The following is a 451,070-nucleotide window of genomic DNA, read 5'->3' on the forward strand; positions in this document are numbered from 1 at the left end:
ACTTCATCCAGTCCACGCACACGCACAGCCACCGGCGCACCAGCGGCGGCGGACAGGTCACGCTCCATCACCGCACGCACGGCTTCGGCATTGTCGAAGGCGGTCTGGTTCAGCGAGTTGAGGTAGAGCTTGAAGGACTTGGACTCGATGATGTTCGGCGACTGCGCCGGAATCGCGAATTCGCCGATGGCCACCACCGGCTTGCCCGAGGAAGTCAGCCAGGACAGCTCATAGCAGTTCCACAGGTCGACGCCCTGGTACGGCAGGGTTTCCGCGGTCAGGCCCAGCTCCGCCCACTTGGTGGTGCGGGAGATCGGGAACAGCAGCTCCGGCGCGTAGGTGGAGACGTATTCGCTGGATTTGCCCAGGGGCGAGTGTTCGGCGGGATGCTGCATGGGGAAGACCTGCTGGATCGGCGATGCGGGTGGTAACGCGAGGCGGCGAGTGTATACAAATCCGCCGACCCTTTCAGCTTCCGGCGGACGAGCCGGATATTCCGACGTATCCAGCATGCGCCTTTGTAGGATGGGTGGAGCGGAGCGATACCCATGCTGCGTGCGCACCGAATCGATGGGTATCGCTTCGCTCCACGCCATCCTACGTCGGGCCAGTCAGAACCACATTCGCACGCCTGCGACCCAATAACCTTGCTCGTCATCCTCACCCTCGGCACGGGCGATATCGCCGCTGCGGCCATAGGTCTTGCTCCAGACGTAGCCGAAGTACGGCGCAAACTCCCGGCGCACTTCGTAGCGCAGCCGCAAGCCCGCCTCCAACTCGCTGCCACCGGCACCCACGCCAAGATCCCGGTCATCGGCCAGCGCCAGGTTGTATTCCAGCGAGGGTTCGAGGATCAGCCGCTGGGTCAGCAGCAGCTCGTATTCGGTTTCCAGGCGCAGGGATGGGTCGCCGCGCTCGCTGAGGAACAGGTTGGCGTCCACCTCGAACCACTGCGGTGCCAACCCCTGGAGACCGAGAACGGCATAGGTGCGCGACGGCCCCGGTTGGTCGTCATGGCGCACGCCCACCTGCCAGTCCCAGAAGTCCGCGACCATGCGCTGATAGAGCAGTTGCACCTCGTTGTCGGTAGTCGGGCCGCCGGCGTCGCGCTCGCCTTCCAGCTTCAGGCGCAGTTTCTGGTAGTCGGTGCCGTACCAACCCTGGGCTTCCCAGCCCAGGGCCTGGTCGTTGCCATGGAAACGGCTTTCCAGGCGCTGGATCAGCAGCGAGCCCATGGGCATGTCGTCCATCTCGGCACTTTCAGCGGGCAAGGCCAGGCCCAGGGTCGCCGCGCAGGCCACCGTTGCTATGCGTTTCATGGCGGTTCCTCAGAGGCTGGCGCTGGCGGGAGCCGGCTCGACGATGACCTTGCGCATCATGCCGGCGGCCATGTGGTAGATCAGGTGGCAGTGGAAGGCCCATTCGCCCAGTGCATCGGCGGGCACGTCGACGTCCAGGGTGCTGCCCGGCGCCACGCTGACCACGTGCTTGAGCGGGTTGAAGCGGCCGTTGCCCTTGTCCAGCTGCATCCACATGCCGTGCAGGTGCATGGGGTGGGTCATCATGGTGTCGTTGACGAAGCGAATGCGCACCCGCTCGCCGTAGGTCAGGCGGATCGGCTCGGCCTCGGAGTACTTCTTGCCATCGATGGACCAGAAGTAGCGTTCCATATTGCCGGTGAGGCGGAACTCGATGGTGCGATCCGGTGCGCGGTAGTCAGCGTAGGGGCGCATGGCCTTGAGGTCCGCGTAGACCAGCAAGCGATTGCCCGGCGCGGCCGGTTGCGGCGTCAGCCCGCTGCCCGGTGCGTAGTCGGACTTCGGCGCGGCAGCGCCCATGGCCGAGTGATCCATGCCGGCCATCTGCGAGTGGTCCATGCCCTGCATAGTCGAATGCCCCATCCCGGCCATGCCCGACGCTTTCACGTCATCGCCCTGCCCATCCATCGCCATGCCACTGTGGTCCATGCCTTCATGGCTCATGCCCATGTCGGCCATGGTCAGCAGCGGCCGTTCACGCAGCGCCGGCACCTCGGCCACCAGGCCCTCCCGGGGCGCCAGGGTGGCGCGGGCGTAGCCGCTGCGGTCCATGGCTTCGGCGAAGAAGGTGTAGGCGCGGTCTTCCTGCGGCTGGACGATCACGTCGTAGGTCTCGGCCACGGCGATGCGCAACTCGTCGACTGTCACCGGCTGCACGTCGTTGCCGTCGGCCTGCACCACGGTCATCTTCAGGCCGGGAATGCGCAGATCGAAATAGCTCATGCCCGAGCCGTTGATGAGGCGCAGGCGCACACGCTCGCCAGGCTTGAACAGGCCGGTCCAGTTCTGTTCGCTGTCCTGGCCGTTGACCAGGAAACGGAAGCCGGCGATGTCGGCGATATCCGTCGGCGTCATGCGCATGCCGCCCCAGTCCAGGCGGTCGCGCAAGGTCGCCATGAGCCCATTGACGCTGGAATCGGCGATGAAGTCGCTCAGCGTGCGCTGGTTGCGGTTGTAGTAGTCGCTCTGCTTCTTCAGGTTGGCGAACACGGTTTCCGGCCGGGTGTCGTGCCAGTCGGCCAGCAGCAGGGTGTACTCGCGGTCGTAGCGGTACGGCTCGCGCGCCTTCGGCTCGATCACCAGCGGGCCGTAGAGTCCCTCGATCTCCTGGAAGTCGCTGTGGGCGTGGTACCAGTAGGTGCCGGACTGCTTCACGGTGAAGCGGTAGGTGAAGGTCTCGCCGGGCTTGATGCCGGGGAAGCTGATGCCCGGCACGCCGTCCTGGGTATAGGGCAGGATCAGCCCATGCCAGTGCAGCGAGGTGTCACGGTCGAGGGTGTTGGTGACGCGCAACTCGACGTCCTCGCCCTCCTTGAAGCGAAGCTCCGGCGCGGGCGTGCGACCATTCACCGTCAGCGCCTTGCGGGCGCCGTCGGACAGTTTCAGCTCGCCCTCGCCAATCGTCAGGTCATACACGCCCGCCTGCACCGCCAACGGTGCCAGCAGCAACGCCCCCAGGGCCCATTCCCTTGCGCGGATCATCTCGGCGCTCCCGCTCAGGGCTTGACGATCAGTTTGCCGACCATGCCGGCCTGGTAGTGCCCCGGAATGTTGCAGGCGAACTCCAGGCTGGTGGCCTTGCTGAAAGTCCAGGTCAACTCGGCGGTCTTGCCCGGCTCCACCAGCACGCTGTTGGGGTCGTCGTGCTTCATCATCTGCCCCATCGGCTTATCGCCATGGCCCATCTTGCTGTGGTCCATCTTGCTCATGTCGTGCTGCATGCCGGTGGGGGTGAGCATGCCGGAGTCCATCATCTGCTGCATTTCCTTCTGGTGACCGGCGTGCATGGCGGCACTGCCCAGGTTGAACTCATGCAACAGGCTGCCCGTGTTGTGGATGACGAAACGCACGGTTTCGCCCGGCTTCACGTCGATGCTCTCCGGCTCGAAGAACATCTCGCCCAGCTTGACCTCCACGGTGCGTGTGGCCTGGGCAGCCTTGGCCGGCTTGCCGAAGTCGTAGGCGTGACCGGCATCGGCCAGGGCCGGCAGGCTGATGGCGGCGGCAAGACCGATGACGGAAGCTTGGAGCAGATGGCGCAGGGACATGGCGAATCTCCTTTCTGGAATGCTGGCCATGGTCGCTGTCAGCGGCTGAGGGTTACCTGTCGGGAAGATTACAACTCTGTCAGCTTGGCGCCCGCCAGCGCGGTACAGGGTATAAAGAGGGCGAAAAAAAAGCCCGCCGAAGGGCGGGCAAGGGGCAGCACGATGAGGCGGTTTCAGCAGGCCTGGCGCACCGTAGCGGCCTGTTCCTGCATGCGCTGGAAGGTGATATCCCCTCCCCCGTCAGCCAAGGCCGGCGTGACGGGGAAGAACAGCACGGCAAACAGCGTGGAGATGATCAGGTGCATGGCGGGCTCCTCGAAGACGCTGAACAATGAACTCACTGCCAGTGTGCAACGCGGACGCTGTCAGTTCGCTGACCGCCCCATTACCCTGATGACAGCCGCGCCCCGAGCGCCTGAATGGATACCCGGATGAAACTCCTCATCGTCGAAGACGAACCGCGCATCGGCCAGTACCTGCAGCAGGGGCTGAGCGAGGCAGGCTTTGCCGTCGACCTGACTGCCGACGGCGACGAGGGCCTGCAACTGGCCCTGACCGGCGAGCACGACCTGCTGATCCTCGACGTGATGCTGCCCGGCCGCGACGGCTGGCAGATCCTCCAGGCGCTGCGCCAGACCGGCAGCGCCGTTCCAGTGCTGTTCCTCACTGCCCGCGATGCCGTGGAAGACCGCGTACGCGGCCTGGAACTGGGCGCCGACGACTACCTGGTGAAACCCTTCGCCTTCGTCGAACTGCTGGCCCGTGTGCGTACCCTGCTGCGTCGTGGCGGCCAGCAACTGCAGGAAACCACCCTGCAACTCGCGGACCTCGAACTGGACCTGTTGCGCCGTCGTGTGCAACGCGCCGGCAAACGTATCGACCTGACCGCCAAGGAATTCGCCCTGCTGGAACTGCTGCTGCGCCGCAGCGGCGAAGTACTGCCCAAGTCACTGATCGCCTCCCAGGTGTGGGACATGAATTTCGACAGCGACACCAACGTCATCGAAGTCGCCATCCGCCGTCTGCGTGCCAAGGTCGACGATGACTTCCCGCAGCGTCTGATCCACACCGTGCGTGGTATGGGCTACGTACTGGAAGAGCGCGAAGCATGAGCGCACGCCTCTCCCTGGGCCTGCGCCTGAGCCTGCTGTTCGCCGCCTGCACCGCCGCCGTGTCGCTGCTGGCAGGCATCGTGTTCAGCCGCGCCAGCGAGGCACACTTCATCGAGCTGGACCAGCAGCTGTTGAGCGGCAAGCTGGCGATCTTTCGCGACGTGCTCAGCGAAGTCAGCAGCGCCGAGCAACTGGCGCCGCACACCGCCGAACTGCGCCGCGAACTGGAACGCCACCCCGACCTCGGCCTGCGACTGCAAGGCCCCGATGGGCAACGCTGGTTCTGGCAATTGCCGACAATGAACATGGCCAGCGACGAACCCCCTGCCTACCGCGAACTGCAAGCGCCCTTGAAGGCCGACCGACCCGATGGTCCGCAGCTCACCCTGATCCTCGATATCACTCACCACCAGCACTTCCTGCAACGCATGCAGCGGCTTATCTGGCTGACCATGGGCTTCTCCGCCCTGGCCACTGCCCTGCTCGGCGCCTGGGCCGCCCGGGCCAGCCTGCGGCCGTTGCGGCGCATGAGCGAGGTGGCGGCGCAGGTCAGCGCGCACTCGCTGACCACCCGCCTGGACGCCGGACAGATGCCGCAGGAGCTGCGTGGCCTGGCCGGCGAGCTGAACGCCATGCTGGCGCGCCTGGAAGAGGCCTTCCAGCGCCTGTCGGCCTTCTCCGCCGACATCGCCCACGAGCTGCGCACGCCGCTCACCGGACTGCTGACCCAGACCCAGGTGGTGCTGTCGCGCCCGCGCGGACTGGAGGACTACCGCGAGGCGCTGCACGGCAACCTGGAGGAGTTGGAGCGGCTCACCGCGATGGTCAACGACATGCTGTTCCTGGCCAAGGCCGACCATGGCCTGCTCACGCCCAGCAGCCAGCTCCTGGCGCTGGCCGGCGAGGTGGACGAGCTGCTGGAATTCTACGGGCCGCTGGCCGAGGAAAAGTCCATTCGCCTGGACCGCGATGGCGAGCTGTCGGTGCATGGCGATCGCGCCTTGCTGCGCCGGGTGCTGGCCAACCTGCTGGACAACGCCCTGCGCTTCACTGCGGACGGTGGGCAGATTCGCGTGCGCCTGGAGCCGGGCCGCCTGAGCGTGGAGAACCCAGGGCGGGAGATTCCTGCCGACCGCCTGCCGCGCCTGTTCGACCGTTTCTACCGCGCCGACCCGGCCCGCCGCGAAGGCCAGGGCGAACATGCCGGGCTGGGGTTGGCGATCTGCCGCTCCATCGTTCGCGCCCATGGTGGCGAGATTCGCTGCGAGTCGGCGCAGGGGTGGACGCGATTCGTCATCGAACTGCCGAACGTGTAGGAGCGAGGGGGACGCCCAGTCCTTGCTCGCGAACGGACTCACCGGCAGCACCATCGTTGAGGCGGTTCGCGAACAAGCTCGCTCCTGCAAGATCAAATGCCCGTCGCCCCAAACTGAGCCCGACGAAGGCTGGAAACGAAAAAGGCCCCAACCGGGGCCTTTTTAATCAGCTCAAGGCGCCGCTCACTGTCGCATGCCGCGCCCGCTCACCAGCAGGCGAATGCAGAACACATAGAGCAGCACGGTCGCCACCAGCATGAAGATCACCGCCGTGCCGATGCGGATGTCGGACACGCCGAGGATGCCATAACGGAAGGCGTTGACCATGTGCAGGATCGGGTTGGCCAGCGAGACGGTCTGCCAGAACGGCGGCAGCAGCGTGATCGAGTAGAACACCCCGCCCAGGTAGGTCAGCGGCGTCAGCACGAAGGTCGGGATGATCGAGATGTCGTCGAAGTTGCGCGCGAACACCGCGTTGACGAAACCGCCCATGGAGAAGATCGCCGCCGTCAGCACCACCACCAGCACGGTGATACCCAGATGGTGGATCTGCAGGTCGGTGAAGAACAGCGACAGGAGGGTAACGATCACGCCTACCGCCAGCCCGCGCAGCACGCCACCGCAGACGAAGCCCAGGAGGATGGTGTGCGGTGATACCGGCGAGACCAGCAGCTCCTCGATGTTGCGCTGGAACTTGCTGCCGAAGAAGCTCGAGACCACGTTGCCGTAGGAGTTGGTGATCACCGACATCATGATCAGCCCCGGCACGATGTACTGCATGTAGGTGAAACCACCCATGTCGCCGATCTGCCGGCCGATCAGGTTGCCGAAGATGACGAAGTACAGAACCATGGTGATCGCTGGCGGCAGCAGGGTCTGCGGCCAGATGCGCAGGAAGCGGCGGACTTCGCGGTAGACGATGGTGTTGAGGGCGACCCAGTTGGCGCGCAGTTCGTGACTCATACCGCCACCTTCGACAGATTCTTCTCCACCAGCGACACGAACAGTTCCTCCAGGCGGTTGCTCTTGTTGCGCAGGCTCAGCACTTGCACACCCTGGGCATTGAGCTGGACGAACAGACCGTTGATGCCCAACGATTTATCCACCTGAACTTCCAGGGTGTGATCGTCCACCAGACGGGCCGGATAGCCGTCGAGCTTCGGCGTTTCGCTGAGCGTGCCTTGCAGGTCGAGGTAGAAGGTCTCGACGTGCAGCTTGCCGAGCAGCTTGCGCATGCTGGTGTTCTCCACGATGGTGCCGTGGTCGATGATCGCGATGTTGCGGCAAAGCTGTTCGGCCTCCTCCAGGTAGTGCGTGGTGAGGATGATGCTGATGCCTTCGCCGTTGAGCTCGGTGAGGAAGTTCCACATCGAGCGGCGCAGTTCGATGTCCACGCCTGCGGTGGGTTCGTCGAGGATCAGCAGGCGCGGCTCGTGTACCAGCGCGCGGGCGATCATCAGGCGGCGCTTCATGCCGCCGGAGAGTTCGCGGGAAGCGGAGTTGCGCTTGTCCCACAGGCCCAGCTGGGTCAGGTACTTCTCGGCGCGGCCCTTGGCCACGCTCATCGGGATGCCGTAGTAGCCGGCCTGGGTGACGACGATGTCGAACACCTTCTCGAACTGGTTGAAGTTGAACTCCTGGGGCACTACGCCCAGGCAACGCTTCAAACCGTACGGGTCCTTGTCCAGGTCATGGCCGAACACGTTGACCGTGCCGCTGGTCTTGTTCACCAGGGTGGAGAGGATGCCGATGGTGGTGGATTTGCCGGCACCGTTGGGGCCCAGCAAGGCAAAGAAATCGCCCTCGGCGACGTCCAGGTCGATGCCCTTGAGGGCCTGGAAACCGTTGCCGTAGGTCTTCGTCAATTGACGGATGGACAGCGCGGAACTCATGGGTTTTCCCGTTGCAAGTCGGTGGAAAGACGCATGTCTTTGGAAAAATGGCCTGCTTGATAAGGGTACGCCGCGAGGATTGCAACCTCCGGGGCACGCGCAGGCATTCAGGTCAGGTCGGTCATTACTGCCGCACGGTAAGCCGGGCGTGCCTTCAGGCGGGCGTACCAGGCTTCGAGATGCGGCTGTGCCGGGCGCTCGATGGGCATTTCGAACCAAGCATAGATGAAGCTGCCCAGCGGGATGTCGCCCATGCCGAATTGTTCGCCGGTGAGGTACGGCTGCGTGGCGAGCGTGGCCTCGGGCACCGCCAACAGGGCCACGCAGGTATCGATGGCGGCCTGGATGGCGGTGGCGTCACGTTGCTCCGGCGGAGTGCGCAGGGTACCCCAGAACACGGTGCGGAACGGCGCGGCGAAGGACGAGGTGGTCCAGTCCATCCATTTCTCGGCGCTGGCGCGCTGCTGCAGGTCCTGCGGGTACAGGTCCGGAGCGTAGCGCGCAGCGAGGTAGCGGACGATGGTGTTGGACTCCCAGAGCACGAAGCCGTCGTCGTCCAGGGTCGGCACCACGCCATTGGGATTCAGCTCGCGGTAAGGCGCATCGTTGACCAGGCCGAACGCGCCGCCGGCGTCGATCCGCTCATAGGCCAGGCCAGCCTCCTCCGCGCACCAGAGCGCCTTGCGCACGTTGGAGGAATTCTTTCGGCCCCAGATCCTGAGCATGCTGCGCCTCTCTTGTTGTCGTCATTCGTTTGTCACGCGCCCAGCGGACGCGATTTCGGATGACGGCACCCTACCGGCAACGGCGCCAGGAAAAAAGACACACGTACTGATGGTCACTATCGATTGCTTTCATGGGCGATTGCTTTCATGCGAACGATGGCTTTACGGCCTGGCCGCTTCGCTGCGCATGTCGCCGTCCAGCGGTGCATCCTCGCCGGTGAACAGGTGCGGGTAGCACTGCCTGAGGTAGCCGAAGAAGAATTCCTCCGGCACATCGGGGAACTGGCCGTGGTCGCGCAGGTACTCCATGTGCCGCTCACCCTCGCGGTTGAACGGGTGGAAGACGCTGTCGTTGCGCCCGTCGAATTCCAGCGGCAGCACACCGAAGGCCTCGCACAGACCGATATCGAACGCCGGCGTCGCCTTCACCCAGCGCCCCTCGAGAAAGAGTTCGGTATAGCCGTGCATGGCGAACACTTCGCTGCGCAGCAGTTCCAGGAGGCGCGGCGTGGCCAAGTGGTTCTTCACGTCGGCCAGGCCAATCCGCGCGGGAATCCCGCAATGCCGCGCGCAGGCCGCCAGCAGCGTGGCCTTGGGCACACAGTAAGACTGCCCGGCCTCCAGCGCATGGCTGCCCCTGAGCGTCTGCGGGTCACGGCTGAACACGTAGGGGTTGTAGCGAATCCCGTCACGCACCGCGTAGTACAGGGCGACCGCCTGCTCCCGCGGGGTGCCACCGTCGCCCCGGTGATTTAGAGCGAACTCGATTACCCCAGGGTGGTCACTATCAACGAAGCGGCTGGGCTTGAGGTAGGGCTGCATGGCGTTTTCTCCGGGCTGGTCGTCCTTGGCTGGACCTTGAGATCCGGCTCCAGTCTAACCAGCGCCAACGCCTGTCCGACAAGGCGATCCGGCCAAGCTGTCCGGCCATGCGGCCATTGGTCCGATTCGGCCAGCTAAGCTTCCGGGGCATTGTGGCGGCATCCCTTGCAGGGAAACGCTCGTCATAGTGCTCGCGCACTCTCGTCACCAAGCCCGCTACGGCCTGCTGTCGCCGGGTTGGGCTGTCATGGAGGAATCCGCATGCTGCTCGTCTGGTTACTCGTCCTGATCCTCGGCGTCGCCTGGCTCGCGCACCGCCGCGCCGCACCGCTCAAGGCCCTCGGCATCGTCGCCGTGTACCTCGTACTGATGAGCCTGTTCAGCCACGCCCACGGTTGGATGGTGCTGTTGTGGCTGCTCTGGGCGGTGGTCGCGGTGACGATTCTCGCCACCGACCTGCGCCGCAGCCTGTTCACTTCGCGGCTGTTCGCCTGGTTCAAGAAGACCCTGCCGCCGATGTCCGAAACCGAGCGCGAGGCTATCGAGGCCGGTACCGTCTGGTGGGATGGCCAGCTGTTCAGCGGCCGCCCGGACTGGCACACGCTGCTGGCCTACCCCCGCGCGCAATTGACCGAAGAGGAACAGGCCTTCGTCGACGGTCCCACCGAGCAACTCTGCGCGATGATCAACGACTACCAGGTCGGCAAGGACATGGACCTGCCGCCCGAAGCCTGGGCGTACATCAAGAGCCAGGGATTCTTTGGCCTGATCATTCCCAAGGAATACGGCGGCAAGGGCTTCTCCGCCTTCGCCCACTCGCAGGTGGTGATGAAGCTCGCCACCCGCAGCGGCGACCTTGCCTCCACCGTGATGGTGCCCAACTCCCTCGGCCCGGCCGAACTGCTGCTGCACTACGGCACCGACGCACAGCGCCAGCGCTACCTGCCGCGCCTGGCCACTGGCGACGAGATTCCCTGCTTCGCCCTGACCAGTCCGCAGGCCGGTTCCGATGCCGGTGGCATGACCGACGTCGGCGTGGTCTGCAAAGGCCAGTGGGAAGGCGAAGAAGTCATCGGCCTGCGTCTCACCTGGGAAAAGCGCTACATCACCCTCGGCCCGGTGGCCACCCTCCTCGGCCTGGCCTTCAAATGCCATGACCCGGACCATCTGCTGGGCGAGGAGGAAGACCTCGGCATCACCCTGGCGCTGATCCCGACCGACACCGACGGCGTGCAGATCGGCCGTCGCCACGTGCCCCTGGGCGCTGCCTTCATGAATGGCCCCAACTCCGGCAAGGACGTGTTCGTGCCGCTCGACTACATCATCGGCGGCCAGGAAATGATCGGCAAAGGCTGGATGATGCTGATGAACTGCCTGTCCGTGGGCCGCTCGATTTCCCTGCCGGCGGTGGGCACCAGCGCCGCCAAGGCTGGCAGTTACGTCAGCGGCCGTTACGCCCAGGTACGCGAGCAGTTCAACGTGCCGCTGTCGGCCTTCGAAGGCATCCAGGAAGCCCTCGCCCGCATCGGCGGCAACGCCTGGATGATGGACAGTGCGCGCATCCTCACCGCCAACGCGGTGGACCTGGGCGAGAAGCCCTCGGTGCTCTCGGCCATCCTCAAGTACCACCTCACCGAACGCGGCCGCGAGTGCATCGCCCACGCCATGGATATCCACGGCGGCAAAGGCATCATCCTCGGCCCGAACAACTACCTGGGCCGTTCCTGGCAGGCCGCGCCAATCTTCATCACCGTGGAGGGTGCCAACATCCTCTCGCGCAACCTGATGATCTTCGGCCAGGGCGCCATCCGCTGCCATCCGTACGTGCTCAAGGAGATGGAACTGGCCCGCCGCGAGGACCAGGACCAGGCCGAGCGCGAGTTCGACGAGCTGTTGCTCGACCACATCGGCTTTGCCGTCAGCAACGCCGCCAGCAGCCTGTTGCTCGGCCTGGGCTTCGGCAGTTTCGACCAGGTGCCGGGGGACCGCATCAGCCGTCCGTACTACCGTGCGCTGAACCGCCTTGCGGCGTCCTTCGCCCTGCTTGCCGACTTCAGCATGATGATGCTCGGCGGCGAGCTGAAGCGCCGTGAACGCCTGTCCGCACGGCTGGGCGATGCGCTGAGCCACCTCTACCTGGGCTCCGCCGCGCTCAAACGCTACCACGACCTGGACAACCCGGATTACCTGCACCCGCTGCTGCACTGGGCCATGGAGGAAAACCTGGAGAAAGCGGAAGCCGCGCTGGCCGACCTGATCGACAACTTCCCCAACCGCGCGTTCGCCTGCCTGCTGCGCGTGCTGGTGCTGCCGCTGGGCCGTCGTCACCGTGGCCCGAGCGATAGGCTCGACGCCGAGATCGCTGAGATCCTCGGCCGCCCGCTGAGCGACCCAGCCCTGCAAGCGATACTTGCCGGCGCCCATCTGCCGACTGGCGCAGACGACCCGGTGGCCAAGCTCACCGTCGCTTACGACCAGCTCGCCGCCGCAGCCCCCCTGCAGAAGAAGCTGCACAAGGCGCTCAAGGAACACGGCGTCAATCCCAAGCCAGGGCAGTCACCTATCGATGCCGCCGCCGAGGCGGGCGTACTGGAAGCCGCGGAAGCGGAAACGCTGCACGCTGCCGAGCGCGCACGCCGCGCGGTAATCGACGTGGATGACTTCTCCAAGGAAGAACTGGCCGGCAACGCCGATTGACCGGTGGCTTGCACCCACGGGGCGCCTTCGGGCGCCTCTTTTTTCTCCGACGCACAGCCATGCCGGCCCGGACTATCGGGTGCACACTGAGAGCATCACTCCCATGGAGAACCGCACATGCGTCGATCCATCCTCCTGCTGCTCGCGCTGCTGGCCGGCAGTGTCCAGGCCGATCCCTGGCTCTACCCCAGCCGACCGCGCCCAGCGCCAGCGCCCAGCCCGGTCATCGACCCGATCCAGCAACAGCAGGACAGCCTGCGCCGCCAGCAGCAGTTGCGGCAGAACCAGCTCGACAGCCAGCGCCTGAACTACGAGGACCAGCGCCTGCAGATGCAGCAACAGGACCTGCAGCGCCAGCAGGACAACCAGCGGCGCTGGAACGAGCAGCGCCGGCAGAGCGACCAGATGATCCAGCGGCAGAAGAGCGAGCTGCAGCGCGACCAGCTGCAACAGCAGCAGCGCATCCTCGACCAACAGCGCCAGCAGATCGACAACCAGCGCCGACAGATCCAGATGCGCCCGCTCCGCTGATCGACCCGGCGGCAGCGCCGACGAAACCCGATATACTCCCCGGCCGTTTGCACACAGCTCCAGAGGAACCCCCATGGCCAGCGCCTATCTCGACCACCACATCGCCCTGCTCAACCACCTGCGCATAATCCTCGGCGCCCTGGGCGAAGCCGAGCAGGTTCCCGAGGACAACCACGGCTTGTTCCTCGAACGCTTCGACGAACTGCTGGTGGAACTGCCGCGCGACCCGGAAGGCGCCCAGTACCTGGGCCAGGACCTGATCAGCCAGATCTTCCACCGCTACCCGCAGATCGCCCACCTGATCCCGCGCGACCTGCTGTGGTTCTTCGGCGGCGACTGCCTGCACTACATGCCCGACGAAGAGCTGCAGATGTACCAGCAGCTCGACGAGCGTCGCTTCGAGGCCGAGGAAAACGGCGAGCCCTTCGACTGGAACCGCGAGAAGCAGGTGCTTGCGCTGCCAGACGACGCATCGAAGCACTGACGCCTCCCCCTCCCCAGCGCGGCGCCTGCCGCCGCGCCACGGACATTCTGTCCAGCGCTCCGTCCGCTCGGTTGACAAACTGACAAGGACACCCCCGACGCCTCGCCCGTAGCCTTTTGTTACTTTTTCAACACAAGGCAGGGAACGTCATGCTCAGCTTCAAAATCTCGTCCGGGGCCCACGAAAAGGTCCGCCGCGTCTCCAGCATCATCTGCACCGTGTTTGCCATCGGTTTCGTGCTGCTGATGTGCCTCACTGCCATTGGCGATCACCTGCGCGCCAGACGCATACTCGCCGACCACTCGGTAGTCAGCGCGCCACTGGTACTGGATGAAGTCACCGAGGAGCGTGGGCGCCGCGGGCGGACCAAGGAGATGTACCACTTCACCTATCAGTTCGAAGTGAAAGGCCAGCCCTACATCGGCCGCTTCGATGTCGCCGGCAGCAATGCCGACAAGTACCCGGAAGGCACCCTGCTGCAGGTCGCCTACTCCAACACCGACCCGGCCCACTTCGACCGCCTCGACCGGCTACAGGACCTCTCCGACACCAGCGGCCTGTTCACGCGCTTGGGAGTGGGCATCCTGGGCGCCGCGCTGATCAGTTTCATCATCCATCTACTGGCAACCCGACGCCTGTTCGTGCCCCGAGAAGTGCCAGCGGCCCCCTGAGCCGACAGCACAAAAAAGCCCGCAATCGCGGGCTTTTCTTCGAGCACGGCAAGGTCAGCGCCCGGAAGTTTCTCCCTCGACCTCTTCCTTCGCCGGGAACAACAGACTCGCCACTATCCCCAACATCAGGACGGCCAGCACGATGACCAGGCTGGTGTTGGCGTCAATGCTGTAACCGTGATGGAACAGGTGGCCGGTAGCGTTCAGGCCCAACTTGGCAGCGATGAAGAACAACAGCACGATCACCGCTTTCTCCAGGTGGACCAGGTAGCGCTTGAGCGCTTCGAGCACGAAGTACAACGTGCGCAGCCCCAGGATCGCGAACAACATCGCGGAGTAGACGATCAGCGGCTCGCGGCTAACGGCGATCACCGCAGGAACAGAGTCGAAGGCGAACAGCACATCGGACACCTCGACTACCACCAGGCACAGGAACAGCGGCGTGGCGAAAAGCGTGCCTTTGGCGGCAAGGCTGAGGCCCTTGTTCTCGGGCTTGCGTACTTCTGCTTCCAATTGCGTGCGCGTCGCGAAGAAGCGCCCGCCCAGTAGCTTCGGCCAAACCGGGAACAGCTTGCCGGCAAAGCGGTAGGCCAGGTGCTGGGAATAGTCCTCCTGCTCATCGTCATCGCCACCCTTGAACATCATCACGCCGGTCCAGGCCACGATCACTGCGAAGACGATCTCGACCCAGGGCCCGAATGCCAGCAGCCCGGTTCCGATGGCCACGAAGACGGCGCGGAACACGATGGCGCCAATGATGCCCCAGTAGAGAACCCGATGACGCAAGCTATCCGGCACCTTGAACCAGGCGAAGATGGCGATGAACACGAACAGGTTGTCGACACTCAGTACCTTTTCCAGCGCATAGCCGGTGAGGAACAGACTGGCCACCAGGCTGCCGTGCTGGAAGTAGAGGAAGCCAGCGAAGGCCAGGGAGATCGCGACCCAGAAGCACGACCAGCCTGCCGCACCCGCCAACGAAACGGGTTTGTTATCGCGATGGGTCACCATGTCCAGCAGCAGTGCTGCCAGGGCGAGCCCGACGAAGACCGCCATCGTCAGCGGGGGAAAACCAATGTGTGTCTGTTCCACGATTGCAGCTCTCGAAGAGGGAATGTTGATCGGATCAGGAGGCCGACCCGACAGGGCCACCCGTGCGTCGCCAACGGGAATGGAAGACCCGCCAATGCGGATCCTGGGCAGCTCGCAATAGCGCGTGATCGCCTTGGGTATCGCCCCAGGCGCGCAGCCGATAATCAGCCAGCGGGCCGTACTTCGCCTGCAGGCGCAGGACCTTGTTCTCAGCACGGCAGTTGCCGCCGAGAATGCGACCGGTGAGCCTCCCCTCGGCGACCTCCAGCTCGGTGCCGATCAACCCCACGCCCAGACGCTCGGCAAAGGGCCGCAGCACCAGCGCAGGAGACGCTGAGCAAAGGGTCACTTCAGCACCTGAATTCAACTCGACGGCCACACCACGCAGTCCTTCGGGCCGCAGCAGATAGCCCCAGACGAACTGGCAGTAGGTTTGCGCACGGCCCGACAGCCATTGCACGTCGACACCCCGAAGGAAAACCTCGATCAGACAGGCCTTGAGCTCATCGCGACTAGCACGGCGAACGAGAAAGGCCAGGCTCGGCAGCAACAGGACGGGCAAGCGCCGCAGAAAACCGAACGTGCCGAAAGCGAACCAGAGAAATGGCAGGAAGCTGTCATGACGGGTCAGGGTGCCGTCGAAATCGAAAACCGACAGAACTCCGGCTTTGCCCGCACTCGGTAGCCATTCCTGGCGCTCCGACTCAAGGCGATTCAGCAACTCCACCATCCGTGCAACCACCTCGCCGCAGCCCTCAGGAATGTCCGCCCCATCGCACAGCGATTGAGCGCAGGCATTCTCGGGTGCATGCCCGGACCGACAAACGGGATTCCCCTCAGCACTGCGTCAGAATCTTCTTTAATGCAGTCGCGCGAATGGTTTCGCACGCGCACGGCGACGGAAGCTACCCGGTTGCGGGCACTTCAAGGACGGGAGCGTGCAGAACTGTCAGAGGGAGTTCGGGCCGGAGAAATCCGATGAAGGTCGGCGCCAGACTTTCCGCCGCACAAACGAAAACGCCGCCCTGATGGGCGGCGTTTCGATTCTGGAGCGGGAAACGAGACTCGAACTCGCGACCCCGACCTTGGCAAGGTCGTGCTCTACCAACTGAGCTATTCCCGCATCAACTTGCTGTAACCTTCAGCTTTCGCCGGAGGTTAACGAAAACGCCGTCCTGATGGACGGCGCTTCGATTTTGGAGCGGGAAACGAGACTCGAACTCGCGACCCCGACCTTGGCAAGGTCGTGCTCTACCAACTGAGCTATTCCCGCAGCAACTTGTTGCAACCTTCAGCTTTCGCCGAAGGGTAACGCCATTTCATCTTTCGGTCACCGCCGTGGCGATGATCGAGAATCTGGAGCGGGAAACGAGACTCGAACTCGCGACCCCGACCTTGGCAAGGTCGTGCTCTACCAACTGAGCTATTCCCGCAATGGCGTCCCCTAGGGGACTCGAACCCCTGTTACCGCCGTGAAAGGGCGGTGTCCTAGGCCACTAGACGAAGGGGACGCGGCCCGGAACTTAACATCTTTCCGACTTCGTCGTTCCGGCAAGTTCTGCGTTTCGCGTCGAAGTGGCGCGCATTCTAGGGACGCTTTGGAAGGTAGTCAACCCTCAAGAGAAATATTTTTTAAATCAAAGACTTCTGAGTAAAAACTGAGCTGCCGCTATCAGCAGTATCACTAAGACATTACACTCGCGGAAAACATCCGGAGCACTCCACGGTGTCGCCAATCGTCATTACGGTCCTGGTTCTCGTCGGTATCGCCCTGCTGGTCGCCATCGGCTACATCAATCATCTGGTGGAAAACCGCAAGCTGGAACAGGCGCGCCTGAAGGCCGACCTGTCCGACCGCTGCCGGCGCTGCGCCGATGTTTCCGAGTCCCTACCCGGCCAATTCATGTCCCCGGCCTTGAAGCTGCTGCTCAGCGGCTTCGAGCTGAATCTCAGCGAACGCCTGCTGGCCGTCGATAAACAGAACCCCGCGCTCAAGCAACGCATGGAAGAGCTGCGCGGTCTGGTCGCCAAGGGCGAAGCCATACCGGTCAAGAATGCGCCGCAGCCGATCCTCACCGAGGCAAAGGCCAAGGACGTGCGCTTCCTCTTCGAAGCGCTGCATGCCCAGCTCACCCGCTGCGCCCAGGACAACATGCTGCCGCGCGCCGAAGCACAGAAGTGGGTGAAGGAAATCCGCCACCTGCTCACCCTCCTCCATATAGAGTTCTTCGGCAACCTCGGCCAGCAGGCGCTGCAGCAGGGCCAACCGCGGCAGGCGCGCCTGGCCTTCGAGCGCGGCGCGCAATACCTGCAGAAGCAACCGGAGATCGGCCGCTACCAGGCGCAGCTCAAGCAGATGGAAGCCCAGCTGGCCCACGCCAACGCCCTGGTGCTGGAAACTTCCCAGCCTGCTGCCGATGAGCAAAGCGAACTGGGCGACGGCCTCAAGGCGCTGGATGAAGACGATATCTGGAAGAAGAAGAACCTTTACGACTGATCCGCCGTCGAACCATCACCCCGGCCACCTTCGCCCCAGGAGCCTTGCATGAGCCTCGTCGTCTTCGGCGCCCCACTGTCCCCCTTCGTCCGCAAAGTCCGCCTGTTCGCGGCCGAGAAAGGCTTCGACTACCAATTGGAGAACGTCAACCCGTTCAACCAGCCGGACTGGTACCGCGAACTGAACCCGCTGCGCCGCGTGCCGGCGATTCGCGACGGCGACTTCACCCTCGCCGACTCCAGCGTCATCTGCCACTACCTGGAAGACCGTGACCCGCAGCGCGCTCCGCTGTGCGGCACAGGCGCCGAGTCCCGCGCGCGGATCAACTGGCTGGAAAAGTACGCCGACTACGAACTGGCCCCGCTGACCACCTTCACGGTGTTCCGCAACCGCCTGCTCAAGCCGCTGATGGGCAAGGTCTGCGATGAAGTGGCGGTGAAAGGCGCCATGCAGGAGAAACTCCCGGAGCACTTCGAGTACCTGGAGAAGTGCCTGGGCGAACAGCAGTGGTTCATCGATGACCGCTTCAGCCTCGCCGACATCGCCATCGCCTGCCAGCTGGTGAACCTGCGTCACGGCGAGGAAGAGCTGGATGCCCAGCGCTGGCCGAAGCTGGCCGCGCACTTCGAGCGCACCCTGACCCGCCCTGCCCTGGCCGAGATCGTCCAGGGCGAACTGCAGATCATCGCCAAGATCATGGCCAAGCGCTGAACCTGTGCCCGCAATGAAAAAGCCCCGCCTAGGCGGGGCTTTTTGTTACCGGCGAACTGTCAGCAGTCGGACAGGCGCAGGAAAATCTCCACCAGGCGCTCGATACCGGCCTGGTCCTGCGCGCTGAAGCGGCCGACCGTCGGGCTGTCCAGGTCCAGCACGCCAATCAGGCGTCCCTCCTTCACCAGCGGCACCACCAGCTCGCTGTTGGAGGCGCTGTCGCAGGCGATGTGGCCGAGGAAGGCGTGCACGTCTTCCACACGCTGGGTTTCACGGGTGCGCGCTGCGGCGCCGCACACGCCCTTGCTGAAGGGAATGCGTACGCAGGCGACCTTGCCCTGGAAGGGGCCGAGCACCAGCTCTTCGTTGCGGTTCAGGTAAAAGCCGGCCCAGTTCAGGTCCGGCAGCTCGTTGAACAGGAACGCGGAAAACTGCGAGGCGTTGGCGATGAAGTCGCGCTCGTCGGCGAACAGTGACTCCGCCTGGGCGGCCAGCAGCGCGTAGCCGTCAAGGCCGGCGCCGGCCTGTTGCAGATCGATCATGGGGTGTCTCCTTCCAGCAATTGTCGGCCCACCCAGTAGCGGGCGAATTGATAAGCACAGCGGCCATTCCGGTTGCCGCGCCCGAGCGCCCAGCGGATGGCTTCCTTCTCCAGCGCCTCGTCCCAGGCCCAGGCGGCGAGCCCGGATTTCTGCGCGAGTACCTCGACCCAGTGGCGCACCACACTGAGGAAGTGTTCCTGGGTGAAGGGATAGAAGGACAGCCAGAGGCCGAATCGGTCGGACAGGGCGATCTTGTCTTCGACGGCTTCGTTGGGGTGCAACTCGCCATCGACCATCTTCCAGTTCTCGTTGTCGCTCTGCTTTTCGGAGACCAGATGACGACGATTGGAAGTGGCATACAGCAATACGTTATCCGGCGCCTGCTCCAGCGAGCCGTCGAGCACGCTCTTGAGGACGCGAAAATCGCCCTCGCCCGCGTCGAACGACAGGTCATCGCAGAACAGCACGAAGCGCTGCGGCAACCCCTGAATCTGCTCGACCACACGCGGCAGGTCGGCCAGGTGGTCGCGCTCGATCTCGATCAGGCGCAGCCCTTCACCGGCCAACTCTGCCAGCAGCGCGCGCACCAGCGAGGACTTGCCAGTGCCACGGGCGCCCCACAGCAATGCATGGTTGGCCGGCTGGCCAGCCACGAACTGCCGTGTGTTGCGCGCCAGCTGCTCGCGCTGCCGGTCGACGCCCAGCAGATCGTCCAGGCGCAAGTCGAGACTGACCTTCAGCGGTTGCAGATAACCGCTACGGCCGTCACGGTGCCAGCGCGCCGCCAGGCTCTGCTGCCAGTCCACGGTTTCGCGGACAGCGGGCAGCAAAGGCTCCAGGCGCACCATCAGCGCTTCGGCGCGGGCGAGAAAATCATTCAGACGGGAATCCACGTGAGTCTCCAAGCGCACCAGGGATAAGTCTCCGGACGCAGTTCTTCGAATGCAGGCCCGGGAATTTCTTCGTCGCCGGACTATCCCGACAGACGGTTCCGATGGGCTATGCTACGCCGCAGGAAAGCTTCTGCGAGGCGACGCTCCGCAACCATGGATATTGCGCTTACACATCGCCTCTCGTTCAAGCAGGCCAGCCTGACAGTGCTGGTGGCGTTCATCCTGGGCACCTTGCTCAGCCTCATCCAGGTAGGCGTCGATTATGCCAGCCAGGACGCCTCCATCAACCGCGAAGTGCGCGCCCTGCTGGATGTCAGCCACAACCCCGCCGCGCGCATCGCCTACAACATCGACGCCGAACTGGCCCAGGAACTGGTCGTGGGCCTGTTGCGCTCGCCCGCGGTGATCCGCGCCGAGATCATCGATAATGCCAACGTGCCCCTGGCCAGCGCAGACCGGCCGCCGGCGGAAAGCCATCTGCGCGGCCTCAGCGACTTCCTCTTCGGCGAGCAGCGCTCCTACGAGGAACCGCTGTTCGTCGAGCACGCACCGGCAGAATCCCTTGGCGTGCTGCGTCTGGAGATCGACACCTTCGTCTTCGGCAACGACTTCCTGCGCCGCGCCGGGATGACCTTCCTCTCCGGCTTCGTGCGCAGCCTGATGCTCTCGCTGATCCTGCTGGTGCTCTTCTACGCACTGTTGACCAAGCCGTTGGTGAGCCTGATCGACGCCCTCTCCCGCCATGACCCGCGCTCGCCCTCGCGCCTGCGCCTGCCTTGCCCGCGCGGCCATGAACGCGACGAGATCGGCGTGCTGGTGGAGGTCACCAACCGCCAGCTCAATCGCATCTCGGTGGAAATGGAACAGCGCCGCGAAGCCGAAGACCGCCTGACCCAGTACCTGGAAGAACTGGAAAGCATCGTCGCCGCGCGCACCGCCGAACTGAAGGCGGCCAACGCACGCCTGACACTCTCCAACCAGGAGCTGGAGCAGGCGCGGCAGACAGCCCTGGCCATGGCCCAGGCGCGAGGCAGCTTCCTGGCGAACATGAGCCACGAGATCCGCACCCCGCTCAACGGCCTGCTGGGCATGCTCGGCCTGGCGCTGGATGGCCCGTTGACCGCTGAACAGCACCAGCAGCTTTCCATCGCCCATGACTCGGGCAAGGTGCTGGTGGAACTGCTCAATGACGTACTCGACCTGTCCAAGTTCGAGGCCGGCCAACTGGAGCTGGAGCAGATCCCCTTCGATCTGGGCACCCTGGTGGAAGACACCGCCAGCCTGCTCTCGCAGAACGCTGGCCCAGCCGTGGAACTTACCTGCCTGATCAGCCCGCAACTGCCGGCGCAGCTCTCCGGCGACCCGACGCGCGTGCGCCAGGTGGTCAGCAACCTGCTGTCCAATGCCCTCAAGTTCACCCGTCTCGGGCGTGTGGACGTGCGTGTCGACCCGTTGGGTGCCGAAATCCAGGAGCAAGGTGTCCGCATCAGCGTGCGCGACACCGGAATCGGCGTAGCACCCGAGGCTCTGCAGAAGATTTTCCAGCCTTTCACCCAGGCCGACGCCGGCATCGCCCGCCAGTACGGCGGAACCGGGCTGGGCCTGGCGCTGACCCGCAAGCTCTGCGAGGCGATGAAGGGCGAGCTGAGCGTCACCTCGGAGCCGGGCCTGGGCAGTGAGTTCATCGTCACCCTGCCCCTGCAGACATTGGAGCCGGCACAACCGCTGGCGAAATTGAACGGCAAGCTCGTCGTGCAATGCGCGGCCAGCAGCGGGCTGGCCGCGCTGCTGCAGAGCTGGCTGGCGGAATGGGGCGTGGACTATCAGCGCCTGGACATCGATGCCAGCCTGGCCGGGGTGGAACTGGACGCGCTGCTCTCGGACTGCCCGGACTGCCTGATCGGCCTGCGCCAGAACGTGACCAAGCCGGTGCTGCTGGTGACGGCCTATGGCAACTTCCTTGAGCCCGAGATGGCCCAGCGCCTCGCGCCCTTGCGACAACTGGCGCGGCCACTGTCTCGCGCGGTGCTCTACCAAGCGCTTAAGCAGGCCTTCGAACACCAGCCGCTGCCTGTATCAAAAACGACTGGCGCGACCTCACAGGGGCAATTTTCCGCCCGCGTGCTGCTGGTGGAAGACAACCCGGTCAACCAGCTGGTCGCGCGCGGCCTGCTGCAGAAGCTGGGCTGTCAGGTAGGCATCGCCATCAACGGCGAAGAGGCGCTGAAGCAGCTCGACGGCGCCGAGTTCGACCTGGTACTGATGGACTGCAACATGCCGGTGATGGACGGCTACCAGGCCACCCGCGAAATCCGCGAGAGCGGCCGCTGGCCGGACCTGCCGGTGATCGCCCTGACCGCCAATGCTCTCCCGGACGAACGCGAACGCTGCCGTGCTGCCGGCATGGACGACTACCTGGCGAAGCCCTTCCACCGCGACGAACTGGCGGCCATCCTCGAACGCTGGGCCGCGCAACCGCTGCGCGGCTGAGTCAGGCGTCCAGCTTCGACAACTGCAGCAGCAAACCGTCCAACTGCTCGCGCAAGCCGTCGGTGACGCTCAGGTCGATACCGCTGCGGCACAGCAATTCCTCTCGCAGCGGCAGCACCTTCTCGCGCAATGCCAGCCCTTGCGCGGTCAGCCCCAGGTGTACTTCGCGCTCGTCATGCAGCGCACGGCGGCGCTGCACCAGGCCTAGCTGCTCCAGGCGCTTGAGCAGCGGCGTGAGGGTGCCGGAATCAAGCATCAGGCGCTCACCGAGCGCCTTCACCGACGGCTGCGACGGCGATTCGGCCTGCCACTCCCAGAGCACCAGCATGGCCAGGTACTGCGGGTAGGTCAGGCCGAGCGCCTCGAGCATCGGCCGGTAGCCGCGGATCACCGCGCGGGACACGGCGTACAGGCGGAAGCACAGCTGGTTGTCCAGCTGCAGTTCGGCCGGCAGGGAGACAGCGTCTTTCATCACAGCAGCGCTTCAATCTCGGCGGACAGTTGCTCGGGCTTGGTGGTCGGGGCGAAGCGCTTGATCACCTTGCCATCCTGGCCGATGAGGAACTTGGTGAAGTTCCACTTGATGCCCTGGCTGCCCAGCAGACCGGGGGCGCGCTTCTTCAGTTGCACATAGAGCGGGTGGGCCTCGGCGCCGTTGACGTCGATCTTCTTGAACAGCGGGAAGCTCACGCCAAAGTTCAGCTCGCAGAACTGGGTGATCTCCCCTTCGTTGCCTGGCTCCTGCTTGCCGAACTGGTTGCAGGGGAAGCCGAGCACCACCAGGCCCTTGTCCTTGTACTGCCGCCAGAGCTTCTCCAGCCCCTTGTACTGCGGAGTGAAGCCGCACTGGCTGGCGGTGTTCACCACCAGCAGGGCCTTGCCGCCGAAGTCGGCGAGGGTCTTCTGTTCGCCCTTGATGGTGGTCACGGGAATGTTCAGCAGTGCATCGCTCATCGCAGATGGCTCCAGTGGAAAGTGGGAAACTCAAGAGTAGTGATCAATTAAATTGCGCGCAATTCAATTGATCACGAATCACCCAGAGAAATGACAGGACATCCGGCAACAACCCGATCAGGCTGGCTCGTGAGCAAGCTCGCTCCTACGAAACGCAACCGCCAAAAGAAAAGGCCCGCTCGGTGGCGGGCCCTGGAATCACGCTTTCGGCACCAGCTTCAAGGATGCCGAGTTGATGCAGTAGCGCAACCCGGTCGGCCGCGGGCCGTCAGGGAAGACATGGCCCAGGTGCGCATCACACTTGCCGCACCGCACTTCAATGCGATGCATGCCGTGGCTGAAATCTTCCAGCTCCTTGACCACCTCGCCGTTCACCGGCTGGAAGTAGCTCGGCCAGCCGCTGCCGGAGTCGTACTTGGCGTCGGAGTCGAACAGCGCGGTGCCACAGCACACGCAGTGGTAGATGCCGGGCGTCTTGGTGTCGTGATACTCGCCGGTGAAGGCACGCTCGGTGCCGCCCAGACGGCAGACATGGAACTGCTCGTCGGTGAGTTCGTCACGCCAGGAGTCCAGGGGCTTTTCCAGCTTTTCCATCGATCTGCCTCCATTAATGGAAAAAATGCCCGATACCTCCTTTTCCGGGAATCGGGCCGCACGTATGATGCGCGTGGTTAACGTCAGGTTCAGAATCTGCCGCACAGAGACATTCTCGCGATAGAAAAGCCTTAAAAGCTCTAATTTTTCGAGAATTCCACTGTTTTCCTGTCGATTTTCAGGGTCGACACCAGGGAAAAGCACTTCCGAACCGCTCATTTGACGCCAGTCTGTCACCCGCGTTACAGCCTGCCAAGTCGCCGGCCGCGGACTATTTCGGAATCCCAGATCATGCAGGTCACCAAATCGAACAAGCTCGCCAACGTCTGCTACGACATTCGCGGGCCCGTGCTCAAGCACGCCAAACGCCTGGAAGAGGAAGGCCACCGCATCCTCAAGCTGAACATCGGCAACCCGGCGCCGTTCGGTTTCGAGGCGCCGGACGAAATCCTCCAGGACGTCATCCGCAATCTGCCGACCGCCCAGGGCTACAGCGACTCCAAGGGCCTGTTCAGCGCGCGCAAGGCGGTGATGCAGTACTACCAGCAGAAGCAGGTGGAAGGCGTCGGCATCGAGGACATCTACCTGGGCAACGGCGTGTCCGAGCTGATCGTCATGGCCCTGCAGGCGCTGCTCAACAACGGTGACGAGGTGCTGATCCCGGCGCCCGACTACCCACTGTGGACCGCTTCGGTCGCCCTCTCCGGCGGCAAGCCGGTGCACTACCTGTGCGACGAGCAGGCCGGCTGGTTCCCCGACGTCGCCGACATGAAGGCGAAGATCACCAGCAACACCAAGGCCCTGGTGCTGATCAACCCGAACAACCCCACCGGCGCGGTCTACTCGAAGGAAGTGCTGCTGGACATCGTCGAACTGGCGCGCCAGCACAATCTGGTGATCTTCTCCGACGAGATCTACGACAAGATCCTCTACGACGAGGCCCAGCACATCTCCACCGCCTCCCTGGCGCCGGACGTGCTCTGCCTGACCTTCAACGGCCTGTCCAAGTCCTACCGCGTGGCAGGCTTCCGCTCCGGCTGGATCGCCATTTCCGGTCCCAAGCACAAAGCGCAGAGCTACATCGAGGGCCTGGATATCCTGGCCAACATGCGCCTGTGCGCCAACGTGCCGAGCCAGCACGCGATCCAGACCGCACTGGGCGGCTACCAGAGCATCAACGACCTGGTGCTGCCGGGTGGGCGCCTGCTGGAACAACGCAACCGCGCCTGGGAGCTGCTCAACGACATTCCCGGCGTCAGCTGCGTGAAGCCCATGGGCGCGCTCTATGCCTTCCCGCGCATCGATCCGAAGATCTGCCCGATCCACAACGACGAAAAATTCGTCCTCGATCTGCTGCTTTCCGAGAAGTTGCTCATCGTTCAAGGCACCGCTTTCAACTGGCCCTGGCCGGATCACTTCCGGGTGGTTACCCTGCCCCGTCTCGATGACCTGGAACAGGCCATCGGCCGCATCGGTAACTTCCTGAAAAGCTATCGCCAATAAATCATCGCCAGTGAATCCCAGCGCATAAATGGACCTGCAGATCGACGACTTCTACAAGGATGCCGCCTCCGGCCTGCTCACGCTCTACCAGGCCTTTCCGCGCAAGATCGCCCTCTACGTCGAGGACCTGATCGGCCGGGAAGAGCCCGACGAGTTCGGCCTGCCCAGTACCCGCCACCAGAGTTGCCTGGGCGCGCTGCTGTGGCTGGCCGATGAAGGCTATCTGCGCTTCGAGGCAACCATTCGTTACGAAGCGCTGGACCAGGCGGTGCTCAGCGAAAAGGCCTTCATGCGCCTGACCCGCATCGTTCCCCACGCCGTGCGCGACGGCGAGGAACTGCCGCCCAGCGTGCGCCGCGACCAGGCCACGCTGGCCAACCAGCTGCGCGAGGCACTGGCGAGCCGGCACGGGGAACGCATCGCGCGACTGACCCGTCTACTCTTCGAGAGCGATTCGGGGCGCCTGTAACAGGGGCGAGCGACACAAGTTGAAATAGTCCCCGAGTTGAATCGCCTCGGGGCCAACCGTATATACCCCGCATACTATTCAGCGATCCCGTGCATGACTGTGCCCGGCGATCCGGAAAGCCGCGTTCCCATGCGGTTTTCGCCAATGTCACCGTGAGGAGAAGCTTTACGCCATGATGCGCATCCTGTTGTTCCTGGCCACCAACCTGGCAGTTCTGGTGATCGCCAGCATCACCCTGAAACTGCTCGGCGTGGACCGTTTCACCGGCCAGAATTACGGTAGCCTTCTGATTTTCTGTGCCGTCTTCGGCTTTGCCGGCTCCCTGGTCTCGCTGTTCATCTCCAAGTGGATGGCGAAGATGAGCACCGGCACCGAGATCATCAGCCAGCCGCGCACCCGCCACGAGCAGTGGCTGCTGCAGACCGTGGAAGAGCTGTCCCGCGAGGCCGGCATCAAGATGCCGGAAGTGGGTATCTTCCCCGCCTACGAAGCCAACGCCTTCGCCACCGGCTGGAACAAGAACGACGCATTGGTTGCGGTCAGCCAGGGCCTGCTGGAGCGCTTCTCCCCTGAAGAAGTGAAAGCCGTGCTGGCCCACGAGATCGGCCACGTGGCCAACGGCGATATGGTCACCCTGGCACTGATCCAGGGCGTGGTGAACACCTTCGTGATGTTCTTCGCACGCATCTTCGGCAACTTCGTCGACAAGGTCATCCTGAAGAACGAAGACGGTCCGGGCATCGGCTACTTCGTCGCAACCATCTTCGCTGAGCTGGTACTGGGCGTGCTCGCCAGCATCATCGTCATGTGGTTCTCGCGCAAGCGCGAATACCGTGCGGACGAAGCCGGCGCACGCCTGGCCAGCACCGGCGCGATGATCGCGGCCCTGCAACGCTTGCGCGCCGAACAGGGTGTGCCGGTGCAGATGCCCGACTCCCTGCAGGCCTTCGGCATCAACGGCAACCTCAAGCACGGCCTCGCCGGCCTGTTCATGAGCCACCCGCCGCTGGAAGACCGCATCGAAGCCCTGCGCGCCGCTGGCCGCTAAACTTCAAGGCAAGAAAAAGGGCGACCCAAGGGTCGCCCTTTTTCTTGCCTTCGATTCAGCCGCGACGCAGCGTAAACGCCACTTCATCCAGATGGCTGACGCCACGCTTGAGGAACTTCGGGTTTTCCGCCAGCACGTCCAGGCGCTCCACCTCCTCGACGTCCCAGCCCTCGACGAAGAGCCTGTGCACCTCATCCGCCAACACGGCAAACGGCGGGCCATCCATCTCGGTCTGGGGGTACTCCAGGCTGACCAGCAGCCCTCGCACCTGACGCGGCACGATGCGCTGAAGATGCACGGCATAGTCGGCGCGCAAGTCTGGCGGCAAGGCGATCAGCGCTGCGCGGTCGTACAAGGCGCTGCAGCCGGCCACCTGCTCGGCAGTGACGTCGAAGAAATCACCCTGGAGAATCTCCAGGCGCTCATAGCTGTAGCGGCGCAGCGCGCCCTCCCGGGTAATTTGCGGCGTAACACCCAGTTCGGCGAAGAAGTCGATGGCGGCCCGCTCGGCCAATTCGATACCCAGCACACGGTAACCCCATTGCGCCAGCCAGAGCATGTCCAGGCTCTTGCCGCACAGCGGCACCAGCACCTGCGCTTCCTCGGGCAACTCCAGGTTCGGCCAGTGCCGTTGCAGAGCAGGGTTCACCGCTTGCTGATGGAAGCCGATTTCATTGCGCGCCCAGCGCGACTGCCAGAATTCATGCTGCATAGGTCACCTGTTCAAACACTGCGCATCGCACGCGGCAACAACCAGCGCCACCAGGCACCGCGCCGCTCGCGTGGACTCTCTCCGGCTTCGAGGATCTTCAGCCGTACTTGATCACCACGAACCCGCTGCACACAGATCTCGGTGCCGTCTTCCAGGCGGAGGCAATCGCCGATCTCGAGCACCAGGACTTGTTCAACTTGCTGCATAGCCGAATTCGCCATTCGTTTCGGAAATTTCCGCAAACTCTAACGCATCATCCGACCGACATCCTGCCAAAGCGCTCTTGGGCAACTGGCTCCGTGACTCTGCAACCGAGTTGGCAATTCCACAGCGATGCGCCTCAAGGGAATGAGCACGAGAAAATAATCGATAATATCGATTATTAGATTCAAAAACCTATACTGGATTTCGATCTTTATTCGGATGAACATAAAGGCATTCAAGTAGTGAGGTTCGCCATGCTCCCTGCCCTGTTCATCTCCCACGGCTCCCCCATGCTGGCCCTGGACCCCGGCGCCAGCGATGCGCCACTGAAGCGCCTGGCCCGCGAGCTGCCACGTCCGAAAGCCATCCTGGTGGTCTCCGCCCACTGGGAAACCCCGGACCTGCGCGTTACCGCATCGCCCAAGCCGGACACCTGGCACGACTTCTACGGCTTCCCGCCCGAGCTCTATGCCGTGCAGTACCCGGCCACCGGCTCCCCGGAGCTGGCCCGCCGCGTCGTCGAACTGCTGGCCGAGGACGGCCTGCCGGCCACCCTGGATCCCGACCGCCCGCTGGACCACGGTGCCTGGGTGCCGCTGAGCCTGATGTACCCGGACGCCGATATCCCCGTCGTCCAGTTGTCCCTGCCCAGCCGACTCGGTGCGCCCATGCAGCACCGCATCGGTGCGGCCCTGCGTGCGCTGCGCGAGGAAGGCATCCTGCTGATCGGCTCCGGCAGCATCACCCATAACCTGGGCGAGCTGGACTGGCATGCCGGCCCCGAGGTCATCACTCCCTGGGCCAAGGCTTTCCGCGACTGGATGGTGCAGCACCTGGAGGCCAATGACGAAGCCGCCCTGTTCGACTACCGCCAGCAGGCGCCGCACGCGGTGCGCAACCACCCGCGCGATGAGCACCTGCTGCCGCTGTACTTCGCCCGTGGCGCGGGCGGTTCGGCGATGACGGTCGAGCACGCCGGATTTACCCTCGGCGCGCTGGGGATGGATATCTACCGCTTCAGCTGAGGTTCTTTGTAGGAGCGAGCTTGCTGGCGAATATTTCCCAGGCGACGCCGGCGTCAGGCCGTTCGCGAGCAAGCTCGCTCCTACAGGACATCCATCGGCCGATACTGGAAACGAAAAAGCCCCGCCAATGGCGGGGCTTTTTCATGCGCGGGGACTGACGGATCAGTCTTCGCGGTAACGACGCAGACGCAGAGCCTTGCCAGCGACGCGGGTGTCCTTGAGCTTGGTCAGCAGACGGTCGAGGTTCTCTTCCGGCAGCTCGATCAGGCTGAAGGTCTCGCGGATCTGGATGCGGCCGATGGCCTCGCGGGACAGGCCGCCCTCGTTGAGGATGGCGCCCAGCAGGTTCTTCGCCTGCACGCCATCACGGGCGCCCAGGGCGGTACGACAACGGGCCTTGCCTTCCGACGGCGGAGCCATCGTGCGGGGTGCGCCGCTACGCTCCGGACGATCACCACGCTCGGGGCGATCGCCACGCTCGCTGCGCTCGTAACGGTCACTGCGCTCACGCGGGGCGGCCGGGGTCAGCGGCTGTTCGCGGCGAACCGATTCCAGGTCCAGCGCCTTTCCTTCGGTCAGCTTGGCCAGCAGCACGGCAGCCAGGGTGTCCATGTCGGTACCCAGGCGACGGCACAGCTCGTCACGCACGGCGCCACGGTTGGCAACGGCGTTGGCGAGCAGCGGTTGCAGGCCGGTGGCCAGGCGGTTCAGGCGCGCTTCGAGGACGGTGTCGGCGTCCGGCAGGCGTACTTCGCCGACCTTCTGACCGGTCACGCGCTCGATCACCTGCAGCATGCGGCGCTCACGCGGCGTTACCAACAGCAGGGCGCGGCCTTCACGACCGGCACGGCCGGTACGACCGATACGGTGTACGTAGGATTCCGGATCGTAGGGCATGTCCACGTTCAGTACGTGGGTGATACGCGCCACGTCGAGGCCGCGGGCGGCGACGTCGGTGGCAATGACGATGTCCAGCGAGCCATCTTTCAGCGATTCGATCACGCGCTCACGCTGCGCCTGCGGCATGTCGCCGTTCAGCGCGGCGGCACGGTAGCCCTGGCGCTCGAGCAGCTCGGCGATGTCCAGGGTGGCCTGTTTGGTACGGACGAAGCCAATCAGCGCGTCGAACTGCTCGACTTCCAGCAGGCGCAGGATCGAAGCCGGCTTCTGATCGGCGTGGACCATCAGGTGAACCTGTTCGATGCGGGCGACGGTCTGGGTCTTGGCAGCGATGCGGACGTGCTTGGGCTCTTTCAGGTGGCGTTCGGCGATGCTGCGGATCGAGGCCGGCAGGGTCGCGGAGAACAACACGGTCTGGCGGCTGGCCGGCATGGCTTCGAAAATCACTTCGAGGTCATCCATGAAGCCGAGCTTGAGCATCTCGTCCGCTTCGTCGAGGACCAGGCGCTCAACGGTGGACAGCAGGTTCTCGTCGCGGCGCAGGTGGTCGCACAGACGGCCCGGGGTGGCGACCAGAACCTGGGCGCCCTGGCGCAGGGCCTTCAGCTGCGGGCCCATGGGGGCGCCGCCGTAGACGGCGACGACGCCGACGCCCGGCATCTGCTTGGAGTAGGTTTCGCAAGCGGTAGCAACCTGCAGAGCCAGCTCGCGGGTCGGCACCAGCACCAGCACCTGCGGAACGCGGCGGCTCGGTTCGATCTTCGACAGCAGCGGCAGTGCGAAGGCGGCGGTCTTGCCGGTACCGGTCTGGGCCTGGCCGATCATGTCGTGGCCTTCGAGGATCACCGGGATCGACTGGGCCTGGATCGGCGACGGCTCTTCATAACCGACAGCGGCAATGGCAGCGAGAATACTGGGGTGAATACCGAGCGCGGCGAAGCCGGCGGTTTCCTGGGTCATGGGTTTTGCCTCTAAGTACATCCGCAAAGACCCAATAGCCGAGCTGCGCATGCCCTGTACGACAATGAAGTCACCCAGGCAGCTGGAAGCGGGGATTTGCGAAATGAAGATTGGAAGAATGCGTCAAGGAAGTCCGCACTGCGGACACACAGACCGAGCCTGAAGCTGCGGAAAAATGCGGGATCCGAAACGAGGCCAGCGTTTGGCCGGCGCGTATCATACCGGAAAATCCTGACCAATGTGTTTCTTTTCGGAACATGCCCGGCGAACGGTCATTCCGTGGACAACCCCGTCCCTGCCGGCTATACCGTGCAAGCCACCTGACCGGAGCCCGCCGATGACCGCCAGCAGCGAACCACGCATCACTGTCGAACGCCATGACCACGTCCTGCTGCTCGGCCTGAACCGGGTCGACAAGCGTAACGCCTTCGACCTGGAGATGCTCACTCAGCTGGTGCTGGCCTTCGGCGAATACGAGCGCGACGACGAACTGCGCTGCGCCCTGGTATTCGCACACGGTGATCACTTCACCGCCGGCCTGGACCTGGCCAACATCGGCGAGACCTTCCGCACCGGCTGGACCATGCCCGCCGGCTCCGCCGACCCCTGGGGTACCTTCGGCGGCCGGCGCCTCACCAAGCCACTGCTGGTGGCCGCACAGGGCTACTGCTTCACCCTGGGTATCGAGCTGATGCTCGCCGCCGACATCAACCTGTGCGCCAGCAATGCACGCTTCGCCCAGCTCGAAGTGCAGCGCGGCATCTTCCCCTTCGGCGGCGCCACGCTACGCATGCACCAGGTGGCCGGCTGGGGCAACGCGATGCGCTGGTTGCTCACCGGTGATCCGTTCGACGCCCACGAGGCGTATCGCATCGGCCTGGTGCAGGAAGTCACTGCGCCGGAAGAGCTGATGCCCCGCGCACTCTGGCTCGCCCAGCGAGTTGCCGCCCAGGCGCCACTGGGCATCCGCGCCACCCTGGCTTCCGCGCGCCGCAGTCTCGATGAAGGTGAGGAAGCGGCGGCGCGACTGCTGCCGGCCATGGCCAGCGAACTGTTGTCCACCGAGGATGCGCAGGAGGGCCTGAACGCCATGCTCGAGCGCCGCGAAGGCCGATTCCAGGGCAAATGAACGGACCGGGAAAACGCCAAGCTGAACCATCGTGCTAAAAGCGCTATATCCAAGGTATTAAAAACGCCTGGCAAGTCGCCATAATCCTTTAGTTTTTCCTTCTGATTCAAAGACCTGCGAAACACAAAACGGCTATATACAAGTTCCAATTTCGCGCCTGAAAAAACACCTCTAGAACTGACTCCAGAGCAGCTCAGCGGCTCGCCGGAATACCGACCGGGACGCACGCTGGCTGACGTTCTCATGGAGGAATTCGCTATGTCAGGCCCGATCCGTGTCTTCGCACTTTCGCTTCTCGTCGTCGCTCTCTCCCTGCAGGGTTGCAGCAGCAAGGGCGGCAGCAGCCACCACTCTTCCGGCAGCAGCTCGGAACAACCCGCCGACAGCGGTTCGGGCGGCGATGGTTCCGGCGGTACTGGCGGCTCCGGTGGTACGGGTGGTACCGACGGTACCGGCGGTACTGGGGGAACCGGTGGCACCGGCGGGACGGGTGGCACCGACGGAACCGGTGGTACCGGCGGAACAGGCGGCACTGGTGGCACCGGCGGAACAGGCGGAACCGGTGGTGGCGGCACGGACGGCGGCGGTACCGATGGCGGCGGCACCACTCCGCCAGCCAGCACCACCGGCAACATTCTGACCAACACCGGCGAAGCGGTTTCCAATGTCGGCGACACAGTCAGCACCGTCGGCGCCGTGGTGAAAACAGTCGACCTGCCCGTGCTGGGCAATGGCGTTACGCAGAACGCCGGCACCCTGGTCCAGGAAGTCGGCGCTGGTGTGGACAGCGTCGGCAGCGGCGTCACCAATGGCCTCGGCCAACTGGGCAACAATCCCAATGCCATCGGCACCACTGTCGCCGGCGCCACTGGTCTGGTCAGCCACACCGGCGGCGCAGTCAGCAGCCTGGGCGATACCGTGGCCGCCATCGGTGATGCGCCGGTGCTGGCCAACACCCCGCTCAACGGCCTGACCGGCCAGGTCGGCGGACTGGTCGATGGTGTCGGCGGCAAGATCACCATGCTCGGCGACTCTCTCAGTGGCGCGGTCACCACCGGCCCGCTGAGCCAACTGACTACCCAGCTCAGCGGCACCACCGCCGGACTGGTCGGCAAGGTCGAAGGAACCACTCGCGGCATCGGCGCCGCCACCGGACTGGGAACGCCGGTGAACAACCTGTTGACCACCGTCGGCGGTGTTGTGACCCAGACAGGCAACCAAGTAGCCAGTGCGAATCCGGCGCTGGCACCGGTCGGCGGAATCGTCAGCGATGCGGGTCAGGCAGTCAGTGCCACCGGCGGCTTGGTCAATGGCAGCACCCCGGGCGGCGGCTTGCTCGGCAACATCACCGGCGCACTGGGTGGCGCCACCGGCGGTAGCAACCCGGTTGGCGGCGTGGTCAGCGGCGTGACCGGTGCAGTCGGCGGTATCACTGGCTCTCTGGGTGGTGCCACCGGCGGCAGCAATCCGGTCGGCGGCCTGGTCAGCGGCGTCACCGGTGCTGTCGGCGGCATCACCGGCTCTCTGGGCGGCGCCACCGGCGGCAGCAATCCGGTCGGCGGCCTGGTCAGCGGCGTGACCGGTGCTGTCGGCGGCCTCACCGGCTCTCTCGGCGGCGCCACTGGCGGCAGCAACCCGGTAGGCGGCCTGGTCAACGGAGTTGCCGGCACCGTCGGCGGCGTGACCAGCAGCCTCACCGGTGGCGGCGGCCTGGTCGCCGGGGCGGGCGTAGGCATCGGCAGCAACACCCAGGGTTCGGGCGTGGCGGTCGGAGCTGGCGCCGGTACGACTGGCGGTACCAGCGGTCAGGGAGGCCTGCTGGGCAACACGCTGGGCGCCGTGGGTGGCGCGCTGGGTAGTGTGACTGGCGGACTGGGCGGTGGATTGGCGATCGGTACGCCAAAGCAATAATCCGAATTACGCCCATACTGTAGTAACCAGGAGCCGCCCACGGCTCCTGGTCTTTTAATAAGAAAGTCGGTCTCATGGAGGAGCCAGATGCGCAGACTCGCTGTCCTTCCCCTGTTGTTGGCTGCACCCTTTGCCTGGGCCGAGCGCCCGATCCAGCTTCCCGGCTCCGATATCGAACAGACCCTCCCCCGCCCCAACCTTCCCGGCGGCGATATTCGCCCCAAGGCCCCCAAGGTCACCGCGCCAGAACCTTCGGCCACCCAGCCCGCCCAGATACTCCAGCAGCGCATCCGCATCAAGCGCATCGAGCTGGCTGGCGGCAAGCACTATCCCGTCGAGACCTGGAAACCCCTGCTGGAACCCCTGACCAAGCGCACCATCCAGGTCAGCGAACTGGTGGCGGCGGCCAAGGCCATCACCCAACGCTACCAGGACGACGGCTACTTCATCTCCTTCGCCTACGTGCCCAATCAGGACTTCCGCAGCGGCGTCGCGCGCATCGTGCTGGTCGAGGGCCACATCAGCCAGGTCCGCGCCGCGGGCGACCTGGGCGTACACCAGATGCGCGTGGACCGCTGGATCGAGAAACTGAAGGCAGAAAAGCCCCTGACCCGCGAGAGTTTCGAGCGCTTCAGCGTGCTGATGAGCCGGGTGCCCGGCATGCAGATGGCCATGGCGCTCAACCCACCCACCACCAGCGATGGCGGCGCCGTGCTGGAACTGGCCGGCAAGCAGAAGCGCTTCGATACCGGAATGAACCTCGACTCACGCCGCGGTGAGCAACGTGGGCTGTTCAACGCCGAAGTGATGTCGATGCTCGGCTGGGGCGAGCAACTGCAGTTCAGTTACCTCTACCCGCCGGGCGACGACCACGAGTACTACCGCGCCTGGAACTACAGCCAGCTGCTGGGCGACAACGGCCTGCAATTGCTGGCCGGCTACAGCAAGTACAACTCTCGCCCCGGCGAAAACCTGCGCCTGGCCAGTGGCCTGGAGTTCGAACGCAAGCGGCAGAACGAGCGGGTCAGCGCCGGCCTGGGCATCCCGCTGGTGCTGCGCCGCGACCTGACCTGGGACCTCAACCTGCGCGGCTACACGGTCAACGACACCAGCACTTACGACCTGGTCTATCCGGCCATCCCCTTCCGCATCGAACAGAAGAGCAAGCTGCGCGTGGTGGGGATCGAAACCGTCGTCCAGCAGTTCGCCGAGAAGCGCGTGCGTGCCGGCAGCGTGGCGGTTTACCAGGGGCTGAACGGCATGGGCGCGGAGGCGCCGGAGCCGATCAAGAAGAACTTCACCCGCCTGCTCGGCTTTGGCGCGCAGCAGGACCAGTTCGGCTCCAACTGGCAGGGCGTGGTCACGGCCGCCTTCCAGTGGAGCGACGACGTGCTGCCCGACTCCGAGCAGGTCACCTATGGCGGCAGCAACTTCGGCCGCGGCTATCCGGACGACCAGGCCAGCGGCGACAAGGGCTGGGGCGCCTCCTACGAGGTGAACTATTCCTTCCTGCGGCAGGGCATGGTGCTCAACCAGATCCAGCCCTACTTCGTCGTCGACACCGCGCGCACCCGCTACAACCAGGACGGCCTGAGCGAAGGCAAGCTCGGCTCGGCAGCGCTGGGCGTGCGCTTCTCCAACCGCAAGCACTACCTGGTGTCGATGGAGGTCGCCAAGCCCTTTGGCGACCGTGCGCTGGACAACAACGAACGCAGCCCGCGGCTGAATTTCGCCTTCAGCTACCAGATTCCCTGAGAGATTACCTACATCGAGTCACTGCGCCGGGCGCAGTGACTCGATGTAGGTGCGCAGGGAATAACCCAGCTTCGGTTCGAGCTGGCCAACGCGTTTCTTCAGACCGCGCAGGTTCAGCTCCTGGTCCAGGTCGGCAGGGACGAAGACAATCACGTTGCCCTCGGGCACCGGGCATTCCCAGTAGTGCCTGTGAAAGCGTCCGCGCAGTAGCGCAGCGCCCAGCGGCCGACCATCATCGGTGCTCCACTGGTTGATCACCAGCCAGCCGCCCGGCCGCAGGCGCTCGCGACAGGCTCCAAGGAATTCCCAGCCAATATGTGCTGGCGCCGGCCCGGTATCGGTGTAGAGATCGAGGAAGATCAGGTCCGCCGGCTCGCACTCGGCCAGCTCTTGCACGGCATCCCCGATACGCAGGTTCAGACGCTGGTCTTCCACAAGCCCCAGGTGCTCACGAGCCAGGCGAGGAATGGATGGGCGCAGCTCGATGGCCTCCACCTCTTCCAGCGGCAGGTACTTCAGGCAGGCCTGGGTCAGGCTGCCCGCGCCGAAGCCGAGAAACAGCGCGCGGCGCGGTCGGGAATGGCACAGCGCACCGACCAGCATGGCGCGCGAGTAGTCGTACTCCAGCCAGCTCGGATCGCCCATCAGCACGCAGCTCTGCTCGACTTCGTCGCCGAACTCCAGGTAGCGGAACGCGCCGCTCTCCACGACGCGGATCACGCCGAAGTCATCGCGCTCCTCGACGATCAGCAGCTCTTCGCTCAACAGCTCCTCGCTCATGACCGGCTCCGGGCAGAAACAGCCGTGACAATGCGGTCCGCCGGGAACGGCGAACGGCACGGATTGCCATTGAAATACAGGGGCTCGCGCACGCAATAATCCTTCGAATCAAGACGGCCCGCCACGACCGCCCGGTCAGCAAAGCCGCAAGAATAACAGCCCAAGAGGCACAACCGAGCATGCGCCAGCACAACGCTTTCACGCTCCCGCCAAACGCCACCCTCTTCCGCCCGAGTTCCAGCCCTTGCACACCCACACAGGCTGTGCGGGCAGCTGATTGCGCTACCAGGCCCCATTAACCCAAAGCACCATCAACACGTGTTCCCCTGGACAAGGATGTCCCCCCCTCTTCACATGCCACCACCACGCGCGGGAAAAGCCGAGCTGATACCATGGGCGGACACCGTCCACAGCCGCGAAGACCCCGCCGATGAGCCTGCCCTGGAGCCCCGATAGCTGGAGAAGCAAGCCGATCCAGCAACAGCCCGCCTACCCCGACGCCCACCGCGTGAGCGAAGTCGAGCGCACCCTGGCCAGCTTCCCGCCGCTGGTGTTCGCCGGCGAGGCGCGCGAACTGCGCCGGCAGTTTGCCGAGGTCACCGGCGGCCGTGCCTTCCTGCTGCAGGGCGGCGACTGCGCCGAAAGCTTCGCCGAGTTCTCCGCAGCGAAGATCCGCGACACCTTCAAGGTGCTGCTGCAGATGGCCGTGGTGATGACCTTCGCCGCCGGCTGCCCGGTGGTGAAGGTCGGGCGCATGGCCGGGCAGTTCGCCAAGCCGCGCTCCTCCGGTGACGAAACCATCGCTGGCGTGACCCTGCCCGCCTACCGCGGCGACATCGTCAACGGCATCGGCTTCGATGAGAAGAGCCGCGTGCCGGACCCGGAACGCCTGCTGCAGGCCTACCACCAGTCCACCGCCTCGCTGAACCTGCTGCGCGCCTTCGCCGGCGGTGGCTTCGCCGACCTGCACCAGGTACACCAGTGGAACCTCGACTTCATCGCCAACTCGGCGCTGTCCGAGCGCTACCAGCAGCTGGCTGACCGTATCGACGAGACCCTCGCCTTCATGCGCGCCTGCGGCCTGGACACTGCGCCACAGCTGCGCGAAACCAGCTTCTTCACCGCCCACGAAGCGCTCCTGCTGAACTACGAAGAAGCCTTCATCCGCCGCGACAGCCTCACCGGCGGCTGGTACGACTGCTCGGCGCACATGCTGTGGATCGGCGACCGCACCCGCCAGCTCGACGGCGCCCACGTTGAAATGCTGCGCGGCGTCGGCAACCCCATCGGCGTGAAGGTCGGCCCGAGCATGGACAGCGAGGAGTTGATCCGCCTGATCGACATCCTCAACCCGGACAACGATCCCGGCCGCCTCAACCTCATCGTGCGCATGGGCGCGGACAAGGTCGGCGACGGCCTGCCGCGCCTGATCCAGACCGTGCAGCGCGAGGGCAAGCAGGTGCTGTGGAGCTCCGACCCCATGCACGGCAATACCATCAAGGCTTCGAGCGGCTACAAGACCCGCGATTTCGCCCGTATCCTCACCGAGGTCCGGCAGTTCTTCGAAGTGCACCAGGCCGAGGGCAGCTACGCCGGCGGCATCCACATCGAGATGACCGGGCAGAACGTCACCGAGTGCATCGGCGGCGCGCGGCCGATCACCGAGGATGGCCTGAGCGACCGCTACCACACTCACTGCGACCCGCGCCTTAACGCGGACCAGTCGCTGGAGCTGGCCTTCCTGATCGCGGAAACCCTGAAACAGGTTCGTCGCTGAATCCGACACGGGTCTCAGAGCAGTCCTAAAACCACTTCCCGCAATTGACGGTATCGGGGCGCCTACCTAGAGTGGCGCCCCGCGCGGCAGCCGCCGCGCCATGGAAACCGTCAACCAAGGAAGATTCCAATGCAACTGCAACGCTCCCTGCTCGCCCTCCTGATCGGCGCCAGCGCCGCCCTCTCCGGCTGCCAGAACGTCAACACCGACAGCCTCATGCAATCGGGCATGATGGCCATGAAGGCCGCCACCCTGAGCGACGCCGAGATCAAGCAGGTCGCCGACGAAGCCTGCGCCAAGCAGGATGCCGAAGCACAGATCGCGCCCGCGTCCAGCCCCTATACCCAGCGCCTGGACAAGATCGCCGCCGCCCTGGGCAATCCGCTCACCGGCACCCCGATCAACTACAAGGTCTACCTTACCGACGACATCAACGCCTTCGCCATGGCCAACGGCTGCGTGCGCGTATACTCCGGCCTCATGGACCTGATGAACGACAACGAAGTGGAAGGCGTGCTCGGCCACGAGATCGGTCACGTCGCCCTGGGCCACATCAAGAAAGCCACCCAGGCCGCCTATGGCGTGGCTGCCGCGCGCACCGCCGCTTCCGCCGCCGGCAACAGCACCGTGGCCGCGCTGTCGCAGTCGCAGCTGGGCGAGATCGGCGAAGCGCTGGTCAATGCGCAGTTCTCCCAGTCCCAGGAATCGGCGGCCGACGACTACTCCTTCGACCTGCTGAAGAAGCGCGGCATCCCGCTGGAAGGTCTGGCCACCGCCTTCGACAAGCTGGCCAAGCTGAGCGGCGGCCAGGAGAGCAGCATGTTCGACTCCCACCCCGGCTCGCAGCAGCGCGCGGACCACATCCGCCAGCGCATCGCCAGCGGCAAGTGATCGCGGACGGGCCTCTTCGGAGGCCCGTTTCTTTTCAGGCCTGCGCCAGCAACCCTTGCAGCCGCTCGCCGGACGGCCGCCGGCAATTCACCGCCACCCGCTCCAGCCCCAACCAGTTCGCCATCTCGCCCAGTTGCTGCGCCAATGCGGCATGTCCCTCTTCGCCCAGCTCCTTTTCCTCTTCATGGACGGCATGCACCACCAGCTTTCCGGAGGCGCGATCCGAGCGCAGATCGACCCGCGCAGCCAGGCGCTCGTCGAACAGGAAGGGCAACACGTAGTAGCCATAAACGCGCTTGTGCTGCGGCGTGTAGATCTCCAGGCGGTAGCGGAAGTCGAACAGTCGCTCGGTGCGGGCGCGCTCCCAGACGAGCGAATCGAACGGCGAGAGCAAGGCACTGGCGCGCACCCGGCGAGGAATAACGGAATCCGCCAGGCAGTACGCCGGCGTCTGCCAGCCCTGGACCTGCACCGGCAATAGCTCGCCCATCTCCACCAGCTCGGCCAGGCGTGCCTTGCTGTCGGCGGGGTCCAGGCGAAAGTAATCGCGCAAGTCCTTCTCAGTGGCCACGCCCAGCGCCTGTGCCGAATGCAGCAGCAACTGGCGCTGCGCTTCGGCCTCGTTCGGCTCGGGTTGGTTCAGCAGCACTGACGGCAATACACGCTCCGGCAAATCGTAAAGTCGCTCGAAACCCTTACGGCCGGCGACCGTCACCTCACCCGCGGCGAACAGCCACTCCAGCGCATGCTTCTCGTCGCTCCAGTCCCACCAGGGGCCGGCGCGCTCTTCACGAGTGGTCAAGCTGCCGGCGCCCAGCGCACCTCGCTCGCGTACGGCCTCAAGCACCCGCTGGATCACCGGTTGCTGCTCGCGCCCGAAGCGCGCCAGTTGCTGATAGATGCCACGCCCCTCGGCCGCGCGGCGCATGCGCCAGCGCATCAGCGGGTAGAGCTCCAGCGGCAGCAATGAGGCTTCATGCCCCCAGTATTCGAACAGCCGGCGATGCCGTCCACCGCTCCAGGCAGCCTCTTCCAGCAGCGTTGTCGAGTAGTTGCCCAGCCGCGAGAACAAAGGCAGGTAGTGCGAGCGCACCAGCGCATTCACCGAGTCGATCTGCAGGACGCCCAGGCGTTCCAGCAGGCTGCGCACATGGCGGCGTTGCACCTCACCGCCGGGCTTGCGCAGGGTAAATCCCTGCGCGGCCAGGACGAGGCGGCGGGCCTGCTTGAGGGACAGGGATTCGACGGTCGGCATCGTGGACTCCGGGGCTGAGCGAGCCCTAGAGCCTAACTCCATTCACGACGCCTGGCTGCATCAGGCGAACTCGCCGAGTCGCGCGGGCATCGGGAAGGGGCGTGCGAAGGTGAAGACATCCGCCGAAGGGCCTTCCAGCCGCAGGCGCTCCAGGCGTTCGCGGGCCATCGCCCCATCGGGCAGCTCACCTGCGGGCAGCCACCAGAGCGCAAGGCTCGGCGACGGCAGACGCTCCATCCAATCGCGCTTGCTGCGCAGCACCTGCAGGTGCTCGCCGGCATAGACGTAGTCCTTGAGCGACTCGACGGATTCCCAGACGGACAGGTTGACGATGATCAGCGGGTCTTCGAAGACCCGGATGGCGGTGGCATCGCCCTCCTCCGTCTGCAAGCGCCAGACAAAGCCGGGGCTGCGCTCGGCAAGGGCATTGATGTGGTCGAGCTGGTCGACGAAGCCCTTCATCAGGGGGTGATCCAGCGGGGCGCGGGCCTTGGCGATGTTGACCTGGGCGAGGTGATAACGGGTGGGCTGGCCTTTCATGGGCACGGCATCCTTGTCATGGCTTTCATTTCACGGGGTTGCACATCGAAGCGCGGGCGGCACGGCGAAGATCCGTGCCGCCCGGCCAGTTCAGGCGGGAACGGCTCAACGACGAACATAGTCCATCCAGAACGGGCGCTCGACCTCCTGCTGGATATCGGCGCGGCTCAGGCCGATGTCCTTGAGCGCCTCATCGCTCATGGTCGCCAGTTCACGGCGCTGGCGGGCCAGTTCGTGCCAGTGCAGGACACGTTGTACGGCGCGCTTCCACAGCGGTGCGCCGGCGATTTTGTGGACATGGTAGGACGCTGCTACGAAACCGAGTTGACCTTTCATCTTGCTTCCCTCCCAGTGGGGTTGGATGCAGTTTCCCGCTCGCGCTAAGATCAATCCAACGAATCATTCTTATGCGACCCATCTCGGAGATTGATGAATGAGCAGCTTCCCCAGCATCGACAGCGAACTGCTGCGCACCTTCGTCGCCATCGCCGACCACGGCGGCTTCACCCGCGCCGCCGAGATGGTCAACCGCACGCAGTCGGCAGTGAGCATGCAGATGAAACGCCTGGAGGAAGACGTACTGGAGCGCAGCCTGTTCGAGCGCGACGGCCGCCAGGTGCGTCTGACGCCGGAGGGGCAGATCCTGCTGGGCTACGCGCGGCGCATCCTGCGGTTACAGGGTGAGGTGTTCAACACCTTCCGCCAGCCGCACATGGTCGGCTCGGTGAAGATCGGCACGCCGGATGACTACGTGATGCGCTTCCTGCCCAGCATCCTGTCGCGCTTCGCCGAAGCCTACCCGCTGGTGCAGGTCGAGGTGCATTGCGATTCGTCCGCGCAATTGCTGATGCGCAACGACCTGGACCTGTCCATCGTCACCCGCGAACCGGGCACCGAAATCGGTCAGCTGCTGCGTCAGGAAGACTTCGTCTGGATGGCCGCCGAGAGTTTCTGCCCGCAGGACCAGCGCCCACTGCCGCTGGCGATGTTCAACACTGCCTGCTTCTGCCGCGCCTGGGCGTGCAATGCGCTGGAGGCGATGGAGGTGGACTACCGCATCGCTTACAGCAGCCCGAGTCTGTCCGCCCTTTTCGCCGTGGCCAATGCCGGACTGGCAGTGACCGCGCAGCTGCGCAGCCTGCTCACCGGCAACCTGCGCATCATCGGCGAGGACGAAGGCCTGCCCGTGCTGCCCAACGCCAGCATCGTGCTGCTGCGCGGGCAGAAGATGACGCCGGTGACCGACAAGCTGGCGGAATACATCGTCGAAGGCTTCAAGTCCTGACTATCCGCACACTGGGGCTCAACGCACCGCCAGCAGTACCGCACAGACCATCAGGAAGGCGCTGAAGGCCATGCGCAGCTGACGCTCGGGCAACGCATGAGCCAGGCGTACACCCCAGGAAATACTCACCAGCCCACCCAATGCCAGCGCACCGCCCATGCGCCAGTCCACATGGCCGTGCACCGCGTAGGTCGCCAGTGCCACACCCGTGCTGGGCGCCGCCAACGCCAGCGCGAGGCCCTGGGCAATCACCTGGGTCAGACCGAACACCGAGGTCAGCACGGGCGTCGCCAGCACGCCACCGCCGACCCCGAACAGCCCTCCGAGCGAGCCAGCACCCAGCCCCAGCACGCCCATCCACGGCAGGCCGTAGCGCGGCGTACTACCACCCTGCGGCACGCTCTGGAACAAACGGACCAGGAGATACAGCGCCAACAGCACTAGGAAGACCACGAAGGCGGTGCGCATGCTCCGGGCATCCAGGTTCACCGCGATGCTGGAAGCAAAGAATGCACAGACCAGACCGGTCAGCGCCAGCACACCGGCCTGGGCGAAGTCGATACGGTTGCGCTGGTGATAACGCCAGATCGCCAGCAGCACGTTCGGTACCACCATCACCAGTGCGGTCCCCTGCGCCAGTTGCTGGTCAAGCCCGAACAGCACGCCCAGTGCTGGAATCGCCAGCAGCCCGCCCCCGATCCCGAACAGCCCCCCCAGACTGCCCAGGACGACGCCGAGCAGAAAATCCACAACCAGGTCCCACATGACGCACCTCCACAGCAGTGCGTCCATGCTAGAAAACACTGGCTGGATGGGAAACGCAAAGCGCAGCACAATGGCTTTGTCTTTTTCGCAAAGCCGCTATTGACCATGAATCCCTCCAGCCTCGAAGACCAGCTCGACCTTTACCTGGACGTGCTCGACAACGGCAGCTTCTCTGCCGCTGCCCGCCTTCGCCAGCTCACCCCTTCCGCCGTGGCACGGCGCATGGACGCACTGGAACAGGGGTTGGGCTCGACCCTGCTGGTGCGCAGTACCCACAACGTACGCGCCACACCGGCAGGCCTGGCGTTCGCCGAGCGAGCGCGGCGGATCGTCATCGAGCTGCGCCAGGCGCGAGCGGAAGCGGTCTCCCTGAGCACCGCCCCGGAAGGCCTGATCCGCATCGACGCCCCCGTGCCCTTCGGTCGACGCCACCTGGCCCCGGCACTGGCGGACTTCCTCACCGCCAACCCCGGCCTGGACGTGCAACTGCGGCTGATCGACAGCTTCACCGACACCCGCGGGGAAAATCTCGGCCAGGTCGACCTGGTCCTGCGCATCGGCACCCTGCCCGACAGCCGCCTGGTCGCCACGCGCCTGGCACCCATGCGGCGGATCGTCTGCGCGAGCCCCGCCTACCTGCAGCAGCACGGCAGACCGGCCTCGGCACTGGAGTTGCCGGAGCACATCGGCCTCGACTGGGAAGGCCTGGCGCCACCGCTGGCCTGGCGCTTCCTCATCGACGGCAAACTGCAGCACCTGCGGCCGCGCCGCCTGCGCATGACTGCCAACAATGCCGAAACGCTGGTGGAAGGTGCGCTGCAAGGCATTGGCCTTGCCCACCTGCCCACGTGGCTATGCAGCGAGTACCTGATCAGCGGCCAACTGTTGCCGTTGTTCTGCGACAGCGGCCTTCCCGAGCCGGAACCGGGGGTCATCCACGCTCTGCGCCTGGAGCGCGGCACCCACCCGCGCAGTGAGCGCCTGCTGGGCTTCCTGCTGGAGCGTTTCGGCTTCCCGCCCCCCTGGGACGCCGCACTGGAGGAAGCGCTGTTCAAGAATTAACCATCGCGCTAAATTAATGCGCAATCACCTCTTCGCTTCGAGCGCCCCGGCCAGGAGCACGCCATGACCCAGCAAGACCCGACCTGCGAAGCTCTCAAGCTGGATAACCAGCTGTGCTTCGCCCTCTATTCCACCTCCCTGCAAATGACCAAGGTCTACAAGCCGCTGCTGCAGGAGTTGGGGCTCACCTACCCGCAGTACATCGCCATGCTGGTGCTATGGGAGGAAGACGGCATCACCGTGGGAGAAATCAGCTCACGCATGCTCACCGACCCCGGCTCCCTCACACCCCTGCTCAAGCGTCTGGAGGCCGAAGGCCTGATCACCCGCACCCGCAGCCAAGCCGACGAGCGCGTGGTGCAACTGCGCCTGACCGACAAGGGCCGTGAGCTGCGCCGACAGGCGGAGAGCATTCCGGCCTGCATTCTCGCCAGCAGCGGTCTAACGTTGGACAGTCTGAAGCGCCTCCAGGAGGAGCTCGTGGACCTGCGCGGACATCTGCAAGCCCCGTAATCCGGGGCATATGCCAAAGCTGCAGGTCCTTTAGTCAGAAATCTTCCAATGATTATCTTGCGCACAAAATTAAATAGAACTAACTTTCACCTCACTAACTGATTAGCGCACAAGATATTAAGCAGCAAGATATTCTCAACCCGACCTACCTGACAGCGAATCGGAGACCACCATGCAAACCATCAAAGCCCTCTACACCGCCACTGCTACCGCTACCGGAGGCCGTGACGGCCGCGCCGTCTCCTCGGACGGTATCCTCGACGTAAAACTGACCACCCCGCGCGAACTGGGCGGCGCGGGCGGCGAAGCCACCAACCCGGAACAGCTGTTCGCCGCCGGTTACTCCGCCTGCTTCATCGGTGCCATCAAGTTCGTCGCCAGCCAGAGCAAGAAGCAGATCCCGGCAGACGCCTCGATCACCGGCAAGGTCGGCATCGGCCAGATTCCCGGCGGTTTCGGCTTGGAAGTGGAACTGAACATCAACCTGCCGGGCCTGGACCAGGCCGAAGCTGAAGAGCTGGTCGCCAAGGCTCACCAGGTGTGCCCCTACTCCAACGCCACCCGCGGCAACATCGACGTGCGCCTGAACGTCAGCGTTTGATTCCTGCGCCGACAAACCAGAACGGCAGAAACGAAAAAGCCCGGCATCAGCCGGGCTTTTCTGCATCTCGAATCAGGCTCAGGCCTTGACGCGAGACTTGTATTCGCCGGTGCGGGTATCGATCTCGATCGAATCACCGATTTCGCAGAAGGCGGAAACCTGGACTTCAGCACCGTTCTTCAGGCGAGCGGTCTTCATCACTTTACCGGAGGTGTCGCCACGTACGGACGGCTCGGTGTAGACGATTTCACGAACGATGGTGGTCGGCAGTTCAACGGAGATGACTTTCTCGTTGTAGAACACTGCTTCGCAGACGTCGGTCATGCCGTCTTCGATGAAGGTCAGAACGCCTTCCAGATCGCCTTTCTCGATCTCGTACTGGTTGAACTCGGTGTCCATGAAGACATACAGCGGGTCCGCGAAGTAGGAGTAGGTCACTTCCTTGCGATCGAGGATGATCGGCTCCAGCTTGTCGTCGGCCTTGAACACGGTCTCGGTGCCGGCACCGGTCAGCAGGTTCTTCAGCTTCATCTTGACGACCGCGGAGTTACGGCCGGATTTGTTGAACTCGGCCTTCTGGATGACCCAGGGGGTGCCGTTGATGTTGGCAACCTGGCCAGCGCGGAACTCTTGTGCGGTTTTCATACGATTATCCGATTGGATTGGAGACAAAAATCAGGGGCCATATCATAGCCAATTTGTATAAAAACGCACCAGCCCCGTAGCAAGATCGGTTTGTTCGGTCAGGCGCCGCTGCCAATTGCCAATCCACGCGGCCCACTCCGGCAGCCGGCTTTCCAGCTTTCGCCAGGCTTCGCCCGAATCACCCAGCCCGTTCCAGGCCATCCAGAAAGCCGTCAACTCCGAGCGCAGCGTTACGCTCATTCCCTCGCCGAACAGTCCCAGGAAAGCTTCCAGCTTCTCCAGGTGGACATCCTCGTCCTGCTGGTAGATGTGCCAGACGAATGGCCGTCCCGCCCATTGCGCCCGCACGAACGAATCCTCGCCCCGCACCGCATTGAAATCACAACTCCATAGCAGTGGGTCGTAGTCTTCCTGGCGCACGAACGGCAGCACCTGCACCCGCAGGGAGTCCTTCTGGTACTGCTTCCCTACGCCCAGTACCTGCCCCGCCCAACGCTCGACATCGGCAAGCACCCTGCCCTCGGGAACCAGCAACAGGGTTGCGATGGAACTCGCGGCCAGTGCATCCAGCCAGCCGCCCAGCGCGGCATTCTCATAAGCGAACAGGGAAATGCGCCGCTCGTGAACCTGCGGACGCACACCCAGACTATCCAGGAAGCGAAGGCTGGCCGCCGGATCGGCCTGAAAGGCATCGCGCCGGGCAATCAGATCACCCTCTCGCAACAGCCCGCCGGTGGCAGTGGTGAAGCCGGGGAAATAGAAGTACTTCTGCAGGCCGCTGGCCTGCATCGATGGCAATCCATGGCAGGACTCCACCCAGGACTCGGCGCTGAGGTATTCCAGATTCAGCCACAGGGAGGGCGTCCGGCGCTCGCGCATCGCTTCTATATAGGCAGCCGGCATTTCGCAGGCGAAGGCCTCGACCACCACATCCGCCGCGGGAGTGTCCCGCCAGGGCTGCGGCCACAGGCGAACGTCCACGCCCGATTGCTGCTGCACTTCGGCCACGCCATCGGCCGTCGGACAGATACGCACGAAAGCAGCCAGATCATCGACCCACAGCCGCACCTGCTGCCGATGTTCGCCGGCTAGCTGCCGGGCCAGCCGCCAGGTGACGCCGATATCGCCATAGTTATCGACTACGCTGCAGAAGATGTCCCAGCTGGCCATGCACTTTTCCACGTATCAGAAGGCGCCAGTGTACCCGCGATCCCAGTCGCGCTCCTTAAGCCGATGAATCCCTTGGAAAAAATTTTCAAAAAAGATTTGCCAAGGAGCAAACCTTTGAGTAAAGTGCGCGCCTCGACAGACACAGCGCTGTCGAGAAATCTGGTGAGGTGTCCGAGCGGTTGAAGGAGCACGCCTGGAAAGTGTGTATACGAGAAATCGTATCGAGGGTTCGAATCCCTCCCTCACCGCCAGATTCATGAAAAAGCCCGGCTAAGCAATTAGCCGGGCTTTTTCGTTTTCCCCTTCACACTTTCTTCACCTGTTGCGACCTAGTTGCAAGTTGTCACTTGGACAAATGCACAACGGCGATTAAACAGTTGTTCGACCATTGTCGACAGTCATCTGACAGCTTGGTTCCGCAGGCCGGAAACCCGCCTCAGACCCCGTCTGACACCTGTTGGCAACACTCCTTTGCCAGATTGGACAGTTTTTGCCCAAATCGGCCTCGCACAACTGCTAACTGCACCCGTAACATGAAAAAAAAGTGCCGTACTTGCGCTTGGTCAGTTTACTTACTACAAGTAATGGGTACTATGTAGTCCGGCTAATTTCCCAGTCATGGGAGATTGCTTTTAATGGAAATGTCCACCTTAAGGGGAACACGATGAACAACGTTCTGAAATTCTCTGCTCTGGCTCTGGCTGCTGTTCTGGCCACCGGTTGCAGCAGCCACTCGAAAGAAACCGAAGCACGTCTGACCGCTACTGAAGACGCCGCTGCTCGCGCTCAAGCCCGTGCCGATGAAGCCTATCGCAAGGCTGACGAAGCTCTGGCCGCTGCTCAGAAAGCCCAGCAGACCGCTGACGAGGCTAACGAGCGCGCCCTGCGTATGCTGGACAAAGCCAGCCGCAAGTAATAGATCTTCGGATCTGTTCGAAAAAAACCGACCCTTCGGGGTCGGTTTTTTTATGCCCGCAGTTTTGTCCCCACGACAAAGCAGGCGGACAACAAAAAGCCCGCTCGACCGGTAGCGGTCGGCGGGCTTCCTGGTGCGCGCTGCGAGTTACTGCAGCGGCATGGCTTCCTGGTCAACAGTGGCAGCAACCGAACCACCTTGCTGCACTTGCTGCGGCTGGGCAATGGCGACCGGCAGGCCATCTTCCGCAGCGACTACTTCACGCACAACGTTCCAGTCCATCTGCATCTGGCTGGCAATGTCTTCGCGCTTGAGCAGGGCATTGATCACCGCAGTGTGCTTGTCGACCACGGACGGATCACCGTTGTCGTCGATCGGTGCATGGGCTTCGAGGTAGATCTTGCCTTCGCTGCGACCGAACTTGTACGGCTCGTTGATGATGCGCACCTTGGTGCCCACCGGAATCATCGAGAACAGCTGAGTCACGTCCCAGTTGTACATGCGGAAGCAGCCATGGCTGGTGCGGGTGCCGATGCCGAACTTCTTGTTCGAACCATGGATCAGGTAGCCGTGGAAGCCCAGGCTCATCTTGTACGGACCCAGCGGGTTGTCCGGGCCCGGCGGCACCACGGTCGGCAGCGGATCGCCGTCAGCAGCATGTTCGGCGCGGATCGATGCCGGCGGATACCAGGCCGGGTCCTTGGTCTTGGCGATCACGCTGGTGCTGCCCACCGGCGAACCCCAACCCTCACGACCGATGCCCAGGGCGTAGGTGTAGACGACGTTCTTGTCCTTGGGGAAGTAGTACAGGCGGTACTCGGCGAGGTTGATCACCACACCTTCGCGCGGACCGGCCGGCAGGACGAAACGGGTCGGAATGATGACCTCGGTGCCTACGCCCGGCAGCCAGGCGTCGACGCCCGGGTTGGCGGCGATCATCTCGGAGTAGCCGAGGCCATATTTCTCGCCAAGGTCGGCGAAGGTGTCTTCGTATTTGGCCTTGATGACCTGGACCTGGCCGACGATATCGTCGCCCGGCGCCGGCAGCGGCAATTCAATGGCGGAAACGGGGCCGGCCGAGAGCAGCGCGGCGAGGGACAGCGAGCAGGCGGCAATGACGCGCGACAACATCCGAGGATCCTTGACGTGGGCAATGAGCAAAGGGTGATCAGTTTACCACCGCAAGCCCCGTCAACGGGAGATATCAGACGAGCCAGGTACTGCGTGCGCCGCGCTTTTCCTCTTCGAGTTGTTTCAGGCAGGCCGCACAGATACGCCGATCGCGCAGCAGCGGCTTCTCGGCCCCGCGCCACATCGGCTGCGCGGGCAGCAGACTGCCGCAGAGCGTGCGGTCGGCCGGGGTTCCCAGCTCCAGTTGGCGCGCGACCAGATGCACCCGGACCTCGCGGCAGGCGAACAGGTCCAGCTGCTCATCGGGTTCGATCAGCTGGTAGGCGAAGAGGGTCCAGGCGGAGCGCGACATAGGGGGTTCCAGAAGGGTGCGCAAACATAGCCGAAAGGCCGGGCGCGGGGAAGCCTCGATTCGGTGGTTTATCCGTCCTGCTATGCATCACAGCAGGGGCTTGAGCGTCGGCCACACGTTATCGAGCAGTTTAGGCTGCGCCGCCACCGCCGGATGGATGCCGTCGGCCTGCATCATGTCCTGCACGCCCCCTACCCCCTCGAGGAAAAACGGCACCAGCGGAATCTTCTGCTCACTCGCCACACTGTCGAAGACCTTGGCGAAAGCATCCGTGTAGCGCTGCCCGTAATTGGGCGGCAGGCGCATGCCGAGCAGGATCACCCGGGCGCCCGACTTCTGCGACTGCTGAACCATGCCGCTAAGATTCTGTTGCAATTGCGCCGGGGCCATTCCGCGCAGGCCATCGTTGCCGCCCAACTCGATCACCACCAGCTTCGGCTTCTGCTCCGAAAGCAGCGCAGGCAGCCGCGCGAGGCCTCCTGCCGTGGTGTCGCCGGAGATCGACGCATTCACCACCTTGTAGTCGAAACCCTGCTCCTTGAGGCGCTTGTCCAGCAGGTTGACCCACCCCAGGCTGGTATCCAGCCCCAAACCGGCGCTGATACTATCGCCGACGACCAACAGCGTCTGCGCCGCGGCCTGCTGCGTGATCAGAAGCAACGCCAGGCAGCCGCCCATTAGCCATGCACGCATCGGATTCTCCATGAGCGAACGCATTCTCACCGCGCGGAACCTTAGCAAGGTTGTTTCCAGCGCGGAAGGCAAGCTGACCATCCTCCACGATCTCTCCCTCGACCTCGCCCGCGGCGACAGCATCGCCATCGTCGGCAGCTCCGGCTCGGGAAAGTCCACCCTCCTGGGCCTGCTCGCCGGGCTCGACCTACCGAGCGGCGGCGAGATCGTCCTGCTTGGGCACACCCTCGGCAGCCTCGATGAGGACCAGCGCGCGCGGGTACGCGCCGCCCACGTCGGCTTCGTCTTCCAGTCCTTCCAGTTGCTCGACAGCCTCAATGCGCTGGAAAACGTCATGCTGCCGCTGGAACTGGATGGCCGCAAGGACGCCGAGCCGCGCGCCCGCGAATTGCTGGAACGCGTCGGCCTCGGCCAGCGCCTGACCCACTACCCGCGCCAGCTCTCCGGTGGCGAACAGCAGCGAGTCGCCATCGCCCGCGCCTTCGCCGCCGAACCGGACGTCTTGTTCGCCGACGAACCTACCGGCAACCTCGACACTCACACCGGCGAGCGCATCAGCGACCTGCTCTTCGAGCTGAACCGCGAACGCGGCACCACCCTGGTCCTGGTGACCCACGACGAACGCCTCGCCCACCGCTGCCAGCGGCACATCCGCCTGGAAAGCGGCCACCTGATCGACCACGTCGAACCCTGACGGACGAGAGCCGATGAAGCCACTGTCGCTGCCCAACCTGTTTCGCCTGTCCCTGCGCCAGCTGTGGCGCGAGGGCCGCCGCGGCGAGCTGCGCGTGCTGTTCTTCGCCCTGCTGGTGGCAGTGGCCGCCAGCTCCGCGATCGGCTATTTCAGCGCTCGCCTGAACGGCGCCATGCTGGTCCGCGCCGCCGAATTCCTTGGTGCGGACCTGGTACTCACCGGTACCCAACCGGCGCAGCAGGAGCAGATCGACCGAGGCCTCAAGCTCGGCCTGCAGCACGCGCAGAGCGTCGAATTCTCCAGCGTGGTAGCCACCGACAATGGCATCCAGCTGAGCAGCGTGAAGGCGGTCGGCGACAGCTATCCGCTGCGTGGTGAACTGAAGAGCGCGCCGGCGCCCTTGCAGCCGGAAGTCGAGGGCGGCCGACCGGCACCGGGCGATATCTGGGTCGAGTCGCGCCTGCTGGCCAGCCTCGACCTGAAGATCGGCGACAGCGTCGACATCGGCCGCAAGTCCTTGCGCATCGCCCGCGTGCTGACCTATGAACCGGACCGCGCCGGCGACTTCTACAGCCTTACGCCCCGCGTAATGATGAGCCTGCACGACCTGGACGCCACCGATGTGGTGCAGCCCGGTAGCCGGGTGCGCTATCGCGACCTATGGGGCGGTGCGCACGACGCACTGCAGGCGTACCGCCAGGCCACGAAGGAAGGGCTGGCCGCCAACCAGGAACTGCAGGATGCCCACCATGGCAACCGCCAGATCGGCGATGCCCTGGGCCGCGCCGAGCGCTACCTGAACCTCGCCAGCCTCGCTGCCGTACTGCTCGCCGGCGTAGCCGTGGCGCTCTCGGCCAACCGCTTCGCCACCCGCCGCTTCGACGCCAGCGCGCTGCTGCGCTGCCTGGGTCTGTCGCGCCGCGAAGCCCTTCTGCTGTATGGCAGTCAACTACTCACCCTGGGACTGGCTGCCAGTGTCTGCGGCGCCTTCCTCGGCTGGCTCGCGCAGCTCGGCCTGATGCACCTGCTGGGCAACCTGCTGCCGCCGGAAATCCCCGATGCCGGCATAGTCCCCGCCCTGGCCGGCATGGCGACCGGCCTGGTCGCGCTGGCCGGCTTCGCCCTGCCACCGCTCGCCGCCCTCGGCCGCGTACCGCCGCTGCGAGTGCTGCGCAGCGACCTGCTGCCGGTACCGATGCGCACCTGGGCCGCCTACGGCTGTGCCCTGCTCGCCCTCGGACTGATCATGTGGCGGCTCAGTCTCGACCTGAAACTGACTCTCGCCCTGCTCGGCGGCGGCGCCATTGCTGCGGTGATCCTCGGCTTCATCCTGCTGCTCGCCCTGCGCGGCCTGCGCCGCGCCCTGCAGGGCGCCAGTCTGCCGTGGCGACTGGGCCTGGGCCAGCTGCTGCGCTATCCCCTGGCCGCTGCCGGGCAGAGCCTCGCCTTCGGCCTGATCCTGCTGGCCATGGCGCTGATCGCCCTGCTGCGCGGAGAGCTGCTGGACACCTGGCATTCCCAGCTGCCTCCCAACGCACCGAACCACTTCGCCCTGAACATCCTGCCCGCCGAGAAAGAAGGTTTCGAGCAGCGCGTGAAGGCGCTATCGCCCAACGCCGAAGACCTCTACCCGATGGTGCCCGGCCGGCTGGTGGCGGTGAACGGCAAGCCCGTCCAGGCGCTGAACGAGGACGTCCGCAGCGAGCGTGCCCTGCACCGCGACCTCGGCCTGACCTGGTCCGCACACCTGCCTTCGGGCAACCAGATAGTCGCCGGGGATTGGTGGCAGGCCGACGAGAAGAACGAGCTGCCGGGTGTCTCGGTAGAAGAGAAGCTTGCCGGCAATCTCGGCCTGAAGGTCGGCGACCACCTGAGCTTCACCGTCGCCGGGCAGACCCGCGAAGCGCAGGTCCGAAGCCTGCGCTCGGTGAAGTGGGACAACTTCCAGCCCAACTTCTTCATGGTCTTCGAGCCCGGTACCCTGACCGATCTGCCGGTGACCTACCTGACCAGCTTCTACCTGCCGGTCAGCCAGGAACGCCAGCTGATCGAACTCGCGCGCGCCTACCCCACCGTCACCCTGCTGCCGGTGGATGCGCTGCTCGCGCAGCTGCGCAGCATCCTCGACCAGGTGACGCTGGCGGTGGAGTACGTGCTGGTGTTCGTCCTCGCCGCCGGCTTTGTGGTGTTGTTCGCCGGACTGCAGGCGACCCTCGATGAGCGCCTGCGTCAGGGCGCACTGCTGCGCGCACTGGGCGCAGAACGCGGCCTGCTGATGCGCACGCGGCGCAGCGAATTCGCCTTGCTCGGCGCGGTCAGCGGTCTGCTGGCCGCGCTGGGCTGCGAGCTGATCAGTTACCTGCTCTACCGGCTGGTGTTCGACCTGCCGTGGAGCCCGCATCCCTGGCTGCTGGCGTTGCCCGTGCTGGGCGCGATCCTGGTGGGCGGTGCGGGGCTTCTCGGCACGCGCCGCGCACTCAACGTGAGCCCGTTGCGCCTGCTGCGCGAGAGCTGATCGGGTAGACTGCCCCGATCACTCTCGCCGCACTGGATGCCATGAGCCGCTATCGTCCGCCCCGCCCCGCCGGTACCCCACTGATCACGCCCGAGGGCGAAGCGCGCCTGCGCGCCGAACTGCATGAACTGTGGAACGTGCGCCGACCACAGGTAACCCAGTCAGTCAGCGAGGCCGCTGCGCAAGGCGACCGCTCGGAGAACGCCGAATACACCTACGGCAAGAAGATGCTGCGCGAGATCGACAGCCGCGTGCGCTTCCTGCGCAAACGCCTGGAGAACTGCAAGGTAGTCAGCGAGCGTCCGGCCGATCCGAACAAGGTCTACTTCGGCGCCTGGGTCACCCTGGAAGACGAGGACGGCGAGCAGGCCCGCTACCGCATCGTCGGCCCGGACGAACTGGACCTGCGCAACAACCACATCAGTATCGACTCACCCCTGGCCCGCGCCCTGGTGGGCAAGGAGCTGGATGCCGAGGTGATGGTTCGCAGCCCATCCGGCGAGAAGATGTGGTTCGTGGTGGAAATCGAGTATCCCTGACGGCCCGCCCCTACAGGATCAGAGCGGTTGCGGACGCCGGGTGATCAGGCCCTGCCGGGCCACGCGGGTAAGTTCGTGAACGGCGGCTTCCAGTTGCTCGGCAATAGGCGACTGCACCACCGCGAAGTCGAAACTGTCGGATGGGAAGCGCGCGAGATCGGCAAAGGTTTCGGCAAACTGGATCAGGAAGGTTCGCGAGCCGTTCCAGCGCTTGGGCCAGCCATCGAGGTAACGGACGAGGGTAGGCTGGTGATTGCCGCCCAGGAGAATCTTCGGATTACGGCGCACCAGGCCGGTGGTGATCGGGGCCAGGCGCACATGCGGGTTGGGACAGGTCATGGTGTCACGTCTCCGCCTCAGGGGTCCTGCTGGACGCGGCGAGAGGCACACCGAACCAGCGCTTTAGCGGTATTTCGATGTCAGCCATCGCTGCATCCGCGCCCCGCAAGTTGCTACTTAAATCGGCGCTGTGCGGCATCCTAGAGAAGCGCCGGCAAAGCTGTCAAGGAGACCTCAGTCGATGACCACACCCCCCATGCGGCTGTTCTTCGCCCTGCCCTGCCCGGCGGAACTGGCGATGCGCATCTGCTCCTGGCGCGACAGCCTGCACCACGACGGCCAGCCCGTATCCCAGGCCAACCTGCACCTGACCCTGGCCTTTCTCGGTTCCGTGCCGCGCGGCCGCAAGGCGGAATTGCGCGCCATCGGCGAACGCCTGCCGCGTCGGGGCTTCAATCTGGAACTGGACCACGTCGCGCGCTGGAACAACGGCATCCTTCACCTGGCCCCCGGCAGCATTCCGGCAGCGCTGCATGAGCTTGTCCACGCCCTGCGCGAGGAGCTGCGGATGGGTGGATTCGAGGTCGAGCATCGCCCGTTCCATCCCCATATCACCCTCGCTCGCCACGCCCACCAGACCCCAGCCGCCACTGCGTCGTTTGTACTACCCGCCCAGGCCGTGACGCTGTTCAGCTCGGAGAACAGCCCTGGCGGCGTGCATTACCGCGCCATCGGCGAGTGGCCGCTAGAAAGCGTCTGATCGCGCCGCCCAGTCCTGGGCGTAATCGAGGAAGCGACGCAGGCCAGCCGTGGGGTACTTGTCGATATGCAGCGCACGGAAGAAGGTGCGCCGCAGCGGCCCCAGCGGATTGTCCAGGCGCACCAGTTCGCCGCGCTCCAGCTCCGCCTGCACCACGCGCTGCGACAGGCAACCGATACCAAAACCGCTGCCCACCAGATGCTTGATCGCCTCGGCGTTGCTCACCTCCAGGGGCGCGTTGACGCTTCCCAAACGCGGCAATACCTGCTGTTCGAACGTCACTCGGGTGCCGGAGCCCGCCTCGCGCAGCACCCAGCGCGCTGCCGCCAGATCCTTCAGGCTGATGCGCTCAGCCAACGCCAGGGGATGGTCCGGCGCCACTACCAGCAGCAACTCATCGGCCATCCAGGGCGTGAGCTGGATCTGCGGGTGCTGGATCGGCGCTTCAATGAAGGCTACGTCCAGCCTGAATTCGGCCAGCGCCTCGATCACCCCGCCACTGTTGGCAACCTGCAACTCCAGGCGGCTTTCGGGCAGTTCGCCGAGAAAACCGGCCATCACCTGCGGCAACAGATAGCCGCCGATGCTGCGGCTGGCACCGAGGCTCAGCTGCACCGGCGCCGACTCGAACAGGCTCTCCAGCTCCGCACTTTGCGCCAGCAACGCGCTGGCCTTGGGGTAGAAGGCGCGGCCGTTATCGTTCAGCGCCAGGCGCTTGCCACTGCGGTCGAACAGGCGCGTGCCAAGGGTACGCTCGAGCTCCTGCAACGCCTGGCTGGCGGCGGACTGCGAAAGCGCGATGCGCGCCGCCGCCTGGGTCACGTTGCCCAGTTCGGCGATGGCCGTGAAGGTCGCCAGTTGGCGAAGGGTGATGCGTGGCCCCATATCGATAAAACCGGTCATCCCAATAAGAACAATCCGTTTTTACACTAAGCATGCCGGCGGCACCATGGCTTCACCTTATACAAGGAGCCTGCAATGAACGCCCTTCGCCGCCTGCCCTACTACCTCCCCGGCGCCCTGCTCTGCCTGGCTATCGCCTTCGGCTCCCGCCAGCTCATGGAAATCCCCGCGCTGCAGCACCTGGGGCTCGGCAGCCTGACCCTGGCGATCCTCATCGGCCTGCTGGCGGGCAACCTGGGCCTGGCCCGCTTAGGCAGCATCCGCCCCGGTATCGACCTGTCGCGCCAGCAACTGCTGCGCCTGGGCGTGGTGCTCTACGGCCTGCGCCTGACCTTCCAGGACATCGCGGCCCTCGGCCCGGCCGCGCTGATCATCGACGTGCTGATGGTCGCCAGCACACTGACCGTCGCCTGGTGGATCGGCGAACGCTGGCTCAAGCTGCCGCGCGAAAGCGCCCTGCTGATCGGCGCCGGCAGCGCCATCTGCGGTGCCGCGGCGGTAATGGCCAGCAGCCCGGTGCTCAAGGCTCGTGCCGAGCACACTGCCGTTGCGGTAGCGACTGTGGTGCTGTTCGGCACCCTGGCGATGCTGCTGCACCCATTGATCTACGCCGCGCTGCCCAACCTGTTCGGCAGTGAGCAGGCCTTCGGCGTGTTCACCGGCTCGACTATCCACGAGGTCGCCCAGGTGGTCGCCGCTGGCCGCGCCATGGACCCAGCCGCCGCCGACGCCGCGTTGATCAGCAAGATGCTCCGCGTCCTGCTGCTGGCCCCGGCACTGCTTATTCTCGGCCGTGTCGGTTGCGCCGAAGCCGCCGAGCCGGGGGCACGTCGCAAGCTGCATATTCCAGGCTTCGCCGTGCTGTTCCTGCTGGTGACAGGCCTGCGCTCGCTGGGCTGGGTACCGGAAAGCTGGCTGGCACCGCTGCAGCAGCTGGACGACGTAATGCTCGGTATGGCGATGGCCGCCCTGGGCCTGGCCACTCGCCTGGGCGATCTGCGCAAGGAAGGCCCCAAGCCGCTGCTGCTGGGCGCCGGACTGTTCGTCTTCCTGCTGGTGGGCGGCGGCCTGATCAATGGCGGGGTGCAATATCTCTTTCACTGAATCGCGTTCCACTGATTCGGAAAGGAAAACAAAAAGGGCGGACACCCAGGTGTCCGCCCTTTCTCGTTACCGTTTCGGCGATCAGCTGGACAGCTTGCGGTCCAGGGAGAACGGGCCGGCGCCGCTGATCAGCAGTGCGACGCTGATCATGATCAGGGTGAAGGCATATTCGAAGCCGTTGGCGGTGATGAAGAAGCCGTTGGCCAGGTGCACGCTGAACACCGCGACCAGCATAGCGACGATCAGCGGGATGCTTGCCAGGCGCACCAGCAGACCCAGGACCAGCGCCAGACCACCAAAGAACTCGGCGCTACCGGCCAAGGCGGCCATCAGGTAGCCGGGGGTCACGCCAAGGGATTCCAGCCAGCCTGCCATGCCCTGCAAACCCGGACCACCGAAGGCACCAAAGAGTTTCTGCGAGCCGTGAGCCATGAAGGTCAGGCCGGTGGTGATGCGCAGTACAGCGATGCCAGCGCCAGCGTTGGTGCTCAGGATGGATTTGATCAGCGAGTTCATGGTGCGTCCTTATGCGAGCTCTAGTGGGAGCGAAGGGTTGCGTAGGAAGTGGGTGACAACCGTAGTTGCTTGGCGACCAATATATCCAGTTTTTCCGATATCAAAAGCGCAAATTCGCGCTAATAACTATCAAAGAAACCGATTACTTCTTGATTGCCGCCACGCTTTCACGTGGCTCGAGGCCATCACGTTCCCGCTGATATGCAAGATAGTACTTGTTGACGCTACTGACGTAGTTCACCACGCCCATACCCAGTTGCTCGGCCGCGACGCGCTCGACCTGGAAGAACCACTGGTTGGGGTTGAGGCCCTGACGCTTGGCCTCCGCGCGCAGGCTTTGCACCCGCTCGGGGCCCGCATTGTAGGCAGCCAGAACGAAGGCCATGCGGTCACGCTCGTTGATCCGCGGGCTGGAGAAGAAGCGCTTGCGCAGCATCGCCATGTAACGGCTGGCAGCCTGCACGTTGCTGTCCTTCTGGTGCACGGTATCCACGCCCACGGCGCGGGCCGCCGCCGGGGTGATCTGCATCAGCCCGGTGGCGCCGCCAGCGCCGCGCGCGCTGGCATTGAGATTGGATTCCTTGAAGCCAACCGCGGCCAGCGCCAGCCAGTCGACCTTGCTCTGTTCGGCGTAGCGCTGCAGGGTCGGACGCACTGCTTCAAGACGCTTGCGGTCGGGCACCTGCAGTGGATTGCGCACCTGGTAGGCACGGCGGTAAAGGCGCTGGAAGGCCGCATCCTGGTCCGCCGGCGCGCGGTAGTCCTTGAGGAAGCGGTTGACACTGGCACGCAGCATTGGCGCATCGCGGCGCACGTACCAGGCCATCGGCTCGCTGTTGTCCAGCACCAGGTGCCGGTCGACGCGCAGCTTGGTGAAGACCTTGCTCCAGCGCTCGGCGATGGGCTGCTCGACCACGGTGTAGTTGAAGATGCCGGCCTGGACCATCTCCAGCACGTCTTCCACGGCCAGGGAGGAGTCGGTCCACTCCAGCACCAGCGGCGCCATTCGCTTCTGCGCCAGGCGTTCGTTGACCTTGCGCACAGCCTCGCCAGCGGCGCTGCCGGCCGGCAGGGTGATGGTACGACCGGCGAGCTGTTCGAGGCGCACGAACTTGCGATTGCCCTGCTTGGTCACCAGCACCAGCGGTACGTCGGCCTTCCACGGCAGGCTGGGGCTGACATTCTGGCCGTCGCGGGCCAGCAGGACTTCCCCCGGCGCGACCAGATCGCCTTCGCCGCGCTGCAGCGCACCGAGCAATTGATCCTTGGCCTTGGGAATGAATTTGATGGTGAGCGGCTTGCGCCCCGGGGCGCTGTCGTTGAGGTACTGCTCGAAGGCGCGCAGGCGGCGGTATTCGACGCCGATGGGTTCGCCCTTGATTTCGCCGGAGCTGTTGCGGCTCTGGTTGACCAGAACCCGGAGGGTGCCACCGGAACGGATGGTGGCCAGGTCGCGGGCGTCGCTGCTTTCCTGCTCCCAGTTTTCCGGCTGGGCCGTCAGGCGCGCGGCCGCCGGCAGTGGCGTCAGGGCCACGAGGCACAGCAGTAGCAGCAACAGTCGGGTCATCCAGCTCTCCGGGGGCTCGCACTCGGCGGTGGGCCGATTAGAGTGCGGTTTCGACCGGTAGTTCCCGGCCGCCAAGGGCGCGCAAGACTCTCACAGGAGGGGATCAATACCAACCCGAAACTTCCGATAAATCTTCGGAATATTCCTCAACCTGCTGTTTTGTAAGGATTTTTGTATAAAAAGCGGCTTTTGCTATGCTCCGCTTCCGAACAAAGGGAACAAAAATGCAACTGATCGACATCGGCGTCAACCTCACCCACCCGAGCTTCGTCCCGGAACGTGAAGCGGTCCTCGCTCGCGCAATCGAGGCCGGCGTCGTGCAAATGGTCCTGACCGGAACCAGCCTGGGCGACAGCGAACAGGCCCTGGAACTGTGCCGGCAACTGGACGAAGAACAGCGCCTTTACTGCACTGCCGGCGTCCATCCGCACGAAGCCAGCCACTGGGACAGCAGCAGCGCCAAGGTACTTCGCGGCCTGCTGGCCGAGGACCGGGTCAAGGCGGTTGGCGAATGCGGCCTGGACTTCAACCGCGACTTTTCGCCGCGCCCGCAGCAGGAGAAGGCTTTCGAAGAACAACTGGCTCTCGCCGTGGAGCTGCAGTTGCCGGTGTTCATCCACGAGCGCGACGCCGGCGAACGCCTGCTGGCAATCCTCAAGGACTTCCGCGACAAGCTGCCTGCCGCCGTGGTGCATTGCTTCACCGGTGAGCGCCGCACGCTTTACTCATACCTCGACCTCGACCTGCACATCGGCATCACCGGCTGGATCTGCGATGAACGCCGCGGCACGCACCTGCAGGAACTGGTGCGGGAGATTCCCGAAGGCCGGCTGATGCTGGAAAGCGACGCGCCTTATCTATTGCCTCGCACCTTGCGCCCGAAGCCGAAGAACGGTCGCAACCAGCCGGCCTACCTGCCCGAAGTGCTGACCTGCGTGGCCCAACACCGGGGCGAGAGCGCAGAACGGGTTGCAACCCATACCACCGAGTGCGCGCGACGCTTCTTTGACCTGCCGGAAATTTGAACCGGCTCTCAAGATCGCCCTTCGTCGGCCGATAAGTCGGGAGCGGAAGGTGGCTTGATTCCCATCAATGGCCACCTTCATCCTTTTCACGACAATAATGGCGCCTTGCCACTATTCGACCGACAAGAAGAGATTTATGGCCGCCTGGATCCGCGATCTTTCCCTCAAGTACAAATTCTGGGCCGTCAACGCGGTCGCCTTCGTCACCACCCTGCTGCTGGTGCTGTTCGCCATGCACCAGGAACTCGACGGGCGCAACCAGCAGGCACGCCAGGGTGCCGAAGCCCAGGCCCAGTTGCTGAAGAACTGGCCGGCAGGTGCGGCTCTGCCGACGTCGCCGAACCTCGTCAGCTTCGCCAGCGGCAGCGCGCCGCAGATCGCCGGTATCGACGGTTCCGCCCTCGCCCGCGCCAACGGCTGGGTTGACCTGCAAGGCGCGCAGAGCCGCCAGGCAGCCTTGGCCGGCGCCTACGTGCAAGACATCGGCAACGGCCAGCGCGTCGCCGTGCTGGCCCCCGGCGCCGATTTCTGGAGCGTCTTCGAGGACCGCGCCCTGCCCTACGCCGGCGCCGTGCTGGTGCTGATGCTGGCCTTGCTGGCGGCCTCGCAATTGCTCATCCACTTCATCCTCACTCACTTGCTGACCCTGCGCGACGTGATGCTCCATGTCGAGAAGAGCGGCGACCTGGCCGCCCGCGTCCCGCTGGAAAGCCGTGACGAAGTCGGCCAGATGGCCACTGCCTTCAATGCCATGCAGGCGGGCTACCAGCGCGTGGTCGGTACCGTTGCCCAGGCCGCCGGCCGCCTCGACGAAGGCGCACGCAGCCTCGCCAGCAGCATGGGCCAGGTGCGCCAGGGCATGCTCGGCCAGCAGAGCGAGACCGACCAGGCCGCCACCGCAATCAACGAGATGTCCACCACCGTCCACCACATCGCCCAGCATGCCGCCGACACCCGCGACCAGTCGCAGGAAGCCGACCGCCTGGCCGGCAATGGCCAGCAGGTGGTCGGTCGCGTCGGCCAGTCCATCGCCGGTTTGTCCCAGGGCGTGCAGCAGACTGCCGAAATGATCCAGCAGCTGGCACAGGACAGCCACAAGATCAGCAGCGTGGTCAGCGTGATCCACGGCATCGCCGAGCAGACCAACCTGCTTGCCCTCAACGCCGCTATCGAGGCCGCCCGCGCCGGCGAGATGGGACGTGGCTTCGCCGTGGTTGCCGATGAAGTGCGCAACCTCGCCAAGCGCGTACAGGATTCCACCGACGAGATCACCCAGATGATCAACGCGCTGCAATCCGGCACCCGCGACGCCGTCGAATTCATGCAGGAAAGCTCGATCAAGGCCGACGGCTGCGTCGAGGAAGCCCGCGAGGCCGGCGAAGCCCTGGCGGCCATCGCTTCCGCCGTTGCGCTGATGCGCGAGAGCAACACCCAGATCGCCGTAGCCGCCGAGCAACAGAGCCAGGTGGCCGAGGAAATGACCCGCTCGGTCGTGGGCATCCGCGACGTTACCGAGCACACCGTGCAGCAGACCGTCGATTCGGCCGGCACCAGCCACCAGCTGGCGGATCTCGCCGGCGAACTCAGCCGCGCCATCCGCCAGCTGCGCCTGTAATTCCTATCACCCGCATAGCCTGCGCCCATTGGCGCGGGTTTCGGGGCTGCACCTAGACTGCTGATATTCCGCCCGCCTGCACTCAGGCGGGCTTCTCAGCCTCGGGAGCTGCACCATGGGCAAACGTCACCCCAATCTCCTCGCCTGGCAGTGGCAAGGCTACGCCGCCAACCACCGCAACCCGACCAACCTGGCGCTGCACATCATCGCCGTGCCGCTGTTCATCCTCGGCGCACTAACGCTGCTCAGCGGGCTGTTCAGCCTGAGCCTGACAACGATCCTGCTGGGCGTGATCGGCATGGTCGCCTCACTGGCCATCCAGGGTCGCGGGCACAAACTCGAGGAGCAACCGCCCGAACCCTTCAGCGACCGCAAGGATGCTGTCAGTCGGCTGCTGGTCGAGCAGTTCGTCACCTTCCCCCGCTTCGTCCTGAGCGGTGCCTGGTGGCGCGCCTGGCGTAATCGCCGGCGCTGAGCCGGCCGTAACAACAGGGCGCGGCATTTCGGCCATTCAAGTACCCGGCAGGTTCGCCGATATAATCGTCGAGATTTCGTCACGAGCTGTTGAGATGTCAGCTTTTCGCCATTTTATTGGCATTTTTGCCTGCCTGTTTATTGTCACGCCCGCGCACTCTGCCCCGGAACCGGCGGCCGAGCGCACCGTGCTGACCATCGCAGTGAAGGGCCAGCCGCAGCTCCTGCGCCATTACAGTCTGCGCGACCTGGAAGCGCTGCCGCAAACCGAGCGGCGCTCCATGCTTCCTGACGAATTCCGGGTCTATGGCTGGCAGGGCGTGCGCCTCAGCACCCTGCTCGCCGGCTTCGAACGCACCGATGCCCAACGCCTGCGAGTCGAGGCACTGAACGACTATTCCGCCCTGATTCCACTGAGCGACCTCGACGCCTTCGATCCTATCCTCGCCTACCGCCGCGACGGCCAAGCCATCGGCATCGCCGAGCGCGGCCCGCTGTTCGTCATCTATCCGATGGTCGATCACCCGGAGTTGCGGACCCAGGTCTACTTCAACCGCACCGTCTGGCAGGTAAGCCGCATTACCCTGGAGTGATCGCCGTGCCCCCGCAGCCTCCCAGGCGGCGCTATCGCCGCCTGACCGTCATCATCCTCAGCGGCCTTATCGCTGCGCTGACCGCCGGCGCCGGCGCGGCTCTGCTGCTGGTGCACCAGCACGTCCGCCAGCTGGCCCACCCCGATGCCCACAGCGAACTGTGGCAGGCCTACCAGTTACGCGCCGAGCTGGAGCGCTCGCTGAACAGTGCCCGGCAGGTACTCGCCGGCAAGAGTGACAGCGACGCCCTGGCAACACGCGTTGAAGTGCTCGCCAGCCTCCTGCCGCCGCTGCGTACCACGCCCGTCTACAACTACCTGGTCGTGCCGCGTCCGGAAGTGCAGGTAACACTGGAGACGATCCAGCATCTGAGCGACGCCTGGCTCAGGCGCGCGCCCTGGGGCCAGCCGGCGGCTGCGAAGGTCCTGGCCGGCGAGATGCTGCGTGAACTGCCGCCCCTGCTCGAACCCGCCCACGAACTGGTGGTGGTCACCAACATCGCACTGACCAACTACATGGACGCCGAGCGCCAGGACCTGCAACGCGCCTTCAACCTGCTGGCCTGGGTGCTCTTCGGCCTCGGCCTGTGCAGTGTGCTGCTGGCCCTGCGGGTGATTGCCAACTCACGGCGCAAGCTGCAGCTCACCCAGCGCCTGCACGACCTCAACCAGTCGCTGGAGCAACGCGTCGAACAGCGCACCCAGGAACTGAGCGAGCGCAAGGCGCTGCTGCGTTACATCCTCGACACCAGCCCCAGCGATGTGGCGCTGCTCAGCGACGAGGACTCCCGCGCCCATTACGTCAGCCCCCGCCTGCTGCAGCGCACCGGTATCCACCCGGACGAACCCTTCACCCTGCATCGGCTGTTCGACGATCCCGACGAGGAAGCGCGCTTCCGTCAATCACTGACCGACCATGGCCAGCTGGACAGCTGGGAAACCCGTCTGGCGGGCAATCCCGCCTACTGGGCGATTGTCTGGGCGCGCAAGATGGAAGTGGAGGGCCGCCCCGCCTCGCTGGTCTGGAGCTTCGACATCAACCAGCGCAAAGCCATGGAGCAGGAGCTGCGCCTGCTGGCCACCACTGACCCGCTGACCGGCCTGCAGAACCGCCATGCCTTTGTCAAACGCGGGGTCGCGCTGCTCAAGAGCGCGCAGCGCTATGAGCGCCAATGCGCAGCGCTGATGCTGGACATCGACTTCTTCAAGCCGATCAACGACACCCACGGCCACGCCTTCGGCGACGCCGTGCTGCAAGCCGTGGCGAAGGAGCTGACGCAAGGGTTGCGCGAGGTGGATCTGCTCGGCCGCCTCGGTGGCGAGGAGTTTGCCGCGATTCTGCCGGAGACCGACTTGCAGCAGGCGCTGCAAGTTGCCGAGCGGGTGCGCAACAGCGTGCAGGCGCTGTCCTTCACCAGCGAGGACGGTAGCCGCGTGCGCCTGACCCTGAGCATCGGCGTGGCCGCACGCCGCGAAGGTGAACTTCGTCTGGAAGACCTGCTGGCCCGCGCCGACCGCGCCCTGTACCGGGCCAAGGCCGGCGGGCGCAATCGTACCGAGACCGCGCCCGGCCTCTAGCTGGAGAGCAACTAGCCGAAGATGGTCACCGTCTGCCGGCCGATCGCCAGGAGCTGGCCATCCGCCGACCAGGTCTGCGCCGCAATATGGCCGTAGCCATTGCGGGCATGCTCGATGGTCGCCAGGTACTGGCACCAGGCATTGGCCGGCATCGACGGCAGTGGCTGGACGAACTCCACGGTCCAGGTCAGCGAGCTGGAGGGTGCAGGCGTTTTCAGGTGCGGCAGGTTGGCCGGCGGCCAGGCGTCGATCAGCGCCAGCAGGTGGCTGACTTCCATCGGTTCCTCGCCCACGTCATCGCCACGGAAGCGCATCCAGCCGCCCATCTCGCGCTCGCGGCTGGCGGAGAACGGCATATGCCCGACCGCCCAGCGCATGGCGATGTTCTGGGTGAAGGCCGGCATCAGCTTGCGAATGTAGGGCAGCTCCTGGCAGTCCTCGACAGCCTTGAAGGCCGGTGGCGGCAAGCCGTCCATCTGCACACTGGACTCGCGCGACACGCCGAAGCTGCCCTGGGCCAGCAACACCACCTGACCGTTCTGCACGGCGCGGCAGAACACCTGGCTGACCGACTTGCCCTCGCGCAGGACTTCCGCCTCGAAGCTCACCGGCACTTCCACCTCGATGGGGCCGACGAAGGTGATCGCCAGCGAACGCACCGGCCGCCCAGCCTCAGCCACCGAAGCCATGGCCTCGTAGGCCAGCGCCGCCACCAGGCCGCCGAAACTCGCACGGCCCTGGGCCCAGGCGGCAGGGATGACGATGGATAACGGCGCGGCGCGCACCGCCCGGAGCATTTCGCTGAAGGACATGGTCAACTTCCTTGGGGCTTCTGGAAAATGGCAGCAGGTTGCGATCTTAGGGGTAGAGGCAACCCCGGCAAACCATCCAAAGCCTTGTCCCTTGCAGGAAATGCCCCGTCATCAATGGCCTCTATGCAGTGCCTTCTCCAGGGCCTCCAGGCTCTCGTCGGCGAGGCGCTCGGCGAGGTCGTGGCGGGCATTCCAGTGGGGTTGCAGCGGCATCAGGTCCAGCTCGCGTTCGCTGCGGATCAGCCATTGCTCGTAGTCATGCCAGTCGCCCAGGGCCGATTGCGCGTCCTTCAGCGGCGCCAGCAGGCGTTGCGGCACGGCGGACTCCTTCGGGTAGGCCTCCAGCGAATAGCGCACCCGCTTGATCAGCAGGCGCAGGCGATGACGGTCGTGGTCTGGGTCTTTCAGGGCATCACGCAGCTTCTGCCATTCTCTGGCCAGGCGCTTCTCCACCTTGCCATGCAGCCCCTTGAGCACGCCGTGGCGCTCGGAGGTTCGCCACAGTTGTGGCCAGCCATCCAGGCGCATCATCAGGCGCTCCCACTGCGGGCTGGCAAGTAGCGTGGCGTAGCCGGAGATCAACGCGGGCCGGCGCAGTGCGGCGGCACGCTCGTAGCCTTCGGCCTCCAGCACCGGCAGCAGTACTTCCAGATCGCGTAGCGGGCCGCTGAGCCGGCCCATGTCGCCCAGCGCCTGCTCCAGCTCGTCGATACCGGGCATGCCCCTCACCGGGTGCAGCAGACTGCGCAGCCGGCGTACGGCGATGCGCAGGTCGTGCAGTGCTTCAGGGTCGGACTCGGCCTTCAGGCGGGAGGACGCGGCGAACAAGGCGACCTCCTGCTCGATCAGATGGCTCACCAGGTAATCGCTGAAGGAGGTCACGGCAGGCTCCACTCGAGGGTTGAAATAACAGGTTAGCCCCCACCAACGAAGCGGCAAGGGCCGTGATGTCACGTTCCGTTTCCGCGTGAAATCCGTAGGCGCCAGGGCAACTCTCGGCGCAGGCATGCCAAGTGCTCACGCAGCTCGGCAGGCGATGTAGCCGCACCGCCGTAACGCTGTTTTTCGAAGGCATCCAGATAACTGCGGATTGCCTGAGCGTTGGCCGGCAAAACCTTGATGGCACGACGACAGAAATCCCGCGCGCCCTCACCCGGCTCGCGACGCACGCCCAGCGGCGCGAGCATTCGCTCGAAGCGCTGGAAGCTGCGCAACGGGACATCGGTGGTGCGCCGCCAGGGCTTGAACAGCACCAGCGCCAGCAAGCCCAGCATCACGCCGGCGCCGACCACCAGCAAGGCACCGACCCATTGCCGGTCCAGCCCTCCGAACCAGCGCTTCAACATGTCGCCCTGTTGTTCGGCCTGGTAGCCCAGCACCCAGCGCTGCCAGCCATAGTTGACGTCGTCCCAGGCCATGCGCAACTGGTTGAGCAGCGCGAAGTTGCGGTAGCGCAGGGGCGAAAACGGGTCGGACTCCAGGAAGCTGCCTTCCTGGCTCATGGCCGCTTCCAGCCCCTGCTCGATACGTTCGGGAGCCACGGCCCCCGTTGGGTCGACCCGCGTCCAGCCCCGGCCACGCTGCCAGTACTCCACCCAGGCGTGGGCGTCGAACTGACGGATCGCCAGGTAATTGCCCGAGGGGCTGGCCTCGCCGCCCTGGTAGCCGGTAACTACGCGAGCTGGAATGCCGGCTGCGCGCAGGACGAAGGTCATGGCGCCGGCGTAGTGCTCGCAGAAGCCGGCGCGGGTGTCGAACAGAAAACCGTCGATGCGCTCCGGGCCGGCATCCGGCGGACGCAGTGTGTAACGGAACGGCTGCTCGCGCAGGTGCCGGAGCATCGCCTGCACCAGCTCCTCAGGCTGCGGGTAGCGTTCGCGCAGTTGCTGTGCCCAGGCGCGAGCCCGTGGGTTGCCGCCCTGTGGCAAGGCAAGGTTGATCCGTTGCGCGCGGACGGCGTCATCAGGCTCCAGCTGCGCGTCCGGCCAGGAGGTGGCGCGGTACAGCAGCCCCTGGCGAACCGGCAGGCGCCGCTCCAGGTGGAAGTCGCTCATCATTCGCGCATCGCCCAGGCTGGTCTGCGCCACATCCAGGGCAAACAGCCAGGGGCGACCGTTGGGCTCCATGATCACCTGGTACTGCAAGGGCTGACCCTGCTGCCGCCATTGAGGCGCAAGATCGCCACGCTGGAACGCTGTGCTCCAGCGCACACCATCGAACCGCTCCAGGGTCAACGCGCGCCAGTACAGCTGCGAGTGCGGCGGCGGCTGGCCGTCGAAGCTCACCCGAAAAGCCAGCGCGGGGGACTGGCTCAGCTCGACCATGTCCCCTGGCGCCATGCTGTCGCTCAGCCCGGTCATGGCCTTGTCGCCCGGCAGCGGCAACGACCACAGCGGCCCCATGCGCGGGAACAGCAGGAACATCAGCAGCATCAGCGGCAAGGCTTGCAGCAGCAGACCGGCAGCCAGACGCAGGGGCGGCATCGGGCGTGCGGCGAAGCCGCTCTGCTGCAACCCGATGGCCGCGGCCAGCAGGGCGAGCACCGGTAGCAGGCTGAAGGCGGCAGCAATGATGTCGTCCTGGAAGAGATAGCTGGTGGTCACCGCGAAGAAGCCCAGCAGGATCAGCACCCACGCATCGCGGCGGGTCTTGAGTTCCACCAGCTTGACCACGAAGGCGGCGATCAGCAGCACCACACCGGCATCCAGCCCGATCAGTGAACCACGGGAAAACCACACACCCAACCCGGCCGCCGCCACCAGCGCCAGTTTGGCGAGGCCACTGGGATAGCTGGCACGCATGCGGAACACCTGGATGCGCCAGGCGGCGCAACCCAACCAGAGGGCGACGATCCACAGCGGCAGGTGCTCCAGATGCGGAATGATCACCACCGCCTGGGCCACCAGCAGCCAGGTCAGGGCCACCCGCGGGATGGGCTGGACGGTAACGGCGGCCACCCGGCTCATCGTTTCGTCCCATGCAAGGCGAGCGCCCGCAGACAGGCATCGCGATGGGCATCGTCCAGGCCGACCGCGAGCTGCGCATCCGGCAGGCGCAACCCGAAGGGCTGCTGCCGCAATGACAGTTGCAGGACCCAGTAGCAAAGGCGCGACAAGCGCCCCTCGGTGTCGCCGCCCAGGCTGTTGAACTCCAGCCAGACGCTGCGCCCGGCCAGCGCGGAGAAGTCCTTCACCAGCAACCCTTGGCCACGCGAATAAGCCTTCCAGTGCAGGCGGCGGCGCGAGTCGCCGGGCTGGTAAGGCCTCAGCCCCTGGTAATCATCGACGCCGCGCCCACTGGGGCGCACGCCCTCTTCATCGTTTTCCGCCGGGCCGGCTTCCAGCGGCAGGTCGCCGGGCTGTGGGTGCGGATACACCAGCACCGACTGATCCAGATCGACCCAGCTCCAGGCCACCAGCAGCCCCAACGGGAAACGGCTTTCCACGCGCAGTCGGCCGGGGCGCAACCAGCCACGTCGCTGCGCCGTCATCGTGAGCAGCACTTCTTCGGCGTGGTCTGCCGCGACATCGGCGAACTGCATGCGCTCGGCCTCCCAGCCCAGGCCGATGGCCTGCCGGGCGCGCCCTTCGCCTTCCAGGCGTACGCGAAATGCCGCCTGCTCACCGACGAACACCGGCTGTGCGCCGAGCGCCGTCAGCCGCAGCCCACCCAGGTTCCGGTAGGTGTGCAGGATGGCGACGATGAACAGCGAGAGCAGCAGGAAGGTCAGGCCGTAGGCCAGGCTGTTCTGGTAATTGATCGCCGTGAGCAGCATCAGCAGCAGGGCGACGCCGAACGCCATACCCTGGCGGGTGGGAATGATGAAAATGCGTCGCTGGTTGAGTTGCAACGACGGTGACGGCGGTATGCGCCGGGCTATCCAGCTCTGCCACAGCGGCCTGACCCTGACGAGCATGGCATGCCCCTCAGAGAGCCGGGACTTCGCGCAGCAACCACTGCACCAGCGCGCCACCACCATGCCCGGCTGGGTCGGCCTGGTCGCGCAAGCGGTGGCCGGCCACCGAGGGCAGCACGGCTTGCACATCCTCCGGGATCACATAATCGCGCCCGGCCAGCAGCGCCCAGGCACGCGCCGCCGCCAGCAGCGCCAGGCTGCCGCGCGGCGACAGCCCCAGGGCAAAAGCCGGCTGGCTGCGCGTGGCTTCCACCAGGCGCAGCACGTAATCCACCAGAGCGTCACTGGCGCGCACCTCCAGCACTTCGCCCTGAAGGGCCTGGAGTTCCTGCGGGTCAAGCACTGGCTCCAGGCGTGGCAGCAGGTCACGGCGCGCCTCGCCCAGCAGCAACGCTTTCTCGGCGGCGCGGCCGGGGTAGCCCAGGGATAGGCGCATGAGGAAGCGGTCGAGCTGGGACTCGGGCAGCGCGAAGGTGCCACCCTGGGTCACCGGGTTCTGCGTGGCAATGACGAAGAAGGGCTCGGGCAGCGGCCGGGTGGCGCCCTCGATGGTCACCTGCCCCTCCTCCATGGCCTCGAGCAGCGCGCTCTGGCTCTTGGGCGTGGCGCGGTTGATCTCGTCGGCCAGTACCAGCTCGGAGAAGATCGGTCCGGGATGGAACACGAACTGTCCGGTGTCCTTGTCGAACACCGAGGTGCCCAGCACGTCGCCGGGCAACAGGTCGGAAGTGAACTGGATGCGCTGGAAGCTCAGCCCCAGCACTTTTGCCAGGGCATGGCTCAACGTGGTCTTGCCCATGCCGGGCAAGTCCTCGATGAGTAGGTGACCGCGGGCCAGCAGACACGTCAGCGCCAGCCTTACCTGCACTTCCTTGCCGAGCAGCACCTGATCGACTGCCTTCAGACAATTCTCCAGCTTGGCGTGCATCCTGACCCTCTCATCCCCGGAAAACTCCGATCCTACTGGTCCAGGACAGAGCATCAAAGGCTTCGACACATTTAGTCCGCAATCTGTGATGTAGAGCTGTGATCCAGAGCGCCTCAACGACCCAGCAGGCGCTCCGCCAGCCAACTCGCGGCCGGCCCCAGCCGACGCTGGCGCGACCAGATGACATCCACCGCCACCCGGCGCGGCCAGCCGGCGACCTTCAGCTCCTGCATACGTCCGCCGGCGAAGCGTCCTACCATCCAGCTGGGCAATTCGATCCATCCGAATCCCAGCACCGCCATGTCCAGCAACAGCAGGTAGTTCGGTGCGCTCCAGCAGCGTCCACCGAGCATCGGCGCCGCGTCATCCAGATAGGTATTCAGGCGCAGCGCACGGTAAGCCAGCAGGTCTTCGCGCTCCACGCGTTCGCGGCCGGCCAGCGGATGGTCGCGGCTGACGAAGAGACCGAACTCGGCCTGCTCGCTCAAGGTCGCCGAGCTGATGTCCGGCGCGTAATCCTTCCGTGCGGCGAGCAACCCCAGGCTGGCGCGTCCCTGGACGACCAGATCGAGCACGTCGCTGTCCTCGGCGATCAGCCATTCGAATTCCAGGTCCGGGTAGCGTGCATCGATCTCCGCCAGGCGCGCCTCGAATTCGGCGGATTGGTAGGTGTCCGACATCGCCAGGGTTACTCGTGACTCCAATCCTCCGACGAGCTGATGGGCAAGCTGTCCGAGGCGATCGTTCGCCATCAACACCTCTTCGACTCGCCCGAGCAACGCATGACCGGCCTCGGTCAACTGCGGCTGGCGGCTGCTGCGGTCGAACAGGGTCAGGCCGAGGTCGATTTCCAGGCGGGCGATGGCCTCGCTGACGGTGGACTGGCTCTTGCCCAGCTTGCGCGCGGCGGCGCTGAACGAGCCCAGACAGGCCGCCTCGGCGAAGGCCTGCAGGGATTCGGGGGAGTATTGCATCGTGGCACCCTCTTCCATCGGTTAAGCCGATGGTATCCAACTTAGATCCAGCCGGTCGACCGATGATAATAGCGCCGGACCGACGGAGTCGGCCTTCTCGTGAATTGAGAGCTTTAATGCCTGGAGATACCCCATGACCCCCACTAAAACCCTGAAAGAGCGGATGTTCCACGCCGGCCTTTTCGAGCTGCTGGCGGTGGTCATCTGCGCACCGACCCTGGCCTGGCTGATGGACAAACCGCTGGGCCACATGGGCGCCATGACCCTGATGTTCTCGGCCATCGCCACCGTATGGAACATGCTGTTCAACGCCGCCTTCGACCGCGCGCAGAACCGCATGGGCTTCAGCCGTACCCTGTCGGTACGCGTGCTGCATGCCTCGCTGTTCGAACTGGGCCTGATCGTCCTGCTGGTGCCGCTGGCCGCCTGGTGGCTGTCGGTGAGCCTGCTGCAGGCCTTCATCCTCGACATCGGCCTGGTGCTGTTCTTCCTGCCCTACGCGCTGGTGTTCAACTGGGTGTACGACGTGCTGCGCGAGCGGCTGCTCAATCGCGCACAAGCCACCGCTCAAGCGCAGAGCTGAACCTTGTAGGAGCGAGCTTGCTCGCGAACCGCCCAGCTCATGCGCAGCCGGTAGATTCGTTCGCGAGCAAGCTCGCTCCTACGAAGAGCAGAAACAAAAAAGCCCGCATCGCTGCGGGCTTTTTCATGTCCGAAAGAACGCGATCAGGCCAGGCTGGCAGCAATCTCGGCCAGGGCCTTGGCCGGGTCGGCGGCCTGGCTGATCGGGCGGCCGATCACCAGGTAGTCCGAGCCGTTGTCCAGCGCCTGGCGCGGGGTGAGGATGCGGCGCTGGTCGTCCTGGGCGCTACCGGCAGGACGGATGCCGGGAGTAACCAGTTGCAGGGCCGGGTGCGCGGCTTTCAGGGCCGGCGCTTCCTGGGCGGAACAGACCAGACCGTCCATACCGGCCTTCTGCGCCAGAGCTGCCAGGCGCAACACCTGCTCCTGCGGCTCGACGTCCAGGCCGATGCCGGCCAGGTCCTCGCGCTCCATGCTGGTCAGTACGGTCACGCCGATCAGCAGCGGCGACGGTCCATTGAAGGCGTCCAGGGTCTCGCGGCAGGCGCTCATCATGCGCAGGCCGCCGGAGCAGTGCACGTTGACCATCCACACGCCCATCTCGGCGGCGGCGCGCACGGCCATCGCGGTGGTATTGGGGATGTCGTGGAATTTCAGGTCGAGGAAGACTTCGAAGCCGCGGCTGTTGAGGGTCTCGACGATGCCGGCGGCGCAGCTGGTGAACAGCTCCTTGCCCACCTTCACCCGGCACAGCTTCGGATCGAGCTGATCGGCCAGCGCCAGCGCGGCTTCACGGGTGGGGAAATCCAGGGCGACGATGATCGGGGTCTGGCAGGCGGACATGGGCTCTCTCGCGGGTATCGAAAAAATCGGCGCGCATTGTCGCAGAAACGCGCCGACTTCCGTAGCCCGCCCGGCAGGAATGCTGCGTCGCCGACGGCGATCAGGCACTCAGCCGCTCGCGCAGGCGGCCGAGCATACCCAGCAGGCTGCCGACCTTCTCCCGCTCGCGCTCCTCGCGCGGTACTTCGGCGATGCGCGCGACCTTCTGCTCAGGCTGCGCACGCCATAGTAGCGCCTGCTCGGCGGCGGCCTTCAGGCCCTTTTCGAACAGTCCCCGGCGGATCGGCTTGGGCAGGTAGCGGAAGATCTGCGCCTGGTTGATCAGCGCCAGCAGGTCCTGGGTGTCGCGGAACGGTGTAACGACGATGCTCAGCAGGCGCGGATGGGCCTGGGCCAGGGACTTGAGTAGCGGCGCGGTGTCCTCGCCGGCGAGTTTCAGGTCGCTGATGAGGATGTCGATGGGCTCACTGTTGAGCCGCACGATGGCCTCGGCCAGGTTGCGCGCACGGTGCAGCTGGTGGGTGCCGGCGCTGCAGAACTCGCCGACGCAGGCCAGTGTCTCGGCGTCCTCGTCGAGCAACAGCACATTGAGAGGCGCGACGACTCGGCTGATGGCCTTGGTATCGATGGGCTCGGCCGGTGCCTGGCGCTGGGCGATCTCGGCGGCCTGGCGCAGGGTGAAGGCCATTTCCTGCGGATCCCACGGCTTGGTCAGGTAGCGGAAGATACCGCCGCTGTTGAGCGCCTCCACCGCGGCGTCGAGGTCCGAATACCCGGTCAGCAGGATGCGCAGGGTGTCCGGGGCGATCTCCTGGGCCTGGGCGAGCAACTCGGCGCCGGTCATCTGCGGCATGCGCTGGTCGCTGACGAGGATATCGATGCGTTCCTCGCGCAGGCGCTGCAGGGCCTTGTGCGGATCGGTCTCCACCAGCACGTCGTAGTGACGGCGGAACTGCATCGCGAGACTGCGCAGGATGCGCTCCTCGTCGTCGACGAAGAGGATGCGGACAGGCTGCTGGCTCATGTTCAGGCGCTCCGTTTCAGTTCGCTGGCCTGCTGGATCGGCAGGCTGATGAGGAATCGCGTACCGCGTCCGGGCTCGGACGCCACGCGGATGCGGCCGCCGTGGTCCTGGACGATCTTGTAGCTGATCGACAGGCCCAGGCCCGTACCCTGCCCCACCGGCTTGGTGGTGAAGAAGGGGTCGAAGATGCGCGTGCGCACCTCCTCGTTCATGCCCTTGCCGTTGTCCTGCACCGAGAGGTGCACATGGGTTTCGTCCGCCCAGGATTTCACCTGGATCAGGCCGAACTTCTCCATCGCCTGGGCGGCGTTGGTCAGCAGGTTGAGCAGCACCTGGTTGATCTGGCTGGCGGCGCAGGCGACCTTGGGCAGCGCACCGAGCTGGGTCGCGACCTCGGCCTTTTCCTTGATGCTATTGCGGGCAATCAGCAGCGCACTGCGCACGCAGTCGTTGAGGTCGATTTCCTCGCTGCGGGCACGGTCCAGGCGCGCGAAGTCCTTCAGGCCGCCGACCAGTTCGCCAATCTGCGCCAGGCCGAAGTCGGTGTCGCCGAACAGCTGGTCGAGATCGCCCACCAACTGCTCCAGCGCAGCTTCGTCGCGGGCCTGCTCGAAAGCGGCGCGGGCACGAGCCAGTTGTTCAGCGTTGCAATCCGGATCGTCCAGGCAATCGTTGAGCAGGGTCTGCGCTTCGGTCAGGCCCAGCAGCGGAATCAGCAGTTCGCGCAGCAGCGCGACGTTGTTCTTCACATAGCCCAGCGGAGTGTTCAGCTCATGGGCAACCCCGGCGACCATCTGCCCGAGGGACGCCATTTTCTCCGACTGCACCAGTTGCGCCTGGGATTCGCGCAGGTCCTGCAGCGTCTTGTTTAGCACCTGATTGCGCTGGGCGACGCGCTGTTCCATGGCTTTGAGCAGGTCGAGCACCGTGCCCAGACCGAGGTAGCGTCCCTGCTCGTCCACCAGAACGAAGTCCTCGGTGATCGGGTAACTCAGCTGGGCGGTAACCTGTTGCGAGGCTTCTTCGAGGCTCAGGTCGCCGCGTACTTTCAGCGGCTGGGCGTTCATCACGTCGCTGGCCGGACGGCGCCCCCAGAGGTCGCGGCCGAAGCGCTGCATGAAGATGTCCTGCAGGCCATTACGGCTGACCAGCCCCAGCGGCATTCCGGCGGCATCCACCACCGGCAGCGAAAGGAAGGAACGGTGCTCGGCGTCGAGGAAGCGTTCGGCCACGTCGCTGATGCTCAGTTCCGGGGCCAAGGGCGCAACCTGGCGCAACAGCTCGTGCAGGGCGCGGGTGGTCATCGGCGAATCTCCGGTCGCTGGAATGGGCGCCAGTAGACCAGCGGCAGATTGCCATCCTGTGACAGCCGTCGCGTGGCCAGGAAGCTTCACGGCGTGGTCATCGCACTGCAACAAGCGCTCCTGCGGCGCACCCGAACGGGACGCGCGCAACAGCACCGCACCGCTTCGAAGCAGGCGAACAGGTGGCGAATGTTCACGAAACGACGCGATCAGGCACTTTGCGACCGGGTTCCGGGGAATGGCACGGCCACTGCACGAAGGCACGGGTCGTGTCTTTCATCCTCTGTCCTGGAGACCTCGCATGAGCACGCAACTCAAACCCACCCTCGGCACCCTGCACCTGTGGGGCATCGCCGTGGGTCTGGTGATTTCCGGTGAGTATTTCGGTTGGAGCTACGGCTGGGGCGTGGCCGGCACCCTCGGCTTCCTGGTCACCACCCTGCTGGTAGCGACCATGTACACCTGCTTCATCTTCAGCTTCACCGAGCTGACCACGGCGATTCCTCACGCCGGCGGGCCCTTCGCCTACAGCCGCCGCGCCTTCGGCGAAAAAGGCGGGCTGGTGGCCGGCCTCGCCACGCTGATCGAGTTCGTCTTCGCCCCGCCGGCCATCGCCATGGCCATCGGCGCCTACCTCAACGTGCAGTTCCCGTCGCTCGATCCGAAGCACGCAGCGGTCGGCGCCTACCTGATCTTCATGACGCTGAACATCCTCGGTGTGAGCATCGCTGCCACCTTCGAGCTGATCGTCACCCTTCTTGCGGTGGGCGAGTTGCTGGTGTTCATGGGCGTGGTGGCGCCGGGCTTCAGCTTCAGCAACTTCGTGCTCAATGGCTGGGCCGGCTCCGACAGCTTCGGCGGCGCGGCGATCGGTGGCATCTTCGCGGCGATTCCCTTCGCCATCTGGTTCTTCCTCGCCATCGAAGGCGCCGCCATGGCCGCCGAGGAAGCCAAGGACCCGAAACGCACCATTCCCAAGGCCTACGTCAGCGGCATCCTCACCCTGGTGGTGCTGGCCCTGGGCGTGATGCTGTTCGCCGGCGGCGCGGGCGACTGGAAAGCCCTCTCCGGGATCAACGACCCGCTGCCGCAGGCTATGAAGATGGTGGTCGGCGAAAACTCCGGCTGGCTGCACATGCTGGTGTGGATCGGCCTGTTCGGCCTGGTCGCCAGCTTCCACGGCATCATCCTGGGTTACTCGCGGCAGTTCTTCGCGCTGGCTCGCGCGGGCTACCTGCCGCGCGGCCTGGCGAAACTCTCGCGTTTCCAGACCCCGCACCGGGCGATCATCGCCGGTGGCCTGGTGGGTATCGCGGCTATCTACAGCGACGGCCTGATCGCCCTGCAAGGCATGAGCCTGACCGCCGCGATGATCACCATGAGCGTATTCGGCGCCATCGTCATGTACATCATGAGCATGCTCAGCCTGTTCAAGCTGCGCCGCAGCGAACCGGACCTGGAGCGCAGCTTCCGCGCGCCGGGCTTCCCCGTGGTGCCCGGCATCGCCCTGGCGCTGGCCGTGCTGTGCCTGGTGGCGATGGTGTGGTTCAACCTGCAGATCGCCGGCATCTTCCTGGCGTTCATGGCGGTGGGCTTCGTCTACTTCCAGCTCACCGCCGCCCATCGCGCCAGCGCCCCGGCGGACGCTATGCTGACGGGAGCCTGATCGCCATCCGCGCCCTGCCCTTGCAACGGGGCGCGGGATAACCGGGATGTCCGCATGATCTACCAGACCACTGTCGGTAGCCTGACCTACCGTTTCCCCGACCTGAAGACCCTGCTCGCCAAGGCCAGCCCGGCCCGCTCCGGCGATGCCCTGGCGGGCCTGGCCGCCAATAGCTACGAAGAGCGCATGGCGGCGAAGATCGCCCTCGCCGAGGTGCCGCTCAAGCGCTTCCTCGACGAGGCGCTGATTCCCTACGAGGAAGATGAAGTCACCCGGCTGATCCTCGACAGCCATGACGCCGCCGCCTTCGCGCCGATCAGCCACCTCAGCGTCGGCGATTTCCGCGACTGGCTGCTGCTGGACAGCACCGACAGCGCCACGCTCGCCAGCGTCGCCAAAGGCATTACCCCGGAAATGGCCGCCGCGGTGAGCAAGCTGATGCGCAATCAGGATCTGATCCTGGTGGCGAAGAAATGCCGCGTGGTCACTCGCTTCCGCAACACCATCGGGCTTCCAGGGCACCTCTCGGTACGCCTGCAGCCCAACCACCCCACGGACGATGTGCGCGGCATCGCCGCCAGCATGCTCGACGGCCTGCTCTACGGTTCGGGGGATGCAGTCGTCGGCATCAATCCGGCCAGCGATTCGCAGGCCACCCTGATGCAGCTGTGGCAGATGATGGACGAGCTGCGCCAGCGTTTCGAGATTCCCATGCAGAGCTGCGTGCTCACCCACGTCACCTCGCAGATCCAGGCCATCGAGGCAGGCGCGCCGATCGACCTGGTGTTCCAGTCCATCGCCGGCACGCAGAAGACCAACGAGAGCTTCGGCATCGACCTCGCCCTGCTGCGTGAGGCCCACGCGGCGGCACTGTCGCTGGGGCGCGGCACGCTGGGCGACAACGTCATGTACTTCGAGACCGGCCAGGGCAGCGCACTGTCAGCCGGTGGCCACCATGGTGTCGACCAGCAGACCTGCGAAGCCCGCGCCTACGCCGTGGCCCGCGAGTTCCGCCCGCTGCTGACCAACAGCGTGGTCGGCTTCATCGGCCCGGAATACCTTTACGACGGCAAGCAGATCATCCGTGCCGGGCTGGAGGATCACTTCTGCGCCAAGCTGCTGGGCGTGCCCATGGGCTGCGACGTCTGCTACACCAACCACGCCGAAGCCGACCAGGACGACATGGACAACCTGCTGACCCTGCTGGGCGCGGCGGGCATCACCTTCATCATGGGCATCCCCGGCGCCGACGACATCATGCTCAACTACCAGAGCACCTCCTTCCATGACGCCCTCTACCTGCGCAGCACCCTGGGCCTGAAGCGCGCGCCGGAGTTCGACGCCTGGCTGGCGAAGATGGCGATCACCGAAGCCTCGGGTCAGTTGCGGCCGATAGGCCGTGGCCACGATCTGCTGCGGGCATTCTGAGGAGGAGCCAGCATGGACCTGATCCAGAACGACCCTTGGGATGAACTGCGTGCGCACACTTCCGCGCGCATCGCGCTGGGCCGTGTCGGCTCCAGCCTGCCGACCCGAGAGGTACTGAAGTTTGGCCTGGCCCACGCCCAGGCCCGCGATGCGGTGCACCATCCGCTGGACTTCGAGGCACTGCAGCAATCGCTGACCCACGAAGGCTTCCGAGTCCTGCGCGCACGCAGCGAGGCGCCGGACCGCCAGACCTACCTCCTGCGTCCGGACCTGGGCCGAGCCCTGCACCCGGACAGCCAGTGGCAGCTCAAGGGCGAGAAGCTAGCTGCGGAGCTGGTCATCGTGATCGCCGACGGTCTCTCCTCCTTTGCCGTCCAGCAGCACGCGCTGCCGCTGCTGAGTGCGCTGCGCGAGCGCTTCGTCACCGACTGGCAGCACACGCCGGTGGTGCTCGCCGAACAGGGCCGCGTGGCCATTGGCGACGGCATCGGCGAGGCACTGGGAGCGAAGCTGGCGCTGGTGCTGATCGGCGAGCGCCCCGGCCTCAGCTCGCCGGACAGCCTCGGCCTGTACCTCACCTGGCAACCGCGCGTGGGCCGCATGGACAGCGAGCGCAACTGCATCTCCAACGTGCGACCGCAGGGGCTGCCCTACGGGCTGGCGGCACACAAGCTCGCCCACCTGCTGCAACAGGCCCTGCGCCTGCGGGTGAGCGGCGTCCGACTCAAGGACGACAGCGACCTGCCCGAAGCGATCAGTCTGAACCGGCCCGCGCCTGACAAGGTCTGAATCACAGCGTATCGTGATAGTCCACTGCCACTGTCGGAGACGGGACCATGCCCTGGTATGCCTGGTTGATCATTGCCCTAGCCCTGGGCTCCATCGTCGGCGCGCTGATGATGCTGCGCGATACCGCGAAAAAGCTCCCGCTCACCGAGGAGCAGCTCAAGCGCATCCATGAGCGCAATGCCGAAATGGACGCCAAGGAAGCCGAAGACAAGCGTTGAAAATCGCCTAACTGACTGACGCTTCAGTCAAAAACTGGCCGCAGCGATGGCCAGCGGCAGCCTAAATTGCCTAGACTGCGCCTCCTTGTTGGAGGAAAGAATGCTCAGGAAACTCCTGCCGCTGCTGCCCATCGTGTTGTTGCTCTGCGGATTCGCACTGGGATTCGTCCAGCCGGTGGGGTTGTTGATCGGCGCCATCTACCTGGCCTGGACCCTCTACGGCGAGCATCGCCTGCCGCGCCTGCTCTGGTGGCTGGTGTGCCTGGTGCTCAGTATCGCCCTGGCCGCACACCTGCTGCCAGGCACTACCTCGTGGACACTCTGGCCGGTGCGCCAGCTCAGCCCGGACGCCCCCGTCTACGCCCTGCACCTGTCCTGGGACAAGGCGCTGGTCGGCGCCACCCTGCTCGCCTGGTGGCTGCGCCGCGACCCGGTGCCGACGGAGAAACGCTCCCCGGATTTCGCCGCCATCGTCATCGTCACCACGCTGTTCGCCGTGCCGCTGGTGGCCGTCGCCGGTGGCCTGGTGGTCTGGAACCCGAAATGGCCGCCCGGCTTCTGGCTGTGGATGCTGGTCAACGTCTGCGTGATCTCGCTGACCGAGGAAGCCTTCTTCCGCGGCCTGCTGCAAAGCGAGCTGGTTCGCCGCTTCGGCGCCTTTGCCGGGGTCGCGGTCGCCAGCGTGCTGTTCGGCATGGTGCACTGGCCGATCAATCCGCTTTTCGCCGTGGTCGCCGGCATCGCCGGCCTGGGTTATGGCCTGGCGTTCTACTTCAGCGGGCGCCTGCTGGTGCCGATTCTGCTGCATGCGGCAGTGAACTGCCTGCACCTGCTGCTGTTCAGCTATCCGTTGCGGATTATCTGATCCCGCACTGCGGGCTATCCCCGTAGGAGCGAGCTTGCTCGCGAACAAACCCTGCTGCGGGGCTGGTTCGCGAGCAAGCTCGCTCCTACGAAGAGCCTTACGTCGAGCACCAGAAATTACTCGCGCATCACCAGCAGCAACGCCTGCTCGGCCAGTTCGTCCAACGTCAGGCTGCCTTCGGGGCGGAACCAGGTGATCGACCAGGACAGCGCCCCGGTGAGGAAGCGCCGCAGGATGAACGGATCGCCCTGGCTGAATCCCGCCAGGCGGGCCTCCTCCAGCACTTCCAGCCACATCTGTTCGTAGATATCGCGCAGGCTGAGGATATACGCCTGGCCTTCTTCCGACAGCGAGCGCCATTCGTAAACCAGCACCGCCATCGCCTCGCCGGTACCCCCGGTGATCGACTGCAGCTCGCAACGGATCAGCGCCAGCAGGCGTTCGCGCAGGGTCGTCGCATCGGCCAGCGCGGCACGCATCAGGGCGGTGTTGTAGAGGATGGTTTCCTCCATCACCGAGCGGAGGATTTCATCCTTGCTCTTGAAGTGATGGAAGATGCTGCCGGACTGGATACCCACCGCGCCGGCCAGGTCGCGCACCGTGGTGCGTTCGTAGCCCTTGCTGCGGAACAGGTGCGCAGCCGTGTGCAACAGCTTGCCGCGGGCGCTTTCCGGGTCGGTGATCTGCCCGGTCTTGACCAGCTCCAGCATGACTTCGCGGGCTTTGCGGTCATCCACGCTGTTCTCTCCCCATGAGGCCCATTGGCCGATCTGCTCAGGACGATTCATCGAAACGCCCTGCAAGTGCTTGTGTTGTCTGACGAAATGTAAGCCCGCGAACCCCAACCAAGCAAGCGCTTGGCCATCCAATGGTTGGGGTTGTCACGCTTTCGGGGCTTTTCAACCAAGCGCTTGCTTGGTAATGTCGATCCATCACTCAGCGTCACGGGCAGAACAATGACTAGAACCGTACGTATCGGCTGCGCCTCCGCCTTCTGGGGCGACACCTCCACCGCCGCCGCCCAACTGGTGCGCGGCGCGGAAATGGACTACCTGGTGTTCGACTACCTGGCCGAAATCACCATGTCGATCATGGCCGGCGCCCGCCTGAAGAACCCCGAGGCAGGCTACGCCACCGACTTCGTCGAAGTGATGACACCCTTGTTGGGCGACATCGCCTCGAAGCAGGTGCGCGTGATCAGCAACGCCGGCGGGGTGAACCCTCAGGCCTGCGCCAGTGCCCTTGCCGCCGCCTGCGAAAAGGCCGGCGTGACGCTGAAGATCGCCGTGGTGCACGGCGACAACCTGCAGCCACGCCTGGGCGAACTGGCCAAGTCCGGCATCCGAGAGATGTTCAGCGATGCGCCGATGCCGCCCATGTGCGTGTCGGTCAACGCCTACCTGGGCGCCCCCGGCATCGTCGACGCGCTGAAGGCCGGCGCCGACATCGTCATCACCGGTCGCGTGGTGGACAGCGCAGTGGTCAGCGCCGCCCTGGTACACGAGTTCGGCTGGGCCTGGAACGACTACGACAAACTGGCCCAGGCCGCGCTGGCCGGACACATCATCGAGTGCGGCGCGCAGTGCACCGGAGGCAACTTCACCGACTGGGAAAGCGTGCCGGACTACGAGCACATCGGTTTCCCACTCGTCGAAGTGCAGGCTGACGGCACATTTGTCGTGACCAAGCCGCAGGGCACCGGCGGACTGGTGACGCCGCTGTCAGTGGGTGAGCAGATGCTCTACGAGATCGGCGACCCGCGTGCCTACCTGCTGCCCGATGTGGTCTGCGACTTCACCCAGGTCCAGCTCGCCCAGGCGGGCGACAACCGCGTCGCCGTCCGTGGCGCACGTGGCCTGCCGCCGACCGGCCAATACAAGGTCAGCGCCACCTACCCGGATGGTTTTCGCTGCACCGCCAGCTGCCTGATCGCCGGCATCGACGCGGTGAAGAAGGCCGAGCGGGTCAGCCAGGCGATCATCGCCAAGACCGAGGAAATCCTCATGGAACGCGGCTGGGGCCCGTACCGCGAAGTGAGTGTGGAACTGCTCGGCAGCGAGGCCACCTACGGCCCCCACGGCCGCCGCTCGGACAATCGCGAAATCGTGGTGAAGCTCGCCGTACGCCACAGCCGCAAGGAGGCGCTGGTGCTGTTCTCCCGCGAGATCGCCCAGGCCGCGACCGGCATGGCACCGGGGCTGACCGGCATCGTCGGCGGGCGCCCGACCGTGTATCCGGTGATCCGCCTGTTCTCCTTCCTGATCGACAAGGATGCCTGCGAGCTGGCCGTGGAAATCGACGGCCAACGCCAATCGGTAGCCTTGCCGAAGATCGATCACTTCGACCTATCAGCACTGGGCGACGACCTCCCGGTTGCCACGGCGAAAGGACCGGCCCAGGCCAGCGTGCCGCTGGTGAAACTGGCCGTGGCGCGGTCCGGCGACAAGGGCAACCACAGCAACATCGGCGTCATGGCACGCCAATCGGAATACCTGCCGTGGATTGCCGAGGCGCTGAGCGAAGGTGCCGTGGCCGAATGGATGCAGCACGTGCTCGACCCGCAGACCGGCCGCGTCAGCCGCTGGCACCTGCCCGGCAGCCACAGCCTGAACTTCCTGCTGGAAAACGCCCTGGGCGGCGGCGGCGTCGCCAGCCTGCGCATCGACCCGCAGGGCAAGGCCTTTGCCCAGCAGTTGCTGGAATTCCCGGTGGCGGTGCCGCAGGCCCTCGCCGAGTCGCTAGAAACGTAGGGCGCATAACGCCAGCAGCGTTATCCGCCAATCGCAAACGGCGGATGAAGCGTTCCGCTTCATTCGCCCTACGGGATACCTCGGAGTCAGAACAACAATGAGCTACGACTCGATCTTCAAACCCGGCCTGTTCGACGGCCAGACCATCATCGTCACCGGCGGCGGCAGCGGCATCGGTCGCTGCACCGCCCATGAACTGGCAGCCCTCGGTGCCCACGTGGTGCTGGTCGGACGCAAGGCCGAGAAGCTGGAAAAGACCGCCGGTGAAATTATCGAGGACGGCGGCAGCGCCAGCTGGAACAGCTGCGACATCCGCGACGAGGAAGCGGTGAAGGCGCTGGTGGCGCAGGTCATCGCCGAGCGCGGGCCGATCCATCACCTGGTCAACAACGCCGGCGGCCAGTATCCCGCGCCGCTGGCCTCGATCAACCTGAAGGGCTTCGAGGCCGTGGTGCGCACGAATCTGGTGGGCGGTTTCCTGATGGCCCGCGAAGTGTTCAACCAGAGCCTGAGCAAGACCGGCGGCAGCATCGTCAACATGCTCGCCGACATGTGGGGCGGCATGCCCGGCATGGGCCACTCCGGCGCCGCCCGCGCCGGCATGGAGAACTTCACCAAGACTGCCGCCATCGAGTGGGGCCACGCCGGAGTGCGGGTCAACGCGGTAGCGCCGGGCTGGGTCGCTTCCAGCGGCATGGACACCTACGAAGGCGCGTTCAAGGCGGTGATCCCGACCCTGCGCGAGCACGTGCCGCTCAAGCGCATCGGCACTGAATCGGAAGTCGCCGCCGCGATCGTCTTCCTGCTCTCCCCGGGCGCCGCTTTCATCAGCGGCAACACGATTCGCATCGACGGCGCCGCCAGCCAGGGCAGCCGCGCCTTCCCGCTGTCGAAGGTGAAGCCGGGGCAGAGCCGTTCCTACAACGGCTTCCACCGCGCCTATCTGCCCGATGTACTGAAGGATCAGGAGTAAGCGATGCCGGTCATCCAATCCGAACTCGATCCCCAGGGCGAAGACTTCGCCCGCAACCGCGAGGCCATGCTGGCTGCCGTGGCGAGCTTCCGCGAGGTCGAACAGAAGGTGCTGGACAAGGCCGCCGAGGCCAGGCCCAAGTTCGACAAGCGCGGCCAGTTGCTGCCGCGTGAGCGCCTGAACCTGCTGCTGGACGCGGGTGCGCCGTTCCTCGAGATTTCCTCGCTGGCCGGCTACAAGCTGCATGACGACAAGGACGGCACCCAGGCCGGCGGCGGCATCATCTCCGGCATCGGCTACATCGCCGGGGTGCGCTGCCTGGTGACGGCCAGCAACAGCGCGATCAAGGGCGGCACCATCTCCCCCACCGGGCTGAAGAAGACCCTGCGCCTGCAGCAGATCGCCTTCGAGAACAAGCTGCCGGTGGTGGCGCTGACCGAGAGCGGCGGCGCCAACCTGAACTACGCGGCGGACATCTTCGTCGAGGGCGCGCGCGGCTTCGCCAACCAGGCGCGCATGTCGGCGGCGGGCATTCCCCAGGTCACCGTGGTGCATGGTTCGTCCACCGCGGGCGGCGCTTACCAGCCAGGACTGTCGGACTACGTGGTGGTAGTGCGCGGCAAGGCCAAGATGTTCCTCGCCGGCCCGCCGCTGCTCAAGGCCGCCACCGGCGAAATTGCCACCGATGAAGAACTGGGCGGCGCCGAACTGCACGCCCAGGTCGCCGGCACCGCCGAGTACCTGGCGGAGAACGACGCCGACGGCGTGCGCCTGGCGCGGGAAATCCTCGCCGCGCTGCCGTGGAACGCACAGCTGCCGGCCCGCACGAAAAAGACGTGGGACGAGCCGCTGTACCCTGCGCAGGAATTGCTCGGCGTGGTCCCGGCGGACGCGAAGAAGCCCTACGACGTGCGCGAGATCATCGCGCGCATTGCCGACGGCTCGCGCTTCCTCGACTTCAAGAACGAGTTCGACAGCCAGACCGTCTGCGGCCACCTGCACATCGAAGGCCACGCCTGCGGCCTGATCGGCAACAACGGCCCGATCACCCCGCAGGGTGCGGCCAAGGCGGCGCAGTTCATCCAGCTGTGCGAGCAGAGCAACACGCCGATCCTGTTCCTGCACAACACCACCGGCTTCATGGTTGGCACCGAATCCGAGCGCCTGGGCGTGATCAAGCACGGCTCGAAGATGATCCAGGCGGTGGCCAACGCCACGGTGCCCAAGCTGACCCTGGTCGTCGGCGGCTCCTACGGCGCCGGCAACTACGCCATGTGCGGCCGCGGGCTGGACCCGCGCTTCATCTTCGCCTGGCCCAACAGCCGCACCGCCGTGATGGGCGGCGCCCAGGCCGGCAAGGTGCTGCGCATCGTCACCGAGGAGAAGCACGCCAAGGAGGGCAAGGAGCCCGACCCGAAGATGCTCGACATGCTCGAACAGATGACCGCGCAGAAGCTCGACGCCCAGTCCACCGCGCTCTACGGCACCGCCAGCCTGTGGGACGACGGCTTGATCGACCCGCGCGATACGCGCCAGTTGCTCGGCTATCTGCTGGACATCTGCGCGGAGGCGGCCGTGCGGCCGCTGAAGAACAACCGTTTCGGTGTTGCACGATTTTGACCGTAGGGCGCATGACGCCCCCGGCGTCATGCGCCAAGCCGGCGGATAAGGCGTTCCGCTTTATTCGCCCTACCTGAATTGAAAGATCCCACGGAGAACAAGAAATGATCTTCACCCAGGAACACGAAGAGCTCCGCCGCACCGTCCGCAACTTCGTCGAGAAGGAGATCAATCCCTACGTTGACGAGTGGGAAAAGGCCGGTCGCTTCCCGATCCATGAAGTCTTCAAGAAAGCCGGCGACCTGGGCCTGCTGGGTATTTCCAAGCCGGAGAAGTTCGGCGGCATGGGTCTGGACTACAGCTACTCGGTGGTCGCCGCCGAAGAGTTCGGCACCATCCATTGCGGCGGCGTGCCGATGGCCCTGGGCGTGCAGACCGACATGTGCACCCCGGCCCTGGCGCGCTTCGGCTCCGATGAGCTGCGCGAGGAATTCCTCCGCCCGGCCATCGCCGGCGAGATGGTCGGCTGCATCGGCGTCTCGGAAGTGGGCGCCGGTTCCGACGTCGCCGGGCTGAAGACCACCGCGCGCAAGGACGGCGACGACTACGTCATCAACGGCAGCAAGATGTGGATCACCAACTCGCCATCCGCCGACTTCATCTGCCTGCTGGCCAACACCTCCGACGACAAGCCCCACGTCAACAAGTCGCTGATCATGGTGCCGATGAAGTCCAAGGGCATCAGCGTCAGCCCGCACCTGGACAAGCTCGGCATGCGCAGCTCGGAGACCGCCCAGGTGTTCTTCGACGATGTGCGCGTCCCGCAACGCAACCGCATCGGCGCCGAGGGCGCGGGCTTCATGATGCAGATGCTGCAGTTCCAGGAAGAACGCCTGTTCGGCGCCGCCAGCGGGATCAAGGGCCTGGAGTACTGCGTCAACGCCACCATCGACTACTGCAAGGAACGCAAGACCTTCGGCCAGGCGCTGATCGACAACCAGGTCATCCACTTCCGCATGGCCGAGCTGATGACCGAGATCGAGTGCCTGCGCGCCCTCACCTACCAGGCCACCGAGCAGTACATCCGCGGCAAGGACGTCACCCGCCTGGCCTCCATGGCCAAGCTCAAGGTCGGCCGTCTGGCCCGTGAAGTCACCGATGCCTGCCTGCAGTACTGGGGCGGCCAGGGTTTCATGTGGGAGAACCCGGTCTCCCGCGCCTACCGCGATACCCGCCTGGTCTCCATCGGCGGCGGTGCGGACGAAATCATGCTGGGCATCATCTGCAAAATGATGGGCACTCTGCCGGGCAAGAAGAAAGGCTAAGCGCTTTTTTGTAGGACCGCAGGATGGGTGGAGGCGCGCAGCGTCGATACCCATGCTGCGAAGTATCGATGGGTATCGCTTCGCTCCACCCATCCTACGGCGATCACAAGCGAGAACCGGTTGAACGAGGAACCCGGCATGAACGAACTGCCGAACTGCGAAACCCTGCTGCTGGAACCTGACGGCGGCGTATTGCACGTCACCCTGAACCGCCCGGACAGCCGAAACGCCATGAGCCTGGCGATGGTCGGCGAACTGCGTGCGGTGCTCGCCGCCGTGCGCGACGACCGCGCTGTGCGCTCCATCGTCCTGCGCGGGGCCGGCGGGCACTTCTGCGCCGGTGGCGACATCAAGGACATGGCCGGCGCCCGCGCCGCCGGTCCCGACGCCTACGCCGCGCTGAACCGCGCCTTCGGCGGCCTGCTGGAAGAAGCCCAGGCGCAGCCCCAGGTAGTAGTCGCCGTATTGGAGGGAGCGGTACTCGGCGGCGGCTTCGGCCTTGCCTGCATCTCGGACATCGCCCTGGCAGCGGCGGACGCACAGTTCGGCCTGCCGGAAACCAGCCTCGGCATTTTGCCGGCGCAGATCGCGCCCTTCGTGGTGAAACGCATCGGCTTGACCCAGGCGCGCCGCCTGGCCCTCACCGCCGCTCGCTTCGACGGCCGCGAGGCGCTGCGTCTGGGCCTGGTACATGCCTGCGCGGACAGCGCCGAGAGCCTCGGTGAGCAACTGGCCCAGGCGCTCGACCAGGTGCGCCGCTGCGCCCCTGGGGCCAACGCCGCGACCAAGGCGCTGCTGCTCGCCACCGAGACCGAAACCCTTGGTCCGCTGCTGGACGATGCCGCGCGCCAGTTCGCCGCCGCGGTGACTGGTGCGGAAGGCGCCGAAGGCACGATGGCCTTCGTACAGAAACGTAAACCGAACTGGGCGCAGTAACCCACCGCGCGCACCGAACAGCCCCCTCTCCCTTCAGGGAGAGGGTTGGGGAGAGGGAAACAACCACCATGCCCAGCTTCGACAAGATCCTCATTGCCAACCGTGGCGAGATCGCCTGCCGGGTGATCCGCACCGCCCACGACCTGGGCTACCGAACCGTGGCCGTCTACAGCGAGGCCGACACCAACGCCCGCCATGTACAACTGGCCGACGAGGCCGTGTGCATCGGCCCGGCGCCCGTGGGCCAGTCCTACCTGAAGCCCGAAGCCATCCTCGACGCGGCGAGACGCACTGGCGCCGGTGCGATCCACCCCGGCTACGGCTTCCTCTCGGAGAACGCCGACTTCGCCCGCGCCTGCGAGGCCGCCGGTATCGTCTTCATCGGGCCCGGCGTGGAAGCCATCCACCTGATGGGCAGCAAGCGCCTGTCGAAGATCGCCATGCTCGAAGCCGGCGTGCCCTGCATTCCAGGCTACGAAGGCGCGGAGCAGGACGACGCCACGCTGACCCGCGAGGCGCAGCGCATCGGCTATCCGCTGATGATCAAGGCCAGCGCCGGCGGTGGCGGGCGCGGCATGCGCCTGGTGACCCGCGACGAAGACCTCGCCGAGCAGCTGCGTACCGCGCGCTCGGAAGCGCAGAACGCCTTCGGCAGCGGCGAGCTGATCCTGGAAAAAGCCGTGGTGCAGCCGCGCCATGTGGAAATCCAGGTGTTCGGCGACAGCCACGGCAACATCGTCTACCTCGGCGAGCGTGATTGCTCGGTGCAACGCCGCCACCAGAAGGTCATCGAGGAAGCGCCCTGCCCGGTGCTGACCGAGGAGCTGCGCGCCGCCATGGGCACGGCAGCCGTGAAGGCCGCCGCGTCGGTGAACTATCGGGGCGCCGGTACCGTGGAGTTCCTGCTGGACGCCAGCGGCGCCTTCTACTTCCTGGAAATGAACACCCGCCTGCAGGTGGAGCACCCGGTCACTGAACTGGTCACCGGCCAGGACCTGGTGGCCTGGCAGATCCGCGTCGCCGAAGGCCACCCGCTGCCGCTGACCCAGGAACAGATCCAGCTCAAGGGCCACGCCATCGAAGTGCGCCTGTACGCCGAAGATGCCGGTGGCGGTTTCCTCCCGCAGACCGGCCAGGTGCTGCGCTGGACGCCGCCGCAGCTGGATGGCATCCGCATCGACCACGGCCTGCGCGAAGGCCAGCCGGTGACGCCGTTCTACGACCCGATGCTGGCCAAGGTCATTGCTTATGGCGCGACCCGCGAAGAGGCTCGGCGCAAGCTGGTGCGCGCCGTCGAGGACTGCGTGCTGCTGGGCGTGAGCGCCAACCAGCGCTTCCTCGCCAACCTGCTCATGCACCCGGATTTCGCCGCCGGCAAGGCCACCACCGCGTTCATCGGCGAACAGTTTGCCGGTGACCCAAGCCTGGCCCCGCGCCAGCCGCAAGTACTGGAACTGGCCTGCGCCGCCGCCCTGCTCTACCAGGCTTCGGCCAGTGAGCGCGCGCACCAGCCGGGACTCTCCGGTTGGCGTAGCGCGGGCAGCGCGCCATGGCGGTTCGCGCTCAAGCATGGCGAGGAGAAATTCGTCGTCGAACTGGAAGTCCGTGAACACGGCGCCCAGCCGGCACTGCTGGCGCGAATCGGTGACGCCGAGATCGCGCTGCGCCTGCTCGGTGAAGAAAACGGCGATGCCATCCTCGAAGCCGACGGCATTCGCCGCCGCCTGCCCTTCCACCGCGATGGCGCGCGCCTCTGGCTATATGGCGCCGACGGCAACCTGGAGCTGCTCGACGTCACCCACGAACCCGCTGGCGCGACCGGCGGTGCCGGCTCGGGCACCGTGAAAGCGCCGATGGATGGCGCCATCGTTGATGTGCTGGTGGCCGAAGGCACGCGAGTCAGCAAGGGCCAGCTGCTGCTGGTACTGGAAGCGATGAAGATGGAGCACCCGCTCAAGGCCGGCGTCGACGGCGTGATCCGCCGCGTGCAGGTGAGCAAGGGCGAGCAGGTGAAATCGCGGCAATTGCTGGTGGAGGTGGAGGCGCTGGAGTCTGCCTAAACCGCTTTTCGCTTTTCGCTTTTCGCTTTTCGCTTTTCGCTTTTCGCTTTTCGCTTTTCGTAGGAGCGAGCTTGCTCGCGAACAATCCCCGCTGCGGGGCCTGGGTTCGCTAGCAAGCTCGCTCCTACAGTTCCCATTCGCTATTCCGTCAGAACAAGACCACAAGAATACGGAGCCCCAACCATGTCCCTTAACGGCAAAACCCTCTTCATCACTGGCGCCAGCCGTGGCATCGGCCGCGAGATCGCCCTGCGCGCCGCCCGCGACGGCGCCAACATCGTCATCGCCGCCAAGAGCGCCGAACCCCATCCGAAGCTCGAGGGCACCATCTTCAGCGTCGCTGAAGAGGTCGAGGCCGCCGGCGGCAAGGCACTGGCGCTGCAACTGGACGTGCGCGACGAGAACGCCGTGCGCGAAGCCATGGCCAAGGCTGCCGAGCATTTTGGCGGCATCGACGCCGTGGTGAACAACGCCGGCGCCATCAAGCTGGTCGGTGTGGAGCGCCTGGAGCCCAAGCGCTTCGACCTGATGTACCAGATCAACACCCGCGCCGTGATGGTCTGCAGCCAGGCCGCGCTGCCCTACCTGAAGCAGAGCAAGGGCCATATCCTCAGCCTGTCGCCGCCGATCAACCTGGCCGGCAAGTGGTTCGCCCAGCACGGCCCCTACACCGTCACCAAGTACGGCATGAGCATGCTCACCCTGGGGATGCACGAGGAATTCAAGAAGTACGGCATCAGCGTCAACGCCCTCTGGCCGAAGACCATGATCGCCACTGCTGCCATCGAGTTCGAGCTGGGCAGCCGCGACGCCTTCAAGCGCGCGCGCACCCCGGCAATCATGGCCGACGCCGCCTACGCGATTCTCTCCAGCAGCGAACGCAGCATCAGCGGGCGCCTGCTGATCGACGAAGACATCCTGCGCGAACAGGGCCAGAGCGACTTCGAGCAGTACCGCTTCGATCCGAACGGCGGCAGCCTGGTGCCCGACCTGTTCCTCGATTGAGCCCACTCGCGGACCTTTTCGTAGGGCGCATAACGCGAAACGCGTTATTCGCCGTTTGCCACACCTGGGCTAACGGCGGATAACCACAAGCGGTTATCCGCCCTACCAACCCTCCCACCATGGGCACCGTGTCGCCATTTACCAATCGACACAATCCCGCCCTGGCCGTCCGGCCACTGCTTTCTAGACTGCGATGAACGCCTGCCCGATGCGTTTGCCGATCTGCCCTGCGCCACGCGCGCAACAGCCATAGGCGCACGCCGGACGACGACCTAGAGTCGCTCGCAAGCGTCTGCACGCCACAGACAACAATGACAATAAGGGCACGCGTCAATGAGCCACGCCGATATCATCACCCCGACCCGCTTCCTCGCCCACCTGCCGGCCACCCTCGGCCGCGTGCCACGCATGCTGCGCGGGCTGTACTACACCGGCATCCGCAACCGCGAGAAGAACCTCTCCCTGGGCTGGGCGCTGGAGCGCGCTGCGCGCCTCTACCCGGACAGCCCGGCGCTGATCGACGAACGCCGGCGCCTGTCCTATGCCCTCTTCAACGGCTGGGCCAACCGCCTGGCGCGAGCCTTCCAGGCCGAGGGAGTGGGCCATGCCAGCGTGGTCGCGGTGATGCTGGAGAACCGCGCCGAACTCATGGTGGTACTCGCCGCCCTGGCCAAGCTCGGCGCCATCGGCGCGCTGGTCAACACCACCCAGCGCGGCCAGGTGCTCAGCCACAGCCTCAACCTGGTCAAGCCCAGCCACTTTGTGGTCGGCGAGGAGCTGCGCGAGGCTTTCGAAGACGTCCGCCCGGCCCTGGAGAACAGCGGCGGGCGCTGCTACTGGATCGCCGACGGTGACGAGTCGGCGCAGGCTCCAGTCGGCTGGCAGAGCCTGATGCGACTGGCCCAGGAACAGGATTCCAACAACCTGCCGGAAACCGCCAAGGTCCGCCTGAAGGACGCCTGCTTCTACATCTACACCTCCGGCACCACCGGCCTGCCGAAGGCCTCGATCATGAGCCACGGCAAGTGGATCAAGGCCTACGGCGGCTTCGGCCATTCCGGGCTGGGGCTGACCAACAGCGACGTGCTCTACCTGACCCTGCCGTGCTACCACAACAACGCCGTGACCGTGTGCTGGAGCGCCGTGCTCGCCGGTGGCGCGGCCATTGCCCTACGCCGCAAGTTCTCCGCCAGCGCCTTCTGGAAAGACGTGCAGACCTACCAGGCAACCTGCTTCGGCTACATAGGTGAACTCTGCCGCTACCTGCTGAACCAGCCCCAGTGCGCGGAAGAGCGTGGCAATACCCTGACCTGCATGATCGGCAACGGCCTGCGCCCGTCGATCTGGAACGAGTTCAAGGAGCGCTTCGGCATCGAACGGATCACCGAGTTCTATGCCTCCAGCGAGGGCAATATCGGTTTCACCAACGTGTTCAACTTCGACAATACGGTGGGCTTCTCGCCGGCAACCTACGCGATCGTCCGCTACGACCTGGAAAACGACCAGCCGGTGCGCAACGCCAAGGGTTTCATGGAGAAAGTCGACAAGGGCGAAGCCGGCCTGCTGATCAGCGAGATCAGCGACAAGTGGCCGTTCGACGGCTACACCGACCCGGCCAAGAGCGAGGCGGTGATCTACCGCAACGTGTTCAAGGAAGGCGACACCTGGTTCAACACTGGCGACCTGATGCGCGACATCGGTTTCAAGCACACGCAGTTCGTCGACCGCCTGGGCGACACCTTCCGCTGGAAGGGCGAGAACGTCTCCACCACCGAGGTGGAAAACGCCCTGGGCGCCTTCCCCGGCGTGGAGGATGCAGTGGTCTACGGCGTGGAGATCCCCGGTACCAACGGCCGCTGCGGGATGGCAGCGCTGCGCCTGGCCGACGGCGCCAGCCTGGACGCCGCGCTGCTGGCGGCGCACCTGGACCGCGAGCTACCGGCGTACGCCGTGCCGCTGTTCCTGCGTCTGCTGGTGCAGGTGGAGACCACCGGTACCTTCAAGTACAAGAAGACCGACCTCAAGCGCAACGCGTACGACCCATCATCCGTGACCGAAGCGTTGTACGTGCGCCTGCCCGGCGAGGCGGACTACCGGGCGCTGGACGGGGCTCTGTTCGAGGCGATTCGCGGCGGCGTGCACCGGTTCTGACGACCTCGCTCCTACAAGGGCGGACGCAGCGATCAGTTGCGGAACTTGAACTGCAGCTCGGCGCCGCGGATATCCGAGTGCCAACTGTCGTCGTTGGCCTCGCGCTCATTGGGTTCGCGCTGGATCAACCGACCGCCGACCTCGAACGGGCTCTGCCCTACCTTCTCGCCGAACATCGGCGGCAGGATCGGCTTCTCCTCAAGCACGGTGATGGGATCGTCCGCCTGTTCCTGATGGAGCAGATCCTTGGGCAGGCGCAGATCCAGCTTCACGGGCGGCAGCGGCTGCTTGACCACCGGATCGACCGGCTTCTTCACCTGTGCCGGGGTTTTCGAAGGCGCTTTGGCCTCCGGCTTTATCGCCGCCTCGACGGCGGGAGCCCTGGGCGACGCTACGGCCTTGGCGGCGGCAGGCTTGGCCTCATCCTCACGCGGCTGCTCAGCAGCAGGCTTGGGCGCAGGCGCACTGGCCGCCTCCGGTGTCACTGCTGCGGCAGGCGCGGGAGCTGCAACCGGCGTGGCAGCCTTGTCCTTGTGCTCGTCGCCACAAGCGGCGAGCAGCAAGGACAAACTGGCGACAATGAGGATTCGGGACTTCTTCATGCAGCGGACCGTCAGAAAAACCGCGCAATGCTGGCGCGAGATTCATTGCAGAGCAAGAGGCTTGCCGTAACAAGCCTCTACTACTGAACAATCTGACAGAACAGCGCTGAACCTGGCCTGTCATTGATCAAGGATTGTCAGGTAGATCCTTCAGAGCCTTGTCGATATCCAGACCGGGAAAGCGCTGGCGCAGGCTCTCGCGTACAAGTTCCGCCTCTGCCTTCAGACCCTTGTCTTGCAAGTCACGCAGGTGCAACAGACTGGTACGCGGCTCACCCGCCTCCTCCGCGAACGCTTGCAGCTTGCCTTGGGCCCGCATGCCCGGCTGAACCGGCGTGTCAGCAAGCTCCCGGGCCTCGGCTTTCGCGCTGTCCACCGCCATTTTCTTGCTCATTGGCGCCGGCTTGGCGAGTTCTTCCATCGCAGCCCCCGCAGCAGCGCTATCCATCTGCGGCGCAGCCATGCTCGGCTCCGCCGCATAGGGCGCGGCAGCCGGAGCCGCTGGAGGCGCCATGGCCGGTGCGGGAGCCGGCGCACGCATCATCGCTGGGGCGGCTGGCGCATCAAAGCGGTTGGGCGATTCCTCGTAGGTTCGCAAGGTCAGGCTCAGGCCAATGCCCAGGGTTGCCAGTCCTGCCACGGCGACTCCCCAGCGCTGCCGACTGCCGGCGCCCAGCAGCCAGTGGTGCAGGCGCTGGGCAAACCCTGGCTTTGGTTCCTCCACGGCAGCACGGGCGGCGGCCAGGATGCGCGCGTCCAGCTGCGCCGACGGCTGCTCATCGCTGTGCCGACGGTAGTGCTCGAGCAGGTCCTGCTCGTGCGAATCGCGGTTCATGGACTCACCTCCTCGGTCACCGACGGGTCGGACAACAACCGACGCAACTTTTGCATTGCATAGCGAAGACGGCTTTTCACCGTTTCGGCCGGAGTTTTCGTCAGCTCGGCAATTTCGTTCAGCTCCAGATCACCATGGGTGCGCAGCAGGAACACTTCGCGCTGCTCCTCCGGCAGGGACTCCAGCGCACCCTGCAGGCGTTGCTGGTCGCGGCTCAGGCTCAACTCGCGCTCGGGGTCGACGCTTTCGCTAGCCAGCGCCTCGCCGTGCAACTGCTCGTCGAAGCTCTCCTGACGCCCCTGGTGGCGGCCGAGCTTGCGCCAGTGGTCGATCAGGCGGTTGCGGCCGATCTGGTACAACCAGGTCTTGAAGCTGGCCGCCCCCAGCGGCTGGCTGTCGCTGCGGATCAGGCTCATCCAGGTTTCCTGGAACACTTCCTCGGCCTGGGCGTGATCGCCACACAGGCCACAGAGGAAGCGGAACAGGCCGAGGCGATGGCGGGCGTAAAGTTCACCGAAGGCCTCGGCGTCGCCTTGTCGATAGCGCCGCAGCAGGGCCGCGTCGTTTTCGTCCTTGGGGGATATCTTCAACTCTCTCGATCCGTGTCGGTACGGGTGTCTGCAGGCACTGCGCCAGCTGCCCAGTATCGCCGATGTCGCGCGCGCCGGCGTAGCGCAGGGTTTCCATTGGCCAGCAGGCGGAAGGGATTGGCTATCGAGCGGCACGGCATCGGTCTCATCGAGGGTTCAACTCCCTTGGACGAGATGGCGAGTGGAAACGGGTCGATTCCACCGCCGAAAACGCCACGGGGCGCACGACCGAGAACGGTAGTACACGCCATGGCGCAAGCGCCGAAAGCTGTCAGGCGGCGATCAGCTCCTCCTGACACAGCTGGCAGGCCAGCATGCCGAGGGTCATGATCGCCCGCTCCGCCTCGCGGTCCCACGGGATGCCGCAGGTCAGGCGCAGGCAGTTGTTGAACTGCTCGGTGTTACTGAAGATCAGCCCCGGCGCGATGCTGATGCCCTGCTCCAGCGCGCGCACATGCAATTCCTTGGTGTTCACCTTGGCCGGCAGGCTGACCCAGAGGATGAAGCCACCCTTGGGCCGGGTCATCTGCGTGCCTTCAGGGAAATACTGCTGCACGGCCAGCTGATAGGCGGTCATGTTCTTGCGGTACTCCTGGCGGATGTAGCGCAGGTGCCGGTCATAGCCTCCGTTCTCCAGGTACGCCGCCACGCCCATCTGGGTGACGGTGCACGCCGAATGCGTGGTGAAGGTCTGCAGGCGGCGGATTTCCTCCTGGTAGCGCTCGGTGATGATCCAGCCGATACGCACGCCGGGGGAAATCGTCTTGGAGAAGCTCGAGCAGTACACCACGCGGCCATCGCGGTCGTGAGCCTTGAGCGCCTTGGTCTGGCCCTGGTCGAACATCAGCTCGCCGTAGATGTCGTCCTCGATCACCCCGATGTTGTGTTCGGCAGTGAGCTTGAGCAGCGCCTTCTGGCGATCCTCCGGAATGGTGCCGCCCAGCGGATTGCTCAGGCGCGCGGTCAGCACCAGCGCCTTGATCGGCCACTGGTTGGCGGCCAGTTGCAGGGCCTCCAGGCTGATGCCGGTGAGCGGGTCGCTGGGGATCTCGATGACCTTCAGGCCGAGGATGTCGGCCAACTGCAACAGGCCGTAGTAGCTCGGCGACTCGGTGGCGATCAGGTCGCCCGGACGGGTCATCACGCGCAAGGCCATATGGATGGCGTCCACGCAACCATGGGTAATGGTCACCTGGGTCGGATCGACCACCACGCCAGCATCGCGCATGCGGATTGCCACCTGGCGGCGCAGCGGCTCGTAGCCAGGGCTGAACATGTAGCTGAAGGCGCGCGGGCTGGAGAAGCGCGTGACCTTGGCCAACTGCTGGTGCAGCGCGCGGACCGGGAGGTAATCCACATGCGGCACGGCAGCACCCAGCGGGAACACGCCCTCGCGGCGCGCTTCGGCGAGCACCTGATTGATGATGCTGCTGCGGGTGACCAGACCGGGCCGCTCGACACGGGCGATGTCCGGGGTCGAGGCGGTCAGCGCCGGCGTGCGGTGCACGTAGAAGCCGGACTGCGGGCGCGCGCGGATCAGCCCCTGGTCTTCGAGGGTGGCATAGGCCTGGAGCACCGTGGCATGGCTGACGTTGAGCTGAGTGCTCAACTTGCGCACGGACGGCACGCGCTCGCCTGGCTGGTAGACACCACGACGGATGTCTTCCGCCAGTTGCTGGGCGATGCGCTGGTAGAGCAGCAGATTGGACATGACGGCCATCCCTCGGTCATTGAACCGAAACAGTAGCCAAAAACTGCAAACTGTTCCAGAACAGTCGTCAGGATTCCGTCCGATACAGCTGCACCGCCCTGCCCGCTCAGATCTCTCCGAGCCAGTCGAGCAGCCCCGCCACCACCAGTTGCGCATCGGTGGTCAGGCCGAGCTTCTGCATGGCGTTGCGCTTGTGGGTACTGATGGTGGACACGCTGCGATTGGTCCGCTCGGCAATTTCCCCCACCGTAGCGCCATGGGCCAGCCGGCGGATGATGTCGATCTCGGTAGGGCTCAGCGGCTTGCCGGTATGGCGCGGCGGGCGCAGCATCGGGTCGATGTAGGTCTCGCCCTTGCGGATACGGGCGATGGCGTCGTCCAGCAGGCTCAGCGGGTTGCGCTTGCAGACATAGCCCACGGCGCCGCACTTGACCGCCGCAGTCGCCAGCAGCGGCGCCCCCATGACCGAATAGACCAGCACGGGCACCTCCGGATGGTGACGCTGCAGCCATTCGATCAGGTGCACGCCGTCACGCCCACGGGCGCCGGGAAGCGCCAACTCGACGATAGCCAGGTCAACCTCGGGATGGGCGGTGAGGACATCCAGCAGGCTATCGGTGTCGCTGACGAAGGCTTTCACCTGCCCCAGTTCACGCTCCAGCAGATAGCGTTCCAGGCCCCAGCCGATCATCGGCTGCGGGTCCGCCACGATTACATTGAAAAGCTTCTTTTCGGGTGACATCACGTTCTCTCGTTTACAGCTCCCCTGAGGGGATTAGTCGCACCCGGCTATTTTCGCCAAGCTGCCACTCGAAAGATTTCGAGATCCCCCTAACGAAAAACCCCGGAGCCGAGGCTTCCAGGGTTTTCCTGTGACGGGATATTGCGAAGGGATCAGCGTTCGGCGCCGAGCTGGCCCTTCTCGTCGGAGAAGACGATCTCCACCCGGCGGTTCTGCGCACGCCCCAGCGACGAGGCGTTGTCCGAGATCGGGTAGGCCTCGCCGTAGCCCTGCACCTGTACGCGTTTCTCATCCACGCCCAGATCGGTCAGTGCGTCAGCCACGGCTTGCGCGCGGTCCTTGGACAGCTGCAGATTCTGCTCGCGGTCGCCTTCGGCATCGGTGTAACCCTCGATGCGGATCACCCGGCGCGGGTTGAGCTGGAGGAACTGCACCACCTTGAGCACGGTCCGGTTGGCTGCGGGCTTGAGATCCGCTTCGCCGCTGTCGAACAGCACGTCGCCGAGGGTCAGCACCAGGCCGCGCTCGGTTTCGTTGGTGGCGAGGCTGACCATCTGCTGCTCCAGCCACTTGCTCTGCTCCTGCACGTTGAGCAGGCGCGCTTCGCGCATCGCCAGTTGCAGGCGCTCACGCTCCATCTGCTGCTTGCCCAGGCGCTCCTGGTTCAGCGCCAGATTGCTGTGCTCGCGGGCGATCTCGCTGTAGCGCTGGCTGAGGTAGGAGTACTGCAGCACGTCGTCGCTGCTACCCCAGTAGTTGGACAGGCGCTCGGCACGGGCCAGCGATTCGCCGGCGCGAATCACGTCCTTGGGCGCGCTGCGCAAAACGGCAGAGTCTTCCTTGACCGCCTGGAACTGCAGGCGGGCCTGCTCCAGGGATTTCTCGCTGAGCTGGCTGTTGGCACAGCCGGCCAGCAGCGCGACGGCAGAAAGAGCACCTACCCACGAGAAGCTACGGCGCAACAGTTGTGCGGAAGTCATTGCACTTCTCCCAACTGTTTGCGCAGACGATTGATACTCTTGCTCTGCTCGGCCAGTTGCTCGGCGCTCTTGCGCGTCAGCTCCTTGGCCTCGGCCAGGCGGGCGTCGAGCTCGGCCTGTTCGGCGAGCTGCCGCGCCTTCTTGTTCGAGCCGACCGCCAGGGCGCCCCTGGCAGCCTGGTACTTGTCCTCGGCGAGCTTGAACTCGGCCACGTCATCGGTCGCCCCCACGGCCTTGGCCTGCTCCAGCGCCTGCTCGGTGAGACGCATCTGCTCGTTGGGTGCCGGGTCGTTCGTCGCACAGCCGGCCAACGCAAACAAAGCCAGGCCGGCGACTATCATCCGTCGATTGATCACGAAATCTATTGTCCTACTCGGTGGGAGTGCTGGCAGGCTGCAGCTGCTGGGCCTTCCAGCGGGCCAGGTTGTCCTGCAGCAGGCGCTGCGGGACTCCGGCGGCCGTCAATTCTGTCATTTTTTTCGCCAGTTGTCCGCGCAGCCACGGGTCGTTGCAGGCCGAGTTGTGCGCCACGGTCAGGTACAGACCTTCGCTGGAGATCGGCGGTTCCAGCGGCTGCAGGTCGTCAGCCATGCCGAGGGTATCGGCGACCGCAAGGCCGGGATAGTGCTCGTAGATCACATAATCCGAGCGCTTGAGCAGCAGTTTCTGGAACGCCTGGGTCAGGCTGGGCACCTCCTCCAGGGTCAGCTCCTGCTTGGCGAAGGTGTCGAAGTCCGGACCGAAGCTGTTGTTCACCAGCGTGCCGCCTTTCAGGCCGCGCAGGTCATCGCGCCCGGCGTAGGGCGTGACGGCATCCTTGCGCATCCACACCACATTGTCGGTGGTGAGGAAGGCGGGGTGGATGTAGTCCATGGTCTCCAGGCGCGGTGGCGTGAGGAAGGCGCCGGCGATCAGATCAACGCGCCCCAGTCTCGCCTCTTCCTGCGCACGCGCCCAGGAACCGCTATAGATCACCCGGATATTCACTCCGATGGCCTTGCCGATCTGCTCGAGCAGGTCGGCATTGGCACCGATCAGGCGTTCCGGCTGCGCCGGGTCGCGCCACAAGTAGGGTGGGTACTCCGGATTACCGGTGGCAACCAGCCGCTCGCACTTGCCGCCCGCGACGCCGAAAAGGGGAATCAAGAAAGTCACCAGCAGAAGAGCTGCACGCAGCACCCTGGAACATCCATGCATTGGTTGTCTCGCTTGCCAGAAGAAAGAACGGCCATGCTTAGAGCCGCAAAATGCTAGCGTAAAGCACACCGACCCGATTTGGTAATAAGGACTTCTCATGAAGAAAGCCCTTCTGGCCCTTCTCCTGGCGATAGCCGTCGCCGCCGGCGTGTTGTACGCCTTCCCCTCCACCCTGCTGGCGACCGCGCAGTACGTCGAAAGCGCCCGTGCTCGGCTGTCCACCAACAGCCTGCAGGTCGACGACCTGGACATCACCTACTACGAGGGCGGCCCGGACAAGGCCCAGACCATCCTGCTGATCCACGGCTTCGGCGCCGACAAGAGCAACTGGCCGCGCTTCGCCCGCTTCCTGACCCAGGACTATCACGTCATCGCCGTCGACCTTCCCGGATTCGGCGACAGCAGCAAACCGCAGAACATCAGCTACGACGTCGGCACCCAGGCCGAGCGCCTGGCGGATTTCATGCGCGAACTGGGCATCGGCCGCTTCCACGTGGTCGGCAACTCCATGGGCGGCCACATCGCTGCGCTGCTGGCCGCGCGGCATCCGCAGGAGGTGCTGTCGGTCGGCCTGTTCGACAATGCCGGCGTCATGGCGCCGCACCAGAGCGAGCTGTTCGAGCGGCTGCTCAAGGGCGGTGACAACCCGCTGGTACTGCGTTCGGTGGATGACTTCCCGGCCCTGCTCGACTTCGTCTTCGTGCAGAAGCCGCCGCTACCGTCGCGACTGCAGGATTACCTGGCCGAACGCTCGCTGGAGCGCAGCGCGTTCAACGGCATGGTCTTCCAGCAGCTACGTGAGCGCTACATCCCGCTGGAGCCCGAACTGCCGAAGATCACCGTACCGACCCTGCTGCTGTGGGGGGACCGCGACCGTGTGCTGGATGTGTCGAGCATCGATGTCATGAAGCCGCTGCTGAAGAAACCCAGCGTGGCGATACTGCGCGATTGCGGCCACGTGCCGATGATCGAGCGTCCGGAGGAGACTGCGCGCCTCTACCTCGACTTCCTCCAGCGCAATCATGCGCCCGTTACCGCATCGAACTGAACCCGACTGGAAAACAGAAACGGCGCCCTGAGGCGCCGTTTCTGTTTCTGCTCGGTATCGAACTCAGAGCTGGATCAGATTCGGAATCTGCACGTCCGGATTGACGTCCTGCTCATAGTCCACGCCAGCGATCTCGAAACCAAAGAGGCGCAGGAACTCGGACTTGTAGCCGGTGAAGTCGGTCAGCTGGTACAGGTTCTCGTTGGTCACCTTGTTCCACAGGTCCTTCACGGTGTCCTGCACGTCCGGCTGCAGCTCCTTGTAGTCCGCGCGCAGGCGGCCATCGGCGTCCAGGTGCGGCTCGGCGCCGTACAGGCTCTCGCGGAACAGGCCGTCGACCTGCTCGATGCAGCCTTCGTGGGTGCCCTTCTCCTTCATCACCTTGAACAGCAGCGACAGGTACAGCGGCATCATCGGGATGGCCGAGCTGGCCTGGGTAACCACGGCCTTCAGCACGGAAACGCGGGCGTCGCCACCGGTGGCAGCCAGCTTCTCGCGAATGCCCAGGACCTTCTGGTCCAGGTCCTTCTTGGCGGCGCCGATGGAACCGTTCCAGTACAGGTCGTGGGTGATCTCTTCGCCCAGGTAGGTGAAGGCGGTGGTCTTGGCGCCGTCGGCCAGCACACCGGCCTCCTGCAGAGCGTCGATCCACATCTGCCAATCTTCACCGCCCATTACCGCTACGGTGTTGGCGATTTCCTCAGGCGTCGCCGGCTCCATCACGCTTTCCTTGATCACTTCCTTGTCGGTGTCCAGACCACGGAAGTTGACGGCCTTGCCCACCGGCTTGAGCACAGAGTTGAAGACCTCGCCGGTCTTCGGATGGGTACGGCGCGGAGCAGCCAGGCTGTAGACGACCAGATCGACCTTGCCCAGGTCCTGCTTGATGGTGTCGATGGTGACTTTCTTCACTTCATCGGAGAAGGCGTCGCCGTTGATGCTGCGCGCATACAAGCCCTTGGCCTTGGCGAACTTCTCGAAGGCAGCGGAGTTGTACCAGCCGGCGGTGCCCGCCTTGGTTTCGCTGCCCGGGCGCTCGAAGAACACGCCCAGGGTGTCGGCGCCGGCGCCAAAGGCGGCGCTGATGCGCGCGGCCAGGCCGTAGCCGGTGGAGGAACCGATGACCAGGACCTTCTTCGGACCGTTGGCGATGGGGCCGTGCGCCTCGACGTACTCGATCTGTTCCTTGACGTTGGCTTCACAGCCGGTCGGGTGGGTAGTGACGCAGATGAAGCCACGCACGCGCGGTTTGATGATCATGAAAACCTCGGTAGCCAGGTGTCGATTGAACACATTCAGGAACTGGAGACGTCGCGCATTGTAGATGAGACACCTTCGCCCGTGGACTTCTCGGCAAAGATTCGTGACCAATGGGTCATCGACGCGGCGAATAGACCATTTCCCGTGGAAAATCAGGAACCTGAAATGAAAGAACCCGCCACGGGGGCGGGTTCCTTCACTGAGCGGAAAAGGCTTAGACAGCCTTTTCCAGCTCCGGTACGGCTTCGAACAGATCGGCGACCAGGCCATAGTCGGCGACCTGGAAGATCGGCGCCTCTTCGTCCTTGTTGATCGCGACGATCACTTTCGAGTCCTTCATGCCCGCCAGGTGCTGGATGGCGCCGGAGATACCGACGGCCACGTACAGCTGCGGAGCGACGATCTTGCCGGTCTGGCCGACCTGCATGTCGTTCGGCACGAAGCCGGCGTCAACGGCAGCGCGGGAAGCGCCGACGGCAGCGCCCAGCTTGTCAGCCAGGGAGTAGAGGATCTTGAAGTTGTCGCCATTGCCCATGCCGCGGCCGCCGGAAACGACGATCTTGGCAGCGGTCAGTTCCGGACGGTCGGACTTGGCCAGTTCTTCACCGACGAAGGCGGACTTGCCGGCATCGGCCGGGCCGGAAACAGCTTCAACAGCGGCGGAACCACCTTCGGCAGCGACGGCGTCAAAGCCGGTGCCACGCACGGTGATGACCTTGACGGCAGCCGAGGACTGCACGGTAGCGATGGCGTTACCGGCATAGATCGGGCGCTTGAAGGTGTCGGCGCTGACGACTTCGATGATCTCGGAGATCTGGTCGACGTCCAGCAGGGCGGCTACGCGCGGCAGGAAGTTCTTGCCATTGGTGGTGGCGGCGGCCAGCACGTGGCTGTAGCCCTTGCCCAGCTCAGCGATCAGCGGAGCAACGTTCTCCGGCAGCTGGTGAGCGTAAGCGGCATTGTCGGCGACCAGCACCTTGGAAACACCAGCGATCTTGGCAGCGGCTTCGGCCACGCCACCGACGTTCTGGCCAGCGACCAGGACAGCGATGTCACCACCGATCTTCTGCGCGGCAGCGACAGTGTTCAGAGTGGCAGCGCCCAGTGCGCCGTTGTTGTGCTCAGCGATTACCAGGATAGCCATCAGATTACTTTCGCCTCGTTCTTCAGTTTCTCGACCAGTTCGGCAACGGACTTGACCTTGATGCCAGCGCTACGGGCAGCCGGAGCTTCGACTTTCACGGTCTTCACGGTGGAAGCGGTGGAAACGCCCAGGGCGTCCGGGGTCACCACGTCCAGCGGCTTCTTCTTCGCCTTCATGATGTTCGGCAGCGACGCGTAGCGCGGCTCATTCAGGCGCAGGTCGGTGGTGACGATGGCCGGCAGGTTCAGAGCAACGGTCTGCAGGCCACCATCGATTTCACGGGTGACGTTGACCTTGTCGCCAGCGACTTCGACCTTGGAGGCGAAGGTGCCCTGGGCATAGCCGGTCAGCGCAGCCAGCATCTGGCCGGTCTGGTTGTTGTCGCTGTCGATGGCCTGCTTGCCGAGGATGACCAGCTGCGGCTGCTCTTTGTCGACGAGGGCTTTCAGCGACTTGGCGATGGCCAGGGAGCTCAGTTCTTCGTTGGTTTCAACGAGGATGGCGCGATCTGCACCCAGAGCCAGCGCGGTACGCAGTTGCTCCTGGGCAGCGGTCGGGCCGACGGAGACCGCAACGATCTCGGTGACGACGCCTTTCTCTTTCAGGCGTACGGCCTCTTCCACGGCGATTTCGCAGAAGGGGTTCATGGACATCTTGACGTTGGCGAGATCGACGCCGGAGTTGTCCGCCTTGACGCGGACCTTGACGTTATAGTCAACCACTCGTTTGACAGCTACAAGAACCTTCATGGATTCCTCGTTTTTCTCCGGTGAATAGGAATGTCGCCAGACAGGCCTGGCCGGTAGTGCACGCCATCTGCGACTACATCCAGCGCAACGCGACCGCAAAACCGCAGGTATCTTGACCGCATCGACCGGGCGGGTCAATACACGAAAATACCCCTTCATAAGCCGCGGACCCCGATTCTATCAGGGTTACGCGCGATTCAAACAAACGTTTGTATTGCCGTCGATAAAGGGTTTAGATATAGCAACAGGTCTAGCTATAATGCGCCCCGCTCTTACTGGGTGGGAGCTTGCCCAACCCAATACCTACAAAATGCCCAGAGCCTTGATTCAGGAGAGATCGATAGTGGAACGCGAATTTATGGAATTCGACGTCGTCATCGTCGGCGCCGGCCCTGCCGGTCTGTCCGCCGCATGCCGACTGAAGCAGAAGGCCGCCGACGCCGGTCAGGAAATCAGCGTCTGTGTGGTCGAGAAGGGTTCCGAAGTGGGCGCCCACATCCTCTCGGGCGCCGTGTTCGAGCCCCGCGCGCTGAATGAGCTGTTCCCCAACTGGAAGGAACTCGAAGCGCCGCTCAACACCCCCGTCAAGCGCGACGACATCTATGTGCTGAAGAGCCCGGAAGCGGCGGCCAAGGTGCCGAACTTCTTCGTGCCCAAGACCATGCACAACGAAGGCAACTACATCATCTCCCTGGGCAACCTGTGCCGCTGGCTGGCCCAGCAGGCCGAAGGCCTGGGCGTCGAGATCTACCCGGGCTTCGCCGCCCAGGAAGCGCTGATCGACGAGAATGGCGTGGTTCGCGGTATTGTCACCGGCGACCTGGGCGTCGACCGCGAAGGCAATCCGAAAGAGGGTTACTACACCCCGGGCATGGAACTGCGCGCCAAGTACACCCTGTTCGCCGAAGGCTGCCGTGGCCACATCGGCAAACAACTGATCAAGAAGTACAAGCTCGACAGCGAAGCCGACGCCCAGCACTACGGCATCGGCATCAAGGAAATCTGGGACATCGACCCGTCCAAGCATGAGCAGGGTCTGGTGGTACACACCGCCGGCTGGCCGCTGAACGACGACAACCCGGGCGGCTCCTTCCTCTACCACCTGGAGAACAACCAGGTCGTAGTGGGCCTGATCATCGACCTGTCCTACACCAACCCGCACCTCTCTCCGTTCGACGAGTTCCAGCGCTACAAGCACCACCCGGTGATCAAGCAGTACCTGGAAGGCGGCAAGCGCGTGGCCTACGGCGCTCGCGCCATCTGCAAGGGCGGCCTGAACTCGTTGCCCAAGATGGTCTTCCCGGGCGGCGCACTGATCGGTTGTGACCTCGGCACCCTGAACTTCGCCAAGATCAAGGGCAGCCACACCGCCATGAAGTCCGGCATGCTGGCCGCCGACTCCGTGGCCGAAGCCCTGTTCGCCGGCCGCGAAGGCGGCGATGAGCTGACCAACTACGTCGAGGCCTTCAAGGGCAGTTGGCTGTACGACGAACTGTTCGCCAGCCGCAACTTCGGCCCGGCGATGCACAAGTTCGGCGCAATCGGTGGCGGTGCGTTCAACTTCATCGACCAGAACATCTTCGGCGGCAAGCTGCCGTTCACCCTGCACGATACGACGCCGGACTACGCGACCCTGAAAAAGGCCAGCGAAGCGCCGAAGATCGACTATCCGAAGCCGGACGGCAAACTCAGCTTCGACAAGCTCTCCTCGGTGTTCCTGTCCAACACCAACCATGAGGAAGACCAGCCGATCCACCTGAAGCTGACCGACCCGAATACCCCGATCGCGAAGAACCTGCCGCTCTACGACGAGCCCGCGCAGCGTTACTGCCCGGCCGGCGTGTACGAAGTAGTGAGCAACGACGACGGCAGCAAGCGCTTCCAGATCAACGCCCAGAACTGCGTGCACTGCAAGACCTGCGACATCAAGGACCCGGCCCAGAACATCACCTGGGTGGCCCCCGAGGGCACCGGCGGTCCGAACTACCCCAACATGTAATTGCGTTGGCGGTAACGGAAAAGGCTCCCTCGGGAGCCTTTTTCTTTGCAAGCTAAGTACTTGTAGCGGTGACACCCGAGGACTACTGGCCGCTTTGCGACCAACGGGTCACGGCTGCGGCGCAATAGGGAAGAACTCCCCCGAACTCCAGACTCCCAGCCAATCAACACCGTCGATCTCGCGGGGCACCGCCAGCTCAACCAGCTGGTAGAACACATTGCGGTGGATCAGCGCCCCCAGGTTTACCCGCACCAGCACGTAGGGCGACGGCTCCTGTGTCTGCGGGTCCAGGTCGACACGGATCGGGTGCGCGGCGTCGGCCACCACTTCGTCCTCGACATTGGTGGTGAAGCGCAGCACCTGTTCCTCGCCCTCCCCTTCGACCACCAGGGTGACCGCGACGAAAGGTGCGTCATCCACGGTGATCCCGCACTTCTCCACCGGAGTGACCAGGAAATAGTCGTCGCCATCGCGGCGGATGATGGTGGAAAACAGCCGCACCATCGGCTTGCGGCCAATCGGTGTGCCCAGGTAATACCAGGTGCCGTCGCGGGCGATGCGCATGTCGATATCGCCGCAGCAATCAGGGTTCCACAGATGCACCGGCGGCAGCCCCTTGTCCTTGCTGGCGGGAATCTGCGCCAGCAGGTTGCCGGCCCGGTCCGATTGAGTCTGTGGATCAGTCATTGGTACTCCTCTCGCGTCTTCACCCCCAGCAGGCTGCGGGCATAGTCTTCCAGCGGCCGGCCGATCAGGTCCTCGGGACTGGCGTCATAGAATGTCAGAAAACCGCCGCGGCTACGGATAGTCGCACTGTCTACCAGGTAGCGGTTGTCGGTCTCGATCAGCATCACCTGGATCACGCTGCGGTCACGGCCCACGGCGTTATCGGTATCTTCGTACTGCTCGTAGGTGCCGACATTGTCCTCCCCACGGGCGAAGCGCGTATACAGCAGATAATTGGCACCCGCCGCACGCGCCTCCTGCATTGCGCCTTCAAGTCCCAGCGGGCTCTTGGCCCGGCGCACCAGTGGGAAGTACTGGACGAAGCCCTTGAATGCCTCCTCCGCTACCACGTTGGGCCGTGCATAGGGATGGCCCGGCGGTACGAACGGGCCCTGGGCGATATAGATGAAGGAGTCCTGCTGCAGCCGCCAGTTCGAGGTGCGGCGGGTCTGGCTGTGATCGAGGAAGCCTGCATCGCGCAGGTAGTAATCGGTGCCGTCGGCCAGGTCGTTGGGGCTCATGCAGCCGCCCAGGGCGGCGAGGGCAAGGATCAGTATCAGTTGGCGCATGCAAAGTCTCCGGAGCCGGCGACGAAAAACCGGCATTCGGACAGGCAATGCAGCTTCCGCGCCATCACAGGCCGCGCTGCCATTCCTGACGCAGGTGCGCGCGCTGCGGCTGCTCGATGGCCTGGCGAACCTGGGCGAGCAATTTTGCCTTGTCCACCCCCAACGTGCCCTTGAGCACCAGGTAGTTGGACGCATGATCGCTGCGGAACACCGTGTCGCGCAGCTCCAGCGCACTCAGCAGGCGCTCGACCTCGACGAACAGTTCCGCCTGGGTCAGCGGCTGGAAGTCCGGGAAGCCAGTCCGATAGCGCTCCTCGCCGGTGGGGAAGCTCACCACCAGGGTGGAGAGGAACTCCGGTTGCGCCTCGTTCATCAGGCGCGCCGAATTGTCGGCGTGCTGGGCGCTCAGCGTGCTGCCACCCAGGCCGTTGAGGATCATCACCGAGCGCCGGACTCCCGCCTCACTCAGCTTCTGCAAGGCATCCAGCGTGGAGTCGTAGGTCTCGCCCTTGTTCACCCGCGCCAATACCTCGTCGTCACCGGACTCGGCACCCACGTAGGCCATGCGCAGGCCGGCATCGGCCAGCTCCTTCAGCTCCTCCACAGACTTCTTGCGCAGGTTGCGCGGCAGGCAGTAGCTGGAGACGCGATCCACCTCCGGCATGTGCTCACGGATCGCGCGGAGGATGTTGAGCAGGCGCCGCGTTGGCAGCACCAGTGCATCACCGTCGGCGAGGAACACCCGCTGGACGATCAGGCGCTCGCCACAGCGGCGAATCTCCTCCAGCACTTCGGCCTCGTCGCGGGCGCGGAATTTCTTCTGCGGCTGGGTGTACATCTCGCAAAAACCACACTGATTCCACGAACAACCGTTGGTGACCGGAAGAATCAGCGAGTGCGCCTCGCTGGGCGGCCGGAACACCGGCTCGATATACGCAATGGGGAATTCGTTGGGCATGGACTAATCAGGTCTTGAGGGCGATCTCAGCCGCCGATGATCTTCATGATGGTGACGCCGCCGGAGAAAGCGACTTCCTGCTTGTCCGCCAGGGCGCTCACCAGCAGCCGTTGCAGGGCCGGGAGCGCCTGGTGACGGGGCTTGTCCAGCAGGTCGCCGACGTAGTGGCGGTTGCTCGATGACAGGCAGCCGTGCAACCAGCCGGTGGAGGACAGACGCAGGCGCGAACAGGTCCGGCAGAAGGGAACGCTTTCATTGGCGATGACGCCGAAATACCCCTGCCCCGGCACTTCGTAGCGAATGGCCGTGGCATCCACCGGCGCACTGGCCTGGACATAGGGGTGCTGTTCGCCGATCAGCTCCAGCAGTTCCTGCAGGCCAACGAACTGCTGGTGAAAACCGTTCGGGTCGTGGGCCAGATGCCCCATGCGCATCAGCTCGATGAAACGCAGCTCGAAACCGTGCGCCAGGCAGTAATCCAGCAGCGGTACCACCTGGTCGAGGTTCTGCCCGCGCAGCGGGACCATGTTGAGCTTGACCTTCAAGCCCGCCGCACGGGCCTCGTCCAGCCCTTTGAGAACCGTGGCCAGATCACCGCCACGAGCGATACGCCGGAAGGCGCCGGCATCCAGAGTATCGAGGGAAACGTTGAGGCGGCGGATGCCGCAGTCCAGCAGCAGCGGCAGCTTTTTCGACAGCAGCTGGCCGTTGGTGGTGATGGCAATGTCCTGCAAACCGAGGCGACTGACGCCGTGCAGGAAGACATCCAGCTTCGGACTGACCAGCGGTTCGCCGCCGGTCACCCGCAACCGCTCGATGCCGGCAGCCTCCATCAGGTAGGCAACCCCGCGCACCAGAGAGTCCGCAGACAGTTCGTCCTGAGCGGCAACCAGACGCTTACCGTCCGGCACGCAGTAGGTGCAGGCATAGTTGCACGCAGCGGTCAGACTGACCCGCAGGTTGCGGAAGCGCCTGCCCTGGCGATCGACGATCATGCTCGGCTCCGGTGGGAATCACTCATGCAAGTATATCCCCACCCTCACCACAAGCCCTGTCGCAACTGCGACGATGGGCCATCTGAATGGCGACTCAGGCGGCCGGCGTATCGCCGTCGCGCTTGCGCTTGTTGCCCATGCGCACGCCAATGTCCATGAGGAACTGGAAGAAACCTTCCTGATCCTCCAGCACTTCACGCCAGAACGGCGAGTGGTACAGCGCCACGGCGCCATGCACCAGGGCCCAGGCCGCGCAGTAGTGGAAGTAGGCCGGCACGTCCTCCAGCTTGCCCGCCGCGATGCGTTCCTTGATCAGCTGGCTCAGGCGCTCGAAGTTGGATTCGCGGATCTTGTGCAGCTCCTCGACCATCTCCGGAACCTGACTGGTCTTCACCACCTTTTCTTCCAGGCGGTCGAAGAGGCGGTAGCGCTGCGGATCACGCATGCGGAACTCGAAGTAGGCGCGCGACAGGCGCTCCTTGTCGCGAGCGACGTCTTCGGAGTGGAACAGGTCGGCCAGATCGCGCTCGTAGTCCAGCATCAGGCGCAGGTAGATCTCCGCCTTGGACTTGAAGTGCTTGTAGATGGTGCCTTTGCCGATACCCACGGCATCGGCGATCATTTCGACCGTGACACTGTCTTCGCCCTGCTCAAGGAACAGCTTGAGGGCGGTGTCGAGGATTTCCTGTTCGCGACGACGGAATTCGCGAACCTTGCGCGGCTCTTTCTGCATAAAAAGACTGTTCGGTCAAAAATAGTCAAAATTCGAAGCCGCGTATTATGCCTATTCAGCGCCAAATTGCACGGATCATCCGACATGATTAGCTTTTCTTCCGAATTCCCGCACCATCCCGGTCTGCGCTACCTGAACCACGCGGCCGTAGCGCCCTGGCCCAAGCGTGCCGCTGACGCCGTCGCGGCCTTCGCCCAGGAGAACATCCTGCAAGGCGCCCGCGACTACCCGCAATGGCTGACCATCGAGAAACGCCTGCGCGAACGCCTGATGCGCCTGGTGAACGCCCAGACCACCGGCGACATCGCCTTGGTGAAGAACACCTCCGAGGCACTGTCGTTCGTTGCCTTCGGCCTCGACTGGCGCGCCGGTGACCAGGTGGTGATCAGCGACCAGGAATTCCCCTCCAACCGCATCGTCTGGGAAGCGCTGAAACCGCGCGGCGTGGAAGTCATCCAGGTCAGCCTCGACGGCAATGACCCGGAAGGCGACCTGCTGGCGGCCTGCACCCCGCGCACGCGCCTGCTGTCGATCAGCGCCGTGCAGTACGCCAGTGGCCTGCGCATGGACCTGGAACGCCTCGGCGCCGGCTGCCGCCAGCGCGGAGTGCTGTATTGCATCGATGCCATCCAGCAACTGGGCGCCCTGCCCTTCGACGTCCAGGCCTATGACTGTGCCTTCGCCATGGCCGACGGCCATAAGTGGATGCTCGGCCCTGAAGGTCTGGGGGTGTTCTATTGCCGCGCCGCCGAGCGCGAGCAACTGGCACTGCAGGAGTACGGCTGGCACATGCTGGAGAATGCCGGCAACTATGACCTCGCCGACTGGCAGCCGGCACGCAGCGCGCGGCGCTTCGAATGCGGCAGCCCGAACATGCTCGGCGCGGTAGCGCTGGAGGCCAGCCTGAGCCTGCTGGAGGATGTCAGCATGGCGAACGTGGGCGAACTGGTCCAGGCGCGCGTCCAGCAATTGCACGATGGGCTGGGTCGCATCGGCGGTGCATCACTGCACAGCCCGGTGGATCCGGCACGGCGGGCTGGCATCCTGACCTTCAGCCTCGACGGCTGGGACAACACCCGTCTGCTGGAGCGCCTGCGTGCCGAACAGGTCGTGTGCATCCAGCGTGGCGCCGGCATCCGCTTCTCGCCGCACTTCTACACCAGCGAGGCGGTCATCGAGGAAACCCTGGGGCTGATCGGAGCTCTGGCAGGGTAATAAGGCAGGCGCGACCGAGAAAACTGCTCAGCCCGGTGTGATGTATTCCAAATCCGTTTAAAAAACACCGGGCACCCTGTGGCAGCCGCCGCATCTTGACCAATACTTGTAGATACCGGTGCGCGGCATCTCCCCCCAAGTGCCCCGCCGGTGAAGGTACCGAGGATCGCGTACCTTATTGTTACACTCCTAATGGTCTTGACCCGGATTCATCCCCCAGAACCCGGGTTTTTTTTGCGCGCAGGAAATGTATCCGCGCCAAGACAATTCCCTATCAAGGCAATCAGCTAGCGAGCGGGAACAGCCGGCGGAAGTTGGCGGTAGTCTGCTCGGCCAGGGTCTCGAAGCTCACCCCGCGCAGCACGGCCAGGTATTCGGCAACTTCGCGCACGTACTCAGGCAGGTTCGGCTTGCCGCGGTGGGGCACCGGGGCGAGATAGGGTGAGTCGGTTTCCACCAGCAGGCGATCCACCGGTACCTGACGAGCCACTTCGCGCAATTGCTCGGCATTGCGGAAGGTGACGATGCCCGAGAGGGAGATGTAGAAGCCGATATCCAGCGCCGCCCTGGCCATCTCCCAGTCTTCGGTGAAACAGTGCAACACACCGGCCTGTGGCAGCGCAGCCTCGCGCAGCAGCGCCAGGGTGTCGGCACGGGCTTCGCGGGTATGCACGATGACTGGCTTGCCGGTGACCTTGGCGGCCTCCAGGTGCAGGCGGAAGGCTTCCTGCTGCAACTCGGCGGCTTCGGGCTCGTAGTGATAGTCCAGGCCGGTCTCGCCGATCGCCACCACACGCGGGTGATTCAGCTCGCCCAGCAACCAATCCAGAGCCGGCGCGGCACCAGGCTCCAGGTCCAGCGGGTGGACGCCCACCGAACAGTGCACGTCGGCGTAGCGATCAGCCAGGTCCTTCACCGCCTTGGCGTTGTCCGCACTCACGCCGATGCACAGGAACTGGCTGACACCGCGCGCACGGGCGGCGTCCAGCGCAGCATCCAGCGACCCGTCATGGGCGGCGAGATCGAGGCGATCGAGGTGGCAGTGGGAATCGACCAGCATGAAACATTCTCCGGAAATGACGAAGCGCCCCTGGGGGCGCTTCGTGTTTGCAACCTGTATGGCCCGCCATTCTCGCATGGCAGGAGCTACAAGGTATGGGCTACATGGTATGGGTCGGACGGTCCGACTTCAGCGCGCCGGCGAGATAGGTCTCGATCTTGTTGCGCGCGGTGTTGTCGCCATCGTTGAACTGCACGCCGATACCGGCGGCGCGGTTGCCCTGGGCGCCTTTCGGCGTGATCCAGACCACCTTGCCGGCGACCGGGATCTTCTCCGGCTCGTCCATCAGGTTGAGCAGCATGAAGACTTCGTCGCCCAACTTGTAGGTCTTGTTGGTCGGAATGAACAGCCCGCCGTTGCGGATGAACGGCATGTAGGCGGCATACAGCACGGATTTGTCCTTGATGGTCAGGGACAGGATTCCGTTACGCGGACCCAGATTTGGTGGCAAGCTCATTCAGCTGTCCTGGCAGATTTTTCCGATGGCCGGATTCTAGCCCGGCCCGGGCAGACTTGCCCACTGTACGAGCAAGGCTTCGAGAAGCAAGGCACGGTTGAGGTTGGCTTTATTGAGGACTTTCTGCCGTTGCAACAGCAACCAGTCCTGCATCGCCAGCACCTTGGGCTGTGTCGATTTCTCGGCGAGATACTGCACGACCTTGCGCATGTCGGTGAGCCCCAGGCCCTCTTCATCGCGGGCCAGTTGGTAGCGCAGGATCAGCAGCGCCCAGTCGCAGAACCAGTCGAACAGTAATGGCAAAGGTACAGCATTCCAGCTTTCGGCCAGCTGACCTGGGGCAACCTGCTGCTTGAGCAGTTTTTTCACGCCCTCCACCACCTGCGCGCGCTGCTCGCGCACACCTTGGCCCTGCAGGCGCAACGCAGTCAGCGGTGAACCACCGGACAGCACCAGCAACTCGTCCAACGCCTCCACCGACTCATCCGGCAGGGAGCCCGCCAGCCAGGTACGGGCCTGCGCGGCGGTAGGCTGCGGACAGGCCTGCTGCACGCAGCGGCTCTTGATGGTCGGCAGCAGCCGGCTGGGCTGGTGACTGATCAGCAGCAGCACGGTATCGCCGGAGGGCTCTTCCAGGCTTTTCAGCAGCGCGTTGGCGGCATTGAGGTTCATCGCCTCAGCCGGCTCCAGCAGCAGCACCTTGCGCCCGCCCAATTGCGCGGTCTGCACCACGAAGCCCACCAGCTCACGGACCTGATCGACACGGATCGGTTTCTCCGGCTCTTCTGGTTCCAGCAGGAAATAGTCCGGGTGCGTGCCGGCGGCAAGCAGTTGGCAGGCCTTGCACTGACCACACGCCTTGCCGCCCTCGGGGCGCTGGCAGAGCAGTAGGTGCACCAGGTTCTCGGCCAGCGCGCGCTTGCCGATACCGGCCGGACCGTGCAACAGATAGGCATGAGCATGCTGCGAGCGGCTGCTGAGCTGCTGCCAGATGCCCTGCTGCCAGGGGTAGATGTCAGCCATTGAGGCGCTCCAGCAAGGCCGGCAGCAGCTTGTCGAGGTCGCGCTGCACCTCGGCCAGCGACTGCGCGGCATCGAGGATGTGATAGCGCGCCGGGTCGGCGTTAGCGCGATCCAGATAGGTGTTGCGCACCGCCTCGAAGAAGCCACGGCCTTCCTGCTCGAAGCGGTCCAGACGACCACGGGCAGCGGCGCGGGACAGGCCGATTTCCACCGGCAGGTCGAAGACCAGGGTCAGATCCGGGCGCAGGCCGCCCTGGACGAAGCTTTCCAATCGCGCGATGCGCTCTACCGGCAGGCCTCGCCCCCCGCCCTGGTAAGCGTAGGTGGCGTCCGTGAAGCGATCGCAGAGAACCACGGCGCCACGCTCGAGTGCCGGGCGGATCACTTCGGCGATGTGCTGAGCGCGGGCCGCGAAGACCAGCAGCAGCTCGGTATCCACCGCCATCTTTTCATCGCTGGGGTCCAGCAACAGTTCGCGGATACGCTCGGCCAGCGGCGTACCGCCGGGCTCGCGGGTCAGCTGGACCTCGATGCCCCGCTCGCGCATGCGCTCCGCCAGGTACTCGCGGTTGGTGCTCTTGCCCGCACCTTCGGGGCCTTCCAGGGTGATGAACAGGCCGGTCACTCGGCTCACTCCTTGTGTTGTCGGGCTACTGCGCTGCAGGAGAATCTGCGGCGGGAGCATCTGCATCCGGCGTCTGCGCCGGCAGCGGGACGGGCGCCGGACTGGAACGGTAGTCGGCGCGACGCTTGATCTGGAACTCCTGGACGGCCTTGTTGTGGTCGTCGAGGTTGTCGGAGAAGGTATGGCTGCCGTCGCCGCGGGCGACGAAGTACAGGCTCTGCCCTGCCACCGGATTGAGCGCGGCATGGATAGCCTCGCGGCCGGGCAGCGCGATGGGCGTCGGCGGCAGGCCGGCGACCACGTAGGTGTTGTAGGGCGTCGGCGTACGCAGATCGGCGCGAGTGATCTTGCCGGCGTAGCGCTCGCCCATGCCGTAGATAACGGTCGGGTCGGTCTGCAGCAGCATGTTCTTCTGCAGGCGACGCACGAAGACGCCGGCGATCTGGCCGCGCTCCTGGGGCACGCCGGTTTCCTTTTCCACCAGAGAAGCCATGATCAGCGCCTGGTAGGAGTCCTTGTAGGGCAGTTCCTGTGCGCGCTTGTCCCACTCCTCGGCCAGGATGCTGTCCATGCGCTGGTAGGCGTGCTTGAGGATATCGACGTCCTTGGTGCCGCGGACGAAACGATAGGTGTCGGGGAAGAAACGACCCTCCGGGAACACGCCTGGCTTGCCCAGCTTCGCCATGACCTCGGCATCACTGAGGCCATTCAGGGTCTGCTCCAGCTTGGGCTGGCGGGCGAGCAGCTCGCGCACCTGGTGGAAATTCCAACCCTCGACCAGCGTCAGGCCGTACTGCACCACGTCGCCTTCGCGCCACAGATCGAGCAGCTGGGCGGCGGTCATGCCCGGCGTCAGTCGGTATTCGCCGCTGTGAAGCGCTTCACCGGCCAGATTGAAGCGCCAGTACAGGCGCAGCCAGAAGCCGCCATGCAGGACGTCTTCGTCCTCCAGGCGGGTCAGCAGGCGGCCAGGGGTGGCGCCGCTGGGAGCATCGAGCAGACGCTCTTCGGTGAGCTGGAGCGGCTGCTGCAGCGCACGGTGCTGCTCCCAGGCCGCCAGGCCCAGCATGAGCCCGGCCAGCAGCAGGCCGCCTTCCAGCAGCACCAGCAATTTGCGCATCACGTATCAGGAATCCAGAAGTTCGCGGAGTAGGCCCTGCAGTTTACGGGTCAGCGGCCCGACCGGCCAAGCGTGCTTGGCCATGCCGCGCACCGGCCAGATACCGTAGAGGCTGTTGCAGAGAAAGACCTCATCGGCCTGCGCCAGTTCGCCGTACTCGATGTCGCGGACGATGACCGGCAAACCCAAGTCGCGGGCGCGCTGGAGGATTTCGGCGCGCATCACACCAGCGACGCCGCAGCGGCTCAGCTCAGCGGTGATCAGCTCACCCTGCCTCACCAGGAACAGGTTGCTGAACACGCCCTCGACAATCCGTCCGGAAACATCGCGCATCAATCCTTCGGCGAAAGCCGGGTCGCTCCACTCAGCGCGAGCCAGGACCTGCTCCAGGCGATTGAGATGCTTGAGGCCGGCGAGCAGTGGCTGTTCAGCCAGGCGAGTGGCGCAGGGGAAGAGCGTGACGCCCTCTTCGCCGTTCTTCACCGGGTAGGCCGGCGCGGGCGAGCCCAGCAACAGACGACGCACCTGGGCATCGGCCTGCGGGGCATAGCCGCGCGCACCTTCGCCACGGGTCAGCATCAGCTTGGCGACACCATCGCCGAGCAGGGCGGAGAAACGCAGGAGTTCGTCTTCGACGAGCTCCAGGTTGACCGGCAGGGACAGGCGCCGAACGCCCTCCTCCAGCCTCACCCGATGGCGTGCCAGCAGGCGCGGGCGGCCTGCAGACACGCGGATAGTCTCGAACAGCCCGTCGCCGTAGGCCAGCCCGCGATCACGCGCAGACAGGGCCTCGGCGCTCTGGCCGTCGATCCAGCTCAGCATCAGTCGCGGAACCGGCGGAACACCAGGGAACCGTTGGTACCACCGAAGCCGAACGAGTTGGACAAGGCGACCTCGATCGGACGCTCCTTGGCCTGATGCGCGACCAGGTCGAGATCGCAGCCTTCGCTGGGGTTGTCCAGGTTGATGGTCGGCGGAGCGACCTGATCGCGCAGCGCGAGCACGCAGAAGATCGCCTCGACCGCGCCGGCAGCGCCCAGCAGGTGGCCGGTCATGGACTTGGTGGAGCTCATCGACAGCTGGTAGGCGTGATCGCCGAAGATCGACTTCACCGCGGCGATTTCCGCGATGTCGCCTGCCGGCGTCGAGGTGCCGTGGGCATTGATGTAATCGACCTGCTCGGGGTTGAGTCCGGCATCGCGCAGCGCAGCTTTCATGCAACGCGCGGCACCAGCGCCGTCTTCGGGCGGAGCCGTCATATGGAAGGCGTCGCCGCTCATGCCGAAGCCGACGACTTCGGCGTAGATGCGCGCGCCACGTGCCTTGGCGTGCTCCAGCTCTTCCAGGACCAAGGAGCCGGCGCCGTCAGAGAGCACGAAGCCGTCGCGATCCTGATCCCACGGGCGGCTGGCCTTGGTCGGCTCATCGTTGCGAGTGGACAGCGCGCGAGCGGCGCCAAAGCCGCCCAGGCCAAGACCGCAGGCCGCCATTTCGGACCCGCCGGCCACCATCACGTCAGCGTCGCCATAGGCGATGTTGCGCGCGGCCATGCCGATGTTGTGGGTGCCGGTGGTGCAGGCGGTGGTAATGGCGTAATTGGGGCCCTGCAGACCCAGGTTGATCGACAGGAACCCGGAAACCATGTTGATGACCGAGCCAGGCACAAAGAACGGCGAGATGCGCCGCGGGCCCTGCTCGAACAGCGAACGACAGGTGTTTTCGATGTTGGTCAGACCGCCGATGCCAGAACCGATGGCAACGCCGATGCGCTCCCGGTTGGCGTCGGTGACTTCCAGGCCGGAGTCGCGCACCGCCTGGTAGCTGGCGGCCAGACCGTACTGGATGAACAGGTCGAGTTTGCGAGCTTCCTTGGCGGACATGTATTGCTCGACGTCGAACCCTTTCACCGAGCCGCCGAAACGGGTGGCAAAGGCGGACAGGTCCATGTGTTCGATCGGGGCGATACCGCTGCGCCCGGCGAGAATGCCTTCCCAACTGCTCGGCACATCCACACCCAGGGGCGACAACATACCCATGCCAGTGATGACTACGCGTCTACGCGACACTGTGACTTCCTCTCATGTGTTTCACGGCAATAACGCCGGCTGATGCCGGCGTTAAAGAAAAGCCGCACGCCTTTGCAGGCCGTGCGGCTTCTTTCGTCGGGGAACCGACGACTACGTCTTATGCCTGGTGGGCAACGATGTAGTCGATGGCTTCCTGAACGGTGGTGATCTTTTCGGCTTGCTCGTCGGGGATTTCGGTCTCGAATTCCTCTTCCAGAGCCATCACCAGCTCAACGGTGTCAAGGGAGTCGGCGCCCAGGTCTTCAACGAAGGAAGCGCTGTTGGTGACTTCTTCTTCCTTAACGCCGAGTTGCTCAGCAACGATCTTCTTGACGCGTTCTTCGATGGTGCTCATACCTTGTTTTCACTCCTATGGACAATCCGTACAGCTGGGCTGCGGGTAAGTGTATAGAAAGGGTTTTCTGCATTTCAAGCTGAACGCTGACGCCCCTTCCCGGCAACCCAGATGCTCTGTCTATTCCAGCGTGACGACGCTTGGAGAATTTTAGACAGCGCATATGACATCGCCAGGAAGGAACTGGTCACATCAGCTCATGTACATTCCGCCATTCACCGGTACCGTGGCACCCGTTACATAAGCTGCGCCCTCGGAAGCGAGGAATGCTACCACTTTGGCGATCTCTTCGGCTTGTCCCAGTCGACCCAGCGGAATCTGGCCGAGCAGCGCCTCGCGCTGAGCCTCGGGCAGTTCGCGAGTCATGTCGGTGTCGATGAAGCCCGGAGCAACCGCGTTGACAGTGATAGCACGGGACCCAACTTCGCGCGCCAGGGCGCGGGTGAAGCCTTCCAGGCCAGCCTTGGCAGCGGCGTAGTTGGTCTGCCCGGCGTTACCCATGGCACCGACGACGGAGCCGATATTGATGATGCGACCCCAGCGAGCCTTGGTCATGCCGCGCAGAACGGCTTTCGACAAACGGTAGAGGCTGTTGAGGTTGGTGTTGACCACATCGAACCACTCGTCATCTTTCATGCGCATCAGCAGGTTATCGCGGGTGATACCGGCGTTATTGACGACGATAGCCGGTGCTCCGGATTCCTTCTGGATGGCTTCGACAACGGCGGTCACGGACTCGTCATTGGATACATCCAGCACCATGCCCGAACCCTGGATACCGTTTTCCTTGAGGTACTCGGAAATCTTCTGCGCGCCGGACTCGCTGGTGGCGGTGCCGACCACTGTGGCACCCATGCGCCCCAGTTCCAGCGCAATGGCCTGGCCAATACCACGGCTCGCGCCGGTAACCAGGGCAACCTTACCTTGCAGACTCATGCCTTATCTCCTGTTCAAGCCAGAGCCGCGCGGGCTGCGCCGAAGGCGTCCGCGGAGTCCAGGTTGTGGGTGGTCACGCCCTTGGCGCAACGCTTGTTCAAACCAGCCAGTACCTTGCCCGGGCCGCACTCGACCAGGTCGGTGACGCCCTTCTCGGCCAACAGTTGCACGCTCTCGACCCAACGGACCGGACTGTACAGCTGCGCCAGCAGGTCGCGCTTGAGCGCGGCCAGATCAGCCGGGACTTGGGCGGTAACGTTCTGTACCAGGGCGATCTGCGGCATCTGCCACTGAACGGCTTCGACAGCCTCGGCGAAACGCTCGGCAGCCGGACGCATCAGCTCGCAGTGCGAAGGTACGCTGACCGGCAGCGCGACGGCACGCTTGGCGCCACGGGCCTTGCACGCCTCGATGGCACGCTCGACGGCCTTGGCCGCACCAGCGATCACCACTTGACCGGGCGCATTGAAGTTCACGGCACTGACCACTTCACCCTGGGCCGCCTCGGCGCAGGCGGCAAGCACGTCAGCATCTTCGAGACCGAGAATGGCGGCCATACCACCAGTGCCGGCAGGAACAGCCTCCTGCATCAATTGGCCACGGCGCTCGACCAGCTTCACCGCATCGGCGAAAGCCAGGCTGCCGGCGGCAACCAGCGCGGAGTACTCACCCAGGCTGTGGCCGGCGACGTAAGCCGGCTGCACACCACCTTCGGCCTGCCACAGGCGCCACAGGGCGATGGAGACAGTGAGAATGGCGGGCTGGGTCTTGTCGGTCTGGTTCAGGCGCTCTTCCGGACCGTCCTGCACCAGGGCCCAGAGGTCATAACCCAGGGCATTGGAGGCTTCAGCGAAGGTATCGCGCACGATGGCGTGTTGAGCGCCCATCTCGGCAAGCATGCCGAGCGACTGCGAACCTTGACCGGGGAATACGAAGGCGAGGGATGCGGACATTGCAACAGGTCCCTTTTGTCTGTGTCGTCAAATGGATAACGCCGGCGAGAGCCTGGCGCATTGAACTGACAGTTGGATGACGGTCTGACGACCGCGGTCACACATTAGAGCAGATGTTCCAGACGACCATGCAGCCGCTGGGGCAGATTCTCGCGAACTTCCAGCAGCGCGCGACGCAGGGCGCTCTGGATGCCCTCCTCTTTCGCACTGCCGTGACTCTTCACCACGATACCCTGCAAACCCAGGAAACTCGCGCCATTGTGCTGGGAAGGCGTGAGATCGCCGCGCAGCCGGCGCAGGAATGGCATCGCCATCAGTCCGACCGCCTTCGCTGGCAGACTGGAGTTGAACAACTCTTCCAGACGCGCCGCGACCATCGCTGCCAACCCCTCGCTGGACTTGAGCAGGATGTTACCGACGAAACCGTCGCACACCACCACATCCGCCAGCCCGCGATACAGGCCATCGCCTTCGATGTAGCCGATGTAATTCACGCCACGCGCCTGCTGCAGGAGACTGGCCGCCAGCTTCACCTGCTGGTTGCCCTTGATGTCTTCGGTACCGACATTCAGCAACGCGACCCGAGGATTACTCTTGCCCAGCGCCTCTGCGGCCACGGCACCCATGACGGCAAATTGATAGAGATGCTCGGCGCTGCAGTCGACATTGGCGCCCAGGTCGAGCAGATGGCAGTGGCCGGTTTGCGTCGGCACGGCCGTCACCATCGCTGGTCGGTCGATACCGGGCAACGTCTTGAGCAGGTAACGGGAGAGCGCCATCAGCGCACCAGTATTGCCGGCACTGACGCAGGCATGAGCCTTGCCATCCCGAACCAGCTCGAGGGCAACACGCATGGAGGAATCGGGCTTGCCACGCAACGCCTGGGACGGACGCTCGTCCATCGTGACGATTTCGCTGGCGTGGTGGACATGAAGACGCTGACGCTCGACCGGAGAAAGGCCGCGCAGGTGTTCTTCTATCAGAGGAGCTTGGCCGACAAGGACCAGCTGGAGGAAAGCATATTCGGCCAGAAAGGAAATGCAGGCCGGAACAATGCAGTGGGGACCGTAGTCCCCACCCATTGCATCAATCGCGATGATTGGTGCGGACAAAGATTACTCGTCAGAGCCTTTGTCTACGACCTTGCGGCCGCGATAGAAACCGTCCGGGGAGACGTGGTGGCGCAGGTGAACTTCACCGGTGCTCTTTTCCACGGACAGAGCGTTCGCGTCCAGGGCATCGTGCGAACGACGCATGTCACGAGCGGAACGGGATTTTTTGTTCTGCTGAACAGCCATGATTGATTAACTCCTAAACGTTTGGGTCACGCTTCAACTGCGCCAGTACGCTGAACGGATTGGGCCGCTCTTCGACGTTCTCGCTCGGTTCGGGCGCTGTAGCGTATCCCACCGGCTGCTGGCAATCCTCAGGGTCATGGACCGGCACGATGGGCAAGGCGAGCAGCAACTCGTCCTCAGCCAGCGAGGTCAGGTCGATGGGGTCATCCCCCACTTCCAGCGCATCGTAGCCACTGGGCAGATCATCGATCGACTTGCCTTCCGGGATGATGACGTAATCGTACTCACCACCCACATGGAATTTGGCCGGCTCGAGACAGCGCTGGCATACCATGCTCACCTCGCCATTGAGCTCGACGTGCATGACCGCCAGTTTCTGCTGGTCACGGAAGAAGGAAAACTTCGCGTGAACATCGCCATCACTGCTGGTCAGTTGCTCGCTGAGACGTGCCATCTTGGCGATCGGCAGCACACCCTCGAGGGTGGCGGCGCGTTCTACCAATTTGCGCGGATCAACGTGAGGTGGTATCGGTCCATTCAACATAAGCGCGCCATTATAGGGATGCACCCGAAGCTGTCAAAGGAAATTAGCCATAAACCGCTGTATGGACAGCCCTTTTCGCTAGAATCGCGGTGACGCTCCGAAGGAATTCTCCATGCTACCCCTGATCCTTGCTTCCAGCTCGCCCTACCGCCGCGAATTATTGCAGCGACTGCGACTGCCGTTCGAATGCGCCAGCCCAGACATCGACGAAACCCCACTGCCCGGCGAGAACGCTGAACAACTGGTGCGCCGGCTGGCGGAAAGCAAAGCTCGCGCACTGGCCCAGCACTATCCCACCCACCTGATCATCGGCTCGGACCAGGCCGCGGTTAACAGCAGCCGGATTCTTGGCAAACCGCACAACCTCGAGCGCGCAACCGAACAACTGAAGGATGCCAGCGGCAAGAGCGTCAGCTTCCTCACCGGACTCTGCCTGCTCAATAGCCAGAGCGGTCAAGCTCAAATCGATTGCGTGCGTTTTACCGTGCACTTCCGCAATCTCGACGACGCACGCATTCGCCGCTACCTGGAAGCCGAACAACCGTTCGACTGCGCCGGCAGCTTCAAGGCCGAAGGCCTGGGCGTCAGCCTGTTCCGCTCTACCGAAGGTGAAGACGCCACCAGCCTGGTCGGCCTGCCGCTGATTCGCCTGGTGGACATGCTGCTGGCCGAACAGGTCCCCATCCCCTGAAACAGAAAGCCTGAAACAAGAAGGCCCGGCATTTGCCGGGCCTTTTTCCTTCCTTATATAAGGAAGCGTATTCAGCGCAGGGCCGGACCCTGAAAGCCCATCCACATCGCCATGCGCTCGGCGACGCTGGCGCCCAGCTTTTTGGTAAAGCGGTCGAAGGCCGTTTCCTGGACGGTGTAATCCACGATTTCTTTCTCCTTGATGACCTCGCGCGCGACGTAGCTGGAGCTACCCAAACCATCAATGAGCCCCAACTGCAACGCCTGCTCGCCAGACCAGATCAGACCGGAGAACAGCTCCGGATGATCCTTGTCTTTCAGGCGATCACCGCGCCCCTTCTTCACTACGTCGATGAACTGCTTGTGAGTGGTATCCAGCACCTGCTGCCAGAAGGCCGTTTCATCCGCCTTCTGTGGCTGGAACGGATCTAGGAACGCCTTGTGCTCGCCCGAGGTATAGATGCGGCGATCCACGCCCAGCTTCTCCATGGTGCCGACGAAGCCGAAAGTCGCCGCCGTCACACCAATGGAACCAACCAGACTGGCCTTGTCGGCATAGATTTCGTCGGCGGCACTGGCGATGTAATAGGCACCGGAGGCACCCAGATCGCTGATAACCGCGTAGACCTTGATATCCGGATGCTCACCGCGCAGGCGCTTGATTTCATCGTAGATATAACCAGACTGAACCGGGCTGCCGCCCGGACTGTTGATACGCAGGACGATGCCCTTGGTGCCCGCATCCTCGAACGCGGAACGCAGCGCACCAACGATGTTGTCGGCACTGGCCGGCTCGTTGTCGGCAATCATGCCCTTCACTTCGATCAACGCCGTATGACTGGCACTGCGCGACGCAGACTTGGACAAGCCACTGAAAGGACTGAACAGCGCCAACGCACCGAACAGATAAACGAAGGTCAGCAACTTGAAGAAGATACCCCAGCGACGCGACCGGCGCTGTTCCTGAACACCAGCCAGTACGGCCTTCTCCAGCAACTTCCAGCTCTTTTCGTCACCTGCCACGGTATGTGCAGCCTTGTTATCGTCCGCCTTCCATTCATCCGACATCAGTTGCCTACCTCGAGCACCGGTTTGACCGAACGCCCAGCGAGCCAGGCGCGCAATTCATTGAAATGATTCACTTCCAGTGCCGGAGCATACTCCCGAAGGACCTCCAGCGACTGAGCACCATAGCCCACCGCCACCGAATCCATACCGGCGCGGCGAGCCATCTCCAGGTCGAAAGGTGAATCACCCACCATCAACGCGTCGCGAGCGCCGACCCGACAATGTTCCAGAATCTCGTGCAGCATGCGCGGATCCGGCTTGCTCGCTGACTCGTCGGCAGCGCGAGTGATATCGAAGAAGTCGGTCCAGCCCTGCCCCGCCAGCACGCGATCCAGACCACGGCGATTCTTGCCGGTAGCGACCGCCAACTGGTAGCCCGCCCCGCGAAACTCAGCCATGGCCTCAGACACGCCCGGGAACAGCGGCGAAGGCTGTACCTCCAGGCTCAGGTAGTGATTGCCGTAGTCGAGGCGGAAGCGCTCCAGCGGCTCGCCCTCCTCCACCTCCGGATACAGCGTCTGGATAGCTTCCGGCAGACCCAGGCCAATAATGCCTTTTATGGCCGCATCACTGCGTTCCGGAAGGCCGGAACCGACTGCCGCGACCCGCATCGCCTCGACAATGCGACCAATGGAATCCACCAACGTGCCATCCCAGTCGAAGATCAGCAGGGAATACTCACGCATCCAGACGCTCCACGGTGCGCTGCCAGATTTCGTCCACCGGCGCCTCCAACTCCAGCACAGCGCCATCGGGCAACGGCACGCGCAGGTAGGCCGAGTGCAGGAACAGGCGCTTGCCGCCCAGCTCGCGGATTTCGCGGGAGAAATCTTCGTCGCCGTACTTGGGGTCGCCGGCAATGGAGTGACCAGCGTGCTTGGCGTGCACACGAATCTGATGGGTACGACCGGTGATCGGACGCGCCTCGACCAGGGTGGCAAAATCGCCGAAGCGACGCAGCACCTTGAACTCGGTCAGCGCTTCCTTGCCTTCGGGATTCACTTCCACCACGCGCTCACCGGAGCGCAGATTGTTCTTCAGCAGCGGCACGGCGATCTGCTTCTTCGCTGCCGGCCAGTTGCCGCGCACCAGGGCGTGGTAACGCTTGTCCACGATGCGCTCGCCGCGCAGGGCATCGTGCAGGTGACGCAGCATGCTGCGTTTCTTGGCGATCATCAGCAGACCGGAAGTGTCGCGATCCAGGCGATGCACCAGCTCCAGGTCCTTGCACTCCGGACGCAGCTGACGGAAGGCCTCGATGACCCCGTAATTCAGGCCACTGCCGCCGTGCACGGCGATACCGGTAGGCTTGTTCACCACGATCAGCGCCTTGTCTTCGAAGACAATGGCGGCCTCGAGGCGCTCCAGCAGACCCTGGGCCAGCGGCACCGGTTCGTCACGCTCAGCCAGACGCAGCGGCGGGACACGTATCACGTCGCCGGCCTGCAGCTTGTACTCCGGCTTGATGCGGCCTTTGTTGACCCGCACTTCACCCTTGCGAAGGATGCGGTAGATCAGCGTCTTGGGCACGCCCTTGAGCTGGGTGCGGAGGAAATTGTCGATTCGTTGGCCGGCATACTCCGGCGCGACTTCAAGCAGCTGAACGCCGGAAGTCGGAGGGGCGGGATTTGTCATGCGGATATAATAACAATTTTTCATTCAATTGAAGCACTTAATCATTGCTGCTATATTCGGGAGGCCGCCAAAAGTGGCCAGGCCTGCGGATGATCGCGTAATCGCCATCCCCAACCGCCTGCAAACACATTGAACGGACACGAGGCAGTCCCCGGAAGCGTTGCAACGGCCCGAGCGATTCTCGCGCCGACAGCGCCTCGAAACCCAGGCCTTCAGACATGACCACGGCAACCAAGGTCGCCGTGATAAAAGCCAACCCCGCTCCCGGATTCAGCGAGTGGCACCCGGCTCTTAGGGAAATGTGCAGGGTGGAGATGCACAACTGGCGGATTGCGTTGCGTTCATGCCTTGAACGCATGCCCTGAACGTAGACGCACTTATCGTCCGCATCTGACAGTTAATTCCTCCTCCTGATGAGTGCTTGTTCTTACTCGACAAGCAGGAAACGTAGTCGCGGCACAGCAGATTTATCCTGCTGCCGCTGGACACTGGAATGGTCCGCCGTTCCTGAGTACGTGCCTTAGCACCGACCGTGAGAGTCGTGTGTGCCGATCGCCGTTTCCGGTGGCCCCGGAAACCATTGGTACTACATGAAAAGAATGCTGATCAACGCGACTCAACCCGAAGAGTTGCGTGTAGCGCTGGTAGACGGCCAACGCCTGTTCGACCTGGACATCGAGTCCGGCGCGCGCGAGCAGAAAAAGGCCAACATCTACAAAGGCCGTATCACCCGCATCGAGCCGAGCCTCGAGGCCGCATTCGTCGACTTCGGCGCCGAACGCCACGGCTTCCTCCCCCTCAAGGAAATCTCCCGCGAGTACTTCAAGAAGAACCCTGAAGGTCGCATCAACATCAAGGACGTCCTGAGCGAAGGCCAGGAAGTCATCGTACAGGTCGAGAAAGAAGAACGTGGCAACAAGGGCGCCGCCCTGACCACCTTCATCAGCCTCGCCGGCCGCTACCTGGTGCTCATGCCCAACAACCCGCGCGCCGGTGGCATCTCCCGCCGCATCGAGGGTGAAGAGCGCAACGAACTGCGCGAAGCCCTGAACGGCCTGACAGTTCCCGGCGACATGGGCCTGATCGTCCGCACCGCGGGCCTGGGCCGCAGTTCCGAAGAGCTGCAATGGGACCTGGACTACCTGCTGCAATTGTGGGGCGCCATCAAGGAAGCCTCGGGCGAGCGCAGCGGTCCGTTCCTGATCTACCAGGAAAGCAACGTCATCATCCGCGCCATCCGCGACTACCTGCGCCAGGACATCGGCGAAGTGCTGATCGACAGTCTCGACGCCCAGGAAGAAGCCCTGAACTTCATCCAGCAGGTCATGCCGCAGTACGCGAGCAAAGTGAAGCTGTATCAGGACAGCGTTCCGCTGTTCAACCGCTTCCAGATCGAGAGCCAGATCGAAACCGCCTTCCAGCGCGAAGTGAAACTGCCGTCGGGCGGCTCCATCGTCATCGATCCGACCGAAGCCCTGGTGTCCATCGACATCAACTCGGCCCGCGCAACCAAAGGCGGCGACATCGAAGAAACCGCCCTGCAGACCAACCTGGAAGCGGCCGAGGAAATCGCCCGCCAACTGCGCCTGCGTGATATCGGCGGCCTGATCGTCATCGACTTCATCGACATGACCCCGGCGAAGAACCAGCGCGCCGTGGAAGAACGCGTCCGCGAAGCCCTGGAAGCCGACCGTGCCCGCGTACAGGTTGGCCGCATCTCGCGCTTCGGTCTGCTGGAAATGTCCCGTCAGCGCCTGCGTCCGTCCCTCGGCGAGACCAGCGGCATCGTCTGCCCGCGCTGCAACGGCCAAGGCATCATCCGTGACGTCGAATCCCTGTCGCTGGCCATCCTGCGCCTGATCGAAGAAGAAGCCCTGAAGGACCGCACCGCAGAAGTTCGTGCGCGCGTGCCATTCCAGGTAGCCGCCTTCCTGCTCAACGAAAAGCGCAACGCCATCACCAAGATCGAACTGCGCACCCGCGCGCGCATCTTCATCCTGCCGGACGACCACCTGGAAACTCCGCACTTCGAAGTCCAGCGCCTGCGTGACGACAACCCCGAACTGCTGTCCGGCCACGCCAGCTATGAGATGGCCCCGGAAGAGCACGAGGAAGTCCAGCCGGTCAGCGCCACCCGCACCCTGGTCCGCCAGGAAGCCGCGGTGAAGACCGTTTCCCCGCAGAGCCCTGCCCCGCAGCAGGCTGCCGCCGAAGCACCGGTCGCCGCCGAAGCCACCAAGCCCATGCCTGAGCCAAGCCTGTTCCAGGGCCTGGTGAAGTCGCTGGTAGGCCTGTTCGCCGGCAGCAAGCCGGAGCCGACCCCGGTCGTCGCCGAGAAGCCCGCCACCGAGCGTAGCGAAGGCCAGGGCGAGCGCCGCAACGGTCGCCAGCAGAACCGTCGCCGTGACGGTCGCGATGGTGGTCGTCGTGATGACGAGCGCAAAGAGCGTGGCCGCCGCGACGAGCGCGGTGAGCGCGGTGAGCGCGGTGAGCGTACTGAACGTCCCGCCCGCGAAGAGCGTCAGCCGCGTGAAGAGCGCGCCGAGCGTCAGCCCCGCGAGGAGCGTCAGCCGCGCGAAGAGCGTGCTGAGCGTCAACCACGCGAAGAACGCCAGCCGCGTGAAGAGCGCGCCGAACGTCAACCGCGTGAAGAGCGTCAGCCGCGTGAAGAACGCGCCGAGCGCCAGCCGCGCGAGGAGCGTCAGCCCCGCGAAGAGCGTGGTGAGCGCACCGAGCGTCAACCGCGCGAAGAGCGTCAGCCCCGCGGTGAGCGTGGCGAGCGCGCCGAGCGTCAGCCCCGTGAAGAGCGCCAACCGCGCGAAGACCGTCAGGCTCGCGATGCCGCTGCCCTGGAAGCTGAAGAGCTGCCGAACGAAGAGCTGCTGGACCAGCAGGACGACGAAGGTTCGGACGACGAGCGTCCGCGTCGCCGCTCCCGTGGTCAGCGTCGCCGCAGCAACCGCCGCGAGCGCCAGCGTGAAGCCGGTGTGGATGGCGTTGAAGGCGCAGAAGGCGAAGTGAGCGCTGAAGGCGCTGCCGAACAGGCTGCCTCCGATACTCCGTCGCCTGCCGCCATGGTCGCTGCCGCCGCTACCGCTGTAGCCGTTGCTGAAGCTGCCGCCGAGCAGGATCAGCCTGCTGCTCAGGCTGAAGCCGCGCCCCAGCCGCTGGAATCCGGCGTGGTTGAAGCCGTACGCACCGAAAGCGCTCTGGAGCAGACCATCGAGTTCCTGGCCAAACCCGCCGAGCAACCTGCCGAGCCGGTAGAGACTGCCAACGAGACCGCTGAAGTGACTGCCGCCGAGCCGGTGGTTGCGGAAGAGGCGTCGGCTCCAGCCGCTGAAACCGTGATCGAAGCCGTCGCCCAGCTGCTCGAAGAGCCCAAGACTGAAACCCCGGTGGTTGCCGAGGAAGCTCCGACTACCACTCCGGCAGCGACCGAAGAAGCTCCGGCTGTTCCGGCCAACGCCACCGGCCGCGCCTCCAACGACCCGCGCGAGCGTCGTCGCCAGGAACGCGCCGCCCGCGAAGCAGCCGCTGCTGCCGCTGCCGCTCCGCAGGTGGAGCAGGCTCCGGTCGTCGAAGCCGTGGTTGAAGAAGCCGCTGCCGTGGAAGCCGAAGTCGTGGTTGAGCCGACCGCTGAAGTCACTGTCGAAGCCATCGAGGCCGAAGCTGTGAACGAAGCTGCTGAAGCCGCCGAGCAACCGGCAGCCGAACAGACTGAAGGCGTCGAAGCCGTGAAGTCCGAGGAAGAAGGCTCCGTGGTGGAAAAGCACCACAGCTGATAGCTTCCTGACCTGAAAAAGGGGATGCATCTGCATCCCCTTTTTTATTGCCCGCACACCGCAACGCCAGCACCACATGTAGGAGCGAGCTTGCTCGCGAATAGAATTAACCAGTAACTCAGGCGCTGGACCGTTCGCGAGCAAGCTCGCTCCTACCAAAAGCTCCCAACAAGCGGCCACAAAAAAGGGGATGCCTTGGCATCCCCTTTTTATTGGAAGCGAACTCAGTAGAGATTCGGCTCCATCTCCAACTCCACGCCGAAGCGCTGTTGAATATCGTCACGAATGCGCTCAGCCACTGCATGCAGCTGAGCCCCGGTGGCGCCGCCGTAGTTCACCAGCACCAACGCCTGCTGCGCATGCACGCCCACCGCGCCATCGCGGAAGCCCTTCCAGCCTGCCTTGTCGATCAACCAGCCGGCAGCCAGCTTCATCTGGCCATCGCCCTGCGGATACGCCACCAGATCGCTGTAACGCTGGCGCAGCGCTTCGGTCTGCTTTGCGGAAACCACCGGGTTCTTGAAGAAACTGCCGGCATTGCCCAGCACCGCCGGATCAGGGAGCTTCTCGCGGCGGATCGCGCAGATCACTCGCGAGACATCGGCCGGCGTCGGCGCAGTCACGCCCTCCTCTGCCAGTCGCTGACGCACTGGCCCATAGTCCAGATGCAGCTTCGTCACGCGACTCAGGGTGAAGCGTACGCGCAGGATCAGCCAGCGCCCCGGCTCGCGCTTGAAGCGACTCTCACGGTAGGCAAAGGCGCAGTCTTCCAGGCCGAACTCGCGCAACTCGCCGCACTCGCGGTCCAGCGCGGTCAGGCCGGCAAACACATCCTTGATCTCGACGCCATATGCGCCGATGTTCTGCATCGGCGCAGCGCCGACAGTGCCGGGAATCAAGCTGAGGTTTTCCAGCCCCCCCAGTCCCTGCGCCAGGGTCCAGCGCACGAAGTCATCCCACACCTCGCCAGCTTCCGCCTCGACCAGCACGCGCTCACCGTCATCACTGACGACACGCACGCCACGGGAAGCCATGCGCAGCACCAGCGCGTCGATGTCACGGGTCAGCAGCAGGTTGCTGCCGCCACCGATCACCATCAGCGGCAGGCCCTTTTCGGCAGCAGCAGCGATAGCCGCGCGCACCTCGTCGTCGTCGTGGGCCTGAGCGAACCAGCGCGCCGCGACTTCGACACCGAAGGTGTTGTAGGGCTTGAGGGAAATGCGTTCTTGCAGTTGCAGCGTCACAGGCGCCCCTTCACTTCCGTCAGCAGGCCATCGCAGGCCCTTTCCACCAGATCCAGCACCTGCTCGAAACCGTCCTCGCCGCCGTAGTAGGGATCAGGGACTTCGTCGATTTCCAGCTCGTAGCGGCGCAGGAACAGATCCAGCTCAGCCTTGCCGTGACTGCCGCGCAGCCCCTTCAGATCACGCAGGTTGGCGTTATCCATGGCCAGGATCAGGTCATAACGGGAGAAGTCGGCGATGCTGACCTGCCGTGCGCGCAGGCTCGACAGGTCATAGCCACGGCGCTGCGCCGCCGCTCGGGTGCGCGCATCCGGCGCCTTGCCGACGTGCCAGTCGCCGGTGCCGGCCGAATCGATCTCGATATGACCCTCGAGTCCCGCTTCACGCACCTTGTGGCGGAACACGCCTTCGGCGGTGGGCGAGCGGCAGATGTTGCCCAGGCAGACGAACAGGACCTTCATCAGGCCCCCAGGATGCGCCGGACACGCTCCAGGTCTTCCGGGGTGTCGACGCCGGCTTGCGGCGCTTCCAGGGCGTCAGCCACGTGGATGCGCACGCCATGCCAGAGCGCACGCAACTGCTCCAGGCACTCGGTGTCTTCCAGCCAGCACGGGCCCCAGGCCACGAAATCGCGCAGGAAGCGTGCGCGGTAGGCGTAGATGCCGATGTGGCGGCGGTACGGCACGCTGGCCGGCAGGCTTTCGCGGTCCACCGCGAAGGCATCGCGCGCCCAGGGCAGCGTGGCGCGACTGAAGGTCAGCGCCAGGCCATTCTTGTCGCTGACCACCTTGACGATGTTCGGGTTGAACAACGCGGCCGGGTCGTGGATTTCCTCGCACAGGGTGGCGATACCCGCCTCCGGGTGCGCCGCGAGGTTGGCGGCCACCTGATCGATGATCGACGGCGGTACCAGCGGTTCGTCGCCCTGCACGTTGACCACAATGGCGTCGTCGGCCAGGCCCAGCGCGTCGGCCACTTCCGCCAGGCGATCAGTGCCGGAGTTGTGGTCGGCGCGGGTCAGCACCACCTGGGCGCCGAAGCCCTGGCAGGCCTCGAAGATGCGCTGATCGTCGGTGGCGACCACCACCTGTGCGGCTGAGCTTTTGCCGGCCTGCGCCCAGACGTGCTGGATCATCGGCTTGCCGGCGATGTCCTGCAGCGGCTTGCCGGGCAGGCGGGTGGAGGCGTAGCGAGCGGGAATGACGACGGTGTAGGCCTGGGTCATGGCGTTATTTGTCCAGACGCTCGTCGACGTTCAGGGTACGCGCCTCGCCTTCGAGCATCACCGGAATGCCGTCGCGCACCGGGTAGGCCAGGCCGTCGGCCTTGCAGATCAGCTCGGACTTGTCGTCGGTGAGCTTGAGCGGGCCCTTGCACAGCGGACAGGCGAGGATATCGAGGAGTTTCGGGTCCATGGTGCGTTCCTTGAGCTTAAACAGCGAACAGTTTGAATGCGGACGGCGCCGGATTTCGACGGCAAATCAGCGAGCGAGCAGGCGCTCGAGCTGGGCATCGAACCAGGCGACGAAGGCCGGTGACGGCTGCGCTTCGACGGCGAGGTACCACCAGTCGGGTGCGGCGAAGGACCGGCATTTCACCGCGTCCTTCTCGGTCATGACCAGCGGCAGTTCCGGCGTGAAGCGCAGCTGCTCGGCGGTAAAGGCCGCATGGTCGGGGAAGGGATGCGGAATCGGCCGCCAGTTTAGCGCCTCGAGCGTTGCGAAGAAACGCTGGGGGTTGCCGATTGCGGCCACGGCATGCACCTGCTGACCGACGGGGAAATGCTCGACACCACGGTGTTCGCCGCTGGTCAGGTTGACCAGGGCAGAAGGTCGCAGGCCGAAAGAGAAGGCGCCGGGCGGATCGGACGGCGCGCCGTTGTGCAGCACGGCGTCGACTTCGGCCAGTCGCTCGGCGGGTTCGCGCAGCGGCCCTGCGGGCAGGCAGCGGCCGTTGCCCAGGCCCCGGGCAGCGTCGATCAGCACCAGCTCCAGATCGCGGGCCAGGCGGTAATGTTGCAGGCCATCGTCGCAGAGAATCAGGTCCAGTGCTTCCTCAGCCAGCAGCGCGCGCACGGCACTGGAGCGATCCGGGTCGATCATCAGCGGCACGCCGCTGCGGCGCACGATCATCAACGGCTCGTCGCCCGCCTCCGCCGCCGACTGCTCGGCGCGCACGCGCCAGGGCGTCTGCGGCGGTTTCGCGCCGTAGCCACGGCTGACCACACCGACCTTCAGACCGCGGGCGCGGCAGTGTTCGATCAGCCAGAGAATCATCGGAGTCTTGCCGGTGCCACCCACAGTGATGTTGCCAACCACGATGATCGGTACAGGAGCGCGGTAGGCGGGCTTGGCGCCGGAGAGGAAGTCCTGCCGGCGGCCTTGGGCGACACGCCGGTAGAGCCGTTCAAGCGGCCTGAGCAGAACCAGGGCCGAATGGCCCTTGTACCAGGCGTCGAGCAGGCGGTCGGAGAACGCCATCAGGGGGTCTTCTTGTCCGCCCGGGACTCGATGGTGGTAATGCGCAGGTGAGTGAAGCCCAGCTTGCCAGCGGCATCCATCGCGGTAACCACGGACTGGTAGTCCACCTTGCCGTCGGCAGTGATCACTACCGGCAGGCTGTTGTCACCGGCAGATTCCCGCTGCATCGCGTTCATCAGGTTTTCCAGGTCATCACGCGCCAGGCTCTGGCCGTTGAGTGCGTAGTGACCTTCGAGGCTGATGGAAATTTCCAGCTGCTTGATCTCGGTGGCTTCGGGCGGCGTGCCGCTGACCGCTTCAGGCAGTTCGACCTTGAGCTGCGACGGCTTGGTGAACGAGGTGGCGACCACGAAGAACAGCAGCAGCACGAAGATCACGTCGATCAGCGACGCCAGGTTGATGAAGACGTCCTCGCGGGCCGCTCCGCCCGCTCTGCGGCGGAATTTCACGCTTTGCCTTCCTCGACGAAGTCGACTTCGCGGTCACCCTGGGTCACTTCCACCAGCTTGATGGCTTCCTGCTCCATGGCGATGACCAGCTCATCGACCCGGCGCAGCAGGTAGCGGTGGAAGAACACCGCCGGGATCGCCACGATCAGGCCAGCCGCGGTGGTAATCAGGGCCTTGGAGATACCGCCGGCGAGCATCGGCGCGTTGGCCATGCCATCGCCCATGAAGGCGCTGAAGATCTGGATCATGCCGAACACGGTGCCCAGCAGGCCGAGCAGCGGCGCCATGGCGGCGATGGTGCCCAGGGCGTTGAGGTAGCGCTCCAGTTCGTGGATGACGCGGGAAGCGGCTTCCTCGATGCACTCCTTCATGATCTCGCGACCGTGCTTGGAGTTGGCCAGGCCGGCGGCGAGGATTTCACCCAGCGGGGAAGACGCACGCAGGTCCTTGAGGGCCTGACTGTTCATCTTCTTGTCCTTGATCTGCTTCCACACCTGGCCGAGCAGCTGCGGCGGGGCCACGCGGCTCAAGCGCAGGGTCCAGAGACGTTCGGCGACGATCGCCATGGCAGCGACGGAGCTCAGCAAGATCGGCAGCATCATCCAGCCGCCAGCTTTGACCAGTTCCCACACAGTGGTGAATCCCCTGAAAAAAAGTGGCGCCACTCTAGCACAGGGGCCGTGGCGAGCCGACCGCCCAAGGCTCAATTTTCCTGCCAGAAATGTGCACCTTCCCGCACTCCCCGGACCTCGCCATGGGCACCGAGCGTCAGGGTCAGCGCGCCCTGCTCCGCCGTATCCTGAATCCGTATGCCCAGCGCGCGGAAGCGCTCGACGACCGACGGGTGCGGATGGCCATAAGGGTTGTTGGCGCCGCGCGAGATGATCGCCGTCGACGGCCGGATCGCTCGGAGGAAGGCCAGCCCGGAGGAGCTGCGGCTGCCGTGATGTCCCGCCAGCAACCAGTCGATGCGTTCGCCCGGATGCGCCGCCAGCCATGCCAGCTCGGCGGGTTGCGGCAGGTCGCCGGTGAGCAGGATGCGCTCGCCGTTGGCTTCGATTTCCAGGGCGCAGGAGCGGTCGTTGCTTTCCCGGGCACCCGCCCATGCCCAGCTGGAGAGTCGAACGCCGTCGATTGCCCACTCGTCGACGCGACAGGGCCGGGCCTGCAGCTCCCTTGGCAGACGCTCTGGCTCGCCGCTGATGACTTGAACTGGCTGCAACGAGCTCTTCACCGCCATGGCGCCGCCGGCATGGTCGTTGTCCGCGTGGCTGAGCATCAACATATCCAGACGACCGATCCCCAGGCTGCGCAGCGTCGGCACGACAACGCGCTCGCCGATGTCAAAATCGCCATTGCGCGCCCCAGTGTCATAGAGCCAGGCCTGGCTGCGAGTACGGATCAGCACTGAAAGCCCCTGCCCCACGTCCAGCACACGGATCTCGGCCATGCCGGGCGCGGGCAGCGGCACCGTCGGCCAGAACACCGGCAGGAACATCGCCAGGCCCAGCAAACGCAATGGCACACCAGCCGGCGCAAGCAGCAGGAGCGCCCCCAGCATCGCCAGCACCACCGCCCAGATCGGCGCCGCTACCGGCTGCCAGGCCGGCGCCAGCCCAGCCATCCAGCCCAGCAAGCGGAACAGCAGCTCCAGCAGACCGCCCGAGATCCAGAGCAATGCCTCGCCAAGCCAGGGAAGCCCAAGCGCCAAACTCCCCATCAGGGCCAGCGGCACCACGATCAGCTCCACCCAGGGCACCGCGATCAGGTTGGCGACCACGCCGGAAACACTCAGCGGCAACCCCAGGGCGATGGAAGCCGGCAGCAACCCGACTGCCATCAGCCATTGCGCACGCAGCCAGGTCCGCCAGGCGGTCCAGCGCCCCAGCCGACCCGAGAACCCGAAGATCAGCAACGCCACCGCCGCATAGGACAGCCAGAAGCCCGGCAACAGCACCACCAGCGGCTCGACCAGCAGTACCGTCAGCAAGGCGCCGAGCAAGGGCGTCCACAGCCCTCGATGGCGGTAGCGCAGACGCCACAGCAGGACGATAGAGACCATGACGCAGGCGCGCTGCAACGGCACCTCGAACCCCGCCATCAGGCTGTAGGTCCAGGCACCGCTTGCGGCCAGCAGGCAGGCACAAGGCAACCAGGGCAGGCGCGCAGGCCAGCAGCCAAGCCGCGCCAGCCCAGCGACCAACGCATAGAGCAGGCCGGCCAGCAGCGAGATGTGCGAACCGGAAATCACCATCAGGTGCAGGGTTCCGGTGTCCTGCAGGACCTGCCAGTCCGCCGTGGTCAACCCGGAGGCATCGCCGAGCACGAGGGCGGCGAGCGCCCCGGAACGACCGTGGGCGTCCACCGCCAGCAGGCGTTGCCGCCAGGCTTCGCGCCAGGCGCGAGGACCGCTGGAAGCCTCCAGGCGCTGCCCATCCTTCACGCTGCCGGTGGCACCGATACGCTGGGCGGTGAGCCAGGCCTCGTAGTCGAACCCCGCACCATTGGCCATGCCGTGGGGACGCTTGAGTTTCACCGCCAAGCGCCAGCGCTCGCCGCCCTCCACCGGTGGCCCGCCGAACCAGGACAGGCGCAGCGTGCCAGGGACCTTCGTACGAGGGCTGGAGACATCGGCGAGCAGGAAGCGCACCGAGGGCCCGGAGCGATCCGGCAGCCCCTCCACCCTACCCTCCAGCCATAGCGTGCGGCCGTCCAGTTCCGGCGCCAGGCGGTCATCCAGTGCCCACTGCGCCGACTGACAGGCCCAGGCGAATCCGAGCAGGAACAGGCCGATGAAGTAGCCGCGAGTGAATAACAAGGGCAACGCGATCAGTGCGAGAAGCAGCAGGACCCAGCCGGATGGAAGTGCCGGCATCCAGCGCAGCGCCAGCAATCCCAGGGCCAGCGCGAACATCCCTGTAAGAGGCAACGGAGCGACTCCCCTACCCGGTGCGACCGCCGATCCGATGGGCCGGCGGCGGTTACACACGGACATAGTTGGCAACGAATGACTGTCACCTAGCTAGGCATAATGGTGCGTCGTCCGTCTGCCAGAGATTTCCTCCATGCCGCGCCGAATCTTCAAGCGCTACATGCCGGATCCGGAGAGCATCAGGAACCACAAGGGCCTGCGCTTTCTCGGACCGCTGATCCAGTCGCCCAACCTCTGGCACCTGAATCGCCGCTCCGTGTCCCGCGCCATGGGCATGGGGCTGTTCGCCGCGTTCATTCCCATCCCGCTGCAGATGCTGCTGGCCGCCTCGCTGGCGGTCTGGGTGCGCGCCAATCTGCCCATTTCGGTGGGGCTGGTCTGGCTGACCAACCCGATCACCATGCCGCCGGTGTTCTACTGCACCTACAAGATGGGCGCCTGGGTCATGGGCATCCCGGCGCGCGCGCTGCCCGACCACCTGACCTGGGAATGGATCAGCGGCGAACTGGCGATGCTCTGGCAGCCCTTCCTGTTGGGCTCGGTGATCTGCGGCATCCTGGTGGGCATCCTCGGCTACCTGCTCACCGAGGGTTACTGGCGCTGGTGGATCGGCCGCAGCTGGCGACGTCGCCGGGCGCTGCGCAATCTGCAGCAAGGTCTCTGAAACGAAAAAGCCGCCCCGAAGGGCGGCTTTTTCATGGGCCGGTGAATCACTCGTAACGCAGCGATTCCGCCGGCTGGGTCGAGGCCGCGCGCCAGGCTGGATAAAGCGTGGCGAGGAAACTCATCGACAGCGCCGCGACGCAGATCAGCACAATGTCGCTGATCTGCGGGTCGGACGGCAGGTAGTTGATGAAGTAGATATCCGAGTTGAACACGTGGGTGCCGGCAATCCGCTCCAGGGTCGAGACGATGGCGGTGACGTTGTACGCCGCGAGTACGCCCAGTACGCAGCCGATGACGGTGCCGATCAGGCCGATCACCGTGCCCTGCACCATGAAGATCGCCATGATCTGCTTGGGTGTGGCGCCCAGGGTACGCAGGATGGCGATGTCCGCGCGCTTGTCGGCCACGACCATGATCAGGGTGGCGATGATGTTGAAGGCGGCGACCGCGACGATCAGCAGCAACAGCAGGCCGATCATGGTCTTTTCCATCTTCATCGCGCTGAACAGGCTGCCCTGGGTGTGGGTCCAGTCCACCGAGCGGTAGCCGTCGCCCAACTGTCTGGCAATGGCTGCACCCACCTCTGGCGCCAGGAACAGGTCCTTCAGGGCGATGCGCACGCTCTGCACCTGGCCGGGCTGCCAACGCATCAGGCTCGCCGCGTCGTCCACGTGGATCAGCGCCAGGGTGCTGTCCAGTTCGGCACCGACCTTGAAGATGCCGACCACGTTCAGGCGCTGCATGCGCGGGGTGATGCCGCCAGGCGCGGTGCTCGGCTCTGGAACGATCAGCAGCAGGCTGTCACCGACGTTGACGTGGAAGCGACGCGCGATGATCTCACCGATGACCACGCCGAACTCGGTGGCCTTGAGGTCATCGAGGCTGCCGCGAACCATGTGCTGGCCGATGATCGACACCTGGGTTTCCAGCGCCGGATCGACGCCATCGACCTCGATGGGCTGCATCATGCCCTTGTAGGAGAGCATGCCGTCGACTTCGGTGTAGGGTACCGCGCCGACGATCTTCGGGTTCTGCTTCGCCACGTCGGCGACGCGCTGCCAGTCGTCCAGCGGACCGCTGGTTTTCTGCAGCACGGCATGCGGGACCATGCCGAGTATTCGCGAGCGCATTTCCTTCTGGAAGCCGTTCATTACCGAGAGCACCACGATCATCGCCAGCACGCCCAGGGCAAGGCCGATCATCGAGGTCAGGGAGATGAACGAGATGTAATGGTTGCGTCGCTTGGCACGGGTATAGCGGGTGCCGATGAAGACGGACAGGGGTCTGAACATTCCGTTATCCCTCAGGCGGCGACCAGCCGGCCCTCCTCCAGGCGCAGCACACGGTCCATCTGCTGGGCGAGGTGGGTGTCGTGGGTCACCACCAGGAAGGCGGTACGCAGGGATTGCGACAGTTCCAGCATCAGCTCCTGGATACCGTGGGCAGTGTGCTGGTCGAGGTTGCCGGTGGGCTCGTCGAGCAGCACCAGCTTCGGCGTATTGACCAGGGCGCGGGCGATGGCCACGCGCTGGCGCTCACCACCGGACAGCTCGGACGGCTTGTGGCTCAGGCGATGGCCCAGACCCACGCGCTCCAGCAGCGCAGTGGCACGCTGACGCGCCTCGGGGATCGGCGTCTTGCCGATCAGCAGCGGCATGCAGACGTTCTCCAGGGCGGTGAACTCGGGCAGCAGGTGGTGGAACTGGTAGACGAAGCCCAGCGCGCGGTTGCGCAGCAGGCCGCGCTGCTTTTCGTTCAGCGCCGACAGCTGCTCACCGGCCAGCCAGACGCTGCCGGTGCTGGGGGTATCCAGGCCGCCGAGCATGTTCAGCAGGGTGCTCTTGCCCGAACCGGAGCTACCGACGATGGCGACGCGCTCGCCCGGCAGCAGTTCCAGTTGCACATTGGACAGCACTTCGACCGATTGCGGGCCTTCCTCGTAGCGCTTGCCGAGGTCTCGGCAGCTCAGGACGGCCTGATCGTTGTTACTCATAACGCAATGCCTCCGCGGGCTGGGTGCGGGCCGCACGCCAGGCCGGATACAGGGTGGCGAAGAAACTCAGGATCAGCGCGGCGCTGCACACCAGGATCACGTCCTCGCTCATCAGTTGCGAAGGCAGGTAATCGATGAAGTAGACGTCCGCGTTGAGGAATTTGTGACCCAGCAGGCGCTCCAGCAGGGCGATGGCGGAGCTGACATTGAGCGCCGCGAGGATGCCCAGCACGCCGCCGATGAAGGTGCCGATCACGCCGATCACCGTGCCCTGCACCATGAAAGTCGCCATGATCTGCCCCGGTGTGGCGCCCAGGGTACGCAAGATGGCGATGTCGGCCTTCTTGTCGGTGACGACCATGACCAGGGTGGAAATGATGTTGAACGCGGCGACCGCGACAATCAGCAGCAGCAACAGGCCGATCATGGATTTTTCCATGCGGATCGCCTGATACAGGTTGCCGTGGCTGCGGGTCCAGTCGCGGGCAAAATAGTCGTTGCCCTTCAGGGTGCGGGCGATTTCCCAGGCGGTACGCGGCGCCTGGAACAAATCATCGAGCTTCAGGCGCAGCCCTTCGACCTGGCCTTCCTTGAGACGGCGCATGCGCGCGGCGTCGTCGATGTGGACCATGGCGACGTAGCCATCCAGCTCACCGGCGCCGACGTGGAAGGTACCGACCACGGTGAAGCGCTTCATGCGCGGGAACATGCCGGCCGGGGTGACCGAGACTTCCGGGGCGATGAAGGTGACCTTGTCGCCCAGCTTCACGCCGAGGTTCTTCGCCGCCTTGTCACCGATCAGGATGCCGAACTCGCCGGGCTTGAGGCTCGAGAGCGAGCCTTCCTGGAAGAATTGGTCGATGATTGAGACCTTGCTTTCCTCGTTCGGATCCACGGCGTTGATCAGCACCTTCTGTACCGTGCCGCCGGCACTGAGCAGGCCCTGCATCTGGATGAAGGGTGCGACCTCCAGCACGTTAGGGTGCTGGGTCTTGATCTGCCCGGCGATGCCCCGCCAGTCGGAGATGGGCTGGTAGGACTCGACCGTGGCGTGGGGCACCATGCCCAGCACGCGGGTGCGCATCTCGTGGTCGAAGCCATTCATCACCGAGAGCACCACGATCATCACCACCACGCCCAACGCGAGGCCGATCATGGAAGTGAGCGAAATGAAGGAAACGAAGTGGCTGCGGCGTTTGGCGCGTGTGTAGCGCGTTCCGATGTAGACGGAAAGAGGTCTGAACATGTGGGGCCGATTGAGAAGATGAAGAGTGCGTCGAGCGTCAGTTCCATCTGGCGTACGACTTCCGTGTGGCGAGGCTCGGCAGGCGGCTTTACACTCAGACCATCACTGCCGCCGTGGGTTCGCCATGTCCACTCCAGACGCGGATGACCGCCGCGAATACTATCGTATTGAAGACACGCTCGCATTGGAATTTCGCCCGCTGCGCGAGGACGAAATCCAGTCGCAAGAAGTGCTTCAGGATGATTCCGCGCTGTTCAATCTGCTCAGCGACCTGCACCTGACCGACTTCGAGTCGCAGCACCTGCTGCGGCATATCAATGAGCGCGACCGCCCGCTGGCCAGCTACCTGAAGGTGATGAACAAGCGCATCGACCTGATCGCCCAGGCCCTCACCCAGAGCCTGCTCAGCGAGATCGGCCCGGCGCGCAAGGTGACGCTGTCCGAAGGCGGCATCAATTTCCGCGACGACCAGGCGCTCCCCGTAGGCCAGCCTCTGGCACTCAAGATTGTCCTGCTGCCACAAGGCCTGGGCATGCTGCTGCGTGCCAAGGTCACCCACTGCCAGCAACAACCCGAGGGCGACTACGAGATCGGCACCGAATTCGACATACTCGGCGATACCCAACGGCAACTGCTGGCCCGTCATATCCTCCAGCGCCAGGCGTTGGAACGCCGGCAGGCCAAGGCCCGCGAAGAATGAACCCTAGGACATCCATGCGCCATCTGCTGCTCCTGTTGAGCCTTGTCACCCCGTTGCCACTGCTGGCCGATACCATTGAGATACCTGTGGGCTCCCAGGGCGACCCGCACATCGCGCTGCCGGCCCGCGGCGAGACCCAGAAGGCGGTGCTGGAGCGTTTCGGCCTGCCGGACGAGGAACATCCGGCGGTGGGCAAGCCGCCCATTTCGCGCTGGGACTACCGCGAGTTCAGCGTCTATTTCGAGAGCGGAGTGGTGGTCGATGCCGTCCGCCAGCACCGTTCGCAATACCTCAAGGACCTCTCCCCGACTCCCAAGGAGCCCCAGTGACTCTGATCTATGGCCATCGCGGCGCCAAAGGCGAAGCACCGGAAAACACCCTGAACAGCTTCCTGCGCTGCCTGGAACATGGCGTGAAGCGCTGTGAACTGGACCTGCACCTGTCCCGCGACGGCGAGCTGATGGTGATCCACGACCCGACGCTCAAACGCACTACCGGCCGCCGCGGCAAGGTATCCGAGCAACTGGCGGACGACCTGGTGACCATGGACGCCCGCGACGGCGGTCCGGGCTGGGTGCGCCCCTGCCCCATCCCGCGTCTGGCGGAGCTGTTCGAGCGTTGCGAGTTCGAGCACTGGCAGCTGGAAGTGAAAAGCGCGTCGAAGGATCGTGCTGGCCGCACGGTGCAGGCGATCCACCAGCTGGTGGGCCGTTTCGGCCTGCGCGACCGGATCACCGTGACCTCGAGTTCGCGTACGGTGCTGCGCGCGCTGGAAGAACTGGCGCCGGATCTGTCGCGCGGACTGGTCGCCGAATACGCTTGGCTCGACCCGCTGAAGGTCGCCGCGCACTACGGCTGTGATCTGCTGGCGCTGAACTGGATGCTGTGCACCCCGGAGCGCTTGCTGAAAGCACAGAAGCAGGGGCTGCATGTGTCGGTCTGGACGGTCAACGAGCCGGCGCTGATGCGCCGGCTCGCCGATTTTGGCGTGGATAGCCTGATCACAGACTTTCCCGGTTTGGCCACTGCCACGATCGGGAATCGCTGAGCAGGTTCTCCCCGACCGGCTCAGGCCGCCGGTCGGGGTATTTCAAAAAATCCGGTTCAGGCCGTCGAACGCCGCTACGCGGTAGGCTTCGGCCATGGTCGGATAGTTGAAGGTGGTGTTGACGAAGTACTTCAGGGTATTGAGCTCACCCGGCTGGTTCATGATCGCCTGGCCGATGTGCACGATCTCCGAAGCCTGGTCGCCGAAACAGTGCACACCGAGGATTTCCAGGGTGTCACGGTGGAACAGGATCTTCAGCATGCCCACCGGCTCGTTGGAGATCTGCGCACGCGCCATGCCCTTGAAGAAGGCCTTGCCCACTTCGTAGGGGATCTTGGCCACGGTCAGTTCCTGCTCGTTCTTGCCGATGGAGCTGATCTCCGGAATGGTGTAGATGCCGGTCGGTACGTCATTCACGAAGCGCCAGCCATCGTGCTCGACGATGTTGCCGGCGGCCGAGCGCCCCTGGTCGTAGGCGGCGCTGGCCAGGCTCGGCCAGCCGATCACATCGCCCGCGGCGTAGATGTTCGACACCGAGGTGCGGTAGTTCTCGTCCGTCTCGATCTGGCCGCGGCTGTTGACCTTGATGCCGATGTTTTCCAGGCCCAGGCGATCCGTGTTGCCGGTACGGCCGTTACACCACAGCAGAGCATCGGCCTTGATCTTCTTGCCCGATTTCAGGTGCAGGATCACGCCGTTGTCCAGGCCTTCCACGCGCTCGTACTCCTCGTTGTGACGGATCAGCACGTTGTTGTTGCGCAAGTGGTAGCTCAGCGCATCGGAAATCTCGTCGTCGAGGAAGCTCAGCAACTGGTCACGGGTGTCGATCAGGTCCACCAGCACGCCCAGGCCACTGAAGATCGAGGCGTACTCGCAGCCGATCACGCCGGCTCCGTAAATGATCAGGCGGCGCGGGGTATGGCTCAGCGAGAGGATGGTGTCGCTGTCGTAGACACGCGGGTGGTTGAAGTTGATGTCCGAGGGGCGATACGGGCGCGAGCCGGTAGCGATGACGAACTGGTCGGCCACCAGGCGTTCCACGGCGCCGCTAGGAGTGACGACTTCAACGGTGCGCTCATCGACGAAGCTGGCGGTGCCGTTGAACATGTCGATGCGGTTGCGCGCGTAGTAGCCGGTGCGCGAGGAGACCTGCTTGGAGATCACTCGCTCGGCGCTTTTCAGCACGTCGGGGAAGGAGAACCAGCGCGGCTCGCCGATCTGGCGGAACATCGGGTTGGTGTTGAACTCGATGATCTGCTTCACCGAGTGACGCAGCGCCTTGGACGGGATGGTGCCCAGGTGCGTGCAGTTGCCGCCGACCACGCGACGGCTGTCCACCACCGCCAGCTTGCGCCCGTACTTGGAGGCGTTCATCGCCGCCCCCTCGCCTGCCGGGCCCGTGCCGAGAATCACCACGTCGTAGTTGTAGACAGCCATGCGTACTCCTTCAGAACAGGCCGGGGCGCCCGCTTGGCGCTCCCGGCGAAGCCCCGGCACCACATGCGCCGAGGCGGATCGAAATCATTGGCGCAGCTTAGCCCTGCGGCAAAAGGCTGCACATTAGCGGTTGGTCGGCAGGTAGGCGAATTTTGCCGCCACTACATGCACTGACCAGCCTGCGGGCCGCCATCATGCCCGCCAAAGCTTTCATTCAGGCGACGGGAACAGCGCTTCGAAGCGCGTCGTCGCGCGCGTCACGAAACCCTCGCCCTGGCGCACGATGAAGAAAGCAGCCAGCCCATTGCGCTCGGCAAAGGTATAGCCCTCCTCCGGCCCCAGCACCATCAGCAGGGTCGACAGGCCATCGGCACGCAACGCCTGTGCCTCCGCCACCGTGACGGCCGCCAGGGCATGCCTGACCGGTGCCCCGGTGCGCGGGTCGAACGTGTGCGAATAGCGCTGCCCACCCTCCTCGAAATAATTGCGGTAGTCGCCGGAGGTGGACAAGCCAATGCCATCCAGCGCCACCGAACGCTCCACCTGCCGCTCACGCTCGCCGCTGGGCACTTCCAGGGCGATACGCCAGGGTTTGCCATCGGGCTTGTGGCCCACAGCCTTGAGCTCCCCGGTGATCTCCACCAGGTAATCGGTCAGGCCCAGCTCAGCCAGCCGAGCACTGACCCGATCCACCGCGTAGCCGGCAACGATGCTGTCGAAGTCCAGTTGCGCGTCCACGTCCTTGCACAGCTGCTCGCCGTTCAGACGCAAATGTCGATGACCGACACGGGCGCGCTCACGCTCCAGTGCAGGGGCATCGGGCACCTTCTCACTGCGCGACTGTGGACCGAAGCCCCAGAGGTTCATCAGCGGCTCGACGGTGAGATCGAAAGCACCGCCGCTCTGCTGCGAAAGCTGCTCGCCGTAGCGCCAAAGCGTCAGCATGTCCGACGGCAAGGCCATGCATGCACCGGCAGGCAAGCCATTGAAGCGGGACACCACGGAGTCATCACGGTAAGTGGAAAACTGCTCGTCCAGGCCTGCCAGGATCGCGTCGACCTCATTCTTGAGTTTCGCCGCGTCCGGTGACTTGCCAGTTGGCACGTACTGCACGGTGTAGCTGCTGCCCATGGTCGGCCCGCCGAAGTGCTCGACGGATTGCCCGCAACCGCTCAGGGCTGCCAGAACCAGCAGGATCAACAGGCTTGCACGGGACAAGGTCATCTCCTTCAGCCGCCAGGCGAGCGGCGCCGGGCATTCTACCGCAAGCACCCAGCGCCACTGTTTCCGCTCCGGCAAAGGTGCATTACCAAAAGAAAACGGGAGCCGAAGCTCCCGTTTCTCAACCGGTTCAGGCGTCAGCCTTGGCCGGGGACTTGCGCTTGAACAGGTAGCACGCCCCCATCAGCACGATCCACACCGGGATCGCGTACACCGACACGTCGATGCCAGGGATCTGCAGCATGATACCGAGGATGAACACCACGAAGGCCAGGCACAGCCAGTTGCCGTAGGGGTACCACAGCGCGCGGAAGAACGGCTGTACGCCCTTGGCCACCATGGCCTTGCGGAACTTCATGTGGGCCAGGCTGATCATCGCCCAGTTGATCACCAGCGCGGCGACCACCAGGGACATCAGCAGCTCCAGCGCCTGGTGCGGGATCACATAGTTGACCACCACGCAGGCCAGGGTGATGAACGCCGAGACACCAATGGCCAGCAGCGGTACTCCACGGTCATCCACCTTGGCGAAGGCACGCGGGGCGTCGCCCTGCTCGGCCAGGCCAAAGAGCATGCGGCTGTTGCAGTACACGCAGCTGTTGTAGACCGACAGCGCGGCGGTGAGCACCACGAAGTTCAGGATGTTGGCCGCGATGTCGCTACCCAGCAGCGAGAAGACCTTCACGAACGGGCTACCGCTGTAGGGGTCGCCGGCGCTGCTGATGCTCTGCAGCAGGGCATCCCAGGGATACAGCGAAAGCAGCACGGCCAGGGCGCCGATGTAGAAGATCAGGATCCGGTAGATGACCTGGTTGATCGCCTTGGGAATCACCTTTTTCGGCTCGGCGGCTTCGGCGGCAGTGATGCCGACCAGCTCCAGGCCACCGAAGGAGAACATGATGATCGCCAGGACCATGATCAGCCCCTTCCAGCCATTGGGGAAGAAGCCACCGTGGGCCCACAGGTTGCTCACCGAGGCCTGCGGACCGCCGGTGCCGCTGACCAGCAGCCAGACGCCGAGCAGGATCATGCCGATGATGGCGACGACCTTGATGATCGCGAACCAGAACTCGGTCTCGCCGAAGGCCTTCACGTTGAACAGGTTGATGGCGTTGATCAGGACGAAGAATACTGCCGCCGTCGCCCAGGTCGGGAAGTCCGGCCACCAGAACTGGATGTACTTGCCGACTGCGGTCAGCTCCGACATGCCCACCAGGATGTACAGCACCCAGTAGTTCCAGCCGGACATGAAGCCGGCGAAACCGCCCCAGTACTTGTGCGCGAAGTGGCTGAAGGAACCGGCAACGGGCTCCTCGACGATCATCTCGCCCAGTTGGCGCATGATCAGGAAGGCGATGAAGCCGCCGATGGCGTAGCCGAGGATCATCGACGGGCCGGCGGATTGCAGAACGCCGGCAGAGCCCAGGAACAGGCCGGTACCGATGGCGCCGCCGAGGGCGATCAGCTGGATGTGGCGGTTCTTCAGGCCACGCTTCAGCTCGCCTTCGTGCAGATGTTGTCCATCCATTTGAAGTCTTTCCGGTTTCAGGAGTTGGCAGATTTTGTCGTTGGAATGGTGGAGCCAGTAACGAAAAACGGGAGCCCGAGAGCTCCCGTTTCCCTTATACCGCCTGAATCAGCGCGGGAAAGCCGGCGGGTTCACGCCAGCCATGTCTTCCATCACGCGGACGACCTGGCAGCTGTAGCCGAACTCGTTGTCGTACCACACGTACAGGACGACGCGGTTGTCGTTGGCGATGGTCGCCTCAGCATCGACGACGCCCGCATGGCGGGAACCGACGAAGTCGGTGGAAACCACTTCCTGGGACGACACGAAGTCGATCTGCTTCTGCAGGTCCGAGTGCATGGCCATCTGGCGCAGGTACTCGTTGATCTCTTCGCGGTTGGTGGCCTTTTCCAGGTTCAGGTTCAGGATGGCCATGGAGACGTTCGGCGTCGGAACGCGGATGGCGTTGCCGGTCAGCTTGCCTTTGAGAACCGGCAGAGCCTTGGCGGCAGCGGTAGCGGCGCCAGTCTCGGTGATCACCATGTTCAGCGGCGCGGCGCGGCCACGACGGCTGCCTTTGTGGAAGTTGTCGATCAGGTTCTGGTCGTTGGTGAACGAGTGAACGGTTTCGACGTGGCCGTTGACGATGCCGTACTGGTCGTTGACAGCCTTCAGCACCGGCACGATGGCGTTGGTGGTGCAGGAAGCAGCCGAGACGATCTTGTCGTCAGCGGTGATGTCGCCATGGTTGATGCCGTGAACGACGTTCTTCAGCGCGCCCTTGCCCGGAGCGGTCAGGATCACGCGGTCGATGCCAGGGCACTTCAGGTGCTGGCCCAGGCCTTCGGCGTCACGCCACTTGCCGGTGTTGTCGACCAGCAGGGCATTCTTGATGCCGTACTGGGTGTAGTCGATCGACGCCGGGTCGTTGGAGTAGATCACCTGGATCAGGTTGCCGTTGGCGGTGATGGTGTTGTGTTCTTCGTCGATGGTGATGGTGCCATCGAACGGACCATGCACGGAGTCACGACGCAGCAGGCTGGCGCGCTTGACCAGGTCGTTCTCGGCGCCCTTGCGGACGACGATGGCGCGCAGGCGCAGGCCGTCGCCACCACCGGTCTTCTCGATGAGGATACGGGCCAGCAGGCGGCCGATACGACCGAAACCGTACAGGACCACGTCGGTGCCTTCGCGGGCGCCGCCGTTCTGCTTGCCGACCACGTCGGCCAGCTCGTCCTTGGTGAACTGCTCGATGCTGCGGCCGTTACCTTCGGACTTGAACTTGGCAACCATCTTGCCCAGGTCTACGGAAGCGGCGCCCAGCTTGAGCTCGCTCATCGCCTTGAGGATCGGGAAAGTGTCGTGAACCGACAGCCCGCCTTCTTCGGCCAGGCGGTGACGGGCGAAACGGTGCGCTTTGAGGATCGCGATCACCGAACGGTTGATCAGGCCACGGCCGTAGATCGAGGTCACCACGTTATTGTTACGGTACAGCTGACCGATCAGCGGAATCATGGCTTCCGCGAGGGCTTCACGATCGATCCACTCACCGAGACACTGGTCGGGCTTCTGGGTCACGGGCAATACCTTCCACATGTAGGAGAAGAAAAAAGGGGCTACATTATGACGGTGTGAACCTTCTCCGGCAATCCGCGACCGTCGCATGACTGACATCCGTCAATCGGGATAGTTACAATCCGGCCGGTCAAATTCCTCGACCGGAGCCACGAACGCCCGTGTCCGTACTGCGCATACCTACACTGCCGACCGCTGCCGGCAAACAATCCTGGGGCAATCTCCCCGGAGCCGCCCTGAGCCTGGCCATCGCAGAAGCTGCCGGCCCAGCCAAACGTTTCACCCTGTTGCTGACTGCCGACAGCCAGAGCGCCGAGCGTCTGGAGCAGGAGCTGCGCTTCTTTGCGCCGGACCTGCCGGTGCTGCAGCTGCCGGACTGGGAAACCCTGCCCTACGACGTGTTCTCGCCGCACCAGGACATCATTTCCCAGCGCGTCGCCGCCCTCTATCAACTGCCGGAACTGCGCCGCGGCGTGCTGGTGGTGCCCATCACCACCGCCCTGCACCGCCTGGCACCGGCCAAGTTCCTGCTCGGCAGCAGCCTGGTCCTGGACGTCGGTCAGAAGCTCGACGTCGAGCAGATGCGCAGCCGCTTCGAGGCCGCCGGCTACCGCTGCGTGGACACCGTCTACGAACACGGCGAGTTCGCCGTGCGCGGCGCACTGATCGACCTGTTCCCGATGGGCAGCGAGCTGCCCTACCGCATCGACCTGTTCGACGACGAAATCGAGACGCTGCGCACATTCGATCCGGAAACCCAGCGCTCCATCGACAAGGTGGAGAGCATCCGCCTGCTGCCGGCCCGCGAGTTCCCGCTGCGCAAGGAGGCGGTGACCGGCTTCCGTGGTCGTTTCCGCGAGCGCTTCGACGTCGACTACCGCCGCTGCCCGATCTACCAGGACCTGGCCAGCGGCCTGACACCCGCCGGCATCGAGTACTACATCCCGCTGTTCTTCGAAGAAGGCGAGACGTCGACGCTGTTCGACTACCTGCCGCAGGACACCCAGGTGTTCTCCCTGCCAGGCATCGAGACCGCCGCCGAACAGTTCTGGACTGATGTTCGCAACCGCTACGAAGACCGCCGCTACGACCCAGAGCGCCCACTACTGCCTCCCGCTGAAGTGTTCCTGCCGGTAGAGGACTGCTTCGCCCGCCTGAAAAACTGGCCGCGCGTGGTGGTCAGCCCGGAGCCGATCGAGGTTGGTGTCGGCCGCGAACGCTTCCCCGCCGAAGCGCTACCTGAACTGGCCATTGAGGCCAAGGCCACTGAGCCGCTGGCACGCCTGCGCCAGTTCATCGAGCAGTTCGACGGTCGCATCCTCTTTACCGCTGAATCCGCCGGTCGCCGCGAAGTGCTGCTGGAACTGCTGGCGCGGTTGAAGCTGCGCCCGGTGGAAGTCGAAGGCTGGCCGGGCTTCCTGGCCCACAAGGACCGCCTGGCGATCACCATCGCACCGATGGACGAAGGCCTGCTGCTGGATGCCGACAAGGGCCAACCGGGCATCGCCCTGGTGGCCGAGAGCCCGCTGTTCGGCCAGCGCGTCATGCAGCGTCGGCGCCGCGAGAAGACCCGCGACGGCGGCGAGAACGTCATCAAGAACCTCACCGAGCTGCGCGAAGGCGCACCGGTGGTGCACATCGACCACGGTGTCGGCCGCTACATGGGTCTGATCACCCTGGAGATCGACGGCCAGAACGCCGAATTCCTCGCCCTGGAATACGCCGACGAAGCCAAGCTCTACGTGCCGGTGGCCAACCTGCACCTGATCGCCCGCTACACCGGCAGCGACGACGCCCTGGCGCCGCTGCACAAGCTGGGCTCGGAAACCTGGCAGAAGGCCAAGCGCAAGGCCGCCGAACAGGTCCGCGACGTCGCCGCCGAGCTGCTCGACATCTACGCCCGCCGCGCCGCCCGCAAGGGCTACGCGTTCAAGGACCCGCAGGTCGACTACGCCACCTTCTCCGCCGGCTTCCCCTTCGAGGAAACCCCGGACCAGCAGACCGCCATCGAGGCGGTGGTCGCCGACATGCTCTCGGAGAAGCCGATGGACCGCCTGGTCTGTGGCGACGTGGGCTTCGGCAAGACCGAAGTGGCCATGCGCGCGGCTTTCGTCGCGGTGCACAGCGGCAAACAGGTCGCCGTGCTGGTGCCCACCACCCTCCTCGCCCAGCAGCACTACAACAGCTTCCGCGACCGCTTCGCCGACTGGCCGGTGAGCGTCGAGGTAATGAGCCGATTCAAGTCCGCCAAGGAAGTCGAAGGCGCCGTCGCGCAGCTCGCCGAGGGCAAGGTCGACATCGTCATCGGCACCCACAAACTGTTGCAGGACGATGTGAAGTTCAAGAACCTCGGCCTGGTCATCATCGACGAGGAGCATCGCTTCGGCGTACGGCAGAAGGAGCAGCTCAAGGCGCTGCGCAGCGAGGTGGACATACTCACCCTCACCGCCACGCCGATCCCGCGCACGCTCAACATGGCGGTGGCCGGCATGCGCGACCTGTCGATCATCGCCACACCACCGGCGCGCCGTCTCTCCGTGCGCACCTTCGTCATGGAAGAGCAGAAGTCGGTGATCAAGGAAGCCCTGTTGCGCGAACTGCTGCGCGGCGGCCAGGTGTACTTCCTGCACAACGAAGTGAAGACCATCGAGAAGTGCGCCCGCGACCTGGCGGAGCTGGTTCCCGAGGCACGTATCGGCATCGGCCACGGGCAGATGAACGAGCGCGACCTGGAACGGGTGATGAGCGACTTCTACCACAAGCGCTTCAACGTGCTGGTGGCCTCGACCATCATCGAGACCGGCATCGACGTGCCGAGCGCCAACACCATCCTCATCGAGCGCGCCGACAAGTTCGGTCTGGCCCAGCTGCACCAGCTGCGCGGGCGTGTCGGCCGCAGCCACCACCAGGCCTACGCCTACCTGCTCACCCCGCCGCGCAAGCAGATGACCCCGGACGCCGAAAAGCGCCTGGAGGCCATCGCCAACGCCCAGGACCTCGGCGCCGGTTTCGTGCTGGCCACCCATGACCTGGAAATCCGCGGCGCCGGCGAACTGCTCGGCGATGGCCAGAGCGGGCAGATCCAGGCAGTGGGCTTCACCCTCTACATGGACATGCTCGAGCGCGCGGTGAAAGCCATCCGCAAGGGCGAGCAGCCGAACCTGGAACAGCCTCTGGGCGGCGGCCCGGACATCAACCTGCGCGTACCGGCGCTGATCCCCGAGGATTACCTGCCGGACGTTCACGCCCGCTTGATCCTCTACAAGCGCATCGCCAACGCCGCCGACGAAGACGGCCTGCGCGAGCTGCAGGTGGAAATGATCGACCGTTTCGGCCTGCTGCCTGACCCGGCGAAGAACCTGATCCGTCTGACTTTGCTGAAACTGCAGGCAGAAAAGCTCGGGATCGTGAAGGTAGATGCCGGCCCCCAGGGCGGACGGGTAGAATTCGCCGCCGATACCTGTGTCGACCCGCTGGTGCTGATCAAGATGATCCAGAGCCAGCCCAATCGGTACAAATTCGAAGGGGCCACCCTCTTCAAGTTCCAGGTGCCCATGGAGCGCCCGGAAGAACGGTTCAACACGCTGGAGGCGCTGCTCGAGCGCCTCACGCCACAGACTCACTAAGGAACCCTGTGCATGCGCCTGTTCCAACCCTTGCTGCTGTCGCTGGCGCTTCTCTCGCCAGCCGCCTTCGCCGAGCCTTACCAGGTGGAGCTGATTCTCTTCCAGCAGTCCGGCGACGCTGTGTTCGCCAGCCGCCCCGCGCCCGACGACTGGGCCAAGGGCGCGCAACCACCGGGTCCTGACAGCTCGCGCCCAACCGCGATGGATGCCCAGGTCGCCAAGCTCAAGCAGAACGAAGGTTTCCAGGTCCTGATGCACAAGGCCTGGCGCCAGGAGATCGATGCCAATCCGGTAAAGATTTCCCTGAGCGAAGGCGCCCAGCGTGACGGCCACTTCCCGGTGGAAGGTACCGTCACCCTGAGCCAGCAGCGCTTCGTGAACACCCAGACCGACTTCTGGATCAACCAGTTCGGCCAGGACGGCCTGCTCGCCGCCAGCCAGCACATGGTCCAGGAAGCCAGCCTGAAGAACAGCGTATTGACCTACCTCGACCACCCGAGCCTGGGCATGCTGATCAAGGTGACCCCGCTCAACGCCAAGCCTGCCTCCGCCCCGCCGCCAGGCATGGAGGACGAGGCACCAACCGGGCCGGACGCACCGCAGCAACAACAGGCTCCGGCCGCCCCGGCAGACGGCGGTTTCGACGCACCGCCGCCGGCGCAATAACGAAAAAGCCCGGCATTCGCCGGGCTTTTTCTTTTGCTCTCTGTAGGAGCGAGCTTGCTCGCGAACCACCTGGGACCGTGTCTTGCCGCTTCGCGAGCAAGAACTAGGCGCCCCTCGCTCCTACAATAATGACTCAACTCACCAGCACGCGCCCCAGCACCTCGCGCACCTTGCCGATGCCTTCGTGCAGCGCCTGCTCGATCTCGGCCATGGTGATGATGCCGCTGGACTTGCCAGCCGCCGGGTTCACCACCAGCGACAGACAGGCGTAAGGCAGGTCCAGCTCACGGGCCAGCGCGGCTTCGGGCATGCCGGTCATGCCGATGATGTCGCAGCCGTCGCGCTCCAGCTTGGCAACTTCCGCCACGGTTTCCAGGCGCGGACCCTGGGTCGCGGCATACACGCCATGGCTGCTGTACGCATAGCCCAGCGCCTGCAGGGCGGCGATCAGCTTGAGCCGCAGCGCCTCGTCATAGGGATGGCTGAAGTCGATGTGAGTGACATGCTCGATGTCACCGGCGAAATAGGTGTGCTCGCGGCCCCAGGTGTAATCGACGATCTGGTGAGGCACACAGAGATGGCCGCTACCCATGGCGGCATGGATGCCACCCACCGCGTTCACCGCCAGAATGGCCTCGGCACCGGCCTGTTTCAGCGCCCAGAGGTTGGCGCGGTAGTTCACCTGATGCGGCGGGAAACGATGCGGATGACCGTGGCGGGCAAGGAAAAGCACCTCGCGGCCGGCGAACTCACCGCGCTGGATGGCCGCCGACGGCGCGCCATAGGGCGTATCCAGCTCGATGGCGTCCTTCAGGCTCAAACCTTCCAGCTGGGTCAGGCCAGTGCCGCCAATGATGGCGTAGACAGTCATGGCAAATCCTTAATCAATCAGTTGTGCGGCACGCAGCTCGCCGACGGCCTGTTGCCAGCGTGGCAGCTGCTTGTATTCGATACCCGGCCAGGCCTTGGCGCGCATGCGCTGCAGACGCGGCGGTGCAGTGACCTCGAGGCGCTGCAGGGCGCTCAGGGCCAGCTCGGCGGAGGCGCGGTCGTTGCACACCAGGCCCATATCGCAGCCAGCGCTCAGCGCGGCCTCGATGCGATTGGCAGCATCGCCGACGACATGGGCGCCAGCCATGGACAGGTCATCACTGAAAATCACGCCGTCGAAGCCCAGCTCACCGCGCAGGATGTCCTGCAACCAGCGGCGAGAGAAGCCGGCCGGATTCGGGTCGACCTGCGGATAGATCACGTGGGCCGGCATCAGCGCATCCAGTTCGCCGGAAAGGCGCTGGAATGGGACCAGGTCTACAGCGCGGATCTGTTCCAGTGTGCGCTCGTCCTCGGGAATCCCCACGTGGGAATCCACCTCCGCCCAGCCGTGACCGGGGAAATGCTTGCCGGTGGAAGCCATGCCTGCGGCGCGCATACCGCGGATGAATGCACCAGCCAAAGCAACAGCACGCTCCGGATTGCCTTCGAAAGCGCGACTGCCGACCACGGCGCTGCGCTGGTGATCCAGGTCCAGCACCGGGGCGAAGCTCAGGTCGAGCCCCACCGCCAGCACTTCGGTTGCCATCAGCCAGCCGCACTGCTCGGCCAGTCGTTCGGCATTGGGATTATCGGCAATGGCGCGCATCGCCGGCAGACGCAGGAAGCCCTGGCGCAGGCGCTGCACGCGACCACCCTCCTGGTCCACCGCCAGCAGCAGGTCGGGACGTACGGCGCGAATAGCTTCCATCAGCTCGCGCACCTGGCGCGGCGATTCGATGTTGCGGGCAAAGATGATCAGGCCACCGACTTCCGGGTGGCGCAGGATCTGGCGGTCCTCGGCGGTGAGCCAGGTGCCGCCGATGTCGAGCATCAGGGAGCCTTGCATGTGCATTCCTTTCAATTCAGTTGTGCTGCCTGCCAATCGGGACAGGCAGTCTCTTCGATTCGAACCCGGCAATGGAGGGGCACCCGCGGAAAGAGTTCCAGCAGGTCGTCATTGCGCAGGCGGATACAACCGTGGGACAGCGGCGTACCCATGGGTTCGCAGTCCGGTGTGCCGTGCAGATAGATGTAGCGGCGAAAGGTATCGACCTCGCCCATCCGGTTGCGCCCCGGTTCGCTGCCGCTGAGCCAGAGGATGCGCGAGAGAATCCAGTCACGGCCGGGAAAGGCCTCGTGAAGCTCAGCCGTCCAGGTCTCACCGGTCCAGCGTCGCCCCTTCAGTACTGCACCCCTGGGCAAGCCATCGCCGATGCGTGCACGGATCTGGTGCAAGCCTCGTGGCGTGCACCCGGAGCCGTTTCGCTCCCCCGCACCGTTGACGGCGCTGGATACCGGAACACGCAGGACAAGACGCCCTGCGGCAAAGCCGTAGAGCATCTGGTCAGCAAGGGAGATATGGAGAAGATCGAGATCAGCCATGGCCGGCTACTGTAGCCGATCGAACCGACGCAGCCCAGCGCGAAGCCGGGCTCGGATCAGACTTTGGCAGGCGCCTGGGAGGCGCTCGATTTGGTACGCGGCTTGAGTTGCGCGCCCGCCAGCGATGGATCGCTGACACCACTGTCGGCACGCATGCCGGCGGCGAGGAACGGCACCATCAGGCGCATCACCTGCTCGATGGAAGTGTTCACGCCAAAATCGTTCTCGGCCATGGCACGCAGCGCTTTGATGCCGGACATGCTGAACACCGCGGTACCCAGCATGAAGTGCACGCGCCAGAACAACTCCAGCGGCGGCAGTCGCGGCGCGGACTCGTGCACCAGCAGCATGTAGCGGCGGAACACCTTGCCGTAGACCTCTTCGAGGTACTTGCGCAGGTGCCCCTGGCTCTGGCTGAACGCCAGGCCCAGCAGCCGCATGAAGATCGACAGATCATTGCCGCTACGCGGCTTCACCGCCATGGCCTGAACCACGAGCAGCTCGAGCAGCTCTTCCAGGGTCGCGCGCGGCGCATCAGGTTTGGCCTGGCGGCGATCCAGCTCCTTTTCGAGGCTGGCGCAGAACGGGCCGAGGAAGCGCGAGAAGACCGCCTGTATCAGCGCCTTCTTCGAGCCGAAGTGATAGTTCACCGCCGCGAGATTCACCCCCGCCTTGCTGGTGATCAGACGCAAGGAGGTTTCGGCGAAGCCTTTCTCCGCGAACAGCTGTTCCGCAGCATCCAGGATGCGTTCGACGGTTTCCGACTGGGCCATGGCTACTCCGCCTGACAAACACTTGTTTGAAACATACGTTTCAGCGTCTTGTATTGTCAAGCAAAGTGCGATGGATTGTTACCAATATCATGGCAATGCGACGAGACACCTTATGTACAGCAAGACGCTTGCCAAGCCCCAAAGGTTACATGCACGAACGTACCACCGACAGCCATCCCCAATAAAAGCATTGCCAGCCCGCCATCACTGTATATAATTCCAGTCACTGTATAAAAAGCCAGAGTATGGACATGCTGAAGCTCACGCCGCGCCAAGCCGAGATCCTCGCCTTCATCAAACGCTGCCTGGAAGCCAACGGCTACCCGCCCACCCGCGCGGAAATCGCCCAGGAACTCGGCTTCAAGTCACCTAACGCCGCCGAGGAACATTTGAAGGCCCTCGCCCGCAAAGGCGCCATCGAAATGACCCCGGGCGCCTCCCGCGGCATTCGCATCCCCGGCTTCGAGCCCAAGGCCGCCGCCAATGACGACGAACTGCCGATCATTGGCCGCGTCGCCGCCGGCGCGCCGATCCTCGCCGAGCAGAACGTCGACGACACCTGCCGGATCAACCCGACCTTCTTCAACCCACCGGCCAACTACCTGCTGCGTGTACGCGGCCAGAGCATGAAGGATGTCGGCATCATGGACGGCGACCTGCTTGCCGTGCACGTCACCCGCGAGGCGCGCAACGGCCAGATCGTGGTCGCGCGCCTGGGTGAAGAGGTAACGGTGAAGCGCTTCAAGCGCGAAGGCAGCAAGGTCTGGCTGCTCGCCGAGAACCCGGAGTTCGCCCCCATCGAGGTCGATCTCAAGGAACAGGAACTGGTCATCGAAGGCTTGAGCGTCGGCGTGATCCGTCGCTGAACAGGAGATACCCATGCAGTACCCGCAGCCGCAGAACCTGCCGCAACTCCCGCTGTTCCAGGAAGTATTCTGGGCAAGCGGTACTGCTCCCCTGCTCCCGGAGCTGATGGAAGAAGAGCCCATCGCCGAAGAAAGCGCCTTCAGTGAGATAGCCCTGCGTGGCCTCCCCAGCCAGTGCCTGATGCTGCTGGCGCCAATGCTCCGCGAGCTGAGCGAGGAAAGCGACTCGCGCTGGCTGACCCTGATCGCACCGCCGTCCAGCCTGACGCCGGACTGGCTGCGCAAGGCCGGTCTGAACCGCCAGGGCATCCTGCTGCTGCCGGCCCGCGATCAGGCCGCCGCCCAGGCCCTGGCCTGCGAGGCACTGCGCCTGGGCAACAGCCATACCGTGGTGAGCTGGCTGAACCTCAGCGCGAAAGCGCGCGCGCAACTCTCCCGCGCTGCCGTTGCCGGCCAGGCGCAGAGCCTGAATATTCGTCTGGGTTGATCGGATCGAGAAACTTCGCCGCGAACGCGGCGAAGCGACAGAACTCAGTGCAGGACGCGCGGACCTTCGTCGTCCATGCTCATGTCGCTGCCTTCGGCGAGGCGACCGGCCATCTGTACACCGACATTGAACATCGCCTTGGCGATCTCGATGTGCTGACCCTGCAGGAAACCCTTGGCATCGGCGGAGAACTCCAGGGTCACCAGCGCCTCCTCCTCGTCCGCACGACGCAATACGATACGCCCGTCAGGCAGCTCGACAATTTCCAGAAATGAGGTTGGCATAGCGACGTTCTCCACAGCAGAACGCGTAGTGTAACAGCCACACCCGCTACACCCTAGCCAAAGCTTGCGCGGACCGACCGGAAGGCCGGCACGCAGTGAAGCAGGGATCAGAGCTCAGTGAGCGAGGCGCGGAAGCGCAGCACCAGCTCCTTCAGGGCTTTACGCCAGGCCTCCAGCTCATCATTGCCCAGCTCGACCGGCGCCTCGTCGTCGACATTCACCGCCTGGATCAGCGGCTGGGTCGGATCGACCTTGGCTTTCTTCGGCTCGGTCGGCGGCTGGAACAGCGCGGCGTAGGCGGCCAGCAGGCGACCCAGCCAGGCTTCCGGCGATTGCGCCAGTTCAACCATCTCCGCCAGCTCCGGACTTGGAGCGGCAGCCAGCACCTCGGCGTTCAGCAGCATATCGACGCGCGGAGCACCAGCCTGGGGCAGGCGGTAGTAGCCGGCGATCTCATGGGCGACGCCCAGCACCGCCCCATAGAGATGGAACAGCGCCGCTTCGCGCTCGGCCTGGATGCGCGCCTGGGCATTCATCGCGCGCGCGGACTCGGCGTTGCGCCAGGCTTCCAGGGCAAGGCCGGCGAAGAACAGCTTCTGGTTGGTACGGGTATAGAGTTCGTTCGCCATGACCGGGCCCTCTGCAGTCGACTTCGGCAGTATAAGCACGCCCCGCCTCAGCGGGGCGCGCCTTCCATCAGCGCTTGTCTTCGACCTTCCACTTGCCGCCGTCGAAGAACGCGCGCCAGCCGGTGGGCTTGCCGTCGACCTCGGACTGCACGTACTGCTCCTTGGTCTTGCGGCTGAAGCGGATGACTGCCGGACGACCATCCGGGTCTTTCGCCGGAGCGGAAAGCAGGAAGTGGTACTTCGGATCCAGCTCTTCCTTGTGCGGCAGCAGTTCGGCCACCAGCGGAGCACGGGTCTCGCGGTTCTTCGGGAACTGGCTGGCGGCGAGGAACAGGCCGGAAGCACCGTCACGCAGCACGTAGATGTCGTCGACCTTCTCGCACTTGAGTTCCGGCATGCGGATGGCGTCCATCTTCGGCGGCGCAGGCTCACCATTCTTCAGCAGCTTGCGGGTGTTCTTGCAGGTCGGGTTGGTGCAGCCGAAGAACTTGCCGAAGCGACCGGTCTTGAGCTGCATCTCGCTGCCGCACTTGTCGCATTCCAGGCTGGGGCCTTCGTAGCCCTTGATGCGGTACTGACCCTCTTCGATCTCGTAGCCGGCGCAATCCGGGTTGTTGCCACAGATGTGCAGCTTGCGCTTTTCGTCGACCAGGTACGCATCCATCGCGGTGCTGCAGATCGGGCAGCGGTGCTTGCCACGCAGCACGCGGGATTCGGATTCGCCTTCGTCATCGGCTGCGATCTCGTCGCCCGGAATCAGGTTCACGGTCGCCTTGCAGCGCTCTTTCGGTGGCAGGCTGTAGCCCGAGCAACCGAGGAACACGCCGGTGGAAGCGGTACGGATCATCATCGGTCGGCCGCACTCGCGGCAGGGGATGTCGGTCAGGGTCGGCTGGTTGGCGCGCATGCCGTCGTTGGCAGCCTCGGCCAGGTCGAGCTTCTTGCGGAAGTCGCCGTAGAACTCGTCCAGCACGTTTTTCCAGTCTCGCTCGCCCTGGGCCACGTCATCGAGGTTCTCTTCCATGCCGGCGGTGAAGCCGTAGTCCATCAGGTTGGAGAAGCTCTCGTTGAGACGATCGGTGACGATGTCGCCCATTTTCTCCGCGTAGAAGCGGCGGTTGTGGGTGGTGACGTAGCCGCGTTCCTGGATGGTGGAGATGATCGCCGCGTAGGTGGACGGGCGACCGATGCCACGTTTTTCCAGTTCTTTGACCAGGCTGGCTTCGGAGAAGCGCGCCGGCGGCTTGGTGAAGTGCTGGCTCGGGTCGAGCTTGAGCAGCTTCATCGCATCGCCCTGGTTCATTTCCGGCAGGACGTCGTCCTCGCCCGGCTTGCTCTGCTGCGGCAGCACCTTGGTGTAGCCGTCGAACTTGAGGATGCGGCCCTTGGCGCGCAGTTCGAAGTCACCGGCAGCTGCGCTGACGGTGGTGGACAGGTACTCGGCCGGCGGCATCTGGCAGGCCACGAACTGGCGCCAGATCAGGTCGTACAGGCGCTCGGCATCACGCTCCATGCCCGACAGCTGGGTCGGACGCAGGTTGACGTCGGAAGGACGAATCGCTTCGTGCGCTTCCTGGGCACCTTCCTTGCTGGAGTAGAAGTTCGGCTTGGCCGGCAGGTATTTCTTGCCGAACTCGCTGTCGATGAAGCCACGCACCATATCGATGGCGTCGGCCGACAGGTTGGTCGAGTCGGTACGCATGTAGGTGATGTAGCCGGCTTCGTAGAGACGCTGGGCCATCATCATGGTCTTCTTCACCCCGAAGCCCAGGCGGTTGCTTGCGGCCTGTTGCAGGGTGGAGGTGATGAATGGTGCCGAGGGCTTGCTGGAAGTCGGCTTGTCCTCGCGCTTGGCGATGCTGTAGCTGGACGCCTTGAGCTTCTCCAGGGCAGCAGTGGCCTGGGCTTCGTTCAGCGGCTTGAAGGCTTCGCCCTTCTCGCGGACGACTTCGAAGCGGACCTTGTCGTTCTTCGGCGTGCCGAGGTCGGCGTGGACTTCCCAGTACTCTTCCGGGACAAAGGCGCGGATCTCGCGCTCACGCTCGACCACCAGCTTAACCGCCACCGACTGCACACGACCGGCAGACAGGCCGCGGGCGATCTTGGCCCAGAGCAGCGGGGAAACCATGTAGCCCACCACGCGATCGAGGAAGCGTCGCGCCTGCTGGGCATTCACGCGGTTGATATCCAGCTCGCCGGGCTGAGAGAAGGCCTCCTGGATGGCCTTCTTGGTGATTTCGTTGAAGACCACGCGCTTGTAGCGCGAGTCGTCGCCGCCGATGGCCTCGCGCAGGTGCCAGGCAATGGCCTCCCCTTCGCGGTCCAAGTCGGTTGCGAGATAGATGGTGTCGGCATCCTTGGCCAGGCGACGCAGCTCCTCGATCACCTTTTCCTTGCCGGGCAGGATCTCGTACTTGGCCTTCCAGCCGTGCTCCGGATCGACGCCCATGCGGGTGACGAGCTGGCGCTTGGCCTTCTCCTTCGGCGACAGGGCCGGCGCCTCGGCAGCGCTCTTGCGCGTTTTTGCCGCAGGCTCCTTCGACGCGGACGAGCCGCTGGTGGGCAGGTCGCGGATGTGGCCGATGCTCGACTTCACCACGTACTGGTTGCCCAGGTACTTGTTGATGGTCTTGGCCTTGGCCGGTGATTCCACGATGACCAGCGATTTACCCATGGATCGGAAGATTCCTGCGTCGAAAAGATGAATTTGTAAGGAGGGAGGAGCTAGGAGCGGCACCGCTATATATAGTGGCGGTCGCGCCAAGGTCAAGCTTGGGTTTCGCCGGACGGGCCGGTCTGGAGACCCAGCGGATCGTTTTCGGCGCTCACCAGAGCGAAGCGCGGAACGTTCTCGCCATTCACTTCCACCGCCTCGGTGAACATGCTCAGCGGGCGTACCCAGAGGCCGAATTCGCCGTACAGCGCCTGGTAGATCACCAGCTCTTCCTCGGTTTCCGAATGCCGGGCGACGCCGAGCACGCGGTACTGCTGTCCCTTGTAGTGTCGATACAGTCCGGGCTGCAAGTGCATGTCGGTTCTCCCTCGGCCGGCCAAAAGGCGGCGATTGTGCTGATTGCGCGGCCGCCGGGCAATCCCCACCCGACAAAAACGAAAGCCGGGGCACAAGGCCCCGGCTCTCCCATCGACGAAAGCTTAGACGCGTTCGAAGACGGTGGTGATGCCCTGACCGAGACCCACGCACATGGTGGATACGCCCAGGGTGCCACTGTTCTGCTTCATCACGTTCAGCAGGGTGCCGGAGATACGCGCACCGGAACAGCCGAACGGGTGACCCAGGGCGATGGCGCCGCCGTGCAGGTTGACCTTCTCTTCCATCTTGTCGAGGATCTTGAGGTCCTTCAGCACCGGCAGGGCCTGTGCGGCGAAGGCTTCGTTGAGCTCGAAGAAGTCGATGTCGTTGATGGTCAGGCCGGCGCGCTTGAGCGCCTTGTTGGTCGACGGAACCGGGCCGTAACCCATGATCGCCGGATCAACGCCCGCCACGGCCATGGCGCGAACCACGGCCATCGGCTGCACGCCGAGGTCCTGGGCGCGCTGGGCGCTCATGACGATCATGCAGGAAGCGCCGTCGGTGATCTGCGAGGAAGTACCCGCGGTCACGGTGCCGCCCTTCGGGTTGAAGGCCGGCTTCAGGGCCGCCAGGCTTTCCAGGGTGGTTTCCGGACGGATGGTTTCGTCGAAGTCGAAGACCTTCAGGAAGCCGTTCTCGTCGTAGCCTTCCATCGGGATGATTTCGTCTTTGAACTTGCCTTCCTGGGTCGCTTTCCAGGCCAGCTGGTGCGAACGCACGCCGAACTTGTCCTGCGCCTCGCGGGTGATGCCGTGCATCTTGCCCAGCATTTCGGCGGTCAGGCCCATCATGCCCGACGCCTTGGCGGCATACAGGGACATGTGCGGGTTCGGATCAACGCCGTGCATCATGCCGACGTGGCCCATGTGCTCCACACCACCGATGACGAAAACGTCACCGTTGCCGGTCTGGATTGCCTGCACGGCGGTGTGCAGGGCGCTCATGGACGAGCCGCACAGGCGGCTGACGGTCTGGCCGGCACTGGTGTGCGGTATCTGGGTCATCAGCGACGCCATGCGTGCGATGTTCCAGCCCTGCTCCAGGGTCTGGTTCACGCAGCCCCAGATCACGTCCTCGACTTCCGCCGGATCGATCTTCGGGTTGCGCTCCAGCAGTTTGCTGATCAGGTGCGCGGACATGTTCTCCGCGCGGGTGTTGCGGTGCATGCCACCCTTCGAACGGCCCATCGGGGTGCGGCCGAAGTCGACAATGACGGCGTCTCTCGGATTCAGGCTCATAAATTCACTCTCGCTCTATTCGTTGCGCACTCAACCGAAGAACTTCTGGCCATTCTTGGCCATTTCACGCAGCTTCGCGGTCGGGTGGTACAGCGCACCCAGGTCGGCGTACTGGTCGGCCAGTGCGACGAATTCGGCCACACCGATGGAGTCGATGTAACGCAGGGCACCGCCACGGAAGGGAGGGAAGCCGATGCCGTAGATCAGGCCCATGTCGGCCTCGGCAGCGGTCTCGACGATGCCATCTTCCAGGCAGCGCACGGTTTCCAGGCACAGCGGGATCATCATGAAGTTGATGATGTCCTCGTCGGTCAGCTCGCGCTGCTCGGTGACGATGGACTTCAGCAGCTCATAAGCCTGCGGATCGGTGACTTTCTTCGGCTTGCCGCGCTTGTCGGTCTCGTAGGCGTAGAAGCCCTTGCCATTCTTCTGGCCCAGACGGTTGGCGTCGTACATCACGTCGACGGCAGTCTTGCCTTCCACGGCCATGCGGTCCGGGAAGCCTTCAGCCATCACGTCGCGGCCGTGGTGGCCGGTGTCGATGCCGACCACGTCGGACAGGTAGGCCGGGCCCATGGGCCAGCCGAACTTCTCCATGATCTTGTCGATGCGCACGAAGTCCACACCGAAGCCCAGCAGCTTGGAGAAGCCACCGAAGTACGGGAACAGCACGCGGTTGACCAGGAAGCCGGGGCAGTCATTCACCACGATGGGATTCTTGCCCATCTTCTTGGCGTAGGCCACGGTGGTGGCGACGGCGACGTCGCTGGACTTCTCGCCACGGATGACTTCGACCAGCGGCATCATATGCACCGGGTTGAAGAAGTGCATGCCGACGAAGTTTTCCGGACGCTTGAGCGCCTTGGCCAGCAGGTTGATGGAGATGGTGGAGGTGTTGGACGCGAGGACCGCATCTTCCTTCACGACGCCTTCAACTTCGGCCAGAACGATCTGCTTGACCTTCGGATTCTCGACCACGGCTTCGACGACGATGTCGACGTTGCCGAAGTCGCCGTAGGACATGGTCGGGCGAATGGCGTTCAGGGCCTCGGCCATCTTGGCCGGGGTCATGCGGCCTTTTTCGACGCGCTTGCCCAGCAGCTTCGAGGCCTCGTTCAGACCCATCTGGATACCCTCTTCGCGGATATCCTTCATCAGGATCGGAGTGCCCTTGGAAGCGGACTGGTAGGCGATGCCGCCACCCATGATGCCGGCGCCCAATACGGCGGCCAGTTTCACGTCCTTGGCGATTTCGTCGTACTGCTTGGCTTTCTTCTTCAGGTCCTGGTCGTTCAGGAACAGGCCGATCAGGCTCTGCGCAACCGAGGTCTTGGCCAGTTTCACGAAGCCCTGGGCTTCGATTTCCAGCGCCTTGTCACGACCGAAGTTGGCGGCTTTCTGGATCGACTTGATCGCTTCGACCGGAGCCGGGTAGTTCGGGCCAGCCTGGCCTGCAACGAAGCCCTTGGCGGTTTCGAAGGCCATCATCTGCTCGATGGCGTTCAGCTTGAGCTTTTCCAGCTTCGGCTGACGGCGAGCCTTGTGATCCAGCTCGCCGGCGATGGCGCGCTTGACCAGGTCCAGGGCGGCAGCTTGCAGTTGCTCCGGAGCCACGACGGCGTCGACGGCGCCGACTTTCAGCGCGTCTTCGGCACGGTTTTCCTTGCCCGAGGCAATCCACTCGACTGCGTTGTCGCAACCGATGATGCGCGGCAGGCGAACGGTGCCGCCGAAGCCCGGGTAGATGCCCAGCTTCACTTCCGGCAGGCCGACCTTGGCGGTGGCGCTCATGACACGGAAGTCGGCAGCCAGGCACATTTCCAGACCGCCGCCCAGGGCGATGCCGTTGATCGCGGCTACGGTCGGAACGTTGAGGTCTTCGAAGTCGCTGAAGATCTTGTTGGCTTCGAGGTTGCCGGCCAGCAGCTCTTCGTCAGGCAGTTTGAAGTTGTCGACGAACTCGGTGATGTCGGCGCCGACGATGAACACGCCCTTGCCGCTGGTCACGATCACGCCCTTGACGGACGCATCGGCCTTGATGGTATCGACTGCTTGGCGCAGTTCATTCAGGGTGAGTCGGTTGAACTTGTTGACGGACTCGCCCTTGAGGTCGAAATTCAGTTCGACGATGCCGCTCTCAAGAGCCTTAACCGTGATGGCTTTACCTTGGTAAATCATCAACTGATCTCCACGCTAGGGAAGCTTGAAATCACACGTCGGACACCGTGTATCGGGACCGCTCGGCAGCGCCGAGGATAGTCCCAAAGCTTGCGGCACACCCGCCGACGCGATAGCCGGGGCGTTCTGTCCAAGTCGTTGCACACGGCAAACGCTCGATTCATACGCCCGTTTGATTTGGGTGCGCCCACCTTCTAGCAAAAGCCAATGCTTGTCAATCGGCGAGACGTAACAGTCGCAAAGCGGCCGGGGCGTCTGGGCCGGAGCATTCAGCGCAGCCCTGACACCCTATTCACCACGCCTATCGTGACAATTACTACCTGGCACCGACGTCCCGAGAGCCACTGTTCAAACCCCATGGCCCGCGCTAGAGTCGGGCGCAATGGCGATCTGCCTGCTGCCAACGCCGGCAGACGCCTGGAACCTGTGGAATACAAAACAACAAGAAGCCCATGGCTCCAAGGAGTTGGAACGATGCCCAGCCGTCCGCTCGTGCGTCTGCTGTCTGCGCTCGCGCTCACCACCCTGCCCCTCATCGCTGCCGCCGACGCCGCCAGCGACCTGCTCAACGTCCATCAGACACGCCTCGCCGCCCAGCGCAGCCTCGGCGACTTCTTCATGTTCAATGCAATGGAGGGCGACCAGAAGTACGCCAGGATGGTCGAGGCCTCGTCGCAGAGCGCCACCGACGCGCTGGGCAAGCTTGGGGAAATGCCCGGCAACGAATCGAAGAAGCTCAAGACCGAGCTGCTGGACGAATGGAAGGCCTATGCGGCCCAACTGCACACCCTCACCGGTGCACTGGACAAGAGCGGCTACACCGACCTGCAACCGGTGGCCGACCTCGCCGCGCAGAACCGCAAGCTGCTGGATACCGCCGAGCAGCTCTACACGAAGATCCAGGACGAAAGCGGCAGCAAGGTGCCGCCGCTGACCCAGCAGACCCGCGAGCAGAGCCTGTTGATGCAGGACATCGCGGTGGACTACGCCTCGCGCAACGCTTCGGTGGGCGCCAGCTTCTTCGGCGGCGGCGAGGAGCGCCCGCTGGATGACCTGGCCAACCGCTTCGCAATCAACCTGGTAAAGCTGCAACAGGCGCCGCAGACCACGCCGGAGATTGGCCAGGAGCTACGCGGCGTGGCGATCAAGTGGCGCTACATCGAGAAATCGCTGCAGAACTACAACCAGAACAGCGTGCCCTTCCTGATCAACAAGTACTCCGACCGCATCATCGAAGACCTGGAGAAAGTCTCCGGCCTTTATGCCGCGCAGCAGAGCTGATTGCCTCAGGCATGCTGTTTAAGGAAGGTGGCGACCCGTTCGAGGTCGCTGCTATCGCCCCGCTCCCCCCAATACAGCGCGAGGAACTGGGGCGTTGCCTCGACCATGTAGACGTCCTTCGGCAGGCTGGCCAGCGCCTGCGCCAGCTCGGCGGGGGCGCTTGCCTCGCGCCAGCGATCCAGCCAGACGCCCGGCTCGCTTTGCCAGTAGCACCAGACATCGCGGTTCCTGCCACGGGCGCGGTGGTACTGCGCGCACTGGCGCGGCGGTTGCCGCTCCAGCCAGTGCGGCCACTCCTGCTGCGCCATCTGCATCGCCAGGCCCAGGCGCCGCGCCTGCAGACGCAGGTCCATCTGCCCACGCTGGCCGCGCGAAGGGATCAGCCACGTCAGTGGGCTGAGCACCAATGCGATGAGAAGAATTACCATCCATGTGGTCATATCGGTTATACCGGTCAAACAGGTCAAGCACGGCCATTGGGGCCATACTGATTGATAACGAGTCCCCCGGAGGAGACGCTCATGCCCTACCAACACATTCTGGTCGCCGTCGACCTCACCGAAGAATGCGATCCGGTGATGAAGCGGGCAGTCGCCCTGGCCAAGGCCAATGACGCCCGGCTCTCGGCGGTGCATGTGGTCGAGCCCATGGCCATGGCCTTCGGCGGCGACGTACCGATGGACCTGTCGATGCTGCAACAACAGCAGTTCGACCAGGCCAAGGAACGCCTGCACCAGTTCACCCTCACCTACGCCGAGATCACCAGTTCCCAGTGCCACCTGGTCTATGGCCAGCCGCGCCAGGAAATCCACCGTCTCGCCGATGAGCAGGACTGTGACCTGATCGTCGTCGGCAGCCACGGCCGCCACGGTCTCGCCCTGTTGCTGGGCTCCACCGCCAACGACGTGCTGCACGGTGCGCCCTGCGATGTCCTCGCCGTGCGCCTGCAGAAAACCAGCTGAGCCAACCCATGTAGAGAGCGGGCCCTGCGGGGCCCGTTTTGTTTCAGGCGCCGAGCATATCCCCGCTCATCAGCAGCGGCCGCACCTTCTGCAACTGCGCCTCCAGCGAATAGCTCATGCTCGACGCCATGGAGAAGAAGCTAAGGAAGGCCTTCAGGTTCGAGTCTCCGTCGCAGGTCTCGTGAATCCGCTGCCAGAACGCCTGGTTCACCAGCTGCAACTGCTGGAATTGCTTCACCAACCCCTTCAGCTCCCAATCCGCATGCCGCCCTTCACGGAAGTTGAAGTACTGTCGCATCAGGTAAAGCGACACCGCGCGCAGGATGAACTCCTGGTTGCTGGCGAACGGCAGGTGCTGCTGCGCCATCGGCTTGAGCTTGCCCAGCAGCGGGCAGGCGCTGGTGGCCATGATCACGCCGAGCAGCGCGCGCAGCCCCTCTTCCAGCCCCGCGTGCTTGATGTACTCGCGCTCCGGCGTGCGCACCTGCACCGAGACCTTCTTGAAGGCCGGCAAACCACGAAAATCCTCGATCACCCGGTGCAGATCCACCGCCGCCGGGCAGTGGCTGTACTGCGCCGGATTCAGCGGACAGTTGCTGCACCGGTTGTTTTCCAGGCGCGTCCAGCGTGGCGTCTGGTCGGCCAGGTGCGGGTCGTATTGGCGCTCCAGCTCGATGCGGTAACTGAACTCGTGCTCATCATCCAGGGTGATGCGGTACTCGATTGCCATTCGGCCATCCCTAACAGTCTTTGATCAGCGATACGCACGGGCACATCACCGGACCGAACGGATCACTCTTCCAGTTCGGCCCAGCGTTCGATCAGCCGGTCCAGCTCTTCCTGCAGGGTACCGAGCCGCGCCAGGGCGGCCTGGGCTTCGTCCTGCGGGCGCTGGTAGAAGTCCGGCGACGCGGTCTCCTCCTGCAATGCAGTCATTTCCGCCTCCAGGGCTTCGATCTGCCCGGGAATGGCTTCCAGCTCGCGCTGCAGCTTGTAGCTCAGCTTCTTCTTCGGCGCGGCTTCCGCCGGCGCACTCACAACCGCCGGCTGCTCGGGTGCGGGGGCGGCAGCGGGCTTGTCGCCCTTTTCTTCACCCACGCCGAGCAGCTTCGGCGACCCACCCTGGCGCAGCCAGTCCTGGTAACCGCCGACGAATTCGCGCACGCGCCCTTCGCCTTCGAACACCAGCGTGCTGGTCACCACGTTGTCGAGGAAGGCCCGGTCGTGGCTGACCATCAGTACGGTGCCGTCGAAGGTCAGCAGCACCTCTTCCAGTAGTTCCAGGGTTTCCACGTCGAGGTCGTTGGTCGGTTCGTCCAGCACCAGCAGGTTGGCCGGCTTGCTGAACAACTTCGCCAGCAACAGGCGTGCCCGCTCACCACCGGAGAGCGCTTTCACCGGGGTACGGGCGCGCTGCGGGGAGAACAGGAAGTCGCCCAGGTAGCTGAGGACGTGGCGATTCTGCCCATTGATGGTGATGAATTCGCGACCTTCGGAAATGTTGTCAATGACGGTTTTTTCCGGCTCCAGCTGGTGACGCAGCTGGTCGAAATAAGCCACTTCCAGTCGGGTGCCTTCCTTGACGCTGCCGGAAGTCGGCTGCAGATCGCCCAACAGCAGCTTGAGCAGCGTCGTCTTGCCGGTGCCGTTGGCGCCGAGCAGGCCGATGCGGTCACCGCGCTGCAGCACCAGGGAGAAATCACGGATCAACGCGGGGCCGCCCGGATGGGCGAAGCCGGCTTTCTCGACGACGATCACCTGCTTGCCGGACTTCTCGGCCGTCTCCATCTGGAAGCTGGCCTTGCCCTGGCGCTCGCGGCGTTCGGCACGCTCGTTGCGCATCGCCTTCAGCGCACGCACGCGGCCCTCGTTACGGGTACGACGGGCCTTGATGCCCTGGCGAATCCATACTTCCTCCTGGGCCAGACGCTTGTCGAACAGTGCGTTGGCCGCCTCTTCTGCCGCCAGTTCCTGCTCTTTATGCACGAGGAAGCTGGCGTAGTCGCCGTTCCAGTCGATCAGGTGGCCGCGGTCCAGCTCGAGGATGCGGGTGGCCACGGCCTGCAGGAAGGAGCGGTCGTGGGTGATGAACAGCACGGCGCCGGGGAAGTCCGCCAGGGCGTTTTCCAGCCAGGCGATGGCGCCGATGTCCAGGTGGTTGGTTGGTTCGTCGAGCAGCAGCAGGTCGGGCTCGGCCACCAGCGCCTGGGCCAGCAGCACGCGGCGACGCCAGCCACCGGAAAGCTCGGCGAGGGTCTTGTCGGCCGGTAGTTGCAGGCGGCTCAGGGTGGTATCCACCAGTTGACCGAGGCGCCAGCCGTCGCGGGCTTCGAGGTCCTGCTGGACGCGCGCCAGCTTGTTCAGGTCCTCTTCGCTTTCGATGTGCATGCTCAGGTGGTGGTAGCGTGCGAGCAGCTCGCCGACTTCGGCAAGGCCCTCGGCAACCACGTCGTAGACGGTACGGTCGTCGGCTCGCGGCAGTTCCTGCGGCAACTCGCCGATCTTCAGCGAAGGTGCACGCCAGATGTCGCCGTCGTCGGGCTTCTGTTCGCCCTTGACCAGCTTGAACATGCTCGACTTGCCGGTGCCGTTGCGGCCGATGACGCAGACCCGCTCACCCCGGGCGATCTGCCAGGACACCTTATCCAGCAGCGGAGTGGTGCCAAAGGCAAGGGACACGTCGGTGAACTTGAGCAGGGTCATTGGGTATCTCCACAAACAGGGCGCGCAGTTTAAGGGAAAGCGGGGAAAAGTCAGAGGGGTGCGGATAAAGTGCGCTGACGAGACATTCGTCCGCCTTTGAGCCAGGCAGCCCTGGCGGCGCTTTCGCCCCCCGCGCGCAACAGGCTAAGCTACGTGGCAGCGGGCGCGCGCCATCCAGCGCCCACCGATCACCTTCCCGGAAGAGCCATGCGCGGTCGCCTTTTCTCACTGTTCTCCTGCCTCATCCTCAGTCTGTCCGCTTCGACAGCCAACGCAGCGTCCCTGCCCCAGCAGCGCCAGATGTACGACGAGGCGCAGAAGGCCCTTGCTCGCGGCGACAGCGGCCCGTACTTCAGCTACCAATCGGCATTGGCCGATTATCCGCTGCAGCCGTACCTGGCCTACGACGAACTGACCAACCGTTTGAAAAGCGCCAGCAACGCCGAGATCGAGCGCTTCATCGAGCAGCATGGCGACCTGCCGCAGATCAACTGGCTGAAGCTGCGCTGGATGCGCCAGCTCGCCGACCGCGGTGACTGGAACACCTTCGTCCGTTATTACGACCCGAAGATGAACTTCACCGAACTGGACTGCCTCTACGGCCAGTATCAGCTGGGCCACGGCAACAAGGCCGAAGGCTACGCCACCGCCGAGAAGCTCTGGCTGGTGGGCAAGCCGCAACCCGACGCTTGCGACACCACCTTCGCCCTGTGGCAGGCCGATGGCCAGCTCACCGAGGAGAAGGTCTGGAAACGCCTGAAGCTGGCTGCCGAAAAAGGCAACTACAGCCTCGCCACCGTTCTTTCCAAGCGCCTGCCGACCCTCGGCAGCCAGGGCACACTGATGGTCAATGTGGCGCAGAACCCTGCGCAACTGAGCCAGACCACGCGCTTCGGCGCCCGCGACCACGCCACCGCCGACGTAGTCGGCCTGGGCCTGCGCCGCCTGGCCAAGCAGGACCCGGAAAAGGCCATCAACCTGCTCGACTACTACAGCTCGGTGCTGCCGTTCTCCAGCGACGAGAAAGTCTCCATCGCCCGCGAGATCGGCTTGAGCCTGGCGCGCCGCTACGACCCACGCGCGCTGCCGATGATGGTCAAGTACGACCCGCAACTGCGCGACGACACCGTCACCGAATGGCGCCTGCGCCTATTGCTGCGGCTGGGCCGTTGGGAAGAAGCCTACGAGCTGACCCGCGCCCTACCGCCGTCGCTTGCTGAGACCAACCGCTGGAAATACTGGCAGGCGCGCTCGCTGCAACTGGCGCAGCCGCAGAACAAGCAGGCCATCAGCCTGTACCAGCCGGTGGCCGGCGAACGTGATTTCTATGGTTTCCTCGCCGCCGACCGGATCAACGCCCCCTACCAGCTGAACAATCGCCCGGTATCGCTGGACGCGGCGACGATGCAGCGCGTGCGCAATGCGCCGAGCACTCGCCGCGCCCTGGAGTTCTACGCCCGTGGCGAGATCATCAACGCCCGCCGCGAGTGGTACCACGCTGCCCGCCACCTGAGTCACGACGAGTTGCTGGCCCAGGCGAAGATCGCCTACGACATGCAATGGTACTTCCCGGCCATCCGTGCGATCAGCCAGGCCAAGTACTGGGACGACCTGGATATCCGCTTCCCCATGGCCTACCGCAACACCCTGGTGCGCGAGGCGCGCAACCGCGGCCTGCACTCCAGCTGGGTATTCGCCATCACCCGCCAGGAAAGCGCCTTCATGTCCGATGCGCGCTCCGGCGTCGGTGCCGCCGGCCTGATGCAGCTGATGCCCGCCACCGCCAAGGAAACCTCGAAGAAATTCGGTATCCCGCTGGCCTCGCCACAGCAACTGATCGTGCCGGACGTGAACATCCAGCTCGGCGCCGCGTACCTGAGCCAGGTGCACGGCCAGTTCAACGGCAACCGCGTGCTCGCCACCGCCGCCTACAACGCCGGCCCCGGCCGTGTACGGCAGTGGCTGAAGGATGCGCGTCACCTGGCCTTCGATGTCTGGGTCGAGACCATTCCGTTCGACGAGACCCGCTCCTACGTGCAAAACGTGCTGTCCTACGCAGTGATCTACGGGCAGAAGCTCAACGCGCCGCAGCCCATCGTCGACTGGCACGAACGCTTCTTCGACGAACTCTGACCCCTTTACCGCCCGGCACCCGCCGGGCGGTCTTCATCTCCTCAAGGAAAAGGAAATTCCATGCGCCAGTCGCTCCTCTCCCTCACCGTCCTGACCGCCGGCCTGCTCAGCGCGAACCTGGCTCTCGCCGCCTGCGAGAAGCCGCGCAACGCCTTCGACAGCGTGTACTGCCTGAGCACCGAATACGCCCAGGTGGACCGCGAGCTGAACAATGAATTCGGCACCCTGCGCAAGATGCTCAACGATGGCCAGAAGGCTGCGCTGAAGAAAAGCCAGATTGCCTGGATCAAGGACCGCGACGCCCAGTGCAGCTACGAGCGCGACGGCGGCTACTTCGTCAACCTGCAATGCGCCGTGGACAAGACCAACGAGCGCCTGGTGGTGCTGCGCGAACGCGAGCGCGAGTGCCAGAGCACCGGTTGCGTCGACAGCAAGCTGTAAGTTCCCGCGTCATCCGGCGCGCCCGTCCGGGCGCGCCGCCTCAGCGTCATTCCAGCGTTATTCCAGCACTTCCACCGGCATGCCCAGCTTCAGCTCGCCGCGGTTCTCCGCCAGCAGGTTCTGGCCGAACAGGGCTTCGCCATTGACGTTGCGATAGCCCAGCAGGGTCGCCAGTGGCTCGCGAGCGGCATCGCGCTCGCCGGTGTGCGGGTCGATGGTGGTCAGGATGCAACGCGAGCAGGGCTTGGCCACCCTGAAGGTGACCTCGCCGATACGGATGCGCTTCCAGCCATCTTCGGCGAAAGGTTCCGCGCCGGTGACCACCAGGTTCGGGCGGAAGCGCAGCATCTCCAGCGGGCGACCGACCTTGGCCGACAGATCGTCCAGCGAACCCTGGCCAATCAGCAGCAGCGGGAAGCCATCAGCGAAATGCACGTGCTCACCGGGTTCGGCGTAGGCGGTATCCACCTGCCGCGCGCGCTGCTCCGGCATTTGCACCAGACGCACATCACGACCGAGGAAGCGGCTCAGCCACTGCGCGGCCTCATCGCCGGCGTCCGGCACCTGCAGCATGTCGCGCCAGATCAGCACGCCGCGCAGGTTGTCGTCGCGGCCAGGCACCTTCACCAGCAGCTCATCCATGCCGGGTGCGCGCAGGCGCAGGGCGGCGAAGTCATCCTGCCAGCGCGCTTCGATGCGACCCATCTGCGGCAACAGGCGCTGGGTCAGGAAGCGGCCATTGGACGCCTCCACCACCATCCAGCGTCGATCCCCTTCCAGGCCCAGCGCATCCAGGCGGATGGACTGCAGGGGCTCGTAGGCGGTGGACTTGACCGGGTAGCGGTAGAGCTCGCTGAGCGTGTACATCGGAGGCTTCCTTTCGTGCAGGCGAAAGCGACCTTATACGGCGTGGGACGGGCGTCTAGCAATGCCAGCGGTTCTGCATGAGCGAGCTTGCTCGCGAACGCTTTTCTCCGGACGCAAAGGCATCAGGCGGTTCGCGAGTATGAACCAGGCGCCCCCTCCTGCGGAAAGCAGCTAGGCCGGCACCTTCTGCAACCGACGACGCACCACTTCCACCAGTTGGTCGGGCTGGAACTTGGAGAGGAAGTCGTCGCAGCCGACCTTCTTCACCATGGCGTCGTTGAAACTGCCCGACAGCGAGGTGTGCAGCACCACGTAGAGGTCACGCAGGCGCGGGTCGTTGCGGATCTCGGTGGTCAACCGGTAGCCGTCCATCTCCGGCATCTCGGCATCGGTGAAGACCATCAGCAGTTTCTCTTCCATGTCGATGCCTTCGTCTGCCCAGCGCTTGAGCTGCTGCAGCGCGCGCAAGCCATCGGTGGCCACGTGCAGGCGCAGGCCGAGCTGACCAAGGGTGTCACGCAATTGGGAGATGGCAACGCTGGAATCGTCCACCACCAGTACTTCGCGGCCACGGGTCTGGCTGAGCAGCTTGTCGTCCAGGCGGTCGCTGGAAACGCGGGTGTTCATCGGCACGATCTCGGCGAGCACCTTCTCCACGTCGATGATCTCCACCAGGCGGTCCTCCACCTTGGTGATCGCGGTCAGGTAATGCTGGCGGCCGGCGCCACCGGGCGGCGGCTGGATCGACTCCCAGTTGAGGTTGAGGATGCGCTCCACGCCGCCCACCAGGAAGGCCTGCACCGAGCGGTTGTACTCGGTGACAATGATGGTGCTGTTGGCATCCGGGGTCAGCGCGCGCATGCCGATGGCGCGAGACAGGTCGATCACCGGCAGGGTCTGGCCGCGAAGGTTGATCACCCCGCAAATCATCGGGTGGCGCTGCGGGATCAGGGTCAGGCGCGGCAGTTGCAGCACTTCCTGCACCTTGAACACGTTGATCGCGAACTGCTGCCGCCCGGCCAGGCGGAAGACCAGGATTTCCAGGCGGTTCTCGCCTACCAGTTGGGTGCGTTGATCGACAGTGTCGAGAATACCGGCCATGCCTGCTCCAGATTCGGAATGAGTCGTGCGGGAACACTATCGGCCGAATCCTGCAGAACAAGATACTGGCCGTGCGCCATCATGCACGACTTGTCCGGTCCGGGCCAGACTGCTCAGCCCATTGGTGCGCCGAGCCGCCCGACGGACGAAAGCAGCGGCGAATCCGCCGGCAAGTGCATGGAGAGCGCCGCCGGGCGGACTTCGAAGCGAAGTTTGCGACCTTCCAGCGGCTCGCCGTCGAGGTTGACGTCCAGCCCCTCGCGAGCCTCCACCTCGACCCAGGGCACCCGCGCGCGGATGAACACATCCTGCGTTCCGAAGCCGCTGCCAAGCAATGCGCCGAGCGTACCGACCATGTCCTGCGGGGTCGGCAGGATGCTCACGTCCAGCAGCCCGTCGTCCGCCGTCGCCTGCGGGCAGAGCACATGGCCGCCGCCCGCCTGCCGGCCGTTGCCGATACCCAGGGCAAGGAACTCGCCTTCCCATTCGAAATCCGGCCCAGTGAAGCGCCCCTGCGCTGCATGCACTTCGGAAAAGCGCGTCAGCCCCGTGAGCAGGTAGGCCGCTCCGCCGAGCAGCTTCTTCAGGTCTTCCGGAGTGTTGGCCGTGACCTTCGAGCCGAAGCCGCCGGTAGCCATGTTGAGGAACATCTGTCCGTCCACTTCGCCCAGGTCGATGGGCCGCGCCGGCACCTCCAGCAGGGCCAGCGCAGCGGCCGGCTCCAAGGGCACGCCGGCGGCACGGGCGAAGTCGTTGGCGGTGCCCAGCGGCAGGATCGCCAGGCTGGCCTTGCCACCGGCCTGGGCCAGCGCCTCGGCGACATCACGGACGGTGCCATCGCCGCCGCCGGCGATCAGCGTCGTGTAGCCCGCCGCCAGCCCCTCCCCTACCAGCCGTCGGGCGTCCCCGCCCTCCCAGGTCACCCTGACATCCAGCGCCCGGCCCGCCTCACGCGTGGCCAGTACGGCGGCGCGGACCTCTTCGTTGGCAGCTTGCTTGCCGTGCAGGATCAGCAGGGCCTTGGGTTGTGTCATGGTGGGTTTCCTCCCGGTGAGTCCATTGGATATGGACTCAGACTAGCGCGAGGGAAATTCCTCCCACTTGATTTGCCGGTCAGGCCGGGTACCCGGTGATCTCCCGGATGCTCTGGTACAGCGGCTTGAGCTGCTTGTACATGCGCTGGTAGATCTCGCTGTACAGCCGTTCGTAGGTGCGCTGCGCCTCGGGGCGCGGGTGGAAGACATCACCGACACGGGTCATGCCGGCGATGGCGCTGGTGAAGTCCGGATAAAGCCCCAGTCCCACCGCGCAATCGATAGCCGCACCCAGGCCGGAAGCTTCGTAGACATGCGGGCGTTCCGCCGGCAGGCCGAAGATGTCGGCGGTAAGCTGCATCGCCGCGTCACTCTGCGAACCGCCGCCGGCCACGCGCAGGCGCTGGATGCGGGTGCCGGAGCGCTTCTCGATGCGCTCCTTGCCCTGGCGCAGCGCGTAGGCCAGGCCTTCGAGGATGGCGCGATAGATATGCGCACGGGTGTGCACGTCGCCAAAGCCGATGATCGAGCCCTTCGCCTCCAGCCCCGGCTCGCGGATGCCCGGCGTCCAGTAGGGTTGCAGCATCAGGCCCATGGAGCCCGCGGGCACACTGTTGACCAGTTCATCGAACAGTTTCTCCGGCTCGATACCCAGCTCCTGCGCGCGCTGCATCTCGCGCAGGCCAAATTCGCGCTTGAACCAGCTGACCATCCAGAAGCCGCGGTAGATCATCACTTCGGTATTGAAGTGATCGGGAATCGCCGCCGGGTAAGGCGGAATCAGCGGGATAGTCTCCAGGTAGCGCGAGCGGGTGGTGTTGATGGTCGCGGTGGTGCCGTAGGACAGGCAGGCCACGGTCGGATCGATGGCGCCCGCGCCGAGCACTTCGCAGGCCTTGTCGGCGCCGGCGGCGATCAGCGGCAGGCCCTCGGGAATCCCGGTCAGCCGGCTGGCTTCGGCGCTGATCTCGCCCAGTTTCTCGCCGGGCTTGAACAGCTCGGGCAGCTGTTCGTGGCGCACGTCCAGCACCTGCCATTTCCAATCGCGCGGCGCAGCCCATTGCAGCTTCTTGTAGTCGAACGGCAGGTAGGCCACGCTGCAGGCCACCGAGTCCACGTAGCGGCCGCACAGGCGCTGGGTGAGAAAGCCCGAGAGCAGCAGCAGCTTGTGCGTGCGCTGGTGGATGTCCGGCTGCTGCTGGGCGACCCAGTTCACTTCGGCCTGGGTGCGGAAGTAATCCACCGCGCCCTGCGCGCCCACCAGCTTGAACAGCCATCCCCAAGGCCCCTTGATCGACTCGCCCAGCTCGGCGCGGCGCTGGTCCAGCCAGATGATCGCCGGGCGCAGAGCCTGGCCGGCCTCGTCGACATGGATCACCGTCCCGCGCTGGGTGGTCAGCGAGACGCCACGGATGCAGCTGCGGTCGATGTCCACACTGGCCCACAGGCGCTTGCAGGCCTCGCCCAGTTGCTCCCAGTAGTAGTCCGGGTGCTGCTCGGCCCAGCCGGGCTGCGAGGAGAAATAGGCCTCCAGCTCGACCTTGCCCTTGCCCACCAGATTGCCCTGGAGGTCGAAGAGCAGCGCACGCACGCTCTGGGTGCCATTGTCGATGGCCAGCAGGTAGTTGTTGTTATCCATGCTGTTGTTCATGTCTCTCTCGGTCAGTGCGGAAGGCTGTAGCAGCGACGCCACAGCGCCAGGTAGTCCTGTTCTTCGCGTTTCCACCGGTTGTCATCCCAACCCAGGCGTGGCTGGCACAGCGCGCGAATCCTCGGCAGCTCGTGGGCGCCGCCATCGGCCAGCAGCAGGCCGACGCGGGTACGGCGCAACAGCAGGTCATCCAGGTGCAGCACCAGCTCCCCCTCCGCCGCCCAGGCCAGCTCGGCCCAGAGCGAATCGGTATGACCGATGCATTCGCTACCCACGGTTTTCAGCACCCGCGCCAGCTCCGGCAGCGCCCGACCATGTCGGCCGCGCAGGCGGGTCTGCTGCGGCGGCGTCAGCCCCGGCAGATCGACAGTTTCGACAGGCTCGAAGACCTGTTCGCCGGCTGCCTCGAGCGGCCGCTCCAGCATCGGCGCACAGGCCACCAGAACTTCCAGCGCCAGCAGGCGGAAGGTGGTCAGCTTGCCGCCGGCCAAGGTCACACAGCCCGGCTCGACCCACAACGCGTGCTCGCGCTTCTCGTCCGAGGGCTTGAGCGATGGCGCGCCATCGCTGACCACCGGACGCACGCCGGCCCAGGTGGAGCGCACATCGCCGGCGGTGATCTGTGCAGAAGGAAACTGCTGCGCACAGGCGGCCAGCAGGTAATCCACTTCCTCGCGGCTGATGGCAGCGTCATCGTCCAGCGTGTCGCGGTGATCCAGGTCGGTGGTACCGACCACAGTCGCACCCTCCCAGGGGAAGACGAACACCGGGCGTTTGTCCTGCCCATGCATGAAGCTGAAGGCGTGGGCCACCGGCAGGCGCCAGGCCGGCAGCAGCAGATGGCTGCCACGCAACGGGCGAATATGCTCGCTGCCGTGTTTCTGCCGCAGCGCATCGGCCCAGGCGCCAGTAGCCAGCGCCACGGCACGGGCGCGGAAAGTGAAGAGCTGGCCACTCTCGCTGTCCTCGGCGACCAGTCCCTGAACGCGACCATCGCGGCGGTCCAGTTCGATCACCTTCAAGCCGTTAAGGGCTTCACCGCCTTCGGCGCGCGCTTCGCCGAGCACACGCATCACCAGGCGTGCGTCGTCAGTCACCGCGTCCTGGAAGCGGGTACCGCCCAACAGGCGGTCTTCCTTCAGGCCCGGCGCCAGGTAGCGCAGTTCTTCGAGGCGATGGAAGAGGTGATTGCGCCGCCCCGCCAGCGCGTCGTACAGCGACAGCAGCGTGCCGAACACGCGCGGGCCGGGGAAGCCGCCCTGGTAATGCGGCATGATGAAGCTCAGCGGATCGACCAGCCCCGGCGCCTCGCCCAGCAGGCGCTGGCGTTCGCGCACCGAGTCGCGGGTCAGGCCGAACTGCCCCTTGGCGATGTAGCGCAGCCCACCGTGAACCATCTTCGACGAGCGGCTGGAAGTGCCCCAGGCGAAGTCGCGCTGCTCGATCAACAGGCAGCGCCAGCCACGCCGTGCGGCCTCGCGCAGGATGCCAGCGCCGGTGATTCCACCGCCGACCACGAGCAGATCCCAGTCGCGCGCCGCCAGTTCCGGCAACGCCTCGGCACGCCAGGCTGCATTCCAGGCAGGCATCGGCTCAGTCCTGCAGCAGAGTGCCGGGGTTCAGCCGGCCGGACGGGTCGAAATGCCCGGCCAGCGCCTTGATCGCCGCCATGCCCAGCGGGCCCTTTTCCACCGGCAGATAGGGCGCGTGGTCCTTGCCCACGCCGTGCTGGTGGCTGATGGTGCCGCGGTGATTGGCAATGGTCTGGCTCGCAGCGTGCTTGAGCTTGCGCCAGCGCTCGTGCGTCTGCGCATAGCTGGCCGCCGGGCGGAACACGTAGGTGGTGTAGATGCTCGAGCCTTCGCCATAGACGTGCGACAGGTGGGTGAACACATGCACGCGCTCGCCTTCGGCGGCCAGGCCCTCACGCAGGCTGTTTTCGATACGGTTCAGCAGATTGTCGACGTTGGACCAGTCGGTGGCGGTTTCCAGGGTGTCGACTACGTAGCCGTTCTCCCACAGCGCTTCGCGCAGGTAGGGGAAGCGGAAGCGGTTCTGCGCCCACTTCTTGCCCAGCAGGGTGCCAGTGAACACGCCGCCAAAGGCCTTGAGAATGCGCCGTGCAGCACGCAGCGAGGTCGCATTCTGGGCGCGATCGCCGGTGACGCCGAAGGTCAGCATGCACTTGTCCTCGGCCGCGCCGCGCAGCTTCAGGTAGCGCTCCAGCCAGGCGATCTGCCCCGGATGGCCGGCCAGTGCGAGCTGGGTGGTGGTTTCCACGGCATTGGACAGGCGCAGCATGGACAGCGGTACGCGCGCCTGCACCAGGGTGCGGATGCCTTCCAGCGCCTGCTCCCAGGACGGCAGGAATACCGCGTAGAAGCGCTCGTCCTCGGCGATGCGCGTGACCCGCACCTTCACCGACGAGAGAATGCCGAAGCGACCTTCGGAACCCATGACCACTTCGCGCAGGTCCGGACCGGCGGAGGACGCCGGGAAGGTCGGAATCTCCAGGCTGCCGGCGAAGGTTTCCAGAGTGCCGCCGGCGAACAGTTGCTCGATGCGTCCGTAGCGCAGCGACTGCTGGCCACTGGAACGGCTGGCAACCCAACCACCGAGGGTGGAGAGCTCCCAGGACTGCGGGAAGTGACCGAGGGTATAGCCACGGGCGCGCAGCTGGCTTTCTACTTGCGGGCCGTTGGCGCCGGGGCCGAAGGTGGCGATCAGGCTCTGCTCGTCCAGTTCCAGCAGGCGGTTCATGTGCTCCAGGGAAACCGTGAGCACCGCCTTGTCGGACACCGGCGGGTTGATGTGGCCGGCCACTGAAGTACCGCCGCCGTAGGGGATCACCAGGCAGTCCCAGAGCTCGGCGAACTTCAGCAGCTCGCGAATCTGCTCGGCGGTCTGTGGGTAGGCCACGCCATCGGGGAACACGCCGAAGTCGCCTTCGCGCATCGCCAGCCAGTCCGGCAGACTCTGGCCGCGGGCGTGCAGCAGCCGGTCGCGGGCCTCGCGCACCACCAGCGGATGTTCGGGCAGGCGCGAAACCGGCACCTTGGCCAGCACCTGCTCCAGCGTCGCGTCCGGCAGCGTCAGGCCAGGGCCGACCAGATCGGCGAGAAAGCCACGCCCGTTATCGGGCAGTTCCACCACCGTCGTTTCTTCACCCCAGCCGTTCCAGCGTCGCATGCCCGCTCCTTTTATTCAGCGTCTCTGTCTGCAATTTCGATTGCTATTTCGGTGCCGCTTGATGGCTGCCTATACTAGCCAGCCGCCCTGCCCTGTCACTGTCGGATCAAGACAGGCGCAGTTGCCGATCGAGACACCCAGAACAAGAACTCACGCCATGCATTCCCTCGGCTACACATCCGTCCCTGCACTGCTGAAGTACCTGCGCCACGCCGAATCGCTCGGCATGGACCTGGACGTCGCCCTTCAGGCAGCGGGCCTGGAGCGTTCGCAACTGAGCGACAACAGCCAGCGCCTGCCCAGTGAAGCCCACGAGCGCCTGCTGCAACACCTGAGTGCGCATTCCGGCGATCCGCTGTTCGGCCTGCACTCCGCACGCTTCGTGCAGCCGGGCTCGTGGAGCGTGCTCGGCTACATCACCATGAACTGCGCCAACCTGGGCGAAGCCATGGGCCGCATCATTCCCTACGAGAAGCTCGTCGGCGACATGGGCGTCAGCCGTCTGGAGCCTGGCGCGGACCACATCAAGCTGATCTGGAACTGTCGCCACGAGGCTGCGCAGATCCGCCGGCACATGGTGGAAAACGTGCTGGCGTCCTGGCTGCTCTATGCGCGCTGGATCGCCGACACCAATGGCTCGCCCCAGGAGGTCTGGTTCGAGCACGCGCAGCCCGAAGGCACCGACGTCACCGAGTACGAGCAGCTGTTTGGCTGCCCGGTGCGTTTCGAGCAGCCCTTCAGCGCCCTGCTGGTCCCCCTGCAGTTGCTGAGCTATCCGTTGCGTCAGGCTGACGCCAACCTGCTGCGCACCCTGGAAGAACACGCCCTGGCGCTGATGGCCGAGCTGGACGACGACGAGCCGCTGCCACTGAGGGTAAAGAACGCCCTGCGCCTGCTGCTCAAGGATGGCCTGCCGCGCAAGGAGCGCGTCGCCGAGCGCTTCGACATGACCGTGCGCACCCTGCAGCGCCACCTGCAGCAGGCGGGCACCAGCTACCAGCAGATCCTCGACGAACTGCGTCAGGAACTGGCCGAGCACTATCTGGTTCACAGCGACCTGCCGATCCAGGACATCGCCCAGTACCTGGGCTTCACCGAGTCGCGCTCGTTCCATCGCAGCTTCAAGGGCTGGACCGACCAGACGCCCGGCGAGTACCGCCAGCAGCATAAAAAAACGCCGGTCTGAGACCGGCGTTCTTCATTGCGCTCCCAACACTCAGTCCAGCAGTTCGCTGAGCGGAATGAAGGTCAACCAATCGCCTTCAGCCAGGGTCGTCCCCTCGCGCACTTCCGCCAGTCCTTCGGCCCAGGCTGCGCTGCGCAGCACACCAGAACTCTGGTTGGCATAGGGCACTGCGCGGCCATTCTCCAGGCGCGCACGCAGGTACTCGCGGCGGTTGCCCGGCTTGGTCCAGTTGAATCCGGCGGGCACCTGCAAGCGCAGCGGCTCGACCTTCTGCATGCCGAGACGGCGCATCAGGTAGGGCCGCGCCAGTAGCGCGAAAGTCACCAGGGTGGACGCGGGATTACCCGGCAGGCCGATCACCGGCACCTGCTGGTAATGGCCAACGGTCAGCGGTTTGCCCGGCTTGATCGCCAGCTTCCACAACGCCAGCTCGCCCGCTTCGCGCAGGGCCGCACCGAGGAAGTCCGCCTCGCCGACCGACACGCCGCCAGTGGAAAGAATCAGGTCGACATTCGAAAGACCGGCCAGCGCGGCGCGGGTGCGCTCCAGGTCATCCGGGAGAATGCCGGTGTCCACCACGTCGCAACCAAAACGTTGCAGCCAGGTGCGCAGCAGATGGCGGTTACTGTTGTAGATCTGCCCGGGTGCCAGTGGCTGGCCCGGCTCCACCAGCTCATCGCCGGTGGACAGCAGCGCTACGCGCGGACGGCGGCGCACAGTCAGTTCGGCATGGCCGAGGGAGGCGGCCAGCCCGATCTCGATCGGCCCCAGCCGCGTGCCCGCCGGCAACACACAGTCGCCCTTGCGGGTTTCCTGGCCCTGCGGGCGCACGTGCTGCCCCACCTCGAGCGCTTCGAGGAAACGTGCGCGGCCGTCTTCCAGGACCTCGACGTTCTCCTGCATCTCGACGCAATCGGCGCCTTCGGGTATCGGTGCGCCAGTGAAGATGCGCACGCAAGTGCCCGGCAACAGCGGCTCACCCGCCTGCCCGGCGAAGATTTTCTGACTGACCGGCAACGCCTCGCCCTGCCAGTCGGCCTGGCTCAACGCATAGCCGTCCATCGCGCTGTTCGGCCAAGGCGGCAGGTCCAGCCCGGCGAGCAGCGGCTCGGCCAGTACGCGGCCATCTGCCTCGCTCAGCGGAAGAGTTTCGGTATCGAGGATCGGGGACTGCTCCGCCAGGGTCAGCAGGCGTGCCAGGGCGTCCTCGACCGGCAGCAGCCCCGGTTTGTCGCAGCAGCTCATCCGCGGCTCTCGCAGGGCGCCGCCTTCTTCAGGTGCGGCACGAAGTTGCACGGACGATGGCTGGCGTCCAGCTGTTCGCCGAGGATGCCATCCCAGGCGGTGCGGCAGGCATTGGTGGAACCCGGCAGGCAGCAGACCAGGGTGCCGTTGGACAGGCCGGCCAGCGCGCGGGACTGCACGGTGGAGGTGCCGATGTCGGCCACGGAAATCTGCCGGAACAGCTCACCGAAACCGTCCACTACCTTGTCCAGCAGGCAGGTTACCGCCTCCGGAGTACTGTCGCGGCCAGTGAAACCGGTGCCGCCGGTCACCAGCACGACCTGCACTTCGTCCTCGGCGATCCAGGTCGCGACCTGGGCACGGATGCGATAGAGGTCATCCTTGAGCAGGACGCGAGCGGCCAGGTTATGGCCGGCGGCCTTCAGGCGGTCGACGAACAGCTGGCCGGAGGTGTCGGTTTCCAGGGTGCGGGTGTCGCTGACGGTGAGAACGGCGATGTTCAGCGGGACGAATGGCTGCTCGGCCTTGTGGCTCATGATGAGGGCCCTTGCTTGTGAGGTTGGAATGCGCGGTGTTATATCACAGGCCCGCCCCGGAGACCCTGACATGCCACAAGCCCCGCTGCCCCCCTGTTCCGTCCTGATTCTCGCCGGAGGACGCGGCCAGCGCATGGGCGGCCAGGACAAGGGCCTGCTGGAATGGCAGGGCCGCCCGCTGGTGAGCTACGCCGCGGCCCTCGCCCGCCCGTTCAGCGACGACCTGATCATCTCCTGCAACCGTAACGCGGACGTCTACGCCGGCTTCGCCGACCGTCTGGTGCAGGACGACAGCACGGACTTCCCCGGTCCGCTGGCCGGCATTCGCGCAGGCCTGGCCAGTGCACGCCATACCCACCTGCTGGTACTGCCCTGCGATGCGCCGCGCCTGGATGACGACCTGCTGGAGCGCCTGCTACGCGCATCCGCCGCCGCGCCGGACCTCGTGCACATGCTGCGCTGCGGCACGCAGTGGGAGCCGTTGTTCAGCATTATCCCGGTGGCAATGCGGGCACAGATAGAAGCTGCCTGGAACCAGGGCGATCGCAGCCCGCGCCATGTGTTCTCGAACTTGGGCCTGCAGGCGGTGGATTGCCCGGCCGATGACCCGCGCCTGGCCAATCTGAATACCCCGGAGCTGCTCTATCACGCCCGATAGCGACACAGGCGAATATTTTCCGGGAACTATGCTGCAAAGCTTCCGGTCAGACTTTTCGTACTTTTATGTTCGCTCATCAGGAGATTCACCCATGAACAAACGGATGCTTCCCGCCTTCCTGCTCGCCCTGGGCTTTAGCGTGCTCGCTGGTTGCTCCACCCCGTCCGTCATCACCCTGAACGATGGACGCGAGATTCAGTCGGTCGACAAACCCAAGTACGACGAAGAATCCGGCTTCTATGAGTTCGAACAGCTGGATGGCAAAACCGCCCGCGTGAACAAGGATCAGGTACGGACCGTCAAGGACCTCTGATTCTCCCGGTGGTACGAACGCCCCGCAGGCCCTGATCGGTCTGCGGGGCGTTCGTGTATTCAGGGGCCTGGAAATTTTTTTCAAAAATTTTTAGCTAACCCCTTGTGCATCAAATGTTTTTCGGTAGAATGCGCGCCATCAAACGGAGCGTAGCGCAGCTTGGTAGCGCGTCTCGTTCGGGACGAGAAGGTCGCTGGTTCGAATCCAGTCGCTCCGACCAATTCCCGAAAAACCCGCCTAACGGCGGGTTTTTTATTGCCTGCGATTTTCCTCGGACGAAGAATTCACAGGCATGAAAAAGCCCGTCCTGTTGGACGGGCTTTTTCATGGGCGAATCAGAGCTGCCCGGACTTGCGCAGCGCAACCTGCGACAGGGCGCTCCAGTCCAGCTCGCCGTCACCGTGGGCGATGGCTTCGAGAAGATTGTCACGCAGGACGCTGGCAAGCGGCAGCGGCACGCGTTGCTCATGCCCGGCCGACAGCGCCAGGCCGACATCCTTGAGCCCCAACACCAGGCGGAAGCCCGCCGGATCGAAGCGCTGCTCAGCGATCTGCGCGCCGTAATTGCGATAGACCGGTGCATTGAACAGGGTGTTACCCATGATTTCCATGAACTCGCCCGGCCCGACGCCGTAGGTCTTCACCAGCGCTGCACTCTCCCCCATCGCCTCGATGGCACTGGCGATCATGAAGTTGCCGGCGATCTTCACGGCAACGGCGCGCAGCGGGTCGTCACCCAGCGGCCAGGTCTTCTGCCCCAGCACATCGAGCACCGGCTGCGCCTTGGCGATGGCCGCCTCGGGGCCAGCCACCAGGATATTCAGTTTGCCGGCGGCGGCGACATCGGTGCGACCGAATACCGGCGCGGCAACGAACTCGACGCCCTGCTCGCGGTGCAGCTCGACCAGCTCACCCACGAAGGCAGTGGACAGCGTGGCCATGCTCAGGTGTACCAGCCCGGCCTTGGCCGAAGCCAGGCCGCCGCTGTCGAGCAGCACGGCACGGGTAGAGGCATCGTCGGCCAGCATGGAAATCACCAACTCGACATCGAACGCCTGCACGGGTGTGACGGCGGCGATGGCTCCCAGCTCTACCAATGGCTCGGCGGCGCCGGGCGAGCGATTCCACACAACGACCTGGTGGCCGGCCTTGATGAGGTTGGCAGCCATGGCAGCACCCATGCCGCCCAATCCGAGAAATCCGATCTTCATTGCAATGCGCCTCGCATCGGTTGATTGAGGAGGGGAAAGCCGCCGAAGGCATCAGCGGCTGAGGAAGACAGCGACCTGCTCGGCGTCGAAGGGCCAGTTGAGCTCAGCACCGGAATCACAGCGGCGCAGGACGGGAATGGTCAGGCCGTATTGCTCGACCCATTCCTCGCGGTCGGCGATGTCCACCAGTTCGACCAGCAGACCGTGCTCGACGAAGGGCATCAGCACGGCTTCGGCCACTTCGCAGAGGTGGCAGCCAAGGGTGCCGAAGAGTTGGCATTCCGGAGGCATGGAGGGCTCCTGAGTGGATGACATGAATTCAGACTCCAGCGTGCTTGAGCAGCGTGTCTGCCACGGCGCGGGCTTCTCGCCCTTGCTGCGCCGGCCCCTGCATGTGGGCCATCACCAGCACGCCTTCGAGCAGGTATTGCAGCTGGCGGGCCAGGGCTTCCGGCTCCGTCGCCCCTAATCGCGATAGCTGGGCTGCGAAGAAGCGGCCGAGAAAGGCCTTGTGCTCGGCGGCCTGCTGGTGGATGGGATGCTCGCGGTCGTGGAACTCGCCGGCGGCGTGGATAAAGGCGCAGCCGCAGAAGTCCGGGCCATTGAGCACTTCCTGCAGGCCGTCGAAGACCGCCAGGATCGCCTCGCGCGGTGCAAGGATGCGTTCGGCCGCTTCCACGCGCTCGACCATGCGGGCATGACGCTCTTCCAGCGCCGCCATGATCAGCTCGTCCTTGGACTTGAAGTGCTTGTACAGCGTCATCTTCGCGACGCCCGACTCGGCAAGGATTCGGTCGATACCGGTGGCGTGATAGCCCTCACGGTAGAAGAGATCCTGGGCGGTGGTGAGCAGCAGCTCGCGTTTGCTGGATGCCATGGCATTACCTCCTGACCGGACATTATGCGCGAGGCTCGGCGCTCGTGGGGAGCCGGACCACTGTCGACGGCGACAATGCGGATGCCGATCGGTGGACGGTCAATTCGCTTGAACTATACAGACCTGTCTGTCTAATATCTATCTCGTCGTCCCCACAACAACATCGCAAAGGACTCCCGCCATGAAACTCCACGACGTCCCGCTTTCCGGCAACTGCTACAAGGTTCGCCTGTTCCTCGGGCTCATTGGCCAGAAAGCCGAGCTGCTGCCGGTGGACCTGATGGGCGGTGCGCACAAACGCCCCGCCTTCCTGGCGATCAACCCGCGCGGCCAGGTGCCAGCACTGGAAGATGGCGAACTGCGCCTAGGCGATTCCCATGCCATCCTCGCCTACCTCGCCCGGCAGTACGCCGAGCCGCACTGGTACCCGCAGGACGCCGTTACCCAGGGGCGCATCGCCAACTGGCTGAGCTTCTCGGCCAACGAGGTGCAGCACGGCCTGGCCCTGGCGCGAGTCATCCAATTGTTCAAACGCCCCGGCGACCTGGCTGCTGCCCAGGCCAAGGGCCGCCATGCGCTGGAATTGCTGGACGCAACGCTGGCGGACCACCGCTGGCTGGCGCAGACGGACAAGCCGAGCATCGCCGACATTGCTGTCTACCCCTACGTCACCCTGGCGACGGAAGGAGGCCTGGAGCCATCCGGCTATCCCTATGTGCAGGACTGGCTGGCCCGTGTGCGCGCCCTGCCCGGCTACGTCGCGCAACCCGCCTTCTGACTCTTTTCTGATTCTCTTGTAATTGACCGCGCCGCCGCCCACATGGCGGCGCTCCCTTGCGCTCCACGAACAGGAAATTCCGATGCGTCTGCCACCCCTGCTGCTGGCCGGGCTGCTCGCCCTTGCCTGCCTGAACGTCCAGGCTGCCGGCCTGCGCTTTTCGCTGATCCGCACTTCCGGTGTCACGACCCTGGATGCATTTACCGTGGCCGGAGGCGGCTGGACGCAAAAGGTCCCACTCAACCATACCGCCGTGCTGATCCAGCACCACGCCGCGACCCTGCTGTTCGACACCGGCCTGGGAAGTCAGGCGGACGCACAGTTCAAGCAGGACATGCCCTGGTGGGACAAGCCGCTGTTCCAGTACGAAGGGCTGAAACCGGTGCGCGAGCAACTGCAGGGAAGCGGCATCCGCCTCGATCGGATCATCCTGTCCCATGCCCACTGGGATCACGCCTCGGGCCTCGCGGATTTCCCCGACGTGCCGGTCTGGGCGACCTACGAGGAAATCAATTACGCCCACATCGCCCAGCTACCGGCCGTGTTTCCCAGCCAGTTCCGCCATCCGGTGATGTGGACGCCCTTCCAGTTCGAGTCCGGCCCTTTCCTGGGCTACGACCGCAGCCTCGACCTGTTCGGCGACGGCAGCCTGGTGCTGGTACCGATGCGTGGTCACACGCCTGGCTCGGTCGGCTTGTTCATTACCCTCGAAGATGGCCGGCGCTTCTTCTTCAGCGGCGACACAACCTGGCGCCTGTCCGGCTTCACCGGTCCCCGCGAGAAGTTCTGGGTCAGCCGCAAGCTGGTAGACAGCGACCGTGACCAGACCCTGGCCGAAGTGGCCCGCGTGCACGAACTGATGCTTGCCTATCCAAACCTCACCGTGGTGCCCGCCCATGACGCCCAGGTGCAGGACAAACTGGGCTACTACCCCCACTGGATTCAGTGAAAGCCACGCCAGTCGCCGCCCAGCGCTTCAATAGCCAGCTCACTAATCAGCGACTAAGGTCTAAGGGTCGTCAACATTCGGTAATGATTTAGTAGATAGGCTGTAACAGATTGACATGCCGACCCTGATCCAGTCGGCATCATCAAACTGCCCCAAGCGCTCGAGGAGACAATAACAATGAGCAAGACCCCGATCGCCCGTGCCGTGGCTTTGGCCACGCTGGGTACCAGCTTGACCGTTCCGACCATTGCCCATGCCGACTTCATCAAGGACAGCAAGGCCACCGTCGAACTGCGCAACTTCTACTTCAACCGCGACTTCCGCCAGGACAGCCCGGCCCCTACCCAGAACAAGGCCGAGGAATGGGCCCAGGGCTTCATCCTCAAGTACGAATCGGGCTATACCGACGGCACCATCGGTGTCGGCGTCGACGCCCTGGGCACCCTGGGCCTGAAACTCGATTCCTCGCCTGACCGCAGCGGCACCGGCCTGCTACAGCGCTCGCGCAGTGACGGCCGCGCCGAAGACAGCTACGGCGACCTGGGCGTTACCGCCAAACTGCGTGCATCCAAGACCACCCTGAAGGGCGGCACCTTGATGCCGAAAATGCCGGTGGTGCAGTTCAACGATACCCGCCTGCTGCCGCAGACCTTCAGCGGCTTCGCCCTGAACTCCGCGGAGCTGGACGGCCTGACCGTCGATGGCGGCCGCCTCTACCAGGTGAACCAGCGTGACTCCTCCGACTACGAGGACATGACCATCACCGGCGGTGGCAAGCGCAACATCAAGTTGGGCGATGCCACCACGAGCAACAAATTCCTGTTCGGCGGCCTCACCTACAAGTGGACCGACAGCCTCAGCACCAGCTACCACTACGGCGGCCTGGAAGACATCTACAAACAGCACTACCTGGGCCTGATCCACGTGCTGCCGATCGCCGACAAGCAGTCGCTGAAGTCCGATATCCGCTGGGCCAAGTCCGATGACGACGGCGGCAGCAACGTCGACAACAAGGCGCTCAACGCCATGTTCACCTATGCCCTGGGCTACCACGCCTTCGGCGTCGGCTACCAGAAGATGAGCGGCGACACCGGCTTCGCCTACATCAACGGCACCGACCCCTACCTGGTGAACTACATCCAGATTGGCGACTTCGCCAACAAGGACGAGAAATCCTGGCAGGCTCGCTACGACTACAACTTCGCCGGCCTCGGCATCCCCGGCCTGACCTTCATGACCCGCTACGTGAAAGGTGACAACATCGACCTGATCACCACCGACGGCGAAGGCAAGGAATGGGAACGCGACACCGACATCGCCTATGTCTTCCAGGACGGCCCGCTGAAGAACCTCGGCGTGAAGTGGCGTAACGCGACCATGCGCACCAACTACACCAACGATTACGACGAGAACCGTCTGATCGTCAGCTACACTATGCCGCTCTGGTAACCCTCACGGCGTGACGAAAAAGCCCGGCATCTGCCGGGCTTTTTCTTTGCTTCACGTTGGACGATTCAGTCCTGGCTGAGCGCACCGATCTTGTGGATCGACAAGTCGGCGCCGTAGTACTCCTCTTCCTTCGTCAGGCGGATGCCCACCGCCGACTTCACCAGGCCGTACACCAGCAGGCCGCCGGCGAACGCCACCACCACACCGAGCAAAGTCCCGATCACCTGGCTGGCCAGACTGACACCGCCCAGCCCTCCCAGCGCCTGCTGGCCAAAGATACCGCAGGCGATGCCGCCCCAGGCACCGCACAGGCCGTGCAGTGGCCAGACACCCAACACGTCGTCGATCTTCCAGCGCACCTGGGTCGCGGTGAACGCCCAGACAAACAGCGCGCCCGCCACCATGCCGGTAGCCAAGGCTCCGATAGGGTGCATCAGGTCGGAGCCGGCGCAAATCGCCACCAGCCCAGCCAACGGGCCGTTGTGCAGGAATCCCGGATCATTGCGACCGACCAGCAGCGACGCCACAGTGCCGCCAACCATAGCCAGCAATGAGTTCACCGCCACCAACCCGCTCGCCCCTGCCAGCGACTGGGCACTCATCACGTTGAAGCCGAACCAGCCGACAATGAGAATCCACGACCCCGCCGCTAGGAACGGAATGTTCGACGGCGCGAAAGCGACCAGTCGGCCCTCGCGATAACGACCATTGCGCTGCCCCAGCAGGACCACCGCCGCCAGCGCCAGCCAACCGCCAAAAGCGTGCACCACCACGGAACCGGCGAAATCATGGAAGGCCGCGCCGAACTCGGCCTTCAACCAATCCTGGAAGCCGAAGTTGCCATTCCAGATCAGCCCCTCGAAGAACGGATAAACGAAGGCCACGATCAGCGCCGTGGCGCACAACTGCGGGCCGAAGCGGGCCCGCTCGGCGATACCGCCGGAAATGATCGCGGGAATCGCTGCGGCGAAGGTCAGCAGAAAGAAGAACTTCACCAGCGCGTAGCCGTTTTCGTTCGCCAGCGTCGCCGCCGGCTGCAGGAAAGTGACGCCATAGGCGATCCAGTAGCCGATGAAGAAGTAGGCCAGGGTCGAGATGGCGAAGTCCGAGAGGATCTTCGACAGGGCATTTACCTGGTTCTTCAGGCGCACCGTACCCACTTCCAGGAAGGCGAAGCCCGCGTGCATGGCCAACACCATGACCGCGCCCATCAGGAGGAACAGCGTATTGGAGCCGTGGACCAGCGTCTCTACGGCACTATTGAGGTTTTCCATCGCTACAGGCAGCCCCGGAGGTCAAGGGGAAAGCACCAAAACGGCTCGCGGCGACCCTGCGTCGCACCACGCTGAAGCAATGGCGCACCACGGAGGAGCCGAGTGCTGAACCAGAATGACCCACGAGCCATCCGACCAGCTTCGCAATTTCTTGTACTTCCTTATGTTTTTCAGTGAGTTGAGCTCATATTCCCGAGCGCTTCAGGCACCGGGAACGCCCCGCCGTGGGGCGCTCTGCTCTCCATGCGCACCAGAGAAATGCAAGCGGCATACCACCAGTGAAACCATCAGCGACTAGGCTTCAACTCGCACACGAGAGCGGCCCCAGGGCGAATTTATGAGAAACTTTCTTCCGCCCCCGGGGCTCGAAAACTAGGAACCTCAACCCGCACAAGGAGCATCACATGCCTCGCAAGACCGCAGTGAACGCCGCCAAGGATGAACTCCTGGCCGAATTCCAGGCCCTCGTCAGCGACACCGAGAAACTCCTGCAGAGCTCGGCCGACCTGGCCGGCGCCGAAGCCGACCAGATGCGCGCGCAGATCCATGAGAGCCTCAAGCGCGCCCGCGATGCCATCTATTCCACCAAGGACTCCGTGCGCGACCAGGGCAAAGCTGCCGTGGACGCCACCGAAGACTATGTCGGCGATCACCCATGGCAGGCTGTGGGTATCGCCGCCGGTGTCGGCTTCCTGCTCGGCCTGCTGGTCAGCCGGCGCTGATCCATGAGCGACGGAATGGACGCCGGGCCGAAGACTTCGGCCAACTCGCCTTCCCCGCGGCGCTTCGGCGCCGCGGTTCTGGGCCTGCTGCACGGGCACGTCGAACTGCTCGGCATCGAGTTGCAGGAGCAGAAGACCCGCACCGTGCAGATGCTGCTGATGGCCGGCCTCGCGCTGGTCTTCGCCCTGCTGCTGCTGGTCGCCCTGTCGGTGCTGGTGCTGATCCTGTTCTGGGACAGTTACCGCCTGCAGGCCGCCATCGGGCTCTGCCTCTTCTACGTCGGCGGCAGCCTGTTCTGCGCCTGGCGCTTGCACATGCTGGTCAGCGACGAGAGCTCGCCGTTCAGCGCCACCCTCGAAGAACTGGCCCGCGACCGGGAGCGACTGTTGCCATGAGCGAAATGCCCGATGCCCGCAATCTGACCCGAGCCGAACTGCGCAAGGCTATCGTCCGCCTGCGCATGGAAATGCAGCGCCAGCAGATTCGCCAGGAGGGCGAATTGTTGCTGCAACCTCTGAAGCAGGTCCGTAATGTAGGCCAGAGCGTACGCGGCAGCCTGGGCGGCAGTCTCCCGCTCTGGGGCGCCGGCGGCGCCGCAGCCCTGGCGTTGCTGTTCGGCCGCAAGCGCCGCTGGATACGACTGCTGCGCGTAGGCATCGCCCTCGTCCCGATCATCCTGCAGATGCGCAGCAAGCCCGAGCCCCAGGACCCTCCCGCTCCCTCGACACACCTCTGACGTCTAGACTGGCCACATTCTTGCTAAGTGAGAGTGAGCTGCGCTTGAGCGCTTCCCTGTCACGCCACTAAGGATGTGTCCCTTGATCGACGGGCAACCCATCGCCTGCTTCCAGCCCTTCATCGACACCGCGACCGGCCTGATCGCCGGTGTCGAAGCACTGGGCCGGCTGCGCCAGGAAAACGGCGACCTGCAATCGGTCGGCCCGTTGTTCTTCAACCCAAGAGTCGGCCTGGCCGAATTGCGCCGTCTCGACCGACAGATCCGCGACGCTGCCCTCGCTCGCATCCACGAAGCGCCCAAGGACTGGTTCCTCAGCCTTAATATCTCGCCGCGCTGGATCAGCCGCCTGCGCCCGAACCAACCGCTGCCCAGCCTCAAGCAACTGCAGCAGCAAGGCGTACCGCCGGAGCGCGTGGTCTTCGAAATCACCGAACTGGGCGGCGCCCATCAGCGCCTGCCGGAAGTGGTGGCGCGCTACCGCGAAGCTGGCGCGCGGATCGCCATCGACGACTTCGGTGCCGGCTACTCGCAGCTGGACCGCGTACTGGCGCTACAGCCAGACATCCTCAAGCTGGACATGCGCCTTTTCCAGGAAGCCGCCCGCGGCGGCCCGAGCGGTGAAGTGGTGAAAGCCCTGGCGCAGATGGCGGAGAAGACCGGCTGCTGGATCATCGCCGAGGGTGTGGAAACCGAGGAGGAGATGGACTTCGCCCTGGAGTGCGGCGCGCGCTACGTGCAGGGCTTTCTGTTCGCCAAGCCAGCTCTGGAATTCCCTGCCAGCGACGCCTTCCGCGAAGCCTTTGCCCAGCGCCGCGACCAGTATGTGCGTCGCAAGCTGCAGGAGCGTTCCAACCTCATCCAGCTGCGCCAGCAACTCTCCGAACTGATGAACATGCTGCGCCCCTGGGCAGAAGGCGGCGCCATGCTCAGCAGCCTGCCGCCGGCGCCGGAATCCTTCAGCCGCCTGCTGCGCATCTACCAGTGCGACCGTCACGGCACCCAGACTTCGCCGAACCTGGAATGGAACGGTCTGTTCTGGAAGGAGAACCGTCGCTACCTGGGACACAACTGGTCCTGGCGCCCCTACTTCTACCAGTTGCTCGCCGAAGGCTGGGAAGAACGCCGCCTGACACTCTCCAACACCTATCGCGACGCCACCACCAACCAGTACTGCATGACCGCAGGCCAATTCATCGACCAGGGTCGACGTCTTCTGCTCATCGATATCGACGCCGAAGGCCTCTAGCGCCGCGATTGAGATTGCCAGCGCGAACAGCTAGCGTTGCCGGTAACTCTCTCGATTGCGGAAAGAAGAATGGATTGGCACACCCTGCTCCCCCGGGAGCGCCTCGGCAAACCGGTGCACAGCAGCGCCGAGCTCGGCCGCAGCGCCTTCCACAAGGACCACGACCGCATCATCTTCTCCGGTGCCTTCCGCCGCCTGGGGCGCAAGACCCAGGTGCACCCGGTGTCGAGCAATGACCACATTCATACTCGCCTGACCCACTCACTGGAGGTTGGCTGCGTCGGCCGCTCACTGGGCATGCGCGTTGGCGAGATCATTCGTGACCGCCTGCCGGAATGGTGCGATCCGTCGGACATGGGCGTGATCGTGCAGTCTGCCTGCCTCGCCCACGACATCGGCAACCCGCCCTTTGGCCACTCCGGCGAAGACGCCATCCGCCACTGGTTTCAGCAGGCTGCCGGGCGCGGCTGGCTGGATGGCATGAGCGAGGAAGAACGCTCCGACTTTCTGCACTTCGAAGGCAACGCCCAGGGCTTTCGCGTGCTCACCCAGCTCGAGTACCACCAGTTCGACGGCGGCACGCGCCTGACCTATGCCACCCTCGGCACTTACCTGAAGTACCCCTGGACGGCTCGCCACGCCGACTCCCTCGGCTACAAGAAGCACAAGTTCGGCTGCTACCGCAGCGAGCTGCCACTGCTCGAGCAGATCACCCAGAAACTGGGCATGCCACAACTGGAAGACGAGCGTTGGGCACGTCACCCGCTGGTCTACCTGATGGAGGCGGCGGACGACATCTGCTACGGCCTGATCGACCTGGAAGACGGCGTGGAAATGGAGTTGCTGGACTACAGCGAAGTCGAAGCGCTGCTGCTCGACCTGGTCGGCGACGACCTGCCGGAAACCTACCGCCAGCTCGGCCCAAAGGACTCGCGCCGGCGCAAGCTGGCAATCCTGCGCGGCAAGGCCATCGAGCACCTGACCAACGCCGCCGCTCGTGCCTTCGTCGAACAGGAAAAGGCCCTGCTCGCGGGAAGCCTGCAAGGCGACCTGGTAGAACACATGCATGGCCCGGCCAAGCGCTGCGTGCAACGCGCCAAAGCGATGGCGAGGGAGAAGATCTTCCAGGATAAGCGCAAGACCCTGCACGAGATCGGCGCCTATACCACCCTGGAAATCCTGCTGAACTCCTTCTGTGGCGCTGTACTGGAACAGCACCGCCAGTCTTCGCCGTCGTTCAAGAACCAGCGGATCCTCGACTTGCTGAGTCACTACGCGCCGGACCCGAGTTGGACACTCTATCGGTCCTTCCTGCGCGTAACAGACTTCATCGCCGGGATGACCGACAGCTATGCCACCGAGATGGCGCGCGAAATGACCGGCCGCTCCAGCCCGAGCTGAACGGCCGTGCAGGCTAGGCGGCCAGCTTGCGCAATTGCTGCAGCAGATCATCCTGCAAGGTCGCCATCGCCTGCTCTACGGCCAACGCTCGGTTGCGCAATTCCTTGCTGTCGAGACCGTCCTTGCAGCCACCTTCGAGCTTGCTGCACAGGTCCTGAAGCATGCCAGCATTGACCAGGCGTGCGGCCCCCTTCATGCGGTGGGCCAGATCGGCCAGTTGCTTCCAGTCACCTGCCTCCCAGAGTGGGCGAACCTGATCGATATCGATCCGGTTGCTGCTGTGCAACTCCTCCAGGAGGCGGCGGATCAGACCAGGATTTCCGCCGGTCATCTCCCTCAGTGACTTCAGATCGAACTCGTCACCCTGTTTTTCTTCCACAGCAACCGAGTCGTCAGGAGTAACTGAAATCTTCGGTACGGCGTCCAACCTTACCCGCAGGTTATCCAGGCCAATGGGTTTGAACAGGCAATCGTCCATACCAGCTCGCCGACAGTTCTCTATCTCGTCGGGCTGTGCGTTGGCGGTGAACCCGAAGATCACGCAGTGTTCAGCCTCCATCTCTTCCTCGAGATCGCGAATGCGCCGAGCGAGACCATAGCCGTTGAGCACAGGCATATTGCAGTCGGTGATGACCAGATCGAAATCCCCCGGATGCCACAACTGCAATGCCTGGGAGCCGTCGGAGGCCACCTCGACCTGATGCCCCAGGTGCTCCAGTTGCTGGGTCAACAGCAACCGGTTGGCCACATGGTCATCGACCACCAGGACCTTCAGCGAATGGGAAGTCCTCGGGACCACCTCCGCCCGCCCAACGTCACATTCGGGCAGGCTTTCCAAGGTCTGCAGCAACAGGCGCACCGTGACCGTGGTGCCCTCGCCGGGCCGGCTTTCCATGCGTACAGTCCCGCCCATCATCTCCGCCAGCTTACGGCAGATGGTGAGCCCCAGGCCCGTGCCGCCTCGACTGGCAGCACCACTCCGGGCAACTTGACTGAAAGGCTCGAACAACTGGCGCTGTTCATCCTCGGAAATGCCGATCCCGCTGTCCTGCACACTCACCTCGAGCGCCAGTCGCTCACCGGCGACACGCTCGCCATAGACGCGAATCCTCACCTGGCCGGCGTCCGTGAACTTGATGGCGTTGCTGACCAGGTTCGACAGTATCTGCTTGAACCGCAGGGGATCGATCAACACATCGCAGGCGGTCTCCGCCTCGATTTCCATCCTGAGCTCCAGGGACTTTTGCCGTGCCAGCCCATCGAACACGCGCGCAACGGACTCCACCAACTCGCGCAGGTGGGCGCGCTCCGGCATCAGCGTCAGACGTCCGGACTCGATCTTGGCCACGTCCAGGATGTCGCCGATCAGCGTCAACAGGGAGCGAGCCGAATCGTAGGCCACTTCGACCGGCTCTCGCTCCCAGTGCCCCTGATCCGAGCGGGTCAGTGCCAACTCCAACATGCCGATCACGGCGTTCATCGGTGTGCGGATTTCATGGCTCATGGTGGCGAGGAAAGTGCTCTTCGCACGGTTGGCTTCCTCTGCCTGCTCCTTCGCAGCCTCCAACTGGTGGTGCAGCCGTTCACGTTCGGTGACATCGATCCAGCCCGTCACGACACCAGAGATATCCCCACTCGGGCCACGGTACGGCGTAGCCCAGTAATAGATTTCCCGAACCTCGCTTCGAAGCTGCAGTATCAGGTCGGAAGCCACCTTTGAGTCCTGCTCCATGGCCTGTTGATGAATCTGCTGCAGCACTTGCGCATCGGCTGCCTGCAACCAGGGACAGTCGACAACCCGTGAACCGTCTGCCGACTCGCGAGGCATCCCGGTCTCCTTGATGAAACCGATATTGCAGGTGACCAGGCGTCCATCACGATCACGTACTGCCACAGGCTGAGGAATGCCATCGATCAAAGCACGCTTGAATTCGAGACGGTAGCTGAGCTCTTTCTCCGAATCCCGACGACGACGCATCTTGCGCCACAACCACCCGTTCCACAGCAGCACGACAAGCAGCGTCAACGCTGCTGCCCAGGCGAGCTGGATGAATTGCTTGCGGTAGCCCTTCCAGATGCTGTCCGGCCTTTCCGCGCTGGCCGACCAACGCGCCGTGATATTGCTCAGATCCTCAGGCGAGATGGCCAGTAGCGCCTTGTTGAGAATGCTGAGCAGTTCCGGGTCTGCCTGTGACACCGCCAGCGAGAACTGTCCGGGCTCACGGTCCAGGGCCAGAGCGATCCTGAGGTCAGGGTAATAGCGGGAGATCAGGTAGTTGGCAGACGACAGCAGGTGAATGCCGGCGTCCACCTTCCCTTCACTGATCATGGAGAGATCGTCGATATTGTTCTCGACTTCCAACAGTTTTACCTGCGGATGGCGAGCACGCATGAAGTCCGCGATGACGGAACCTCGGGGAACAGCGACGCTGTGTCCGTCGAGATCGTCCAGGCTGTGCAGCCAGTCACTGCCTTCCGGCACCACGACCACGAAGGACGCGGTCATGTAAGGGCGTGTGAAACCCAGCCATTCCTCACGCTGCGCAGTCGGTGTAAGCGCGGCAATAACGTCGGCTTTTCCCGTACGTACCTGCTCCAGCATCGCCGTGACGCTTGGCTGCGGGCGCACATCGAACTCAACACCGGTGCGGCTCTGGATAAGTTCAAGCAGGTCGGCGGTGATACCTCGGAACTGGCCCTGGGCATCGAAGAAGGAAACGGGCGCCAAAGCCTGATCGATCACGACCCTCGGCCGCGGATGACGGTCCACCCAGCGCTGCTCCTGAGGCGTAAGGATGAGCCGCTGGCCAGCGATGGGACTGCTGCCGCCGGGACTCCAGCGACGCTGAATGGTAGTCTCGACCTGCCGAGGAATGGAGGCCAGGGTACGGTCGATGATCCCCAGCAACGTCCGGTCAGAAGCATTCAAGGCAAAGCTGAAACCCTGGCCATTGAAGCTGGCAAAGTTGAGGAGTTTCAGATTCGCCAGATATCCCTGGCTGATCAGGTACTGCGCACTGAATGCATCGCCAACGAACAGGTCTGCCTGACCGAAAGCCACCGCCTCCAAGGCCCGGCGCACTGACTGATAGCTTTGCACCGTGGAACCCGTGAGGTATTTATCGCGCTCCTCTGCCGGGTAGTAGTCACTGACTACCGCAATGCGCTTGCCAACGAACTGCTCGCTGCTTTCCAGGCGCGTGCTCGCCGGCCCGATGATGACCGGCTGATTGGAGAAGTACGGTACGGAGAGTACAACGCCTGGCCGTGCAGCCTCGTATCCCGTGGCACGGCTCAATAGATCGATATCTCCGCGCAACAACGCGGCCACGGCGGCATCTCGATCGGGGTAACGTCGTACTTCGACTCGAACATTGAGCGAGTCGGCAATGATTCCGACGACATCGGCGGTGATGCCCTCAAGGTCAGTGCCGCTGCCGGTGATATCAAACGGGGCGTAATCCGGCGCGGTCACGCCCACGCGCAGCACGCGTTTGTCTCTTAGCCATTGCCAGTTGGAATCGCTAAGTTGCACCCTGACTGGCTCGTCGGCCGAACGAGCCAGCAGGTTGATCGAGGCCCAATCGTGCTGCTCCGCCATCACCCATCCGCAGCAGATGAGTAGCAACACACTGACGAAAAAGCGGAAGCGGCACATCCAACACCTCAGACCAGCGCGTTCCGCTTGGCAAATTCGATCAAGTCAACCAGCGAATGGGCATTGAGCTTCAGCAGCAGGCGGGTCTTGTAGGTGCTGACCGTCTTGTTGCTGATGAACATCTGTTCGGAGATTTCCTTGTTCGAATAACCGTTCGCGAGGTACTGGAGCACGGCCATCTCGCGATCGGACAGCCGCTGGATGAGTTCCTGATCGTCCATCTGTCCGTTATTGCGACGCGTCTGGCGCACGGCCGTACTGGGGAAGTAGTTGTAGCCGGCGACCACCGCATTGACCGCACTGATCAGCTCGGATAGCCCCCCTTGCTTGCAGACAAAGCCTGAAGCCCCCGCCTGCATGCAGCGCATGGCGAACAACGAGGCGCTCTGCCCGGTCAACACCAGCACCTTGAGCGGCAACTCGAAGGCGGAAATACGGCTGATCACCTCCAGGCCATCAAGGCGGGGAATACCGATATCCAGAACGACCAGGTCGGGAATCAGGTCCTTGACAAGCGAAAGCGCGTCCACGCCATTGTCGGTTTCACCAACGATGACATGACCTTCCTTTTCCAGCAGCACACGCATCGCCATGCGAATGACTGGATGATCATCGACTATTAGAACTTTGCTCATCAGCTTCCTCCCTCAGACCCTTCGAAAAAATGTCCTTCGGTAAGATATAGGGAGAGCCGGCGCTGTCGAGATTGTCCACCCTCAATATTGGCTATTAGAGGGTTTTCCTACGCAACATCTAAATAATTCCTACAAGCAATCTTAAATATTTTGACGCCAACTCAATTTCGGCAGGAACATTCTGATGAGAAGCGGAAGAAAAGCTGATCACGATTCCTGACAATCCTCCTCCCTGTCGCTGCCTATCCCATCTACCAGATGCTCGATATCCACCTGACTTTTCCCTCGCGCCCTGCTCTTCGTCACTCCGCGCGCGGATCATTTCGCCTTCCCGGCAGCTAGGAAAATCGTTCCAGCCGCTCTGGAAAAGGCATTCGCCCATAGCTCAACCCAGCTACATTCATTGACGACCATCCCCGACACCGCCCTTGATCACATTTTCTGTCGGCCAGCGTCTGACAAATCCTCCGCCCCTTCTCCTTACCAGGAAGATCAGTTATCGAAAACTAACAAACTCATGCAAATCCGCTTCCACGTACTCCTTTTATCAAGACAAAAATTGAAACACCCCAAAAACAAAAACGCGAAAAACAACCACCAATAACTTTCAACCACAAAAAACCCTACCGGAAAGCTAAAACAAATCCAGACAGACAACCTATAACCAGACAAATACATGGACCGATCAATGCAGCGGAAATCAAACTTCACATCAACCGATCTACCGACAACAGATAGCGGCGACTGAATTAGCTTTTCACTTGAACGGCTATCGACTGCACTCCAAAACAGCCAGGAGTCTCTTACGTGCAAGACAGAAAATTCAGCATCCTGATCGTCGAAGACCATCCCTTCCAGCTGATCGCTACGCAAATGCAACTGAACAGATTGGGCTTCTTTCGATTGACGCCCGCTCTTGATGCCAATGAAGCGCGCGAAGAGTGTGCACGACGCAATGAACCTTTCGACCTCCTGCTCTGCGATATCAACCTGCCCGACACCGACGGCATAGAACTGCTCAGCGAACTGACCAACGCCGGTCATATTCGCCAAGCGGTCTTCCTGACTTGCCGCGATAGCGATGAACTGCAAGCGCTGCGCATAACCCTGCGCGCCAAGGGATTACCCATCCTGGCTTGCCTGTCGAAGCCCCTCGATGCGTGGGCGCTGATGCAAATCCTGGGCACGGGCGAGAGCATCAGCCTCAGGGCGCGGGCAGATTGACTGGCTGGTCCGGATACCACGCATCGATCAGCGGGCTGAGGCTGAAACCTGCGAGTTCCGGCTGCTGCTTCAGCCATCCGTCGATCAATTCGCGCTGCTCCGCACTCACCGAGCCGCGCCGAGCAAGGCAGATGAACCCGTATTCGTCGCAACCGCTGTAGACCAGACCGTTGGGTTCGACGGCAACTCCCGCGAAACGCTTCATGAAAGCGTCGACTGCCTCTTCGTCTGTCCCCTCCTTGTACTGGAAACTCAGTTCGAAGCCGAGTTCCTGGAATTCATCGACACACAACTTCTTGCGTAAACGACGGGAACGATAGGTAGCCATCTGAATCTCTCCTCAGGAGGGCTTTCGCCGCTCGATGCACGAGTTTGTCCGGAACATACCCGGGACCTGCGCAAACAATGCCCCGATCAGCCTCTCCGAGACGACTGGCATCCGAAGGCCAGCGCATCCTGGAACGGCTTGCGGCATAATGTGCCGCAGCTCCCGGTCCAACAGGGAGTATTTCAACTGTAGTGTTGCGCTTCATCTTTTCATTTTTTCAAGTCAATGCCCGACCACTGGGATATCACCTTTTCTATGTTCAAGTCTCTGCGTGTCCTCGCTCTCGCTACCTTATTGCCCTTCGCCTTGCCGGCCGTTGCCCAGATCAACAGCACCTTGCCCGAACGCGTACAGAAAGCGCTGCGGGCCAGCAAACTTACCGACGACGCCCTGTCGCTGGTGATGATTCCTCTGGAAGGTCCAGGCAACGCTACCTATTTCAACGCTGACGTCTCGGTGAACCCGGCGTCGACCATGAAGCTGTTCACCACCTATGCCGCCCTGGAGATGCTCGGCCCGACCTACCAGTGGCAGACCGAGTTCTACACCGACGGCCAGCTCAAGGACGGTACCCTGAATGGCAACCTCTACCTCAAGGGCGGCGGTGATCCGAAGCTGAACCTGGAGAAGCTCTGGCTGATGATGCGCGACCTGCGCGCCAACGGCGTGAACAAGGTCACCGGCGACCTGGTGCTGGACCGCAGCTACTTCAACATTCCCCAATTGCCAGTCTTCAATGACGACGGCGGCGACGACAACAAGCCTTTCCTGGTCGGCCCGGACTCGCTGATGGTCAACCTGAAGAGCGTGCGTCTGGTGATCCGCACCGAGGGCAACAAGGCCACCGTGCTGATGGACCCGCCGCTGGCGAACGTGCGCATCGACAACCAGATCCAGGTCAGCAAGGCCGCGGCCTGCCCCGCCTGGCCGAAACTGCGCTTCAACCCGGTGACCCAGTTCGATGGCACCTCGCTGGTCGCCACCGGGCAGATTCCGCAGGGCTGCAGCGCGCAGACCTACATGTCCCTTCTCGAACACCCGGCCTACACTGCCGGCGCCGTGCGCGGCATCTGGCAGGAGCTGGGCGGCAGCATTCTCGGCAAGGACCGCGAAGGCACCGTGCCGAAGAGCGCCACTCTGGTAGCCCGCGCCATGTCGCCGGATGTCGTGGAAATCATCCGCGACATCAACAAGTTCAGTAACAACACCATGGCCCGCCAGCTGTTCCTTTCGGTCGGCCGTCAGTATCGCAATGGCGCCGACGCGGACGACGCCCAGGCTGCCCAGCGGGTGATCCGCCAATGGCTGGCGCGCAAGGGCATCACCGCGAGCCACCTGGTGATGGAAAACGGATCGGGCCTGTCCCGCGACGAGCGAGTCAGCGCCCGCGAGATGGCTGCCATGCTTCAGGCCGCGTGGCATAGCCCCTACGCTGCCGAGTACATCTCCTCGCTGCCGATCGTGGCCAAGGACGGCACCATGCGCAAACGCCTGCGTGGCACGCCCATGGCCGGAGAAGCCCACGTGAAGACCGGGACCCTGAACACCGTACGTGCCCTCGCCGGCTTCAGCCGCGACGCCAACGGCCGCACCTGGGTGGTGGTGGCGATCCTCAACAGCAACCGGCCGTGGGGCGCCTCATCGATCCTCGACCAGGTACTGCTGGACCTCTACAGCAGCACCAAGCGCTGATCCTCACCCGAACCCCGGCCAACTGGCCGGGGTTTTCGCGTCAGGCTTCGACCTTCTCCAGGCGGTCGCGCCCCAGCCGCTTGGCGCGATAGACCGCGCGGTCCACCTTGCGCATCAGATCGTCCGCGCTTTCGCCAGGGCACCAGGAGGCCACCCCGAAGCTCGCCGTCACCACCCCGACGCCCTCCATCGGCTGCCCGCGCAAGGCCTTCCACAGAGCCTCTGCCAGTTGCCAAGCCTGCTCCGTGGTGCTTCCCGGGCAGAGCACCACCAGCTCCTCTCCCCCCAGGCGGCAGAACACGTCCACCTTGCGCAGGCGTTGGGCAATCCGTTGGCACAGGGTGACCAACACGATATCGCCCGCCTCGTGACCGAAGCGGTCATTGATGTCCTTGAAGTGGTCGATATCGAACATCACCAGCGACAACGGCTCACCGCTGCGGGCGCAGCGCGCCATGGCCTGATCCAATTGTTCCTTGAAGTAGCGGCGATTGTGGATGCCCGTCAGTGCATCGGTGACCGAGAGGCGCCGCAGTTCCATCTCCGCTTCCTTGCGCCGGGTAATGTCAGTGGCGATGCCCAGATACCCCGTGGTGTTGCCCGCAGAGTCGCGCACGCCGGTAATGATCAGGTTGATCTTCAGCTGCCGGCCATCACGGCGCACGCAGGTCCACTCGTGCTCCTCGTGCCCTTCGCCCACGAGAGCGCCGACGACATCGAAGCCACGAATCTCGCGGCCAAGGATGCTCGACAGATCCTGCGCTCGTCGGCGGATCTCGTCCTTGACGAAGACGTTCTCCGGCACTGGCCGCCCGATCACCTCCTGGGCGCTGTAGCCAAACATGCGCTCCGCCCCGACATTGAAGCTGCGCACGAAGCCGCGCAGGTCGGTCGAGACGATAGCCACCTGGGTCGCCGCATCCAGCAGGCCATGCAGGCGACTGTTGACCTCGCCCAGCTCAAGCTCGGCGGCCTTGCGCGAACTGATGTCAGTCTGGGTGCCGATCATGCGTCGCGGCGAACCGTCGTGGTCACGCTCCACCACCTGCCCGCGGTCCAGAACCCAGAGCCAGCGGCCACTCTTGCAGCGCAACCGGTGCTCACTCTGATACAGCGAAGACTCTCCCCGCAGATGCCGGCGTAGCGCATCACAGCGTGCGTCCTTGTCCTCGGGATGGACCCGGCTCAGGCTCTCGTCAGTGGTTGCTCCCACCTCGCTGTCGCGGTAGCCGAGCATGGCCTTCCAGGCATGGGAATAGAAAACGTTACCGGTATCCAGGCTCCAGTCCCAGACGCCGTGGCCGGCGCTGTCCATGGCGAAGTGCAGGCGAGCCTGGTTTTCCTGCAGCTCCAGTTGGTTGGCTCGCAGCTCGGCGGTGCGCTCGTCCACCAGTTGCAGGGCCCGCTGGCGTTGCCCCAGCAGTGCCAGCACATAGCCCGCCAGCAACAGCGAAGTCAGCCCTCCAGCGAACGCTACCCAAAGCTGCGGGTGCCCCTGGTTGCGCCGCAGGAATTCACTGGAAGGCTCGACGCGCACCAGGTAGTCACGACCGGCAAACGGCAAGTGCCGCTCGGCAACCAGTCCCGCCGTCTGATCAGCCGCCACCGGGCTGCGATACAACGGTACATCCGGACGCGGGTCGCTGGCATCCCGCAGTGTCAGCGCCAACTGCTCGCCGCGCGCTTCCGATCCCTCTTCGATTAGCAGGCGATAGCTGATCGCTGCCAACAGGATGCCCTGGATACCGACTCGGGTCTCCGCTGTCGGGCTGGGCGTCGCGCTGTTGCGATAGAGTGGCGCCGCCAGCAGGAAACCCGTGGAATCCGCCGGCGGTGCACCGGGCAGGACCACGGGCATGGAGGCGGCCACCGAACGCGTCTTCATCACGCGCTGGGTCAACTCGCGCCCCGGCAGGGTCGAATTGAGGTCCAGGCCCAGGGGCATCTCTTCCAGGTATTCGGAGGCACCATAGAGGACGGGAAAATAGCGCTCGCGAACCTGTGCCGGAATCGGTCGGCCCTGCAGGTCCAGCTCGAAAAGCATGTAATCGAGCATGCCGGCATCATGGGCGCGGACCTCAAAGGCGTCGCGCTGACGCTGGTCCACGCGCGGCAGCCAGGCGTAACCCAGCGTATCGCCCAGCAACGGGCTGACGAAGTGTTCGAACTCCTCGCGGGAAACGTTCGCGGAGTTCTCAAAGAAGCGCTGGATCGATTCCAGTTCGCTCTGCTGCATCGATAGCCGCTCGCGAACGCGCTCGATCCGCTCGACGGCTGCAAGGGAAAATTGTTGTTCCAGGAAAGTGCGGGCATTGCGCCACACATTCCAGCCAAGCAACGCCGTCAGCAAGAGACCGGCCACCAGCACGACGCAGGCGGCACGCAGAGCCTTCTTCCGGCTGGCGACTCCCTGAGCGGCGGGCAACTGCTGGTAGGCCGGCAACTGGGTCATGCGCTTTCCCAACTCTCAGGATGACTCAGTTTTTATAGCAGTCGATGGCCATTTGCCCAGCTTTCGCGCGACGCACGGCCCGGGCCGTGCGCCGCTCGGGCCTCAGCGTACGCTGATACGCCAGGCGCGGTGGATCTTGCTGTTGCGGGCGAAGTCCTGGTCCAGCGTCTGGGCGCTGATTTCCTCGACCTGGTAGCGCGCTGCCAGTCCTTCATCCAGTTCGAACTTGCGGAAGTTGTTGGAGAAGTACAGCACACCGCCCTTGGCCAGACGCGCCATGGCCAGGTCGATCAGCTCGACATGGTCGCGCTGCACATCGAACACCCCCTCCATGCGCTTGGAGTTGGAGAAGGTCGGTGGGTCGATGAACACCAGGTCGTACTCGCCGCGGTCCTCACGCAGCCATTCCATCACGTCGCTCTGTACCAGGCGTTGCTTGTCGGAGAAGCCGTTGAGCGACAGGTTGCGCCGTGCCCAGTCCAGGTAGGTCTTGGACAGGTCAACGCTGGTGGTGCTGCGTGCATCACCCTTGGCAGCATGCACGGTAGCCGTGGCTGTGTAGCAGAACAGGTTGAGGAAACGCTTGCCGGCAGCCTCGCGCTGAATACGCATACGGATCGGGCGGTGGTCGAGGAACAGGCCGGTGTCGAGGTAGTCGGTCAGATTGACCAGCAGCTTCACGCCGCCCTCTTCGACTTCCATGAAACGGCCTTCGGCGCTCTGCCGCTCGTACTGTTTCTTGCCGGTCTGGCGCTCGCGACGCTTGATGACGATGCGCTCGGTGGGAATACCCAGGGCCTGCGGCAATGCAGCGAGCGCATCGAGCAGGCGGATCTGGGCCTTCTCCGGGTCAATGGACTTGGGTGCCGCGTATTCCTGCACGTGCGCCCAGTCGCGGTAGAGGTCCACGGCCAGGGCGTACTCGGGCATGTCGGCGTCGTACACCCGGTAGCACTCGATCTTTTCCTTGCGCGCCCATTTTCCGAGCGCCTTGACGTTCTTCTGCAGGCGGTTGGCGAACATCTGCCCGCCCTCGCTCAGGCGAGCCTGTTCGATCACTGCGGCGCCCTGGGCCGGAGCGGCATCGCTGCGCTCACCACGCTCGCCAGTCACGAACTGGCGCGGCTCCACGTCCAGCATGATCAGCTTGCAGGGCAGCGCGCCGTTGAAGAAAGCGTACTGTTTGTGGCTACGGATCCCCATGCGCTTGCCGAGCTCCGGTGCGCCGGTAAACACGCCGGCACTCCAGCCCAGGCAGCTCTGGCGTAGGCGCTCGCCCAGGTGCTGATAGAGGTACAGCAGGCTAGCTTCATCGCCCAGGCGCTCGCCATAGGGCGGGTTGCAGATGATCAGGCCCTTCTGGCCCTTGTCCGGGCGTGGCTCGAAAGTGGCCAGCTCGCCCTGATAGATCTTCACCCACTCGGCCAGGCCGGAGCGTTCGATGTTGTTGCGCGCCGGCTGGATCAGGCGCGGGTCGGCTTCATAGCCGCGAATCCACAGCGGAGTCTTGGCGAGGCCGACCTCGGCACGCTGCTGGGCTTCCTCGATCAGCTTCTTCCAGATCGCCGGTACGTGGCCCAGCCAGTTGCTGAACCCCCAGCGCTCGCGCTTGAGGTTTGGCGCGACGTCGGCGGCGATCAGGCCGGCTTCGATGAGGAAGGTACCGACGCCACACATCGGGTCGGACAATGCCCCGCCTTCAGCGGCGATCTTCGGCCAACCGGCGCGGATCAGCACGGCTGCGGCAAGGTTCTCTTTCAACGGCGCGGCGCCCTGCTGCAGACGGTAGCCACGCTGGTGAAGGCTGTGGCCGGAAAGGTCCAGGGACAGCACGGCCTGGCCGCGATCCAGGTGCAGGTGCACGCGGATGTCCGGGTTGACCTTGTCCACGGTCGGGCGCTTGCCGAACTCGGCGCGCAGGTTGTCGACGATGGCGTCCTTCACCTTCAGCGCGCCGAAATGGGTGTTATCGATGCCCGAGCCCTTGCCACTGAACTCCACTGCCAGGCTGCCGTCGGCCTCCAGGTGGTCGCTCCAGGACACGGCGTTGACGCCCAGGTAGAGGTCTTCGGCGTTGCTCACCGGGAAACGCGACAGCACCAGCAGCACACGGTTGGCCAGGCGCGACCAGAGGCAAAGGCGGTAGGCCGTCTCCAGGTCGCCCTTGCCACGAATGGCCGAAACCTGGGCGCGCGCCTCGGTCAGCCCGAGCGCCTGGGCTTCATCCAGCAACAGGCCATCGAGCCCTTTCGGGCAGGTGAGGAAGAGATCGTGCAAATCCGACATGCAAATAGTTCCCGGGCAGCAGCCCTTTCAGCAAAGCCGCTTACGGCCTTGTTGGCCACCCTGGATTCGACCAGGACGACCCTGTGTATTCATTTTCCGGGATGAACCGGCAGCCCGGTCTGCGACCCCGGGTCGCAGAAGTCACCCCACTCGTCGGAACGAGAGAAAGTCGCATCTGGACACACCTTTCTCCTTGATCCTTTGCAACCTCCCGCCCCTGGCGGGTTATGCCGTACTGGCATTTTGCAAACCGGACGAACCTTATGGCCCAAACCCATAAGAGTTACGTCCTTATGACAAATTGGTCATTCACAGCCCCGGAACCTTTCGATAGAACTCGGGGTAATCCTTCACCGCAATGGTGTCGGGCGGGGCGCGTCACGCCGGCAATGCGCCCCATTTGGCGGAACATTCCGCCCGGCCTCCCTGGGGGGCCAACGGGACATAACAGTCAACAAGTGAGGGCAACACCCTATGAGAAGACTTAAGCGTGATCCGTTGGAAAGAGCCTTTTTGCGCGGTTATCAGCACGGCATTACTGGAAAATCTCGCGACCTCTGTCCGTTTACCCATCCCACTACCCGGCAATCCTGGCTCAACGGCTGGCGTGAGGGCCGCGGCGACAACTGGGATGGTTTGACCGGCGCCGCCGGTATTCAACGAGTGAACCAATTGCAGCACGCAACAGGCTGAATCCAGGGTCACCCACGACTTCCCCAAGCCGCCCCATCCGGGCGGAAAAGGGCGCAAGCCCAAGGGCTCCGAAAGGAGCCCTACTTATTTCTGCTATCGGTACTTATGTCCGCTTGGCCGCCGCAATGGCGTCCACCGCTTCGCGAATCAGCGCCGGACCCTTGTAGATGAACCCGGAATAGATCTGTACCAGGCTCGCACCTGCGGCGATCTTTTCCGCCGCATGCGCGCCCTCGGTGATACCGCCAGCGGCGATGATCGGCAGACGACCACCCAGTTCACCCGCCAGCACCTTGACGATGTGGGTGCTCTTCTCGCGCACCGGAGCACCCGACAGGCCTCCCGCCTCGTTACCGAACGGCAGGTGCTCCACGCCTTCGCGCCCCAGGGTGGTGTTGGTCGCGATCACCGCATCCATGCCCGACTCGATCAGCGCGGCGGCGACCATCGAGGTCTCCTCATCGCTCATGTCCGGCGCGATCTTGATCGCCAGCGGCACGCGACGACCGTGCTGCACGGCCAGGTCTTCCTGGCGCAGACGCAACGCTTCGAGCAGTTGCTTGAGCGAATCACCGAACTGCAGGCTGCGCAGGCCGGGGGTGTTTGGCGAGCTGACGTTGACCGTGACGTAGCTGGCATGGGCGTAGACCTTGTCCAGGCAGATCAGGTAGTCATCCACCGCGCGCTCGACCGGGGTATCGAAGTTCTTGCCGATGTTGATACCCAGCACGCCCTTGTATTTCGCAGCCCTGACCCGCTCGATCAGGTGATCGACGCCGTGGTTGTTGAAGCCCATGCGATTGATGATCGCGGTAGCTTGCGGCAGGCGGAAGAGGCGCGGCTTCGGGTTGCCCGGCTGCGGACGCGGGGTGACGGTGCCGATCTCGACGAAACCGAAGCCCAGTTGGGCGAAGCCATCGATGGCCTCACCATTCTTGTCCAGGCCGGCCGCCAGCCCCACTGGGTTGGCAAACTCCAGGCCCATGACCTTTACCGGCAGGCTTTTCGGCGCCTGGGTCAGCAGGCCGTTAAGGCCCAGGCGGCCACCGGCGCCGATCAGGTCGATGGACAATTCATGGGAGGTTTCCGGGGAGAGCTTGAACAGGAGCTCGCGGGCCAGGCTGTACATGGTCGGGCATCGGTCGGCAAAATGGGGCGCTATTATAGCCAGCCCGCCCTCGCTCAGGCGAGGCGACGCAGCGCCAGCAGCCGCCCGGAATCGTCGAATTCCAGCTCGAAGCTGCCGTGAACTCCGGAATGAGTGACGAATGGACGCAGGTGATGCGCCGGCAAGTTGATGTGCCGACCATCGCGGCTACGCACCTGCACCCGGTTGGCCTGCCCGCGATAGAGCGCTTGCAGACGCTCCGTCGGCAGGGAAATATCCAGTACGACGCAAGCCATGGAGGCCTCCTGGAAAGTGAAGGAAAGAATTTTGCCACAACGCATGCGCCCTACGGCGCCAGGGTTTTCTATGCTTAGGGCAATTCGCCGCGCATCGGGCCCGGCGCTTCCTGCACGGACCAGCCGGCCATCGGGAGTCTTGCGTCGTCCATGAGTCAACCACCTCGTCCTCGCAGCGTAACCAGTCGGCTGGCCGCCCTTGCCCAGCGCCTGGGCATCGGCAGTACTGATGGGCGCAACATCGCCGAACGCAGTCGGAGCCTGTCCCTGCCCTTCGAGCCCCTGCCCGAATGGCGCGCCGGCCTTGGCTGGCAATCCGGGCCGCCGCTGTACCGGCTGATCGACCTGCCGCGCGGCGCGCTGTCCGGACCGGTACAGGAAGACAAGGCACGCATCCATACCGTTCTCAAGCGCCTGGTGGCCAGCCACCGCGAAGAGCATCCCGCCGTTGATATTCGCAGCATCGACGGCCTTTGCTGCCGCAGCCTGCTCGACAGCCCCCTGGCGGGCCTTGAAGAGCTCTCCAACTGCGAGCAGTGCCGCAAGGTACGGATCATCAGTTACAACGACTTCACCAAGGTGCTGGGCGTGGCGCTGCCCGGCTTCGAGCGCAAGGCGCCGCTGCTGTTGCGCAGTGCAGGCTGGCACGGCGCGCGGTTGTTCTGGGACGACGACAATCACCCCTGCGAACTGGCCAATGCGGTGGTCTACGCCCGTCGCCGCGGGCTGGAGATCATTCTGCCAGCGAGCATCCAGCGCTTTGAACTGCAAGCTTCTGCACTGGATGAGCTGGAGCGCGACTTCCACATGCTGGCCATGCCGGCCAAGGCCTGGAGCGACGCGTCCTTCATGGAACTGTTGCTGGAGACCGGCATGCCCTACGCCCGCTTCGGACTGTTCAACTCGGAAACCCCGGAGAGCCTGCTGCTACCTCGCGACCACCCGCAGTCCGATGCCTTCGGCCGGGGCCTGCGGGAGGCCGGCGCTCCGGATGTAATTGCGTATCTGCGCCGCGCCGGCAAGACCGGCTGACCCGCGGCATCACTCCTCAAGCGCTTCTTCGCCGAGGTGGCGCTCTTCCTCGTCCAGGCTTTCCAGCACCTCATGATGCCGGGCGCGCCACTCTTCCAGGCTGAGCCCCAAAGTCGCCAGCAACTGCGGATTGCTTTTCACCAGGTAGACCGCCGCGCGCTGGGCGGAATCTTCCACCTTCCAGTTCACTTCGTCCGAATCGATCGGTCCTTCATAGGTGATCCAGCGGCTGAAGTCCGGGTACACACTGCAGACCTTCTGGAAGTCCAGATCACGCATGCGCTGGTTGCCGTACTCGATGTTCTCCACATCCTTGGGCTTCATGCCGACCGTCTCGGCGAAAGCGCGGCGCGACAGTCCCGTCAACGAGCGAAGCGCCCGTAGTCTTTCTCCCGCAGTGAACAGGAAACGTTTCTTCATCATGCGTCATCCATCTCCGAGACTGCCAAAACCCGGAAAAACACCCTAATAACTAGGATAAATTCATCATCCAGACCCAAGTAGAACCATGGATCAGAAGGACGGGATGGTGCGGGACAGAGCATGAGCGAGGAAAGCGGATTCGACCCGGACCTGGTCACGGGCGGCTATTACGTGACGCCACAGCGCTTTGCGCAGCTGATTGGCCTGACCGACCGTCAGGCCATTGTGCAGCGCTGGATCGATCAGGGAGCAATCCCGACACGCTGCATAGGCGACCAGCTCCTGGTGGACCTGGGCGCCCTGCTGCTGATGACCCAGCCGGATCAGGCCTGATCCGTTTCCTGGGCGGCCTGCAGTGCTGGTACGGCGGGAATGCCGATATCCACGCAGAGTGCCAGGACGCGCTCCAGGTCATTGCGATAGACCAGCACACACTGCAGTTCGGTATCCAGCGGCTCGCTGAAGTCCACCAGCACGTAACCGCCCTTTTCCGGGTAGAGCGCGCCGAGCTGGGTCTGGATGCGGTTCAGCGCGGCCAGCGGCTCGGCCTTGCGCAGTTGCTTGGCCTGCAGCACGAAGCTCACGCTCGGGTCGAAGGAGGCACGGATCTCGCCGAACAGCTCTTCATAGCTGTCGCCCATGAACAGCACGATCTCCGGCAGGCTGCCGACGACAACCCACTCCCCAAGCGGGATGGGGAAATCGTCGTCGTAATTGATGTCTGGATTGGCCGCGAGGAAGGCCGCCGGATCGGCGTAGGCCTGCGAAGCCTCGTCGGCGACCTGTTGGATCTCGTCCTCGCCCAGGCAGCCGGAGCTGATCAGCGTGAGGAGTTCGACGAGTTGCGCTTTCATGGGGAGGTCCTGAATAGGGATAAACAGCCGGAAAGGATATCCGCATTCGCCGTAAAACGCCGCAGCCGGGAACTTTCTGTAGGACTAAAGCGTCCGAAGTCGCCAGAAACGATACCCACTATTGAACGGGATGATTTCTGCTCGCTTCGAGCGGTTGATAGCCTGACAACCATCCCGAACCAGCCTGCGTGTGAAAACCATGAATCGTGCCCTCGCCCTTCTCTCCCTGACCCTGCCCCTGTGGCTGGTGGGTTGTGCCAGCCAACCGGCGCCGCAGCATGAGCCGTACAGCGATGAGCAAGTGAAGTCTTTCGCGCTGAAGATGCTGGGTGCCAGCAATATGTCCGATGAGCTGTACGCCAAGTACCGCCGGGCGCTGACCGAGCCGCGCGAGGACGGGCGCAGCGGGAGCTGACTCTGCTGGCTCGTGTCGAGCCTTCATCGACACACCTCGACTATTCAACATCGCGGGCGTGGCCCGCTCCTGCCGATTGAGTCCAGGCGACTCCTGCAGGAGCGTGCCGTGCCCGCGGCTTGCATTTCAGAAGCCGGCGACTGGCGTCCTTCAGCGGCGAAAAAAAAGCCCCGCACTGAGCGGGGCTGGAGCATCAAAAGGTCAAGCCGTTCAGGGCATCAGACGGGGCAGACGCCCGGCTGGTTGCTCTGCGCCAGGTCGAGCAGTTCGCGGTTGGCCACGGCGTACATGGCGTAGTCAGTGCTGGTGGACGCACGCAACTCGACGAGCATGGCGCGCCAGCGAGCCACCATCGGGCCGTGCTGGTCCAGCCAGAGCGCTACCCGCGCATCGATCTCCGCCGGGCCGTCCTGCATCTGCAGCACGGAGACGGTGATCGCCCGCTGCTGCCAGTCCAGGTCATCGCGGAAGGCTTCGCGGGCCAGCGCCTGCCAGTTGTTCTCCACCGGCAGGGAGCTGATCTGCTGCAGGTACCAGGTCAATTCCAGCTCGCTGCCCAGGGCGAAGTAGGCGCGCGCCACATCGGCCGGGTCGCGGCCGGTGACGTCCGCTGCTTCGATGATCGGCAGCAGGGTGTAGAGGTGACTGGTACCGGCGACCATGCGCGCCAGCAACTCCGGCACGCCAGCGTCGACGTAGGCCTGGTAGCGTGCCTGCCACAGCTCGCGGGTCGGGCCTTCGAGCAGCTCATTGAGCTTCAGGCCCAGGGCGGCGATGCGCGGACCGAAGTGCGCGACGTCACGGGCGGCATCCTGCTCGTTGCGACGGCTGCGCAGGAACCAGCGGGTAGCCCGGCGGCCCAGGCGCATCAGTTCGTCCATCAGGGTCAGTTGCACTTCTGCCGGCACCTGGTAGTCCAACGCCTCGATCTGGCGGAACCAATGCGGTAGATGGAAGACATCACGCACGATCACGTAGGCACCGGCCACGTTCGCCGGCGTCATGCCCGTGGACTCCTTCAGGCGCTGCACGAAGGTGATGCCCATGTGGTTGATCAGGTCGTTGGCGATCTGCGTACTGACGATCTCGCGCTTCAGACGGTGCTTGCGCATGGCCGGGCCGAAGGTATCGACCAGGGTCTGCGGGAAGGCCGTCTCCATGTCGCGGGTCAGGTAGTCGTCGTCCGGTACCAGCGAACCCAGCAACTGTTCCTTCAGATCGATCTTGCTGTAGGAAATCAACACGGACAGTTCAGCGCGAGTCAGCCCCTGACCAGCAGCGATGCGCTCGGCGAGTCCTTCGTCGGTGGGCAGGAACTCCAGCGCACGATCCAACTTGCCCCGACCTTCCAGGTCGCTCATCAGACGCTTGTACTCGGCGATGCGCTCGCGGGCGCGGCGCTCGGCCAGAGACAGCGCCTGGGTCTGCTTGTAGTTGTTGCCCAGCACCAGGTCGGATACCTGGTCGGTCATTTCCGCCAGCAGCTTGTTGCGCTGCTTGCTGGTCATGTCGCCGGCGGTCACCACCTCATTGAGCAGGATCTTGATGTTCACCTCGTGGTCGGAGCAGTCCACACCACCAGCGTTGTCGATGAAGTCGGTGTTGCACGCACCACCATTGAGGCCGAATTCGACCCGCGCCAGCTGCGTCATGCCAAGGTTGCCGCCCTCGCCCACCACTTTCACCCGCAGGTCGCGGCCGTCCACGCGCAGGCCGTCGTTGGCCTTGTCGCCGACATCGGCATGGGTTTCATCGCTGGACTTCACGTAGGTGCCGATGCCGCCGTTCCACAGCAGGTCCACCGGAGCCTTGAGCAGCGCGTGGATCAGCTCGGTCGGGGTCAGGCGCTCGGCATCGATGTCGAAGCGCGCGCGCACTTCCGGGGTCAGGGTGATGCTCTTGGCGCTGCGCAGGAAGATGCCGCCACCGGCGGAGATCAGCGAGGCGTCGTAGTCAGCCCAGCTGGAACGCGGCAGGTTGAACAGGCGCTGGCGCTCGGCGAAGCTCGCCGCCGGGTCCGGATTGGGGTCAAGGAAGATGTGCATATGGTTGAACGCCGCGACCATCTGCAGCTTGTCCGACATCAGCAGGCCGTTGCCGAACACGTCGCCGGCCATGTCGCCAATGCCGATGACCGTCACGCTGTCCTTCTGTACGTCGATGCCGCGCTCGCGGAAGTGACGCTGCACCGAGACCCAGCCGCCGCGGGCGGTGATGCCCATGCCCTTGTGGTCGTAGCCGGCGGAGCCGCCGGAGGCGAAGGCGTCGCCAAGCCAGAAGTTATAGTCGGCGGAGATGCCGTTGGCGATGTCGGAGAAGGTCGCGGTGCCCTTGTCCGCCGCCACTACCAGGTAGGGGTCATCGGCATCGTGGCGCACCACGTTGGCCGGCGGCACGACCTGGCCTTCCTTGAGATTGTCGGTAATGTCCAGCAGACCGGAGATGAAGATGCGGTAGCAGGCGATGGCTTCCGCCTGGATTTCATCGCGGCTGCCGCCGACCGGTAGGCGGCGCGGGATGAAGCCGCCCTTGGCGCCGGTAGGTACGATCACCGCGTTCTTCACTTGCTGCGCCTTCACCAAGCCCAGCACTTCGGTTCGGAAGTCTTCCTCGCGGTCGGACCAGCGCAGGCCACCCCGAGCCACGTCGCCGAAGCGCAGGTGCACGCCTTCCACGCGCGGGCAGTAGACGAAGATTTCGAATTTCGGCGTCGGACGCGGGATTTCCGGGATGGCCTTGGGGTTGAACTTGAAGCTGAAGTAGCTCTTGTTCTGCCCGGCGGCGTCCGGCTGGTAGAAGTTGGTGCGCAGGGTCGCCTTGATCAGGTCGAGGTAGCGCCGCAGGATGCGGTCCTCGTTGAGCACCTGGACATCGTCCAGGGCGGTGAGGATGGCCTGCTCCAGCTTCTGCTGCTTGTCTTCCAGGTCCTCGGCGGTGAGCTTGCGGGCCAGGTAGAAGCGGGTCTTGAACAGGCGCACCAGTTCGCGGGCGATGTCCACATGGGCATTCAGCGCGCTGGCGATGTAGCCCAGGTCGAAGCCCAGGCGGATCTGCTTGAGGTAGCGCGCATAGGCGCGCAGCAGCGCCACGTCGCGCCATGGCAGGCCGGCGGTCAGCACCAGGCGGTTGAAGGCGTCGTTCTCGGCATCGCCATTGACGATATGGACGAAGGCGTCCTGCAGGGTTTCGTTGAGTTCCTGGATGTTGACGTCCAGGCCTTCGGCGTAGGTGAAGGCGAAGTCATGAATCCAGTACTCGCGGCCGTTGGTGTGGCGCAGGCGGTAGGGAAACTCGCCGAGCACGCGCAGGCCGAGGTTCTCCAGGATCGGCAGGACGTCCGATAGCGCCAGCGGCGTGTCGGCGTGATACAGCTTGCAGTGCAGTTGCTGCTCGCCCTGGGCCAGCGGCTGGTAGAAGCTCATCACCAGCGGGCGGCTCTCGGACAGGCTGGACAGGTGCTGCAGGTCTACCACCGCGAAGTGCGGGGCGAAACGCTCGCGGTAGCCGGCCGGGAAGCCTTTCGGGAAGTCTTCCAGCAGGTTGTTGCCCTGCCCTTCGCCGAAGTTCTCCAGCACCAGCGCGGCGTAGTCGTCCTGCCAGGAACGGCAGGCCTGGATGGCTTCCTGCTCCAACTGGGCGGCGTCGACGTCGATGCGGTTCTTCGGGTCGACGCGCAGGATGAACTGCACACGGGCCAGGGTGGATTCGGAGAAGAAGGTCCAGAACTCACAGTCGCTGGCCTTCAGGCGCTCCATCAGCACCTGCTGGATCTTCATCCGCGTTTCGGTGGAATAGATGTCACGCGGCACGTAGGCCAGGCAGTAGGCGAAGCGGCCGTACGGGTCCTTGCGCAGGAACAGGCGGATCTTGTTGCGCTCCTGGATCTGCACGATGGACATGGCCGTGTTGTACAGCTCGTCCACCGGGGTCTGGAACAGGTCGTCGCGCGGCAGCACTTCGAGAATCTGAGCCAGCTCCTTGCCCAGGTGCGCCTTGCTGTCGAAACCGGAGTTCTTCAGGACGGCGGCGACCTTGCCACGGATGAACGGGATGTCGAACACGCTCTCGGCGTAAACCGCCGAGGTGTACAGGCCGAGGAAGCGGAACTCGCGGACGACCTTGCCCTTGGCGTCGATCTCGCGGATCGACACATAGTCCGGGTAGGCCGGGCGGTGCACGCGGCTGGGCTGCGAGGCCTTGGCGAAGGACAGCAGCACCGGCTCGCGCAGGTACGCGACTGCATAATCCTCGATGTGCAGGTCGTCCTTGTTCAGGCCGGCGCGCAGGGTGCGGGTCAGGCCGAGGAAGGCCTTCTCGTCGTACACCAGATGGCCACCGTCGGCCTCCTCCTGCACGGTGAATTCTTCATAACCGAGGAAGGTGAAATGGTTGTCCAACAGCCACTCGAGGAAGGCACGCACCTCGGCGGTTTCTTCCGCACGGGCCTTGACCTTGGACTTGCCCAGCCAGGCCAGCAACTCTTCGGCCTTGGTGCGCATGGCCGGGAAGTCGGCGACGGCCAGGCGGACTTCGCCGAGCACCTCCAGCAGTGCCTTCTCCAGGGTGCGCAGTTCACCGGCCTGGGAGACACGGTCGATCTCCAGGTACATCAGCGATTCCTGGTGCACGTCCTTGCCGGTGCTGTTCTTGGGCAGGATTTCCAGCAGCTCGCCCTTGGCGTTGCGGCGCACGCTGAGCACGTTGGTCTGCAGGGTATGGATGCTGTAGCCGCGGCGGTTCAGTTCCATGCGCACCGAGTCGACCAGGAACGGCTGGTCCGGGTGCAGCACCTGCACGGCAGTGTGGGTGGACTGCCAGCCGTGCTTTTCGTAATCGGGGTTGTACACCGCCACTTCAGGCTGGGTGGGGTCGAAGCGTTCCAACAGGCGCCAGGAAGACAGCGTGCAGCCGACCAGGTCGGACAGCCTGCGCTGGGTCAATTCGTCGAGAGAGATGAAACCGAAGAACTGCTCGGCGAACAGGGTCACTTGTGGCAGACCCTTGTCGTCGACGTGCTGCGCCAGGGCCGCTTTCAGTTGTTGCTGGAAGTCGGCTTTGCTGGCTGCGGTGAAGAACGCCATGTTGGTACTCCGCTGGGCTCGTTTTGTTGGATTGAGCGTAGAACGCATATCGTCTTGTGTCGGGCCACAGGTATAGCCGGGCAGTGTGACCCTCGATTGACAACCCCGACCGGGCGGTCACCGATCCGCCGAGCTTATCGGGAGTCGGCAGGCCATGGCTTACGGGGCTGCGACATATTCGTTCAACGGCATGCAGGCTCCGCATCCACAGAGAAACGACATATTTCACAGTACGATCGTTCCGTATCTGACGGCAGAAATATCAAAGCGCTATCATGGCTATCCCCCGCCTGGAACGGACGCCATGCAACGCCACCCACCCCTGCACCGACCGCTGCTGCGCCACCTGGACAACCTGCTGGTCACCCTGCTGGGCGTGGCGCTGCTGGTACTGGCCTGGTTGTTTCTCGATGAGGCCGTGCGCCCGCTGCTGATTGGCGCGATCCCGGTCTATCTCGGCGTGCTGTTGCCACGCATTGTCGGCCGCGACGAACGTCTGCGCCGTGTCGAAGCCGCGCGCCAGCGCTCGGTGCGCGAGTGGGGTTTCTGTAGCCGCGACCGCAACGGTCCCTGGATCAATTACATCGACTTCCCGCTGGTCTGCGAGGACCCGGTGTTCGAGGGCCGTTTCTTCTATAGCGAGTGGCTGGTGGTGCACGACGGCCACATCATCATCAACCCCGGCCCGGCGCAGGTGGACCTCGCCGCCGGTACCGTCACCTACGACTTCGGCTGCACCCGCACCTACGCCTGGGACGGCTGCTCGCCGAAAGTACCGTTCTTCTGGATCGCCACCCTCGGTACGCCGGACTGGTGGGAGCACCTGGAAAGCGTGCAGTGCCTGCGCCACGGCCAGCAGAAGGAGCGCACGATGTTCTGGCCGGTGGCACACCACGCCAGCCTGGTGCATGACGCGCTGTACCAGTTCCTCAACGTCGCCCCGGTGACCAAGGCCGAGGCGGACGAACTCTTTCATCGAATGCTGCTCGAAGCCGGCATGCCACGCCTGGTCGCCTGGGTCTACCGTTTCGCGGTGGTCCACGGAGGCGCGCGCGACATGCGCCACCAGCGCAACCCCAACACCTCGCTGCGCTGCCTGACTCCGCTGCCCGGCTTCGAACCACCACAGGAACCACTAGCGCCGCACAAGGCTCGAAGCGCAGCGCTGCAAGAGTGAGGGCCGATGCAGTAAAGTAGGCGCCCCGACAGCCCCACCCTTCGTCCAGGAAATCCACGCGATGGAACATCGTGAGTCGCTCCTTGCACTGCGCCAGTATCTCTCCAGCCAGATCCTCGGCCAGGAAAAGCTCATCGAGCGGCTGCTCATCGCCCTGATCGCCGACGGCCACCTGCTGGTGGAAGGCGCACCGGGACTGGCCAAGACCAAGGCGATCAAGGACCTGGCCGAGGGCCTGGAAGCCGAGTTCCACCGCATCCAGTTCACCCCAGACCTGCTCCCGGCCGACATCACCGGCACCGAGATCTATCGCCCGGAAAACGGCAGCTTCGTGTTCCAGCAGGGCCCGATCTTCCATCACCTGGTGCTGGCCGACGAAATCAACCGCGCCCCGGCCAAGGTACAGTCCGCCCTGCTCGAAGCCATGGCCGAGCGCCAGGTCAGCGTGGGCCGCAGCACCTATGACCTGCCGCCGCTGTTCCTGGTGATGGCGACGCAGAACCCCATCGAGCAGGAGGGCACCTACCCGCTGCCCGAGGCCCAGCTCGACCGCTTCCTCATGCACGTGAAGATCGGCTACCCGGAAGCCTCCGTGGAGCGCCGCATCCTCCAGCAGGCCCGTGGCGAAGCGCTGAACGGCGAGACCAAGCCGGAGCGCCGGGTCACCCAGGAAGCCATCTTCGCCGCTCGCCACGAAATCCTCGGCCTGTACATGGCCGACGCCGTGGAGGAGTACCTGGTGCAACTGATCATGGCCACGCGCACCCCGGCCAAGTACGACGCCGAACTGGCCGAGTGGCTGTCCTATGGCGCCAGCCCACGCGGCTCCATCGCCCTGGACCGTTGCGCGCGCGCCCATGCCTGGCTGGCCGGGCGCGACTTCGTCAGTCCCGAGGACATCCAGGCGATGCTCTTCGACGTGCTGCGCCATCGCCTGATCCTCACCTTCGAGGCGGAAGCCGCCGGGATCGACCAGGACCGCGTGGTCCAGCGCATCCTCGACGTGGTCGCCGTCGCCTGACATGCACAATGTCCTGGCGCCCGGCGTGGCCGTCTCGCTCGGCGAGCTGATCGAGATCCGTCACCGCCTGCGCGAAGTCCAGCTGTTTTCCACGCCCTCACGGCGCAGCCCGTTGATCGGCCTGCACCACTCGCGCCTGCGCGGACGTGGCGTGGACTTCGACCAGGTGCGCGTCTACCAGGCCGGCGACGACGTGCGCACGATCGACTGGCGCGTTACCGCGCGCACGCAGGAGCCGCACACCAAGCTGTTCCATGAAGAACGCGAGCGCCCGGTCTACGTGCTGGTGGAACAGAGCGCACGGATGTTCTTCGGCTCCGGGCAAGCCTTCAAGTCCGTGCTCGCCGCCCGCGCCGCCGCCTTCGTCGGCTGGGCTGCGCTGGCGCACAACGACCGCATTGGCGGGCTGGTCTTCACTGACAGCGAATGCCACGAAATCAAGCCGCGGCGCAGCAAGCAGAGCCTGCTGCAGCTGTTCAACCTGATCGTGCGCGCCAATAACGCCCTGCTCGCCGGCTCCAACCTCAGCCACAGCGGTGACGGCTTCGGCATGGCCCTGCGGCGTGCCCGTGAAGTACTGCGCCCCGGCAGCCTGATCATGGTGATGTGCGACGAGCGCGCGCTCAGTGACGTGGCCGAACAACAGCTGTCCCTGCTGGCACGCCACACTGACCTGGTCATGCTGCCGGTATCCGACCCGCTCGACCACGCCCTGCCCGCCGCCGGGCTGTTGAGATTCGCCGAAGGCCAGGCGCAGCTGGAACTGGACACCCACATCGACGAACAGCGCCTGGCCTACCGTGCCCTCGGCGAAGCCCGCCGCGAACGCTGGCAGCGCCTCGCCCTGCGCCTGGGCGTTCCGCTGCTGCCACTGACCACCCAGGAAGAACTGGTGGAGCAGCTGCGCAACCTGCTGGAACAGCACCAACCGGGATACGCCAAATGAATCCCCTCGACCAGCTGCAACCGCTGATCGAACCGGCCGCAGTACCCTGGTGGCCGCCGGCGCCAGGCTGGTGGCTGCTCGCCGCACTGATGCCACTGCTGCTCTGGCTGCTGTGGCGAAACCGCCAGCGCTGGCTGCCCAGGCGCAAGGCAAAAGTCGTCGCAGAGGCTCCGTTGGACCCGTTGCGCGAAGCCGCGCTGGAAGAGCTCAAACGCCTACCACGGCCCTACGATCGCGCACCGGCCGGCCCCTGGCTGCAATCGCTCAACGGTCTGCTCAAACGCCTGTCCCGCGCCCGGTGGCCGGAGAGCCACAGCCACACCCTGAGCGGTCGCGCCTGGCTCGCCTTCCTCGACACCCGTTGCCCGGCCGCCGGCCTGACCCGCTGGATGATCCTGGTGGAAGGCGGCTACCGCGCCGAGTGCAAGCTGGACGACAAGGCCATCGACGGCCTCGCCGCCGCAGTGGAGACCTGGGTGCGCAAGCATGTTTGAGTTCGCTTGGGCCTCGATCTTCCTGCTCGCCCCGCTGCCCTGGGTGATGCGCTTCATCCTGCCGCCGGCCGACAACGGCGAGGCGGCGATCAAGGTCAGTTTCCTCAAGGAACTCGAAGGCCTCGCCGGCCGCCGTGCCCGCGCACGCCTGCCGGCCTGGCGCCAGCAGGCCCCCTTCGCACTGCTCTGGCTCTGCTTGCTGCTGGCCGCTGCGCGTCCGCAATGGGTTGGCGAGCCGCTACCGATCCCCGCCACTGGCCGCGACCTGCTGGTGGCGGTGGATGTCTCAGGCTCCATGGATTACGCCGACATGACGTGGGACGGCGCAGAGGTCAGCCGCCTGCACGCCGTGCAGAAACTGTTCGGTGATTTCATCGAAGGTCGCCGGGGTGACCGTGTCGGGCTGATCCTGTTCGGCACCCGCGCCTACCTGCAGGCGCCGCTGACCTTCGACCGCCACACCGTGCGCATCTGGCTGGACGAGGCGCTGATCGGCATCGCCGGCAAGGACACCGCCCTGGGCGACGCCATTGGCCTGGCGGTCAAGCGCCTGCGCCAGCGCCCGGCCGAGAGCCGCGTACTGGTGCTGATCACCGACGGCGCCAACACCGCCGGCGAGATTTCCCCACAAACCGCTGCCAAGCTCGCCGCCGAAGAACAGGTGAAGGTCTACACCATCGGCATCGGCGCCGATCCCAAGCAGGGCGGCGTCGCCGGGCTGTTCGGCCTCAATCCGGGGCTGGACCTGGACGAGCCGGCCCTCAAGGCCATCGCCGAAAGCACCGGCGGGGAGTACTTCCGCGCGCGCAACGGCGAGGAGCTGCAGCGCATCTCCGACAGCCTCGATCAACTGGAGCCGGTGGAGCAGAAGCCGACCCAGGCGCGCCCGGCCATTGCGCTGTACCGCTGGCCACTGCTGCTGGCCCTGCTGATCAGCGCGGCGCTGGTCGTCGGCACCCTGTGGCCGCCCGAAGACTGGCGCTGGCCGGCCTGGATGACGCGCCTGCAGAAGGAGCGCCGACCATGAGCCACCTCTGGCCGCACCTGCTGCACCCGCTGTGGCTGATCCTGCTGCTGCCGCTCGGCTGGCTGCTGTGGAAGCTCTGGCATCGCGAGCGCCGAGCCGGCCGCTGGCAATTGCTGCTGCCCCAGGCCTTCCATCCGTGGTTGCTGTCCGGCGGCAACGGTCGCCATGAGCGCCGCCCGTGGATCTACCTCGGTATTGCCTGGCTGCTGGCCGTGCTCGCGCTGCTTGGCCCGAGCTGGGAGCAGGTTGAACAACCGACCCTGGAGCGCAGCGACCCGCTGGTGGTGGTGCTGGAACTCACTCCGCAGATGCTCGCCACCGACCTCAAGCCGACCCGTCTGGAGCAGGCCCGGCACAAACTGCTCGACCTGCTGCAGAGCCGCAGCGACGCACAGACCGCCATCGTCGTCTACGCCGGCAGCGCCCACACGCTGGTGCCGCTGTCCAATGACCTGGGCACCGCGCGCAACCTGCTCGACGCCCTCAAACCGTCGATCATGCCCGAACCGGGGGAGCGCGCCGACCTTGCAGTGGCCCAGGCGCGCCGTCTGCTGGACAACGGCGCTGAGGGCAACGGCCGAATCCTGCTGATCACCAGCGCGCTGGACGCCCGCGAGCGCCAGGGCATCCGCCAGGCGCTCAAAGGCAAGGGCAAGGATCTGCTGCTGCTCGCCGTCGGCACCCCTGGCGGCGCGCCCATCGCCCAGGAAGACGGGACCTTCCTCAAGGATGACCAGGGCAACATCCTGGTGCCGCGCCTCGACGAAGGCTCGCTGCGCGCGTTCGCCACCGACATGGGCGGACGCTTCCAGCGCCTGCGCGCCAGCAGCAGCGACCTGCGTTCGCTCGGTCTGCTGGACAGCACCCAGGGCCTGCAGGTGAGCGAAGAGGATGCCCTGCTGCGCCTGCAACGCTGGGCCGACCAGGGCTACTGGCTGCTGTTGCCGTTACTGCTGCTGGCTGCCTGTGCCGGCCGTCGCGGCTGGTTGTTCAGCCTCCCGCTGTTGCTGCCGCTGCTGTGGGCGCCGCCGCAGGATGCCAATGCCTTCGAGTTCAGCGACCTCTGGCTGCGGCCGGACCAGCAGGGCCAGCGTCTGCTCGACGCCGCGCGCCCTGCCGAAGCTGCCGAGCGTTTCGACGACTTCCGCTGGAAAGGCCTGGCGTTGTATCGCGCCGGCGACTATGTCGACGCCGCCCAGGCCTTCGCCCAGGGCGACGCGGCAGCCGATCACTACAACCGCGGCAATGCCCTGGCAAAACAGAACGAACTGGCAGCGGCCATCGACGCCTACGATCAGGCACTGGAGCGCGACCCCGAGCTGGACGTCGCCAAGCGCAACAAGGCGTTGCTCGAAGACCTGCTGCGCCAGCGCAAGGAGAACCCCGCTGGCGACGGTACCGACCAGCCACCGCAGCAGAACCAGGAACCCGCCCAGAGCAGCGATCCCCAGGCCGCCAAGCCGCAGGACCAGCAGCACGAGGAAGAGCACTCGTCCGAGCGCGACTCGCAGCCAGCACCGGCGGCGAAGAATCCTTCGCAGGAAGCCGACCGTCCCTCCGCCAGCCAGAGCGACAAGCCCGGCGAGAACACCCGCGAAGAACAGGAAACCAACCCGGAAGATGCCGGTCCACTGGGAGACGAGCGCCGTCAGGCCCTGGAACAGTGGCTGCGGCAGATTCCCGACGATCCGTCCGAGCTGTTGCGCCGCAAGTTCTGGTACCAGCAACAGCAGCAGCGCCAGGAACCCAACCCATGAAAAGGCTGATTTGCCTGACCCTGCTCTGCCTCGCCGCCTTCCGCGCCGAGGCCAGCCTCACCGCCAGCGTCGACCGTGCGCGCCTGACGGCCGGCGAGAGCGTCGAACTGACGCTGGAGTCCGACGACCCCACGCTGTTCGGCAAACCCGACCTGAAACCGCTGGACGATCAGTTCGTGGTGCTCGGCACTCGCCAGGTCAACCGCCTCACCACACTCAACGGCAAGGCCCAGGCCACCACGCGCTGGATCATCACCCTGCAGCCGCGCAACGAAGGCAAGGTGGAAATCCCCCCGATCCATCTGGGCGGCAACGCCAGCGAACCGATCAGCCTCGACGTGCTCAAGGCCGAAGACAGCGCAGAAGGCCAGAAGCTCGCCCCGGTGTTCATCGACGCCAGCGTCGACCGCGAGGAAAGCTGGGTGCAGGCCCAGGTGATCCTCACCCTTCGCATCTACCACTCGGTATCGCTGTACGACGACAGCAGCCTCAGCCCGTTGCGCATGAACGACGCCCGCGTCGAACAATTGGGCGAACCGCGTACCTACGAGAAGGACATCAACGGCGTTCGCCACGGCGTGATCGAAGTGCGCTACGCGATCTTCCCGCAGAAGAGCGGCGACCTGGAGATACCCGGCCAGACCTTCAAGGCCACCCAGGTGGCCCAGCGCCGCAACAGCGATGACCTCAACCCGTTCGGCCCGCAGCCAGGCAAGCAGGTGCTGGTCACCTCACCGAGCATCCCGCTGCAGATCGATCCCAAGCCCGCCGACTATCCGAAGGACGCACCCTGGCTGCCCGCCCGCTCGCTCAGCCTGACCGAGACCTGGAGCCCGCAGCCGGAGGAAGCCAAGGCCGGCGAGGCGCTGACCCGCAACATCATGCTGCGCGTGGAGGGCCTTTCCGGCGCCCAGCTACCACCATTGCCGATCCCTCTTCCCGAAGGCCTGCGCCACTACCCGGACCAGCCGCAACTGGCCAACGAAAGCAGCGACCAGGGCATGATCGGCAGTCGCGAGGAACGCGAGGCTCTGATCGCCGACAAGGCCGGCCCCGTGGAGCTTCCGCCGGTGGAAATCGTCTGGTGGAACACCCAGGAGCGCCGCGTCGAGCGCACCAGCCTGCCGGCGCGCACGCTGCAGGTCGCCGCCAACTCGCAATTGGAAGAGCACGCCGAGCCTCCTGCCGCCCCCGGCGAAACGGTCATCAGCGATGCGCTGCTGTGGCCCTGGCAACTCGCCTGCGCGCTGCTCAGCCTGACCACCCTGCTCGGCTTCGGCCTGTGGTGGCGTGCCCGCAGCCAGCCGGCTGTGATCCGTGTGGCGCAAGCGGGGCCGAGTACCCGCACGCTGCTCGACGAACTGCGCCGCGCCTGCCAGGCCAACGACTCCCATGCCACCCGCCAGGCGCTGGATGCCTGGGCCCGCCAGCAGCCGGAAACCCTGGCCGACATGGCGGCGCGCTTCGTGCCCTTGTCAGACGCGCTGGACGGCCTCAACGGTGCGCTCTACAGCGACAGCGAGGGCGGTCGCAACTGGCAGGGCGAAGACCTCTGGCGCGCCATCCGCACCCTGCCCGGTGCCGATCCGGATGCACCGCCGTCAGCGGAAGCCAGCAGCCTGCCGCCGCTCTATCCACGTTGACAGCTATGCTGGTTGCATCTCCGCCAGAGGTGCCTCCATGTCCGCCCAACGGCTGATTCCGGCGCTGGCCGCCGGCCTGCTGCTGATTTCCAATGCGCTGTCTGCGGCCGACATCCTGCCGCCAACCCAGCCGCTACAGGGTCCCGGCGGATCGAACTACGCCCACGCCGACGTGCGCCAGTGGCACTTCACCACCGAAGGCAACGAATACTGGGTCTTCACCCCGGACCGGCCCGTACCGTCCAGCGCTCCCATCGTGGTCTTCACCCACGGCTGGAGCGTCATGCAACCCGACCTCTACCGCGCCTGGATCGAGCACATCGTCCGGCGCGGCGCCATCCTCATCTACCCGCGCTACCAGGCGACGCTGAAGACGCCGGCAGCGGAGTTCCTGCCCAACGCCGCCGATTCCGTGCGCCGCGCCCTCGCCGATCTGCAGGCGGGCAAGCTGGAGGTGAGGCCAGAACTGGAGCACGTCGCCTATGTCGGCCATTCGGCGGGTGGGCTGATCGCCAGCGGCTTGGCAGCCTCCTGGCAACGGCTGGGTGTACCGAGGCCTCGGGCGCTGATGGCGGTTGAGCCGGGCAAGAGCAGCGGCCCGCGCTGGCGGCAGGTGCCGTTGGAGCCGCTGGCGAACATTCCCGCCGGCACCTTGCTGCTGGCTGTGTGTGGCGACGAGGACGAACGCGTCGGCTGTGATGACGCACGGCGCATCTACTCGGAAAGCAGCCAGGTCGCTCCGCGCGACAAGGACCTGCTCCTACTGCGCAGTGACCGCCACGGCAGCCCGCCTCTGCTGGCCAACCACGCGGCTCCGACCGCGCCGCGCTTCGATCCGCGCTACCCGCCCAGCGACTCTTCCAGCTGGCTGCTCAATCGCGTGCAGGAACGAGTGAAGCAGCGGCTCAAGCAGGGGCAGCCCTCGGCGCACAACGCGCTGGCGACCGATGCGATGGACTGGTTCGGCCCGTGGAAGCTGTTCGACGCGCTGTGCGATGCAGCCTTCCATGGCCAGGGCCGCGATTACGCCCTGGGCGGCGGAGCGGCGCAGCTGTCCATGGGGCGCTGGAGCGACGGGACACCGGTGAAGGCAATCCTGCGCTTGTCCGCGCCAGCGCCCTGAGAATCCGTCGCCGGTCCGGGTTCGCGAGCAAGCTCGCTCCTACAGACCTGCGCCGGTGCGTTTTTTGTAGGAGCGAGCTTGCTCGCGAACAGTCTCAGCTGCCGCTGCTCTCCATCACCGCGCCCTTGAACACATCGTCCAGCGGCACCTGGTAGCCGATGGCGAGGCGGTTGGTCTCGTTGGCCATGGCCACCACCGCCATCAACTCGCCGAGCATGCTGTCGTCCATCCCGGCCTTGCGCGCCGCCGCACCGTGGGAGCCGATGCAGTAGTTGCAGTTGTTGGTGACGCTGACGGCGACGTAGATCAGCTCCTTCATCAAAGGGTCGAGCTGTCCCGGCCCCATGACTTCCTTGAGGCTGTCCCAGGTGCGCTTCAGGGTCTGCGGGTGGTTGGCCAGAGCCTTCCAGAAGTTGTTCACCCAGTCGATCTTGCGGGTCGCCATGATGTCGTCATAGACGGCACGGACTTCAGGGCTGGCTTCGGCGTACTCGATGAGCTGAAAGGACATGGGGTCTCCTAACGAAAGAGAATAAGAAAAGCAGAATTCAGAATTGGATGACGGAACGAGCGATGGAGAAAGATAAGGCGCTCTCTCCCATCCCCGTCAAGGAATCAGACCCATGCAACGCCTCCCCGCCCTGCTCTTCGCCGCTGCCCTGCTGCCTGCCGCGAGTCAGGCTGCCCAACCTGGCCTGTGGGACACCTACGCCAGCCTCAAGCAGCATGACTGGGTCGACCTGACCCATTCATTCGACAGCAACACGCCGCACTGGAAAGGCTTCGAGCCGATGGGTCGCAAGACGCTCTATACCGTGGACAAGGACGGTTTCCAGGTGGAGTTGTATAGCCACGTTGGCCAATGGGGTACCCACGTCGACCCGCCGGTGCACTTCCATAAGGGCCTGCGCAGCGTCGACCAATTGGAGGTCAAGGAGCAGTTCCTGCCACTGGTGGTGTTCGACATCCACGAGCAGGTGGCGAAGAACCCGGACTACGTGCTCACCCTCGCCGATGTGAAGGCCTGGGAGGCCAAGCACGGGGCAGTACCGGAAGGCTCCTTCGCGGCGTTGCGCACCGACTGGTCGCAGCGCTGGCCGGACCAGGCGAAGATGCAGAACCAGGACGCCAAGGGCGTGGCGCACTACCCGGGCTGGAGCAAGGAGGCGCTGGCGTACCTCTACGAGACGCGCAAGATCACCGCCTCCGGCCACGAGACCACCGACACCGATCCGGGCATCGCCACCAGCAAGGACGACTACTCGCTGGAGTCCTACATCCTGGGCACCAACCACTACCAGATCGAACTGCTCGCCAACCTCGACAAAGTACCCGAAGCCGGCGCACTGGCGGTGGTGAGTTTCCCGAAGATAGCCGAAGGCACGGGCTTCCCGGCGCGGGTGTTTGCGATCCTGCCTTAAGCCAGAACGGCGGCAGAACCTGTAGGAGCGAGCTTGCTCGCGAACCAGGCCCCTGCGCGAGGCTGTTCGCGAGCAAGCTCGCTCCTACGAAGAGCATAAAAAAACGCGGCCCGAGGGCCGCGTTTTTTTATTGCTTGAGCGTCGATCAGTGAACCAGGATCGAAGCCTTCTTCTGACGCACCTTCTCCGGATTGATCAAGAAGCGCGCCAGTGCCGGCAGCAGCCACAGCGCACCGAACATGTTCCAGAGGAGCATGAAGGTCAGCATCAGGCCCATGTCGGCCTGGAACTTGATCGCCGAGAAGATCCAGGTGGCGACGCCGATGGCCAGGCACAGGCCGGTGAACAGCACCGCTTTACCCGTGGACTTCAGGGTCTCGTAGTAGGCCTCCTGCAGGGACAGGCCCTGGCGCAGGAAGGACTCCAGGCGGGTGTAGATGTAGATGCCGTAGTCCACGCCGATACCCACGCCCAGTGCGATCACCGGCAGGGTCGCCACTTTCACGCCGATACCCAGGGTGGCCATCAGCGCATTACCCAGCACCGAGGTGAGGATCAACGGCAGCACGATGCACAGGGTCGCGGCGAAGGAGCGGAAGGTGATCAGGCACATCAGCGCGACGCAGATGTACACCAGGATCAGGATGGTCAGTTCCGAGTGCTTGATCACGTCGTTGGTGGCGGCCTCGATACCGGCGTTACCAGCGGCGAGCTTGAACTTCAGGTCATCCTTCTCGTTGGCCTTGGCGAAGTCCTGCACGACCGCCACAGCGCGGTCGAGGGTCTCGGCCTTGTGGTCGTTGAGGAACACCAGCAGGGGCGCCAGCGAGCAGTTGCTGTTGAACAGGCCTTCGGCGCGGCTGATGGAGTTGTTCAGCACGTCCTGGTTGCGCGACAGCGACTCCCACTTCAGGTTGCCTTCGTTCATGCCCTTGATCATCTGCTTGGAGACGGTGACCAGGGAGATGGCCGACTGCACGCCCTGGGTGTTCTCCAGGCGCCAGGCCAGCTCGTCGATGGCGGACAGGGTCTTGTGGGTGGAGCAGCCTTCGGCTTCGGACGCCACCATCACCACCAGCACGTCGGAGCTGGTCGAGTAGTTGCGGATGATGAAGTCGTTGTCCAGGTTGTAGCGCGAGTCCGGACGCAGTTCCGGTGCGCCCTGGTCGAGGTCGCCGATCTTCAGGTGATGGCCCTGCCACAGGCCGCCGGCGAACATCGCCAGGGCGATGACCACGGAGATCGGCGCCACGGACGGGCTGGCGAAGTTGGACAGGGCACGCCAGAAGGGATGGTCGCGCACGGCGTCTTCCTTGCTGCGCTGCACTGCCTTCTTGCTGATGCCGATGTAGGAGATCGCAACCGGCAGCAGGATCAGGTTGGTGAACACGATCACCGCCACGCCGATGGAGGCGCCGATGGCCAGTTCGCGGATCACGCCGATGTCGATCACCAGCAGAGTGATGAAGCCGACGGCGTCCGCGAGGATCGCGATCATGCCCGGCAGGAACAGCTGGCGGAAGGTGCGGCGGGCGGCCAGCAGCGGGGTCTCCGCGTCACTGGACTGCAGGGCGATACCGTTGATCTTCTGCACGCCGTGGGAAATACCGATGGCGAAGATGAGGAACGGCACCAGCATCGAGTACGGGTCCAGCCCAAAGCCGATGATGTGCAGCAGGCCCAGCTGCCAGATCACCGCCACCAGGGTGGTGGACAGCACGGCGATGGTGGAGCGCACGCACTTGGTGAACCACAGCAGCAGCACCAGGGTGATGACGAAGCAGATGCCGAAGAAGCCGACCACCATCAGCAGGCCGTCGATCAGGTCACCGACCTTCTTGGCGAAGCCGGTGATGTGGATCTTCACGTTGGGGTTCTGCAGCTGGTACTTGTCGCGGATCTTCTCTTCCAGCTCATGGGAGAACTGGCGGTAGTCCAGCTTCATCAGCTTGCCCTGGTCCTTCGGGTCCGGGTAGACCTCCAGCAGCGGCACGTCGACGATGCTCGACTTGAAGTTGTTGGCCACCAGGCGGCCGATCTGGCCGGACTTGAGCACGTTGTTGCGCAGCAGGTCCAGGGCCTTGGCGGAACCGTCGTAGGTCTGCGGGATCACTTCGCCACCGGCGAAGCCTTCCTCGGTCACCTCGGTCCAGCGCACGCTCGGGCTCCACAGCGACTTCATGCCGGAGCGGTCGACGCCGGGGATGTAGAACACCTCGTCATGGATCTGCCGCAGCGTCTCCATGTACTCCTTGGTGAAGATGTCGCCATTCACCGCTTCCACCGAGATGCGCACGGTGTTGCCGAGGTTGGCCAGGTCGTTGCGGTGCTCCAGCATGTTCTGGATGAACGGGTGCTGCAGCGGGATCATCTTCTCGAAGCTGGTGGACGGGCGCACCTGCGTAGCCGACCAGCCGAGGAAAATGGTCACCAGCAGGCACGCGATGATCACGAACGGCCGGTGGGTGAAGATGATGCGTTCCAGGAAAGTCGCCTTGTCCTGTTGATGCTTGTTCAGAGCGTTCATTGCGGCTCCCCGGCTTATTGTTGTTCTGTCAGCTCGGCGCCGGTCGCCGTAGCCAGGTGGATACCGCCCTGGCCGACCAGGACCAGGTTGCCATTGCCGGCCGCACTCACCCCCGCGAGGGACAGGCGGTCCGGACGGTTGACGACACTGAAGCTCACGCCGTCGTCCTTGCTCTCCAGCACGCTGCCGCCATGGCCGACGACGACGATGGTGCCGTCATCCAGCAGGCTGCCTTCAGAGAGGCCGAACTCCAGCTCGCCGCCATTGGCGGTGGGCAGGCTGACCTGCTGCCAGGTGTCGCCGAAATCGGTGGAGCGGAACAGGTGGCCGCGCAGGCCATAGGCCAGGACGGTGCCGACGTGGGTGGTACCGGTGGCGCCGAACAGCGAGCCTTCATAAGGGCCCTGGAGTTTTTCCCAGGTCTCGCCCCAGTCCTTGGAGCGGAACATGCTGCCCGCTTCGCCGACCACGAACAGGCCGGAATCCTTCACCGCCGTGATGGCGTTGAGGTGGAACTGGTCTTCGTTGTCCAGGCGGTCGCTGACGTCTTCCCAGCTCTTGCCGCCGTCGGTGGTTTCCAGCAGCGCGCCATAGGCGCCCACGGCCACGCCGTGGTTCTCGTCCTGGAACCAGATGTCCAGCAGCGGCGCTTCGCGCTTGAGGTCCTCGAACTGGCGCACCCAGGTAGTGCCGCCATCGGTGGTGGCCAGGACCTGGGCATCATGGCCGACGGCCCAGCCTTTCTTGTCGTTGACGAAGAACACCGAAGTCAGCAGCTGGCGGGTCGGCACGGTGGCCTGGGTCCAGCTCTTGCCTGCGTCGTCGGAATAGAGGATGTGCCCGTGATCCCCCACCGCGACCAGGCGCTTGCCGGCATGGGCGATGCTCAGCAGCAGGCTGCTGGAAGCCTTGGCGGAAATGATCGAGTTGGCATCGCTGGCGGCGTCCGTTGCGGCAACGGCATGCAGCGGAGCCAGGGACATCATCAGGAAGGAAAACGCGCCGAGCAGGGAAACCGACTTGCGCGACATCGGGAAGGAGCTTCGCACTCCCGATACGGGCTGCTCGCTCGAAGTGCGCCACAGGGGCTCACGCATATGCCTTTACCTCTTTTTCTTATGCAGGCGGTATGTAGTTTGGAGCTATATAGCCAGCCTTTTCCGGGGCTGACAATTGACGGCACGTTATCTTTTGTTAAGCCCCAGCCGCCTCACTCGAAAGGATGACTGCGTTTTGCCATCTCAGCCGAAAGGCGCGCGGCCGCGGGCTTCCAGCGGGTTGTGCGGTAACACTTTTGCTCCCTCGAGGTTTGCCCGGGCAATGAAAAGCCCCGCCGAGGCGGGGCTCTTTTCGTAGGAGCGAGCTTGCTCGCGAATGTGTCAGCCGGCAGCAACGGTGCTGGGCGGGTTCGCGAGCAAGCTCGCTCCTACACGCCTACGGCGAACTCAGCGGGTGCCGCGGCGACGCAGTGCGGACGGGCTGAAGTAGGAGTCGTCCGGTACAGCCTGGCCGAAGTCGATGGTGCTCGGCTCTTCGTTGTCCAGGTTCTGTACGTGGTAACGACGGGCCTGCAGGTCGTGGAAGGTATCCAGAGCGGTCCAGGTGGTGGGCAGCTCGTAGTAGTTCTTCAGGTAGGCCAGCGATACACGCCACAGCTCGCCGCGACCGTCGTACTGGTCGACTTCGGCGGCGCCCCAGCTGTCCTCGTCCAGGAACAGCACGCGCTTGGAGTAGATGTGGCGCGAGCCCGGCTTCAGGGTGCCTTCGACGACCCACACACGGTGCAGTTCGTAGCGGGTGTATTTCGGGTTCAGGTGGTTCGGGGTCAGCAGATCCTTGTACTTAACCTCAGGGCTGGAGACCTTGTAGTTGTTGTACGGGATGTACATTTCCTTCTTGCCGATCAGCTTCCAGTCGTAGCGGTCCGGCGAGCCGTTGAACATGTCGGTGTCGTCGGCGGTACGCAGGCCGTCGGCGGCAGCGATCGGGGTGTCGTAGGCCAGGTTCGGCGCGCGGCGCACACGGCGCTGACCGGCGTTGTAGCCCCAGGCCTGACGCGGCTCCTTCACCTGGTCGAGGGTCTCGTGGACCAGTGCGGCACCACCGGCCAGGCGAGCCGGGCTCTTGGTGAACGACAGGTAGTAGAACAGCAGGTTGTTCAGGTCCGAGAAGCTCTTGCCCTGGATGTAGTACTTGAACAGCGCCTCCTGCTGCGAGGTCACCAGCGAGTAGTCACCATTGCGCTGCACGGCCACTTCGGACGCGCGACGCACGATGTAGGTGCCGCGGTAGCGGGCGATGTGGTTCCACACCGCTTCCACGCCGTTCTGCGGGATCGGGAACGGAATGCCGCCAAAGGCATCGACGAAACCGTTGCCGCCCTCGGCCAGCTTGGCGCTGGTGGCGTTCTTCAGGGTGTTGTCATACACCCACTGCGGTGCCGAACCACTGCGGCGGCTCGGGTACACCGGCATCTGGAAGGTGTCCGGGTAGGTGGCGAACAGCGCCAGGGTGCCCGGGGTCAGATTGGCCTTGTACTGGTCCAGGTTCGCCTTGGTGATGGTGTACAGCGGCTTGTCGGCGGCGAACGGGTCGATGTGGTGCTGGCCCGGCTTGTAGCCGGCCGGTGCCTGGGTGATGCCACCGGTCCAGGCCGGGATGGTGCCGGCGGCGTTGCCGGCCTTTTCCGCGCCCAGCGGGGTCAGGCTCGACTGCAGCTTGGCCGCATCCTGCGGGGAAACCGCCGCCAGGGCGCTGCCGGCAGACAGGGCCAGGGCCACGGCGGCGCCGACCAGGGTACGCATGTTGCGCATGTTGCTTCTCCGTGAGGGGCGTGCGGCAGGCACTTCTGAAGCCCGCCGCACACTTGTCGTTATCAGAAGGAGTACTTGACGTTGAAGCCGACGTTGTCGCGGTCGCGGCTGGCGTTGTTCTGCCCGGCGCCGTAGAACTCGGTGTACTGCAGCTCGGCCTCCAGGGCGTTCAGGTAGGTAGCCTTGACGCCCAGGGTGTAGGCCTTGCGGCCTTCGATGAAGTTGCCGGTCTGGTAGGAGTTGCCTTCGAAGTCGTCCTTGTAGACGGCGTAGGGCGAGATGTTCACGCCGGCGAAGACGTCGTTCCAGGTGCCCGACAGCAGCAGGGTGTAGCCGTAGGCGTTCTTGTTCACCTGATCGTCGCGGTCGTAGCCGGAGATGTAGGCGCCGTTGCCACGGCCGGAGTAGTAGCGGGTACTGCCGTCATACGCGGTGTACTGCAGGTCGCTGCCGCGCAGGTGTTCGGAGGCCAGTTCCGCCACGCCCATCAGCGAGTCGAAGGACAGCGACGGGCCGAAGTTGTAGATGGTGCCCAACGAGGTGTTGAAGGCCTCGACGCGCTCGTAGTTGTGGATCTGGTCGCGAATCGAGACGTCACCGCCACCGATGTTCACGGTCTTGCCGCTGGCCAGCGCCGGGGCCTGCACCAGCAGATCGCCGAGCAGGTCGTTGGTGGTGGCGATGCCGATCGGCAGGTTCGGGCGGTAGGCCAGCTCACCGAACACCGAGGCGTCGCCCACGGTGGTGTTGAAGCTGAAGCCGTACATGCGGATGTTCTCGACGTACTCGCGGCGGGCGTTGACCTGGTTGGCCACGTCCACGGAGGTCGCACCATTGACCAGGCTCAGCACCTGGCCGGCCAGGGCGTTGCCGCTGCCGGCCGCCGAGACCAGCTGGTCGTAGGAGGTGAAGCCGCCGACGCCGGCGAGCTGATCGAGATCCACGCCAGCGTAGTCGCTGTTCAGGTCGGCGTAGATGGTCGGTTCCTTCGAGTGGTAGTTCACGAAGTAGAAGCCGAACTCGGTGGAGTTCAGTTCTTCGGCCACGTAGTGGAAGGCCACGCCGAACTGACCATCGTTCTTGGCGTTGATGTCCTTGCCGACGTTGGCAACCTTGAACACACCGTTGGAGTCCAGGTACTGGGTACCCTGCAGGCCGCCCACATGGGCTGCGGAAAGCTGCGGGTAGAGGCTCTGGAACAGCGGGTTGGAGAGCGCGCCCACGGTGGTGTAGGCGGTGTTGCCACCATCGGCGAACAGATCGGTCTCGGAGAAGAAGGTGCCGACCGGGTCGATGCGGGTCTCTTTCCAGTTCCACTGGTAGAAGGCGTCCATCGACAGGTTGTCGGTCAAACCGATGTTGAAGCTTGCAGCTTCCACCGGCATCAACACTTCCTTCAGCTCGGAGCCCGGCAGGCGGAACTTGGCGGCGTCCACCGGGTTGGTGGTGTTCACGCCACCACGGTAGAAGATGCCCTCGCCCCAGTTGAACACCTGGCGGCCCAGGCGTGCGGTCAGCGGGTGGTCGGCCACGTCCCAGTTGCCATAGACGTAGGCATCGAGGATCTCGGCGCGATTGCCGGCGGCATCGCGGGTCTCGCTGGTGAAGCGATCGCTGTTGGGGTAGGTCTGGCTCGGCTGCGCCGGATGGTTGTTGTCGTAGTAGTCGTTGCGCTTGTCCATGATCTGGGTGTCATAGAAAGCCGAGCCACGGACGAACAGACCGTAGTTCTTGTAGGTCGCTTCCAGGTCGGAAGTGATCTTGTACACCTCGGAAACCAGGCCAGTGTCGAAGTTACGGTTGCCGTCGTTGCCGTTGATGTCGTTGTTGGTCTTGTCCTGGCCCTGCACGCGCCACAGGGCGCCGTAGGACACGGTGCTGTCCAGCGAGCCGGTGACTTCGTTGTCGAGGAAGCTGAACTCGACCGCCGTTGCCTGGGCAGACATCAGCAGAGGCAGGATGCCGGCCAGGGCGAAACCGGCACGAGCAGGCGCATAACGCAAGACGGGCTTGCGAACTGGGATTTCCATTAGGACTCACTCCATGGACTGATCATTCTTTAGCGGCGCCGCCAGTGCGCGGTACGCCTTGTCAGCCGTTATTCCACGGCCTTGTTGTCGTCGATCTGAAGGAAACTCCCCCAAGGTGCTCGACACGCCTCCCGTCCCAATGGACGGGCAAAGGCTAAGCGGGGTCCGTCGGTGCAACCCCAGTGCCAACAGCACCGATGTATCGGATTCTGCTTACAAAAAATAAAGAATCTGCGCGCTACTTTTTGTGACTGGTCGTTCACTGATCAAATCAGGTGGCCGATTGCGCCATTTACCACCCCTGATGGCGCAATCGGCCCCTGAAGGTGCGACGCAGACACATCGGCGTTTTTCGCCCAATACCACAAAGCGATAAGAATGATATCGGTTAATTTCGATAGGTAACAAAAAGGTGTTACCAACAAAAGTTGGTAACACCTTTTCGACAGTACATTGCGCCCCTGGGACGGGGCGCGGCGGGTGTGTTACGCGAGACTCTTGCTGACCACTTCGTATACATCGCTGGACAGCTCGCCGGACGCCAGGATGCGTTCCAGCTCGGCCTTCATCTGCGCCTGGCGCGCCGGTGCGTACTTGCGCCAGCGGGTCAGCGGGGTCAGCAGGCGCGAGGCGATCTGCGGGTTGAGTGCGTTGAGGGTGATGATCTGGTCAGCCAGGAAACGGTAGCCGGCACCGTCCGCGCGATGGAAGTTCACGGCGTTCTGGTTGGCGAAGGCGCCGATCAGGGCGCGGATCTTGTTCGGGTTCTTCAGGGTGAAGGCCGGATGACTCATCAGCGCCTGCACGCGCTCCAGCCCGCCCGGCAGGGTACAGCCGGCCTGGACGCTGAACCACTGGTCCATCACCAGCGGGTCTTCCTTGAAGTAGTCGGCGAACATTGCCAGCGCCTCGGCCTTCGCACTGTCGAAGGACCCGCTTTGGGATGAAGAGTTGACCAGCACCGCGAGCGCAGTCAGGCGCTCGGTCATGTTGTCGCAATCCTTGTACTGCTCCTGGCAGGCGGCGAGCACTTCAGCCTTGCCACTCTGCATCAGGTAGGACAGGGAAATGTTCTGCAGGCTGCGACGGGCTATGTGCGAAGCCTCAGCAACGTAGGCAGTCTCGCGGGACTGCTTGCGGTTGGCCTGGTAACGCTCCCACAGCTGCTCGTGCAGCGCTGCACCGATCTGCTGGCGGGCGAATTCGCGGGCCACGTGGATCGCCTCGACATCAGCCACTTCGCTGATCTCGGCGAGATACGCCTCGCTGGGCAGCGAGAGCATCTCGGCAACCATGGCCTGGTCCAGACCGGTATCCAGCAGCAGGGTACGGAAAGCGGTGATCAGACGCTCATCCAGGACAAGCTTCTCGCCACGCTGGTGCTGGCCGATCAGCTCCTGCAGGACCTGCACGGACAGCTGCTGGCCGGCTTCCCAGCGGTTGAAACCGTCCTCGTCGTGCTGCATGAGGAACATCAGCTGGTCGCGGTCGTAGGGGAAGCTCAGCTTCACCGGCGCGGAGAATCCACGCAGCAGCGACGGCAGCGGCTTATCGGCAAGACCGACGAAAGTGAAGGACTGCTCGGCCTCGGTGACCTGCAGTACACGGTCGCTGCCGTGGGCGTGCTCTTCGCCCTGCAGGCGCAGCGACAAGGCGTTGCCGAGCTTGTCGATCAGGCCCATCTGCACCGGAATGACGAAAGGCTGCTTCTCGCTCTGCCCCGGCGTGGCCGGGCAGCTCTGACGGAAGGTCAGGGTGTAGCTCTGCGCGGCAGCGTCGTGGCTCTCCTCGACCGCCAGGCGCGGGGTGCCGGACTGGCTGTACCAGCGCTTGAACTGGGTGAGGTCGACGCCGTTGGCGTCTTCCATGGCCTTGACGAAGTCGTCGCAGGTCACGGCCTGGCCGTCATGGCGCTCGAAGTACAGGTCGGTGCCCTTGCGGAAGCCGTCGGCGCCCAGCAGGGTGTGGATCATGCGCACCACTTCCGACCCCTTCTCGTAGACGGTCAGGGTGTAGAAGTTGGAAATCTCGATGAAGGAATCCGGGCGCACCGGGTGCGCCATGGGGCCGGCGTCCTCGGCGAACTGGTTGGTACGCAGGAAGGCCACGTCCTCGACGCGCTTGACGGTGCGCGAGTTCATGTCGGCGGAGAACTCGCTGTCTCGGAACACGGTGAAGCCTTCCTTGAGCGACAGCTGGAACCAGTCGCGGCAGGTCACGCGGTTACCCGACCAGTTGTGGAAGTATTCGTGGGCGACCACGCCCTCGACGCGCTGGTGAGCGGCATCGGTCGCGGTCTCGGCCTTGGCCAGCACGCAGCTGGAGTTGAAGATGTTGAGGCCCTTGTTCTCCATGGCACCCATGTTGAAGTCGTTGACCGCGACGATCATGAAGATGTCCAGGTCGTACTCGCGGCCGTAGACCTTCTCGTCCCAGCGCATCGAGTTCTTCAGGCTGTCCATGGCGTGCTGGACCTTGTCGATGTTCTCCGGCTCGACATAGATGCGCAGGGTGACTTCGCGCTCGCTCATGGTGGTGAACTGGTCTTCCACGCACCAGAGGTCACCGGCAACGAGGGCGAACAGGTAGGCCGGCTTCTTGAACGGGTCCTGCCAGGTCGCCCAGTGGCGGCCGCCCTCTTCCGAACCGCTGGCCACCGGGTTGCCGTTGGACAGAAGCACCGGGTACTGGTGCTGCTCGGCCGACAGCGTGGTGGTGAAGCTGCTCATCACGTCCGGGCGGTCGAGGTAGTAAGTGATCTTGCGGAAGCCTTCGGCCTCGCACTGGGTGCAGAACATCTTGCCGGACTTGTACAGGCCTTCCAGCGCGGTGTTGCTTTCCGGGTGGATGCGCACGGTGCTGTCGACGGTGAAGGTCTTCGCCGTCGGTTGCAGCGTCAGGTGGTTCTCATCGAGCTGGTACTGGCCGGCTTCAAGGGCCTGGTCATCCAGCGCCACCGACAGCAGCTCCAGCTGTTGGCCGTCGAGCACCAGCGGCGGCAGACCATCGCCGCGCTCCGGGTTGCGGCGCATCACCAGCTGGGCGTGGACCAGGGTGTGGTCCTCGTACAGCTCGAAGGTCAGGTTGGTCTCGTCGATCAGGTACTCGGGCGCCTGATAATCCTTGAGGTAGATGACTTTCGGTTGCTCGGTACGCATGGCTTTTGGCCCCTTGGAAGGCGGCAGGCGGAATCGGCCGGCCGGAGGAATCTGGTACTGACTCTAGCGATCTGGAACGCAGCGGGCGAGTCGGGCACGCATCTATCCCTAGATGCGTGCCACGAACCAGAAATTCAATGCGGATTCGATCAGGCGCTGATGGCCAGCTGGTACGCGGTGAACTTGCGTACGTTGATCACACCGGTATCGAAGATCAGGTACTGGCCCTTGATACCCTGCAGGGTACCCTCGACCACCGGAGTCTTGTCCAGATCGAAACTGGTGATCTTGGCCAGGTAGGCCTCCACCGGGTACTTGATCTCGATGGGGTCCATGTCAATCACCGGCTGGATCGCCTGCAGGCCGAAGCGCTGCTGCAGGGCGACGAGGCCCTCGGCACAGGCGTCGAAGATCTGCTCGCGGATAGCTACCAGATCCAGTGGCTCGGCCTCGCCCTTGAGCAGCGCGCGCCAGTTGGTGCGGTCGGTGACCTGGCTACGCAGCAGGTCCTCGACGAAGCCCGACTGCTGGCGGGTCGCCACACGCATGATCGGCAGCGCCTGGCGCGCGCCCTGGTCGATCCAGCGGGTCGGCACCTGGGTGGCGCGGGTGATGCCCACCTTGGCCCCCGAGGAGTTGGCCAGGTAGACCACGTGGTCGGTCATGCAGAAGCGCTCGCCCCACTCCGGCTCGCGGCAGGAGCCGTCTTCGTAGTGGCACTTCTCCGGGCTCATGATGCAGCTGTCGCATTGCGCGAGCTTGGTGAAGCATGGGTAGCAGTAGCCCTGGGCGAAGCTCTTCTTGGTCTTGCGTCCGCAGTGGCAGCAGTTGATCTCGCCCAGGTACTCCAGGCGCACGGTCTTGCCGATCAGCGGGTTGACCGGCACCTGCGAATCGCCCAAGCGGAAGGCGTACTGCACGGGGCTTTCCAGGCGCGCCGACATCTTGTCCAGGGCGCCGCGTCCGATCTCTTGCATCAGTGCAGGGAGTTGGAGGAGAAGATCATGTTCGGGATCGGCTCGGCGTGGGAGGCGCATTCCTGCGGGCCCATGTAGCCGGTGCGCTGGTCCTCGGGCAGGTTGTCCATCTCCCAGGCGATCATGGCCTGCAGCGACAGTTCCTTCTGTTCCTGGGACAGCTTGCGGCCGTCTGGCCACTTGCCGATTTCCACGGCCAGCTTGAGGCTCTCGTAGATTTCGGGGGTGATGTTCTCGATCATTTCGGCGAAGGACGACATGGGCCGGCTCCTGCAGGGGAAAAACGAAGCCGGCATTCTACCGGGCGAAAGCCTCGCGCGCACGAACGCCGGTCAATCGGTTGCGCAGCTTCCGCTCGGCGTAGAGGGTGCTTTCGCAGGATGGCGTGGAGCGAAGCGATACCCATCGATCCCTGCAGCGACAGCATGGGTATCGCCTAGGCTCCACCCATCCTACGGGGAGCCGTTTTTCCGCCGCGCCAGCAGCCCGCCGATCAGGCCACTCAGGCAACCCGCAACCAGTCCACCGACATGGGCGCCGTTGGCAATGGAGCCGAAGCCGAGCAGGTCGATTACCCCCGACAGGCAAACCAGCAACCAGATCAGCATCATCGCCACCACGCCCTTGGGCAGCTGATAGGCCGGCGTCGGCGCCATGCGCTGGAAGATCCAACAGTGGCCGAGCAGGCCATAGAGCACACCGGACAGACCACCGAACAGGCTCGGCCCACTGACGCCGTACTGCACGACGTTGGAGACCAGCCCGAAGCCCAGGCTCAGCCCCAGCAGTAGCCAGGGCCCCTGGCGGTATTCGATGCGCCGCCCCAGTTCCCAGTACCACATGGCGTTCATCGCCAGGTGCAGCCAGCCGAAGTGGATCAGCATGGGCGTGAACAGGCGCCACCACTGCCCCTGCGCCAGCGAGTCGGCCAGCGGATAGAACAGCGCACGGTCCTGGCCGACCATCTGGAAGTTCTGGAAGGTGAACCAGCGTAGCGTTTCCGGGGTAGTGCCCAGCGTGGTGATGGCCGCCACCACGAAGGTCACCAGCAGCACCGCGGCGGTCATCCGGCTCATCTTCAACTGCTGCACGAAGCCTGGCCCGCGGCGCTGCGGCTCGGCCTGCACGGTGAACTCCGGATCACCCTGCGGATAACGCTCATACAGGCTGCGAACCTGCTCGGCCAGCTGGACATTGGGCACCCAGAGCACCTGCTCGCCGGATTCCTCGCTGACCCGGAACGGCACGTTCAACCGGTGCAGCAGGCCGACAAACGCTCCCAGGTCGACTGCCGCCGGCAACCGCATCGCTTCAACTGCGCTCACTCATCGCCCTCCGGACGCTTCACATCCACCCAAACGAACTTGTTGCGGTCCAGCCGCGTTTCCTCGTCCAACCGGTAGGCCGCGAGCTTGCCGTACATCACCGCGCTGTAGTCCAGGCAGGCGAGGTTCGGGCGGATCGGCGCCGGGGTGCCACGCCGCCAGTAGTGGCCGACGAACAGCAGCGGCTCGTCGGCGCCGTAGGTCAGCAGGCGTGACTTCTGCTCCTCGCTCAGGCGTTCGCTGGCCACTTCGTCGGGCAGCGCGTCGGGCTGGAACACGATATCGCCATAGGTTTCCGGCGCGCGGTCCTCTTCCCAGAACTTGGTGCGGAAGGCCGAACGGGTGAAGCCGTCACTACCGGTCAGGGTCATGCCGTTGGGCAGGCGCATGTCGGTGCCGCGCAGCAGGCGATCGCAAGCTTGCTGGGCAAAGCTGCCGGGTTCGGCGGTAGACATGACGAAGGCTTCGTCGATGCGCCCATCCGGGAACTGTCGGCGCAGCGTCTCGATCACGTCGTGGTCCCAGCAGGCATGGACCATGCGGAAGCGCCCCGAGTCGAGGAACAGCGGCATCTCCTGGAACCAGCCGAGAAAGTCGCGCCAGTCCGCCGGGTGGCCTTCGAACTGCTCCAGCGTCTCCTTGATCAGCCGGGCGTGGCGTGGCGTGTGCTCGCGCACGTACTGGCGACCGCTGCCGGGCGCGGCAGGCATCGACCAGCCCAGGGCGTTGAATTCGTGATTGCCCATGATGCACAGCGCCTCGCGGGCGGCGACCATGTCGTGCACCCGGTGCAGCGCTTCTCGGATTCGCGGGCCACGGTCGATGATATCGCCCAGGAACAGCGCCTGGCGCCGCGGGTGCCGCCATACACCGCCCTGAGAGCGATAACCCAGGCGCTCCAGCAGATGGTCGAGGGTGTGCGCGCAGCCGTGGATATCGCCAATCAGGTCATAGCCACGTGCGGGGTCGAGTTCCATCACTCACTGCTCCCGAGGCGGCTGCCCCAGCCCAGCTTGGTCCGGCAGACCTCGTAGTAGTTGTGGTCGATGGGGTGGATCAGGCGCAGCTTCTGTGGCTTCTTGCTCACCGTGACGGTGTCGCCCGGCGCGCAGGTGAAGTGGTTCTGGCCGTCACAGGACACCTGCGGGTAGATCTGCATGTTCGGCGAGACGACGATCTTCAGCTCGCTGTTGCCGTCCACCACGATGGGCCGGCTGGACAGCATGTGCGGGTACATCGGCACCACCACGATGGCATCCAGCTTGGGATGCATGATCGGCCCGCCGGCGGACAGCGCGTAGGCGGTGGAGCCGGTCGGCGTGGCGACGATCAGGCCGTCGGCCTTCTGGCTGCAGACGAACTGGCCGTCGATATACAGCTCGAACTCGATCATCCGCGTGGACTTGCCGGGGTGCAGCACCACGTCGTTCAGCGCGTCGCCCTGGCCAATGGATTCACCGTGGCGGCGCACCAGGGCGTCGAGCAGGAAACGACTCTCGACGATGTACTGGCCGCCGAGCACTTCGGCGACCTTGGTTTCCAGCTCGTCGGGGCGGATATCGGTGAGGAAGCCCAGGCTGCCACGGTTGATCCCCAGCACCGGCACCTTGTGCCGCGCCAGAGCGCGCGCCGCGCCGAGCATGCTGCCGTCGCCGCCGACCACGATCACCAGGTCGCAGATCTCGCCCATGATCTTCCGTGAGCAGGTCTGTAGACCGTGCCCCGGCAGGACCTCGGCGATGGTGTCCTCGAGGATCACGTGCAGGTGGCGCTCAGTGAGGAATTTCTTCAGCCGACGGATGGTTTCCAGCACCTGGGTGCTGCCCAGGCGGCCGATGATGCCGATATTGCGAAAGGGTTCCATGGGACTCCGGACGGCGTTGCGCTACTCGAATGGCGGAATTATGGGCGAAAGGCCCAAGCAGCGGCAAACCGCAGCGTGGCCGGAGCAAGGGTGTAGCAGCTAGGCTTGGGGCATGACCGACTTCACCGCCCTGCTCGACGAGCTGCTGATCGACCTGCGCCAGCCGCAGGTCCGCGACCTCGCCTGGACATTGCTCTCCCCACCCCTGCTGCAACCCGACAGCCCGGCGCTACGCCATCCACTGACTGCCAGTCGTTGGTACTTGCAACCGGCCTTGCTGGCCGACTGGCTGCGCGCCCAGGAGCAGTCGCCGGGCGAGTTGCTGGCGCAGCTCGAGTCCGCACCGCACCAGCGCCTGGGCCGCTACTACGAACGGCTCTGGCAATACGCCCTGGAGCGCGCCCCGGACCTGCGCCTGCTGGCCGCCAACCTGCCGGTGCGCGACAACGGCCAGACCCTCGGCGAACTGGACCTGCTGCTGGAGGACGACGACGGCCTGCATCACCTGGAGCTGGCCATCAAGCTCTACCTCGGCCCCAGCGACGACGGCCCCGACTCCTGGCTCGGGCCGGGCGCCGAAGACCATCTGCTGCGCAAGATCGAGCACTTCTACCAGCATCAGTTGCCCCTCTCTTCCACCGTCGAGGGGCTTGCCGTGGTGCGCGAGCACAGTGACGCCGATCCGGCCCCCGGCCTCTGGCTCGGCGGCTACCTGTTCTATTCCTGGCCTACGCCCTGCCCGCCACCCGCGGGGGCCAGCGACAACCATCAGCGCGGCCGCTGGCTGCACCGGCATGCCTGGCCTGCCTACCAGGCAGAACACCCACACGGCTGGCAGGCCCTGTCCCGCAAGGGCTGGCTATCCCCGGCCGCCGAAGATGAACACTGGAGCACGGAGCGCTTCGCCACCTGGCTGGCAGAACTGCCGGAAGACGGCTTCCCGCAGATGCTGGTGCGAATGGAGTTCCACGAAGGGCGCTGGCGGGAGCAGGAGCGCCTGTTCCTGGTGGGTGACCGCTGGCCAAGGGTGCATAGCGGCTATTCGCGCTGAGCGGCTAGGGTCTTCAACTTCTCTTCCAGCGCTCGCCGTCCCTGCAGGCCACCACTGTGGACCGCGACGATGCGAGTACCGCGCGCGACGCGCCCCGCCGCGACCTCATCGTGCAGCGCCAGCAGCAATTTCCCGGTGTATAGCGGCTCCAGCGGCACGCCACACTCGGCTTCAGTCGCGAGAATGAAGCGCGCCAGCGTCACGTCGATCCGCGCGAAGCCGCCACGACTGGCATCCAGCAGACGGTAGCCGCTATCGGCGGTGCCGCCTTCCCTCAGCAGTTCCGGCACCTGCGCTTCGACGCCATGCCCCGGCGGCACCGCCAGGGCACCGACCACCGGATGCGCACCGCCCTCGCCGAGCACCAGGCCGGCCAGGGTCGTGCCGGTGCCGCAAGCCACCCAGAGCTGCTGGTAGTCCTCCCAACCAAGGGCGCCGAGCTGTTGGCGAATTTGCTCGACCAGTGGCGAGCAACCTTGTGCGCCAGGGAGTCCGCCGCCGCCCTCGCCGACCGCCAGCAACTGGGGATAGCACCGACGCCAGGGCTCCCAGAATTCGGCTTCGTGACGCCGACGATAGCCACCGTAGCCAAGCCAGTGCAGCCGCATGCCGAGCTGGCGCAGGTCGGTAACCGTGGGATTGTCCTGCTCTTCTCCGCGCAGCAGTCCGACGGTCTCGAAACCGAACCGCGCGCCGGCCGCCGCTACCGCGTGCAGGTGATTGGAATGGGCGCCGCCCAAGGTCATCACGCCGGCCAGGCCGAGGTCGGCAGCCTGCTGCAGATAGGGTGCGAGTTTGAACCACTTGTTGCCCGAGACCAGCGAATCCACCCGATCCAGGCGCAACAACGCCAGCTCGACGCCGGCGTGATCAAGCCAATCCAGGTGGGCGCGTTGCAGGGGGGCCTGGGGGCGCCAGCCAGGGAACAGCAAGGCGCCCCGGTCAGCCGCTGGTGACGCTGCGCAGTCTGCCGGCGGTCTTGTGTCGGGAGCAGCAGTTGCTGTCGCCTTCGACAAAGCGGCCGGGAGTTTCCACGCGGTCGATGGGCATGGCGCAACGCTCGCCGTTGGACAGTCGTCCTTCGCAGGCGGGTTGCTGATAATGGGCCAGCCAGCTGCGGTACTGGTCTTCGGCGACGAAGCACTTGGCCGCGGCGTAAGCCATGGGGTTTTCCTGGTAACGGGCGACATCCTGCAGCGACAGGGTCAGATGACCGGCGCCGGGATGGTACACCACGAAGATCACACCCATGCCCGCCAGGCGCTCCAGTACCGAGCCATCGGCCGCCTTGGCCGACAGGGTATCGAGTTCCAGGCGCAGGCCTTCGGCGCCCTGCTGCAGTTGTGTGGCGAGCTGGCGTAGCTGTGCGGTTTCCTCGCGCAGTTGCTCGGCCTCCTTGCGCAGCTGCTGGTTCTCCTGCTGCAGCTGCTGGTCGAGCTCGTTGCGGTAGCCCAGTTCGACGTCACGGACGGAAATCTGCTCCTTGTAGCGAGCTTCCAGGCTGGCCAGGCGTGTGCGGGATTCGTCCTCGATCTGCTGGCGCAGCTGCTCCAGTTCATCGCGACCACTCTGTTCGATGTGGCGCAACTGTGCGGTCAGCTCCTCGCGTCCGCGCTGGAAGCCATTGGCCTGGCCGTCCAGTTCACGGCGCAGGCCGGCATTGATCTCTTCCTCGCGCTTGAGGCCTTCGCGCAGCGCGGCCAGTTCGGCCTGCAGCACCTTGACCTGCTCCTGCGCGCCGAGCTTCAGGCGGCCAAGCTCCTGCTCATGCTGCTGGCTGATCTGCGACAGGCGGGTTTCATGCTGACCGAGCAGCTCGGCGGTCTTCTGTTGGTGCTCCTCGAGCATCGCGCGGGCCAGCTTTTCGGCCTCCTCGCGGGACTCCTCGGCGGGCGCGTACCACTGGTGTTCGTCTGCCATCTGCAGGCGCGCGAGCTCCACGGCGGCCGGTTCTTCTTCCACCAGCACCCCGAGGTTGTTGCGCTTGATGGATTCGCGCAGTTGCACCAGATGGTTCTGGCTCGCCTCCAGGGTCGGGTCCCAGAGATGCATCTGGTGCCAGGACACCGGGCACTGGCTGCGGCAGGCCAGGCGGATAGGCCCGGCGCCCATGTCGGGACCACGGCCAGCGCGGTCGGCCAGGTTGCGCAGTGGCAGGTTCCAGCCTCTGTCGGCTTCGCCCTTCTCGTCGAAGTCCAGATAGAAGAACACCACCGCCTTGACCAGCAGGCGTGGGTTGATCAGCACATAGGCGAGCTGCATCTGCTGATCGGCGTATTCCGGCATCTGCACGACGTTGTCGAGCAGCGCCTCGAATTCGGGGTAGAGCATTTCCCTGCAGACGCCACGGTCGTTGAAGAAGACCACGGCTTCCACCATTTGAGGCTTCTTCTGCATGCTCATCGATTGACCTCTGGGCTGGTGCGGGAGGAAGTCTGGAGAAAAGGGTCTGTCAGAAAAGCAGCACCCAGACAGCGGGAAAATCCCGGCATCCGAGCAAGTCTAGGGGAATTAATGTCGCAGGCAATGTGACTCGGTTGGCACCCGTCCCGGCGGTCAGGCCAAGCGGTTAACCGGCTGGATAATTCTGTGACGCGGTTGGATTTTCGAAAGGGTTTCCGGGCCCGGAAGGGAACTTTTCCGGGCCCGGCTTTGTGACCTGAATCTCAATCGACCCAGGTTACCGCCAACTCAGAGCTCAGCAGCGAGGCGCGAGCCCTGGTTGATGGCGCGCTTGGCGTCGAGCTCGGCAGCCACGTCGGCGCCACCGATCAGGTGCACGCTCTGGCCGGCGGCAACCAGGCCATCGTGCAGCTCACGCAGCGGGTCCTGGCCGGCGCAGACGACCACCGTGTCCACTGGCAGTACCTGCGGCTCGCCGCCGGCGATGCTGATGTGCAGGCCGTCGTTGTCGACCTTGAGGTATTCGACGCTGTTGAGCATCTGTACCTGCTTGTTCTTCAGGCCGGTGCGGTGGATCCAGCCGGTGGTCTTGCCCAGGCCGTCGCCGACCTTGGACTTCTTGCGCTGCAGCAGGAACACCTGGCGCGCCGCGGCATGCGGATGCGCCTGGATACCAGCGATGCCGCCCCGGGCTTCCAGGTTCTCGTCGATACCCCACTCCTGCCAGAAGGCATGGCGATCCAGGCTGGTGGACTCGCCGGCATGGGTGATGTATTCGGAGACGTCGAAGCCGATGCCGCCAGCCCCGATCACTGCGGCAGTCTTGCCGACCGGCTTGCGCTCGAGGATGGCATCCAGGTAGCTGATCACCTTGGCATTCTCGATGCCCGGAATAGCCGGGGTGCGCGGCACGATACCGGTGGCCAGGATGACTTCGTCGAAGCCGCCCTTGACCAGGTCATCGACGCTGACGCGGGTATTCAGGCGCAGGTCGACGCCGGTGGTTTCCACCTTGCGCTTGAAGTAGCGCAGCGTCTCGTAGAACTCTTCCTTGCCCGGCACGCGCTTGGCGACGTTGAACTGGCCACCGATCTCGCTGGCCGAATCGAACAGGGTCACCTCGTGGCCGCGCTCGGCCGCCACGGTAGCAGCGGACAGGCCCGCAGGCCCGGCACCGACCACGGCGATCTTCTTCACATGGGTGGTTGGGATGTAGTTCAGCTCGGTCTCGTGACAGGCGCGCGGGTTCACCAGGCAGCTGGTCAGCTTGCCGCCGAAGGTGTGGTCCAGGCAGGCCTGGTTGCAGCCGATGCAGGTGTTGATCTCGTCGGCGCGGCCTTCGGCAGCCTTGTTGACGAAGTCCGGGTCGGCGAGGAACGGACGGGCCATGGAGACCATGTCGGCATCGCCTTCGGCCAGTACCTGCTCGGCGATTTCCGGGGTGTTGATGCGGTTGGTGGTGACCAGCGGGATGCCGATCTCGCCACGCAGCTTGGCGGTGACCTTGGTGAAGGCCGCGCGCGGCACCTTGGTGGCGATGGTCGGGATGCGCGCTTCGTGCCAGCCAATGCCGGTGTTGATGATGGTGGCGCCGGCCTGCTCGATGGCCTTCGCCAGCAGGACGATCTCGTCCCAGGTGCTGCCGCCTTCGACCAGGTCGAGCATCGACAGGCGATAGATGATGATGAAGTTCGGGCCTACGGCCTCACGCACGCGGCGGACGATTTCCACCGGCAGGCGCATGCGGTTCTCGTAGCTGCCGCCCCAGCGGTCGGTGCGGTGGTTGGTGTGGGCGGCGAGGAACTGGTTGATGAAGTAGCCTTCCGAACCCATGATCTCGACGCCGTCGTAGCCGGCCACCTGGGCCAGGCTGGAACAGTTGACGAAGTCGGCGATCTGCTTCTCGATGCCCTCTTCATCCAGCTCGCGCGGCTTGAACGGGTTGATCGGCGCCTGGATGGCGCTGGGCGCTACGGACTTGGGGCTGTAGGCGTAACGGCCGGCGTGGAGGATCTGCATGCAGATCTTGCCGCCCGCCTCGTGCACCGCCTGGGTGACGATCTTGTGCTTCTCGGCTTCTTCGGCGGTGCTCAGCTTGGCTGCGCCGGAATACACGCCGCCCTCCTCGTTCGGGCCGATGCCACCGGTGACCATCAGGCCGACGCCGCCACGGGCACGCTCGGCGAAATAGGCCGCCATGCGTTCGAAGCCCTGGGGTTTCTCTTCCAGGCCGGTGTGCATGGAGCCCATCAGGGTACGGTTGCGCAGGGTGGTGAAACCCAGGTCCAGCGGCGCGAGCAGGTGCGGATAAGTGGCGGTCATGATTCCTCCGGCATTCACGATGATGCCGCGCCCTCAGCCTGCGGAACGGCTCGGCATGGGGCGCGGTCGGTATGGGGCTGACTCTAAGGAGCGCACCTCCACCGCTCAATGATCGAAAATGACAAGTTACTGACCAAAGATGACACCCCGCCTTGGCAACGCCCGGCCCAAGCCCTACCCTGTGAGGCATCCCATGAGTACCCGTCGTTTATGCGCAAGCTGATCTTCCTCGTCCTGGTGATCCTCTTCGCCGGCTATGCCGGCTGGGCGGAGCGTCGCCCGGTAGGCCACTACCTGTCCGACCTGCGCAGTGAGGTCTCGCTCAACCAGGGCCAGCCGTCCGAGCGCGGCAACCTGCTGGGCGTGCAGCCGGAGCTGTTCACCCAGGACTACCAGAGCGTCGAGCGCCTGCACCTGAAGTTCCGCGCCTACCTGGCCAAGGCCCGAGACGAAGGGCTGATCAACCCTCGCACCGTGGTGGTCTTCCCCGAGCACATCGGCACCTGGCTGGTGGCCGCCGGTGAGAAGCCCGAGGTCTACCAGACCGAGCACATCGCCGAGGCCATGGAATGGATGGCCGCCAGCAACCCGCTGAAACTGGCGCGCGGCTGGCTCGGTGCCAAGGGCGAGGACCGCATGGCCGACGCCCTGTTCCGCATGAAGGCCGTGGACATGGCCCACGACTACCAGACGCTGTTCGGCTCGCTGGCAAAGGAATTCGGCGTGACCATAGTCGCCGGCTCCATTGTGCTGCCCAACCCGCGCATCGTCGAAGGACAGATTCGCACCGGCAACGGTCGCCTCTACAACGTCAGCCAGGTCTTCGGCAGCGACGGCCTGCCCCTGGGCAAACCGCAGCGCAAGCTGTTCCCCATCGACGACGAGAAAGGCTTCACCGGCAGCGGCGATGCGGACGACCTGCAGGTCCTGCAGACCCCAGCCGGGCGCCTGGGTGTACTGGTCTGCGCCGACAGCTGGTATCCGACAAGCTACGCCGCGCTGGCGGCGAACAAACCCGACATCATCGCGGTGCCCGCCTTTCTTACTGGCAACGGCAGCTGGAGCAAGCCGTGGAAGGGGTACAACGGCGGTGCGACACCGAGCGACGTGACCCTCAAGCCCGGTGCGCTTTCCGAAGGTGAAGCCTGGGAACGCCTGGCCCTGGCCGGCCGTCTCGGCGAAAGCGGCGCTCACGCCGGGATCACTGTGTTCTTCCGCGGCCATCTCTGGGACCTGGGCAGCGACGGTCGCAGCCTGGTGATCAATGGCAACGGCCATACCCTGGCGCCCGACGGCCCCGGCGCACGCCTGATCAACCTCTGGCTATGAACCGCCCGACCATGCGGCTCGGCGACCTTTCGGTGGGTTTTGTCCACAGCCTCGCCGATGCGCTGGCGGAGAGCGGCGTCGCTCCACAAGCCCTGCTTCAACAATACGGACTGGACGCGGCACGCCTGGGCGAGCCCGGCGCACGCCTGTCGATCCCCCGCTACATGCGTCTGGGCCACGCGGCCATCCAGCAGAGCGGCGACCCGACCCTTGGCCTGCGCATGGGCCAGTTGAGCCGACCAGGCCAGAGCGGTCTGGCGGGTGTCACCGCCGCCCAGGCACCGAACCTGCGCGCCGCCGCCCGCGCGCTGATCCGTTTCGAGCCGCTCTACGCGCAGAACTACCGCGGCCAGAGCAGCTTCATCGAGGACGCCAGCGGCGCCTGGCTGCGCTTCTACTCCATCAGCCCGTACAACGCCTACAACCGTTTCGTGGTGGATTCGGTGCTGGCCGGCTGGGTGAGCATGCTCGGCAGCATCGGCGCGCAGCCGCTGCGCCCGGAAAAGGTCGAGATCGAGTATCCGGCGCCTGCCTGGGCGTCGCGCTTCGAAGAGATGCTTGGCTGCGCGGTGGAGTTCGGCGCCGAGCACAACCAGCTGCGTCTGGACCAGGCAGCGCTGGCGCGCGCCAACCCGGACCACTGCCCGAGCACCTGGCGGCAATTGCTGGATATCTGCGAAAAGGAACTTGAACAACAGACTCGAACACGCAGCCTGCGCGAGCGCGTTGCCCAGCTGCTGGGCCCGATGCTCAATGGTCGCGAGCCGGACCTGGAGGAAGTGGCCGCGCGGCTCAAGCTGCCGACCTGGACGCTACGCCGCAAGCTGGCCGAGGAAGGCACACAGTTCCGCAGCATCCTCAACGACACCCGCCGCGACCTGGCGATGATCTACATCCGCGACACCGACCTGGCATTCGGCGAGATCGCCTACCTGCTCGGCTTCGCCTCCGCCGAGGCCTTCCAGCGCGCCTTCAAGCGCTGGAGCGGGCAAACGCCTGGGGAGTTCCGTCGCGCCCAGCGCCACAGCGCCTGATCACATTTCCGTGGCGTCGTCGGCCGGTTCCGGCAGATCCTGTTCCACGGCGTGCAGTTCGAGCAGTTCTTCCTGATAGTCGTCCATTGGCTTTTCTCCTGACCGTTCGATCCGGTTTTAGCAAAGACCATGGGGGAAAAGCTAGACGCCAAAGGTGAACGACCTGTGACAGCGTCTTACAGTGCGACGGTAGCATTTTCGGACGGAAACGAAAAAACCCTCAGGTATTGCTACCTGAGGGCTTTCGAATATGGCGCAGCGGACGGGACTCGAACCCGCGACCCCCGGCGTGACAGGCCGGTATTCTAACCGACTGAACTACCGCTGCGTGTCGGTTGGACTTTCGTCCGGTACAGCAACCTCCTTGCGCCTGGAGTGAATCACTCGACAAGCTGGTTCGGGGTAGGAACCAAGGAGGGGGAAAATGGCGCAGCGGACGGGACTCGAACCCGCGACCCCCGGCGTGACAGGCCGGTATTCTAACCGACTGAACTACCGCTGCGCGTAACTTGCGAGAGTGGTGGGTGATGACGGGATCGAACCGCCGACCCTCTGCTTGTAAGGCAGATGCTCTCCCAGCTGAGCTAATCACCCTTCGTCTCGAAGTGGGGCGCATTCTACAGCCGGCAGAACCTAAGTCAATGCCCTGATTGAACTTTTTTTCATTTTCCGCGAAAAAAGTTCGGCGTGCGGTTAATGACCTCGGTGCGGCTCCAGATTCGCGAGCAAGCTCGCTCTTACAGAGTCAACCTAGCGAGCGCTCTTGTAGGAGCGAGCTTGCTCGCGAACAGCCTACGCCCGGAGTCGGAGAGGCACAAAAGAAAAAGGGCGACCCTCGGGCCGCCCTCCTCTTCCACGTTCGACGGTCAGTCGAGGTAGATCATCTTGCGCGTCATGCCGCCGTCGATCACCAGCTCCTGGCCGGTGACGAAGCCGGCACTGTCGCCGATCAGCCAGGCCACCGCCGAGGCAATGTCCTCGACCGTACCGACACGGCCGACCAGGTGCTGGTCATGGTCCAGCTCGGTCAGCGGCTCGGCTTCGCGCTCGCGCAGATCGCGAGCGTCGATCCAGCCGGGGGAAATCGCGTTGACACGGATTTCCGGCCCCAGACTGCTGGCCAGGGCATGGGTCAGCGACAGCAGCCCGCCCTTGCTCGCCGCGTAGGCTTCGGAATTCGGCTCGGACTGGTGCGCGCGAGTGGAGGCGATGTTGACGATGGCACCGCTGTGAGCGCGCAGGTACGGCGCGCAGTGCTTGGCCAGCAGCATCGGGCCGGTGAGGTTCACCGCCAGGGTACGGTTCCACTCGTTCAGGCCGAGGCTTTCCAGCGCCGTATTGTGCGGCCGGGCGATGGCGGCATTGCTCACCAGCGCATCCAGGCGGCCGAACTGGCCGATCAGCTCGGCCACAGCCGCAACGACCTGCCCTTCGCTGGCCACGTCCAGCGCGATGAAGCTGGCGCGCTCGCCCAGCGCCGCCGCGACTTTCGGGCCGCGCTCGCGATCGATGTCCGCCAGCACTACCTGCCAGCCCTCGGCGACCAGCCAGGCAGCGACGCCCAGGCCGATGCCGTGTGCCGCACCGGTGACCAGCACCACCTGGCCGTTGCCCAGGGCGTCCATCACGCTCACAGCGCCGCCAGGCCTCGCGCCAGGTCGGCCTTGATGTCATCGACATCTTCCAGGCCCACGGCGACGCGGATCAGGTTGTCACGAATGCCGGCGTTCTCGCGCTCGGCCGGCGACAAGCGACCGTGGGAGGTAGTGGCCGGATGGGCAATGGTGGTCTTGGTGTCACCCAGGTTGGTGGTGATGGAGATCATCCGGGTGGCATCGATGCAGCGCCAGGCCGCCTCCTTGCCGCCCTTCACCTCGAAGCTCACCACCGCGCCGAAGCCCTTCTGCTGACGCTTGGCCAGTTCGTGCTGCGGATGACTGGTGAGACCTGCGTAGTACACACGCTCTACCCCCGGCTGCTGCTCCAGCCACTGCGCGACCAACTGGGCCGAGGCGCTGTGGGCCTGCATGCGCACGCGCAAGGTTTCCAGCCCCTTGATGAAGATCCAGGCGTTGAACGGGCTGAGGGTCGGGCCAGCGGTACGCAGGAAGCCGACAACTGGCTCCATCTGCGCACGGCGACCGGCGACTACACCACCCATGGTGCGGCCTTGGCCGTCGATGTACTTGGTCGCGGAGTGGATCACCACATCCGCGCCCAGCTTCAGCGGCTGCTGCAGCGCCGGGGTGCAGAAGCAGTTATCCACCGCCAGCAACGCGCCCTTGGCGTGAGCGATTTCAGCCAGTGCGGCAATGTCGACCAGCTCGGCCAGCGGGTTGGACGGCGACTCGACGAAGAACAGCTTGGTGTTCGGCTTGCAGGCTGCTTCCCAGGCTTTCAGGTCGCTCAGTGGCGGGTAGTCCACCTCGATGCCGAAGCGTTTGAAGTACTTCTCGAACAGGCTGATGGTCGAGCCGAACACACTGCGCGAGACCAGCACGTGGTCACCAGCGCTGCACAGGCTCATCACCAGGGAAAGGATGGCCGACATGCCGGTGGACGTGGCCACCGCCTGCTCGGCGCCTTCCAGCGCAGCGATGCGCTCCTCGAAGGTGCGCACCGTAGGGTTGGTGTAACGCGAGTAGACATTGCCCGGCACTTCACCGGCGAAGCGCGCGGCAGCATCGGCGGCGCTGCGGAACACATAACTGGAAGTGGTGAACAGGCCTTCGCCATGTTCGCCTTCCGGGGTGCGGCGTTGCCCGGCGCGCACTGCGAGGGTGTCGAAACCGACGCCCTCCAGGTCGCTGTCCAGCCGGCCGGCTTCCCAATCCTGAGCCATGCCCTGCTCTCCCTATTCGTTTCTAACTCAGTCGTTATACAGATCGATGATGGCGCTGACCGCGGCACCCTTGGTCTTGGTCGCGTCGTTGCGCGCCTGCTCGATCTTGTTCAGATAGGCTTCGTCGACGTCGCCGGTGACGTATTCACCGTTGAACACGGCGCAGTCGAAGTGTTCGATCTTGATCTTGCCGCCCTCGGTGGATTCGATCAGGTCCTGCAGGTCCTGATACACCAGCCAGTCGGCTCCGATCAGCTCGCCGACTTCCTCGGTGCTGCGGTTGTGTGCGATCAGCTCGTGGGCGCTCGGCATGTCGATGCCGTAGACGTTGGGGTAGCGCACCGCCGGGGCGGCGGAGCAGAAGTAGACGTTCTTCGCGCCAGCCTCGCGGGCCATCTGGATAATCTGCTTGCAGGTGGTGCCGCGAACGATGGAGTCGTCCACCAGCATCACGTTTTTGCCGCGGAATTCCAGCTCGATGGCGTTGAGCTTCTGGCGAACCGACTTCTTGCGCGCGGCCTGGCCGGGCATGATGAAGGTACGGCCGATGTAGCGGTTCTTCACGAAGCCTTCGCGGAACTTCACGCCCAGGCGGTTGGCCAGTTCCAGCGCAGCGGTGCGGCTGGTGTCCGGGATCGGGATGACCACGTCGATGTCGTGGTCCGGACGCTCGCGGAGGATCTTGTCGGCCAGCTTCTCGCCCATGCGCAGGCGCGCCTTGTAGACCGAGATGCCATCGATGATGGAGTCCGGACGAGCCAGGTAGACGTGCTCGAAGATGCACGGCGCGTACTGCGGGTTGGCCGCGCACTGACGGGTGTAGAGCTTGCCGTCTTCGGTGATGTACACCGCTTCGCCCGGGGCCAGGTCACGGATCAGGGTGAAGCCGAGGACGTCCAGGGCCACGCTTTCCGAAGCGATCATGTACTCCACGCCGTTCTCGGTGTGACGCTGACCGAAGACGATCGGGCGGATCGCGTGCGGGTCGCGGAAGCCAACGATGCCGTAGCCGGTGATCATTGCCACCACGGCGTAGCCACCCACACAACGGGCATGCACGCCAGCAACGGCGGCGAACACGTCTTCCTCGGTGGGCTGCAGCTTGTTGCGCACCGCCAGTTCATGGGCGAACACGTTGAGCAGCACTTCCGAGTCGGAGTTGGTGTTCACGTGACGCAGGTCGGATTCGTAGATTTCCTTGGCCAACTGCTCGACGTTGGTCAGGTTGCCGTTGTGCGCCAGGGTGATGCCGTACGGCGAGTTGACGTAGAACGGCTGCGCCTCGGCGGAGCTGGAGCTGCCCGCAGTCGGGTAGCGCACATGACCGATGCCGATCTTGCCGACCAGGCGCTGCATGTGACGCTGCTGGAAGACGTCACGGACCAGGCCGTTGTCCTTGCGCAGGTACAGACGGTCGTCCTGACAGGTGACGATCCCCGCAGCGTCCTGGCCACGATGCTGGAGAACGGTGAGGGCGTCATACAGCGCCTGATTGACGTTCGACTTGCCCACGATACCGACGATGCCACACATGCGACGCAACCCCTAGTTGGTGTTCAGGCTAAAACAATTCCGTATTCGGCAGTATCCACCGGACCTGCCATAGCGGCGACGGCTACCCGTCGCCTCCGCCCGCCCGTCACTGGGCCGGCAGCAAAGACCCCACTCCGGATGGCGGAGTGATGGTAACGCCGGACATCCACTGCCCGGCAAAAGTCAGGATGAAGTTCTTCGACCAGTCGGCGACCATCAGGAAATGCGGCATCAGCACCGACTGCTGCCACCACGGATCCTGCTGCACCGGCGCAAGGCTCAGCAGACCGACCAGCAGAACCACCAGCAGCACACCACGGGCGCCGCCGAATACCATGCCGAGCACACGGTCGGTGCCGGACATTCCGGTCACCCGCACCAGCTCGCTGATGAGGAAGTTGACCAGTGCGCCCAGCAGCAGCGTGACGACGAAAAGAAGAGCGCAAGCGGCGATGACACGCCCCGAGGGCAGCTGAATGTAGGGTGCGAGATGCTCGGCCAGGGCGCCGCCGAACATCCAGGCGACCGCACCGGCTACGATCCAGGTGACCAGCGACAGGGCTTCCTTGACGAAACCACGGCTCAAGCTGATCAGGCTGGAAATGACGATGATGCCGATCATCGTCCAATCGACCCAGGTAAATGCCACGTTGCGGCCCAGAAACGGAAAGGCCCCGCATTTTAGCAGAGGCCTTCGATTTAGAAGAGCCCCAGTTTGACATGGGGCTGATTGAGAGAAGCTAACGAACGGGCTCAGCCACGCTCAGGCTGGAAACGCACCACGAAGCCATTGAGCTTCTGCTGCTTGCCCAGTTGGTCGCGCAGGCGATCTGCCTCGGCGCGCTCGACCACCGGACCGACGAATACCCGGTTCATGCCGTCGAAGCTGCGCACATAGGCGTTGTAGCCCTGACTGCGCAGGGACTTCTGCAATTCGTCGGCGCGTGCACGGTTGGACAGGCTGGCCAGCTGCACCGACCAGCTCACCGGCAGGTTGTTGCTGTCCAGGCGCTGGGCCGGCTGTTGCGCCGGAGCGACAGGAGCGGCGCTAGCCTGAACCTGGGCAGGCGCAGCCGGCTTGGGAGCGACCGGTTGCGGGGCCGCAGCCTTGGGCTGTGCCGGCTGGGCCTGCTGGGTCGGCAGGCTGGCGATGGGGGCGGAAGGCGCCTGCGCCGGGGCCACTTCGGCCGGCGGCACGGCGTTGTCCGCATCCTCGGCCTGGGGCTCGGGAACCTCGGTAGGCTGCACTTCGACGGTGGGCATGGCCGGTGGCTTGGGCATCACCGGCGCTTCGACCACCACCTGGCGTACATCATCCTCGCGGGAGAACAGCATCGGCAGGAAGATCACGGCCAGTGCCAACAGCACCAGCGCTCCGACTACCCGCTGCTTGAGCCCCTTATCGAGCAACGCCATGCACAACTCCCCTTAGGTGTACTTCATTGAGCAGCTTATTGAGCAGCCTTGGCGAGCCACTCCAGGGCATCCGCCACGCTGTAGAACGAACCGAACACCAGAATCTCGTCATCAGTGCCCGCTGCATCGCACTGCGCCACCAGCGCCGCAGCGATATCGCCATGGCAACTGACCTGCGCCCCGCGAGCCTGCAGCGCAGCCTCCAGCTCTTCGGCCGGACGACTGCGACCGGTGGGCAGCGGCGCGACGGCCCAATCCTGCACCAAGCCGAGCACGGGTTCCAGTACGCCGTCGAGGTCCTTGTCCGCCAGCAGACCGAACACTGCGTGGCGCACACCCTTGGGCGGCGCTGCGCGCAGGCGGCTGGCGAGGTATTGCGCTGCGTGCGGATTATGCCCGACGTCGAGCAGCAAGTGGCGCTCTTCGCCATGCCATTGCACAGTGCGACGATCCAGGCGCCCGGTCACACGGGTGCGCTGAAGTGCGGCGACCAGCTGCTCGCGCTGCCATGGCAGGCCCAGCAAGGCATAGACCTGCAAGGCCAGTGCGGCGTTCTCCATTGGCAGGTCGAGCAACGGCAGGTTGTGCAGGCTCAGCGCCTCGCCAGTGGAGGAGCGACCACGCCAGTGCCAGTCGCCCTCGCCCATCGCCAGGTCGAAATCCCGGCCGCGCAGGACCAGTGGTGACCCGAGCTTGCGCGCCTGCTCCAGGATCGGCGCCGGCGGCTCCAGGTCACCGCAGACGGCAGGCTTGCCGGCGCGGAAGATACCGGCCTTCTCGAAAGCCACGCTTTCGCGCGTGTCACCTAGCCAGTCGGCGTGGTCGATGCCGATACTGGTGACCACGGCAACGTCGGAGTCGATCAGGTTGACCGCATCCAGACGACCGCCCAGGCCGACTTCCAGTACCACGGCATCGAGGTTGGCTCGCCCGAACAGCCAGAAGGCCGCGAGGGTGCCCATTTCGAAGTAGGTCAGGGAAATTTCGCCACGAGCCGCCTCAACAGCGGCGAAGGCTTCGCAGAGCGCCTCATCGCTGGCTTCGACGCCATCGATGAGCACGCGCTCGTTGTAGCGCAGCAGGTGCGGCGAGCTGTAGACGCCGACACGCTGTTCCTGCTCACCCAGCAGGGCGGCGAGGAAGGCACAGGTGGAACCCTTGCCGTTGGTGCCCGTGACGGTCACCACGCGGGGCGCGGGGCGCCCCAGGCCAAGCCGGCCAGCTACTTCACGGGAGCGATCCAGCCCCATGTCGATTGCCGTGGGGTGGAGTTGTTCGAGATAGCTGAGCCAGTCGGCAAGGGTACGTTGGGTCATCCTGCGAGTGCGGCGCTGGGAGTGTGGGTGAACTTGGCCAGAACCTTCGCCAGACGCGGGCGCAGCTCGGCACGGTGGACGATCATGTCGATGGCGCCGTGCTCCAGCAGGAACTCGCTGCGCTGGAAGCCTTCCGGCAGCTTCTCGCGCACGGTCTGCTCGATCACGCGCGGCCCGGCGAAGCCGATCAGGGCGCGTGGCTCGCCGACGATCACATCGCCGAGCATCGCCAGGCTCGCGGATACGCCGCCATAGACCGGATCGGTCAGCACGGAGATGAACGGGATGCCTTCTTCGCGCAGACGGGCCAGCGCGGCGGAGGTCTTGGCCATCTGCATCAGGGAAATCAGCGCTTCCTGCATGCGCGCGCCACCCGAGGCGGAGAAGCAGATCATCGGGCAACGGTTTTCCAGGGCGTAGTTGGCGGCGCGCACGAAGCGCTCACCAACGATGGAACCCATGGAGCCGCCCATGAAGGAGAACTCGAAGGCACTGACCACGACCGGCATGCCCATCAGCTTGCCGCTCATGGAGATCAGCGCGTCCTTCTCGCCGGTGTCTTTCTGCGCAGCAGTCAGGCGGTCCTTGTACTTCTTGCTGTCGCGGAACTTCAGGCGATCCACCGGCTCGAGCTCGGCACCCAGCTCCTCGCGACCTTCTTCATCGAGGAAGATATCGATGCGCGCACGGGCGCCGATACGCATGTGGTGATCGCACTTGGGGCAGACGTCGAGGGTCTTTTCCAGCTCCGGACGGTACAGCACCGCCTCGCAGGACGGGCACTTGTGCCACAGGCCTTCCGGTACCGAGCTCTTCTTCGCCTCGGAACGCATGATGGAAGGGATCAGCTTGTCTACCAGCCAGTTGCTCATGCTCTCGTCTCCAGTGCAGTGACACGGCGCGATGGGTTGCGCGTGCCGCTGAGCAAATTCATCGTCGCGGTTCCAACCTCAAGGCCGGAACCCCTCGCAAACAAAGGCGCCGCCAGGGGCGTCGCCACGGATACAGCATTCGATACGGACCGTCGGCAGGCAGCTGTTCCTGCTGCGACGACTCCCAGCGCTCCCCAAGGGCAGCGATTGGGTAGTGGACGGCGGCAGGCCGCTCGTCGTCACATGAAGATTCCGCTTCAGGCCACCGAATGACACTGCTCGATGAAATCGCGGATCTTCTGCGCATCCTTGATGCCCTTGCTCGCCTCCACCCCACCGCTCACATCCACGGCATAAGGGCGCACCTGGGCAATGGCATCGGCCACGTTGGCGACCGTCAGCCCCCCTGCCAGGATCAGCGGACGCTGCACATCCTTCGGCACCAGGGTCCAGTCGAAAGCCAGCCCGGTTCCGCCAGGAACACCCTCCACATAGGTATCGAGGAGGAATCCGCTGGCCTGTGGATATTTCGCAATCTGCGCTGCCACGTCGTCACCCGGCTTCACCCGCAGGGCCTTGAGGTAGCGCTTGTGCCAGCCGGAGCAGGCCTCGGGCGTCTCGTCGCCATGGAACTGCAGGACATCCAGCGGCACCGCATCGAGAATCTCCCCCAACTCGCAGCGGCTGGCGTCCACGAACAGGCCGACGGTACTGACGAAGGGCGGTAGCGCAGCGACTATCGCCCGCGCCTGCTGGATGCTCACCGCGCGCGGGCTCTTGGCGTAGAACACCAGGCCGATGGCGTCGGCGCCCGCCTCGGCGGCGGCCAGGGCATCCTCGACTCGGGTAATACCGCAGATTTTGATGCGAACGGCGGACAAGATGCAGCAACCTTCAGGCAAGTGATCGATCGATGGTAGCAAATGCCCCTGGCATCGTCAGCCGACGATATCCGGCAAACTTGAAAGGAAATGTGGCCCCAGGTAGCGCTGGGGCAAGACGAATTCCTCCGGGTATTCCACGCTCACCAGGTACAGCCCATAAGGATGCGCAGTAATACCGCTGGCACGCCGATCGCGCGCGGCCAGCGCTTCGGCCGCCCATTCCACCGGGCGCTCACCGGCACCGATGGTCATCAACATCCCGGCAAAGTTGCGCACCATGTGATGCAGGAAGGCGTTGGCGCGGACGTCCAGCACGATGAAACGCCCGTGCTCGATCACCTCCAGGTGATGCACTGTCTTCACTGCCGACTTGGCCTGGCACTGCACCGCACGGAACGAGGTGAAGTCGTGGGTGCCGACCAGCGCGCGAGCCGCCTCGCGCATGCGCGAGACATCCAGCGGACGGTGGTTCCAGGTGACCTCCTCGGCCATGTGCGCCGGGCGGATCTGGTCGTTGTAGATCACATAGCGATAGCGCCGCGCCATGGCGGTGAAGCGCGCATGGAAATGCGCGGGCATCACCTTGGCCCAGGTCACGCTGATGTCGTTGGGCAGGTTGGCATTGGTGCCCATGACCCAGGCGATGAGCGAGCGCTCGGCGGTGGTATCGAAATGCACCACCTGGCCGCTCGCGTGCACCAGCGCATCGGTACGGCCTGCGCACATCAGCGAGACCGGGTGATCAGCCACTCGGGACAGGGCTTTTTCCAGCGCGCCCTGCACGGTCGGCACGCCATTTTCCTGGCGCTGCCAACCGCGATATCGCGAGCCTTTGAATTCGACGCCCAGGGCAATCCTGGAAACGCCAACGGCGGCCGATTCGGCCGCCGCTGAGGGTACTGCTTCAATCATCTATCTGGAGCCTTCCGGCTCAGGCGATACGCCCGAGCAGTTCGCGAGCTTCCTGCTGCTGGTTGTCGTTACCCTCGGTGATGACTTCATCGAGGATGTCGCGGGCGCCTTCGGTGTCGCCCATGTCGATGTAGGCACGCGCCAGGTCGAGCTTGGTGGCCGCTTCGTCGGCACCGGAGAGGAAGTCGAAATCGTCTTCGTCGTCGGCACCCTCGCCCGGCAGATCCAGTTCACTGGCGGAGAAGCTCTCCTCTGCCAGCGACTCGACGGGAGCCTGCGGCTCGTCGTTGTGTGCGGAAATACGGTCGAGCTCGGCACTGACTTCGTCCAGTTGGGCGGCGAAGCTGTCATCGGCCTTGGCCGGTGCCGGCTCGTCATCCGCGAGGGACAGATCGAAGTCATCCGGCAGGTCGTCGGCTTGCGGCGCCTTGCTCTCGATATCCAGGCTGAACTCCTCGGGGCTCACACCGGACAGCGAAGCGGTGTCATCGTCCAGACCCAGCAGGAAGTCGTCTTCTGCCGAAGTCAGGGCGGAGTGGGAGTCTTTCTCCAGGTCCTTGTCCAGGTCCAGGGAGAAGTCACCCAGATCGCCGGCCAGCGACGGAGCCTCGACCTTGGCAGCCGGCTCTTCCGGCAGGTCCAGATCGAAGGCGAAGTCGTCCTCGGCCTTGGTGCTCGGCGCCGGAGCCGGCGAGCCGCCCAGGCTCAGGTCGTCGTCCAGGTCGAAGCTACCGAAGGACAGTTCGTCATCCTGCTGCGAGGCCGGAGCGGCGGGTTTGTCGTCACCCAGCTCCAGATCGTCCAGCGCCAGATCGAAGGCGTCGTCAAGGTCGCCGTGGGGCTGAGCTGCGGATTCCACAGTGGCGGCCGGACTATCAGTAGACGGGCTGTCGATAGTGAAGTCGTCCAGGCTGAACCCATCGAGATCATCGTCGGAAGCCGCCGCGGCAGCGGCTAGTCCACCACCCACGGCAGCCAGGGTAACCATGCCCGGGTAACGGGACTTCAGCTGCTCGACCTGGGGTTCGGCGCCGCCGATCTCACGCAGTTCGTTTTCCTGACGGGCGAAACCTTCGCGATCACCAATCTCGGCATAGACCTCCATCAGCTTCAGACGCAGGTCGGTGCGCTGCGGTTCGTCGTAGATGGCGCCCTGCAGCAGTTCGGCAGCCTGGTTGAAGCGGCCGTAGGCGATGTAGATATCCGCCTCGCCCAGCGCATCGCTGGTCTGCGCGGCAACACGCTCGGGCGCCGCTTGCGCCGGAGCGACAACCTCGGCGGCCTGCGGCACGTCCAGGGTGTCCAGCTCGCTGCCGGCGAGGGTCAGGTCGTCGTCGAGGTGCGGCTCGTCATCACCGGCATAGGCAGCGAGGCTTTCCTGCTCCTTGGCGGCGCGACGGCGGGAAATGATCATCAGCAGCACCAGCAGGGCCAGCAAGGCGCTGCCGGCGATGGCGCCCAGCCAGATCGGATTGGCGAGAATCTCGTCGACGATGCTGGTCTCGGCCTGCTCGACCGGTGCAACAACGGGAGCCGGAGCCGGTTGCGGCTTCTGCGCCTCGGGCGCGGGGACCGCTGCGGCAGGAGCCGGAGCGGGTGCCGGAGCCGGCTGCGCCTCGGCAGCAGGAGCCGGCGGGGTGCCTGCATCGCCACTCGGAGCCGCTGCGGCCGGTTGATCTGCTACCGCCGGAGCCGCCGGCTGGGCAGCCGACTCTGCGCCCGGCACGGGAGCCGGAACGGCGGCGGCGCCATTGGTGGCGGCAGTCTTGTCGTTGCCCAGCTCGCTCTGCAGCTTGGCCAGCTGTGCATCCTTCAGCGCGATGAGCTTCTGCAGCTTGTCCATCTGGCTCTGCAGATCGGTCATGCGGCTGCTCAGCTCGTCGTTCTCGCGACGGGTGCTGTCGAGGCTTTCCTTGGTGACGGCCAGCTTGTCAGCGACGGCCTGGCCGTCTTTGCTGCCCTTGTCCCCCCCCTTGGCCTTGCCGTTCTCGCCGGAAAGCAGACGCAGGCTGTCCTTGGTCTCGGCCTGGGCCGGAGCGTTACCGGCGTTGGCGCGCTGGGTGGCATCCAGCTGACGGGCGCCGCCGGTGGGCAGGCTGCGACCTTCACGCCAGGCGGTGTACTGCTGGTTGACTTCGGCCACGGCAGCCGGCTGGGTACGCGCCTTGATCTGCTCGGCATCGGGCAGGCGCAGCACCTGGCCGCTCTTCAGGCGGTTGATGTTGCCGCCGAGGAAGGCATCGGGGTTGAGGTCCTGGATCGCCAGCATGGTCTGCTGGACGGAAACGCTGCCATCCGGGCGCGCACGGGCGGCGATTTCCCAGAGGGTGTCGTTCTTGCCGGTGCGGTACTCATTGCCTTCCAGGCGGCGAGACGGGGCAGCCGGAGCGGAGCTCGGAGCGGGAGTCGCACGCGGCGCGGCAGTGGCGGACGGGCGCACCACCGGAGCGGGAACGGCCATCGGCGCACGCGGCACGGCAGCAGCGGTCTGCGGCGAATACAGTGGCGGGTCCAGCAGCACGGTGTACTCGCGCAGCAGACGGCCATTGGGCCAGAGCACTTCCACGAGGAAGTTCAGGTAGGGTTCCTGTACCGGCCGGTCGGAGGTCACGCGGATGACGCTCTTGCCGTTCGGCTTGACGATGGGAGTGAACTTCAGCCCGGTCAGGAAGTACTGACGGTCAACGCCGGCCTTGTTGAAGTCTTCCGGCGAAGCCAGCTTCGGGATGACCTCGGCCGCGGACAGGTCACGAACTTCGACCAGCTCGATTTCGGCATCCAGCGGCTGGTTCAGCGCCGAACGCAGGTGGATATCCCCCAACCCCAGCGCATGCGCCATGCCGGAGGTCAGTGCCGAAGCAGCTGCGATTGCCTGCACCAGTTTGCGAAGCCGGACCATATATTAATCCCTTGTTTTAATAGCTTTTTTCTGGATTAGAACAACGTCTAACGGGCGCCGCTGCCCACTACACCTTCCGTTTTCAGGATGGTGCTTTCCCCTGTCAGCGACGTTCCCGGCCAGTATTGCCAAGCTAGAATACTTCTTCAAATATTCGGTAAGTATCTTTTACAGATAGTGTTTTATCAACAATTCGCCCAAGTTCACAGCATTTAGGGCTGCGCCTTTTCTCACATTATCTGACGCAATCCACAAATTCAGTTCGCACGAATCTGTCAGACCGGTACGAAGGCGACCGACGTAAACACTATCCTGCCCCTGTGCATCGCCAATGACAGTCGGGTAATCGTCTTCCACCAGCCCGATGCCCTCGGCCGCGTCCAGGGCGGCGCTGACAGTCGCCAGGGAAACCGGCGCCGCCGCCTTGATGGAAAGCATCAGAGTATCGCCAAAGAATACCGGCGCCAGGCTGCAGGTCACGCTCAGACCGCTCTTCAGCTCGGGGAACAGCACCGCGAGCTCTGCCGCGACGCGGCGCTCGACCACGGAATACCCCTGCTCATCGACGCCGCCCAGTTGCGCCAGCATGTTGAAGGCGAATTGGCGATCCACCAGTCGCGGCTCCAGCGGACGCGCATTGAGCAGCTCGGCGGTCTGCCGCGCCAGCTCCTGCACGCCCTCTCGCCCCAGCGCGGAAGCAGACAGGCAGGCACTCACAGTGACCTGGCGAAGCTCCAGCACGCCACGCAGCGCGGCAAGCACTTCAGCAACTTCGGCCGCCGGCGCCGCCGGAGCAGCAATCAGCGCGGGAAGTTGCAGGGTTTCGACGGCATCGCCATTCACGCAGGCATGGGCCAGCAGCGCGGCGGCATTGTTCAGCGATGCACCACTGAGATCGATCACACTGCAGCCAGCCGCGACGGCTCGCGCGGCGCAGTCGACAGCAGCTTCGGCACCCACGGAGAGGAAGGCCAGGCGCACCTTGGCAAAGTCGAAATCATCGAGCTTGCCGACCCGGATGTTGCGCCCACGGAAGGCCACCGACTTGCCGGCGGATTCGCCGCTGGCCAGCAGATACAGGTTGGCGACAGGGAAGTCGCGCTCGTCCAGCAGTTCGACCAAAGCCTCGCCAACGAGTCCTGTGGCGCCTACAACGGCGATGTCGAGTGTTTCAGGCATCCGGGGTCTCACAATCGGTGGGAAAAGTAGCGCAGCACTTTACTGCTCCCACCGGCGGCGAAGCAATCGAGGGCTCCGCCGCCTATCGCCGCAGCTCAGGGGCGCGGCACACCGTCCGTTGCCTGGGCGGTCAATGGCGCGGCCACCTGGGCGACCTCCCCGGCCGCTGCCTGCGGATTGCCCGCCGGCGCAGCACCCTGAGTCCTGGCGCGATCCTGCTCGGCCAGACGCGCGATCAGGCCGGCGATCTGCGAGTCCTTCAGCTCGATCAGCTTGTTGAGTTTCTGGGTCTGGCTTTCCAGGTCAGAGATCCGGCTGCGCAGTTCATCGCCTTCACGGCGTGCGCTGTCCAGGCCTTCCTGGGCTACCGCCAGTTGCTCGGCCTCGACCTTACCCTTGTCCTTGCCAGGCTGGCCGGAGATCAGCCGCAGGTTGTCGCGCTCTTCGGCCTTTGCCGGCGCGCTCCCCGCCTCTGCCTTGTGGGTGGCGTCGAGCTGGCGGCCCTGCTGGGCCAGTTGCGGATTGCGCTTGGCCTTCCACTGCGAATTCTGAGTTTCCACATGGGCCACTGCCTGAGCATGGCTTTGCTCGCGAACCTGCTGTTCGCTGGGCAGGCGCAGCACCTGGCCGACCTTCAGGCGATTGATGTTGCCGTCGACGAAGGCATCGGGATTCATCCGCTGCATCGCCGCCATGGTCTGCATGACCGATACGCTGCTGGACGGGCGATTGCGCGAAGCGATGTCCCACAGCGCATCGTTGCGCTGGATGCGATAGCTGTCAGCCGGCGCATTGGCCATCGACGGCGCCAGCGGTTGCGCTTGCGGCGGGCGAACCGCAGCCACCGGCGCGATAGCCGGCGGCGTCACCGGGCTGGCCACATAGGTTGGCGGGTCCAGCAGCAGGGTGAATTCACGCACCAGGCGACCCTGCGGCCAGACAACCTGGAGAACAAAGTTCACGTAGGGCTCGCGAATGGGCTTGGACGAGCTGACGCGAATGACGCCACGACCGTTCTTGCCGACGTCAGGGGTGAATTTCAGCCCACTGGCGACCACATTGCGGTCCACGCCCAGGCGTTCGAAGTCTTCCACCGAGGCCAGGCTGACCACGACCTCCTCGGAGCTCAGGTCAGCCACGCCGCGCAGGTCGATGTTGGCCGAAAGGGTCTGCCCCAGCGCTGCCCGCGAGGAAATGTCGCCCAGCTCCAGGGCGCCTGCCATGCCCGGCATGAAAGCCGCGGCCACCGCCGTTGCCAACCACAATCTGTGTAACCGAGCCATTGCTTCCCCCGCTGCTTGCTTGCCGTCGGCCGGCGCGAAAAGGCGCACCGAAACCTGTCCCCATGGACGGGCTGCGAGGATAGCGACTGGTTCCCGGTGGCTTTTCCGGGTGCGTCACAGAAACCGGCGCCAAAGAGCCGACAGCTCGACGGACTGACGTTTTTGTGCGGCGGTTCACCTACACACAGGGAACTTCTCGGGCGCCAAAAAGCACAACGCCGGCTCAAGGCCGGCGTTGTGTGCTCCAGGGAGCAGCAGCACTCAGGAGCGAATCAACGCTCGAGCAGGATGCGCAGCATGCGGCGCAGCGGCTCGGCAGCACCCCACAGCAGTTGATCGCCGACGGTGAAAGCGCCCAGGTATTGAGTACCCATGTTGAGCTTGCGCAGACGGCCGACCGGAACGCTCAGGGTGCCGGTAACGGCAGCCGGAGTCAGTTCGCGCATGCTGATCTCGCGCTGGTTCGGGATCAGCTTGACCCACGGATTGTGCTGGCTGATCAGGCCTTCGATGTCCGCAATGGGCACATCCTTGTTCAGCTTGATGGTCAGCGCCTGGCTGTGGCAGCGCATGGCGCCGATGCGCACGCAGATGCCGTCCACCGGGATCGGGTTCTTGAAGCGGCCGAGGATCTTGTTGGTTTCCGCCTGGCCTTTCCACTCCTCGCGGCTCTGGCCGTTGGGCAGCTCCTTGTCGATCCACGGGATCAGGCTGCCAGCCAGCGGCGCGCCGAAGTTCTCGGTGGGCATGGCGTCACTGCGGATGGCTTCGGCGACCTTGCGGTCGATGTCGAGGATGGCGCTGGACGGATTGGCCAGGTCATCGGCGACGGAAGCGTTGATGGCGCCCATCTGCTTGATCAGCTCGCGCATGTTCTGTGCGCCGGCGCCCGAGGCCGCCTGATAGGTCATGGCGCTCATCCACTCGACCAGACCGGCTTCGAACAGGCCGCCCAGGGCCATCAGCATCAGGCTGACGGTGCAGTTGCCGCCGATGTAGTTCTTGGTGCCGGCGTCCAGCGAGTTGTCGATGACCTTGCGGTTCACCGGATCGAGAACGATGACCGCATCATCCTGCATGCGCAGGCTGGAGGCGGCGTCGATCCAGTAGCCCTGCCAGCCGGCTTCGCGCAGCTTGGGGAAGACTTCGCTGGTGTAGTCGCCGCCCTGGCAGGTCAGGATGACGTCGAGGGTTTTCAGTTCCTCGATGCTGTAGGCGTCTTTGAGGGGGGCAATGTCCTTGCCAATGGACGGACCTTCGCCACCCACGTTGGAAGTGGTGAAGAACACCGGCTCGATCAGGTCGAAGTCCCGCTCTTCCAGCATCCGCTGCATGAGCACCGAACCCACCATGCCACGCCAACCGATCAGACCTACACGCTTCATCGCTACTACACCTTCATATATTTAGAGGGCCGTCGTTCCCGCTTTCCTACAAGTACGCGGGAACGAGCGAGCCGAACAGATTACAGATTCCGCAGAGCCGCGACTACCGCATCGCCCATTTCGCGGGTACCGACCTTGGTGCAGCCTTCGGACCAGATGTCACCGGTACGCAGGCCCTGGTCGAGCACCAGGCTCACGGCCTTCTCGATGGCGTCGGCGGCGGCGCCTTCATTGAAGGTGTAACGCAGCATCATCGAGACCGAGAGGATGGTCGCCAGCGGGTTGGCAATGCCCTTGCCGGCGATGTCCGGCGCGGAACCGTGGCAGGGCTCGTACATGCCCTTGCTGTTCGAGTCCAGCGAGGCAGAAGGCAGCATGCCGATGGAGCCGGTGAGCATGGAAGCCTCATCCGACAGGATGTCGCCGAACATGTTGTCGGTGACCATCACGTCGAACTGCTTGGGTGCGCGCACCAGTTGCATCGCGGCGTTGTCGACGTACATGTGCGACAGCTCGATGTCCGGGTAGTCCTTGGCGACTTCCTCGACCACTTCACGCCACAGCTGGCTGGAAGCCAGGACGTTGGCCTTGTCCACCGAGCACAGCTTCTTGCCGCGCACGCGGGCCATGTCGAAGCCGACGCGGGCGATACGGCGGATTTCGCCCTCGCTGTACGGCAGGGTGTCGTAGGCCTGGCGCTCGCCGTTCTCCAGCACGCGCTGCTCGCGCGGTTGGCCGAAGTAGATGCCGCCGGTCAGCTCGCGGACGATGAGGATGTCCAGGCCGGCGACCACTTCAGGCTTCAGGCTGGAGGCATCGGCCAGTTGCGGGTAGAGGATGGCCGGACGCAGGTTGCCGAACAGGCCCAGTTGCGAGCGGATCTTCAGCAGGCCGCGCTCGGGACGGATGTCTCGCTCGATCTTGTCCCACTTCGGGCCACCCACGGCGCCCAGCAGCACGGCGTCGGACGCGCGCGCGCGCTCCAGGGTCTCGTCGGCCAGCGGTACACCGTGCTTGTCGATGGCCGCGCCACCGATCACGTCTTCGGTCAGCTCGAAGCCCAGGGCGAACTTGTCGTTGGCCAGCTCCAGCACCTTGACCGCTTCGGCCATGATTTCCGGGCCGATACCGTCGCCGGGGAGAACCAGAATCTGTTTGCTCATCTTTCTGCTCACTCTTTGAAAGTCGCTTGGCCAATAAAGCCGCTTGGCAAATAACGTAACGCCCCGGATGGCTCGCGCCATCCGGGGCGGTCAGAACCTTGAAATCAGCGCTCCGCCCAGAGCACCAGCACGTCGGTGCTGAAGGAGCCCTCGGCGTCGATCTCGAAATACTCGCGCACCTCGTCGCCCATCGAAAGCTGCAGGGCATGAATGGCCTGGCGCATCACATCAGGGGTGCGCATGCGCTCGACCCAGGAAGTGAACTCCAGGCGCAGACGCTGGCGCTTGGCGGCAGTCACCGCGAGGCCCGCTTCGCCGACCAGACGTGCCCACTCCGACGGGGAATAGTCGCGCACATGGCTGGTGTCACGCAGGACCTCGACAGTCTGCAGATAGGTGTCCAGCAGAGGCAAGCCCGGTGCCGCAACATCGATGACGCAGACCACGCCGCCCGGCTTGAGCACCCGGCGCACTTCACGCAGAGCCTGGCCGACATCCCGCCAGTGATGCGCGGAATAGCGGCTGAAGACGAAATCGAACTCGCCGTCCTCGAACGGCAGCTGCTCGGCAGCGCCACAACGCGTGGAAATGTTGCCCAGGCCACGCTCGGCGGCGGCCGCGGCCACCACGTCGAGCATTTGCTGGGACAGGTCATAAGCCACCACTTCGCCAGCCAGCGGCGCTACGTTGAAGCTCACATGCCCTGCCCCGCTACCCAGGTCGAGCACGCGCGCACCGGTAGTCGTCGACAGTCGCTCGCGCAGCTGGGCGAACTCTTCGCCCTGGGCGTGTACGGCGCTGGTCAGGTAAGCGTTGGCCTGGGCGCCGAACTGGCGCTGGACCACTTGCTCGTGACGACTCTCGGTCATGGTGCTCTCCTTGAAGAGTGGTGCGACGCCGCTCAGGCGTCGCGGAACAACCAGGGCTGGTTCTGCTTGTAGCCGGTCTCGAAACTGCGGATGGCCTCGGCGTCCTGCAGGGTCAGGCCGATGTCGTCCAGGCCGTTGAGCAGGCAGTGCTTGCGGAACGCATCCACTTCGAAGCTGTACTGCTTGCCGTCCGGACGGGTCACGGTCTGCGCGGCTAGGTCGACGGTCAGCTGGTAACCCTCGGTGGCCTCGCACTGCGCAAACAGCTCGTCCACTTCCTCGTCCTTCAGGATGATCGGCAGCAGGCCGTTCTTGAAGCTGTTGTTGAAGAAGATGTCGGCGAAGCTCGGTGCGATCACGGTGCGGAAGCCGTACTCGTCCAGCGCCCACGGCGCGTGCTCGCGGGAGGAGCCGCAACCGAAGTTCTCGCGGGCCAGCAGCACGCTGGCACCCTGGAAGCGCGGGAAGTTGAGGACGAAATCCTTGTTCACCGGGCGCTTGGAGTTGTCCTGGTTGGGCTGCCCCACGTCGAGGTAACGCCACTCATCGAACAGGTTCGGGCCGAAGCCGGTGCGCTTGATCGACTTGAGGAACTGCTTGGGGATGATCTGGTCGGTGTCGACGTTGGCGCGGTCGAGCGGCGCAACGAGACCGGTGTGCTGGGTAAAGGCTTTCATGTTCGGTCTCCTCAGGCCTGCATCAATTCACGTACGTCGATGAAACGACCGGTCACGGCAGCCGCGGCGGCCATCGCCGGGCTCACCAGGTGGGTACGACCACCGGCGCCCTGGCGGCCTTCGAAGTTGCGGTTGGAGGTGGAAGCACAATGCTCGCCGCTCTCCAGGCGGTCCGGGTTCATTGCCAGGCACATGGAGCAGCCCGGTTCACGCCATTCGAAGCCGGCCTCGATGAAGATCTTGTCCAGGCCTTCCTGTTCGGCCTGGGCTTTCACCAGGCCCGAACCCGGCACGACCAGCGCCTGCTTCACCGTGGCAGCGACCTTGCGGCCCTTGGCCACGGCGGCGGCAGCGCGCAGGTCTTCGATGCGCGAGTTGGTGCAGGAGCCGATGAACACGCGATCCAGCTGGATATCGGTGATCGCCTGGTTGGCATTCAGGCCCATGTATTTCAGCGCGCGGACGATGGAATCGCGCTTGACCGCATCGGCTTCGGCCGCCGGGTCCGGCACGTTCTGGTCCACTGCGAGGACCATCTCGGGCGAAGTGCCCCAGCTGACCTGCGGCTTGATGTCCTCGGCACGCAGCTCGACGATAGTGTCGAAGTGCGCATCGGCGTCGGAAACCAGGTCGCTCCAGGCTTTCACGGCCTTGTCCCAGTCACTGCCTTGCGGCGAGAACGGGCGGCCCTTCACGTAGTCGACGGTCTTCTGGTCGCACGCCACCATGCCGACGCGAGCGCCCGCTTCGATGGACATGTTGCAGATGGTCATGCGGCCTTCCATGGACAGGTCACGGATGGCGCTGCCGGCGAACTCCAGGGCATGGCCGTTGCCGCCCGCGGTGCCGATCTTGCCGATCACCGCGAGGACGATGTCCTTGGCGGTTACGCCGAAGGGCAATTTGCCTTCCACACGGACCTGCATGTTCTTCATCTTCTTGGCGACCAGGCACTGGGTGGCGAGCACGTGCTCCACCTCGGAGGTGCCGATGCCGTGAGCCAGCGCGCCGAAGGCGCCGTGGGTCGAGGTGTGCGAGTCGCCGCAGACCACGGTCATCCCCGGCAGGGTCGCGCCCTGCTCCGGGCCGACCACGTGCACGATGCCCTGGCGGACGTCGTTCATCTTGAATTCGAGGATGCCGAAGTCATCGCAGTTCTCGTCCAGGGTCTGGACCTGGATGCGCGACACTTCGTCGGCGATGGCCGCGAGGCCGCCCTTGCGCTCGACCTGGGTGGTCGGCACGTTGTGGTCCGGGGTCGCGATGTTCGCATCGATGCGCCACGGCTTGCGGCCGGCCAGGCGCAGACCTTCGAAGGCCTGCGGCGAGGTCACTTCGTGGAGGATGTGACGGTCGATGTAGATGAGCGACGAACCATCGTCACGGCGCTTCACCTCGTGCATTTCCCAGAGTTTGTCGTAGAGCGTCTTGCCGGCCATCAGAGAGTCCTCATCAGCATCTTTCTATGCCCCTTGGGCTTGTGGGGATGATCCTATGGAAAGGCACTGAATAACTCAAATTCATATTTTTTATCCAAAGGATTCCCACGAGGAATACGGTGCGTTATAAAAGTCCGGCGCCGTTTCCAGAGCGCAGGGAGTCGACATGGACCTGACCAGCCTCAACACCTTCCTCGCCATCGCCGAATCCGGCAGCTTCTCCGAAGCCGGCGAGCGACTGCACCTGACCCAGCCGGCGGTAAGCAAGCGCATCGCCGCCCTGGAGAACCAGCTGGGCGTTCGCCTGTTCGACCGCGTCGGCCGCGAGGTGACCCTGACCGAGTCCGGTCGTGCCCTGCTGCCGCGCGCCTACCAGATCCTCAGCGTGCTGGACGACACCCGCCGCGCCCTGACCAACCTCAACGGCGAAGTGAGCGGCCGGCTGGTCCTGGCCACCAGTCACCACATCGGCCTGCACCGCCTGCCGCCGCTGCTGCGTGCCTTCACCAAGGCCCACCCGCAGGTGGCGCTGGACATCCAGTTCTGCGACTCGGAAGTGGCCTACGAAGAGATTCTCCATGGCCGTGCCGAGTTGGCCGTGATCACCCTCGCCCCGGAAACCGCCGAACCGGTGCGCGCCGTGCCGGTGTGGGACGATCCGCTGGACTTCGTTGCCGCCCCCGAGCACCCCCTGTCGGTGCAGGGGCCGGTGTTCCTCGCCGACGTGGCGCGGCACCCGGCGGTTTTCCCCGGCGGGAACACCTTCACCCACCACATCGTGCGGCGCATGTTCGAGGCCGAGGGTCTGACACCGAATATCGGCATGAGCACCAACTACATGGAGACCATCAAGATGATGGTTTCCATCGGCCTGGCCTGGAGCGTACTGCCACGTACGATGCTGGATGACAGCGTCGTACGCCTGCCGCTGCAGGACATTCAGCTCAGCCGGCAACTGGGTTACATCCTGCATACCGAGCGCACGCTGTCCAACGCCGCGCGGGCCTTCATGCGCCTGCTCGACGCCCAGGCGGCCGGGCTTGCGCCGGTCGCGGCCTAACCTCTATTGTTCTGACAGAACTAGAAGAAGGGGCCCGAATGCCCGTCCGCACACCCGCTCGCGTTAGCCGGCCCCGCTTGGCCGGCGCTGCCAGACACAGGGGGAGCGCCGCATGAGCCGCGATCCGCACACGCCCCCGCACGCCTCCGACGGACAGGACAAGTTCGCCAAAGCCTTTCATACCGCGCCCGACGCTATGGTCATCACCGACCGGGACAGCGGAAAATTCCTCGAACTCAATGCCAGTTTCGTCGACCGCTTCGGCTGGAGCCGTGAAGAAGCCCTCGGCCGTACCTCCGTGCAACTCGGTCTGTGGCGCAGCCTCGACGAGCGCCAGCGGATGCTCGACAAGATCACCGCCGAACGGCAGATCGACGGCTTCGACGTTACCCTCATCACCCGTGCCGGCGAAGTCCGCAGCGCCCGCGTCTATGGCTGCCAGATCGAACAGGACGGCCGCCCCTGCCTGGTGCTGACCGTCCGCGACATGACCCGTGTGCGGGCCCAGGAGAGCGCCCTGCGCGACAGCCAGGAGCGCCTGGACCTGGCGCTGGATTCCGCGCAACTGGGCATCTGGGACTGGCATATCCCCAGCGGCCTGCTCTACGGCTCGGCCCGTGCCGCCGTTCTGCACGAATTGCCTGACCGGGACTTCCACGGGCCCTTCGGCGAATTCTTCGCCTGTGTCGACAAGACCGACCGCCAGCGTATGCGCCAGGCCTATGCCCGGCTCGCCCGCGGGCCGGAGAACGACTACCAGTTCACCTACCGTGCCCAGCTCGACTCCGGTGAAGTGCGCTACCTGGAAAGCCGTGCGCGGCTGTACCGCGACTCCCACGGCAAACCACTACGCATGGCCGGCACCCTGCTCGACATCACTGAGCGCGTGCTGCGTGAACGCAGCCTGCAGGCCTCGGAGGAGAAGTTTGCCAGCCTGTTCCAGGGCAGCCCGGACCCGATCTGTGTATCGCGGGTGCGCGACGGCGAGTTTGTCGAGGTCAACCCGAGCTTCTGCAGCACCTTCGGCTGGCTCGCCGAGGACATCATCGGCCGCTCGTCCCACCAGGTGACCTTCTGGGCCGACCATCACCAGCGTTCACGGCTGTTCGAGCAACTGATGCGCGATCATTCGCTGCAGAACGTCGAAGTGCAGTTCCTCACCCGCGAAGGCCAGACCATCACCTGCATGGTCGCCAGCCGGTTGATCTGGGTCGATCGCCAACTGTGCATCCTCTCCAGCTTCCGCGACGTCACCCGGCGCTTGCAGGCCGAGGCGGCACTGAAGGCCAGCCAGGAGAAGTTCGCCAAGGCGTTCCACTCCAGCCCCGACGCCATCACCATCACCGAGCGCGAGACCGGCCGCTACATCGAGGTCAACGAAGGCTTCCACCGTCTTACCGGCTACCGTACCGACGAGGTGATCGGCCAGACGGCCTTGGGCATCAACATCTGGGCCGACCCGGACGAGCGCCTGAACATGATCGCTGCGCTGAACCGCGACGGCTTCGTCCACCATCTGGAAATGCGTGGCCGCCACCGCGACGGCACGATCAAGACGGTGGACGTGTCGGTGGAGCCGATCGAGCTGGGCGGCGTGAACTGCCTGCTGCTCACCGCCCGCGACACCAGCGAACTGAGGGAGGCCGAGGCGCGCATCCAGCACCTCGCGTACCACGACGCCCTGACCGACCTGCCCAACCGCGCGCTGCTGATGGACCGCCTCAAGCAGCAGATCGCCCTGCTGCAGCGTCACAGCCTGCGCGGCGCCCTGCTGTTCCTCGACCTCGACCACTTCAAGCACATCAACGACTCGCTCGGCCACTCCGTCGGCGACTCCATCCTGCAGATGGTCACCGCGCGCCTGGAGGCCAGCGTGCGACAGGAAGACACCGTGGCGCGCCTGGGTGGCGACGAGTTCGTGGTGCTGCTCACCGGTATCGAAGGAAGCCGCCTGGAAACCGCCCAGCAAGTGCGCCAGCTGGCGGAAAAACTCCGCGACCTGCTGGCCGAGCCGATGCTGCTGGACGGCCATCGCCTGCAGATCACCCCGAGCATCGGCATCGCATTGATACCCGACGACGGCGCGACCCCGGACGACCTGCTCAAGCGCGCCGATATCGCCATGTACCGTGCCAAGGACGCCGGACGGAACACCGTGCAGCTGTTCCACGAATCCATGCAGCAGGCCGCCAGCGAGCGCCTGCGCCTGGAGAACGGCCTGCGCATGGCCCTTGCCCGTCGCGAATTCAACCTGCACTACCAACCGCAGGTGGACGCCCGCGACTCGCGTATCGTCGGCGCCGAGGCGCTGCTGCGCTGGCGCCACCCGACTCGCGGTCCGCAATCCCCGGCCAGTTTCATCCGCGTGCTGGAGGACAGCGGGCTGATCGTCGAAGTCGGGCAGTGGGTGCTCGAGGAAGCCTGCCGCACCGGCGCGCGCCTGCTCGCCGAGGGCCGAATCGACCTTGAGAACTTCAGCCTGAGCGTGAACATCAGCCCCCGGCAGTTCCGCCAGAGTGACTTCGTCGAGCGACTGCTGGCGCTGCTGCACAAGACGAGGCTACCGCCCAGCCTGCTGAAGCTGGAGATCACCGAGGGCATCGTGATCCAGCAGCTGGACGACACCATCGCGCGCATGGAGCGCCTGCGCGAAGCCGGAGTGCAGTTCGCCATGGACGACTTTGGCACTGGCTATTCATCGCTCACCTATCTCAAACGCCTGCCGGTGGACAGCCTGAAGATCGACCAGAGCTTCGTACGCGATGCCCCCAACGACAGCAACGACGCGGAGATCGTCCGCGCCATCGTCGCCATGGGCCACAGCCTCGGGCTGGAACTGGTGGCCGAAGGGGTGGAAACCCCGGAACAGCTGGCGCTGCTGGCGGAGCAGGGTTGTCATCTGTACCAGGGCTACCTGTTCAGCCGCCCGGTGCCGCTGGAAGACTTCATCGCGCTGCTGCCCGGTCGCGAGCAACAGGCGACCTGAGGCTCGCTATTCGGCGGGCCGCGATTCCGACATCACCACCATCACCTGCGCCTCGTCAGCGTCGCCGTCGTTGAGGTAGAGGTGGCCGACGCTGCTGTCGAAGTAGGCCGTTTCGCGCAGGCCGATGCACACTGACTCGCCCGTCTCGAACTGGATGCGCACGCGGCCGGACAGCACCATGGCGAACTCCTGTCCGGGATGGCGAACGTAGTCGTCGAACTCGCCAACCTCGCGGGCAAAGATACGCGCGTACAGCGGCGTCATATTGCGTTGAGGGAAATCGCCGGCAATCGGGTAGTACTCGTAACCGCCAGTGTCGTAGCCGGCGGCATCATCCACACGGGTCTTCACGAACGTCTTCAGCCCCATCAGCCCGCCGACGGACGGCAAGGGTCGGAACAACTGGGCGATATCCACCTGCAGCGCGCGGGCAGCGGCAGCCAACTTGTCGTAGCTCACCGCGACCTGCGCCAGCTCCATCTTCGACAGGGTGGAAACCGCCACACCAGACAGGTCGGAGAGCTGTTTCAGGGTCAGCTTCTGCTGCTTGCGAACCGCCCGCAGGCGCGCACCGACTTCGTCTCGATCCAGTTGCTGGGGCTTGGGCAGTACTTGGGCGGTTTCGCTCATGGGACATCTCGTGAGGGGGCCGACGAAAGTTTACCGGGCCTTGCCTTGGGTGCAAAAATTCTCATATCTTAGATTTCTCACATACGAGAAAATCTGCAGAAGGCCCTTGCAGTGAGCCATTTCGATTTCGTCATCATCGGTGCCGGCATTGCCGGCACCTCCCTCGCCTACCGCCTGAGCGAGACCCACAAGGTGCTGGTGCTGGAGCGCGAAGAGCAGCCCGGCTACCACTCCACCGGACGCTCCGCCGCCATGTTCATGGAGGCCTACGGCACGCCGCAGATCCAGGCGCTGACCCGTGCCAGCCGCGCCTTCTACGAGAATCCGCCGACGGGCTTCAGCGAACACCCGATCCTGAGCCCGCGCGGCTGCCTGTACGTCGGCGGCCCGGAGCATGTCGAACTGCTCAGACAGGCAGAGTCCACGCCCGGCGTGGAACGCATCAGCACCGAACAGGCGCTGGCGTTCCTCCCCTGCCTTCGCTCCGACGCCATCATCGGCGCCCTCTACGAGCCGGACGCCCGCGACCTTGACGTGCACGCCCTGCACCAAGGCTACCTGCGTGCGCTGCGCCAGCGCGGCGGCGAGCTACGTTGCAACCGCGAGCTGCTGTCCGCTGACTATGCAGATGGCGCATGGACGCTCGAACTCAGTCAGGGCGAAACCGTCCATGCCGCGCAACTGGTCAACGCCGCCGGCGCCTGGGCCGATCACGTTGCCGAGCGCTGCGGTATCCGTCCGGTCGGCCTGCAACCTTGTCGCCGCACCGCCTTCACCTTCCCGGCGCCCGATGGTGTGGACATCAGCCGCTGGCCGGCGGTGATCGGCATCGACGAGAGCTTCTACTTCAAGCCGGACGCCGGCCAGTTGCTCGGCTCACCCGCCAACGCCGATCCGGTGCAAGCCCAGGACGTGCAGCCCGAGGAGCTCGACATCGCCCTGGGCGTGTACCACATCGAAGAGCACACCACCCTGGCGATTCGCCGACCGAACCACAGCTGGGCCGGCCTGCGCTCCTTCGTCGCCGACGGCGACCTGGTGATCGGCCAGGACGCGCAGAACCCGGCGTTCTTCTGGCTGGCCGCTCAGGGCGGCTACGGCATCCAGTCCGCCGATGGCGTCTCGCGCCTGGCCCAATCGCTGCTGCTCGGCCAGCCACTGCCCGAACCCCTGCGCCAGGAAGGCGTCGATCCCCAGCGCCTGAGCCCGGCGCGCCTGCGTTGAATTTCCCCGGAGACCTTAGAATGAGCGATATCCAGCGTTACCCCAGCACCCTGCCCTTCCCCTTCTCCCGCGCCGTGAAGGCCGGCGGTTTCCTGTTCCTGTCCGGGCAGATCCCGATGACCGCGGACGGCCAGGTGGTAAAGGGCGACATCCAGACCCAGACCGAAGCGGTGATGACCCGCATCGCCGAGAGTCTGGAAGCCTGCGGCTCGAACTACTCCCAAGTGGTGAAGGCCACCGTGTGGCTGTCCGACATGGCCCATTTCGCTGGCTTCAACGAGGTGTACAAGCGCTATTTCGACCAGGGCCTGCCGGTGCGTTCCTGCGTGGCGTCGGCACTGGCGCTGGGCGTGGACGTCGAGGTGGAAGTCCAGGCCTACGTCGGCGAAGCCTGACCCCTTTCGGCCCTGCCGCGAGCGGGGCCGCTCTCATAACAACAACAGAGTCTCGATCATGAAAACCAGTCTCAAGCTCGGCGGGGCCTACATCGGCCTGGTAGTGGGCGTCGGCTTCGCCTCGGGCCAGGAGATCCTCCAGTTCTTCGGCGGCTTCGGCATCATGGGCCTGGCCGGTGCCCTGGTGGCGCTGGCGCTGTTCGCCTTCCTGCTGATGAACCTCTACCAGATCGGCAGCCGCCTGCAGACCCAGTCGCACAAGGAAGCCATGGAGTTCATCTGTGGCAAGCCGCTGGGCCGCGTGGTCGACCTGATGCTGACCTTCTTCCTGTTCGGCACCATGGTGGTCATGTTCGCCGGTGCGAATTCGTCCTTCGAACAGCAACTGGGCATCGGTCACTCCATCGGCGGCATCGTCCTCGGCGTGCTGACCATCATCACCGTGTGCCTGGGCCTGAAGCGGGTGATCACCCTGATGAGCCTGATCACCCCGGTGCTGATGATCATCGTGGCGATCATCGCCATCTACGCCCTGACGCATATTCACAAGCCGCTGGCGGAGCTGGAGCAGATCGCCCTGGCCGTGCCGCATCCGGCGCCCAACTGGCTGCTCGGCGCGCTGCTCTATGTTTCCTACAACGTCGCCGCCACTGCGGCTGCCGTGGTAGTGATGGGCGGCAGCGTGGCCAACCTGCGTACGGCTGCGCTGGGCGGTGTATTCGGCGGCATCGGCGTCGGCGTGCTGATCCTTGCGATGGCCCTGGTGATGCTGGTGCAGATCGACGTGATCGGCGGCAGCGCCATCCCCACCCTGCTGCTGAGCAACAACATCGCCCCCTGGTTCGGCGACGTGATGCTCGCCCTGCTGCTGGTGAAGCTGTACTGCACCACCAGCGGATTCGCCTATACATTGGCCGCGCGCTGCGCCGCCTACGGCGTACCCTTCCGCGTGGCAACCGTGGTCGCCGTAGTACTCGCCTTCGTCGCCAGCCAGGTCGGTTTCGTCAAGCTGGTGGGGCTGGTCTACCCAGCCATGGGCTACCTGGGTTTCGTGCTGATGGCAGCCATCGTCGTCGCCTGGTGGCGCAATCGCTCGGCACCGCTGGGCCAGAACGCCTGATCAGGCCATCTGAATAAGAAAACGCCCGCCTCTTTCGAGGCGGGCGTTCTTGTTTGCGGCTACCCCCCGGCTAGTGCCGGGACGCTGCTCAGCCTTCGATGGCCGGGCGCTGGCCGTTGATGGCGATCCGCTTGGGCTTGGCCTCTTCCGGAACGATACGTACCAGCTCGACACTCAGCAGGCCGTTCTTCAGCGACGCGCCCTGGACCTCGATGTGGTCGGCGAGGCGGAACGACAGCTTGAAGGCGCGCTGGGCGATGCCCTGGTGCAGGTAGGTGACACTCTCGGAAGCCTTCTCGCGCTTGCCGCCGTTGACGGTCAGCACGCCGCGCTCCACTTGCAGCTCCAGGTCCTCTTCCTGCAGGCCGGCGGCGGCGATGACGATGCGGTACTGGTCGTCACCATGCTTCTCGACGTTGTAGGGCGGGTAGGAACTGCCGCTTTCACTGCGCAGGGCGGATTCGAACAGATCGTTGAAGCGATCGAAGCCGACGGACTGGCGGAACAGCGGGGCGAGGGAAAGGACGTTGCTCATTGCGAATCTCCTGAAAATTTCAGCAAGGTATGATTTGGAGCCTGTCTTCAGAGCTCCGGCGCGGGACCCGTCTTCGGCCTCCCGCAGGGACATAGATAGGGATGGCAATACCCGTTTCAAGCCCCGTCTCGCAAAAAGGATTCGCCCATGCAACCCGTCATGCTCATCACCGGCGCCAGCCGCGGCATCGGCGCCGCCACCGCGCTGCTCGCCGCCGAGCGCGGCTATGCCCTGGCCCTCGCCTACCGCCGCGAACGTGAGGCCGCGGCAGCGCTGGTAGCGCAGATCTCGGCGGCCGGTGGCACTGCGCGCGCCTTTGCCGCTGATGTGTCGTGCGAAAACGACGTGCTGCGCCTGTTCGGCGAAGTCGACAAAGCCTTCGGCCGTCTCGACGTGCTGGTGAACAACGCCGGCATCCTCGAACGCCAGATGCTCCTGGAGGACATGGACGTAGCACGCCTGCAGCGGGTGTTCGCAGTGAACGTCACCGGCACCTTCCTCTGCTGTCGCGAAGCAGTGAAACGCATGGCGCACAAACATGGCGGCGACGGCGGAAGCATCGTCAACGTCTCGTCCATGGCGTCACGACTGGGCTCACCCAATGAGTACATCGACTATGCCGCCGCCAAGGGCGCGGTGGACAGCCTGACCATCGGCCTGGCCAAGGAAGTGGCGGGCGAAGGCATTCGAGTGAATGCCGTGCGACCGGGGCTGATCAAGACCGAGATTCACGCCAGCGGCGGCGAGCCGGGGCGCGTGGAGCGCCTGCAAGCGGCGATCCCGCTGGGGCGCGGCGGCGAGGCGGAAGAAGTGGCGCGGGCCATCCTGTTCCTGGCCTCGGACGAGTCCAGCTACTCAACCGGCAGCTTTGTCGACGTCAGCGGCGGGCGCTGATTCGGCGGCGTGACGGAACACGATTTTGTAGGAGCGAGCTTGCTCGCGAACCTCACCGATCCCTGCCTCCGCCAGAGCCCCTCTCCCTAACCCCCCTGAAGGGAGAGGGTTAGGGAGAGGGCGTTTCAGCGGTTTCCAGCCAATGGGAGTCAGGCGGCGACTTCGATCTCGACCTGCAGCATCCGGTCGAGCACTTCGCAGTCATGCTCGCGGCGCACCTGGGCGAACAGTTCCACGGCTTCGGGATAACTGCGGGTGAGCATCCCCAGCCACTGCTTCAAGCGCCCCGGCGCATAGCGCGGCGCCAGCTTGCGCCGGGCCTGGCGCCAGAAATCGTCGAGCAACACGCGCACTTCCGACCAGGGCATCGGCACCACCTCGCGCCCATCGCGCCAGGCGGCGATCTGCCGGGCAAGGTCCGGGCGGGAAACCAGTCCGCGGCCGAGCATGATGTCCGCCACGCCGCTGATGGAGCGGCAACGGTGGTAATCCTCAAGGGTCCAGACTTCGCCGTTGGCGAACACCGGCACCTTGACCGCATCGGCGACTTTCGCCACCCACTCCCAATGCGCCGGCGGCTTGTAGCCATCGGCCTTGGTCCGTGCATGCACCACCACATGGGCGGAACCGGCGTCGGCCAGGGCGCGGGCACAGTCGATGGCGCCGTCCGGGCTGTCGTAGCCCAGGCGCATCTTCGAGGTCACGGGAATGTGCGCGGGCACCGCGCGGCGTACAGCCTCGATGATGCTGAACATCAACTCGGGCTCTTTCAGCAGCACGGCACCGCCACGGGAGCGATTCACCGTCTTGGCCGGGCAACCGAAGTTCAGGTCGATCACCGGAGCCCCCAGCTCGCAGGCCTGCACGGCGTTTTCCGCCAGCAGTTGCGGGTCCGATCCGAGCAATTGCACACGCATCGGCACGCCGGCACGAGTACGGCTGCCGTGGGCCAGCTCCGGGGCGAGCGCCAGGAACGACGACGGCGGCAGCAATCGGTCGTTGATGCGGATGAATTCGGTGACGCACCAGTCGATGCCGCCGACGCGGGTCAGCACATCGCGGAGGATGTCATCTACCAGCCCCTCCATCGGGGCCAGGGCGATCTGCACGGAGGAATCTCGGGCAATGAAGAAGGCCGCGGATTGTAGGGAATGCGCCGCGCCGGGAAAAGCGCGGCGCGACGGATCACGCGCCAGCAGCCACGATCTCCGGGGAGAGCAACGCGCGGCCGTAGCCTTCGATGAACTCCACCGGCATGCGCTTGGGCCTGCCGCTGGACAGCTCGATGCAGACGAAGGTGGTCTGTGCGCGCAGCAGGGTCAGCGCATCCGCCGGACGCACCAGCTGGAAGTGACGAGTCATCTTCAGGCGCTGATCGGACTGGACGATCCAGGTCGCCAGTTGCAGCTGCTCACCTTCGTAGGCGGCAGCGAGGTAGTCCACCTCGTGGCGCACCACGGCCATGGCGCGATCCAGCCGGCGGTACTCGGCCAGGTCCAGTCCCAGGCTCTGGGAGTGGCGCCAGGCGCAGCGCTCCAGCCAACTGACGTAGACGGCATTGTTGGCATGGCCGAGGCCGTCGATGTCCTCGGACTTGACCTCGATGTCGATGACGAACGGATCGGGCAACTGCCAACTCATGAAGCATGCTCCAGGCTTGCGGCCAGCGCACAGGCTTCGCCGGCCAATTGAGTGATCTGGTCCCAGGCGCGAGCGCGAACCAGGCTGGGCGGCGCGATCCAGGTGCCGCCGACGCAGGCGACATTGGGCAGGCGCAGCACGTTGATCAGATTTTCCTGGGTGATGCCGCCAGTCGGGCAGAAGCGGATGCCGGCGAATGGCGCCTTGAGGCTCTTGAGCATCTTGATCGCGGCGTTGCCGTCGGCCGGGAAGAGCTTCAGCGAGCGGTAACCGTACTCCAGCGCCACCAGCACCTCGGAAGGCGTCATCACGCCCGGTAGGAACGGCAGCTTCGCATCGTCGGCCGCGGCCACCAGCCGCGGCGTGCAGCCAGGGCTGACAGCGAACTGCGCACCGGCATCACGGGCCTCCTGGAACTGCTCGGTGTGGATCAAGGTACCAGCGCCGACGATCATCTCGGGCAGCTCACGGCGAATCTCGGCCACCGCATCGAGCGCCTGCGGTGTGCGCAGGGTCACTTCCAGCACCCGCACACCGCCGTCGTACAAGGCGCGAGCCAGGTCACCCGACAGCGCCACATCATCGATCACCAATACCGGCATGACCGGGCGCGCCTTCTGCAGCACCCAATCCAGCGACAGATTCATGCTTTCCCCCAATCGACCACCCGCGTGCGCAAGACCTCGCGCCCAGGCCGGGGTGGCCGGAAATGCCCGAAAGTCTACGCCAGCGCGCCGGGCCTGACGACCCGCAACGGGCCATCATGGAACGAAAACGGCGGCCTCTGGCCGCCGTTATCAGGGTGGTGAATGACTCAGGAGACCAGCGCCAGCGGTAGCGGCTCCTCGACCGCCTCCAACAACTCCAGAATCGCATCGATGACCGCAGGGTCTGCCAGCACGCGGTGATGCCCGCCTTCGGCCAGACGCAGCAACCGGCTCTGCGGCCAAGCCTCATGAATGGCCGTCGCCTCGCTGACCCGCACGTACCGGTCATCCTCGGCGTGCACCACCAGGCCGGGGAAGTCCAGCTGGTAGCGCGACACATCCAGCTGCTTGGCGGCGATTCCCGCGCGGCTCTCGATCATGCGGATGAAGCGCGAGCGCGCGACCGGCGGCAAACCGACCACCTTGGAGAAACCTCGCAGCACGCCGAGCACATTGCTCGGGGCGCCGATGCTCACCAAGGTCTCGGTTCGCAGCCCCATCTGGGTAGCCAGCAAGGCGCTGGCGCCGCCCATGGAATGGCCGATCACGGCGCGTAGCGGCGGCAGCTCGCCGGCCGCCTCGAGTAGGGCTCGCGCGAACAGCACGATGTCCGCTTCCTGCCCCGGCGAGCGGCCGTGCCCTGGCCCATCGAGGGCGATCACGCCATAACCGGCGCCGACCAGATGCTCGATCAGCGTGGCGAACTGGGTCGGCCGCCCCTCCCAGCCATGCATCAGCAGTACAGCCGGCCCTTCGCCCCAGCGCAGCGCCGACAGACCGAAGCGCAAGGTGACCCGCTCGGAGCTGGCCAACAGCGGCAATTCCCAATCGCGCGGTGCGTGCTCGTTGGGCGTCACGAACAGTTGCTGCATGCGCCCCGCCGCCCATTCCGGGGCGACGCGACCCAGGGTGGCATTGATGCCTCGAACCCAGTTCAGACTGCTCATTCGACGTACCTCCTCAGATCACCGCTTTCTTCGCGGCACGCAGGACACGGTCGGACAGGTCGCCATCGCCGAGGGCTCGGGCCAGCGCCAATCCACCAATCATCAGGGCCATGTCGCTGAGCACGGTGTCGATTTCCTCGGGGCGGCCGGCCAGCGCCGCGACCATCAACTCCACGTGCTCTTCCAGGGTCTGGCGAAAGGCCTCCGGCAGGTTCGCCACTTCGTTCAGCGAACTGGGGATCGGACAGCCCTCTTCTTCGCTATCGCGATGCTTGCGCGACAGGTAGAACTGCGCGGTCAACGCGCGACGCTCGGCAAAGCTCAGCTTCGGATCGAAACGCTTGAGCCCCTCGCGGCGCTTGGCGAGCAATTGGCGGAACGCCTCCAGCATCAGCGCGTCCTTGCTCTCGAAGTGCGAATAGAAGCCGCCCACCGTCAGACCCGCCGCCGACATCACCTCGCCCACGCTGGGGCCGACCGGCCCGTGCTGCAGCAATGCACTGGTGGCGGCGGAGAGTATGCGTTCACGGGTCTGGGCTTTCTTGTCGCTCATGGTTGGCCTCTCGCTCGAAAAATATTATGGATAGAATATTATTCTCATAATAAAAATCAGCAAGCAGAAAGCGCGACCACTGGTCGGAGGACAACTTTCTGGAGGGATGAAAAACAAAAGGGCCACTGAAAGTCTCAGTGGCCCTATAGGCATCGCAGAGCGATAAAAATGGCGTCCCCTAGGGGACTCGAACCCCTGTTACCGCCGTGAAAGGGCGGTGTCCTAGGCCACTAGACGAAGGGGACATATCCTTCGAAGAAACCCACCAGGCGGTGGATTCTGGCTTCATCCCGTTTGGGAATTTGGTGGAGCTAGACGGGATCGAACCGTCGACCTCTTGCATGCCATGCAAGCGCTCTCCCAGCTGAGCTATAGCCCCAGATGACTCTGGCTGACGACGCGAATGCATCGTCGCTGGAATAATGGCGTCCCCTAGGGGACTCGAACCCCTGTTACCGCCGTGAAAGGGCGGTGTCCTAGGCCACTAGACGAAGGGGACGCAAAACCTTCGATTTCAGCCTTGCCCGGACCAGGCAAGACCTACTGGTAATTTGGTGGAGCTAGACGGGATCGAACCGTCGACCTCTTGCATGCCATGCAAGCGCTCTCCCAGCTGAGCTATAGCCCCAAAGTACCGCTGGATCTACCGTTCCGCTTCGCCCTGTCAGTTCAGTTCGTCGCTGGAACGGGGCGCATCTTAGGGGGGAGGCGAACCCCTGTCAACAGAATTTTTCATCAGAAGTGAAAAAATTTTGAAGCAAGAACAATCACTTAACCGTCTCCGCCGACTCGCCCGACCATCGCCAGCCAGGATCAGACCGCCAGCGCACCGAACAGACCTATACAGATCCAGACTACACCAGGCCAGGGAAAGCCCAGCAGGGCCAGCATAGCGCCCACCCAGAGACAATGCCCCAGAGCCCTCAGGATCTTTCCGACTGACGATTTGGCCGGCGGCCGTTGTGGCGGCTGCACTTTCACCCGTGGATTCCCCGCGCGGACGCGCAGCTCACTCCAGATGCTGTTGCTGTTGTGTCCACCCTTGGCGTAGTCCCTGCCCCACCAGGCGGGGTCCGACAAGAGATCAGCCGGACCAATGCAGCCGTGAATACTCCAGCCCATCTCGGCGAAAACCTCATGGAGGTCCAGCCGATCAATGGAGGGGTCGAGGAACAGGCTGTACATCAATCCGGCGTCGAACAGCGCTCGACGGTCAGGGCTGGAGAGCAATGGCTGCCGCACATAATGGCGTAGACGAAGATTCAGTGGACGCTCGCCACCACGCAGCTCGGCCATGAATCGCCGCACCTGCAGCTCGGCCACCGGCCGATCGAGGGCTTCCAGCAATCGCGGAGACAAATGCGCGGCCGGCCCGGCCATGGCGGCAGCGAAAACCACCATCGCCGACTCCGCCAATTCAGCCCCCGCATCGCCAGGTAACGCCAGGCAATATTGCAGGACCAGGCGCTCGAAACACTCCCGGCAGTCCAACTGCTCGGCCAAGACGTAGTGCTGTGCAAGATTGTCGGGAGTCAGCCCGGGCAACAGCCCCTCCGCTCGCTCCCACTCCTCACCGCGCACCAGCAGCGGCCGGTCGATGCTCCCTCGGTCAGGCTGCAATAACTCCGGCTGTGCCTGCCCCTCCCCGGCAATCAATTGCAATGCACATTCGTACGCATCGCGCAGCCGCTGGAAAGCCACGGGGTCTTCGTCTGGACGGCAATGGCGCAGCAGTTTCGCGTACTGCCGGCGGATAACCGAAGCGTCAGCATCGGGCTCCAGTTGGAGAATCTGCCAGCAGTCCATTGCGGCCTCGATCAGGTATGAGCGAAATGGAGCACCGACCCGGGCGGGTCGGTGCGGGAAGACTCAGCTACCGATAGCGTCGCGAATCTTTTCCCATTCCTTGGCTTCTTTCTTCGACGCACCGCCCAGCAGTTCCAGGGCCTGGCGCAGGCGATAGCGCGACAGGTCGGCACCGAGGATTTCCATGGCGTCGAGCACCGACACCGAGCTGGCCTGGCCGGTGATGGCCGGGAACATCAGCGGCATCACGTCACGCAGCTTGAGGCCAAGGTGCTCGGCGACGGCCTGGATGGTCGCGGTAATGCGATCCTTTTCCCACTGGCGCAGCGCTTCGAGCTTCCACAGCACCAGTTGCAGCACCTGGCGAACCTGGGTGGCATCGAGCTTCTTGTGCTCGAACAGCTTGGCGTCCAGTTGCACGCCGCCACTGAAGAAGAAGCCAGCCAGCGGAGCGATCTGGCTGAAGTTCTCCACGCGGCCTTGTACGTGCGGCGCGATCTTCATCAGGTACTCGGGGTTGAGCGCCCACTTCTGCACTTCCTTGGCGAAGTCCTCGACGGACAGCTCGCGAATCCACTGGCCGTTCAGCCAGGAGAGCTTCTCGATGTCGAAGATCGGGCCGCCCAGCGAAACGCGGGACAGGTCGAAGTGCTCGATCATCTCCGCCAGGCTGAACTTCTCGCGCTCATCGGGCATGGACCAGCCCATGCGGCCGAGGTAGTTCAGCAGCGCCTGGGGCAGCAGGCCCATGCGCTCATAGAAGGTGATCGAGGTGGGATTCTTGCGCTTGGACAGCTTGCTCTTGTCCGGGTTGCGCAGCAGCGGCATGTAGCAGAGCACCGGCTGTTCCCAGCCGAAGTACTCGTAAAGCTTGATCAGCTTGGGCGCCGAGGGCAGCCACTCTTCGCCGCGCAGGACGTGAGTGATACCCATCAGGTGGTCGTCGACCACGTTGGCCAGGAAGTAGGTGGGCAGGCCGTCGGCCTTCATCAGCACCTGCATGTCCATACGGTCCCATGGGATTTCCACGTCGCCACGGAGCATGTCCGGCACCACGCAGACGCCCTCGGTCGGCACCTTCATGCGCACGACATGGGATTCGCCAGCAGCGATACGCTTGGCCGACTCCTCTTTCGCGATATGCATGCAAAGGCCGTCGTAGCGCGGGGTTTCCTTGCGCGCCTGTTGCTCGGCACGCAAGGCGTCGAGACGCTCGGAGGAGCAGAAGCAGGGGAAGGCATGGCCCTTGTCCACCAACTCGTCGCTGTACTGCTTATAGATGGCACCACGCTCGCTCTGCCGGTACGGGCCGTGCGGGCCGCCGACGTCCGGGCCCTCGTCCCACTCGATACCCAGCCAGCGCAGCGCGTCGAAGATCTGCTGTTCCGATTCGCGGGTCGAGCGCACCTGATCGGTGTCCTCGATGCGCAGAATGAACTGACCGCCGTGCTGGCGGGCGAAGCAGAGGTTGAACAGCGCGATATACGCGGTGCCGACGTGCGGGTCGCCGGTGGGAGACGGCGCGATACGGGTGCGGACTGTGGTCATGAAGGCTCTCGTGTGCAGCAATTCTTCGTGTGAAGCGGACAGCGCGCGACGGCGCGCGCGCTCATGGGTGCGATGGTATCAGGCGGGCCGCCTTCGGCTCCAGCCAACGACCGGGATCGATGGGCAGGTTGTTGATCAGGAAGTCGAGGAAGGCCTTCACTTTCATCGCCTGGAAACGCCTCGATGGGTACACGGCGTACAGCTCGCCCACCGGCAACTGGACCTGCGGTAACACGCGCACCAGGCGACCGCTGGCTAACTGCTCGTCGACGATCAGCTCTGGCAGCGAGGCGATCCCCGCTCCCGCCAGGACTGCTTCGCGGGCAAACGTGATGTTGTTGCAGGACAGCACGCGGTGGCACGGCACGGTCTCTCCGCGTAGCGGCCAGTAGCGCTGCGAGTCGGCCTGCAGCAATACGGCGCGGTGGCCAGCCAGCTCCTCGACGGTTTCTGGCCAACCGTGCAGCTTCAGGTAGTCCGGGCTGGCGCACAGGCAACGGTTGGTGGTCAGCATGCGCCGGGCGATCAGGGTCGAGTCCTCCGGCTGGCCGACCATGATGACGATATCCACGCCCTCCTCCAGCGGATCGACGTTGCGCGAGGTCAGCTCGACCTCGGCGGTGATCTGTGGATAAAGGTTCATGAAATCGCCCAGCACCTTGGCCAGGTACATCTGGCCGAACTCGATGGGCGCAGTGATCCGCAACAATCCCGAAGGCGCCTGCTGCAACTGCATCACCGCCTGCTCCGCCTCGGCGAAGTCATGCATGATCTGCCGGCAGCGGTCGTAGTAGGCCTGACCCACTTCGGTCAGGCGCAGCTTGCGGGTGGTGCGGTTGATCAGGCGCACGCCCAGGCGCTCTTCGAGGAGCGCGATACGCCGGCTCACCGTGGACTTCTGCATCCCCAGGCTCTGCGCCGCCTGGGTGAAACTGTGCAGTTCCACCACGCGAGTGAAGATCAGCGCATCATCCAGCCCCATGATTGTTCCCTATAAGCAACAAAGTTTCCGAAGTGTAGCGGCTACGTGCCGCCACGGAACACTGTTACATTGGCAAACATTTTTTTGGCCAACCAAACGCTCGTTTACCTATGCCCGCACAATTAAAACGCCGCCTGTCCGTGTTCTTCGTCATCCTTGCCGTCGTCGCCCTCGCCTTCCTGGCGCGCTGGTACTTCATCGGCCGCTTCGTCGAGACCACCGACAATGCCTACGTGCAGGGTGAGATCACCCGCATCGCCAGCCAACTCGGCGCCCGCGTCGAAGAGGTGCTGGTACAGGACAACCAGCACGTCGAGAAAGGCCAGTTGCTGGTGAAGCTCGAGGCCGCCGACTTCCAGCTCGCGCTGGACCGCGCCAAGGCCACCCTGGCCACCCGCGAGGCGGAACTGGAGCAGGCGCGCAGCAAGCTCAAGGGCCAGACCAGCATGATCGCGGCCAGCGCGGCCGACGTGAATGCCAGCCAGGCCACCCTCGGTCGCACCGAGGTCGACCTCGGCCGTGCCCAGGCGCTGCGCAAGCCCGGCTACGTCTCGGAAGAACGCGTGACCACCCTGGCCGCCGACTCCAACGTCGCCCGCTCCCAGGTGGCCAAGGCCCAGGCCGACCTGCAGGCCCAGCGCGTGCAGCGTGAAACCCTGGGCACCGACGTGCAGCGCCTGCAGGCACAGATCGAAAGCGCCCGCGCTGACATCACCCAGGCCGAGATCAACCTCGCCCGCACCGAAATCCACGCGCCGGTCAGCGGCCTGGTAGGCCAGCGCGGCGCCCGCGTCGGCCAGTATGTGCAGGTCGGCAGCCAGCTGCTTTCGCTGGTGCCGGATGACGGCATCTGGATCCAGGCCAACTTCAAGGAAACCCAGATCGGCAAGATGCGCCCGGGTCAAACCGCCAAGCTGGTGTTCGACTCCTTCCCCGACCAGCCCATCGACGGCCAGGTACAGAGCCTGTTCGCCGCCTCCGGCGCGCAATTCAGCCTGCTCCCGCCGGACAACGCCACCGGTAACTTCACCAAGGTCGTGCAGCGCATTCCGGTCAAGATCACCTTCGCCGACGACAACCCGCTCAAGGGCCTGATCCGCCCGGGCATGTCCGTTGAGGCCGAGGTCGAGCTGCGTGTCCGCTGATGCCCTGGTGCGGCCGGCCGGAGAACCGACCCGCCGCGACTGGATCGCCGTGTTCAGCGCCATGCTCGGCGCGTTCATGGCGGTGCTCGACATCCAGATCACCAACTCTTCGCTGAAAGACATCCAGGGCGCGCTGGCCGCGACCCTGGAAGAAGGCTCGTGGATCTCCACGTCCTATCTGGTGGCCGAAATCATCATGATCCCGCTTACCGCCTGGCTGGTGCAGCTGCTCTCGGCGCGCCGGCTGGCCTGGATGATCTCGGTCGGCTTCCTGTTCTCTTCCCTGCTCTGCTCGTTCGCCTGGAACCTGGAGAGCATGATCGTGTTCCGCGCCATGCAGGGCTTCACCGGCGGCGCACTGATCCCGCTGGCCTTCACCCTGGCGCTGATCAAGCTGCCGGAACACCATCGCCCCAAGGGCATGGCGCTGTTCGCCATCACCGCGACCTTCGCCCCTTCCATCGGCCCTACCCTGGGCGGCTGGCTGACGGAAAACTTCGGCTGGGAATACATCTTCTACATCAACATCCCGCCGGGCCTGCTGATGATCGCCGGCCTGCTCTACGGCCTGGAGAAGAAGCCGGCGCACTGGGAACTGCTGAAAAGCACCGACTACGCCGGCATCATCACCATGGCCATCGGCCTGGGTTGCCTGCAAGTGTTCCTGGAAGAAGGCCATCGCAAGGACTGGCTGGAATCGAGCCTGATCGTCAGCCTGGGCAGCATCGCCCTGGTCAGCCTGATCCTCTTCGTGATCCTGCAGACCTCGCGGCCGAACCCGCTGATCAACCTGGGGATTCTGCGCAACCGCAATTTCGGCCTGTCGAGCATATCCAGCATCGGCCTGGGCATGGGGCTGTACGGGTCGATCTATGTGCTACCGCTGTATCTCGCGCAGATCCAGGGTTACAACGCCATGCAGATCGGCGAGGTGATCATGTGGATGGGTGTGCCGCAGCTGTTCCTTATCCCATTGATCCCCAAGCTGATGAAGATCATCGAGCCGCGCCTGCTCTGCGCCGTCGGATTCGGCCTGTTCGGCATGGCGAGCTTCTTCTCCGGTGTGCTGAACCCGGACTTCGCCGGCCCGCAGTTCAACCAGATCCAGTTGCTGCGCGCCCTCGGCCAGCCGATGGTGATGGTCACCATCTCGCTGATCGCCACTGTCTACCTACAGCCACAGGATGCGGGGTCCGCTTCCAGCCTGTTCAACATCCTGCGCAACCTGGGCGGCGCCATTGGTATCGCGCTGCTGGCGACCCTGCTGGATAGCCGCGCCAAGGTCTATTACGACTATCTGCGCGAAGCGGTGGTGCCGGTGAACGGCGCGGTGGACGAACGGCTGGCGCAGCTGACCTCGCAGCTGGGCACGCAGCAGGCAGCCCTGGGCAAGATCAGCGAGATCGTCCACCAGCAGGCGGCGATCATGGCCTACAACGACGCCTTCCACGCCATCGGTATCGTGCTGGCGGTGAGCATGGTGGCAGTGCTGCTAACCCGCCCGCTGCCGGCAGGCATGGGCGCTGGAGCGGGGGCCGGAGCGCACTGACCGCTCCACGCCGAACTAACCCTTGTAGGAGCGAGCTTGCTCGCGAACCCCGCATCACACCGCTACATCAGGGTGCTGTGATATTCGCGAGCAAGCTCGCTCCTACGAAAAGCCAGCCAAAGCCGGCTCGTCCTGCGTTCAGCCCATCGATACCATGCGGTCGCGCAACTTGCCGATTTCGTCGCGCACGCCGGCCGCGGCCTCGAACTCCAGATCGCGGGCCAGTTGGTACATGCGCTCTTCCAATTGCTTGATGCGCTTGCCGACTTCCTCCGGCGTGCGCAGCTCGTTCTCGTAGCGACCGCTCTCCTCCGCCACTTTCGCCAGGCTCCGGCGCTTACCCTTGGCACCCGGCACCACGGCGCCTTCGAGGATGTCCTTGATGTCCTTCTTCACACCCTTGGGCACGATGCCGTGCTTGGCGTTGAACTCCAGCTGCTTGGTGCGACGGCGCTCGGTCTCGTTGATTGCCCGCTGCATCGAGCCGGTGATGTTGTCGGCATAGAGGATCGCCTTGCCGTGCAGGTTCCGGGCGGCGCGGCCGATCGTCTGGATCAGCGAGCGCTCGGAACGCAGGAAGCCCTCCTTGTCTGCATCGAGGATCGCCACCAGTGCCACCTCGGGCATGTCCAGGCCCTCGCGCAGCAGGTTGATGCCCACCAGCACGTCGAACTTGCCCAGGCGCAAGTCACGGATGATTTCCACCCGTTCCACGGTGTCGATGTCCGAGTGCAGGTAGCGCACGCGCACGTCGTGATCGCCCAGGTAGTCAGTGAGGTCCTCGGCCATTCGCTTGGTAAGAGTGGTCACCAGCACGCGCTGATCCAGCGCCACGCGCTTACCGATTTCCGATAGCAGATCATCTACCTGGGTGGTCGCCGGGCGAATTTCCACCTCCGGGTCGACCAGGCCGGTGGGGCGCACCACCTGCTCGACGACCCGACCGGCGTGCTGATCCTCGTAAGGGCCGGGCGTCGCGGAGACGAAGATGGTCTGCGGGCTGATTGCCTCCCACTCTTCGAAGCGCAGCGGACGGTTATCCAGCGCCGAGGGCAGGCGGAAGCCGTATTCGACCAGGGTCTCCTTGCGCGAGCGGTCGCCCTTGTACATGGCCCCGACCTGGGGAACGCTGACGTGGGATTCGTCGATCACCAGCAGGGCGTTGTCCGGCAGGTAGTCGTAGAGCGTCGGCGGCGGCTCGCCGGGACCGCGCCCGGAGAGGTAGCGCGAGTAGTTCTCGATGCCGTTGCAGTAGCCCAGCTCGAGAATCATCTCCAGGTCGAAACGGGTCCGCTGCTCCAGGCGCTGGGCTTCCACCAGCTTGTTGTTGCTGCGCAGGTAGTCCAGGCGCTGCTTGAGTTCGGCCTTGATGTGCTCCACCGCCTCCAGAAGCGTCTCCCGCGGGGTGACGTAGTGGCTCTTGGGGTAGAAGGTGAAGCGCGGCAGCTTGGTGAGCACCTCGCCGGTCAGCGGGTCGAAGGCGGCTATGTTCTCCACTTCGTCATCGAACAGCTCGACGCGGATGGCCTCCAGGTCCGATTCCGCCGGGAAGATATCGATCACATCGCCACGCACTCGGAAGGTCGCACGGGCGAAATCCATGTCGTTACGGGTGTACTGCAGGCTGGTCAGGCGGCGCAGCAGCTCGCGCTGGTCCATCTTGTCGCCGCGATCCAGGTGCAGGACCATCTTCAGGTACGACGCCGGATCGCCCAGGCCGTAGATCGACGACACGGTGCAGACGATGATGGCGTCCTTGCGCTCCAGCAGCGCCTTGGTCGCCGACAACCGCATCTGCTCGATGTGGTCGTTGATCGAGGAATCCTTCTCGATGTAGGTGTCCGAGGACGGCACGTAGGCCTCGGGCTGGTAGTAGTCGTAGTAGGAGACGAAGTACTCGACAGCGTTGTTCGGGAAGAAGGTCTTGAACTCGCCGTAGAGCTGCGCAGCCAGCGTCTTGTTCGGCGCCAGCACCATGGTCGGGCGCTGCACCTGGGAAATGACGTTGGCGATGCTGAAGGTCTTGCCGGAGCCGGTCACCCCCAACAACGTCTGGTGCGACAGGCCCGCTTCCAGACCTTCCACCATCTGTCGGATGGCTTCGGGCTGATCGCCGGCGGGCTCGAATCGCGAATCCAGCTGAAAAATCGACATGGGAACCTCGCTTTGGCGTGTGACGCTTCGGTCGCCAAAGCGTCATACCAGTCGAAAAGCACGCGCGACAACTCGCCGCCTGCTGTAGAGGCCTATATAATACCGGCCCGTCGACGCAACCCCCAGCGCCGTGTGCGGGTGGGTTGCAATTGCACTTCACTCCCGCCTTAGAGCTGCTGCCAAAATGAGTCTGTTCTCCGCTGTCGAAATGGCCCCCCGTGACCCGATCCTGGGCCTGAACGAAGCTTTCAACGCCGATACCCGCCCGGGCAAGATCAACCTGGGCGTAGGCGTTTATTACAACGAGGAAGGCCGTCTCCCGTTGCTGCGTGCCGTACAGGCCGCGGAGAAAGCCCGCATCGAGGCCCACGCACCGCGCGGCTACCTGCCGATCGAAGGCATCGCCGCCTACGATTCGGGCGTGCAGAAGCTGCTGTTCGGCGCTGATTCCGAGCTGCTGGCCGAAGGCCGCGTGGTCACCACCCAGGCCGTCGGCGGTACCGGTGCGCTGAAGACCGGTGCCGACTTCCTCAAGCGCCTGCTGCCCAACGCCACCGTCGCCATCAGCGACCCGAGCTGGGAAAACCACCGCGCGCTGTTCGAAGCCGCCGGTTTCCCGGTGCAGAACTACCGTTACTACGACGCCGCTACCAACGGTGTGAACCGTACCGGCCTGCTGGAAGACCTCAACGCCCTCCCCTCGCAATCCATCGTTGTGCTCCACGCCTGCTGCCACAACCCGACCGGCGTCGACCTGACCATGGACGACTGGAAGCAGGTCCTGGACGTGCTCAAGGCCAAGGGCCACGTGCCGTTCCTCGACATCGCCTACCAGGGCTTCGGTGACGGCATCGACGAAGACGCTTCCGCCGTGCGCCTGTTCGCCAAGTCGGGCCTGAATTTCTTCGTGTCCAGCTCGTTCTCCAAGTCGTTCTCGCTGTACGGCGAGCGCGTGGGCGCCCTGTCGGTCGTGACCGACAGCCGCGAGGAGTCCGCCCGCGTCCTGTCCCAGGTCAAGCGCGTGATCCGTACCAACTACTCCAACCCGCCGACCCACGGCGCCAGCGTTGTCGCCGCCGTGCTGAACAGCCCGGAACTGCGTGCGGTCTGGGAAGAAGAGCTGGGCGAAATGCGCACCCGGATCCGCGCCATGCGCGTAGCGATGGTCGAGCAACTGACCGCCCTGGGCGCCAAGCGCGACTTCAGCTTCGTTGCACAGCAGCGCGGCATGTTCTCCTACTCCGGCCTGACCGCCGAGCAGGTTGAGCGCCTGAAGAACGAGTTCGGCATCTACGCCGTCGGCACTGGCCGAATCTGCGTCGCCGCGCTGAACAACGGCAACCTGGACACCGTCACCCGCGCCATCGTCCAGGTGCTGTAAAAAAATCAGGGGAAGTCATCGGCACGATGTTGACTTCCCCTTTTTAATCAGTAAGATACGCACCGTTGTTCCGCGATAGCTCAGTCGGTAGAGCAAATGACTGTTAATCATTGGGTCCCTGGTTCGAGTCCAGGTCGCGGAGCCAAAATTCAGAGCCCTCGGCACATGCCGGGGGCTTTTTTATTGGGCGCTGGACTCTCTCCAGGGACTGCGTCCCAGGTGATTCCCCCTTCGGGGCCGCGCTGAAGCGCGTTCGGCTGACGCCGTCGAGTCCAGGTCGCGGAGCCAAAATTCAGAGCCCTCGGCACACGCCGGGGGCTTTTTATTGGGCCGGAGAAATGCTCTTCAATGAAAAAGCCGATCACAGACCGGCTTTTTCATTTCGACAGGCAAAGGCTCAGAGCGAAATCCTATCCCGGTTCTTGTCCAGGGTGCCCTTGCCGATCCCCTTCACTTCCAGCAACTGATCAACCGTGGTAAATGGCCCATTGCTGGTCCGGTAGTCAACAATGGCCTGGGCCTTGACCTTGCCGATGCCCTTCAGGGACTTCTGCAATTCTTCGACGGATGCCGTGTTGATATTCACCGCCTCGACCTGAGAGACAGGCGCCTTGGCAGCCGGCGCTGGTGCCTCGACCGCCGGCTTGGCGGCAGGCTGAGTGCTGGTGGCTGCCTGGGCGACACCGCCAAAAGAGAGGCTGGCGAACAGGATCAGGCTAGCGATGGAGAGCAGGTTCTTCTTCATGAGGCATTCCCTGGAAATAAGAGGCTTCTAGGCGGGCGCAACGGCGCCGCCCAAGAAACATATCGCCAGGAACACGCGTAAAAACCTTGGTTTAGAGAGTCGGCAGCAGTTTCCGGCGCCGCCGACAGATCGCCAGGAAAGTACTGACGATGTTCGCAGACACGGCGATCACCGCATCTGCTAGGTAGAACCCAGGATCAGGGCTCCATCCGCCGCTGCTGGTGGATCAGGTCGACGATCTCGCCTTCGGGGCAATAGCCGCTGACGGTTTCCCGCAGCAGCTGCCGCACCCGTGCGTAGTTGCCCTGATCCACGGCCTTGAGCAGATCCGCCAGCACCAGCTTGAAGCCTTCCCAGTGCATCAGTTCTTCATTGGCTTTCATGATCATCGGATGCTCGGTGGCGCTGACGTTGTCGCCGATCAGCAGCTCCTCGTAGAGCTTCTCGCCAGGCCGCAGGCCGCTGAACTCGATGGAAATATCGCCATGGGGTGTATGCTCCGAGCGCACGCTCAGCCCCGACAGGTGGATCATCCGCTCGGCCAGCTCGAGGATTTTCACCGGCTGCCCCATATCCAGCACGAAGACGTCGCCGCCGCGCCCCATGGAGCCAGCCTGGATCACCAACTGCGCCGCCTCGGGAATGGTCATGAAGTAGCGGGTGATGCCCGGATGGGTCACGGTGACTGGCCCGCCGCGCTTGATCTGCTCGCGGAACAGAGGAATGACCGAACCGGACGAGCCCAGCACATTGCCGAACCGGACCATGGTGAAACGGGTCTTGTTGACCTGGTGCACGCCGGACTTGTCGCCGAACAGCACCGGGGCGGACTCCTGACTCAGGGCCTGCAGGATCATCTCCGCCAGGCGCTTGGTACTGCCCATGACATTGGTCGGACGCACTGCCTTGTCGGTGGAGATCAACACGAAGTGCTCGACCCCTGCCCGCACCGCCACCTGGGCGGTATGCAAGGTGCCCATCACATTGTTCAGCACCCCTTCGGAGATGTTGTGCTCGACGATGGGCACGTGCTTGTAGGCCGCAGCGTGATAGACCGTGGCGACCTTCCAGGTGCGCATGACGTCCAGCAGACGCTCGGCACTGCGTACGGAGCCAAGGATCGGCACCAGCTGCACCGCGAGGGACTCGCGCTTGATGCGGTTCTCCAGCTCCTGGTGCACGCGATAGAGGTTGTATTCGCTGTGCTCGAACAGCACCAGCACGGTGGGCGATGAGCCAAGGATCTGGCGGCAGAGCTCCGACCCGATGGAGCCACCAGCGCCGGTGACCATGACGACTTCGCCACGGATGCAGTGCTCGAACAGTTCCTTGCGCGGCTCGACCGGGTCACGCCCGAGCAGGTCGGCAATGTCCACTTCCTGGATGTCGTCCACTCGTACGCGGCCGTTAGCCAACTCGATAAACCCCGGAACGCTTCGTACGTGAACCGGATACGGCTCGAGCAGACCGAGGATTTCACGGCGACGGGCGCGGGTCGCAGAAGGGATTGCCAGCAGCACTTCCTGCACGCCGGTCTCGTCGATCATCTGCTGGATATGCTTGGGCTTGAAGACGCGAAGGCCAGCAATGACGCGGTTGGCGATTTCGTCATCGTCATCGATGAAGGCCACCGGACGCATGGCACGACCCAGGCGCAACGCGGCCACCAGCTGGTTGCCGGCAGAGCCGGCGCCATAGACCGCCACCTTGGGCAAGCCATCCTGCTGCTTGAGGAAGGGCACAGCCTGGACCGTGCTGTACCAGTCGCCCATGAAGTACTGACGCATGGCCAGGCGCAAGCCGCCGATCATCAGCAGGCTCAACCACCAGTAGTTCAGCACCAGAGAGCGCGGAACCATCTCGGTCACCGAGCGATTCCAGTAGACCACCAGCGACAGCAACAACGCGGAGATGGTCACCGCTTTCCAGATCGCGATCAGCGCGTCATTGCCCAGGTAGCGCATTACCGCCCTGTACATGCCGAAACGGATGAACAGCGGGATAGCAACCACTGGCGCGGCCACGAACAACCAACCATGGACCCGGAGCGGGTACTCCAGATCGTCGGTTCCCAGCCGCACGATGAACGCCAGCCACAGCGCGAACCACACCAGCAGGATATCGGTGGTGACCTGCAGTAGCCGTTTATGTCGTCTCGGAAGCCTCAGCAGGCGTTCTCGGAGCATCAGCGCTTGTCCTTAATCCCGAGCGGAGGAAAGTTCTCGCCCGCTACATTGACCACCAAATCCGGTGGAGTTCAGCTCACATCCTGTTCATCCGGACGACCTGCACCCAGATGAGCTACGACAAGCACTATGGGAGCATAGGCGACAATCAGTGCCAGCAAACCCGAAACATGCCCCAGTGCCACCAGCAACGCCAGCGGCATGAGCCAAAGTACATTGACAGCGGTCACCGCCAGCGACACCCGCAAATGGCTGCCGTAACGGCGCGAAGCACGCTGGTAGGCATGGCTGCGATGCGCCTCGTAGACACGTTCGCCACGCATCAGACGGTGGATCAGCGTGACGGTGGCATCGACCACGAACACGCCGAGCAGGATCAGCCAACTCCAGATCAGCGGCGCGGAAACCGTCCCCGCCTGCAGCGCCAATCCTCCGAGAATCAACCCAAGGAAACCGCTGCCCGCGTCCCCCATGAAAATTTGCGCTGGCGGGAAATTCCAGACCAGGAACCCCGCCGCCGCCATGCCCAGGATCAAGGGTAACCATACCAGTTGCCACTCTCCGACGAACCACCCGCAGAGGGCCCCGCCCAGGCAGACACTGATGGCTTCCAGACCGGCGATCCCGTCGATGCCGTCCATGAAATTGTACAAGTTCAGCAGCCAGACCAGGAACACAACTGCCAACAGATCGCCGGCCAATCCCAGATCCAGCGTGCCCCAGGGCATAGCCAGCGCAGGCACCCCACCCAGCCAGGCGAGCAACCAGAGCGCAGCAACAAAATGCCCCAGCAGCCGCCAGCGCGCCGGAATATGACGGTGATCGTCGAGGAAACCAATGACCGCAACCAGAGCGCCGGCTGGCAACAGGGCCAAGAGGCTGTTCCCATCCACAGCACCAAGGGCACCGGCCAAAGGCAGGCAGCCCAGGAAACCCAGCACGATGGCAACGCCGCCGCCACGCGGCGTAGGAATCCGGTGAGAACTTCGAGCGTTGGGAATATCCATTATGCTGCGCGCCAGCGCGTAGCGACGCACCCATCCAGTCAGCAACCAGGAAAACACCGCTACTGCCAGGAGCATCGGGACAATCAGCATCGACACCCCTGAATCAACCATCTGCGCGCTCTGTACTCACGAATTTTCTTCCTGCTTCCCGCAGCCCCTCACGAAGTCCCTGAAGTGGCTGCCAACCAAGCAAACGCTTCGCCTTTCGGGTATCCAGTTCGAGATTGGCGCAGAGCTGCTCATAGAGCCTCGTTCGCCCGACCAACGCTGCTGCACCACTGAGAAACCGTTCAGGAACACTGAAGATGAAGGCTTTTTTACCCATTCCTGCCGCCAGCTCGGCTATCAGCTCCCGGATCGATACCACGCCATTGTCGGCAACGATGAATCGCTCATTAGCTGCATTGGGATGCGTCATGCACAGGATGATGAAGTCGACCAGATTGGCCACGCTGATCAAGCTTTTGCCGTTGTCGACTGCGCCAAACGGCAAGGGGATCGGATTGGCGACCAACCGGAGTAAACGCGCAAAGTTGCCCGGCGCATCGAATGCATAAACCAGCGGCGGGCGAATGATGACAATGTCCATGGCGCTGTCAGCAGCCAGACGGAGCAACCCCTCCTCAGCCTCGAACTTGGAAACCGCATAGCTGGCATGGGGCGCTGGAGTCGATGATTCATCAAAGGGGGTCGAACCGGAGCTATTACCATTCACACCAATCGAGCTGACGAACACGAATCGTCGTACGCCGCGCCTGGCCGCCTCAACAGCTAACGCCAGTGTGGCGTCGCGGTTGACGCGCCGAAACTGCTCAAGCTCGGATTGCTCATCACTGGAGCCAGAGAGCACATGAGCACGCGCGGCAAGGTGAATGACAACGTCACACCCATCCAGCGCCTGTTTCCACTCCGCCAACGCTGTCATGTCGCCAATACAGATTTCGCGATAGGACGAGTTCGAAGCAGCCTGGCGACAGAGCCCAATGGCACGATGGCCACCTTGAGCGAGCGCGACTCCGAGGTATTTTCCTACGAACCCTGACGCCCCGGTGACAAGAACCTTCAACAGGCACTCTCCATAAACAGTCCTGGGCTCGATAACTGAATGAACATGTCGCATGCCGGAGGTGAACGGCCGACTGACAGCAGTACGCTCCAGCTAGCCCGCTGAAATGGCACGAATGGGGGCGAGGCTATTCCACGCATGGCACCCAGGACACTGCCAATGCAGCTCCCGCCCGGCAAAGCCGCACTTCCCGCAACGATAACGAGCCATTGTCTTATACAAACCTATGATTATTGGAGACATTTTTTCAATAGAATGCGGATGATCGCAATCAACCTCGACGGCAGCAACATACTCCCCTACTCCGTGCCAGGAGGGCTGTTGTCGCACCCTCGATATCATCTGCTCTCTCCAATAGTCAGCCCCGCTATCAACATCAACTTCCATCAGCCAGGCCAGCACTGACGGCGGCAGTTGGTGCCGCAAAGCCAGTTCGCCCAGGAACGCGATCAAGTCCGGCCATTGATTCGCATCAAACCGACGCAATAGCGGAACAATTTCCCCCACATAAGCCTCGGCATCCTGCACAACCTCCCTGAGCGTTGCCATTGCCGCTATCCGATCCTTGCGCCAGAGTTCGCACTCCAGCCGCATCAGCAGAGCGCGTACGCAGCGCTTGTCGACACGGCGAGCCTCGCGCAGCAGCTCCTGCATGGCGCTGCGATCCCCGCTCTTGCCTTTCTCCTGAGCGAGTTCGCAGTAGTAGTTGGCCAGCGCAGCGCTCAACTCGGGCCGACTCGGCACCAGCCGGGCGGCCAGTTCGATCGCGCGCGACCAGTTCTTCTCACGCTCACAGATCAGCCGCTGCTCATCCAGCGCCTCGAGAGAGATGGGCCCGTCGCGTTGCTGGGTCAGCTCGTCCAGCAACTCCTCGGCGCTACCGAGCAGACCGCCAGCAATGTAGTCACGAGCCAGCTCCAGGCGTACTTGCGCCACCAGCGAACCATCCTCGCCGGCACGTCCCAGCAGGTCCTGGTGAATGTGGATGGCTTTCTCGATATCGCCACGGCGGCGGAACAGATTGCCAACGTGCAGGTGGCTTTCAAGCGTCTCCGGATTGACGACCAGGCCTTGGGATAGGCTTTCCAGCGCATCGTCGGAATGTCGCTCCAGCAGGTTATGCATGCTGTGGACGCGCGCCCGAAGGTTCGGCTCTGTTGGTGGCTGGGTTCTGGAAAGAGACCGACGCCCCATCCACCAGCCGATGGCCAGGGCGCAGAAGAAGAACAGCGTGGCAACGACGCTAGGCATGGTCCGTCAGCGACTTTTCACGCAGCGCGTCATTCTCCTTGCGGAAACGGGTGACTTCCGAGCGCAGCCCGGTCATGCGGACGTGCGTCTTCGCGCGGAAGGGAATGCTCAGCAGCAGGCCGATCACGCCGCCAACGATGAACGAAAGGGAGATGAAGACCACCAGCGGCCACTGAGGCGACTGCCAGCCAAGGAAGGTCAGCTGTGCAGGCTGCAGGTTTTCAAGGACGAAAACCACGACGACGGCGGCCAGGACGACCAGCGCCAGAATCAGCAGGAAACGTTTTGCCCGAAGCATGAACACTCCTTCTTGAAGACGGATACCCCGGGGTCACTCGGGTTCGTTGACGCGGTCGCGCAGCTCCTTGCCAGGCTTGAAGTGCGGAACGAACTTGCCGTCCAGACGCACGGACTCGCCGGTTTTCGGATTGCGACCGGTGCGCGGCGCACGGTAATGCAGCGAGAAGCTACCGAAACCCCGGATTTCGATGCGATCCCCAGTGGCCAGAGCCTGGGACATTTGCTCAAGCATGGTCTTGATCGCCAGCTCCACATCCTTTGCGGAAAGCTGCCCCTGATGGGTGACGATTCTCTCGATCAACTCCGACTTGGTCATGGTTTTCCCTTCTTTTTCAAGCGGCTAGATCAGCTCTAGGTTCTTTTAGCATGCTGATCATGCTTTGAACAGCCCGAACGGGAAGGATGTGTTTTCACCCGGTCAAGTCATTGGCAAATAAAAAATGGCCGATCCTGCGGGGAAGGAATCGGCCACGGTCGCGCCCAGGAGCGGAAGGACGCGCAAGGGAAAAGCAGGATCAGGCGATGGCGGCGAGCTGCGCCTTGGCCTTGGCCAGGCCTTTCTCGGCGAATTCACCGCCCATGTTCAGGCCTTCGGCGTGGATGAAGGTCACGTCGTGAATGCCGACGAAGCCCAGCGCCTGGCGCAGGTAGGGCTCCTGGTGATCCAGCGCACCGCCGGCGTAGACGCCGCCGCGGCTGGTCAGGACGAAGGCGCGCTTGCCGGTGAGCAGCCCCTGCGGGCCGGTCTCGGTGTACTGGAAGGTGACGCCGGCGCGCAGCACATGGTCCAGCCAGGACTTGAGGGTGCTGGGGATGGCGAAGTTGTACATCGGTGCAGCCAGGACCAGCACGTCGGCGGCCTGCAACTCGGCGGTCAGTTGGTTGGAACGATCCAGCGCAGCGCGTTCGATCTCGCTGTGCTCCTGCGCCGGCTTCATCCAGCCTCCCAGCAGGTTGGCGTCGAGGTGCGGGACCTGCTCGACGGCTAGGTCACGGACCTGGATGTCGTCGGCCGGATGAGCGGCCTGCCATTGGGCGATGAAGTCGCGGGTCAGCTGACGGGAAACTGAACCTTCCTGACGGGCACTGCTTTCGATAACCAGGACGCGGGACATGGACTGGACCTCCATCGGTCGTTGAATGTGTCGATGGAGGTCATCCTAAACATGAACAAATCGATAAAAAAGCGTAAATAGTCGCTTCTAATTATCGAATAAATTGATTTCTTTCCTGACTGCTTCTAGTCTTGCCGGGTAATCAGGAAGGATTGCAGGTGAGCTTGATCCGCAGCTTGATCACGGCGCGGCTGAAGCTGGACGTCAGATTGGCCTCCTTGCCGGGCGCAATGGTTGCCTTGCGCACGTGCGGCGTCTCAGGGCCGTTGACGAAAACCGCGGTGCAGGTCACTGGCTGCTGGCCGGCGTTGCGCAGGAGGATAGCCCCCATCTGGTCACCGATATCCTGGGTCTCGATATCCACCTCGGCGCCATTGAGGCTCTTCTGCACCTCGATGGGATAGGCCAGGGCGGTCAGCGGCAACATGGCCATAACGGCACAACAGAATTTTTTCATGGCGGTCTCTTATTGGTCTTCTGCGGACCGCCAGAGTAGACAAGAGGAAGCGAGGATGAAAGCGCCCCGCGTTACCCTGGATCAGTGGAGAACCCTGCAGGCCGTGGTCGACCACGGCGGCTTCGCCCAGGCGGCGGAAGCCCTGCACCGTTCGCAGTCGTCGATCAGCTATACCGTGGCGCGCATGCAGGAGCAACTGGGCGTGCCGCTGCTGCGCATCGACGGACGCAAGGCCGTACTCACCGAGGCAGGTGAAGTACTGTTGCGTCGCTCACGGCAACTGGTGAAATCCGCCGGCCAGCTGGAAGAACTGGCCCATCACATGGAACAGGGCTGGGAGCCGGAAGTGCGCCTGGTCGTCGACGCCGCCTACCCCACCGTGCGCCTGGTGCGCTCGTTGTCGGCCTTCATGCCACAGAGCCGCGGCTGCCGCGTGCTGCTGCGCGAAGAAGTACTGTCGGGCGTGGAAGAAGCGCTGGTGCAGGGCCATGCGGACCTCGCCATCAGCGGCCTGAACATTCCCGGCCACCTGGGCGCCGACCTCTCCATCGTCGACTTCGTCGCCGTCGCCCACCCCGACCACGCCCTGCACCGGTTGCAACGCGAGGTCACTCACCAGGACCTGGAAACCCAGATGCAGGTGGTGATCCGCGACTCCGGCCGCCTGCAACCGCGTGACGTCGGCTGGCTCGGCGCCGAGCAGCGCTGGACCGTCGGCAGCCTCGCCACCGCCGCCACCTTCGTCAGTAACGGCCTGGGCTTCGCCTGGTTGCCACGGCACATGATCGAGCGCGAACTGCGCGACGGCCAGCTCAAGCCGCTGTTGATGAAACAGGGCGGCGTGCGCGAGAGCCGCTTCTATCTTTACCCGAACAAGGAAAAGCCCCTGGGCCCGGCCACGCAGATCCTCGTGGAGCTGCTGACCACCTTCGCCAACGTGCCCCTCGACGCCCATTTCGCCGCCCCGGAAAGCCCGGCCTGAAGCCTCAGGCCACACGAGCAAGGAGCCCGTCATGCCATTCTTCGACCACGCCGGTCATCGCCTGCACTACGAGGAAAGCGGATTCGGCACGCCGGTCCTGCTGGTACACGGGCTCGGCTCCAGCACCCGCGACTGGGAATACCAGGTACCGGAGCTGGAGAAGCGTCATCGGGTGATCGCCCTCGACGTGCGCGGCCACGGCCAGTCGGACAAACCGCGCCAGCGCTACAGCATCGGAGCCTTCGCCGAGGACGTGATCGCCCTGCTCGATCACCTGAGCCTTGGCCGTGTGCATCTGGTGGGCATCAGCATGGGTGGCATGATCGGCTTCGAACTGGCCACTCGCTGGCCGGAACGGCTGAACAGCCTGACCATCGTCAACAGCGCCCCGGAAGTGAAACCGCGCAGCTTTCGCGAGTACCTGGAAGTGGCGCGCCGACTGTTCCTCGCCCACGCGCTGGGCCTGGACACCGTGGGCAAGGCGCTGGGCAAGATGCTCTTCCCCAAGCCCGAGCAAAGCGACCTGCGCCGCAAGATCCAGCAGCGCTGGCCGCAGAACGACAAGCGCGCCTACCTCTCCAGCCTGCACGCCATCATCGGCTGGGGTGTGCAGGAACGCCTGGCGCGAATAACCTGTCCAACCCTGGTGATCAGCGCCGACCGCGACTACACCCCGGTCTCGCTCAAGCAGGCCTATGTCGGACACATGCCCAACGCGCGCCTGGTGGTGATCGAGGACTCGCGCCATGCCACGCCGCTCGACCAGCCGGAAAGATTCAATACCACCCTGCTCGACTTCCTCGATCAGGTCGACCATCCCTAGAACCTTCAGGAAACATCCGCCAAATGACCCTGTTCAAACGCTTCCTGCTCGCTGCCTGCTCCCTGGTCCTGGCCGGCTCGGTCTTCGCCGCCGACAGCAAGAACCCGCATGTGCTGCTGTCTACCACCTCGGGTGAAATCGAAATCGAGCTGTACGCCGACAAAGCACCGATTTCCGTGAAGAACTACCTGTCCTACGTCGACAGTGGCTTCTACAACGGAACCATCTTCCACCGCGTGATCCCCAACTTCATGATCCAGGGCGGCGGTTTCACCGAGGCCATGAAGGAGAAGGACACCCAGGCGCCGATCAAGAACGAGGCCGACAACGGCCTGCTCAACGAGCGCGGCACCCTGGCCATGGCACGCACCAGCGACGTGAACTCCGCCACCAGCCAGTTCTTCATCAACCTGACCGGCAACGACTTCCTCAACCACGGCGCCCGCGACTTCGGCTACGCGGTATTCGGCAAGGTCGTGCGCGGCATGGGCGTGGTCGACCAGATCGCCGGCGTGAAGACCGGTAATCGCGGCATGTTCCAGGACGTACCGACCACCCCGGTGGTCATCCTCTCCGCCAAGCGTCTGTGATTCTGCGGAACCACGGCTGACGGAGGCCATTCAAGGCGAGCCCAGGACGGGCTCGCCGACACAACCCGAGAGCCATCATGCTTTACCGTCGTTTCGAGCGTCTGATCGATCCCTTCCGCGACGTCCCCGAGCGCATGCCGCCCTCCGACGTCATCCGCTTCTACGTCTACTACCTGCGCCAGGTCTGGCCGGTCTTCCTCGCGCTGCTCTTCGTCGGGCTGATCGTCGCGCTGATCGAAGTCGCCCTGTTCAGCTACCTCGGCCGCATCGTCGACCTCGCCCAGGGCACTGCCCCTGCCGACTTCTTCTCCTCGCACGGCCGCGAGCTGATCTGGATGGCTGTGGTAGCGCTGGTCCTGCGCCCGGTGTTCAACGGCCTGCACGACATGCTGGTGCACCAGAGCATCAACCCCAGCATGACCAACCTGATCCGCTGGCAGAATCACCGCTACGTGCTCAAGCAGAGCCTGGGCTTCTTCCAGAACGACTTCGCCGGGCGCATCGCCCAACGCATCATGCAGACCGGCAACTCCCTGCGCGATTCCGCCGTGCAGGTGGTCGACGCCATCTGGCACGTGGTGATCTACACCATCAGCGCCCTGGTGCTGTTCGCCGAGGCCGACTGGCGCCTGATGATCCCGCTGGTGCTCTGGGTGATCGGCTACGTCGGCGCACTGGGCTACTTCGTGCCCCAGGTGAAACGCCGCTCCGTGGAAGCCTCGGACTCGCGCTCCAAGCTCATGGGCCGGATCGTCGACGGCTACACCAACATCACCACCCTCAAGCTGTTCGCCCACACGCGCCAGGAAGAGGACTACGCCCGCGAAGCCATCGACGACCAGACCCGCAAGGCCCAGCGCGCCGGGCGCGTGGTGACCTCGATGGACGTAACCATCACCATCTTCAACGGCCTGCTGATCGCCGGCACCACGGGCCTGGCCCTGTGGCTGTGGACCCAGTCGCTGATCTCGGTGGGCGCCATCGCCCTGGCCACCGGCCTGGTCATCCGCATCAACAATATGTCTGGCTGGATCATGTGGGTGGTCGGCGGCATCTTCGAAAACGTCGGCCAGGTGCAGGACGGCATGCAGACCATCGCCCTGCCCCGCCAGGTGATCGACGCACCCGACGCCAAGCCGCTGATGGTGAACCATGGCGAAGTCCGCTTCGAGCACGTGGACTTCAGCTACGGCAAGGGTGGCGGCCTGATCAGCGGCCTCGACCTGACCGTGCGCCCCGGCGAGAAGATCGGCCTGGTCGGCCCCTCCGGCGCCGGCAAGTCGACCCTGGTAAACCTGCTGCTGCGCCTGTACGACCTCGAAGGCGGACGCATCCTGATCGACGGCCAGGATATCGCCCAAGTGACCCAGGAAAGCCTGCGCGCGCAGATCGGCATGGTCACCCAGGACACCTCGCTGCTGCACCGCTCGATCCGCGACAACCTGCTCTACGGCCGCCCGGACGCCGGCGAGGCCGAGCTGCAGGACGCGATCCAGAAGGCCCGCGCCTCGGAGTTCATCCCGCAACTGAGCGACGCCGAGGGCCGCTTCGGCCTCGACGCCCATGTCGGCGAGCGTGGCGTGAAGCTGTCCGGCGGCCAGCGCCAGCGCATCGCAATCACCCGCGTGCTGCTCAAGGACGCGCCGATCCTGATCCTCGATGAGGCCACCTCGGCGCTGGACTCGGAAGTGGAAGCGGCCATCCAGGAAAGCCTGGAGACCCTGATGCAGGGCAAGACGGTGATCGCCATCGCCCACCGCCTCTCGACCATCGCGCGCATGGATCGCCTGGTGGTCCTGGAGCACGGTCGCGTGGTCGAGAGTGGCAGCCATGCCGAGTTGCTGGCCCATGGCGGGCTGTATGCGCGCCTATGGCGTCACCAGACCGGCGGGTTCGTCGGGGTGGACTGATCGGGATCGGATCGGCCGCTCCGAGGCTTCCGCCCCGGTAGGAGCGAGCTTGCTCGCGAACGGCATTGCACCGTGCCTTGCAGTTTCGCGAGCAAGCTCGCTCCTACGAAGAGCACCCGGTACGAAGCCAACACCCATAAAAAAGCCCGGCTCAAGGCCGGGCACGTCCAAATCCAGGACAGCTCAGTGTGTGTCCAACAGTGCCAGCGCCTCGCGGCTCAGGCGCTCGACCGTGGCCCAGTCGCCACTGTCGATGGCGGCCTTGGGCAGCATCCAGCTACCGCCCACGCACATCACGTTGGCCAGCCGGTAATAGTCATTCAGGTTGTCCGGACCGACACCACCCGTGGGGCAGAAACGGATGTCCGGGAACGGCCCGCCAAACGCCTTGAGCGCCTCCACGCCGCCGGCGACCTTCGCCGGGAACAGCTTGAAGCGGCGCAGGCCATGACGGTATGCCGCCATGATTTCCGAAGCGGTGGCCACGCCAGGCAGCAGCGGCACCGGGCGAGTCACGGCGTACTGCAGCAGTTCGTCGGTGCAACCGGGGGTGACGATGAATTTCGCCCCTGCCTCTTCCGCCTGAGCGAAGGTTTCCGAGTCGAGCACCGTGCCGGCGCCGACGATCAGCTCCGGGCGCTGCTCGCTCAATTGACGAATCGCGGTGAGGCCCAGCGATGTCCGCAAGGTCACTTCCAGAACGGTGATGCCGCCGGCTGCCAGGGCATCCGCCATGGGCAGGATATCCCCCTCGCGGTCGATGGTGATCACCGGCAGGATGCGCGCACGCTGCGCAAGGGCATCGATCTGCTGGATGTGTTGTTCAGACATTGCGGTAACTCCGTGCCTCAGGGGCACCAGTGGATCGAAAGAGGCGAACGCAGGAACGCATTGATCGGCATGCGCTGGTCGTCGTTGTCGCTGAGCGCCTGACTCAGGGTGGCCAGCTTGGACTCGCCCTGGATAGCCAGGATCTGCACCCGTGCCCCTTGCAGCACGGCGCGGGTCAGGGTCAGGCGTTGGTGTGGCACCGTCGGTGCCCACATCGGCAGGCAACGACGTGTGCCGGCCGGGTCGAGCGCCTCGACCAGATTGGTGCTGCCGGGGAACAGCGAGGCCGTGTGGCCGTCGTCGCCCATGCCCAGCACCAGCACATCGATGGGCAGGATCAGTTCATGCAGATAGCGATCGGCCTTCTCGGCCGCCTCTTCCAGGCTGGCCGCCGGCTGGTAGATGCCGATGAACTGCGCCTTGGCTGCCGCCCCTTTGAACAGGTGACGGCGCAGCAGGCCAGCGTTGCTGTCCGGATGCGACTCGGGCACCCAGCGCTCGTCGGCGAGGCTGACAGCCACTTTCGACCAGTCCAGCACCGCGCCGCTCAGGGCTTCGAGGAAAGCCACCGGGCTGCGTCCGCCGGATACCACCAGCAGCGCACGGCCGCGCTCGATGAGCGCTTCGCGCAGCGCATCGGCCACCGTTTCGGCCAGACCGCGGGCCTGTTCGACGGCGTTGTTCCAGGTCTTCCAGGCCATGCCTTCAGCCAGTTTGGGTTCAAAGATCGCCATACCAGTCCCTCCCGTCGCGTGCGATCAGGGCAACCGAGGCCTGCGGTCCCCAGCTTCCGGCCGGATAGGGCTTGGGCTCTTCGCCCAGGCGCCCCCAGCCGTCGATCAGGCCGTCGCACCACTTCCAGGCGGCCTCGATCTCATCCTTGCGGACGAACAGGTTCTGGTTGCCCTGCGTGACTTCCAGCAACAGTCGCTCGTAGGCATCCGGCGTCCGGGCGGTCTGGAAGGTTTCGGAGAAATTCAGTTGCAGCGGGCCGGTGCGCAGTTGCATGCCCTTGCCCAGGCCCTGGTCCTTGGTCATCACCTGCAAGGCAATACCCTCGTCCGGCTGCAGGCGGATGATCAGCCGGTTGCTGATCAGCGAACGCTGTTCCGGGGCGAAGATGTAGTGCGGCGGTTCCTTGAAGTGAATGACGATCTGCGAATGCTTCTGCGGCATGCGTTTGCCGGTGCGCAGGTAGAACGGCACGCCGGACCAGCGCCAGTTGCGGATGTCCACGCGCAACGCGACAAAGGTCTCGGCATCGCTGTTGGGGTTGGCGTTTTCCTCGGAGAGGTAGCCGGGTACCGCCTTGCCGTCGATGTAGCCGGCGGTGTATTGGCCACGCACCACACGGGTCGCCAGTTGCTCGGGAGCGATGGGTTCCAGGGCGCGCAGCACCTTCACCTTCTCGTCGCGGATGCTGTCGGCGGTGAGGTCCGCTGGCGGGTCCATGGCGATCAGGCAGAGCAGTTGCAGCAGGTGGTTCTGCACCATGTCGCGCAGTTGGCCGGCCTTGTCGAAGTAGCCCCAGCGGCCTTCGATGCCGACTTTCTCGGCCACGGTGATTTCCACGTGGGAGATGTGGTTCTGGTTCCACTGGGTCTCGAACAGACTGTTGGCGAAGCGCAGTGCGATGAGGTTCTGCACTGTCTCCTTGCCCAGGTAGTGGTCGATCCGATAGATGCGGTTTTCCGGGAAGAAACGCGCCACCGCGTCGTTCACCGCGCGGGACGACTCCAGGTCATGACCGATGGGCTTCTCCAGGACCACCCGGGTGCGCTCGGCCAGGCCGGCGGCGGCAAGGTTCTCGCAGATGCCACCGAACACCGAGGCGGCGGTGGCGAAGTAGGCGACCAGAGTCTTCTCGTCACCCACCCGCTCGGCCAGCGCCTGGTAGGAGCCGGCGTCGAGGAAATCCATGCTCAGGTGGTGCAGACGCGCCTGGAAGCGGGCCCAGACGGTTTCATCCCACTCCTTCGCTGGCACGGCCTGGCGCAGGCGGCGCTCGATGGTCGCCAGGGGCTCTTCGCTGGCGCCGTCGTCGCGCGCCAGGGCGAGAATGCGGGTATCGCGGTGCAGCAGGTCTTCGCGGTCAAGCTGGTAGAGCGCCGGCAGCAGCTTGCGCAGGGCGAGATCTCCCAGGGCGCCGAACAGCGCGAGGGTGCAGGGCAGAACGCGGACTTCAGGCATTTGTTGTTACCAACCAAATTTTGAACGATAGTTAGCCTTCTACGCCGGCATTAAGACAAATATGTAGTAATTAAACAACATATTTTTGCCGCTTCGCGCCGTTGTTGGTCGACTGCCGGCCTGACGTTAGGATAGCGCCGCTGGCCGCACCCACCCGGCCAACCGTCGATTGCCCAAGGAGCACGGATGAAAAACCTGCTGGAGCAGATCCAGAGCCGTCTGGAAGAGCTGAACAAGGCCGAGCGCAAGGTCGCCGAGGTGATCCTGCGCGACCCTCAACAGGCCACGCGCTTCAGCATCGCCGCGCTGGCCCAGGCGTCCAGCGTCAGTGAGCCGACGGTGAACCGTTTCTGCCGCTCCTTTGGCATGAGCGGCTACCCGGAGCTGAAGATCCAGCTGGCCCAGAGCCTGGCCAGCGGCGCGGCCTTCGTGACCCAGGCGGTCGCTGCCGACGACGGCCCCGAAGCCTACACACGGAAGATTTTCAGCAGCACCATCGCCTCGCTGGACAGCGCCCACAAGCTGCTCGACCCAAAGCTGATCGACCGTGCCGTGGACCTGCTGATCCAGGCCCGGCAGATCCACTTCTTCGGCCTCGGCGCCTCCAGCTCCGTGGCGCTGGACGCGCAGCACAAGTTCTTCCGCTTCAACCTGGCGGTCTCAGCGCAGAGTGATGTGCTGATGCAGCGGATGATCGCCTCGGTGGCGCACACCGGCGACCTGTTCGTGGTGATTTCCTACACCGGGCGCACTCGAGAGCTGGTGGACGTGGCGCACCTGGCGCGACAGAACGGCGCCTCGGTGCTCGGCCTGACCGCCGCCGACTCGCCACTGGCCCGCGCCAGTACCCTGAGCCTGGACATCCCGCTGCCCGAGGACACCGACATCTATATGCCGATGACCTCGCGGATCATCCAGCTGACCGTGCTCGACGTGCTCGCCACCGGCGTGACCCTGCGCCGTGGCGTGGACTTCCAGCCGCACCTGCGCAAGATCAAGGAGAGCCTGGTACCGACGCGCTACCAGCTCGACGAGGAAGACTGAGCGCCCCGCGAGGATGACACGAGCGCGCCCCGAGCAAGCCAAAGGGGCGGCACGCTCTTAAAGCGGAGACCTCGTGCCGTCAGTCATCCGCGTTCGGATCGAGCCCCGGGAAGAGCACCTCGGTAAAGCCGAACTTGCTGAAGTCGGTGATGCGCGACGGGTACAGGCGGCCGATCAGGTGGTCGCACTCGTGCTGCACCACACGGGCGTGGAAGCCTTCCACGGTGCGATCGATGGGCTGACCCTGTGGATCGACACCCTGGTAGCGAATGCGCTGGTGGCGATTCACCACGCCGCGCAGGCCCGGCACCGAGAGACAGCCTTCCCAGCCCTCCTCCAGCTCTTTGCCAATGGGCGTGATCACCGGGTTGAGCAGGATGGTCGGCGGCACTGCAGGCGCGTCCGGATAGCGCTCGCTGCGCTCGAAGCCGAAAATCACCAACTGCAGGTCGACGCCGATCTGCGGCGCGGCCAGGCCGACGCCGCCGACGTGGTGCATGGTCTCGAACATGTCGTCGATCAGTTGGCTCAGCTCGGCGCTGCCGATCATCGACTCGGGCACCGGTGGGGCGATGCGCAGCAGGCGCTCGTCGCCCATCTTGAGAATCTCGCGGATCATCTCGGCCTCGTTCGCCGTTGCGTGAAAGCGGCATGCTTCCAATGAGAGCTGCATCCTCTGCCGCCCCGGCCGGTCTGGCAAGTCCACGACCGCCTGGCAGCGCCACGTCGACCGGACCGCCAGGGTGTTAGGCTGATCTGTGCTGGCGAAAACCAACGAGCGCGGTCGAATGCCGCCCAGGCGCGCGGCAGATGGCGTCGAGACCCTGGGGGATCCTTCATGCCGGGGGCGAGAGGTTCGTCATGAACAGGCACTACTACATCAGCGACAACCTGGACGACCTGGAACAGGTCGAGCAGGAGCTTTCCGAAAGCGGTATCGGCATCGAGCAGATGCATGTACTGAGCGACAGTGACGCAGAACTGGAGGAGCACCGCCTCCACGAAGTGCCCTCGATGATGAAGAAGGACGTGGTGCACTGGGGCAAGATCGGCCTGATGATTGGCGCCGCGCTGGCTGTGCTGGTACTCGTGGTCGGCTACCTGAGCGGCTGGACGCAGACAGCGGCAGGCTGGATTCCCGTGGTGTTCCTCGCCGCGGTGCTGCTGGGCTTCAGCCTGTGGGAAAGCAGCTTCTTCGGCCTGCAGCGCCCCAGTGGTGACGTGCGCCGCTTCCAGGACAACCTGCAGGAAGGCCGCCACGTGTTCTTCGTCGACGTGAAGCCCGAACAGGAACCGGTGCTGGACATGGTGGTGCGCCACCACCCGCGCCTGGAGATCGCCGGCTTCGGCAGCGCCATGCCGGCCTGGTGGCTCTCCATCGAGCAGGCCTGGAACCGCTTCCGCCACATGATGTAGCGAGCTGCCAGGCGAACCTGCACTCCGTGGCTCGAACACCCCGCGGCGGGCAGCCTGCGTGCCGATGAACGATGAGGCAGCCTGTTCAGGTCACATTCAGATACCGTTAGCTTGCTATTGATATAAGTCAGCCGAGTGCCTCCGGGCGGATTCGAAACTATCCGAGTCCACTCATTTCAGGAGGCTGGGAAATGTCCACATCGCCCAACCAGAAACTCGGCTTGGCCGCCCTCACCGCCCTGGTGGTCGGCTCCATGATCGGCGGCGGCATCTTCTCGCTGCCTCAGGGCGTCGCGCAGAGCGCCAGCCCTGGCGCGGTGCTCATCGGCTGGGCGATCAGCGGCGTCGGCATGCTGATGCTGGCCTTCGTCTTCCAGAGCCTGTCGCAGCGCAAGCCGGAACTGGACGCGGGCGTCTACGCCTATGCCAAGGCGGGCTTCGGCGACTACATCGGCTTCAACTCGGCCTGGGGCTACTGGATCAGCTCGATGCTGGGCAACGTCAGCTACTTCGTGCTGATCTTCAGCGCACTGGGCTACTTCTTCCCGGTGTTCGGCGAGGGCAACACCCTCATCGCCTTTGCCTGCTCGTCCCTGCTGCTGTGGAGCCTGCACTTCCTGATTCTGCGCGGGATCAAGCAGGCGGCCTTCATCAACCAGGTCACCACGGTCGCCAAGGTCGTGCCCATCGTGCTGTTCATCCTGATCGGCCTGGTGGCGTTCGACATGGACCTGTTCACTGCCGATTTCTGGGGCCACGGCCATGTGGATTTCGACAGCGTAATGAGCCAGGTGCGCAACATGATGCTGATCACCGTCTGGGTGTTCATTGGCATCGAAGGCGCCAACCTGTATTCGGGACACGCGAAGAAACGCTCCGATGTCGGCACCGCCACGGTAATCGGCTTCGTCTCGGTGATGGCGCTGCTGGTGCTGGTGAACGTGCTGTCCATGGGCATGATGAACCAGGCGCAACTGGCCGGCCTGCCCAACCCGTCCATGGCCTACGTGCTGGAGCACGTGGTGGGCCACTGGGGCGCAGTGCTGATCATCGCCGGGATGATCGTCTCGCTGTTCGGCGCGCTGCTGGCGTGGATCCTGCTGAGCGCGGAGATCATGTTCGCCGCCGCCCAGGATCACACCATGCCGAAGTTCCTCGCTCGCGAGAGCGAGGAGGACGTACCGGTCAACGCGCTCTGGCTGAGCAACGCCACGGTGCAGGTGTTCCTCATCGTCACCCTGTTCGCCGCCAGCACCTACCACAGCCTGGTGTACCTGGCCGCTTCCATGGCCCTGCTGCCCTACCTGTTCTCCGCCGGCTACGCCGTGCTGCTCAGCCTGCGCGGCGAGGGCTACGAAGGCCTGCTGCGGGCACGCCGCAAGGACCTGGCGATCGGCGCCATCGCTCTGGTCTACAGCCTCTGGCTGGTGTATGCCGGCGGCATGGACCACCTGCTGCTCTCGGCACTGCTCTATACGCCGGGTGTGGTGCTGTTCATCATGGCCAAGCGCGAGCGTGGCGAGCGTGTCTTCAGCAAGGCGGAATGGCTGATCCTTGCCGTCCTGCTGGCCGCAACACTGGCCGCCAGCTACGGTCTCTACTCGGGCCAACTGAGCCTCTGAGCCCGATACGAAAAACCCGCAGCCCCGCCGCGGGTTTCTGCTTTACAGGAGGAAAAATGACCGTCCCCGCTCAGGTCACCATCCACTCCACCGCCGGCCTCGACCGCCAGCAGTACCGCATCCGCTTGAGCTACGTGGTGGAGAACGCCGCCAGCCGCGACGCCCTGGTGAAGTTCGAGCTGGATGGCGAGATCGACGGCCAGCCCTTCAACGACGGCTTCGACCTGCCCGGCGACCTTGCCTTCAACTTCGCCGGCAGTGCCACGCGCCTTCTGCGCCGCCACGGCCTGCAGGTCTGTCGCGGGCCGGTCCTGCGCTTTCGCAAGGAACATGACCGGGTGTTCGATGACCTGCGCCGCCAGCTGAAAGCGGAACCGGGCACTCCAGTCGACCTGCAGCGCATGGGCTCGCTGGCCCCGGCCGAGCCGCGTTGCGCGGTGGCCGAGTCCATCGTTCGCGGGCGCGGCTGAGCCGTCAGCGAGTGGATCGTCAGGCCAGGTCGATGCGATCGTCGTGGATGACGATCAGGCCTTGCTTGAACAGGCCGCCGATGGCCTTCTTGAAGTTGCCCTTGCTGACGCCAAACTGCTGCGCGATGAGTTCCGGCGGACTCTTGTCGCTGAGCGCCAGGGTGCCACCCGCTTCGCGCAAGGCAGTGAGAATCTGCTCGCTGAGGGCGTCGGACAGACCGGCGCCGGCCGGTTGCAGGCTCAGGCTGATCTTGCCGTCGGCACGCATCTCCTTGATGTAGCCGGTCTCGCGCAGACCATTGCGCATGAACTTGAAGACTTCGTTCTTGTGGATCAGGCCCCAGTGCTTGCCGTCGATGATGGCCTTGTAGCCCAGGTCGGTACGCTCGACGACGAGCAGGTCCACCTGCTGGCCGGCCTTGTAGCGTGCCGGCGTGTTATCCAGGTAGCGGTCCAGGCGCGCGGTGGCGGTGATACGGCGGGTGCGCTCGTCGAGGTAGACGTAAACCACGCAGTAATCGCCAACCTGCAGCGGGCGCTTCTCTTCGGAGTGCGGCAGGAGCAGGTCCTTGGGCAGGCCCCAGTCGAGGAACAGGCCGACACGGTTGACCTCCACCACCTTGAGGCTGGCGAAGCCGCCGACCTGCACCTTGGGCTTCTGGGTGGTGGCGATCAGGCGGTCTTCGCTGTCCAGGTAGATGAACACGTTGAGCCAGTCGCCCACTTCGGTGGGTTCGTTCTTCGGCACGTAGCGCTTGGGCAGCAGGATTTCGCCATGGCTCTCGCCATCCAGGTAAAGACCGAAATCGGTGTGCTTGGCCACCTGCAACGAATTGAACCGACCTATGACTGCCATGACGCTTACCTCGTGAACGGGGCGGGCATTCTACGCGCATTGACGCGAGGATGCGCCTCAAGCCGCCGAACGCCGGCTTTTTTGTGGGAGCGAGCCTGCTCGCGAGCCGTGCTTTCCAGCCGCTCCGGAGTTAAGCAGCTCGCGAGCAAGCTCGCTCCTACAGATGCTCGGCCTGGCCGAACTGAAGCTCCGCCAGACGCGCATACAACGGGTTGCTGGCCACCAGTTCGGCATGCCGTCCCAGCGCCACCAGGCGACCGTGCTCGATCACCGCGATGCGGTCGGCGTTGAGCACTGTGGCCAGGCGGTGGGCGATCACCAGCGTGGTGCGATCGCGCATCAGTCCCGGCAGTGCCTGCTGGATCAGGTGCTCGCTCTCGGCATCCAGCGCACTGGTGGCCTCGTCGAGCAACAGGATAGGCGCGTCCACCAGCAACGCACGGGCAATCGCCAGACGCTGGCGCTGGCCACCGGACAATCCCAGGCCGCTTTCGCCCAGATGCGTCTGGTAGCCCTGCGGCAGGCGCAGGATGAACTCATGGGCATGGGCCGCGCGGGCGGCGGCCTCGACTTCAGCATCGCTGGCGCCGGGGCGGCCGTAGCGGATGTTCTCTTCCACCGTGCCGAAGAACAGCGCCGGGCTCTGCGAGACCAGCGCGAAGCTGCGGCGCAGGTCCGCCGGGTCGAGCCGGACAATGGGCTGTCCGTCGATCAGGATGCGCCCTTGCTGCGGGTCGTAGAAGCGCAGCAGCAGGTCGAACAGGGTGGATTTGCCGGCGCCCGACGGGCCGACCAGCGCCAGGGTCTCGCCTGGCTCCACGCGCAGATCGATGCCGTCGATAGCCCACTGCTCTGGGCGCGACGGATAGGCGAAACGCACGCCCTGCAGGTCGATGCTTCCGGCGATGCGGTCCGGCAAATGCAACAAGTCGCTGGCCGGCGCATGGATTTCGCTGCGCGCCCGCAACAGTTCGGCGATGCGCTCGGCAGCGCCGGCGGCGCGCTGCAGCTCGCCGATCACTTCGCTGAGCGTGCCGAAGGCCATGCCGACGATCAGGCTATAGAACACGAAGGCCGCCAGGTCGCCGGGGCTGATACGCCCGGCGATCACGTCCATGCCACCCACCCAGAGCATCACGCCGACCGCGCCAAGCACCAGCAGGATCACCACGCTGACCAGCCAGGAGCGCTGCAGGATGCGCTTGCGCGCGGTGTCGAAGGCGTCTTCCACCGTGCGACCGAAGCGCGCGCGGTCCTGTGCCTGGTGGTTGTAGGCCTGCACCGTCTTGATCTGGCCGAGAGACTCGCCGACATAGCTGCCGACGTCCGCCACACGGTCCTGGCTGAGCCGCGACAGGCTGCGCACGCGACGGCCGAACAACAGGATCGGCGCAATCACCAACGGCAGCGAAGCGACCACGATGCTGGTCAGCTTGACGTTGGTGAAGAACATCAGAATGATGCCGCCCAGCAGCATCAGCACGTTGCGCAGCGCCATGGACAGCGAGGAGCCGATCACCGACTGCAACAGCGTAGTGTCGGCGGTCAGGCGCGACTGGATCTCCGAAGAGCGATTGTTCTCGTAGAAGCCGGGGTGCAGTTCGATCAGATGGTCGAACACGCGCTGGCGGATGTCGGCGACGAACCGCTCACCGATCCACGACACCAGGTAGAAACGCACGAAGGTACCCACCGCCAGGCACAACACCAGCAGGAAGAAAATGACGATGGCGCGGGTGAGCAGTTGTTCGGACTGGGTGATGAAGCCCTGGTCCACCAGCAGGCGGATGCCCTGCCCCAGGGACAGGGTGATGGCCGCGGTGAACAGCAGCGCCAGCAAGGCACCGAGGGCACGCCAGCGGTAAGGAGCGAGAAACGAACGAGCCAGGCGCAGGGCATTGCGCTGGCGGGACGACAACAGGGACATGGTGGGATCTGAACGGCCGGAATGGGCAGAGGGTAGCACCGCCATTACGCACCGCGCGAAAGACGATTCACGCAATGCAACGGGACCGTTCGCTCCATAAGCGCCCCGAAAGCTGCTCGTTTGATGTACAATGGGCGGCCAATTTGCGCAGACAGGTATGGCAGATATGACTACCAAGCCCTCCACCCGCCAGAAAGCCGCCCCCAAGGCCCCCGCCGCGACCGCGACCAGCGAAGCGCTGGAAGCCCAGATCGCCGCCTTCCTGAACTCCGGCGGTGAGATCCAGCAGATCGCCAAGGGCGTGACCGGTCAGAACTATGGCGCACCGAGCCGCCACATCAGCCTCGGCAAGAAGTAATACCCCGCTGGCAAGCCTGCCGACCCTCGGCAGGCTGCCCGCCTCTCCCGCTCCCTCCCGCGTTTTTCACGATCTCTCCGCAATACCGATCCTGCTTTATTGCCTGATTACCTTGCACTCGGGCAGAGTCCGCCGATAGTTAGGACTGGGCCGAATCGCGCCCCCTTGCAAGGAGCACCCCCATGATGCCCTCCCCGGAAAAGCTGCTGTCGCGCAACCTGCTCGATGTGCTGATCCGTGCCGGTCTGATTCTATTGCTGGCCCTGTTCTGCTTCCGCATCTTCCATCCCTTCCTCGATCTGATGCTCTGGTCGGTGATCCTCGCCATCACCCTCTACCCGCTGCACCAGTTGCTCAGCGGCTGGCTGGGTGGTCGGACGAACAGCGCGGCAACGCTGATCGTGATCCTGGGCCTGGTGATCCTGCTGGTGCCGGTGGTGGTGATCGGCATGTCGATGGCCGACTCGGTACGCGACCTGGTCCACGCCATCCAGAACCGCACCCTGCAGATCCCGCTGCCACCGGACTCGGTGCAGAACTGGCCGGTGATCGGGCAGTACGTCTATCCCTTCTGGACCCGCGTCGCCACCGACTTCATGGGCGTGGTCCACCAGATGGCCCCGCACCTGCAGGGCGTAGCCAAGACCCTGGCCGGCCAGGCGGCTGGCGCCGGCATGGGCCTGATGCAGTTCCTCGCAGCGTTCGTCATCGCCGGGATCATCATGGCCTATGGCGAACTGGGTAACCGAACTTCCTGCGACATCGCCATCCGCATCTCCGGCCCGGAGCGCGGGCCTGGGCTGGCCGAGTTGTGCACCGGTACCATTCGGGCAGTCGCCCAGGGTGTGGTAGGCGTTGCCTTCATCCAGACGATGATTCTGGGCCTGGGCTTCGTCGTCATGGGTATCCCCGGAGCCGGCCTGCTGGCCCTGGGCGTCCTGCTGCTGGGGATCACCCAGTTGCCGGTCGTGCTGATCACCCTGCCGGCGATCGTGTATGTGTTCATGACCAACGATTCGCTGCTGGTCGCCATCCTGTTCACGATATGGACCATGGCCGGCGGCCTCAGCGACAACGTGCTCAAGCCACTGATGTTCGGCCGCGGCGGCAAGGTACCGATGCCGGTGATCCTGATCGGCGCCCTGGGCGGCATGCTCAGCAACGGCATCATCGGCCTGTTCGTCGGGCCGGTGGTACTGGCCCTGGGTTACGAGCTGTTCATGTCCTGGGTCCACGAGCGCGAAGCCCCCACCGCGCCGGCGGTCGAATCCCCCGGCCAGACCACCCCCTGATCCCCTCGCCCGCGGCATGAGCCGTGGGCATTCACCGCAACGGAATGCACACGATGCCCAAACGCTGCCCCCTCACTGCCGCCGTGCTGACTGCCGGCCTGCTGCTTTCCCCGCTGGCTTTCGCCGAAGAGGCTGCCATCGTCTGGCCAGCTGTGGTCAATGCCGCCGACCAGCAACGCCTGACCACCCTAGACGCGCAGGTCAGGCAACTGCTCGACCAGCTCCAGCAGAGCGAAGACGAAACCACCCGCAACGAAGCGCTGAACCTCTACCGCATCGTGCTGGAAGACCCGGAACCGCTCACCGATGCTGCCCTCAGCGGCAACTGGAAATGCCGTTCGGTGCAACTCGAAGCCCAGGCGCTGTATGGCTACCCGAACTTCAAGTGCTCGGTGCGGCAAACGCCCAAGGGCCTGTTCCTGGAGAAGACCAGTGGCTCGCAGCGCATCAGCGGCTACCTGCAGCGCCTGGATGACAAGCAGTTGGTGTTCGTCGGCGGCGCCTCGGTCAACGACGACCCACAGGTCGGCTATAGCGGGCTGGAGCAGTCCGCGGCGCGCGAGACCGACGTGGTCGGCGTGGTGCGCAACTCCTACGACGGCTTCGTGCTGCTGGTGCCCGAACAACTGGGCGGCTACAACCTGTTCCGCTTCACCCGCTGAGCCTCGCTCTCAAAGCAGAGCGACCATCTCCTTGAGCGTCACCGCCCAGGTACCCTTCGCGTTGAGGTAGCGATAGCCGAAGCGCGAGCCATTGGCCTGGGTGGTGAGCACCGCATTCCAGGCCAGCCCACGCTGCAGGTCATGGGCAGGATCGAGCAGGAAGAAGGCGTCCTCGCTCATCCCCACCGCCAGACACCAGTGGCGGATATCGCTGGCCTTGCGCCCGTGGAAGCCTAACACCACCGGAATGTTCTCCTCCAGATGCCGCCGGGTCAGTTCGACCATCCGCGTACCATTGCCGCGCTCGACGCGATATTCCTTATCGCTGATGACCTTGAGCAGCTCCAGCAGGTCGGCGCCGGTGGTGCCGACGCGCACCAGCGTCTCGTGCTGGTTCAGCGCCTCCATCAGCCGCCCGTAGCGGGTCCGCGAATCCACCGGCGCCAACCCCTTGGCCTGGCGCCGCGCCAACTGGTTGCGGGCGAGCATGGCCATCACCAGGCAGTACGGCCCGCAGGCGCCGTCCATGTCGCCCTGGCGCAGGTGCACCTTCTCGCCGCGCCGGTTGATCAGGCCGCCGCTGCCCTGTTCGTCCAGGTCCCAACCCAGGCCGTCGATCAGAGTGATCCGCATCGCGCTTCCTCGTTGCTTGGTCTGAGCTTGTGACTGACCAAGGCGCGGATCATTCCACCGGCTTGCGGTTACAATGGCGGCTTTCCCCTGCCTGGTTACCCGAAATGTCCGAAGCCATCCGCCTGTCCAAGCGCCTCGCCGAGCTGCTGCCCTGTTCGCGCCGCGACGCCGAGCTGTACATCGAGGGTGGCTGGGTCACGGTCGATGGCCAGCGCGTGGAGGAACCGCAGTTCAAGGTCGACACCCAGCGTATCGAACTGCTGCCGGGCGCCTCTCCCGACCCGATTCCGCCGGTGACCATCCTCGTGCACAAGCCGGTCGGCCTGGGCAGCGGCAACGGCGCCAACTCCGCCCAGCAACTGCTGACGCCGGACAAGCGCTGGACCGAGGACAACCTGCAGCAGCGCCTGCTGCGCAAGCACTTCGGCCACCAGTTCAACACCACCGTGCTGGAGACCGATGCCAGCGGCCTGCTGGTCTACACCCAGAGCCGCGGCGTGCAGCGCCGGCTGGTGGACGAGGCGGACAATATCGAGCACGAGTACGTGGTCGAAGTCAGCGGGCAGATCGCCGACAACGGCCTGAAGCGTCTCTGCCGCGGCATGCTCATCGATGGCCGCGAGCTGCCGCCGCTGAAGGTCAGCTGGCAGAGCGAAAACCGCCTGCGCTTCGCCGGCAAGCAGTTCCGCCCCGGCCAGATTGCCGCCATGTGCCGTGCGGTCGGCCTGCACGCCGTGTCGATCCGCCGCCTGCGCCTGGGCGGCGTTGCCATGGGCAAGCTGCCCGTCGGCCAGTGGCGCTTCCTGCAACCGGGCGAGAAGTTCTGAGCGTCTACCAGACCAAGGGCGCAGGCGCCCGCGAGTAACCAGGGCGCCTCTCTAACTCGCGGCTTCCGGCCGCTATCGATAACGTCGATAGTCACCAGTCGACGCATTCAGTTCTCTTGATAGTCCGCGCGCGGCATCTTGGCCCCATCAACTCGCTGGCAGGAGATTCGCCGGCCCCGCAGTCGGGCCGCAGGGGCGAACAAGCTACTCGCGAGACGCCCCCAACGGATCGTCAAGAGGACACCACCATGCAAGTCATTCTCGATTTCCTGCTGCTCGTTGGCTCCCTGGTAGAGCTGCTGCTGTACGTCGCCCTGGCCAGCGTCGTACTCGCCACCACGCTGCTGGCCGGCGGCATCGCGGTACTGACCCTGCGTTCGCCGGGCTCGGCCGTGGTCATCCCCGACCGGCGCCCCTCGGTCAGCCGTCAGCCGCGTCCGGCGGTGAAACACCAACTGGCCCGGCCGGTACTGGTCGCCGTGGCGAACGAACCGATCCTGGCGAAGACCGCGTGACGCAGCCCTCCCCAGCGATTCAGCCCGGGTAGCGCCCGAGCGCGGCTCCCAGGTCGCGCTCCAGTTCCCCGTCCTGCTGGCCGCCGTTGTCCATCATCCAGCGCACCCGCTCCAGCGTCCCCGGCGCGGACATGTCACCGACGAAGCGCTGCGACTCCTCCACCAGCGCTGCCTGATCCGCCGCCGTCACCTGCTCCACCACTGCCTTCACATGGGCGATGCCCGCCGCCGGGAAGGCCGCGATGCGTCGCGCCAGAGCCTCGCAGAATCCTTCCAGCTCCGCGTCCGGCAGCGCCCGGTTGATCCAGCCATAGCGCTCCGCCGTGTCCGCGTCGAAATCCTCCCCCCCCAGACAGACCTCCAGCGCCCTGCCCCGCCCCAGCAGTTGCGCCAGGCGCACTGTGCCGCCCGCGCCGGGTAACAGGCCGACCGCCACTTCCGGCTGGCCGAGTAACGCTCGCTCACGGGAGGCAAAGCGCATGTCCAGCGCCAGGAGGAATTCGCTGCCGGCACCACGCGCGCGGCCGCGCAACTCGCCGATGGTGACCTGCGGCAGCCGGCTGAAGCGGCTGAACAGCGCGCTGAGCGGGCTGGCCATGCCGGCAGGCAGCTTCATCGGCGGCGCGTCCAGCTGGCTGCCGAGATCGTAGTGGGCAAGGAAGAAATCCGGGTTGGCGCTGCGCAGCAGCACCACGCGGGTGTCGCTGTCGCGCTCCAGCTCATCGGCCAGGTGCAGCAGGTCGATGACCATGGCGCGGTCGACCAGGTTGATCGGCGGGTGACTGAAGCTCACCACGGCAACGCCGTCGCGGTCTTCGCGGGTGAAAGTGCGGTAGTCGCTCATCGATGGGCCTCCGTTGCGAAGGCCCGAGGATGCGCCGGGGCGCACACGCCGCCCCAGCACTATCGATGTGCGGAATGGCCAGTCAGTGGTGACCGATACCCTGGTCTTCGAGGTGGTCCGCCTCGAACAGGGTTTCCAGTTCCTTGCGCGCTTCGCGGGCGGTCTGGATCACCGCGGTCTCGTCGTCGTAGACGCGGTACTGGGCCATCAGCACCGCTTCGTCGTGGCGTTTGAAGCGGCGGATGCGTGCACCGACCTGTTCCTCGTTCAGGCCCAGGCCGGTCAGCAACAGACGGCTCATTTCCAGGCTGGAGTGGAAGGTCTCGCGCACCGGCGTCGCGTCGGCATCCAGCAAGTGATAGACGTGCTGGCGGTTGCGCGCCCGACCGATGACCTTGATGTGCGGATACAACTTGCGCACCAGGCGCGCGGTCTCGATGTTGGTCTGCGGATCATCGGTGGCGACGACGAAGAACTCGGCCTTCTCCACCTGGGCGGCACGGAGGATTTCCGGGCGCAGCGGGTCGCCGTAGAAGATCGGGATGTTGCCGTAGCTGCGCGTCAGTTCGATGGTATCCACCGAAGTGTCCAGCGCCACGAAAGGTACGCCCTGGGCGCGCATGATACGGGCAACCACCTGGCCCATCCGCCCCATGCCGGCGATCACCACGCGCGGTGCATCGTCCGGCAATTGGCTGTATTCCGGCGGCGGCTCGCGCAGCACGGCGGGCTTGGGCTTGATGCTGCGCGCCAGCGCCAGTACCAGCAGCGGCGTCATCGCCATGGACAGAGTGATGCACAGCACCAGCAACGAATGCAGCTTGCCGTCCATAAGCCCCTGGGCCAGGGCCAGCTTGAACACCACGAAGGCGAACTCACCGCCGGCACCCAGCAGCACACCCAGGCGGATTGCCGAGACCTTGTCGAGCCCGCCGGCCAGCCGGCCGATGAGGAACAGCAGCGGCAACTTGATGCCCACCAGCAGGAGGGTCAGGCCCAGCACCACGAGAGGCTCGCTCTTGAGCAGGCCAAGGTCGGCGCTCATACCTACGCTGATGAAGAACAAGCCGAGCAGCAGGCCCTTGAAGGGTTCGATCTGCGCTTCCAGTTCGTGGCGGTATTCCGAATCCGCCAGCAGCAGGCCGGCGAGGAAAGCGCCCAGGCCCATGGACACACCGGCCCACTCCATCAGCCAGGCGGTGCCGACTACCACCAGCAGCGCGGTGGCGGTGGACAGGTCGGCCTGACCGGTACGGGCCACCGAGCGGAACACCGGGCGCAGCAGGAAGCGCCCGCCGATGACGACCACGGAGATGCTGCCGACCACTTCCATGACGTGGGCCAGGTCACCGCCGGGCGCCGCCGAATCGGCACGTGCGCCGAGCAGCGGGATCATCGCGATCAGCGGGATCGCGGCAATGTCCTGGAACAGCAGGATGGCGAAGCCGAGGCGGCCGTAGGGGCTGTTCAGTTCCTTGCGTTCGGCGAGGATCTGCAGGCCGAAGGCGGTGGAGGACAGTGCCAGGCCGCCGCCCAGCACGACCGACGTATTCACCGGCATGTCGAAGGCCAGCGCTGCGACGCTGCCAATGGCCAGGCCAGTGAGCAGCACCTGCGCCAGGCCCACGCCAAACACCTGCTTGCGCATCACCCACAGGCGCTTGGGCGAGAGCTCCAGGCCGATGATGAAGAGCAACAGCACGACGCCCAGCTCGGACAGGCTGGCGACGCTTTCAGGATTGTCGATCAGGCCCAGCAAGTAGGGGCCGATGATCACACCGGCCAGCAGGTAGCCCAGCACGGCACCGAGTTGCAGGCGCTTGGCCAGCGGCACCATGAACACCGCCGCAAGCAGGAAGACCACTGCCGACTGCAGGTAATTCGTCCCATGTTCCATGTATCAAGACTCCTTGGAAGGGTTGGGGCGAAGCGAAGATCCACCCACGTCGTTCAAATCAGACATCCAGCGCCACGCCCTCGGCCACCAGGTGTCGCTGGAACTGCCCGGCCAGCGCATCCACCTGGTCCCAGGGCTGCTCGTAACGCTCTTCCAGCGCCACATGACTGCTGGCGCGCACGCGAGCTTCAAGCCCACAGTGCTCATAAAAGGCGTTCACCGCCGCGACCATCGGCTCGCGCTGGTTCTCCATCAGGATGGCACCGTGAGCCAGCACCACGTAGCGCCCGTCGCTGGGCCGGCGGCGCCAGCGCTGGGCGGTGCCCACCAGCTTGCGACCACCCAGGTTGACGTTGTAGCGGCCATCGCAAAAAGCGCCTTCCACTTCCCCCAGGCCCGGATCGAGGCCAAGGGCCGCCAACCAGTCGCAAAGCGGCTGGCACAGGCGCAGGTAGGCGGTCTCGATACGCGTCTGCTCGTTGTCGCCCGGCGGGATTGCGTAGACCAGCGCAACGTTGAGCACCCCGGCGGACTGAGGCACCGGCTCGCCACCGGTGTCACGCAGGGCGATAGGCCAACCTAGCCCGGCACAGGCAACTTCGGCGGAAGCAAAGCCCTCCAGTCGGCTCAGCCGGCGCGGCATCACCAGGGACTGTTCCAGTGGGCTCCAGAACAGCAGGCCGCTATCGCGCTCACCGGCGAAGGTGGCGTCGAGCAGCGCGCGCTCGGCGTCCAGGCCCTGTTGCGCCGACAGTCGTTTCACTCTATTCATGACAGCGTCCTGGGGTTCATGGCAGCGTCCTTGGATTCACCGGGTTGCGGACTATGCCCGCCGTGGGCTTATCCGACAATGTTCCAAGCCAATTTGTTGCCACGCTCGGAAATTTCAGCGTAGCGGGCTGTGACTGCCGCGCTGTCGCGCCAAGTCACGTCGATTTCAATCTGCACCGCAGCGAAGCGGCGCTGCGTCTATCCTGCTACGGGCCGGCACTTGCGCAGGAGGCCAGAGCCCGTGTCCAGGACGTTGCTCCAGCGACTGCACCACGCCATCGCGGTCAACGACGCGCTGGCGCTGCCGATCGCCCGGGAAAACCTGCGGCGCCTGTATTTCTCCGCCTTGCTGGCGGTACCTTTCGACCTGATCCACATCCTGGTCTTCCGCCTCAATCTGCAGGGTTCCAGCCCCGAGTATGACGGCTGGCGGCTGGATATCATCCGCGTCCACGCCGTGGTCGCCGTGTTCTTCACCCTCCTCGGCCTGCTGGCCTGGCTGGCCTCGTCGCCGCGCCGAGGCGCGGCGTTGCGCTACATGCAGACCCTCACCGTGCTGGGCAGCACGCTGTTGCTGGGCTTCGGCATCGCCATCACCGGCGCCGACCAGCAGGTCACCAGCAGCATCACGCCCTTCCTCATGGCCTCGGTGGCCACCGCCCTGATTATCCTGTTGCGCCCGAGCCTGGCCGTCGTCCTCTATATCCTCGCCCTGGCCGCCTTCGAGCTGACCATGGCGCTGACCCAGGCCAGCCCGCAGTTGCGCCTGTCGAACCAGATGGGCGGGTTGACCATCTGCGGTATCGGCCTGGTGCTGTCTTTCATCCTCTGGCACAGCCATGTGCGAAACCTGCGCCAGCGCGAGTTCCTCCGCCAGCAACGGCTGGAACTGGAAGAAAAGAACCGCCAGCTCGAGTACCTCGCCGGCCACGACCCCCTGACCGGACTGTTCAACCGCCGCCAGTTCGACCAACTGGTGGGCATGGAGCTATCGCGCGCCGCCCGCCAGCCTGCACCGATCAGCCTGCTCATGGTGGACCTGGATCATTTCAAGTTCATCAACGACCGCTACGGGCATCCGCTGGGCGACGAGGTCATCCGCCACACCGCCACCCTCCTGCGCAACTACACGCGTACCGGCGACAGCGTGGCGCGCCTGGGCGGCGAGGAGTTCCTGCTGCTGCTGCCCGACACGTCCCAACCCCAGGCACGGGTCATCGCCGAGAAGGTACGCCGACTGCTGGAAGAAACCCCGTTGCCGATGAAAGATGGCCTGCTCTACCTCACCGCGAGCTTCGGCATTGCCTGCCTGGAGGCCGGCGTGCCGGGTACCTACGAGGGGCTCTACGCAGCGGCGGACAAGGCGCTGTACAGGGCCAAGGCAAGCGGACGCAATCGGGTGGAGGTGATCGAACTGGGGGCGGAGATGGGGACGTTCGACTGAATACAGTCAGTGGCGCGCCGGAGCGAGCCTACTCGCGAAGGCTCTATCCACAGACGCCAGCGTCAAGCGGTTCGAGAGCAAGCTCGCTCCTACGAAAAGCCGGCGCTACTGCGCGTACTTGCGCGTCAGCCCCGGCGGTACGCCGCTGCTGTCGGTTTCGGTCCAGGGGCCTTGCGGGCCGACGCCCCAGTACCAGCCGTTGTCCCAGTGGTAGTAGGTGCGCTGGCGGTAGTAGAGGTCCTTCTGGCCCTGGATCACGTAGACCCCGAGGCTGGCGTCCCAGCGCCCCTTGCCGCCGGGCGGCGGGGCAAACTGGGTCGGGCGCTTGGCAGCCGGTGCAGCACTGGGCTGCGGGGTGATCGGCGAGCTGGAAGTCTTGGCCGGCGGAATCGGCTTGCTCGGCTGCGAGGGCGGAGGCGTCTGCACGGGCGGTTGCTCCGGCTGCTGCGGTTGCACCACGCAACCACCCAAAACCAGCATGGCGCCCAGCGCCAATACTCTGCCCTTCATTCGCTCAACCCTCTCTTGTTCGTCTTACTTCTGGTCCGGGCTGTCGATGGTCACGCTCTGTTCGCCCGCGTTGGCAGTAGACAACGCTTCGCTGCGTCCGATCCATTCGCCGGTGATGGCATTGCCGGCACGGGAGATCCGGGCGACGAGCTGCACCTGCGGATGCTGCGACAGCTTGAGCTGCGGCATCATGGCGTCGGCGTCGCTCAGCGACACCTCGCTGGGCAGGTCGGAGACCTTCAGGCGCTTCACCGCCAACGGCATCGGCGGGCCACTCACGGCGCGGGCGAAGACGAACACGCTGTCGTCCGGCTTGACCTGGCCCTTCACGGCGGCAGTCAGGTCAACCTTCACCTTCAGGGTCACGCCAGCCACCTGCGCGACGGCGGGTGCTTGCGGCGGCGTCTGGCCTTTCTCGACCATCTTCTGGCGGGCGCGCTCGATGCCACCAGCAATGGCTTCGCGGGACGGGTCGTCCTGCGGCAGCACGGCGACCAGACGGCCCCAGTAGTCGATGGCGTCGGCGTACTTCTCGTCCTCGAAAGCGGCGATGCCGAGCAGTCCCAGCGTTGTGACTTCCTCCGGGTCCTTCTTCAGCGCTTCATCGGCCATCCCGAGCACTTCCGGAGTCAGCGCCTTGTCACCGGCGAAGTACAGTGCCTGGGCCCACTGGCCGAGCACTTCCGGCTGGCGGCCGGACAGGCGCGCGGCCTGCTCGAAGGCCTTGGCGGCATCGGCAGCGCGGTTCTGGGTCATGTAGGTGCGACCGAGGAAGTACCAGCCTTCGGCGGAATCCGGCTGCGCCTGCACGGCACGCTCCAGGCGCGTGGTCATCTCCTCCATGGAATGCGGCGCGGTGGCGAACTCGCGAGCCAGGGCGACCTTGTCGCTGGCGCCCCAGTGCAGGTACAGGCCCAGGGCGAGGAACGGCAGGACCAGCGCCACGATCATCGGCGCCGCACGACCGAGGCGGGAGCGACGGTCTTCGTTGGCGCCCTCGGTATCGGACAGCAGCTCGCGGGCCGCTTCAGCGCGGCCGGCTTCGAGCTGGGCATCGTCGAGGGTCCCGGCGTCACGCTGGGCGGTCAGTTCGGCCAGACGCTCCTGGTACAGGGCGACGTTGAGGGCGGTACGGTCTTCCTCGGCCTGGGCCTTGCGGCCGCGCAGCAGAGGGACGAGGAGAAATGCCAGGGCAACCAGCAACAGCAGGCCGGCGGCGAGCCAGAAATCGATCATTTGTCTTGGTTATCCAGCAATTGGTCGAGACGCGCCTGCTCCTCGGCGGACAGCGTGGTGGATGTGGCAGCGGCCGGGCGACGGCGGCGCACGACGATGGCACCGATGACGATCACGCCCAGGCCCAGCAATGCGGCAGGGCCGAACCAGAGCAGCCAGGTACGCTCGCTGACTTCGGGCTTGTAGCGCACGAACTCGCCGTAGCGGTCGACCATGTAGTCGACGATCTGCTGGTTGCTCTTGCCGGCCGCCATCTGGGTGTAGATCTGCTTGCGCAGGTCAGCGGCGATCGGCGCGTTGGAGTCGGCGATGTCCTGGTTCTGGCACTTGGGGCAGCGCAGCTCGGTGGTCAGGTCGCGAAAGCGCGCGCGCTCGGCGTCATTGGCGAACTCGTAGGTATCGATGGCGGCGTGGGCGATGCCGGTGAGGCAAAGCCCGAGCGCGGCGGCGGCAAGCAGACGCTTCATTTGCCCTCCGCTTCGTCGACCAGGCCCTGGTAGATTGGCGCGAGCTGTTCACGCCAGACCTTCTCGTCGACGGCGCCGACCAGCTTGTGGCGGATGATGCCGTCCTTGTCGATGATGTAGGTCTCCGGTGCGCCATAGACGCCCAGGTCCAGGCCCAGGGTGCCCTGCGCATCGGCGATGTTCAGCAGATAGGGGTTGTGCAGCTCCTTGAGCCACTTCTGCGCGGCGGCGCCATCGTCCTTGTAGTTGATGCCGTAGATCACCACGCCCTTGGCGGCGAGATCGGTGAGCACCGGGTGCTCGAAGCGGCAGGTCGGGCACCAGGTGCCCCAGACGTTGACCAGCGCCGGCTTACCCTTGAGGTCGGCCTCGGTGTAGGTCTTGCCCGGCTCGGTGACGCTGGGCAGGGAGAACGCCGGGAACGGTTTGCCGATCAGCGCCGAGGGCAGTTCGCTGGGGTCCAGCCACAGGCCACGGAAGAGGAATACCGCGACGACCAGGAAGATCGCCAGGGGCAACAGCAGGATCGCACGCTTCACACTCAGGCTCCCTGTCCGGCGAGGCCCAGGGCCTCGCGTACACGCGTTTTCACTTTCAGCCGGTAGCGACGGTCGAGGGCCGCCAGCACGCCGCCCAGGGCCATCAGCAGGCCGCCGAGCCAGATGAAGCGCACGAAGGGCTTGATGTGCACGCGCACGGCCCAGGCGCCGTTATCCAGCGGCTCCCCCAGGGCGACGTAGAGGTCGCGGGTCAGGCTGCCGTGGATGCCGGCTTCGGTCATCATGGAGTTCTGCACACTGTACAGGCGCTTCTCCGGGTGCAAGGTGGCGACTTCCGAACCGTTGCGGGTCACCAGGACGGTGCCCTTGTCGGAGGTGAAGTTCGGGCCTTCGAAGTGGTGGGTACCCTCGAAGCGGAACTGGTAGCCGGCCAGTTCCACCGACTCGCCCGGCGCCATGCGCAGGTCGCGCTGGGCGCTGAACTGGCTGGTGAGGACCACGCCGATGGCACAGATGGCGATACCGAAGTGCGCCAGCTGCATGCCCCAGTAGCTGCGGTTCAGGCCCGCGGCACCGGCAATCACGCCCTTGTGGCGGACTTTGTCGAAGAAGTCGCGCACACCGGCCAGCACCACCCAGGCGGCCAGCATGAACACGGTCAGCACTTCCCAGTGCAGCTCGCCATACAGGAAGCTGCCCAGGCCACCCAGCACCACAGTGCCGATCAGTACCGGGGTGAGCATGTTGCGCAGCCAGCGCGTCGGGGTGTCCTTCCAGCGCACCAGCACGCCGACCGCCAGGGCCAGCATGAGGATGGCGATCAACGGCACGAACAGCGCATTGAAGTACGGTGGGCCGACCGACAGCTTGGCGCCGCTGATAGCGTCGAGCACCAGCGGGTAGAGGGTGCCCAGCAGGATCATCGAAGCGGTGACCACCAGGATCAGGTTATTGAGCAGCAGCAGGGTCTCGCGGGACCACAGGGCAAATCCGACCTGGCTCTTGACCACCGGCGCGCGCAGGGCGAACAGCGTCAGTGAGCCTCCGACCACCACCAGCAGGAAGGCGAGGATGAACACGCCGCGCTCGGGGTCCGAAGCGAAGGCATGCACCGAGGTCAGTACGCCGGAGCGGACCAGGAAGGTACCCAGCAGGCTCAGGGAGAAGGCCGCGATGGCCAGCAGCACGGTCCAGCTCTTGAACACGCCGCGCTTCTCGGTCACCGCCAACGAGTGGATCAGCGCCGTGCCCACCAGCCAGGGCATGAAGGAGGCGTTTTCCACCGGGTCCCAGAACCACCAGCCGCCCCAGCCCAGTTCGTAGTAGGCCCACCAGGAGCCGAGCACGATGCCGACGCCGAGGAAGGTCCAGGCCACCAGGGTCCACGGACGCGACCAGCGCGCCCAGGCGGCGTCGAGACGACCGCCAAGCAGGGCGGCGATGGCAAAGGCGAAGGCCACCGAGAAGCCCACGTAGCCCATGTAGAGCATTGGCGGGTGGAAGATCAGGCCCGGGTCCTGCAGCAACGGGTTGAGGTCGTTGCCGTCCGCCGGCACCTGCGGCAGCAGGCGGCTGAAAGGGTTGGAGGTGATGATCAGGAACAGCAGGAAACCGGTGCTGATCATGCCCATCACGGCCAGCACGCGGGCCAGCATCACTTCCGGCAGTTGGCGGGAGAATACCGACACCGCGAAGGTCCAGCCGCCCAGGATCAGTGCCCAGAGCAGCAGCGAGCCTTCGTGGGCGCCCCACACGGCGCTGAACTTGTAGAACCAGGGCAGCGCGCTGTTGGAGTTGCTGGCGACGTAGGCCACCGAGAAATCATCGTGGAGGAAGGCCCAGGTCAGGCAGCCGAAGGAGAACAGCAGGAAGGCGAACTGCCCCCAGGCTGCCGGGCGCGCCAGGCTCATCCACTGGCGATCGCCGCGCCAGGCGCCGACCAGCGGGAAAAAGGACATCACCAGCGCCATGCACAGCGCGAGGATCAGCGAAAGGTGGCCAAGTTCGGGAACCATGTCAGTTGCTCCCCTGTTGCGGCGCAGCGCCGCCATTCTGGCTGGCTTCGTAGTGCTCCAGCTTGCCGCTGTCCTTGAGCGCCTTGGTGACTTCCGGCGGCATGTACTTCTCGTCGTGCTTGGCCAGGACTTCGTCGGCGGTCAGCACGCCGGCTTCGTCGATCTTGCCCAGGGCGACGATGCCCTGCCCTTCGCGGAACAGGTCCGGCAGGATGCCGCGGTATTTCACCGTGACCTCCTTGGCGAAGTCGGTGACCACGAATTCGACGTCCAGCGAGTCCCCCGAGCGCTTGAGCGAGCCCTTCTCCACCATGCCGCCGGCGCGGATGCGCGTGTCGTGCGGTGCCTCGCCATTGGCGATCTGGGTCGGGGTATAGAACAGGTTGATGTTTTCCTGCAGGGCCGACAGCGCCAGGCTGACGGCGACGCCCACGCCGGCGACGATGGCGAGGACGATGTACAGACGCTTCTTGCGGACCGGATTCACTTGCTGGCCTCCCGGCGCAGACGACGCGCCTCTTCTTGCAGGTAACGCCGGCGCGCCACGATCGGCGAGACGACGTTGATCGCCAGGACCACCGCGCAGATGGCGTAGGCGGACCACACGTAAGGGCCATGGTGTCCCATGGCGAGGAAATCGGAGAAGGACTGGAAACTCATAGCGCGCGCTCCACCTCGGCCTTGACCCAGCTCGCGCGGGCTTCGCGCTTGAGCACTTCCAGGCGCATGCGCATCATCAGCACCACGGCGAAGAAGCAGTAGAAACCGGCAACCATCATCAGCAGCGGGATCCACATCTCCGGCGGCATCGGCGGCTTCTCGGTGAGGGTGAAGGTGGCCGGCTGGTGCAGGGTGTTCCACCAGTCCACCGAGTACTTGATGATCGGGATGTTCACCACACCGACGATGGCCAGCACGGCGCAGGCCTTGGCCGCACTGTCTCTGTTAGTGATGGCCTGGCCGAGAGCGATGATGCCGAAATACAGGAACAGCAGGATCAGCATCGAGGTCAGGCGCGCGTCCCAGACCCACCAGGCGCCCCAGGTCGGCTTGCCCCAGATGGCGCCGGTGACCAGCGCGACGAAGGTCATCCAGGCACCGATAGGCGCGGCGCACTGCACGGCGACGTCGGCGATCTTCATCTTCCAGATCAGCCCGACCGCGCCGGCCACCGCCAGCATCACGTAGCAGGACTGGGCGAGGAACGCCGCCGGCACGTGGATGTAGATGATCCGGAAACTGTTGCCCTGCTGGTAGTCCGGCGGCGCGAAGGCCAGGCCCCAGACGGTGCCGGCAACCATCAGCAGGATCGCGGCGACCGCGAACCAGGGCATCCAGCGTCCGCTGATCTCGTAGAACCACTTGGGCGAGCCAAGCTTGTGAAACCAAGTCCAGTTCATCATCAGGCTCTGTAATTCAAAGCTCTAGTCTGCCGCCGGTGCCGCTTCCCAGCCCGGCGATCGTTCGTTCACTCGCCGACGCTGATCTTCAGCCCGGCGGCGATGGCAAAGGGCGTCAGCGTCAATGCTAACGCCGTCAGGCTGGCCAACCACAACAGGTGCCCGGCGGTGGGCAGCCCCTGCAACGACGCCTGCAGTGCTCCGCTGCCCAGGATCAGCACCGGAATGTAGAGCGGCAGGATCAGCAAGGCCAGCAGCAGGCCGCCTCGCTTCAGGCCCACGGTGAGCGCCGCGCCCACGGCGCCCAGCAGACTCAGCACCGGGGTGCCCAGCAGTAGCGACAGCAGCAGGTCCGGCAGGCAGCGCGCCGGCAGGCCCAGCATCAGGGCGAACAGCGGTGACAGCAGCACCAGGGCCAGCCCTGAAACCAGCCAGTGTGCCAGCACTTTGGCCAGGACCAGTAGTGGCAGGGGGTGCGGCGAAAGGACCCACTGCTCTAAAGAACCATCCTCGAAATCGCTGCGGAACAGGCCATCCAGCGACAGCAACACCGCCAGCAAAGCCGCGACCCAGACCAGCCCCGGCGAGAGGTTCTTGAGCATTTCCGATTCGGGGCCGACCGCCAGCGGGAACAGCGCGATGACGATGGCGAAGAACACCAAAGGATTAGCCAGCTCCGCCGGACGGCGGAACAGCAGGCGCGCTTCGCGGGCGAGCAGCAGGGTGAAGACGTTGCTCATCGCGCCGCCACCTCCCGTGCGTGCTGGCCGAGGTCGAGGGCGCGGTAGCCTTGCGGCATGCGTTCGAGGGTGTGGTGGGTAGTCAGCACGACCAGGCCACCGCGTTCGCAATGGCCAGCCAGGTGCTCTTCCAGCTGCGCCACGCCCTGCTTGTCCAGGGCGGTGAAGGGTTCATCGAGGATCCACAGCGGCGGCGCGTCCAGGTAAAGGCGCGCCAGGGCCACGCGGCGCTGCTGGCCGGCGGACAGGGTATGGCAGGGAACGTCCTCGAAGCCGCGCAGGCCAACGGCTTCCAGTGCTTGCCAGATGGCATCGCGGTTGGCCGGCTGGTGCAGGGCGCAGAGCCAGGCAAGGTTTTCCTCGGCGGTGAGCAGGCCTTTGATGCCGGCGGCGTGGCCTATCCACAGCAGCAGGCGAGCCAGTTCATGGCGCTGCTCGATCAGCGGCTTGCCATTGAGCAGCACCTCGCCGGCAGTGGGCTGCATCAGCCCGCTGAGCAGGCGCAGCAGGCTGGTCTTGCCGCTGCCGTTGGGGCCGACGATCTGTAGCATCTCGCCGGCGCCCAGTCGCAAATCGAGACGCTCGAACAGCATGCGCCAGTCCCGCTCGCAGGCGAGCGCCACGGTTTCGAGGAGGGGATGGTTCAAGGGCATCGGCAACCGTCGGGCAGAAAACAGTCAGTGGTGCAAAAAAGCGGCCATACCGCGCGGGCCGCCAAGCACGGCCTCGGGCGGCGCATTATACACAGCCGTTCCTACGCCCGACGTCAGGTTTTTCGACAGGGTGTAACGTCAAATCAGCGCACCTTGAGCTGGGTCTATGCGCAGCCGCCGCCCTGCCCTCCTGCCGCCGGACGGTCTAAAGTGCGCGCAACCGCCGCCGATACACTGGGCGCATCCCCGTCACGCCGCCTGCAGGTCCCCGATGCCGAGTGAAATTGGCGCTTCCCGCCCGCTACCGCCTACGCCGCCGCTGCGCAGCACGCAGAGCGCGGCCGAGCTGACGCTCAAGCTCGCGCAGAGTCTCGGCGACCTGTTGCCGCCCGGAGACAAGGCCCACGCGGAAGTACTGGCTGTGCGCGACGGGCAGGTGAATTTCCAGCTGCTGCTGCGCCTGACCATGGCCAGCGGCCAGCAAGCCCTGCTGGTAGCGGAAAGCCCGCAGGCGCTGCCCAAGGGCAGCACCCTGCAACTTTCGACGCTGAACCAGACCAGCCTCGCCGCCACCCTGCTGACCCAACCAAGCCTCGGCTCACTCGGCCTTGGCGGCGCCAGCCAGGCACCGCTGGGCAGTCTCGACCTCGATGTGCTGCCGGTTGGCACGCTGATCCAGGGCAAGGTGGACGCCAGCCAGTTGATCGCCCAAGGCAAGGCCGAACAGGTGGTCTACAAGGTGCTGGTGACCCTGCTCAACACGCCGCTGGCCGGGCGCCAGCTGAGCCTCGAATCACCCAACCCGCTTCCGCTCAACAGCCTGCTCAGCGCCCGCGTGCAGGACCAGCAGGCCCTGCAGTTCCTGCCGATGAACGCCCGCCTGGACCAGCTCGACCTGAGCCTTCAACTCGGCGCCCAGCAGAACCGCCAGGGCCCGCTGGATAACCTGTTCAAGGCACTGCAAGGCGTCGGCAACAACCCGGACTTGAGCCCGGAGTTGCGCCAGTCGGTGGACAAGTTGCTCGGCGCGCTGCCCGACATCCGCCAGCTCAGTGATGCCAAGGGCGTGGCCCAGGCCTTCCAGCAAAGCGGCGCCTTCCTCGAAGGGCAGCTGCTGCGCGGAGTGGAGGGTTTGCCCCAGGATCTCAAGGCCAACCTGCTGCGGCTGATCGCCCAACTGCTGCCTACCGTCCAGGGTGGAACGACAGCGGCGGTGCTCGGCAACCTGCCGGGCACCGCCCTGGCCGGCGCCAACAACCTGGCACAAGCCATGCCGGCGTTCGTACGCAATGCCCTGGGCGTGATCGGCCAGACCAGTGGGCGCACACCGCCACCGGTCAGCTTTCCGCTCCCCGGCCGGCTGGCCAATGAGCTGGAAGAAGAAGGCGATCTCGAATCGCTGCTCAAGCTGGCCGCCGCTGCGGTCTCTCGCCTGCAGACCCACCAGTTGGGCAGCCTGGCGCAAAGCGACGTGCTACCCGATGGCACGGTAGTGAATACCTGGCAGCTGGAAATCCCCCTGCGCCATCAACAGCAGATGGTGCCGATCCAGGTGCGTATCCAGCAGGAAGAAAAAGACAGCCCGGCAAGCGAGCGCGAGCAGCAGACGCGCGAAATGCTCTGGCGCGTCGATCTAGCCTTCGACCTGGACAGCCTTGGCCCGCTGCAAGTCCAGGCCACTCTGGCCCACGGCAGCATCGGCACCCAACTGTGGGCCGAACACGCCGCCACCGCCAACCTCATCGATGGCGAGCTGGGCACGCTGCGCCAACGCCTGAACGACGCCGGCCTTACCGTGGGCGAGCTGAGCTGCCGCCAGGGCAAGCCGCCCCAGGGCGCGCGCACGGCGGTGGAACAACGCTGGGTGGACGAGACCGCATGAAGAAGCCCAGAAAGGCACCACGCCAGGCCATCGCACTCAACTACGACGGGCAGAGCGCGCCGACCCTCACCGCCAAGGGCGACGATGAACTGGCGGAAACGATCCTCGCCATCGCCCGCCACCACGAGGTGCCGATCTACGAGAATGGCGAGCTGGTGCGCCTGCTGGCGCGCCTGGAACTGGGAGACGCGATTCCCGAAGCGCTTTACCGCACCATCGCCGAGGTCATTGCCTTCGCCTGGTACCTCAAGGGCAAGAGCCCGCTGAACGACAAGCCAGGGGCACCGCCCGACGCGATGCCCCTGTTGCTGGAAGGCCCGGACTCCCGGCGCAGGTAGTCCTTCTCAGCCGCGGCACTCGCAACCGATGCGGGCCGGCGGCAGGTCAGCGGCCGGAGCGAAGTCACGGAACTCCCCCACCGACTTGCGGATCGGCTGCTGGTCTTCGCTGTGATAGAGCACCATGCTGCCGGTCACTTCACGCAGCTGCGCCAGGGACAACGGCTTGTCCAGCACATCGAGCAACGGTACGCGGTTAGCCCAGGCCCACTGCATCAAGCCACGCTTCTCCTCGGCACTGTAGTTCCCTACCAACAGGAACTGGCGGAAGGTATTGCTCTGGCTAAGCGCCTTCAGGCTCATCAGCTCGTTGGGGCCGGGGCGGAAGTCATCATGGATGAACAGGCTGTAGCGCTGCCGACCCGAGAGCGCCTTGCGCACTTCGTCCAGGTTCAGGCACAGGCTCAGGTGGTAGAACTCCAGGCGATTGAGCAGCACGCTGTAGTTCAACAGCCGGCCGGGGTGCGAGCACAGCACCATGGCCCTACGGGAAATGGTTGCCATATCGATGGCCTCGAAAAAATTTTGACGAGGCCAATTTAGCGACGATTTGCCGCTTTTCTTATCAGACGAGTCCTAATCGCATGTAGCGGAATTCCTACAAATCAGGAATCCCGACAGGCGGTCTCACTTCAATCACCACGCGACCCAGAGCCCCGTCACCACGACAAGCGCCAGCGCCCCAGGTCCCCCGGCCAGTCAATCGTCAACCCCGCAGCCCGGCCAACCTTGCCCGATATCAACAGGCCATCTATACCGAACGACGCCCGCTCAGAGGTGCACATCAGTCCACTACGACTGCTTGCGCTGCCAGTCCTGACGCCGATTCCCCATCCCACGGTACGGACATCAGCACAAGAGGTGCAGCATGGCGAACGATCTGGTTTTCGCAGGCCCGAAAAACGTCTTCATTCTCGATGCCCAGGACGGCAAACCCATCCAGCAGTTGCTCTGGGGCGATGAAATCGTGGTGCAACAGGACCACGGCGACTGGCTGGAGGTCGAAGCTCGCCGCGAGCGCGGCTGGCTGCGGCGCGACAGGACGACGCCCGAACGGCTGCTGGAAATCAACTTCGTCGATGTCGGCCAGGGCGATGGCGCGTTCATCGTCACCCCTGACAACGAGTTCGCGCTGGTGGATGCAGGCGCTGGCAGCAATATGCTGCGGTTCCTCTCCTGGCGCTTCAATCTGCGAGTTGGCCGCCCTGGCAGCGATCCGAAAAAGGTCGGCTTCAAGTTTGCGGTCATGAGTCACGGCGATGAGGACCACTATGGCGGTTTCGCGGCGCTGTTCGAGAGCCCCCACTTCAGCTTCGAACGCATCTACCACAACACACTGGTCCAGCGGAAAGCCGCTTCGACGGCAGGCGGTCTTGGCGAAAGGGAGGATATCCAAGGCACCGCCTGTTATACGGAGCTGATCCGCGCGCCGGAAGACCTCGAGAAACTGCTGGCCGAACACCCAGGCGACTCGTCGAAATACCTGCAAGTACTGAAAGCCGCCGGCCCACAATGCACCCAGGGGATCACGGCCCTGGACAACTACCTGCCGGGCTTCGATCCAAGTCCCCGTGCAGACGGTCGGAAGCCATTGAGCATCGAAATCCTCGGCCCCATTCCGCTGGAAGCGGGAGGCAGGCTGGGCCTCCCCAAGCTCGGCAACACCCTCGGCGAGTCCAAGAACGGCCACTCCATCGTTCTGCTGTTGCGTTACGGTGAGTTGCGCTTCCTGCTGGGCGGCGACCTGAACACCCCGGCAGAAAACCACCTCCTGAAGCAGAAGACAAAACGCGACGCTCCGTCGGAGAATGCCAGCGCAACCGAGTGGGCGGACTACCTGGCGATTGCGAGAAAGCATTTCGGTGCCGATATCGCCAAATCCTGTCACCACGGTTCGGCCGACTTCTCCACCACCTTCCTGCGTGCCATCAACGCCGCAGCCACCGTCATCTCCAGTGGCGACGAAGAGCCCCACTGCCACCCGCGTCCAGACACGCTCGGCGCAATCGGCAGGCATAGTCGTGGAGAACGACCCTGCATCTTCAGCACCGAGCTGATGCGTTCGTCACCGGAATTCAGATCCCTGAGCCCCTACAACAGCGACAAGATACGCAAGCTGTTCGACGAATTTCCGGCTGCCAGCGAAAAGCGCAGGAAGCAGATCGGCAAGGAAATCGATACGCTGCTGAGCGCCAAGGAGCGGGTCGTCGCCACCTACGGCATGATTACCCTCAGGACCGACGGCGAGCGGGTACTCATGGCGCAGAAGCTCGAGCGCCCAAGAGCCGGCGGCGTCGAATTCGATATGCACTGGTTCTCCCGGCAGGGAAAAGTGCTCAGCCTGGATCAATAGACCGCCCCTACCGCACCCGTCAAATGGATGGAACATGACAGGGAAATACACCGCGCTCGGGCTACTCGCCGCCCTGTCGCTTGCTCCGTTCTTCACTGCGCACGCCGTCGAGGCGACCCAGGGGACTTTCGAGGCATCGACCCGCTGCGAGGCCTACCAGTCCTTCAAGAACGGCACCAATCCCGGCTCTCGCTTCGTCCAGCCCGGCGAGACCTACCGGGTCCTGGAGGTCAACAAGGAAGAGTACCAGTGGGTCCGGCTACGGATTCCTGGCGGGGGAAACGACGTGCGCTGGGTATCGGCAGACTGCGGCACGGTCACCGGGCTGCAGCTCGGCAGTGGCGCAGCCGCCCAGTGCAGCATCGCCGACACCTACGACAGCTACGTGCTGGCCCTGACCTGGCAGCCAGGCTTCTGCGTGCATAACCCGGCTGGTGGCGCAAAGCCCGAGTGCCAGGCCATGAAGGATGGCCGGTTGGCGGTGTCGAACTTCACGCTACACGGCTTGTGGCCGAACAAGGCGCCATGCGGCAAGCGCTACGGCAACTGCCGAGGGGCATCCCTGGAGCTGAGCAACTCGACCCTGGAGTACATCAAGCCGTGGATGCCCAACTTCCAGTTCAGCACCCAATTCGGCAACTACGAATGGAAGAAGCACGGCGTCTGCCAGACGAGCCTGTCCGACGACGACTATTTCCGCCTGGCGGTGGACCTGACGAAATCCTTCAACGACTCGGCTCCAGGCAGCTATGTCCGCGAACACGTCGGCGGCACGATATCGAAGCGGGAGCTCTATTCGAAACTGACCGATGAATTGGGCAGCACGGCGGCGGCCAACAACGTCCTGCTGATCTGCCGCGACGACTACCTGGAGGAGATACGCATCGTGCTGCCTCAGGACTTCAGGGGCGCACGCTCCGTCAGGAAAATCATGGATGGCCACTTCGCTCCACGGCGCAGCGAAGACCGCAAGGAGTGCCGCTCAGACGCGATTTTCATTGAGGCCAGTGGCTACCGACGCTGACTATGACAGAGCGCGTGCTAAGTCCCGCGCGTTGTCCTGATACCGGCGAAAAATGGGAAAATTTATTTCCCGCACTCCAATCCTGAGTCTGCGCATAGTTTTAGAGTAGAAAATAAATCCGGCCCCTCTTCTGCTTTTCCGTCCGTCCTCTTCTCCACCCCCTTTTCCAAGCTTTCTGGTTAATGCCTGGCTTCCTTCAATCTTTTTTGGTCTCTCGCCGCACACGTTGCTTGCATTCTCGACATATCGGAGCGGTTATCGCATAAAAGACTCAGAAAATGTTCAGCATCCTCTGGGCTTAATGGCTTCGAAGCGTCTCCGAGACGTATTGTTTCAACGCGCATCGCATGCTCAAGTTCGCGCTGCTCGTACCACACCATAGCGACGAATCCACCCACGACGACCAGGAAACAGAACAGGCAAGTCTTCATTGGCATTGCAGCCTCACTACCTAGGGAAAAGGGCGGGGAAAAGGGGAGAGATTTATATTCTGCACTTTAATCCTGACACTCCAGCCGCTTTAGAGCAGGAAAAATAAATCCCTCTCATTTTCCTAATTATTAATGTACAAGAGCGAACTCCCAACCCTATCGATAACCCGATAGGGAACCACGTCAGCCATTTCCCAAGGCCCTGAGTGATTACGCGGAGTTGTGCTTTAGGCTGAAATAAAGCCAGCAAAGATTGATAAAATCGAAGCCAATTAGTCTAATTATTACGGCTTTTTCCGACAAATAGCGGCATGAACGCTTAGCCATCTGAAGAGATGAAAGGCAGCCGAAACCGCAGCGCGCGGGCGCACTGTCGTCAGCCAGGCAAGGGAAAAGCATCAGAAAGGAGTTTTGCAGCAGTGCAAAAAGACGCGGGCCGAATGGGGTGCAACCCACCCGGCCCGCTAACCACAACCAGCTACGAAGGAGCTGACCATGGCTGACGCGAATCATACGTCACACCCGTCCACCCATCCCACCACCCACGGCTTTATCCCGCTGGAAACGGCATCACAACACAGCCACTTCCCCCGCGACGCCACGCTGTACCTCAACACCCGAGCACCCGCCAATGCCTTGTACGACGCGGCGGAAGATCGCCTGAGTGCGGTTGCCGATCTACTGGCCGTATTGCAAATGATCGATCTGGACGACTTGCCGGTCAGGAATGTCTTCCAGATCAGCCGCGCGCTGTTATTGCTCATCTCCGATGCGCAGTCGTTGTATCAGGCTGACCACGAACAGAAGCGGGCGCGGTAATGGTGTGAAGGATCAAAGAGGGCGGGCAGCCGCCCTCTTTTCCACATCATCGCTGAAGCAATACGAAACTCCCAACTTATCCAAATCTTCCCGACTGGATAAATCATGAAGCTTTAACGCCACCCGCTCGCCGCTCAATACCTTAGCGGCTGCCAGTTTCGACAACGGAGTAGAAAAGCCGCAATAGTCCCGGAGAAAGGCTGTAAAACCGGAACAATTGAACTTTTGAGTCTTGCCACGGATTAACAGAATCACCACTTCACCTCATTCCCAGATTCGTCGCTCTCAGCACGGAACTATCCAGACCTGATCCACGCAGGTCGATGCCACCATTCCGCCAGCGCGGTACGAAGTATCCTTTTAGCCAGGAAGCCTGGGACGATTTGCTGAACGGTTTCTATCTGAGCGGGTAGCGGCGACTGTGCATTCGCCACTGAAAAACTACCTGTCCACGGAGCAGGCGGCTTCTGCTGAGCCAGCGGCGAAAAACGCAGGAAACCGGGAGGTTTGCGGCGGGACAGTCAGTCGAAAAACTGACGGGCGGGAGGTAACGGAGGAGCATTTCGACGGCTCATCCACGAAAAACCACCCCGCCAACTGGCGGGGAAATCAGTTTGGACACTTGGACGGGACATTTCTTACTAATCCTCAGAGACGTTAACTCTGACATGACCTAGCCCATCATATTCGGCAAAATTTTTAAAGCTTGGCTTCAACATTCCAGAATCAAGGCTAGCGCCAAAAAAATACCTAACTCCAGGCGCCCGCCAAAAAATCTCTTCAATATTACTCAAGCCAAACTCAATTTCGCAAAATACGCAACATTCATCTGGGGAGAAGAAAAAAACAAGCACAGAATTATTTTGAAAATAATTACTTTTCGCACCCTTTGGTAAACTATCTACCGCAAGAAAATCTCCGGAAATTTTTTCCCAATCTAGAGCTAAGCCACTTTCCCTCCAAGGCAGGGACTCAAGATACCTGGCGAAATCTATAGATATCTTTTCTTCAGAAAGCACTAACACTTTCGCGTCAAGCATTTTCTTAATATTTACAGAGTCAGTATACATTTCTACCTCTTCGGAAAGTGCTGAAGAATATCTAATAAATCATTCAACCCTTTTCCCTCAACTTTACTCGCACCATAAACCCAATCACTTCTCTTCGGGCCGCCAGTTCTATCCCACCAATTTACGTGCAACTGCTTATCCGAGTAAAAAAGGGACAAAAAAGGGGACAGTTTTATTTTCCGTACTCTAATCCTGACTTCGCGCATAGTTTTAGAGTAGAAAAATAAATCAGTCCCCTTTTCCTCTCTAATGCTACCATTTGCAGTCATTCCCAACCCGGCGCCAGTGGCTATAGATTTACTCGACGCGCTGGTCAAATTTGCCACTCCCCCGAAGAAAAGCATGACATTTTCAGTCTGAGACGCGAAGACCAAAGTCTTTGACAGGGTATCTGTATTGGTATTTATATAGTTCAGGCCCAACCCATTTTCACACTTATAAATTACAGGAACGAAGTTCCTTAATCACATTCAAAACGGTACCAGCCTCTAGATAGACCTCTTTTACAGCTTCCCCACTTGCGCTCCAAACAAGTCTATCGCCAACACTAGTCTTCACAAAATAAAGGAAGAGCTCGCCATCACTCATTACAGTAGGTGTCATATCAAACAGACCATCTACCAACTCAACACCATCACCCCAAAAGTATTCACTCGCACTTTTATAAAGCCCAGCACTATCAATCTTCAAATCATTAATAGGCAAATCTTCCACGAGAGCATTAGAGTAAAAACAAAATATTGACCCCAACTCAACGACATCAATCGCACTAAAAACGCCCTCACCACTTATATACAAGGAAAAAACTCCATTTTTCCAAGAGCTACCAGGCAAATTCCAACTATTAACCACATCAAATTGGAGAGCAAAACTGAATGGATCACCTACTATCATTTCACTTTCACTCCCAACTGTTTCTGCACGTCACTTAAAAAAGGGGACAGATTTATTTTCCGTACTCTAATCCTGACTTCGCGCATAGTTTTAGAGTAGAAAAATAAATCAGCCCCCTTTTCCTCTCTCAAAGGAACCAAGCCTATCCACCATAAGTGAATTCAATATCAAACTTACCCTCATCAACCCCTAGAGATATTATACAGCCCGTCCAAACACTCTCGCCGGCAGCTAAATTATTGACGGAAAAATATTCACGCAGCCGAACCAACAATTCTGTCAAATCCCCTACCGCCCTGCTATCTGGGTCAAACCAATTTAACTCACCAGCCCTGTTTACATAGTCAAATTCGTACTTACCTCCGTCCCCCTCGGAGAAAATCTCTGCGCGAACTATTATCTTCTTAGCATCTGCTGGACCAGCATCAATCAAAAGCTGCCCGATTTTCTGATATATCTCTTGATCACTCATCAGATGCCACCTACCAAAAAGGGGACAGATTTATTTTCCGTACTCTAATCCTGACTCCGCGCATAGTTTTAGAGTAGAAAATAAATCTGTCCCCTTTTCCACGCGCCCCCTTTTCCGGCCGGCAACACTTTCAAAGGATCAGTCTCTTTCGAGACATTAACCGCCTAGCTACTCTCTCCTTCGATAAACCACCCTTCCTACATCCGAGAATGCCGGCAAGCCTTGAGCACCAATAATAACCTCATGCTTGCACTTCAAGGTGGCATCTTGATATGCAGTATATTGACAAACAATATCCTCAATCTCCTCCAAATCTTCATCGACATATTTCTCCAAGTAAAAGCTCAAAATCCAGTCAGGCTCGTTATAGCACAGAGCAACCATTCTGAAATTTTCGGAGATCGCACCAACTAAGGCCTGAACAAGTATGACAACTTGAAAGTTCCACTCTTCCAAACTCAAATCAAGACTCACTTCGGACTCCACTTAGGGTTAGTTGGTACAATACTAGGACTTTTCGTCCCTTTGATAATGAAAACATTCGTCGGCTGATCGATTATCCCTACACCAACGTTGACGTTTGTTCCCGTTACCCCCTCGAATTTCACAACGGGGAAGCCTTGGGCATTTTTCCCAAGAACTGTTGCCTGTCCACCGTGATAAGCGTCAAGAACTCTCTGTGCATCAGCTATGCTGGCTACGTAGCCACCGCCACCTCGGGCTTCAAGCTCTGGCCGCCCTTCCACATGTCGAAACTGCTTCTGACTGACTTTGGTTGCAACCTCAGGAAAATCCTTGGAGCTCAAAGTAACTTTTGGAGTCGCAGCCGCTTCAGCCCTAACGCCCTTCCAGTACTCTACTGCGTTTTCATACGCCGTGATCCCCCTCAGCGTCGGAGTGCCGGCAGGCCTGACGTCCGCTGTGGATTTTCCACCGACCGCTCCCCCTGCGATCAGGGAGAAGCGCTCCATGCTCGGGGCCCACTCCCCGATCACATTGCTCAGATGCTCATAACTGATCAGCGCGCGCTCGATCAGGGTGGCCTTGTAACCCTCGCAGGTTGAGGTCGAGCAAGGCATGGCCAGCAAGGTATCCAAGCTGCCGGCAACCTGGTCCCTACGGTACTTCGCCATCATGGACCCGCTGGTCTTCATGGCGTCGTCGAACATCTGCTGGCTTTCGGCGTCGTAACCGCCATTAACCCACTTCTGCTCCTGGCACTGGGAGGCATTCGCTCCGCTGCATGACGCCATGTCTTCGGCGAGGGATTTGACGTCCGCGTGCTCAAGGTAGTTGTACTGCGTGGAGTTCTCCGCCACCCACTTACCGGTGTTCAGGCTGTCGGCGTCCGCGCCGTTCTGAGTCGAGGCCGCGACCACGCCCACCAGCTGCGACATCATGTTCAGCAGATCGGGGTTGCTGTGCACCAGGTTGTTGAGTTGCACGACCAAGGCTTCGTTGGCGCCCCCGGCCAAGGCACCGGTCTTGAAGTCGCCGCCCGAGACTTCGGCGGCCAAGCCACCCATCAACGCATGCAAGGCGACCATGGCCGGACTGCCCGGTTGCAGGTTGTTCAACTGGCCGTAGTCGCCCACGGCGTTGAAGCCGATTGCCGCGAGGGTGTTGTAGAGGCTGTTCTTGAAGGCCTCCCCGGCGCCACCACCCTGCCCCAGGGCTTGGCTCAGCGCGGCGCTGGTGGCGTTTTGCATGCCCTGTTTGGCGGCGAACTGACCGATGCCCTGCCAGGTGTCGAGCCGAGTGGCGGGGTCACTGAAGCTGATTTTCCCGGTGATGGGGTCGGTGTAGGTGCCGGTGATTTCGTTGTAGTAGCCCTGTGTGAGGCCGGCGGTGACACCGGCAATGGCGTAGCCCTTCATGGCGTCGCCAGAGGTGGTGTCTTTCACTACGTCGCTCAGGTTGCCCCGGTTGTTGACGGCGCTGATGGTGGCGTTGGTGGACGCCCCCACGGCGACAGCGGCACCGCCCGCCGCAACAGCCGCACTGGCCCCTGCTCCAGCCAAGGCGCCCAGGGCCGCTGGTCCGACTACAGCGGCCATGACAATGGCGATGACGATCTGCGAGCCAGCACCTAAGCCGGAATGGCTGTAGGAGTAGCTGTCGTGAATTTCCTTCACCAATCGCCAATCAACATCGCCACGCGCTTCGGCGTCCTTGATCCAGGCCAGTTGCGGGTCGGCCTGCACCATGGCGTCGATGGTCTGGCTGACGTTCTTCTGATCGATCTGCTTGAGGTCGATCTTCAAGCCGTCCACAGCCCGGATGACGGTTTCGCCCTGGGCGGTCATCTGGGTTTGGCGGACCGTTTCATCCGTTTGCCCTCTGCCCTTGGAGCTGTTCCAGGCCAGATCGCTGTTGCTCTTGTCGTGGGCTTCCTGGTGCAGGTCCTTCACCGCTTCAAAGGTCACTGCACCGCCGCTCAAGATGGCGATGTCATTGCCAGCATCGAGCTTGGCGGCCTGGTAGGTCTGGTCGCCGCCGCTGAGCAGGGTGATGTCGGAGCCGGCGCTGATTTCGCTGCCCACGGCGTTGACGTCGGTGACTTCGTCGCGGCGGGTTTTCTTCTGGCCCCAGCTGCCTTTGTCCTTTTTGTCGTAGAGGCTGTAGTCGCTGTCGTTGGCGGCGAGCACTTGGATCTTGTCGCCAGCGACCAGGTAGGCTTCGTTGCCGGCGCTGACCTTGCTGCTGATGAGGGTGAGGTCCTGCCCGGCGGCGATAAGCACGTCGCCACCGGCCGTGAGGGTGGTGCTCTGCTGCTGGACGTGGTCTTCCTGGGCGGTGACCTTTTTGCTCTGGCTGTAGCTGTGCTGTTCGTCCGCTGCCGAGGCCAGGGTGACGTCGCGGCCGGCGTTGATGGCGGCGTCGCGGGTAGCCTCGATGTGCGTGGCGATGGCGTTGAGGTCGCGCCCGGCACTCATCTCCAGGTCGCGCCCGGCACTGATTTCGCCGAGCAGTTGCTCGGTGCTCTGGTTGTAGTGGCGGCCGTGGGTCTGGCCGTTCTGCAACTCGGCGCTGGTGAGGTGGATGTCGCGGCCGGCCTGCATCGTGAGGTCGCGGCCGGCGCTGATGGTGCCACCGATGTTGCTGATGTCGCGCCCGGCGCTGATGTCGAGGTGGCCGGCGGCTTCGATGCGCGCGGCACTGTCGGCGAAGCTTTGGGTCCAGGTGCTGTTGCCCTGGGCGCTGTCGATGCGGGTGATGCTGCGTTCGTTGATCACGTCGCCGGTGAGGGCAGTGAGGCTGACGTCGCGGCCTTTGAGGATGCCGCCCTGGGTGTTCTTGAGGCTGTCGAGGGCGAGCAGGTCGAGGCGGCCGGCGGCTTCGATGAGGCCGGCGTTGCTCAGGTTGACGGCGCTGGCGGCGAGGTCGCCACTGGCGCGCAGGGTGCCCTGGCTGGCGAGGTCGCCGCCGCTGATGAGGCTGAGGTTCTGGCCCTGGATCAAGGCGCCGTTGGGGCCGAGGCGGTTGTCGGCCTGGGCGAGGTAGAGCACCGGTACCAGGACTTTTTCGCCATTGACGGTGGCTTCTTCAAGCCAGACGAGGTCGTGGGTGAGTGCGGCGACCTGCTCGGCGCTGAGGGCGACGCCGAGGCTCAAGTGGACCTTGTCCTGATAAGCGATGGCGTTGTCCATCAGGTAGCGGAACAGGTCTTCGTCGCTGGCCAGTCCGTCGATGTAGCGCTGGCCAGTGCGGGCGACCACGGCGTCGCGGATCAGGCGTTGTTCGTAGAGGCCGTCGCCGAGGCGTTTCTGGGACTTGTCCGGGTCGTAGCCGAGCAGGCCGAGCAGGTAGTCGGAGCTTAAGAAGCTCTTCAGGCTGGTGAGTTCGGGGTTGGTTTCGATGAGGTATTTGTGGCTGTTGTCCGGACGGGCACTGCTGGGCACGCCCTGGACCTGGGCGACGCTGAAGGAGGCAGCGCCCGCGCTGGCCGGTGCTGACGCGCCATGGGTGACGTCGACGCCGCCCACGAGGCGACCATCGGCATCGAGGGTGCGCTCGTGCTGGGAGAGGTCGATGCTCTGCCCGGCGAAGCTGTAGCGCTCACCGCCCTCCACGGTTTGCGCTCCGGCCTGGGTGCCCGCCTGGCCGCTCAGGCGGAACAGGCCGTTGTCGCCGCTGGGCAGGCTGAAGCCCGGCAGGCTGATGGGGTTGACCTGTTGCTGGGCGAGGTCCGGCGGCAGTTGCGAGTTGAGCGGCACGACGGTGGTGACCGGGCTGCTATCCAGGCTGGTGTCGCCGGTCTTCTGGCCCGGATTGACGTAGGTGTAGTGGTTGCGGATGACGCTGTTGTCGATCCGCTCGCTGGCATTGATGCTGACGTCGCCGGCGGCCTGGATGATGGCGGCGTAGGTCTGGTCGCCGCTGTCGAGCTGGGTAACACGGCGGTACTGGGTGAGTTCCTGCTCGGTACGGGCGATGAAGTGGCTCAACCCGGCGGCGAGCCCCGCCGGGTCGTTGACGTAGTTGGGACTGTCGATCCAGTACTGGTCGGTGAAGGCATTGGCTTCGCGTACCCAACTGCCCATGTTGTTGGTGCGTTCGGATTTGAAGACGCGGAAGGTTTCGGTGTCGCTGGCGACGACGCCCTGGTTGGTCAGGCTGCGAACGTCGGCGTAGAGGTTTTGCCCGGCGCTGATGACGCTGCTGGCGTTGCTCAGGGTGTCGCCGATGAGGGTCAGGTTGCCGCCGGCATTGATTGCGCTGGCGGCGCTGGCCTGGGTGACCTGGAGTCGGTCGCGCTCGGTGATTTCCCAGGCGCCGTTACGCTTGCCAGAGCAATCGGCAATGTCGTTATTAAGGTACTTGTAGCAGTTCACCTCGACGATCTGGGCGGTGTATTTGCCGTCCTGGCTGATGACCAGGACAACGCGCTGGTTGTTCAGCGCACCGACGTTCAGACGCATGTCGCCGTGGCTTTCGAGGTTGGCGGAGAGGTTGTCCAGCTGTGCGGTACGACCGCCCGCATCGTTCGCCGCGAGGTCGAGGCCACCCAGGCTGTAGATATCCGCAAACCGGTTGGTCAGGGTGCCGCCCACGCGCAGGGTCATGTCGTCGCCGCTGAAGAGCAGTGCGCCGTTCTGCTGGCCGTCGTTGAGCAGGTCCCAGGTGTTGATGCGCAGCTGCCCGGCGCTGCCGAAGGTGCCGAAGTTGTTGAGGGTGCCGGTATTGGCGGTGAGGGTGCCGGCGGCGGTGATGCGGCCGTGGTTGGTGAGCGTGCCGGCGCCGAGGCTGAGGTTCTGCCCGCCGGTGACGCTGGCGCCCTGGCCGATGTCGAGCTGGTTGGCGCTGAGGGTGAGGTCGCCCACGCTGGTGACGCGGCCGGCGCCGCTGTAGGTGCCGGTCAGTTGGATGTCGAGCGTGCCGTCGCTGGCGAGCAGGCCGTCGTTGGCCCAGTTGCCGCCGCGCCCGGTCAGGGCCTGGCTGGCGAGCAGCTGGCCGCTGGCGGTCTGGGTGAATTGGCCGATGTCGAGGTTGAGCCAGCCGGCTTGCAGGACGCTGCTGTTGCTCCAGCTGTCGGCGCTGATGTCGAGGCGCCCGGTGGTGATGAAGCGGCCGCCGGCCTGGGTGATTTGCCCGGCGTTGACGCCGAACTGGCCAGTGCCGACGTGGAGGAAGGTACCGCCGTCGTTGGCCAGCCCGCCGAGGTTCAGGACGAGGTCGGTGTTGGCGGTTTCCAGGCGGCCGTTGCGGTTGTCGAGGGTGCCGGTGCTGAGGCTGGTGGCGCCGGCCTGGCCGAGGGCGCGCAGGCGGCCGTTCTGGTTGTCGATGCTGGCGGCGGCGAGGTGGAGGGTGCCGCGGCTTTCGATCAGGCCGGCGCTGTTGAGCAGGGCGCCGCGCAGGCTGAAGTCGAGGCTGGCGGCGCCGATCTGGCCGTTCTGGTTGTCGAGGTTGTCGCCGGTGAGGGCGAGGGTCTGGCCGGCGTAGAGGCCGCCGCCCTGGTTGTCGAGGCTGGCGGTGCTGAGGCGGTTGTCGCCGCTGACGGCGGAGAGGTGGCCGGCGCGGTTGTCGATGCCCGCATCGGCGGTGATGTCGAGGTGTTGCGCCTGGGTGATGCCGGCGTTGTTGCTGAACCAGCCGGTGAGCAGCCGGAGCGTTGCGCTGAGGCTGGCGAGGACGCCGCCGGCGCTGTTGTCGAGGCTGGCGCTGTTGATCTGGACGTTGCCGGTCTGGCTGAGGAGTCGGCCGCCCTGGTTGGCGATGGCGCCGGGGGTTGCGAGGGTCAGGTCGCCCTGTGCCTGCAGGCTGCCGCCGGCGTTGCCGATGCCGGCAGCACTGACGTTGAGGGTGCCGTCCTTGCTGATGACCAGGCCGTCCTGGTCATTGAGTAGCTGGCCGCTGAGGGTGAGGGTGAGGTCGCTTTGCGCGGCGAGCGTACCAGCGGCGCGGTTGTCGAAGTCGCCGGCCAGGAGTTGCAGCAGGCCCTGGCTGGCGATCTGGCCACCCTGGTTGACGACTTGGGCGGCGCTCAGGTCCAGCTGCGCGCCGCTGGCGATGGCCGACTGGGGGCCGATGTTGCGCAGGTCGGCGAGCAGGCGCAGGTTGAGCCCGCCTTGGCTGATGAGGCGGCCGCCGCTGTTGTCCAGGCGGCGGGCACTGAGGTCGATGCTGGCGGCGCTGATCTGTCCGCCCTGGTTGAGCAGTTCGGTCTGCGTCTGGTCGAGGGTGAGTTGCTGCTGGGCGCTGATCACGCCGCCCGCGCGGTTGTCCAGTTGGCCGGCGATGCTCAGGTGGGTGGTCTGCTGGCCGGAGAGGTAGCCGCCCTGGTTGTTCAGGCTGGCGGCGCTGATGCGCTGGTCACCCAGGCTGACCAGGGCGCCTTCGCCGTGGTTGTCCAGCGTGCCGCTCAGGGTAAGGTCGAGGCTGCCGAGCTTGCTGGAGAGGGTGCCACCCAGGCTGTTGTCGAGGTCGGCGGCGTTGACCAGCAGGCTTTGCCAGCCGGAGAGCAGGCCCTGGTTGGCGTTGCGCAGGACGCCGGTATTCAGGGTGAGGTGCTGGGCGCTGATGATTCGGCCGCCATCGCCGTTGTCGATACTCGCGGCCGTGAGCTGGAAGCCGTTCTGGCTGGAGAGTTCGCCGCCACGGTTGTCCAGCTGGCGCAGGTTGTCGATGCGCAACAGGCCGCCGACGCTGAGCACGGCGCCACGGTTGTCGAGGTCGCCACCGGCCAGGTCAAGCGTCAGGTCGCCGCCGGTGATGAGCCGCCCTTGCTGCTGGATGAGTTGCTGGACCCGCAGCTTGAGCTGGCCACCGCTGGAGAGTTCGCCGCCCTGGCGGTTGTCCACGCGGCTGGCGGAGAGGTCGAGCACGCCTTGGGTGGTGATGAGGCCGGCGCGGTTGTCGAGGTCGCTAGCCTGGACATCGAGCTGACCTTGGGCGATGACTCGGCCACTTTGGTTGTTCACGCTGCCGGTCACGAGGCGGAGGTCCTTCCCGCCACTCAGGCTGCCAGCCTGGTTGTTGAGGCTGGCGCTGCGCACGTCGAGCGTGCCGCCGGCCGCCAGGGCGCCGTCGCCCTGGTTATCCAGGTGGCCGCCGAGGGTCGCCGCCAGGTCGCCCTGGCTGGCGACGGTGCCGCCGCCGCTGTTGTTCAGGCTGTCGGCCTGCAGGGCCACTCGCTGCTTGCCGTACAGCACGCCCGCCTGGCTGTTGTCGAGGGCGCCAGTGGAGGCCCGCACGGTCAGTTCGCCGTCGGAGACGATACGCCCGCCCCGGTTGTTCAGCTCGTTCAGCGCCAGCGTGAAACTCTGCTGGCTGGAGATTTCGCCGCCACTGTTGTTCAGCTGCGCCAGGTGGCGCAGCAGCAGCTCTGCGGGGGTGATGAGCAGGCCGCCAGCACTGTTGTCGAGGCCGCCATTGGCGAAGTCGAGGTCGATACCCCGGGTGCCGATCAAGTACCCACCCGCGTGCTGGTCCAGTGCCCGGACCTGGCCGGCTACCCGCCCCGCCGCTTCCAGGCGGCCTTTGTCGCTGTTGTCCACCCGCGCATAGGTCAGCAGCAGGTCGGCGCCACTGAGGATGCGCCCGGCCTGGCTGTTGAGCAGGCTGGCGCCGCGCAGGTCGATCACGCCACTGGCGCTGAGGACGCCGCCCTGGCGGTTGTCGAGGGTCGGCGCAACCAGGGTCAGCGCGGCATCGGTCAGCAGTTGGCCAGCCTGGTTGTTCAGGCTGCCCGTTTCGATGCTCAGCCCGCTGGCGCTGGAGAAGGTGCCTGCGCGGTTGTCCACCTGGGACGCCGTGACCCGAAGCGCACCTTCGCTGATCAGTTGGCCACGGTCGTGGTTGTCCAGCGCGCCGGAGAACGCCAGGTCGAGGTTGCCCTGGCTGCTGACGCGGCCCTGGCTATTGTTCAGCGTGGCGCCTTGCAGGGTCACGCCGCCCTGCCCGATCAGGCTGCCCGCCTGGTTGCTCAGGCTGTCGCCTTGCCAGAGCAGGTGGGTGTCGCTGGCGATGCGGCCCGCGCTGTTGTCGAGACGGCTGGCGATGAGGTTCACGGCGGCGCGGCTGCTGATTTCACCACCCTGGTTGAACAGTTCGCGGGCGCGCAGATCGATGCCGCCCATGGCGCCAATCCAACCGCCCTGGCGGTTGATCAGTTGTTGCGCAATCACCTGCAGGCTGGCTTCGCTGAGCAGTTCACCGCCGTTCTGTTCGAAGCGCTCGACCTGGGCCAGCAGAGGGCCCTTGGCGGCGATCTGTCCGCCACTGGCGTTGCTGGCGGCACGGGCGTTCAGCGTCAGTGAGGCGTCGCTCTGGAGGGTTCCGGCGTTGTTCAGGGTGTCCAGGTCCAGCTGCAGGTGGCGACCGGCGCTGACCAGGCCCTGGTCGCGGTTGTCCAGGCCGCGGCCGGACAGCTTCAGGCCCGCGTCGGCCCTGATCCGGCCGCCCCGGTTGTCCAGTTCCTCGACCTGTAAGGCCAGGTCGCTGAGGCTGGAAATCAGACCACCACCCTGGTTGTTCAGCTGGCCACCGCGCACCTGCTGGGCGCCGTCGCTGAGCAAGCGCCCGCCCTGGCTGTTGTTCAGTGCACCGCTGACCTGGGCGGAAAGCCCACCCCGGCTGGAGAGCGTGCCTTGCTGGCTGTTGTCCAGGCTGCCCAGGCTCAGGTTCAACGCCTGCACCGCAGTGAACAGGCCCAGGCGGTTGTCCAGGTGCGCACCTTGCACCCGGATGAAGGCCGCACTCACCTCCCCGCCAACGTTGCCCAGGTGCTGGCCGGACAGGCTCAGGCCGTCACTCGCCAGGACGCGGCCCTGGTTACCCAGTGTGGCCGTGCTGATCGTCGTGTTCGTGCCGCGCAGGCTTGCACCGCGGGCGTTGTCCAGGGTGGCGTTGGCATCGATGGCCAGGGTGCGGCTGGCCACCACGCTGCCGCTGTTGCGCAGGGCCTGTGTGGCGATCGCCACGTCGCCCTGGACGTTGCGGCTGTCATCCGGATTGACCCCGGCTTCAAGAATGCCGCTGTTACTGACTTGCTCCGCCTGCACCTGCAGGCGCGAGCCGGCGGAGGTCTGGCCCAGGTTGTTCAGTTGGCCGCTGGCGCTCAGCTCGACATTGCCGGCCGCATGGGTCGGGCCGTTGAGGGCAATGTCCGCTGCCTTGGCGCGCAGGCTGCCGGCGGCGCTGGCCCGCGCCAGGCTCAGTTGGCCGTTGGCGTCGATCTGGATGTCACCGGCACTGGCGGCCATATGGCCGGCCAGCTTCACGCCCACGCCCTGCTCGGTGCCCACCAGGCGGATGGCGCCAGCGTACATACCGCCCAGCGCGGAGCTGTCGATGGCCAACTGCGGCTTGGCGCTGCCGTCGTCAGGCTTGGCGGTGGCGGCCAGCGTCTCGGCGTCCACCTGGTTGCGCCCGGTCACCACCGTCAACTGGTTGGCGTGCAGGTCGGCGTTGAGCCGGGTCGCACGAGCGATCAGCTCGAAGCGATCCTGCTCCAGCCCGTTGAGCCCCTTGCCCTCGATGGCAATCTCACCGCGGTTGACGTCGTATCCACGGAGCTGGCCATTCTCGATCAGGGGTTTACCCGTGGTCAGCGTCGCCCGCGGGGTGTTGATGAAACCGCACCCGGCGCAAGTGATGCCGTGTGGATTGGCGACGATGACGTGGGCGGCCTGCCCGGCCACTTCGGTGTAGCCGCGCAGCTGCGACGGGTTGGGGCCGGTGACTTCGTTGAGGATCTTGCTGGCAGCGCCGCCCCTGAGGTTGGGGTTGCCGATGATCATTCCGCCCCGCGTCGTGAGCTGGGTCTTGTCAGTGGCGTTGTTGAGGATCAGCCCCTGCTGGCCGACGTTGTAGTCACTGAACCGGTTGTGCGAGAGCCCCGCACCGTTGGGCGTGGCGATGTTCACCACCGGGACGCCGTTGCCCGCCGCCCCGATGGACGTATTGCCACCGGCCGCCGCATCCACGGCCAACTCGGCCGCTGCCGCTACCAGGGGATTGATGATCAGCAGGCCCGACAGGAGGCTGGCGGTCAGCTTGAAGGCGAAACGGCGGGTTTCCATACGGCACGACTCGTCACGAAAATCGAATCGCGAACCCTAATGGCTAGGCATCGGGCGAAATATCGGCTGCTTCCGTGACCGCTGTGCGATTGGTCTGCGACTCCCTGTAAGAAGCGCTCTAGACCGACCGATTGCGCTAAGGTCGCCGCCACAGAAAGCCAGATCTACAAAAAATCTTTTCTTTCAGTCAGTTGGAATCAACGAATAGAGGTTGGCCGAATGAGTCGGACGCTGACTTATCCACACGAGACATCAGCCCAGGCACGTTACGACCACTTGCAGGCCGAAGTGGCACGGGTGGGCATGGAACGGCTGGGGGAGTGGAAGGGGTTCGACTCGACCTACTGGTTCCGTTGTCGTAAAGGCCATGAGATCAAGCGCTACATGAGGCCCTTCACCCAACAATCGAAGCTGCCCGAATGCCAGACGTGCCTGAAGACTCAGCGCCTGCAGTTGCTGCGCTCCACGGCCAGGACCGCGGGTATCCGGCTATTGAGCAAAGAGTGGCTGGGAGAGAAAACCAATCATCACTTCCGGTGCGCGCAAGGGCATACCTGGGAGCGTACCGGTCGCACCGCATTGGCGAACATAAGCTGCCCAGTCTGCAACAATGGTCGGCTCAAGCTGGCTGATACGCTGCTGCTCAAAGATGGCCTCAAGCGATTGCGACAGGCAGCGAAAAGACGTGGCGGCAATTGCTTGTCTGATCAGTACCTGGGACTGATGAGGAAATACGACTTCCGTTGTGCCAAAGGGCATGTCTGGCAAGCCCGAGGCTCATCTGTCATGAAAGACAATCTTTGGTGCCCTTATTGCAGCCACCGGCCGATCGATCTGGCTGTCTGGCAAATGGACGGTCTGGCCAGGCTGCACGAAGCGGCCGCACGGCATGGCGGGGAGTGCCTGGCCGACGAGTATGTGGGTGCCAATCCTCGCTACCGCTTTCGATGCATCCAGGGCCACGAGTGGGAGACCAAGGCCGCCCACGTCCTGGCTGGTAGCTGGTGCAAAGCCTGTTTGACGCAATCCCAGCGACTAACCCTCGAAGACGCTCGACGCATAGCTGCGGAGCGCGGCGGTCAATGCCTTTCTGCCGAGTACATACGATGCCAGGAAAAACTGCATTGGCTCTGTCACCGAGGCCATAGCTGGCACAGCGCATTCAGCAATATCCGCTCGGGAAGATGGTGCCCGACCTGCGGGCACATGGATCGCTTATCCAGTAGCAAGTCCAAGGTCAGGCAAAGATACGAAGCCTACGATCGCTAATCAGGGGCAACCAGTACTAGTCCCGCGCCTTGCCCTGATGCAGGCGGGCGACCAGTTCGGCTTCGGCCTGGGACAGGCCGCAGCTCTGGGTCAGGTCTTCCGGGCTGGCGCCCATGCCGACCAGACGCGCGGCCTGGCTGAAGGACAGGCTGGTGGGGTCGCGCTGCTCGATGCGCACCAGACGCTCGGGCAGCGGCGCGACCTGCTTGTTCAGCTCGCGCAGCTCCTCGCCCATGCGGATATTGATCTGCTGGTACGACTCGATGCGCTTGCCCTGGTCCTTCAGACGCTGCTCCAGCAGCGCCAGCTGCTTGGCCAGCGCCACCGCCTGCGCCTCCTGGGCGCGCTGTCGGCCGGACAGCCAGACGCAGGCCAGTACAAGACCGGCGCAGGCGATACCCAGCACAACCAGAGCGATCAGCACCTCAGATGCTCTCCAGCTCCGACCACTCTTCCTCGGTCATCATCTTGTCCAGCTCGACCAGGATCAGCAGTTCGCCGTTCTTGTTGCAGACGCCCTGGATGAACTTGGCCGATTCGTCGTTACCCACGTTCGGCGCAGTCTCGATCTCGGATTGGCGCAGGTAGACGACCTCGGCAACGCTGTCGACCAGGATGCCCACCACCTGCTTGTCGGCTTCGATGATGACGATGCGGGTGTTGTCCGAGACCGGCGCAGGGTCGAGGCCGAAGCGCTGGCGGGTGTCGATCACGGTGACCACGTTGCCACGCAGGTTGATGATGCCCAGCACATAGCTCGGAGCACCCGGAACCGGCGCGATCTCGGTGTAGCGCAGCACTTCCTGGACCTGCATCACGTTGATGCCGTAGGTCTCGTTGTCCAGGCGGAAGGTGACCCACTGCAGAATCGGATCTTCGGCACCTTGCGCTGACGTTTTCTTCATATCCCCTCGCCTCTTCTGGTTCCACGCCGCCTGCGGCGCGGAGGTTGTCTTTCAATTCAGGTGGTTTTCCGGCCCGGCCTCAAGGCTGCAGGCGCTTGGTCGCGCCGCTGGCAATCAGTTCGGCCAGCGCCGATACATCGAGCAGCGCGCACATCTGGTCGATCACCGTGCCGGCCAGCCACGGGCGCTGCTGGCGCTGGCTGCGCCATTTCACCTCGGACGGGTCCAGGCGCACCGAGCGGCTGACCTGGTGCACGGCCAGCCCCCACTCGTAGCCCTGCACGGAAATCACGTACTGCAGGCCCTCGCGGTAGTCATCGCGGTAACGCTCGGGCATCACCCAGCGCGCGGTGTCGAGCACCTTCAGGTTGCCGTTCTGGCCCGGCAGGATGCCGAGGAACCAGTCGGGCTGGCCGAACAGCGGGGTCAGGTCGTGCCCCGCCAATGGATAGATGGAGCCCAGGCAAACCAGCGGCACCGCCAAGGTCAGCCCGGCGACGTCGAACAGCAGGCACTCGAAGGGCTCGGCGGCCCACACCGGGCGGCCGTCGTCGAGTAGCTTCAGCGGCGCGGCGGGCATCTCGGCACTGCCAGGCTGGTGCAGGTCGATGACCTGGCCCATCTGCGCCGGCGGCTCATCGACGGTCGACTCAGCGATCACCGGCGCTTCGATGACCGGCACAGGCTCGGGCAGGCGCAGCTCGGCCACCGGAGCTCGGGCGGCGACGTTCAAACGTGCATCACGGACCTGTTCTTCGAGTACGGCCGCTTCGAATTCGTCGAGGCTGACACTGGCTTCCGGCGCCTGTACGACGGCAGCCTGAGGCTCGGCGAGCAAGGGCGCAACCGGCTCGCTGACGACCAGCGCCACCGGGGCGACCGGAGCCGGAGCAACAGGCGCGGCGACAGGCTGCGCCATCGGCTCCGGGGCGAAGTCTTCGAAAGTGGCCTCCTGCAGCAGCGCGTCCAGGTAGGACTGCAGCGCAAGCTGGGGGCGAGTGGCGGTAGCGGAACGACTCATGATGGATAACCGCGCAAGGTGACATTCCAGCCTATCGGCAGCGGACGCGCCGCTCTTGAGCGCATCCGTCGGATTCTTTGGTTCGGGCCGGCCGGCCTGGGCAACGACATGCTCAGGCTACCTGGCTCGCCGGCACATGGGCCAGCAGATGCTTGAGCAGCGCGCGGTAGGCGATCACGCCACGGCTGTTGCCGTCGTTGCGCGAGGGCACCATGCCCAGGCGGCTGGCATCACGCAGCTTGGTGTCCACCGGAATGAACGCCTGCCAGAGCGTATCCGGATAGGTATCGCGCAGCACCCGCAGAGTGCCCAGCGACGCCTGGGTACGGCGATCGAACAGGGTCGGCACGATGGTGAACGGCAGCGCCTGCTTGCGCGAGCGGTTGACCATCTTCAGCGTGTTGACCATGCGCTCCAGGCCCTTGAGGGCGAGGAATTCGGTCTGCACCGGGATCACCAGGTGCTGGCTGGCCGCCATGGCGTTGACCATCAGCACGCCCAGCAGCGGTGGGCTGTCGATGATTGCGTAGTCGAATTCGTTCCACAGCTGCGCCAGGCTCTTGGCGATCACCAGGCCCAGGCCGTTCTGCCCGGGCGACTGACGCTCCAGGGTGGCCAGCGCGGTGCTCGAAGGCAGCAGGCGGATGTGTTCGTGGCTGGTGGGCAACAGCAGCGATTCCGGCAGCCCCTCGGGCACATTGCCCTGGTGCAGGAACAGGTCGAACACGCTGTGCTCCAGGGTGTCCGGGTCATGGCCGAAGTAGCTGGTCATCGAGCCGTGGGGGTCCAGGTCGACGATCAGCACGCGCTTGCCGGCATCTGCCAGCAGGCCCGCCAATGCGATCGAGGATGTGGTCTTGCCGACGCCACCTTTCTGGTTGGCTACCGCCCAGACTTTCATAGTGCTGGCTCCCCGCATGCACAGGATCGGATCAGGGTTTTCATATCGTTCAGTCCCCTGCCGATGACGAAGAATTGACGGCGCCACTGCCGGGCGCCTCACTGGCAATCACTGGTGCAGATTGCGTGCCAGCATGCCGCAACGCCGGGTCCGGCTGCGCCTTGCCGCTGCCCACACCGCTGATGCTGCGGCGCACCTCCAGGTTGCGGGAGATCACCAGCACCACCCGGCGGTTGCGTGCGCGGCCGTCCGCCGTGGCATTGTCCTCCACTGGCTGGAATTCGCCATATCCCACCGCCGCCAGCCGACCGGCGTCGAGGCCGTCCTGGGCGAGCATGCGGACGATGCTGGCGGCGCGGGCCGCGGACAGCTCCCAGTTGGTCGGGTACTGCGAATTATGGATCGGTACGTTGTCGGTGAAGCCTTCGACATGCACCGGGTTGCGGTAAGGCGCCAGAATCCTGGCGACCTTCTCGATGATCTCGAAGGCGGCGTCATTGGGAATCGCATCGCCGCTAGGGAACAGCAGGCTGGAATTGAGGGTGATCTCGATCCAGAACTCGTTGCCGCGCACCGACAGCTGATCGGTGGAAATCAGGTCGCCGAAGGCCTGGCGCACGCTGTCGCTGATCTGCTGCAGAGTGTCGGGGCTGCCTTGAGCCTGGCCGTCGTCCTGCGGCTCGGTGATCGACTGGTCAGGCTGCTGGGTGCGCGGGCGCTCCTCGCCAACCGGGATCGGACGAATCGAGCGGTCCGGCTGGTTGAATACGCCGGTCAGGGTCTCCGAGAGGATCTTGTACTTGCCCTCGTTGATCGAGGAGATCGAGTACATCACCACGAAGAAGGCGAACAGCAGGGTGATGAAGTCCGCATAGGACACCAGCCAGCGTTCGTGATTCTCGTGTTCCTCATGACGTCTGCGGCGAGGCATGCGCATCCCCTCCTCCTCAGCCGACGAAGCCTTGCAGCTTCAGCTCGATGGAGCGCGGGTTCTCACCCTCGGCGATGGACAGCAGGCCCTCCATCAGCATTTCGCGGTAGCACGACTGGCGCAGCACGATACTTTTCAGCTTGTTGCCGATGGGCAGCAGCAGGAGGTTGGCCAATCCCACGCCGTAGATGGTGGCGACGAACGCAACGGCGATGCCGTTGCCCAGCTGGCTGGGGTCGGCGAGGTTGCCCATCACGTGGATCAGGCCCATCACCGCGCCGATGATGCCGATGGTCGGCGAGTAGCCACCCATGGCCTCGAAGACCTTGGCGGCAGCCAGATCGCGGCTTTCCTGGTTGAACAGGTCGACTTCGAGGATGCTGCGAATGGCTTCGGGCTCGGTGCCGTCCACCAGCAGTTGCAGGCCCTTGCGCGCGTAGGGGTCACGCTCGGCGTCGGCGACGGTTTCCAGGCCCAGCAGGCCTTCCTTGCGTGCCGTCATGCTCCAGCCGACCACGTGGTTGATGCCGCCGACCAGGTCCACCTTGGGCGGTAGGACCATCCAGCGCAGCATGGTCACGGCGCGCTTGAGCACCGCGACCGGGGTCTGCAGCAGCGCGGCGGCCAGGGTGCCGCCCACGACGATCAGTGCCGCCGGGCCGTTCGCCAGGGCACCGACGTGCCCGCCCTCGAGGAAGTTGCCACCGATGATGGCAACCAGCGCGAGGATCAGGCCGACCAGGCTGAGGACATCCATCAGCCGCAGGCCTCGGTCAGGTGGCGGCCGATGTCGTCCAGGCTGTACACCGCATCGGCCAGGCCCGCCTTGGCGATCGCCATGGGCATGCCGTAGATCACGCAGCTGGCTTCATCCTGGGCCCAGACCTGGGCGCCGCCCTGCTTGAGCATGCGTGCGCCTTCGCGGCCGTCGGCGCCCATGCCGGTGAGAACCACCGCGAGGACCTTGTCGCCGTACGCCTTGGACGCGGAACCGAAGGTCACGTCGACGCAGGGCTTGTAGTTCAGGCGCTCGTCACCGGGGAGGATGCGGATCGCGCCACGGGCGTCGACCATCATCTGCTTGCCGCCGGGCGCCAGCAGGGCCACGCCAGGACGCAGGATGTCGCCATCCTCGGCTTCCTTGACGGTGATCTTGCACAGCTTGTCCAGGCGCTCGGCAAAGGCCTTGGTGAAGGCCGCCGGCATGTGCTGGATCAGCACCAGGGGCGCGGGGAAGTTGGCAGGCAGCTGGGTCAGGACCCGCTGCAGCGCCACCGGCCCACCGGTCGAAGTGCCGATGGCTACCAGCCGGTAGGGCTTACGCTTTGGGGCGGCGGAGGTCGCCGGAGCCGGAGCGGCCGGCGCATGGCCGCCGCCCGAGGAAACGGGAGCGGCCGGGCGCGCGCTGCCGGCAGCGGGAGTCGAAGCCGGTGCGGCCGGGCTCGACGAGTACGAAGAGTACGCGGCGAAACGGCGGTTGCTCTTGGCGATGGTGTGGACCTTCTCGCACAGCAGCTGGCGGACCTTGTCCGGGTTGCGCGAGATGTCCTCGAAATTCTTCGGCAGGTAATCGACGGCGCCGGCGTCCAGCGCGTCCAGGGTCACCCGCGCGCCCTCGTGGGTCAGCGAGGAGAACATCAGGACCGGCGTCGGACAGCGTTGCATGATGGTCCGCACGGCGGTGATGCCGTCCATCAGCGGCATCTCGTAGTCCATGGTGATCACGTCGGGCTTGAGCGCCAGCGCCTGATCGATTGCCTCGCGGCCGTTGGTCGCCGTACCGACCACCTGGATCTGCGGGTCAGCCGAAAGAATCTCCGAGACACGGCGGCGGAAGAACCCCGAATCGTCCACCACCAGGACTTTGACAGCCATAGACACTCCTGAAAAAAACTTCTTCCATCACACGAGCGAGCGCAGCTTGTTTTATTGACTGCGCCCACCCATGGCGGTCAGATACGACGGGCGTAGCGCTTGAGCATGCTCGGCACGTCGAGGATCAGCGCGATGCGCCCGTCCCCGGTAATCGTTGCCCCCGCCATGCCCGGCGTGCCCTGCAGCATCTTGCCCAGCGGCTTGATCACCACCTCTTCCTGGCCCACCAGTTGGTCGACCACGAAGCCGATGCGCTGAGTGCCCACGGAGAGGATCACCACATGCCCCTCGCCCGGCTCGTCATACTGCGCGCCCGGCACCAGCCAGCGCTTGAGGTAGAACAACGGCAGGGCCTTGTCGCGGACGATCACCACTTCCTGGCCGTCGACCACGTTGGTGTTCGACAGGTCGAGGTGGAAGATCTCGTTGACGTTGACCAGCGGGAAGGCGAAGGCCTGGTTACCCAGCATCACCATCAGGGTCGGCATGATCGCCAGGGTCAGCGGGACCTTGATGACGATCTTCGAGCCCTGGCCCTTGGTCGAGTAGATGTTGATGATCCCGTTGAGCTGGGAAATCTTGGTCTTCACCACGTCCATGCCGACACCGCGGCCGGAGACGTCGGAAATCTCGGTCTTGGTCGAGAAGCCCGGGGCGAAGATCAGGTTGTAGCAGTCGGACTCGGACAGGCGATCGGCCGCGTCCTTGTCCAGCAGGCCCTTCTCTACGGCCTTGGCGCGCAGAACGTCCGGGTCCATGCCTTTGCCATCGTCGGAGATCGACAGCAGGATGTGGTCGCCTTCCTGCTCGGCGGACAGCACCACCTTGCCCGAACGCGACTTGCCGGCAGCCTCGCGCTCGTCGGGGCCTTCGATGCCGTGGTCGACCGCGTTGCGCACCAGGTGCACCAGCGGGTCGGCCAAGGCCTCGACCAGGTTCTTGTCCAGGTCGGTTTCTTCGCCGATCAGCTCGAGGTTGATCTCTTTCTTCAGGTTGCGAGCCAGATCGCGGACCTGGCGCGGGAAGCGGCCGAAGACCTTCTTGATCGGCTGCATGCGGGTCTTCATGACCGAAGACTGCAGGTCGGCGGTGACCACGTCGAGGTTGGAGACGGCCTTGGCCATCGCCTCGTCGCCGCTGTTCAGGCCCAGGCGCACCAGGCGGTTACGCACCAGCACCAGTTCGCCGACCATGTTCATGATCTCGTCCAGGCGGGCGGTGTCCACGCGCACGGTGGTTTCCGCTTCGTTGGCCGGTTTCTCGGCGGCGGCAGCGGCGGGCTTGGCGGACGCAGGCTTGGCAGCAGCGGCCGGCGCCGGAGCGGCGGCAGGCTTGGGCGCGGGCGCTGCGGTAGCCGGCTTGGCAGCCTCGACCGGCTCTTCCTTTGCGCCGGTGAACTGGCCTTTGCCGTGCAGTTCGTCGAGCAGCTTCTCGAATTCGTCGTCGGTGATGTTGTCGTCGCCGCCGGCCGCCGGAGCTTCCTCGGCTTTCTTCTCGGCAACAGGTTCGGCAGGAGCAGGGGCTTGTTCCTTGGCACCAGTGAACTGGCCCTTGCCGTGCAACTGGTCGAGCAGTGCTTCGAACTCGTCGTCGCTGATCTCGTCACCAGAAGCTGCGGCCGGCGTCTCGGCAGCAGGTGCCGGAGCCACGCTGACGGGTTCCTTGGCAGCAGCGCTGAACTGGCCCTTGCCATGCAGCTGGTCGAGCAGCGCTTCGAATTCGTCGTCGGTGATGTCGTCGCCACCCGCGCCAACCGGCGCGGCAGGTGCCTCGGCGGCAGGCTCGAGGGCATCCATCAGCTGCTCGAACTCGGCGTCGGTGATGTCGCCATAAGCGGCCGGAGCTTCTTCCGCAACGGGCTCGGCAACGGTAGCCGCGGGAGCCTCGGCAGGAGCGGCGTTCGGGTCAGCCAGGCGCGACAGCGCGGCCAGCAGCTCGGGAGTCGCCGGCGTCGGCTCTTCCGCGTCACGCACCTGCTGGAACATGACGTTGACGGTATCCAGCGCCTGCAGCATCACGTCCATCAGCTCGGCATCCACGCGGCGTTCGCCCTTGCGCAGCATGTCGAACACGTTCTCGGCGATGTGGCAGCACTCCACCAGCGCATTCAGCTGGAGGAAGCCGGCACCACCTTTGACGGTATGGAACCCACGGAAGATTGCATTGAGCAGGTCCATGTCATCCGGGCGGCTTTCCAGCTCGACCAGTTGTTCGGACAGTAGCTCGAGAATCTCGCCGGCCTCCACCAGGAAGTCCTGGAGGATTTCGTCATCGGCGTCGAAGCTCATTCGGTGCTCCCTCTACAGCGTCAGCGGACGCTTAAAAACCAAGGCTGGACAACAGGTCATCGACATCGTCCTGACCGGATACGACGTCCTTTCTTGTATCGGCAGCAATCTGCGGACCTTCACCCTTGGACGATCTTTCTTTTTCCACCGCGTCGCGCATGCTCTCGTGGTCATGCTCGATGCCGGCGTAGCGATCGACCTGTCCCGCCATCCAGACCAGCTTCACCAGGTTCGACTCGACCTCGGTCACCAGCTTGGTGACGCGCTTGATCACCTGCCCGGTGAGGTCCTGGAAGTCCTGCGCGAGCAGGATGTCGTTCAGGTGCGCGGAGAGCTTGCGGCTGTCCTGGGCGCTGATGTAGAGGAACTGCTCGACACGCTTGGCCAGGTCACGGAAGGCCTCGGGGCCCAGTTCGCGACGCATGAACCGCGACCAGTCTTCCTGCAGTTCCTTGGCCTGGGTCTCGATGTGCATGACCACCGGGGTGCACTCTTCCACCAGGTCCATGGTGCGGTTGGCCGCTTTCTCGGTCATCGTCACCACGTAGGACAGGCGATCAGTGGCGTCGGCGATCTGCGAGACTTCCTGGGCACGCGGAGAGCTGGGGTCGATCTGGAAGTTGACGATGGCGTTGTGCAGCTCACGGGTGAGCTTGCCCACTTCCTGGTAAAGCCCACGATCGCGCGCCTGGTTGAGCTCGGAGATCAGTTGCACGGCGGTCTGCACGTCGCCCTGCTCGAGGCATTCGACCAACTCGCGCGCGTGTTTTTTCAGGGTCGACTCGAAGTCACCCGCGGATTCGTTGAAATCCATGACGCCCTCTTGTCAGCCTCAGCTGCCGACCCGCTCGAAAATCTTCTCGATCTTTTCTTTCAGCACCTGAGCGGTGAAAGGCTTGACCACATAGCCGTTGACCCCGGCCTGGGCCGCTTCGATGATCTGGTCGCGCTTGGCTTCGGCGGTGACCATCAGCACTGGCAGGTGCTTCAGACGCTCGTCGGCGCGGACCGCACGAAGCAGGTCGATGCCGGTCATGCCAGGCATGTTCCAGTCGGTAACGAGGAAGTCGAAGTTGCCGCTGTGCAGCATCGGCAGCGCAGTGGTGCCGTCGTCGGCCTCTGCGGTGTTGGTGAACCCCAGGTCCCGCAGGAGGTTCTTGATGATGCGCCTCATCGTGGAAAAGTCGTCCACGATGAGAATTTTCATGTTCTTGTCCAAACCTGCCTCCATCGATACCAAACGCGCCCTGGCGGGCGTGCCGTCAATTCATCGAGCGCCGTGCGCTCTTTGCGGTGGGCGCGTCAAAGGAACGTCACCCAAAAATTCGTAAGCCTATAACTTGCCTAAGGAAAATCCCTTCAGCACCGCCCCACAGAGGCAGCCGACGCGAAACTACCCGATGCTCAGCGCGCGCGCCACTCCGCCAGACGCGAGCGCAGGCGCGCGGCGCACTGGCTGTGCAGCTGGCTGACGCGGGATTCGCTGACGCCCAGCACTTCGCCGATCTCCTTGAGGTTGAGCTCCTCGTCGTAGTACAGGGCCAGTACCAGCCGCTCACGCTCGGGCAGCTTGCTGATGGCATCGGCCAGGGCGGCCTGGAAGCGTTCGTCTTCCAGCCCGTGGGACGGCTCGTTCTCGTGGTGCGAGGCGTCTTCGGCAAAGCCGCTGCCCTGGTCGCCGTCCTGCAACATGTCATCGAAGCTGTACAGACGGCTGCCCTGGGTGTCGCTGAGGATGCCGTAATAATCTTCGAGGCTCATATTGAGTTCGGCAGCAACCTCCTGATCTTTAGCGTCGCGTCCGGTGCGCGCTTCGACGGCGCGGATCGCATCACTGACCATGCGGGTGTTGCGGTGGACCGAACGCGGGGCCCAGTCGCCCTTGCGCACCTCATCGAGCATGGCGCCACGGATGCGGATGCCGGCGTAGGTTTCGAAGCTCGCACCCTTGCCCTGGTCGTACTTCTTCGCTGCCTCCAGCAGGCCGATCATGCCGGCCTGCATCAGGTCCTCCACCTGCACGCTGGCCGGCAGGCGGCCGAGCAGGTGGTAGGCGATGCGCTTCACCAGCGGGGCGTGTTTCTGGATCAGCAGTTCCTGGGAGTTGTGCGCCTGTGCCTTGCTGTACATACGCGCTCCGGAGGCCGCGGTCATACGGCCGAACCCGTGGGATGTTGCACCAGGCGCTCGACGAAGAACTCCAGGTGCCCTCGTGGGTTGGCCGGCAGCGGCCAGCTGTCGACCTTCTGCGCCACCGCACGGAAGGCCAGGGAAGCCTTGCTGCGCGGGAACGCCTCATACACCGAACGCTGCTTCTGCACCGCCTTGCGCACCGACTCGTCGTAGGGAATGGCGCCGACGTACTGCAGCGCCACATCCAGGAAGCGGTCGGTGACCTTGGTCAGCTTGGCGAACAGATTGCGGCCTTCCTGGGGACTGTGGGCCATGTTCGCCAGCACGCGGAAACGGGTCATGCCGTAGTCGCGGTTGAGCAGCTTGATCAAAGCGTAGGCATCGGTGATGGACGTGGGTTCATCACAAACGACCAGCAGCACTTCCTGGGCGGCACGAACGAAGCTCACCACCGAGTCACCGATGCCGGCGGCGGTGTCCACCACCAGCACGTCGATGTTGTCGCTGATGTCGCTGAAGGCCTGGATCAGGCCGGCGTGCTGCATCGGCGTGAGGTGCACCATGCTCTGGGTGCCCGAGGCCGCCGGAACGATGCGGATGCCACCGGGGCCCTGGAGGATCACGTCGCGCAGGTCGCATTCGCCTTCGATCACGTCGGCCAGCGTCCGCTTGGGCGACAGCCCCAGCAGCACGTCGACGTTGGCCAGGCCCAGGTCGGCGTCCAGCAGCATGACGCGGCGGCCGAGATCGGCCAGCGCCAGCGACAGGTTCACCGACACGTTGGTCTTGCCTACGCCACCCTTGCCACCGGTGACTGCGATTACCTGAACCGGATGCATACCCATATCAATACCTTGTCTCGTCGTTCGACCGTCACGCTTCTGGCGTTTCGGCTAATCCGGTTGCAGTGCTCTACCGCCTCCGGCGCTCGCGGATCGTCTTGCAGAGCATCCGCATCGCTTGGGCGGCTCAACCGGCCGCCCCATGCCCCACACGGGGCTCACAATCTTCAGCTGGCGCGACGCACCGGCTGTTGGTAAAGACCGGCGAACATGTCCGCCATGGCGTCCTCGCAGGGCTCGTCGGGCGACTGCAGGCTCACCGCACGACTCACCAGTTGGTGCGCGCGTGCCACATGCAGGTCGTCCGGGATCTTCGGCCCGTCAGCCAGATAGGCTACCGGTAGATGCTGGCTGATAGCCAGAGCCAGAGCTTCGCCGAGGCTTCCGGCTTCGTCCAGTTTGGTCAGGATGCACCCGGCCAGCCCACAGGAACGATAGTTCTGCCAGGCGGACTTGAGTACCTGACTCTGGCTGGTCGCCGCCAACACGAGGTAATTCTTCACGTTCAGGCTCAGCGACGACAACGCTTCGAGCTGCATGCGCAGCGCCGGATCATTGGCGGGCAGGCCGGCAGTGTCGATCAGCACCAGACGCTTGCGCGCCAGGGGCGCCATGGCCTGGATCAGCGACTGGCCCGGATCGACCAGGGTCACCGGCACATTGAGAATGCGGCCGAGGGTCTTGATCTGCTCCTGCGCACCGATGCGGAAACTGTCCATGGACACCAGGGCGATGCTCTGCGCGCCGTATTTGAGGACGTAGCGGGCAGCCAGCTTGGCCAGGGTGGTGGTCTTGCCCATGCCAGCCGGGCCGACCAGGGCGATCACGCCGCCCTGCTCCAGCAGGTCGATTTCCGGGGTATTGATCGAGCGCGCCAGATGCGCCAGCAGCATGCGCCAGGCCTGCTTCGGGTCGGCGATGGAAGCCACGCGCTCCAGCAGGTTGCGCGACAGGTCGGCCGGCAGCCCCATGCGTTGCAGGCGACGCCACAGGCCGGCCTGTTTCGGACGCTGGTTCTGCAGCTGGTTCCAGGCGATGGAGCCCAGCTGCACTTCGATCAGCTCGCGCAGGCCGTTGAGTTCGAAACGCATGGCTTCCAGCGCCTGCTGGCCGACAGCGGCCGGCGCCGGGGCAGCCGGTGCGTCCATGGCTGCGGCCAGTGTCTCGGCAGCACTGCGACGCGGCTTCTCGGTGCCGTACATTTGACGGTCCTTGCGCACGCCATCGCTGGCACGGGCGGGAGCCGACAGATCGGCCTTGGCCTGGGCGATCTTCGCCTGGGTCTTGCGCAGCTCGGCTTCCAGCGCCGGGTTCGGCTTGCTGGCCGCCACCGGGGCCTGGTAATCCAGCGCCGCAGTCAGCTCAACGCCACCGGCGACACGGCGATTGCCGATGATCGCGGCGTCCGGGCCCAGCTCGTCACGGACCAGTTTCATGGCCTGACGCATATCAGCGGCGAAGAAGCGTTTTACCTGCATGGCCTTGGACCTCAATCAGTTCTGCCCAACAGTGGCGACAATCGTGACTTGTTTGTTGTCGGGGATTTCCTGGTAAGCCAGCACGTTCATGGTGGGAACCGCCATCCGGGCGAATCGCGACATCATCGCGCGGATGGGACCTGCCACCAGCAGAATCGCCGGCTTGCCGAGCATCTCCTGACGCTGCGCCGCTTCAACCATCGAGCGTTGCAGCTTTTCGGCCATTCCGGGTTCCAGCAACATGCCGTCTTCGGAGCCCTGTCCGGCCTTCTGAAGACTATTGAGCAATATCTGTTCCAACCTGGGTTCCAGGGTGATCACAGGCAGCTCCGGCTCTAGTCCCACAATGGTTTGCACGATTGCGCGGGACAGCGCGACACGAACCGCCGCCACCATCGCGGCGGGATCTTGACTCTTCACCGCCACGTTGGCGATGGCTTCGGCGATGGTACGGATGTCACGTACCGGCACCTGCTCCTGCAGCAGCGCCTGAAGGACCTTGAGCAGCGTCGACAGGGAAATCATCCCCGGCACCAACTCTTCGGCCAGCTTGGGCGAGGTCTTGGCCAGCAGTTGCATCAGTTGCTGGACTTCCTCGTGGCCGAGCAGCTCGTGGGCATGCTTGTGCAGCACCTGGTTCAGGTGGGTGGCGACCACGGTGCTGGCGTCGACCACGGTGTAGCCCAGGGACTGCGCCTGGTCACGCTGCGAGGCCTCGATCCACACAGCCTCCAGGCCGAAAGCGGGGTCCTTGCCGGCAATGCCGTTGAGGGTGCCGAACACCTGACCGGGGTTGATCGCCAGGTCGCGGTCCGGGTAGATCTCGGCTTCCGCCACGCTGACGCCCATGAGCGTCAGACGATAGGCGTTGGGCAACAGGTCGAGGTTGTCGCGGATGTGCACCGACGGCATCAGGAAACCCAGGTCCTGGGACAGCTTCTTGCGCACACCCTTGATCCGCGCCAGCAATTGGCCGCCCTGGTTGCGGTCCACCAGCGGAATCAGGCGGTAGCCCACTTCCAGGCCGACCATGTCCACCGGCGTCACGTCGTCCCAGCCCAGCTCCTTGGTCTGCTCGGCGCGCTGCGCCGGCAGCAGTTCCTGCTGGGTCTGGGCTTCCTGCTCGGCCTTCTGGCTGGCCTGGCGCTGACGGTGCCAGATCAGGTACGCGCCACCGGCGGCCAGGCCGCCCAGGCCAACGAAGGACACGTGCGGCATGCCCGGGACCAGGCCCATGGCGATCAGGATGGCGGCAGAGATGGCCAGCGCCTTGGGCGAGGCGAACATCTGGCGGTTGACCTGCTGGCCCATGTCCTCGGAGCTGGACACGCGGGTCACCATGATCGCGGCGGCCGTGGACAGCAGCAGGGAAGGCAGCTGCGCCACCAGACCGTCACCGATGGTCAGCAGGGCGTAGACCTTGCCGGCATCGCCGAAGCTCATCGAGTGCTGGATCATGCCGATGGCCACGCCACCGATGAGGTTGATGAAGAGGATCAGCAGACCGGCGACGGCGTCACCGCGGACGAATTTGCTGGCACCGTCCATGGAGCCGTAGAAGTCGGCTTCCTGGGCGACTTCGGCGCGGCGCTTCTTGGCTTCCGCCTGCTCGATCAAGCCGGCGTTGAGGTCGGCGTCAATGGCCATCTGCTTGCCGGGCATGGCGTCGAGGGTGAAACGCGCGCTCACCTCGGAGATACGCCCGGCGCCCTTGGTGACCACCACGAAGTTGATGATCATGAGGATCGCGAAGACCACGATACCGACGACGTAGTTGCCGCCGATCACGACCTCACCGAATGCCTGGATCACCTTGCCCGCGGCCGCATGGCCGTCGTGGCCGTGGAGCAGCACGACGCGGGTGGACGCGACGTTCAGCGCCAGGCGCAGCAGGGTGGCGACCAGCAGGATGGTCGGGAAGACGGCGAAATCCAGCGGGCGCAGGGCGTACACGCTGACCAGCAGGACCACGATGGACAGGGCGATGTTGAAGGTGAACAGCACATCCAGCAGGAACGGCGGGATGGGCAGGGTCATCATCGCCAGCATGGCGAGCAACAGCAGGGGCACGCCGAGGTTGCCCCGGCTGAGCCCTACCAGATTGCTGCGAACAGTGCCGATCAGTTGCGTACGATCCACCCGAATTTCCCCTGCGCGTTGGTGACCGAGCCGGCCACCGGATCAAACTTTTGACGCCCAACCGGGCATCCACACAGGGTTTTGCAGGAAGCGTTCCAACTTTCTCGAAAGACCTGAAATGCCTGAAACAGAGCGGCCCCTCTCACCAGCTCCCGGAAGCGCCGCCCCCGCCGCTGGAGCCGCCGCCACCGGAGAATCCGCCACCACCCGAGCTACCGCCGGACGATCCGCTGGACGAACTGCCACCGGAGCCTGACCCTCCTCCCGCACCGCCCTGCCCCGCGCCGAAGACCAACAGCCCCGGCAGGCACATGAAGGGCAACAGCAGCAGCCAGTTCAGCGGAGCGGCCGGCGCACCGATAGCCAGGCCAAGCAGCAGGTAAAGACCGATGAAGACTGCCAGGCGCCAGTAAAAGGCCTTGCGGCCGTTCGCTCCCTTGGCCGCCTTGCGCCCCTTCCGACCCTTGCGGGCCTTGCTCCCGCCGCGCCACACATCGCGCATCATCGAGATCAGCAGCCACCACAGGCCCAGGATGATCATCAGCGCCACGGGGGCGGCCAGCGCATAGACCCAGAGTAGGCCGCCGAATCGCGGCGTCAGGAAGCCGAGCAGAATGCAGTAGGCGATCAGCCCGAGCACGGCATAGAACACTGCGCGAACCGTCCACAGCGCGCCGAAGGTGGCGCCGCCGATCAGCAGGCAGAGTGGCGCGATCGCCACGGTCGCCAGCGTGTCGGTGCCACCGGCCAGCACCGTCACCCCGATGACCACCACGGCACAAAGTGCCAGAGCCCCACGCCAGCCCATTCGACGCGCCGCGAGCAGCACGCCGCCCACGCCACCCGCGACAAAGGAGACCAGCAGCAACCAGGCTTCCAGCGGCAGGCGCAATGGCTCGGGGACGGGGTCGGGCAACGTCTCGCCGTCGACCAGGGTGATCAGCGCGTCCACCGCTGACTCGATACCGCCTGCGTAGTTGCCGTCGCGGAAAGCCGGCGCCATGCGTTCACGGATGATGCGCCCGGCGAGCACGTCGGGGATCGCGCCTTCCAGGCCATAGCCGACCTCGATGCGCATCAGGTGGTCGTCCTTCGCCACCACCAGCAGCACACCGTCATCCACGCCCTTGCGGCCGAGCTTCCAGAGGCTGAAGAGTCGGTTGGAGAAAGCTTCGATGCCCATCTCGCCGACGGTGGGCAACATCACCACGGCAATCTGCGCGCCGCGGCGATCTTCAAGGGCCTTGAGCTTGTCGATCAGGCGGGCCCTGGAGGCTGGGTCGAGGGTACCGGTGACGTCCACCACGCGCTCGTTCAGCGGCAGCAGCACGCCGCCATCGGCGGGCGCGTCGGCCCAACTGGGCTGGACGCAGGTGAGCAGGCAGAGGAAGAGCCAGAACGCAAAGCGCAGGCCGGCGAAGGAGTCCCGAAGCATGTAACGTTTCCTTGGCTGAACAGGCCGCCCGGAGCCTTCGACGCCGAGCGCAAGCCGACCATCCTACTGCACGTGCGGCGCCTGCGGGTCACTCGTCGCGGCGCAGATCCGGCGGGATCGGCAGGTCCGGCATCGGCCCCGGGCGCTTGCCCTTGCCGGCGCGGTATTGCTTGAGCTGGTAGACGTAGGCCAGCACCTGGGCCACGGCAAGGTAAAGCCCGGCAGGAATCTCATGGTCGAGTTCGGTGGAGTAGTACACCGCCCGCGCCAGCGCCGGGGATTCGAGTACCGTGACCTTGTGCTCCTGGGCGATCTCGCGAATCTTCAGCGCCATGAAGTCGTTGCCCTTGGCCAGCAGCCTGGGCGCCCCGCCCTTCTCGGCGTCGTATTTCAGGGCCACGGCGAAGTGCGTCGGGTTGGTGATGATGACGTCGGCTTCGGGCACCGCCTGCATCATCCGCCGGTTGGCCATTTCGCGCTGCATCTGGCGGACCTTGGCCTTGACCTCGGGCTTGCCCTCGGAGTCCTTGTACTCGTCCTTGACCTCCTGCTTGGTCATCATCAGCTTCTTGCGGTTGTCCCAGAGCTGGAAGGGAACGTCCGCGGCGGCGATGAAGAGGATGCTGCAGGCCAGCCAGAAGGCGCTCCAGCCGACGATCCTGACGCTATGGATCATGGCCTGTTCCAGCGGCTCATGGGAGATCGCCAGCAGGTCATCCTGGTCGGCCTTGAGCACCAGGATCGCCACGATCAGCACCAGCACGAACTTGGCGAGGGCCTTGAGCAGCTCGGTCAGCGAGCGCAACGAGAACATGCGCTTGATCCCGGCCAGTGGATTCATCCGGCTGAACTTGGGCGCCAGCGCCTCAGCGGAGAACAGCCAGCCTCCCAGGGCGACAGGGCCGACCAACGCTGCGATCAGCAGCACCGCGAGGACCGGCCAGATCGCATCGGCGCCGATCTTGCCGCCGGCGATCAACAGGTTGAGCATGCTTTCGCTGTTCATCACCGTGGCGCGGTCCAGCTGGAAGCTGCCGCGCATCAGGCGCATCAGCGCATCGGCCAGGCTCGCGCCGAACATCAGCAGGCCGCCGGCGCCGGCCAGGAGCACAGCCAGGGTGTTCAGCTCCTTGGACCTGGGGAGCTGGCCCTTCTCGCGCGCCTCCCGGCGCCGTTTCTCTGTGGGTTCCTCTGTCTTGTCTTCGCTACTGTCGTTCTCGGCCATCAACGGGCCCCCACGAGTTCGCGAAGCAGGCGCAGGCCCTCACTGGCCAGCGCCTGGTACTGAGTGAGAATCTCGGCACTGCCAATCCAGACAATGACGAACCCCATGATGAGGGTGAGCGGGAAACCGATGGAGAAGATGTTCAGCTGCGGCGCGGCGCGGGTCATGGCGCCAAACGCCAGGTTGATCACCAGCAGGGCAGTGATCGCCGGCAAGGCGATCATCAGGCCGGCGCCCAGTACCCAGCCGAGCTTTCCGGCCACGGTGATGAAATGGTTGCTCGACAGTCCCTCGCCCACCGGCAGGGTGGTGAAGCTTTCCGCCAGCACCTCGAACACCACCAGGTGGCCGTTCATGGCGAGGAACAGCAGGGTCACCAGCATGGTGAAGAACTGCCCCAGCACCGGCACCGAAATGCCATTGGTGGGGTCGACCATGGAGGCGAAGCCCAGGCCCATCTGCATGGAGATGATCTGTCCGGAAATGACGAAGGCGTGGAACATCAGCTGCAGGACGAAGCCGAGCATGGCGCCGACGAGGATTTCCTGGGCAATGTAGACCATCGCCTTGAGACTCAGCGCATCCACCTGCGGCATCGGCGGCAGGTTGGGCACCAGCGCCACGGCAATCGCCAAGGACAGGTACAGACGCACGCGAGTCGGCACCAGTTGGGTACCGATGATCGGCATCACCATCAGCATGGCGGCGATGCGGAACAGGGGGAACAGGAAGGCCCCGATCCAGCCGCCGATCTGCGCGTTGCTGAGCTCGAGCATCAGCCGATCAGCGTGGGAATGCTGGTGATCAGGTGCTGGGTGTACTCCATCAACTGGCGCAGCAGCCAGGGGCCCAGCACGATGAGGGTGAGCAGCACCACCAGCAGGCGCGGCAGGAAGCTCAGGGTCTGCTCGTTGATCTGCGTGGCGGCCTGGAACATCGCCACGATCAGGCCCACCAGCAGGCTGGGCAGCACCAGGATGCCGACCATCACGGCGGTCAGCCAGAGCGCTTCACGGAACAGGTCGACGGCGACTTCGGGGGTCATGGCTGCTCCTCTTGCGCGGCGGCCTCAATGGAAAGCTCATTCGTAGGATGGGTGGAGCTTGCGATACCCATCAGGGGATTCGACCCAGGTATCGATGGGTATCGCTTCGCTCCACGCCATCCTGCGGTGCCACCGGATACCACTGCGCGGATGGGGATGGGCATCGCTAGACCGTCCCGAAACTGCCGGCGAGCGTGCCGATGATCAATGCCCAGCCGTCCACCAGGACGAACAACATGATCTTGAACGGCAACGAGATGATCAGCGGCGAGAGCATCATCATGCCCATCGCCATCAGTACGCTGGACACCACCAGGTCGATGATCAGGAACGGAATGAAGATCATGAAACCGATCTGGAACGCGGTCTTCAACTCCGAAGTGACGAACGCCGGCACCAGGATGGTCAGGGGCGTGGCGTCGGCGCTGGCGATGTCGGTGCGCTTGGAGAGGCGCACGAACAGCTCCAGGTCCGACTGCCGGGTCTGCGCCAGCATGAAGGACTTGATCGGCCCCTCGGCGCGGCTGATCGCCTCCTGGGCCGGAATCTGCTCGTTCAGGTAAGGCTGCAGCGCAGTGCTGTTGATCTTGTCGAAGACCGGCGCCATCACGAACATCGTCAGGAACAGCGCCAGGCCCACCAGGATCTGGTTCGACGGCGTGCTCTGCAGGCCCAGCGCCTGGCGCAGGATGGAGAAGACGATGATGATCCGGGTGAAGCTGGTCATCAGCATGACGAACGCCGGGATGAAGCTCAGCGCGGTCATGATCAGCAGGATCTGCAGGCTGACCGAATACTCCTGCTGACCTTGCGGATTGGTAGTCACGGTGATCGCCGTCAGCTGCGTCGGATCGGCGGCGAAGGCCTGTGGCGCCATCAACGCCAGCAGACCCAGTAGCAGCGGCGCGACTGCCTTGAGCGCGCCGATCAGAGTGGAGAGATTCGGCGAGCGGGTCACTGCGGGCGGCCCTTGTCCTTGTTCAGCAATTCCAGCAGACGCTGGGCGAATTCCGGCTGCGCCGGTTCCGATTCGGCAGCATGCACCGGCTGGCGCAAGACGTGCAGCGGGGTGATCCGACCGGGTGTCAGGCCCAGCAGCACCTGTTCCTCGCCCACCTGCACCAGCACCAGCCGATCACGCGGGCCGAGCGCCTGGCTGGAAATCAGGCGGATCGCCTGGTTGCCGCGCGGCACAACCTGTTGCACGCGGCGCACCAGCCAGGCGAGCAGGAAGATCAGGCCAACCACCAGCACCAGCCCCAACAGCAACTGCATCAGCTGTGCGCCGGCACTGCCGGTGATCAGGCTCGGCGTGGAGCTGGCATGAACGATGGCCGGATTGGACGCCGGCGCCTTGGCGGCCTCTTCGGCCGAGGCCAGGAGGGACAGCCCTGCCAGCGGCAGGACGGACAGCTTCGCGAGCAGGCGGGCCATGTCAGCGCAGCTTCTTGATGCGTTCGCTGGGGCTGATCACGTCGGTGAGGCGGATGCCGAACTTCTCGTTCACCACCACCACTTCGCCGTGGGCGATCAGGGTGCCGTTGACCAGCACGTCCAGCGGCTCGCCGGCCAGGCGATCGAGCTCGATCACCGAGCCCTGGTTGAGCTGCAGCAGGTTGCGGATGCTGATGTCGGTATGACCGACCTCCATGGAAATGGTCACCGGGATATCCAGGATCACGTCCAGGTTCGGCCCTTCGAGGCCGGCGATGGTCGGTGCCTTGGGAGCCATGCCGAACTCTTCCATCGGCGCGCGCGGTGCGGCGGGCACGGCCGGAGCCGCGGCGCTCGCCATCATGGCGTCGATGTCGTCCTGGTTGGCGTCACCCGATTCGGAGAGCGCCGCGGCCCACTCATCGGCCAGCGCCTGCTCTTCGGGAGTTACGTTTTCTTCGTCTGACATGGTGTGTCCTCTTGGGATTCGCTCAGCGCGGACGCACGAGCGGATCGAGAATCTGCAAGGCCAGGTTGCCCTTGTGCGAACCCAGCTTGACCTTGAAGGAAGGCACGCCGTTGGCGCGCATGATCATGTGTTCGGGCAGCTCCACCGGAATCACGTCGCCCGGCTGCATGTGCAGGATGTCCCGCAGCTTGAGCTGGCGACGCACAACGGTGGCGCCCAGCGGCACGCTGACGTCGAGAATGTCCTCGCGCAGCGCGTTGATCCAGCGCTCGTCCTGGTCGTCCACATCGGACTGGAAGCCGGCGTCGAGCATCTCGCGGATCGGCTCGATCATCGCGTACGGCAGGGTGATGTGCAGGTCGCCGCCGCCGCCATCCAGTTCGATGTGGAAGGTGGAGACCACCACCACTTCGCTGGGGCTGACGATGTTGGCCATCGCCGGGTTCACCTCGGAGTTCACGTACTCGAAGGTGATCGGCATCACTGCGTGCCAGGCCTCGGCGAGGTCGACGAAGGCCTGCTCGATGACCATGCGCACCACCCGCAGCTCGGTGGGGGTGAACTCGCGGCCTTCGATCTTGGCGTGACGACCGTCACCACCGAAGAAGTTGTCCACCAGCTTGAACACCAGCTTGGCGTCGAGGATGAACAGCGCGGTGCCGCGCAGCGGCTTCATCTTCACCAGGTTGAGGCTGGTGGGCACGTACAGAGAATGCACGTACTCGCCGAACTTCATCACCTGCACGCCACCCACGGCGACGTCCGCCGAGCGACGCAGCAGGTTGAACATGCTGATGCGGGTATAGCGGGCGAAGCGCTCGTTGATCATCTCCAGGGTCGGCATGCGGCCCCGGACGATACGGTCCTGACTGGTCAGGTCGTAGGACTTGATCGCCCCCGGCTCGACGTCGGACTCGGTTTCCACCAAGCCATCGTCGACGCCGTGCAACAGCGCGTCGATCTCGTCCTGGGAAAGTAGATCCTGCATGGCCATGGCCGGTACCTACTGCAATACGAAATTGGTGAAAAGCACTTGCTCCACGGTCAACTGACCGGTCGCCTTCTTCGCCAGTTCCTGAAGACTGGTCGTGGCCTGCTGACGGAGCATCTCCTTGCCGACCGGGGTCACCAGATTGTCGAAATTCTGGCTGGAGAACAGCATCACCAGCTGGTTGCGCACCAGCGGCATCTGCTCGCGCAGGGCATCCATCTGCGCCTGGTCGCGCCCCATCAGGGCAACGGCTACCTGAAGATAGCGCTGGCGGCCGTTCTGATTGAAGTTGACCACGAAGGACGGCGCGAGGATCTCGTAGATCGCCTGCTTCTTCGTCGGCTCCGCGTGTTCCGCGGCCTTGGCCTCGGCTTCGTCGGGCTTGGCGCTTTTGTGCAGGAAGAACCAGGTACCGCCCACCGACGCACCGACGGCCAGCAGGAAGGCCAGCACGATGATGATGATGAGCTTCAGCTTGCCCTTGCCGGGCGCCTGGCCATCGGGGAGAGAAGGCGTCTGTTCTTTCTTGGCCATGCCAATAATCCGTCACTTTTGCGGCGCGATGCGCTGATACCGGGGGTAACAGCAAGGGCTGTGCCAGTTCGGACGAGTCCCACTGGCGACGCCGCGGATATTACAGGCTAGACGGAGGATGTCACGGGGAGGTGTAAGAATTTTCGCCTGGGACGATCCAGACAGATTGACCAGGGGGCGAATCCAGGCTGGAGCTTGATGCTCGGCGCTCCCCTCTCCCCAGCCCTGGCTGCGCGCCCCGCTCCGAAGGGAGAGGGAGCTATCCGTGCCGTGCTAAGTGATGTGCCATCCGGCAAGCGCCGATCGTTCAGCGCGCTGCGAACAAGTCCCCTCTCCCTTCAGGGAGAGGGTGCTACAAGACCACGCCCATCGCTCGCAGGATCGCCAGGGATCACGCGTAGTAATCCACCAGCCCCCTGCCCTGCGCCGCCGCCTGCGGGCGGATCTCGGACACGCCACTGATCATCGGCTCGTCGTCACCGCTGCCGGTGCCGCCCATGCGCCGCGAGCCGCCGCGGTCATCACCCTGCTGCTGTTGCTGCCAGCCACGGGCGGACTGGTCGGAGACGTTGACGTCCAGCTGCATGCCCTGCTGGTTGAACATCTCGCGCAGGCGGTGCTGCTGGCTGTCCAGCGCTTCACGAACGTTGGCGTTGGCGCTGACGAAGTTCACCTGGGTCTGATCCCCGGTCATGTGGATGCGCACTTCCAGGCGGCCGAGGTTGGCCGGGTCCATCTGGATCTCGGCCGACTTGAGGTTCTGCGAGGACATCCACATCACCCGGTCCACCACCTGATCGGTCCAGCCGTTCTGCTGCACCGACACGGCCTGCCCCGGCACCAGCGGGTTCACCGGCCGGCTGGTCATGGCCTGCGGCGTGTTCAGCGCCTGTGTCAGCGACTCCAGGCGCGCGGCGAAGGCCTCGTTGCGCGGCATCTCCGGCTTGGCATCGGTCTGCACGTCCGCCAGTTGCTGGGGCAGGTCGACACCATCCTTCAGCGCGCCTTCGGCGAGCTTGCCTTCGGCGCCCTTGGCTGCCGAATCGGTGGTCAGCGCAGCAAGTGCGGCCGCCAGGTCATTCTTGCCGCTGGCATCCAGGGACTTGTCCCCGGCCTTGGCGGCGAGATGGCCAGTGAGCTGGGACTGTTGCACCTGCTGAGCCTGGTCGTCAGCGCCCACGGCGAGCGTCAGGTTTACCCCCGGAATCTCGTTGAGCTTCTGCAGGTCGCCATCGCTGCTGGCATCGGTCAGTTGGCTGGTGCCGCTGCTGACCACCAGCGGCGGCGCTTCGGGCTCCGGTAGCTGGCCGGTCATGCCGAGCATCAGCAGCGGGTCGAGGGTCGCGTCGGGATTGCTCTCGGTATCTACCACCTTCTCGTCCGCCTTGCTGGCGCCATCGGCCGGCAAGGCCTTGCCGTCGTCGGCAACCTTTGGCTGGTCGGCGGCAGCTGGCGCGGCGGAATCCTTGCTCGCGGCGTCCTTGTCGGCACTGTCCCGCGGCTTGTCGGTCTTCGCCTTCACCGGCTTGTCGGCCCGCTCGCTGGCCGCCGGACGCTGCTCCTTGGCGTAGACGTCGGCGAAGCTGGAACCCTTGTCGCTGCTGGTGCCGGGCGAGCCCTGGGCAGACTTGGAGAGCGCCGCCTTGGGCCGGGTGTCAGGCGTCGACGTCAATAAAATATCCGGGGCGACAGCCATCGGAGTTCTCCGTTGATGTGAATATCCAACACGGAGATAGCAAGGCGCGGGCCAACTCGAAAAAGCTCAGCGGCGGGCAGGCAGCAGCAGGGTACGGACGATGCCGAATTCGTGCTCGACCTTGCCGATCAGGCCCTGCGCGCTGGCCAGGTCGCTCTGCCGTGCGGCCTCCTCCAGGCGCTTGCACAGGCTGCTCAGTACCGAGGCGCCCATGTTGCCGCAGCTGCCCTTGAAGCTGTGCGCGGCATGTCGAAGGGCCGGCGCATCACTGGCGGCGAAGGCCTCGCGGATGCTGCGCAGGCGCTCCTCGGAGTCGCTGAGGAAGGTTTCCACCAGGAGCGGGTACTCGTCTTCCATGATCGACAGCAAATTGCTCAGCACGGCGCCATCGAGATGCGGCTCGGACATGGGGCACTCCCTGAAGGACGGCTCGCCACCCTTCAGGGAGACAAGAAGGCCTCGATTATGCCTGAGCCGACCAGAAGAACTCCACGGAGACGGTCTTGCCATCGGCCGACCACTGACAGCGATCAGACAATTGCCGGACCAGTGTCAGTCCACGTCCGCAGAGGCTGCCGGCAACTTTCTGCGAAGCCAGTACCGCGCCCACGTCGAAACCGTCGCCGCTGTCCTCCACCCGCACCAGAAGGCGACCGCCATCGCCGTGGGGGGCCAGGTCGAGGTGGAAGCGCACGAAGCCGTCGCGCAGGGTGACCAGGCGCTTGCTGCGCTCCTGGTAATAGCGGGCGAAGCCGGCGGCATCGCACTTGAGCGAGGAATCCAGGCCCATGACGCCGTGCTCCAGGGCGTTGGAGTACAGCTCGGCGAGTACGGTGTAGAGCGCGCCGCCGCGCGGGCGCAGGTCGTGTACTTCCATCAGCAGCTGCAGCAGGAAGGGCAACGGGTTGAAGTTGCGCAGGGTCGGCGCGCGGAATTCGAAGCTGGCAGACCAGTCCAGCGGGCTGCTCAGGCCGTTGTCGGAGAACGCCAGCGGCGGGCGCTGCAGCGAGTCCTCGGGCACCAGCGCGATCTCCAGCATGCTGACGTCGTCCTGGGCCTCGCCACGGAAGCGCGCCAGGGCGGCCTGGATACCGTCGAACAGACGCGCCGGATTCAGCTCGCTGTCGTAGACCTCACGCAGACGCTGCTCGCCGAACATCTCGCCGGCCGCGTTGCGCGCCTCCAGCACGCCATCGGAGAAGAGGAACACGCTGTCGCCCTCCTCCATCGCATAGACCTCGCAATGGTCGCTGAAGGCCGAGGAATCGAGGATACCCAGCGGCAAATGCCGCGACACCAGCGGCACGATTTCGCGCGGTTGCCGGCGCAGCAGGTAGCCATTGGGCAAGCCGCCGTTCCACACCTCCACCAGGCCACGCTGGAAGCTCAGGTTTAGCACGGCGGCGCAACAGAACACGCCCACCGGGAGGATGCGCTTCAGCTTGGCGTTCATCTCCCGGAGGATGTCCGCCATCGGGTAACCCTTGGCAGTCATGCCATAGAACACTTCAGCCAGCGGCATGGCACCGATGGCCGCCGGCAAGCCGTGGCCGGTGAAGTCGCCGAGCAGCACGTGCATGCCGCCGGAAGGCTTGAATGCCGCCAGCAGCAGGTCGCCGTTGAACAGCGCGAAAGGCGATTGCAGGTAGCGGATGTTCGCCGCGTTCAGGCACCCCGAGTGCGCGACCTTGTCGAACACCGCCTTGGCCACCCGCTGCTCGTTGAGCAGGTGCTCGTTGTGCCGGGCGATCAGGTCACGCTGCTCCAGCACCATCCGCTGCAGGTGATGCAGGCGGCCCATGGCGCGGATCTTGGCTTCGAGGATGACGCGGTTGTAGGGCTTGGAGAGGAAATCATCGCCGCCCGCCTCCAGGCTCTGCACCAGCGCTTCGGGCTCGCTCAGCGAAGTGAGGAAGATGATCGGCACCAATTCCTCGCCCGCCTGCCGGCGAATCCGCCGCGCCGCTTCGAAGCCGTCCATCACCGGCATCAGCGCATCCATCAGCACCAGCTGCGGGCGCTCCTGGGCGAACAGCGCGAGCGCTTCCAGCCCGTTGGCGGCGGTGATCACGCGATGCCCCTGGCGGCTGACGATGGTCGACAGCAGCAGGCGATCGGCGGCGTTGTCGTCGGCGATCAGGACGGTGAGCAGTTCGGACATGGCCGTTGCCACTGCAGACGGCGCTGCGTCAGCTGATCTTGAACAGCTGCTCGAAGTTGGAGATGGACAGCACCTTGCGCACATCCGGGTTGCAATGCGCCAGGCTGATCTGCGCGCTCTCACCGCCGGCGTGGTCGCGTAGCAGCAGGAGCATGCCCAGCGCCGAGCTGTCGAGGTAGGTGGCGCCTTTCAGATCCACCACATAGCGCTTGGGCGTGGTCTCGACGCGCTCGTAGGCATTGCGGAACTCCTGGTGTGCGCCGAAATCGAAACGTCCCTGGACCACGATGGTGAGCTCCTGCCCGTCAGCGGAGGGAACGGAAGTGATGGCCATGGGATTCTCCTTATCGATCGATGGTCGCGCACGAGCTTGAAGATGTAGCAGCTAGCGATGACAGCGGCAACCTCGGCGAGCGATGGGAAACCGCCTCGCCAGACCGGTCGAACGGCACCCGGCAGGTCGATTAATGGACCGCCGGTCGCCACAGACCCGGCGAATGCCTTTACCCTTTTACGCGTGCGACGCAGGGCGAAGGTTCGCAAGAAACCTTGGAGGGGTCGCACCCGCAAGAAGGGGGGAGCATGTACAAGTCCATTCTCATCGCGGCCTGCGTGTTGTGCGCGGCGCCGCAAGCCGGTGCCCAGGTGATGCAGCGCGAGCTGGGCGATTTCGACCTCAAGTTCGCCAATTCGCCGACACGCAGCATGGCCCAGGGGCTGGTCCAGCCCGGGCAGGCCAACAGCGCCCAGGGTGGCCTCGACATCACCCACGACAGCGGCTGGTACGTCGGCAGCTGGACCTCGAACATCGAGCAGGAAAAGCCGCTGGAGATCGACAGCTATGCCGGTTTCAAGCACCTGCTGGGCGGCGGCAAGCTGGGCTACGAAGTGGGTACCCTGCGCTACACCCGACCGGAACAACCCGACTACGACAGCCAGGCCCTGTACGGTGGCCTCTCGGTATTCGGCAGCCGTCTCGGCGCGGCCTACAGCGCCCAGGCCGGGCGCAGCACCACTACCTTGTTCACCGACCTTGGCGTGCAGCCTGACCTTGGCTTCGACGTGACCTTCAAGTATTCCACCTACAGCCTTGCCTCCCCGGTGAGCCTGGACAGCGGCGGCAGCGTCAGCGCATTCGGCGACTGGTCGGTGAACTTCAGTCGCCCCTGGAACGGCATCGACCTGAACTTCTCCTACAGCGGCAGCAGCCTCACCGGTGGCGACTGCAGCGCCTACTCCGGGCACAACGCCTATTGCGACTCCGCGTTCATGTTCAAGGCGTCGCGGCCATTCTTCTGAGCCGAGTGGCGCTTGCAGAAAGTCAATTTCATTCAAGAGCGCCGCTGCACGGCAGGCTAAGGTTGCAGTCACTTCTCCCGTGATCGGCAACTCCCGGCGCGGCCCCTTCACCCGAACGCGCCCATCACCCAGGTGACCCAGCGATGCTGCACCGTGTGAACTGCACCTCCGCCGCCCTGCCCGGCCTGCGCACGGTCGAGATACTCACCCAGCGCAGCTTCCCGCGTCACGCCCACGACGAATACGGTATCGGCGTGATGCTCGAAGGCGGACATCGTTCCTGGAGCGGACGCGGCGAGATCGAAGCGCGCCCCTGCGACATCATCACCGTCAGCCCCAACGAGCTGCACGACGGCATTCCCCTGCGGGGTGCTCCGCGACGCTGGTGGATGCTGTATGTCGAACCCGCGGTGATCGAGCGGTGGGCCGGCGGCGAGTTGGCCGGACGGGAGTTCTCCCTGCCGGCGCTGGCCGACCCGCCACTCGCCCAGCGTATCGCCCGCCTGTTGCAGCACCTGCCGGGAGCTGGCGCAGACGAAGTTGCCGAGGGCGTACTCGACCTGTTCGGCGAACTGCTCGACGAGCGCACCGACACCAGCGTGGCAGCCCTGCCCAGTCGCGGCGTGGCGCGCATGCTCGAGCGGATTCACGACGACCCACGCAACGCCCCCGCGCTGGCGGAGCTGGCCAACATAGCCGGGCTGACACCTTACGCGGCGCTGCGTCGCTTCCGCCGCGAACTGGGCACCACGCCCCACGCCTACCTCCTGCAGTACCGCGTGCGACAAGCGCACAAGGCCATTGGCGAAGGCCGCACGCTGGCCGATGCCGCCCAGCTCGCCGGCTTCGCCGACCAGTCGCACATGACCCGCGCCTTCGCCCGTCAACTCGGGCTGACGCCGGGGCAATGGCGCACCTCGCTCAGGCAGCGGCCACCGGCACGCTGAATTCGCCAGCGCCACGCCCCTTTCTCATCCACACAGGAAACCCACAGGAATGAACGCAGAATTCCTGCTGACGGCGCTCGTCGTCGTTTTGCTGCCCGGCACCGGCGTGCTCTACACCCTGGCCGTCGGCCTCGGCCTTGGCGCCCGCGCGGCCACTCTTGCGGCACTGGGCTGCACGCTGGGCATGCTGCCGCAACTGCTGCTCGCCACTTTCGGCCTGTCGGTGATCCTGCAAGCCAGCGCAGCCAGCTTCCAGATCGTCCGGCTGCTGGGCACGGCCTATCTGCTGTTCGTCGCCTGGCAGGTGTTTCGCGGCAGCGGCGCGCTGGCGCTGGACTCGGCCAGCAGCCCGCGCAGCATCCCGCAACTGGTGGGCACCGGGCTCTGGCTGAACCTGCTCAACCCCAAGCTCGGGTTGTTCTTCCTGGCCTTCCTGCCGCAGTTCGTGCCAACCGGCAGCGAGAACTCCCGAGGGCTGTTCCTGATGCTGGGCCTGGTGTTCGCGCTGATGACCTTTATCGTCTTCATCGGCTACGGGCTGCTGGCGTCCTGGGTGCGCGAGCAAGTAATCGAGCGCCCGGCGGTGATGTCGCTGATCCGCTGGAGCTTCGCCCTCGCCTTTGTCGTACTGGCGCTGCGGCTGGCTGTCGAGACGTTCCAGCCCTGATCACCCGCTAGCCGATCAGCCCCGCGCCCATGTTGATCGCCAGCCCCAGGATCGCGGTGTTGAACAGGAAACCGATCACCGAGTGCGCCAATACCACCCTGCGCATCGAGCGCGAGGCAATCTCCACGTCGGAGGTCTGAACCGCCACGCTGAGGGTGAAGGAGAAGTAGAGGAAGTCCCAGTAGTCCGGGTTCTTTTCGCCCTCGGGGAAGCGCAGCACCGGCTCCGCCGCATCGGCCGAGTAGAACTGGCGGGCGTAGTGCATGGTGAAGATGGTGCCAATGAGGAACCAGGAACCCAGCACGGTGCTGGCGGTGAAGGCGTAGCGAACGAACTGCTCGCGGCCATTGGAGTGCCCTGCGATGGCCAATTCGACGACGATGGCAACCAGGCTCGCCACGGCTGCGACAGTGACCAGCACCAATACCGCCTCGGCGTTCTCGTCCTCGATCTCCGCCAGGCGGCGCACTTCCGCTGGCGCCGCACGCAGGGCCAGCCAGCCGATCAGCAGCACGTAGAGCCAGGCCATGCAGTTCCAGCCCAGCAGCACGCGAGTCATGGGCGCGAACCGATAGCACGCCAGCGCCACCAATACGCCGATGACGGCGGAGGTGATCAGGCGCGGATGCGCCTGCAACAGGGCTCGGTTCAAGCGCAGCATGCCATGCGGTCCAGCTCGGCGGCAGCCAGGTGCGCCACGCTCAGGTCACTCTCGGCAGCCATGCCGTCGTCGAGAAACCAGGCGGCGGAAAGACCGGCGAATGCCAGCACCCACTCCAGCAGGCGACGGCGATCGACGCGTGCGTGCTCGACGATCACGTCCAGCTGCCGCAGGAAGCGCGCGCGCTCGCGGGAAGTGGGCAAGTCCGGATTGCACAGCAGGTTGGCATAGTCGAACAGGCGCTCACCCTGCAGACGCTTGGGGTCGATGGCGCGCCAACCGCGCTCGGCGAAATCCAGAATGTTGTCATGGTGAACATCGCCATGCAGCACGCACTGGTCGTGCTCGCTGGCCAGCAGCGCCTCGGCGGTCTCCAGGCAGCGCGGGAACAGCTCGCCATAGCGCACGGCGGCAGGCGCGAGATCGCGGAACCACTCGCGCAAGCCGATCACCTCCGGCAGAGGTTTTTCCCGTGGCTGGTGCAGCTTGCGCACGACATCGCAGACGATGCGGCTTGCCTGATCGTCCTCGCCATGAAGCGCCATGTGCATCAGCGACCGTTCACCTTCGGCGCGCTCCATGAGAATGGTGTCGCCGTCGTAGGCATAGACCAGCGCAGCGCCGTCGCCATCCCACCAGTCGAGCACCTTAGAGCCCAGGCGTTCGTCGACGTCGAGGGCGCGCTTGAGCATGGCCGCCCGACCTTGCCAGCGAACCGGCAGCAGGTGGCTGCTCGGTGTGATGATCGGCTCGCCTTCGGCGCTGAGGCGCCACAGGGAGAAGACGCGCTGGAAATCCACAGGCACGGGAGTGGGAAGCGGCATGGAAAGGTTCCGGTCGGGATCTGACTGGAGCCTAGCACGGCCGCAGGCCGGATCAGTCGGCGGAAGGCTTCAGGCGCTGGGCGAATTCGTCGAGCTGCTTCTGCTCGTACTTGTCGGCAGCCATACGAGCTTCCTCGCGGTAGCGCTCCACCAGCTTGCGCAGCCCCTCGAGGCGAGCGTACTTCTCCTGCCAGATGACCCGTGCCTTGCCCACGTTGCCCTCGTGGAAGGCCACCGAGCGATTCTGCTGCTCGACGGCGCCCTCGAGCTGGGACAGGAAGCGCTGGTAGTTGATCAGCCACTGGCCACTGACACCCTGCTGGCCGTTGGTGATCCATTGTTGCTGGTAGTCGTAGCGGTAGCGCTCCAGCTCGGCGAGCTTGCGCTGCGCCTGCTGCAACTGGCCTTGCATCTGGCCAAGCTGCCGCGCGGCCTCGCGCTCGGCCTTGAGCGCCATGTCGACCACCGGGGCGAGGCGTTCGGCGCGACGGTTCATACACTCACCTCGCGATGCCGCGTGCGTAGGATGGGTGGAGCGCAGCGATACCCATGCTGCAACTCGCCGCGAACTGCCAGACGATGGGTATCGCAAGCTCCACCCATCCTACGGCCGAGCTTCATCACCCGGCCTTTCCGCTGACCACCGCGTCCAGCAGCAGGCGGCTGTCGTCGAGGTTCTGGCTCTCGTCCAGCGCCTGGCGGAGGAACTGGCGCATGATCGGGAAGCGCTGGATGGCCAGGTCGGTCTCCGGATCACCGCCGGCCACGTAGGCACCGACGCTGATCAGGTCGCGACTCTGCTGATAGCGCGACCACAGTTGCTTGAAGCGCTGGGCGTCGCGCAGGTGTTCGGGCGTGGTGACCTGCGGCATCACCCGGCTGATCGAGGCCTCGATGTCGATGGCCGGGTAATGGCCTTCCTCGGCCAGCCGGCGCGACAGCACGAAGTGGCCATCGAGCACACCCCGCGCGGCGTCGGCGATCGGGTCCTGCTGGTCGTCACCTTCGCTGAGCACGGTGTAGAACGCCGTGATGGAACCGCCACCCTTCTCGCCGTTGCCGGCACGCTCGACCAGGCGCGGCAGCTTGGCGAACACCGATGGTGGATAACCCTTGGTCGCCGGCGGCTCACCGATGGCCAGGGCGATCTCACGCTGGGCCTGGGCATAACGGGTCAGGGAATCCATCAGCAAGAGCACGTTCTTGCCTTTGTCACGGAAGTATTCAGCGATACGGGTGCAGTACTGCGCAGCGCGCAGACGCATCAGCGGCGCATCATCCGCTGGCGAGGCGACCACCACGGAGCGCTTCAGGCCCTCCTCGCCGAGAATGTGCTCGATGAACTCCTTCACTTCGCGGCCCCGCTCGCCGATCAGCCCGACCACGATGATGTCGGCCTTGGTGAACTTGGTCATCATGCCCAGCAACACGGATTTACCCACGCCGGTACCGGCGAACAGCCCCAGGCGCTGACCACGGCCGACGGTGAGCAGCGAGTTGATCGAGCGGATGCCGACATCCATCGGCTCGTGGATCGGGTCGCGCGCCAGCGGGTTGATGATCGGGCCGTCCATCGGCACCCAATCCTCGGCGCGCATGCCGCCCTTGCCATCCAGCGCGCGGCCGACACCGTCGAGCACGCGGCCGAGCATCGACATGCCCATGGGCAGGCGACCGGAGTCGGGCAGCGGCACCACGCGGGCACCAGGGGCGATGCCGACGAGGCTGCCGACCGGCATCAGGTAGATCTTGCTGCCGGCGAAGCCCATGACTTCGGCTTCCACCTGCACCGGGTGGTAGCCGCCGTCGTTGATGACCTGGCAACGGCTGCCAACGGCGGCCTGCAGGCCTTCGGCCTCCAATGTCAGGCCAACCATGCGCAGCAGGCGACCTTCCACCACCGGCTGGGCCGGCAGGCTCACGGCGTCGCTGTAACCCTGCAGGCGGCGGGCGAAGCTGACGCGATCAAGGCGCATCGGACTCGCCCTGGCCGGCGCCGAAGTCCACGTGCAGGTCTGGCTCCAATGCATGGGTCGCCTGGTCGCGTTGCTGCTCGAAGAGCTGTTTCACGGCCTGGGCCAGGCGCGTCTCGACCGTGGCGTCGACACGCGAGTGTTCGGTCTCGATACGGCAGCCACCGGGCAGCAGGCCGTCGTCCTCGATGATCTTCCAGCTTTCCTCGTGGCGATCGCGCAGGGCTTTCACCAGTTCGAAGTCCTGCGGGTTGACCTGGATGCGGATGTTGCTGGCGCCCATCGGCAGCAGCTTGAGCGCCTCGCGCAGGACCAGGCGGATCTGGCTGGAATCGGTGGCCAGCTCGCGCTGTACCACCTGGCGCACCACGTGGGTCACCAGGTTGAGCATGCCCTGTTCGAGCATCTGGTCCTGCTCGGCGATGGGGTCGAGCAGGTGCGACATCAGGGTTTCGAGGTTCTGCAGGCGCGGTTGCAGCGCCGCGTCGGCTTCCTGGCGCGCCTTGATCTGGCCGGCGTGGAAGCCGTCCTTCTCGCCAGTGGAGAAGCCCTCGTTGTAGGCCTCCTGGCGGATCGCCTCGAGTTCGTCGAGCGTCAGCGGCTTGACCTCGTCCTCCGGCACTTCCTCGATCTGCGGCTGTTCCTCGATCTCGGGTTCCGGTTCGGGCTCCGGTTCCGGAGCCGGTCGCGCCGGATCAAAGCTGGGCAACGACCAGCGGTCGAAGCCCGCCACGTCGCGCGCGCGGATCAGTTCGCTGAGTTTGTCCTCGTCCTTGACCAACTTAGATCATCTCCTCGCCGCCCTTGCCACCCAGTACGATTTCGCCGGACTCGGCCATGCGCCGGGCAATGGTGAGGATTTCCTTCTGCGCACCTTCCACCTCGCTGACGCGCACCGGGCCCTTGGCCTCGAGGTCGTCGCGCAGCAGTTCGGCGGCACGCTTGGACATATTGCGGAAAATCTTCTCGCGGATCGCCTCGTCCGAGCCCTTGAGGGCCAGCACCAGCACGTCCGAGGAAACCTCGCGCAGCAGCGCCTGGATACCGCGGTCGTCGACGTCGGCGAGGTTGTCGAAGACGAACATCAGGTCTTCGATCTGGCCCGACAGGTCTTCGTCGACTTCGCGAATGGCATCCATCAGCGAGCCTTCGACCGAGCTGTCGAGGTAGTTCATGATGTCCGCCGCGCGCTTCACGCCGCCCATGGTGGTGCGGGTGGAATTGGCGTTGCCGGCGAACTGTTTCTCCAGGATCAGGTTGAGTTCCTTGAGCGCGGAGGGCTGCACGGTGTTCAGCGAGGACACGCGCAGGATGATGTCCAGGCGCACCTTGTGATCGAAGTGGCTGAGCACTTCACCGGCCTGGTCCGGGTCGAGGTAGGCGACCACGATGGCCTGGATCTGCGGGTGCTCGTAGCGGATCACGTCGGCCACGGCGCGCGGCTCCATCCACTTCAGGCTGTCCAGGCCGCTGGTGTTGCCGCCCAGCAGGATGCGGTCGATGAGGTTGTTCGCCTTGTCCTCGCCCAGGGCCTGGGTGAGCATCTTGCGGATGTAGCTGTCGGCGCCCACGCCCAGGCTGGTCTGGTCGCCGACGATCTCGACGAACTCGCCCATCACCTGCTCGACCTGCTCGCGATGCACGTTGCGCATCTGCGCCATGGCCACGCCGACCTTCTGCACTTCCTTCGGGCCCATGTGGCGCAGTACCTGCGCGGCATCGGTCTCACCCAGGGAGAGCAGGAGGATGGCAGCCTTGTCGACCTTGTTCAGTTTGGCGCTCATGCGGGCTTCACTCATCGGAATTGATCCAGTCCTTCACTACCTGGGCAACGCGCCCCGGGTCCTGGGCGACCAGTGTCTTGATCGCATTCAATTGTGCATCGTACCCCTCGGACGGGCTGGGCAGCAGGATGCTGGCCGGGCCACCGAGGCTCACACGGTCTTCGGACAACTCGCCCTCCAGACCGCCCAACTCGCCCAGGCCGCCTTCGCCTGCAGCGCCACCGGCCACCAGAGCCTTGCTCTTGTTGCCCGACAGGTTGTTCAGCACTGGCCGCAGTACACCCAGCACCAGCACCAGGATGAAGACGATGCCCAGCACCTGCTTGACCACGTCCCAGAACCAGGGCTGCGAGTAGAACGGCGGCGACGCAATTTCATCACCCAGCTCCGGAGCGAACGGCGCGTTGATCACGCTGACGCTGTCGCCACGGCTGGCGTCATAGCCTACCGCGTCCTGCACCAGGCGGGTGAAGCGGCCCAGTTCGTCGGCGGTCCAGGGCTGGTGGCTGACTTCGCCGGTCTTCGGATCGGTGATCATGCGGTCATCCAGCACCACCGCGACGGAAAGCCGGCGCAGGCGCCCCTGCTGCTGCTTGGTGTAGCTCACCGAGCGATCCAGCTCGTAGTTGCGGGTGTTCTGCTGGCGCTTGTCGGTCGGGTACGGAGCCAATTCCGGCTTGCCGGTCTTCGGGTCGATGATCGGCTGGCCGTTGGCGTCCTTGAGGGGTTGACCCGGGGCGACGAAATTCGCGCCGGCGTTCTGACCGGTGGTCTGCGGCGAACTGGCCGGCCCCGGCGGCTGGTTCGACAGTGCACCCGGCACACCCTGCGGGCCGTTGCTGTTCTGACGCTCCTCGTTGTTGCTCTGCTCGCTGCGCAGGGCCGGCTGGTCCGGGTTGAACGACTCCGAGGTGGATTCCACCGCGCTGAAGTCGACGTCAGCAGACACCTCGGCTTTGTAGCGCCCGCTGCCCAGTACCGGCGCGAGGATGCTGTGCACGCGCTGGGTGAAGTTGGTTTCCATGCGACGGGTGAAATCGAACTGCTTCCCGGCCATGGTCAGCTCGGAGAGCTCCTGCTGGTCGGACAGCAGGTTGCCTTTCTGGTCGACTACGGTGACCTGGCCCTTGTCCAGCTCCGGCACGCTGGTGGCGACCAGGTTGACGATGGCCAGCACCTGGCTCGGCTCCAGGGTGCGGCCCGGGTACAGCTCGACCAGCACCGAGGCGCTGGGCTTGCGGTCGTCACGGACGAATACCGAGCTTTTCGGGATCGCCAGGTGCACGCGGGCGCCCTTGACGTTGTTCAGGCTGGAGACGGTACGCGCCAGCTCGCCTTCCAGGCCGCGACGGTAGTTGGTCGCTTCCATGAACTGGCTGGTGCCCAGCGCCTGTTCCTTGTCGAGGATCTCGAAGCCGACGTTGCTGTCGGTCGGTGCCAGGCCGGCACCGGCGACTTTCATGCGCGCACGGCCCAGGTCATCGGCCTTCACCAGCAGCGCGCCGGAGTTGGGCTCGATCTTGTAGCCGATGTCGGCAGCGGACAATGCCTCGACCACCTTGTTGGCATCGACGCCGTTCAGGCTGCCGTACAGTGGCTTGTAGTCAGGCTGCTGCGACCACAGGACCATGCCGAAACCGATGGCGATGCTCGCGGCAAGGCCGACCAGCAGGCCAACCTGGCGCAGCACCGGCATGTCCGCGAGGTTCTCGAGGAAAGTCAGGCCGAGCAGCGGCTTTTTCGGCGCGTCGGCGCCGACCTTGGCCGGAACCTGACTGTCAACAACGGAGGCTTGGGACATTACCTACGATCCTCGCCGCTCAAACCGGCATCTGCATGATGTCCTGGTACGCCTGGACAAGCTTGTTGCGTACCTGGGTCATGGCCTGGAAAGAAACACTGGCCTTCTGGGAAGCGATCATCACGTCGGTGAGATCGACGCCCTTCTGCCCCATCTCGAAGGCAGAGGACAGGTCGGAGGCGGCCTGCTGGGTACCGTTCACTTTTTCCACCGCCTGCCCGAGCATCTGCGAGAAGCTTGGCGCCCCCGGCTCAGCCGGTGCGGCCTGCGTCTTCGCCTTGGCCATGGCCTCCATTTGCATGGAGCGCATTTCCAGCAGCAGACGATTGAACTCGATACCCTGACTCATCACTTACCCCTCCGACTGGCCGCGGTTTTTTGACACTGCGCGGCGCTTTGCAGAGGGGATTGCAACTTGGGTGCCAGTTTTTTCAGACGTAGGAAAAATGCGGAGGAAGGCTCTGAATAGGACCTTTCAGGGAAAAGTCGACTCCGCAGATGGCAGCTGTTTCGCCGCCGGGGATAGGACTTACCTGTAGGAGCGAGCTTGCTCGCGAACAACCCCACCGCAATGCCGGTTCGCGAGCAAGCTCGCCCCCACGAAAGCACGCCTTACCCGGCCGGCCGAGCGTCAAGAAAAGGCCCGCACGAATGCGGGCCAAGAGGGGGTTCTTTGCGCGCCGGTCAGCTGGCGTAGAGATAAGCCTCCACATCCATGCCCGCATCGCGCATCTGCGCAAGCTTGTAGCGCAGGGTACGCGGACTGATGCCCAGGCGCTCGGCGGCTTCCTTGCGGCGGCCGCGCTCGCTGCGCAGGGTATCGATGATCATCTGGAACTCGCGGCGCTTGAGGTCTTCCCCCAGTTGGCCGGGTTCGGTGGAAGCCGGCGACGGAATTTCGACGCTGGTCGGAATCGACGGAGCGACGGGCGCCGGGACCGCCGCCAGCACCGGGCGCGGAGCCAGGCCGATGGGCGCGGTCAGGCACAGGTCGGCGGCCTGCACCTGGCCACCCTGCTGCAGGATCAGCGAACGCTGGATGGCGTTGTCCAGTTCACGCACGTTGCCCGGCCAAGGGTGCGCCAGCAAAGCGGCGCGGGCGTCGTCGGCCAGGGTCACCGGCGCATGGTTCATCTTGCGGGCGTACTTGGCCAGCAAGCGCTCCGCCAGCGGCAGAATATCGGCGGGACGCTCGCGCAGCGGGCGCCAGGCCAGCGGGAACACCGACAGGCGATAGTAGAGATCCTCGCGGAAACGCCCGGCAGCCACTTCGCCCAGCAGGTCGCGGTTGGTGGTGGCGAGCACGCGGATATCGAGGCTGATCGGCTTGCGCGCGCCGACGCGCTCCACTTCCCGCTCCTGCAGCACGCGCAGCAGCTTGGCCTGCAGGGCCAGCGGCATCTCGGAGATTTCGTCGAGCAGAATGGTGCCACCGTCGGCCAGTTCGAACTTGCCCGGCTGGGCGGCAATGGCACCGGTGAAAGCGCCCTTCTCGTGGCCGAACAGGGTGGCCTCGAGCATGTTGTCCGGGATCGCCGCACAGTTGATCGCAACGAAGGGCTTGTCGACACGCGGCGACTGCTGGTGGATGTACTGGGCCAGCACTTCCTTGCCGGTACCGGACTCACCAGAAATCAGCACGGTGGAATCGCTGCGCGCGACACGAGCAGCCAGCTCCAGCAATTGCTGGCTGGCCGGTTCCAGGGCTACCGGACCTTCGCCGACGCTGGCGGACACAGCGCCCAGCGCATGGCGGGCCACCAGTTCCAGCAGCGCACGCGGCTCGAACGGCTTGACCAGGTAATCGGCTGCCCCCTGGCGCATGGCATCCACGGCGCGGTCGACGGCGCCGTAGGCAGTCATCAGCAGCACCGGCAGTTGTGGGTAGCGCTTGCGGATCAGGCCGAGCAACTGGTGCCCGTCCATGCCCGGCATGTTCACGTCGCTGATCACCAGGCTGAAGCTGTCCTTCTCCAGCGCCGGCAGTGCAGCCTCGGCGCAATCGACGGCGATGAAGTCATGCCCGCCGAGGGACAGGGTGTCGGAGAGAGCTTCACGAAGGGCGCGGTCGTCTTCGACCAGCAGGACTTTGGCGGCCATGGATATCACTCCTCGTGGACGACGGGTTGAGCCAGGATCAGCGGCAGGATCAGGGTGGCGCAGGTACCGACACCGGGGCGCGAGCGCAGAAGCAGTTCGCCCTGGTGGGCCTTGGCGACGGCTTTCACTACGGCTAGGCCAAGGCCGGTGCCGGTGGTCTTGGTGGTAAAGAAAGGCTCGCCCAGGCGCGCCAGGGTTTCGGCGCTCATGCCCGGGCCGTTGTCGCTGATGGACAGGCGCAGGCTGTTATCGCGCTGGTACAGGTGCACCTTCAGGCGCACATCGCGGCCGGCGGCCTGGATGGCGTTCTCCACCAGGTTGAGCACGGTGCCGACCAGTGTGTCGCGGTTGCACAGCAGCTCGCCAACGCGAGCGTCGCACTGCCAGCGCAGATTCAGGCCGACGACGTGAGATTCGGCGGCGGCGCGCAGGCTGGCGAACAGTTGACTCGGCGCGATGCGATCCGGCAGCGGCAGCTCGCCGCGGGCGAACACCAGCATGTCGCGCACCTGGCTTTCCAGCTCATGCAGGCGCTCCTTGATGCGCCCGGCGAAGCGTTGCTGCTGCTCGACCGGCAACTCGCCCTCGCTGAGGTGGCCCGCATAAAGCATGGCGGCGGACAGCGGGGTGCGAATCTGATGGGCCAGCGAGGCAACCATGCGCCCCAGGGCAGACAGGCGCTCGTGGCGAGCCAGTTGGTCCTGCAGGCGACGGGTTTCCGTCAGGTCATTGAGCAGGATGAGTTGACCGGGTTCGCCGTTCAGCGGGCGGATGGCGATGGACACGCGGCGTCCGTCGCGCAGGGAAACTTCGTGGCCGTCATCGGCACGCGGGGCGAAGCTGCGAGCAATGACTTCACGCCAGAGCATGCCCACCAGCGGCTTGCCCAGTAGCGCGACCGCCACAGGATTGGCGTCGCGCACCACGCCCTGGCCGTCAATCATGATGACGCCGCCGGGCAGCACATCAAGCAGGCTCTGCAGGCGGTTGGCCTGACGCTCCTTCTCCGCCAGCTCCTGCATGCGCTGCGCGCTGACCAGGGCCAGTTCGCCCTTCAGCTCGGTGACGCGGGCTTCCAGGAGGCTGTAGGACTGGTTGAGCTGGCTGGACATCTGGCTGAACAGTTCGAAAGTCTGCTCCAGATGGGCACGGCTCTGCTGCTCCACCGGCACCGGCAGCGGTTCCGCTGGCAGCTGGGAAGCAAGTTCAGTCTGGCGATTGGTGGCGTGCATCATGCGGGTTTCCTCATCCGTCCGACGGCGTGAATCTGTCGGTCGGATGAGTCTTAGCAAACCCCGTGCCTAAAATTTACTCGTTATATTTCAATGGCTTGAAAAAACGAGCAAGTCGAAGGCGTCAATCCTCCGCCATTTCCTCTTCGCGACGACTCATGCCGTACTTGCGCATTTTCTCCACCAGGGTGGTGCGGCGGATGCGCAGGCGTTCGGCGGCACGGGCGACCACGCCACTGGCGTCGTCCAGCGCCTGCTGGATCAGGCCCTGCTCGAGGTTGGCGAGGTAGTCCTTCAGGTCGATGCCCTCGGCCGGCAGCATCGCCGGCGAGTCGAGGCCCGGCAGGCCGGCAGTGATCGCCGCGCGCTCCTCCAGCTCCTCGCGCAGGCTGGTCGCCAGCTGCTCGTCCTCGTCGTCGACATGACGGAATTTCTTCGGCAGCTCGCCCACGCCGATCACGCCATAGGGATGCATGATCGCCAGGCGCTCGACGAGGTTCGCCAGCTCCCGCACGTTGCCCGGCCAGTCGTGGCGGCAGAGCGACATGATGGCGGCGGAGTTGAAGCGGATCGAACCACGCTTCTCGTGCTCCATGCGCGAGATGAGCTCGTTCATCAGCAGCGGGATGTCCTCGACGCGCTCACGCAGCGGGGCCATCTCGATGGGGAAGACGTTGAGGCGGTAGTACAGGTCTTCGCGGAAGCTGCCGTCCTCGATCATTTTCTCGAGGTTCTTGTGGGTCGCAGCGATGATGCGCACGTCCACGTTCTGCGTCTTGTTGCTGCCCACGCGCTCGAAGGTGCGTTCCTGCAACACACGCAGCAGCTTGACCTGCATCGGCAGCGGCATGTCGCCGATTTCGTCGAGGAACAGGGTGCCGCCGTTGGCCAGTTCGAAGCGGCCAGCGCGAGTGGTGATGGCACCGGTGAAGGCACCCTTCTCATGGCCGAACAATTCGCTTTCCAGAAGCTCCGCCGGAATCGCGCCGCAGTTGACCGGCACGAAGGGCGCGTCGCGGCGCTTGGAATGGTAGTGCAGGTTACGTGCGACCACTTCCTTGCCGGTGCCGGATTCGCCGAGGATCAGCACGCTGGCGTCGGTGTCGGCGACCTGCTGCATCATCTGCCGCACGTTCTGGATGGCGCGGCTGGTGCCCACCAGACTGCGGAACAGGTTCGGCTCGCGCTGGCGGCCACGCTCGCGGGCCTGGTCGTACATCTCGCGGTAGACCTGGGCGCGGTGCAGGGAATCGAGCAGCTTGTTGTAACTGGGCGGCATCTCGAGGCTGGCCAGCACGCGGCGGCGCAGTTCCTCAGGCCACTCGTTGGGCACCGGCTCGCCCATCAGCAGCACCGGTAGGTACTCGTCCCAGGCCGCGAGCTGCTTGAGCAGCTCCAGCGCCCCGCCCTTGCTCTCCACCGCGCCGACCAGCACGCAGAGCACGTCGCGGCTGCCGTTGGGCAGCGGGTCGACGATCTGGCGCCAGTCACGGCTGCTGCAGGACAGTTGGTCTTCACCCAGGAAGCTGATGATCACCGAGAGGTCCCGGCAACGGTCCTGGTTGTCATCGATCACGAGGATTTTCGTTTCGCGCCACATCTTAGCTTGTCATCCCGGGCTTGAAGGCCGTACTACGGCGGCTGACACGACCTGGCCACAGCACAATTTCCTCGTGCTAGCCAGCATTTGGCCACTAGTTAAGTCAAAATTGTGGCTCGAGTCAAATTTATGGCGTGTTTTTTTTGGTGCGGCCCGACGAAGGGTGTTGATCCCTGTCATGGCAATTGAAATGGAGCGTAGTTCGAAGCGGAGGCGGCGGCCACCGGCACTTTGCCGATCACCGCCGAAAGAGAGCCAATCCGGATGGATCAGCCGAACATCTGGTAAACCTTGGCGCCCTGGTGCGAACGGTTGACGCGGACGATCTCGGTGGCCACTTCCTCGCGCTGCCGGGTGACCGCCTGAACCAGATCGCGGTACAGCACCAGCAGACCCTCGAGGCTGCGCTTGAGGTCGCTGTCATCGTCCATCGGCTCGACCATCGCGGCATCGACGTGCTCGCGACACTGGAGGTCAAGCTGTGCGACGGCTTCCCAGTCGCCCTGGGCCAGCGCCGCACCAAGAGCAAGGCGGGTCTGTTCGATCTGCTGGACGGCGAGCGTCATGTTCGGTATCTCCTGGCGAGCTGCGATCAATGCGGAATCGCGTCCCAGCCTTCCTTGATGGTACGCAGCAGGCCCGACACCTCGTCGAGGACTTCCAGGTCGTTGCTGCGGTTGGCGTCGCCCAGGCGACGGCTCATGTAGTCGTACAGGTTGGCATAGTTTTCGGCCAGCTCACCACCGGCTTCGAAATTCAGCGCTTCGCGCAGACCGGCGATAATCCCGGTGGCCTTGCCGATCAGCATGCCCTTCTGGGCGAACTGCTCGCGCTCCATGGAGCCGCGGGCCTGAGCGATGCGGCTGAGGCCGCCCTCCATCAGCATCTGGATCAGGCGATGGGGAGACGCGTCGTGCACTTGCGACTGGTTGTTCACGTTCTGGTATTGGCGCAGCGCTGCCGAAGCGTTCATCTCTTTCCCCTTGATTCGCTGAACGATCAAATCGTTGATATTCAAAGTATCGGCGAGGATGGGAAAAGCTTTAGGCAAAAATCTGCACGGGCGTACTGCCGTGCAACGGCGCCGCAGAGCGGCGCAGCGCGCGGCTCAGGGATCAGCTGTCGGAGCTGCTGGTCTTGTTCAATGCGTTCAGCGTGGTCAGCACGCTGGACTTGGTGGCATTGAGCTGGGCGACCAGGGTGTCCATGGCGGTGTACTTGGCCATGAGCGTCTCGGTCAGCTTGGTCATGCGGTTATCCAGCTTGGTGGACTGGTCGGCCAGGTCGCTCAGGGTGTCGTTCAGTGCGGCCTTCCGCTGATCGAGCAGGCCATTGGACTTGGTGTAGACGTCCATGCTGCTGCTCATACGATTGAGCAGGCCGCCGTCACCGGTGAAGAACCCCTGCACCGAAGCAAAGTTTTTCTCCAGCGCCTTGTCGAGCTTGGTGTCATCGACTTCCAGGGTACCGTCAGTCTTGGTAGAGATACCCAGTTGGGACAGCAGCTTGATGCTGCCACCATCAGCCGACGACCCGACCAGTTGGGTGCGCAAGGTGTTGAGCAGGTTGCGAGTCATCGAGTCACTGGCCAGCGAGGCGGCCGTGGTGGTCGGGTTACCGCTGGAGTCGGTGGTATTGGTGACCTTGGTCAGCGAGTTAACGCTGGTGATCAACGCGTTGTACGCCGAGACGAAGGACTGGATGGAAGTCTTCAGGCCGTCGGTGTTGGTGTCCACAGTGACGGTCGACTTGCCCGTGGCCACCAGGTTGAGCTCCACGCCGCTGATGGCACTGGAGATCTTGTTCACCGAACTGCTCATTTCCAGGCCGTCGATGGTGTACTTGGCATTCGCTGCGGGAGCACTGACATAGCCGCCGGCGGTGGCCGAGGCCTTGGTGCCGGCGCCGTCGATCTTGAGCACATCGAGGCTCGAATCGCCGCTGGTGGATACGCTGATATCGCTGCCTGCACCGGTGACACTGGAACCCAAGACCAGACGCGGGCCGCTGGCATCAGTGATGATGTTGGCGGTGAGGCCCTGGTCCTTGAGCTGGGTGTTGATGCTGTCGCGGATGTCGGACAGGCTCGCCCCCGCCTTGACGGTGACATTGTAGGTGCTGCTGCCCTGAGTGATGGTCAGCTTGCCGGCGCCGAAGGTGGCCGACTTGTCGATGTACTGGGTAGCGACCTTGGAGCTGGTGGCCAGGCTTTCCACATCGATGGCATAGGTACCGGCAGCAGCGCCGGTGCCCAGGGTGGCGGTCAGCGCATCAGTGTTCGACGACTTCACCGCCAGGCCGGCGAAGGAGTTGGCGTCGTTGAGCTTGCCCATGGCCGTCTGGAACGTATCCAGGGCACTCTGCAGCGAGCCGATACCGGACAGCGTGGTATTGGTCGCGGTCTTCTGGGTGGCGATCTGGTTCGATTTCGGCGCTTTTTGCGCATTCACCAAAGCAGTCACGATGGAGTCGATGTCGTATCCCGACCCTACGCCATTGATTGAAGTCCCGGCCATTTGCCTACCCTCCTGTCCAAATTTCTGGCGGTATTCTGATTGCCGCCTGCGTCTTGTGACGCTTCATTCAAGAATCGCGCCAGAGCTCTCTAACTCTCTGACTCTCAACCGAGATCAGGCGCGTTCACTGAACAGCAGATTACCCGCTTCCTTCAGGCTTTCTGCCAACTTGAGCGCAACTTCCGAAGGAATCTGCCGTATGACCTCGCCAGTATCGGAGGCCACGACCTTCACGACGGTTTCGCCGCTGGCGTCGTCCACCGAGAACTCGAGGTTGCGCTGTACCGACTGGGCCTGCTCACGCAACTTGCTGACGGCTTCGTTCAGACTGCGCGTCTTGTTGCTGGCCGACGATTCCTTGGCGCTTTGCGGCAAGCTGTTGCCGCTGGCCGGCTTGCTGCCTGCGGCGGCATTGTCGGCCGGGCGCGGGCTGTTGATTCCGAGGCTGGTATCCATCAGGTATTACCCTCCACACGCAAAGCAAGGAAGGGCGCTGGGCGCCCTTCCTTCCGTTTATTGCCTTTCGGCGTCCCTTACTGGAGCAGCTTCAGGACAGCGGAGGGCAACTGGTTGGCCTGGGCCAGTACCGCGGTGGCGGCCTGTTGCAGGGTCTGCTGCTTGGTCATCTCCGCGGTTTCAGCGGCGAAGTCCACGTCCTGGATGGTGCTGCGTGCAGCGGTGGCGTTCTCGGACACGTTCTGCAGGTTCGAGATGGTGCTGTCCAGACGGTTCTGGATGGCACCCAGCGCGGAACGCTGAGTGTCGATCTGCTTCAGGGCGGCGTCGATCACCTGGGTGGCCGACTGGGCGCCTTTGGCACTGGTGATGTCCAGTTGCTGTACGGTGAACGCAGAGCTGGTGGCGGTAGCGGCCGAGCCCGCACCGGCACTCACCAGACCGGCACTGGCAACCACACCGGCGTTGAAGTCGGAGCTGGAGGTCAGGGTGATGACCGGGGTAGCACCGGCGCTGGCTGCACTGTTGACCGCAGCGACGCCGCTGACGTTGGTGTTGATCGCGCCAACGATGTCGTTGACCGTAGCGCCCTTCTCGTAGGACACGGCAGTGCCGTTGATGGCGATGGTGCCGGCGGTGGAAGCCAGGCCAGCGCTGTCGAAGGTGATACCGGTCAGGTTGGCCGAGGCCAGCTGCGAGGAGCCTTTCAGAGCGGTGGCGCTCATGTCGCTCAGGGTGAAGCTGACGGTTTCGTTGGCGTTGGCGCCGACCTGGAAGGTCAGGGTGCCGTTGGTGCCGGCGCTGCCGTCGAGCAGTTTGATACCGGAGGTGCCGCCACCGAAGGTGGTGGTCTTGGAGATACGGGTCAGTTCAGCGGTCAGCGACTTGAATTCCTGGTTCAGGGAAGTCTGGTCTTCGCTGCTGTTGGAGCCGTTGGCGGACTGCAGGGACAGTTCACGCATACGCTGCAGGATGTTAGTGGACTCCTGCAGGGCGCCTTCGGCGGCCTGGGCGATGGAGTTGGCATCCTGGGCGTTCTTGACGGCCACGTTCAGGCCGTTGACCTGGCTGGTCAGACGGTTGGAGATCTGCGAGCCGGCGGCGTCGTCCTTGGCGCTGTTGATACGCAGGCCGGTGGACAGACGGGTCATCGAAGTATTCAGGTTGTTGGCGGCCTTGGTCAGGTTCTTTTGAACCGACAGCGAGGCGATGTTGGTGTTGACGGTAAGAGCCATGACGAATTCCTCGTATTAGGGCTGAGTGGCCTCCCTGCCGCGATTTGTTTCGAAATGGCGTGGAGAACCTTCGTTAGGGTTATCGTCCCAAGTCGGAAGGGCTTTAATTTTTTTTCGAAGATTTTTCAGGAACACCTTTTCTTCCTGCTGGCCCCAATCTTGCTGTACCCACGCAAAGCGCCAAACTGCCGCCACATGGAACCGCTCATGTCTGAACTAAACGATCGAGCTGAAATACAACGCATCGCCCATGCCCTCCAGCAAGCAGAACTTGCCGATGACATGCTTGGCCAGGTGCAATTGTACGAACGCCTGGCAGCCATCACGCCTCAGGTAGCTCTGATTCATGCCAAGCTCGGCCACCTCCACTTGCGCCTGAAACAACCGCAGGCCGCCCGCGCCCATATAGAAAAGGCACTCTCGATGCCAGGCGATGACAAGGTGGACGCTGAAATTTTCGATCGCATGGCTGAGGCAACCGAGTTCAGCGATCAGCTTGCGCAGGCGCGCACCTGGTACCAGCAGCGGCCGAACCTCTGGCGCTTCAAGCTGTACATCAATGCGCTGCAATCCGCACAGCAGAATGAGGAAGCCGAGAAGCTACTGCTGGAGACTCTGCAAGGCAAACTCGATGCCAGCCAGCAAACCTGGATTCTCTGCGCGCTGTCCAAGCTCTACTTCGACACTGGCCGTTACCATGACTGCATTGCCTGCTGCCAGCTAGGCCTGGAAGCTTCACCGGACGACGTACGCCTGCACTTCAACATGGCCACAGCGCTGGAGCAGGTAGCGCGATATGAAGACGCCTTCCGGCACTACCAGGTCGTCCTGGACAAGGATCCTCAGCACGTGGGCACCCACAATAATCTCGGCCTGCTGATGCTGCGCCTGAAGGAGTTCGAGGCAGGCTGGCCACATTACGAGTGGCGCTGGCCCGCCAGCCAGCAGAACCAGCAGCAGGTATTCAACATTCCCCAGTGGCAAGGCGAGCCGCTGCAAGGTAAGTCGCTACTGGTGTGGGCTGAGCAAGGCATCGGGGACCACATCATGTTCGCCAGCATGCTGCCCAGCCTTCTGGCGCTGGGTGGCAGGATCTGTTTCGAGAGCTACGCAAGACTCGACCCCATCCTCAATCGCAGTTTCCCGCAGGTCGAGTTCATCCGCCGCGAGCAGTCCGGCACGGTGAACGACGGGGTGCAGATGCTGTATCGGCAGAACTGGCCGCGCTGCGACTTCCATATCCCGATGGGCAGCCTGGGCCGCTGGCTTCGCCCGGACCTGCCTTCCTTCGCGAGCCCGTCAGGCTATCTGAAGGCCGATCAGGCCGGTGCTCAAGCCAAGCGTGAAGAGTACAGCAAGCTTTTCCCTGGCAAACGCCTAATCGGCCTCTCCTGGCGTGGCGGCACCAACGTGTCCAACGACATGCAGAGCCGCCGCATCACGATGTCCGAACTGGCCCGTCTATCCAGTCTGCCGGGCGTGCAGTTCATCAACCTGCAGTATGGCGACACTCTGCTGGAACGCTACGAGGCACAGATCCTGGGCCTCAATATCCACCACGATCCAAGCGTGGATCCGCTGACCAGCATGGACGCTCAGGCCAATCAGCTGGCTGCACTGGACACAGTGCTGAGCATCGACAACACGACTGTACATCTGGCCGGCGCCTTGGGCATCCCGACCTATGTACTGCTTCAACTTAACCCCAACTGGCGTTGGGCTCTGAATGACAGCCAGAGCTATTGGTACCCATCGGTCCATCTCGTGCGCAACCTGGAGATCGGCAGGTGGGGCAACGTTCTGGACAAGGCCGTCACCGCGATGCGCGACAACGGCCATCTCTGATCTGACTGCAGGACAAAAACATGAAGTGTTGTGTGATCATCCCCGTAGGCCCAGGCCATCAGGACATCGTGAGCCGCGCGAAGGACTCGGTCGCCCGAGCGGTCGCCCATGGCCAAGGTGCCTTCAACGAAATCCAGGTACTGGAGATGGATGACAGCCAAGGGCTACTCGGCCGCTCGCATGTTCGCAACCTGGCGGTCAAGGAAGCCGGGAATCGCGGTATCGACTGGCTGTTCTTCCTCGACGCCGACGATGTGATGTGCCCCAGCGCCTTTGTTGATGTCGCCAGTCTGCTGCCGACCCATGACGCCATTTGGGGAGCCATTTTCGTCGCCGATCTGAAGGCGGGCCAGGTATCGCGGCGCGAGAACCAGATCAGTCCGATCGATAGCCTGGAGCAGGTGCTGCTGAACGATCCCTACCTGACCCTGCAGATGGGTCACTTCGTTCGCCAGGGCGTGGCTGAAGCGAATGCCTTCAATACGGAACTCGATACCGGCGAAGACTTCGACTACTACCTGCGCCTCTGGAAAGACCAGCGCTGCGTCAAGATCGATACCCCCCTGTTCCTCAACATCCGCGGGCAGCATTCGACCGGCCCACGTGCAGCCAGCGGCAACGACTGGCGTGAGGCGATCAATCAAGTGTTCGCAGACTTTTGCCGGAACAACGATGTGGTTGCGTCGATCCCTCTCAGAGAAGGCAGTCTCTCTCTGCGCCTGAGCAATACGCTGGACCCGATCCAGACCCTACTGGCTGGCGAGCGTCTGCATGACGGGGAGGAGCTGATCGAGGTGCTCCGCCGGCTACCACAGGATGCCCAACTGATCGACGTGGGCGCTCACCTGGGTAGCCATTCGCTGTTCCTTGCGCTCGCCGCCAATGCAGCCTCACTCGATAGCTATGAGGTGAACCCGGAACTGGCTCAATACCTGGAGTACAACCTGCGCCTGAACGAGCTTGACCCGGAACGCTATCGAGCTCACCAGATCATTGTCGGCGCGGGTCCGAACAATCCGGATAAAGCGGAAAGCCTGTTTGGCCGCATGGATCTGAAGGATTACAGCCAGGCGCAAGGTTCTGCGCTGGACAGCCTGCACCCCGAGACTGGCTGCCACCTGCTGCGAATCGATCGCCCCGGCCTGGAGATCGGCATCCTTCGTGGCGCCAGGGATCTGATAGAGAGGAACCGCCCACTGATCCTGGTGCGCGCCACTAATGACAACAAGGACAGACTCGTTTCCTGGAGCGTGGAAAACGGCTATCAGGTAGCACGAGCATTCGAGTATACGCTCAGCACTAACTACCTGCTGGCGCCGAACAAAGGGGCCTGATCCCGACCGTCGGGGAGCCCCTCACGGGGTCATCCCTTGCGGCGGTATACGTGAACAGTCAGGCGCACATCGCGCCCGACATTGAAGGCCGGAGTGTCATAACGGGCATACACGGCCTTGCCGTATCGCTCCAGTTCGAAGCCCTGACGCAACATGGCCCCCACATAGGCCTCTGGATCACGATTGAAGATCGGCGGATTGCCATCTCGTCGCCAGCGCTCATCCATCACCTCCCCAATCACCACTCGGTCCACTGCTGCACAGATCGGCGCCAGGAAGCGTCCCAGTTCCTCGTCGGGAATATGGCAAGCCACGGTGTAGATCAAGGCGGTCCCCGCCTTCGGCAATTCCGCTCCGGGCTCGATACATTCGAAGCGATAGCCGGGATGGTTTTCACGCGCCGTGCTGACCGCCGAAACGTTGACATCCACTCCCAAATAGCTCTGTGCAGGGAATGCTTTGCACAGACGGCCATATCCACACCCGACTTCGAGCACACCATCAGTGGCATCGATCATCTGACTGAGCATCAACCGGACATCGAAGCCCTCTGGAAACTCGCCGCCAACATCTGGAATGACATGCCTGAGGCCTTCAGCGTTCCAGAACGCCGCTAGTTCTTCGAGGGTTGCCATGCTACTTCTCTCCCGATACCGAATTAGAGTTTATTGAACAGGCTCAGCTGGCTGATCCGCGCGAACGCGGCCTGGGCCGCCTCCAACATGGTCTGCTGCAGCACCAGCTGCGATGTCGCGGCGGCCATGTCGGTGTCACGGATCGATGACTGCGTGGTGGTGTTGGTCAGGGCCAGGCTCTGATTTTCCTGGTTCAGCACATCGATGGTGTTGAGCCGCGCGCCAATCGAGGACTGGGTGGCGAGCACCTGGTCGCTCGCCTTGTCCAGGTTGGTGATCGCCGTCGCCACCATGTTACGGATGTTCAACTGCGCCTGCGGATCGCCTGCCGTGGACGTATTGAGCGCGTCGCGCAGGTCGCCGATTGTGTTGAGGATATTCTGCCGTTCGGGCGAGCTGGCGGTGACGCTGAACTGATCGCCGGCAGCCGGCGCTGCACTGATGCTCATGTCGACGCCGGCCACGGTGACGGTCTGTGGGAAGGTTGCGCCCAGAGTGCCGGTGGAAAGCGGCGTGGCCCCCTGGCTGGTGGGCAGCGCATAAACCTCGAAGGCGGTGGCACTGGTGAACTTGAGCTGCACGCCACTGCTGGGGAACTGCGTGGTGTAGGCCGTGTTGTTGCTCACGGTGGCCGAGGTGATCTGCGCGGTGGAAGTATTGGTGGCACTGCGCTTGATCGACAGGGTGTCCGGTGCGGTACCGAAGCTGAAGCTGTAGCCATTGACCAGGCTGTCCATATTGCTGGCGTCGTCGCTGGACGGCAGCGAAACGTCGAGCTGGAACTGTGCGCCGCGGAAGCTGATGGCATTGCTGTCGGTGGACGTGGCGTCGTAGGTACCGTTGGTGGTGGCCTCGCTGGTGACGTCGTTACCGTCCTTGTCGAGGATCTGGTACTGCGTGCCGCTGAGCACGTTGAGGGTGTACGGCGCACCGTCGCGGAAGCTGGCGTTGTAGTTGCTGTCGCTGGTCACCGTGCCCTGGGACAGGAACACGCGTTGGGTACCATCGGTGCTCGGGTTGCTGGTCACCGAGCTGACGGTACGGCTGGCGTTGGCGGCCATCTCGAAGATGCTCCAACCGTTGTCGTTGGTCGACATGGTCAGGTTATCGGAGATCTGCAGCTTGAGGGTGCTCTGGTCGCCCTGGTAGCTGAAGCTGCCGTCGGCGTTCTGCACGAAGGGCTGCACGGTGCTCTTGCTGCCGGAGAACAGGTAGTTGCCGCTGGCGTCCTTGCTGTTCATCAGGGTCAGCAGCTGGTTCTGGATCTCGCCCAGTTCGTCGGCGATGGCGCCGCGGTCCTCGTCGGTCATCGAACCGTCGCCGGCGCGCAGCGTCAGTTCGCGGGCGCGCTGCAGGGCGGTGGTGATGGAGTCGAGAACACTCTGTTCCTGGTTCAGGCTGTTGGTGGCACTGGTCATGTTGCCGCTGTATTGGGTCAGCAGCGCCTGCTGCTGTTCCAGTTGTAGCAGACGTGCGGCGCCGACGGGGTCGTCCGCCGGAGTCTGGATACGCGTGCCGCTGGAGATCTGCTCCTGCAGCTTGGCCAGGCTGGCATAGCCGCGGTTGTAGTTGTCGATATTCGAATTGAAGATCTGCGGGGTGGAAATTCGCACAACCATTTCAGCCTCCTCAGATGTTGTTGATCAGGGTGTCGAAGAGCGTCTGCGCGGTCTTGATGATCTGCGCGGAGGCCGTGTAGTACTGCTGGAACTTCACCAGGTTGGCCGCCTCTTCGTCGAGGTTCACTGCCGACAGCGAGTCACGGGTGCCCTGCGCATTGGTCAGCACCGCTTCAGTGGCGGTGGCGTCGAGCTTGGCCTGGTTGGCCGTGGCGCCAACGGTCTCGGTCAGGCTGCTGTAGGCGCCGGTCAGGCTCATGCCGCTACCGCTGCCCGTGCCGCTGCCGACGGTCTTGCTGGTCTGCAGGTCGATGAGCTTCTGCGCGTTGGTGTTGTCGGCGTCGCCGTCGCTGTTGAAGGCCACGGAGAAGCTGTCGCCCTCCCCCGGATAACCGGCGATGGTGGTCTCGAAGGTGAACGACGGCGTTCCCGGCACGGTGATGCTGAGGTCATTGCTCTGCCCCGGCACGATGTTGCCGGTACCCAGCGAGTTGCCCGCCGAGTCGTAGATGGTATAGCCCTGGGTGCCACCGCTGGCCGCGTCGAATACCAGCTTGACCGGCAGGCCAGCCTTGATCGCCGCCGACATCGCCGCGCTGTTGGTCGAGTCCAGCTGGGAGGTCAGGCTGGTGCCGCTGATGGTGCCGCTGCCGATGTTGCCGGTGGTGGTGCTGGCGGTTACCGCCGAGGCGAAGGCCAGGCGATTGGAGTCGGTCATGGTGACCGAGATGTCCGAAGCGGCGGTCCGGGTCGGGATCACCGTGAAGCGGTCGCCGGCCTGCACGGTGCCGACACTCTGCTGGCTGATGCTGAAGCCGTCGAATTCCTTGGGCGGATTATCGGTCAGATCACCGCTGCCCAGCACCGTGCCGTCGGAGGAGCGCTTGATGGTGTAGCCGGTGGCAGAGGTGAAGGTCACCTCATAGTCACTGGTGGTCAGCGCGCTGCTGTCGGTGATGTTGACGTTGAGGTTGCCGGTACCGGTGTTATGGGTGTTGGCCAGGCTGCGGTTGCCGATGACGCTGGCGTCGTTGATGTCCTTGAACAGCTGCGCGCCGAAATTGCCGTTCAGGTCCAGGCCCTGGGCGAGCTGGCTGTTGAAGGTATCGGCGAGGACGATGGCCATGCGCCCGAGTTCGTTCTGGGTCGTGTCGAGCACGTCGCTGCGGTAGCGCAGCAAACCGCCCATCTGTCCGCCGGTGACCACCGAGGTGACGTCCATGGTCGAGCTGCCGGAGCTCAGGCTCAGGCTGAACTGCGACGGGTTGTTGGCGCTCGGGCCTGCGGTCAAGGTAGAGGAATTGGCTCCCACCACCAGAGGCTGGCCGGAGCCCAGGTAGAGGTTGAGGCTGCTGCCCTGCTTGACCACGCTGACGCCAATCATGTCCGACAGCTGCAGCACCGCCTGGTCGCGTTTGTCCTGCAGGTCGTTGGCGCTGGCGCCGCCCGCTTCGGCGGCGATGATCGCCTGGTTGTACTGGGCGATGGTCTTGGCCAGGTCGGTGACCTGCCCGGCCAGGCTGTCCATCTGGGTGTTGACGTAGCTGTTCTGGGTGCCCAGCTGGGTGGAAATCGAGTTGAAGCGCTGCGCCAGGTTCGCGGCCTGGGTCAGCACCAGCTGGCGCGAGGCGGCGTCTGTCGGCGTCGCCGCGGCGGTCTGCAGCGAGGCGAAGAAGTTCTGCATGACCTTGGACAGACCGGTGGTGCTGTCGGACAGCAGCGAATCGATCTGGTTGACCTGGGACAGGTAGGTCTGCGCATCGCTGTCCACCGAGGTGGCACCGCGCAGCTGGTTGGCCAGGAACTCGCTGTACATCCGGCGGACGTCCTGCACCGTGGTACCGGTGCCGACGTAATACCGCCCCGCGAACTGCTCGGCGGAGGTCACCTGCGACGTCGTCTGGCGGGTATAGCCGGCCGTGTTGACGTTGGTGATGTTGTTGCCGGTGGTGCTCAGCGCCGCTTGCGAGGCGTTGAGGCCGGACAGTCCGATGGATAAGAGGCTCATGGTCTTTCCTTAGCGCAGTCCTTTGTACAGGGCTTCACAGTGTGCGAGTCGGGGTGTCGGCCATCGCAACGGTCTGGTAGACCTGCATCTGCTTGGCGATCTGGTTCACCTTGCGCGCGTACTGCGGGTCAGTGGCATAGCCGGCGCGCTGCAGCTCCTTCATGAACTGGTCCGGGCGCGCAGCGGAATCCAGTGCATCCTGATAACGGTCGTTGTTCTGCAGGAAGCTGACGTAATCCTGGAAGCTCTGTTCGAAGGAGTTGTAGGCGCGGAACGACGCCACCTCCTTCACTTCCTTGCCTTTCTCGAATTCGGTAGTGGTGGCGCGGGCGGAGTCGCCCTTCCAGCTCGAGCCGGTCTTGATGCCGAACAGGTTGTGGCTGCTGCTGCCGTCGCGCTGGGCAATCATCTTCTTGCCCCAGCCGGTTTCCAGCGCGGCCTGGGCCACCAGGTAACGCGGGTCGACACCGATGCGCTTGGCCGCGCGCTCGGCCATGGGCAGCATGGTGCTGATGAAGTCGTCGGCCGAGGCGAACATCGACTTGCCCGGCCTGGTGGAGATCGCCGAGGTATCGACATCGGCCACCGGCACGCTGGTGTCGATCTGCTTCGTATAGGCCTGATTGCCACGCCAGTCGTTGCTGGCCAGCTGCGCCGGCTGGTTGGCGGTGGAAGCCACGGAGCCGTCGGCACCCGGCACGATGCCCGCAGCGATACGCTGGGCGAGCTTGCCCGGCAGCGCGAGGCGACGAGCATTCAGCGCCTGGCGATCGTCACGGCCAGCGTCAGGTTGCGGCAAGGCCTTGCCGTTGGCGGCAAACACGCTCGGGGTCTTCTGCCGGTCGGACGCCGCGGCGGTGGCCGCTGCACTCTGGGTACCGTCAGTGGCGGACTGTACGCCAGCCTGGGCAAAGGGATTGTTGCCGGTGTGGCGGACGCCCTGCATCTTTTCCATCTGCTTGACCAGCACGTCGGCCAGGCCGATGCCATGCCCCTGGGTGGCCAGGGACACGGACAGCTGATGGTCGTACATGTCCTGGTACTGCTTGGCCGCTTCGCTGTTCATCGGGTTGTCCTTGGCGAACACCTCGTTGGCCGAACGCATGGACTTCAGCATTTCGTTCATGAACAGCGACTCGAATTCCTGGGCGACCTTGCGGATGTTCCCGGCGCTGTCGCGGTTCGCGCCGGTCTTCATCGCCGACAGGCGATTGAGGTCGGAGTAGGAACCGGAGTCGGTGGTCGAGGTACCAGCAGAAAGCAGTCGGGCGTCCACGGCGGCGTCCTCAGATCACGATCAGGTCGGCTTGCAACGCGCCGGCCTGTTTCAGGGCTTCGAGGATCGCCATCAGGTCGCCGGGCGCGGCGCCCACCTGGTTAACGGCGCGTACGATTTCATCCAGCGTGGTGCCGGGGCCGAACTTGAACATCGGCTTGGCTTCCTGGTTGGCGCTCACGTTCGAGCGCGGCACCACGGCGGTCTGGCCGTTGGAGAACGGGCCGGGCTGGCTGACGATGGGGTCTTCGGTGATGGTCACGGTCAGGCTGCCATGGGTCACGGCGGCCGGCGACACGCGCACGTTCTGACCGATCACGATGGTGCCGGTGCGCGAGTTGATGATGACCTTGGCCACGGCTTCGCCGGCCTGCACGTCGAGGTTCTCCAGCACGGACATGTAGTCCACGCGCTGGTTCGGGTCCAGCGGCGCGCTGACGCGCACCGAGCCGCCGTCCACGGCCTGGGCGACACCCGGGCCGAGCAGTTCATTGATGCGGTCGACGATGTGCTTGGCGGTGGTGAAGTCCGGGCGATTGAGGTTCAGCGTCAGGGTATTGCCCTGGTCGAAGCCGCTCGGCACCGCACGCTCGACCGTGGCACCGGCAGGAATGCGACCGGCCGACGGCACGTTGACAGTGATCTTGGAGCCGTCACGGCCTTCGGCATCGAAGCCGCCGACCACCAGGTTGCCCTGGGCGATGGCGTAGGTCTGACCGTCGATACCCTTGAGCTGGGTCATCAGCAGGCTGCCGCCGCGCAGGCTCTTGGCGTTGCCGATGGAAGAGACGGTGACGTCGATGGCCTGGCCCGGTTTGGAGAAAGGCGGCAGGTCGGCATGGATGGATACCGCCGCGACGTTCTTCAACTGCACGTTGCCCGAACCGGCCGGTACCTTGATGCCGAACTGCGCCAGCATGTTGTTGAAGGTCTGCAGGGTGAACGGCGTCTGGGTGGTCTGGTCACCGGTGCCATTGAGGCCGACGACCAGGCCGTAGCCGATCAGCTGGTTATTGCGCACGCCCTGGATGGTGGCGATGTCCTTGAGCCGTTCGGCATGGGCGGCCGGCACGACCATCAACGCACAGAGCAGCACCAGGCTGCAGGAGCTAGCTTGCTCGCGAACCCGGCGGATCAGAGACTTCGCGAGCAAGCTCGCTCCTACAGTGATCATCACATTCACCCTGCTCAGAACGGGAACAGCGGGCTGAGGAAGAAGCGATCGAACCAGCCCGGTTGGCTCGCATCGGCGAACGCACCGGTGCCCGAGTAGGTGATGCGCGCGTCGGCCACACGGGTGGACGACACGGTGTTGTCGGTAGCGATGTCGTCGGCGCGAATCAGGCCAGCGATGCGCACCAGCTCATTGCCGGTGTTCAGGGTCATCCACTTCTCGCCACGCACGGCGAGGATGCCGTTGGGCATGACATCGGCCACGGTCACGGTGACCGAACCCGTCAGGCTGTTGCTCTGCCCGGCGGCGCTGTCACCCTTGGCTTCGCGGTTGCCCGAGTACTCGGCGGAAAGGCTCAGGTCGCCGCCGCCTACCGGGTTGTTGGTGGTCAGGCTGCTGCCGAACATCGAGGTCAGGCCGAGCTTGTTGCTGCTGTCCTTGGAGATGTCCGAGTTGGCTTTCTTGCTGGCCTGGGTCTTCTCGTTGAGGGTGATGGTGATGATGTCACCCACGCGGAAGGCCTTGCGGTCGCCGTAGAGGTTGTTCTCGAACCCGGCCTGGTAGATCGATCCGTTGTTCTGGGCGGCCGGCGCAGGCGTGCGCGGCAGCACCGGAGCGTAATAGGGATCGTCCGGCTTGGGCGGAGGGCTCACGCACCCTGCCAACGCGGCGATGGCCAGCAGCGGAAGGAGGTGGGAACGGTTCATCTACAGCTACCTCTCGGGGAGAGCGACTACGGGATCAGCGGGTTACAGGTTTTGCGTGACGAAGGAGAGCATCTGGTCAGCGGTGGAGATCACCTTGGAGTTCATCTCGTAGGCGCGCTGGGTGGTGATCATGTTCACCATCTCTTCCACCACGCTGACGTTGGAGTTCTCCAGGGTGTTCTGCAGCACGGTGCCCAGGCCGTTCAGGCCCGGGGTGCCGACCTGGGGCGCGCCGCTGGAGGCTGTTTCCAGGAACAGGTTGTCGCCGGTGGCCTGCAGGCCCGCCGGGTTGATGAAGTCGGCGGTCTGGATGTTGCCGATGATCTGCGGCGTGGCGTTGCCGGCGACGGTGACAGAGACGGTGCCGTCGTTGCCGACGGTGAAGGTCTGGGTTTCCGCCGGGACGACAACGGCCGGCTCCAGGGTATTGCCGTTGGAGGTGACGATCTGACCGTCGGAGTTCAGGTGGAAGCTGCCGTCACGGGTGTAGGCGACGGTGCCGTCCGGGGTCAGCACCTGGAAGAAGCCGCGACCGTTGACCGCCAGGTCCAGCGGGTTGTCGGTGGTCTGCAGGCTGCCGGCGGTGAAGTTCTTCTGGGTGCCGACGATGCGCACACCGGTACCCAGTTGCAGGCCCGAGGGCAGCTCGGTGTCCTGGGTCGAGTTGGCGCCGGGCTGACGCTTGATCTGGTAGAGCAGGTCCTGGAACTCCGCGCGGTCGCGCTTGAAGCCCGTGGTGGACACGTTCGCCAGGTTGTTCGAGATGGTGGTCAGGTTCATGTCCTGGGCGGACAGACCGGTCTTGCTGACCCAAAGTGCCGGAAGCATGTCGTTCTCCTCGGGCGCCGGATTCGTGGCGCCTCGAACGGTTAATCAGGTTCTAAATCAACTGAACTGCAAAACACGCGCCATCGACTGGGAGTCTTCTTCGGCGGTTTTCATCATCTTCACGTGCAATTCGAACTGGCGAGACAGCGCCAGGATCGAGGTCATCTCGTCCACGGCGTTGACGTTGCTGGCCTCCAGCACACCGGACTGCACGCCGGCATTGGCGTCGGCCTGCGGGGCGGGCTGGCCCGACTTCAGGCGAATGAGGCCGTCGCTGCCTTTCTCCAGCTGCTTGGGATCGAGCGTGACCAGCTTGATGCGGTCGACGGTGGCCAGCGCGTTAGGTTGGTTACCCTGGCCGCGGACGGTGATGGTGCCGTCCTGGCCGATGTCGATCTTCTCTTCCGGCGGAATCGCGATCGGCCCGCCATTGCCCATCACCGGCATGCCGTCGCCGGTGCGCAGTTGGCCGAGGGCATCGATTTCGAGGCTGCCGGTGCGCACATAGGCTTCGCCGCCGTCCGGCGCCTGTACGGCAATCCAGGCATCGCCCTTGGCAGCCACGTCCAGGTCACGGCCGGTCTCCTGCAGGGAGCCGGTGGTGAAGTCGGTCGCCGGGCGTTCGCTCATGGCGAAGACGCGCGCCGGAAAGCTGTCGCCGAACACGGGCATGGCGCGAGCTTGTTCGAAGTCGCGGCGGAAACCGGTCGTCGAGATGTTCGCCAGGTTGTTGGCGTGAGCCTGCATGGCTTTGGTGTTCTGGCTCGCGCCGCTCATGGCGACATACAGCATTCTGTCCAAGGCATTCCTCCAGTGCCGAGTCGAATTCCCGGCGGTGCTGGAGTGGAGCTAGCAAGGGCTATGCCAGACCGATAACAACCACATAATCAATTGATATTTAAAGAATTTTTAAAATATCCAGCATCAGCCCGCTACTGAATGGCCGGGAAGCGGCGACAGACTGCCGCCACCGGCAACTTGACGCCAAGTTGAAGAAGTCACTCTTCAGAGGCACGCCCTATCAGAGGGGCTACCTGGAAAATTCTTCGCTCGGAAGAAGTTGAGCGTCCGATTCTTCGCTGTGTTCTGGCCGATCGTTCCACTTCATTCCCACTCAGCCCATCGCCCAAGGGGACGATGCTAATTAAGGAAGACCGGCCCAGCCGGCAGTAGCCACTCAGCTTCTGGTGGCCTTGTTCACTCTCGACGTGAGTACTTCCGAAGATGGTCCATTCCGCTACTGTCACCCGGCGCAATCTGCTGTCCATGATCGGCATGGCTGCCGGCGGCGCCGTGCTGTACCAGGCCATGACCAGCCTGGGCTACGCCGCGGTACCACCCTACCGCGGGCCGATGAAACTCGAAGGCGCGCCCAAGGGCGCCAGCGTGTTGATCCTAGGCGCTGGCATCGCTGGCCTGGTCTCGGCCTATGAGTTGCGCAAGGCCGGCTACAAGGTGCAGATCCTCGAATTCAACGCCAAGGCCGGCGGCCGCTCCTGGACGCTGCGCGGCGGAGACGAATTCACCGAACTGAGCGGCATCAAGCAGGTGTGCCGGTTCGACAAGGGCCAGTACATCAATCCCGGTCCGTGGCGCATCCCCTACAACCACTACGCGATGCTGGACTACTACAAGGAACTGGGCGTCGGCCTCGACCCGTTCTTCCAGGTCAACTACAACGCCTATGTCCACGCCACCGACGCCTTCAGCAGCCAGCCACAGCGCTTGCGCCATGTGCAGTGCGACTATCAGGGCGGCGTCTCGGAACTGCTGGCCAAGGTGGTCGGTCAGGGCACCCTGGACTCGCCCCTGACCAAGGAGGACCAGCAGAGGCTGCTCGAATCGCTGAAGGACTTCGGCGCCCTGGACAACAACTACCGCTATTCGAAGAACCTGGTCTCCAGCGCGCGGCGCGGATACGAGATCGACCCCGGCGGCGGCCTGATGCCGGTGGCGAGCTATTCCGAGCCGACTCAGCTGGGCGACCTGCTCAAGTCCGGCCTCTGGGCGGCGATCTCCCAGGGCCAGCTGTATGAATTCCAGACCGCGCTGTTCCAGCCCACCGGCGGCATGGACATGCTGCCCCGGGCCTTCGAACGCGAGCTCAAAGCGGTCCTGCAATTCAACGCCAAGATCAGCAGGATCGAGCAGACCGACAAGGGCGTCACCGCCACCTACACCGACCTGAAGACCGGCAAGACCCAGCACGCCAGCGCCGACTGGTGCATCTGCACCCTGCCCCTGTCGATCCTCAGCCAGCTCGACATCAATGTCAGCGACAAGATGAAGGCCGCCATCGCTGCCGTTCCCTATGACACCGCTTTCAAGGCCGGCATCCAGTTCAAACGGCGCTTCTGGGAGGACGATGAGCGCATCTACGGCGGCATCACCCGCACCAACCTGCCGATCAACCGCATCAGCTACCCCATGGCCGGCATCAACCAACCCGGCAAGGGCGTTCTCATGGCGGCTTACACCTTCGGCGCGGACTCCTACAAATTCACCGCCATGACTCCGGACGAGCGCCTGCAGAAGGTTCTCGAATACGGCGCGCAGATCCACCCGCAATACCACGATGAGTTCGACAACGGCATCACCGTCGGCTGGCACCGGGTTCCCTGGAGCAACGGCTGCTACGGCCTGTGGACCGAAGAAACGCGCAAGGAGCACTACGACAACCTGTGCCAGATCGACGGCCGCATCCTCCTGGCCGGCGAGCACGCTTCCTACATTCCCGGCTGGCAGGAAGGCGCCGCCCTCTCCGCCCGCGACGCTGTCACCCGCCTGCATCGGCGCATCGTCGGCTCAGCCTCCTGAGGATTACTGCCATGCAACCACGCCATTCCTTCTTTGCCCTGCTGACCCTGCTTCCAACCCTTGCGCTGGCCGGCCCCGACCCCATGCGCCGGGACGACGCGATCTTCCAGAACGACCACAACAACTTCACCAGCACCGACGGTGCCGTGCTTTACCAGTCCATCTGCCAGGGCTGTCACATGCCCGAAGGCCAGGGCGCCCACAGCGGCGCGGGGATGTATCCCAAGCTCGCCGACAACCCACGCCTGGCCACTCCGGACTACCCCGCCACCATCATGCTCAACGGCTTGCACGGCATGCCCAGCTTCAGCGCCGACCTGAACGACACGCAGATTGCCGCCGTCGCCAACTACGTCACCACCCACTTCGGCAACAAGAGCACGCAGACCATCACCGCGCAGCAGGTCAAGGAACTGCGACCGCCCAAGCCCATCACCTACCAGGAAGGCTGACCGATGAAACGACTCCAATGCTTCACCCTACCGCTTGCCCTCATCCTGCTGGCCGGTCCGCTCTACGCCAGCGCCGCCGAGGTGATCCGCTACAAGCTGCCGGACTCCAACTTCCCCATCGCCCTGGCGGTGGAGGTGCCCGAGGGTTACTCGGAAATCCATGTCAGTGGCCTGACGCCCGGCGCCGTGCCGCAGAAGGACCTCTCCGGCGCCACCGTGGTGTACGGCGATACCAAAACCCAGACCATCAGCGTCCTTCAATCCATCCAGAGCACCCTCAAGTCCATGGGACTGGGCATGGATGACGTAGTGAAGATGCAGGCCTACCTGGTGGGCGACCCGAAGCAGGGCGGCAAGATGGACTTCGCCGGCTTCATGGAAGGTTACAACCAGTTCTTCGGCACCGCGTCTCAGCCCAAGGTGCCGGCGCGCTCAGCCATCCAGGTGGCCGGTCTGTTCGATCCGGGCTGGCTGGTGGAGATCGAAGTCACCGCCGTACGCAAGAAGCCCTGATCCGCCAGCCCCGCCAACGGCCCCGTCAGCAAGGGGCCGACGTGCGCCCCGAAGAGGCACACAACACCCCTTCCCTGAAGACCCAAGGAACCCGATATGAGCCAGACAGTGGCAGAACTCATGGTCGACATCCTGCACAGCGCAGGTGCCAGACACTGCTGGGGGATTCCCGGCGACACCCTCAACCACTTCACCGACGCCCTGCGACGCCAGGGCAAAATCCGTTGGGTACACGTGCGTCACGAAGAAGCCGGCGCCTTTGCCGCTGGCGCCGAGGCGTTGATCAGCGACACCCTGACCCTGTGCGCCGGCAGCTGCGGGCCGGGCAGCCTGCACTTCATCAACGGCCTGTTCGAGTCCCACCGCAACGGCGCGCCGGTGGTACTGATCGCCAGCCAGATCCTCAGCGACACCCAGGGCACGGACTTCCCCCAGGAAGTCGACTTCCTCCAGGTCTACAGCCGTTGCAGCGTCTACTGCGAAGAAATCCACAGCCCGCAACAGGCCGTTCAGAAGACCCGGCAGGCCGTTCAGGAAGCGCTGAACAAGCGCGGCGTCGCCGTGCTGGTGCTGCCGGCCGACATCGCCGGCATGCCTGCACCGACCGGCGCCAAGGCACTGCCACCGATCAGGCCCCAGCCCAGAGTGAGACCTGCCGACGACGAATTGCAGCAGATCGCCGCGCTACTCAATGCCGGCAAGTCCGTTGCCATCTATGGCGGCATCGGTTGCGCCGGGGCACAGGATGAGGTGAAGAAACTGGCAGCAGCGCTGCAGGCACCCATCGCCCACAGCTCCCGCGCCAAGGACTTCCTCGAACCGGACAACCCGTTCAACGTCGGCATGATCGGCATGATGGGGCACGAGTCCGGCTGCTATGCCGTCAGCCAGTGCGACACGCTGCTGATCCTCGGCTCGGGATTCGCCTGGCGGCAGTTCTACCCGGAGCACGCGACCATCATCCAGATCGACCTGGAAGCCAGCCATCTCGGCCGCCGCCATCCGATCAGCCTCGGTGCGGTGGGCGATGTGCGCAGCACCGTGGAGGCGCTGCTGCCGCTGATCACCCCGCGCCAGGAACGCAGCTTCCTCGACCACTGCCGGGAGCGACACAGCAAGGCACTGGATGGCCTGCGCGAGCATGCCCAACCAACGCACAGCGGCTTGATCCGCCCGCAGTACCTGACCAGCCTGATCGACCGCCACGCTCCGGCGGATGCGATGTTCACCGCCGACGGCGGTTCACCGATGATCTGGATCCTGCGCTACATCAGCGCCCTGCCGGGCCGGCGTACCCTGGCCAGCCTGGTGCACGGCACCATGGCCAACGCCATGCCGCAGGCCATGGGCCTGAAGGTCGCCTTCCCGGAACGTCAGGTCATTGCCCTGTGCGGCGACGGCGGCCTGTCGATGCTGATGGGCGACCTGCTGACACTGGTCCAGGAGAAGATTCCGCTGAAGCTGGTGGTGTTCAACAACAGCGCGCTGTTCTTCGTCGAACTGGAGCAACGGGTGGAAGGCATGCTCGACGCCTTCACCAACCTGCAGAACCCCGACTTCGGCCGCGTGGCAGAGTCCATTGGCTTGTGGGGGCGCAAGGTGACGCACTGCGACGAGCTGGAGGCAGCCGTCGTCGAATGGCTGGCGCAGCCCGGCCCCGCACTGCTGGACGTGGTGGTGAATCAGGAGCTGGTGATGCCGCCCAAGGTTGCCCCCGAAGCGGTCAGGGGCATGGCCCTGTATGCCGCCAAGGCAGTCATCAGTGGGCACGCCGGTGACGTGGTGAAGATGATCGAGAACCACCTCGCTCGCTGACCACTCACCCGCTGACGCGCCATTCGCAGCAAGGCGCGCGGTAAAGAAAAAGGCCCAGCCGGTTTACCCGGCGGGGCCTTTTCTCATGACGCCGATCAGCGCAGGTTGATGATGGTGTCGGAGATGGTGCTTTCGGTCTGGACGGTCTTGGCGTTCGCCTGGTAGTTGCGCTGCGCCACGATCAGGTTCACCAGCTGCGCGGTGAGGTCGACGTTGGAGTCTTCCAGGGTGCCCGAGCCGACCGAACCGAGGGTGCCGGAAGTCGGCGTGCCGATCACCGCCTCGCCCGAGGCCAGCGACTGCTTCCAGCCGGTATTGCCCACCGGAGTCAGGCCCTGGGTGTTGGCGAAGTTGGCCAGGATCACCTGGCCGATCACCTTGGACTGGCCATTGGTGTAGGTGGCGTACATCTGCCCGTCTTCGGCGAACGACAGACCGGACATCTGGCCAGTGGCGTAGCCGTCCTGGGTCACCGCGGTCACGGCGAAGGAGCCATTGGTCTGGGTGGTCTTGGTCAGGTCGATGCTGATGCCGCCGGTAGCGCCCGCTGCGCCGTTGGCGCCCCAGGTCACCGGGCTGGTGGTGGAGTTGGTGACGGCCGCCGGGGTCCAGCCGGTCAGGGTCAGGGTCTTGTCGGCGTTGACGGTCATGCCGGTGGAAGTGATGCCCGTCAGCTGGCCGGCGCTGTTGAAGGTGATGTCACTGCTCAGCGGCGTGGTGCTGGTCGGGGTCTGCGGGTTGCGACCGTCCACCAGGGTGTACATGGACCAGTTGTTGGCGCTGTCCTTGACGAAGTAGTTCGTCATGGTGTGTGAGTTGCCCTGGGAGTCGTAGATATCCACCGAGGTCGACCAGTTGTAGCTGTCCGAGTCGGTCGCATCGAACGGCGTGGTGGTCGGCGTGGTGGCGTTGGAGTTCAGGCTCAGGGTCGAGGTGATCGTGGAGGTCGGGCTCGGCGGCTGGTTGGCGGTGTCGACCTTCAGGTCGGTGATCACGCCGTTGACGATGTTGCCGTTGGCGTTGACGCCGTAACCCTGCAGGCGGTTGCCCGAACCATCGACGATGTAGCCGCTGGCGTCGGTATTGAAGGTGCCGTTGCGGGTGTAGACGCGGCTGCCGTTGTCGCTGGTCATGAAGAAGCCGTTGCCGCTCACTGCCAGGTCCAGGCTGCGACCAGTGGTGCTCAGGTTGCCCTGGGTGAACTGCTGCGAGACGGCCTGGGTGACCACGCCGTTACCCACGGCAATGCGGCCAGTGCCGAGCATCGAGGAGGCGTAGAGGTCGGCGAACTCGGTGCGCGACGACTTGAAGCCGGTGGTGCCGACGTTGGCGATGTTGTTGCCGGTGACGTTCAGGTCCATCGACGCGGCGTTGAGTCCACTCAGGGCGGTATTGAAAGACATGTGTTGCTCCTGTGCCGAAACGCGGCGTTATTTTCCGATGGTCTGAATGCTGGAGGCGGAAACGGCGCCGATGCCCGCCAGGTTCAGGGACATTTCCCCGCCGTTCTGGCCGAGCGTGACGCTGTTGACCGTGGCCGGCAGGTAGGTGGTCAGGGCGGTACTGGTACCGTCCAGGCTGGCGGTGGCCTTGACGGTGTAAGTGCCGGCACCCACCAGCTCGCCGCTGTCGTCCTTGCCGTCCCACTTGAAGTCGATGTTGCCGGCCTTCTGGCTGCCCATGTCGACGGTGCGCACCAGGTCTCCGGAGTCGTCGTAGATCTTCAGGGTCACGCCGTCGCCGCCGGACGGCATCACCAGGGTGCCGTTGACGCCGGCACTCGGGTCGTCGACCTGTACCTTGCTGGAGTTGACGATCACCGAGCGGCCGACCAGCGAGGAAGCCTGCAGGGCCTGCGACGACTGGAACGAGGAATAGAAGGTACCCAGGGTGGTATCCAGGTTCTGCATGCTCTCCAGGCTGCTGAACTGCGCCAGCTGGGAGACGAACTCGGTATTGTCCTGCGGGTCCAGCGGGTTCTGGTTGTTCAGCTGGGTGACCAGCAGTTGCAGGAAGGAATCCTTGCCCAGCGCGCTGGTCCCGGTCTCGGTCGTGGACGACGAGCTCTTGGACCCGGCGTTCAGCGACGTCAGGACCGAGTTCGACGTGGTGTTATCGGTATTGATGCTCATGGGGCGTCCTCTGCGCTTACTGACCCAGGGTCAGGACCTTCTGCATCATCTGCTTGGCGGTGTTCATCATTTCCGCGTTGCTCTGGAAAGAACGGCTGGCGGAGATCATGTCGGCCATCTCCTCCACCACGTTGACATTGGGGTAGTAGACGTAACCGTCCTTGTCGGCGGCCGGGTGATTCGGCTCGTAGCGCGGCACCAGTGGGCTCTGGTCCTCGACCACGCCCAGCACCTGCACACCCGAACCCGCCTGGTCGGTCTCGCCGAACAGCGAACCCTGGTCGCCGCCCTGGGCGTTCTGCAGCATGGTGGAGAACACCGGGTGACGGGCGCGGTAGGTCTGGTCGATGCTCGAGGAGACGCTCTCGGCGTTGGCGATGTTCGACGCGGTGGTGTTCAGACGGGTGGTCTGGGCACTCATGCCGGTACCGGCGATGTTGAAGACACTGGCGAGCGACATGGCGATTACTCCCCGCGCAGGGCATTCATCAGCCCTTTGAACTTGCTGTTGAGGAAGGTGAACGAGGCCTGGAACTGCACGGAGTTCTCCGCGTAGTTGGCCTGCTCGATCTGTTCGTCGACGGTGTTCTGGTCGACCGAAGGCTGGTTCGGGATGCGGTACTTCAGCGACTCGTCACCCATGCCGAAACCATCAGCGGCAATGTGATGCGAATTGGTCAGGGTCGCGCTGAAGGTGCCGTTCTTCATCTTGTCCGACTGGGCCGCCAGCACCGAGGCGAAATCCAGGTCGCGCGCCTTGTAGTTGGGCGTGTCGGCGTTGGCCAGGTTGTTGGCCAGAACTTCAGCGCGCTGGGAGCGGAAGCTCAGCGCTTGCTGGTGGATGCCGAGGGCTTTGTCGAAGCTGATGCTCATGGTCACGAACCTGTTTGCCGGTGTGGGCTTGCCAACACTTCAGCAAGGTGCGTGCCATATTTTCATTCCCTTTATTTTCAAGGGTTTGAGCGAATCTTTAGAGCGGCAAGAAGCGGCAAACAGCGGCAAAGCGGCAACTGTTTTCCTTGCCGCCAGAGGCAAGGCGGCAAGCTTGCCGCTGCGCTTTGCCGCCCTTGCTCGGCGCAGAACCGTCCCTGTAGGAGCGGACCTTGTCCGCGATTCCCGAGCACGAGATTCCGCCGTTCCAGAAAAAACAGGGCCACGCCCGGCGCCGGGCTTGTCGGCGGATCGCGGATAGGATCCGCTCCTACACAGGCCGATCCCTGCACAGGAGCGGACTTCGTCCGCGATCGGCTGAATGCGAATGCTGAATGTGAATGCAGTAGCAAGAGCCCCGCCCGAACAGGCGGGGCATCGGCCAATCACTTGGCCTTGTAGATGATCCCCGGGCTGCACTGGACCATCTGGTAATGGTCCGGCAGCGCGTTGAGCGCTTCGGATGCGCCGAGGAACAGATAGCCGCCGGGCTTGAGGGTGGCATGGATGCGCAGCAGGATGTCGCGCTTCACCTCAGCCGAGAAATAGATCAGCACGTTGCGGCAGAACACCATGTCGAACTTGCCCAGCGTCGCGTAGCTGTCCAGCAGGTTCAGCGCGCGGAACTCCACGCGACTCTTGATGGGCGGCTTCACCGTCCAGCGTCCGGGCGTCTTCTGGTCGAAGTAGCGCGCCAGGCGCTCCTGCGACAGGCCACGGCCGATGGCCAGGCTGTCGTACTCGCCGGCCTTGCAGGCAGAGAGCATGGAGCCGGAAAGGTCGGTGGCGACGATCTGCACGCCCGCCTTCAACTGGCCGAGGTTGGTGCGCTCGAACTCGTCAATGGCCATCGATAGCGAATACGGCTCCTGCCCCGACGAACAGGCGGCCGACCAGATACGCAGGCGCTGGCCGGGCGAGGCCTTGATCATCTCTGGCAGCACGCGGTTCTTCAGTACCTCGAAGGGGTAGGTATCGCGAAACCACAGGGTTTCGTTGGTGGTCATGGCGTCGACCACCTGCTCGCGCAGCTGGCTGCGCATCTGGATCTTCTGTACCAGTTCGCCCAGGGACTTGATGCCCTGCTGCTCCATCAACTTGTTCAAGCGGCTGGAGACCAGGTACTGCTTGTTGGCGCCCAGGAGGATGCCGCAGGTCTTCTCCAGGAAATCCCGGAACAGCTCGAATTCAGAATTGGTGGATGTCACAGATAAGCCTCTTTGCTCGTGGACGGCTGCCGGCAATACGACGACAGCTGCCTGACCGGTGCTCAAAAAACCATAGACGATGCGGGCGGCACCGGCGCCACCCGCATCTCGTCACTCAGGCATCAGGCCGTCGCGCCATCCACTGCCTTGATGCGGTCCGACACGCGGGCCGCCAGGTCATCGGGACGGAATTTGGCGAGGAAGTCGTCAGCGCCGACCTTTCTCACCATCGCCTGGTTGAACACCCCGGACAACGAAGTATGCAGGAGAATGTGCAGGTCCTGCATGCGCGGGTCGTGACGGATTTCCGCCGTGAGCGTGTAGCCATCCATTTCCGGCATTTCGATGTCCGAGATCACCATCAGCAGATCGCTGCCCGGATGTCCACCGGCGTCCACCATCTGGCGCAGGTAATCCAGCGCCTGGCGGCCGTCGTTGAGCGCCAGCACTTCCACGCCGACCGTTTCCAGGCAACGCACCAGCTGCTTGCGCGCCACCGAGGAATCATCCACCACCAGCACGCGCTTGCTCACCGCACGGGCCTGGGTCTCGGCATCCAGCACGCCCTCGGAAATATCCTCCGAGGTCGGCGCCACTTCGGCGAGGATCTTCTCCACGTCGATGATTTCCACCAGCTGGTTGTCCACCCGCGTCACCGCCGTCAGGTAGTGGTCGCGGCCGGTCCCCTTGGGTGGCGGATGGATCGACTCCCAGTTCATGTTGACGATGCGCTCCACCGAATGCACCAGGAAGCCCTGCACCTTGGTGTTGTACTCGGTGATGATCACGAAGCTGTTGGCGATGTCCCGCAGGGCGTGACGCCCCGTGGCCAGCGCCAGGTCGAGGATCGGAATGGTGCCGCCACGGATGTTCGCCACCCCGCGCACCACCTGGCTGGATTTGGGCATCACGGTCAGGCGGGGGCACTGCAGCACCTCCTTCACCTTGAACACGTTGATCCCGTACAGCTGGCTGCCGTTCAAGCGGAACAGCAGCAGTTCGAGACGATTCTGGCCAACCAGCTGCGTACGCTGGTTGACCGAATCCATGACTCCGGCCATTGAGCCTCCTGTGCACGCAACGCCGCCCGACTCACGAAGGCGGCATGACCATTGCTTGGATCGTTGCATGAAACAGGCAACGACATTTTTCCGACAGCTGAGACCCGCGCGCGCCCTGATGGCTGCGCTGCTCGGCATGACGGGTGCGCTGACCCTCTCCCCGGCTGGGGCGGAAGGCTTCACCGCGCCTGAAATCCTTATCGGCTCCACCCAGGGCTTTCTTGAGTTCAAGGTGGAAGATTATCTGCAGACTTCGGGCATAGACGCGCGCTACGAGATTGAGGTCGCACGCATCGACCCCCGCCTGCGCCTGACGCAATGCGACAAGGACCTGACGCAGAAGCTGGAAAGCCCGGCACAGCCCGTTGGTCGGGTCACCGTGCGGGTGCTCTGCGAAGGCAGCTCGCCCTGGACAGTATTCGTGCCGGCAACGGTCAAGCTGTTCCGTCAAGTTGTCGTCACCACCCTGCCCCTGCAGCGCAACCATGTCGTCGAACCGGGTGACGTCAGTGTCGTCGAACGGGACGTCGGCCAACTGAGCCAGGGCTACCTGACCGATCCGAGCCAGGTGGTCGGCATGAAGCTCAAGCGCCCGACCGTCAACGACCAGGTGCTGGCGCCGGTCTTCCTCGAACAGGCGGCGGCCGTGCGCAAGGGCGACCAGGTGGTGATTCGCGCCAGGACCAGTGCGATCAACGTGTTCATGCCCGGCGAAGCGCTGTCCGATGGCGTAACCGGTGAGCAGATCCGCGTGCGCAACCTGCGCTCCCAGCGTATCGTCAGGGCTCGCGTGGTGGAGCCGGGGACCGTGGAAGTCAGCCTGTAGCGCTCGACCTCGGGCTTTTTCTGGCATGATGAGCGCAGCCCTCTGCAAAATGTGCTCAGGCGCACGAAAATTCGGCCTAAAGTTTCTTTCAGGACGGCCGAAAAGCTTGGCAAGCGTCCAATACCTCCAGAGGTTTCCACCATGGTCATCGACTTCAACCGGCTGAACCCGGCCTCTACGACAGCCAGCACTGGCCGTAGCAGTGCTGCCCAGAGCGGTCGCAGCGAAGCCGCCGCAGAGAATGCCTCCGTCAACGCCCCGGCCAAGAGCGGCGAGTCGGTACAGCTGAGCGACACCGCGCAGCAACTGCAGAAAGTAAGCGATCAACTGAAGGACCAGCCCGTGGTCGACAACGAGAAAGTGGCCCGCATCAAGGCGGCCATCGCTGACGGCAGCTACCAGGTCGACAGCCAGAAAGTCGCCAGCAAGCTGCTCGATTTCGAATCCCAGCGCTGAGTTCACTCAGCGCCTGGTCAACCGCTAGTACGCCGAGCCCAAGATGTCCGATGCCCTGCTTTCCCTGATCAACGGCGACATCGAAGCAGCCAGCAACCTGCTGCAGCTGATCGACGACGAGTACCAGGCGCTGCAAGCACGCGACCTGGACCAGCTGCAGAAGCTGCTCGACAGCAAGCTGCCGCTGCTGCATCAGCTCGAGCAGAACGGTCGCATCCGCACCCAGGCACTGCAACAGGCCGGCGTCAGCGCGGACAGCAAAGGGCTTGCACAGATCGCCCAGGCGACCGGCAACACCGCTCTCACCGCTCGTGCCGAAGAGCTCGGCGCCCTGCTCGAACGCTGCCAGGAAGCCAACCAGCGCAACGGCCGCATCATCCGTTCCGGCCAGGCCAGCACCGAGCGCACGCTCGATATCCTGCGCGGCCAGGACACTCCTCGACTCTATGATCGCTACGGCGGCTCCACCCAGAGCAACCGCCAGCGCCCGCTCAGCCAGGCCTGAACTTCTCTGGCCTGAAGGCCCGCCCTAGGGCAGAATGCCACTATTCGGCCCTGCCCCGTGCACGACTCATAACAAACACAATGGAGACCCGCGGACCGTGTCCAATCTGTTCGCCGAGGAAAATGGCCCTCAACCACCGAAGGTGTTGAAAGCTCCGGTGGAGATCCACGCCAGCCTGAAAATGCTGATGGACAGTCACGATCCCCTGGTAATCACCTTCGAAGGGCGCGGCCAGCGCTTCCAGAGCTTCGTCGTCGAGATCAACCGCGAGCGCAACATCGTCGCCCTCGATGAACTCATCCCCAACGACGGCGAGCGCTTCCTGCAGAACGGCGAGCAATTCCGTATCGAAGCCTTCCACGAAGGCGTGCGCATCGCCTGGGAAAACACCCAGAACGCTTTCTTCTCCGAGATCGACGGCGCTCGCTGCTACTGGCTGCCAGTGCCGTCCGAGATGCTCTACCACCAGCGCCGCAATGCCTTCCGCGCCCCCGTGGGCCAGGGCCAACCGGTGGCCGTGGAGATTGGCGGCAGCAAGCTGAAGTCTCCACTCAAGGGCAGCCTGATCGACATTTCCGCCACTGGCTGCAAGATCCGCCTGGAAGGCAACGCCGCCGAGCGTCTGCAGCCCGGCCAGGTCTACGAGGAATTCACTGCGCGGCTGCCCTTTGGCGCGCTGACCATGGCGGTCGAACTGCGCCACGTGCATTTCGAGGAAAAGGTCGGCTACAGCTTTGCCGGCATGCGCTTCCACCAGATGAGCGGCCTGGCGCAGCGCAACATCGAGCGTTTCGTCTACCAGCTGCAACGCGAAGCCCGGCGCTTCGAGAAGGACGAGCTGTTCTAGTTCGTCCCGGGCGGCAAGCTCTTGCCGCCCTTCCCTTGCGGCCTCAGGCAGGCCGGCTTTCTTCCTCGGTTTCCGTTCCCGCTGCTGGCTCGGGAGTCGGCACGCTGTTGTCGTTGCCCTTCATCTGCTCTTCCACCGCCGATTCGTCGACCCGCGGGTCGAGCGCGGCGGACAGCGGCGAAGACGCCAGGCTGTCCGGCGTGGCGACGTGCTTGACCGGCGCCTCGTCGACGCGGTGCATACCACTGACCTTCTCCGGGCGCACGCGCCAGATCAGGATCAGTGAACAGGCGCAGACGAACGCATAGAGCATGTTCGCGCCGAACAGCTTCATCAGCGCACCGGCCGCCAGTGGGCCGATACAGGCACCCACGCCGAAGGTCACCAGCAGCATGGCCGTCAGCGAAACACGGCGTTCGCCCTCCACATGGTCATTGGAGAACGCCACTGCCAGCGGATAAAGGGTGAACTGGACCAGGCAGACGATAAACCCCATCGGCAACAGCCAGGCCAGCGAGATCGGGGGCAGCGGCAGCATCGGCAACAGTGCCAGCGGCAAAGCCACCACCAGCAGCAGGATCGAGGCATTGCGGATCAGCGCCGCCCGATCGTAGCGATCCGAGAGCCAACCCAGCGGCCACTGCACCACCAGCCCGGCGAAGATACAGCCGCCCATGAACACACCGATTTCCTCGGTGCTCAAGCCCTGGCGCACCGCATAGAGCGGCGCCAGGCCGTAGAAGGAACCAATCACCAGCCCCGACACCAGCACCGTGGTCAGCGACTGCGGCACCCGCTGGATGAAGAAGCGCGGCTCCAGCGGCGCCGGGCGCAGCGGTGCCGGGTGGACCTTGTGGGTGATCGCCACCGGTATCAGCGACATCGCAAAGCACAGCGCGATCAGCATCGGCAGTTCCGGGCCGAGCCCCGGATGCACCACCAGCACCAGTTGGCCGAGCACCAGCCCCAGGTACGAGGCCACCATATAGCCGGCGAACACCAGCCCGCGCTGGCGCGCCTCGGCCTGCTCGTTGAGCCAGCTCTCGATGACCATGTACTGGCACATCATCCCCAGGCCGATGGCGACCCGCAGGACCAGCCAGAACCCCATCCACGGCAACAGGCCGATGCCCAGCACGGCGGCGGTCACCAGGCCGCCACAGGCGACATAGGCGCGGATGTGGCCGACACGGGCGATCAGCCGGTGGCCGATCTTGCCGCCCAGTACCAGACCGAGGTAGTAGGCCGCCATCATGGCACCGATCCACAGCCCATCGACCTTCTCCGCGCCCAGGCGCAAGGCAAGGTAGGTACTGAGCAGACCGGAACCGGTCAGGAGCATGACGGCGGCGAAGTACAGAGCGCGGAAGGCAGTGACGATCCGAAGCATTGGACCTCCTGGTCCAGGACAACCCCGGCACAATGTCCGGGAAGCGGAAAGCGGGACTTGCCGTGACACAGTAGAGGCTGCCAACCGGCGCGTCGAGAGGCCTGCCGGGCCTGGAATAGCGGGCGTCGCACGCGGTCAAGCGGGGCGTTTCGAAGGATATCGGCCGGATGTACGAGGATGGCCGGAAGATCGCCTGGAAATGGCCGCCGATCACAGCTGCATCAGACTTTCGCCGCAGCTGTGTCGGCGGGCACGCGACTCAGGACCTTGACATCAGGCTCCAGGCATCAGGCCTGGGCAGCGAGTACTCGGCGCTCCCACGGGGTGATTTCGTCGAAGAAGCTGGTCAGCTCCATGGACTTGGTCGCGCAGTAGCCGTCGATGAACTCGTTGCCGAACACCTCGCGGGCCAGTTCGCTGCGTTTCAGGCGCTGCATCGCGTCGTACATCGTGCAGGGCAGCAGCAGCTCGTCCGGCACCTCGAACTCACCCTGGATCGGCGCAGTGGGCTCAAGACCCTGCTCGATGCCATGCAGGCCGGCAGCGAGGCTGGCGGCGATGGCCAGGTAAGGGTTGGCATCGGCACCGGCCAGACGGTTTTCCACACGACGGGCTACCGGTGCACTGGCCGGAATGCGCAGGCCTGCGGCACGGTTGTCATGGGACCAGCAGGCATTGTTCGGCGACGCGTACGGATGGCACAGGCGCTGGAAGGAATTCACGTTCGGCGCGAACAGCAGGGTGAAATCCGCCAGGCAGGCCTGCTGGCCGCCGATGAAGTGGCGGAAGAATGGCGTGGCATCACCGTTGGTATCGGTGAAGATATTGCGGCCTTCGCCGTCGACCACGCTCTGGTGGATGTGCATCGAACTGCCCGGCGTGTGCGCCAGCGGCTTGGCCATGCACACCACGATCAGCCCGTGCTTGAGCGCGACCTCCTTGAGCAGGTGCTTGAACAGGAAGGTCTGGTCGGCCAGCAGCACCGGGTCGCCATGCAGGAAGTTGATCTCGAACTGAGTGGTACCCATCTCGTGCATGAAGGTGTCGCGCTCCAGCCCCACCGCTTCCATGCAGCGGTAAACGTCCTGGAAGAACGGGCGCAGGCCGTTGTTGGAGGACACGCTGAAGGCTGAGTGACCGAGCTCGCGGCGGCCGTCGAGGCCGAGCGGCGCCTGGAAGGCTTCGTTGGCGTCGGGGTTTGGGGCGAAAACGAAGAATTCCAGCTCGGTCGCCACCACCGGGCTCCAGCCGCGCTCGGCGTAGCGCGCGACGACCTGCTTGAGCAGGCCACGGGTGGACAGGCCGGAGGGCTTGCCGTCGAGCTCCACCGCATCACAGATGGCGAAGGCGCGCGGCTCGTCGCTCCAGGGCAGGCGGTGAATCTGGGTCGGCTCGGCGATCAGGGCGAGGTCGCCGTCGTCGCTGCCGTAGAACTTCGCGGCCGGGTAGCCGCCCATGATGCACTGCAGCAGCACGCCGCGCGCCAGTTGTAGCCGGCGCCCGGTGAGGAAGCCCTCGCCGGTCATCACCTTGCCACGCGGCACCCCGTTGAGGTCGGGGGTGACGCACTCGATCTCTTCCACTCCAGCCAGGCGTTCGGCGAGCGGGTTCGCTAGATCGCTACTCATGACTTCTTATCCTTGTTCTTCTTGTCCTTGTCACAGGACGCCGCGCGAGGTGCGCGAGCCCGTACAAAATACGCACCACGCGTTCGATATTTCAAGCGGGCCAGAATGGGGCCGTTGCTAAAGCCACCGAGCGGAGTAACGGGATGAGCACGACGTAGGATGGCGTGGAGCGCAGCGATACCCATCAAATCGGCGCACCGACAGCATGGGTATCGCTGCGCTCCACCCATCCTACAAAGGCCCACGCCGGGAAAATGGTGCGCGCACGTACGGATGCGCAGAATGAAAACGCCGCTCCGGGGAGCGGCGTTTTCACTTCACCCACGACAATCAGAACAGATGGGTGAACAGCCAGTACAGCGAAGCGGAGAGCACGATGGCCGCTGGCAGGGTCAGCACCCAGGCCATCAGCAGGTTGCGGATGGTGCGCATCTGCAGGCCCGAGCCGTTGGCGGCCATGGTGCCGGCCACACCCGAGGACAACACGTGGGTCGTCGACACCGGCAACCCATACATGTCCGCCGCACCGATGGTCATCATCGCCACCAGCTCCGCCGAGGCGCCCTGGGCATAGGTCAGGTGGGTCTTGCCGATCTTCTCGCCGACGGTGACCACGATGCGCTTCCAGCCGACCATGGTGCCCAGGCCGAGAGCGATGGCCACGGCGACCTTCACCCAGAGCGGGATGAAGCGGGTCGACTCGTCGATCTTGCCCTTGAACGCGGCCAGCTTGCTGCTGGTGTCCGCGTCGAAGTTGCCGACCTTGTCCTTGTCCATCAGGCGGATCGCTTCGCTGGTCAGGTACATGTCGTTGCGCACGTTGCCCATGGCTTCGGCCGGCACGCGAGCCAGGCTGCCGTAGCCCTTCACTTCCGCGCCGATGGCGCCGGTCAGCGCCGCCAGGGACGGGATCAGCTCCGGCTTGGCTTCCTTGGTGCGCACATATTCCGACAGCACCGCACGCGGATCAGCCGGAGCCGCCTGCGGCGCGGCGCGAACCAGCGCCTGCTGGGTGACTTCGGCGACCGCGACGAACTGCACGGTCTGGTCCGCCGGCATGGTGCGGTTCAGCGCGTAGGCCATCGGCAAGGTGCCGACCAGGATCAGCATGATCAGGCCCATGCCCTTCTGCCCGTCGTTGGAGCCGTGGGCGAACGACACACCGGTGCAGGTGAGGATCAGCAGGCCGCGAATCCACCACGGCGGCGGGGTCTTGCCCTTCGGCGCCCTGTACAGCGCGCGATTCTTCACCAGCAGGCGCAGCGCCAGCAGCAGGAGCGCGGCGCAGACGAAGCCGATCAGCGGCGAGAGCAGCAGCGAATAGCCGACCTTGGTCGCCTGCGCCCAGTCGACGCCGCTGGTGCCATCGCGGCCGTGCATCAGTGCATTGGCGATGCCGACGCCGATGATCGAGCCGATCAGGGTATGCGAGGACGATGCCGGCAGGCCCAGCCACCAGGTGCCGAGGTTCCACAGGATGGCGGCGATCAGCAACGCGAAGACCATGGCGAAGCCGGCCGAGGAGCCGACCTGCAGGATCAGCTCCACCGGCAGCAGGGCGATGATGCCGAAGGCCACCGCGCCGCTGGAGAGCAGCACGCCGAGAAAGTTGAAGCAGCCCGACCAGACCACCGCGAAGTGCGGCGGCAGCGAGTGGGTATAGATGACGGTGGCCACCGCGTTGGCGGTATCGTGGAAGCCGTTGACGAACTCGAAGCCCAGGGCGATGAACAGGGCGACCCCGAGCAGCAGGAACGGCGTCCAGGTGGTAACCGTGGTGGTGACGTCATCGACGTCGCGCACCAGGCTCCAGGCCGAGAACAGCAGGCCGACGGCGAGCACGGCGAAGAAGATGAAGGCGGTAATGCGGCCGGGCTTGCGTTCCAGATGGGGCCGTTCTTCGGCGACGGGAAGATCGCCGGCGGCCAGGGTATCGGTGGTCATGCTGGGAGTCCGCGTGGAGGGGTGTCCCGGTCATGATCGGCGGGGAATGTTACAAGTTATGTCTCTATGCAGAGGCCGACCCTTGTAGGAGCGAGCTTGCTCGCGAACCGCCTGACGCCGCGACAATCGGCCAGGTTCGCGAGCAAGCTCGCTCCTACGAAAAGCGTTGCGCTACGAGCCTCAGAAACGTAGGGCGCATAACCTGGAACAGGTTATGCGCCGGCCCTGCTGCGGCGGATAACGCTGGCGCGTTATCCGCCCTATGAAAGCCGCGCAGGCGGCGTCGCGTGAGCGCCTGAAGCCTCAGTAAACCTCCGGCACCACGATCTGCTGCGGCGTCGGCGTACGCGAGTAATCCTCGTGGCGCTGGCGTGCAGGCAGGATCACCGCCGGGTGCTCGACATCCTCGTAGGGAATGAGATTCAGCAGATGGCTGATGCAGTTCAGCCGCGCCCGCTTCTTGTCGTCGGCCTGCACCACCCACCAGGGCGCCTCGGGGATGTGGGTACGCTCGAGCATGATTTCCTTGGCCTTGGTGTAGGCCTCCCAGCGGCGGCGCGACTCCAGGTCCATGGGGCTGAGCTTCCACTGCTTGAGCGGGTCGTGGATGCGGCTGAGGAAGCGCAGGTGCTGCTCGTCGTCGGAGATCGAGAACCAGTACTTGATCAGCTGGATGCCCGAGCGCGCCAGCATGCGCTCGAACTCCGGCACGCTGCGGAAGAACTCCTCGTACTGCTCGTCGTTGCAGAAGCCCATCACCCGCTCGACCCCGGCGCGGTTGTACCAGCTGCGGTCGAACAGCACGATCTCCCCCGCCGCCGGCAGGTGCGAGACGTAGCGCTGGAAATACCACTGGGTCTGCTCGCGGTCGTTCGGCGCGGGCAGCGCGGCGACACGGCAGACACGCGGATTCAGGCGCTGGGTGATGCGCTTGATCACCCCGCCCTTGCCCGCGGCATCGCGGCCTTCGAAGAGGATGACCACCTTGTGGCCGGTCTTCACCACCCAGCTCTGCAACTTCACCAGTTCGCCCTGCAGGCGGAACAGCTCGCTGAAGTAACGACGGCGGGCGAGCTTTTCCTCGTCGACATCGGCGTGCTCGTCGAACAACTCGTCGAGGTTGCGCACATCTTCCAGCAGCTCCAGTTCCAGCTCTTCATCGCTGTGGTCGAGCAGTTCACGGTGGATGCGGCGGATCACGGATTCATTGGTCAGGGGCATGGCGGCGGCCTACGCTTCAGGGGCTTTGCCGCCAGACTAGGGGTGCTCGGTGTCAGGCTGGTGACAGCCGACAGCGCCGGACTTCCCTTGTAGGAGCGAGCTTGCTCGCGAACCGCACGATTCCGAGCCGCCGGAAAGTACCGTTCGCGAGCAAGCTCGTTCCTACGAAAAGCCTCCGCTGCGGAAGCTCACCTTAGCGCTCGCGCAACTCCATCACCTTCAGCTCCGGATCGGCCTTGATCTGCTCGTCGGTGAACGGCAGCTCCGGCCATTGCTGCCGGGCGAACAGCTCGGTCTGGTCACGATGGTGCGGCGAGCCGGGCTCGCTGGACTGCGAGAACGCCAGCAGCCCGCGCGCCTTCGGGCCGTCAGCGGTGAAGTCCACCAGCTGGATGTAGCTGCTGCCGCTGAGCACGCGGTAATGGTCGCCCTGCCACTCCGAGGTGATGGCGTTGTACACGCCCTCGTTGCCGGTGCCACCGGGGATGCCCAGGGGGTTGGTCTGATCACCGGTCAGCTGCAGCTCTCCCCACTTTTCATCGGCCTGAATCTTGCGGCCATCGATCTCCTGCGCGGCGGCGACCAGGGCTTGCTGCGCCTGCTGGCGCACCTGAGGTTTGTCCAGGGCTATACCCGAGGGCGTGGCCAGGGGCAGCTTGGGATCGAAGGGCAGCCGCCAGCCGCCGTCGATCTTCAGGAAGCGTGCGACGAAGGCCTGGAAGTAGGCGAAGCCCGGGTTGCTGTCGAGGTTGACGTGGCGGTCCCACGAACCCAGCGCGGCGCAGGCCGCCTCGGTGCCCGCCGGGGCCGGTTTGCACAACTGCAACAGATCGTCGAGGAGCATGTCGGCCACGTAGACGCGGTTGTCGGTGACCATCTTCTGCAGGTCGTCCGGGCCGATCTTGCCGTCGCCCTTCAAGCGCTCCAGGGCGAAGCGCGCACGGGCGCTGACCGGGACCGAATCGCGGCTCACCAGCGGCGAGAACCCGGTCAGCGGCTGCGCCGGGTTGCTCATCCAGGCGCTGTCGTTGGAGTTCTGCACGAAGTCCTCGCGCGTAAGCGAAGGCATCTGCTCCGGCGGGGTCAGCCCGGCGTGGCGGGCGCCCGGTGCGCTCGACCAGTTGCAAGCGCGGCGTCCGCCCTGCAGCACCGGCAGGCCCTGCTTCTGGAACTCGGGGAGCACACAGTCGGCCAGTTGCTGCTGGCTCAGGTACGGCACCACCGACTGGTTGAGGTAGAGCACCTTGCCCGCCGCATCGGTGGCCAGGGTGTTGACCCACGGGATGCCCTGCACGCGCTCCACGCTGTCACGCAGCTCATCCAGGCTGCGCGCGTGATCGATGGCGTACCACTGCTGCAGCACACGGTCGTTACCCAGGTTGGCGTCGCGTACCGCGAAAGCTTCGTTGCCATTCCAGGGGAATTTGCCGGGCACGCTGAGCAACGGGCCGTACTCGGACTCGTACAGCGTATGGCTGCGCGTGCCCACTCGGCCATTGGGCTCCAGCACGCGAACGCGCAGGGTGATCTCCTTCAGCGGACGCGACTGGCCGTCGACGCGGTAGCTGTGCGGGTCCTGCGGATCGAGGTCAAGGCGGTACAGGGTGAAGTGGCTGGAAGTGTCCACCGTGTGGCTCCAGGCCACGTCCTTGCTGAAGCCGATGTTCACCAGCGGCATGCCCGGCAAGGATGCGCCCATCACGTCGAGCTGGCCGGGAATGGTCAGGTGCATCTGGTAGAAACGCAGCGCGCCGAACCAGGGGAAATGCGGGTTGGCCAGCAGCAGGCCGTTGCCGTCCATGGAACGCTCACTGCCCACGGCGACAGCGTTGCTGCCATGGTTCTGGTGAAAGCGCTGGCGTCGCTCCATGGCGGCGAGCACCTCGCCGTCTTTGACCACGGAGGAGGTCGCCTGCCCCGGCGGTGTAGCCGCCATCATCGCCTCGGCGAACTGCCCGGCGCCGGCCTGCACCAGCAGGCGGCGGGTCAGGCGCAACAGGTCGTCGGCCTCCAGCGGGCGCAGCCAGGCCTTGCCTGCGCACTGCGTGCCGGCAGCCTGGGTGTCCCACAGCCAGCGGTTGTAGCCGGCGGCGTAGCCATCGAGCAGGTCGCGGATCGGCTGCGGCTGGGCGCTGCGCATCCGGCGTAGGGACTCGTTGTCGTTGAGCCAGGTGTAGAAGAAGTCCGAGGGCAGGTTGCCGATGCCGGCAGAAGATTTGCCATCCACGCCGAAATAGCGCGAACGCTCGCCCCGCGCGGTGAGGACTTCCTCGGCCAGCAGGCAGGCGTTGTCGCGGGCGTAGGCGTAACCGATGCCGTAGCCCAGGCCCAGTTCGTCCCTGGCCTGGATGTGCGGAATGCCGTAGCGGGTCCAGCGGATCTGCGCCTCGAGTTCGGCGCCATAGGCCAGCGCGGGCAGTCCGGCAGCCAGCAGGCTGCCGGCCACGGCGGCCAGTCGGAAGGTCTTGCTCATTGATTCCCTCAATGCTCGGATGTCGGCCGGATGCCCGGCCAGGGGCACGCGGCATTGCCGCTTTCGCGGCCACCGGTGCAAGGGGTTGGGTGGCGGCTCAAGTCCGCCCATGCAGCGCAGTGACGGTCATCGCGCCGCGCCTTCCGAGGCACGCGCGCAGGCAGGTTGCTGAGGACATGGATTCTCCTTTTCTTGTCGGGCGCCTCGCGAAAAATGGCGATGCGTCTCTTGAGGGCAACGGATGGGAAGCGCGCGAAATTAGCCCGTGACCGATGGCAATCGGCCACACCAGAAGGCTCTATCTCGCGGCTTCCACCCGTTCCAGAGGCATCGCGGGCGGTTCGACTTCAGGGCGTCGGGAGGGTTCCGGACTGACGTTTCCAACGACCGGGCGACTGCCCTGTCCAGCGCTGGAAAGCGCGGGAAAAACTCGCCGCCTCGGCATAGCCCAGGCACTGGGCAATGCCGTGCAGGTCCATGCGCGATTCGCGTAGCAGGCGTTCGGCGAGACGCTGCTTGATGCCGTCGTTGAGCGCCTGCAGGTTCTGCCCCTCCTCGGTCAGACGGCGTTGCAGCGTGCGCTCGGAAAAGCCCAGCCGCTCGGCCACCTCGCTGGCGCCGAGCAGGCTGGCGGAGTCGCGCAGCAGCAATTGCTGAACCTGCCGCGCAGTGGGTGTGGCGACCAGCGTCAGCGCCAGCTCGCCACAGAGGCGTTCGCAGAGTTGCTCGCCGCTGTCGCGGGCGCTGATCTGCGCTTGTGGCAGCGGCGCTTGCAGGTCTTCCAGGGCGAAGAGCATGGCGTTGCGCGGCGCATCGAACTCCGGTTCGATGCCGAAAGTGTCGAGGAACGGCGAGGTGTCGCCCGGTGCCGCACTGCGCAATTGGATGGCCAGCGGCCGCAAGGGCCGCTGCAGCAATTCGCCGGAAAGCTGCCAGCACCCGGCGATGCCGCGCTCCACCACGAAGGCGCGGGCATCCTCCGGCAACACCCGGTCGTCGTACACCAGCCAAAGCCCGCGCGCTTCTGCTTCGCTGCTCACCGGGCAGAGCGTCAGCGCCAGGCTCTGGAAACGCCCGAACGTTTCGAAGGCCTCCTGCAAGGTACGGCTGGCGAGCATGGTGAATCCCAGCAGCCCCAGCGAGGTGAGGTGATAGCGCCGCCCCGTCGCCAACCCGAGACCGGGACGGCTGACCCGTTGCAGCAGGTTACGAATCACCGCCAGCTCCTGCCAGGCCTGGATACGCCCGGAACGCGCCTGCAGGTCGGCCAGGGCGATGGCGCTGCCCACCAGACAATCGTCCACGCCGATGCCCTCCTCGCGGGCGCTGTCGAGCAGGTACTGCACTCCGGTGATCTCGCGGGTCTGGCGCCAGTCCATCGGTGATTCCTCGCGGGCGGCTACTTGGCGGAGATAGTCAATTTTTGGCGGACTTGATCATGGAAGAAAGTGACGGCGCTGGCCATGCTTCAGGTGCCAATAACACTCACAAGAGGCTTCCCCATGTTCGAGTTCTTCTACGCGCTGCCGAGCCAGAACCGCGCCGCCGAGTACAAGCACTTCCGCATTGTCCCGGCCACCGGCGCCATCGGCGCGGACGTCAGCGACGTCGACCTGACCACGCTGGACCAAGCCGGCTACGCCGAGCTGCGCCAGGCGCTGCTGGCGCACAAGGTGCTGTTCATTCGCGACCAGTCGCTCAGCGTGGAAGCCCTCGAAGCCGTGACCCTGCGCTTCGGCGAATTCGGCCGCGAGCCTTACGTGGTCGGCATGGACGATCATCCGCACGTGGTGCGGGTGGTGAAGGAAGCCAACGAAAAGACCCCGGTGGTGTTCGGCGGCGCCTGGCACAGCGACTGGTCGTTCCAGGAGCGCCCGCCCGCCTTCACCCTGCTCTACGGCCATGACATCCCGCCGTTCGGCGGCGACACCCTGTACGCCAACCTGGCGCTGGCCTACGAATGGCTGTCGCCGAAACTGCGCGCGCAACTGGAAACCCTCGACGCCATCCACAGCCCCGAACGCGCCTACGGCGCCGAGGCCAAGCACAACGATCTGATGGAGAACATGGCAGTGCGCTACGGCAGCCACGACGGTGAAGTGCGCTCGCACCCGCTGGTAACCAGACACCCGGAGACCGGCAAGAAAGTCCTCTACATCAACCCGGCCTACACCAGCGGCATCAAGGGCATGCGCCCGGCCGAATCCCAGCCGCTGCTGGACTACCTGTTCAGCATCGCCACCCAGCCGGCGTTCACCTGCCGCATGCGCTGGAGCGCGGGCACCCTGGCGATCTGGGACAACCGCAGCACCTGGCACTACCCCGTGTCGGACTACCACGGCATGCGCCGCGAGATGTACCGCACCACCGTCGTCGGCGAAGTGCCGAGCCGCTGAGGAGCCCTACAATGACCACGGACAATCTCCACGCCGCCGCTCGCGCCCTCACCGACGCGCGGGCCAGCCGAACGCCCATCGCCGCGCCCGCGGCACACTTTGGCCTCACCGGGCTGGAGGATGCCTATCGCGTGCAGTCGCTGGGCATCGACCTCGCACTGGCCGGCGGCGAACGCCTGGCGGGCGCCAAGGCCGGACTGATCTCACCGGCGATGCAGGTGGCACTGAAGGTCGGCGAACCGGTTTACGGCCGGTTGCTCGCCGGCCTGCGCTGCCAGTCCGGCGCGCGCATCGCCCGCGAACGCCTGCTGCAACCGCGTATAGAGGCGGAACTGGCCCTGCTCATCGGCCGCGACCTGCCGCCGGGAGAGCTCGACCTGGCCACGTTCCGCGCCTGTATCGCCGGAGCGGTCGCGGCCATCGAGATCAACGACACCGCCGTGGCCAACTGGCAGATCGGCCTGCTCGACTCGGTCGCCGACAACCTCTGCGCGGGTCTCTACCTGACCGGCGATCAGCCGGTGGCGCTGGAAAAACTGGAAGATGCCGCTCTCGCTGTGCAACTGCTACGCAATGGCGCACCGGCCTTCCCGCCGACCCAGACGAGCCTCGGGGCGATGCTCGACATCGGCCTCTGGCTGGCGCAGCGCATGGCGCGTCTGGACGTGCCGCTGAAGTCCGGCGACGTCCTGCTGTGCGGGGCCCTGGCGCCGATGTCGCCAGTTGCACCAGGGGATGTAGTCGAGCTGGAGATCGAGGGGCTGGGGCGCGTCGGCTGCAGCTTCGAACGATGAGCCGTTGATCGGGCCCGCTCGCGACTCGCGGGCCCGGTTCCTAAAGATCCGCCCCGAACCGCCCCGCATGCTCGCGCAACATCCCGCGCAGCAACTGTGCAGCGGGCGACAGATATGCTCCCTCCCGCACCGCCAGGCCGATGGTCCGCGTCAGTGTCGTTTCGGCCAGCTGCACCTCGCGCAACTGGTCCATGCCGTGCCCGCCGGCCAGCGCCTCGCGGGCGATGAAACTGAGCAGGCGGGTACGGGCGATCAGGTTGGGCAGCATCGGGATCGCGTTGGTCTCGATCTGCACCTGCGGCATCGGCAACTGGTGAGCCTGGAAGGTGGCGTCCATCCAGCGCCGCGACGACACCCCGGTGGCCGGCAGCACCCAGCGATAGCGGCACAGGTCGGCCATGGCGACGGGTGCGTCGAAGATCGGATGGTCGCGACTGGCTACCACCACCACCTGGTCCTGCAGCAGCGGTTCGCTGCTCAGTTGCGGATCGTCGACGATCCGCGAGCAGATCGCCATGTCCAGCCGCCCGCTGCGCAGTGCCTCGCGCAGCACATCGTCCTGCCCCAGAACCAGGCTCATGGTCACGTCCGGCGCCCGCGCCAGCAGGTCCTCGGTCAGGCGCGGCAACAGGTACTCGGCCATGGTCGCGGCGCAGCCGAGGCGGATATTGCCTACGACGCCGCTGGCAAAATCGCGCACCTCTCGGCGGGTTTCCTCGATGTCCTGCCGTAGCTGCCGGGCACGCTGGAGCATCAGTTCGCCGGCCGGTGTCAGGCGAATCCGTCGGCCATCACGCTGGAACAGCCGCGCACCGAGAGATTCCTCCAGGCGCTGGATGCTCTTGGTCAGTGCCGGTTGGCTACGCCCCAGGCGCTCGGCGGCGCGGCCCAGGTGGCCGAGTTCGGCAATGGTTTCGAAGTAGGCGAGATCGCGCAGGTCCATGGTAGCCAACTGATAAATTTCAGGAATGGATTCATGACTATTAGAAAATAGACTTGATCGATTCGGCTACCGATAATTTGCCCGTCTTCCCCGCCCGGAGCCGTCCGTGTCCAGTCGCCCTGCCCTGTCCGTCGCCCGCATTCCCGTCAGCCTGCAATGGTTGGCCCTGGCGCTCGGAGCCGCAGGCGCCGGGCAACTGCTGACCTGGCTCGGCATCCCTGCCGCGCTGTTCCTCGGGCCCATGCTGGTGGGTATCGCCTTTGGGGTCAGCGGCGCTGAAATCCGTCTGCCGCGCAGCGCCTTCCGCTTGAGCCAAGGCTGCATCGGCCTGCTGGTCGCCCACGCCATGAGCTGGTCGGTGCTGCAGGCAATGGTCGCCTCCTGGCCGCTGATGCTCAGCGCTACCGTGCTCACCGTGCTGCTCTCCGGCGCCGTCAGCTACGCCATGGTGCGCTTCGGCGGCATTCCCGGCAGCACCGCCGCCTGGGGCACCGCTCCGGGCGGTGCGGCGGCCATGGTGTCGATGGCCGAAGCCAACGGCGCCGACCCGCGCGTGGTCGCCACCATGCAGTACGTGCGAGTGGTCTGCGTAGTCATGGCCGGCGCCCTGGTCGGCCGCCTGCTGGGCATCGAAGGCGGCGGCTCGGTGGCGCACAGCACACCAATCCTCGACACCGCCACCCTCCCCGACCTGATCAACTGCCTGCTGCTGATCTTCGTCTGCACCACCGCCGGCGCGAAGTTGCCGGCTGGCCCCCTGCTGGTGCCGTTGGTGGCCGGCGCCGTGCTGCAACTGACCGGTGTACTGCAGATCACCTTGCCGCACTGGCTGCTGGCCACGGCCTACGGCGTCATCGGCTGCTACATTGGCCTGCGCTTCGACCGCGAAAGCCTGGCCTACGTTGGCCGCCACCTGCCGGCCATGATCGTCAGCGCACTCGGGCTGATCGCCAGCTGCGCGCTGTTCGCCTGGGCGCTGGCGGCCATCACCGGGATGGACTTCCTCTCCCTCTACCTCGCCACCAGCCCCGGCGGCCTGGACGCCATGGCGATCATCGCGGTGGACACCCACTCCGACGTCGGCCTGGTGCTGGCGATGCAGACGCTGCGGCTGTTCGTGGTGCTGTTCACCGGCGTCTGGGTGGCTCGCCAGGTCATTCGCCTGAGCCACGCCTGAGTCTGGGTCTGGGTATGGCCCCGTAGGAGCGAGCTTGCTCGCGAATCGCCCGGCCTTGTCGCTGCCAGCTGACTCCATTCGCGAGCAAGCTCGCTCCTACAAAATGCGTCCACCCCTGACCTTGTGCCGGCGAACCCACCCCCGCTAAGGTCGTCGCTCTTTATCGAGCGAGACCGCCATGGATAGCCTTCGCCACCACCCCACCGTCTTCCACGTCACCCACTGGGGTGACGACCCGTTCAGCCGCGGCGCCTACAGCACCCTGCTGCCCGGCGGCACGCCGGAACATCGGCACGGCCTCGGCGAAGTGCTGGACGGCAAGCTGGTGCTGGCGGGCGAGGCCTGCAATCCCATCGCCCCGGCCATGACCCATGGCGCCTGGAACGACGGCCTGCGCGCCGCCGAACTCGCCATCGAACGCGGTGCCCGACGGGTACTGGTGATCGGCGCGGGCTTCGCCGGGCTCGCCGCCGCCCGGCGTCTACGGGAAGCTGGAATCGACTGCGTGATACTGGAAGCCCGCGACCGCATCGGTGGCCGCGTCCACAGCATCACCCTGGGGCCGGTACGGGTCGACGAAGGTGCCGCCTGGCTGCAGCAGTTCGATAACAACCCTCTGGCCGCCCATGCCCGGCACCTCGGTCTGCCGTTGCGGGAAACCGATTTCGGCCAGCCCCTGGCCGCGGCGGCCGATGGCCCGGTGCCCGACATCGATGCAGCCTGGGAAGCCTTGCGCGCCGGGATCGACCGCCGCCTGCCGCTGGCCGATGGCGTGGCGCGCTTTCTCGAATCACGTGATGAAGCTATCCGCCGCGCCACCCGTTTCGCCCTGGACGCCAACCTGATCCTGGAAGCCTGCCTGCCGCTGGAGTCGCTGTCGGTCGATGCGCTGGACGAAGAAGGCGTCGGTGCCGGCGACCGTTTCCTGCCGCAGGGGTATTCACAGCTGGTCGAGCAGCTCGCCGCCGGGCTGGATATCCGCCTCAACCGGCCGGTGAGCGCCATCGACTGGTCCGACTCGCCGGTTCGCGTAGACGACGAGGTCGCCGACTTCTGCATCTGCACCGTACCTGTCGGCGTGCTGCGCGATATTCACTTCAATCCGCCTTTGCCACCCGCGCAGCAGACTGCGCTCGACCACCTGGGCATGGGGCAACTGGAGAAAGTCGTGCTGCAATTCGACGAGCGCTGGTGGCCGGTTTCGCCGTCAGGTTACCTGCGCTGGTACGACACGCCGGCGAGCTTCGGCGAGTGGCTGGACCTCACCGACGCCGTAGGCACGCCGACCGTTGCCGGGCTGATCGCGGCGGATGCGCTGGAGCGGGTGTTTGCCGGGCGTAGCGATGAGGAGATTGCGCTCGCAGCCTGCTCGGCTCTGCACGCCTGGGCTGAGGCGGCTCAGAAGGAACACCCGTAGGAGCGAGCTTGCTCGCGAACGGATTTTCCGGCGATTCCAGTGCAGGGCGGTTCGCGAGCAAGCTCGCTCCTACAGGGAATCCTGGCGCGGCGCTCAGAGGCCGTCCAGCGTCAGATCCACCAGCCGCTCGACATAGGCCACTTCCAGTTCCTCGCCGGAAAACAGGATGCGATAGACCAGCGGCGCCATCAGCCGATCGACGATGCGGTCCAACTCCGGCAGCTTTTCGCCGCGCTCCCTGGCGCGCAGCAGGATGATGTCGAACTGGCCGCAGGCGATGGCCATGCAGCGCCCCGAGCAGCCGCCGCCGGCCGCCAGCAGGTCGAGCACCACCGCACGGCCGGGCACCGAGGCCGTCTCTTCCATGTACTGCTCGCCCCAGGCCAGCAGGTCGCCGCGCAGGCTACCGGTGTCGGCGGGTTCGGCATCCGGACGGATGCGCTCCAGGGCGACGTCGCCCAGCAGTTCGCTGAGATCGCCCCAGCGCCGGTAGATGGTCGAGGGCGTGACGCCAGCGCGTGTGGCGATCAGCGGCACCGTCAGTTCGGCGCGGTCGCGCTCCTCAAGCAACTCCTGCACAGCCTTGTGCACAGACGCCTGTACCCGTGCGCTGCGGCCGCCCGGTCGAACACCCTGATTGATTGCCATAAGCACCTTAAAGCAAAGAATTTGCTTTTATCCCGAAACGGGTCCAGCATCTCGCAAAAGCAAAATCTTAGCCTTTGCGAGCAGAATCATGGCACAGACCACACCCAAAAGCGCGCTCGGCGTTTTCCCGGCGCTGCTGCTGACGGCCATCCTCATGGCCTTCCTCGCCGCCGCCGCGGCGCCCACGCCGCTCTATGCGCTGTACCGCGAGTCCTGGCAGTTTTCCCCCGCCCTGCTGACGCTGGCGTTCAGCATCTACGCCGGCGGGCTGATGCTGGCACTGCTGGTGTTCGGCTCGCTGTCGGACTACCTCGGCCGTCGCCCGCTGATCCGTGCGGCGCTGATCATCGAGTTGCTGGCGATGAGCGTTTTCCTTTACGCCAACTCGGTGGAACTGCTGATTGCCGCGCGCCTGCTGCAAGGCTTCGCCACCGGCATCGCCACCGCCGTGCTGGGCGCCGCCATGCTGGATATCGACCGCGAGCGCGGCCCGCTGATCAACAGCGTGGCGCCCATGCTCGGCATGGCGCTGGGCGCCCTGGGCAGCAGCGCCCTGGTGCAGTTCGGCGGCGACCCGCTGCACCGCGTCTACGTCTGGTTGCTGGTGGTATTCGCGCTGGCACTGATGCTGCTGCGCTGGTTGCCGGAGAGTGTCAGCCCGCAGCCCGGCGCCTGGGCCTCGCTGAAGCCGCGCATCCGCATTCCCCCACAAGCGCGCCGGGCGTTCTGGAGCGTCGCGCCACTCAACGCCAGCCTCTGGGCGCTGGGCGGTTTCTACCTGTCGCTGGGGCCGACCCTGGCTCGACAGGTGACGGGCCTTCAGGTCCCGATGATCGGCGGCGGGCTGGTGTCGCTGCTGTGCTTCTGCGGCGCCGTGGCGATCTTCGCCCTGCGCAACCAGCCGGCGCCGGCGATCCTGCGTCGTGGCGGCCTGGCGCTGATCTTCGGCCTGCTGGTCACCCTGCTCGGCGTGGACAGCGCCAACCTCTGGCTGTTCTTCCTCGGCACCGCCGTCGCTGGCCTGGGTTTCGGCGGCGCCTTCCTCGGCGCGTTGCGCTCGGTGGTGCCACTGGCCCATGCCCACGAGCGTGGTGCGCTGATGGCAAGCTTCTACGTGCTGAGCTACCTGGCCTTCAGCGTGCCGGCGATTCTTGCCGGGCTGGCGATCCAGCGCTACGGCCTGATCGCCACCACCAACGGCTATGCGAGCCTGCAGATTCTCGCGGCGTCGCTGGTCCTGCTGCTGAGCCTGAGCTCGCCCGCCGCGCAGAAGACCCAGGCTTGAATCAGGCCTCCTCGCGGGCTCGAAGGAAGTCATAGAGTGCGCGTACCGCCGGCTGCTCAAGCGCCTGGGCAGCGTGGCAGAAGCCGATGCGGCGCACCGGTAACGGCAGGTGCAAGGCCCCGGTCCTGACAGCCGGAGCACCGCTCAGCAGCGAAGCGGGAAGAATCGCCGCGCCCAGACCGGCGCTGACCAGCCGCAGTGCCAGGTTCAGGCTGCTGGCCTGCGCCACCACCGCCGCGCTGCCATAAGCTGACATCAGTCGCTGATGAGACGGGTGCGACGGGCAGGTGATCCACGCGTCAACTTGCACACCCTCTTCGCCGGGCGGCAACGCCACTACGTAGGGGTCGTCCCACACCGGAACGAAGAGTTCGTCTTCGCAACAGAACTCCTCCGCCGCCAACCGCGCTTCCCCCACGCAGCCTTCCTCCAGGTGCAGTTGCAGGTTGGGAATCGCCTGCAGCGCCAGACTGACAAAGCGCTCGATCTGCTCGCCACTGATATCCCCTTCCACGCCCAGGTGCAGCGGCTGCCGCTCCGACGACTGGCGGAACAGGTTGCGCAACCCCTCCGCCTCGGCCAGCAGGGCACGGGCTCGCGGGTACAAGGTGCGCGCCGCCTCGCTGACATCCACGCCGCGCGGCTGACGCAGGAACAGCTCGGTGCCCAGGCTCTCTTCCAACTGGCGCACGGTGGCGGACAGCGTCGGCTGGCTGACGAACAGGCGCTGGGCGGCGGCGGTGATGTTGCGCTCTTCGAAGACGGCGACGAAGGCGGCGAGCTGTCGAATATCCATAGGAAATCCCGATACCAGACACAGGAATAAGCCATTTTTCAGGCGACAACTCCCTAAATATACTTCACTGCATCGTCCAGGCATCCAGATTTTCGATCTCAGGAGAACCACCATGAGCAAGCCACTGATCATCGTCACCGGCGCCAGTTCCGGAATCGGCGAAGCCACCGCCCGCCTCTTTTCCCAGCAGGGTCACCCGCTGCTGTTGCTGGCCCGGCGCATTGACCGCCTGGAAGCGATGAAGCTGCCCAACGCGCTGTGCCGCGCCGTGGACGTGACCGACCGCGAGGCGCTGGTCGCCGCCGTGGCGGAAGCCGAGAAGCGCTTCGGCCCGGCCGACGCGCTGGTGAACAACGCCGGTGTGATGCTGCTGGGCAACATGGTCGAGCAGGACCCGGCCGAATGGGAGCGCATGCTCGACGTCAACGTGAAAGGCCTGCTCAACGGCGTGCATGCCGTGCTCAAAGGCATGGTCGAACGCAACCAGGGCACCGTGATCAACGTCAGCTCGGTCGCCGGGCGCAAGACCTTCCCCAACCACGTGGCCTACGTCGGCACCAAGTTCGCGGTGCACGCCATCTCCGAGAACCTGCGCGAGGAAGTCGCGGCGCATAACGTCCGTGTCGTCACCATCGCCCCCGGCGCGGTGGAGACCGAACTGCTCAGCCACACCACGGACGAGGCGATCAAGAGCGGCTACCAGGACTGGAAGCGCGACATGGGCGGCAAAGTGCTCAGCGCCGAGGACGTGGCCAACGCCATCGGTTACGCCTACAACCAGCCGCAGGGCGTATGCATCCGCGAGATCGTGCTGGCGGCGACGCGGCAGCAGGCTTGACCGCTCCTACAGCCCCGTAGGATGGGTGGAGCCTAGGCGATACCCATGCTGCCAATGCGGCAGGAGTCGATGGGTATCGCTTCGCTCCACGCCATCCTACGGGAACGACGAACCTGATCAGTTGGTCTGCCGCGCCGCCCAGCGGCGGTACTGTTTGGCCCGACGCAGCGTACGCCACTGTTCCATCACCAGCGTGCGCCACGGCGAAGCCTGCGGGTTGGGCGCACGTCGGGCGCCGATGCGGTGCAGCTGCAGCTTGACCAGCGCCATGTAGGCCAGCGCCGCCAGCGGCTTGGAGCGCCAGCGGATCGGCGGCAGTTCCGGCTGGCTCTGGCTGCCACGCTGCCAATGCAAGACCAACTGCGGTTCCAGCGCCAGGGCGGTGCCGATTCCAACCATTTCCAGCCCGCTGTCCAGCACCTGCTCCGCCACCGGCAGGCGACGGATGCCCCCGGTCACCATCAGCGGCATGCGCGCCGCGTCACGCATCTCGCGAGCGAATTCGAGGAAGTAGGCCTCGCGCGCCAAGGTACGGCCGTCACGGGCGTCGCCCTGCATGGCCGGCGCCTCGTAGCTGCCGCCGGACAGCTCGACCAGGTCGACCTGCTCGTCGTTCAGCCACTCGATCACCTGGCGCGCATCGCTGGCGTCGAAGCCGCCGCGCTGGAAATCGGCGGAGTTGATCTTCACCCCCACGCAAAACTCTGAGGACACTTCGGCGCGCACCGCGCGGACGACCTCCAGCAACAGCCGCGCGCGGTTCTCCAGCGAGCCGCCCCAGCGGTCCTGGCGTTTGTTGGCCAGCGGCGAGAGGAACTGGCTGAGCAGATAGCCGTGCGCCGCGTGGATCTGCACGCCGGTGAAGCCGGCCTGCTCCGCCAGCTTGGCGGCGCGGACGAAGCGCTGGATCACCTCGGCAATATCGCCTTCGCTCATCTCGCGGGCGACGGCGAACAGCTTGGAGAACCTGCCCATCTCCAGCGGCACCACCGACGGCGCGATGGCGCCCTGGCCGAGATTGGTCTGCACCTGGCGACCGGGGTGGTTGAGCTGCAGCCAGAACTGCGCGCCACGGGAACGGCCGATGCGCGCCCATTCACGGAAGCGCTCAAGATGCCGGTCGTTTTCCAGCACTACCCCGCCGGGGCCGGTCATGGCGCGGCCATCGATCATCACGTTGCCGCTGAGGATCAGGCCGACACCGCCGTCCGCCCAGGCCTGGTAGAGGCGCAGCAACGCGGCTGAGGGCGCCTGGTCGGCGTCGGCCATGTTCTCTTCCATGGCGGCCTTGGCGATGCGGTTGGGGACTTCGCCGCCGTTGGGCAGGCGCAGGGGCTGGAAAGGCGACATGAGGCAACTCCGAGGTTGTGGTGCGAGCAAGGCTAAGTTTAAAGTTCACTTCAAGGTCAAGCCCCTTTCGGAGCCCAGCATGAAAATCGGTGAACTGGCCAGTCTCAGCGGCCTGGCTCCCTCGCGTATCCGTTTCTACGAAGCCAGTGGGCTGATCGCCCCGGCGCGGCGCCTGGCCAACGGTTACCGCGCCTATCCGCCGGAAACCCTCGACCTGCTGGAGATCATCCGCAGCGCCCAGCAGACCGGCTTCAGCCTGGAAGAAATCCGCAGCCTGCTACCGCACTCCAATCCCATCGAGAACGGCCACGGCGAACTGGTCGCCGGCCTGCGCCGCAAGGTCGCGGAGATCGAGGTGATGGAGCAGCAGTTGCGTCAGAACCGTTTACGCCTGCTGGAAGTGATCGACGGCATCGAGAACAAACCCGAGGGCATGGGCTGCGCGGCGAATGCCGAACGCATGCTGGCGGAAATGCGCGAGCGCAAGGCGCGCGATGGGCGGACAAAGCCAGCCACTTCGACAAAGCGCACCGAGTCAGCGCCACACGACAGCTAGGGCAGGCGCCGATGCCCCTGTAGGAGCGAGCTTGCTCGCGAACCGTACAGCAGCGGCGCAGCAGGATGGAACCGTTCGCGAGCAAGCTCGCTCCTACGAAGAGCCAGAAACGTAGGGCGGATAACCTGGAACAGGTTATCCGCCGCCAGCCCAGAAACGGCGGATAACGCTGGCGCGTTATGCGCCCTACGGCTGTGCCTCGGGTCCCCAACCTCATTTCCACCCTTCCAGCCGCAAGGTCGCGCGCACCAGACGCTGTTCCTCCTGCTCGATCTCCCGCAGGTTATCCCTCACGCCGTGGATATGTTCACGAGCGGCACGCTGCGCCTGCTCCGGCTGGCGCTCGCAGAGGGCGCGGTATAGCCGCGCATGCTGGCGGTCGATCTGGCGCTTCTGCGGTGGCCGGTTGTAGAGGTTGTTCACCGAGGCGAACACGGTGCTGAGCATCAGCTCGTTGAGCGACTGCAGCGTGTGCACCAGCACCGGGTTGTGCGAGGCCTCGCTGATGGCCTGGTGGAAGGCGTGATCGCGCCGCGCATGTTCGCGCGGGTCCAGTGGTTGCGGCTCGTCGAAGGCGGCATGCATCTCCTCGAAACGCCGGCCGATCAACAGCAGGTCGACCTCGGTGGCGCGCAAGGCCGCGAGGCGCGCGGACTCCCCCTCCAACAGCGCGCGCACTTCCAGCAGGTCGTAGAGCGTGCGCGGCTGCGAGCGGAACAGGTGCAGCAGCGGCGATACGTCTTCGCCGCCGTTCAAGTCGGCGACGAACGAACCGCGCCCCTGTTCGGTATCGACAATGCCGCGCCCGCGCAGTGCGCGCAGCCCTTCACGCAATGCCGAGCGCGAACAACCGAGCTTCTCCACCAGGCGCCGCTCCGAAGGCAGCGCCTGGCCGACCTTGAGCACGCCATCGACGATCAGCCGCTCGATCTTCTCGGCCACCTGGTCGGCGACGCGCTGCTTGCCCTGTGCATAAGTCGTCATGGTGGGTCTCCAGTACTGCTGCTTTGGGAACTGGTAGGACCAGTAGGTCCGCACCTGCCTGGCTGCCAAGAACCCTAGCTGTCAGGACAGGGGCTTTCCAGTGCACGCCCGTACAAGAACTGGTAGGACCAGTGCCAATGCCTGTGGACGTGGCCCGACCGGCGGTCGCATTTTCACCGTGCCGTGGCTCCACACGACCGCTTGGCGGGCGTGAACCTTGCTGTTCAAACAAGAATAAGATCAGAGCACCGTCAGCCTATGAATATCCTCTACGACGAGCGCGTCGACGGCGCGCTGCCTGCCGTCGACAAGTCCGCCCTGCTGGCCGAGCTGTACGCAGCGCTGCCCGACCTCGAACTCCTGCACACCGCCGAAGACCTCAAGCCCTACGAATGCGACGGCCTCTCCGCCTACCGCAGCGTGCCGATGCTGGTGGCGCTGCCCGAACGCATCGAGCAGGTGCAGGCGCTACTCAGGCTCTGCCATGTGCGCAAGGTGCCGGTGGTGGCGCGTGGCGCGGGCACCGGGCTTTCCGGCGGCGCATTGCCGCTGGAGAAAGGCATCCTGCTGGTCATGGCGCGCTTCAATCGAATTCTCGAAGTAAACCCACAAGGGCGTTTCGCCCGCGTACAGCCAGGGGTGCGCAACCTGGCGATCTCCCAGGCCGCCGCGCCGCACGGCCTGTACTACGCACCCGACCCGTCCTCGCAGATCGCCTGCTCCATCGGCGGCAACGTCGCCGAGAATGCCGGCGGCGTGCATTGCCTGAAGTACGGCCTGACCGTGCACAACCTGCTCAAGGTGGACATCCTCACCGTCGAGGGCGAGCACCTGACCCTGGGCAGCGACGCCCTGGACAGTCCCGGTTTCGACCTGCTGGCGCTGTTCACCGGCTCCGAGGGCATGCTCGGCATCGTCACCGAGGTCACCGTCAAGCTGCTGCCCCGCCCGCAGGTGGCGCGAGTGCTGCTGGCCAGTTTCGATTCGGTGGAAAAGGCCGGCCGCGCGGTGGCCGACATCATCGCCGCCGGCATCATCCCCGGCGGGCTGGAGATGATGGACAACCTGTCGATCCGCGCCGCCGAGGACTTCATCCACGCCGGCTACCCGGTGGACGCCGCGGCCATCCTGCTGTGCGAACTGGACGGCGTGGAAGCCGACGTGCAGGACGACTGCGAACGCGTCGACGGCGTGCTGCGCGCAGCCGGTGCCACCGACGTGCGCCTGGCCTGCGACGAAGCCGAGCGCGTGCGCTTCTGGGCCGGGCGCAAGAACGCCTTCCCGGCGGTGGGACGCATCTCGCCGGACTACTACTGCATGGACGGCACCATTCCACGCCGCGAGCTGCCGCGCGTGCTGCACGGCATCGCCGAGCTGTCGGAGGAATTCGGCCTGCGCGTGGCCAACGTGTTCCATGCCGGCGACGGCAACATGCACCCGCTGATCCTCTTCGACGCCAACGTACCCGGCGAACTGGAGCGCGCCGAGGCCATCGGCGGCAGGATCCTCGAACTCTGCGTGGCGGTGGGTGGCAGCATCACCGGCGAGCACGGCGTGGGGCGCGAGAAGATCAACCAGATGTGCGCGCAGTTCAACAGCGACGAGCTGACCCTGTTCCACGCCGTGAAGGCGGCGTTCGACCCGGACCGCCTGCTCAACCCCGGCAAGAACATCCCGACGCTGCACCGCTGCGCCGAGTTCGGTGCGATGCACGTGCACCACGGCCAACTGCCCTTCCCCGACCTGGAGCGTTTCTGATGGCCGACGCCAGCGCCGACCTGCTCGAACAGGTGAACCAAGCGCTCAGCGCGCGAACACCGTTACGCATTCGCGGCGGCGACAGCAAGGCCTTCCTCGGCAGCCCGGTCAACGGCGTGGAGCTGGACACGCGCCCCCACTGCGGCATCGTCAGCTACGACCCGACCGAACTGGTGCTCACCGCCCGCGCCGGCACGCCACTGGTGGAGATCGAAGCGGCGCTGGAGGCCGCCGGGCAGATGCTGCCGTGCGAACCACCGGATCACTCCGGCGCGACCTTCGGCGGCGTGGTCGCTGCCGGGCTCTCCGGACCGCGACGTCCCTGGTCTGGCTCGGTGCGCGACTATGTGCTGGGTACGCGGCTGATCACCGGCCACGGCAAATTGCTGCGCTTCGGCGGCGAGGTGATGAAGAACGTCGCCGGCTACGACCTGTCGCGTCTGCTGGCGGGCAGTTTCGGCTGCCTGGGGGTGATCACCGAAGCCTCGATGAAGGTGCTGCCCAAGCCGCGGATGTGCGCCAGCCTGCGCCTGGAAATGGACGTTCACCAGGCGCTGGGGGAGCTCGCCGAATGGGGTGCGCAACCCATCCCGATCACCGCCGCCTGCCATGACGGCTCGGCGCTGCACCTGCGCCTGGAAGGCGGCGAAGGCTCGGTGTGTTCCGCACGCCTGCGCCTGGGCGGCGAGGACATCGACAGCGGCTACTGGCAGGACCTGCGCGAGCAGCGCCTGGGCTTCTTCGCCGGCCCCGGCACGCTCTGGCGGCTGTCACTGCCCAACGCAACGCCGGCTCTGTCCCTGCCGGGAGACCAATTGATCGACTGGGGCGGTGCGCAGCGCTGGCTGAAATCCGATGCGGACGCCGAACTGATCCGCCACAGCGTCGCCGAAGTCGGTGGCCATGCCCTTCGCTACACGCCGGGCGACGACGGCTTCCACCCGCTGCCCTCCTCCCTGCTGCGCTACCACCAGAGCCTCAAACGGCAACTCGACCCGCAGGGCATCTTCAACCCCGGCCGGATGTACAGGGAGCTCTGATGCAAACCAACCTGAGCGAACAGGCCCAGCACCTGCCACGCGCCGAGGAGGCCGAGCGCATCCTGCGCTCCTGCGTGCATTGCGGCTTCTGCACCGCTACCTGCCCGACCTACCAGTTGCTGGGCGACGAACTGGACGGCCCGCGCGGGCGCATCTACCTGATCAAGCAGGTGCTCGAAGGCGCCGAACCCAGCGCCAGCACCCGCGAGCACCTGGACCGCTGCCTGAGCTGCCGCAACTGCGAGAGCACCTGCCCTTCCGGTGTGGACTACCACACCCTGCTGGACATCGGCCGTGCGGTGGTCGAGCAGCAGGTGCCGCGCACCTTCGGCGAGCGCGTGTTGCGCCGTGGCCTGCGTGCGGTGGTGCCGAATGCCGCGCTGTTCAGCGCACTGGCCAAGGCCGGGCGGACCTTCTATCCACTGCTGCCGGAAACCCTGCAAAGCAAGCTGCCCCGGCATCCGCAACCGCCAGTGGAGCGCCCGAAGCCGCGCCACACGCGGCGCATGCTGATGCTCGAAGGCTGCGTGCAGCCAGCGCTATCGCCCAACACCAATGCCGCGGCCGCGCGGGTGCTGGATCGCCTCGGTATCAGCCTGATCCCGGCCGCGGACGCCGGCTGCTGCGGCGCTGTGGACTATCACCTGAATGCCCAGGAGCAAGGTCTTGAGCGCGCACGCCGGAACATCGACGCCTGGTGGCCGTCCATCGAAGCCGGCGCTGAAGCCATCGTGCAGACGGCCAGCGGCTGCGGTGCCTTCGTCCGCGACTACGGCCATCTGCTGGAGCGCGATGCGCAGTACGCGGCCAAGGCCCGGCGGGTCAGCGAGCTGTCCCGCGACTTGTCCGAAGTTTTACGCGACGAGCCGCTGGAGGCGTTGCACCTGCACGGCGACCGACGTCTGGCCTTCCACTGCCCGTGCACGCTACAGCACGCGCTGAAGCTCGGCGGTGCGGTGGAAGGCGTGCTCACGCGCCTGGGCTTCAGCCTCACCGCCGTGCCGGACGGCCACCTGTGCTGCGGCTCCGCCGGGACCTACTCGCTGACGCAGCCGGAACTGTCCCGGCGTCTGCGCGACAACCGCCTGCAAGCACTGGAGAGCGGCAGCCCCGAGGTCATCGTTACCGCCAACATCGGCTGTCAGACGCACCTGGGCGGCGCGGGACGCACGCCGGTGCGGCACTGGATCGAACTGGTGGAACAGGCATTGGCCGACGCGCCACAAACCCACTCCCAAGGCGAGGTGGAAACATGCTCAGCAAAGCCGTTCTGACCCAGCGGGAAGTCGGCCGCATCCTTGCCGCCGCGCGAGACGAAGCGCTGCGCAATCAATGGGCAGTTTCCATCGTGGTGGTCGATGACGGCGGCCATCCACTGGCCCTGGAGCGCCTCGACGGCTGCGCGCCGGCCAGCGCCTACATCGCCACCGAGAAGGCCCGCAGCGCAGCACTGGGCCGGCGCGAAACCAAGGGCTACGAGGACATGGTCAACGGCGGCCGCACGGCCTTCGTCACGGCACCACTGATCACCTCGCTCGAAGGCGGCGTGCCCGTCGTGCTGGACGGACAGGTGATCGGCGCAGTGGGCGTTTCCGGGGTGAAAGCCGGCGAGGATGCGCAGGTCGCCAGCGCCGGAGTGGCAGCGCTTTGAAAGCGCTTGCACGGCGCTGGCGACAGGTGCCCACAGGCCCGGTCGAGGTCGTCGTCGGCTTCAAGCGAGCCGGCGGCGACGTCCATCCAGGCTTGTCTGGATCGAAACCCGGAAGCCCCGCTACGCGCTGCGTGCCGGGGCTTTTTCAATGGGCGCCGTTGCGCCTTCGTTCCCACGCACCGTCCAACCATTCACCACCGCTCGCACACTTTCACCGCTGACGCTTTGCCTCCGACAACAACAAGGGACAACCCCCATGCAAACCTGGCAGCAGCTCTATACCCCCCTTGGCAGCCTCGGCCTGTCGGCCCTGGCGGCCCTGGTACCGATCATCTTCTTCTTCCTCGCCCTGGCGGTGTTCCGCCTCAAGGGCCATATCGCCGGCGCCATCACCCTGGTGCTGTCGCTGCTGATCGCCGTGACCGTCTACCACATGCCGGTGGACAAGGCGCTGGCTTCGGCGGTCTACGGCTTCTTCTACGGGCTCTGGCCGATCGCCTGGATCATCGTCGCGGCGGTGTTCCTCTACAAGCTGACGGTGAAGAGCGGGCAGTTCGAGATCATCCGCAGCTCGGTGCTGTCGATCACCACCGACCAGCGTCTGCAGGTGGTGCTGATCGGTTTTTCCTTCGGCGCATTTCTCGAAGGCGCGGCGGGTTTCGGCGCACCGGTGGCGATCACCGCAGCGCTGCTGGTCGGTCTGGGCTTCAACCCGCTGTACGCAGCCGGGCTGTGCCTGATCGCCAACACCGCGCCAGTGGCTTTCGGCGCGCTGGGCATTCCGATCATCGTCGCCGGGCAGGTGTCGGGCGTGGATGCTTTCAAGATCGGCGCCATGGCCGGGCGGCAGCTGCCGATCCTCTCGGTGATCGTGCCTTTCTGGCTGGTGGCGATGATGGACGGCTGGCGCGGAGTGCGCGAAACCTGGCCGGCGCTGCTGGTGGCCGGTGGCACCTTCGCCATCAGCCAGTTCTTTACCTCCAACTTCATCGGCCCGGAGCTGCCGGACATCACCTCGGCACTGCTGAGCATGGTCTGCCTGACGCTATTCCTGCGTGTGTGGCAGCCGGCGAACCTGCGCGAGACGGAGTTCTCCAGCATCAACGCCGATGGCACGGCGACGCTCGGTGGTCTGGGCGGCGGCGGGCAGCGCCAGGAGTCCGAGTACAGCCTGGGGCAGATTATCAAGGCCTGGTCGCCGTTCCTGATCCTCACCGTGCTGGTGACGATCTGGACCATGAAACCCTTCAAGGCGATGTTCCTGCCCGGCGGCGCGCTGGAGAACTGGGTGGCAGTGATCGCCGTGCCCTACCTCGACCAGCTTGTCCTGAAGGCGGCGCCCATCGTCGCCAACCCGACGCCGATGCCGGCGATCTACAAGTTCGACCTGGTCTCGGCCAGCGGCACGGCGATCTTCCTCGCGGCGCTGATCTCCATGGCCATCCTGCGTATCGGCGTGAAGAGCGGCGCGGCGACCTTCGGCGAGACGCTGAAGGAGTTGAAGTGGCCGGTACTGACCATCGGCATGGTGCTGGCCTTTGCCTTCGTCACCAACTACTCCGGAATGTCCACCACCCTGGCGCTGGTGCTGGCGGGAACCGGAGCGGCCTTCCCGTTCTTCTCGCCGTTCCTCGGCTGGCTGGGGGTGTTCCTGACGGGGTCGGATACCTCGTCCAACGCCCTGTTCGGCTCATTGCAGGCGACCACCGCGCACCAGATCGGGGTCAGCGACACGCTGCTGGTGGCAGCCAACACCACCGGCGGGGTGACCGGCAAGATGATCTCGCCGCAGTCCATCGCCGTAGCCTGCGCAGCGACCGGCATGGTCGGGCGCGAGTCGGACCTGTTCCGTTTTACGGTCAAGCACAGCCTGATCTTCGCCGCGTTCATCGGGTTGATCACGCTGGCGCAGGCGTATGTGTTCACGGGGATGTTGGTGCACTGACGCTCGGCGATGCAGCTCCTGCTAGCGCAAGAGCCCCTCTCCCTAACCCTCTCCCTGAAGGGAGAGGGGACTGGTTCGGTGACTCGGATGAACGCAGGGTGTCAGCCGGTAACACCCAATTTTCAGCACCCGCCCATGCTTGAGGAGACTCGGAAACTCCCTCTCCCTTCAGGGAGAGGGCTGGGGAGAGGGAACAGCCCGGGCACCAGTATCCAATCGAACCACCGCCTCAGAAATCCACCTTCCCCCGCCCCGCCTTTATCGCCCCGCGCTTGTTCTTGCCTTCCAGGCGGCGCGTCTTCGAGCCCAGCGTCGGCTTGGTCGGTCGGCGCTTCTTCTGCACCACCGTGGCACTGCGGATCAACTCAGCCAGGCGCGCCAGGGCATCGTCGCGGTTCTGCTCCTGGGTGCGGAACTGCTGCGCCTTGATCACCACCACGCCGTCACTGGTGATGCGCTGGTCGCTCAGCGCCAGCAGGCGCTCCTTGTAGAACTCGGGCAGGGATGAGGCGCGGATATCGAAGCGCAGGTGCACGGCGCTGGACACCTTGTTGACGTTCTGTCCGCCGGCGCCCTGGGCGCGGATGGCGTTCAGCTCGATCTCGGCGTCGGGGATCTGCACGGTGTTGGAAATCTGCAGCATGGGGAGGATTCAGGGAGGAAATGATCGTCAGGATACCGCGCACCGCCGCGCCTGTCCCGAAGCCATACAGTTCGCCCCGCAGAGCCCGTTCCTGACTTTCGTGTCAATTTTTGTATACGACTTTGTGTACAAGTTTTTCTTGCAATGTCATCAATTCACCATTAGAACCCAGCCTGTCACCGACCGCAGTTAACCCTG

The 451,070-nt window shown here is 64.5% G+C and carries 418 protein-coding genes, 14 tRNA genes and 2 pseudogenes (1 of these 434 running past the window's edge); 151 read left to right on the top strand and 283 right to left on the bottom strand.

Going from position 1 to position 451,070, the window contains the following annotated elements; genetic code table 11:
• From queF to ACKI1H_RS24030, 5 genes are all read right to left on the bottom strand, one after another.
• Positions 1-395, bottom strand: partial view of an NADPH-dependent 7-cyano-7-deazaguanine reductase QueF gene (gene queF, locus ACKI1H_RS24010; RefSeq protein ID WP_440466588.1) — the start only. 436 nt of this gene lie to the left of the window's left edge; the window shows 395 of its 831 coding nt (coding positions 1-395); the start codon lies at positions 393-395; the stop codon falls past the left edge of the window.
• Between the two features lie 216 nt (positions 396-611).
• Entirely contained in the window at positions 612-1,319 is a 708-nt protein-coding gene (locus ACKI1H_RS24015; RefSeq protein WP_440466589.1) for a copper resistance protein B, read from the bottom strand.
• 9 nt (positions 1,320-1,328) lie between these two features.
• Positions 1,329-3,020, bottom strand: a complete 1,692-nt coding sequence (locus ACKI1H_RS24020) for a copper resistance system multicopper oxidase (RefSeq protein ID WP_440466590.1) — start codon at positions 3,018-3,020, stop codon at positions 1,329-1,331.
• A 14-nt stretch (positions 3,021-3,034) separates the two neighbouring features.
• Complete coding sequence (copI, locus tag ACKI1H_RS24025; protein WP_440466591.1) at positions 3,035-3,586, bottom strand: copper-resistant cuproprotein CopI; 552 nt, start codon at positions 3,584-3,586, stop codon at positions 3,035-3,037.
• A 173-nt stretch (positions 3,587-3,759) separates the two neighbouring features.
• Positions 3,760-3,891, bottom strand: a complete 132-nt coding sequence (locus tag ACKI1H_RS24030; protein ID WP_017517502.1) for a co-regulatory protein PtrA N-terminal domain-containing protein — start codon at positions 3,889-3,891, stop codon at positions 3,760-3,762.
• Positions 3,892-4,017: 126 nt separating this feature from the next.
• Here ACKI1H_RS24030 and ACKI1H_RS24035 point away from each other — a divergent pair, with 126 nt between their 5' ends.
• A complete protein-coding gene (locus ACKI1H_RS24035; RefSeq protein WP_138521803.1) occupies positions 4,018-4,698 on the top strand; it encodes a heavy metal response regulator transcription factor in 681 nt (226 codons plus the stop codon).
• Positions 4,695-6,014, top strand: coding sequence for a heavy metal sensor histidine kinase (locus ACKI1H_RS24040; RefSeq protein ID WP_138521805.1), 1,320 nt, complete (start codon positions 4,695-4,697; stop codon positions 6,012-6,014). The genes ACKI1H_RS24035 and ACKI1H_RS24040 overlap by 4 nt, the downstream gene beginning before the upstream one ends.
• Before the next feature lie 183 nt (positions 6,015-6,197).
• Here the strand turns inward: ACKI1H_RS24040 and ACKI1H_RS24045 are convergent, their stop codons facing one another.
• The 4 genes from ACKI1H_RS24045 to ACKI1H_RS24060 all read right to left on the bottom strand — a co-directional run bounded on the left by ACKI1H_RS24045 (position 6,198) and on the right by ACKI1H_RS24060 (position 9,453).
• Positions 6,198-6,977: an ABC transporter permease gene (locus ACKI1H_RS24045; protein WP_138521807.1), complete on the bottom strand. Its 780-nt coding sequence runs from the start codon at positions 6,975-6,977 to the stop codon at positions 6,198-6,200.
• Positions 6,974-7,906, bottom strand: a complete 933-nt coding sequence (locus tag ACKI1H_RS24050; RefSeq protein ID WP_138521809.1) for an ABC transporter ATP-binding protein — start codon at positions 7,904-7,906, stop codon at positions 6,974-6,976. The genes ACKI1H_RS24045 and ACKI1H_RS24050 overlap by 4 nt, the downstream gene beginning before the upstream one ends.
• A 107-nt stretch (positions 7,907-8,013) precedes the next feature.
• Positions 8,014-8,631, bottom strand: a complete 618-nt coding sequence (locus ACKI1H_RS24055) for a glutathione S-transferase (protein WP_138521811.1) — start codon at positions 8,629-8,631, stop codon at positions 8,014-8,016.
• A 162-nt stretch (positions 8,632-8,793) separates the two neighbouring features.
• Positions 8,794-9,453: a transglutaminase-like domain-containing protein gene (locus tag ACKI1H_RS24060; RefSeq protein WP_280055730.1), complete on the bottom strand. Its 660-nt coding sequence runs from the start codon at positions 9,451-9,453 to the stop codon at positions 8,794-8,796.
• A 261-nt stretch (positions 9,454-9,714) separates the two neighbouring features.
• Here ACKI1H_RS24060 and ACKI1H_RS24065 point away from each other — a divergent pair, with 261 nt between their 5' ends.
• The 4 genes from ACKI1H_RS24065 to ACKI1H_RS24080 all read left to right on the top strand — a co-directional run bounded on the left by ACKI1H_RS24065 (position 9,715) and on the right by ACKI1H_RS24080 (position 13,836).
• Positions 9,715-12,150 (top strand): acyl-CoA dehydrogenase, encoded by a 2,436-nt coding sequence (locus ACKI1H_RS24065; RefSeq protein ID WP_440466592.1) that lies wholly within the window; start codon positions 9,715-9,717, stop codon positions 12,148-12,150.
• Between the two features lie 117 nt (positions 12,151-12,267).
• Positions 12,268-12,681: a PA2816 family glutamine-rich protein gene (locus tag ACKI1H_RS24070; RefSeq protein WP_138521817.1), complete on the top strand. Its 414-nt coding sequence runs from the start codon at positions 12,268-12,270 to the stop codon at positions 12,679-12,681.
• A gap of 73 nt (positions 12,682-12,754) precedes the next feature.
• Complete coding sequence (locus ACKI1H_RS24075; protein WP_440466593.1) at positions 12,755-13,165, top strand: PA2817 family protein; 411 nt, start codon at positions 12,755-12,757, stop codon at positions 13,163-13,165.
• A 149-nt stretch (positions 13,166-13,314) separates the two neighbouring features.
• The gene (locus ACKI1H_RS24080) at positions 13,315-13,836 is read left to right on the top strand and encodes a DUF3592 domain-containing protein (protein ID WP_440466594.1); all 522 of its coding nucleotides are present in this window, start codon (positions 13,315-13,317) and stop codon (positions 13,834-13,836) included.
• A gap of 54 nt (positions 13,837-13,890) precedes the next feature.
• Here ACKI1H_RS24080 and ACKI1H_RS24085 read toward each other — a convergent pair whose 3' ends face one another.
• The 6 genes from ACKI1H_RS24085 to ACKI1H_RS24110 all read right to left on the bottom strand — a co-directional run bounded on the left by ACKI1H_RS24085 (position 13,891) and on the right by ACKI1H_RS24110 (position 16,439).
• On the bottom strand, positions 13,891-14,928 hold the full coding sequence (locus ACKI1H_RS24085) for a TerC/Alx family metal homeostasis membrane protein (protein WP_440466595.1): 1,038 nt from the start codon (positions 14,926-14,928) through the stop codon (positions 13,891-13,893).
• 34 nt (positions 14,929-14,962) lie between these two features.
• Positions 14,963-15,658: an HAD-IB family phosphatase gene (locus ACKI1H_RS24090; RefSeq protein ID WP_440466596.1), complete on the bottom strand. Its 696-nt coding sequence runs from the start codon at positions 15,656-15,658 to the stop codon at positions 14,963-14,965.
• Between the two features lie 317 nt (positions 15,659-15,975).
• Positions 15,976-16,051: transfer RNA gene (locus ACKI1H_RS24095), tRNA-Gly, on the bottom strand.
• Positions 16,052-16,125: 74 nt separating this feature from the next.
• Positions 16,126-16,201 (bottom strand) — tRNA-Gly (locus ACKI1H_RS24100).
• An 84-nt stretch (positions 16,202-16,285) separates the two neighbouring features.
• Positions 16,286-16,361, bottom strand: a tRNA-Gly gene (locus ACKI1H_RS24105).
• Between the two features lie 2 nt (positions 16,362-16,363).
• Positions 16,364-16,439: transfer RNA gene (locus ACKI1H_RS24110), tRNA-Glu, on the bottom strand.
• Between the two features lie 215 nt (positions 16,440-16,654).
• Between ACKI1H_RS24110 and ACKI1H_RS24115 the strand changes: the two genes are divergently transcribed.
• Complete coding sequence (locus tag ACKI1H_RS24115) at positions 16,655-17,425, top strand: hypothetical protein (protein WP_138521823.1); 771 nt, start codon at positions 16,655-16,657, stop codon at positions 17,423-17,425.
• A gap of 48 nt (positions 17,426-17,473) precedes the next feature.
• Positions 17,474-18,136, top strand: coding sequence for a glutathione S-transferase family protein (locus ACKI1H_RS24120; protein ID WP_440466597.1), 663 nt, complete (start codon positions 17,474-17,476; stop codon positions 18,134-18,136).
• Positions 18,137-18,195: 59 nt separating this feature from the next.
• Here ACKI1H_RS24120 and ACKI1H_RS24125 read toward each other — a convergent pair whose 3' ends face one another.
• Positions 18,196-18,678 (bottom strand): GAF domain-containing protein, encoded by a 483-nt coding sequence (locus ACKI1H_RS24125; RefSeq protein ID WP_440466598.1) that lies wholly within the window; start codon positions 18,676-18,678, stop codon positions 18,196-18,198.
• A complete protein-coding gene (locus tag ACKI1H_RS24130; protein ID WP_440466599.1) occupies positions 18,675-19,571 on the bottom strand; it encodes an ATP-binding protein in 897 nt (298 codons plus the stop codon). Before ACKI1H_RS24130 ends, ACKI1H_RS24125 begins: the two co-directional genes overlap by 4 nt.
• A 108-nt stretch (positions 19,572-19,679) precedes the next feature.
• Between ACKI1H_RS24130 and ACKI1H_RS24135 the strand changes: the two genes are divergently transcribed.
• Complete coding sequence (locus ACKI1H_RS24135; RefSeq protein WP_425049013.1) at positions 19,680-22,061, top strand: ATP-binding protein; 2,382 nt, start codon at positions 19,680-19,682, stop codon at positions 22,059-22,061.
• A 1-nt stretch (position 22,062) separates the two neighbouring features.
• Here ACKI1H_RS24135 and ACKI1H_RS24140 read toward each other — a convergent pair whose 3' ends face one another.
• The 3 genes from ACKI1H_RS24140 to msrB form a co-directional block, all read right to left on the bottom strand.
• Entirely contained in the window at positions 22,063-22,533 is a 471-nt protein-coding gene (locus tag ACKI1H_RS24140) for a MarR family winged helix-turn-helix transcriptional regulator (protein WP_440466600.1), read from the bottom strand.
• On the bottom strand, positions 22,533-23,015 hold the full coding sequence (locus tag ACKI1H_RS24145) for a glutathione peroxidase (RefSeq protein ID WP_017516977.1): 483 nt from the start codon (positions 23,013-23,015) through the stop codon (positions 22,533-22,535). Before ACKI1H_RS24145 ends, ACKI1H_RS24140 begins: the two co-directional genes overlap by 1 nt.
• A gap of 198 nt (positions 23,016-23,213) precedes the next feature.
• Positions 23,214-23,609 (bottom strand): peptide-methionine (R)-S-oxide reductase MsrB, encoded by a 396-nt coding sequence (msrB, locus tag ACKI1H_RS24150; RefSeq protein WP_045211413.1) that lies wholly within the window; start codon positions 23,607-23,609, stop codon positions 23,214-23,216.
• A 291-nt stretch (positions 23,610-23,900) separates the two neighbouring features.
• On the opposite strand from msrB, the gene ACKI1H_RS24155 reads away from it, so the two are divergent.
• From ACKI1H_RS24155 to htpX, 3 genes are all read left to right on the top strand, one after another.
• Complete coding sequence (locus ACKI1H_RS24155; RefSeq protein WP_138521835.1) at positions 23,901-25,112, top strand: pyridoxal phosphate-dependent aminotransferase; 1,212 nt, start codon at positions 23,901-23,903, stop codon at positions 25,110-25,112.
• 28 nt (positions 25,113-25,140) lie between these two features.
• A complete protein-coding gene (locus ACKI1H_RS24160) occupies positions 25,141-25,581 on the top strand; it encodes a hypothetical protein (protein WP_138521837.1) in 441 nt (146 codons plus the stop codon).
• 172 nt (positions 25,582-25,753) lie between these two features.
• Positions 25,754-26,629 carry a protease HtpX gene (htpX, locus tag ACKI1H_RS24165; RefSeq protein WP_138521839.1) on the top strand — a complete coding sequence of 292 codons (876 nt, stop codon included), beginning with the start codon at positions 25,754-25,756 and terminating at the stop codon, positions 26,627-26,629.
• Between the two features lie 55 nt (positions 26,630-26,684).
• On the opposite strand, the gene ACKI1H_RS24170 is transcribed toward htpX, so the two are convergent.
• Positions 26,685-27,341 (bottom strand): thiopurine S-methyltransferase, encoded by a 657-nt coding sequence (locus ACKI1H_RS24170; RefSeq protein ID WP_440466601.1) that lies wholly within the window; start codon positions 27,339-27,341, stop codon positions 26,685-26,687.
• An 11-nt stretch (positions 27,342-27,352) separates the two neighbouring features.
• Positions 27,353-27,547 carry a hypothetical protein gene (locus ACKI1H_RS24175; protein ID WP_440466602.1) on the bottom strand — a complete coding sequence of 65 codons (195 nt, stop codon included), beginning with the start codon at positions 27,545-27,547 and terminating at the stop codon, positions 27,353-27,355.
• Positions 27,548-27,799: 252 nt separating this feature from the next.
• Here ACKI1H_RS24175 and ACKI1H_RS24180 point away from each other — a divergent pair, with 252 nt between their 5' ends.
• A complete protein-coding gene (locus tag ACKI1H_RS24180) occupies positions 27,800-28,570 on the top strand; it encodes a DODA-type extradiol aromatic ring-opening family dioxygenase (RefSeq protein WP_138521844.1) in 771 nt (256 codons plus the stop codon).
• 162 nt (positions 28,571-28,732) lie between these two features.
• Here the strand turns inward: ACKI1H_RS24180 and ACKI1H_RS24185 are convergent.
• A pseudogene (locus tag ACKI1H_RS24185) lies at positions 28,733-30,465 on the bottom strand (DEAD/DEAH box helicase).
• Positions 30,466-30,767: 302 nt separating this feature from the next.
• Here ACKI1H_RS24185 and ACKI1H_RS24190 point away from each other — a divergent pair.
• The 3 genes from ACKI1H_RS24190 to ACKI1H_RS24200 all read left to right on the top strand — a co-directional run bounded on the left by ACKI1H_RS24190 (position 30,768) and on the right by ACKI1H_RS24200 (position 35,225).
• Positions 30,768-31,559, top strand: a complete 792-nt coding sequence (locus ACKI1H_RS24190) for a crotonase/enoyl-CoA hydratase family protein (RefSeq protein WP_138521848.1) — start codon at positions 30,768-30,770, stop codon at positions 31,557-31,559.
• A gap of 258 nt (positions 31,560-31,817) precedes the next feature.
• A complete protein-coding gene (locus ACKI1H_RS24195) occupies positions 31,818-33,470 on the top strand; it encodes a collagen-like triple helix repeat-containing protein (RefSeq protein ID WP_440466603.1) in 1,653 nt (550 codons plus the stop codon).
• Between the two features lie 87 nt (positions 33,471-33,557).
• A complete protein-coding gene (locus tag ACKI1H_RS24200; protein WP_440466604.1) occupies positions 33,558-35,225 on the top strand; it encodes a ShlB/FhaC/HecB family hemolysin secretion/activation protein in 1,668 nt (555 codons plus the stop codon).
• A gap of 18 nt (positions 35,226-35,243) precedes the next feature.
• Here ACKI1H_RS24200 and ACKI1H_RS24205 read toward each other — a convergent pair whose 3' ends face one another.
• Positions 35,244-36,005, bottom strand: a complete 762-nt coding sequence (locus tag ACKI1H_RS24205) for a spermidine synthase (RefSeq protein ID WP_138521854.1) — start codon at positions 36,003-36,005, stop codon at positions 35,244-35,246.
• A 430-nt stretch (positions 36,006-36,435) separates the two neighbouring features.
• Between ACKI1H_RS24205 and ACKI1H_RS24210 the strand changes: the two genes are divergently transcribed.
• Positions 36,436-37,782, top strand: coding sequence for a class II 3-deoxy-7-phosphoheptulonate synthase (locus ACKI1H_RS24210; RefSeq protein WP_440466605.1), 1,347 nt, complete (start codon positions 36,436-36,438; stop codon positions 37,780-37,782).
• A gap of 129 nt (positions 37,783-37,911) precedes the next feature.
• Entirely contained in the window at positions 37,912-38,673 is a 762-nt protein-coding gene (locus tag ACKI1H_RS24215) for a M48 family metallopeptidase (protein ID WP_138521858.1), read from the top strand.
• 34 nt (positions 38,674-38,707) lie between these two features.
• Here ACKI1H_RS24215 and ACKI1H_RS24220 read toward each other — a convergent pair whose 3' ends face one another.
• The 3 genes from ACKI1H_RS24220 to ACKI1H_RS24230 form a co-directional block, all read right to left on the bottom strand.
• A complete protein-coding gene (locus tag ACKI1H_RS24220; RefSeq protein ID WP_440466606.1) occupies positions 38,708-39,928 on the bottom strand; it encodes a winged helix-turn-helix domain-containing protein in 1,221 nt (406 codons plus the stop codon).
• A 60-nt stretch (positions 39,929-39,988) separates the two neighbouring features.
• Entirely contained in the window at positions 39,989-40,468 is a 480-nt protein-coding gene (locus tag ACKI1H_RS24225) for a DUF3291 domain-containing protein (RefSeq protein WP_138521862.1), read from the bottom strand.
• Positions 40,469-40,573: 105 nt separating this feature from the next.
• Positions 40,574-40,804: a DUF1127 domain-containing protein gene (locus ACKI1H_RS24230; protein ID WP_440466607.1), complete on the bottom strand. Its 231-nt coding sequence runs from the start codon at positions 40,802-40,804 to the stop codon at positions 40,574-40,576.
• 97 nt (positions 40,805-40,901) lie between these two features.
• Between ACKI1H_RS24230 and ACKI1H_RS24235 the strand changes: the two genes are divergently transcribed.
• Positions 40,902-41,753: a LysR family transcriptional regulator gene (locus tag ACKI1H_RS24235; RefSeq protein WP_024764539.1), complete on the top strand. Its 852-nt coding sequence runs from the start codon at positions 40,902-40,904 to the stop codon at positions 41,751-41,753.
• Between the two features lie 18 nt (positions 41,754-41,771).
• Here ACKI1H_RS24235 and ACKI1H_RS24240 read toward each other — a convergent pair whose 3' ends face one another.
• Positions 41,772-42,518: a sulfite exporter TauE/SafE family protein gene (locus tag ACKI1H_RS24240; RefSeq protein ID WP_138521866.1), complete on the bottom strand. Its 747-nt coding sequence runs from the start codon at positions 42,516-42,518 to the stop codon at positions 41,772-41,774.
• Positions 42,519-42,623: 105 nt separating this feature from the next.
• On the opposite strand from ACKI1H_RS24240, the gene ACKI1H_RS24245 reads away from it, so the two are divergent.
• The 3 genes from ACKI1H_RS24245 (at position 42,624) to ACKI1H_RS24255 (ending at position 44,694) form a co-directional block, all read left to right on the top strand.
• On the top strand, positions 42,624-43,580 hold the full coding sequence (locus tag ACKI1H_RS24245) for a LysR family transcriptional regulator (RefSeq protein WP_138521868.1): 957 nt from the start codon (positions 42,624-42,626) through the stop codon (positions 43,578-43,580).
• Between the two features lie 63 nt (positions 43,581-43,643).
• Positions 43,644-44,093 carry a MarR family winged helix-turn-helix transcriptional regulator gene (locus ACKI1H_RS24250; protein WP_138521870.1) on the top strand — a complete coding sequence of 150 codons (450 nt, stop codon included), beginning with the start codon at positions 43,644-43,646 and terminating at the stop codon, positions 44,091-44,093.
• Between the two features lie 172 nt (positions 44,094-44,265).
• Entirely contained in the window at positions 44,266-44,694 is a 429-nt protein-coding gene (locus ACKI1H_RS24255) for an organic hydroperoxide resistance protein (RefSeq protein WP_138521872.1), read from the top strand.
• A 78-nt stretch (positions 44,695-44,772) separates the two neighbouring features.
• On the opposite strand, the gene efp is transcribed toward ACKI1H_RS24255, so the two are convergent.
• Together efp and earP are read right to left on the bottom strand one after the other, a co-directional pair.
• Positions 44,773-45,339: an elongation factor P gene (gene efp, locus ACKI1H_RS24260; protein ID WP_138521874.1), complete on the bottom strand. Its 567-nt coding sequence runs from the start codon at positions 45,337-45,339 to the stop codon at positions 44,773-44,775.
• Positions 45,340-45,381: 42 nt separating this feature from the next.
• Positions 45,382-46,509, bottom strand: coding sequence for an elongation factor P maturation arginine rhamnosyltransferase EarP (earP, locus tag ACKI1H_RS24265; protein ID WP_440466608.1), 1,128 nt, complete (start codon positions 46,507-46,509; stop codon positions 45,382-45,384).
• A 161-nt stretch (positions 46,510-46,670) separates the two neighbouring features.
• Here earP and ACKI1H_RS24270 point away from each other — a divergent pair.
• Together ACKI1H_RS24270 and oprI are read left to right on the top strand one after the other, a co-directional pair.
• Positions 46,671-46,760: transfer RNA gene (locus ACKI1H_RS24270), tRNA-Ser, on the top strand.
• 413 nt (positions 46,761-47,173) lie between these two features.
• Positions 47,174-47,425, top strand: coding sequence for an outer membrane lipoprotei OprI (gene oprI / locus ACKI1H_RS24275; RefSeq protein WP_017517003.1), 252 nt, complete (start codon positions 47,174-47,176; stop codon positions 47,423-47,425).
• 147 nt (positions 47,426-47,572) lie between these two features.
• On the opposite strand, the gene ACKI1H_RS24280 is transcribed toward oprI, so the two are convergent.
• The 3 genes from ACKI1H_RS24280 to ACKI1H_RS24290 form a co-directional block, all read right to left on the bottom strand.
• Positions 47,573-48,556 carry a L,D-transpeptidase family protein gene (locus ACKI1H_RS24280; RefSeq protein ID WP_440466609.1) on the bottom strand — a complete coding sequence of 328 codons (984 nt, stop codon included), beginning with the start codon at positions 48,554-48,556 and terminating at the stop codon, positions 47,573-47,575.
• A gap of 73 nt (positions 48,557-48,629) precedes the next feature.
• Positions 48,630-48,908 carry a hypothetical protein gene (locus ACKI1H_RS24285; protein WP_138521880.1) on the bottom strand — a complete coding sequence of 93 codons (279 nt, stop codon included), beginning with the start codon at positions 48,906-48,908 and terminating at the stop codon, positions 48,630-48,632.
• Between the two features lie 87 nt (positions 48,909-48,995).
• On the bottom strand, positions 48,996-49,601 hold the full coding sequence (locus tag ACKI1H_RS24290; RefSeq protein ID WP_440466610.1) for an arylesterase: 606 nt from the start codon (positions 49,599-49,601) through the stop codon (positions 48,996-48,998).
• Between the two features lie 10 nt (positions 49,602-49,611).
• On the opposite strand from ACKI1H_RS24290, the gene ACKI1H_RS24295 reads away from it, so the two are divergent.
• From ACKI1H_RS24295 to greB, 3 genes are read left to right on the top strand one after another with little or no spacing between them, the layout of a single operon-like run.
• On the top strand, positions 49,612-50,295 hold the full coding sequence (locus ACKI1H_RS24295) for an ABC transporter ATP-binding protein (protein WP_440466611.1): 684 nt from the start codon (positions 49,612-49,614) through the stop codon (positions 50,293-50,295).
• A 13-nt stretch (positions 50,296-50,308) separates the two neighbouring features.
• Entirely contained in the window at positions 50,309-52,810 is a 2,502-nt protein-coding gene (locus ACKI1H_RS24300) for an ABC transporter permease (protein ID WP_440466612.1), read from the top strand.
• Positions 52,811-52,851: 41 nt separating this feature from the next.
• A complete protein-coding gene (greB, locus tag ACKI1H_RS24305) occupies positions 52,852-53,349 on the top strand; it encodes a transcription elongation factor GreB (protein WP_017517009.1) in 498 nt (165 codons plus the stop codon).
• 18 nt (positions 53,350-53,367) lie between these two features.
• Here greB and ACKI1H_RS24310 read toward each other — a convergent pair whose 3' ends face one another.
• A complete protein-coding gene (locus tag ACKI1H_RS24310) occupies positions 53,368-53,688 on the bottom strand; it encodes a hypothetical protein (protein WP_440466613.1) in 321 nt (106 codons plus the stop codon).
• Positions 53,689-53,869: 181 nt separating this feature from the next.
• On the opposite strand from ACKI1H_RS24310, the gene thpR reads away from it, so the two are divergent.
• A complete protein-coding gene (gene thpR, locus ACKI1H_RS24315; protein ID WP_440466614.1) occupies positions 53,870-54,388 on the top strand; it encodes an RNA 2',3'-cyclic phosphodiesterase in 519 nt (172 codons plus the stop codon).
• Here the strand turns inward: thpR and ACKI1H_RS24320 are convergent.
• Positions 54,374-55,273 (bottom strand): LysR family transcriptional regulator, encoded by a 900-nt coding sequence (locus ACKI1H_RS24320; RefSeq protein ID WP_440466615.1) that lies wholly within the window; start codon positions 55,271-55,273, stop codon positions 54,374-54,376. The two genes, thpR and ACKI1H_RS24320, sit on opposite strands and share 15 nt — an antisense overlap.
• Positions 55,274-55,366: 93 nt before the next feature.
• Here ACKI1H_RS24320 and ACKI1H_RS24325 point away from each other — a divergent pair, with 93 nt between their 5' ends.
• A complete protein-coding gene (locus tag ACKI1H_RS24325; RefSeq protein WP_440466616.1) occupies positions 55,367-56,395 on the top strand; it encodes a YeiH family protein in 1,029 nt (342 codons plus the stop codon).
• An 81-nt stretch (positions 56,396-56,476) separates the two neighbouring features.
• Here the strand turns inward: ACKI1H_RS24325 and ACKI1H_RS24330 are convergent, their stop codons facing one another.
• The gene (locus tag ACKI1H_RS24330) at positions 56,477-56,911 is read right to left on the bottom strand and encodes a DoxX family protein (protein ID WP_138521891.1); all 435 of its coding nucleotides are present in this window, start codon (positions 56,909-56,911) and stop codon (positions 56,477-56,479) included.
• A gap of 142 nt (positions 56,912-57,053) precedes the next feature.
• Positions 57,054-58,478, bottom strand: a complete 1,425-nt coding sequence (locus ACKI1H_RS24335; RefSeq protein ID WP_440466617.1) for a transglycosylase SLT domain-containing protein — start codon at positions 58,476-58,478, stop codon at positions 57,054-57,056.
• Between the two features lie 224 nt (positions 58,479-58,702).
• Between ACKI1H_RS24335 and ACKI1H_RS24340 the strand changes: the two genes are divergently transcribed.
• The 5 genes from ACKI1H_RS24340 (at position 58,703) to ACKI1H_RS24360 (ending at position 63,762) form a co-directional block, all read left to right on the top strand.
• Entirely contained in the window at positions 58,703-59,503 is an 801-nt protein-coding gene (locus ACKI1H_RS24340; RefSeq protein ID WP_440466618.1) for a TatD family hydrolase, read from the top strand.
• A 136-nt stretch (positions 59,504-59,639) separates the two neighbouring features.
• Entirely contained in the window at positions 59,640-61,118 is a 1,479-nt protein-coding gene (locus ACKI1H_RS24345) for a methyl-accepting chemotaxis protein (RefSeq protein ID WP_440466619.1), read from the top strand.
• A 115-nt stretch (positions 61,119-61,233) separates the two neighbouring features.
• On the top strand, positions 61,234-61,593 hold the full coding sequence (locus ACKI1H_RS24350; protein WP_138521899.1) for an Mpo1-like protein: 360 nt from the start codon (positions 61,234-61,236) through the stop codon (positions 61,591-61,593).
• A 187-nt stretch (positions 61,594-61,780) separates the two neighbouring features.
• Positions 61,781-62,185, top strand: coding sequence for a molybdopterin-dependent oxidoreductase (locus tag ACKI1H_RS24355; protein ID WP_440466620.1), 405 nt, complete (start codon positions 61,781-61,783; stop codon positions 62,183-62,185).
• Positions 62,185-63,762 (top strand): diguanylate cyclase, encoded by a 1,578-nt coding sequence (locus ACKI1H_RS24360; RefSeq protein WP_425467710.1) that lies wholly within the window; start codon positions 62,185-62,187, stop codon positions 63,760-63,762. Before ACKI1H_RS24355 ends, ACKI1H_RS24360 begins: the two co-directional genes overlap by 1 nt.
• Before the next feature lie 11 nt (positions 63,763-63,773).
• On the opposite strand, the gene ACKI1H_RS24365 is transcribed toward ACKI1H_RS24360, so the two are convergent.
• The 6 genes from ACKI1H_RS24365 to ACKI1H_RS24390 all read right to left on the bottom strand — a co-directional run bounded on the left by ACKI1H_RS24365 (position 63,774) and on the right by ACKI1H_RS24390 (position 70,392).
• A complete protein-coding gene (locus ACKI1H_RS24365) occupies positions 63,774-64,574 on the bottom strand; it encodes an acyl-CoA thioesterase (RefSeq protein ID WP_440466621.1) in 801 nt (266 codons plus the stop codon).
• A gap of 111 nt (positions 64,575-64,685) precedes the next feature.
• Positions 64,686-65,456, bottom strand: coding sequence for a CHAD domain-containing protein (locus tag ACKI1H_RS24370; RefSeq protein WP_138521907.1), 771 nt, complete (start codon positions 65,454-65,456; stop codon positions 64,686-64,688).
• A gap of 68 nt (positions 65,457-65,524) precedes the next feature.
• The gene (locus ACKI1H_RS24375; protein ID WP_440466622.1) at positions 65,525-67,540 is read right to left on the bottom strand and encodes a transglutaminase TgpA family protein; all 2,016 of its coding nucleotides are present in this window, start codon (positions 67,538-67,540) and stop codon (positions 65,525-65,527) included.
• Positions 67,537-68,490, bottom strand: a complete 954-nt coding sequence (locus ACKI1H_RS24380; RefSeq protein WP_440466623.1) for a DUF58 domain-containing protein — start codon at positions 68,488-68,490, stop codon at positions 67,537-67,539. Before ACKI1H_RS24380 ends, ACKI1H_RS24375 begins: the two co-directional genes overlap by 4 nt.
• 10 nt (positions 68,491-68,500) lie before the next feature.
• Positions 68,501-69,418 carry an AAA family ATPase gene (locus ACKI1H_RS24385; protein WP_440466624.1) on the bottom strand — a complete coding sequence of 306 codons (918 nt, stop codon included), beginning with the start codon at positions 69,416-69,418 and terminating at the stop codon, positions 68,501-68,503.
• Positions 69,419-69,531: 113 nt separating this feature from the next.
• Entirely contained in the window at positions 69,532-70,392 is an 861-nt protein-coding gene (locus ACKI1H_RS24390; protein ID WP_440466625.1) for a LysR family transcriptional regulator, read from the bottom strand.
• A gap of 133 nt (positions 70,393-70,525) precedes the next feature.
• Here ACKI1H_RS24390 and ACKI1H_RS24395 point away from each other — a divergent pair, with 133 nt between their 5' ends.
• Complete coding sequence (locus ACKI1H_RS24395; RefSeq protein ID WP_440466626.1) at positions 70,526-70,975, top strand: multidrug/biocide efflux PACE transporter; 450 nt, start codon at positions 70,526-70,528, stop codon at positions 70,973-70,975.
• A 143-nt stretch (positions 70,976-71,118) separates the two neighbouring features.
• Here the strand turns inward: ACKI1H_RS24395 and pyrF are convergent, their stop codons facing one another.
• The 3 genes from pyrF to ACKI1H_RS24410 all read right to left on the bottom strand — a co-directional run bounded on the left by pyrF (position 71,119) and on the right by ACKI1H_RS24410 (position 74,145).
• A complete protein-coding gene (gene pyrF / locus ACKI1H_RS24400) occupies positions 71,119-71,817 on the bottom strand; it encodes an orotidine-5'-phosphate decarboxylase (protein ID WP_024764511.1) in 699 nt (232 codons plus the stop codon).
• A 100-nt stretch (positions 71,818-71,917) separates the two neighbouring features.
• Entirely contained in the window at positions 71,918-72,841 is a 924-nt protein-coding gene (locus ACKI1H_RS24405; RefSeq protein WP_138521918.1) for a response regulator, read from the bottom strand.
• A 2-nt stretch (positions 72,842-72,843) separates the two neighbouring features.
• Positions 72,844-74,145, bottom strand: coding sequence for a sensor histidine kinase (locus tag ACKI1H_RS24410; protein WP_440466627.1), 1,302 nt, complete (start codon positions 74,143-74,145; stop codon positions 72,844-72,846).
• A gap of 301 nt (positions 74,146-74,446) precedes the next feature.
• On the opposite strand from ACKI1H_RS24410, the gene eat reads away from it, so the two are divergent.
• From eat to ACKI1H_RS24435, 5 genes are all read left to right on the top strand, one after another.
• On the top strand, positions 74,447-75,811 hold the full coding sequence (gene eat / locus ACKI1H_RS24415; RefSeq protein ID WP_440466628.1) for an ethanolamine permease: 1,365 nt from the start codon (positions 74,447-74,449) through the stop codon (positions 75,809-75,811).
• Positions 75,812-75,865: 54 nt separating this feature from the next.
• Positions 75,866-77,239 carry an ethanolamine ammonia-lyase subunit EutB gene (locus ACKI1H_RS24420; protein ID WP_440466629.1) on the top strand — a complete coding sequence of 458 codons (1,374 nt, stop codon included), beginning with the start codon at positions 75,866-75,868 and terminating at the stop codon, positions 77,237-77,239.
• A gap of 12 nt (positions 77,240-77,251) precedes the next feature.
• Positions 77,252-78,028: an ethanolamine ammonia-lyase subunit EutC gene (eutC, locus tag ACKI1H_RS24425; protein WP_440466630.1), complete on the top strand. Its 777-nt coding sequence runs from the start codon at positions 77,252-77,254 to the stop codon at positions 78,026-78,028.
• A 47-nt stretch (positions 78,029-78,075) separates the two neighbouring features.
• Positions 78,076-78,246, top strand: coding sequence for a DUF2897 family protein (locus tag ACKI1H_RS24430; RefSeq protein ID WP_065084401.1), 171 nt, complete (start codon positions 78,076-78,078; stop codon positions 78,244-78,246).
• Positions 78,247-78,346: 100 nt separating this feature from the next.
• On the top strand, positions 78,347-79,111 hold the full coding sequence (locus ACKI1H_RS24435; RefSeq protein WP_138521928.1) for a CPBP family intramembrane glutamic endopeptidase: 765 nt from the start codon (positions 78,347-78,349) through the stop codon (positions 79,109-79,111).
• A gap of 116 nt (positions 79,112-79,227) precedes the next feature.
• On the opposite strand, the gene ACKI1H_RS24440 is transcribed toward ACKI1H_RS24435, so the two are convergent.
• A complete protein-coding gene (locus tag ACKI1H_RS24440; protein ID WP_179955978.1) occupies positions 79,228-79,848 on the bottom strand; it encodes a TetR/AcrR family transcriptional regulator in 621 nt (206 codons plus the stop codon).
• A 219-nt stretch (positions 79,849-80,067) separates the two neighbouring features.
• Between ACKI1H_RS24440 and ACKI1H_RS24445 the strand changes: the two genes are divergently transcribed.
• From ACKI1H_RS24445 to ACKI1H_RS24480, 8 genes are all read left to right on the top strand, one after another.
• Positions 80,068-81,861 (top strand): acyclic terpene utilization AtuA family protein, encoded by a 1,794-nt coding sequence (locus ACKI1H_RS24445; protein WP_440466631.1) that lies wholly within the window; start codon positions 80,068-80,070, stop codon positions 81,859-81,861.
• 97 nt (positions 81,862-81,958) lie between these two features.
• Positions 81,959-82,834: an SDR family oxidoreductase gene (locus ACKI1H_RS24450; protein WP_138521932.1), complete on the top strand. Its 876-nt coding sequence runs from the start codon at positions 81,959-81,961 to the stop codon at positions 82,832-82,834.
• Between the two features lie 3 nt (positions 82,835-82,837).
• Positions 82,838-84,454: a geranyl-CoA carboxylase subunit beta gene (gene atuC, locus ACKI1H_RS24455; RefSeq protein WP_440466632.1), complete on the top strand. Its 1,617-nt coding sequence runs from the start codon at positions 82,838-82,840 to the stop codon at positions 84,452-84,454.
• Positions 84,455-84,558: 104 nt separating this feature from the next.
• On the top strand, positions 84,559-85,719 hold the full coding sequence (atuD, locus tag ACKI1H_RS24460) for a citronellyl-CoA dehydrogenase (RefSeq protein WP_401089026.1): 1,161 nt from the start codon (positions 84,559-84,561) through the stop codon (positions 85,717-85,719).
• Positions 85,720-85,857: 138 nt separating this feature from the next.
• Positions 85,858-86,655, top strand: a complete 798-nt coding sequence (atuE, locus tag ACKI1H_RS24465) for an isohexenylglutaconyl-CoA hydratase (RefSeq protein ID WP_440466633.1) — start codon at positions 85,858-85,860, stop codon at positions 86,653-86,655.
• A 68-nt stretch (positions 86,656-86,723) separates the two neighbouring features.
• Entirely contained in the window at positions 86,724-88,715 is a 1,992-nt protein-coding gene (atuF, locus tag ACKI1H_RS24470; protein WP_440466634.1) for a geranyl-CoA carboxylase subunit apha, read from the top strand.
• Positions 88,716-88,898: 183 nt separating this feature from the next.
• Positions 88,899-89,720 (top strand): SDR family oxidoreductase, encoded by an 822-nt coding sequence (locus ACKI1H_RS24475; protein WP_440466635.1) that lies wholly within the window; start codon positions 88,899-88,901, stop codon positions 89,718-89,720.
• Positions 89,721-90,053: 333 nt separating this feature from the next.
• Positions 90,054-91,871: a long-chain-acyl-CoA synthetase gene (locus ACKI1H_RS24480; RefSeq protein WP_440466636.1), complete on the top strand. Its 1,818-nt coding sequence runs from the start codon at positions 90,054-90,056 to the stop codon at positions 91,869-91,871.
• A gap of 32 nt (positions 91,872-91,903) precedes the next feature.
• On the opposite strand, the gene ACKI1H_RS24485 is transcribed toward ACKI1H_RS24480, so the two are convergent.
• From ACKI1H_RS24485 to ACKI1H_RS24520, 8 genes are all read right to left on the bottom strand, one after another.
• Complete coding sequence (locus ACKI1H_RS24485; RefSeq protein ID WP_246084855.1) at positions 91,904-92,473, bottom strand: hypothetical protein; 570 nt, start codon at positions 92,471-92,473, stop codon at positions 91,904-91,906.
• A gap of 127 nt (positions 92,474-92,600) precedes the next feature.
• Positions 92,601-93,308 carry a hypothetical protein gene (locus tag ACKI1H_RS24490; RefSeq protein ID WP_440466637.1) on the bottom strand — a complete coding sequence of 236 codons (708 nt, stop codon included), beginning with the start codon at positions 93,306-93,308 and terminating at the stop codon, positions 92,601-92,603.
• Positions 93,305-93,898, bottom strand: coding sequence for an RNA polymerase sigma factor (locus ACKI1H_RS24495; protein ID WP_440466638.1), 594 nt, complete (start codon positions 93,896-93,898; stop codon positions 93,305-93,307). Before ACKI1H_RS24495 ends, ACKI1H_RS24490 begins: the two co-directional genes overlap by 4 nt.
• Before the next feature lie 271 nt (positions 93,899-94,169).
• Entirely contained in the window at positions 94,170-95,609 is a 1,440-nt protein-coding gene (locus ACKI1H_RS24500) for an aminotransferase-like domain-containing protein (protein WP_045212506.1), read from the bottom strand.
• A 106-nt stretch (positions 95,610-95,715) separates the two neighbouring features.
• On the bottom strand, positions 95,716-96,351 hold the full coding sequence (locus ACKI1H_RS24505; protein ID WP_138521950.1) for a response regulator transcription factor: 636 nt from the start codon (positions 96,349-96,351) through the stop codon (positions 95,716-95,718).
• A gap of 152 nt (positions 96,352-96,503) precedes the next feature.
• Positions 96,504-97,331: an OmpA family protein gene (locus ACKI1H_RS24510; RefSeq protein WP_138521952.1), complete on the bottom strand. Its 828-nt coding sequence runs from the start codon at positions 97,329-97,331 to the stop codon at positions 96,504-96,506.
• Entirely contained in the window at positions 97,328-97,672 is a 345-nt protein-coding gene (locus ACKI1H_RS24515) for a DUF4398 domain-containing protein (protein ID WP_138521973.1), read from the bottom strand. Before ACKI1H_RS24515 ends, ACKI1H_RS24510 begins: the two co-directional genes overlap by 4 nt.
• A 28-nt stretch (positions 97,673-97,700) precedes the next feature.
• Entirely contained in the window at positions 97,701-98,528 is an 828-nt protein-coding gene (locus ACKI1H_RS24520) for a substrate-binding periplasmic protein (RefSeq protein ID WP_138521954.1), read from the bottom strand.
• Positions 98,529-98,625: 97 nt separating this feature from the next.
• Here ACKI1H_RS24520 and ACKI1H_RS24525 point away from each other — a divergent pair, with 97 nt between their 5' ends.
• The gene (locus ACKI1H_RS24525) at positions 98,626-99,576 is read left to right on the top strand and encodes an alpha/beta fold hydrolase (RefSeq protein WP_138521956.1); all 951 of its coding nucleotides are present in this window, start codon (positions 98,626-98,628) and stop codon (positions 99,574-99,576) included.
• Positions 99,577-99,639: 63 nt separating this feature from the next.
• On the opposite strand, the gene fabV is transcribed toward ACKI1H_RS24525, so the two are convergent.
• The 3 genes from fabV to ACKI1H_RS24540 all read right to left on the bottom strand — a co-directional run bounded on the left by fabV (position 99,640) and on the right by ACKI1H_RS24540 (position 102,729).
• Positions 99,640-100,836, bottom strand: coding sequence for an enoyl-ACP reductase FabV (gene fabV, locus ACKI1H_RS24530; RefSeq protein ID WP_017517613.1), 1,197 nt, complete (start codon positions 100,834-100,836; stop codon positions 99,640-99,642).
• A 214-nt stretch (positions 100,837-101,050) separates the two neighbouring features.
• Complete coding sequence (locus ACKI1H_RS24535; RefSeq protein WP_024764492.1) at positions 101,051-101,980, bottom strand: electron transfer flavoprotein subunit alpha/FixB family protein; 930 nt, start codon at positions 101,978-101,980, stop codon at positions 101,051-101,053.
• The gene (locus ACKI1H_RS24540; RefSeq protein ID WP_026078867.1) at positions 101,980-102,729 is read right to left on the bottom strand and encodes an electron transfer flavoprotein subunit beta/FixA family protein; all 750 of its coding nucleotides are present in this window, start codon (positions 102,727-102,729) and stop codon (positions 101,980-101,982) included. The genes ACKI1H_RS24535 and ACKI1H_RS24540 overlap by 1 nt, the downstream gene beginning before the upstream one ends.
• 310 nt (positions 102,730-103,039) lie before the next feature.
• On the opposite strand from ACKI1H_RS24540, the gene ACKI1H_RS24545 reads away from it, so the two are divergent.
• Positions 103,040-104,728, top strand: coding sequence for an electron transfer flavoprotein-ubiquinone oxidoreductase (locus ACKI1H_RS24545; RefSeq protein ID WP_138526797.1), 1,689 nt, complete (start codon positions 103,040-103,042; stop codon positions 104,726-104,728).
• 108 nt (positions 104,729-104,836) lie between these two features.
• On the opposite strand, the gene ACKI1H_RS24550 is transcribed toward ACKI1H_RS24545, so the two are convergent.
• The 5 genes from ACKI1H_RS24550 to ACKI1H_RS24570 all read right to left on the bottom strand — a co-directional run bounded on the left by ACKI1H_RS24550 (position 104,837) and on the right by ACKI1H_RS24570 (position 108,709).
• The gene (locus ACKI1H_RS24550; RefSeq protein ID WP_440466639.1) at positions 104,837-105,415 is read right to left on the bottom strand and encodes a DUF1285 domain-containing protein; all 579 of its coding nucleotides are present in this window, start codon (positions 105,413-105,415) and stop codon (positions 104,837-104,839) included.
• Positions 105,412-106,023 carry a DUF4823 domain-containing protein gene (locus tag ACKI1H_RS24555; RefSeq protein WP_138526798.1) on the bottom strand — a complete coding sequence of 204 codons (612 nt, stop codon included), beginning with the start codon at positions 106,021-106,023 and terminating at the stop codon, positions 105,412-105,414. Before ACKI1H_RS24555 ends, ACKI1H_RS24550 begins: the two co-directional genes overlap by 4 nt.
• Before the next feature lie 64 nt (positions 106,024-106,087).
• Positions 106,088-106,981 carry a radical SAM protein gene (locus tag ACKI1H_RS24560; protein WP_440466640.1) on the bottom strand — a complete coding sequence of 298 codons (894 nt, stop codon included), beginning with the start codon at positions 106,979-106,981 and terminating at the stop codon, positions 106,088-106,090.
• 26 nt (positions 106,982-107,007) lie between these two features.
• Positions 107,008-107,976 (bottom strand): GTP 3',8-cyclase MoaA, encoded by a 969-nt coding sequence (locus ACKI1H_RS24565; protein WP_440466641.1) that lies wholly within the window; start codon positions 107,974-107,976, stop codon positions 107,008-107,010.
• Positions 107,977-108,070: 94 nt separating this feature from the next.
• Positions 108,071-108,709 carry a TetR/AcrR family transcriptional regulator gene (locus tag ACKI1H_RS24570; RefSeq protein ID WP_045211585.1) on the bottom strand — a complete coding sequence of 213 codons (639 nt, stop codon included), beginning with the start codon at positions 108,707-108,709 and terminating at the stop codon, positions 108,071-108,073.
• Positions 108,710-108,793: 84 nt separating this feature from the next.
• On the opposite strand from ACKI1H_RS24570, the gene ACKI1H_RS24575 reads away from it, so the two are divergent.
• A complete protein-coding gene (locus tag ACKI1H_RS24575) occupies positions 108,794-109,924 on the top strand; it encodes an aminotransferase class V-fold PLP-dependent enzyme (RefSeq protein ID WP_440466642.1) in 1,131 nt (376 codons plus the stop codon).
• 283 nt (positions 109,925-110,207) lie between these two features.
• On the opposite strand, the gene ACKI1H_RS24580 is transcribed toward ACKI1H_RS24575, so the two are convergent.
• From ACKI1H_RS24580 to ACKI1H_RS24640, 13 genes are all read right to left on the bottom strand, one after another.
• Positions 110,208-110,984 (bottom strand): TatD family hydrolase, encoded by a 777-nt coding sequence (locus tag ACKI1H_RS24580; protein ID WP_440466643.1) that lies wholly within the window; start codon positions 110,982-110,984, stop codon positions 110,208-110,210.
• A 100-nt stretch (positions 110,985-111,084) separates the two neighbouring features.
• Positions 111,085-111,441: a PilZ domain-containing protein gene (locus ACKI1H_RS24585; protein ID WP_009621447.1), complete on the bottom strand. Its 357-nt coding sequence runs from the start codon at positions 111,439-111,441 to the stop codon at positions 111,085-111,087.
• A gap of 36 nt (positions 111,442-111,477) precedes the next feature.
• Positions 111,478-112,464: a DNA polymerase III subunit delta' gene (locus ACKI1H_RS24590; protein ID WP_138526803.1), complete on the bottom strand. Its 987-nt coding sequence runs from the start codon at positions 112,462-112,464 to the stop codon at positions 111,478-111,480.
• Positions 112,457-113,089: a dTMP kinase gene (gene tmk, locus ACKI1H_RS24595; protein WP_440466644.1), complete on the bottom strand. Its 633-nt coding sequence runs from the start codon at positions 113,087-113,089 to the stop codon at positions 112,457-112,459. Before tmk ends, ACKI1H_RS24590 begins: the two co-directional genes overlap by 8 nt.
• Before the next feature lie 25 nt (positions 113,090-113,114).
• Complete coding sequence (gene mltG / locus ACKI1H_RS24600) at positions 113,115-114,209, bottom strand: endolytic transglycosylase MltG (protein ID WP_440468905.1); 1,095 nt, start codon at positions 114,207-114,209, stop codon at positions 113,115-113,117.
• A gap of 6 nt (positions 114,210-114,215) precedes the next feature.
• On the bottom strand, positions 114,216-115,031 hold the full coding sequence (gene pabC, locus ACKI1H_RS24605; protein WP_440466645.1) for an aminodeoxychorismate lyase: 816 nt from the start codon (positions 115,029-115,031) through the stop codon (positions 114,216-114,218).
• Positions 115,031-116,275: a beta-ketoacyl-ACP synthase II gene (gene fabF, locus ACKI1H_RS24610; protein ID WP_138526807.1), complete on the bottom strand. Its 1,245-nt coding sequence runs from the start codon at positions 116,273-116,275 to the stop codon at positions 115,031-115,033. The genes pabC and fabF overlap by 1 nt, the downstream gene beginning before the upstream one ends.
• A 118-nt stretch (positions 116,276-116,393) precedes the next feature.
• Entirely contained in the window at positions 116,394-116,630 is a 237-nt protein-coding gene (acpP, locus tag ACKI1H_RS24615; protein WP_015477931.1) for an acyl carrier protein, read from the bottom strand.
• Between the two features lie 192 nt (positions 116,631-116,822).
• The gene (fabG, locus tag ACKI1H_RS24620; RefSeq protein WP_037014455.1) at positions 116,823-117,566 is read right to left on the bottom strand and encodes a 3-oxoacyl-ACP reductase FabG; all 744 of its coding nucleotides are present in this window, start codon (positions 117,564-117,566) and stop codon (positions 116,823-116,825) included.
• 14 nt (positions 117,567-117,580) lie between these two features.
• Complete coding sequence (gene fabD, locus ACKI1H_RS24625) at positions 117,581-118,519, bottom strand: ACP S-malonyltransferase (protein WP_138526028.1); 939 nt, start codon at positions 118,517-118,519, stop codon at positions 117,581-117,583.
• A 104-nt stretch (positions 118,520-118,623) separates the two neighbouring features.
• Positions 118,624-119,631 (bottom strand): phosphate acyltransferase PlsX, encoded by a 1,008-nt coding sequence (gene plsX, locus ACKI1H_RS24630; protein ID WP_440466646.1) that lies wholly within the window; start codon positions 119,629-119,631, stop codon positions 118,624-118,626.
• Positions 119,632-119,634: 3 nt separating this feature from the next.
• Positions 119,635-119,817 (bottom strand): 50S ribosomal protein L32, encoded by a 183-nt coding sequence (gene rpmF, locus ACKI1H_RS24635; protein ID WP_009621425.1) that lies wholly within the window; start codon positions 119,815-119,817, stop codon positions 119,635-119,637.
• A 13-nt stretch (positions 119,818-119,830) separates the two neighbouring features.
• Positions 119,831-120,361, bottom strand: a complete 531-nt coding sequence (locus ACKI1H_RS24640; protein WP_045211618.1) for a YceD family protein — start codon at positions 120,359-120,361, stop codon at positions 119,831-119,833.
• Between the two features lie 112 nt (positions 120,362-120,473).
• Here ACKI1H_RS24640 and ACKI1H_RS24645 point away from each other — a divergent pair, with 112 nt between their 5' ends.
• The gene (locus ACKI1H_RS24645; protein ID WP_440466647.1) at positions 120,474-121,052 is read left to right on the top strand and encodes a Maf family protein; all 579 of its coding nucleotides are present in this window, start codon (positions 120,474-120,476) and stop codon (positions 121,050-121,052) included.
• A 71-nt stretch (positions 121,053-121,123) separates the two neighbouring features.
• On the opposite strand, the gene sppA is transcribed toward ACKI1H_RS24645, so the two are convergent.
• From sppA to rluC, 3 genes are read right to left on the bottom strand one after another with little or no spacing between them, the layout of a single operon-like run.
• Complete coding sequence (gene sppA, locus ACKI1H_RS24650) at positions 121,124-122,119, bottom strand: signal peptide peptidase SppA (protein WP_138526025.1); 996 nt, start codon at positions 122,117-122,119, stop codon at positions 121,124-121,126.
• Positions 122,119-122,805, bottom strand: coding sequence for an HAD-IA family hydrolase (locus ACKI1H_RS24655; RefSeq protein WP_138526024.1), 687 nt, complete (start codon positions 122,803-122,805; stop codon positions 122,119-122,121). The genes sppA and ACKI1H_RS24655 overlap by 1 nt, the downstream gene beginning before the upstream one ends.
• Complete coding sequence (rluC, locus tag ACKI1H_RS24660; RefSeq protein WP_138526023.1) at positions 122,798-123,754, bottom strand: 23S rRNA pseudouridine(955/2504/2580) synthase RluC; 957 nt, start codon at positions 123,752-123,754, stop codon at positions 122,798-122,800. Before rluC ends, ACKI1H_RS24655 begins: the two co-directional genes overlap by 8 nt.
• A 590-nt stretch (positions 123,755-124,344) precedes the next feature.
• Here rluC and rne point away from each other — a divergent pair.
• Positions 124,345-127,539, top strand: a complete 3,195-nt coding sequence (rne, locus tag ACKI1H_RS24665; protein ID WP_440466648.1) for a ribonuclease E — start codon at positions 124,345-124,347, stop codon at positions 127,537-127,539.
• A gap of 224 nt (positions 127,540-127,763) precedes the next feature.
• Here the strand turns inward: rne and murB are convergent, their stop codons facing one another.
• From murB to ACKI1H_RS24705, 8 genes are all read right to left on the bottom strand, one after another.
• The gene (murB, locus tag ACKI1H_RS24670; RefSeq protein ID WP_440466649.1) at positions 127,764-128,783 is read right to left on the bottom strand and encodes a UDP-N-acetylmuramate dehydrogenase; all 1,020 of its coding nucleotides are present in this window, start codon (positions 128,781-128,783) and stop codon (positions 127,764-127,766) included.
• Positions 128,780-129,244, bottom strand: coding sequence for a low molecular weight protein-tyrosine-phosphatase (locus ACKI1H_RS24675; RefSeq protein WP_440466650.1), 465 nt, complete (start codon positions 129,242-129,244; stop codon positions 128,780-128,782). The genes murB and ACKI1H_RS24675 overlap by 4 nt, the downstream gene beginning before the upstream one ends.
• Entirely contained in the window at positions 129,244-130,008 is a 765-nt protein-coding gene (gene kdsB, locus ACKI1H_RS24680) for a 3-deoxy-manno-octulosonate cytidylyltransferase (RefSeq protein ID WP_440466651.1), read from the bottom strand. Before kdsB ends, ACKI1H_RS24675 begins: the two co-directional genes overlap by 1 nt.
• Positions 130,009-130,012: 4 nt before the next feature.
• Positions 130,013-130,198, bottom strand: coding sequence for a Trm112 family protein (locus ACKI1H_RS24685; protein ID WP_009621404.1), 186 nt, complete (start codon positions 130,196-130,198; stop codon positions 130,013-130,015).
• A 66-nt stretch (positions 130,199-130,264) separates the two neighbouring features.
• The gene (gene lpxK / locus ACKI1H_RS24690; RefSeq protein ID WP_440466652.1) at positions 130,265-131,263 is read right to left on the bottom strand and encodes a tetraacyldisaccharide 4'-kinase; all 999 of its coding nucleotides are present in this window, start codon (positions 131,261-131,263) and stop codon (positions 130,265-130,267) included.
• Positions 131,263-131,712, bottom strand: a complete 450-nt coding sequence (locus ACKI1H_RS24695; protein ID WP_045211644.1) for an ExbD/TolR family protein — start codon at positions 131,710-131,712, stop codon at positions 131,263-131,265. Before ACKI1H_RS24695 ends, lpxK begins: the two co-directional genes overlap by 1 nt.
• Positions 131,709-132,344: a MotA/TolQ/ExbB proton channel family protein gene (locus tag ACKI1H_RS24700; protein ID WP_017519262.1), complete on the bottom strand. Its 636-nt coding sequence runs from the start codon at positions 132,342-132,344 to the stop codon at positions 131,709-131,711. Before ACKI1H_RS24700 ends, ACKI1H_RS24695 begins: the two co-directional genes overlap by 4 nt.
• Before the next feature lie 71 nt (positions 132,345-132,415).
• On the bottom strand, positions 132,416-134,626 hold the full coding sequence (locus tag ACKI1H_RS24705) for a DNA internalization-related competence protein ComEC/Rec2 (protein WP_440468906.1): 2,211 nt from the start codon (positions 134,624-134,626) through the stop codon (positions 132,416-132,418).
• A 151-nt stretch (positions 134,627-134,777) separates the two neighbouring features.
• Between ACKI1H_RS24705 and ACKI1H_RS24710 the strand changes: the two genes are divergently transcribed.
• Positions 134,778-135,308: a DUF2062 domain-containing protein gene (locus ACKI1H_RS24710; protein ID WP_440466653.1), complete on the top strand. Its 531-nt coding sequence runs from the start codon at positions 134,778-134,780 to the stop codon at positions 135,306-135,308.
• Between the two features lie 46 nt (positions 135,309-135,354).
• On the opposite strand, the gene ACKI1H_RS24715 is transcribed toward ACKI1H_RS24710, so the two are convergent.
• The 3 genes from ACKI1H_RS24715 to ACKI1H_RS24725 are packed head-to-tail and all read right to left on the bottom strand — an operon-like array spanning position 135,355 to position 138,549.
• Positions 135,355-136,602, bottom strand: a complete 1,248-nt coding sequence (locus ACKI1H_RS24715; protein ID WP_440466654.1) for a lipoprotein-releasing ABC transporter permease subunit — start codon at positions 136,600-136,602, stop codon at positions 135,355-135,357.
• Positions 136,603-136,613: 11 nt separating this feature from the next.
• On the bottom strand, positions 136,614-137,303 hold the full coding sequence (gene lolD, locus ACKI1H_RS24720) for a lipoprotein-releasing ABC transporter ATP-binding protein LolD (protein ID WP_024766679.1): 690 nt from the start codon (positions 137,301-137,303) through the stop codon (positions 136,614-136,616).
• Positions 137,296-138,549: a lipoprotein-releasing ABC transporter permease subunit gene (locus ACKI1H_RS24725; RefSeq protein ID WP_440466655.1), complete on the bottom strand. Its 1,254-nt coding sequence runs from the start codon at positions 138,547-138,549 to the stop codon at positions 137,296-137,298. Before ACKI1H_RS24725 ends, lolD begins: the two co-directional genes overlap by 8 nt.
• Positions 138,550-138,673: 124 nt before the next feature.
• Between ACKI1H_RS24725 and ACKI1H_RS24730 the strand changes: the two genes are divergently transcribed.
• The 3 genes from ACKI1H_RS24730 to ACKI1H_RS24740 are packed head-to-tail and all read left to right on the top strand — an operon-like array spanning position 138,674 to position 140,297.
• Entirely contained in the window at positions 138,674-139,249 is a 576-nt protein-coding gene (locus ACKI1H_RS24730) for a PilZ domain-containing protein (RefSeq protein WP_138526013.1), read from the top strand.
• 14 nt (positions 139,250-139,263) lie between these two features.
• Entirely contained in the window at positions 139,264-139,578 is a 315-nt protein-coding gene (locus tag ACKI1H_RS24735; protein ID WP_138526012.1) for a phosphodiesterase, read from the top strand.
• A complete protein-coding gene (locus ACKI1H_RS24740; protein ID WP_138526011.1) occupies positions 139,575-140,297 on the top strand; it encodes a glycerophosphodiester phosphodiesterase in 723 nt (240 codons plus the stop codon). Before ACKI1H_RS24735 ends, ACKI1H_RS24740 begins: the two co-directional genes overlap by 4 nt.
• A 42-nt stretch (positions 140,298-140,339) precedes the next feature.
• On the opposite strand, the gene sthA is transcribed toward ACKI1H_RS24740, so the two are convergent.
• The 4 genes and pseudogenes from sthA to ACKI1H_RS24760 form a co-directional block, all read right to left on the bottom strand.
• Positions 140,340-141,734, bottom strand: coding sequence for a Si-specific NAD(P)(+) transhydrogenase (gene sthA, locus ACKI1H_RS24745; RefSeq protein WP_045211662.1), 1,395 nt, complete (start codon positions 141,732-141,734; stop codon positions 140,340-140,342).
• Positions 141,735-141,944: 210 nt separating this feature from the next.
• Positions 141,945-142,958, bottom strand: a complete 1,014-nt coding sequence (locus ACKI1H_RS24750) for an FAD:protein FMN transferase (RefSeq protein ID WP_440466656.1) — start codon at positions 142,956-142,958, stop codon at positions 141,945-141,947.
• Positions 142,959-143,115: 157 nt separating this feature from the next.
• Positions 143,116-144,483 (bottom strand): annotated as a pseudogene (locus tag ACKI1H_RS24755) (amino acid permease); the annotation flags it as partial.
• Between the two features lie 108 nt (positions 144,484-144,591).
• The gene (locus ACKI1H_RS24760) at positions 144,592-146,058 is read right to left on the bottom strand and encodes a glyceraldehyde-3-phosphate dehydrogenase (RefSeq protein ID WP_138526008.1); all 1,467 of its coding nucleotides are present in this window, start codon (positions 146,056-146,058) and stop codon (positions 144,592-144,594) included.
• A 140-nt stretch (positions 146,059-146,198) separates the two neighbouring features.
• Between ACKI1H_RS24760 and mfd the strand changes: the two genes are divergently transcribed.
• Complete coding sequence (mfd, locus tag ACKI1H_RS24765; protein WP_138526007.1) at positions 146,199-149,663, top strand: transcription-repair coupling factor; 3,465 nt, start codon at positions 146,199-146,201, stop codon at positions 149,661-149,663.
• A gap of 12 nt (positions 149,664-149,675) precedes the next feature.
• The gene (locus ACKI1H_RS24770) at positions 149,676-150,329 is read left to right on the top strand and encodes a CsiV family protein (protein WP_138526006.1); all 654 of its coding nucleotides are present in this window, start codon (positions 149,676-149,678) and stop codon (positions 150,327-150,329) included.
• A gap of 133 nt (positions 150,330-150,462) precedes the next feature.
• Here ACKI1H_RS24770 and ACKI1H_RS24775 read toward each other — a convergent pair whose 3' ends face one another.
• From ACKI1H_RS24775 to ACKI1H_RS24790, 4 genes are read right to left on the bottom strand one after another with little or no spacing between them, the layout of a single operon-like run.
• Positions 150,463-151,200, bottom strand: a complete 738-nt coding sequence (locus ACKI1H_RS24775; protein WP_138526005.1) for an S-methyl-5'-thioinosine phosphorylase — start codon at positions 151,198-151,200, stop codon at positions 150,463-150,465.
• Between the two features lie 9 nt (positions 151,201-151,209).
• Positions 151,210-152,208 carry a beta-N-acetylhexosaminidase gene (nagZ, locus tag ACKI1H_RS24780; RefSeq protein ID WP_138526004.1) on the bottom strand — a complete coding sequence of 333 codons (999 nt, stop codon included), beginning with the start codon at positions 152,206-152,208 and terminating at the stop codon, positions 151,210-151,212.
• 11 nt (positions 152,209-152,219) lie between these two features.
• The gene (locus tag ACKI1H_RS24785) at positions 152,220-152,744 is read right to left on the bottom strand and encodes a L,D-transpeptidase family protein (protein ID WP_440466657.1); all 525 of its coding nucleotides are present in this window, start codon (positions 152,742-152,744) and stop codon (positions 152,220-152,222) included.
• 56 nt (positions 152,745-152,800) lie between these two features.
• Positions 152,801-153,517 (bottom strand): TetR/AcrR family transcriptional regulator, encoded by a 717-nt coding sequence (locus ACKI1H_RS24790; RefSeq protein ID WP_138526002.1) that lies wholly within the window; start codon positions 153,515-153,517, stop codon positions 152,801-152,803.
• 251 nt (positions 153,518-153,768) lie between these two features.
• Here ACKI1H_RS24790 and lexA point away from each other — a divergent pair, with 251 nt between their 5' ends.
• Together lexA and sulA are read left to right on the top strand one after the other, a co-directional pair.
• Positions 153,769-154,383, top strand: a complete 615-nt coding sequence (gene lexA / locus ACKI1H_RS24795; RefSeq protein WP_138526001.1) for a transcriptional repressor LexA — start codon at positions 153,769-153,771, stop codon at positions 154,381-154,383.
• Positions 154,384-154,396: 13 nt separating this feature from the next.
• A complete protein-coding gene (gene sulA / locus ACKI1H_RS24800) occupies positions 154,397-154,870 on the top strand; it encodes an SOS-induced cell division inhibitor SulA (protein ID WP_440466658.1) in 474 nt (157 codons plus the stop codon).
• Between the two features lie 44 nt (positions 154,871-154,914).
• On the opposite strand, the gene ACKI1H_RS24805 is transcribed toward sulA, so the two are convergent.
• From ACKI1H_RS24805 to fadB, 6 genes are all read right to left on the bottom strand, one after another.
• Entirely contained in the window at positions 154,915-155,154 is a 240-nt protein-coding gene (locus ACKI1H_RS24805) for a hypothetical protein (RefSeq protein ID WP_138525999.1), read from the bottom strand.
• 107 nt (positions 155,155-155,261) lie between these two features.
• A complete protein-coding gene (locus tag ACKI1H_RS24810) occupies positions 155,262-155,783 on the bottom strand; it encodes a DUF6586 family protein (protein WP_138525998.1) in 522 nt (173 codons plus the stop codon).
• Between the two features lie 67 nt (positions 155,784-155,850).
• Entirely contained in the window at positions 155,851-158,457 is a 2,607-nt protein-coding gene (gene topA, locus ACKI1H_RS24815; RefSeq protein WP_138525997.1) for a type I DNA topoisomerase, read from the bottom strand.
• A gap of 92 nt (positions 158,458-158,549) precedes the next feature.
• A complete protein-coding gene (locus ACKI1H_RS24820) occupies positions 158,550-158,813 on the bottom strand; it encodes a DUF1653 domain-containing protein (protein WP_045211689.1) in 264 nt (87 codons plus the stop codon).
• 123 nt (positions 158,814-158,936) lie between these two features.
• Positions 158,937-160,112, bottom strand: a complete 1,176-nt coding sequence (gene fadA / locus ACKI1H_RS24825; RefSeq protein ID WP_081519444.1) for an acetyl-CoA C-acyltransferase FadA — start codon at positions 160,110-160,112, stop codon at positions 158,937-158,939.
• Between the two features lie 30 nt (positions 160,113-160,142).
• The gene (fadB, locus tag ACKI1H_RS24830) at positions 160,143-162,290 is read right to left on the bottom strand and encodes a fatty acid oxidation complex subunit alpha FadB (protein ID WP_081519443.1); all 2,148 of its coding nucleotides are present in this window, start codon (positions 162,288-162,290) and stop codon (positions 160,143-160,145) included.
• Between the two features lie 474 nt (positions 162,291-162,764).
• Here fadB and ACKI1H_RS24835 point away from each other — a divergent pair, with 474 nt between their 5' ends.
• Positions 162,765-163,571, top strand: a complete 807-nt coding sequence (locus ACKI1H_RS24835; RefSeq protein WP_138525995.1) for a hypothetical protein — start codon at positions 162,765-162,767, stop codon at positions 163,569-163,571.
• Between the two features lie 5 nt (positions 163,572-163,576).
• Here the strand turns inward: ACKI1H_RS24835 and ACKI1H_RS24840 are convergent, their stop codons facing one another.
• Complete coding sequence (locus tag ACKI1H_RS24840) at positions 163,577-164,011, bottom strand: hypothetical protein (protein ID WP_440466659.1); 435 nt, start codon at positions 164,009-164,011, stop codon at positions 163,577-163,579.
• Between the two features lie 81 nt (positions 164,012-164,092).
• Here ACKI1H_RS24840 and ACKI1H_RS24845 point away from each other — a divergent pair, with 81 nt between their 5' ends.
• Complete coding sequence (locus ACKI1H_RS24845; protein ID WP_024766849.1) at positions 164,093-164,533, top strand: universal stress protein; 441 nt, start codon at positions 164,093-164,095, stop codon at positions 164,531-164,533.
• A gap of 43 nt (positions 164,534-164,576) precedes the next feature.
• Here the strand turns inward: ACKI1H_RS24845 and ACKI1H_RS24850 are convergent, their stop codons facing one another.
• Together ACKI1H_RS24850 and ACKI1H_RS24855 are read right to left on the bottom strand one after the other, a co-directional pair.
• The gene (locus ACKI1H_RS24850; RefSeq protein ID WP_440466660.1) at positions 164,577-165,263 is read right to left on the bottom strand and encodes a DUF6901 family protein; all 687 of its coding nucleotides are present in this window, start codon (positions 165,261-165,263) and stop codon (positions 164,577-164,579) included.
• Positions 165,264-165,325: 62 nt separating this feature from the next.
• Positions 165,326-167,236, bottom strand: coding sequence for an ATP-binding cassette domain-containing protein (locus ACKI1H_RS24855; RefSeq protein WP_440466661.1), 1,911 nt, complete (start codon positions 167,234-167,236; stop codon positions 165,326-165,328).
• Positions 167,237-167,443: 207 nt separating this feature from the next.
• Here ACKI1H_RS24855 and ACKI1H_RS24860 point away from each other — a divergent pair, with 207 nt between their 5' ends.
• Together ACKI1H_RS24860 and ACKI1H_RS24865 are read left to right on the top strand one after the other, a co-directional pair.
• Positions 167,444-169,369: a transglycosylase SLT domain-containing protein gene (locus ACKI1H_RS24860; protein ID WP_440466662.1), complete on the top strand. Its 1,926-nt coding sequence runs from the start codon at positions 167,444-167,446 to the stop codon at positions 169,367-169,369.
• Between the two features lie 60 nt (positions 169,370-169,429).
• Positions 169,430-169,810, top strand: a complete 381-nt coding sequence (locus ACKI1H_RS24865) for a lysozyme inhibitor LprI family protein (protein ID WP_138525990.1) — start codon at positions 169,430-169,432, stop codon at positions 169,808-169,810.
• Positions 169,811-169,867: 57 nt separating this feature from the next.
• Here the strand turns inward: ACKI1H_RS24865 and ACKI1H_RS24870 are convergent, their stop codons facing one another.
• The 6 genes from ACKI1H_RS24870 to ACKI1H_RS24895 form a co-directional block, all read right to left on the bottom strand.
• On the bottom strand, positions 169,868-170,677 hold the full coding sequence (locus tag ACKI1H_RS24870; RefSeq protein ID WP_138525989.1) for an MOSC domain-containing protein: 810 nt from the start codon (positions 170,675-170,677) through the stop codon (positions 169,868-169,870).
• Between the two features lie 171 nt (positions 170,678-170,848).
• Positions 170,849-171,778, bottom strand: a complete 930-nt coding sequence (locus ACKI1H_RS24875) for a chemotaxis protein CheV (protein WP_138525988.1) — start codon at positions 171,776-171,778, stop codon at positions 170,849-170,851.
• Positions 171,779-171,891: 113 nt separating this feature from the next.
• On the bottom strand, positions 171,892-172,812 hold the full coding sequence (gene yegS / locus ACKI1H_RS24880) for a lipid kinase YegS (protein WP_440466663.1): 921 nt from the start codon (positions 172,810-172,812) through the stop codon (positions 171,892-171,894).
• Between the two features lie 79 nt (positions 172,813-172,891).
• Positions 172,892-174,451 carry an FGGY-family carbohydrate kinase gene (locus ACKI1H_RS24885; RefSeq protein ID WP_440468907.1) on the bottom strand — a complete coding sequence of 520 codons (1,560 nt, stop codon included), beginning with the start codon at positions 174,449-174,451 and terminating at the stop codon, positions 172,892-172,894.
• A gap of 23 nt (positions 174,452-174,474) precedes the next feature.
• Entirely contained in the window at positions 174,475-176,052 is a 1,578-nt protein-coding gene (locus ACKI1H_RS24890) for a glycerol-3-phosphate dehydrogenase/oxidase (RefSeq protein WP_440466664.1), read from the bottom strand.
• A gap of 4 nt (positions 176,053-176,056) precedes the next feature.
• On the bottom strand, positions 176,057-177,652 hold the full coding sequence (locus ACKI1H_RS24895) for an FAD-binding oxidoreductase (protein ID WP_440466665.1): 1,596 nt from the start codon (positions 177,650-177,652) through the stop codon (positions 176,057-176,059).
• A 157-nt stretch (positions 177,653-177,809) separates the two neighbouring features.
• On the opposite strand from ACKI1H_RS24895, the gene gliR reads away from it, so the two are divergent.
• Positions 177,810-178,838, top strand: a complete 1,029-nt coding sequence (gliR, locus tag ACKI1H_RS24900) for an AraC family transcriptional regulator GliR (protein WP_138525984.1) — start codon at positions 177,810-177,812, stop codon at positions 178,836-178,838.
• A gap of 30 nt (positions 178,839-178,868) precedes the next feature.
• Here the strand turns inward: gliR and ACKI1H_RS24905 are convergent, their stop codons facing one another.
• Positions 178,869-180,083 (bottom strand): molybdopterin molybdotransferase MoeA, encoded by a 1,215-nt coding sequence (locus ACKI1H_RS24905; protein WP_440466666.1) that lies wholly within the window; start codon positions 180,081-180,083, stop codon positions 178,869-178,871.
• Positions 180,080-180,619: a molybdenum cofactor biosynthesis protein B gene (moaB, locus tag ACKI1H_RS24910; protein ID WP_081519428.1), complete on the bottom strand. Its 540-nt coding sequence runs from the start codon at positions 180,617-180,619 to the stop codon at positions 180,080-180,082. Before moaB ends, ACKI1H_RS24905 begins: the two co-directional genes overlap by 4 nt.
• Positions 180,620-180,689: 70 nt before the next feature.
• Between moaB and mobA the strand changes: the two genes are divergently transcribed.
• From mobA to ACKI1H_RS24925, 3 genes are all read left to right on the top strand, one after another.
• Positions 180,690-181,277, top strand: coding sequence for a molybdenum cofactor guanylyltransferase MobA (gene mobA / locus ACKI1H_RS24915; RefSeq protein WP_440466667.1), 588 nt, complete (start codon positions 180,690-180,692; stop codon positions 181,275-181,277).
• A gap of 91 nt (positions 181,278-181,368) precedes the next feature.
• Entirely contained in the window at positions 181,369-181,590 is a 222-nt protein-coding gene (locus ACKI1H_RS24920; RefSeq protein ID WP_081519426.1) for a YgdI/YgdR family lipoprotein, read from the top strand.
• 143 nt (positions 181,591-181,733) lie between these two features.
• Positions 181,734-181,810, top strand: a tRNA-Pro gene (locus ACKI1H_RS24925).
• 115 nt (positions 181,811-181,925) lie between these two features.
• Here the strand turns inward: ACKI1H_RS24925 and ACKI1H_RS24930 are convergent.
• The 3 genes from ACKI1H_RS24930 to ACKI1H_RS24940 are packed head-to-tail and all read right to left on the bottom strand — an operon-like array spanning position 181,926 to position 183,678.
• Positions 181,926-182,801 (bottom strand): NAD(P)-dependent oxidoreductase, encoded by an 876-nt coding sequence (locus ACKI1H_RS24930; protein WP_440466668.1) that lies wholly within the window; start codon positions 182,799-182,801, stop codon positions 181,926-181,928.
• Between the two features lie 51 nt (positions 182,802-182,852).
• Entirely contained in the window at positions 182,853-183,092 is a 240-nt protein-coding gene (locus tag ACKI1H_RS24935; RefSeq protein WP_280055757.1) for a glutaredoxin family protein, read from the bottom strand.
• A gap of 28 nt (positions 183,093-183,120) precedes the next feature.
• On the bottom strand, positions 183,121-183,678 hold the full coding sequence (locus tag ACKI1H_RS24940) for a TetR/AcrR family transcriptional regulator (RefSeq protein WP_138525979.1): 558 nt from the start codon (positions 183,676-183,678) through the stop codon (positions 183,121-183,123).
• A 181-nt stretch (positions 183,679-183,859) separates the two neighbouring features.
• On the opposite strand from ACKI1H_RS24940, the gene ACKI1H_RS24945 reads away from it, so the two are divergent.
• The 3 genes from ACKI1H_RS24945 (at position 183,860) to ACKI1H_RS24955 (ending at position 186,854) form a co-directional block, all read left to right on the top strand.
• Positions 183,860-184,456, top strand: a complete 597-nt coding sequence (locus tag ACKI1H_RS24945) for a glutathione S-transferase family protein (RefSeq protein WP_440466669.1) — start codon at positions 183,860-183,862, stop codon at positions 184,454-184,456.
• Positions 184,457-184,538: 82 nt separating this feature from the next.
• Positions 184,539-185,405, top strand: coding sequence for an MBL fold metallo-hydrolase (locus ACKI1H_RS24950; protein WP_440466670.1), 867 nt, complete (start codon positions 184,539-184,541; stop codon positions 185,403-185,405).
• A gap of 177 nt (positions 185,406-185,582) precedes the next feature.
• Complete coding sequence (locus tag ACKI1H_RS24955) at positions 185,583-186,854, top strand: OprD family porin (protein WP_138525976.1); 1,272 nt, start codon at positions 185,583-185,585, stop codon at positions 186,852-186,854.
• Positions 186,855-186,919: 65 nt separating this feature from the next.
• Here the strand turns inward: ACKI1H_RS24955 and ACKI1H_RS24960 are convergent, their stop codons facing one another.
• On the bottom strand, positions 186,920-188,128 hold the full coding sequence (locus ACKI1H_RS24960; RefSeq protein ID WP_138525975.1) for an ammonium transporter: 1,209 nt from the start codon (positions 188,126-188,128) through the stop codon (positions 186,920-186,922).
• Positions 188,129-188,532: 404 nt separating this feature from the next.
• Here ACKI1H_RS24960 and ACKI1H_RS24965 point away from each other — a divergent pair, with 404 nt between their 5' ends.
• The 5 genes from ACKI1H_RS24965 to ACKI1H_RS24985 all read left to right on the top strand — a co-directional run bounded on the left by ACKI1H_RS24965 (position 188,533) and on the right by ACKI1H_RS24985 (position 192,237).
• Complete coding sequence (locus ACKI1H_RS24965; protein WP_045211754.1) at positions 188,533-188,850, top strand: DUF883 family protein; 318 nt, start codon at positions 188,533-188,535, stop codon at positions 188,848-188,850.
• A gap of 15 nt (positions 188,851-188,865) precedes the next feature.
• Positions 188,866-189,246, top strand: coding sequence for a phage holin family protein (locus ACKI1H_RS24970; protein ID WP_440468908.1), 381 nt, complete (start codon positions 188,866-188,868; stop codon positions 189,244-189,246).
• Positions 189,243-189,587, top strand: a complete 345-nt coding sequence (locus ACKI1H_RS24975) for a hypothetical protein (protein ID WP_440466671.1) — start codon at positions 189,243-189,245, stop codon at positions 189,585-189,587. The genes ACKI1H_RS24970 and ACKI1H_RS24975 overlap by 4 nt, the downstream gene beginning before the upstream one ends.
• A gap of 82 nt (positions 189,588-189,669) precedes the next feature.
• Positions 189,670-190,836, top strand: coding sequence for an EAL domain-containing protein (locus ACKI1H_RS24980; RefSeq protein WP_440466672.1), 1,167 nt, complete (start codon positions 189,670-189,672; stop codon positions 190,834-190,836).
• A gap of 69 nt (positions 190,837-190,905) precedes the next feature.
• Positions 190,906-192,237, top strand: coding sequence for a deoxyguanosinetriphosphate triphosphohydrolase (locus ACKI1H_RS24985; protein WP_138525972.1), 1,332 nt, complete (start codon positions 190,906-190,908; stop codon positions 192,235-192,237).
• A gap of 13 nt (positions 192,238-192,250) precedes the next feature.
• Here ACKI1H_RS24985 and ACKI1H_RS24990 read toward each other — a convergent pair whose 3' ends face one another.
• Together ACKI1H_RS24990 and ACKI1H_RS24995 are read right to left on the bottom strand one after the other, a co-directional pair.
• On the bottom strand, positions 192,251-195,838 hold the full coding sequence (locus ACKI1H_RS24990; protein ID WP_440466673.1) for a transporter substrate-binding domain-containing protein: 3,588 nt from the start codon (positions 195,836-195,838) through the stop codon (positions 192,251-192,253).
• A 65-nt stretch (positions 195,839-195,903) separates the two neighbouring features.
• Positions 195,904-196,530, bottom strand: a complete 627-nt coding sequence (locus ACKI1H_RS24995; protein WP_081519413.1) for a response regulator transcription factor — start codon at positions 196,528-196,530, stop codon at positions 195,904-195,906.
• An 807-nt stretch (positions 196,531-197,337) separates the two neighbouring features.
• Between ACKI1H_RS24995 and ACKI1H_RS25000 the strand changes: the two genes are divergently transcribed.
• Positions 197,338-197,754 carry a response regulator gene (locus ACKI1H_RS25000; protein ID WP_440466674.1) on the top strand — a complete coding sequence of 139 codons (417 nt, stop codon included), beginning with the start codon at positions 197,338-197,340 and terminating at the stop codon, positions 197,752-197,754.
• On the opposite strand, the gene ACKI1H_RS25005 is transcribed toward ACKI1H_RS25000, so the two are convergent.
• A complete protein-coding gene (locus ACKI1H_RS25005; RefSeq protein ID WP_440466675.1) occupies positions 197,735-198,082 on the bottom strand; it encodes a YggL family protein in 348 nt (115 codons plus the stop codon). The two genes, ACKI1H_RS25000 and ACKI1H_RS25005, sit on opposite strands and share 20 nt — an antisense overlap.
• 255 nt (positions 198,083-198,337) lie before the next feature.
• On the opposite strand from ACKI1H_RS25005, the gene dacB reads away from it, so the two are divergent.
• On the top strand, positions 198,338-199,774 hold the full coding sequence (gene dacB / locus ACKI1H_RS25010) for a D-alanyl-D-alanine carboxypeptidase/D-alanyl-D-alanine endopeptidase (protein ID WP_440466676.1): 1,437 nt from the start codon (positions 198,338-198,340) through the stop codon (positions 199,772-199,774).
• Positions 199,775-199,814: 40 nt separating this feature from the next.
• Here dacB and ACKI1H_RS25015 read toward each other — a convergent pair whose 3' ends face one another.
• Together ACKI1H_RS25015 and rlmKL are read right to left on the bottom strand one after the other, a co-directional pair.
• Complete coding sequence (locus ACKI1H_RS25015) at positions 199,815-202,226, bottom strand: sensor domain-containing diguanylate cyclase (RefSeq protein WP_138525902.1); 2,412 nt, start codon at positions 202,224-202,226, stop codon at positions 199,815-199,817.
• Positions 202,227-202,328: 102 nt separating this feature from the next.
• Positions 202,329-204,512: a bifunctional 23S rRNA (guanine(2069)-N(7))-methyltransferase RlmK/23S rRNA (guanine(2445)-N(2))-methyltransferase RlmL gene (gene rlmKL / locus ACKI1H_RS25020; protein WP_440466677.1), complete on the bottom strand. Its 2,184-nt coding sequence runs from the start codon at positions 204,510-204,512 to the stop codon at positions 202,329-202,331.
• 474 nt (positions 204,513-204,986) lie between these two features.
• Between rlmKL and rmf the strand changes: the two genes are divergently transcribed.
• Positions 204,987-205,205, top strand: coding sequence for a ribosome modulation factor (rmf, locus tag ACKI1H_RS25025; RefSeq protein WP_081519407.1), 219 nt, complete (start codon positions 204,987-204,989; stop codon positions 205,203-205,205).
• A gap of 103 nt (positions 205,206-205,308) precedes the next feature.
• Here rmf and ACKI1H_RS25030 read toward each other — a convergent pair whose 3' ends face one another.
• Entirely contained in the window at positions 205,309-206,334 is a 1,026-nt protein-coding gene (locus ACKI1H_RS25030) for a quinone-dependent dihydroorotate dehydrogenase (RefSeq protein ID WP_440466678.1), read from the bottom strand.
• A 53-nt stretch (positions 206,335-206,387) separates the two neighbouring features.
• Positions 206,388-206,609: a DUF2835 domain-containing protein gene (locus tag ACKI1H_RS25035; RefSeq protein WP_138525899.1), complete on the bottom strand. Its 222-nt coding sequence runs from the start codon at positions 206,607-206,609 to the stop codon at positions 206,388-206,390.
• 150 nt (positions 206,610-206,759) lie between these two features.
• Between ACKI1H_RS25035 and ACKI1H_RS25040 the strand changes: the two genes are divergently transcribed.
• Positions 206,760-207,641: a DUF6685 family protein gene (locus ACKI1H_RS25040; RefSeq protein WP_440466679.1), complete on the top strand. Its 882-nt coding sequence runs from the start codon at positions 206,760-206,762 to the stop codon at positions 207,639-207,641.
• A gap of 9 nt (positions 207,642-207,650) precedes the next feature.
• Here ACKI1H_RS25040 and ACKI1H_RS25045 read toward each other — a convergent pair whose 3' ends face one another.
• A complete protein-coding gene (locus ACKI1H_RS25045) occupies positions 207,651-208,064 on the bottom strand; it encodes a helix-turn-helix transcriptional regulator (RefSeq protein ID WP_246084930.1) in 414 nt (137 codons plus the stop codon).
• Between the two features lie 120 nt (positions 208,065-208,184).
• On the opposite strand from ACKI1H_RS25045, the gene ACKI1H_RS25050 reads away from it, so the two are divergent.
• The gene (locus tag ACKI1H_RS25050) at positions 208,185-208,397 is read left to right on the top strand and encodes a DNA-binding protein (protein WP_138525897.1); all 213 of its coding nucleotides are present in this window, start codon (positions 208,185-208,187) and stop codon (positions 208,395-208,397) included.
• Here the strand turns inward: ACKI1H_RS25050 and ACKI1H_RS25055 are convergent.
• Positions 208,388-208,918, bottom strand: a complete 531-nt coding sequence (locus ACKI1H_RS25055; protein WP_138525896.1) for a hypothetical protein — start codon at positions 208,916-208,918, stop codon at positions 208,388-208,390. The two genes, ACKI1H_RS25050 and ACKI1H_RS25055, sit on opposite strands and share 10 nt — an antisense overlap.
• 199 nt (positions 208,919-209,117) lie before the next feature.
• Between ACKI1H_RS25055 and ACKI1H_RS25060 the strand changes: the two genes are divergently transcribed.
• Complete coding sequence (locus ACKI1H_RS25060) at positions 209,118-209,333, top strand: hypothetical protein (protein WP_138525895.1); 216 nt, start codon at positions 209,118-209,120, stop codon at positions 209,331-209,333.
• Between the two features lie 218 nt (positions 209,334-209,551).
• Here the strand turns inward: ACKI1H_RS25060 and ACKI1H_RS25065 are convergent, their stop codons facing one another.
• Positions 209,552-214,414: an NAD-glutamate dehydrogenase gene (locus tag ACKI1H_RS25065; RefSeq protein ID WP_138525894.1), complete on the bottom strand. Its 4,863-nt coding sequence runs from the start codon at positions 214,412-214,414 to the stop codon at positions 209,552-209,554.
• A gap of 304 nt (positions 214,415-214,718) precedes the next feature.
• On the opposite strand from ACKI1H_RS25065, the gene ACKI1H_RS25070 reads away from it, so the two are divergent.
• The 8 genes from ACKI1H_RS25070 to ACKI1H_RS25105 all read left to right on the top strand — a co-directional run bounded on the left by ACKI1H_RS25070 (position 214,719) and on the right by ACKI1H_RS25105 (position 223,602).
• On the top strand, positions 214,719-215,591 hold the full coding sequence (locus ACKI1H_RS25070; protein ID WP_440466680.1) for a DUF1353 domain-containing protein: 873 nt from the start codon (positions 214,719-214,721) through the stop codon (positions 215,589-215,591).
• Between the two features lie 61 nt (positions 215,592-215,652).
• Complete coding sequence (locus ACKI1H_RS25075) at positions 215,653-216,612, top strand: AAA family ATPase (protein ID WP_038803712.1); 960 nt, start codon at positions 215,653-215,655, stop codon at positions 216,610-216,612.
• 1 nt (position 216,613) lies between these two features.
• Positions 216,614-217,558: a DUF58 domain-containing protein gene (locus tag ACKI1H_RS25080; RefSeq protein WP_440466681.1), complete on the top strand. Its 945-nt coding sequence runs from the start codon at positions 216,614-216,616 to the stop codon at positions 217,556-217,558.
• Positions 217,555-218,052 (top strand): DUF4381 domain-containing protein, encoded by a 498-nt coding sequence (locus tag ACKI1H_RS25085; protein ID WP_138525891.1) that lies wholly within the window; start codon positions 217,555-217,557, stop codon positions 218,050-218,052. Before ACKI1H_RS25080 ends, ACKI1H_RS25085 begins: the two co-directional genes overlap by 4 nt.
• Positions 218,045-219,079, top strand: coding sequence for a vWA domain-containing protein (locus ACKI1H_RS25090; RefSeq protein WP_440466682.1), 1,035 nt, complete (start codon positions 218,045-218,047; stop codon positions 219,077-219,079). The genes ACKI1H_RS25085 and ACKI1H_RS25090 overlap by 8 nt, the downstream gene beginning before the upstream one ends.
• The gene (locus ACKI1H_RS25095; protein WP_440466683.1) at positions 219,076-220,836 is read left to right on the top strand and encodes a VWA domain-containing protein; all 1,761 of its coding nucleotides are present in this window, start codon (positions 219,076-219,078) and stop codon (positions 220,834-220,836) included. Before ACKI1H_RS25090 ends, ACKI1H_RS25095 begins: the two co-directional genes overlap by 4 nt.
• Positions 220,833-222,479, top strand: a complete 1,647-nt coding sequence (locus tag ACKI1H_RS25100) for a BatD family protein (RefSeq protein ID WP_440466684.1) — start codon at positions 220,833-220,835, stop codon at positions 222,477-222,479. The genes ACKI1H_RS25095 and ACKI1H_RS25100 overlap by 4 nt, the downstream gene beginning before the upstream one ends.
• A gap of 37 nt (positions 222,480-222,516) precedes the next feature.
• The gene (locus tag ACKI1H_RS25105) at positions 222,517-223,602 is read left to right on the top strand and encodes an alpha/beta hydrolase fold domain-containing protein (RefSeq protein ID WP_440466685.1); all 1,086 of its coding nucleotides are present in this window, start codon (positions 222,517-222,519) and stop codon (positions 223,600-223,602) included.
• A 94-nt stretch (positions 223,603-223,696) separates the two neighbouring features.
• Here the strand turns inward: ACKI1H_RS25105 and ACKI1H_RS25110 are convergent, their stop codons facing one another.
• Positions 223,697-224,113, bottom strand: a complete 417-nt coding sequence (locus tag ACKI1H_RS25110) for a carboxymuconolactone decarboxylase family protein (RefSeq protein WP_440466686.1) — start codon at positions 224,111-224,113, stop codon at positions 223,697-223,699.
• A gap of 112 nt (positions 224,114-224,225) precedes the next feature.
• Between ACKI1H_RS25110 and ACKI1H_RS25115 the strand changes: the two genes are divergently transcribed.
• Positions 224,226-225,023: a cyclase family protein gene (locus ACKI1H_RS25115; protein WP_440466687.1), complete on the top strand. Its 798-nt coding sequence runs from the start codon at positions 224,226-224,228 to the stop codon at positions 225,021-225,023.
• A 145-nt stretch (positions 225,024-225,168) separates the two neighbouring features.
• Here the strand turns inward: ACKI1H_RS25115 and ACKI1H_RS25120 are convergent, their stop codons facing one another.
• From ACKI1H_RS25120 to ACKI1H_RS25165, 10 genes are all read right to left on the bottom strand, one after another.
• A complete protein-coding gene (locus ACKI1H_RS25120; protein WP_138525884.1) occupies positions 225,169-227,550 on the bottom strand; it encodes an efflux RND transporter permease subunit in 2,382 nt (793 codons plus the stop codon).
• A gap of 14 nt (positions 227,551-227,564) precedes the next feature.
• Positions 227,565-228,581 (bottom strand): WD40/YVTN/BNR-like repeat-containing protein, encoded by a 1,017-nt coding sequence (locus ACKI1H_RS25125; protein ID WP_440466688.1) that lies wholly within the window; start codon positions 228,579-228,581, stop codon positions 227,565-227,567.
• A 414-nt stretch (positions 228,582-228,995) separates the two neighbouring features.
• Complete coding sequence (locus ACKI1H_RS25130) at positions 228,996-230,363, bottom strand: DUF1329 domain-containing protein (RefSeq protein ID WP_138525882.1); 1,368 nt, start codon at positions 230,361-230,363, stop codon at positions 228,996-228,998.
• A gap of 62 nt (positions 230,364-230,425) precedes the next feature.
• Positions 230,426-232,393 carry a DUF1302 domain-containing protein gene (locus ACKI1H_RS25135; protein ID WP_138525881.1) on the bottom strand — a complete coding sequence of 656 codons (1,968 nt, stop codon included), beginning with the start codon at positions 232,391-232,393 and terminating at the stop codon, positions 230,426-230,428.
• Between the two features lie 485 nt (positions 232,394-232,878).
• Complete coding sequence (pepN, locus tag ACKI1H_RS25140) at positions 232,879-235,551, bottom strand: aminopeptidase N (RefSeq protein WP_440466689.1); 2,673 nt, start codon at positions 235,549-235,551, stop codon at positions 232,879-232,881.
• Between the two features lie 149 nt (positions 235,552-235,700).
• Positions 235,701-236,528 carry a DUF2797 domain-containing protein gene (locus ACKI1H_RS25145; protein ID WP_177421678.1) on the bottom strand — a complete coding sequence of 276 codons (828 nt, stop codon included), beginning with the start codon at positions 236,526-236,528 and terminating at the stop codon, positions 235,701-235,703.
• Positions 236,528-236,788 carry a YeaC family protein gene (locus ACKI1H_RS25150; protein WP_138525879.1) on the bottom strand — a complete coding sequence of 87 codons (261 nt, stop codon included), beginning with the start codon at positions 236,786-236,788 and terminating at the stop codon, positions 236,528-236,530. The genes ACKI1H_RS25145 and ACKI1H_RS25150 overlap by 1 nt, the downstream gene beginning before the upstream one ends.
• Positions 236,789-236,980: 192 nt before the next feature.
• A complete protein-coding gene (locus ACKI1H_RS25155) occupies positions 236,981-237,853 on the bottom strand; it encodes a rhomboid family intramembrane serine protease (protein ID WP_440466690.1) in 873 nt (290 codons plus the stop codon).
• Positions 237,850-238,830, bottom strand: a complete 981-nt coding sequence (locus ACKI1H_RS25160) for a metallophosphoesterase (RefSeq protein ID WP_138525877.1) — start codon at positions 238,828-238,830, stop codon at positions 237,850-237,852. Before ACKI1H_RS25160 ends, ACKI1H_RS25155 begins: the two co-directional genes overlap by 4 nt.
• Positions 238,830-239,717, bottom strand: coding sequence for an NAD(+) kinase (locus ACKI1H_RS25165; protein ID WP_017519352.1), 888 nt, complete (start codon positions 239,715-239,717; stop codon positions 238,830-238,832). The genes ACKI1H_RS25160 and ACKI1H_RS25165 overlap by 1 nt, the downstream gene beginning before the upstream one ends.
• A gap of 112 nt (positions 239,718-239,829) precedes the next feature.
• Between ACKI1H_RS25165 and ACKI1H_RS25170 the strand changes: the two genes are divergently transcribed.
• Positions 239,830-240,768, top strand: coding sequence for a DUF1853 family protein (locus ACKI1H_RS25170; protein WP_440466691.1), 939 nt, complete (start codon positions 239,830-239,832; stop codon positions 240,766-240,768).
• On the opposite strand, the gene ACKI1H_RS25175 is transcribed toward ACKI1H_RS25170, so the two are convergent.
• From ACKI1H_RS25175 to ACKI1H_RS25185, 3 genes are all read right to left on the bottom strand, one after another.
• Positions 240,756-241,667, bottom strand: coding sequence for a 1-aminocyclopropane-1-carboxylate deaminase/D-cysteine desulfhydrase (locus tag ACKI1H_RS25175; protein ID WP_440468909.1), 912 nt, complete (start codon positions 241,665-241,667; stop codon positions 240,756-240,758). The genes ACKI1H_RS25170 and ACKI1H_RS25175 overlap by 13 nt on opposite strands.
• 43 nt (positions 241,668-241,710) lie before the next feature.
• Complete coding sequence (locus ACKI1H_RS25180; protein ID WP_440466692.1) at positions 241,711-243,171, bottom strand: chromosome partitioning protein ParA; 1,461 nt, start codon at positions 243,169-243,171, stop codon at positions 241,711-241,713.
• A 288-nt stretch (positions 243,172-243,459) separates the two neighbouring features.
• A complete protein-coding gene (locus ACKI1H_RS25185) occupies positions 243,460-245,493 on the bottom strand; it encodes an oxidoreductase (protein WP_440466693.1) in 2,034 nt (677 codons plus the stop codon).
• Between the two features lie 210 nt (positions 245,494-245,703).
• On the opposite strand from ACKI1H_RS25185, the gene ACKI1H_RS25190 reads away from it, so the two are divergent.
• On the top strand, positions 245,704-246,822 hold the full coding sequence (locus ACKI1H_RS25190; RefSeq protein WP_440466694.1) for a carbon-nitrogen hydrolase family protein: 1,119 nt from the start codon (positions 245,704-245,706) through the stop codon (positions 246,820-246,822).
• Positions 246,819-247,856: an AraC family transcriptional regulator gene (locus ACKI1H_RS25195; protein WP_440466695.1), complete on the top strand. Its 1,038-nt coding sequence runs from the start codon at positions 246,819-246,821 to the stop codon at positions 247,854-247,856. Before ACKI1H_RS25190 ends, ACKI1H_RS25195 begins: the two co-directional genes overlap by 4 nt.
• A 251-nt stretch (positions 247,857-248,107) precedes the next feature.
• On the opposite strand, the gene ACKI1H_RS25200 is transcribed toward ACKI1H_RS25195, so the two are convergent.
• The 20 genes from ACKI1H_RS25200 to leuC all read right to left on the bottom strand — a co-directional run bounded on the left by ACKI1H_RS25200 (position 248,108) and on the right by leuC (position 268,525).
• Positions 248,108-248,184, bottom strand: a tRNA-Asp gene (locus ACKI1H_RS25200).
• A gap of 97 nt (positions 248,185-248,281) precedes the next feature.
• Positions 248,282-248,358: transfer RNA gene (locus ACKI1H_RS25205), tRNA-Asp, on the bottom strand.
• A gap of 16 nt (positions 248,359-248,374) precedes the next feature.
• Positions 248,375-248,450 (bottom strand) — tRNA-Val (locus ACKI1H_RS25210).
• A 272-nt stretch (positions 248,451-248,722) separates the two neighbouring features.
• A complete protein-coding gene (locus ACKI1H_RS25215; RefSeq protein ID WP_440468910.1) occupies positions 248,723-249,481 on the bottom strand; it encodes an SDR family oxidoreductase in 759 nt (252 codons plus the stop codon).
• A 5-nt stretch (positions 249,482-249,486) separates the two neighbouring features.
• Positions 249,487-250,698 (bottom strand): O-succinylhomoserine sulfhydrylase, encoded by a 1,212-nt coding sequence (locus tag ACKI1H_RS25220; protein ID WP_138525871.1) that lies wholly within the window; start codon positions 250,696-250,698, stop codon positions 249,487-249,489.
• Positions 250,699-250,725: 27 nt separating this feature from the next.
• On the bottom strand, positions 250,726-252,231 hold the full coding sequence (purF, locus tag ACKI1H_RS25225) for an amidophosphoribosyltransferase (RefSeq protein WP_138525870.1): 1,506 nt from the start codon (positions 252,229-252,231) through the stop codon (positions 250,726-250,728).
• A gap of 106 nt (positions 252,232-252,337) precedes the next feature.
• Positions 252,338-252,880, bottom strand: coding sequence for a CvpA family protein (locus tag ACKI1H_RS25230; RefSeq protein WP_138525869.1), 543 nt, complete (start codon positions 252,878-252,880; stop codon positions 252,338-252,340).
• A 104-nt stretch (positions 252,881-252,984) separates the two neighbouring features.
• On the bottom strand, positions 252,985-253,647 hold the full coding sequence (locus ACKI1H_RS25235; protein ID WP_440466696.1) for an SPOR domain-containing protein: 663 nt from the start codon (positions 253,645-253,647) through the stop codon (positions 252,985-252,987).
• A 35-nt stretch (positions 253,648-253,682) separates the two neighbouring features.
• Positions 253,683-254,963 carry a bifunctional tetrahydrofolate synthase/dihydrofolate synthase gene (gene folC, locus ACKI1H_RS25240; protein WP_440466697.1) on the bottom strand — a complete coding sequence of 427 codons (1,281 nt, stop codon included), beginning with the start codon at positions 254,961-254,963 and terminating at the stop codon, positions 253,683-253,685.
• Entirely contained in the window at positions 254,960-255,835 is an 876-nt protein-coding gene (gene accD, locus ACKI1H_RS25245; protein ID WP_138525866.1) for an acetyl-CoA carboxylase, carboxyltransferase subunit beta, read from the bottom strand. The genes folC and accD overlap by 4 nt, the downstream gene beginning before the upstream one ends.
• Positions 255,836-256,092: 257 nt before the next feature.
• Entirely contained in the window at positions 256,093-256,716 is a 624-nt protein-coding gene (locus ACKI1H_RS25250; RefSeq protein ID WP_440466698.1) for a phosphoribosylanthranilate isomerase, read from the bottom strand.
• A 57-nt stretch (positions 256,717-256,773) separates the two neighbouring features.
• Positions 256,774-257,631 carry a tRNA pseudouridine(38-40) synthase TruA gene (gene truA / locus ACKI1H_RS25255; protein WP_138525864.1) on the bottom strand — a complete coding sequence of 286 codons (858 nt, stop codon included), beginning with the start codon at positions 257,629-257,631 and terminating at the stop codon, positions 256,774-256,776.
• 19 nt (positions 257,632-257,650) lie between these two features.
• Complete coding sequence (locus ACKI1H_RS25260) at positions 257,651-260,530, bottom strand: FimV/HubP family polar landmark protein (RefSeq protein WP_440466699.1); 2,880 nt, start codon at positions 260,528-260,530, stop codon at positions 257,651-257,653.
• Between the two features lie 168 nt (positions 260,531-260,698).
• Positions 260,699-261,709, bottom strand: a complete 1,011-nt coding sequence (locus ACKI1H_RS25265; RefSeq protein WP_440466700.1) for an aspartate-semialdehyde dehydrogenase — start codon at positions 261,707-261,709, stop codon at positions 260,699-260,701.
• Between the two features lie 95 nt (positions 261,710-261,804).
• A complete protein-coding gene (locus tag ACKI1H_RS25270) occupies positions 261,805-262,941 on the bottom strand; it encodes a type IV pilus assembly protein FimV (protein ID WP_440466701.1) in 1,137 nt (378 codons plus the stop codon).
• Between the two features lie 323 nt (positions 262,942-263,264).
• Positions 263,265-264,377 (bottom strand): aspartate-semialdehyde dehydrogenase, encoded by a 1,113-nt coding sequence (gene asd, locus ACKI1H_RS25275; protein ID WP_045211887.1) that lies wholly within the window; start codon positions 264,375-264,377, stop codon positions 263,265-263,267.
• Positions 264,378-264,457: 80 nt separating this feature from the next.
• Entirely contained in the window at positions 264,458-265,540 is a 1,083-nt protein-coding gene (leuB, locus tag ACKI1H_RS25280; protein ID WP_440466702.1) for a 3-isopropylmalate dehydrogenase, read from the bottom strand.
• A 104-nt stretch (positions 265,541-265,644) separates the two neighbouring features.
• A complete protein-coding gene (locus tag ACKI1H_RS25285; RefSeq protein WP_440466703.1) occupies positions 265,645-266,409 on the bottom strand; it encodes a methyltransferase domain-containing protein in 765 nt (254 codons plus the stop codon).
• Positions 266,410-266,441: 32 nt separating this feature from the next.
• The gene (gene leuD, locus ACKI1H_RS25290) at positions 266,442-267,086 is read right to left on the bottom strand and encodes a 3-isopropylmalate dehydratase small subunit (protein WP_138525859.1); all 645 of its coding nucleotides are present in this window, start codon (positions 267,084-267,086) and stop codon (positions 266,442-266,444) included.
• Positions 267,087-267,097: 11 nt separating this feature from the next.
• The gene (leuC, locus tag ACKI1H_RS25295; RefSeq protein WP_440466704.1) at positions 267,098-268,525 is read right to left on the bottom strand and encodes a 3-isopropylmalate dehydratase large subunit; all 1,428 of its coding nucleotides are present in this window, start codon (positions 268,523-268,525) and stop codon (positions 267,098-267,100) included.
• A gap of 166 nt (positions 268,526-268,691) precedes the next feature.
• Here leuC and ACKI1H_RS25300 point away from each other — a divergent pair, with 166 nt between their 5' ends.
• Positions 268,692-269,585: a LysR family transcriptional regulator gene (locus ACKI1H_RS25300; RefSeq protein ID WP_017520368.1), complete on the top strand. Its 894-nt coding sequence runs from the start codon at positions 268,692-268,694 to the stop codon at positions 269,583-269,585.
• A 112-nt stretch (positions 269,586-269,697) separates the two neighbouring features.
• Positions 269,698-272,571, top strand: coding sequence for a bifunctional diguanylate cyclase/phosphodiesterase (locus ACKI1H_RS25305; protein ID WP_138525857.1), 2,874 nt, complete (start codon positions 269,698-269,700; stop codon positions 272,569-272,571).
• Positions 272,572-272,577: 6 nt separating this feature from the next.
• Here the strand turns inward: ACKI1H_RS25305 and ACKI1H_RS25310 are convergent, their stop codons facing one another.
• The gene (locus tag ACKI1H_RS25310; protein WP_138525856.1) at positions 272,578-273,201 is read right to left on the bottom strand and encodes a helix-turn-helix domain-containing protein; all 624 of its coding nucleotides are present in this window, start codon (positions 273,199-273,201) and stop codon (positions 272,578-272,580) included.
• Between the two features lie 111 nt (positions 273,202-273,312).
• Here ACKI1H_RS25310 and ACKI1H_RS25315 point away from each other — a divergent pair, with 111 nt between their 5' ends.
• The 3 genes from ACKI1H_RS25315 to ACKI1H_RS25325 are packed head-to-tail and all read left to right on the top strand — an operon-like array spanning position 273,313 to position 275,940.
• A complete protein-coding gene (locus ACKI1H_RS25315; RefSeq protein WP_440466705.1) occupies positions 273,313-274,425 on the top strand; it encodes an NAD(P)/FAD-dependent oxidoreductase in 1,113 nt (370 codons plus the stop codon).
• Between the two features lie 20 nt (positions 274,426-274,445).
• Positions 274,446-274,820: a RidA family protein gene (locus ACKI1H_RS25320; RefSeq protein WP_138525854.1), complete on the top strand. Its 375-nt coding sequence runs from the start codon at positions 274,446-274,448 to the stop codon at positions 274,818-274,820.
• 58 nt (positions 274,821-274,878) lie between these two features.
• Complete coding sequence (locus ACKI1H_RS25325) at positions 274,879-275,940, top strand: YkvI family membrane protein (protein ID WP_440466706.1); 1,062 nt, start codon at positions 274,879-274,881, stop codon at positions 275,938-275,940.
• An 88-nt stretch (positions 275,941-276,028) separates the two neighbouring features.
• Here the strand turns inward: ACKI1H_RS25325 and ACKI1H_RS25330 are convergent, their stop codons facing one another.
• Positions 276,029-276,475 (bottom strand): Hsp20 family protein, encoded by a 447-nt coding sequence (locus ACKI1H_RS25330; protein WP_024766905.1) that lies wholly within the window; start codon positions 276,473-276,475, stop codon positions 276,029-276,031.
• A 147-nt stretch (positions 276,476-276,622) separates the two neighbouring features.
• Here ACKI1H_RS25330 and ACKI1H_RS25335 point away from each other — a divergent pair, with 147 nt between their 5' ends.
• Positions 276,623-277,369, top strand: coding sequence for an SDR family oxidoreductase (locus tag ACKI1H_RS25335; RefSeq protein WP_138525852.1), 747 nt, complete (start codon positions 276,623-276,625; stop codon positions 277,367-277,369).
• A 149-nt stretch (positions 277,370-277,518) separates the two neighbouring features.
• On the opposite strand, the gene ACKI1H_RS25340 is transcribed toward ACKI1H_RS25335, so the two are convergent.
• The 12 genes from ACKI1H_RS25340 to ACKI1H_RS25395 form a co-directional block, all read right to left on the bottom strand.
• Entirely contained in the window at positions 277,519-278,478 is a 960-nt protein-coding gene (locus tag ACKI1H_RS25340; protein ID WP_440466707.1) for a tRNA dihydrouridine synthase, read from the bottom strand.
• 76 nt (positions 278,479-278,554) lie between these two features.
• Positions 278,555-279,010: an acyl-CoA thioesterase gene (locus ACKI1H_RS25345; RefSeq protein WP_440466708.1), complete on the bottom strand. Its 456-nt coding sequence runs from the start codon at positions 279,008-279,010 to the stop codon at positions 278,555-278,557.
• Positions 279,007-279,657, bottom strand: a complete 651-nt coding sequence (locus ACKI1H_RS25350; protein ID WP_440466709.1) for a bifunctional 4-hydroxy-2-oxoglutarate aldolase/2-dehydro-3-deoxy-phosphogluconate aldolase — start codon at positions 279,655-279,657, stop codon at positions 279,007-279,009. The genes ACKI1H_RS25345 and ACKI1H_RS25350 overlap by 4 nt, the downstream gene beginning before the upstream one ends.
• A gap of 167 nt (positions 279,658-279,824) precedes the next feature.
• Positions 279,825-280,664 carry an alpha/beta fold hydrolase gene (locus ACKI1H_RS25355; protein ID WP_440466710.1) on the bottom strand — a complete coding sequence of 280 codons (840 nt, stop codon included), beginning with the start codon at positions 280,662-280,664 and terminating at the stop codon, positions 279,825-279,827.
• Between the two features lie 13 nt (positions 280,665-280,677).
• Entirely contained in the window at positions 280,678-281,217 is a 540-nt protein-coding gene (locus ACKI1H_RS25360; protein WP_138525847.1) for a TetR/AcrR family transcriptional regulator, read from the bottom strand.
• Between the two features lie 169 nt (positions 281,218-281,386).
• Positions 281,387-281,462: transfer RNA gene (locus ACKI1H_RS25365), tRNA-Glu, on the bottom strand.
• A gap of 58 nt (positions 281,463-281,520) precedes the next feature.
• Positions 281,521-281,596: transfer RNA gene (locus ACKI1H_RS25370), tRNA-Ala, on the bottom strand.
• 44 nt (positions 281,597-281,640) lie between these two features.
• Positions 281,641-281,716: transfer RNA gene (locus tag ACKI1H_RS25375), tRNA-Glu, on the bottom strand.
• 53 nt (positions 281,717-281,769) lie between these two features.
• Positions 281,770-281,845: transfer RNA gene (locus ACKI1H_RS25380), tRNA-Ala, on the bottom strand.
• 185 nt (positions 281,846-282,030) lie between these two features.
• Positions 282,031-283,023, bottom strand: a complete 993-nt coding sequence (locus ACKI1H_RS25385) for a J domain-containing protein (RefSeq protein ID WP_440466711.1) — start codon at positions 283,021-283,023, stop codon at positions 282,031-282,033.
• Between the two features lie 63 nt (positions 283,024-283,086).
• The gene (gltX, locus tag ACKI1H_RS25390; protein ID WP_440466712.1) at positions 283,087-284,571 is read right to left on the bottom strand and encodes a glutamate--tRNA ligase; all 1,485 of its coding nucleotides are present in this window, start codon (positions 284,569-284,571) and stop codon (positions 283,087-283,089) included.
• A 61-nt stretch (positions 284,572-284,632) separates the two neighbouring features.
• Positions 284,633-285,553: a LysR family transcriptional regulator gene (locus ACKI1H_RS25395; protein ID WP_440466713.1), complete on the bottom strand. Its 921-nt coding sequence runs from the start codon at positions 285,551-285,553 to the stop codon at positions 284,633-284,635.
• Between the two features lie 110 nt (positions 285,554-285,663).
• On the opposite strand from ACKI1H_RS25395, the gene ACKI1H_RS25400 reads away from it, so the two are divergent.
• Both ACKI1H_RS25400 and ACKI1H_RS25405 read left to right on the top strand, forming a co-directional pair.
• A complete protein-coding gene (locus tag ACKI1H_RS25400) occupies positions 285,664-286,698 on the top strand; it encodes an HlyD family secretion protein (protein ID WP_138520595.1) in 1,035 nt (344 codons plus the stop codon).
• Between the two features lie 49 nt (positions 286,699-286,747).
• Positions 286,748-288,247, top strand: coding sequence for an MDR family MFS transporter (locus ACKI1H_RS25405; protein ID WP_138520613.1), 1,500 nt, complete (start codon positions 286,748-286,750; stop codon positions 288,245-288,247).
• Between the two features lie 138 nt (positions 288,248-288,385).
• Here ACKI1H_RS25405 and uvrB read toward each other — a convergent pair whose 3' ends face one another.
• Positions 288,386-290,401, bottom strand: a complete 2,016-nt coding sequence (uvrB, locus tag ACKI1H_RS25410; RefSeq protein WP_440466714.1) for an excinuclease ABC subunit UvrB — start codon at positions 290,399-290,401, stop codon at positions 288,386-288,388.
• Positions 290,402-290,585: 184 nt separating this feature from the next.
• On the opposite strand from uvrB, the gene ACKI1H_RS25415 reads away from it, so the two are divergent.
• Positions 290,586-291,782, top strand: coding sequence for an amino acid aminotransferase (locus tag ACKI1H_RS25415; RefSeq protein WP_440466715.1), 1,197 nt, complete (start codon positions 290,586-290,588; stop codon positions 291,780-291,782).
• Between the two features lie 69 nt (positions 291,783-291,851).
• Positions 291,852-291,927, top strand: a tRNA-Asn gene (locus ACKI1H_RS25420).
• 252 nt (positions 291,928-292,179) lie between these two features.
• Here ACKI1H_RS25420 and ACKI1H_RS25425 read toward each other — a convergent pair.
• From ACKI1H_RS25425 to ACKI1H_RS25465, 9 genes are all read right to left on the bottom strand, one after another.
• A complete protein-coding gene (locus tag ACKI1H_RS25425; protein ID WP_138520592.1) occupies positions 292,180-292,527 on the bottom strand; it encodes a ComEA family DNA-binding protein in 348 nt (115 codons plus the stop codon).
• Between the two features lie 197 nt (positions 292,528-292,724).
• Entirely contained in the window at positions 292,725-294,713 is a 1,989-nt protein-coding gene (locus ACKI1H_RS25430; RefSeq protein WP_138520591.1) for a polysaccharide biosynthesis protein, read from the bottom strand.
• Positions 294,714-294,784: 71 nt separating this feature from the next.
• The gene (locus tag ACKI1H_RS25435; RefSeq protein WP_440466716.1) at positions 294,785-295,810 is read right to left on the bottom strand and encodes an MraY family glycosyltransferase; all 1,026 of its coding nucleotides are present in this window, start codon (positions 295,808-295,810) and stop codon (positions 294,785-294,787) included.
• A gap of 13 nt (positions 295,811-295,823) precedes the next feature.
• The gene (locus tag ACKI1H_RS25440) at positions 295,824-296,786 is read right to left on the bottom strand and encodes an NAD-dependent epimerase/dehydratase family protein (RefSeq protein WP_440466717.1); all 963 of its coding nucleotides are present in this window, start codon (positions 296,784-296,786) and stop codon (positions 295,824-295,826) included.
• Between the two features lie 93 nt (positions 296,787-296,879).
• A complete protein-coding gene (locus tag ACKI1H_RS25445; protein WP_440466718.1) occupies positions 296,880-298,037 on the bottom strand; it encodes a tetratricopeptide repeat protein in 1,158 nt (385 codons plus the stop codon).
• The gene (locus ACKI1H_RS25450) at positions 298,030-298,335 is read right to left on the bottom strand and encodes a LapA family protein (protein ID WP_138520587.1); all 306 of its coding nucleotides are present in this window, start codon (positions 298,333-298,335) and stop codon (positions 298,030-298,032) included. Before ACKI1H_RS25450 ends, ACKI1H_RS25445 begins: the two co-directional genes overlap by 8 nt.
• A 33-nt stretch (positions 298,336-298,368) precedes the next feature.
• Positions 298,369-298,653, bottom strand: a complete 285-nt coding sequence (gene ihfB, locus ACKI1H_RS25455) for an integration host factor subunit beta (RefSeq protein WP_015478091.1) — start codon at positions 298,651-298,653, stop codon at positions 298,369-298,371.
• A 199-nt stretch (positions 298,654-298,852) separates the two neighbouring features.
• On the bottom strand, positions 298,853-299,452 hold the full coding sequence (locus ACKI1H_RS25460) for an FMN-dependent NADH-azoreductase (RefSeq protein WP_138520586.1): 600 nt from the start codon (positions 299,450-299,452) through the stop codon (positions 298,853-298,855).
• A 142-nt stretch (positions 299,453-299,594) separates the two neighbouring features.
• The gene (locus ACKI1H_RS25465) at positions 299,595-299,909 is read right to left on the bottom strand and encodes a 3-phosphoglycerate kinase (protein ID WP_440466719.1); all 315 of its coding nucleotides are present in this window, start codon (positions 299,907-299,909) and stop codon (positions 299,595-299,597) included.
• A 55-nt stretch (positions 299,910-299,964) separates the two neighbouring features.
• Between ACKI1H_RS25465 and ACKI1H_RS25470 the strand changes: the two genes are divergently transcribed.
• The 4 genes from ACKI1H_RS25470 to ACKI1H_RS25485 all read left to right on the top strand — a co-directional run bounded on the left by ACKI1H_RS25470 (position 299,965) and on the right by ACKI1H_RS25485 (position 304,214).
• Positions 299,965-300,891 carry a LysR family transcriptional regulator gene (locus tag ACKI1H_RS25470; protein WP_138520584.1) on the top strand — a complete coding sequence of 309 codons (927 nt, stop codon included), beginning with the start codon at positions 299,965-299,967 and terminating at the stop codon, positions 300,889-300,891.
• Between the two features lie 31 nt (positions 300,892-300,922).
• Positions 300,923-301,714, top strand: a complete 792-nt coding sequence (locus ACKI1H_RS25475; RefSeq protein WP_440466720.1) for an alpha/beta fold hydrolase — start codon at positions 300,923-300,925, stop codon at positions 301,712-301,714.
• A gap of 29 nt (positions 301,715-301,743) precedes the next feature.
• The gene (locus ACKI1H_RS25480) at positions 301,744-302,304 is read left to right on the top strand and encodes a peptidylprolyl isomerase (protein ID WP_024765968.1); all 561 of its coding nucleotides are present in this window, start codon (positions 301,744-301,746) and stop codon (positions 302,302-302,304) included.
• 77 nt (positions 302,305-302,381) lie between these two features.
• Positions 302,382-304,214 (top strand): ABC transporter ATP-binding protein, encoded by a 1,833-nt coding sequence (locus ACKI1H_RS25485; RefSeq protein ID WP_440466721.1) that lies wholly within the window; start codon positions 302,382-302,384, stop codon positions 304,212-304,214.
• 183 nt (positions 304,215-304,397) lie between these two features.
• On the opposite strand, the gene ACKI1H_RS25490 is transcribed toward ACKI1H_RS25485, so the two are convergent.
• The 3 genes from ACKI1H_RS25490 to zwf are packed head-to-tail and all read right to left on the bottom strand — an operon-like array spanning position 304,398 to position 307,235.
• The gene (locus ACKI1H_RS25490; protein WP_440466722.1) at positions 304,398-305,045 is read right to left on the bottom strand and encodes a bifunctional 4-hydroxy-2-oxoglutarate aldolase/2-dehydro-3-deoxy-phosphogluconate aldolase; all 648 of its coding nucleotides are present in this window, start codon (positions 305,043-305,045) and stop codon (positions 304,398-304,400) included.
• 17 nt (positions 305,046-305,062) lie between these two features.
• Entirely contained in the window at positions 305,063-305,779 is a 717-nt protein-coding gene (gene pgl, locus ACKI1H_RS25495; protein ID WP_440466723.1) for a 6-phosphogluconolactonase, read from the bottom strand.
• Positions 305,766-307,235 (bottom strand): glucose-6-phosphate dehydrogenase, encoded by a 1,470-nt coding sequence (gene zwf / locus ACKI1H_RS25500; RefSeq protein ID WP_440466724.1) that lies wholly within the window; start codon positions 307,233-307,235, stop codon positions 305,766-305,768. Before zwf ends, pgl begins: the two co-directional genes overlap by 14 nt.
• 186 nt (positions 307,236-307,421) lie before the next feature.
• On the opposite strand from zwf, the gene ACKI1H_RS25505 reads away from it, so the two are divergent.
• Complete coding sequence (locus tag ACKI1H_RS25505) at positions 307,422-308,279, top strand: MurR/RpiR family transcriptional regulator (protein ID WP_440466725.1); 858 nt, start codon at positions 307,422-307,424, stop codon at positions 308,277-308,279.
• A gap of 79 nt (positions 308,280-308,358) precedes the next feature.
• Here ACKI1H_RS25505 and def read toward each other — a convergent pair whose 3' ends face one another.
• On the bottom strand, positions 308,359-308,898 hold the full coding sequence (gene def, locus ACKI1H_RS25510; protein ID WP_440466726.1) for a peptide deformylase: 540 nt from the start codon (positions 308,896-308,898) through the stop codon (positions 308,359-308,361).
• A gap of 242 nt (positions 308,899-309,140) precedes the next feature.
• On the opposite strand from def, the gene ACKI1H_RS25515 reads away from it, so the two are divergent.
• From ACKI1H_RS25515 to ACKI1H_RS25525, 3 genes are all read left to right on the top strand, one after another.
• Positions 309,141-309,695 (top strand): magnesium transporter, encoded by a 555-nt coding sequence (locus ACKI1H_RS25515; RefSeq protein WP_138520576.1) that lies wholly within the window; start codon positions 309,141-309,143, stop codon positions 309,693-309,695.
• Between the two features lie 191 nt (positions 309,696-309,886).
• Positions 309,887-311,317 carry an arginine-ornithine antiporter gene (arcD, locus tag ACKI1H_RS25520; RefSeq protein ID WP_440466727.1) on the top strand — a complete coding sequence of 477 codons (1,431 nt, stop codon included), beginning with the start codon at positions 309,887-309,889 and terminating at the stop codon, positions 311,315-311,317.
• 56 nt (positions 311,318-311,373) lie between these two features.
• Positions 311,374-311,787 carry a DUF5064 family protein gene (locus ACKI1H_RS25525; protein ID WP_138520574.1) on the top strand — a complete coding sequence of 138 codons (414 nt, stop codon included), beginning with the start codon at positions 311,374-311,376 and terminating at the stop codon, positions 311,785-311,787.
• Between the two features lie 19 nt (positions 311,788-311,806).
• Here ACKI1H_RS25525 and ACKI1H_RS25530 read toward each other — a convergent pair whose 3' ends face one another.
• Entirely contained in the window at positions 311,807-312,643 is an 837-nt protein-coding gene (locus tag ACKI1H_RS25530; RefSeq protein ID WP_138520573.1) for a CvfB family protein, read from the bottom strand.
• Positions 312,644-312,800: 157 nt separating this feature from the next.
• On the bottom strand, positions 312,801-314,570 hold the full coding sequence (locus ACKI1H_RS25535) for an ABC transporter transmembrane domain-containing protein (RefSeq protein ID WP_440466728.1): 1,770 nt from the start codon (positions 314,568-314,570) through the stop codon (positions 312,801-312,803).
• Positions 314,571-314,727: 157 nt separating this feature from the next.
• Between ACKI1H_RS25535 and ACKI1H_RS25540 the strand changes: the two genes are divergently transcribed.
• From ACKI1H_RS25540 to ACKI1H_RS25550, 3 genes are all read left to right on the top strand, one after another.
• On the top strand, positions 314,728-314,928 hold the full coding sequence (locus ACKI1H_RS25540) for a hypothetical protein (RefSeq protein WP_024765957.1): 201 nt from the start codon (positions 314,728-314,730) through the stop codon (positions 314,926-314,928).
• A 182-nt stretch (positions 314,929-315,110) separates the two neighbouring features.
• Positions 315,111-316,220 (top strand): AI-2E family transporter, encoded by a 1,110-nt coding sequence (locus tag ACKI1H_RS25545; RefSeq protein WP_440466729.1) that lies wholly within the window; start codon positions 315,111-315,113, stop codon positions 316,218-316,220.
• A gap of 53 nt (positions 316,221-316,273) precedes the next feature.
• Positions 316,274-316,882, top strand: coding sequence for a DUF4893 domain-containing protein (locus tag ACKI1H_RS25550; protein WP_440466730.1), 609 nt, complete (start codon positions 316,274-316,276; stop codon positions 316,880-316,882).
• 9 nt (positions 316,883-316,891) lie between these two features.
• Here ACKI1H_RS25550 and ACKI1H_RS25555 read toward each other — a convergent pair whose 3' ends face one another.
• Positions 316,892-317,515 carry a hypothetical protein gene (locus ACKI1H_RS25555; protein WP_138520569.1) on the bottom strand — a complete coding sequence of 208 codons (624 nt, stop codon included), beginning with the start codon at positions 317,513-317,515 and terminating at the stop codon, positions 316,892-316,894.
• Between the two features lie 104 nt (positions 317,516-317,619).
• Between ACKI1H_RS25555 and ACKI1H_RS25560 the strand changes: the two genes are divergently transcribed.
• Positions 317,620-318,342, top strand: coding sequence for an RNA pseudouridine synthase (locus ACKI1H_RS25560; RefSeq protein ID WP_138520568.1), 723 nt, complete (start codon positions 317,620-317,622; stop codon positions 318,340-318,342).
• A 248-nt stretch (positions 318,343-318,590) separates the two neighbouring features.
• Positions 318,591-318,857, top strand: coding sequence for a hypothetical protein (locus tag ACKI1H_RS25565; RefSeq protein ID WP_138215053.1), 267 nt, complete (start codon positions 318,591-318,593; stop codon positions 318,855-318,857).
• Positions 318,858-318,876: 19 nt separating this feature from the next.
• Here the strand turns inward: ACKI1H_RS25565 and ACKI1H_RS25570 are convergent, their stop codons facing one another.
• The 3 genes from ACKI1H_RS25570 to ACKI1H_RS25580 all read right to left on the bottom strand — a co-directional run bounded on the left by ACKI1H_RS25570 (position 318,877) and on the right by ACKI1H_RS25580 (position 322,370).
• Positions 318,877-319,701, bottom strand: coding sequence for an enoyl-CoA hydratase/isomerase family protein (locus tag ACKI1H_RS25570; RefSeq protein WP_138520567.1), 825 nt, complete (start codon positions 319,699-319,701; stop codon positions 318,877-318,879).
• Positions 319,702-319,783: 82 nt separating this feature from the next.
• Positions 319,784-321,598, bottom strand: coding sequence for a monovalent cation:proton antiporter-2 (CPA2) family protein (locus ACKI1H_RS25575; RefSeq protein WP_440466731.1), 1,815 nt, complete (start codon positions 321,596-321,598; stop codon positions 319,784-319,786).
• A gap of 58 nt (positions 321,599-321,656) precedes the next feature.
• Positions 321,657-322,370 carry a lipoate--protein ligase family protein gene (locus ACKI1H_RS25580; RefSeq protein WP_440466732.1) on the bottom strand — a complete coding sequence of 238 codons (714 nt, stop codon included), beginning with the start codon at positions 322,368-322,370 and terminating at the stop codon, positions 321,657-321,659.
• Between the two features lie 240 nt (positions 322,371-322,610).
• On the opposite strand from ACKI1H_RS25580, the gene ACKI1H_RS25585 reads away from it, so the two are divergent.
• The gene (locus tag ACKI1H_RS25585) at positions 322,611-323,813 is read left to right on the top strand and encodes a GGDEF domain-containing protein (RefSeq protein ID WP_440466733.1); all 1,203 of its coding nucleotides are present in this window, start codon (positions 322,611-322,613) and stop codon (positions 323,811-323,813) included.
• A 105-nt stretch (positions 323,814-323,918) separates the two neighbouring features.
• On the opposite strand, the gene ACKI1H_RS25590 is transcribed toward ACKI1H_RS25585, so the two are convergent.
• The 10 genes from ACKI1H_RS25590 to ccmA all read right to left on the bottom strand — a co-directional run bounded on the left by ACKI1H_RS25590 (position 323,919) and on the right by ccmA (position 331,334).
• The gene (locus ACKI1H_RS25590) at positions 323,919-324,323 is read right to left on the bottom strand and encodes a hypothetical protein (protein ID WP_440466734.1); all 405 of its coding nucleotides are present in this window, start codon (positions 324,321-324,323) and stop codon (positions 323,919-323,921) included.
• Positions 324,324-324,347: 24 nt separating this feature from the next.
• A complete protein-coding gene (ccmI, locus tag ACKI1H_RS25595; protein WP_440466735.1) occupies positions 324,348-325,559 on the bottom strand; it encodes a c-type cytochrome biogenesis protein CcmI in 1,212 nt (403 codons plus the stop codon).
• Positions 325,556-326,026 carry a cytochrome c-type biogenesis protein gene (locus tag ACKI1H_RS25600; RefSeq protein WP_440466736.1) on the bottom strand — a complete coding sequence of 157 codons (471 nt, stop codon included), beginning with the start codon at positions 326,024-326,026 and terminating at the stop codon, positions 325,556-325,558. The genes ccmI and ACKI1H_RS25600 overlap by 4 nt, the downstream gene beginning before the upstream one ends.
• A complete protein-coding gene (gene dsbE / locus ACKI1H_RS25605; protein ID WP_280055794.1) occupies positions 326,023-326,565 on the bottom strand; it encodes a thiol:disulfide interchange protein DsbE in 543 nt (180 codons plus the stop codon). Before dsbE ends, ACKI1H_RS25600 begins: the two co-directional genes overlap by 4 nt.
• Positions 326,566-326,567: 2 nt before the next feature.
• Positions 326,568-328,541: a heme lyase CcmF/NrfE family subunit gene (locus ACKI1H_RS25610; RefSeq protein ID WP_138520560.1), complete on the bottom strand. Its 1,974-nt coding sequence runs from the start codon at positions 328,539-328,541 to the stop codon at positions 326,568-326,570.
• A gap of 1 nt (position 328,542) precedes the next feature.
• Positions 328,543-329,028 (bottom strand): cytochrome c maturation protein CcmE, encoded by a 486-nt coding sequence (gene ccmE / locus ACKI1H_RS25615; RefSeq protein ID WP_138520559.1) that lies wholly within the window; start codon positions 329,026-329,028, stop codon positions 328,543-328,545.
• Entirely contained in the window at positions 329,025-329,201 is a 177-nt protein-coding gene (gene ccmD, locus ACKI1H_RS25620; protein ID WP_138520558.1) for a heme exporter protein CcmD, read from the bottom strand. The genes ccmE and ccmD overlap by 4 nt, the downstream gene beginning before the upstream one ends.
• Positions 329,198-329,944 (bottom strand): heme ABC transporter permease, encoded by a 747-nt coding sequence (locus ACKI1H_RS25625; RefSeq protein ID WP_088416741.1) that lies wholly within the window; start codon positions 329,942-329,944, stop codon positions 329,198-329,200. Before ACKI1H_RS25625 ends, ccmD begins: the two co-directional genes overlap by 4 nt.
• A gap of 65 nt (positions 329,945-330,009) precedes the next feature.
• A complete protein-coding gene (gene ccmB, locus ACKI1H_RS25630; RefSeq protein ID WP_054907301.1) occupies positions 330,010-330,681 on the bottom strand; it encodes a heme exporter protein CcmB in 672 nt (223 codons plus the stop codon).
• On the bottom strand, positions 330,678-331,334 hold the full coding sequence (ccmA, locus tag ACKI1H_RS25635; protein WP_138520557.1) for a cytochrome c biogenesis heme-transporting ATPase CcmA: 657 nt from the start codon (positions 331,332-331,334) through the stop codon (positions 330,678-330,680). Before ccmA ends, ccmB begins: the two co-directional genes overlap by 4 nt.
• 271 nt (positions 331,335-331,605) lie before the next feature.
• On the opposite strand from ccmA, the gene fliK reads away from it, so the two are divergent.
• Positions 331,606-333,216, top strand: a complete 1,611-nt coding sequence (gene fliK / locus ACKI1H_RS25640; RefSeq protein ID WP_440466737.1) for a flagellar hook-length control protein FliK — start codon at positions 331,606-331,608, stop codon at positions 333,214-333,216.
• Positions 333,213-333,554, top strand: a complete 342-nt coding sequence (locus ACKI1H_RS25645; RefSeq protein WP_138520555.1) for an EscU/YscU/HrcU family type III secretion system export apparatus switch protein — start codon at positions 333,213-333,215, stop codon at positions 333,552-333,554. The genes fliK and ACKI1H_RS25645 overlap by 4 nt, the downstream gene beginning before the upstream one ends.
• Positions 333,555-333,560: 6 nt before the next feature.
• Here ACKI1H_RS25645 and ACKI1H_RS25650 read toward each other — a convergent pair whose 3' ends face one another.
• A complete protein-coding gene (locus tag ACKI1H_RS25650; RefSeq protein WP_246084812.1) occupies positions 333,561-334,058 on the bottom strand; it encodes a hypothetical protein in 498 nt (165 codons plus the stop codon).
• Positions 334,059-334,422: 364 nt separating this feature from the next.
• On the opposite strand from ACKI1H_RS25650, the gene ACKI1H_RS25655 reads away from it, so the two are divergent.
• The 3 genes from ACKI1H_RS25655 to ACKI1H_RS25665 all read left to right on the top strand — a co-directional run bounded on the left by ACKI1H_RS25655 (position 334,423) and on the right by ACKI1H_RS25665 (position 338,181).
• Positions 334,423-335,907 carry a ComEC/Rec2 family competence protein gene (locus ACKI1H_RS25655; RefSeq protein ID WP_440466738.1) on the top strand — a complete coding sequence of 495 codons (1,485 nt, stop codon included), beginning with the start codon at positions 334,423-334,425 and terminating at the stop codon, positions 335,905-335,907.
• Between the two features lie 34 nt (positions 335,908-335,941).
• The gene (locus tag ACKI1H_RS25660) at positions 335,942-336,931 is read left to right on the top strand and encodes a ribonuclease T2 family protein (protein WP_440466739.1); all 990 of its coding nucleotides are present in this window, start codon (positions 335,942-335,944) and stop codon (positions 336,929-336,931) included.
• Positions 336,932-337,857: 926 nt separating this feature from the next.
• A complete protein-coding gene (locus ACKI1H_RS25665; protein WP_440466740.1) occupies positions 337,858-338,181 on the top strand; it encodes a hypothetical protein in 324 nt (107 codons plus the stop codon).
• A gap of 12 nt (positions 338,182-338,193) precedes the next feature.
• Here ACKI1H_RS25665 and ACKI1H_RS25670 read toward each other — a convergent pair whose 3' ends face one another.
• The 6 genes from ACKI1H_RS25670 to ACKI1H_RS25695 form a co-directional block, all read right to left on the bottom strand.
• Positions 338,194-338,436 carry a hypothetical protein gene (locus ACKI1H_RS25670; RefSeq protein ID WP_440466741.1) on the bottom strand — a complete coding sequence of 81 codons (243 nt, stop codon included), beginning with the start codon at positions 338,434-338,436 and terminating at the stop codon, positions 338,194-338,196.
• Between the two features lie 386 nt (positions 338,437-338,822).
• Positions 338,823-339,251 (bottom strand): hypothetical protein, encoded by a 429-nt coding sequence (locus ACKI1H_RS25675; RefSeq protein ID WP_440466742.1) that lies wholly within the window; start codon positions 339,249-339,251, stop codon positions 338,823-338,825.
• Between the two features lie 435 nt (positions 339,252-339,686).
• Positions 339,687-340,145 carry an Imm42 family immunity protein gene (locus ACKI1H_RS25680; RefSeq protein ID WP_440466743.1) on the bottom strand — a complete coding sequence of 153 codons (459 nt, stop codon included), beginning with the start codon at positions 340,143-340,145 and terminating at the stop codon, positions 339,687-339,689.
• A gap of 142 nt (positions 340,146-340,287) precedes the next feature.
• Positions 340,288-340,617 carry a hypothetical protein gene (locus tag ACKI1H_RS25685; protein ID WP_440466744.1) on the bottom strand — a complete coding sequence of 110 codons (330 nt, stop codon included), beginning with the start codon at positions 340,615-340,617 and terminating at the stop codon, positions 340,288-340,290.
• Between the two features lie 168 nt (positions 340,618-340,785).
• A complete protein-coding gene (locus ACKI1H_RS25690) occupies positions 340,786-341,091 on the bottom strand; it encodes a hypothetical protein (RefSeq protein WP_440466745.1) in 306 nt (101 codons plus the stop codon).
• Positions 341,088-351,140: a two-partner secretion domain-containing protein gene (locus tag ACKI1H_RS25695; RefSeq protein WP_440466746.1), complete on the bottom strand. Its 10,053-nt coding sequence runs from the start codon at positions 351,138-351,140 to the stop codon at positions 341,088-341,090. The genes ACKI1H_RS25690 and ACKI1H_RS25695 overlap by 4 nt, the downstream gene beginning before the upstream one ends.
• A 219-nt stretch (positions 351,141-351,359) precedes the next feature.
• Here ACKI1H_RS25695 and ACKI1H_RS25700 point away from each other — a divergent pair, with 219 nt between their 5' ends.
• On the top strand, positions 351,360-352,409 hold the full coding sequence (locus ACKI1H_RS25700; RefSeq protein WP_138520551.1) for a hypothetical protein: 1,050 nt from the start codon (positions 351,360-351,362) through the stop codon (positions 352,407-352,409).
• Between the two features lie 16 nt (positions 352,410-352,425).
• On the opposite strand, the gene ACKI1H_RS25705 is transcribed toward ACKI1H_RS25700, so the two are convergent.
• From ACKI1H_RS25705 to ACKI1H_RS25835, 27 genes are all read right to left on the bottom strand, one after another.
• Complete coding sequence (locus ACKI1H_RS25705) at positions 352,426-352,833, bottom strand: DUF2802 domain-containing protein (RefSeq protein ID WP_440466747.1); 408 nt, start codon at positions 352,831-352,833, stop codon at positions 352,426-352,428.
• A gap of 1 nt (position 352,834) precedes the next feature.
• Positions 352,835-353,314: a chemotaxis protein CheW gene (locus ACKI1H_RS25710; protein WP_138520549.1), complete on the bottom strand. Its 480-nt coding sequence runs from the start codon at positions 353,312-353,314 to the stop codon at positions 352,835-352,837.
• Between the two features lie 79 nt (positions 353,315-353,393).
• Positions 353,394-354,335, bottom strand: a complete 942-nt coding sequence (locus ACKI1H_RS25715; RefSeq protein ID WP_440466748.1) for a CheW domain-containing protein — start codon at positions 354,333-354,335, stop codon at positions 353,394-353,396.
• 112 nt (positions 354,336-354,447) lie between these two features.
• On the bottom strand, positions 354,448-355,236 hold the full coding sequence (locus ACKI1H_RS25720; RefSeq protein WP_440466749.1) for a ParA family protein: 789 nt from the start codon (positions 355,234-355,236) through the stop codon (positions 354,448-354,450).
• A gap of 49 nt (positions 355,237-355,285) precedes the next feature.
• Positions 355,286-356,167 carry a flagellar motor protein MotD gene (gene motD, locus ACKI1H_RS25725; protein WP_440466750.1) on the bottom strand — a complete coding sequence of 294 codons (882 nt, stop codon included), beginning with the start codon at positions 356,165-356,167 and terminating at the stop codon, positions 355,286-355,288.
• Between the two features lie 16 nt (positions 356,168-356,183).
• Complete coding sequence (locus ACKI1H_RS25730) at positions 356,184-356,924, bottom strand: flagellar motor protein (protein ID WP_138520545.1); 741 nt, start codon at positions 356,922-356,924, stop codon at positions 356,184-356,186.
• Entirely contained in the window at positions 356,924-358,042 is a 1,119-nt protein-coding gene (locus ACKI1H_RS25735; protein ID WP_440466751.1) for a protein-glutamate methylesterase/protein-glutamine glutaminase, read from the bottom strand. Before ACKI1H_RS25735 ends, ACKI1H_RS25730 begins: the two co-directional genes overlap by 1 nt.
• Positions 358,043-358,119: 77 nt before the next feature.
• Positions 358,120-360,330: a chemotaxis protein CheA gene (locus ACKI1H_RS25740; protein ID WP_440466752.1), complete on the bottom strand. Its 2,211-nt coding sequence runs from the start codon at positions 360,328-360,330 to the stop codon at positions 358,120-358,122.
• A 31-nt stretch (positions 360,331-360,361) separates the two neighbouring features.
• A complete protein-coding gene (locus ACKI1H_RS25745) occupies positions 360,362-361,144 on the bottom strand; it encodes a protein phosphatase CheZ (RefSeq protein ID WP_138520542.1) in 783 nt (260 codons plus the stop codon).
• A gap of 18 nt (positions 361,145-361,162) precedes the next feature.
• On the bottom strand, positions 361,163-361,537 hold the full coding sequence (locus ACKI1H_RS25750) for a chemotaxis response regulator CheY (RefSeq protein WP_085988857.1): 375 nt from the start codon (positions 361,535-361,537) through the stop codon (positions 361,163-361,165).
• Positions 361,538-361,734: 197 nt separating this feature from the next.
• The gene (fliA, locus tag ACKI1H_RS25755) at positions 361,735-362,484 is read right to left on the bottom strand and encodes an RNA polymerase sigma factor FliA (protein ID WP_138520541.1); all 750 of its coding nucleotides are present in this window, start codon (positions 362,482-362,484) and stop codon (positions 361,735-361,737) included.
• Positions 362,481-363,308: a flagellar synthesis regulator FleN gene (fleN, locus tag ACKI1H_RS25760; RefSeq protein WP_017520297.1), complete on the bottom strand. Its 828-nt coding sequence runs from the start codon at positions 363,306-363,308 to the stop codon at positions 362,481-362,483. Before fleN ends, fliA begins: the two co-directional genes overlap by 4 nt.
• Positions 363,309-363,472: 164 nt before the next feature.
• Positions 363,473-364,783: a flagellar biosynthesis protein FlhF gene (gene flhF / locus ACKI1H_RS25765; RefSeq protein ID WP_440466753.1), complete on the bottom strand. Its 1,311-nt coding sequence runs from the start codon at positions 364,781-364,783 to the stop codon at positions 363,473-363,475.
• A gap of 15 nt (positions 364,784-364,798) precedes the next feature.
• Entirely contained in the window at positions 364,799-366,922 is a 2,124-nt protein-coding gene (gene flhA, locus ACKI1H_RS25770; RefSeq protein WP_138520539.1) for a flagellar biosynthesis protein FlhA, read from the bottom strand.
• Positions 366,923-367,064: 142 nt separating this feature from the next.
• Entirely contained in the window at positions 367,065-368,357 is a 1,293-nt protein-coding gene (locus ACKI1H_RS25775) for a TPM domain-containing protein (protein ID WP_440466754.1), read from the bottom strand.
• 88 nt (positions 368,358-368,445) lie between these two features.
• The gene (gene flhB / locus ACKI1H_RS25780; RefSeq protein ID WP_138520537.1) at positions 368,446-369,582 is read right to left on the bottom strand and encodes a flagellar biosynthesis protein FlhB; all 1,137 of its coding nucleotides are present in this window, start codon (positions 369,580-369,582) and stop codon (positions 368,446-368,448) included.
• Complete coding sequence (fliR, locus tag ACKI1H_RS25785; RefSeq protein WP_138520536.1) at positions 369,582-370,358, bottom strand: flagellar biosynthetic protein FliR; 777 nt, start codon at positions 370,356-370,358, stop codon at positions 369,582-369,584. Before fliR ends, flhB begins: the two co-directional genes overlap by 1 nt.
• A complete protein-coding gene (gene fliQ, locus ACKI1H_RS25790) occupies positions 370,358-370,627 on the bottom strand; it encodes a flagellar biosynthesis protein FliQ (protein ID WP_138520535.1) in 270 nt (89 codons plus the stop codon). The genes fliR and fliQ overlap by 1 nt, the downstream gene beginning before the upstream one ends.
• A gap of 166 nt (positions 370,628-370,793) precedes the next feature.
• Positions 370,794-371,504 carry a flagellar type III secretion system pore protein FliP gene (gene fliP, locus ACKI1H_RS25795; RefSeq protein WP_425049018.1) on the bottom strand — a complete coding sequence of 237 codons (711 nt, stop codon included), beginning with the start codon at positions 371,502-371,504 and terminating at the stop codon, positions 370,794-370,796.
• A 77-nt stretch (positions 371,505-371,581) separates the two neighbouring features.
• Complete coding sequence (gene fliO / locus ACKI1H_RS25800) at positions 371,582-372,061, bottom strand: flagellar biosynthetic protein FliO (protein WP_138520533.1); 480 nt, start codon at positions 372,059-372,061, stop codon at positions 371,582-371,584.
• 1 nt (position 372,062) lies between these two features.
• On the bottom strand, positions 372,063-372,530 hold the full coding sequence (gene fliN / locus ACKI1H_RS25805) for a flagellar motor switch protein FliN (protein WP_081519290.1): 468 nt from the start codon (positions 372,528-372,530) through the stop codon (positions 372,063-372,065).
• Between the two features lie 22 nt (positions 372,531-372,552).
• A complete protein-coding gene (gene fliM / locus ACKI1H_RS25810) occupies positions 372,553-373,524 on the bottom strand; it encodes a flagellar motor switch protein FliM (RefSeq protein ID WP_054907284.1) in 972 nt (323 codons plus the stop codon).
• 9 nt (positions 373,525-373,533) lie between these two features.
• The gene (gene fliL, locus ACKI1H_RS25815; protein ID WP_440466755.1) at positions 373,534-374,055 is read right to left on the bottom strand and encodes a flagellar basal body-associated protein FliL; all 522 of its coding nucleotides are present in this window, start codon (positions 374,053-374,055) and stop codon (positions 373,534-373,536) included.
• A gap of 391 nt (positions 374,056-374,446) precedes the next feature.
• Positions 374,447-375,751 carry a flagellar hook-length control protein FliK gene (locus ACKI1H_RS25820; RefSeq protein WP_440466756.1) on the bottom strand — a complete coding sequence of 435 codons (1,305 nt, stop codon included), beginning with the start codon at positions 375,749-375,751 and terminating at the stop codon, positions 374,447-374,449.
• A gap of 66 nt (positions 375,752-375,817) precedes the next feature.
• Positions 375,818-376,159, bottom strand: a complete 342-nt coding sequence (locus tag ACKI1H_RS25825; RefSeq protein WP_138520530.1) for an Hpt domain-containing protein — start codon at positions 376,157-376,159, stop codon at positions 375,818-375,820.
• Between the two features lie 55 nt (positions 376,160-376,214).
• Positions 376,215-377,912, bottom strand: coding sequence for a SpoIIE family protein phosphatase (locus tag ACKI1H_RS25830; RefSeq protein ID WP_138520529.1), 1,698 nt, complete (start codon positions 377,910-377,912; stop codon positions 376,215-376,217).
• A gap of 28 nt (positions 377,913-377,940) precedes the next feature.
• On the bottom strand, positions 377,941-378,246 hold the full coding sequence (locus tag ACKI1H_RS25835; protein ID WP_081519284.1) for an STAS domain-containing protein: 306 nt from the start codon (positions 378,244-378,246) through the stop codon (positions 377,941-377,943).
• A 248-nt stretch (positions 378,247-378,494) separates the two neighbouring features.
• On the opposite strand from ACKI1H_RS25835, the gene ACKI1H_RS25840 reads away from it, so the two are divergent.
• The 3 genes from ACKI1H_RS25840 to ACKI1H_RS25850 all read left to right on the top strand — a co-directional run bounded on the left by ACKI1H_RS25840 (position 378,495) and on the right by ACKI1H_RS25850 (position 380,825).
• Positions 378,495-379,211: a TorF family putative porin gene (locus ACKI1H_RS25840; protein WP_440466757.1), complete on the top strand. Its 717-nt coding sequence runs from the start codon at positions 378,495-378,497 to the stop codon at positions 379,209-379,211.
• A gap of 143 nt (positions 379,212-379,354) precedes the next feature.
• Positions 379,355-380,158: a helix-turn-helix domain-containing protein gene (locus tag ACKI1H_RS25845; protein WP_440466758.1), complete on the top strand. Its 804-nt coding sequence runs from the start codon at positions 379,355-379,357 to the stop codon at positions 380,156-380,158.
• A 49-nt stretch (positions 380,159-380,207) separates the two neighbouring features.
• Positions 380,208-380,825: a LysE family translocator gene (locus tag ACKI1H_RS25850; protein ID WP_440466759.1), complete on the top strand. Its 618-nt coding sequence runs from the start codon at positions 380,208-380,210 to the stop codon at positions 380,823-380,825.
• Positions 380,826-380,832: 7 nt separating this feature from the next.
• Here the strand turns inward: ACKI1H_RS25850 and ACKI1H_RS25855 are convergent, their stop codons facing one another.
• From ACKI1H_RS25855 to ACKI1H_RS25930, 16 genes are all read right to left on the bottom strand, one after another.
• Complete coding sequence (locus ACKI1H_RS25855; protein ID WP_440466760.1) at positions 380,833-381,486, bottom strand: DUF1345 domain-containing protein; 654 nt, start codon at positions 381,484-381,486, stop codon at positions 380,833-380,835.
• Positions 381,474-382,310: an aminoglycoside phosphotransferase family protein gene (locus tag ACKI1H_RS25860; protein WP_440466761.1), complete on the bottom strand. Its 837-nt coding sequence runs from the start codon at positions 382,308-382,310 to the stop codon at positions 381,474-381,476. The genes ACKI1H_RS25855 and ACKI1H_RS25860 overlap by 13 nt, the downstream gene beginning before the upstream one ends.
• Positions 382,311-382,362: 52 nt before the next feature.
• Positions 382,363-382,806, bottom strand: coding sequence for a flagellar export protein FliJ (gene fliJ / locus ACKI1H_RS25865; RefSeq protein WP_440466762.1), 444 nt, complete (start codon positions 382,804-382,806; stop codon positions 382,363-382,365).
• A 124-nt stretch (positions 382,807-382,930) separates the two neighbouring features.
• The gene (gene fliI, locus ACKI1H_RS25870; protein WP_440466763.1) at positions 382,931-384,286 is read right to left on the bottom strand and encodes a flagellar protein export ATPase FliI; all 1,356 of its coding nucleotides are present in this window, start codon (positions 384,284-384,286) and stop codon (positions 382,931-382,933) included.
• Positions 384,276-385,064: a flagellar assembly protein FliH gene (fliH, locus tag ACKI1H_RS25875; protein ID WP_440466764.1), complete on the bottom strand. Its 789-nt coding sequence runs from the start codon at positions 385,062-385,064 to the stop codon at positions 384,276-384,278. Before fliH ends, fliI begins: the two co-directional genes overlap by 11 nt.
• A gap of 1 nt (position 385,065) precedes the next feature.
• Positions 385,066-386,082: a flagellar motor switch protein FliG gene (fliG, locus tag ACKI1H_RS25880; RefSeq protein ID WP_138520520.1), complete on the bottom strand. Its 1,017-nt coding sequence runs from the start codon at positions 386,080-386,082 to the stop codon at positions 385,066-385,068.
• Complete coding sequence (fliF, locus tag ACKI1H_RS25885) at positions 386,075-387,868, bottom strand: flagellar basal-body MS-ring/collar protein FliF (RefSeq protein ID WP_440466765.1); 1,794 nt, start codon at positions 387,866-387,868, stop codon at positions 386,075-386,077. The genes fliG and fliF overlap by 8 nt, the downstream gene beginning before the upstream one ends.
• Before the next feature lie 19 nt (positions 387,869-387,887).
• Positions 387,888-388,217 carry a flagellar hook-basal body complex protein FliE gene (gene fliE, locus ACKI1H_RS25890; protein ID WP_138520518.1) on the bottom strand — a complete coding sequence of 110 codons (330 nt, stop codon included), beginning with the start codon at positions 388,215-388,217 and terminating at the stop codon, positions 387,888-387,890.
• Between the two features lie 335 nt (positions 388,218-388,552).
• A complete protein-coding gene (gene fleR, locus ACKI1H_RS25895) occupies positions 388,553-389,968 on the bottom strand; it encodes a sigma-54-dependent response regulator transcription factor FleR (RefSeq protein WP_138520517.1) in 1,416 nt (471 codons plus the stop codon).
• Positions 389,969-389,973: 5 nt separating this feature from the next.
• The gene (locus tag ACKI1H_RS25900) at positions 389,974-391,200 is read right to left on the bottom strand and encodes a sensor histidine kinase (RefSeq protein ID WP_440468911.1); all 1,227 of its coding nucleotides are present in this window, start codon (positions 391,198-391,200) and stop codon (positions 389,974-389,976) included.
• Positions 391,201-391,324: 124 nt separating this feature from the next.
• Entirely contained in the window at positions 391,325-392,800 is a 1,476-nt protein-coding gene (locus ACKI1H_RS25905; protein ID WP_138520516.1) for a sigma-54 dependent transcriptional regulator, read from the bottom strand.
• A gap of 269 nt (positions 392,801-393,069) precedes the next feature.
• Positions 393,070-393,366: a flagellar protein FliT gene (gene fliT, locus ACKI1H_RS25910; RefSeq protein ID WP_138520515.1), complete on the bottom strand. Its 297-nt coding sequence runs from the start codon at positions 393,364-393,366 to the stop codon at positions 393,070-393,072.
• Between the two features lie 26 nt (positions 393,367-393,392).
• The gene (gene fliS / locus ACKI1H_RS25915; RefSeq protein WP_138520514.1) at positions 393,393-393,773 is read right to left on the bottom strand and encodes a flagellar export chaperone FliS; all 381 of its coding nucleotides are present in this window, start codon (positions 393,771-393,773) and stop codon (positions 393,393-393,395) included.
• A gap of 142 nt (positions 393,774-393,915) precedes the next feature.
• A complete protein-coding gene (gene fliD, locus ACKI1H_RS25920; protein WP_138520513.1) occupies positions 393,916-395,316 on the bottom strand; it encodes a flagellar filament capping protein FliD in 1,401 nt (466 codons plus the stop codon).
• A gap of 114 nt (positions 395,317-395,430) precedes the next feature.
• Positions 395,431-395,772: a flagellar protein FlaG gene (locus ACKI1H_RS25925; protein WP_138520512.1), complete on the bottom strand. Its 342-nt coding sequence runs from the start codon at positions 395,770-395,772 to the stop codon at positions 395,431-395,433.
• 77 nt (positions 395,773-395,849) lie between these two features.
• Positions 395,850-397,007, bottom strand: a complete 1,158-nt coding sequence (locus tag ACKI1H_RS25930; protein WP_138520511.1) for a flagellin N-terminal helical domain-containing protein — start codon at positions 397,005-397,007, stop codon at positions 395,850-395,852.
• A 207-nt stretch (positions 397,008-397,214) separates the two neighbouring features.
• Between ACKI1H_RS25930 and ACKI1H_RS25935 the strand changes: the two genes are divergently transcribed.
• Together ACKI1H_RS25935 and ACKI1H_RS25940 are read left to right on the top strand one after the other, a co-directional pair.
• Complete coding sequence (locus tag ACKI1H_RS25935; RefSeq protein WP_440466766.1) at positions 397,215-398,852, top strand: hypothetical protein; 1,638 nt, start codon at positions 397,215-397,217, stop codon at positions 398,850-398,852.
• Positions 398,853-398,884: 32 nt separating this feature from the next.
• Positions 398,885-400,186, top strand: coding sequence for an FkbM family methyltransferase (locus ACKI1H_RS25940; RefSeq protein WP_171049437.1), 1,302 nt, complete (start codon positions 398,885-398,887; stop codon positions 400,184-400,186).
• A gap of 29 nt (positions 400,187-400,215) precedes the next feature.
• Here the strand turns inward: ACKI1H_RS25940 and ACKI1H_RS25945 are convergent, their stop codons facing one another.
• The 8 genes from ACKI1H_RS25945 to flgF form a co-directional block, all read right to left on the bottom strand.
• On the bottom strand, positions 400,216-400,821 hold the full coding sequence (locus ACKI1H_RS25945) for a class I SAM-dependent methyltransferase (RefSeq protein ID WP_138520508.1): 606 nt from the start codon (positions 400,819-400,821) through the stop codon (positions 400,216-400,218).
• A 23-nt stretch (positions 400,822-400,844) separates the two neighbouring features.
• On the bottom strand, positions 400,845-402,440 hold the full coding sequence (locus tag ACKI1H_RS25950; RefSeq protein ID WP_440466767.1) for a flagellar hook-associated protein 3: 1,596 nt from the start codon (positions 402,438-402,440) through the stop codon (positions 400,845-400,847).
• 10 nt (positions 402,441-402,450) lie between these two features.
• Positions 402,451-404,448 carry a flagellar hook-associated protein FlgK gene (gene flgK / locus ACKI1H_RS25955; protein ID WP_138520507.1) on the bottom strand — a complete coding sequence of 666 codons (1,998 nt, stop codon included), beginning with the start codon at positions 404,446-404,448 and terminating at the stop codon, positions 402,451-402,453.
• 34 nt (positions 404,449-404,482) lie between these two features.
• Positions 404,483-405,724, bottom strand: a complete 1,242-nt coding sequence (gene flgJ / locus ACKI1H_RS25960; protein WP_280055802.1) for a flagellar assembly peptidoglycan hydrolase FlgJ — start codon at positions 405,722-405,724, stop codon at positions 404,483-404,485.
• A 10-nt stretch (positions 405,725-405,734) separates the two neighbouring features.
• Complete coding sequence (locus tag ACKI1H_RS25965) at positions 405,735-406,802, bottom strand: flagellar basal body P-ring protein FlgI (RefSeq protein ID WP_246084817.1); 1,068 nt, start codon at positions 406,800-406,802, stop codon at positions 405,735-405,737.
• A 110-nt stretch (positions 406,803-406,912) separates the two neighbouring features.
• Positions 406,913-407,605, bottom strand: coding sequence for a flagellar basal body L-ring protein FlgH (gene flgH / locus ACKI1H_RS25970; RefSeq protein ID WP_138520505.1), 693 nt, complete (start codon positions 407,603-407,605; stop codon positions 406,913-406,915).
• A gap of 42 nt (positions 407,606-407,647) precedes the next feature.
• Positions 407,648-408,433, bottom strand: coding sequence for a flagellar basal-body rod protein FlgG (gene flgG / locus ACKI1H_RS25975; RefSeq protein WP_138520504.1), 786 nt, complete (start codon positions 408,431-408,433; stop codon positions 407,648-407,650).
• Positions 408,434-408,490: 57 nt separating this feature from the next.
• Positions 408,491-409,234: a flagellar basal-body rod protein FlgF gene (gene flgF, locus ACKI1H_RS25980; RefSeq protein ID WP_138520503.1), complete on the bottom strand. Its 744-nt coding sequence runs from the start codon at positions 409,232-409,234 to the stop codon at positions 408,491-408,493.
• Positions 409,235-409,657: 423 nt separating this feature from the next.
• On the opposite strand from flgF, the gene ACKI1H_RS25985 reads away from it, so the two are divergent.
• From ACKI1H_RS25985 to ACKI1H_RS26000, 4 genes are all read left to right on the top strand, one after another.
• The gene (locus ACKI1H_RS25985; RefSeq protein WP_440466768.1) at positions 409,658-411,250 is read left to right on the top strand and encodes a flavin monoamine oxidase family protein; all 1,593 of its coding nucleotides are present in this window, start codon (positions 409,658-409,660) and stop codon (positions 411,248-411,250) included.
• 11 nt (positions 411,251-411,261) lie between these two features.
• A complete protein-coding gene (locus ACKI1H_RS25990) occupies positions 411,262-411,702 on the top strand; it encodes a c-type cytochrome (protein WP_138520502.1) in 441 nt (146 codons plus the stop codon).
• Positions 411,703-411,705: 3 nt separating this feature from the next.
• Positions 411,706-412,215, top strand: coding sequence for a RidA family protein (locus ACKI1H_RS25995; RefSeq protein WP_440466769.1), 510 nt, complete (start codon positions 411,706-411,708; stop codon positions 412,213-412,215).
• A gap of 96 nt (positions 412,216-412,311) precedes the next feature.
• A complete protein-coding gene (locus ACKI1H_RS26000; protein WP_440466770.1) occupies positions 412,312-414,030 on the top strand; it encodes a thiamine pyrophosphate-dependent enzyme in 1,719 nt (572 codons plus the stop codon).
• A 95-nt stretch (positions 414,031-414,125) separates the two neighbouring features.
• Here ACKI1H_RS26000 and flgE read toward each other — a convergent pair whose 3' ends face one another.
• From flgE to flgB, 4 genes are read right to left on the bottom strand one after another with little or no spacing between them, the layout of a single operon-like run.
• On the bottom strand, positions 414,126-415,433 hold the full coding sequence (flgE, locus tag ACKI1H_RS26005; protein ID WP_138520499.1) for a flagellar hook protein FlgE: 1,308 nt from the start codon (positions 415,431-415,433) through the stop codon (positions 414,126-414,128).
• Positions 415,434-415,460: 27 nt separating this feature from the next.
• Positions 415,461-416,156: a flagellar hook assembly protein FlgD gene (flgD, locus tag ACKI1H_RS26010; RefSeq protein ID WP_425049019.1), complete on the bottom strand. Its 696-nt coding sequence runs from the start codon at positions 416,154-416,156 to the stop codon at positions 415,461-415,463.
• A gap of 22 nt (positions 416,157-416,178) precedes the next feature.
• Positions 416,179-416,622, bottom strand: a complete 444-nt coding sequence (gene flgC, locus ACKI1H_RS26015) for a flagellar basal body rod protein FlgC (protein WP_045212156.1) — start codon at positions 416,620-416,622, stop codon at positions 416,179-416,181.
• A gap of 5 nt (positions 416,623-416,627) precedes the next feature.
• Complete coding sequence (gene flgB / locus ACKI1H_RS26020; protein ID WP_138520497.1) at positions 416,628-417,035, bottom strand: flagellar basal body rod protein FlgB; 408 nt, start codon at positions 417,033-417,035, stop codon at positions 416,628-416,630.
• Between flgB and ACKI1H_RS26025 the strand changes: the two genes are divergently transcribed.
• Positions 417,034-417,354 (top strand): hypothetical protein, encoded by a 321-nt coding sequence (locus ACKI1H_RS26025; protein ID WP_138520496.1) that lies wholly within the window; start codon positions 417,034-417,036, stop codon positions 417,352-417,354. The two genes, flgB and ACKI1H_RS26025, sit on opposite strands and share 2 nt — an antisense overlap.
• A gap of 124 nt (positions 417,355-417,478) precedes the next feature.
• Here the strand turns inward: ACKI1H_RS26025 and cheR are convergent, their stop codons facing one another.
• Together cheR and ACKI1H_RS26035 are read right to left on the bottom strand one after the other, a co-directional pair.
• Positions 417,479-418,300, bottom strand: a complete 822-nt coding sequence (cheR, locus tag ACKI1H_RS26030) for a protein-glutamate O-methyltransferase CheR (protein WP_440466771.1) — start codon at positions 418,298-418,300, stop codon at positions 417,479-417,481.
• A gap of 122 nt (positions 418,301-418,422) precedes the next feature.
• Positions 418,423-419,361 (bottom strand): chemotaxis protein CheV, encoded by a 939-nt coding sequence (locus ACKI1H_RS26035; protein WP_440466772.1) that lies wholly within the window; start codon positions 419,359-419,361, stop codon positions 418,423-418,425.
• 136 nt (positions 419,362-419,497) lie between these two features.
• On the opposite strand from ACKI1H_RS26035, the gene flgA reads away from it, so the two are divergent.
• From flgA to ACKI1H_RS26055, 4 genes are all read left to right on the top strand, one after another.
• Positions 419,498-420,187 carry a flagellar basal body P-ring formation chaperone FlgA gene (flgA, locus tag ACKI1H_RS26040; protein ID WP_138520606.1) on the top strand — a complete coding sequence of 230 codons (690 nt, stop codon included), beginning with the start codon at positions 419,498-419,500 and terminating at the stop codon, positions 420,185-420,187.
• Between the two features lie 141 nt (positions 420,188-420,328).
• A complete protein-coding gene (flgM, locus tag ACKI1H_RS26045; RefSeq protein ID WP_045212162.1) occupies positions 420,329-420,643 on the top strand; it encodes a flagellar biosynthesis anti-sigma factor FlgM in 315 nt (104 codons plus the stop codon).
• 43 nt (positions 420,644-420,686) lie between these two features.
• The gene (locus ACKI1H_RS26050) at positions 420,687-421,148 is read left to right on the top strand and encodes a flagella synthesis protein FlgN (RefSeq protein WP_138520494.1); all 462 of its coding nucleotides are present in this window, start codon (positions 420,687-420,689) and stop codon (positions 421,146-421,148) included.
• A gap of 97 nt (positions 421,149-421,245) precedes the next feature.
• Entirely contained in the window at positions 421,246-421,995 is a 750-nt protein-coding gene (locus ACKI1H_RS26055; protein WP_440466773.1) for a flagellar brake protein, read from the top strand.
• A 43-nt stretch (positions 421,996-422,038) separates the two neighbouring features.
• Here ACKI1H_RS26055 and ACKI1H_RS26060 read toward each other — a convergent pair whose 3' ends face one another.
• The 6 genes from ACKI1H_RS26060 to ACKI1H_RS26085 form a co-directional block, all read right to left on the bottom strand.
• Positions 422,039-423,385, bottom strand: a complete 1,347-nt coding sequence (locus ACKI1H_RS26060; RefSeq protein ID WP_440466774.1) for an MFS transporter — start codon at positions 423,383-423,385, stop codon at positions 422,039-422,041.
• Between the two features lie 287 nt (positions 423,386-423,672).
• A complete protein-coding gene (locus ACKI1H_RS26065) occupies positions 423,673-424,911 on the bottom strand; it encodes a glutamine synthetase family protein (protein ID WP_440468912.1) in 1,239 nt (412 codons plus the stop codon).
• A 432-nt stretch (positions 424,912-425,343) separates the two neighbouring features.
• Positions 425,344-426,957: an inorganic phosphate transporter gene (locus tag ACKI1H_RS26070; protein WP_138520490.1), complete on the bottom strand. Its 1,614-nt coding sequence runs from the start codon at positions 426,955-426,957 to the stop codon at positions 425,344-425,346.
• A 303-nt stretch (positions 426,958-427,260) separates the two neighbouring features.
• Positions 427,261-428,178, bottom strand: a complete 918-nt coding sequence (ppk2, locus tag ACKI1H_RS26075; protein ID WP_280055912.1) for a polyphosphate kinase 2 — start codon at positions 428,176-428,178, stop codon at positions 427,261-427,263.
• A 193-nt stretch (positions 428,179-428,371) separates the two neighbouring features.
• Positions 428,372-430,651 carry a bifunctional acylase PvdQ gene (pvdQ, locus tag ACKI1H_RS26080; protein ID WP_440466775.1) on the bottom strand — a complete coding sequence of 760 codons (2,280 nt, stop codon included), beginning with the start codon at positions 430,649-430,651 and terminating at the stop codon, positions 428,372-428,374.
• Positions 430,652-430,998: 347 nt separating this feature from the next.
• On the bottom strand, positions 430,999-432,030 hold the full coding sequence (locus ACKI1H_RS26085; protein WP_440466776.1) for an AraC family transcriptional regulator: 1,032 nt from the start codon (positions 432,028-432,030) through the stop codon (positions 430,999-431,001).
• 123 nt (positions 432,031-432,153) lie between these two features.
• Here ACKI1H_RS26085 and ACKI1H_RS26090 point away from each other — a divergent pair, with 123 nt between their 5' ends.
• The gene (locus ACKI1H_RS26090) at positions 432,154-433,047 is read left to right on the top strand and encodes a TauD/TfdA dioxygenase family protein (RefSeq protein WP_440466777.1); all 894 of its coding nucleotides are present in this window, start codon (positions 432,154-432,156) and stop codon (positions 433,045-433,047) included.
• A gap of 11 nt (positions 433,048-433,058) precedes the next feature.
• Positions 433,059-433,841: a 2-keto-4-pentenoate hydratase gene (locus ACKI1H_RS26095; RefSeq protein WP_440466778.1), complete on the top strand. Its 783-nt coding sequence runs from the start codon at positions 433,059-433,061 to the stop codon at positions 433,839-433,841.
• 40 nt (positions 433,842-433,881) lie between these two features.
• On the opposite strand, the gene ACKI1H_RS26100 is transcribed toward ACKI1H_RS26095, so the two are convergent.
• On the bottom strand, positions 433,882-434,784 hold the full coding sequence (locus ACKI1H_RS26100; protein ID WP_138520484.1) for a LysR family transcriptional regulator: 903 nt from the start codon (positions 434,782-434,784) through the stop codon (positions 433,882-433,884).
• Positions 434,785-434,890: 106 nt separating this feature from the next.
• On the opposite strand from ACKI1H_RS26100, the gene ACKI1H_RS26105 reads away from it, so the two are divergent.
• Positions 434,891-435,961 (top strand): AbrB family transcriptional regulator, encoded by a 1,071-nt coding sequence (locus ACKI1H_RS26105; RefSeq protein ID WP_440466779.1) that lies wholly within the window; start codon positions 434,891-434,893, stop codon positions 435,959-435,961.
• A 178-nt stretch (positions 435,962-436,139) separates the two neighbouring features.
• Positions 436,140-437,378 (top strand): FAD-dependent oxidoreductase, encoded by a 1,239-nt coding sequence (locus ACKI1H_RS26110; protein ID WP_440466780.1) that lies wholly within the window; start codon positions 436,140-436,142, stop codon positions 437,376-437,378.
• Positions 437,379-437,471: 93 nt separating this feature from the next.
• Here ACKI1H_RS26110 and ACKI1H_RS26115 read toward each other — a convergent pair whose 3' ends face one another.
• Positions 437,472-438,026 (bottom strand): TetR/AcrR family transcriptional regulator, encoded by a 555-nt coding sequence (locus ACKI1H_RS26115; RefSeq protein WP_440466781.1) that lies wholly within the window; start codon positions 438,024-438,026, stop codon positions 437,472-437,474.
• A gap of 88 nt (positions 438,027-438,114) precedes the next feature.
• Here ACKI1H_RS26115 and ACKI1H_RS26120 point away from each other — a divergent pair, with 88 nt between their 5' ends.
• Entirely contained in the window at positions 438,115-439,311 is a 1,197-nt protein-coding gene (locus ACKI1H_RS26120; RefSeq protein ID WP_440466782.1) for an MFS transporter, read from the top strand.
• A 1-nt stretch (position 439,312) separates the two neighbouring features.
• Here the strand turns inward: ACKI1H_RS26120 and ACKI1H_RS26125 are convergent, their stop codons facing one another.
• Positions 439,313-440,107, bottom strand: a complete 795-nt coding sequence (locus ACKI1H_RS26125; RefSeq protein ID WP_440466783.1) for a LysR family transcriptional regulator — start codon at positions 440,105-440,107, stop codon at positions 439,313-439,315.
• 112 nt (positions 440,108-440,219) lie between these two features.
• On the opposite strand from ACKI1H_RS26125, the gene ACKI1H_RS26130 reads away from it, so the two are divergent.
• Complete coding sequence (locus tag ACKI1H_RS26130; protein WP_440466784.1) at positions 440,220-440,945, top strand: SDR family oxidoreductase; 726 nt, start codon at positions 440,220-440,222, stop codon at positions 440,943-440,945.
• Positions 440,946-441,062: 117 nt separating this feature from the next.
• On the opposite strand, the gene ACKI1H_RS26135 is transcribed toward ACKI1H_RS26130, so the two are convergent.
• Positions 441,063-442,295 (bottom strand): NADH:flavin oxidoreductase/NADH oxidase family protein, encoded by a 1,233-nt coding sequence (locus ACKI1H_RS26135; protein WP_440466785.1) that lies wholly within the window; start codon positions 442,293-442,295, stop codon positions 441,063-441,065.
• Between the two features lie 79 nt (positions 442,296-442,374).
• Between ACKI1H_RS26135 and ACKI1H_RS26140 the strand changes: the two genes are divergently transcribed.
• Positions 442,375-442,851, top strand: a complete 477-nt coding sequence (locus ACKI1H_RS26140; protein ID WP_138520476.1) for a MerR family transcriptional regulator — start codon at positions 442,375-442,377, stop codon at positions 442,849-442,851.
• 213 nt (positions 442,852-443,064) lie between these two features.
• Here the strand turns inward: ACKI1H_RS26140 and glcC are convergent, their stop codons facing one another.
• Positions 443,065-443,835 (bottom strand): transcriptional regulator GlcC, encoded by a 771-nt coding sequence (gene glcC, locus ACKI1H_RS26145; RefSeq protein WP_440466786.1) that lies wholly within the window; start codon positions 443,833-443,835, stop codon positions 443,065-443,067.
• A gap of 258 nt (positions 443,836-444,093) precedes the next feature.
• Here glcC and glcD point away from each other — a divergent pair, with 258 nt between their 5' ends.
• The 5 genes from glcD to ACKI1H_RS26170 all read left to right on the top strand — a co-directional run bounded on the left by glcD (position 444,094) and on the right by ACKI1H_RS26170 (position 450,229).
• Entirely contained in the window at positions 444,094-445,593 is a 1,500-nt protein-coding gene (glcD, locus tag ACKI1H_RS26150; protein ID WP_440466787.1) for a glycolate oxidase subunit GlcD, read from the top strand.
• On the top strand, positions 445,593-446,633 hold the full coding sequence (gene glcE / locus ACKI1H_RS26155) for a glycolate oxidase subunit GlcE (protein ID WP_138520473.1): 1,041 nt from the start codon (positions 445,593-445,595) through the stop codon (positions 446,631-446,633). Before glcD ends, glcE begins: the two co-directional genes overlap by 1 nt.
• On the top strand, positions 446,633-447,907 hold the full coding sequence (gene glcF, locus ACKI1H_RS26160; protein ID WP_440466788.1) for a glycolate oxidase subunit GlcF: 1,275 nt from the start codon (positions 446,633-446,635) through the stop codon (positions 447,905-447,907). The genes glcE and glcF overlap by 1 nt, the downstream gene beginning before the upstream one ends.
• The gene (locus ACKI1H_RS26165; protein WP_138520471.1) at positions 447,886-448,284 is read left to right on the top strand and encodes a heme-binding protein; all 399 of its coding nucleotides are present in this window, start codon (positions 447,886-447,888) and stop codon (positions 448,282-448,284) included. The genes glcF and ACKI1H_RS26165 overlap by 22 nt, the downstream gene beginning before the upstream one ends.
• Before the next feature lie 256 nt (positions 448,285-448,540).
• Positions 448,541-450,229, top strand: coding sequence for a lactate permease LctP family transporter (locus ACKI1H_RS26170; protein WP_138520470.1), 1,689 nt, complete (start codon positions 448,541-448,543; stop codon positions 450,227-450,229).
• Between the two features lie 229 nt (positions 450,230-450,458).
• On the opposite strand, the gene arfB is transcribed toward ACKI1H_RS26170, so the two are convergent.
• Positions 450,459-450,872, bottom strand: a complete 414-nt coding sequence (arfB, locus tag ACKI1H_RS26175) for an alternative ribosome rescue aminoacyl-tRNA hydrolase ArfB (protein WP_138520469.1) — start codon at positions 450,870-450,872, stop codon at positions 450,459-450,461.
• Positions 450,873-451,070: the final 198 nt, after the last annotated feature.

The sequence above is a fragment of the Pseudomonas sp. YH-1 genome, from assembly GCF_051990045.1.
Taxonomy (GTDB): domain Bacteria; phylum Pseudomonadota; class Gammaproteobacteria; order Pseudomonadales; family Pseudomonadaceae; genus Pseudomonas; species Pseudomonas nicosulfuronedens.

Coding starts and splice junctions, on each gene's coding strand:
- ACKI1H_RS24015 (WP_440466589.1), bottom strand. CDS start 1,319: ATGAAACGCATAGCAACGGTGGCCTGCGCGGCGACCCTGGGCCTGGCC.
- ACKI1H_RS24020 (WP_440466590.1), bottom strand. CDS start 3,020: ATGATCCGCGCAAGGGAATGGGCCCTGGGGGCGTTGCTGCTGGCACCG.
- copI (WP_440466591.1), bottom strand. CDS start 3,586: ATGTCCCTGCGCCATCTGCTCCAAGCTTCCGTCATCGGTCTTGCCGCC.
- ACKI1H_RS24030 (WP_017517502.1), bottom strand. CDS start 3,891: ATGCACCTGATCATCTCCACGCTGTTTGCCGTGCTGTTCTTCCCCGTC.
- ACKI1H_RS24035 (WP_138521803.1), top strand. CDS start 4,018: ATGAAACTCCTCATCGTCGAAGACGAACCGCGCATCGGCCAGTACCTG.
- ACKI1H_RS24040 (WP_138521805.1), top strand. CDS start 4,695: ATGAGCGCACGCCTCTCCCTGGGCCTGCGCCTGAGCCTGCTGTTCGCC.
- ACKI1H_RS24045 (WP_138521807.1), bottom strand. CDS start 6,977: ATGAGTCACGAACTGCGCGCCAACTGGGTCGCCCTCAACACCATCGTC.
- ACKI1H_RS24050 (WP_138521809.1), bottom strand. CDS start 7,906: ATGAGTTCCGCGCTGTCCATCCGTCAATTGACGAAGACCTACGGCAAC.
- ACKI1H_RS24055 (WP_138521811.1), bottom strand. CDS start 8,631: ATGCTCAGGATCTGGGGCCGAAAGAATTCCTCCAACGTGCGCAAGGCG.
- ACKI1H_RS24060 (WP_280055730.1), bottom strand. CDS start 9,453: ATGCAGCCCTACCTCAAGCCCAGCCGCTTCGTTGATAGTGACCACCCT.
- ACKI1H_RS24065 (WP_440466592.1), top strand. CDS start 9,715: ATGCTGCTCGTCTGGTTACTCGTCCTGATCCTCGGCGTCGCCTGGCTC.
- ACKI1H_RS24070 (WP_138521817.1), top strand. CDS start 12,268: ATGCGTCGATCCATCCTCCTGCTGCTCGCGCTGCTGGCCGGCAGTGTC.
- ACKI1H_RS24075 (WP_440466593.1), top strand. CDS start 12,755: ATGGCCAGCGCCTATCTCGACCACCACATCGCCCTGCTCAACCACCTG.
- ACKI1H_RS24080 (WP_440466594.1), top strand. CDS start 13,315: ATGCTCAGCTTCAAAATCTCGTCCGGGGCCCACGAAAAGGTCCGCCGC.
- ACKI1H_RS24090 (WP_440466596.1), bottom strand. CDS start 15,658: ATGGTGGAGTTGCTGAATCGCCTTGAGTCGGAGCGCCAGGAATGGCTA.
- ACKI1H_RS24120 (WP_440466597.1), top strand. CDS start 17,474: ATGAGCCTCGTCGTCTTCGGCGCCCCACTGTCCCCCTTCGTCCGCAAA.
- ACKI1H_RS24125 (WP_440466598.1), bottom strand. CDS start 18,678: ATGATCGATCTGCAACAGGCCGGCGCCGGCCTTGACGGCTACGCGCTG.
- ACKI1H_RS24135 (WP_425049013.1), top strand. CDS start 19,680: ATGCTACGCCGCAGGAAAGCTTCTGCGAGGCGACGCTCCGCAACCATG.
- ACKI1H_RS24140 (WP_440466600.1), bottom strand. CDS start 22,533: ATGAAAGACGCTGTCTCCCTGCCGGCCGAACTGCAGCTGGACAACCAG.
- ACKI1H_RS24145 (WP_017516977.1), bottom strand. CDS start 23,015: ATGAGCGATGCACTGCTGAACATTCCCGTGACCACCATCAAGGGCGAA.
- msrB (WP_045211413.1), bottom strand. CDS start 23,609: ATGGAAAAGCTGGAAAAGCCCCTGGACTCCTGGCGTGACGAACTCACC.
- ACKI1H_RS24155 (WP_138521835.1), top strand. CDS start 23,901: ATGCAGGTCACCAAATCGAACAAGCTCGCCAACGTCTGCTACGACATT.
- ACKI1H_RS24160 (WP_138521837.1), top strand. CDS start 25,141: ATGGACCTGCAGATCGACGACTTCTACAAGGATGCCGCCTCCGGCCTG.
- htpX (WP_138521839.1), top strand. CDS start 25,754: ATGATGCGCATCCTGTTGTTCCTGGCCACCAACCTGGCAGTTCTGGTG.
- ACKI1H_RS24170 (WP_440466601.1), bottom strand. CDS start 27,341: ATGCAGCATGAATTCTGGCAGTCGCGCTGGGCGCGCAATGAAATCGGC.
- ACKI1H_RS24175 (WP_440466602.1), bottom strand. CDS start 27,547: ATGCAGCAAGTTGAACAAGTCCTGGTGCTCGAGATCGGCGATTGCCTC.
- ACKI1H_RS24180 (WP_138521844.1), top strand. CDS start 27,800: ATGCTCCCTGCCCTGTTCATCTCCCACGGCTCCCCCATGCTGGCCCTG.
- ACKI1H_RS24190 (WP_138521848.1), top strand. CDS start 30,768: ATGACCGCCAGCAGCGAACCACGCATCACTGTCGAACGCCATGACCAC.
- ACKI1H_RS24195 (WP_440466603.1), top strand. CDS start 31,818: ATGTCAGGCCCGATCCGTGTCTTCGCACTTTCGCTTCTCGTCGTCGCT.
- ACKI1H_RS24200 (WP_440466604.1), top strand. CDS start 33,558: ATGCGCAGACTCGCTGTCCTTCCCCTGTTGTTGGCTGCACCCTTTGCC.
- ACKI1H_RS24205 (WP_138521854.1), bottom strand. CDS start 36,005: ATGAGCGAGGAGCTGTTGAGCGAAGAGCTGCTGATCGTCGAGGAGCGC.
- ACKI1H_RS24210 (WP_440466605.1), top strand. CDS start 36,436: ATGAGCCTGCCCTGGAGCCCCGATAGCTGGAGAAGCAAGCCGATCCAG.
- ACKI1H_RS24215 (WP_138521858.1), top strand. CDS start 37,912: ATGCAACTGCAACGCTCCCTGCTCGCCCTCCTGATCGGCGCCAGCGCC.
- ACKI1H_RS24220 (WP_440466606.1), bottom strand. CDS start 39,928: ATGCCGACCGTCGAATCCCTGTCCCTCAAGCAGGCCCGCCGCCTCGTC.
- ACKI1H_RS24225 (WP_138521862.1), bottom strand. CDS start 40,468: ATGAAAGGCCAGCCCACCCGTTATCACCTCGCCCAGGTCAACATCGCC.
- ACKI1H_RS24230 (WP_440466607.1), bottom strand. CDS start 40,804: ATGAAAGGTCAACTCGGTTTCGTAGCAGCGTCCTACCATGTCCACAAA.
- ACKI1H_RS24235 (WP_024764539.1), top strand. CDS start 40,902: ATGAGCAGCTTCCCCAGCATCGACAGCGAACTGCTGCGCACCTTCGTC.
- ACKI1H_RS24240 (WP_138521866.1), bottom strand. CDS start 42,518: ATGTGGGACCTGGTTGTGGATTTTCTGCTCGGCGTCGTCCTGGGCAGT.
- ACKI1H_RS24245 (WP_138521868.1), top strand. CDS start 42,624: ATGAATCCCTCCAGCCTCGAAGACCAGCTCGACCTTTACCTGGACGTG.
- ACKI1H_RS24250 (WP_138521870.1), top strand. CDS start 43,644: ATGACCCAGCAAGACCCGACCTGCGAAGCTCTCAAGCTGGATAACCAG.
- ACKI1H_RS24255 (WP_138521872.1), top strand. CDS start 44,266: ATGCAAACCATCAAAGCCCTCTACACCGCCACTGCTACCGCTACCGGA.
- efp (WP_138521874.1), bottom strand. CDS start 45,339: ATGAAAACCGCACAAGAGTTCCGCGCTGGCCAGGTTGCCAACATCAAC.
- earP (WP_440466608.1), bottom strand. CDS start 46,509: ATGGCCAGCTGGGACATCTTCTGCAGCGTAGTCGATAACTATGGCGAT.
- oprI (WP_017517003.1), top strand. CDS start 47,174: ATGAACAACGTTCTGAAATTCTCTGCTCTGGCTCTGGCTGCTGTTCTG.
- ACKI1H_RS24280 (WP_440466609.1), bottom strand. CDS start 48,556: ATGTTGTCGCGCGTCATTGCCGCCTGCTCGCTGTCCCTCGCCGCGCTG.
- ACKI1H_RS24285 (WP_138521880.1), bottom strand. CDS start 48,908: ATGTCGCGCTCCGCCTGGACCCTCTTCGCCTACCAGCTGATCGAACCC.
- ACKI1H_RS24290 (WP_440466610.1), bottom strand. CDS start 49,601: ATGCGTGCATGGCTAATGGGCGGCTGCCTGGCGTTGCTTCTGATCACG.
- ACKI1H_RS24295 (WP_440466611.1), top strand. CDS start 49,612: ATGAGCGAACGCATTCTCACCGCGCGGAACCTTAGCAAGGTTGTTTCC.
- ACKI1H_RS24300 (WP_440466612.1), top strand. CDS start 50,309: ATGAAGCCACTGTCGCTGCCCAACCTGTTTCGCCTGTCCCTGCGCCAG.
- greB (WP_017517009.1), top strand. CDS start 52,852: ATGAGCCGCTATCGTCCGCCCCGCCCCGCCGGTACCCCACTGATCACG.
- ACKI1H_RS24310 (WP_440466613.1), bottom strand. CDS start 53,688: ATGACCTGTCCCAACCCGCATGTGCGCCTGGCCCCGATCACCACCGGC.
- thpR (WP_440466614.1), top strand. CDS start 53,870: ATGACCACACCCCCCATGCGGCTGTTCTTCGCCCTGCCCTGCCCGGCG.
- ACKI1H_RS24320 (WP_440466615.1), bottom strand. CDS start 55,273: ATGGGGCCACGCATCACCCTTCGCCAACTGGCGACCTTCACGGCCATC.
- ACKI1H_RS24325 (WP_440466616.1), top strand. CDS start 55,367: ATGAACGCCCTTCGCCGCCTGCCCTACTACCTCCCCGGCGCCCTGCTC.
- ACKI1H_RS24330 (WP_138521891.1), bottom strand. CDS start 56,911: ATGAACTCGCTGATCAAATCCATCCTGAGCACCAACGCTGGCGCTGGC.
- ACKI1H_RS24335 (WP_440466617.1), bottom strand. CDS start 58,478: ATGACCCGACTGTTGCTGCTACTGCTGTGCCTCGTGGCCCTGACGCCA.
- ACKI1H_RS24340 (WP_440466618.1), top strand. CDS start 58,703: ATGCAACTGATCGACATCGGCGTCAACCTCACCCACCCGAGCTTCGTC.
- ACKI1H_RS24345 (WP_440466619.1), top strand. CDS start 59,640: ATGGCCGCCTGGATCCGCGATCTTTCCCTCAAGTACAAATTCTGGGCC.
- ACKI1H_RS24350 (WP_138521899.1), top strand. CDS start 61,234: ATGGGCAAACGTCACCCCAATCTCCTCGCCTGGCAGTGGCAAGGCTAC.
- ACKI1H_RS24365 (WP_440466621.1), bottom strand. CDS start 64,574: ATGTCCTTCAGCGAAATGCTCCGGGCGGTGCGCGCCGCGCCGTTATCC.
- ACKI1H_RS24375 (WP_440466622.1), bottom strand. CDS start 67,540: ATGAGCCGGGTGGCCGCCGTTACCGTCCAGCCCATCCCGCGGGTGGCC.
- ACKI1H_RS24380 (WP_440466623.1), bottom strand. CDS start 68,490: ATGCTCGTCAGGGTCAGGCCGCTGTGGCAGAGCTGGATAGCCCGGCGC.
- ACKI1H_RS24385 (WP_440466624.1), bottom strand. CDS start 69,418: ATGCACGCCAAGCTGGAGAATTGTCTGAAGGCAGTCGATCAGGTGCTG.
- ACKI1H_RS24390 (WP_440466625.1), bottom strand. CDS start 70,392: ATGCAATACTCCCCCGAATCCCTGCAGGCCTTCGCCGAGGCGGCCTGT.
- ACKI1H_RS24395 (WP_440466626.1), top strand. CDS start 70,526: ATGACCCCCACTAAAACCCTGAAAGAGCGGATGTTCCACGCCGGCCTT.
- pyrF (WP_024764511.1), bottom strand. CDS start 71,817: ATGTCCGCCTGCCAGACCCCGATCATCGTCGCCCTGGATTTCCCCACC.
- ACKI1H_RS24405 (WP_138521918.1), bottom strand. CDS start 72,841: ATGAGCCAGCAGCCTGTCCGCATCCTCTTCGTCGACGACGAGGAGCGC.
- ACKI1H_RS24410 (WP_440466627.1), bottom strand. CDS start 74,145: ATGACCACCCGCGCCCTGCACGAGCTGTTGCGCCAGGTTGCGCCCTTG.
- eat (WP_440466628.1), top strand. CDS start 74,447: ATGAGCACGCAACTCAAACCCACCCTCGGCACCCTGCACCTGTGGGGC.
- ACKI1H_RS24420 (WP_440466629.1), top strand. CDS start 75,866: ATGATCTACCAGACCACTGTCGGTAGCCTGACCTACCGTTTCCCCGAC.
- eutC (WP_440466630.1), top strand. CDS start 77,252: ATGGACCTGATCCAGAACGACCCTTGGGATGAACTGCGTGCGCACACT.
- ACKI1H_RS24430 (WP_065084401.1), top strand. CDS start 78,076: ATGCCCTGGTATGCCTGGTTGATCATTGCCCTAGCCCTGGGCTCCATC.
- ACKI1H_RS24435 (WP_138521928.1), top strand. CDS start 78,347: ATGCTCAGGAAACTCCTGCCGCTGCTGCCCATCGTGTTGTTGCTCTGC.
- ACKI1H_RS24445 (WP_440466631.1), top strand. CDS start 80,068: ATGACTAGAACCGTACGTATCGGCTGCGCCTCCGCCTTCTGGGGCGAC.
- ACKI1H_RS24450 (WP_138521932.1), top strand. CDS start 81,959: ATGAGCTACGACTCGATCTTCAAACCCGGCCTGTTCGACGGCCAGACC.
- atuC (WP_440466632.1), top strand. CDS start 82,838: ATGCCGGTCATCCAATCCGAACTCGATCCCCAGGGCGAAGACTTCGCC.
- atuD (WP_401089026.1), top strand. CDS start 84,559: ATGATCTTCACCCAGGAACACGAAGAGCTCCGCCGCACCGTCCGCAAC.
- atuE (WP_440466633.1), top strand. CDS start 85,858: ATGAACGAACTGCCGAACTGCGAAACCCTGCTGCTGGAACCTGACGGC.
- atuF (WP_440466634.1), top strand. CDS start 86,724: ATGCCCAGCTTCGACAAGATCCTCATTGCCAACCGTGGCGAGATCGCC.
- ACKI1H_RS24475 (WP_440466635.1), top strand. CDS start 88,899: ATGTCCCTTAACGGCAAAACCCTCTTCATCACTGGCGCCAGCCGTGGC.
- ACKI1H_RS24480 (WP_440466636.1), top strand. CDS start 90,054: ATGAGCCACGCCGATATCATCACCCCGACCCGCTTCCTCGCCCACCTG.
- ACKI1H_RS24485 (WP_246084855.1), bottom strand. CDS start 92,473: ATGAAGAAGTCCCGAATCCTCATTGTCGCCAGTTTGTCCTTGCTGCTC.
- ACKI1H_RS24490 (WP_440466637.1), bottom strand. CDS start 93,308: ATGAACCGCGATTCGCACGAGCAGGACCTGCTCGAGCACTACCGTCGG.
- ACKI1H_RS24500 (WP_045212506.1), bottom strand. CDS start 95,609: ATGTCCAATCTGCTGCTCTACCAGCGCATCGCCCAGCAACTGGCGGAA.
- ACKI1H_RS24505 (WP_138521950.1), bottom strand. CDS start 96,351: ATGTCACCCGAAAAGAAGCTTTTCAATGTAATCGTGGCGGACCCGCAG.
- ACKI1H_RS24510 (WP_138521952.1), bottom strand. CDS start 97,331: ATGACTTCCGCACAACTGTTGCGCCGTAGCTTCTCGTGGGTAGGTGCT.
- ACKI1H_RS24515 (WP_138521973.1), bottom strand. CDS start 97,672: ATGATAGTCGCCGGCCTGGCTTTGTTTGCGTTGGCCGGCTGTGCGACG.
- ACKI1H_RS24520 (WP_138521954.1), bottom strand. CDS start 98,528: ATGCATGGATGTTCCAGGGTGCTGCGTGCAGCTCTTCTGCTGGTGACT.
- ACKI1H_RS24525 (WP_138521956.1), top strand. CDS start 98,626: ATGAAGAAAGCCCTTCTGGCCCTTCTCCTGGCGATAGCCGTCGCCGCC.
- fabV (WP_017517613.1), bottom strand. CDS start 100,836: ATGATCATCAAACCGCGCGTGCGTGGCTTCATCTGCGTCACTACCCAC.
- ACKI1H_RS24535 (WP_024764492.1), bottom strand. CDS start 101,980: ATGGCTATCCTGGTAATCGCTGAGCACAACAACGGCGCACTGGGCGCT.
- ACKI1H_RS24540 (WP_026078867.1), bottom strand. CDS start 102,729: ATGAAGGTTCTTGTAGCTGTCAAACGAGTGGTTGACTATAACGTCAAG.
- ACKI1H_RS24545 (WP_138526797.1), top strand. CDS start 103,040: ATGCCCAGAGCCTTGATTCAGGAGAGATCGATAGTGGAACGCGAATTT.
- ACKI1H_RS24550 (WP_440466639.1), bottom strand. CDS start 105,415: ATGACTGATCCACAGACTCAATCGGACCGGGCCGGCAACCTGCTGGCG.
- ACKI1H_RS24555 (WP_138526798.1), bottom strand. CDS start 106,023: ATGCGCCAACTGATACTGATCCTTGCCCTCGCCGCCCTGGGCGGCTGC.
- ACKI1H_RS24560 (WP_440466640.1), bottom strand. CDS start 106,981: ATGCCCAACGAATTCCCCATTGCGTATATCGAGCCGGTGTTCCGGCCG.
- ACKI1H_RS24565 (WP_440466641.1), bottom strand. CDS start 107,976: ATGATCGTCGATCGCCAGGGCAGGCGCTTCCGCAACCTGCGGGTCAGT.
- ACKI1H_RS24570 (WP_045211585.1), bottom strand. CDS start 108,709: ATGCAGAAAGAGCCGCGCAAGGTTCGCGAATTCCGTCGTCGCGAACAG.
- ACKI1H_RS24575 (WP_440466642.1), top strand. CDS start 108,794: ATGATTAGCTTTTCTTCCGAATTCCCGCACCATCCCGGTCTGCGCTAC.
- ACKI1H_RS24580 (WP_440466643.1), bottom strand. CDS start 110,984: ATGCTGGTCGATTCCCACTGCCACCTCGATCGCCTCGATCTCGCCGCC.
- ACKI1H_RS24585 (WP_009621447.1), bottom strand. CDS start 111,441: ATGAGCTTGCCACCAAATCTGGGTCCGCGTAACGGAATCCTGTCCCTG.
- ACKI1H_RS24590 (WP_138526803.1), bottom strand. CDS start 112,464: ATGGCTGACATCTACCCCTGGCAGCAGGGCATCTGGCAGCAGCTCAGC.
- mltG (WP_440468905.1), bottom strand. CDS start 114,209: ATGCGCAAATTGCTGGTGCTGCTGGAAGGCGGCCTGCTGCTGGCCGGG.
- pabC (WP_440466645.1), bottom strand. CDS start 115,031: ATGCTGAGCTGGATCGACGGCCAGAGCGCCGAGGCCCTGTCTGCGCGT.
- acpP (WP_015477931.1), bottom strand. CDS start 116,630: ATGAGCACCATCGAAGAACGCGTCAAGAAGATCGTTGCTGAGCAACTC.
- fabG (WP_037014455.1), bottom strand. CDS start 117,566: ATGAGTCTGCAAGGTAAGGTTGCCCTGGTTACCGGCGCGAGCCGTGGT.
- fabD (WP_138526028.1), bottom strand. CDS start 118,519: ATGTCCGCATCCCTCGCCTTCGTATTCCCCGGTCAAGGTTCGCAGTCG.
- rpmF (WP_009621425.1), bottom strand. CDS start 119,817: ATGGCTGTTCAGCAGAACAAAAAATCCCGTTCCGCTCGTGACATGCGT.
- ACKI1H_RS24640 (WP_045211618.1), bottom strand. CDS start 120,361: ATGTTGAATGGACCGATACCACCTCACGTTGATCCGCGCAAATTGGTA.
- ACKI1H_RS24645 (WP_440466647.1), top strand. CDS start 120,474: ATGCTACCCCTGATCCTTGCTTCCAGCTCGCCCTACCGCCGCGAATTA.
- sppA (WP_138526025.1), bottom strand. CDS start 122,119: ATGTCGGATGAATGGAAGGCGGACGATAACAAGGCTGCACATACCGTG.
- ACKI1H_RS24655 (WP_138526024.1), bottom strand. CDS start 122,805: ATGCGTGAGTATTCCCTGCTGATCTTCGACTGGGATGGCACGTTGGTG.
- rluC (WP_138526023.1), bottom strand. CDS start 123,754: ATGACAAATCCCGCCCCTCCGACTTCCGGCGTTCAGCTGCTTGAAGTC.
- rne (WP_440466648.1), top strand. CDS start 124,345: ATGAAAAGAATGCTGATCAACGCGACTCAACCCGAAGAGTTGCGTGTA.
- ACKI1H_RS24675 (WP_440466650.1), bottom strand. CDS start 129,244: ATGAAGGTCCTGTTCGTCTGCCTGGGCAACATCTGCCGCTCGCCCACC.
- kdsB (WP_440466651.1), bottom strand. CDS start 130,008: ATGACCCAGGCCTACACCGTCGTCATTCCCGCTCGCTACGCCTCCACC.
- ACKI1H_RS24685 (WP_009621404.1), bottom strand. CDS start 130,198: ATGGACCCGAAACTCCTCGATATCCTCGCCTGTCCGCTGTGCAAGGGC.
- lpxK (WP_440466652.1), bottom strand. CDS start 131,263: ATGGCGTTCTCCGACCGCCTGCTCGACGCCTGGTACAAGGGCCATTCG.
- ACKI1H_RS24705 (WP_440468906.1), bottom strand. CDS start 134,626: ATGTTCGCGCTGGCCCTGGGATTGCTGGCGCTGCGCTGGATGCCGGCA.
- ACKI1H_RS24710 (WP_440466653.1), top strand. CDS start 134,778: ATGCCGCGCCGAATCTTCAAGCGCTACATGCCGGATCCGGAGAGCATC.
- ACKI1H_RS24715 (WP_440466654.1), bottom strand. CDS start 136,602: ATGTTCAGACCCCTGTCCGTCTTCATCGGCACCCGCTATACCCGTGCC.
- lolD (WP_024766679.1), bottom strand. CDS start 137,303: ATGAGTAACAACGATCAGGCCGTCCTGAGCTGCCGAGACCTCGGCAAG.
- ACKI1H_RS24725 (WP_440466655.1), bottom strand. CDS start 138,549: ATGTTCAGACCTCTTTCCGTCTACATCGGAACGCGCTACACACGCGCC.
- ACKI1H_RS24730 (WP_138526013.1), top strand. CDS start 138,674: ATGTCCACTCCAGACGCGGATGACCGCCGCGAATACTATCGTATTGAA.
- ACKI1H_RS24735 (WP_138526012.1), top strand. CDS start 139,264: ATGCGCCATCTGCTGCTCCTGTTGAGCCTTGTCACCCCGTTGCCACTG.
- sthA (WP_045211662.1), bottom strand. CDS start 141,734: ATGGCTGTCTACAACTACGACGTGGTGATTCTCGGCACGGGCCCGGCA.
- ACKI1H_RS24750 (WP_440466656.1), bottom strand. CDS start 142,958: ATGACCTTGTCCCGTGCAAGCCTGTTGATCCTGCTGGTTCTGGCAGCC.
- ACKI1H_RS24760 (WP_138526008.1), bottom strand. CDS start 146,058: ATGTGGAAGGTATTGCCCGTGACCCAGAAGCCCGACCAGTGTCTCGGT.
- ACKI1H_RS24770 (WP_138526006.1), top strand. CDS start 149,676: ATGCGCCTGTTCCAACCCTTGCTGCTGTCGCTGGCGCTTCTCTCGCCA.
- ACKI1H_RS24775 (WP_138526005.1), bottom strand. CDS start 151,200: ATGACTGTCTACGCCATCATTGGCGGCACTGGCCTGACCCAGCTGGAA.
- nagZ (WP_138526004.1), bottom strand. CDS start 152,208: ATGCAAGGCTCCCTGATGCTCGACATCGGCGGCACCTGGCTCACCGCC.
- ACKI1H_RS24785 (WP_440466657.1), bottom strand. CDS start 152,744: ATGGCTGATCTCGATCTTCTCCATATCTCCCTTGCTGACCAGATGCTC.
- ACKI1H_RS24790 (WP_138526002.1), bottom strand. CDS start 153,517: ATGGCCCAGTCGGAAACCGTCGAACGCATCCTGGATGCTGCGGAACAG.
- lexA (WP_138526001.1), top strand. CDS start 153,769: ATGCTGAAGCTCACGCCGCGCCAAGCCGAGATCCTCGCCTTCATCAAA.
- sulA (WP_440466658.1), top strand. CDS start 154,397: ATGCAGTACCCGCAGCCGCAGAACCTGCCGCAACTCCCGCTGTTCCAG.
- ACKI1H_RS24805 (WP_138525999.1), bottom strand. CDS start 155,154: ATGCCAACCTCATTTCTGGAAATTGTCGAGCTGCCTGACGGGCGTATC.
- ACKI1H_RS24810 (WP_138525998.1), bottom strand. CDS start 155,783: ATGGCGAACGAACTCTATACCCGTACCAACCAGAAGCTGTTCTTCGCC.
- topA (WP_138525997.1), bottom strand. CDS start 158,457: ATGGGTAAATCGCTGGTCATCGTGGAATCACCGGCCAAGGCCAAGACC.
- ACKI1H_RS24820 (WP_045211689.1), bottom strand. CDS start 158,813: ATGCACTTGCAGCCCGGACTGTATCGACACTACAAGGGACAGCAGTAC.
- fadA (WP_081519444.1), bottom strand. CDS start 160,112: ATGAGCCTGAATCCGAGAGACGCCGTCATTGTCGACTTCGGCCGCACC.
- fadB (WP_081519443.1), bottom strand. CDS start 162,290: ATGATTTACCAAGGTAAAGCCATCACGGTTAAGGCTCTTGAGAGCGGC.
- ACKI1H_RS24835 (WP_138525995.1), top strand. CDS start 162,765: ATGCCCAGCCGTCCGCTCGTGCGTCTGCTGTCTGCGCTCGCGCTCACC.
- ACKI1H_RS24840 (WP_440466659.1), bottom strand. CDS start 164,011: ATGACCACATGGATGGTAATTCTTCTCATCGCATTGGTGCTCAGCCCA.
- ACKI1H_RS24845 (WP_024766849.1), top strand. CDS start 164,093: ATGCCCTACCAACACATTCTGGTCGCCGTCGACCTCACCGAAGAATGC.
- ACKI1H_RS24850 (WP_440466660.1), bottom strand. CDS start 165,263: ATGGCAATCGAGTACCGCATCACCCTGGATGATGAGCACGAGTTCAGT.
- ACKI1H_RS24855 (WP_440466661.1), bottom strand. CDS start 167,236: ATGACCCTGCTCAAGTTCACCGACGTGTCCCTTGCCTTTGGCACCACT.
- ACKI1H_RS24860 (WP_440466662.1), top strand. CDS start 167,444: ATGCGCGGTCGCCTTTTCTCACTGTTCTCCTGCCTCATCCTCAGTCTG.
- ACKI1H_RS24865 (WP_138525990.1), top strand. CDS start 169,430: ATGCGCCAGTCGCTCCTCTCCCTCACCGTCCTGACCGCCGGCCTGCTC.
- ACKI1H_RS24870 (WP_138525989.1), bottom strand. CDS start 170,677: ATGTACACGCTCAGCGAGCTCTACCGCTACCCGGTCAAGTCCACCGCC.
- ACKI1H_RS24875 (WP_138525988.1), bottom strand. CDS start 171,778: ATGGCCGGTATTCTCGACACTGTCGATCAACGCACCCAACTGGTAGGC.
- yegS (WP_440466663.1), bottom strand. CDS start 172,812: ATGACACAACCCAAGGCCCTGCTGATCCTGCACGGCAAGCAAGCTGCC.
- ACKI1H_RS24885 (WP_440468907.1), bottom strand. CDS start 174,451: ATGGATAACAACAACTACCTGCTGGCCATCGACAATGGCACCCAGAGC.
- ACKI1H_RS24890 (WP_440466664.1), bottom strand. CDS start 176,052: ATGCCTGCCTGGAATGCAGCCTGGCGTGCCGAGGCGTTGCCGGAACTG.
- ACKI1H_RS24895 (WP_440466665.1), bottom strand. CDS start 177,652: ATGCGACGCTGGAACGGCTGGGGTGAAGAAACGACGGTGGTGGAACTG.
- gliR (WP_138525984.1), top strand. CDS start 177,810: ATGCATTCCCTCGGCTACACATCCGTCCCTGCACTGCTGAAGTACCTG.
- ACKI1H_RS24905 (WP_440466666.1), bottom strand. CDS start 180,083: ATGAGCTGCTGCGACAAACCGGGGCTGCTGCCGGTCGAGGACGCCCTG.
- moaB (WP_081519428.1), bottom strand. CDS start 180,619: ATGAGCCACAAGGCCGAGCAGCCATTCGTCCCGCTGAACATCGCCGTT.
- mobA (WP_440466667.1), top strand. CDS start 180,690: ATGCCACAAGCCCCGCTGCCCCCCTGTTCCGTCCTGATTCTCGCCGGA.
- ACKI1H_RS24920 (WP_081519426.1), top strand. CDS start 181,369: ATGAACAAACGGATGCTTCCCGCCTTCCTGCTCGCCCTGGGCTTTAGC.
- ACKI1H_RS24930 (WP_440466668.1), bottom strand. CDS start 182,801: ATGAAGATCGGATTTCTCGGATTGGGCGGCATGGGTGCTGCCATGGCT.
- ACKI1H_RS24935 (WP_280055757.1), bottom strand. CDS start 183,092: ATGCCTCCGGAATGCCAACTCTTCGGCACCCTTGGCTGCCACCTCTGC.
- ACKI1H_RS24940 (WP_138525979.1), bottom strand. CDS start 183,678: ATGGCATCCAGCAAACGCGAGCTGCTGCTCACCACCGCCCAGGATCTC.
- ACKI1H_RS24945 (WP_440466669.1), top strand. CDS start 183,860: ATGAAACTCCACGACGTCCCGCTTTCCGGCAACTGCTACAAGGTTCGC.
- ACKI1H_RS24950 (WP_440466670.1), top strand. CDS start 184,539: ATGCGTCTGCCACCCCTGCTGCTGGCCGGGCTGCTCGCCCTTGCCTGC.
- ACKI1H_RS24955 (WP_138525976.1), top strand. CDS start 185,583: ATGAGCAAGACCCCGATCGCCCGTGCCGTGGCTTTGGCCACGCTGGGT.
- ACKI1H_RS24960 (WP_138525975.1), bottom strand. CDS start 188,128: ATGGAAAACCTCAATAGTGCCGTAGAGACGCTGGTCCACGGCTCCAAT.
- ACKI1H_RS24965 (WP_045211754.1), top strand. CDS start 188,533: ATGCCTCGCAAGACCGCAGTGAACGCCGCCAAGGATGAACTCCTGGCC.
- ACKI1H_RS24970 (WP_440468908.1), top strand. CDS start 188,866: ATGGACGCCGGGCCGAAGACTTCGGCCAACTCGCCTTCCCCGCGGCGC.
- ACKI1H_RS24975 (WP_440466671.1), top strand. CDS start 189,243: ATGAGCGAAATGCCCGATGCCCGCAATCTGACCCGAGCCGAACTGCGC.
- ACKI1H_RS24985 (WP_138525972.1), top strand. CDS start 190,906: ATGGATTGGCACACCCTGCTCCCCCGGGAGCGCCTCGGCAAACCGGTG.
- ACKI1H_RS24990 (WP_440466673.1), bottom strand. CDS start 195,838: ATGGCGGAGCAGCACGATTGGGCCTCGATCAACCTGCTGGCTCGTTCG.
- ACKI1H_RS24995 (WP_081519413.1), bottom strand. CDS start 196,530: ATGAGCAAAGTTCTAATAGTCGATGATCATCCAGTCATTCGCATGGCG.
- ACKI1H_RS25005 (WP_440466675.1), bottom strand. CDS start 198,082: ATGGCTACCTATCGTTCCCGTCGTTTACGCAAGAAGTTGTGTGTCGAT.
- dacB (WP_440466676.1), top strand. CDS start 198,338: ATGTTCAAGTCTCTGCGTGTCCTCGCTCTCGCTACCTTATTGCCCTTC.
- ACKI1H_RS25015 (WP_138525902.1), bottom strand. CDS start 202,226: ATGACCCAGTTGCCGGCCTACCAGCAGTTGCCCGCCGCTCAGGGAGTC.
- rlmKL (WP_440466677.1), bottom strand. CDS start 204,512: ATGTCGGATTTGCACGATCTCTTCCTCACCTGCCCGAAAGGGCTCGAT.
- rmf (WP_081519407.1), top strand. CDS start 204,987: ATGAGAAGACTTAAGCGTGATCCGTTGGAAAGAGCCTTTTTGCGCGGT.
- ACKI1H_RS25030 (WP_440466678.1), bottom strand. CDS start 206,334: ATGTACAGCCTGGCCCGCGAGCTCCTGTTCAAGCTCTCCCCGGAAACC.
- ACKI1H_RS25035 (WP_138525899.1), bottom strand. CDS start 206,609: ATGGCTTGCGTCGTACTGGATATTTCCCTGCCGACGGAGCGTCTGCAA.
- ACKI1H_RS25040 (WP_440466679.1), top strand. CDS start 206,760: ATGAGTCAACCACCTCGTCCTCGCAGCGTAACCAGTCGGCTGGCCGCC.
- ACKI1H_RS25045 (WP_246084930.1), bottom strand. CDS start 208,064: ATGATGAAGAAACGTTTCCTGTTCACTGCGGGAGAAAGACTACGGGCG.
- ACKI1H_RS25050 (WP_138525897.1), top strand. CDS start 208,185: ATGAGCGAGGAAAGCGGATTCGACCCGGACCTGGTCACGGGCGGCTAT.
- ACKI1H_RS25055 (WP_138525896.1), bottom strand. CDS start 208,918: ATGAAAGCGCAACTCGTCGAACTCCTCACGCTGATCAGCTCCGGCTGC.
- ACKI1H_RS25060 (WP_138525895.1), top strand. CDS start 209,118: ATGAATCGTGCCCTCGCCCTTCTCTCCCTGACCCTGCCCCTGTGGCTG.
- ACKI1H_RS25065 (WP_138525894.1), bottom strand. CDS start 214,414: ATGGCGTTCTTCACCGCAGCCAGCAAAGCCGACTTCCAGCAACAACTG.
- ACKI1H_RS25070 (WP_440466680.1), top strand. CDS start 214,719: ATGCAACGCCACCCACCCCTGCACCGACCGCTGCTGCGCCACCTGGAC.
- ACKI1H_RS25075 (WP_038803712.1), top strand. CDS start 215,653: ATGGAACATCGTGAGTCGCTCCTTGCACTGCGCCAGTATCTCTCCAGC.
- ACKI1H_RS25080 (WP_440466681.1), top strand. CDS start 216,614: ATGCACAATGTCCTGGCGCCCGGCGTGGCCGTCTCGCTCGGCGAGCTG.
- ACKI1H_RS25085 (WP_138525891.1), top strand. CDS start 217,555: ATGAATCCCCTCGACCAGCTGCAACCGCTGATCGAACCGGCCGCAGTA.
- ACKI1H_RS25090 (WP_440466682.1), top strand. CDS start 218,045: ATGTTTGAGTTCGCTTGGGCCTCGATCTTCCTGCTCGCCCCGCTGCCC.
- ACKI1H_RS25095 (WP_440466683.1), top strand. CDS start 219,076: ATGAGCCACCTCTGGCCGCACCTGCTGCACCCGCTGTGGCTGATCCTG.
- ACKI1H_RS25100 (WP_440466684.1), top strand. CDS start 220,833: ATGAAAAGGCTGATTTGCCTGACCCTGCTCTGCCTCGCCGCCTTCCGC.
- ACKI1H_RS25105 (WP_440466685.1), top strand. CDS start 222,517: ATGTCCGCCCAACGGCTGATTCCGGCGCTGGCCGCCGGCCTGCTGCTG.
- ACKI1H_RS25110 (WP_440466686.1), bottom strand. CDS start 224,113: ATGTCCTTTCAGCTCATCGAGTACGCCGAAGCCAGCCCTGAAGTCCGT.
- ACKI1H_RS25115 (WP_440466687.1), top strand. CDS start 224,226: ATGCAACGCCTCCCCGCCCTGCTCTTCGCCGCTGCCCTGCTGCCTGCC.
- ACKI1H_RS25120 (WP_138525884.1), bottom strand. CDS start 227,550: ATGAACGCTCTGAACAAGCATCAACAGGACAAGGCGACTTTCCTGGAA.
- ACKI1H_RS25125 (WP_440466688.1), bottom strand. CDS start 228,581: ATGTCGCGCAAGTCGGTTTCCCTGCTCGGCGCGTTTTCCTTCCTGATG.
- ACKI1H_RS25130 (WP_138525882.1), bottom strand. CDS start 230,363: ATGCGCAACATGCGTACCCTGGTCGGCGCCGCCGTGGCCCTGGCCCTG.
- ACKI1H_RS25135 (WP_138525881.1), bottom strand. CDS start 232,393: ATGGAAATCCCAGTTCGCAAGCCCGTCTTGCGTTATGCGCCTGCTCGT.
- pepN (WP_440466689.1), bottom strand. CDS start 235,551: ATGCGTACCGAGCAACCGAAAGTCATCTACCTCAAGGATTATCAGGCG.
- ACKI1H_RS25145 (WP_177421678.1), bottom strand. CDS start 236,528: ATGCAAGAGATCGGACGCGGCGCCCTGGACAAGATGTCGGCGCGCCTG.
- ACKI1H_RS25150 (WP_138525879.1), bottom strand. CDS start 236,788: ATGTCGTCCTTCGCCGAAATGATCGAGAACATCACCCCCGAAATCTAC.
- ACKI1H_RS25160 (WP_138525877.1), bottom strand. CDS start 238,830: ATGGAACTCGACCCCGCACGTGGCTATGACCTGATTGGCGATATCCAC.
- ACKI1H_RS25165 (WP_017519352.1), bottom strand. CDS start 239,717: ATGGAACCCTTTCGCAATATCGGCATCATCGGCCGCCTGGGCAGCACC.
- ACKI1H_RS25170 (WP_440466691.1), top strand. CDS start 239,830: ATGACCGACTTCACCGCCCTGCTCGACGAGCTGCTGATCGACCTGCGC.
- ACKI1H_RS25180 (WP_440466692.1), bottom strand. CDS start 243,171: ATGAGCATGCAGAAGAAGCCTCAAATGGTGGAAGCCGTGGTCTTCTTC.
- ACKI1H_RS25185 (WP_440466693.1), bottom strand. CDS start 245,493: ATGACCGCCACTTATCCGCACCTGCTCGCGCCGCTGGACCTGGGTTTC.
- ACKI1H_RS25190 (WP_440466694.1), top strand. CDS start 245,704: ATGCGCAAGCTGATCTTCCTCGTCCTGGTGATCCTCTTCGCCGGCTAT.
- ACKI1H_RS25195 (WP_440466695.1), top strand. CDS start 246,819: ATGAACCGCCCGACCATGCGGCTCGGCGACCTTTCGGTGGGTTTTGTC.
- ACKI1H_RS25215 (WP_440468910.1), bottom strand. CDS start 249,481: ATGGACGCCCTGGGCAACGGCCAGGTGGTGCTGGTCACCGGTGCGGCA.
- ACKI1H_RS25220 (WP_138525871.1), bottom strand. CDS start 250,698: ATGGCTCAGGATTGGGAAGCCGGCCGGCTGGACAGCGACCTGGAGGGC.
- purF (WP_138525870.1), bottom strand. CDS start 252,231: ATGTGTGGCATCGTCGGTATCGTGGGCAAGTCGAACGTCAATCAGGCG.
- ACKI1H_RS25235 (WP_440466696.1), bottom strand. CDS start 253,647: ATGGCGTTGCTCGATAAGGGGCTCAAGCAGCGGGTAGTCGGAGCGCTG.
- folC (WP_440466697.1), bottom strand. CDS start 254,963: ATGACCCAACGTACCCTTGCCGACTGGCTCAGCTATCTCGAACAACTC.
- accD (WP_138525866.1), bottom strand. CDS start 255,835: ATGAGCAACTGGCTGGTAGACAAGCTGATCCCTTCCATCATGCGTTCC.
- truA (WP_138525864.1), bottom strand. CDS start 257,631: ATGATTGAAGCAGTACCCTCAGCGGCGGCCGAATCGGCCGCCGTTGGC.
- ACKI1H_RS25260 (WP_440466699.1), bottom strand. CDS start 260,530: ATGGTCCGGCTTCGCAAACTGGTGCAGGCAATCGCAGCTGCTTCGGCA.
- ACKI1H_RS25265 (WP_440466700.1), bottom strand. CDS start 261,709: ATGCCTGAAACACTCGACATCGCCGTTGTAGGCGCCACAGGACTCGTT.
- ACKI1H_RS25270 (WP_440466701.1), bottom strand. CDS start 262,941: ATGCCGGGCATGGCAGGCGCCCTGGAGCTGGGCGACATTTCCTCGCGG.
- asd (WP_045211887.1), bottom strand. CDS start 264,377: ATGAAGCGTGTAGGTCTGATCGGTTGGCGTGGCATGGTGGGTTCGGTG.
- leuB (WP_440466702.1), bottom strand. CDS start 265,540: ATGAGCAAACAGATTCTGGTTCTCCCCGGCGACGGTATCGGCCCGGAA.
- ACKI1H_RS25285 (WP_440466703.1), bottom strand. CDS start 266,409: ATGACCGAGAGTCGTCACGAGCAAGTGGTCCAGCGCCAGTTCGGCGCC.
- leuD (WP_138525859.1), bottom strand. CDS start 267,086: ATGAAAGCCTTTACCCAGCACACCGGTCTCGTTGCGCCGCTCGACCGC.
- leuC (WP_440466704.1), bottom strand. CDS start 268,525: ATGGCCGGCAAGACGCTCTACGACAAACTCTGGGAAATGCACGAGGTG.
- ACKI1H_RS25300 (WP_017520368.1), top strand. CDS start 268,692: ATGGACCTGACCAGCCTCAACACCTTCCTCGCCATCGCCGAATCCGGC.
- ACKI1H_RS25305 (WP_138525857.1), top strand. CDS start 269,698: ATGAGCCGCGATCCGCACACGCCCCCGCACGCCTCCGACGGACAGGAC.
- ACKI1H_RS25310 (WP_138525856.1), bottom strand. CDS start 273,201: ATGAGCGAAACCGCCCAAGTACTGCCCAAGCCCCAGCAACTGGATCGA.
- ACKI1H_RS25320 (WP_138525854.1), top strand. CDS start 274,446: ATGAGCGATATCCAGCGTTACCCCAGCACCCTGCCCTTCCCCTTCTCC.
- ACKI1H_RS25325 (WP_440466706.1), top strand. CDS start 274,879: ATGAAAACCAGTCTCAAGCTCGGCGGGGCCTACATCGGCCTGGTAGTG.
- ACKI1H_RS25330 (WP_024766905.1), bottom strand. CDS start 276,475: ATGAGCAACGTCCTTTCCCTCGCCCCGCTGTTCCGCCAGTCCGTCGGC.
- ACKI1H_RS25335 (WP_138525852.1), top strand. CDS start 276,623: ATGCAACCCGTCATGCTCATCACCGGCGCCAGCCGCGGCATCGGCGCC.
- ACKI1H_RS25345 (WP_440466708.1), bottom strand. CDS start 279,010: ATGAGTTGGCAGTTGCCCGATCCGTTCGTCATCGACATCGAGGTCAAG.
- ACKI1H_RS25350 (WP_440466709.1), bottom strand. CDS start 279,657: ATGAATCTGTCGCTGGATTGGGTGCTGCAGAAGGCGCGCCCGGTCATG.
- ACKI1H_RS25355 (WP_440466710.1), bottom strand. CDS start 280,664: ATGAGCAGTCTGAACTGGGTTCGAGGCATCAATGCCACCCTGGGTCGC.
- ACKI1H_RS25360 (WP_138525847.1), bottom strand. CDS start 281,217: ATGAGCGACAAGAAAGCCCAGACCCGTGAACGCATACTCTCCGCCGCC.
- ACKI1H_RS25385 (WP_440466711.1), bottom strand. CDS start 283,023: ATGGACTGCTGGCAGATTCTCCAACTGGAGCCCGATGCTGACGCTTCG.
- gltX (WP_440466712.1), bottom strand. CDS start 284,571: ATGACCACAGTCCGCACCCGTATCGCGCCGTCTCCCACCGGCGACCCG.
- ACKI1H_RS25395 (WP_440466713.1), bottom strand. CDS start 285,553: ATGGGGCTGGATGATGCGCTGATCTTCACTCGCGTGGTGGAACTGCAC.
- ACKI1H_RS25400 (WP_138520595.1), top strand. CDS start 285,664: ATGCCCGCACAATTAAAACGCCGCCTGTCCGTGTTCTTCGTCATCCTT.
- uvrB (WP_440466714.1), bottom strand. CDS start 290,401: ATGTCGATTTTTCAGCTGGATTCGCGATTCGAGCCCGCCGGCGATCAG.
- ACKI1H_RS25415 (WP_440466715.1), top strand. CDS start 290,586: ATGAGTCTGTTCTCCGCTGTCGAAATGGCCCCCCGTGACCCGATCCTG.
- ACKI1H_RS25425 (WP_138520592.1), bottom strand. CDS start 292,527: ATGAAGAAGAACCTGCTCTCCATCGCTAGCCTGATCCTGTTCGCCAGC.
- ACKI1H_RS25430 (WP_138520591.1), bottom strand. CDS start 294,713: ATGCTCCGAGAACGCCTGCTGAGGCTTCCGAGACGACATAAACGGCTA.
- ACKI1H_RS25435 (WP_440466716.1), bottom strand. CDS start 295,810: ATGCTGATTGTCCCGATGCTCCTGGCAGTAGCGGTGTTTTCCTGGTTG.
- ACKI1H_RS25445 (WP_440466718.1), bottom strand. CDS start 298,037: ATGCCTAGCGTCGTTGCCACGCTGTTCTTCTTCTGCGCCCTGGCCATC.
- ACKI1H_RS25450 (WP_138520587.1), bottom strand. CDS start 298,335: ATGCTTCGGGCAAAACGTTTCCTGCTGATTCTGGCGCTGGTCGTCCTG.
- ihfB (WP_015478091.1), bottom strand. CDS start 298,653: ATGACCAAGTCGGAGTTGATCGAGAGAATCGTCACCCATCAGGGGCAG.
- ACKI1H_RS25460 (WP_138520586.1), bottom strand. CDS start 299,452: ATGTCCCGCGTCCTGGTTATCGAAAGCAGTGCCCGTCAGGAAGGTTCA.
- ACKI1H_RS25465 (WP_440466719.1), bottom strand. CDS start 299,909: ATGAAAAAATTCTGTTGTGCCGTTATGGCCATGTTGCCGCTGACCGCC.
- ACKI1H_RS25470 (WP_138520584.1), top strand. CDS start 299,965: ATGAAAGCGCCCCGCGTTACCCTGGATCAGTGGAGAACCCTGCAGGCC.
- ACKI1H_RS25475 (WP_440466720.1), top strand. CDS start 300,923: ATGCCATTCTTCGACCACGCCGGTCATCGCCTGCACTACGAGGAAAGC.
- ACKI1H_RS25485 (WP_440466721.1), top strand. CDS start 302,382: ATGCTTTACCGTCGTTTCGAGCGTCTGATCGATCCCTTCCGCGACGTC.
- ACKI1H_RS25490 (WP_440466722.1), bottom strand. CDS start 305,045: ATGTCTGAACAACACATCCAGCAGATCGATGCCCTTGCGCAGCGTGCG.
- pgl (WP_440466723.1), bottom strand. CDS start 305,779: ATGGCGATCTTTGAACCCAAACTGGCTGAAGGCATGGCCTGGAAGACC.
- zwf (WP_440466724.1), bottom strand. CDS start 307,235: ATGCCTGAAGTCCGCGTTCTGCCCTGCACCCTCGCGCTGTTCGGCGCC.
- ACKI1H_RS25505 (WP_440466725.1), top strand. CDS start 307,422: ATGAAAAACCTGCTGGAGCAGATCCAGAGCCGTCTGGAAGAGCTGAAC.
- def (WP_440466726.1), bottom strand. CDS start 308,898: ATGATCCGCGAGATTCTCAAGATGGGCGACGAGCGCCTGCTGCGCATC.
- ACKI1H_RS25515 (WP_138520576.1), top strand. CDS start 309,141: ATGAACAGGCACTACTACATCAGCGACAACCTGGACGACCTGGAACAG.
- arcD (WP_440466727.1), top strand. CDS start 309,887: ATGTCCACATCGCCCAACCAGAAACTCGGCTTGGCCGCCCTCACCGCC.
- ACKI1H_RS25525 (WP_138520574.1), top strand. CDS start 311,374: ATGACCGTCCCCGCTCAGGTCACCATCCACTCCACCGCCGGCCTCGAC.
- ACKI1H_RS25530 (WP_138520573.1), bottom strand. CDS start 312,643: ATGGCAGTCATAGGTCGGTTCAATTCGTTGCAGGTGGCCAAGCACACC.
- ACKI1H_RS25535 (WP_440466728.1), bottom strand. CDS start 314,570: ATGTCCCTGTTGTCGTCCCGCCAGCGCAATGCCCTGCGCCTGGCTCGT.
- ACKI1H_RS25540 (WP_024765957.1), top strand. CDS start 314,728: ATGGCAGATATGACTACCAAGCCCTCCACCCGCCAGAAAGCCGCCCCC.
- ACKI1H_RS25545 (WP_440466729.1), top strand. CDS start 315,111: ATGATGCCCTCCCCGGAAAAGCTGCTGTCGCGCAACCTGCTCGATGTG.
- ACKI1H_RS25550 (WP_440466730.1), top strand. CDS start 316,274: ATGCCCAAACGCTGCCCCCTCACTGCCGCCGTGCTGACTGCCGGCCTG.
- ACKI1H_RS25555 (WP_138520569.1), bottom strand. CDS start 317,515: ATGCGGATCACTCTGATCGACGGCCTGGGTTGGGACCTGGACGAACAG.
- ACKI1H_RS25560 (WP_138520568.1), top strand. CDS start 317,620: ATGTCCGAAGCCATCCGCCTGTCCAAGCGCCTCGCCGAGCTGCTGCCC.
- ACKI1H_RS25565 (WP_138215053.1), top strand. CDS start 318,591: ATGCAAGTCATTCTCGATTTCCTGCTGCTCGTTGGCTCCCTGGTAGAG.
- ACKI1H_RS25570 (WP_138520567.1), bottom strand. CDS start 319,701: ATGAGCGACTACCGCACTTTCACCCGCGAAGACCGCGACGGCGTTGCC.
- ACKI1H_RS25575 (WP_440466731.1), bottom strand. CDS start 321,598: ATGGAACATGGGACGAATTACCTGCAGTCGGCAGTGGTCTTCCTGCTT.
- ACKI1H_RS25580 (WP_440466732.1), bottom strand. CDS start 322,370: ATGAATAGAGTGAAACGACTGTCGGCGCAACAGGGCCTGGACGCCGAG.
- ACKI1H_RS25590 (WP_440466734.1), bottom strand. CDS start 324,323: ATGAAGGGCAGAGTATTGGCGCTGGGCGCCATGCTGGTTTTGGGTGGT.
- ccmI (WP_440466735.1), bottom strand. CDS start 325,559: ATGATCGATTTCTGGCTCGCCGCCGGCCTGCTGTTGCTGGTTGCCCTG.
- ACKI1H_RS25600 (WP_440466736.1), bottom strand. CDS start 326,026: ATGAAGCGTCTGCTTGCCGCCGCCGCGCTCGGGCTTTGCCTCACCGGC.
- ACKI1H_RS25610 (WP_138520560.1), bottom strand. CDS start 328,541: ATGGTTCCCGAACTTGGCCACCTTTCGCTGATCCTCGCGCTGTGCATG.
- ccmD (WP_138520558.1), bottom strand. CDS start 329,201: ATGAGTTTCCAGTCCTTCTCCGATTTCCTCGCCATGGGACACCATGGC.
- ACKI1H_RS25625 (WP_088416741.1), bottom strand. CDS start 329,944: ATGATGAACTGGACTTGGTTTCACAAGCTTGGCTCGCCCAAGTGGTTC.
- ccmB (WP_054907301.1), bottom strand. CDS start 330,681: ATGAGCAACGTCTTCACCCTGCTGCTCGCCCGCGAAGCGCGCCTGCTG.
- ccmA (WP_138520557.1), bottom strand. CDS start 331,334: ATGCCCTTGAACCATCCCCTCCTCGAAACCGTGGCGCTCGCCTGCGAG.
- fliK (WP_440466737.1), top strand. CDS start 331,606: ATGCCGAGTGAAATTGGCGCTTCCCGCCCGCTACCGCCTACGCCGCCG.
- ACKI1H_RS25645 (WP_138520555.1), top strand. CDS start 333,213: ATGAAGAAGCCCAGAAAGGCACCACGCCAGGCCATCGCACTCAACTAC.
- ACKI1H_RS25650 (WP_246084812.1), bottom strand. CDS start 334,058: ATGGCAACCATTTCCCGTAGGGCCATGGTGCTGTGCTCGCACCCCGGC.
- ACKI1H_RS25655 (WP_440466738.1), top strand. CDS start 334,423: ATGGCGAACGATCTGGTTTTCGCAGGCCCGAAAAACGTCTTCATTCTC.
- ACKI1H_RS25660 (WP_440466739.1), top strand. CDS start 335,942: ATGACAGGGAAATACACCGCGCTCGGGCTACTCGCCGCCCTGTCGCTT.
- ACKI1H_RS25665 (WP_440466740.1), top strand. CDS start 337,858: ATGGCTGACGCGAATCATACGTCACACCCGTCCACCCATCCCACCACC.
- ACKI1H_RS25675 (WP_440466742.1), bottom strand. CDS start 339,251: ATGTATACTGACTCTGTAAATATTAAGAAAATGCTTGACGCGAAAGTG.
- ACKI1H_RS25680 (WP_440466743.1), bottom strand. CDS start 340,145: ATGATAGTAGGTGATCCATTCAGTTTTGCTCTCCAATTTGATGTGGTT.
- ACKI1H_RS25685 (WP_440466744.1), bottom strand. CDS start 340,617: ATGAGTGATCAAGAGATATATCAGAAAATCGGGCAGCTTTTGATTGAT.
- ACKI1H_RS25695 (WP_440466746.1), bottom strand. CDS start 351,140: ATGGAAACCCGCCGTTTCGCCTTCAAGCTGACCGCCAGCCTCCTGTCG.
- ACKI1H_RS25700 (WP_138520551.1), top strand. CDS start 351,360: ATGAGTCGGACGCTGACTTATCCACACGAGACATCAGCCCAGGCACGT.
- ACKI1H_RS25710 (WP_138520549.1), bottom strand. CDS start 353,314: ATGAAGAAAACGTCAGCGCAAGGTGCCGAAGATCCGATTCTGCAGTGG.
- ACKI1H_RS25715 (WP_440466748.1), bottom strand. CDS start 354,335: ATGAGTCGTTCCGCTACCGCCACTCGCCCCCAGCTTGCGCTGCAGTCC.
- ACKI1H_RS25720 (WP_440466749.1), bottom strand. CDS start 355,236: ATGAAAGTCTGGGCGGTAGCCAACCAGAAAGGTGGCGTCGGCAAGACC.
- motD (WP_440466750.1), bottom strand. CDS start 356,167: ATGCCTCGCCGCAGACGTCATGAGGAACACGAGAATCACGAACGCTGG.
- ACKI1H_RS25730 (WP_138520545.1), bottom strand. CDS start 356,924: ATGGATGTCCTCAGCCTGGTCGGCCTGATCCTCGCGCTGGTTGCCATC.
- ACKI1H_RS25735 (WP_440466751.1), bottom strand. CDS start 358,042: ATGGCTGTCAAAGTCCTGGTGGTGGACGATTCGGGGTTCTTCCGCCGC.
- ACKI1H_RS25740 (WP_440466752.1), bottom strand. CDS start 360,330: ATGAGCTTCGACGCCGATGACGAAATCCTCCAGGACTTCCTGGTGGAG.
- ACKI1H_RS25745 (WP_138520542.1), bottom strand. CDS start 361,144: ATGGATTTCAACGAATCCGCGGGTGACTTCGAGTCGACCCTGAAAAAA.
- ACKI1H_RS25750 (WP_085988857.1), bottom strand. CDS start 361,537: ATGAAAATTCTCATCGTGGACGACTTTTCCACGATGAGGCGCATCATC.
- fliA (WP_138520541.1), bottom strand. CDS start 362,484: ATGACCGCGGCCTCCGGAGCGCGTATGTACAGCAAGGCACAGGCGCAC.
- fleN (WP_017520297.1), bottom strand. CDS start 363,308: ATGGGTATGCATCCGGTTCAGGTAATCGCAGTCACCGGTGGCAAGGGT.
- flhF (WP_440466753.1), bottom strand. CDS start 364,783: ATGCAGGTAAAACGCTTCTTCGCCGCTGATATGCGTCAGGCCATGAAA.
- ACKI1H_RS25775 (WP_440466754.1), bottom strand. CDS start 368,357: ATGCTTCGGGACTCCTTCGCCGGCCTGCGCTTTGCGTTCTGGCTCTTC.
- flhB (WP_138520537.1), bottom strand. CDS start 369,582: ATGGCCGAGAACGACAGTAGCGAAGACAAGACAGAGGAACCCACAGAG.
- fliR (WP_138520536.1), bottom strand. CDS start 370,358: ATGCTCGAGCTCAGCAACGCGCAGATCGGCGGCTGGATCGGGGCCTTC.
- fliQ (WP_138520535.1), bottom strand. CDS start 370,627: ATGACCCCCGAAGTCGCCGTCGACCTGTTCCGTGAAGCGCTCTGGCTG.
- fliP (WP_425049018.1), bottom strand. CDS start 371,504: ATGGCGCCACAGGCCTTCGCCGCCGATCCGACGCAGCTGACGGCGATC.
- fliO (WP_138520533.1), bottom strand. CDS start 372,061: ATGGCCCGCCTGCTCGCGAAGCTGTCCGTCCTGCCGCTGGCAGGGCTG.
- fliN (WP_081519290.1), bottom strand. CDS start 372,530: ATGTCAGACGAAGAAAACGTAACTCCCGAAGAGCAGGCGCTGGCCGAT.
- fliM (WP_054907284.1), bottom strand. CDS start 373,524: ATGGCCATGCAGGATCTACTTTCCCAGGACGAGATCGACGCGCTGTTG.
- fliL (WP_440466755.1), bottom strand. CDS start 374,055: ATGGCCAAGAAAGAACAGACGCCTTCTCTCCCCGATGGCCAGGCGCCC.
- ACKI1H_RS25820 (WP_440466756.1), bottom strand. CDS start 375,751: ATGGCTGTCGCCCCGGATATTTTATTGACGTCGACGCCTGACACCCGG.
- ACKI1H_RS25825 (WP_138520530.1), bottom strand. CDS start 376,159: ATGTCCGAGCCGCATCTCGATGGCGCCGTGCTGAGCAATTTGCTGTCG.
- ACKI1H_RS25830 (WP_138520529.1), bottom strand. CDS start 377,912: ATGTCCGAACTGCTCACCGTCCTGATCGCCGACGACAACGCCGCCGAT.
- ACKI1H_RS25835 (WP_081519284.1), bottom strand. CDS start 378,246: ATGGCCATCACTTCCGTTCCCTCCGCTGACGGGCAGGAGCTCACCATC.
- ACKI1H_RS25840 (WP_440466757.1), top strand. CDS start 378,495: ATGTACAAGTCCATTCTCATCGCGGCCTGCGTGTTGTGCGCGGCGCCG.
- ACKI1H_RS25845 (WP_440466758.1), top strand. CDS start 379,355: ATGCTGCACCGTGTGAACTGCACCTCCGCCGCCCTGCCCGGCCTGCGC.
- ACKI1H_RS25850 (WP_440466759.1), top strand. CDS start 380,208: ATGAACGCAGAATTCCTGCTGACGGCGCTCGTCGTCGTTTTGCTGCCC.
- ACKI1H_RS25855 (WP_440466760.1), bottom strand. CDS start 381,486: ATGCTGCGCTTGAACCGAGCCCTGTTGCAGGCGCATCCGCGCCTGATC.
- ACKI1H_RS25860 (WP_440466761.1), bottom strand. CDS start 382,310: ATGCCGCTTCCCACTCCCGTGCCTGTGGATTTCCAGCGCGTCTTCTCC.
- fliJ (WP_440466762.1), bottom strand. CDS start 382,806: ATGAACCGTCGCGCCGAACGCCTCGCCCCGGTGGTCGACATGGCGCTC.
- fliI (WP_440466763.1), bottom strand. CDS start 384,286: ATGCGCCTTGATCGCGTCAGCTTCGCCCGCCGCCTGCAGGGTTACAGC.
- fliG (WP_138520520.1), bottom strand. CDS start 386,082: ATGAGTGAAGCCCGCATGAGCGCCAAACTGAACAAGGTCGACAAGGCT.
- fliF (WP_440466765.1), bottom strand. CDS start 387,868: ATGTCCCAAGCCTCCGTTGTTGACAGTCAGGTTCCGGCCAAGGTCGGC.
- fliE (WP_138520518.1), bottom strand. CDS start 388,217: ATGAGTCAGGGTATCGAGTTCAATCGTCTGCTGCTGGAAATGCGCTCC.
- fleR (WP_138520517.1), bottom strand. CDS start 389,968: ATGGCCGCCAAAGTCCTGCTGGTCGAAGACGACCGCGCCCTTCGTGAA.
- ACKI1H_RS25900 (WP_440468911.1), bottom strand. CDS start 391,200: ATGCACGCCACCAATCGCCAGACTGAACTTGCTTCCCAGCTGCCAGCG.
- ACKI1H_RS25905 (WP_138520516.1), bottom strand. CDS start 392,800: ATGTGGCGCGAAACGAAAATCCTCGTGATCGATGACAACCAGGACCGT.
- fliT (WP_138520515.1), bottom strand. CDS start 393,366: ATGACGCTCGCCGTCCAGCAGATCGAACAGACCCGCCTTGCTCTTGGT.
- fliS (WP_138520514.1), bottom strand. CDS start 393,773: ATGAACGCTTCGGCAGCGCTGCGCCAATACCAGAACGTGAACAACCAG.
- fliD (WP_138520513.1), bottom strand. CDS start 395,316: ATGGCCGGGACTTCAATCAATGGCGTAGGGTCGGGATACGACATCGAC.
- ACKI1H_RS25925 (WP_138520512.1), bottom strand. CDS start 395,772: ATGGATACCAGCCTCGGAATCAACAGCCCGCGCCCGGCCGACAATGCC.
- ACKI1H_RS25930 (WP_138520511.1), bottom strand. CDS start 397,007: ATGGCTCTTACCGTCAACACCAACATCGCCTCGCTGTCGGTTCAAAAG.
- ACKI1H_RS25935 (WP_440466766.1), top strand. CDS start 397,215: ATGTCTGAACTAAACGATCGAGCTGAAATACAACGCATCGCCCATGCC.
- ACKI1H_RS25945 (WP_138520508.1), bottom strand. CDS start 400,821: ATGGCAACCCTCGAAGAACTAGCGGCGTTCTGGAACGCTGAAGGCCTC.
- ACKI1H_RS25950 (WP_440466767.1), bottom strand. CDS start 402,440: ATGGTTGTGCGAATTTCCACCCCGCAGATCTTCAATTCGAATATCGAC.
- flgK (WP_138520507.1), bottom strand. CDS start 404,448: ATGAGCCTCTTATCCATCGGACTGTCCGGCCTCAACGCCTCGCAAGCG.
- ACKI1H_RS25965 (WP_246084817.1), bottom strand. CDS start 406,802: ATGGTCGTGCCGGCCGCCCATGCCGAACGGCTCAAGGACATCGCCACC.
- flgH (WP_138520505.1), bottom strand. CDS start 407,605: ATGAACCGTTCCCACCTCCTTCCGCTGCTGGCCATCGCCGCGTTGGCA.
- flgG (WP_138520504.1), bottom strand. CDS start 408,433: ATGCTTCCGGCACTTTGGGTCAGCAAGACCGGTCTGTCCGCCCAGGAC.
- ACKI1H_RS25985 (WP_440466768.1), top strand. CDS start 409,658: ATGGTCCATTCCGCTACTGTCACCCGGCGCAATCTGCTGTCCATGATC.
- ACKI1H_RS25990 (WP_138520502.1), top strand. CDS start 411,262: ATGCAACCACGCCATTCCTTCTTTGCCCTGCTGACCCTGCTTCCAACC.
- ACKI1H_RS25995 (WP_440466769.1), top strand. CDS start 411,706: ATGAAACGACTCCAATGCTTCACCCTACCGCTTGCCCTCATCCTGCTG.
- ACKI1H_RS26000 (WP_440466770.1), top strand. CDS start 412,312: ATGAGCCAGACAGTGGCAGAACTCATGGTCGACATCCTGCACAGCGCA.
- flgE (WP_138520499.1), bottom strand. CDS start 415,433: ATGTCTTTCAATACCGCCCTGAGTGGACTCAACGCCGCGTCGATGGAC.
- flgC (WP_045212156.1), bottom strand. CDS start 416,622: ATGTCGCTCGCCAGTGTCTTCAACATCGCCGGTACCGGCATGAGTGCC.
- ACKI1H_RS26025 (WP_138520496.1), top strand. CDS start 417,034: ATGGTCACGAACCTGTTTGCCGGTGTGGGCTTGCCAACACTTCAGCAA.
- flgB (WP_138520497.1), bottom strand. CDS start 417,035: ATGAGCATCAGCTTCGACAAAGCCCTCGGCATCCACCAGCAAGCGCTG.
- ACKI1H_RS26035 (WP_440466772.1), bottom strand. CDS start 419,361: ATGGCCGGAGTCATGGATTCGGTCAACCAGCGTACGCAGCTGGTTGGC.
- flgA (WP_138520606.1), top strand. CDS start 419,498: ATGACGGGTGCGCTGACCCTCTCCCCGGCTGGGGCGGAAGGCTTCACC.
- flgM (WP_045212162.1), top strand. CDS start 420,329: ATGGTCATCGACTTCAACCGGCTGAACCCGGCCTCTACGACAGCCAGC.
- ACKI1H_RS26050 (WP_138520494.1), top strand. CDS start 420,687: ATGTCCGATGCCCTGCTTTCCCTGATCAACGGCGACATCGAAGCAGCC.
- ACKI1H_RS26060 (WP_440466774.1), bottom strand. CDS start 423,385: ATGCTTCGGATCGTCACTGCCTTCCGCGCTCTGTACTTCGCCGCCGTC.
- ACKI1H_RS26065 (WP_440468912.1), bottom strand. CDS start 424,911: ATGACCGGCGAGGGCTTCCTCACCGGGCGCCGGCTACAACTGGCGCGC.
- ACKI1H_RS26070 (WP_138520490.1), bottom strand. CDS start 426,957: ATGACCACCGATACCCTGGCCGCCGGCGATCTTCCCGTCGCCGAAGAA.
- ppk2 (WP_280055912.1), bottom strand. CDS start 428,178: ATGCCCCTGACCAATGAATCCGTGATCCGCCGCATCCACCGTGAACTG.
- pvdQ (WP_440466775.1), bottom strand. CDS start 430,651: ATGAGCAAGACCTTCCGACTGGCCGCCGTGGCCGGCAGCCTGCTGGCT.
- ACKI1H_RS26085 (WP_440466776.1), bottom strand. CDS start 432,030: ATGGACTGGCGCCAGACCCGCGAGATCACCGGAGTGCAGTACCTGCTC.
- ACKI1H_RS26090 (WP_440466777.1), top strand. CDS start 432,154: ATGTTCGAGTTCTTCTACGCGCTGCCGAGCCAGAACCGCGCCGCCGAG.
- ACKI1H_RS26095 (WP_440466778.1), top strand. CDS start 433,059: ATGACCACGGACAATCTCCACGCCGCCGCTCGCGCCCTCACCGACGCG.
- ACKI1H_RS26100 (WP_138520484.1), bottom strand. CDS start 434,784: ATGGACCTGCGCGATCTCGCCTACTTCGAAACCATTGCCGAACTCGGC.
- ACKI1H_RS26110 (WP_440466780.1), top strand. CDS start 436,140: ATGGATAGCCTTCGCCACCACCCCACCGTCTTCCACGTCACCCACTGG.
- ACKI1H_RS26115 (WP_440466781.1), bottom strand. CDS start 438,026: ATGGCAATCAATCAGGGTGTTCGACCGGGCGGCCGCAGCGCACGGGTA.
- ACKI1H_RS26120 (WP_440466782.1), top strand. CDS start 438,115: ATGGCACAGACCACACCCAAAAGCGCGCTCGGCGTTTTCCCGGCGCTG.
- ACKI1H_RS26125 (WP_440466783.1), bottom strand. CDS start 440,107: ATGGATATTCGACAGCTCGCCGCCTTCGTCGCCGTCTTCGAAGAGCGC.
- ACKI1H_RS26130 (WP_440466784.1), top strand. CDS start 440,220: ATGAGCAAGCCACTGATCATCGTCACCGGCGCCAGTTCCGGAATCGGC.
- ACKI1H_RS26135 (WP_440466785.1), bottom strand. CDS start 442,295: ATGTCGCCTTTCCAGCCCCTGCGCCTGCCCAACGGCGGCGAAGTCCCC.
- ACKI1H_RS26140 (WP_138520476.1), top strand. CDS start 442,375: ATGAAAATCGGTGAACTGGCCAGTCTCAGCGGCCTGGCTCCCTCGCGT.
- glcC (WP_440466786.1), bottom strand. CDS start 443,835: ATGACGACTTATGCACAGGGCAAGCAGCGCGTCGCCGACCAGGTGGCC.
- glcD (WP_440466787.1), top strand. CDS start 444,094: ATGAATATCCTCTACGACGAGCGCGTCGACGGCGCGCTGCCTGCCGTC.
- glcE (WP_138520473.1), top strand. CDS start 445,593: ATGGCCGACGCCAGCGCCGACCTGCTCGAACAGGTGAACCAAGCGCTC.
- glcF (WP_440466788.1), top strand. CDS start 446,633: ATGCAAACCAACCTGAGCGAACAGGCCCAGCACCTGCCACGCGCCGAG.
- ACKI1H_RS26165 (WP_138520471.1), top strand. CDS start 447,886: ATGCTCAGCAAAGCCGTTCTGACCCAGCGGGAAGTCGGCCGCATCCTT.
- ACKI1H_RS26170 (WP_138520470.1), top strand. CDS start 448,541: ATGCAAACCTGGCAGCAGCTCTATACCCCCCTTGGCAGCCTCGGCCTG.
- arfB (WP_138520469.1), bottom strand. CDS start 450,872: ATGCTGCAGATTTCCAACACCGTGCAGATCCCCGACGCCGAGATCGAG.